Annotated in this window: 356 protein-coding genes, 3 tRNA genes, 1 other RNA gene, 3 pseudogenes and 1 riboswitch; of the genes and pseudogenes, 186 read left to right on the top strand and 177 right to left on the bottom strand. The window is 64.4% G+C overall.

The features are described from left to right. Positions 1 to 2 precede the first annotated feature (2 nt). Both waaA and CI15_RS10090 read left to right on the top strand, forming a co-directional pair. Positions 3 to 1316: a lipid IV(A) 3-deoxy-D-manno-octulosonic acid transferase gene (waaA, locus tag CI15_RS10095; protein WP_062127149.1), complete on the top strand. Its 1314-nt coding sequence runs from the start codon at positions 3 to 5 to the stop codon at positions 1314 to 1316. Next, positions 1313 to 1525 (top strand): hypothetical protein, encoded by a 213-nt coding sequence (locus CI15_RS10090; RefSeq protein WP_062127146.1) that lies wholly within the window; start codon positions 1313 to 1315, stop codon positions 1523 to 1525. Before waaA ends, CI15_RS10090 begins: the two co-directional genes overlap by 4 nt. A 12-nt stretch (positions 1526 to 1537) precedes the next feature. Here CI15_RS10090 and ureG read toward each other — a convergent pair whose 3' ends face one another. The 15 genes from ureG to urtA all read right to left on the bottom strand — a co-directional run bounded on the left by ureG (position 1538) and on the right by urtA (position 14784). Continuing rightward, a complete protein-coding gene (ureG, locus tag CI15_RS10085) occupies positions 1538 to 2194 on the bottom strand; it encodes an urease accessory protein UreG (protein ID WP_062127143.1) in 657 nt (218 codons plus the stop codon). A 19-nt stretch (positions 2195 to 2213) separates the two neighbouring features. Then, complete coding sequence (locus CI15_RS10080) at positions 2214 to 2894, bottom strand: urease accessory protein UreF (protein WP_062127222.1); 681 nt, start codon at positions 2892 to 2894, stop codon at positions 2214 to 2216. Next, the gene (gene ureE / locus CI15_RS10075; protein WP_062127140.1) at positions 2881 to 3522 is read right to left on the bottom strand and encodes an urease accessory protein UreE; all 642 of its coding nucleotides are present in this window, start codon (positions 3520 to 3522) and stop codon (positions 2881 to 2883) included. Before ureE ends, CI15_RS10080 begins: the two co-directional genes overlap by 14 nt. A 2-nt stretch (positions 3523 to 3524) precedes the next feature. Next, positions 3525 to 5231, bottom strand: coding sequence for an urease subunit alpha (gene ureC, locus CI15_RS10070; RefSeq protein ID WP_062127137.1), 1707 nt, complete (start codon positions 5229 to 5231; stop codon positions 3525 to 3527). A gap of 79 nt (positions 5232 to 5310) precedes the next feature. Beyond that, positions 5311 to 5616: an urease subunit beta gene (locus tag CI15_RS10065; RefSeq protein ID WP_062127134.1), complete on the bottom strand. Its 306-nt coding sequence runs from the start codon at positions 5614 to 5616 to the stop codon at positions 5311 to 5313. A 25-nt stretch (positions 5617 to 5641) separates the two neighbouring features. Continuing rightward, entirely contained in the window at positions 5642 to 5944 is a 303-nt protein-coding gene (gene ureA, locus CI15_RS10060; protein ID WP_008923043.1) for an urease subunit gamma, read from the bottom strand. 133 nt (positions 5945 to 6077) lie between these two features. After that, the gene (locus tag CI15_RS10055; protein WP_062127131.1) at positions 6078 to 6890 is read right to left on the bottom strand and encodes a transporter substrate-binding domain-containing protein; all 813 of its coding nucleotides are present in this window, start codon (positions 6888 to 6890) and stop codon (positions 6078 to 6080) included. A 219-nt stretch (positions 6891 to 7109) separates the two neighbouring features. After that, a complete protein-coding gene (locus CI15_RS10050; RefSeq protein ID WP_062127128.1) occupies positions 7110 to 7979 on the bottom strand; it encodes an urease accessory protein UreD in 870 nt (289 codons plus the stop codon). 75 nt (positions 7980 to 8054) lie between these two features. Beyond that, complete coding sequence (locus CI15_RS10045) at positions 8055 to 8252, bottom strand: hypothetical protein (protein ID WP_062127125.1); 198 nt, start codon at positions 8250 to 8252, stop codon at positions 8055 to 8057. Positions 8253 to 8320: 68 nt separating this feature from the next. Further along, positions 8321 to 8680, bottom strand: coding sequence for a hypothetical protein (locus CI15_RS10040; protein ID WP_062127123.1), 360 nt, complete (start codon positions 8678 to 8680; stop codon positions 8321 to 8323). Between the two features lie 75 nt (positions 8681 to 8755). Further along, positions 8756 to 9448 (bottom strand): urea ABC transporter ATP-binding subunit UrtE, encoded by a 693-nt coding sequence (urtE, locus tag CI15_RS10035; RefSeq protein WP_062127120.1) that lies wholly within the window; start codon positions 9446 to 9448, stop codon positions 8756 to 8758. Between the two features lie 40 nt (positions 9449 to 9488). After that, on the bottom strand, positions 9489 to 10352 hold the full coding sequence (gene urtD, locus CI15_RS10030) for an urea ABC transporter ATP-binding protein UrtD (protein ID WP_062127117.1): 864 nt from the start codon (positions 10350 to 10352) through the stop codon (positions 9489 to 9491). Further along, on the bottom strand, positions 10352 to 11551 hold the full coding sequence (gene urtC, locus CI15_RS10025; RefSeq protein ID WP_062127114.1) for an urea ABC transporter permease subunit UrtC: 1200 nt from the start codon (positions 11549 to 11551) through the stop codon (positions 10352 to 10354). Before urtC ends, urtD begins: the two co-directional genes overlap by 1 nt. Position 11552: 1 nt before the next feature. After that, a complete protein-coding gene (urtB, locus tag CI15_RS10020; RefSeq protein ID WP_062127219.1) occupies positions 11553 to 13187 on the bottom strand; it encodes an urea ABC transporter permease subunit UrtB in 1635 nt (544 codons plus the stop codon). 298 nt (positions 13188 to 13485) lie between these two features. Next, on the bottom strand, positions 13486 to 14784 hold the full coding sequence (gene urtA / locus CI15_RS10010) for an urea ABC transporter substrate-binding protein (protein WP_062127108.1): 1299 nt from the start codon (positions 14782 to 14784) through the stop codon (positions 13486 to 13488). Positions 14785 to 15184: 400 nt separating this feature from the next. Between urtA and aptA the strand changes: the two genes are divergently transcribed. Beyond that, entirely contained in the window at positions 15185 to 16513 is a 1329-nt protein-coding gene (gene aptA, locus CI15_RS10005) for an omega-aminotransferase AptA (RefSeq protein ID WP_062127105.1), read from the top strand. 353 nt (positions 16514 to 16866) lie between these two features. Here the strand turns inward: aptA and CI15_RS09995 are convergent, their stop codons facing one another. The 10 genes and pseudogenes from CI15_RS09995 to CI15_RS09945 all read right to left on the bottom strand — a co-directional run bounded on the left by CI15_RS09995 (position 16867) and on the right by CI15_RS09945 (position 23563). Continuing rightward, the gene (locus CI15_RS09995) at positions 16867 to 17352 is read right to left on the bottom strand and encodes a hypothetical protein (RefSeq protein ID WP_063910532.1); all 486 of its coding nucleotides are present in this window, start codon (positions 17350 to 17352) and stop codon (positions 16867 to 16869) included. Between the two features lie 27 nt (positions 17353 to 17379). Beyond that, positions 17380 to 18000: a hypothetical protein gene (locus tag CI15_RS37655; protein WP_241495822.1), complete on the bottom strand. Its 621-nt coding sequence runs from the start codon at positions 17998 to 18000 to the stop codon at positions 17380 to 17382. Between the two features lie 552 nt (positions 18001 to 18552). Continuing rightward, the gene (locus tag CI15_RS09980; RefSeq protein ID WP_062127094.1) at positions 18553 to 18837 is read right to left on the bottom strand and encodes a contact-dependent growth inhibition system immunity protein; all 285 of its coding nucleotides are present in this window, start codon (positions 18835 to 18837) and stop codon (positions 18553 to 18555) included. 12 nt (positions 18838 to 18849) lie between these two features. Beyond that, positions 18850 to 19681: pseudogene (locus CI15_RS09975) on the bottom strand (RNase A-like domain-containing protein). 341 nt (positions 19682 to 20022) lie between these two features. Continuing rightward, positions 20023 to 20307, bottom strand: coding sequence for a hypothetical protein (locus tag CI15_RS37140; protein WP_062127091.1), 285 nt, complete (start codon positions 20305 to 20307; stop codon positions 20023 to 20025). 334 nt (positions 20308 to 20641) lie between these two features. Next, the gene (locus CI15_RS09965) at positions 20642 to 20950 is read right to left on the bottom strand and encodes a hypothetical protein (RefSeq protein ID WP_062127088.1); all 309 of its coding nucleotides are present in this window, start codon (positions 20948 to 20950) and stop codon (positions 20642 to 20644) included. Positions 20951 to 21036: 86 nt separating this feature from the next. Then, positions 21037 to 21483, bottom strand: a complete 447-nt coding sequence (locus CI15_RS09960; RefSeq protein ID WP_062127083.1) for a DUF4279 domain-containing protein — start codon at positions 21481 to 21483, stop codon at positions 21037 to 21039. Beyond that, entirely contained in the window at positions 21473 to 22264 is a 792-nt protein-coding gene (locus CI15_RS09955) for a hypothetical protein (RefSeq protein WP_062127080.1), read from the bottom strand. Before CI15_RS09955 ends, CI15_RS09960 begins: the two co-directional genes overlap by 11 nt. 232 nt (positions 22265 to 22496) lie before the next feature. Then, complete coding sequence (locus CI15_RS09950; protein ID WP_013338436.1) at positions 22497 to 22820, bottom strand: rhodanese-like domain-containing protein; 324 nt, start codon at positions 22818 to 22820, stop codon at positions 22497 to 22499. 89 nt (positions 22821 to 22909) lie between these two features. Next, complete coding sequence (locus CI15_RS09945; RefSeq protein ID WP_062127076.1) at positions 22910 to 23563, bottom strand: protein-L-isoaspartate O-methyltransferase family protein; 654 nt, start codon at positions 23561 to 23563, stop codon at positions 22910 to 22912. A gap of 300 nt (positions 23564 to 23863) precedes the next feature. Here CI15_RS09945 and CI15_RS09940 point away from each other — a divergent pair, with 300 nt between their 5' ends. The 6 genes from CI15_RS09940 (at position 23864) to CI15_RS09915 (ending at position 30844) form a co-directional block, all read left to right on the top strand. Continuing rightward, the gene (locus CI15_RS09940; RefSeq protein WP_062127074.1) at positions 23864 to 24952 is read left to right on the top strand and encodes a LacI family DNA-binding transcriptional regulator; all 1089 of its coding nucleotides are present in this window, start codon (positions 23864 to 23866) and stop codon (positions 24950 to 24952) included. A gap of 3 nt (positions 24953 to 24955) precedes the next feature. Continuing rightward, positions 24956 to 26443, top strand: coding sequence for a sugar ABC transporter ATP-binding protein (locus CI15_RS09935; protein WP_062127071.1), 1488 nt, complete (start codon positions 24956 to 24958; stop codon positions 26441 to 26443). Then, positions 26424 to 27437 (top strand): ABC transporter permease, encoded by a 1014-nt coding sequence (locus CI15_RS09930; protein ID WP_062127068.1) that lies wholly within the window; start codon positions 26424 to 26426, stop codon positions 27435 to 27437. The genes CI15_RS09935 and CI15_RS09930 overlap by 20 nt, the downstream gene beginning before the upstream one ends. A gap of 133 nt (positions 27438 to 27570) precedes the next feature. Continuing rightward, positions 27571 to 28533: a substrate-binding domain-containing protein gene (locus CI15_RS09925; RefSeq protein WP_062127065.1), complete on the top strand. Its 963-nt coding sequence runs from the start codon at positions 27571 to 27573 to the stop codon at positions 28531 to 28533. 64 nt (positions 28534 to 28597) lie between these two features. Continuing rightward, a complete protein-coding gene (locus tag CI15_RS09920; protein ID WP_062127062.1) occupies positions 28598 to 29647 on the top strand; it encodes a sugar phosphate isomerase/epimerase family protein in 1050 nt (349 codons plus the stop codon). 45 nt (positions 29648 to 29692) lie between these two features. Continuing rightward, positions 29693 to 30844 (top strand): Gfo/Idh/MocA family protein, encoded by a 1152-nt coding sequence (locus tag CI15_RS09915; RefSeq protein ID WP_062127217.1) that lies wholly within the window; start codon positions 29693 to 29695, stop codon positions 30842 to 30844. A 12-nt stretch (positions 30845 to 30856) separates the two neighbouring features. Here the strand turns inward: CI15_RS09915 and CI15_RS09910 are convergent, their stop codons facing one another. Continuing rightward, entirely contained in the window at positions 30857 to 31117 is a 261-nt protein-coding gene (locus tag CI15_RS09910; protein ID WP_062127059.1) for a hypothetical protein, read from the bottom strand. 396 nt (positions 31118 to 31513) lie between these two features. On the opposite strand from CI15_RS09910, the gene CI15_RS09905 reads away from it, so the two are divergent. The 6 genes from CI15_RS09905 (at position 31514) to CI15_RS09880 (ending at position 37010) form a co-directional block, all read left to right on the top strand. Beyond that, a complete protein-coding gene (locus tag CI15_RS09905) occupies positions 31514 to 32581 on the top strand; it encodes a TauD/TfdA family dioxygenase (protein ID WP_062127057.1) in 1068 nt (355 codons plus the stop codon). Between the two features lie 102 nt (positions 32582 to 32683). Continuing rightward, a complete protein-coding gene (locus tag CI15_RS09900; RefSeq protein WP_241495821.1) occupies positions 32684 to 33559 on the top strand; it encodes an ABC transporter substrate-binding protein in 876 nt (291 codons plus the stop codon). A gap of 28 nt (positions 33560 to 33587) precedes the next feature. Beyond that, the gene (locus CI15_RS09895; RefSeq protein ID WP_062127051.1) at positions 33588 to 34727 is read left to right on the top strand and encodes an amino acid ABC transporter permease; all 1140 of its coding nucleotides are present in this window, start codon (positions 33588 to 33590) and stop codon (positions 34725 to 34727) included. A gap of 13 nt (positions 34728 to 34740) precedes the next feature. Beyond that, positions 34741 to 35484, top strand: coding sequence for an amino acid ABC transporter ATP-binding protein (locus tag CI15_RS09890; protein ID WP_062127049.1), 744 nt, complete (start codon positions 34741 to 34743; stop codon positions 35482 to 35484). A 22-nt stretch (positions 35485 to 35506) separates the two neighbouring features. Continuing rightward, entirely contained in the window at positions 35507 to 36190 is a 684-nt protein-coding gene (locus tag CI15_RS09885) for a class I SAM-dependent methyltransferase (protein WP_174543216.1), read from the top strand. A gap of 55 nt (positions 36191 to 36245) precedes the next feature. Then, entirely contained in the window at positions 36246 to 37010 is a 765-nt protein-coding gene (locus CI15_RS09880; RefSeq protein ID WP_062127046.1) for a bestrophin-like domain, read from the top strand. Between the two features lie 6 nt (positions 37011 to 37016). Here the strand turns inward: CI15_RS09880 and CI15_RS09875 are convergent, their stop codons facing one another. The 5 genes and pseudogenes from CI15_RS09875 to CI15_RS09855 form a co-directional block, all read right to left on the bottom strand. Beyond that, positions 37017 to 37787, bottom strand: a complete 771-nt coding sequence (locus CI15_RS09875) for a ParA family protein (RefSeq protein ID WP_062127043.1) — start codon at positions 37785 to 37787, stop codon at positions 37017 to 37019. Positions 37788 to 37876: 89 nt separating this feature from the next. Continuing rightward, positions 37877 to 38873 (bottom strand): annotated as a pseudogene (locus tag CI15_RS09870) (zinc-dependent alcohol dehydrogenase family protein). 75 nt (positions 38874 to 38948) lie between these two features. Beyond that, complete coding sequence (locus tag CI15_RS37645) at positions 38949 to 39188, bottom strand: DUF302 domain-containing protein (protein ID WP_241495826.1); 240 nt, start codon at positions 39186 to 39188, stop codon at positions 38949 to 38951. 375 nt (positions 39189 to 39563) lie between these two features. After that, complete coding sequence (locus CI15_RS09860) at positions 39564 to 40739, bottom strand: ABC transporter substrate-binding protein (protein ID WP_062127038.1); 1176 nt, start codon at positions 40737 to 40739, stop codon at positions 39564 to 39566. Between the two features lie 38 nt (positions 40740 to 40777). Then, on the bottom strand, positions 40778 to 41719 hold the full coding sequence (locus CI15_RS09855) for a CysB family HTH-type transcriptional regulator (RefSeq protein WP_062127034.1): 942 nt from the start codon (positions 41717 to 41719) through the stop codon (positions 40778 to 40780). A 227-nt stretch (positions 41720 to 41946) separates the two neighbouring features. Here CI15_RS09855 and CI15_RS09850 point away from each other — a divergent pair, with 227 nt between their 5' ends. The 6 genes from CI15_RS09850 to cobA all read left to right on the top strand — a co-directional run bounded on the left by CI15_RS09850 (position 41947) and on the right by cobA (position 48176). Further along, positions 41947 to 43626, top strand: a complete 1680-nt coding sequence (locus CI15_RS09850; protein ID WP_062127031.1) for a nitrite/sulfite reductase — start codon at positions 41947 to 41949, stop codon at positions 43624 to 43626. A gap of 21 nt (positions 43627 to 43647) precedes the next feature. After that, complete coding sequence (locus CI15_RS09845; RefSeq protein WP_062127028.1) at positions 43648 to 44190, top strand: DUF934 domain-containing protein; 543 nt, start codon at positions 43648 to 43650, stop codon at positions 44188 to 44190. Beyond that, positions 44187 to 44933, top strand: coding sequence for a phosphoadenylyl-sulfate reductase (locus tag CI15_RS09840; protein ID WP_062127026.1), 747 nt, complete (start codon positions 44187 to 44189; stop codon positions 44931 to 44933). The genes CI15_RS09845 and CI15_RS09840 overlap by 4 nt, the downstream gene beginning before the upstream one ends. Positions 44934 to 45033: 100 nt before the next feature. Next, the gene (cysD, locus tag CI15_RS09835) at positions 45034 to 45996 is read left to right on the top strand and encodes a sulfate adenylyltransferase subunit CysD (RefSeq protein ID WP_062127023.1); all 963 of its coding nucleotides are present in this window, start codon (positions 45034 to 45036) and stop codon (positions 45994 to 45996) included. Positions 45997 to 46021: 25 nt separating this feature from the next. Continuing rightward, positions 46022 to 47338 (top strand): sulfate adenylyltransferase subunit 1, encoded by a 1317-nt coding sequence (locus tag CI15_RS09830; protein ID WP_062127019.1) that lies wholly within the window; start codon positions 46022 to 46024, stop codon positions 47336 to 47338. An 82-nt stretch (positions 47339 to 47420) separates the two neighbouring features. Further along, the gene (gene cobA / locus CI15_RS09825; protein ID WP_062127016.1) at positions 47421 to 48176 is read left to right on the top strand and encodes a uroporphyrinogen-III C-methyltransferase; all 756 of its coding nucleotides are present in this window, start codon (positions 47421 to 47423) and stop codon (positions 48174 to 48176) included. Between the two features lie 25 nt (positions 48177 to 48201). Here cobA and CI15_RS09820 read toward each other — a convergent pair whose 3' ends face one another. From CI15_RS09820 to lptF, 3 genes are read right to left on the bottom strand one after another with little or no spacing between them, the layout of a single operon-like run. Then, entirely contained in the window at positions 48202 to 48582 is a 381-nt protein-coding gene (locus CI15_RS09820) for a sirohydrochlorin chelatase (RefSeq protein ID WP_062127012.1), read from the bottom strand. 34 nt (positions 48583 to 48616) lie between these two features. Further along, a complete protein-coding gene (gene lptG, locus CI15_RS09815; RefSeq protein ID WP_062127009.1) occupies positions 48617 to 49765 on the bottom strand; it encodes an LPS export ABC transporter permease LptG in 1149 nt (382 codons plus the stop codon). Between the two features lie 3 nt (positions 49766 to 49768). Then, positions 49769 to 50866: an LPS export ABC transporter permease LptF gene (lptF, locus tag CI15_RS09810; protein WP_062127005.1), complete on the bottom strand. Its 1098-nt coding sequence runs from the start codon at positions 50864 to 50866 to the stop codon at positions 49769 to 49771. 137 nt (positions 50867 to 51003) lie between these two features. Between lptF and CI15_RS09805 the strand changes: the two genes are divergently transcribed. The 3 genes from CI15_RS09805 to CI15_RS09795 all read left to right on the top strand — a co-directional run bounded on the left by CI15_RS09805 (position 51004) and on the right by CI15_RS09795 (position 53890). After that, the gene (locus CI15_RS09805) at positions 51004 to 52515 is read left to right on the top strand and encodes a leucyl aminopeptidase (RefSeq protein ID WP_062127001.1); all 1512 of its coding nucleotides are present in this window, start codon (positions 51004 to 51006) and stop codon (positions 52513 to 52515) included. A gap of 52 nt (positions 52516 to 52567) precedes the next feature. Further along, positions 52568 to 52984, top strand: a complete 417-nt coding sequence (locus tag CI15_RS09800) for a DNA polymerase III subunit chi (protein WP_062126998.1) — start codon at positions 52568 to 52570, stop codon at positions 52982 to 52984. Between the two features lie 102 nt (positions 52985 to 53086). Next, a complete protein-coding gene (locus CI15_RS09795) occupies positions 53087 to 53890 on the top strand; it encodes a DUF2486 family protein (RefSeq protein WP_062126995.1) in 804 nt (267 codons plus the stop codon). A 36-nt stretch (positions 53891 to 53926) separates the two neighbouring features. Here the strand turns inward: CI15_RS09795 and CI15_RS09790 are convergent, their stop codons facing one another. Together CI15_RS09790 and ilvD are read right to left on the bottom strand one after the other, a co-directional pair. Then, complete coding sequence (locus CI15_RS09790; protein ID WP_062126992.1) at positions 53927 to 54265, bottom strand: c-type cytochrome; 339 nt, start codon at positions 54263 to 54265, stop codon at positions 53927 to 53929. Positions 54266 to 54398: 133 nt separating this feature from the next. After that, the gene (ilvD, locus tag CI15_RS09785) at positions 54399 to 56072 is read right to left on the bottom strand and encodes a dihydroxy-acid dehydratase (RefSeq protein ID WP_062126989.1); all 1674 of its coding nucleotides are present in this window, start codon (positions 56070 to 56072) and stop codon (positions 54399 to 54401) included. Positions 56073 to 56229: 157 nt separating this feature from the next. Here ilvD and CI15_RS09780 point away from each other — a divergent pair, with 157 nt between their 5' ends. Next, on the top strand, positions 56230 to 57198 hold the full coding sequence (locus tag CI15_RS09780; protein WP_062126986.1) for a LysR family transcriptional regulator: 969 nt from the start codon (positions 56230 to 56232) through the stop codon (positions 57196 to 57198). A gap of 59 nt (positions 57199 to 57257) precedes the next feature. Next, complete coding sequence (gene lgt / locus CI15_RS09775) at positions 57258 to 58163, top strand: prolipoprotein diacylglyceryl transferase (protein ID WP_062126983.1); 906 nt, start codon at positions 57258 to 57260, stop codon at positions 58161 to 58163. 98 nt (positions 58164 to 58261) lie between these two features. On the opposite strand, the gene CI15_RS09770 is transcribed toward lgt, so the two are convergent. From CI15_RS09770 to CI15_RS09750, 5 genes are all read right to left on the bottom strand, one after another. Further along, positions 58262 to 58987 (bottom strand): SIMPL domain-containing protein, encoded by a 726-nt coding sequence (locus CI15_RS09770; RefSeq protein WP_062126979.1) that lies wholly within the window; start codon positions 58985 to 58987, stop codon positions 58262 to 58264. A gap of 194 nt (positions 58988 to 59181) precedes the next feature. Further along, positions 59182 to 59640, bottom strand: a complete 459-nt coding sequence (locus CI15_RS09765; RefSeq protein WP_062127210.1) for an EVE domain-containing protein — start codon at positions 59638 to 59640, stop codon at positions 59182 to 59184. Between the two features lie 140 nt (positions 59641 to 59780). Continuing rightward, a non-coding RNA gene (ssrS, locus tag CI15_RS09760) (6S RNA) lies at positions 59781 to 59962 on the bottom strand. A 22-nt stretch (positions 59963 to 59984) separates the two neighbouring features. Next, the gene (locus CI15_RS09755) at positions 59985 to 60299 is read right to left on the bottom strand and encodes a cell division protein ZapA (protein WP_018419691.1); all 315 of its coding nucleotides are present in this window, start codon (positions 60297 to 60299) and stop codon (positions 59985 to 59987) included. After that, positions 60296 to 60655, bottom strand: coding sequence for a hypothetical protein (locus tag CI15_RS09750; RefSeq protein WP_062126978.1), 360 nt, complete (start codon positions 60653 to 60655; stop codon positions 60296 to 60298). Before CI15_RS09750 ends, CI15_RS09755 begins: the two co-directional genes overlap by 4 nt. A 220-nt stretch (positions 60656 to 60875) precedes the next feature. Further along, positions 60876 to 61139: riboswitch (cobalamin riboswitch) on the top strand. A gap of 251 nt (positions 61140 to 61390) precedes the next feature. Between CI15_RS09750 and CI15_RS09745 the strand changes: the two genes are divergently transcribed. The 5 genes from CI15_RS09745 (at position 61391) to cobC (ending at position 65818) form a co-directional block, all read left to right on the top strand. Then, positions 61391 to 62455, top strand: a complete 1065-nt coding sequence (locus tag CI15_RS09745) for a FecCD family ABC transporter permease (RefSeq protein WP_062126975.1) — start codon at positions 61391 to 61393, stop codon at positions 62453 to 62455. Beyond that, positions 62452 to 63285, top strand: coding sequence for an ABC transporter ATP-binding protein (locus CI15_RS09740; RefSeq protein WP_062126972.1), 834 nt, complete (start codon positions 62452 to 62454; stop codon positions 63283 to 63285). The genes CI15_RS09745 and CI15_RS09740 overlap by 4 nt, the downstream gene beginning before the upstream one ends. Before the next feature lie 43 nt (positions 63286 to 63328). Next, entirely contained in the window at positions 63329 to 64390 is a 1062-nt protein-coding gene (gene cobT, locus CI15_RS09735) for a nicotinate-nucleotide--dimethylbenzimidazole phosphoribosyltransferase (protein ID WP_062126969.1), read from the top strand. A 76-nt stretch (positions 64391 to 64466) separates the two neighbouring features. Further along, a complete protein-coding gene (locus CI15_RS09730; RefSeq protein ID WP_062126966.1) occupies positions 64467 to 65243 on the top strand; it encodes an adenosylcobinamide-GDP ribazoletransferase in 777 nt (258 codons plus the stop codon). Beyond that, positions 65228 to 65818 (top strand): alpha-ribazole phosphatase, encoded by a 591-nt coding sequence (gene cobC, locus CI15_RS09725; protein ID WP_062126963.1) that lies wholly within the window; start codon positions 65228 to 65230, stop codon positions 65816 to 65818. The genes CI15_RS09730 and cobC overlap by 16 nt, the downstream gene beginning before the upstream one ends. Positions 65819 to 65876: 58 nt before the next feature. On the opposite strand, the gene CI15_RS09720 is transcribed toward cobC, so the two are convergent. The 4 genes from CI15_RS09720 to cobU are packed head-to-tail and all read right to left on the bottom strand — an operon-like array spanning position 65877 to position 69458. Further along, positions 65877 to 66827 carry a cobalamin-binding protein gene (locus tag CI15_RS09720; protein ID WP_241495820.1) on the bottom strand — a complete coding sequence of 317 codons (951 nt, stop codon included), beginning with the start codon at positions 66825 to 66827 and terminating at the stop codon, positions 65877 to 65879. A gap of 54 nt (positions 66828 to 66881) precedes the next feature. Beyond that, positions 66882 to 67958 carry a threonine-phosphate decarboxylase CobD gene (gene cobD / locus CI15_RS09715; RefSeq protein ID WP_062126960.1) on the bottom strand — a complete coding sequence of 359 codons (1077 nt, stop codon included), beginning with the start codon at positions 67956 to 67958 and terminating at the stop codon, positions 66882 to 66884. Between the two features lie 4 nt (positions 67959 to 67962). Then, positions 67963 to 68904, bottom strand: a complete 942-nt coding sequence (gene cbiB / locus CI15_RS09710; RefSeq protein ID WP_062126957.1) for an adenosylcobinamide-phosphate synthase CbiB — start codon at positions 68902 to 68904, stop codon at positions 67963 to 67965. After that, positions 68904 to 69458, bottom strand: a complete 555-nt coding sequence (gene cobU, locus CI15_RS09705; protein ID WP_062126954.1) for a bifunctional adenosylcobinamide kinase/adenosylcobinamide-phosphate guanylyltransferase — start codon at positions 69456 to 69458, stop codon at positions 68904 to 68906. Before cobU ends, cbiB begins: the two co-directional genes overlap by 1 nt. Before the next feature lie 183 nt (positions 69459 to 69641). On the opposite strand from cobU, the gene CI15_RS09700 reads away from it, so the two are divergent. Further along, entirely contained in the window at positions 69642 to 71123 is a 1482-nt protein-coding gene (locus tag CI15_RS09700) for a cobyric acid synthase (RefSeq protein ID WP_241495825.1), read from the top strand. Positions 71124 to 71147: 24 nt separating this feature from the next. On the opposite strand, the gene CI15_RS09695 is transcribed toward CI15_RS09700, so the two are convergent. Then, a complete protein-coding gene (locus CI15_RS09695) occupies positions 71148 to 71567 on the bottom strand; it encodes a PaaI family thioesterase (RefSeq protein ID WP_062126948.1) in 420 nt (139 codons plus the stop codon). 241 nt (positions 71568 to 71808) lie between these two features. Between CI15_RS09695 and CI15_RS09690 the strand changes: the two genes are divergently transcribed. Then, positions 71809 to 72447, top strand: a complete 639-nt coding sequence (locus CI15_RS09690) for a ParA family protein (protein ID WP_062126945.1) — start codon at positions 71809 to 71811, stop codon at positions 72445 to 72447. 49 nt (positions 72448 to 72496) lie between these two features. Here CI15_RS09690 and panD read toward each other — a convergent pair whose 3' ends face one another. The 4 genes from panD to CI15_RS09670 all read right to left on the bottom strand — a co-directional run bounded on the left by panD (position 72497) and on the right by CI15_RS09670 (position 75117). After that, positions 72497 to 72883 (bottom strand): aspartate 1-decarboxylase, encoded by a 387-nt coding sequence (panD, locus tag CI15_RS09685; RefSeq protein WP_062126943.1) that lies wholly within the window; start codon positions 72881 to 72883, stop codon positions 72497 to 72499. Positions 72884 to 72925: 42 nt separating this feature from the next. Beyond that, entirely contained in the window at positions 72926 to 73759 is an 834-nt protein-coding gene (gene panC, locus CI15_RS09680; protein ID WP_062126940.1) for a pantoate--beta-alanine ligase, read from the bottom strand. A gap of 240 nt (positions 73760 to 73999) precedes the next feature. Next, positions 74000 to 74857, bottom strand: a complete 858-nt coding sequence (locus tag CI15_RS09675) for a segregation and condensation protein A (protein WP_062127204.1) — start codon at positions 74855 to 74857, stop codon at positions 74000 to 74002. A gap of 74 nt (positions 74858 to 74931) precedes the next feature. Next, positions 74932 to 75117 carry a DUF3460 family protein gene (locus tag CI15_RS09670; RefSeq protein ID WP_062126938.1) on the bottom strand — a complete coding sequence of 62 codons (186 nt, stop codon included), beginning with the start codon at positions 75115 to 75117 and terminating at the stop codon, positions 74932 to 74934. Positions 75118 to 75385: 268 nt separating this feature from the next. On the opposite strand from CI15_RS09670, the gene CI15_RS09665 reads away from it, so the two are divergent. Further along, positions 75386 to 77239: an autotransporter assembly complex protein TamA gene (locus CI15_RS09665; protein WP_062126935.1), complete on the top strand. Its 1854-nt coding sequence runs from the start codon at positions 75386 to 75388 to the stop codon at positions 77237 to 77239. 51 nt (positions 77240 to 77290) lie between these two features. Continuing rightward, the gene (locus CI15_RS09660; RefSeq protein WP_062126932.1) at positions 77291 to 81607 is read left to right on the top strand and encodes a translocation/assembly module TamB domain-containing protein; all 4317 of its coding nucleotides are present in this window, start codon (positions 77291 to 77293) and stop codon (positions 81605 to 81607) included. Positions 81608 to 81708: 101 nt separating this feature from the next. On the opposite strand, the gene metG is transcribed toward CI15_RS09660, so the two are convergent. Together metG and CI15_RS09650 are read right to left on the bottom strand one after the other, a co-directional pair. After that, positions 81709 to 83859 (bottom strand): methionine--tRNA ligase, encoded by a 2151-nt coding sequence (gene metG / locus CI15_RS09655; RefSeq protein WP_062126929.1) that lies wholly within the window; start codon positions 83857 to 83859, stop codon positions 81709 to 81711. A gap of 405 nt (positions 83860 to 84264) precedes the next feature. Next, the gene (locus tag CI15_RS09650) at positions 84265 to 84918 is read right to left on the bottom strand and encodes a YiaD family glycine zipper/OmpA-like lipoprotein (protein WP_062127201.1); all 654 of its coding nucleotides are present in this window, start codon (positions 84916 to 84918) and stop codon (positions 84265 to 84267) included. A 339-nt stretch (positions 84919 to 85257) separates the two neighbouring features. On the opposite strand from CI15_RS09650, the gene apbC reads away from it, so the two are divergent. The 5 genes from apbC (at position 85258) to CI15_RS09625 (ending at position 90881) form a co-directional block, all read left to right on the top strand. Beyond that, complete coding sequence (apbC, locus tag CI15_RS09645; RefSeq protein ID WP_062126927.1) at positions 85258 to 86346, top strand: iron-sulfur cluster carrier protein ApbC; 1089 nt, start codon at positions 85258 to 85260, stop codon at positions 86344 to 86346. A gap of 129 nt (positions 86347 to 86475) precedes the next feature. Beyond that, on the top strand, positions 86476 to 87012 hold the full coding sequence (locus tag CI15_RS09640) for a superoxide dismutase family protein (protein WP_062126925.1): 537 nt from the start codon (positions 86476 to 86478) through the stop codon (positions 87010 to 87012). A gap of 175 nt (positions 87013 to 87187) precedes the next feature. Beyond that, on the top strand, positions 87188 to 87757 hold the full coding sequence (dcd, locus tag CI15_RS09635; RefSeq protein WP_062126924.1) for a dCTP deaminase: 570 nt from the start codon (positions 87188 to 87190) through the stop codon (positions 87755 to 87757). A gap of 89 nt (positions 87758 to 87846) precedes the next feature. Then, on the top strand, positions 87847 to 90132 hold the full coding sequence (locus CI15_RS09630) for an arginine/lysine/ornithine decarboxylase (protein ID WP_062126922.1): 2286 nt from the start codon (positions 87847 to 87849) through the stop codon (positions 90130 to 90132). 2 nt (positions 90133 to 90134) lie between these two features. Continuing rightward, positions 90135 to 90881: a lysozyme inhibitor LprI family protein gene (locus tag CI15_RS09625; protein WP_062127198.1), complete on the top strand. Its 747-nt coding sequence runs from the start codon at positions 90135 to 90137 to the stop codon at positions 90879 to 90881. 31 nt (positions 90882 to 90912) lie between these two features. Here CI15_RS09625 and CI15_RS09620 read toward each other — a convergent pair whose 3' ends face one another. From CI15_RS09620 to zwf, 4 genes are all read right to left on the bottom strand, one after another. Then, entirely contained in the window at positions 90913 to 91839 is a 927-nt protein-coding gene (locus tag CI15_RS09620; RefSeq protein ID WP_062126920.1) for a bestrophin family protein, read from the bottom strand. 154 nt (positions 91840 to 91993) lie between these two features. Continuing rightward, positions 91994 to 93910, bottom strand: coding sequence for a bifunctional transcriptional regulator/glucokinase (locus tag CI15_RS09615; protein ID WP_062126918.1), 1917 nt, complete (start codon positions 93908 to 93910; stop codon positions 91994 to 91996). Continuing rightward, on the bottom strand, positions 93888 to 94604 hold the full coding sequence (gene pgl, locus CI15_RS09610) for a 6-phosphogluconolactonase (protein ID WP_062126916.1): 717 nt from the start codon (positions 94602 to 94604) through the stop codon (positions 93888 to 93890). Before pgl ends, CI15_RS09615 begins: the two co-directional genes overlap by 23 nt. A 159-nt stretch (positions 94605 to 94763) precedes the next feature. Further along, positions 94764 to 96230 carry a glucose-6-phosphate dehydrogenase gene (gene zwf / locus CI15_RS09605; RefSeq protein WP_062126913.1) on the bottom strand — a complete coding sequence of 489 codons (1467 nt, stop codon included), beginning with the start codon at positions 96228 to 96230 and terminating at the stop codon, positions 94764 to 94766. Between the two features lie 592 nt (positions 96231 to 96822). On the opposite strand from zwf, the gene CI15_RS09600 reads away from it, so the two are divergent. The 4 genes from CI15_RS09600 to CI15_RS09585 all read left to right on the top strand — a co-directional run bounded on the left by CI15_RS09600 (position 96823) and on the right by CI15_RS09585 (position 101293). Then, on the top strand, positions 96823 to 98070 hold the full coding sequence (locus CI15_RS09600; protein ID WP_062126910.1) for an ABC transporter substrate-binding protein: 1248 nt from the start codon (positions 96823 to 96825) through the stop codon (positions 98068 to 98070). 218 nt (positions 98071 to 98288) lie between these two features. Next, positions 98289 to 99227 carry a carbohydrate ABC transporter permease gene (locus tag CI15_RS09595; protein WP_062126907.1) on the top strand — a complete coding sequence of 313 codons (939 nt, stop codon included), beginning with the start codon at positions 98289 to 98291 and terminating at the stop codon, positions 99225 to 99227. Next, the gene (locus tag CI15_RS09590) at positions 99217 to 100074 is read left to right on the top strand and encodes a carbohydrate ABC transporter permease (RefSeq protein WP_062126904.1); all 858 of its coding nucleotides are present in this window, start codon (positions 99217 to 99219) and stop codon (positions 100072 to 100074) included. The genes CI15_RS09595 and CI15_RS09590 overlap by 11 nt, the downstream gene beginning before the upstream one ends. Before the next feature lie 103 nt (positions 100075 to 100177). Beyond that, positions 100178 to 101293, top strand: coding sequence for an ABC transporter ATP-binding protein (locus CI15_RS09585; protein ID WP_062126901.1), 1116 nt, complete (start codon positions 100178 to 100180; stop codon positions 101291 to 101293). Between the two features lie 69 nt (positions 101294 to 101362). Here the strand turns inward: CI15_RS09585 and CI15_RS09580 are convergent, their stop codons facing one another. The 4 genes from CI15_RS09580 to trxB form a co-directional block, all read right to left on the bottom strand. Beyond that, on the bottom strand, positions 101363 to 102283 hold the full coding sequence (locus CI15_RS09580) for a LysR family transcriptional regulator (RefSeq protein WP_062126898.1): 921 nt from the start codon (positions 102281 to 102283) through the stop codon (positions 101363 to 101365). 120 nt (positions 102284 to 102403) lie between these two features. Beyond that, complete coding sequence (locus tag CI15_RS09575; RefSeq protein WP_062127195.1) at positions 102404 to 103063, bottom strand: glutathione S-transferase family protein; 660 nt, start codon at positions 103061 to 103063, stop codon at positions 102404 to 102406. Positions 103064 to 103177: 114 nt separating this feature from the next. Continuing rightward, the gene (locus CI15_RS09570) at positions 103178 to 103945 is read right to left on the bottom strand and encodes a Smr/MutS family protein (RefSeq protein ID WP_062127192.1); all 768 of its coding nucleotides are present in this window, start codon (positions 103943 to 103945) and stop codon (positions 103178 to 103180) included. Positions 103946 to 104180: 235 nt separating this feature from the next. Beyond that, complete coding sequence (gene trxB, locus CI15_RS09565) at positions 104181 to 105182, bottom strand: thioredoxin-disulfide reductase (RefSeq protein WP_062126894.1); 1002 nt, start codon at positions 105180 to 105182, stop codon at positions 104181 to 104183. A 391-nt stretch (positions 105183 to 105573) separates the two neighbouring features. Between trxB and CI15_RS09560 the strand changes: the two genes are divergently transcribed. The 3 genes from CI15_RS09560 (at position 105574) to CI15_RS09550 (ending at position 109718) form a co-directional block, all read left to right on the top strand. Then, positions 105574 to 107880, top strand: a complete 2307-nt coding sequence (locus CI15_RS09560; RefSeq protein WP_062126891.1) for a DNA translocase FtsK — start codon at positions 105574 to 105576, stop codon at positions 107878 to 107880. 135 nt (positions 107881 to 108015) lie between these two features. Then, positions 108016 to 108747 (top strand): outer membrane lipoprotein chaperone LolA, encoded by a 732-nt coding sequence (gene lolA, locus CI15_RS09555; protein WP_062126888.1) that lies wholly within the window; start codon positions 108016 to 108018, stop codon positions 108745 to 108747. A 782-nt stretch (positions 108748 to 109529) separates the two neighbouring features. Next, entirely contained in the window at positions 109530 to 109718 is a 189-nt protein-coding gene (locus tag CI15_RS09550) for a hypothetical protein (RefSeq protein WP_241495819.1), read from the top strand. Between the two features lie 110 nt (positions 109719 to 109828). Here CI15_RS09550 and cytX read toward each other — a convergent pair whose 3' ends face one another. Then, on the bottom strand, positions 109829 to 111145 hold the full coding sequence (gene cytX, locus CI15_RS09545; RefSeq protein ID WP_062126884.1) for a putative hydroxymethylpyrimidine transporter CytX: 1317 nt from the start codon (positions 111143 to 111145) through the stop codon (positions 109829 to 109831). A gap of 212 nt (positions 111146 to 111357) precedes the next feature. On the opposite strand from cytX, the gene CI15_RS09540 reads away from it, so the two are divergent. From CI15_RS09540 to CI15_RS09525, 4 genes are all read left to right on the top strand, one after another. Further along, the gene (locus tag CI15_RS09540; protein ID WP_062126881.1) at positions 111358 to 112671 is read left to right on the top strand and encodes a replication-associated recombination protein A; all 1314 of its coding nucleotides are present in this window, start codon (positions 111358 to 111360) and stop codon (positions 112669 to 112671) included. Between the two features lie 64 nt (positions 112672 to 112735). Continuing rightward, on the top strand, positions 112736 to 114031 hold the full coding sequence (serS, locus tag CI15_RS09535; protein WP_062126879.1) for a serine--tRNA ligase: 1296 nt from the start codon (positions 112736 to 112738) through the stop codon (positions 114029 to 114031). Positions 114032 to 114179: 148 nt separating this feature from the next. Continuing rightward, positions 114180 to 114270: transfer RNA gene (locus tag CI15_RS09530), tRNA-Ser, on the top strand. 740 nt (positions 114271 to 115010) lie between these two features. Then, the gene (locus CI15_RS09525; RefSeq protein WP_062126877.1) at positions 115011 to 116405 is read left to right on the top strand and encodes a hypothetical protein; all 1395 of its coding nucleotides are present in this window, start codon (positions 115011 to 115013) and stop codon (positions 116403 to 116405) included. A gap of 119 nt (positions 116406 to 116524) precedes the next feature. On the opposite strand, the gene CI15_RS09520 is transcribed toward CI15_RS09525, so the two are convergent. Then, positions 116525 to 118066, bottom strand: a complete 1542-nt coding sequence (locus CI15_RS09520) for a methyl-accepting chemotaxis protein (RefSeq protein WP_062126875.1) — start codon at positions 118064 to 118066, stop codon at positions 116525 to 116527. Between the two features lie 331 nt (positions 118067 to 118397). On the opposite strand from CI15_RS09520, the gene CI15_RS09515 reads away from it, so the two are divergent. The 11 genes from CI15_RS09515 (at position 118398) to CI15_RS09465 (ending at position 128321) form a co-directional block, all read left to right on the top strand. Continuing rightward, positions 118398 to 118841: a (2Fe-2S)-binding protein gene (locus CI15_RS09515; RefSeq protein WP_062126872.1), complete on the top strand. Its 444-nt coding sequence runs from the start codon at positions 118398 to 118400 to the stop codon at positions 118839 to 118841. Further along, a complete protein-coding gene (locus CI15_RS09510) occupies positions 118822 to 121086 on the top strand; it encodes a xanthine dehydrogenase family protein molybdopterin-binding subunit (protein ID WP_082814194.1) in 2265 nt (754 codons plus the stop codon). The genes CI15_RS09515 and CI15_RS09510 overlap by 20 nt, the downstream gene beginning before the upstream one ends. Positions 121087 to 121147: 61 nt before the next feature. Continuing rightward, entirely contained in the window at positions 121148 to 121495 is a 348-nt protein-coding gene (locus tag CI15_RS09505; RefSeq protein ID WP_062126870.1) for a c-type cytochrome, read from the top strand. Between the two features lie 98 nt (positions 121496 to 121593). Beyond that, positions 121594 to 122667, top strand: coding sequence for a porin (locus CI15_RS09500; RefSeq protein ID WP_062126867.1), 1074 nt, complete (start codon positions 121594 to 121596; stop codon positions 122665 to 122667). A gap of 54 nt (positions 122668 to 122721) precedes the next feature. Then, positions 122722 to 123693 (top strand): AraC family transcriptional regulator, encoded by a 972-nt coding sequence (locus CI15_RS09495; RefSeq protein ID WP_241495824.1) that lies wholly within the window; start codon positions 122722 to 122724, stop codon positions 123691 to 123693. A 336-nt stretch (positions 123694 to 124029) separates the two neighbouring features. Then, complete coding sequence (gene map, locus CI15_RS09490) at positions 124030 to 124815, top strand: type I methionyl aminopeptidase (RefSeq protein ID WP_062127187.1); 786 nt, start codon at positions 124030 to 124032, stop codon at positions 124813 to 124815. Between the two features lie 95 nt (positions 124816 to 124910). Next, the gene (locus CI15_RS09485) at positions 124911 to 125444 is read left to right on the top strand and encodes a GNAT family N-acetyltransferase (protein ID WP_062126861.1); all 534 of its coding nucleotides are present in this window, start codon (positions 124911 to 124913) and stop codon (positions 125442 to 125444) included. A 210-nt stretch (positions 125445 to 125654) separates the two neighbouring features. Continuing rightward, complete coding sequence (gene minC, locus CI15_RS09480; RefSeq protein ID WP_062126858.1) at positions 125655 to 126527, top strand: septum site-determining protein MinC; 873 nt, start codon at positions 125655 to 125657, stop codon at positions 126525 to 126527. 106 nt (positions 126528 to 126633) lie between these two features. Further along, entirely contained in the window at positions 126634 to 127449 is an 816-nt protein-coding gene (minD, locus tag CI15_RS09475) for a septum site-determining protein MinD (RefSeq protein WP_013088749.1), read from the top strand. Between the two features lie 14 nt (positions 127450 to 127463). Then, entirely contained in the window at positions 127464 to 127718 is a 255-nt protein-coding gene (gene minE, locus CI15_RS09470; RefSeq protein WP_008922443.1) for a cell division topological specificity factor MinE, read from the top strand. A gap of 291 nt (positions 127719 to 128009) precedes the next feature. Next, a complete protein-coding gene (locus tag CI15_RS09465; protein WP_062126855.1) occupies positions 128010 to 128321 on the top strand; it encodes a YXWGXW repeat-containing protein in 312 nt (103 codons plus the stop codon). Between the two features lie 161 nt (positions 128322 to 128482). Here the strand turns inward: CI15_RS09465 and CI15_RS09460 are convergent, their stop codons facing one another. Continuing rightward, positions 128483 to 129886 carry a chloride channel protein gene (locus tag CI15_RS09460; RefSeq protein ID WP_174543215.1) on the bottom strand — a complete coding sequence of 468 codons (1404 nt, stop codon included), beginning with the start codon at positions 129884 to 129886 and terminating at the stop codon, positions 128483 to 128485. A gap of 251 nt (positions 129887 to 130137) precedes the next feature. On the opposite strand from CI15_RS09460, the gene waaC reads away from it, so the two are divergent. Together waaC and CI15_RS38020 are read left to right on the top strand one after the other, a co-directional pair. Beyond that, the gene (waaC, locus tag CI15_RS09455; protein WP_062126850.1) at positions 130138 to 131139 is read left to right on the top strand and encodes a lipopolysaccharide heptosyltransferase I; all 1002 of its coding nucleotides are present in this window, start codon (positions 130138 to 130140) and stop codon (positions 131137 to 131139) included. Positions 131140 to 131661: 522 nt separating this feature from the next. After that, positions 131662 to 131790 carry a hypothetical protein gene (locus CI15_RS38020; protein WP_277621028.1) on the top strand — a complete coding sequence of 43 codons (129 nt, stop codon included), beginning with the start codon at positions 131662 to 131664 and terminating at the stop codon, positions 131788 to 131790. Between the two features lie 21 nt (positions 131791 to 131811). Here the strand turns inward: CI15_RS38020 and CI15_RS09445 are convergent, their stop codons facing one another. From CI15_RS09445 to ppc, 6 genes are all read right to left on the bottom strand, one after another. Beyond that, positions 131812 to 131991 (bottom strand): hypothetical protein, encoded by a 180-nt coding sequence (locus CI15_RS09445; RefSeq protein WP_062126844.1) that lies wholly within the window; start codon positions 131989 to 131991, stop codon positions 131812 to 131814. A gap of 155 nt (positions 131992 to 132146) precedes the next feature. Beyond that, positions 132147 to 133454, bottom strand: coding sequence for an MFS transporter (locus tag CI15_RS09440; RefSeq protein ID WP_062126842.1), 1308 nt, complete (start codon positions 133452 to 133454; stop codon positions 132147 to 132149). 363 nt (positions 133455 to 133817) lie between these two features. After that, entirely contained in the window at positions 133818 to 134327 is a 510-nt protein-coding gene (locus tag CI15_RS09435; RefSeq protein ID WP_062126839.1) for an energy transducer TonB family protein, read from the bottom strand. A gap of 365 nt (positions 134328 to 134692) precedes the next feature. Beyond that, positions 134693 to 136099 (bottom strand): argininosuccinate lyase, encoded by a 1407-nt coding sequence (gene argH, locus CI15_RS09430; protein ID WP_062126836.1) that lies wholly within the window; start codon positions 136097 to 136099, stop codon positions 134693 to 134695. A gap of 141 nt (positions 136100 to 136240) precedes the next feature. Next, positions 136241 to 137053 (bottom strand): helix-turn-helix transcriptional regulator, encoded by an 813-nt coding sequence (locus CI15_RS09425; RefSeq protein WP_062126834.1) that lies wholly within the window; start codon positions 137051 to 137053, stop codon positions 136241 to 136243. 209 nt (positions 137054 to 137262) lie between these two features. After that, complete coding sequence (gene ppc, locus CI15_RS09420) at positions 137263 to 140493, bottom strand: phosphoenolpyruvate carboxylase (RefSeq protein ID WP_062126831.1); 3231 nt, start codon at positions 140491 to 140493, stop codon at positions 137263 to 137265. A gap of 396 nt (positions 140494 to 140889) precedes the next feature. On the opposite strand from ppc, the gene hemC reads away from it, so the two are divergent. From hemC to CI15_RS09400, 4 genes are all read left to right on the top strand, one after another. Beyond that, positions 140890 to 141888 (top strand): hydroxymethylbilane synthase, encoded by a 999-nt coding sequence (gene hemC / locus CI15_RS09415; RefSeq protein ID WP_062126821.1) that lies wholly within the window; start codon positions 140890 to 140892, stop codon positions 141886 to 141888. Further along, a complete protein-coding gene (gene hemDX / locus CI15_RS09410) occupies positions 141888 to 143879 on the top strand; it encodes a fused uroporphyrinogen-III synthase HemD/membrane protein HemX (protein ID WP_062126818.1) in 1992 nt (663 codons plus the stop codon). Before hemC ends, hemDX begins: the two co-directional genes overlap by 1 nt. 2 nt (positions 143880 to 143881) lie before the next feature. Then, positions 143882 to 145072, top strand: coding sequence for a heme biosynthesis protein HemY (locus tag CI15_RS09405; protein ID WP_062126815.1), 1191 nt, complete (start codon positions 143882 to 143884; stop codon positions 145070 to 145072). A gap of 207 nt (positions 145073 to 145279) precedes the next feature. Then, positions 145280 to 147043 (top strand): winged helix-turn-helix domain-containing protein, encoded by a 1764-nt coding sequence (locus tag CI15_RS09400; RefSeq protein WP_062126812.1) that lies wholly within the window; start codon positions 145280 to 145282, stop codon positions 147041 to 147043. Between the two features lie 47 nt (positions 147044 to 147090). Here the strand turns inward: CI15_RS09400 and CI15_RS09395 are convergent, their stop codons facing one another. Further along, positions 147091 to 147363 (bottom strand): hypothetical protein, encoded by a 273-nt coding sequence (locus CI15_RS09395; RefSeq protein ID WP_062126809.1) that lies wholly within the window; start codon positions 147361 to 147363, stop codon positions 147091 to 147093. Between the two features lie 263 nt (positions 147364 to 147626). Between CI15_RS09395 and CI15_RS09390 the strand changes: the two genes are divergently transcribed. Further along, positions 147627 to 149366, top strand: coding sequence for a SulP family inorganic anion transporter (locus CI15_RS09390; protein ID WP_062126806.1), 1740 nt, complete (start codon positions 147627 to 147629; stop codon positions 149364 to 149366). 34 nt (positions 149367 to 149400) lie between these two features. Continuing rightward, positions 149401 to 151125 carry a diguanylate cyclase gene (locus CI15_RS09385; RefSeq protein ID WP_062126803.1) on the top strand — a complete coding sequence of 575 codons (1725 nt, stop codon included), beginning with the start codon at positions 149401 to 149403 and terminating at the stop codon, positions 151123 to 151125. An 85-nt stretch (positions 151126 to 151210) separates the two neighbouring features. On the opposite strand, the gene exaC is transcribed toward CI15_RS09385, so the two are convergent. Continuing rightward, entirely contained in the window at positions 151211 to 152737 is a 1527-nt protein-coding gene (gene exaC / locus CI15_RS09380; protein WP_062126801.1) for an acetaldehyde dehydrogenase ExaC, read from the bottom strand. A 323-nt stretch (positions 152738 to 153060) separates the two neighbouring features. Here exaC and CI15_RS09375 point away from each other — a divergent pair, with 323 nt between their 5' ends. Together CI15_RS09375 and CI15_RS09370 are read left to right on the top strand one after the other, a co-directional pair. Beyond that, entirely contained in the window at positions 153061 to 155076 is a 2016-nt protein-coding gene (locus CI15_RS09375; RefSeq protein WP_062126798.1) for a sigma-54-dependent Fis family transcriptional regulator, read from the top strand. A gap of 25 nt (positions 155077 to 155101) precedes the next feature. Further along, the gene (locus tag CI15_RS09370; RefSeq protein WP_062127184.1) at positions 155102 to 155500 is read left to right on the top strand and encodes a VOC family protein; all 399 of its coding nucleotides are present in this window, start codon (positions 155102 to 155104) and stop codon (positions 155498 to 155500) included. A gap of 28 nt (positions 155501 to 155528) precedes the next feature. On the opposite strand, the gene CI15_RS09365 is transcribed toward CI15_RS09370, so the two are convergent. From CI15_RS09365 to CI15_RS09345, 5 genes are all read right to left on the bottom strand, one after another. Next, the gene (locus tag CI15_RS09365) at positions 155529 to 156320 is read right to left on the bottom strand and encodes a DUF2182 domain-containing protein (RefSeq protein WP_062126796.1); all 792 of its coding nucleotides are present in this window, start codon (positions 156318 to 156320) and stop codon (positions 155529 to 155531) included. 2 nt (positions 156321 to 156322) lie between these two features. Further along, a complete protein-coding gene (locus CI15_RS09360) occupies positions 156323 to 156925 on the bottom strand; it encodes a DUF1326 domain-containing protein (RefSeq protein ID WP_062126794.1) in 603 nt (200 codons plus the stop codon). A 226-nt stretch (positions 156926 to 157151) separates the two neighbouring features. Then, positions 157152 to 158471, bottom strand: coding sequence for an MFS transporter (locus CI15_RS09355; RefSeq protein ID WP_062126793.1), 1320 nt, complete (start codon positions 158469 to 158471; stop codon positions 157152 to 157154). A 141-nt stretch (positions 158472 to 158612) separates the two neighbouring features. After that, complete coding sequence (locus CI15_RS09350; protein ID WP_062126791.1) at positions 158613 to 159371, bottom strand: SDR family oxidoreductase; 759 nt, start codon at positions 159369 to 159371, stop codon at positions 158613 to 158615. A gap of 58 nt (positions 159372 to 159429) precedes the next feature. After that, positions 159430 to 160869 (bottom strand): aldehyde dehydrogenase family protein, encoded by a 1440-nt coding sequence (locus CI15_RS09345; RefSeq protein WP_062126789.1) that lies wholly within the window; start codon positions 160867 to 160869, stop codon positions 159430 to 159432. A gap of 304 nt (positions 160870 to 161173) precedes the next feature. Here CI15_RS09345 and ppa point away from each other — a divergent pair, with 304 nt between their 5' ends. Beyond that, on the top strand, positions 161174 to 161701 hold the full coding sequence (gene ppa, locus CI15_RS09340; RefSeq protein ID WP_062127181.1) for an inorganic diphosphatase: 528 nt from the start codon (positions 161174 to 161176) through the stop codon (positions 161699 to 161701). Between the two features lie 287 nt (positions 161702 to 161988). Continuing rightward, entirely contained in the window at positions 161989 to 164085 is a 2097-nt protein-coding gene (locus tag CI15_RS09335) for an FUSC family protein (protein ID WP_062126777.1), read from the top strand. 6 nt (positions 164086 to 164091) lie between these two features. On the opposite strand, the gene CI15_RS09330 is transcribed toward CI15_RS09335, so the two are convergent. Beyond that, positions 164092 to 164406 (bottom strand): GIY-YIG nuclease family protein, encoded by a 315-nt coding sequence (locus CI15_RS09330; RefSeq protein ID WP_062126774.1) that lies wholly within the window; start codon positions 164404 to 164406, stop codon positions 164092 to 164094. A 10-nt stretch (positions 164407 to 164416) separates the two neighbouring features. Then, positions 164417 to 165586: a GNAT family N-acetyltransferase gene (locus CI15_RS09325; RefSeq protein ID WP_062126771.1), complete on the bottom strand. Its 1170-nt coding sequence runs from the start codon at positions 165584 to 165586 to the stop codon at positions 164417 to 164419. A gap of 151 nt (positions 165587 to 165737) precedes the next feature. On the opposite strand from CI15_RS09325, the gene CI15_RS09320 reads away from it, so the two are divergent. Both CI15_RS09320 and glnK read left to right on the top strand, forming a co-directional pair. Then, entirely contained in the window at positions 165738 to 167438 is a 1701-nt protein-coding gene (locus tag CI15_RS09320) for an NAD+ synthase (RefSeq protein ID WP_062126768.1), read from the top strand. A gap of 100 nt (positions 167439 to 167538) precedes the next feature. Further along, a complete protein-coding gene (gene glnK / locus CI15_RS09315; RefSeq protein WP_062126765.1) occupies positions 167539 to 167877 on the top strand; it encodes a P-II family nitrogen regulator in 339 nt (112 codons plus the stop codon). A 187-nt stretch (positions 167878 to 168064) separates the two neighbouring features. Here glnK and CI15_RS09310 read toward each other — a convergent pair whose 3' ends face one another. The 5 genes from CI15_RS09310 to CI15_RS09290 all read right to left on the bottom strand — a co-directional run bounded on the left by CI15_RS09310 (position 168065) and on the right by CI15_RS09290 (position 173077). After that, positions 168065 to 169228, bottom strand: coding sequence for a porin (locus tag CI15_RS09310; protein WP_062126762.1), 1164 nt, complete (start codon positions 169226 to 169228; stop codon positions 168065 to 168067). Between the two features lie 612 nt (positions 169229 to 169840). Then, positions 169841 to 170620, bottom strand: coding sequence for an ABC transporter ATP-binding protein (locus tag CI15_RS09305; protein ID WP_062126759.1), 780 nt, complete (start codon positions 170618 to 170620; stop codon positions 169841 to 169843). A gap of 39 nt (positions 170621 to 170659) precedes the next feature. Then, positions 170660 to 171373, bottom strand: coding sequence for an ABC transporter permease (locus CI15_RS09300; protein ID WP_062126756.1), 714 nt, complete (start codon positions 171371 to 171373; stop codon positions 170660 to 170662). Beyond that, positions 171370 to 172059: an ABC transporter permease gene (locus tag CI15_RS09295; RefSeq protein WP_062126754.1), complete on the bottom strand. Its 690-nt coding sequence runs from the start codon at positions 172057 to 172059 to the stop codon at positions 171370 to 171372. Before CI15_RS09295 ends, CI15_RS09300 begins: the two co-directional genes overlap by 4 nt. Before the next feature lie 241 nt (positions 172060 to 172300). Beyond that, positions 172301 to 173077 (bottom strand): ABC transporter substrate-binding protein, encoded by a 777-nt coding sequence (locus CI15_RS09290; RefSeq protein ID WP_062126751.1) that lies wholly within the window; start codon positions 173075 to 173077, stop codon positions 172301 to 172303. Between the two features lie 630 nt (positions 173078 to 173707). On the opposite strand from CI15_RS09290, the gene CI15_RS09285 reads away from it, so the two are divergent. Beyond that, entirely contained in the window at positions 173708 to 174418 is a 711-nt protein-coding gene (locus CI15_RS09285) for a pirin family protein (RefSeq protein ID WP_062126749.1), read from the top strand. A 149-nt stretch (positions 174419 to 174567) separates the two neighbouring features. On the opposite strand, the gene CI15_RS09280 is transcribed toward CI15_RS09285, so the two are convergent. Further along, positions 174568 to 175101 (bottom strand): Spy/CpxP family protein refolding chaperone, encoded by a 534-nt coding sequence (locus CI15_RS09280; protein WP_062126747.1) that lies wholly within the window; start codon positions 175099 to 175101, stop codon positions 174568 to 174570. Between the two features lie 218 nt (positions 175102 to 175319). On the opposite strand from CI15_RS09280, the gene CI15_RS09275 reads away from it, so the two are divergent. Both CI15_RS09275 and CI15_RS09270 read left to right on the top strand, forming a co-directional pair. Continuing rightward, the gene (locus CI15_RS09275) at positions 175320 to 176045 is read left to right on the top strand and encodes a response regulator (RefSeq protein ID WP_012432166.1); all 726 of its coding nucleotides are present in this window, start codon (positions 175320 to 175322) and stop codon (positions 176043 to 176045) included. Continuing rightward, positions 176029 to 177345 carry an ATP-binding protein gene (locus CI15_RS09270; RefSeq protein WP_062126745.1) on the top strand — a complete coding sequence of 439 codons (1317 nt, stop codon included), beginning with the start codon at positions 176029 to 176031 and terminating at the stop codon, positions 177343 to 177345. The genes CI15_RS09275 and CI15_RS09270 overlap by 17 nt, the downstream gene beginning before the upstream one ends. A 61-nt stretch (positions 177346 to 177406) precedes the next feature. Here CI15_RS09270 and CI15_RS09265 read toward each other — a convergent pair whose 3' ends face one another. Both CI15_RS09265 and CI15_RS09260 read right to left on the bottom strand, forming a co-directional pair. Beyond that, a complete protein-coding gene (locus CI15_RS09265; protein WP_062126742.1) occupies positions 177407 to 177673 on the bottom strand; it encodes a hypothetical protein in 267 nt (88 codons plus the stop codon). Positions 177674 to 177852: 179 nt separating this feature from the next. Continuing rightward, positions 177853 to 179544, bottom strand: coding sequence for a sensor domain-containing diguanylate cyclase (locus CI15_RS09260; RefSeq protein WP_062126737.1), 1692 nt, complete (start codon positions 179542 to 179544; stop codon positions 177853 to 177855). A 776-nt stretch (positions 179545 to 180320) separates the two neighbouring features. On the opposite strand from CI15_RS09260, the gene CI15_RS09255 reads away from it, so the two are divergent. Together CI15_RS09255 and CI15_RS09250 are read left to right on the top strand one after the other, a co-directional pair. Then, positions 180321 to 182072 carry an ABC transporter permease gene (locus CI15_RS09255; protein ID WP_062126734.1) on the top strand — a complete coding sequence of 584 codons (1752 nt, stop codon included), beginning with the start codon at positions 180321 to 180323 and terminating at the stop codon, positions 182070 to 182072. Between the two features lie 19 nt (positions 182073 to 182091). After that, positions 182092 to 183438 carry an ABC transporter ATP-binding protein gene (locus tag CI15_RS09250; RefSeq protein WP_062126731.1) on the top strand — a complete coding sequence of 449 codons (1347 nt, stop codon included), beginning with the start codon at positions 182092 to 182094 and terminating at the stop codon, positions 183436 to 183438. 67 nt (positions 183439 to 183505) lie between these two features. On the opposite strand, the gene CI15_RS09245 is transcribed toward CI15_RS09250, so the two are convergent. The 3 genes from CI15_RS09245 to CI15_RS09235 form a co-directional block, all read right to left on the bottom strand. After that, the gene (locus tag CI15_RS09245) at positions 183506 to 184042 is read right to left on the bottom strand and encodes a hypothetical protein (protein WP_062126728.1); all 537 of its coding nucleotides are present in this window, start codon (positions 184040 to 184042) and stop codon (positions 183506 to 183508) included. After that, positions 184039 to 184617, bottom strand: coding sequence for a hypothetical protein (locus CI15_RS09240; RefSeq protein WP_062126725.1), 579 nt, complete (start codon positions 184615 to 184617; stop codon positions 184039 to 184041). The genes CI15_RS09245 and CI15_RS09240 overlap by 4 nt, the downstream gene beginning before the upstream one ends. Positions 184618 to 184964: 347 nt before the next feature. Further along, positions 184965 to 186023, bottom strand: coding sequence for a sigma-54 interaction domain-containing protein (locus CI15_RS09235; protein WP_062126723.1), 1059 nt, complete (start codon positions 186021 to 186023; stop codon positions 184965 to 184967). A gap of 327 nt (positions 186024 to 186350) precedes the next feature. Here CI15_RS09235 and CI15_RS09230 point away from each other — a divergent pair, with 327 nt between their 5' ends. The 6 genes and pseudogenes from CI15_RS09230 to otsA all read left to right on the top strand — a co-directional run bounded on the left by CI15_RS09230 (position 186351) and on the right by otsA (position 191115). After that, positions 186351 to 186668 carry an ElaB/YgaM/YqjD family protein gene (locus CI15_RS09230; RefSeq protein ID WP_062126719.1) on the top strand — a complete coding sequence of 106 codons (318 nt, stop codon included), beginning with the start codon at positions 186351 to 186353 and terminating at the stop codon, positions 186666 to 186668. Positions 186669 to 186727: 59 nt separating this feature from the next. Then, entirely contained in the window at positions 186728 to 186979 is a 252-nt protein-coding gene (locus CI15_RS09225; RefSeq protein WP_062126718.1) for a hypothetical protein, read from the top strand. A gap of 302 nt (positions 186980 to 187281) precedes the next feature. Beyond that, a complete protein-coding gene (locus CI15_RS09220; RefSeq protein ID WP_062126715.1) occupies positions 187282 to 188682 on the top strand; it encodes a sigma-54-dependent transcriptional regulator in 1401 nt (466 codons plus the stop codon). A gap of 130 nt (positions 188683 to 188812) precedes the next feature. Continuing rightward, positions 188813 to 189037: pseudogene (locus tag CI15_RS35255) on the top strand (hypothetical protein); the annotation flags it as partial. Positions 189038 to 189272: 235 nt separating this feature from the next. Continuing rightward, the gene (locus CI15_RS09215) at positions 189273 to 189485 is read left to right on the top strand and encodes a hypothetical protein (RefSeq protein ID WP_062126712.1); all 213 of its coding nucleotides are present in this window, start codon (positions 189273 to 189275) and stop codon (positions 189483 to 189485) included. A 202-nt stretch (positions 189486 to 189687) separates the two neighbouring features. Further along, the gene (gene otsA, locus CI15_RS09210) at positions 189688 to 191115 is read left to right on the top strand and encodes an alpha,alpha-trehalose-phosphate synthase (UDP-forming) (protein ID WP_062126709.1); all 1428 of its coding nucleotides are present in this window, start codon (positions 189688 to 189690) and stop codon (positions 191113 to 191115) included. A gap of 173 nt (positions 191116 to 191288) precedes the next feature. On the opposite strand, the gene CI15_RS09205 is transcribed toward otsA, so the two are convergent. The 5 genes from CI15_RS09205 to CI15_RS09185 all read right to left on the bottom strand — a co-directional run bounded on the left by CI15_RS09205 (position 191289) and on the right by CI15_RS09185 (position 195988). Then, positions 191289 to 192707, bottom strand: coding sequence for an MFS transporter (locus CI15_RS09205; protein WP_075643682.1), 1419 nt, complete (start codon positions 192705 to 192707; stop codon positions 191289 to 191291). 125 nt (positions 192708 to 192832) lie between these two features. Beyond that, entirely contained in the window at positions 192833 to 193336 is a 504-nt protein-coding gene (locus tag CI15_RS09200) for a YbhB/YbcL family Raf kinase inhibitor-like protein (RefSeq protein ID WP_062126703.1), read from the bottom strand. A gap of 242 nt (positions 193337 to 193578) precedes the next feature. After that, positions 193579 to 194025: a very short patch repair endonuclease gene (locus CI15_RS09195; protein ID WP_062126700.1), complete on the bottom strand. Its 447-nt coding sequence runs from the start codon at positions 194023 to 194025 to the stop codon at positions 193579 to 193581. A 30-nt stretch (positions 194026 to 194055) separates the two neighbouring features. Beyond that, positions 194056 to 195348: a DNA (cytosine-5-)-methyltransferase gene (gene dcm / locus CI15_RS09190; RefSeq protein ID WP_062126697.1), complete on the bottom strand. Its 1293-nt coding sequence runs from the start codon at positions 195346 to 195348 to the stop codon at positions 194056 to 194058. Positions 195349 to 195661: 313 nt separating this feature from the next. Next, positions 195662 to 195988, bottom strand: coding sequence for a hypothetical protein (locus CI15_RS09185; RefSeq protein WP_062126694.1), 327 nt, complete (start codon positions 195986 to 195988; stop codon positions 195662 to 195664). Positions 195989 to 196174: 186 nt separating this feature from the next. On the opposite strand from CI15_RS09185, the gene CI15_RS09180 reads away from it, so the two are divergent. The 4 genes from CI15_RS09180 (at position 196175) to CI15_RS09165 (ending at position 198743) form a co-directional block, all read left to right on the top strand. Further along, positions 196175 to 196366 (top strand): CsbD family protein, encoded by a 192-nt coding sequence (locus CI15_RS09180; protein WP_062126691.1) that lies wholly within the window; start codon positions 196175 to 196177, stop codon positions 196364 to 196366. Between the two features lie 230 nt (positions 196367 to 196596). Continuing rightward, positions 196597 to 196818 carry a hypothetical protein gene (locus tag CI15_RS09175; protein ID WP_062126688.1) on the top strand — a complete coding sequence of 74 codons (222 nt, stop codon included), beginning with the start codon at positions 196597 to 196599 and terminating at the stop codon, positions 196816 to 196818. A 141-nt stretch (positions 196819 to 196959) separates the two neighbouring features. After that, positions 196960 to 197667 (top strand): glutathione binding-like protein, encoded by a 708-nt coding sequence (locus CI15_RS09170; RefSeq protein ID WP_062126685.1) that lies wholly within the window; start codon positions 196960 to 196962, stop codon positions 197665 to 197667. A 236-nt stretch (positions 197668 to 197903) separates the two neighbouring features. Then, on the top strand, positions 197904 to 198743 hold the full coding sequence (locus CI15_RS09165; RefSeq protein ID WP_062126682.1) for a hypothetical protein: 840 nt from the start codon (positions 197904 to 197906) through the stop codon (positions 198741 to 198743). A gap of 126 nt (positions 198744 to 198869) precedes the next feature. On the opposite strand, the gene CI15_RS09160 is transcribed toward CI15_RS09165, so the two are convergent. From CI15_RS09160 to CI15_RS09145, 4 genes are all read right to left on the bottom strand, one after another. After that, complete coding sequence (locus CI15_RS09160; RefSeq protein ID WP_062126679.1) at positions 198870 to 199121, bottom strand: hypothetical protein; 252 nt, start codon at positions 199119 to 199121, stop codon at positions 198870 to 198872. Positions 199122 to 199170: 49 nt separating this feature from the next. After that, positions 199171 to 199515, bottom strand: a complete 345-nt coding sequence (locus CI15_RS09155) for a YggL 50S ribosome-binding family protein (protein WP_062126677.1) — start codon at positions 199513 to 199515, stop codon at positions 199171 to 199173. Between the two features lie 154 nt (positions 199516 to 199669). Further along, a tRNA-Arg gene (locus tag CI15_RS09150) sits at positions 199670 to 199744 on the bottom strand. 234 nt (positions 199745 to 199978) lie between these two features. Beyond that, positions 199979 to 200170 (bottom strand): rubredoxin, encoded by a 192-nt coding sequence (locus CI15_RS09145; RefSeq protein WP_062126674.1) that lies wholly within the window; start codon positions 200168 to 200170, stop codon positions 199979 to 199981. A 307-nt stretch (positions 200171 to 200477) separates the two neighbouring features. On the opposite strand from CI15_RS09145, the gene CI15_RS09140 reads away from it, so the two are divergent. The 5 genes from CI15_RS09140 (at position 200478) to CI15_RS09120 (ending at position 208546) form a co-directional block, all read left to right on the top strand. Then, complete coding sequence (locus tag CI15_RS09140) at positions 200478 to 200879, top strand: DUF4399 domain-containing protein (RefSeq protein WP_062126671.1); 402 nt, start codon at positions 200478 to 200480, stop codon at positions 200877 to 200879. Positions 200880 to 201025: 146 nt separating this feature from the next. Next, positions 201026 to 202960 (top strand): ATP-binding cassette domain-containing protein, encoded by a 1935-nt coding sequence (locus CI15_RS09135; protein ID WP_062126668.1) that lies wholly within the window; start codon positions 201026 to 201028, stop codon positions 202958 to 202960. 488 nt (positions 202961 to 203448) lie between these two features. After that, the gene (locus CI15_RS09130) at positions 203449 to 205434 is read left to right on the top strand and encodes a DNA topoisomerase IV subunit B (RefSeq protein WP_062126665.1); all 1986 of its coding nucleotides are present in this window, start codon (positions 203449 to 203451) and stop codon (positions 205432 to 205434) included. Positions 205435 to 205477: 43 nt separating this feature from the next. Beyond that, positions 205478 to 207799: a DNA topoisomerase IV subunit A gene (gene parC, locus CI15_RS09125; RefSeq protein ID WP_062126662.1), complete on the top strand. Its 2322-nt coding sequence runs from the start codon at positions 205478 to 205480 to the stop codon at positions 207797 to 207799. Positions 207800 to 208087: 288 nt separating this feature from the next. Then, the gene (locus tag CI15_RS09120) at positions 208088 to 208546 is read left to right on the top strand and encodes a CopD family protein (RefSeq protein WP_062126658.1); all 459 of its coding nucleotides are present in this window, start codon (positions 208088 to 208090) and stop codon (positions 208544 to 208546) included. A 48-nt stretch (positions 208547 to 208594) separates the two neighbouring features. On the opposite strand, the gene CI15_RS09115 is transcribed toward CI15_RS09120, so the two are convergent. From CI15_RS09115 to CI15_RS09090, 6 genes are all read right to left on the bottom strand, one after another. Continuing rightward, positions 208595 to 209803 (bottom strand): chromate transporter, encoded by a 1209-nt coding sequence (locus tag CI15_RS09115; RefSeq protein WP_062127179.1) that lies wholly within the window; start codon positions 209801 to 209803, stop codon positions 208595 to 208597. A gap of 38 nt (positions 209804 to 209841) precedes the next feature. After that, positions 209842 to 212205 carry a bifunctional diguanylate cyclase/phosphodiesterase gene (locus tag CI15_RS09110; RefSeq protein WP_062126656.1) on the bottom strand — a complete coding sequence of 788 codons (2364 nt, stop codon included), beginning with the start codon at positions 212203 to 212205 and terminating at the stop codon, positions 209842 to 209844. Positions 212206 to 212611: 406 nt separating this feature from the next. Then, entirely contained in the window at positions 212612 to 213511 is a 900-nt protein-coding gene (locus CI15_RS09105) for a PhzF family phenazine biosynthesis protein (protein WP_062126653.1), read from the bottom strand. Between the two features lie 196 nt (positions 213512 to 213707). After that, positions 213708 to 214172, bottom strand: coding sequence for a RidA family protein (locus CI15_RS09100; RefSeq protein WP_062126650.1), 465 nt, complete (start codon positions 214170 to 214172; stop codon positions 213708 to 213710). 103 nt (positions 214173 to 214275) lie between these two features. Further along, positions 214276 to 215472 carry an aminotransferase-like domain-containing protein gene (locus tag CI15_RS09095; RefSeq protein WP_062126647.1) on the bottom strand — a complete coding sequence of 399 codons (1197 nt, stop codon included), beginning with the start codon at positions 215470 to 215472 and terminating at the stop codon, positions 214276 to 214278. 96 nt (positions 215473 to 215568) lie between these two features. Continuing rightward, positions 215569 to 216258: a VOC family protein gene (locus CI15_RS09090; RefSeq protein ID WP_062127176.1), complete on the bottom strand. Its 690-nt coding sequence runs from the start codon at positions 216256 to 216258 to the stop codon at positions 215569 to 215571. A gap of 232 nt (positions 216259 to 216490) precedes the next feature. Between CI15_RS09090 and CI15_RS09085 the strand changes: the two genes are divergently transcribed. From CI15_RS09085 to CI15_RS09060, 6 genes are all read left to right on the top strand, one after another. Then, a complete protein-coding gene (locus tag CI15_RS09085; protein ID WP_062126645.1) occupies positions 216491 to 217948 on the top strand; it encodes an aminotransferase-like domain-containing protein in 1458 nt (485 codons plus the stop codon). Between the two features lie 103 nt (positions 217949 to 218051). Further along, entirely contained in the window at positions 218052 to 219950 is a 1899-nt protein-coding gene (gene htpG / locus CI15_RS09080) for a molecular chaperone HtpG (protein ID WP_062126641.1), read from the top strand. A 188-nt stretch (positions 219951 to 220138) separates the two neighbouring features. Next, the gene (locus CI15_RS09075) at positions 220139 to 220855 is read left to right on the top strand and encodes a chorismate--pyruvate lyase family protein (RefSeq protein ID WP_062126639.1); all 717 of its coding nucleotides are present in this window, start codon (positions 220139 to 220141) and stop codon (positions 220853 to 220855) included. Further along, a complete protein-coding gene (locus tag CI15_RS09070) occupies positions 220855 to 221349 on the top strand; it encodes a DNA-deoxyinosine glycosylase (RefSeq protein WP_062126635.1) in 495 nt (164 codons plus the stop codon). Before CI15_RS09075 ends, CI15_RS09070 begins: the two co-directional genes overlap by 1 nt. 117 nt (positions 221350 to 221466) lie before the next feature. Further along, a complete protein-coding gene (locus tag CI15_RS09065) occupies positions 221467 to 222327 on the top strand; it encodes a hypothetical protein (protein ID WP_153041089.1) in 861 nt (286 codons plus the stop codon). 122 nt (positions 222328 to 222449) lie between these two features. Beyond that, complete coding sequence (locus CI15_RS09060; RefSeq protein ID WP_062126629.1) at positions 222450 to 223070, top strand: hypothetical protein; 621 nt, start codon at positions 222450 to 222452, stop codon at positions 223068 to 223070. A gap of 64 nt (positions 223071 to 223134) precedes the next feature. Here the strand turns inward: CI15_RS09060 and CI15_RS09055 are convergent, their stop codons facing one another. Continuing rightward, positions 223135 to 223953: an SIR2 family NAD-dependent protein deacylase gene (locus CI15_RS09055; RefSeq protein ID WP_062126625.1), complete on the bottom strand. Its 819-nt coding sequence runs from the start codon at positions 223951 to 223953 to the stop codon at positions 223135 to 223137. Positions 223954 to 224256: 303 nt separating this feature from the next. On the opposite strand from CI15_RS09055, the gene CI15_RS09050 reads away from it, so the two are divergent. The 5 genes from CI15_RS09050 to CI15_RS09030 all read left to right on the top strand — a co-directional run bounded on the left by CI15_RS09050 (position 224257) and on the right by CI15_RS09030 (position 230891). Further along, entirely contained in the window at positions 224257 to 226497 is a 2241-nt protein-coding gene (locus CI15_RS09050; RefSeq protein WP_062126623.1) for an NADP-dependent isocitrate dehydrogenase, read from the top strand. A 179-nt stretch (positions 226498 to 226676) separates the two neighbouring features. After that, positions 226677 to 227612: a class I SAM-dependent methyltransferase gene (locus CI15_RS09045; RefSeq protein ID WP_062126621.1), complete on the top strand. Its 936-nt coding sequence runs from the start codon at positions 226677 to 226679 to the stop codon at positions 227610 to 227612. Between the two features lie 213 nt (positions 227613 to 227825). Continuing rightward, positions 227826 to 228065, top strand: coding sequence for a DUF3311 domain-containing protein (locus tag CI15_RS09040; protein WP_062126617.1), 240 nt, complete (start codon positions 227826 to 227828; stop codon positions 228063 to 228065). After that, positions 228065 to 229615 carry a monocarboxylate uptake permease MctP gene (mctP, locus tag CI15_RS09035; protein ID WP_062126614.1) on the top strand — a complete coding sequence of 517 codons (1551 nt, stop codon included), beginning with the start codon at positions 228065 to 228067 and terminating at the stop codon, positions 229613 to 229615. The genes CI15_RS09040 and mctP overlap by 1 nt, the downstream gene beginning before the upstream one ends. A gap of 151 nt (positions 229616 to 229766) precedes the next feature. After that, the gene (locus tag CI15_RS09030) at positions 229767 to 230891 is read left to right on the top strand and encodes an FUSC family protein (RefSeq protein WP_174543214.1); all 1125 of its coding nucleotides are present in this window, start codon (positions 229767 to 229769) and stop codon (positions 230889 to 230891) included. Between the two features lie 13 nt (positions 230892 to 230904). Here the strand turns inward: CI15_RS09030 and CI15_RS09025 are convergent, their stop codons facing one another. The 5 genes from CI15_RS09025 to CI15_RS09005 form a co-directional block, all read right to left on the bottom strand. Beyond that, a complete protein-coding gene (locus CI15_RS09025) occupies positions 230905 to 231324 on the bottom strand; it encodes a VOC family protein (protein ID WP_062126608.1) in 420 nt (139 codons plus the stop codon). A gap of 141 nt (positions 231325 to 231465) precedes the next feature. Beyond that, positions 231466 to 232419: a transaldolase gene (gene tal / locus CI15_RS09020; RefSeq protein WP_062126605.1), complete on the bottom strand. Its 954-nt coding sequence runs from the start codon at positions 232417 to 232419 to the stop codon at positions 231466 to 231468. 225 nt (positions 232420 to 232644) lie between these two features. Further along, positions 232645 to 233865 carry a benzoate/H(+) symporter BenE family transporter gene (locus CI15_RS09015; RefSeq protein WP_062126602.1) on the bottom strand — a complete coding sequence of 407 codons (1221 nt, stop codon included), beginning with the start codon at positions 233863 to 233865 and terminating at the stop codon, positions 232645 to 232647. A gap of 71 nt (positions 233866 to 233936) precedes the next feature. After that, the gene (locus CI15_RS09010; protein ID WP_062126599.1) at positions 233937 to 235112 is read right to left on the bottom strand and encodes a vWA domain-containing protein; all 1176 of its coding nucleotides are present in this window, start codon (positions 235110 to 235112) and stop codon (positions 233937 to 233939) included. Positions 235113 to 235140: 28 nt separating this feature from the next. Further along, entirely contained in the window at positions 235141 to 235983 is an 843-nt protein-coding gene (locus tag CI15_RS09005; RefSeq protein WP_062126596.1) for an AAA family ATPase, read from the bottom strand. 327 nt (positions 235984 to 236310) lie between these two features. On the opposite strand from CI15_RS09005, the gene CI15_RS09000 reads away from it, so the two are divergent. Together CI15_RS09000 and CI15_RS08995 are read left to right on the top strand one after the other, a co-directional pair. Then, positions 236311 to 236679: a c-type cytochrome gene (locus tag CI15_RS09000; protein ID WP_062126593.1), complete on the top strand. Its 369-nt coding sequence runs from the start codon at positions 236311 to 236313 to the stop codon at positions 236677 to 236679. A gap of 46 nt (positions 236680 to 236725) precedes the next feature. Further along, the gene (locus CI15_RS08995; protein WP_062126590.1) at positions 236726 to 237106 is read left to right on the top strand and encodes a c-type cytochrome; all 381 of its coding nucleotides are present in this window, start codon (positions 236726 to 236728) and stop codon (positions 237104 to 237106) included. Between the two features lie 90 nt (positions 237107 to 237196). Here CI15_RS08995 and CI15_RS08990 read toward each other — a convergent pair whose 3' ends face one another. The 3 genes from CI15_RS08990 to rsxB all read right to left on the bottom strand — a co-directional run bounded on the left by CI15_RS08990 (position 237197) and on the right by rsxB (position 239423). Next, positions 237197 to 237631 carry a DUF1841 family protein gene (locus CI15_RS08990; protein WP_062126587.1) on the bottom strand — a complete coding sequence of 145 codons (435 nt, stop codon included), beginning with the start codon at positions 237629 to 237631 and terminating at the stop codon, positions 237197 to 237199. Positions 237632 to 237784: 153 nt separating this feature from the next. Then, positions 237785 to 238429, bottom strand: a complete 645-nt coding sequence (gene nth / locus CI15_RS08985) for an endonuclease III (protein ID WP_062126584.1) — start codon at positions 238427 to 238429, stop codon at positions 237785 to 237787. Between the two features lie 43 nt (positions 238430 to 238472). Further along, positions 238473 to 239423, bottom strand: coding sequence for an electron transport complex subunit RsxB (rsxB, locus tag CI15_RS08980; protein WP_420915851.1), 951 nt, complete (start codon positions 239421 to 239423; stop codon positions 238473 to 238475). A 164-nt stretch (positions 239424 to 239587) separates the two neighbouring features. Here rsxB and CI15_RS08975 point away from each other — a divergent pair, with 164 nt between their 5' ends. Next, a complete protein-coding gene (locus tag CI15_RS08975) occupies positions 239588 to 240220 on the top strand; it encodes a TetR/AcrR family transcriptional regulator (RefSeq protein WP_062126578.1) in 633 nt (210 codons plus the stop codon). Positions 240221 to 240344: 124 nt separating this feature from the next. On the opposite strand, the gene CI15_RS08970 is transcribed toward CI15_RS08975, so the two are convergent. Then, positions 240345 to 241622, bottom strand: coding sequence for a polyhydroxyalkanoate depolymerase (locus tag CI15_RS08970; RefSeq protein WP_062126575.1), 1278 nt, complete (start codon positions 241620 to 241622; stop codon positions 240345 to 240347). A 179-nt stretch (positions 241623 to 241801) separates the two neighbouring features. Next, positions 241802 to 243691 carry a glycoside hydrolase family 15 protein gene (locus CI15_RS08965; RefSeq protein ID WP_062126573.1) on the bottom strand — a complete coding sequence of 630 codons (1890 nt, stop codon included), beginning with the start codon at positions 243689 to 243691 and terminating at the stop codon, positions 241802 to 241804. Between the two features lie 243 nt (positions 243692 to 243934). Between CI15_RS08965 and CI15_RS08960 the strand changes: the two genes are divergently transcribed. Beyond that, complete coding sequence (locus CI15_RS08960) at positions 243935 to 244180, top strand: hypothetical protein (RefSeq protein WP_062127171.1); 246 nt, start codon at positions 243935 to 243937, stop codon at positions 244178 to 244180. Between the two features lie 316 nt (positions 244181 to 244496). On the opposite strand, the gene CI15_RS35250 is transcribed toward CI15_RS08960, so the two are convergent. Next, entirely contained in the window at positions 244497 to 244649 is a 153-nt protein-coding gene (locus tag CI15_RS35250; protein ID WP_075643681.1) for a DUF3096 domain-containing protein, read from the bottom strand. 272 nt (positions 244650 to 244921) lie between these two features. Between CI15_RS35250 and CI15_RS08955 the strand changes: the two genes are divergently transcribed. Beyond that, on the top strand, positions 244922 to 246277 hold the full coding sequence (locus CI15_RS08955; protein ID WP_479494849.1) for a lactonase family protein: 1356 nt from the start codon (positions 244922 to 244924) through the stop codon (positions 246275 to 246277). A gap of 129 nt (positions 246278 to 246406) precedes the next feature. Here the strand turns inward: CI15_RS08955 and CI15_RS38015 are convergent, their stop codons facing one another. After that, positions 246407 to 250480: a DNA translocase FtsK gene (locus CI15_RS38015; protein ID WP_062126570.1), complete on the bottom strand. Its 4074-nt coding sequence runs from the start codon at positions 250478 to 250480 to the stop codon at positions 246407 to 246409. A 113-nt stretch (positions 250481 to 250593) separates the two neighbouring features. Beyond that, positions 250594 to 251130, bottom strand: coding sequence for an META domain-containing protein (locus CI15_RS08945; protein WP_062126567.1), 537 nt, complete (start codon positions 251128 to 251130; stop codon positions 250594 to 250596). Between the two features lie 181 nt (positions 251131 to 251311). Between CI15_RS08945 and purT the strand changes: the two genes are divergently transcribed. The 6 genes from purT to CI15_RS08915 all read left to right on the top strand — a co-directional run bounded on the left by purT (position 251312) and on the right by CI15_RS08915 (position 258523). Further along, complete coding sequence (gene purT / locus CI15_RS08940; RefSeq protein ID WP_062126564.1) at positions 251312 to 252526, top strand: formate-dependent phosphoribosylglycinamide formyltransferase; 1215 nt, start codon at positions 251312 to 251314, stop codon at positions 252524 to 252526. A gap of 110 nt (positions 252527 to 252636) precedes the next feature. Next, complete coding sequence (locus tag CI15_RS08935) at positions 252637 to 252849, top strand: DUF6726 family protein (RefSeq protein WP_062126561.1); 213 nt, start codon at positions 252637 to 252639, stop codon at positions 252847 to 252849. A 96-nt stretch (positions 252850 to 252945) separates the two neighbouring features. Continuing rightward, positions 252946 to 253329, top strand: a complete 384-nt coding sequence (locus CI15_RS08930) for an MliC family protein (protein WP_062126551.1) — start codon at positions 252946 to 252948, stop codon at positions 253327 to 253329. A gap of 228 nt (positions 253330 to 253557) precedes the next feature. Then, complete coding sequence (locus CI15_RS08925) at positions 253558 to 255210, top strand: acetolactate synthase large subunit (protein ID WP_062126548.1); 1653 nt, start codon at positions 253558 to 253560, stop codon at positions 255208 to 255210. 32 nt (positions 255211 to 255242) lie between these two features. Further along, positions 255243 to 256679 (top strand): aldehyde dehydrogenase family protein, encoded by a 1437-nt coding sequence (locus CI15_RS08920; protein ID WP_062126545.1) that lies wholly within the window; start codon positions 255243 to 255245, stop codon positions 256677 to 256679. A gap of 377 nt (positions 256680 to 257056) precedes the next feature. Next, positions 257057 to 258523, top strand: coding sequence for a DEAD/DEAH box helicase (locus CI15_RS08915; RefSeq protein WP_062126542.1), 1467 nt, complete (start codon positions 257057 to 257059; stop codon positions 258521 to 258523). 49 nt (positions 258524 to 258572) lie between these two features. On the opposite strand, the gene gluQRS is transcribed toward CI15_RS08915, so the two are convergent. Together gluQRS and CI15_RS08905 are read right to left on the bottom strand one after the other, a co-directional pair. After that, positions 258573 to 259460, bottom strand: coding sequence for a tRNA glutamyl-Q(34) synthetase GluQRS (gene gluQRS, locus CI15_RS08910; RefSeq protein WP_062126539.1), 888 nt, complete (start codon positions 259458 to 259460; stop codon positions 258573 to 258575). Between the two features lie 61 nt (positions 259461 to 259521). Continuing rightward, positions 259522 to 260385, bottom strand: coding sequence for a sulfurtransferase (locus tag CI15_RS08905; RefSeq protein ID WP_062126537.1), 864 nt, complete (start codon positions 260383 to 260385; stop codon positions 259522 to 259524). Positions 260386 to 260722: 337 nt separating this feature from the next. Here CI15_RS08905 and dnaE point away from each other — a divergent pair, with 337 nt between their 5' ends. Next, complete coding sequence (dnaE, locus tag CI15_RS08900) at positions 260723 to 264298, top strand: DNA polymerase III subunit alpha (RefSeq protein WP_062126534.1); 3576 nt, start codon at positions 260723 to 260725, stop codon at positions 264296 to 264298. A 68-nt stretch (positions 264299 to 264366) separates the two neighbouring features. Here dnaE and CI15_RS08895 read toward each other — a convergent pair whose 3' ends face one another. Next, the gene (locus CI15_RS08895; protein ID WP_062126532.1) at positions 264367 to 265128 is read right to left on the bottom strand and encodes a glycosyltransferase family 2 protein; all 762 of its coding nucleotides are present in this window, start codon (positions 265126 to 265128) and stop codon (positions 264367 to 264369) included. Between the two features lie 241 nt (positions 265129 to 265369). Between CI15_RS08895 and msbA the strand changes: the two genes are divergently transcribed. Further along, the gene (gene msbA / locus CI15_RS08890; RefSeq protein ID WP_062126529.1) at positions 265370 to 267163 is read left to right on the top strand and encodes a lipid A export permease/ATP-binding protein MsbA; all 1794 of its coding nucleotides are present in this window, start codon (positions 265370 to 265372) and stop codon (positions 267161 to 267163) included. A gap of 108 nt (positions 267164 to 267271) precedes the next feature. On the opposite strand, the gene CI15_RS08885 is transcribed toward msbA, so the two are convergent. Then, positions 267272 to 268315, bottom strand: a complete 1044-nt coding sequence (locus CI15_RS08885; RefSeq protein ID WP_062126526.1) for a glycosyltransferase family 2 protein — start codon at positions 268313 to 268315, stop codon at positions 267272 to 267274. Positions 268316 to 268518: 203 nt separating this feature from the next. On the opposite strand from CI15_RS08885, the gene CI15_RS08880 reads away from it, so the two are divergent. Continuing rightward, positions 268519 to 269613 carry a glycosyltransferase gene (locus tag CI15_RS08880; protein WP_062126523.1) on the top strand — a complete coding sequence of 365 codons (1095 nt, stop codon included), beginning with the start codon at positions 268519 to 268521 and terminating at the stop codon, positions 269611 to 269613. A 58-nt stretch (positions 269614 to 269671) separates the two neighbouring features. Here CI15_RS08880 and CI15_RS08875 read toward each other — a convergent pair whose 3' ends face one another. After that, on the bottom strand, positions 269672 to 270967 hold the full coding sequence (locus tag CI15_RS08875; RefSeq protein ID WP_062126520.1) for an O-antigen ligase family protein: 1296 nt from the start codon (positions 270965 to 270967) through the stop codon (positions 269672 to 269674). A 287-nt stretch (positions 270968 to 271254) separates the two neighbouring features. On the opposite strand from CI15_RS08875, the gene CI15_RS08870 reads away from it, so the two are divergent. Next, on the top strand, positions 271255 to 272100 hold the full coding sequence (locus CI15_RS08870) for a glycosyltransferase family 2 protein (protein ID WP_062126516.1): 846 nt from the start codon (positions 271255 to 271257) through the stop codon (positions 272098 to 272100). 46 nt (positions 272101 to 272146) lie between these two features. On the opposite strand, the gene CI15_RS08865 is transcribed toward CI15_RS08870, so the two are convergent. Together CI15_RS08865 and CI15_RS08860 are read right to left on the bottom strand one after the other, a co-directional pair. Then, positions 272147 to 272476, bottom strand: coding sequence for a hypothetical protein (locus tag CI15_RS08865; RefSeq protein WP_062126513.1), 330 nt, complete (start codon positions 272474 to 272476; stop codon positions 272147 to 272149). A gap of 99 nt (positions 272477 to 272575) precedes the next feature. Then, entirely contained in the window at positions 272576 to 273133 is a 558-nt protein-coding gene (locus CI15_RS08860) for an ester cyclase (RefSeq protein ID WP_062126510.1), read from the bottom strand. A gap of 193 nt (positions 273134 to 273326) precedes the next feature. On the opposite strand from CI15_RS08860, the gene CI15_RS08855 reads away from it, so the two are divergent. Together CI15_RS08855 and CI15_RS08850 are read left to right on the top strand one after the other, a co-directional pair. After that, positions 273327 to 274259 carry a recombination-associated protein RdgC gene (locus CI15_RS08855; protein ID WP_062126507.1) on the top strand — a complete coding sequence of 311 codons (933 nt, stop codon included), beginning with the start codon at positions 273327 to 273329 and terminating at the stop codon, positions 274257 to 274259. 615 nt (positions 274260 to 274874) lie between these two features. Then, the gene (locus tag CI15_RS08850) at positions 274875 to 275672 is read left to right on the top strand and encodes an EAL domain-containing protein (protein WP_062126504.1); all 798 of its coding nucleotides are present in this window, start codon (positions 274875 to 274877) and stop codon (positions 275670 to 275672) included. A gap of 135 nt (positions 275673 to 275807) precedes the next feature. On the opposite strand, the gene CI15_RS08845 is transcribed toward CI15_RS08850, so the two are convergent. From CI15_RS08845 to CI15_RS08830, 4 genes are all read right to left on the bottom strand, one after another. Beyond that, complete coding sequence (locus tag CI15_RS08845; protein WP_062126501.1) at positions 275808 to 277076, bottom strand: MFS transporter; 1269 nt, start codon at positions 277074 to 277076, stop codon at positions 275808 to 275810. Between the two features lie 98 nt (positions 277077 to 277174). Further along, positions 277175 to 277648, bottom strand: coding sequence for a VOC family protein (locus tag CI15_RS08840; protein WP_062126498.1), 474 nt, complete (start codon positions 277646 to 277648; stop codon positions 277175 to 277177). A gap of 79 nt (positions 277649 to 277727) precedes the next feature. Beyond that, positions 277728 to 278195: a VOC family protein gene (locus CI15_RS08835; protein ID WP_062126495.1), complete on the bottom strand. Its 468-nt coding sequence runs from the start codon at positions 278193 to 278195 to the stop codon at positions 277728 to 277730. 150 nt (positions 278196 to 278345) lie between these two features. Then, positions 278346 to 279905 carry an SH3 domain-containing C40 family peptidase gene (locus tag CI15_RS08830; RefSeq protein WP_174543213.1) on the bottom strand — a complete coding sequence of 520 codons (1560 nt, stop codon included), beginning with the start codon at positions 279903 to 279905 and terminating at the stop codon, positions 278346 to 278348. Positions 279906 to 280064: 159 nt separating this feature from the next. Here CI15_RS08830 and CI15_RS08825 point away from each other — a divergent pair, with 159 nt between their 5' ends. After that, complete coding sequence (locus tag CI15_RS08825; RefSeq protein WP_062127163.1) at positions 280065 to 280490, top strand: TOBE domain-containing protein; 426 nt, start codon at positions 280065 to 280067, stop codon at positions 280488 to 280490. Positions 280491 to 280565: 75 nt separating this feature from the next. Here CI15_RS08825 and CI15_RS08820 read toward each other — a convergent pair whose 3' ends face one another. Continuing rightward, positions 280566 to 281003 (bottom strand): hypothetical protein, encoded by a 438-nt coding sequence (locus tag CI15_RS08820; RefSeq protein ID WP_062126494.1) that lies wholly within the window; start codon positions 281001 to 281003, stop codon positions 280566 to 280568. Further along, positions 281000 to 281509: a lysozyme gene (locus CI15_RS35245; RefSeq protein WP_075643680.1), complete on the bottom strand. Its 510-nt coding sequence runs from the start codon at positions 281507 to 281509 to the stop codon at positions 281000 to 281002. Before CI15_RS35245 ends, CI15_RS08820 begins: the two co-directional genes overlap by 4 nt. A 273-nt stretch (positions 281510 to 281782) precedes the next feature. Here CI15_RS35245 and CI15_RS08815 point away from each other — a divergent pair, with 273 nt between their 5' ends. Both CI15_RS08815 and CI15_RS08810 read left to right on the top strand, forming a co-directional pair. After that, positions 281783 to 282283, top strand: a complete 501-nt coding sequence (locus CI15_RS08815; RefSeq protein WP_062126491.1) for a GAF domain-containing protein — start codon at positions 281783 to 281785, stop codon at positions 282281 to 282283. A 116-nt stretch (positions 282284 to 282399) separates the two neighbouring features. Further along, positions 282400 to 283182: a mechanosensitive ion channel family protein gene (locus tag CI15_RS08810; RefSeq protein ID WP_062126488.1), complete on the top strand. Its 783-nt coding sequence runs from the start codon at positions 282400 to 282402 to the stop codon at positions 283180 to 283182. 3 nt (positions 283183 to 283185) lie between these two features. Here CI15_RS08810 and CI15_RS08805 read toward each other — a convergent pair whose 3' ends face one another. From CI15_RS08805 to CI15_RS08775, 7 genes are all read right to left on the bottom strand, one after another. Continuing rightward, positions 283186 to 283578 (bottom strand): VOC family protein, encoded by a 393-nt coding sequence (locus CI15_RS08805; protein WP_062126485.1) that lies wholly within the window; start codon positions 283576 to 283578, stop codon positions 283186 to 283188. Between the two features lie 311 nt (positions 283579 to 283889). Further along, positions 283890 to 284435 carry a MerR family transcriptional regulator gene (locus tag CI15_RS36950; protein ID WP_062126482.1) on the bottom strand — a complete coding sequence of 182 codons (546 nt, stop codon included), beginning with the start codon at positions 284433 to 284435 and terminating at the stop codon, positions 283890 to 283892. Continuing rightward, complete coding sequence (locus CI15_RS36945; protein WP_062126479.1) at positions 284432 to 284848, bottom strand: hypothetical protein; 417 nt, start codon at positions 284846 to 284848, stop codon at positions 284432 to 284434. The genes CI15_RS36950 and CI15_RS36945 overlap by 4 nt, the downstream gene beginning before the upstream one ends. 206 nt (positions 284849 to 285054) lie before the next feature. Next, positions 285055 to 285597 carry a flagellar biosynthesis sigma factor gene (locus tag CI15_RS08790; RefSeq protein WP_241495818.1) on the bottom strand — a complete coding sequence of 181 codons (543 nt, stop codon included), beginning with the start codon at positions 285595 to 285597 and terminating at the stop codon, positions 285055 to 285057. An 89-nt stretch (positions 285598 to 285686) separates the two neighbouring features. Beyond that, entirely contained in the window at positions 285687 to 286088 is a 402-nt protein-coding gene (locus CI15_RS08785; RefSeq protein WP_241495817.1) for a DUF2515 family protein, read from the bottom strand. 382 nt (positions 286089 to 286470) lie between these two features. Then, a complete protein-coding gene (locus CI15_RS08780; protein ID WP_062126473.1) occupies positions 286471 to 287094 on the bottom strand; it encodes a hypothetical protein in 624 nt (207 codons plus the stop codon). Between the two features lie 2 nt (positions 287095 to 287096). Then, positions 287097 to 288098, bottom strand: a complete 1002-nt coding sequence (locus tag CI15_RS08775) for a DUF2515 family protein (RefSeq protein ID WP_062126470.1) — start codon at positions 288096 to 288098, stop codon at positions 287097 to 287099. A 269-nt stretch (positions 288099 to 288367) separates the two neighbouring features. Here CI15_RS08775 and CI15_RS36455 point away from each other — a divergent pair, with 269 nt between their 5' ends. The 4 genes from CI15_RS36455 (at position 288368) to CI15_RS08755 (ending at position 291709) form a co-directional block, all read left to right on the top strand. Then, complete coding sequence (locus CI15_RS36455; protein ID WP_153041088.1) at positions 288368 to 288919, top strand: hypothetical protein; 552 nt, start codon at positions 288368 to 288370, stop codon at positions 288917 to 288919. Positions 288920 to 289316: 397 nt separating this feature from the next. Beyond that, positions 289317 to 290147, top strand: a complete 831-nt coding sequence (locus CI15_RS08765; RefSeq protein ID WP_062126464.1) for a hypothetical protein — start codon at positions 289317 to 289319, stop codon at positions 290145 to 290147. A gap of 77 nt (positions 290148 to 290224) precedes the next feature. Then, positions 290225 to 290587 carry a hypothetical protein gene (locus CI15_RS38185; RefSeq protein ID WP_062126462.1) on the top strand — a complete coding sequence of 121 codons (363 nt, stop codon included), beginning with the start codon at positions 290225 to 290227 and terminating at the stop codon, positions 290585 to 290587. Positions 290588 to 291013: 426 nt separating this feature from the next. After that, entirely contained in the window at positions 291014 to 291709 is a 696-nt protein-coding gene (locus tag CI15_RS08755) for a DUF2971 domain-containing protein (protein WP_062126459.1), read from the top strand. Positions 291710 to 292472: 763 nt separating this feature from the next. On the opposite strand, the gene CI15_RS08745 is transcribed toward CI15_RS08755, so the two are convergent. The 13 genes from CI15_RS08745 to upp all read right to left on the bottom strand — a co-directional run bounded on the left by CI15_RS08745 (position 292473) and on the right by upp (position 303033). Beyond that, positions 292473 to 292889 (bottom strand): hypothetical protein, encoded by a 417-nt coding sequence (locus CI15_RS08745; RefSeq protein ID WP_062126453.1) that lies wholly within the window; start codon positions 292887 to 292889, stop codon positions 292473 to 292475. Positions 292890 to 292909: 20 nt separating this feature from the next. Next, positions 292910 to 293725, bottom strand: a complete 816-nt coding sequence (locus tag CI15_RS08740; RefSeq protein ID WP_062126450.1) for a hypothetical protein — start codon at positions 293723 to 293725, stop codon at positions 292910 to 292912. 32 nt (positions 293726 to 293757) lie between these two features. Then, positions 293758 to 294135 (bottom strand): site-specific integrase, encoded by a 378-nt coding sequence (locus CI15_RS08735; RefSeq protein WP_062126447.1) that lies wholly within the window; start codon positions 294133 to 294135, stop codon positions 293758 to 293760. Positions 294136 to 294138: 3 nt separating this feature from the next. Next, complete coding sequence (locus CI15_RS08730) at positions 294139 to 294384, bottom strand: hypothetical protein (RefSeq protein ID WP_062126445.1); 246 nt, start codon at positions 294382 to 294384, stop codon at positions 294139 to 294141. A 5-nt stretch (positions 294385 to 294389) separates the two neighbouring features. Further along, a complete protein-coding gene (gene rng, locus CI15_RS08725; protein ID WP_062126442.1) occupies positions 294390 to 295859 on the bottom strand; it encodes a ribonuclease G in 1470 nt (489 codons plus the stop codon). Between the two features lie 9 nt (positions 295860 to 295868). Beyond that, entirely contained in the window at positions 295869 to 296498 is a 630-nt protein-coding gene (locus tag CI15_RS08720) for a Maf family protein (RefSeq protein ID WP_062126439.1), read from the bottom strand. Positions 296499 to 296735: 237 nt separating this feature from the next. Next, positions 296736 to 297206 (bottom strand): 23S rRNA (pseudouridine(1915)-N(3))-methyltransferase RlmH, encoded by a 471-nt coding sequence (gene rlmH, locus CI15_RS08715; protein WP_062126435.1) that lies wholly within the window; start codon positions 297204 to 297206, stop codon positions 296736 to 296738. A gap of 39 nt (positions 297207 to 297245) precedes the next feature. Continuing rightward, entirely contained in the window at positions 297246 to 297695 is a 450-nt protein-coding gene (gene rsfS, locus CI15_RS08710; RefSeq protein WP_062126432.1) for a ribosome silencing factor, read from the bottom strand. 4 nt (positions 297696 to 297699) lie between these two features. After that, positions 297700 to 298422, bottom strand: a complete 723-nt coding sequence (locus CI15_RS08705; RefSeq protein ID WP_062126428.1) for a nicotinate-nucleotide adenylyltransferase — start codon at positions 298420 to 298422, stop codon at positions 297700 to 297702. A 43-nt stretch (positions 298423 to 298465) separates the two neighbouring features. Next, a complete protein-coding gene (hemF, locus tag CI15_RS08700) occupies positions 298466 to 299389 on the bottom strand; it encodes an oxygen-dependent coproporphyrinogen oxidase (protein WP_062126425.1) in 924 nt (307 codons plus the stop codon). A gap of 311 nt (positions 299390 to 299700) precedes the next feature. Then, a complete protein-coding gene (gene purD / locus CI15_RS08695) occupies positions 299701 to 300984 on the bottom strand; it encodes a phosphoribosylamine--glycine ligase (protein ID WP_062126422.1) in 1284 nt (427 codons plus the stop codon). 101 nt (positions 300985 to 301085) lie between these two features. Further along, complete coding sequence (locus CI15_RS08690; protein ID WP_062126419.1) at positions 301086 to 301814, bottom strand: YebC/PmpR family DNA-binding transcriptional regulator; 729 nt, start codon at positions 301812 to 301814, stop codon at positions 301086 to 301088. Between the two features lie 568 nt (positions 301815 to 302382). Continuing rightward, positions 302383 to 303033 carry a uracil phosphoribosyltransferase gene (gene upp, locus CI15_RS08685; protein WP_062126416.1) on the bottom strand — a complete coding sequence of 217 codons (651 nt, stop codon included), beginning with the start codon at positions 303031 to 303033 and terminating at the stop codon, positions 302383 to 302385. A gap of 216 nt (positions 303034 to 303249) precedes the next feature. Here upp and CI15_RS08680 point away from each other — a divergent pair, with 216 nt between their 5' ends. From CI15_RS08680 to CI15_RS08610, 15 genes are all read left to right on the top strand, one after another. Beyond that, positions 303250 to 304029, top strand: coding sequence for an SDR family oxidoreductase (locus CI15_RS08680; RefSeq protein WP_062126412.1), 780 nt, complete (start codon positions 303250 to 303252; stop codon positions 304027 to 304029). 66 nt (positions 304030 to 304095) lie between these two features. Continuing rightward, positions 304096 to 304485 (top strand): methylglyoxal synthase, encoded by a 390-nt coding sequence (locus tag CI15_RS08675; protein ID WP_062126409.1) that lies wholly within the window; start codon positions 304096 to 304098, stop codon positions 304483 to 304485. 68 nt (positions 304486 to 304553) lie between these two features. After that, positions 304554 to 305528 carry a quinone oxidoreductase family protein gene (locus CI15_RS08670; RefSeq protein ID WP_062126406.1) on the top strand — a complete coding sequence of 325 codons (975 nt, stop codon included), beginning with the start codon at positions 304554 to 304556 and terminating at the stop codon, positions 305526 to 305528. A 186-nt stretch (positions 305529 to 305714) separates the two neighbouring features. Continuing rightward, on the top strand, positions 305715 to 305828 hold the full coding sequence (locus tag CI15_RS08665) for a hypothetical protein (protein ID WP_062126394.1): 114 nt from the start codon (positions 305715 to 305717) through the stop codon (positions 305826 to 305828). Further along, positions 305825 to 305917 (top strand): K(+)-transporting ATPase subunit F, encoded by a 93-nt coding sequence (kdpF, locus tag CI15_RS08660; protein ID WP_062126391.1) that lies wholly within the window; start codon positions 305825 to 305827, stop codon positions 305915 to 305917. The genes CI15_RS08665 and kdpF overlap by 4 nt, the downstream gene beginning before the upstream one ends. Beyond that, positions 305914 to 307719, top strand: a complete 1806-nt coding sequence (gene kdpA, locus CI15_RS08655) for a potassium-transporting ATPase subunit KdpA (protein ID WP_062126388.1) — start codon at positions 305914 to 305916, stop codon at positions 307717 to 307719. The genes kdpF and kdpA overlap by 4 nt, the downstream gene beginning before the upstream one ends. Positions 307720 to 307794: 75 nt before the next feature. Continuing rightward, on the top strand, positions 307795 to 309906 hold the full coding sequence (gene kdpB, locus CI15_RS08650) for a potassium-transporting ATPase subunit KdpB (RefSeq protein ID WP_062126385.1): 2112 nt from the start codon (positions 307795 to 307797) through the stop codon (positions 309904 to 309906). A 41-nt stretch (positions 309907 to 309947) separates the two neighbouring features. Then, entirely contained in the window at positions 309948 to 310526 is a 579-nt protein-coding gene (gene kdpC / locus CI15_RS08645; RefSeq protein ID WP_062126381.1) for a potassium-transporting ATPase subunit KdpC, read from the top strand. 125 nt (positions 310527 to 310651) lie between these two features. Beyond that, the gene (locus tag CI15_RS08640) at positions 310652 to 313531 is read left to right on the top strand and encodes a DUF4118 domain-containing protein (protein WP_062126378.1); all 2880 of its coding nucleotides are present in this window, start codon (positions 310652 to 310654) and stop codon (positions 313529 to 313531) included. Then, positions 313524 to 314222 (top strand): two-component system response regulator KdpE, encoded by a 699-nt coding sequence (gene kdpE, locus CI15_RS08635; RefSeq protein ID WP_062126375.1) that lies wholly within the window; start codon positions 313524 to 313526, stop codon positions 314220 to 314222. The genes CI15_RS08640 and kdpE overlap by 8 nt, the downstream gene beginning before the upstream one ends. A gap of 102 nt (positions 314223 to 314324) precedes the next feature. After that, positions 314325 to 314645 carry a quaternary ammonium compound efflux SMR transporter SugE gene (gene sugE, locus CI15_RS08630; protein ID WP_062126372.1) on the top strand — a complete coding sequence of 107 codons (321 nt, stop codon included), beginning with the start codon at positions 314325 to 314327 and terminating at the stop codon, positions 314643 to 314645. A 231-nt stretch (positions 314646 to 314876) separates the two neighbouring features. Further along, complete coding sequence (locus CI15_RS08625; RefSeq protein ID WP_062126369.1) at positions 314877 to 315488, top strand: DUF4126 domain-containing protein; 612 nt, start codon at positions 314877 to 314879, stop codon at positions 315486 to 315488. Between the two features lie 101 nt (positions 315489 to 315589). Beyond that, the gene (locus CI15_RS08620; protein WP_153041087.1) at positions 315590 to 318079 is read left to right on the top strand and encodes an ABC transporter permease; all 2490 of its coding nucleotides are present in this window, start codon (positions 315590 to 315592) and stop codon (positions 318077 to 318079) included. Between the two features lie 38 nt (positions 318080 to 318117). Then, positions 318118 to 318531 carry a group II truncated hemoglobin gene (locus CI15_RS08615; RefSeq protein WP_062126363.1) on the top strand — a complete coding sequence of 138 codons (414 nt, stop codon included), beginning with the start codon at positions 318118 to 318120 and terminating at the stop codon, positions 318529 to 318531. After that, positions 318524 to 319168: a DUF924 family protein gene (locus CI15_RS08610; protein WP_062126360.1), complete on the top strand. Its 645-nt coding sequence runs from the start codon at positions 318524 to 318526 to the stop codon at positions 319166 to 319168. Before CI15_RS08615 ends, CI15_RS08610 begins: the two co-directional genes overlap by 8 nt. 55 nt (positions 319169 to 319223) lie before the next feature. Here CI15_RS08610 and CI15_RS08605 read toward each other — a convergent pair whose 3' ends face one another. The 11 genes from CI15_RS08605 to CI15_RS08555 form a co-directional block, all read right to left on the bottom strand. After that, complete coding sequence (locus tag CI15_RS08605; protein WP_062126357.1) at positions 319224 to 321260, bottom strand: ArnT family glycosyltransferase; 2037 nt, start codon at positions 321258 to 321260, stop codon at positions 319224 to 319226. Between the two features lie 284 nt (positions 321261 to 321544). After that, positions 321545 to 322291 carry an SDR family oxidoreductase gene (locus CI15_RS08600; protein WP_062126355.1) on the bottom strand — a complete coding sequence of 249 codons (747 nt, stop codon included), beginning with the start codon at positions 322289 to 322291 and terminating at the stop codon, positions 321545 to 321547. Positions 322292 to 322350: 59 nt separating this feature from the next. Then, complete coding sequence (locus tag CI15_RS08595; protein WP_062126353.1) at positions 322351 to 322938, bottom strand: LOG family protein; 588 nt, start codon at positions 322936 to 322938, stop codon at positions 322351 to 322353. Between the two features lie 2 nt (positions 322939 to 322940). Then, positions 322941 to 323666 (bottom strand): TetR/AcrR family transcriptional regulator, encoded by a 726-nt coding sequence (locus CI15_RS08590; protein ID WP_062126350.1) that lies wholly within the window; start codon positions 323664 to 323666, stop codon positions 322941 to 322943. A gap of 292 nt (positions 323667 to 323958) precedes the next feature. After that, positions 323959 to 324618 (bottom strand): diacylglycerol kinase, encoded by a 660-nt coding sequence (locus CI15_RS08585; protein ID WP_075643678.1) that lies wholly within the window; start codon positions 324616 to 324618, stop codon positions 323959 to 323961. Positions 324619 to 324640: 22 nt separating this feature from the next. Then, a complete protein-coding gene (locus CI15_RS08580; RefSeq protein WP_062127157.1) occupies positions 324641 to 325672 on the bottom strand; it encodes a glycosyltransferase family 4 protein in 1032 nt (343 codons plus the stop codon). Between the two features lie 49 nt (positions 325673 to 325721). Continuing rightward, positions 325722 to 326663 (bottom strand): UDP-2,3-diacylglucosamine diphosphatase, encoded by a 942-nt coding sequence (locus CI15_RS08575; RefSeq protein ID WP_062126347.1) that lies wholly within the window; start codon positions 326661 to 326663, stop codon positions 325722 to 325724. Between the two features lie 672 nt (positions 326664 to 327335). Next, positions 327336 to 327860 carry an RDD family protein gene (locus CI15_RS08570; protein WP_062126344.1) on the bottom strand — a complete coding sequence of 175 codons (525 nt, stop codon included), beginning with the start codon at positions 327858 to 327860 and terminating at the stop codon, positions 327336 to 327338. A gap of 21 nt (positions 327861 to 327881) precedes the next feature. Then, entirely contained in the window at positions 327882 to 328646 is a 765-nt protein-coding gene (locus CI15_RS08565; RefSeq protein ID WP_062126341.1) for a DUF3106 domain-containing protein, read from the bottom strand. A gap of 16 nt (positions 328647 to 328662) precedes the next feature. Beyond that, positions 328663 to 329094 carry a DUF3619 family protein gene (locus CI15_RS08560; RefSeq protein ID WP_062126338.1) on the bottom strand — a complete coding sequence of 144 codons (432 nt, stop codon included), beginning with the start codon at positions 329092 to 329094 and terminating at the stop codon, positions 328663 to 328665. Further along, positions 329091 to 329654: an RNA polymerase sigma factor gene (locus CI15_RS08555; protein ID WP_062126335.1), complete on the bottom strand. Its 564-nt coding sequence runs from the start codon at positions 329652 to 329654 to the stop codon at positions 329091 to 329093. The genes CI15_RS08560 and CI15_RS08555 overlap by 4 nt, the downstream gene beginning before the upstream one ends. 356 nt (positions 329655 to 330010) lie before the next feature. On the opposite strand from CI15_RS08555, the gene CI15_RS08550 reads away from it, so the two are divergent. From CI15_RS08550 to CI15_RS08525, 6 genes are all read left to right on the top strand, one after another. Next, entirely contained in the window at positions 330011 to 331774 is a 1764-nt protein-coding gene (locus tag CI15_RS08550; protein WP_062126332.1) for an acetolactate synthase 3 catalytic subunit, read from the top strand. Positions 331775 to 331898: 124 nt separating this feature from the next. After that, the gene (gene ilvN / locus CI15_RS08545) at positions 331899 to 332390 is read left to right on the top strand and encodes an acetolactate synthase small subunit (RefSeq protein WP_008920618.1); all 492 of its coding nucleotides are present in this window, start codon (positions 331899 to 331901) and stop codon (positions 332388 to 332390) included. Between the two features lie 106 nt (positions 332391 to 332496). Further along, complete coding sequence (ilvC, locus tag CI15_RS08540) at positions 332497 to 333513, top strand: ketol-acid reductoisomerase (RefSeq protein WP_008920617.1); 1017 nt, start codon at positions 332497 to 332499, stop codon at positions 333511 to 333513. Positions 333514 to 333645: 132 nt separating this feature from the next. Then, positions 333646 to 334284 (top strand): phosphatidylserine decarboxylase, encoded by a 639-nt coding sequence (locus CI15_RS08535; protein WP_062126329.1) that lies wholly within the window; start codon positions 333646 to 333648, stop codon positions 334282 to 334284. 24 nt (positions 334285 to 334308) lie between these two features. Beyond that, entirely contained in the window at positions 334309 to 335178 is an 870-nt protein-coding gene (pssA, locus tag CI15_RS08530; RefSeq protein ID WP_062126326.1) for a CDP-diacylglycerol--serine O-phosphatidyltransferase, read from the top strand. A gap of 367 nt (positions 335179 to 335545) precedes the next feature. Continuing rightward, a complete protein-coding gene (locus tag CI15_RS08525; protein ID WP_062126323.1) occupies positions 335546 to 337093 on the top strand; it encodes a 2-isopropylmalate synthase in 1548 nt (515 codons plus the stop codon). A 108-nt stretch (positions 337094 to 337201) separates the two neighbouring features. On the opposite strand, the gene CI15_RS08520 is transcribed toward CI15_RS08525, so the two are convergent. From CI15_RS08520 to CI15_RS08510, 3 genes are all read right to left on the bottom strand, one after another. Further along, complete coding sequence (locus tag CI15_RS08520) at positions 337202 to 338761, bottom strand: SulP family inorganic anion transporter (RefSeq protein WP_062126320.1); 1560 nt, start codon at positions 338759 to 338761, stop codon at positions 337202 to 337204. Positions 338762 to 338868: 107 nt separating this feature from the next. Next, the gene (locus CI15_RS08515; RefSeq protein WP_062126317.1) at positions 338869 to 339504 is read right to left on the bottom strand and encodes a carbonic anhydrase; all 636 of its coding nucleotides are present in this window, start codon (positions 339502 to 339504) and stop codon (positions 338869 to 338871) included. Between the two features lie 230 nt (positions 339505 to 339734). Further along, complete coding sequence (locus CI15_RS08510) at positions 339735 to 340286, bottom strand: hypothetical protein (RefSeq protein WP_062126315.1); 552 nt, start codon at positions 340284 to 340286, stop codon at positions 339735 to 339737. A 188-nt stretch (positions 340287 to 340474) separates the two neighbouring features. Here CI15_RS08510 and CI15_RS08505 point away from each other — a divergent pair, with 188 nt between their 5' ends. The 30 genes from CI15_RS08505 to CI15_RS08365 all read left to right on the top strand — a co-directional run bounded on the left by CI15_RS08505 (position 340475) and on the right by CI15_RS08365 (position 368819). Continuing rightward, a complete protein-coding gene (locus tag CI15_RS08505; protein ID WP_075643684.1) occupies positions 340475 to 341794 on the top strand; it encodes a branched-chain amino acid ABC transporter substrate-binding protein in 1320 nt (439 codons plus the stop codon). Between the two features lie 204 nt (positions 341795 to 341998). Beyond that, positions 341999 to 342271: a 30S ribosomal protein S15 gene (rpsO, locus tag CI15_RS08500; RefSeq protein ID WP_008920609.1), complete on the top strand. Its 273-nt coding sequence runs from the start codon at positions 341999 to 342001 to the stop codon at positions 342269 to 342271. Between the two features lie 344 nt (positions 342272 to 342615). Further along, a complete protein-coding gene (gene pnp, locus CI15_RS08495) occupies positions 342616 to 344751 on the top strand; it encodes a polyribonucleotide nucleotidyltransferase (protein WP_174543212.1) in 2136 nt (711 codons plus the stop codon). Positions 344752 to 344901: 150 nt separating this feature from the next. Next, positions 344902 to 345918 carry an NAD(P)H-quinone oxidoreductase gene (locus CI15_RS08490; protein WP_062127155.1) on the top strand — a complete coding sequence of 339 codons (1017 nt, stop codon included), beginning with the start codon at positions 344902 to 344904 and terminating at the stop codon, positions 345916 to 345918. Positions 345919 to 346086: 168 nt separating this feature from the next. Beyond that, on the top strand, positions 346087 to 346863 hold the full coding sequence (gene tpiA, locus CI15_RS08485; RefSeq protein WP_062126306.1) for a triose-phosphate isomerase: 777 nt from the start codon (positions 346087 to 346089) through the stop codon (positions 346861 to 346863). Between the two features lie 82 nt (positions 346864 to 346945). Beyond that, on the top strand, positions 346946 to 347332 hold the full coding sequence (gene secG, locus CI15_RS08480; RefSeq protein WP_062126303.1) for a preprotein translocase subunit SecG: 387 nt from the start codon (positions 346946 to 346948) through the stop codon (positions 347330 to 347332). Between the two features lie 112 nt (positions 347333 to 347444). Beyond that, a tRNA-Leu gene (locus tag CI15_RS08475) sits at positions 347445 to 347529 on the top strand. 158 nt (positions 347530 to 347687) lie between these two features. Beyond that, entirely contained in the window at positions 347688 to 348047 is a 360-nt protein-coding gene (locus tag CI15_RS08470; protein ID WP_062126300.1) for an NADH-quinone oxidoreductase subunit A, read from the top strand. Between the two features lie 62 nt (positions 348048 to 348109). Continuing rightward, the gene (locus CI15_RS08465; RefSeq protein WP_006052903.1) at positions 348110 to 348589 is read left to right on the top strand and encodes a NuoB/complex I 20 kDa subunit family protein; all 480 of its coding nucleotides are present in this window, start codon (positions 348110 to 348112) and stop codon (positions 348587 to 348589) included. 21 nt (positions 348590 to 348610) lie between these two features. Next, positions 348611 to 349213 carry an NADH-quinone oxidoreductase subunit C gene (locus CI15_RS08460; protein ID WP_062126297.1) on the top strand — a complete coding sequence of 201 codons (603 nt, stop codon included), beginning with the start codon at positions 348611 to 348613 and terminating at the stop codon, positions 349211 to 349213. Positions 349214 to 349222: 9 nt separating this feature from the next. Beyond that, the gene (locus CI15_RS08455; RefSeq protein ID WP_062126294.1) at positions 349223 to 350476 is read left to right on the top strand and encodes an NADH-quinone oxidoreductase subunit D; all 1254 of its coding nucleotides are present in this window, start codon (positions 349223 to 349225) and stop codon (positions 350474 to 350476) included. A 133-nt stretch (positions 350477 to 350609) separates the two neighbouring features. Continuing rightward, entirely contained in the window at positions 350610 to 351095 is a 486-nt protein-coding gene (gene nuoE / locus CI15_RS08450) for an NADH-quinone oxidoreductase subunit NuoE (protein ID WP_062126291.1), read from the top strand. Further along, on the top strand, positions 351092 to 352420 hold the full coding sequence (gene nuoF, locus CI15_RS08445; protein WP_062126288.1) for an NADH-quinone oxidoreductase subunit NuoF: 1329 nt from the start codon (positions 351092 to 351094) through the stop codon (positions 352418 to 352420). The genes nuoE and nuoF overlap by 4 nt, the downstream gene beginning before the upstream one ends. 128 nt (positions 352421 to 352548) lie before the next feature. Further along, entirely contained in the window at positions 352549 to 354882 is a 2334-nt protein-coding gene (gene nuoG / locus CI15_RS08440; protein WP_062126285.1) for an NADH-quinone oxidoreductase subunit NuoG, read from the top strand. Then, the gene (nuoH, locus tag CI15_RS08435) at positions 354883 to 355947 is read left to right on the top strand and encodes an NADH-quinone oxidoreductase subunit NuoH (RefSeq protein ID WP_062126280.1); all 1065 of its coding nucleotides are present in this window, start codon (positions 354883 to 354885) and stop codon (positions 355945 to 355947) included. 15 nt (positions 355948 to 355962) lie between these two features. Further along, positions 355963 to 356451, top strand: a complete 489-nt coding sequence (gene nuoI, locus CI15_RS08430) for an NADH-quinone oxidoreductase subunit NuoI (protein WP_018431494.1) — start codon at positions 355963 to 355965, stop codon at positions 356449 to 356451. A gap of 192 nt (positions 356452 to 356643) precedes the next feature. Further along, positions 356644 to 357336, top strand: a complete 693-nt coding sequence (locus CI15_RS08425) for an NADH-quinone oxidoreductase subunit J (RefSeq protein WP_062126276.1) — start codon at positions 356644 to 356646, stop codon at positions 357334 to 357336. A gap of 20 nt (positions 357337 to 357356) precedes the next feature. Next, complete coding sequence (gene nuoK / locus CI15_RS08420) at positions 357357 to 357662, top strand: NADH-quinone oxidoreductase subunit NuoK (protein ID WP_062126273.1); 306 nt, start codon at positions 357357 to 357359, stop codon at positions 357660 to 357662. Positions 357663 to 357679: 17 nt separating this feature from the next. Further along, a complete protein-coding gene (gene nuoL / locus CI15_RS08415) occupies positions 357680 to 359746 on the top strand; it encodes an NADH-quinone oxidoreductase subunit L (protein ID WP_062126270.1) in 2067 nt (688 codons plus the stop codon). Positions 359747 to 359760: 14 nt separating this feature from the next. Next, complete coding sequence (locus tag CI15_RS08410; protein ID WP_062126267.1) at positions 359761 to 361251, top strand: NADH-quinone oxidoreductase subunit M; 1491 nt, start codon at positions 359761 to 359763, stop codon at positions 361249 to 361251. A gap of 24 nt (positions 361252 to 361275) precedes the next feature. Then, positions 361276 to 362748 carry an NADH-quinone oxidoreductase subunit NuoN gene (gene nuoN, locus CI15_RS08405; protein ID WP_062126264.1) on the top strand — a complete coding sequence of 491 codons (1473 nt, stop codon included), beginning with the start codon at positions 361276 to 361278 and terminating at the stop codon, positions 362746 to 362748. Continuing rightward, positions 362748 to 363044, top strand: coding sequence for a DUF2818 family protein (locus tag CI15_RS08400; RefSeq protein ID WP_062126261.1), 297 nt, complete (start codon positions 362748 to 362750; stop codon positions 363042 to 363044). Before nuoN ends, CI15_RS08400 begins: the two co-directional genes overlap by 1 nt. A 43-nt stretch (positions 363045 to 363087) precedes the next feature. After that, positions 363088 to 363678, top strand: coding sequence for an NUDIX domain-containing protein (locus CI15_RS08395; protein WP_062126259.1), 591 nt, complete (start codon positions 363088 to 363090; stop codon positions 363676 to 363678). Between the two features lie 307 nt (positions 363679 to 363985). Further along, complete coding sequence (locus CI15_RS37620) at positions 363986 to 364246, top strand: hypothetical protein (protein ID WP_075643677.1); 261 nt, start codon at positions 363986 to 363988, stop codon at positions 364244 to 364246. A 45-nt stretch (positions 364247 to 364291) separates the two neighbouring features. After that, positions 364292 to 364816 carry a helix-turn-helix transcriptional regulator gene (locus CI15_RS08390; protein ID WP_062126256.1) on the top strand — a complete coding sequence of 175 codons (525 nt, stop codon included), beginning with the start codon at positions 364292 to 364294 and terminating at the stop codon, positions 364814 to 364816. A 217-nt stretch (positions 364817 to 365033) separates the two neighbouring features. Further along, positions 365034 to 365459 (top strand): DUF1178 family protein, encoded by a 426-nt coding sequence (locus CI15_RS08385; RefSeq protein WP_062126254.1) that lies wholly within the window; start codon positions 365034 to 365036, stop codon positions 365457 to 365459. Between the two features lie 48 nt (positions 365460 to 365507). Next, the gene (locus tag CI15_RS08380) at positions 365508 to 366704 is read left to right on the top strand and encodes an acyl-CoA dehydrogenase family protein (protein ID WP_062126251.1); all 1197 of its coding nucleotides are present in this window, start codon (positions 365508 to 365510) and stop codon (positions 366702 to 366704) included. Positions 366705 to 366714: 10 nt separating this feature from the next. Further along, a complete protein-coding gene (locus CI15_RS08375) occupies positions 366715 to 367842 on the top strand; it encodes an acyl-CoA dehydrogenase family protein (RefSeq protein WP_062126250.1) in 1128 nt (375 codons plus the stop codon). A 33-nt stretch (positions 367843 to 367875) separates the two neighbouring features. Next, positions 367876 to 368334, top strand: coding sequence for a MaoC family dehydratase (locus CI15_RS08370; RefSeq protein ID WP_062126247.1), 459 nt, complete (start codon positions 367876 to 367878; stop codon positions 368332 to 368334). Then, entirely contained in the window at positions 368331 to 368819 is a 489-nt protein-coding gene (locus CI15_RS08365; protein WP_062126244.1) for a MaoC family dehydratase, read from the top strand. The genes CI15_RS08370 and CI15_RS08365 overlap by 4 nt, the downstream gene beginning before the upstream one ends. Before the next feature lie 99 nt (positions 368820 to 368918). On the opposite strand, the gene CI15_RS08360 is transcribed toward CI15_RS08365, so the two are convergent. From CI15_RS08360 to CI15_RS08335, 6 genes are all read right to left on the bottom strand, one after another. Beyond that, on the bottom strand, positions 368919 to 369620 hold the full coding sequence (locus tag CI15_RS08360) for a glutathione binding-like protein (protein WP_062126241.1): 702 nt from the start codon (positions 369618 to 369620) through the stop codon (positions 368919 to 368921). A gap of 132 nt (positions 369621 to 369752) precedes the next feature. Next, positions 369753 to 371012 (bottom strand): acyl-CoA dehydrogenase family protein, encoded by a 1260-nt coding sequence (locus CI15_RS08355; protein WP_062126238.1) that lies wholly within the window; start codon positions 371010 to 371012, stop codon positions 369753 to 369755. Between the two features lie 48 nt (positions 371013 to 371060). Then, positions 371061 to 372167 (bottom strand): phosphotransferase, encoded by a 1107-nt coding sequence (locus CI15_RS08350; protein ID WP_062126235.1) that lies wholly within the window; start codon positions 372165 to 372167, stop codon positions 371061 to 371063. Positions 372168 to 372187: 20 nt separating this feature from the next. Then, a complete protein-coding gene (locus CI15_RS08345; RefSeq protein WP_062126232.1) occupies positions 372188 to 372904 on the bottom strand; it encodes a histidine phosphatase family protein in 717 nt (238 codons plus the stop codon). A 21-nt stretch (positions 372905 to 372925) separates the two neighbouring features. Beyond that, the gene (locus CI15_RS08340; RefSeq protein ID WP_062126229.1) at positions 372926 to 373714 is read right to left on the bottom strand and encodes an oxepin-CoA hydrolase, alternative type; all 789 of its coding nucleotides are present in this window, start codon (positions 373712 to 373714) and stop codon (positions 372926 to 372928) included. Continuing rightward, positions 373711 to 375267, bottom strand: a complete 1557-nt coding sequence (locus CI15_RS08335; RefSeq protein ID WP_062126226.1) for a 3-hydroxyacyl-CoA dehydrogenase — start codon at positions 375265 to 375267, stop codon at positions 373711 to 373713. Before CI15_RS08335 ends, CI15_RS08340 begins: the two co-directional genes overlap by 4 nt. A 127-nt stretch (positions 375268 to 375394) precedes the next feature. On the opposite strand from CI15_RS08335, the gene CI15_RS08330 reads away from it, so the two are divergent. Then, positions 375395 to 376042, top strand: a complete 648-nt coding sequence (locus CI15_RS08330) for a glutathione S-transferase family protein (protein ID WP_062126224.1) — start codon at positions 375395 to 375397, stop codon at positions 376040 to 376042. A gap of 109 nt (positions 376043 to 376151) precedes the next feature. Here CI15_RS08330 and CI15_RS08325 read toward each other — a convergent pair whose 3' ends face one another. Further along, the gene (locus tag CI15_RS08325) at positions 376152 to 377324 is read right to left on the bottom strand and encodes a pyridoxal phosphate-dependent aminotransferase (RefSeq protein WP_062126221.1); all 1173 of its coding nucleotides are present in this window, start codon (positions 377322 to 377324) and stop codon (positions 376152 to 376154) included. 129 nt (positions 377325 to 377453) lie between these two features. Further along, the gene (locus tag CI15_RS08320) at positions 377454 to 377960 is read right to left on the bottom strand and encodes a putative toxin-antitoxin system toxin component, PIN family (protein ID WP_062126218.1); all 507 of its coding nucleotides are present in this window, start codon (positions 377958 to 377960) and stop codon (positions 377454 to 377456) included. Positions 377961 to 378017: 57 nt separating this feature from the next. Between CI15_RS08320 and yaaA the strand changes: the two genes are divergently transcribed. Together yaaA and CI15_RS08310 are read left to right on the top strand one after the other, a co-directional pair. Beyond that, entirely contained in the window at positions 378018 to 378800 is a 783-nt protein-coding gene (gene yaaA / locus CI15_RS08315) for a peroxide stress protein YaaA (RefSeq protein WP_062126216.1), read from the top strand. Between the two features lie 51 nt (positions 378801 to 378851). After that, the gene (locus CI15_RS08310; RefSeq protein ID WP_062126213.1) at positions 378852 to 380018 is read left to right on the top strand and encodes a M14 family metallopeptidase; all 1167 of its coding nucleotides are present in this window, start codon (positions 378852 to 378854) and stop codon (positions 380016 to 380018) included. A 108-nt stretch (positions 380019 to 380126) separates the two neighbouring features. Here CI15_RS08310 and CI15_RS08305 read toward each other — a convergent pair whose 3' ends face one another. From CI15_RS08305 to CI15_RS08290, 4 genes are all read right to left on the bottom strand, one after another. Continuing rightward, positions 380127 to 380744 (bottom strand): BspC domain-containing protein, encoded by a 618-nt coding sequence (locus CI15_RS08305; protein ID WP_062126211.1) that lies wholly within the window; start codon positions 380742 to 380744, stop codon positions 380127 to 380129. 176 nt (positions 380745 to 380920) lie between these two features. Continuing rightward, a complete protein-coding gene (locus tag CI15_RS08300; RefSeq protein ID WP_062126208.1) occupies positions 380921 to 381595 on the bottom strand; it encodes an energy-coupling factor ABC transporter permease in 675 nt (224 codons plus the stop codon). 114 nt (positions 381596 to 381709) lie between these two features. Beyond that, positions 381710 to 382591 carry a response regulator transcription factor gene (locus tag CI15_RS08295; RefSeq protein WP_062126206.1) on the bottom strand — a complete coding sequence of 294 codons (882 nt, stop codon included), beginning with the start codon at positions 382589 to 382591 and terminating at the stop codon, positions 381710 to 381712. Positions 382592 to 382804: 213 nt separating this feature from the next. Then, positions 382805 to 384019, bottom strand: a complete 1215-nt coding sequence (locus CI15_RS08290) for a DUF2863 family protein (protein WP_062126204.1) — start codon at positions 384017 to 384019, stop codon at positions 382805 to 382807. A gap of 272 nt (positions 384020 to 384291) precedes the next feature. Here CI15_RS08290 and CI15_RS08285 point away from each other — a divergent pair, with 272 nt between their 5' ends. Next, positions 384292 to 385407, top strand: coding sequence for an AI-2E family transporter (locus CI15_RS08285; RefSeq protein ID WP_082814190.1), 1116 nt, complete (start codon positions 384292 to 384294; stop codon positions 385405 to 385407). The last annotated feature ends 444 nt before the right edge of the window (positions 385408 to 385851 follow it).

Below are 385851 nucleotides of genomic sequence, written 5' to 3'. Positions count from 1 at the left end.
CGATGCTAAGAGCGATCTATCGCGCGCTCTGGTGGCTGATCGCGCCGCTGGCCGTGCTGCGTCTGCTGATCCGTTCGCGCAAGGAGCGCGGTTATCGCGAGCATATCGGCGAGCGCTTCGGTTATTCGCGCGGGCGCTTACCCGAAGACGGCGCGCCGTTGATCTGGGTGCACGCGGTATCGGTCGGCGAGACGCGCGCCGCGCAGCCGCTGATCGATGCGCTGATGAAGGCGCGCCCCGACGTGCGCATTCTGCTCACGCACATGACGCCGAGCGGCCGCGCGACCGGTATCGAGATTTTCGGCGACCGCGTGCTGCGCAGTTATCTCCCGTATGACATGCCGCAGGCCGTGCGGCGCTTTCTGCGTGCGTGGCGGCCGTCGCTTGGTCTCGTGATGGAAACCGAAGTGTGGCCGACCCTGATCGACGAATGCCGGCGCGCCGATGTGCCGCTCGTGCTGACCAACGCGCGGATGTCGGCGCGTTCGTATAAGCGCGCGGCGAAATTCGGCGGTGCGACCAAGGACGTGTTCGGCGGCTTCTCGCGCGTGCTCGCGCAGAGTCCGTCCGATGCCGAGCGCTTGACCTCGCTCGGCGCGCGCAACGTCGCGGTGCTCGGCAATCTGAAGTTCGACATGAGCACGCCGCCCGAACTCTCGGCGCGCGGCCACGCATGGCGCGCGGCGATCGGCACGCGGCCCGTATGGGTCGCCGCGAGCACACGCGAGGGCGAAGAGGCGCTCGTGCTCGAAGCGTTCGCGGCGCTTGGCGTCGACGATGCGCTGCTGATTCTGGTGCCGCGTCATCCGCAACGCTTCAATGAAGTCGCCGCGCTCGTCGAGAAAGCGGGGCTGCGGCTCGAACGGCGATCGAACTGGGCGCCCGATGCGAAAGTCGCCTCGGCGGCGCGAGCCGCGGAAGGTGGTGTGCCGTCGTTGCCGCATGACGTGAACGTGCTGCTCGGCGATTCGATGGGCGAGTTGGGTGCTTACTATGCCGCGTCGGATCTGGCGTTTATCGGCGGCAGTCTGTTGCCGCTCGGCGGACAGAACCTCATCGAAGCGTGTGCGGTCGGCGTGCCGGTGCTGATCGGACCGCACGTGTTCAACTTCACGCAAGCCACCGCCGATGCGGTCGCGGCCGGTGCCGCCGTGCAGGTGCAGGACCCGGCGGATCTGGCGCGCGCGTTGCGCGAGCTTTTCGGCGACAAGGCGCGACGGCTTGCGATGGGTGGTGCGGCTGCGGCGTTTGCGGCACGCCATCGCGGGGCGACGGCGAGGACGGTGGATGTGTTGGCGGCGTTGTTGCCGGAGTGACAATCGAGCGGGACCTCGTTTCGCGCACCGGCAACAAGCGTACCTCGCGCTTCATGATGAACGGTGTACTGATGGCGAACGGCATCGACGCGCTCAGCGTGCCCGCGCAGCGCGCGGCCGAATTCAATGAAAAGATGGTGCGCTTCTACCTGTCGAAGGAGGGAGGCGAGATGATGGCATTTCTACTCGAATGCCATCCGGGCGAGTGAAGCGTTACTTGCTCACACCTTCAACAACCCCTTCTTTTCAATAAACTTCACCACCTCGTCGAGCCCCTCCAGCGCCTTCAGATTACACATCACAAACGGCCGCTCCCCACGCATTTTCTTCGCATCCGATGCCATCACCTCGAGGTTCGCACCGACCAGCGGCGCAAGATCCGTTTTGTTGATCACGAGCAGATCCGACTTCGTGATACCAGGCCCACCCTTGCGCGGAATCTTCTCGCCGCCCGCCACGTCGATCACATAGATCGTCAGATCCGACAGTTCCGGGCTGAAGGTCGCCGCGAGGTTGTCGCCGCCCGATTCGATGAACACGATGTCCGCGTCCGGAAAACGCGTCAGCATGCGGTCGACCGCTTCGAGGTTGATCGATGCGTCCTCGCGGATCGCCGTGTGCGGGCAGCCGCCCGTCTCGACGCCCATGATCCGCTCGGCCGGCAGCGCGCCCGCCACCGTCAGCAGACGCTGGTCCTCCTTCGTGTAGATGTCGTTCGTGATCGCGACGAGGTCGTACTGGTCGCGCATCGCCTTGCACAGCATTTCGAGCAGCGTGGTCTTGCCCGAGCCGACCGGGCCGCCGACACCCACGCGCAACGGCGGCAGCTTTTTCGTGCGGGTCTGGGCAGGCGAAGTGGAATGATGAGGTGCGTTCATGATGGATCGTGTGATCGTGCTACGAGCGGAAGAGCCGCGAATACTGCGACTCGTGGCGCGCCGACAGAATGCCGAGCTGCGGCGCGAACGTATTGAGATTCTCACGCGAGGTTGCGAGCGCGCGCCCGACGGCTGCATCGATCGGCTCGCGCAGCGCGACGATGATGCGCTGCCCCGCGAGCTGGCCGAGCGGCACCGCCTTCAATGCGGCCGCCGCCTGGTTCTCGACCCAACTGAACGCGTAGGCGGCAAGCGCGGCATCGACGGGAGCATCGTGCGCGTGGGCGGCGAACGCGAATGCGGTCGGCTGCGCGAGCGGGGTGAGCGACGCGAGGGTCGAGCGTCTGGTCGCGTCGCCCCATTCGAGTGACACGCACAACTGCCGCAGCGACCAACCCATCTGCTCCGTTTCGCGGCGCAGTTCGGCGGACTCGCGACTGGCGAGAAATTCGGCGTTGGCGTCGGCGAGTTCCACGGCGTCATGCGTGCGCCAGCGTTCGATCTGCTGCGCGAGGAACGGCAACTCGCCGCGTGCGAGTACGTCGGTCAGACCGTGTTCGATCCACCGGCGCGCGGAGTCGGCGTCGGTGATCAGCTGCGCTTCGATCGCCGCTTCGAGACCCTGCGAATAGCTGAACGCGCCGATCGGCAGCGCCGGCGACGCGAGATGCAGCAGCGCGGTGAGTTCAGCGATGCGCATGACGATGCGGGTGGTGCCCATGCCCGCACGATTCGTCGTGCACGTGGTCATGGTCGTGATCGTGATCGTGATCGTGATCGTGCGAATGCGCATGATGTTCATGCCCATGCCCATGATGCTCGCCAAACACCTGCTGCGCGAGCGCATAGTCCTCGGCGAAGGTCTCGTCGTGGCCATGCTTATGGCCGCCGCCATACGCGCCGGCTTCGGGCTGAAACGGCAGCGACACCTGCTCGACCGTCGCGCCGATGCGCTTGAGCATGTCGGCGAGCACCGGATCGTATTCGAGCTTCAGATAATCGGCGCCCACTTCGACCGGCGTATGACGATTGCCGAGGTGATACGCGGCCCGCGTCAACGTCAGCGCATCCGACGCACGCACATAAAGTACGGCTTCATCGGCAGCCACGACGCGCACGAGAGCACCATCATCGGCGACGAGCACGTCGCCATCGCGCAGCACGGTGCCGCGCGGCAACAGCAACGCGACTTCCTCGCCGTTGTCGAGCGTCGCGGCGAGACGGCTCTTGCGACGCTCGTCGAATGCAAGCGTCAACGTGGGTGCGCGCTTCACGAGCACGGGCGCAATCTTCAGATGGGGCGCCAGAAGTTTGTCGAGTGTACGCATGATCAGAACAGGAAATAGCGTTGCGCCATCGGCAGCACGGTGGCCGGATCGCAGGTCAGCAACTGGCCGTCGGCGATCACCTGGTAGGTCTCCGGATCGACGCTGATGTTCGGGCGCCACGCGTTGTGAATCATGTCGGCCTTCGTCACGTTGCGGCAGTTCTTCACCGCGACGATGCGTTTCTCCAAACCATAGCGTTCGGCGACGTTCGCATCGGCGGCCAGTTGCGACACGAAGGTCAACGACGTGCGCCCCAGTGCGCCACCGCGCGTCGCGAACATCTCGCGATAGTGCACCGGTTGCGGCGTCGGAATCGACGCATTCGGGTCGCCCATCTGCGCCATCGCGATCATGCCGCCCTTGAGGATCAGCGACGGCTTGATGCCGAAAAACGCCGGCTCCCAGAACACGAGGTCGGCCCATTTGCCCGGTTCGATCGAACCGACTTCATGCGCGATGCCGTGCGTGATCGCCGGATTGATCGTGTACTTCGCGACATAGCGCTTCGCGCGGAAATTGTCGTGGCGGGCGTTGTCCTCGGGCAGCGCGCCGCGTTGCACTTTCATCTTGTGCGCGGTCTGCCACGTGCGGATGATCACTTCGCCGACGCGGCCCATCGCCTGCGAATCGGAAGACAGCATCGACAGCGCGCCGAGGTCGTGCAGGATGTCCTCGGCGGCGATCGTCTCGCGGCGAATCCGCGATTCGGCAAACGCGATGTCTTCGGCGATCGACGGGTCGAGGTGATGGCACACCATCAGCATGTCGAGGTGCTCTTCGAGCGTATTGACCGTATAGGGCCGCGTCGGATTCGTCGACGACGGCAGCACGTTCGCCTCGCCGCACACCTTGATGATGTCGGGCGCATGGCCGCCGCCCGCGCCTTCGGTGTGATACGTGTGGATCGTGCGGCCCTTGAACGCGGCCACCGTCGTTTCGACGAAGCCCGCTTCGTTCAGCGTATCCGTATGGATCGCGACCTGCGTGTCGGTATCGTCGGCGACGGAAAGACAGTTGTCGATCGCCGCGGGCGTCGTGCCCCAGTCTTCGTGCAGCTTCAAACCGATCGCGCCCGCGGCGATCTGCTCGGTCAGCGGTGCCGGCTGGCTCACGTTGCCCTTGCCGAGAAAGCCGAGGTTCATCGGATAACCGTCGGCCGCCTGCAGCATGCGTTCGAGATGCCACGGACCCGGCGTGCAGGTCGTCGCGTTCGTGCCGGTCGCGGGGCCGGTGCCGCCGCCGAGCATCGTCGTCACGCCGCTCGCGAGCGCTTCCTCGATCTGCTGCGGGCTGATGAAGTGGATGTGCGTATCGATGCCGCCCGCGGTCACGATCAGCCCTTCGCCCGCGATCACTTCGGTCGAAGCGCCGATCGCGATCGTCACGTTCGGCTGGATGTCGGGATTGCCCGCCTTGCCGATCGCGGCGATGCGTCCGTCCTTGATGCCGATGTCGGCCTTCACGATGCCCCAGTGATCGAGGATCACCGCGTTCGTCACGACCGTATCGACGACCTCGGCGTGCACACGTTGCGACTGGCCCATGCCGTCGCGAATCACCTTGCCGCCGCCGAACTTGACCTCTTCGCCGTAGGTCGTGAAGTCGCGCTCGATCTCGATCAGCAGTTCGGTGTCGGCGAGGCGCACGCGGTCGCCGGTGGTGGGGCCGAACATCTCCGCGTATGCGCGGCGGCCAATGCGTAGTGTCATGGTGTGGGTCCGGAATGGGCTACGGGCAACGCAGTAAAACGGAGCAGGGCGCGCGGAACGCCAGGGCGCGGGCGGGGCATTACAGCTTGCCCATCACCTTGCCGTTGAAGCCGTAGACGATGCGATCGCCTGCAAGCGCAACGAGTTCGACCGTGCGCTCCTGGCCGGGCTCGAAGCGCACCGCGGTGCCGGCCGCAATATTCAGGCGAAAGCCGCGCGCCGCTTCGCGATCGAACGACAGCGCCTCGTTCACTTCGTAGAAATGGTAGTGCGAGCCGATCTGCACGGGACGGTCGCCGGTATTCGACACGACCACCGTGACCGTCGCGCGGCCCGCGTTCAATTCGTGCTCGCCGTCGTCGATGAGGAGTTCGCCGGGAATCATGGAGCCTGCCTTGACGGTGAGGAGTTCAGGGAATCGGATGATGGACGGTGACGAGCTTCGTTCCATCGGGGAACGTCGCTTCGACCTGGATGTCGGGGATCATCTCGGGCACGCCCTCCATCACGTCGGCGCGCGTGAGCAGCGTGGTGCCGTAGTGCATGACCTCGGCGACGCTCTTGCCGTCGCGCGCGGCTTCCATCAGCGCGGCGGTGATGAAGGCGACCGCCTCCGGATAGTTCAGCTTGAGGCCGCGCGCGCGGCGCCGTTCGGCGAGCAGCGCGGCGGTGAAGATCAGCAGCTTGTCCTTCTCGCGAGGTGTCAGCTTCATCGGGTGTCGGTTCTTGGCGTGGATGTGTCGTGGCGGCGTCGTGCTTGCAGCGAGTCGCGCCATCAGCCGGTCACGGTATCAAGTCCGGCTAACGGCGCGCTTACAAAGGCACTTGCAGCCGCATTTTGCAGCATTACAGATCGGCGGGCAGCGGCGCACCGAACCACTTCTTCGACATCGCACCGAGCGTGCCGTCCTGTTTGGCCTGCGCGATCGCGGCATCGACCTTCTGTTGCAGGCGCGGCTCGTTCTTGTTCATGCCGACGAAACACGGCGAGTTCTTGATCACGAACTTCGGCTCCGGGCGGCGCGGCGGATTCTTCGCGAGGATTGCGGCCGCGACGATGTTGCCGGCCGCGATCAGCTGCACCTGGCCGGACAGGAACGCGGCGATCGTCGCGTTGTTGTCCTCGAAGCGCTTGATCGTCGCGTTCGGCGCCATCTGCGTGAGGCCGATTTCCTCGAGCGCGCCGCGCGTCGCGCCGACGGTTTTGCCGGTCAGATCGGCGGGACCGCTTACCTTGATGTCGGCGGGACCGAACACGCCCTGGTAGTACGGCGCGTACGCGCTCGAGAAATCGATCACTTTCTCGCGCTCGGGCGTTTTGCCGAGCGACGAGATCACGAGATCGACCTTGCCGGTTTGCAGATACGGAATGCGGTTCGCGCTGTTGACCGGCACGAGTTCGAGCTTCACGTTCATCGCTTTGGCCAGCAGCGCGGCCGTGTCGATGTCATAGCCCTGCGGCTTCATGTCGGGGCCGACCGAGCCGAACGGCGGGTAGTCCTCGGGCACGGCGACTTTCAGGACACCGGCCTTCGCGATGTTGTCGAGCGTGTCGGCGCGCGCGGCGCCCGCATGAAACGCGAGGTCGGTGATGATGGGCAGGGCGAGCAATGCGGTCAGCACGGCGCGGCGCGCGGCGCGGGGAAGAGTGCGGGTCATGGGGCGTGAGCGGTGGTGGTGGTCGTGTCTTGGGTGTCAGTTGGCGCCGGCTTCTTCGTGGCCGGCCGCGAAGTGGCGAATCCAATGCAAGCTGTGTGCCATCGCGCTGGGCTGGGGCGGGCGGCGCGTTGGGCTTCGCACGCGCACATCGTTGGGGCGTGCGCGTGCGCCGCCATGGTGCGCGAAGCGTGTCATGAAAGTGAAAGGGGAGCTGCGTGCTCAGGTCGACCAGATTCGCAACGGCACCGCCGCGACACCGTGCACGACCGGCCGCAAATGCAGCCAGCAGCGCGTGAGCGCGTGCTGCAGCGTTTCCATCGAGCGCGATACCGCACGCACGACCAGCACGCCGTTCGTCACGCAAGAGGCGGCCGCGCGCAACGTATCGTCGAACGGCAGCTGCGCGCTCAGCGCTTCGGCGAGCGCGTCGTCGCACGCGGCGCCGACGGCCCACAGCGTGCCGTAGGCCGGAAAGCCCGCGAGCCCTTGCGGCGCGTCGCGCAGCGGATCGTCGGCGGTGAGGCTCGCGCGTTCGAACCACAGCAGCTCGCCATTCGCGCCGACGATGCGCGCCACCGTGCGCAAGCTACCCGCCGACCAGCGTTCGCCGGCCGCCTGCCGTCCGAGCTGCGTCGCGTCCCAACCGATCGCGCTCGCGCCATCGGCGAGCGTCAGCGAAAAATCGAGTTGCGCGTTGGCGTGATCGAACACGATGTTGTTCTGCGGCAGCCAGTCGAGCTTCGCCTGTTCGCCGACGCGCAGCGCGATGCGCTGCTGTGCCGCACGGCCGTTCGACTTGTACCACTTGGTTGCGCCCGGTGTCGTCAGTACCGCGTGCGTGCGGGCGCCGAGCGCAATGTCGACGTCGAGCTGATCGCCGCCCGCGACGCCACCGGGCGGATGCACGATCACCGCGTGACAGATCGCCGGGCCTTCCGGATAGAGCGGCCGTTGCACGCGCAGCGGACCATCGTGAAGTCGGTGCGCGAGCGTCGTGCGAGCGTCGTCGTCGACGAAGCCGAGTTCGAGACGCGCGCGCCACGGCGTGTGCGCGGCGGCGAGCGTGGCGTGGTTTTCGTGAAGCGACATGCGGATGGAGGGGGAGTCGGCGTGGACGAGCGAGGATAGCACGCGTGTCGACGCGCGCAGCCCGCGCGGTAACGGCTACGAGGCGGCCCCTTCAGGCGAGGCCTCGGTCGCCGACAGCACCTTGATGCCTTCCCACTGCGGATGCAGCAGCCGCAGCAGCGAGAGGATCGCGCGCGGGGAGTTTTCCTCGACGGTCAACGTGTCGCTGCCTGTCTGGATTGCTTTCTTGCCGTGTTGGCAGTACTGATATTCGACGTGAACCGTCACCGACATGCTTTTCTCCCTTCTCGATTGATGTAGTGCCGACGACCCCGGTCGGGTCGTGGGCATATCTAGCGAATCTAGCGTATGAGCGTCGGCTCGGCGTGATCGTCCACACCGCGTTCCACGCGATTGACGAAGCCGCAGTCGAGCAATAGCTGACAGAAAGCTTCCGGCGAGCACGACGGACCGGTGATCTCGCCCATTCTCGCGAGCACGTCGGGGAATGAAGCGAGCACGTGCCAGCTGTCGTAGTACGCGTGCAGCTGTGGCGCGAGTTCGTTGCCGAGCTTCTCCCAGCGCACCGACAGCATGCCGACCGTACCGCCGCCGTCCACCTGGAACAAACCGAAGGTGACCGCCGACACGACGTCCATCACCCTGCAATAAGAGGCCGAGTTTCTGTAGAACTCGCGTCTGACCGGCTTTTTGTCGTCCATGATCTCCACCTGATCGCACCGTTGCGGCACTCCCTAGCCTGTCTAACGGTTGCGCGGCGGATAACTTGAGCGACCTTACACAGCTATCAACCCCCTTACCCCGTCCGCATCCATGTTCGCCCCGTCGCCGCCCGCGATGATCTCGCCGCGGCTCATCACCCAGTAACGGTCGGCGATCGCTTTCGCGAAGTCGTAGTACTGCTCGACGAGCAGCACCGTCATGCCCATTTCCTCGACGAGCTGCCGCAGCGTGCGGCCGATGTCCTGAATGATGGACGGCTGAATGCCCTCGGTCGGTTCGTCGAGGATCAGCAGTTGCGGCTCGCTCATCAGCGCGCGGCCGATCGCGAGCTGTTGCTGCTGACCGCCGGACAGATCGCCGCCGCGCCGGTTGCGCATGTCCTTCAGCACCGGGAACAGTTCGTAGATGCGCTCGGGGATCTTCTTCGGCGCCTTTCTGCTCGCGGCGCCGACCAGCAGATTTTCCTCGACGGTCAGGCGCGGAAAAATATCGCGGCCCTGTGGCACGTAGGCGAGCCCCTGGGCGACGCGCGCATAGGTCGGCAGTTTCATCAGCGGTGCGCCGCGCCACGCGATCGCCCCGCTTTTCGCCGGCACGACGCCCATGAGGCAGCGCAACAGCGTGGTCTTGCCGACGCCGTTGCGCCCGAGCAGCACGGTCAGCTTGCCGTCGGGCACGGTCAGCTTCACGTCGCGCAGAATATGGCTGCCACCGTAGTACTGGTTCAAGCGGTCTACTTCGAGCATTGTTCAGTCATCCTGTCGAGTTGACGAAGCGCTGGCGCGCTCAGCGGCCAAGATAAGACTCGATCACGGTCTCATCGCGCTTCACTTCGTCGAGCGTGCCGTGCGCGAGCACGCGTCCTTCGGCCATCACCGTTACCTTGCCCGCGTCGCCCGCGAGCGCCGCGACGAACTCCATGTCGTGCTCGACGACCATCATCGAGCAGGTGCCGCGCAGGTGATTGAGCAACTCGGCGAGCTGCATGGTTTCGTCGTCGGTCATGCCGGCCGCGGGTTCGTCGAGCAGCAGCAGGGCCGGTTGCTGCATTAGCAGCATGCCGATTTCGAGGCGCTGCTTCTGGCCGTGCGACAGCTCGCCGGCGAGCCGTCGCGCTTCGCTCTCGAGCCCGATCAGCGCCAGCGTTTCCTCGATGCGCGCCTGCGCGTCGCGATCGAGCCGCGCGCGCAGCGACGCCCACCAGCCCTTGTCGGTCTTCATCGCGAGTTCGAGGTTTTCCCACACGGGATGCTGCTCGAACACCGTCGGCTTCTGGAACTTGCGGCCGATGCCGGCGCGCGCGATCGCGGGCTCGTTCATGCGCGTGAGGTCGATCGACTGGCCGAGAAACACCTTGCCGTGATCGGGCGGGGTCTTGCCGGTGATCACGTCCATCATCGTGGTCTTGCCCGCGCCGTTCGGACCGATGATGCAGCGCAATTCGCCGGCATCGATGGCGAGCGTCAGCGCGTTCAAGGCGCGAAAACCGTCGAAGCTGACCGTCACGTCTTCGAGGTACAGGATCGTGCCGTGCGAGACGTCGATCTCGCCGGGCACGACCGCGTGCCCCATGCTCGCGACCCCGCTCAACGACCGTTCAGGGGGGGACTCGGGCAGATCCAGATCGGGAACCATCGGGTTTTCATTCATCAGCGGTTCCTTTTACGCGTCAGCAGATCGGCCAGCCCCATGATGCCGTTGGGCAGCAAGAGCGGCACCAGCACGAAGATCAGGCCGAGAAAGAACAGCCAGTATTCCGGGAAGTTCGCCGTGAAAAAGCTCTTTGCCCCATTCACCGCGAACGCGCCGATGATCGGTCCGATCAGCGTGCCGCGTCCGCCGACCGCCACCCAGATCGCCATTTCGATCGAGTTGCCCGGCGACATCTCGCCCGGGTTGATGATGCCGACCTGCGGCACATAGAGCGCGCCCGCGATCCCGCACAGCACCGCCGACACGGTCCACACGAACAGCTTGTACGCGAGCGGGCTGTAGCCGAGGAACATCAGCCGCGTTTCGCCGTCGCGCACCGCGGTCACGACGCGGCCGAGCTTCGAGGTGACGATCGCACGCGCGCCGATGAACGCGGCGATCAGCACCGCGAACGTGATCAGCAGCAACGCGGCGCGCGTGCCCTGATGCGTGATCGGAAAACCGGCGATGCGCTTGAAGTCGGTAAAGCCGTTATTGCCGCCGAAACCCGTTTCGTTGCGATAGAAGAGCAGCATGGCGGCGAAGGTCATGGCTTGCGTGATGATCGACAGATAGACGCCCTTCACGCGCGAGCGGAACGTGAAGAAGCCGAACACCCACGCGACCACGGCCGGCACCAGCACGACGAGCAGCAGCGCGTAGCCGAGATGTTGCGTACCCTGCCAGTACCACGGCAGCTGATGCCAGTCGAGAAACACCATGAAGTCGGGCAGATCGCTACCGTACTTGCCGTCGTGGCCGATCGCGCGCATCAGGTACATGCCGATCGCGTAGCCGCCCAGCGCGAAAAACAGCGCGTGGCCGAGGCTCAGGATGCCGCAGTAGCCCCAGACGAGATCGAGTGCGAGCGCCGCGATCGCGTAGCACATGAACTTGCCGGTCAGCGTCATCGCGTAGGCGGACAGATGCAAGGCGCTCGTCTCCGGAATCACGAGCGCGGCGAACGGCACGCCGAGGCCGAACACGATGATCAGTGCGATCAGCGCAAGCCACGCGGGACGCGACAGCAGCGCGGGACGCGGCGGCAGGCCGAGCGCGAAGCCGGTGTCGGACTCGCGCGTGCCGCCCGCGCCAGCCGCACCAGCGCGCGCCGACGCAGCAGAAGTGGGGTTTGCCGATGAAGTGGCCGATGTCATCTCACGCCTCCGCGCTACGGCCCTTCAAGGCGAACATGCCCTGCGGACGCTTCTGGATGAACAGCACGATCAGCACGAGCACCGCGATCTTCGCGAGCACCGCGCCCCAGAACGGTTCGATCGCCTTGCTGACGAGCCCGAGACCGAAGCCGCCGAGCACGGTGCCCGCAAGCTGGCCGACGCCGCCGAGCACGACCGCCATGAACGAATCGATGATGTAGCTCTGGCCGAGGTCCGGCCCGACATTGCCGATCTGCGACAGCGCGCAGCCGCCCAGCCCCGCGATGCCCGCGCCGAACGCGAACGCATACGAATCGACGCGCGCGGTTTTCACGCCGACGCACGCGGCCATGCGGCGGTTCTGCGTGACCGCGCGCACGAACAGACCGAGCCGCGTGCGCGTGAGCACGGCCCATGCGATCGCGACGACGATCAGCGAGAACGCGAGAATCGCCAGCCGGTTGTACGGCAGGATCAGGTTCGGCAGCACGGTGACGCCGCCGCTCATCCACGACGGATTGACGACCTGCACGTTCTGCGCGCCGAACAGCATGCGGGTCGCCTGAATCAGGATCAGGCTCACGCCGAAGGTGGTCAGCAGCGTTTCGAGCGGGCGGCCGTACAGGTGCTTCAGCACGAGCCGTTCGAGCACGATGCCGACCAGCGCCGCCGCGACGAACGCGGCCGGAATCGCCAGCAGCGGATACCAGTCGAACGCGTTGGGCGCGAAGCGCTGCACGAGGTTCTGCACGACGTAGGTCGCGTACGCGCCGATCATCAGGAATTCGCCGTGCGCCATGTTGATGACGCCGATCAGCCCGTACGTGATCGCGAGACCGAGCGCGGCGAGCAGCAGCACGCTGCCGAGCGACAGCCCCGCGAACAGCGTGCCGGCGATCTGGCTGCGGCGCTGGATCGCATCGAGCTCATCGATGCCGCTTTGCGCGGCCGTGCGCACGCGTTCGTCGCTCTCGGCAAACGTGCCGTCGGCTTTCTTTGCGACTAGCGGGCGCAGCAGTTCATTCATGTCGAGGTCGTGGCGCGCGGCGACCAGTTGCACCGCTTCGAGGCGCCTCGCCGGATCCGGGTCGTGCAAGGCGCTCATCGCCCATAGCGTGTCGAGACGTTTCTTCAGCGCAGGATCGGTCTCCTTCGCGCGCGCCGCGTCGACGAGCGGTTTGAGCGACGGATCGGGGTTTTGCAGCAGCGCGTCGACGGCGGCTGCGCGCGTCGCCGGATCGGGCGAGGCGAGTTGCAGCCCCGACAGCGCGCCCGCCACTTTCGAGCGCAGCAGGTTGTTCAGCGTGACCGGCTGCGCGTCGCTCGCGGCGACCGGCTGGCCGGTGACGGCATCGCGTGTGGCGTCGCCGTCCTGCAGCAGGACCGCGCCGGCGTCGGTGGCGAGCGCGCTGTCGTCGGCGAGCGCCTTCAGCACCGCGAGCGACGCGGTGTCGTGCGTGGCGATCAGCTTGTCGATCGCGGCGGACTTCGCCTCGAAGTCGTCGCCGGCGAGCGGCGCGACGTCGGCCTGGGTCAGCGCGAACGTGGCGGACGGCGCGACGCCGAGAAGTATCGCGAGCGGCAACAGGAGTACCGCGCCGCGTCGCCGTAGGGAAGTCGGAAATGAAAACGCCATGATGGCCTTTTGCACTGGGTTGAATCGATGGGCCGGTTAGGCGGGCGAGGGCGTCGCGTGAGACGTCGCTGTAACGTCAGCGCGACGTCGCAGCGCATCGGCTTGCGAGCTCACATCGCGCAACAGGGCGTTCGCGCCGCGGCTGCGCGAAGCGCAAGGCGCCTGCGTCGCACGCGGCTCGCGTGTGTCGAACCGCAGGCCGCCCGTCGGGGCCAGTTCGGCCGGTGCCGCGAGACGCGCGCGGCGAACCGCGCGCCACCTCTGCGCGGCGAGCCGCAACGAGGCTCGGGCCGACACGTCATGCGACGCGCGAGCGCCGCAGAAACGCCGGAATCGAGCTGACCACATCCGGCTTGCCCGCATTGCCGGCGATGAACGGGCTCCACGGCTGCGCGCGAATCGGTCCCTTGGTGCGCCATACGACGTTGAACTGGCCGTCCGCGCGCACCTCGCCGATCATCACGGGCTTGTGCAGATGGTGGTTGCCGTCCATCTCCAGCGTGAAGCCCGACGGCGCGGCGAAGGTCTGCCCGATCATCGCGACGCGCACCTTGTCGACTTCGGTGCTCTTCGCTTTTTCGACTGCCTGCTTCCACATATGGATACCGACGAAGGTCGCTTCCATCGGATCGTTGGTCACGCGCTTCGAACCGCCCGGCAGATTGTTGTCCTTGACCCACGTGGCCCATTCTTTCTTGAACTTCTCGTTGGTCGGGTTGCGCACCGACATGAAGTAGTTCCACGCCGCGAGATTGCCGACGAGCGGCTTCGTATCGATCCCGCGCAGTTCCTCCTCGCCGACCGAGAACGCGACGACCGGCACGTCCGATGCCTTCAGCCCCTGGTTGCCCAGCTCCTTGTAGAACGGCACGTTCGAATCGCCGTTCACGGTCGAGATCACCGCGGTCTTGCCGCCCTGCGAGAAGGTCTTGATGTTCGCGACGATGGTCTGATAGTCGCTGTGGCCGAACGGCGTGTAGACCTCCTGAATATCGACTTCCTGTACGCCCTTCGATTTGAGGAACGCGCGCAGGATCTTGTTGGTCGTGCGCGGATACACATAGTCGGTGCCGAGCAGGAAGAAGCGCTTCGCACCGCCGCCCTCGGCGCTCATCAGGTATTCGGTCGCGGGAATCGCCTGCTGGTTCGGCGCGGCGCCCGTATAGAACACGTTGCGCGACATCTCCTCGCCTTCGTACTGCACCGGATAGAACAGCAGGCCGTTCAGCTCCTCGAACACCGGCAGCACCGACTTGCGCGACACCGAGGTCCAGCAGCCGAATACGACCGCGCACTTGTCCTGCGTCAGAAGCTGGCGCGCCTTCTCGGCAAACAGCGGCCAGTTCGAGGCGGGGTCGACGACCACCGGCTGGATCTGGCGGCCCATGACGCCGCCGTTCTTGTTGATGTCGGAGATCGTCATCAACGCGGTGTCCTTCAGCGACGTCTCGGAGATCGCCATCGTGCCGGACAGCGAATGCAGGATCCCCACCTTGATCGGACCGCTATCGGACTGCGCGTGCGCGAACGGCACGCGGCCCGCGAGCGCGAGCGCGCCAGACATGGAGCCGAACTTCAACAGACTGCGTCGTTTCATGTGCTTTCCCCTTGCCAATTGATGGTCACTGTTTATGAGCGTCGATTTCAGCCAGCCAGGCCGAGCTCGCACGACTTGCCGCACCTCTACTGCAAGGCATATGCCAAGTGATGCCTGGAGCGCGCTGCGCGGGCGGTGCCTGATGCGGCGCGGCTATCGGCGCGGGGGCGGCGAGCCGGCGCGTCGACGGCGCGGCGCGAAACTGGTGCAGCCGCGCGCGACGCGCCTCGTTCGGGTGCGCGTCGCGCCGCGACGAAGCGTGCTTCGCCGCCAGCGAAGCGCCGCTTGCACACGCGGTGCAGCGGCGGTGCATGGGCGGTAGCGGCGCGCCGCGTCTTTGTGCATGACGCGCGCTCTGCCTAGACTGAAAGACCACCGATGCCGAACAGGGAGACCCGACATGACCGAACCCGCCGCCACCCCACCCGACATGTCCGCGTTCTGGATGCCGTTTACCGCGAACCGTCAGTTCAAGAGCGCGCCGCGGCTGCTCGCGAGCGCGAAGGGGATGTACTACACGACGCACGATGGCCGCCGCGTGCTCGACGGCACGGCGGGCTTGTGGTGTGTGAACGCCGGCCATTGCCGCGACGAGATCGTCGCGGCGGTACAGGCGCAGGCCGCGGAAATGGATTTCGCGCCGACCTTCCAGATGGGGCATCCGAAAGCCTTCGAGGCCGCGACGAAAATCGCGCGTCATACGCCGGGCGATCTGAAGCACATCTTCCTGACGAACTCGGGTTCCGAAGCGGTCGATACCGCGCTGAAGATCGCGCTTGCCTATCACCGCGCGAAAGGCGAGGGGCAGCGCACGCGGATGATCGGACGCGAGCGCGGTTATCACGGCGTCGGCTTCGGCGGGATTTCGGTTGGCGGTATGACGCTCAATCGCAAGGCGTTTTCAGGTGCTCTGCTGCCGGCGGTCGATCATTTGCCGCACACGCTGAATCTGAAGGAAGCGGCGTATTCGAAGGGGCAGCCTGCGTGGGGCGCGCATCTGGCCGACGAACTCGAACGGCTCGTCACGCTGCACGATGCGTCGACGCTCGCCGCGGTGATCGTCGAGCCGGTGGCAGGCTCGGCCGGCGTGCTGATTCCACCGCAGGGCTATTTGCAGCGGCTGCGCGACATCTGCGACAAGCACGGCATCCTGCTGATCTTCGACGAAGTGATCACCGGCTGGGGGCGCCTCGGCGCGCCGTTCGCCGCGCAGTACTTCGGCGTGACGCCCGATCTGCTGACGATGGCCAAGGGCACCAACAACGCCGCGGTGCCGATGGGCGCCGTCGCGGCGAGCGCGAAGATTCACGATACGATCGTCGGTGGCGCGCCGGGCGGTATCGAGCTATTTCACGGCTATACGTATTCGGGGCATCCGCTTGCGGCAGCCGCCACGTGCGCCGCCATCGATCTCTACGAGCGCGAACAGCTGTTCGAACGCGCCGCGCGGACGGCGCCGCTGTTCGAACGCGCGATTCACAAGCTGCGCGGCGAGCCGCATGTGATCGACGTGCGCAATCTGGGGCTCGTGGGCGGCGTGGAGCTGTCATCGCGCGACGGCGCGCCGGGCACGCGCGCTTATGATGTGTTCGTGCGCTGCTACGAGAAGGGCGTGTTGGTGCGCTACACCGGCGATATTCTCGCGTTCTCGCCGCCGCTGATCATCGAAGAAGCGCAGATCGAGGAGATCTTTGAGACGGTGGCGCAGGTGTTGAGGGAGACGGCGTAGGGGGGCGCTCGCGAAGGCCGCGCGAGCTTAGCCGAGGGCAATGATCGAGTCGATCAACTCCGCGCCGCCTTCGATATCTTCGTGCCCAACAAAACGAGACACATCCATATGCCCATCGCCGAACGCGTCGATTTCGATGCGCCGGCCAAGGAAGGTGACGGAAACAAGTATGCTGCTCCTTCGTTGGCGGCTTAGGGAGTAGTGAATCTTGGCATCGTCAAGTTTGTCGAGCAGGCGGTACAGTGAATTGGGGCATGGCTATCGGGTGCTTTGTGGCAGAGTCAGGCCTCGTGAATAAACAGCCGGGAAAGACGAGCACAAAAAGCCGACTCGCGAGGGTCGGCTTTTGTGCTTCAATCGAACGATTCAGGAGCGACAGTCCCGCCCACAATCACCAAATGTTTTGCGTCGCGTTTCGACTCGAAGAACCGCCAGTTCTCGGTATCCGATGTTACGTCCGGCGCTACGATCAAACGGAACGCTTGCGACAAAGAAACGACGAGGCCGCAGTCGGGGTGGGCCGATATGTTCTCAACGATGATCGATGCTTTCCGGGCCAACAATTGCTGCAGACGCAGTACAAATGCGTTGGCCTTCTCGTCGGAACCCCCGATCGATTCCTCAGTTGCGATGACTTTGCCCGCCTCACACAGGGTCCAGGCGCACTGAATATGCAGAGCCCATGCGCTGACCTGCTTGGATACACCATAAAAATTCTTCGCTTCGTGCTTCGGGCCAAAACCCAAGGTAAGCATATTCGCTGCACGACTGATGCCGCTCCATTCCAAGCCTTGAAGTACCGACAAGCGACGCTCAATTTCTCGTTGATTGTTAGTCATTAAGAATATTCCTCGAACTGTCTGGTGTCACCGCAGATTGAACATGTCTTTGGCTCGTTCCATGATCTCGTGAAATCCCATTGGAGGCTCGCTGCCAAGTTCATAGTGAAGCTGCTGGGCCTGATCGGGAGTCAGGCGCAATATTCTGGCAACGTCATTGGTCTGTTTGTTCTGCGCGAAATTGTTGCGCGGCCTTCCTTCGCTACCAGCCAATTCCATCGCGTCGCCGTTCGGCATATCGGGCTGATAGTGGAACGGCTGCGCATCGCCGAGCAGTGTTGTGGCGAGCCCATCGTCGGTTAGGTTGCCACCATATATGGCTGGGCGTGCGGCGGTCAACTGGATGTGCCGGAGTGCCGGATCATGCTGGCTGGGCAGCACGGGTTCGCCGTTCGCAAGGCCGACCGCCCTCGCCGCGAGATTCCTCAACGGCGTGCTGTGGGGCGGTGGAAACAGGTCAGCACGAGGGCCTTTAATGGCAAGCCGGGCGCCTCTGCGCACATCGTCGAGAAGCGCTTTGATGATCCACCAGCCATCGATGTCGGGGTTCCAGTTTCGCACACCGTGAAACGCGAGCAACTTACGATCAATGAGACGCCTGACCAGCGTCAGGTCTTCCTGCCACTTCCTCTGATTCAGTGCGGCCATACCCAGAAATTCCCGGGTCTCTGCCTTGGCCTTGTGAAGGTCTGCGGCCTTTCCGAGGCACGCCTTGTAGCGCCACTCGTCGCAGATTACATAACAGGCACCCAGTGGTCTCTGGCAGAACAGCTCTACGGAGTGCATCTCGAATACGGACAACGACATAGGTGTGCCGACGATCTATTTGAGGTCGCTGCCCGGATTGGCAGCGATCTGATAATCACCGTGCGACAGGTTGTCCGTATATGGGCGACGGCCCAAAATTTCCGCACGCTTTCGTGAGCGCGCAACAGAGCTTTACGAGAAGGCGCGCTATACCGGCGATATTCTCGCGTTCTCGCCGCCGCTGATCATCGAAGAAGCGCAGATCGAGGAGATCTTTGAGACGGTGGCGCAGGTGTTGAGGGAGACAGCGTAGGGCGCATGGCTATCGGGTGCTTTGGGGCGCAGTCAGGCCTCACGAACTAACAGTCGGGAAAGACGGGCACAAAGCCAGAAGTGGGCGGGTGGGGTATGCGCCGGGCGGCATGAAGCCATCCACGCGCGGCGGCAGCCGGACTACTCTCTCAAGAGGTGCTTGAGTTCATCAAGGAAGGAAGCAGTTGTGTGGCCCCAAAGAGTTGGATCGCAATCACACCCAAAGAGGCTCTCAAACGCTATGTCAAGGCAGTCCGAATTGACCAGCTCGAATCGGGTGATCTCGTCCAACATGGCAGCCCGTTCGTCCGGCGTCATGTTGTAGGAGTGGACGAGTTCAGGAATTGAGTTTCCATAGATCGAATAGTCCTCATGGAAACGTCCCATCAGCAACTGTTCGAGATTATCGTATGTGCCGTAGTTCATGGCTGTGAAATGTTAGGCAAGAAGCATCGCTGTCAACACATAGTAAGGCATGCCATTGTATGTCTGATAGCGGAGGATCAACCTGACCGCGGCTCGCGGGTCGATACTCGCCTGATTTTCTGATTACCACCTTTCCAACGCTCCTTCCAACATCGGATATCAATACCAGGTCGTTACGTGGCGCTGCCGCCCACGCCTTGATTTTCGTTGCGTTGACTTGCATCGTTTCCGAGATTGCCCATTCTGCAAGCCTGATATCTGTGAATGACGACGCCGCCCCGATATGTGGATCGAGTTTCAGGCGGTCTCTGAGCCACGCTTCGCTTTTCCCCACGTGCTTCTCGATCGTGTGTCCTCCAATCCGGCTGCCATCTCTCGCTTCGTGCATTCGGAGGCTGATCCGACCGATTGTGATACTGGCCGCGCGTGCAGCCTTGATCGAACCCGCGAAGCCGAACGGTACAACCATATCGAGCGACAGGCCGATATGGTTCGCCATGTCAGGATCGGCTTTCATCGCCTCGGCCAGCTTCGTCGTGCCCTGCTGGATCAGCGTGGCGGTATCCTGGCCGGTCCAGACCTGACGCAGGCCAGCCGCTGCCGAGTCAGAACCATGTGCACCGAACACAATACATCCGGCCTTGCTTGCCATCGTCGGTTCTGGCATCACACATAGCGCCCCGGCGCCGACCATTTCCAGCAGGCCGCCCACAAGCTGCAAGCCGCCCCATAGCCGGTTAGAAAGCATTTCCGTGGGGCTGATCGACTGGCGGGTGAGCACTGCAGCGAGTTGCGGGGCACTGAGCACCACGCGCACGCCGTCCGAATCCTGTTGATACGACATCCCGAATTCCTCTGTAGCTGTTAGGGAACAGTCAACCTGGCAGGCGACTACAGGGGCAAGGAATGGGCGATGGATGATTTTTGGCTTCCGGTGCGTCAATAAACGTCGATCTTGCGCCATTTCCGCCAGCGTTCCGGTCAGTGCGCGAGCCCAAAAGAAAAACGGCGCAAGGACCATCAGCCCTTGCGCCGTTTCAACGCGCTACCGCGCGCTAAATCTCAATAAAACTGTCTGGTGTCACCACAGATTGAACATGTCTTTGGCTCGTTCCATGATCTCGTGAAATCCCATTGGAGGCTCGCTGCCAGGTTCATAGTGAAGCTGCTGGGCCTGATCGGAAGTCAGGAGCAATATTCTGGCAACGTCGTTGGTCCGTTCTTCTGCGCGAAATTGTTGCGCGGCCTTCCTTCGCTACCAGCCAATTCCATCGCGTCGCCGTTCGGCATAACCTTGCCGACGATGGGCTCGCCACAACACTGCTCGGCGATGCGCAGCCGTTCCACTATCAGCTCGATGGCCTTCTGAAGGTCTGCGGCCTTTCCGAGGCACGCCTTGTAGTGCCATTCGCCGCAGATTACATAACTGGCACCCAGCGGTCTCTGGCAGAACAGCTCTACGGAGTGCATCTCGAATACACAACGACACAGGTGTGCCGACGATCTATTTGAGGTCGCTGCCCGGATCGGCAGCGATCAGATAGTCACCGTGCGACAGGTTGTCCGTATATGGGCGCTGGCCCAAAATTCCCGCTCGCTTTCGTGACCGCGCAACAGAGCTTTACGAGAAGGCGCGCTATAGCGGCGATCTTCTCGCGTTCTCGACGCCGCTGATTGTTGAGGCGACGCAGATCGAGGAGATCTTCGGGACGGGAGTGATGAGAGAGATAGCGCTGCGGGAGGGGAGCGGCGCAGGCACAAAAAAGCCGACTCGCGAAGATCGGCTTTCCGTTTGCCCTGTATCCTAAACCGATGGTTCGGGTTCTACTTCAAGGGAATCAAACTCTATAAGCAATTCAGCGCCTAGTGAGGCCTCAACAACTGCAATGTTTTTCAACGGCTTCCCTTTCCCCCAGGAGTAAGTCTTGTCCAGCAAAGCGAGTGCCTTGCGGTCCGCGTCCGAATTGAAATCCGTCAGTACCTTGATTGCGTCAATGATGTTCTGTATCAGAAAGTCGTTGACCCAGCATCGGGTGGCCCCGCCAAACGACAGCCGTACACGGTCTTTCTTGTTGTCGAACATCAGGTGAAGTTCGACTACCTCTTTGTCCATGTCTGCGGCTCTGCCGAGCAGGTACCAGTCGTGAAACGATTCGTCCTGTTCGATGACTTTCCTCTTGGGTCATCCTGGACGGTGGGCTACCGATATTCGTCAATCTCGATTGTTCCACCCATCGCTTCCATCATCGCGCGAATGTCGTCCGGCACGTCGGGCACCCGATTTCCGGAGGGGTTGAACCAGAAACAGGAAAACCGAATCTTGGCGCCGTTCCGTCGCACAAGATCCGGCAGACCTTCGCGGGGCAGACCAAGGCGAGCTATGAGATACCGGAAGTGCGGCTCCAGCAAATCGCTTTGCACGCTCAATTCACTGCTTACCCCCCAGAGACCTGTTGTCCCGACGGCCTTACTGGATTTTCCGGACGGGAGAGTAAACGACTTTCCTTTGACGATTGTCGTGTCAGGGGATACCTGAAAGTACTTGGTCCAGAATTCCGGTGAGACGGCATCTCCGGTTATTAAGAAAGACGCATATGCTCCGGCGTCCGCGCTCGCATCTGATGTTGAAGTTTGGTCAGGGTGCATAGTCGTGAATACTGTCTTCAAATATTCGGCCCTTGAATTCCACGTCGCCATTGTCGTGAAAGATGCTGTTATCCGCCGGTCCAAGTCCATTTCTGTCCTTGAACTTATGCAACATCGTCCCGAACGTCTTGTAATCGTAGCCAAGCATTTTGGCTGCGAAGCGTGGATTGTTCGTGCTGGCTGCCAGCTCTTCAGCCTTACCACTTACAGCGTCCGGAATGTACGCAAACGGCTGCGCGTCACGAGGCAGTGTTGAGGTGCGCCCATCGTCGGCCAGGTCGCTACCATCCATGGCCGCGCGTGCGGCGATCAGCCCAGTTTGCCGGGTGGCCGGCTCATTCCGACCGGACAGCATGGGTTCGCCGTTCGGGAACCCGACGGCCCTCGCCGCGAGATTTCCCAACGGCGTGCTGTGGGGCGGTGGAAACAGGTCAGCACGAGGGCCTTTAATGGCAAGCCGGGCGCCTCTGCGCACATCGTCGAGAAGCGCTTTGATGATCCACCAGCCATCGGTGTCGGGGTTCCAGTTTCGCACACCATGAAACGCCAGCACTCTACGATCAATGAGACGCCTGACCAGCGTCAGGTCTTCCTGCCACTTCCTCTGATTCAGTGCGGCCATACCCAGAAATTCCCGGGTCTCTGCCCTGGCCTTGTGAAGGTCCGCGGCCTTTCCGAGGCACGCCTTGTAGTGCCATTCGTCGCAGATTACATAACAGGCACCCAGCGGCCTGTGACAGAACAGCTCCACGGAGTGCATCTCGAATACGGACCGGGACATAGGTATTTCGACGATCTATCTGAAGTCGCTGCCGGAGTTAACAGCAATCAGATAATTACCGTGCGACGCGTCGTCCGTACATGGGCGACGGCCCAAAATCGTGGCGACGTTTGCGAGCCTCGATCTTGCGGAGTCTTCCCAACCACTCCGGCTTTTGCGGCAGCCCAAAAGAAAAACGGCGCAAGGACCATCAGCCCTTGCGCCGCTTCAACGCGCTACCGCGCGCTAAATCTCAATAAGTCGGAACCGACGGATCTACCTGACGCGACCACGCGTCGATGCCGCCCTGCAGATTGAACACGTTGGTGTGTCCGCGCGATTCGAGGAACATCGCGACCTGCGCGCTGCGCGCGCCGTGATGGCAGATGCAGACGATCTGCGCATCGTCGTCGAGCTCTTCGCTACGCGCTGGAATCTCGCGCATCGGAATCGACACGATGCCGGGCATCGAAGCCGTTTGCAGTTCCCAGGGCTCGCGCACGTCGAGCAGCACGGGGGCGGGGCGCGAGGTATCGGCGAGCCATTCGGCGAGTGCCGGAGCGGTCAGGTTTTGCATCAGAAGCACATCCAGTTCAGGGGACGGCGGCGGCTGCGCCGTCCGTCCGGATCAACAATACAGTTCGAGGCGCAGCGAAAAAACGCCGCTCAGAACTTGAAGCGCGCCGGCTGCACCGCGTTGGCGAGCGGCTCGATGTACGTTTCGAACACATCGGCGATACGGAATTGCTTCTCGTCGATGCGCGTGATGATTTGCGCCTTCATCACCGGCGCGCTGCCGACGAACGCCGCGAGACGGCCGCCGACCTTCAGCTGTTCGAGGATTTCCTGCGGCAGCACCGGCAGACCACCCGACACGCAGATCACGTCGTACGGCGCCGCGCCGCTCCAGCCGCGCGCGGCGTCGCCGGTCGCGACTTCGGCGTTCAGCACGCCGTTGGCGATCAGGTTGTTCTTCGCGAGCTCGGCCAGTTCCGGTTCGATGTCGACCGTCAGCACGTGTTGCGCGCGGTGCGCGAGCAGCGCCGCCATGTAACCCGAGCCCGCGCCGATTTCGAGCACGCTTTCGTGCTTCTTCACCGCCAGCTCCTGCAGCACGCGCGCCTCGACGCGCGGCGCCAGCATATGCTGGCCGGCCGGCAGCGGCACTTCGAAGTCGACGAATGCGAGGTCGCGGTAAGCGGCGGGGACGAAATTCTCACGTTTGACGATCGACAGCAGATTCAGCACGTCCTGGTCGAGCACTTCCCAGGGGCGGATCTGCTGTTCGATCATGTTGAAACGCGCTTGCTCGATGTTCATGGTGGATTCGGCGGTTTTGGTTTGGCGAGCGGGCAGCGGCTGCCGCTGACGGTTGTCCTGACCCGGCGCCAGCGCGGAACTGACGGATTGCCGGCGGCCGCGGCTTCGGGGCAAGGCGTTCGCATTGCAAGCCGCATCAGGGGAACTGCGGGATTGTACCAAATGGCGGACTTGCCTCGGACGCTCGCGGGCACGCGCGAGGCCCGGCGGCCCCCGTGTTAATCCCTAGTGATCGGTCCTTGCGATTCGCATCGCCATCGCCAAAAAATGTAATCGATTACATTTTCGCAGCGAGGTCGCGTGTCCCGAACGCCTTCCCGATCGTCGTCGCCCGTGGTATCCGGCGCGGGCAGTCAATCTCGACCTCAATCGCCGAGGCGGTCGGCGCGCGCGGGCGATGGGCCGTCGATTGGCGGCGTGGCCGAGCAGGCGGGCGTGTCGGTCGCGACGGTGTCGCGCGTGCTGAACGGCCACGAGAACGTGCGGCCGGCCACGCGCGAGAAGGTGCTCGCCGCGATCGACGCAAGCGGCTACCGGGTCAACGAACTCGCGCGCAATCTGCGCACCGCCGAGAGCCGTTTGCTGCTGACGATGGTGCCGGACTTCGGCAATCCGTTTTACGCGGAGATCGTGCGCGGCATCGACAGCGTCGCGCGTCAGCACGGCTATTTCATGCTGCTGTGCGACACCGGCGCGGACCCTGGGCGCGAGCGCAGCTACTTCGACATGCTGCGCCGCCGTCGAGCGGACGGTGCGATCTGCCTCGATCCGGCGACGATCCAGCAGGCGCTCGGCGAAGCGTCGCAGGCGCTGCCGTGGGTCGCTTGCTGCGAGTTCGATCCGGAGATGGGCGTGCCCTACGTCGGCATCGACAACTACCGCGCGGCGGGCGATGCCGTGCGGCATCTGCTCGCGCGCGGCCACCGGCGCATCGGCCTGATCAATTCCGACGTCGACTATCTGTATGCGCGCCAGCGCCAGCAGGGCTACCTCGATGCGCTGAGCGACGCCGGCATCGCGCCCGATCCGCGCTGGCGCATGAATCTGAACAGCCTCGACTACGAAGCGGGCGCCTCGGCCGCGGCCGGGTTGATGCAGCAGCCGGATGCGCCGAGCGCGATTTTCGCGGTGTCGGACACGCTCGCGATCGGCGTGATCCACGGCTTGCGCAGCGTCGGCAAGCGCGTGCCCGACGACGTCGCCGTGGCCGGCTTCGACGACATCTCGCTCGCCGCGCAGATCGATCCGCCGCTCACGACGATCGCGCAGCCGATGCGCGAGCTCGGCGAAACCGCCGCGCGTCTGCTGCTGCAGCGCCTCGCGAATCCGCAGGCCAACGTGCCGGGCGTGCTGCTGCCGCATCGTCTCGTAATTCGCGGGAGTGCGTGAGCCATGAGCCTCGCGATCCGCTTCGACGACATCCGCAAGGACTTCGGGCCCGTGCGCGTGCTGCACGGCGTGAGCTTCGACCTCGCGCCGGGCCGCATCTACGGTCTGCTCGGCGAGAACGGCGCGGGCAAGTCGACGCTGATGAAAATCCTCGCCGGTTACGAGACGGCAACCTCGGGCAGCATTCTGGTCGACGGTCACGCGCAGCGCTTCGCCGGTTCGCGCGACGCCGAGGCGCAGGGGATCGTGCTGATCCACCAGGAGTTCAACCTCGCCGAGCATCTGACGATCGCGCAGAACATGTACCTCGGCCACGAGAAGCGCCGCGGCTGGTTGGTCGACGATGCCTTGATGCGCAGCGAGGCCGCACGCTATCTCGCGCAGGTCGGGCTCGAGCGCGCGCCTGACACCAAGGTGCGCGAGCTGATCGTCGCGGAGAAGCAGATGGTCGAGATCGCGAAGGCGCTGTCGCGGCGCGCGCGTCTGCTGATCATGGACGAACCGACCGCGACCCTCACGCCCGCCGAAACCGAACGGCTCTTCGCGCTGATGCTGAAGCTCAAGGCCGATGGCGTGACGATCGTCTACATCTCGCACAAGCTCGATGAAGTCGAGCGCATCACCGACGAAGTGATCGTGATGCGCGATGGCCGCTTCGTCGCGCGCGGCGCGACAGCGGGGCTCGCGCGTCAGCAGATGGCGAATCTGATGGTCGGCCGCGACGTGTCCGACATGTTCCCCGACAAGCTCACGGTACCCGCCGACACACCGATCGCGTTGCGCGTGAGCGGCCTCACGGTGCCCGACTGGGTCGAGGATCTGAGCTTCGAGGTGCGCGCGGGCGAGGTGCTCGGTTTCGCGGGCCTCGTCGGCGCGGGCCGCACCGAGGCGTTCGAGGCGATCATCGGCCTGCGCAAACGCACCGGCGGCAGCATCGAAATCGCGGGCGGCCCGGTCGATCTGAAGAGCCCGCGCGACGCGATGCGCCACGGTCTCACGTATCTGAGCGAGGACCGCAAGGGCAAAGGCCTGCACGTCAACCTGAGCCTGCAGGACAACGTCACGCTGATGACGCTGGAACGCTACGCGCACCCGCTGCTCGATCTGAAAGCGGGGCGCGCGGCTTTGCAGAAGGCCGTCGGTGAATTCGGCATCCGCACGGGCGACCTGTCGGGCCGCGCGCGCATGCTATCGGGCGGCAACCAGCAGAAGCTCGCGCTCGCGAAGTTCCTGCAGCCCGAGCCGAACGTGATCGTGCTCGACGAGCCGACGCGCGGCGTCGACGTCGGCGCGAAGCGCGACATCTACTTCCTGATTCATCGGCTCGCCGCGCAGGGCCGCGCGGTGATCGTCATTTCATCCGAACTGGTCGAGCTGATCGGCTTGTGCCATCGCGTCGCCGTGATGCGCGCGGGACGCCTGCAAGCCACGCTGACGCTCGAGCATCTGACCGAAGAGGAGTTGATCGCTCATGCGACCGGCACCCACTGAAGCCGTGCAATCACGCCGCGCATTGCGCGTCGCGCAGCGGCTCTACACGCTCGGGCCGCTCGCCGGGCTGATTCTGCTTTGTATCGTCGGCACGCTGCTCAATCACGACTTCGCGACGCTCGACAACCTGATGAACGTGCTCACGCGCACCTCGTTCATCGGCATCATCGCGGTCGGCATGACCTTCGTGATCATCTCGGGCGGCATCGATCTGTCGGTCGGCTCGATGGCCGCGTTGATCGCGGGCATCATGATCTGGCTGATGAACGGGCTCGCGGCGGGCGCGGCGGGTCATGCGTTGCCGCCGCTCCTGATCGTGACGATCGGGATCGTCGCGGCGCTCGTGCTCGGTGCGCTGTTCGGCTGCGCGCACGGGTTGCTGATCACCAAGGGACGTATCGAGCCATTCATCGTCACGCTCGGCACGCTCGGCATCTTTCGTGCGGTGCTGACGTGGCTCGCCGATGGCGGCGCGCTCACGCTCAACGATTCCTTATCCAATCTGTATGGCCCCGTCTATTACGCGAGCCTGTTCGGCGTGCCGGTGCCGATCTGGGTGTTCCTCGTGGTCGCGGCGGGTGGCGCGCTGATCCTCAATCGCACCGCGTTCGGCCGGCACGTGCAGGCGATCGGCTCGAACGAGCAGGTTGCGCGCTATGCGGCGATTCGCGTCGATACCGTGAAGATCGTCACCTATGTGCTGCTCGGGATTTGCGTGGGCGTGGCCACGGTGCTCTACGTGCCGCGTCTCGGATCGGCCACGCCCACCACGGGTCTGTTGTGGGAGCTCGAAGCGATCGCGTCGGTGGTGGTCGGCGGCACGGCGCTCAAAGGCGGCGAGGGACGCGTGATCGGCACCGTGATCGGCGCGATCCTGCTCTCGGTGATCGCGAACATCCTGAACCTGACCAGCATCATCAGCGTGTATCTGAACGCGGCGGTGCAGGGCGTCGTGATTATTTTCGTCGCGTTCGTGCAGCGTGGGCGGCGCTAGCCGGGCACGCCAAAAAGGTCGTGACGCGGTGCAGGGAACGTAGTAAGGCAGGGCAGCAAGGCAGGCGCGGTAAACCAACGGCAGGTCCGAAAAATCGGGGCGAGCGAACGCCTCATGATTGGAGACACACACCATGAAGCAAGTCATTCGAGCGATCGGCGCCGGCGTGCTGGCGTTGGGGATGCTGGGCACGACCGGAGCGGCGCGCGCCGACGACAAGGTCACGCTGGGCGTCGCGATTCCGACGGCCGATCACGGCTTCACCGGCGGCATCGTCTGGTGGGCGAACAAGGCGAAGGAGGATCTCGAGAAGGCGCATCCCGATCTGAAGGTGATCGTCAAAACCGCGGCCAATGCGCCCGAACAGGCGAACCAGTTGCAGGATCTGGTGACGGTCAACAAGATCAACGCGCTCGTGATCTTCCCGTACGAATCGGCGACGCTGACGCAGCCCGTCGAGCAGGTCAAGCGCAAGGGCGTGTACGTGACGGTCGTCGATCGCGGCCTGACGAACACGAGCGCGCAGGATGCCTACGTGGCCGGCGACAACACCGCATTCGGCAAGATTCCTGCCGAGTATCTGGCCAAGGCACTCGACGGCAAGGGCAACATCGTCGCGCTGCGCGGCATTCCGACCACGCTCGACAACGAGCGCTGGACCGCCTTCACCGGCGTGATGAAAAACTATCCGGACATCAAGATTCTCGACGCGAAGTACGCGAACTGGAATCGCGACGACGCGTTCAAGGTGATGCAGGACTACCTGACGCGCTTCAAGCACATCGACGCCGTGTGGGCCGCCGACGACGACATGGCGGTCGGCGTGCTGAAAGCGATCGATCAGGCCAAGCGCAGCGACATCAAGATCGTGTTCGGCGGCGCGGGCTCGAAGGGCATGGTGAAGAACGTGATGGACGGCGCGCCGATGATCAAGGCCGACGTGTCGTACTCGCCGAAATTCATCTACGACGCGATCAAGCTGACCGCCGAAGCACGGCTCAAGGGCGACAAGTTGCCGCCCACGACGATCATTCCGTCGGTGCTGATCACGAAGGAAAATGCCCAGCAGTTCTATTTCCCGGACTCGCCGTTCTGAGCGGCGCCGTCAGCATCGTCTGGCGCGCGGGCGCGGCCCGCGCGCAAAGTTCGAGGAACGTACGATGAAAACCATCAAAGGGCCGGCGATTTTTCTCGCGCAGTTCATGGGCGACGACGTGCCGTTCGACAACCTCCCGCATCTCGCGGAGTGGGCCGCGGGTCTCGGCTTCAAGGGCATCCAGGTGCCCTGTGACCCGCGCCTGATCGATCTCGAGAAAGCGGCCACGAGCGACGCGTATTGCGACGAACTGCGCGAGATCGCCGACAACGCGGGCGTCGCGATCACCGAGCTATCGACGCATCTGCAAGGGCAACTGGTCGCCGTGCATCCGGCTTACGACACGCTCTTCGACGGCTTCGCCGCGCCGCACGTGCGCGGCGATCCGGCGGCGCGCACCGAGTGGGCGATCGCGCAGATGAAGCTCGCCGCGCAGGCGTCGCGTCGTTTGGGACTGAGCGCGCACGTGTCGTTTTCGGGGGCGCTCGCGTGGCCGTATCTGTATCCGTGGCCGCAGCGGCCGGCCGGTCTCGTCGAGGCCGCGTTCGACGAACTCGCGCGCCGCTGGACACCGATTCTCGATGCGTTCGACGCGGCGGGCGTCGACGTCTGCTACGAACTGCACCCGGGCGAAGACCTGCACGACGGCGTGACGTTCGAGCGCTTTCTCGCGGCGGTCAAACAGCATCCGCGCGCGAACATCCTGTATGACCCGAGCCATTTCGTGCTGCAGCAACTCGACTACCTCGCGTTCATCGATATCTATCACGCGCGCATCAAGGCATTTCATGTGAAGGACGCCGAGTTCCGGCCGACCGGCAAGCAAGGCGTGTACGGCGGGTATAGCGGCTGGGTCGAACGCGCGGGGCGGTTTCGCTCGCTCGGTGATGGGCAGATCGACTTCGGCGCGATCTTCTCGAAGATGGCGCAGTTCGATTTTCCGGGCTGGGCCGTGCTCGAATGGGAATGCGCGTTGAAGCATCCGCACGACGGCGCGCGCGAGGGCGCGGAGTTCATTCGCCGTCACATCATTCGCGTGGCCGAGCATGCCTTCGATGACTTCGCGGGCAGCGGTGTCGATACCGCGCAGTTGAAGAGCGTGCTGGGCATCTGACCGTCGCGTAGCGGCAGTCGCGCCAACAACATGGGAGCGCAAGCGATGCAACGAAGAAGGCTCAGGCTGGGCATGGTCGGCGGCGGGCAGGGGGCGTTCATCGGCGCGGTGCACCGGATCGCGGCGCGGCTCGACGATCGCTTCGAACTGGTGGCGGGCGCGTTGTCGTCCGATCCCGAGCGCGCGCGGGCGAGCGCTCTCGAGGCGGGCATCGCGCGCAGTTACGCGGACTGGCGCGAGATGGCGCGTGCCGAGGCCGCGCGCGACGATGGCATCGACGCGGTCGCGATCGTCACGCCGAATCATCTGCATGCGCCAGTCGCGACGGCGTTTCTCGAAGCGGGCATTCACGTGATCTGCGACAAGCCGCTCGCGGTCTCGCTCGCCGAAGGCGAAGCGCTCGCGAAGCTCGCGCATTCGAAAAAGCGGCTGTTTGCGTTGACCCATACGTATTCGGGCTATCCGCTCGTGCGCCATGCACGGGAGCTGGTCGAACGTGGCGAGCTTGGCGAGCTACGTGTCGTGCAGGTCGAATATGCGCAGGACTGGCTCGCCGAGCCGGTCGAAACCGGCGGCGCGAACAAGCAGGCGGGCTGGCGCACCGATCCGGCGTTGGCGGGGCCGGCCGGGTGCCTCGGCGATATCGGCACGCATGCGTATCACCTGGCCGCTTTCGTGACGGGGATGATGCCGCGGGCGTTGTCGGCGGAGTTGCACACGTTCGTGCCGGGGCGTCGTATCGACGATCACGTGCAGGCGATGCTGCGCTATGCGAACGGCGCGCGCGGCATGTTGTGGGCGAGCCAGGTGGCGAGCGGCGCGGAGAACGCGCTGCGCTTGCGCGTGTATGGCACGAAGGCGGGGCTCGCGTTCGATCAGGAGGAGCCGAACGTCTTGTGGTTCACGCCGTTGGGCGGCGCTGCCGAACGCCTGACGCGCGCTCGCGTGGCGAGCCCGGTCGCCGCGCATGCGACGCGCGTGCCGGCTGGCCATCCGGAAGGCTATCTGGAAGCGTTCGCGCAGTTGTACGAGGATGCGGCCTTGCAGATCGATGCGCTGAACGAAGGCCGGGCGGCGCCAGCGGAGAGCCTGTTGTTGACGACGGTGGACGATGGTGTCGACGGTTTGCGCTTCATCGAGGCCGTGCTGAAAAGCAGTGCGGCGGATGGGCGGTGGGTGGACATCGAAGGGACGTGACAGGCTGAAACTTCAGCCGCCTTTGCTCTTTTTGATCTGGGCTTCGAATGCGATATCGAGCTTGCTGGCCTTGCGCGGCTTCTGCGGGCCGTAGGCATCGACGAACTTGACGAAGTCGTCGAGCGTGAGCGGATCGGAGACTTTCTTGTCGACGCCGCTCGATTTGTCGACCAGGTAGAACAGGCCGCCGGACAGACTGATCGCGGCAAAGCGCGGGTTGCCGCTGCGCGTTTTCAGGCGCTCGACGGCGTGAATGGCTCGGGTGGTGCGCATGGTGGGACTGCGGGTTGCGAAAGGGAGGGAGACCGCTACTTTAACAATTTTGGTGGGGTGTGGTCAGGGTGGTCCGTCCCCGTCCCGCGCCATCTGCTCGCCCCGCCTGCCTTGTTGGTCAAACCTGTCTTCCGGTCGACACCCTTCACCGCCGCTTCCACTTTTGGCGGATTCCCTTGCTATGAGAACGTGACTACAATGCCATCACGTTATGCATAAGCAGTTGCCCTGATTGTCGTCCTTTTTTCCGTCGAATAACTTGTACAGACAAGTCGGAAAGGGGCGGATAGCGGGCGCCGCCGCGGCGATCACCTCAGCCTTGTCATTCCGATACGGGATCAGGCTTCCCTCCGCCGAATTGCAGCACTGCCAACTCCCAATTACTTTGGAGAACCCATGTCTTCCGCCGATTATCTGCAGGGCGCGTGTGTGTGGAACGGTGTCGAGATGTATGCCAACCCTCGCTGGGTCAAGGAGTTTCCCGCCGCGGTGCTACAGGAGATCGACGCCGCCGTCGACCGGTCGAGCGACCTCGACTGGACGGAAATCACCCGCGACAACTTTCCGCTGCCGGGCGCCGCGGCGTTTTTCGACGACGTGCGCGAGGAACTGGAGAACGGCTCGGGCATGGTGAAAATCCGTGGCCTCGATGTGAGCCGCTATGACCAGCAGCAACTGCGCCGCATCTGGTACGCGTTGGGCCGTCATCTCGGCACGCCGATGTTTCAGAACCGCCGCGGCGAACTGATGCGGGAGATCAAGGACGAAGGCGCGGGCGTCGGCGCGAAGCTCTACGGCGCGACGGTCGACTCATCGGGCAAGGAATTTCTGTCCTCGGGCGCGCGCACGCTGTCGCCCGGCGAGCTGCGTTTTCATACGGACCGCTGCGACGTGGTCGGTCTGCTGTGCGTGCGTCAAGCGTCGGAAGGCGGCGTGAGCAAGCTCGCCAGCAGCGCGACCGTGTACAACGAAATGCTGCGGCGCCGTCCCGATCTGCACGCGCTGCTGTGCCGGCCGATTCCGCGCAGCCGGTTCGGCGAAGAGGCCGGCGGCCAGTACGTGAGCTACGATCTGCCGGTTTTCGGCGTGCGCGACGGCAAGCTCACCAGTCACTTTTCGCTGACGTACATCGAGAACGCGCAACTGCTGCCGAGCGTGCGCCGTCTGAGCGATGCCGAGCACGAAGCGCTGCGGCTGCTTCTCCAATTGGCGCAGGAGCAGTGTTTCGAGATGCGATTCGCGCCTGGCGATATCCAGTTGCTGAACAACCACGTGATCTATCACGGGCGTACGGCCTTCACGGACGATGCGACCACGGGCCAGGACCGGATGCTGATGAGGCTCTGGCTATCGGTGCCGAACTCGCGTGCGCTGCCCGAGGATCACGCGATCCTGTGGGGCGACGTGTCCGGCGGCATGCCTCACGGCGGCATTGCGCAGCCGGCGACGCCGTGCATGAGCTAAGGGCGACGGGTCTCCAACTCCCGCCACCGCGGTACCGGGCGACGCATCAAAGCGTGTAGTCGCTCGCTGAACTAGCAAGACCCCACTCATGAGGAGAAAAACGTGACTCAAAACAGCATGCTCGCCGCAAGAAAACGCACAACGTGGCTTCAACGGGCGGCGGTTTCCGTCGCGTTGAGTACCGTCGCCGTCACGGCAATGGCCGCGCCGGACTTCGGCAAATGTGAGGTCAGCGGACAAAAGGGCTCGGTCAAACTGACGACAGTCGTGCCCGGTGCCCTGTCGGTACGGCCGGTTCTCGGTGTACCCGGCTGGTGGAACGGCGATTCGCCCGACACCATCAAGGACGGCTTCGAGTACTGCATGGCCGCGAACATGGCGTATCGCGCGGGGCTCGACCGGGTGATTCTGGTGAACCGGTCCTTTCAGCAGATCCTGACCGGACAGTCGCAGGGCTTCGATATCGCGCTGAGCGAAGTGACGATCACCGAGCCGCGCAAGCAGGTCGTGAATTTCACCGAGCCGTACTTCAATTCTGATCAAGGCATTCTGGTCAAGGCCGGCACCAAGGTCGACAAGAAGAATCTCGGCAGCCTGCGCTATGCGGTCGAACGAGGCACTACGGCTTACGATTACATCGTCGAAAAGGTGAAACCCGCCGAGCAGCCGAAGGTATTCAACGATCCGCCGTCGATGTACACCGCGCTGGCCGCGGGACAGGTCGATGCCGTAATCTACGACACGCCGAACGTGCTGTTGCGCGCGAAGAATTCGAATGGCGCGCTGGAAGTGGTCGGCCGCTTCGACACCGGCGAAAAATGGGGCGGCCTCGTCAACAAGGATTCGCCCAATCTCGCAGCGTTCGACCAGCTGATCGCCGGAATGAAGAAGGACGGCACGCTGGACAAGCTGAGCGCCCGGTATCTGACGCCGGAACTCGGCTCGGATCCCACCAAGCTGCCGATCCTGAACCCTTGATCGCGTCCAAACCAGGCGAGTCCACACCATGAGCAATGCAACGCGACAGACGGGTGACGTGATACCGGGCCCTGCGGGCAACGGCCGTCGGTTGAAGATGGGCGGCATGCCGCGCGTGCCGACCTCATTGCTGCTTGCAACGATCGTGGCGGTGGTCGTCGTCGTGTCGGGGAGCTGGTACACGATTGCGGTCATGCGGGCTTCCCTGGTGGCCGCTCAGTTCGGCGGCGCATGGATCAACCCGATTGCCGCGCTTCTCGCGCTGCTCTCGGTCGCGATCGTGCTGCCGCTCGCACGAGCCTTCCGCTGGAGCAGCCGTATCCGTGATGCGGCTGCGCGGCGGGATCTCGCGCAAGCGCGAGGTGCCCGCTCGGGTGCGAGGGACCAGTGTTTTATCGCGTTGGGCTATGCCTTGGCGCAGCTGGTCGTGATCCTCGTGTTGCAGTTCTTTCTGGTGAACCACCAGGCGGTGGCCAAGACGTTCTTCCTGGTCCCGCTGATGGTCAAGACGTTCCCCCTGGTGCTCGCGGCCTTCTGGATGAACGTGAAGATCTCGATCGTCGCGGAGATCCTCGTCCTGATCTGGGGCTTGATCGTTGCGCTCGCGATGTTCGCGCCGGGCATCGCCGGCAAGCCGGTTCGGCTGATCGCCACCGCCTACGTCGATATCTTCCGCGCCGTGCCCGCGGTGCTGGTGATCTATCTGGTCGGCTTCGGCATTCCCCTGACCGGCATTCCGGTGCTGAAGGATCTGTCGCTGACGATCTTCGTCGTGGTCGCGTTGACGCTGACGGTGGGCGCCTACGTCGCGGAGATCTACCGCGCCGGGATCCTGAGCATCCACTGGAGCCAGACCGCCGCGGCCCGTTCGCTCGGCTTGTCGCATTTTCAGACGCTGCGTTTCGTCATCGTTCCGCAGGGGATCCGGCAGATCATTCCGCCGCTGCTCAATTCCTTCATCTCGTTGCAGAAAGATACGGCGCTGGTGTCGGTGGTCGGGGTGATCGATTCGTTCAATCAGTCGATGTTGATCGCGTCGAATTACTACAATCTCTCCGCCGTCACCACGGTGGCCCTGCTGTTCATCGTCGTGTCGATTCCGCAAACGAGATTCGTGGAGCGGATGATGCGGCGCGACCGTGCGCGTATGCGTGCCGGCGAAGCCTGAAGGAGGCGATTCCATGTCGTTCATCGACATTCGCGACATTTCGAAATCGTACGGCGACGTGCCGGTCATCAAGCGTCTCGCGATGACGGTCGACGAACACGACGTCGTGTGCCTGATCGGTCCGTCGGGTTCGGGCAAGTCGACGCTGCTGCGCTGTATCAACGGCCTGGAGCTGATCGACGACGGCGAGATTCGGGTCCACGGCGATCGCATCACGGGGCCCGGCGTCGATGTGGACGCGTTGCGCCGCGACATCGGCATCGTGTTTCAGGGCTACAACCTGTTCCCGCATATGAGCGTTCTCGATAACGTGACGCTCGCGCCGGTGCGCGTATTGAAGCAGCGCAAGGACGAGGCCGAGGAACGCGCGATGACTTTGCTCAAGCGCGTCGGACTCGCGCACAAGGCGAAGGAGTTTCCGGACCGGTTATCGGGCGGCCAGCAGCAGCGCGTGGCGATCGTCCGCGCGCTGGCGATGGACCCGATGGTGCTGTTGCTCGACGAAATCACTTCCGCGCTGGATCCCGAGCTCGTCTCCGAAGTGCTGAACATCGTGCGCGATCTCGCGAGCGAGGGCATGACGATGCTGCTCGCTACGCACGAAATGGGTTTCGCGCGCGAAGTTTCAACCAAGGTGTGTTTTCTGTGCGACGGCGCGGTGTACGAAGAAGGGCCGCCGGAACAGATTTTCGGCGATCCTGTGCGCGACAGGACCCGCGCATTCCTGCGCAGCATTCGCGAGGCGAAACGGATCTAACGAACCGCGGCGGCAACGACCGATGACCATCGAACCGCTCAGCGACACCCAGATCATCGACGCCTGGCAGCGCAACGCGTCGCCGTGGAAGCACGCGGTGCGCGCTGGTGAAATCGAAAGCCGGCGCCTTGTCACCGATCAGGCCGTGCTCGATGCGGTACTGGCCTGCAACCCGGCCAGCGTCCTCGATCTGGGCTGCGGAGAAGGCTGGCTCGCGCTCGCGCTGCAGCAGCGCGGCATCGATGTGACCGCGGTGGACGTGATTGCCGAACTGGTGCGTGCCGCGACCGATGCCGGTGTGATCGACGCGAGAACGCTGTCGTATGAAGAGATCGCGGCAGGCCGGCTCGACGTGCGCGCCGACGTCGTCGTCTGCAATTTTTCGCTGCTGGGCAAGGAGTCGGTCGACGCACTGCTGCGCGCGACGCCGACGCTGCTCACGCCAGGCGGAAGTCTCGTCGTGCAGACGCTGCATCCGCTGGTCGCCTGTGGTGACTTGCCGTACGTCGACGGTTGGCGGGCGGGTTCGTGGGCGGGGTTCGGCGACGCATTCAGCGATGCGCCGCCGTGGTACTTCCGGACCTTGCAGACGTGGATCGACCTGCTGCGAGCGAGCGGGCTGTTACTACGCGAAATGCGTGAACCTCTGCATCCGCGCACCGGCAAACCGGCTTCGGTGATTTTTCGCGCGCAGGCGGCGGGCTGACCGGGCGAAGCAGGCTACCGCGTCTTGCCGAGGTGTCCGAAAACGGAGGCATTGCATGCAAGCGTTCGTCGACTATCCATCCGTCCTGTTCGTGGTACTGCTCGTCGCGTTCGCCGGGGCGATCGCTTTTGGCGCAATTGTGCTTCGGCGCGTTTTCGCGCTTCAGAGTGAGGAGCGCGACGACTTCAACCTCGTGCAGACTTCGACCTTGACGTTGCTGGCGTTGCTGATCGGCTTCAATCTGTCGATGGCGGTCAATCGCTACGACCAGCGCAAGAATCTGGAGGAAAACGAAGCGAACGCTATCGGCACCGAGTACGTCAGGGCCGATGTGGTCGCGGCGCCCATCAGCACGCAGATGAAGACTGAACTGGTTCATTACACGCAATTGAGGGTCGCCCATTACCTGACGCGCGATGCGCAGGCACTTGATCGCATCGGGCAGGACACCGGCAAGTCTCAAGCCGAACTATGGCGCCTGGCGGTGCAGGTAGCGAAGGACCAGCCGACGCCGATCGGCGCCGCCGTGATGACCGGCATGAACGACGTACTCAACTCGCAAGACTATTCCGAGGCGGCGCTCGTGAACCGGATTCCGCTAGGCGCATGGGCGCTGATGATCGTGATCGGACTATTGGCGTGCGTCGTACACGGATATGGCGCGAAAAGCAACGTTCGACGAGCCGTATTCATGATCGTCCTGCCCGTGTCGGTCGCGCTATCGCTCGCGCTGATCGCGGACATCGACAGTCCGCGAGGCGGTGTCATTCATATCCAGCCGCAAAATCTCGCGCGGCTGCTGAGGTCGCTGGACAAGTGACGTCTCTCAGGCCTGCCCGCTCAGCTCCCGATGCAACGCCCGATACTCCTGAGCCAGCTTGTGTCCCGGATCGAGATGAATGACGGGGGTCGCCAGCTGATGCGACTCACGGATCTTCACCGATGACGACAACCGCGAGCCGAGCACCGGCAAGCCTTCGCTGATCAGTTCGTCGACGAGCTTCTGCGGCAGGCTCGCGCGAGGCTGGAACTGGTTGATGACGATGCCTTCCACCTCCAGCGCGTGATTGTGATCCTGCTGGATCTCCTTCACGTTTTCGAGCAGCGTGTAAAGCGCGCGACGCGAAAAGTCGTCGCAGTCGAACGGGATCAGGCAACGCTCGACGGCAATCAGCGCCGAGCGGGTGTAGAAGTTCAATGCGGGCGGCGTGTCGATGTAGACGGCGTCATACATGTCGAGTTCGTTCAGCGCGTCGCGCAGCTTGTAGATCTTGTAGCGCGATTCGAGCTTGCCGTGCAGCGTGTCGAGGTCGGCATGCGCGGGCATCACGTCGAGATTCTCGAAGCGCGTCGGATGAATGAACGTGGTGGCTTCCACGGGTTTGAAGCTGAAGCCGAGCGCGGTTTCGAAGAAGCCGGCGACGGTGGGGTTGACCTCGTTGGCCTGTGCGCCGAGCAGGTACTGGGTCGAGTTCGCCTGGGCGTCGAGGTCGATCACCAGCGTGCGCAGCCCTTCGCTCGCGCTGATCGCCGCCAGGTTGCAGACGATGGTCGATTTGCCTACGCCACCTTTCTGATTGAATACAACGCGCCGCATGGTCTCCCCTTGAACGGAAGCGGTTACAAAAGCGCCCAGCATACCTGAGTCGGGTGACGACAAAGATTTCGACGGTGTTCCAGCGCGGGTCAGTGTTGCCCGGTGTCCACGTCGACCACGACCTTCACCTGTGCCGTCCCGCTGGCGACGAGCTTGTAAGCCTCGTCCGCGCTGTGTAGATCGAACCGCGTCCGATCGACCACGGGCGCGAGCGCGCCGCTCTCCACGAGCCGCGTCGCTTCGCGCATCATCTCGCCAAGATGCGCGCGATTCCGACCCGTCAGCAACGGATACAGCGTGAAGATGCCTGAATAGCTGGCTTCACGAAACGAAAGCGGTGCAAGCGCATGCGTTCCCCAGCCAAGCGCGCTGACCACATGCCCAAAGTGCCGGACCGCCGCAAACGACGCATCGAGCGAAGCACCGCCTACCGTATCGACGACCAGATCGAAGCCTTCTCCGGCGGTCAACTCCATTACATACTGTTCGACCGTCCGCGCGCGGTAGTCGATCGGCGTCGCGCCGAGCCGGCGCACCAGTTCGGCATGATGTGCGCTCGCGGTTGCATACACGTCGGCGCCGAGCGCGCGCCAGTTGCACGGCGGTGTGACCGACGCCGCCCGCGCCTCCCTGGACCAGCACCTTGGTCCCGCCTCGCAGCTGCGCGCGATCGACGATACCCGCATACGACGTGACGAACGCGAGCGGCAACGCGGCCGCCTCGCGCATCGACAGATTGGACGGGACATGGGCGAGCAGAGCGGCATCGACCGCCGCGTACTGCGCGAGCGAGCCCTGAATGCCGCCGACCCCGCCGGTCATGCCATAGACCTTGTCGCCGATCGCGAAGCCGCTGACGCCATCGCCGAGTTCCACCACGGTGCCCGCGAGGTCGATACCGAGCACGAGCGGCAGCGGATGCTGCGCGTGCCCGGCCTGGCCTGCGCGGATCTTGATGTCGAGCGGATTGAGGCCACTCGCGGCGATGCGCACGAGGACCTGCCCGGCAGCGGGTTCCGGGCGGGGCAGTGTCGTGAATTCGAGTGGGCCGTTGGATTGGCTGAGCACCAGAGCGTGCATGGACATGGCGGTCTCCTCGTGCTGCTGACGTCAATTGAATCAGTCGAAGCGGGCTGTCGGTGCTCTGCTTCGTTCGACGCGCTACCGTGCGGCCGCATCCACGAGCGCGGCCACGCCGCTCACCGGTTTCATCAGATCGTCCGGCAGACCGTGCCGCTCGCGAAGATAGTCGGTCGAGTTGAACGAAAGCCATGCGCGGCCGTTCGCGTCCTCCCAGACCAGCACCTTGAGAGGCAGATCGAGCGCGGCGGTCGGCGCGAGTTGCATCAGCGGCGTGCCGGCTTTGGGATTGCCGAAGATCAGGAGTCGGCTGAACGGCATCGCCAGTCCGGCGCGCTCGGCGTCGCCGCTGAAATCGATGCGCGCGAAAAGCGTCAGCCCTCGCTCGAGAATCAAGGTTTGAAGACGCTCGGCGGTCGCGTCGCCAGAATGGCCGCTGGCAACGGTGACGATGCCTGTGCCGGCGTTCTCTGCAATCGAAGCGGTGGTCATCATCCCTCCACGGTCAGGCGGACCACTGCAGTGTAGGCGCTCGCCGGCGCGGCGTGGTCGAGCGCGCCGCGCTGCCGTGAGAGAAGTTCTACCGAAAGGCGGACGGAAGCGGATATGAGCGGAGGGTGCGCCTGCTCGACGAGCGGCGGCTTCGATCCGCGAAGCCGCCGTCAGGAGCGCCTCAGCGACGCTCCGATGCCCGCCTTACTGGCTCAGATAGACGAACTTGCCATCCTTGATGATGCCCATCACGCTCGCTCGCTGATCGAGGCCGACGTGATCCTTCGGGCTCGTATTGACGACCCCGTTCGGCACCACCAGCTCATGCGCGTGCTCGAGTTCGTCGCGCAACGCGACGCGAAACGCCGGCGTGCCCGGCTGCGCCGTCTTCAGCGCACGTGCAACGGCGTCCTGCAGGCGCGGATAGACGCCGGCCGCATCGCCCGCGAACTGCGTGACGCTGCCGGGGCCGTACTTGGCCTCGTACGCATCGACGAACGCGAGCGCGGCCTTCTTCGACGGATGATCGGCCGGCAGCGTGCGCGCGACGACGACCGGCTGGGTCGGGAACAGCGTGCCTTCCACGTCTTTGCCGCCGAGCTTGATGAACTCCGGCGTCGCGATGCCATGCGTCTGATAGATCGCTCCCTTGTAGCCGCGCTCGATCAGCGTGCGCTGCGGCAGGACCGTCGGCGTGCCCGCGCCGGCGATCAGGATCGCGTCGGGTTTCGCGGCCATCAGCTTGAGGATCTGGCCGGTCACGCTCGCGTCGGTGCGGTTGTAGCGCTCGGTCGCGACGAGCTGAATATGGCGCAGCGCCGCGAACTTGCTGAACTCGTTGAGCCAGCTTTCGCCGTAGCCGTCCGCGAAACCGATGAAGCCGACCGTCTTCACGTTGTGGTTCGACATGTAGCGCGTCATCACGTCGGCCATCGCGCTATCGGTCTGCGCCATCTTGTAGGCCCAGATCTTCTTGCCTTCCTGCGGTTCGACGACGCTCGCCGAGCCGATCAGCGTGATCATCGGCGTCTGGCTTTCGGCGACCGGATCGAGCGCGGCCATGGCGGCCGGCGTGATGTTCGGGCCGACGATCACGTCGACGTGGTCCTCGTTGATCAGCTTGCGGATGTTGCGCACGGCGTTGCCGGGATCGGACGCGTCGTCGAGGAAGATGTAGTCGGCTTTCTGGCCGGCGATCGTCTGCGGCCACATCAGCATCGCGTTCTTGCTCGTGATGCCGATCACGGCGGCGGGCCCGGTGTTCGACAGATCGATGCCGACCTTGAGGTCGGCGTGCGCGGCGCCGGCGACGAGCAGCGCGCCGGCGGCGGCCGCGAGGCGGCCTAGCGTGTGGCCGACCTTATTGTTATGCGACTTCATCAAGGGGTCTCCGTAGCGGGAAGCAATTCAGAAGCGGTTCAAAGTTCGTAGGTTTCGTGTTCACCTTTCAGTGCCTGCTCGATCAGTTTGCGGTTCAGGCTCGGCGATAGCAGCTCAACCAGCGTGTACACGTAGCTGCGCAGGTACGCGCCCTGTTTCAGCGCGACGCGCGTCACGTTGCTGCCGAACAGATGGCCGACCGGCATCGCGCGTAAATGGCGGTCGCGCTCGGCGTTGAACGCGATGTCGGCCATGATGCCGACGCCGAGGCCCAGCTCGACGTAGGTCTTGATCACGTCGGCGTCGATCGCCTCGAGCACGATGTCCGGATGCAGGCCGCGCAGGCGGAACGCCTCGTTGATCTTGGTGCGGCCGGCGAACGCGTTGTCGTAGGTGATCAGCGGGTATTGGGTCAGGTCGTCGATCGACAGCAGCTTGCGCTCGAGCAGCGGATGGTCCGGCTGCATGACCGCGACGTGGTGCCACTGGAAGCAGGGCAGCGACACCAGATCCTTATAGTTGGAGATCGCCTCGGTCGCGATCGCGAGATCGGCCTGGTCATGCAGCACCATTTCGGCGACCTGGGTCGGACTACCTTGCAGAATCGAAAGGTGGACCTTGGGGAAGCGCCGCTTGAACTCGGCGATCGCCGCGGGCAGCGAGTAGCGCGCCTGGGTGTGGGTGGCGGCGATCGTCAGGTTGCCCTGGTCCTGCGCCGCGTAGTCCTTACCGACCCGCTTCAGGCTTTCCACTTCCTGCAGGATTTTTTCGATCGATTGCAATATGATGCGGCCCGGCTCGGTCAGCGAGCGCACGCGCTTGCCGTGGCGGGTGAAGATCTCGACGCCGAGCTCGTCCTCGAGCTCGATGATCGCCTTCGAGACGCCTGGCTGGCTTGTAAACAGCGCTTTGGCGGCTTCGGTGAGGTTGAAGTTCTGCCGCACAGCCTCGCGGACGAAGCGGAATTGGTGCAGGTTCATATATAACCTCGCCGCATATAAAAAGAATTTTTTAGTCGTTTGAAATATAAGGCGAGTTTATTACGATCTGTCCATCTTTTTCAATATGGATATCTGTATTTGTTATAAGCAAATGAGCGATGGGTCTAAACGCTTGCTTGCGACAGCTGACAAACACGGATATTCGAGCCGCGGCGGAAACCGGACCGCCGTGAGTCACGCAAGTTTCGAAAAATTGGGGTCCCCGAATGTACCAATACGATCAGTACGACCAGACCATCGTCGATGAACGGGTCGCGCAGTACGCCGATCAGGTTCGCCGCCGCTTGTCGGGCGAATTGAGCGAAGAGGAATTCCGTCCGCTGCGTCTGCAGAACGGCCTGTACTATCAGCGCCACGCGTACATGCACCGCATCGCGATTCCTTACGGCAACCTGCGCAGCGACCAGATGCGCGTGCTCGCGCAGATCGCGCGCGAACACGACCGCGGCTACGGCCATTTCTCGACGCGCTCGAATATCCAGTACAACTGGATCAAGCTCGAAGAGACGCCGGAAATCCTGCGCAAGCTTGCCGCCGTGCAGATGCACGGCATTCAGACCTCGGGCAACTGCATTCGCAACATCACCGCGGACCAATTCGCCGGCGTCGCACCCGACGAAGTCGTCGATCCGCGTCCGTGGGCCGAAATTCTGCGCCAATGGTCGACCTTCCACCCGGAATTCGCGTGGCTGCCGCGCAAGTTCAAGATCGCCGTGTCGGGCTCGAAGGAAGATCGCGCAGCCGTGCAGATCCACGACATGGGCGTGTATCTGAAGAAGAACGCGCAGGGCGAACTCGTGGCCGACATTCTGGCCGGTGGCGGTCTGGGCCGCACGCCGATCGTCGGCGCGATCATCCGCCGCGATCTGCCGTGGCAGCATCTGCTGACCTACTGCGAAGCCGTGCTGCGCGTGTACAACCGCTACGGCCGCCGCGACAACATGTACAAGGCGCGGATCAAGATTCTGGTGAAGGCGCTCTCGCCGGAGAAGTTCTCCGCGCAGGTCGAGGAAGAGTGGCAGCACCTGAAGGACGGTCCGTCCACGCTGACCCAGGCGGAAGTGGATCGCGTCGTGCAGTACTTCGCGCCGCCCGCTTACGAAAAGCTGCCGGACACCGATGCATCGTTCGAAAACCATCTGCTGGAAAACCGTGCGTTCGCGCGCTGGGTCGAGCGTAACGTGCGTCCGCACAAGGTCGCGGGCTACGCGTCGGTCACGCTGTCGCTGAAGCCGACCACGATCGCCCCGGGCGACGCAACGGACGCGCAGATGGAAGCGGTCGCCGACTGGGCCGACGAATACTCGTTCGGCAAGATCCGCGTGTCGCACGAACAGAACCTGATCCTCGCGGACGTCAAGAAGCGCGACCTGTTCGCGGTGTGGGAAAAGGCCAAGTCGCAAGGTTTCGCGACGCCGAACATCGGCTTGTTGACCGACATCATCGCGTGCCCGGGCGGTGACTTCTGCTCGCTCGCGAATGCGAAGTCGATCCCGATCGCGCTCGCGATCCAGGAACGCTTCAACGATCTCGACTACGTGTACGACCTCGGCGACATGTCGCTGAACATTTCGGGCTGCATCAACGCGTGCGGTCACCATCACGTCGGCAACATCGGCATTCTGGGCGTCGACAAGGACGGTTCCGAGTGGTACCAGGTCACGCTCGGCGGCGAGCAGGGCACGGGCGCGACCGGTGCTCACCTCGGCCGCGTGATCGGCCCGTCGTTCTCGGCCGAGGAAATGCCGGACGTGATGACGAAGGTGATCGATACGTTCGTGGAAAATCGCCACGAAGGCGAGCGTTTCATCGACACGTACAACCGCATCGGCATCACGCCGTTCAAGGAGCGCGTATACGCCGCGCGTCAACCGGCTCACGCGTAACCGCGAAAGGATACTGAACAGATGGCTTCTATCATCAAGAATCGCGCGATCGTCGACGACGACTGGACCCTCGTGCGCCCGGCCGAAGACGGCACGCTGCCTCTCGTGAGCGAACTGCCGGCCGGCAAGGTGCTGGTGCCGTTCGCCCTGTGGCAGGTCGAACGCGATGCGCTGGTTGCCTCGCGCGGCGCCGCGGAAATCGGCGTGTGGCTCGCGCCGGACAACGAACCGGCGGACATCGTCGGCGATTTCGACAAGCTTGCACTGATCGCCGTGGACTTCCCGGTGTTCCGCGATGGCCGCGGCTACAGCATCGGCCGCCTGTTGCGCGAGCGCTATGGCTACAAGGGCGAACTCCGCGCGATCGGCGACGTGCTGCGCGATCAGATCACCTTCATGTTCCGCTGCGGCTTCGACTCGTACGCGCTGCGCGCCGACAAGGACTTCAACGACGCACTGAAAGCGTTCGACGACTTCAGCGTGCAGTACCAGGGCGCCGTCGACACGTCGCCGCTGTTCCGCCGCCGCGCGGCCCAGGCTGGCGCCGACAAGGTCCCGGCATGAGCGCCGCTCAAGCGTTGAGCCCGGAGCTTGCAGCGAAGGTCGAGCGACTCGACGCGCTGCTCGATTCGATCGCTGCGCGTCACGCGAACGTGAAGCTCGCGAGCAGCCTCGCGGCCGAAGACATGCTGCTCACGCACGCGATCCTGTCGCGCGGCGTGAAGATCGGCATCTTTTCGCTGAATACGGGCCGTCTGCACGCGGAAACGCTCGGCATGCTCGATCGCGTGAAAGAGCGCTACGGCTATGACATCGAGCAGTTTCATCCGCAGGCGGCCGCGGTCGGGCAGTACGTGGGCGAGCACGGCCTGAACGCGTTCTACGAAAGCGTCGAGCTGCGCAAGCGCTGCTGCGAGATCCGCAAGGTCGAGCCGCTCAATCGCGCGCTCGCGGACGTCAGCGCCTGGGTGACCGGACAGCGTCGCGAGCAGTCGGTCACGCGTACCGAGCTGCACGAGGAAGAGCACGACGGCGCGCGCAATATCGCCAAGTTCAACCCGCTCGCGGACTGGACCGAAGCCGAAGTCTGGGATTACCTTAAGCGCTTCGACGTGCCGGTCAATCCGCTGCATGCGCGCGGTTATCCGAGCATCGGCTGCGAGCCTTGTACGCGTGCGATCCGCCCCGGCGAGGACAGCCGGGCGGGGCGCTGGTGGTGGGAGTCGCGCGACACGAAGGAATGCGGCTTGCACATCACGGCGATCACCCCGATTGCGGTCGAGCGCAACGAAAATGCGTCGGCCTGAGCGCCGCGCACCGAGCTTGCGGCGCACCGGCGCCGAAAACGATCCGAATACTTCCGCCCGCGCGCTACCGCGCGCCGGGCGAATCAACGAAGGACCCGCTATGAGCACCACGCTCGATTCCGCTGTCAACGCTCCGCTTGCCAATACGGTCAACCGGATGGATCACCTCGATTGGCTCGAAGCCGAGTCGATTCACATCCTGCGCGAACTGGTCGCCGAATGCAGCAAGCCGGCGCTCCTGTTTTCGGGCGGCAAGGACTCCGTCGTGGTGCTCGCGCTCGCTCTGAAGGCGTTCGGCCTCGGCGCGAACCGCAAGACGCAGCTGCCGTTCCCGCTCGTGCATATCGACACCGGCCATAACTACGACGAAGTGATCGACTTCCGCGATCGTCGCGCGCAAGAGATCGGCGCTGAGCTCGTGGTCGGTCACGTCGAAGACTCGATCAAGCGCGGCACCGTGCGTCTGCGTCGCGAAACGGATTCGCGCAACGCTGCTCAAGCGGTCACGCTGCTGGAGACGATCGAGCAATACGGCTACACCGCGATGATCGGCGGCGCGCGCCGCGACGAAGAAAAGGCTCGCGCGAAAGAGCGCATCTTCTCGTTCCGCGACGAATTCGGCCAGTGGGACCCGAAGGCGCAGCGCCCGGAACTGTGGAGCATCTACAACGCGCGTCTGCACAACGGCGAACACATGCGCGTGTTCCCGATCTCGAACTGGACCGAACTCGACGTGTGGCAGTACATCGCGCGTGAACGGCTCGAACTGCCGTCGATCTACTACGCGCACCAGCGCGAGATCGTGCGCCGCAACGGCCTGCTCGTGCCGGTCACGCCGCTCACGCCGATGCGCGAAGGCGAGACGAGCGAACAGGCGCTCGTGCGTTTCCGCACGGTCGGCGACATCAGCTGCACGTGCCCGGTCGAAAGCGACGCGGACGACATCGAGAAGATCATCGCCGAAACGGCCGTCACCGAAATCACGGAACGCGGCGCGACGCGAATGGACGATCAGGTCTCTGAAGCGGCGATGGAACAGCGCAAGAAGCAGGGTTATTTCTAAGCACACGACCAAGGGCAAAGCAATCATGAGCGGTATTCATCAACCAGAAGACCTCGGCGTGCTGCGTTTCATTACTGCGGGCAGCGTCGACGACGGCAAGAGCACGCTGATCGGCCGCCTGCTGTACGACAGCAAGGCAGTGCTGTCCGACCAGCTCTCGGCGCTGTCGCGCGCAAAGAACAAGCGCACCGTCGGCGACGAAATCGATCTGTCGCTGCTGACCGACGGCCTCGAAGCCGAGCGCGAGCAGGGCATCACGATCGACGTCGCCTATCGCTACTTCGCCACGGCCAAGCGCAAATTCATCATTGCCGATACGCCGGGCCACGAGCAGTACACGCGCAACATGGTGACGGGCGCCTCGACCGCGCATGCGGCGATCATCCTCGTCGACGCGACGCGCGTGACGTTCGAGAACGGCGTCGCGCAACTGCTGCCGCAAACCAAGCGTCATAGCGCGATCGTCAAGCTGCTCGGTTTGCAGCATGCGATCGTCGCGATCAACAAGATGGACCTCGTCGACTACAGCGAAACGCGTTTCAACGAGATTCGCGACGCGTACGTCGAGCTCGCGCGTCACCTCGGTCTGGAAGATGTGCGCTTCGTGCCGGTATCGGCGCTGAAGGGCGACAACATCGTCACCGCGAGCGAGCGCATGCCGTGGTACGCGGGTCAGCCGCTGCTCGACGTGCTCGAAGCGCTGCCGGTCGAAACCGCGAGCAACCAGGCGCTGCGCTTCCCGGTGCAGTGGGTCGCGCGCCAGGACGGCAGCCAGGCCGACGATTTCCGCGGCTACATGGGCCGCGTCGAATCGGGCGAAGTGAAGCTCGGCGACACGATCGTCGTGCTGCCGGCCAATCGCGAGGCGACCGTCGCCGAGATCATCGCGCCGGTGGTTGGCGGCACCGCGCAGGTTGACCGCGCGTTCGCCGGTCAGACCGTGACGATCCGTCTCGCGGAAGACGTCGACGTGTCGCGCGGCGACACCTTCGTACTGCGCGAAACGGCGCCGGAGCCGGCGAAGAAGCTCGAGGCGGACCTGTGCTGGTTCGACGACGCGCCGCTGTCGACGCAGCGCAAGTACCTGCTGAAGCAGACCACCAGCACGGTATTCGCGAAGATCGGCGCGATCAAGGAAGTGCTCGACGTGCATACGCTGTCGCAGGCGACCGATCGCAAGGAACTGGCGATGAACGACATCGGTCGTGTCGCGCTGACGTTGCAGAAGCCGCTCGTGTGCGACGCGTACGACTCGCATCAAGGCACCGGCGCGTTCGTGCTGATCGACGAAGCGACGAACCACACCGTCGCGGCCGGCATGATCCGCGCGTTTTCCGCGTAAGCACGGCATAAGCGAAAGAAGGGCGGCGCAGGCGGCGCAAAAACGCGCCGCCGCGTGCGCTCCAACGAACAGGTTGATGTCAATGGGCAAGGTTTATCTGATCGGTGCGGGACCCGGTGCCGCGGACCTGATTACGGTACGCGGCGCGCGGCTGCTCGGCGCCGCCGACGTCGTGCTGCACGACGCGCTGGTCGAGCCCGCCATGCTCGACTACGCGCCCGCGCGCGCGAAGCGCATTGCGGTCGGCAAACGCTGCGGCCAGCTATCGACGGCCCAGCAGTTCATCAACAAGCAGATCGTCGATGCGGCTTTGGAGCATGACGTGGTGGTGCGTCTGAAGGGCGGCGATCCGATGCTGTTCGGCCGTGCCGATGAAGAGATGCGCGCGCTCGAAGCCGCGGGCATCGAGTATGAAGTCGTGCCGGGCATCACCGCCGCGCTGGCGAGTGCGGCCACGCTGAAACGCTCGCTGACGCTGCGCGGCGTGTCGCGCAGCGTCGCTCTGGCGACGTTCAGCCGCGCGCCCGGCTCCGACGAAATCCGCGAGCAGGTCAACGCCGATTCGCTGGTGTTCTACATGGGGCGTGATAGCGGCGTCGAGATCGCGCAGCAACTGATCGATGCCGGCAAGCCAGCCGCGACACCCGTGGCGATCGTCGAGGCGTGCAGCACGCCGCGCGAACGCATGCTGACGCTGACGCTGGAAGATCTTGCGGCCGGCGAAGCACAGCGCTGGGTCGATGCATCGCAGCCGAGTCTGTTGATGATCGGCGAGGCATTCGCGGCGCGGCAGCTCGAGGCGAACCGCCAGTCGAATGGGATGCTGGTCGCGGCCTGAGGTCGGGCAGACTCAACGAAAAAAATCAGACCTGCCGCAAGCAATACTGCGCAAGCGCATCCAGCACCGAATCATCCTCACCCACTGCCACCGCGCAGCGGATCTCGACCCCGGGATGCGCGGCGCGGCATCGATCGACGATCGCCGGCAAATCCTGGCGGACATGGCCGCCTTGCCCGAAGAACACCGGCACCACGGTGATCGCATCGCAGCCTTGCGTGACGAGTTGCGCGACGGCCGTCGGCAGATCGGGCTCCATCAGTTCGAGAAACGCGAGCGCGACCGCCTGGGCTTCGCCCGGCGCCGTTCGTGCAGCGCGCAGTTTGCCGGCGAGCCGTTCGAACGGTTCGCGCCAGCGCGCATCGCGCGCGCCGTGGCCAAACAGAATCAGTCCGTGCATAGCCATCGCGTCAGCCCCTGACGATGCTCTTATCGCTGCGTTAGTGCCGGTCGACCCATTTCAGGCCAACGAGCCCCAGCACCAGGTACACGAGCCCCGGCGTCGCCGCCGTCAACGGTGCGGGCCAGGTATTGAGCGTGCCGATATGCGAGAACAGCGTGTTGAACAGCTGGAAGCTCATGCCGAGCATGATGCCGCCGAACACCTTCACGCCGACCACGCCCGCGCGCGTATGCAGATACGCGAACGGCAAAGACAGCACCAGCATCACGAACACCGCGAACGGATACAGCACCTTGCGCCACAGCGCGATTTCATAGCGCTGCGTGTCCTGATGGTTCTCGGTCAGATGCTGGATGTAGCGGAACAGATTGAACATCGACATCCGGTCCGGCGACACCAGCAGCACCGACAGAATCTGCGGCGTCAGCTCCGAGCGCAGCGAGTACTCGGGCAGCGTGACCTGGTTCGCGCGGTACACCGGATTGAGCGCATCGGCCGGCGTGCCCGGAGGGGGGGGCACGTCGATCAGTTGCGTATCGGTCACGCCGGTCAGCAGCCAGTGGCCGGGCGGCTGATAGCGGCCGCTCTGCGCGATGCGCACGTTCGACAGGCGGAACTTCGAATCGAACTCGTAGATGCGCACGTTGCTGATCGTCGCATCGGGTTTCAACTCGCCGACGTTGACGAAGCGCGTGACCTGCTCGCCGTCGGCGCGCTCGGTCAGCGTGTCCTTGACCCACACGCCCGACTGGAAGTTGGTCGACACCGAGGAGCCGAGCGCCTCGAGCCGCACGCGCTCAGACAGCTGATCCGTGTACGGGCCGACCACTTCGCCGATCAGATACGTGACGAACACGAGCGGGATGCCGATCTTCAGCAGCGAGCGCAGCGCCTGGTTGGTCGCGAGACCCGAGACGCGAAAGATCGTGTACTCGGAGTTCGCCGCCATCTGCGCGAACACGTAGATCGCGCTGATCAGCGCCGCGACCGGAATGATTTCATAGAAACGCGACGGCGTTTGCAGTGCGACGCGCAGCACCGCGTACTGGAATTTGTAGTTGCCGTGGCCGACCGAGTTCAGTTCGTTGATCAGGTCGAAGAAGAAAAACAGACCTGAAAACGCAAACAGGATGAAGATGAACGTGAGATAGATCTGACGCGCGAAATACCTTTCATAAATGCGCATCGGTCAGACTCCCTGCGAACGGCTGAACATGGCGCGCGTGAAGAGCGGCCGGTTGCGCACGCGCATCCAGAAGATGAACGCGACGATCCCGAGCACGATCACGTGCAGGATCACGAGCCCGAGGCCGAACGACATCTTGCCCTGCTCGATCCACGCCTGCACGACGTTCAGCAGATTCGAATAGGTGAGGTAGATCAGCACGGCCATCACGAGGTTGATTGTGCGGCTGCGGCGCGGATTCTGGTGCGCGAGCGGAATCGCGAGCAGCATCAGATTGATCGCGATCAACGGCAGGCCCGCGCGCCACGCGAATTCGGCGAGGTTGTCGCGAGTCGGGTTGCGCAGCAGCGTGAGCGTCGGCAAGCCGGTGGTGGTCGGCGTATTGATGACCGGCTGACTCTGGATCTTCACGCCGTAGCGCTCGAACTCCATGATGCGGAAATCGGGGTGGCCGGGCTCACCGTCATAGCGGCGGCCGTTTTCCAGCACGACGAAGCGGTCGCCGTTCTTGTGCGTCTCGACGTGGCCGTTCTTCGATACGACGACGTTGACCTTGCCGCCCTCGGTGCTGGTCACGAACACGTTCTCCACGTGCCCCTGGTCGGGCGACATCTTCTCGATGAAGAACACGCGGTGGGTGGTCGGCGATTCGCGGAACTGGCCCGGCGCGAGCAGCGACACCTCGTCGCGTTGCTGGAAGCGCGCGCGGATCAGCTTGCTCTGCTGGTTCGACCACGGCCAGCCGACGAACACGAAGAACATGATCAGGATGATGATCGGCGTGGCGAAAATACCGATCGGCTTGATGAATTGGGTGAGGCTCACGCCCGAGGACAGCCACACGACCATCTCGGAGTCTTTGTACCAGCGCGTGAGCACGAACAGGATCGACACGAACAGCGTCGCGACGAGCATGATGGCCAGATAGCCGATCACGGTGAGGCCGATCAGGACCAGCACGTCGCGCGGGTCGATCTCGCCCGAGGCCGCGAAGCCGACGATACGGATCATCATCGTCGTCAGCACGAGCGTGAGAAGAACCAGGAACACGGCACCAGCCGTGTACGCGAGTTCGCGCTGAAGGGAACGTTCGAAGATCATTATTGATGACGAGAGGGGGCGCTCACGGTGACGCGGGGGTTCGGTCCCGTCACGCCTCCGGTGCAGCCGCCGCGAGAAAAATAGCGGATAATTGCGGCTTTCATCCTAAGCCCAGATTTTATCCGAGGACAAGCGCGATGGACTTTAGCATAAAAGCCTGTGATTGGACCAAAGGCTCGACGAACGGTTTCCTGACCGGGAAATCCGATTGCATCGTGATCGGCGTGTTCGAGTCGCAAACGCTGTCGGGCGCCGCGCTGGAGATCGACGCGGCCACCAAGGGCCTGCTCACGCGCGTCATCAAGGCGGGCGACATGGACGGCAAAGCCGGCACCACGCTGTTCCTGCATGAAGTTCAGGGCATCGGCGCGTCGCGCGTGCTGCTGGTCGGCCTCGGCAAACAGGATGCTTTCAGTCAGAAAGCCTACGGCGAGGCGGTCCGCGCCGCATGGCGCGCGCTGCTCGGCACGAAGGTCGTGCAGGTCACCTTCACGCTCGCGCAACTGCCGGTGCTCGAGCGCTCGTCCGACTGGTGCGTGCGTGCCGCGATCCTCGCGCTGCGAGAGCTCACCTACCGCTTCACGCAGATGAAGAGCAAGGCGGACAACACGCCGCGCGCGTTGAAGCGCATCGTGTTCAGCGTCAACACCGGCGACGAGAAAGCCGCCAAGCTCGCCGCGAAGCAGGGCGCCGCGCTCGCCAACGGCATGGACCTGACGCGCGACCTCGGCAATCTGCCGAGCAACGTCTGCACGCCGACCTACCTCGCGAACACCGCGAAAAAGCTCGCCAAAGACTGGAAGCTGAAGGTCGAGGTGCTCGGCGAGAAGCAGTGCGAAGCGCTGAAGATGGGCTCGTACCTGTCGGTCACCGCGGGCGCGGTCGAGCCGGCGCAGTTCATCGTGCTGCAGTACCAGGGCGGCGCCGCGAAGGCCGCGCCGGTGGTGCTGGTCGGCAAGGGCGTCACGTTCGACACCGGCGGCATCTCGCTGAAGCCGGGCGAGGGTATGGACGAGATGAAGTACGACATGTGCGGCGCGGGCTCGGTGCTCGGCACGCTGCGCGCGGTCGCCGAGATGGGCCTGAAGATCAACGTGGTCGGCATCATCCCGGCTGTCGAGAACATGCCGTCGGGCACGGCCACCAAGCCGGGCGACATCGTCACCAGCATGAAGGGCATCACGATCGAGGTGCTGAACACCGACGCCGAGGGCCGCCTGATTCTGTGCGACGCGCTCACCTATGCGGAGCGCTTCAAGCCGGCCGCGGTGATCGACATCGCGACGCTGACGGGCGCCTGCATCATCGCGCTCGGCCATCACAACAGCGGCCTGTTCTCGAAAAACGACGCGCTCGCGGGCGAGCTGCTCGACGCCTCGCGTGAAGCGGCCGACCCGGCATGGCGCCTGCCGCTCGACGACGAGTACCAGGATCAGCTGAAGTCGAATTTCGCCGACGTCGCGAATATCGGCGGGCGTCCGGCCGGCAGCGTGACGGCCGCGTGCTTCCTGTCGCGCTTCACCGATGCGTACCCGTGGGCGCATCTCGACATCGCCGGCACCGCGTGGAAGAGCGGCGCCGCGAAGGGTGCGACGGGTCGTCCGGTGCCGCTGCTCGCGCAGTTCCTGATCGACCGCGCCGGGCAATGACGCAGTGCGGTAAGCGCGCACACGGCGCGGGGCAAGCGGGGCGGAACCGCCGATGACGAGAATCGACTTCCATTCGAACGTCGGCGATTCGCTGTTGTACGCGTGCCGTCTCACGCGCAAGGCGTACCTGGCGGGCCAGCCGCTCATCGTGGTGGCCGAGCCCGCGCGCCTCGCCGCCTTCGACGAAATGCTGTGGACCTTCTCGCCGCTCGAGTTCGTGCCGCACTGCATGGCGGGCACGCCGGTTGCGACCGAAACGCCCGTCGTGCTGACCACGAATCTCGACGACGTGCCCCATCATCAGGTGCTGCTCAATCTCGGCGCGACGGTGCCGGCGCAGTTCGCGCGCTTCGAAAGATTGCTCGAAGTGGTCGGTAACGCACACGAGGAACTCGCCGCGGGCCGCGAGCGCTATCGTTTCTATCTCGATCGCGGCTATGCTTTGAACCACTACAAGCAGGCCGGCTAGGTCCATAGCGCTGCGGCTCGGGGCCGACGCCGCTCGACGGCCATCGGGCAGTGCAACATGCAGACCGCCTGCCTTGCTTCGACCCACACACGGAGAGCGCACGTGACCGATCCCCACGACAGTTCGATTCCGGTCCTGAACGAGGTCCTCGTGCCCGGCCGCGCACGCAAGGCGAGCGAGGCGTCGGGCGATGCCGCCGCGCCCGCCCCCCAGCCTGCCACTCCCCCCGCCGCGCAGCCCGCGGCGGCGTGCGAGCCCGCTTTGCGCCCGGAGCCCGCATTCGTGCCGGAGCCCGCGCATCAGACCGAACCGACGCTGAGCCCCGAGCCGGTACTCGCGCCGCAGCCGGTGCCCACGCCAGAGCAACTGAGTTCGCCGCAGCCCGTGTTGGTGCCGGAGCCGTTGCCAACGCATGAAGGGACCCACGAGGCTGAGCATGAGCCTCTCTCGCAGAGTGAGGTTCGCCGGCCGCACGTGGCCGATCACACGCACGCGAGAAAACACGCGCGTCCGCATCGCGGCATCCATGGCCGACATGGGCATGACGACGTGCACGAAGTCCCCGAAGTCTCGCCCGGTGTGTTCGACCGTACCGAGCCCCTGATCCCGCTCGAGGCCGGTGCGACCGTGCCGCCCGATCTCGACGAAGGTGCGCACGAAGCCGCCCCCACGCAGCCCACACTCGATGCCGACGCGATCGCCGAACGTCTGCATGGACGCTTCCGCGGTTTTCTGACGGGGGAGGGGCGCGGCATCATCGAGGCGCGCTGCCGCGACGCAGTGCAGCAACATACGAATCTGCTCGTCAGTCAGATCACGCGCGAAGTTGCGCAGACGCTCGAAGCCGAAATGACCGATTGGGTGCGCGAAGCGGTGGAAGAGGAGATTGCGCGGCGCTCAGCTTGATGCCGCAAGTGAAGGTCGTGGTCGCGCCACGCGCGGTTATTTGAGCGTCATCACCCAGGCCGCCAGCGAGGCCGCCTGATCGGGTGTGAGCTGCGTGTTCGCGGGCATCGGCACGGTGCCCCACGCGCCGGTACCGCCTTCGAGGATCTTGCGCTTCAGATACGTCACGGCGTCGTCGCGTCCCGCATAACGGGCAGCGACGTCGTGCAGCGCGGGTCCCATGATCGGGCGAGAGACCGCGTGGCAGCTCATGCAGTTCTTCTGCTGGGCGAGCGCGAGGCCGGTTGCTTCGGCATGGGCGGCGGGACTGGCGGCACTCAATGCGGCGGCGAGCGCAACAGAGGCTGCTACGGCTGCGTACGACATCGATTTCATTATGGTCTCCGCCGGTGCAGATGCCCGGCTCGTGGTGCACGCATTATAAGAGCAAAGGGGCGCACGGTTTCTCGTGCGCCCCTTGGCGTTTTTGCGTGGCGTCGCGGCGGGTTCGTCGCGGTGAGCCGGCCCGCTATCCCGTCACCGCCCCGCGATTCGCCGGTTGCGCGAGCGCGAAATACTTCGCCATCACGCCGCGTGTGTAGCGCGGCTTCGGCGCTTGCCATGCGGCGCGGCGGCGCTGCAGCTCGGCGTCGTCGATGTTCAGTTGCAGCAGCAGCTGGTGCGCGTCGATCGTGATCGAATCGCCTTCCTGCACGAGCGCGATCGTGCCGCCGACGAACGCTTCCGGCGCGACGTGCCCGACCACCATGCCCCACGTGCCGCCGGAGAAGCGGCCGTCGGTGATGAGCCCGACCGATTCGCCAAGCCCCTTGCCGATGATCGCCGAGGTCGGCGCGAGCATCTCCGGCATGCCGGGGCCGCCCTTCGGGCCCAGATAGCGCAGCACGACGACGTCGCCGGCGACGATCCTGTCGGCGAGGATCGCTTCCAGCGCGCTCTGCTCGTCGTCGAACACGCGCGCCGGGCCCGTGATGACCGGGTTCTTCAGTCCCGTGATCTTGGCGACCGCGCCGTCTTCGGCGAGATTGCCCTTCAGGATCGCGAGATGGCCTTCGGCGTAGAGCGCCTTGTCGATGGGGAAGATCACCTGCTGATCGCTGCGCGGTTTACTTGGCACGTCCTTCAGCTCCTCGGCGATCGTCCGGCCGGTGATCGTCATGCAATCGCCGTGCAGCATCCCCGCGTCGAGCAGAATCTTCAGCACCTGCGGGATGCCGCCCGCCTTATGCAGATCGGTCGCGACGTACTGGCCCGACGGCTTCAGGTTGCAGATCACCGGCACTTTCTTGCGCATGCGCTCGAAGTCCTCGATCGTCCATTCGACCTCGGCCGCGTGCGCGATCGCCAGATAGTGCAGGACCGCGTTGGTCGAGCCGCCGGTGGCCATGATCAGGGCGACCGCGTTTTCGATCGAGCGCTTCGTGATGATGTCGCGCGGCTTCAGATCCTTCTTGACCGCCTCGACGAGCACGCGCGCCGATTCGGCGGCCGAGTCGACCTTCTCCTCGTCTGGGTTCGCCATCGTCGACGAATACAGCAGCGACATGCCGAGCGCCTCGAACGACGAGCTCATCGTGTTGGCCGTGTACATGCCGCCGCACGAACCGGTCGACGGACACGCATTCTTCTCGATGCCCTCGAAGTCCTCCTGCGACATGCGCCCCGCCGTGAATTCGCCAACGGCTTCGAACGACGACACGATCGTCAGATCGGTACCTTTCCAGTTGCCGGGGCGGATCGTGCCGCCGTACACGTAGATGCCCGGCACGTTCATGCGCGCGAGGCCGATCATGCCGCCCGGCATGTTCTTGTCGCAGCCGCCGATCACGACCACGCCGTCCATCCATTGCCCCTGCACGCAAGTCTCGATGCAGTCGGCGATCACTTCGCGCGAGACGAGCGAGTACTTCATGCCTTCGGTGCCCATCGACATGCCGTCCGAGATCGTCGGCGTGCCGAAGGTCTGCGGGTTCGCGTCGGCCAGCTTGATCGCGGTGACGGCCGCGTCGGCGAGGCGCTGCAGGCCGGCGTTGCAAGGCGTGATGGTCGAGTGGCCGTTGGCGACGCCGATCATCGGTTTGTCGAAATCCTCCTTCTGGTAGCCGAGCGCGTAGTACATCGAGCGATTCGGTGAACGCGCGACGCCTTGCGTGATGTTCTTCGAACGACGGTTGTAGGCCATGGGGAGCTCCAGGTCGGTCTGTTCTGGTGGATGCGCGCTGCGGCTTGTGCGCGCCTGCGTTCAGTGTAGTGCGGCCACGCCTGGCGAACAGGCGGTTTTGTCTGGCGTGCGTCGCGTGTATTATTCGACGCTGTTTAGGTCGCAAAATATATTAATCATGCTGCCGACGATTCCCGACCTGCGCCAGTTGCGCTACTTCGTCACCGTCGCCGAGGAAAAGCACTTCGGCCGCGCGGCCGTGCGTCTGTCGATGACGCAGCCGCCGCTGTCGCAGGCGATCCGCTCGCTCGAGGAGACGCTCGGCGTCGAGCTGTTCGCGCGCACCAAGCGCTCGGTCGAGCTGACGGCGGTCGGCGCCGACCTGCTGCCCGAGGTGCAGCGCCTGCTCGCGGCCGCGGAAGGGTTGCGGCCGCTCGCGCAGAGCCTGGCGCGGGGCGAGGCGGGCGTGCTGTCGCTGGCGTTCGTGTCAACCGCCGATTACGGTCTGCTGCCGCTGCTGCTGCGCGATTTCGGCGCGCGGCATCCGCGTGTGCGGCTCGAGCTGACCGAGGCGACCAGCGACGTGCAGGTCGAGGAACTGGTGGCCGGCCGTATCGATGCGGGTCTCGTGATCGCGCCGCTGCCGTCGCGGCATGCCGCGCAGCTGTCGTGGTTGCCGATCGCGCGCGAGCCGCTGGTGATCGCGATGTCGACGGAGATGGCGCAGCGGCTGCCGGGCGCTGCGAACACCAATGACAGCCCCGCCGCCGAATGGCTCGACACGCCCGTCAGCCTGCGCGATGTCGCCGACGCGCCGCTCGTGATCTTCCCAAGACGTCTCGCGCCAGGCTTTTATGACATCATTATGGATTGCTACGGCGTCGCGGGCCTCGCGCCGCGGATCGGCCAGGAGGCGATCCAGATGCAGACCATCGTGAGTCTCGTGTCGGCCGGCATGGGCGTCGCACTGGTGCCGCAATCATTGCGTAATCTGCGGCGCACCGGCGTCGTCTACCGGCCGCTGTCCGAATCCGTGCCGGCGATCGAAACCGGCCTCGTCTGGCGCACGGACGAGGTGAGTCCGGTGCTGGCGGGCTTTATCGACATCGTGCGCGCGCATGCGGCGAGCGTGGCGTCGCGTGCGTAGAGCCCCTTTTGTTTCCCTGTAAAAACTGCTTTCGAACCTGAACTGCCCATAATTACACGATGCTCATTCACCCCAATTTCGACCCGGTCGCCATTCATCTGGGCCCGCTCGCGGTGCGCTGGTATGGCCTGATGTACCTCGTCGCGTTCGTCGCGGCGATCGTCGTCGCGCGGCTGCGTCTGCGTCTGCCGTACGTCGCCGCGCAAGGCTGGACCGCGAAGGATATCGACGACATGCTGTTTTTCGGCGTGCTGGGCACGATCCTCGGCGGCCGGCTCGGCTATGTGCTGTTCTACAAGGCGAGCTTCTATTTCGCGCATCCGCTCGACATCTTCAAGGTGTGGGAAGGCGGCATGTCGTTTCACGGCGGCTTTCTCGGCGTGACGCTCGCGATGGTCCTGTTCGCCTTTCAGCGCAAGCGCTCGTGGCTGCAGGTCACCGACTTCGTCGCGCCGATGGTGCCCACGGGTCTCGCGGCGGGGCGCCTCGGCAACTTCATCAACGGCGAGCTGTGGGGCCGCGTGACCGATCCGTCCGCGCCGTGGGCGATGCTGTTCCCGGGCGCCGCGCCCGATGACGCCGCATGGCTCGCCGCGCATCCGCAACTGGCCGCGCAATGGCATCTGAACGAAGTGTTCGCGCAATATCACATGCTGCCGCGGCATCCGTCGGAGCTGTACGAGATCGCGCTCGAAGGCGTGGCGCTGTTCTTCGTGCTGATCTTCTTTTCGCGCAAGCCGAAGCCGCTCGGCGCGATTTCCGCGATGTTCCTGATCGGCTACGGCCTCGCGCGCTTTACGGTTGAATTCGCGCGCGAGCCCGACGATTTTCTCGGCCTGCTGGCGATGGGGCTGTCGATGGGCCAGTGGCTGTCATTGCCGATGATTCTCGCGGGCATCGGCCTGATGGTGTGGGCGTATCGCCGGGGGCGTCGCGAGCCGGCGCAGGCGGTTGGCGCGAACTGAGCCACGCACGACTGGCTAGCGCAGAATGCGCTGCATGAAAAAAACGCCACGGCATCCAGGGATGCCGTGGCGTTTCTCTTTGCGCTTGCGCTCGCGCATCACTTCATCTGCACCGACCCCGACACGTTGACCGTCACCGTCGACGTGCCGCCTTCGAGCGGCATCGGCGCGCTCTTCGCGTCGGCACCCATCGCGTGCATGCTCATCATCATCATCGGACGCGGCATCACGCCGCTGTGACTGACGTTGACCTCGCGGATCGAATAGCCGCTAAAGCCGAATGCCTGCGCGGACGACGCGGCCTGCTCGCGAAACGATTTGATCGCCTCCGTGGAGAGCCGTTGCTCCGCGGCGCGCTGCGCTTCCGGCGACAGCGAAAAACGCACGTTGCCGACCTGCATGATCGATGCCATCTGTCCCGCTAGCTTCGATGCCGCGGCGAAGTCGCGCGATTCGAGCACGACTTCCGTGCGGCCGCGCCAGGTCGAGATGCGCCCGTCGCGATCCGTCGACGGGAAGATCGAGAACGCGCCCGAGCGCGCTGTCACGCCGCTGACGCCGCGTGCTTTCTGCAACGCCGCATCGGCGCGTTCGTTCAGTGTCGACGTCAGCGCCGACGGCTCGCTCGCTTGCTGCTCGAAAAACATCGTGATCTCGACTTCGTCCTGCGGGACTTCCGCGCTCGCCTGCGCATTCAGCGACAGCACGCCCGAAGGCTGCTGCATCATGGTCTGCGCGCGGGCGAGAACCGGGTTCAGTGCAAGTGCGACAGGTGCGCCAAAAGCGAGCGCGAGTGCGAGGGCCCGTGCGGTTTTTTTCGTCATGGCTGAACTCCTTGGTTGAACAGGTTGTGCACGTTCGATGCGGGCGTCGTGCGGCGGCGCGATGACAGTGCGCGTCTCGTCGACCGCTTAGGCGTAATTTACCAGGTCTTGGTTCCCCAATTAGTGCTTCGCCGCCGCATTGAACATGATGACCTGGGCGCGCTAACGGAATGTGTCGCACCACGAGTTCGCCGTTAAACGAGCCGTTTAGTGATGAAGCGCCATTCGGCGTCGGTCACCGGCGTGATCGATAGACGGTTGCCTTTGGCGAGCACGCGCATGTCCTGCAATTCGGCATGCTCGCGCAGCGCGGCGAGCGGAATCAGGGCGATTTTCTTTTTGAACACCACGTCGACGAGCATCCAGCGCGGCGTTTCCGGCGACGATTTCGCGTCGTAGTAAGGACTCTTTTTATCGAACTGGGTGGGGTCGGGATAGGCGGTCGAGGAGACCTCCGCGATGCCCGCGATGCCGGGCTCCGGACAGCTCGAATGATAGAAGAGCACGCCGTCGCCGATTTGCATCACATCGCGCATGAAGTTACGCGCCTGATAGTTGCGCACACCGGTCCATGGCAATGTGTGATGGGGTGCGCGGGCGAGATCGTCGATGCTTGCTTCGTCTGGTTCGGACTTCATCAGCCAGTAGCGCATGAATCGGAGTGAGCGTGCGAGGTTGAACGAGGCGCGGCCAAAGCGGGCACGCGCAGAAAAGCCCTTGAAAAAGGCGCTCAAATGAAAACCGACCGCCAAAGAAAAACGGCGTCGAACTGAAGTCCGACGCCGTTCCAGATAAGGTCCCCGCCTTAGCCGCTAGGCCGGCATCCTGAACCGAGGGTTCAGAATTGGTCGCAGTTAGCAACACTTCGGGTACATCAGACAGAGTGACGCGCACACCCGTGCTACAAATTTCCGCAACCGTGCACATGGCATTGGTTCAAGGAATATATGACCTTGGCGAACCAGGCAGGGAAGCTAAACCGATAAAACTACAACGCTTACTGCAAGCTGTACTGCTCAATCACAGTACCTAGTTGTTCGTTCATTTGCTGCATTGTACGCCGTATTTCTTCAGCAGGAAATGCTTCTCCGTGACGCACGCTACTTTGCAGCTTAAGCAGTTCCGATGCCAGCGACAGCGCAGCCATCACCGCGATGCGATCCGTGCCGCGCACGTTGCTGCCGCTGCGGATTTTCTTCATCTCGGCGTCGACGCGCGCGACCGCTTCGAGCAGCGCGCCTTCCGTTTCCGGCGAACAGGCGAGACGATAGGGGACTTCGAGAATCGATACCTCGATCTGCTTGGTGGTCATGCGCTTTCTCCGTGTCGGCTCACGTCGCGTTCCGCTTGCTCGTGTTCGGGCTGGGCGGACTCGAGCAGATCGAGCTGGTTATCCGGTTCGCTGCTCGCGCGTGCGCGCGGCAATTTTTCGAGAATCGCATTCAGGCGCACCTGAGCGTCGTCGATCTTGGCGGACAGCGCGTCGCGTTCCGCCTGCAGTGCATCGCGCTCTTCGCGCAATTGCGCGAGCTCCGTGTGCGTGGCTTCTACTTCTGCACGCGTTTGCGCGAGTTGCTCTTCGAGCGCGAGCCGCGCTTCGTGGTGGCGCTGGCTGATCGCAATCAGCTTGCCGATGTTCTGGGAGAGTGATTCGAGTTCGGTGAGCATGTGCTGCGTCCTCTAAAGACATCGCATTTTAGCGCGGAATATTACAGGTTCCGACAATTGTCTCGTTTCGAGACGTAACAGCATCGCTTCGTGCAGATTCGTTTCATCTCGTGTCGTCGACCCCAAGGTAAAAAGCCGGCGATCCATCGGACAATAACCTGCGTTCAACGGAACAGCTTGCGCACCGATCGACCTTTCTTGACGCCCCGCGAGGCCGCTCCTAAACTTCCCGCACTCTGGTGCCCGCGCGCGCTTGCCTGCGCGCGCAGTTAAACGGGAAGCAGGGCGCGCGCGGTGCCAAACCCGGATGCGCGAACCTGCGCTGCCCCCGCAACGGTAAGCGACCGCATGAGCTGTGCCCATGCAGGTCGGTCCTGATCGCAGGTTCGAAGTTCAACGTGCGAGTGTGCCACTGCGCGTCACGCGTGGGAAGGCGGGATCGACATGTCGTAGCCCGGATACCGGCCAGAAAAGAGGGACGTCCCCCGCGAAAACGTTAAAACAGGACGCCTCGTGACGCGTCGGCCTGCGGGGAAGCAGGCCGCGCACGCTACCTACAGGAAGGTCGTCCCATGCCGTCCGCCATCGCCCGCGCGCAAACCGACGACCCGTTGAAACCAGGACTATGAAACGGCCTACACGTATAACCCGCCGCGACGCGGTGCTGACGACGCGCTCGGCTCGCGGCAGCCGTGACGCGCGCGCCGGGTCGGCCACGCCTGTGAGCGCACGTAAATGAGTCGCGCGTCCGGTTCGCTGTCCACGGCCCTAAAGACCCCGCGCCCGATGAACGCGAAGCGCGCGGCGACGATCTGGCTTGCACTGACGCTCGTCGCCGTCGTAGTGCTCGGTGCCTCGCTCGTGCTCGGCAGCGTGTCGCTCGCGCCGTCGCGCGTGCTCGCGGCACTGATGCCTTCGCACGCATTCGGCGGCGCGGGCAGCGACGATCTCGCCGGCGAAATCGTGCGCACGCTGCGTTTGCCGCGCGCCCTCGCGGGCTTCGCGTGCGGCGCGTTGCTCGCGCTCGCCGGCGCGCTGCTGCAGGTACTGTTGCGCAATCCGCTGGCCGAGCCGTATGTGCTCGGCGTGTCGGGCGGCGCGGCAACGTTTGCGCTGGCGGCGATGATCGCCGGTGGCGCGTGGTGGATCGTCGATGCGAGCGCGTTCGCGGGTGCGTTCGTATCGATCCTGCTGGTGCTCGGCCTCGCGCGTCGCGAGTTGTGGCGCGGCGAGCCGCAGGACACGTCGCCGCGTTTGCTATTGACCGGTGCGGTGATCGCGGCGGGGTGGGGCGCGCTGATCACGCTGCTGCTCAACCTTGCGCCCGACAGCCGTCTACGCGGCATGCTGTTCTGGCTCACCGGCGACCTCAACGGCGGCACGCTGCCGTGGACCGCGCTGATCGCGCTCGTGCTCGTGTTGCTCGCGATCGTGCCGGCCGCGCCGCGCCTGAACGTGCTCTTGCGTGGCGATGCGGCCGCGCAGGCGTTAGGCGTCGCGGTGATGCCGCTGCGATTGCGCTTGTATCTCGCTGCGTCGCTCGCGGCGGCCGCGGCGGTGACGACCGCGGGCACGATCGGCTTCGTCGGTCTCGTCGTGCCGCACATGCTGCGGCTCGCGTTCGGCAACGATCAGCGCATGCTGCTGCCGGCGGCCGCGCTCGGCGGCGGTGTCGCGGTAATGGGCGCGGATCTGATCGCCCGTACCGTGATCGCGCCCGCGCAATTGCCGGTCGGCGTGATCACGTCGCTGGTCGGGGTGCCGGTATTTCTATGGATGCTGCTCAAGCGCCGCCGATGATGCGAGACGAACCGAGCGCCACCTCTTCCGTGCTGAGCGCGCAACGCCTGACGTTGCGCGCCGGCGCGCGCACCTTGCTCGACACGTTCACGCATACGTTCTACGCGGGCGAGATCTGGTGCATCGCCGGGCCGAACGGCGCGGGCAAAACGACCTTGCTGTCGACGCTGGCGGGCTTGTTGCAGCCGGCCACGGGGCACGTCGAACTCGATGGCGTGCGCGTGGCCGACTGGCAAGCGCTGCCGCTCGCACGACGCCGCGCGCTAATGCCGCAAAGCGCGGCCGATGCGTTCGACGCAAGCGTGCTCGACATCGTGCTGCTGAATCGCTTCCCGCATCTGGGCGGCTGGGGTTGGGAGCGCGATGAAGATCGCGCGGCCGCGCACGCGGCGCTCGAACGGCTCGGTCTCGCCGGGTACGCCGCGCGTGACGTGCTGTCGCTATCGGGCGGCGAGCGTCAGCGCGTCGCGCTGGCAGCGGTGCTGTGCCAGGATGCGCCGCTGTTGCTGCTCGACGAGCCGTTGTCGCATCTCGACCTGCATCATCAGATCGACTGTCTCGAAGCGCTCACGGCATGGTCGCGCGAGCCACGTCGCAGCGTGCTGTTCTCATGCCACGACCTGAACCTCGCGCGTCGTTTCGCGACGCATGCATTGCTGCTCGACGGCGCGGGCGGCGCGTATGCGGGCCCGGTGCGCGACGTGCTGACGCCCGCACTGACGAGCCGCGCGTTCGGCCATCCGCTGATTCTGATTCGCGACGGCGAGCACGAGGCGCTGATTCCCGCGCCGCGTGTGCGTCATGAATCGCCTTTCAGTCATGACATATAGTCAGGCTGCTTATTTTCACTCCTTCCTGGTTTCGCTCACATCTATGACTCGCTCCCCACTCCCGGCCGGTTTGCCCGAGGTCGCGCCGCTCGATCAAACGCTCCGTGCCGAGCTGCAACGCATCATCGATACGCGCACCAAACCGCCCGGCAGTCTCGGCCGGCTCGAAACACTCGCGCGACAGATGGGCATGATCCAGCGCACCACGCGTCCCACCGTGCGGCGTCCGGCGATGATCGTCTTCGCGGGCGACCACGGTATCGCCGCCGAAGGCGTGAGCCCGTATCCGCAAGCGGTGACCGCGCAGATGGTCGCGAACTTCGTCGCGGGCGGCGCGGCGATCAACGCGCTCAGCCGCGTCGCGGGTCTCGAACTCGAAGTGGTCAACGCGGGCGTCGCGACGCCGCTGCCGTCCTCCGCTGGACTCGTCGACATTCCGGTCGGGCACGGCACGCGCAACTTCGCGCACGAAGCGGCGATGACGCACGCCGAAGCGCTCGCCGCGATGCAGGCGGGCGCCGCGCGCGTGCGTCATCACGCGGCGCTCGGCACCAACGTGATCGGCTTCGGCGAGATGGGCATCGCGAACACGTCGGCGGCCGCGTGTCTGATGAGCCGCCTGTGCGGCGTGCCGATCGACGAATGCGTCGGCCGTGGCACCGGTCTCGACAACGCCGGGCTCGCGAAAAAGCGCAACGTGCTCGCCTCGGCGCTCGCATGTCATGCCGACGCACGCGCGCCGCTCGACGTGCTCGCCACCTTCGGCGGCTTCGAGATCGCGATGATGGCGGGCGCGTATCTGGCGGCCGCCGAAGCGCGCATGACGATCCTCGTCGACGGCTTCATCGCGACGTCCGCGCTACTGGTCGCCGATGGCTTCTCGCCCGACGTGCGCGAGTACTGCGTGTTCGCGCATGCATCGAACGAGGCGGGGCATCGGCGCATGCTCGATCATTTCGGCGCGCAGCCGCTGCTGTCGCTCGACATGCGGCTCGGCGAGGGCACGGGCGCCGCGCTCGCAGTGCCCCTGCTGCGCGCGGCGGTGGCCTTCGTCAACGAGATGGCGAGCTTCGACTCGGCGGGCGTCGCGGATCGCGAAGCGTGATGCGCGTCACGACGACCCGCTTCGCGACATTGCGAACCTCGGCCCGCATCGCTGTGCACCCGCACCCGCCACGCTCATGAACCCGCTTACCGAACTGCGCTATTTCTTCACCGCGCTCGGATACTTCACGCGCGTGCCGGTGCCGCGCTGGGTCGGCTTCGAACCGCATTATCTGAATGCGGCGGCGCGTTATTTTCCACTCGTCGGCGTGTTGGTGGGCGGCTTCAGCGCGCTCGTCTATCTGGCCGCGCTGCGCGTGTTGCCGGCGGGCGTCGCGGTGCTGCTGTCGATGGCCGCGTCGCTTCTCGTGACGGGCGCGTTTCACGAGGACGGTCTCGCGGATTGCATCGATGCGTTCGGTGGCGCCTATACGCGCGACGATGCACTGCGCATCATGCAAGACTCGCGCATCGGTGCTTTCGGCGCCATCGCGCTCGTGGTCGCCCTGGCGATCAAGTGGCAGACGCTCGTCGCGTTGCCGCCGCTGCGTGCCGCCAGCCTGATGATTGCGGCGCACGGCGCGAGCCGCGCTTGCGCGATCAGTTACCTGGCTACGCTCGAGTACGTGCGCGCGGCAGGCAAGGCCAAGCCGGTCGCGCTGCGTCTGAGCGGGCCGGCGCTGTTGTGCGCCGCGCTGTTCGGGCTGCCGTGGCTGCTGTGGCCGAACGGCCCCGGCGCACCCGACTGGCGTTTCGCCGCGCTCACGTGTGTCGTGCTGTTCGCGCTGCGCTTCGCGATGGGTCGTTATTTCGTCAGACGCATTGGCGGCTATACCGGCGATTGCCTTGGCTTCGCGCAACAGATCTTCGAATTGAGCATCTATCTGGTGGGGCTTGCATGGATATCGTCCTGATTCGCCATCCCGCTGTCGCGCTCGATGCGGGTATCTGTTACGGCCATAGTGACGTCGCGTTGGCGGAAAACGCCGAGGTGACGTCGAATGCATTGGCGGTAAAGCTGGCGAGCTTGCAGGTGCCGGCGCCGCGCGTGCTGATCACGAGTCCGCTCACGCGCTGCGCTGCGCTGGCGGCCGAGATCGCCAACGACTTCGGCTGCGTGGTCAGCCACGACGATCGTCTGAAGGAGATGGATTTCGGCGACTGGGAGACGCAGCGCTGGGACACGATCGATCGCGCGTTGCTCGACGAATGGGCCGCCAATTTCGAGCATGCGCGCGCCCATGGCGGCGAGAGCGTCGCGCAATTCGTCGCGCGCGTGCGAGCGTGGTTCGATGCGTTCGCGCAGACGCGCGAGCTGTCGCCCGCGTATGTGGTCACGCATGCGGGCGTGATGCGCGCGATCGCATCCTGGGTGCTGGAGGTGCCGCTCGCGCGTTGCCTGCAGTGGTCGCTCGATATGACCGGGATCGTCTGGTTGCAGCGTAACGACGAGACCTTGCAGTGGTCACTTGTGCGGTGGAATGCGTGAGCGTCGGGGGCGTACCGAGAACAAAGTTTTTTTGTGCGTGAGACCAAGGTCCCGCGCGTTACGGCGCGGGCTGCTTTCTGCGCGAACGCGCGAGTTCGAGGTCCTCGCACAATTGCCGCGCACCTTGCGCGATGCGCGGCGCGGGTCGGTCGATCAGATCGCCATCGATCGCAAAGAGATTGTTGTTCGCGACGGCTGCGAGACCGGGCCAGGCGCGCCACGAGTCGAGTTGCGGCAGCGTCGTATCGGGCCGCGTCGCGCCGGGCGCTGCGGTGACGATCGCTTCCGGATTCGCCGCGAGCACCGCTTCGCTCGACACCGTCGGCACGAGCGGCTGCAGGTCCGCGAATACGTTGTGGCCGCCGCACAGCGCGATCACGTCGCTGATCATATGCTCGCCGTTGAGCGTCATCAGCGGCCGGTCCCATACCTGATAAAACACGCTGACGCTCGGGCGCGTCGAATAGCGCGCGCGCAGACGGGCGATGTCGTCGCGATAAGCGGCCGCCGCGGCGTCCGCGCTCGCCGATGTGCCGAGCAGCCGGCCGAGTTTCGTCAACGAGACGGCGACGTCGTCGAGACGGCGTGGCTCGCTGAAGTAGAGCGGCACGTGGAGTTCGCGCAAGCGCTCGAGCTGACGCTGCGCATTGCCATGCCGCCACACGACGATCAGGTCCGGCTTCAGCGCGACGATGCGTTCGAGGTCGAGCGCCTTGTTATCGCCGACACGTGAGAGTTGCTTCGCTTCGGGCGGATAGTCGCTGTACGACACCGCGCCGACCATCTTTGGGCCGCCACCCGCGGCGTACAGCAATTCAGTCACGTGCGGCGCGAGGCTGATTACGCGTTGCGCGGGCGCGGCGAGCGTGACGGTCGCGCCGCTGTCGTCGACGACGGTGATCGCGGCGAGCGCGCTGAACGCATGCAGGGCGAGCGATGCGGCGCCGAGCCAACGGATCAAGCTGCGCGCGGGCGCGGCGAAGCGGATCGGGCGAGTCGAGCGGATCATCGGGTGAGGGTGGGGCACGAAGCGTTGAGCGGGTTGGGGTTGAAGAACAGTGCGCTAATCCGCGCGCCCCGCATCGATCGCACGAACGGCCTGTTGCAGTTGTTGCTCGAAGCGGGTCCATTCGGCCTCGTCGCCCGGCAGTCCGAAGCGCACGCTGGCCGATGGCACGTAGCGCGACGGCGGAAAGAGTCGCGTCCATACGCCGCGCCGCGCGAGCGCTTCATGCAGCGCGGCGGCGCGTGCGTCGTCGGTCCATGCGAAAAGCGGCGTGCCGTGTGTCGCAAAAGCGTGCGCATGCAGGAGCCCGGCAAGCCGCGCGCTCTCGCCGATGAGCCGCTCACGCATCCGCGTCTGCCACGCGGCATCGGCGAAGGCGGCGCTCACCGCGTGACGGGCGGGGCCGCTGACCGTCCATGCACCCAGCGTATTGCGCAGCGCGGCGAGCAAGGCGGGCGCCGCCAGCACGAACCCGGCGCGTACACCGGCGAGCCCGAAGAACTTGCCGGGCGAGCGCAACACGACGAGCCCGTCCAGTCGTGTATGCGCCGCCAGCGACGCGCCGTGCCCAGTCGGCAGCGTATCGGCGAAGGCTTCGTCGACGAGCAGCGTACCGCCGCGCTCGCGCAGCTGCGCGTGCCAGTGCAGCAGCTTCGCCGCGTCGACCTGCGTGGCCGTCGGATTGTTGGGATTGACGATCGCGACATGCGTGAGCGCGGCGGGCAGCGTGTCGCATCGCACGTCGAGCGGCGCGACCTCGTGTCCCGCGCGCTCGAATGCGGGCGCGTACTCGCCGTAGGTCAGCGGTGCGATGCCGAGCGTCGCCCGCGGCAGCAACGTGGGCAAAGCGCGAATCGCCGCCTGGCTGCCGGCGACCGGCAGCACGTGCGCGGCATCGGGTGCGCCGTAGTACCGCGCGGCGCGTTCGGCGAAGCCGTCGCCGTCGTCGGGCAGGCGGCGCCACGCGTCGGCGGGCAGCGGCGGCACCGGATAGCCGTGCGGATTGATACCGGTCGACAGATCGAGCCACTGCGGGTACGGAATGCCGTAGCGCGCCGCCGCTTCGTGCAGGTTGCCGCCGTGCGCGATCGGGCCGCTCGCGGGGTGCTCGCGCGGCTGTGTCCGGTCGGTCATCCGCTCAGCCATGAAACGGCACGCTCAACAACGCCAGCACGATCAGCACGGCCAGCCAGAGAATCACCGTCCGTTCGACGAGCATCAACGCGGCACCGACATGACGCGCCTCGGCGGGATGGCCGAAGCCCAGCGGCGGCCGATGTTCGAGCGTGCCGTGATAGACGGCCGGGCCGCCGATCAGCACGTTCAGGCTGCCGGCGCCGGACGCCATCACCGGGCCCGCGTTCGGGCTGTCCCAGCGCGGCGCCTGCTCGCGCCAGCAGCGCCAGGCGGTGAAGGTGTCGCCGAGCAGCGCGTAGCTGGTGGCCGTCAGGCGCGCGGGAATCCAGTTCAGCACGTCGTCGAGGCGCGCGGCGGCCCAGCCAAAGCGCAGATAGCGTGGCGTGCGATAACCCCACATCGCGTCGAGCGTATTGGCGAGGCGAAAGGCGAGGGCGCCCGGGCCGCCCGCGAGCGCGAACCAGAACAGCGCGCCGAAGATCGCGTCGTTACCGTTTTCGAGCGCCGATTCGATCGCGGCGCGCGCGAGCGCGGCTTCGTCGGATTCCGTGGTGTCGCGCGAGACGATCCGCGCGGTCAACTCACGCGCCGTGGCGACATCGTGTTGACCGAGCGCTCGCGCAATCGGCGCGATGTGATCGCGCAGGCTGCGTGCGCCGAGCGCGAACCACAGCAGCACGACATGCAGCGCGCAGGCCGCGTAGAACGGCAGCACGGCGACGAGCCCCCAGGCGATCAACACCGGCGGCAACACCGCGAGCGCCCATGCCAACAGGCCCTTGAGGCGCAGACGCCGGCCGTGATTGAAGCGCGCCTCGAGGCGCGCGGCCCAGTTGCCGAAGCCGACGAGCGGATGCGCGAAGCCCGGCTCGCCGAACCAGCGATCGACGACGACGCCCGCGGTCGCGAGCGTCGCGATCAGCGGCATCGTGAGCGGCGACATCACGCGCGGCTCGCGCTTTTCAGCGCGAGCGGCAGTCCCGCGACCATCAGCGTGGCTTCGCTGCTCAACGCGGCGACGCGCTGATTGAGGCGGCCGAGTTCGTCGACGTAAAGACGCGTGGCTTCGCCGAGCGGCACGACGCCGAGGCCGATCTCGTTGCTGACGACGATGATCTTGCCGCGCGCGCCGGCGAGCGCCGCTTCGAGCGCGGTGGCCGCTTCGTAATAGTGCGACAGCGGCGGCGCGGCGCCGTCGGCGGGACACAGCAGGTTCGCGAGCCACAGCGTCAGGCAGTCGATCAGCAGACACTGGCCCGGCGCGTCGTGTTGCGCGAGTGCGCCCGCGAGATCGTCGTCCGCTTCGACGAGACCCCAATGCGCGGGCCGCCGCTCACGATGATGCGCGATGCGCGCGTTGAATTCGGCGTCGTCGGTGAGGCGGGCGGTGGCGATGTAGGTGACGGGCAGGGCGCTGTCGCTGGCGAGCCGCTCGGCATGCGCGCTCTTGCCCGAGCGGGCGCCGCCGAGAACGAAGGTGAGGTCGCGGGGAGTCATCGCATGATTGTACCGGCGCGGTGGGATAATGCCGCTCGATTGCACGGCCCGCCACGCCCGACGTTCGACGCCCGGCGCCCGACCCGTTCGGCCCTGCAACCTCTTTACCCACCTTCCGAGCGCCTTGCCGTGAGCCGAACGCCAACTTCCCCCGACGCCCTGCCCGTGCCGCGCGGCACGCTGATGATCCAGGGCACCACGTCCGACGCGGGCAAGAGCACGCTGGTCGCGGGCCTGTGCCGTCTCGCGCGGCGCGCGGGGGCGCGGGTCGCGCCGTTCAAGCCGCAGAACATGGCGTTGAATAGCGCGGTGACCGTCGACGGCGGCGAGATCGGCCGCGCGCAGGCGTTGCAGGCAGTGGCCGCGGGCATCGACGCGCACACCGACCTGAACCCGGTGCTGCTGAAGCCGACCAGCGATCGCGGCGCCCAGGTGATCATCCACGGCAAGGCGCGCATGAATCTCGATGCGCGCGCGTATCACGACTACAAGCCGGTCGCGTTCGAGGCGGTACTGGAGTCGTACGCGCGGCTGCGCGCGTCGTACGACACGATTTTCGTCGAAGGCGCGGGCAGTCCGGCCGAGATCAATCTGCGCGAGCGCGACATCGCCAATATGGGATTTGCGGAAGCGGTCGATTGCCCGGTCGTGCTGGTCGCCGATATCGACCGCGGCGGGGTGTTCGCGCACCTGACCGGCACGCTCGCGTGTTTGTCCGAAAGTGAGCAGGCGCGCGTGCGCGGCTTCATCATCAACCGCTTTCGCGGCGACATCGGGCTGCTCAAGCCCGGGCTCGACTGGCTCGAAGCGAAGACCGGCAAGCCGGTGCTCGGCGTCGTGCCGTATTTGCATGGCCTCACGCTCGACGCCGAGGACATGCTGCCACCCGAGCTGCGCGCGGCCGGGAGCGGCGAATCGCGCCGTCTGCTGCGGGTGGTCGTGCCGGTACTGCCGCACATCAGCAACCACACCGATTTCGACGCGTTGCGCGCGCATCCGCAGGTCGATTTTCACTATGTGCGCGCGGGCACTGCGCCTCCGCCCGCCGATCTGATCATCCTGCCCGGCTCGAAAAACGTGCCTGACGACCTCGCGTTTTTGCGCGCACAGGGCTGGGGCGACGTGCTCGCGCGGCATCTGCGCTACGGCGGCCGCGTGATCGGCATCTGCGGCGGCATGCAGATGCTCGGTCGCGAGATTGCCGATCCGCATGGCGTCGAGGGTGCGCCGGGCACTTTCGCGGGTTTCGGCTGGCTGGATTACACGACGGTGCTCACGCGCGACAAAACGCTGAAGAACGTGACGGGGCGCCTGGCGCTGCCCGGCGCGCCGCAGGTCGCCGGCTACGAGATTCACATGGGCGAGACGCGTGGCCCGGCATTGGACGCGCCGGCGCTGCGGCTCGATAGCGCTTCGCGAGGCGAGGGCAGCTCGGACTGTGGGCGTCCCGACGGCGCGCTATCCGCCGATGGCCAGATTCTCGCGACCTACGTGCATGGTTTGTTCGACACACCGGCTGCCTGCGCGGCGCTGCTCGCGTGGGCGGGTTTGAGCGACGCCGAGGCGCTCGACTATCCGGCCTTGCGCGAGGCGTCGCTGGAGCGGCTTGCCGATACGCTGGCCGGGCACGTCGATATCGCCCGGCTATTTGCGGCGGTGGGCTAAGGCTTTGCGTTGCGGGAGGCGGGGTTAGTACAACACCATCTGCGTGCAACGAAACAGTGCGATCGTCTTGCCATCGGGACCGGTGACCGTGGCGTCCCAGACCTGCGTGCTGCGCCCGAGGTGCACGGCCTTCGCGACCGCGCGAATCGTGCCTTCCGTCGCGGTGCCGAGGAAGTTGCTCTTCAGCTCGATCGTCGTGAAGTTGCGCGAGTTTTCCGGCAGATGCGCGATGCACGCGTAGCCGCAGGCGGTGTCGGCGAGGCCGATCACGGTGGCCGCGTGCAGGAAGCCGTTCGGCGCGAGCAGTTCCTCGCGCACGGTCAGCTCGGCGACCAGCGTGCCCTCATCCACGCTCAGCACGCGCAGGCCCAACAGGTCCGGCAGCTTGCCCTTCTGGCGCTCCTGCAGGCGTTCGACGGTGTATTCGGGGCGCAGTTTGCTCATGAGATTCGGATCCTTGTGGGAAAAAATGGCGGATTGAAGCGGCCGATTCGCGATGCGGGGGCTTCGGCCGTGCTGATTTGCCGATATTATCAACGGCTGAACCGGTGGGCGTACCTGAAAACCGAACTTCGAACGACAGCGATTGGAGCCCGCCGGCGCCGGTCATAGCGGATCGGCGCGAGTGAGAGCAATTGCACGGCAAACCGGCTGGCGGTGTCCAGCCTTCTTTCCGGGAGATTTCATGTCGGTGATCGTGGTGGCGAATCCGAAGGGCGGCGTGGGCAAGAGCACGCTATCGACCAATCTGGCCGGCTATTTCGCCGCGGCGGGCGAATGGGTCGCGCTGGCCGACCTCGACAAGCAGCACTCCGCGCACGCGTGGCTCGATTTGCGGCCTGCCACGCTGCCGGCCATCGAAACCTGGGAAGTCAATCCCGATACGCCCGCCAAGCCGCCGAAGGGCCTCGAGCACGCGGTCGTCGACACGCCGGCCGGCCTGCACGGCAACCGTCTGAACATCGCGCTCGATCTCGCCGACAAGGTGATCGTGCCGCTGCAGCCGTCGTTGTTCGATATTCTCGCGACCCAGGAATTTCTCGAGCGGCTCGCGAAGGAAAAGGCGGTCAGGAAGGGCGCGATCGAGATCGGCGTGGTCGGCATGCGCGTCGATGCACGCACGCGCTCAGCCGAGCAGCTGCATCGTTTCGTCGAGGGATTGAAGCTGCCGGTGCTCGGCTTTCTGCGCGACACGCAGAATTACGTGCAACTCGCGGCGCACGGGCTGACGCTGTGGGACGTCGCGAAAAGCCGCGTGGAGAAGGATCTGGAGCAGTGGCAGCCGATCGTCGAGTGGACGAACGGCGCGGGGAAGAAGGACTGAGGGGGCGGCAGCCCGCCCGCCATCAGTCTGGCGTCAAGCTGAGCCGCGCTCAGCTCCAGGCCTGGGTGGGCACGTGATCGCGGCTGCCCTTGATCTTGTTGTTTTCATCGACGAACACGAGCTCCGGCTTCCAGCCCGCCTTCAGTTCCGCCTCGTCGACCACCGCGAATGCCGCGATGATGACCAGATCGCCGAGTTGCGCGCGACGCGCAGCCGAACCGTTCAGCGAAATCATCCCGCTGCCGCGTTCGCCCTTGATCGCGTAGGTCGAGAAGCGCTCGCCGTTGTTGATGTTCCAGATGTCGATGCGTTCGTTTTCGACGATGTTCGCCGCTTCGAGCAGGTCTTCGTCGATCGCGCACGAGCCCTCGTAGTGGAGCTCGCAGTGCGTGACCGCGACGCGGTGAATCTTCGACTTCAGCATATTGCGTTGCATGACCAATCCTGTGTGGCTACGGTGGCGCCGCTCGTCGCGGCGTCAGATTTCAAGGTTGTCAATGAGCCGGGTCGCGCCGAGCTTCGCGGCGGCCAGCACGACGAGCGGCGCGTTGGCGTCCTGCTCGCCCGGCGCGATCAGGTTCGAGCGCTTGCGGATCGCGATGTAATCGGGCTGCCAGCCGCGCGCGGCCAGCGTCGCCTTCGTCGCCTGTTCGAGCTTCGCGAAGTCGCGCTCGCCCGCGAGCACCGCGTCGCGCACCCGATTCAGCTCGGCGGCCAGCATCGGCGCCTCGGCGCGCTCGGCGGCCGACAGATAGCGGTTGCGCGAGCTGAGCGCGAGGCCGTCGGTGTCGCGCACCGTTTCGGCGGCGACGATGTCGGTCGGCAGCGCGAACTGGTTGCACATCTGGCGCACGATCATCAGCTGCTGGTAATCCTTCTTGCCGAACACGGCAACGCGCGGCTGCACGCACGACATCAGCTTCATCACGACCGTGCACACGCCGTGGAAGAAGCCGGGGCGGAATTCACCCTCGAGGATGTCGCCGAGATCGTGCGGCGGATGCACGCGATACTCCTGCGGCTCCGGATACATATCCCGTTCGGTCGGCGCGAACAGCACGTAGACGTTTTCCTTTTGCAGCTTCTCGATATCGGCTTCGAGCGTGCGCGGGTATTTGTCGAAATCCTCGTTCGGGCCGAACTGCAGCCGGTTGACGAAAATGCTCGCCACGACCGGGTCGCCGTGCTGGCGCGCGAGGCGCATCAGCGACAGATGGCCTTCGTGCAGGTTGCCCATCGTCGGCACAAAGGCCGTGCGATTCTGGCCGCGCAACTGGTCGCGCAATTCATGGATCGAGCTGATGACTTTCATGATCGGACAGGGATTGGCTCGCGCGGCGCGCGATCCGGTTGGCGCAAGACCTGGCGGAATCGCGCGGGCCGCCGCCTCACCGGCAATGACGGGTTTGGAGCGCGGATTGTAGTGGATTTGCGCAGCGGGCGCACCCAAGCGCGGCCGCGGTCGGCGAAGGCGCGCAGCGCCGTTCCCGCGGACGCCCGCCAGGCTTCGCTGTCACAGTTGGTAGCGATTTTCCCGTGGTGCGGCCGTCACTCAGGCAGGCAGATACGCGAGCCGCACGTAAATCGGCGCGAACGGCTCCGCCTGGGTGATTTCGACGAGCGATTCGCGGCACAGCTCGAGCATGGCGATGAAGTTCACGACGACGACCGGCACGCCACGGCTCGTGTCGAACAGATCGGAAAACTCGATGAAACGCGCGTTCTGCAACTGCCGCAGGATCAGGCTCATGTGCTCGCGCACCGACAGTTCCTCGCGCGAAATCTTGTGATGCTGGACCAGCTTGGCGCGCTTGATCACGTCGGCCCAGGCGGCGCGCAGGTCTTCGCTGTTCACGTCCGGGAAACGCGGCGTGATGCTTTGCTCGATATAGACCTCGGCGCGCAGGAAATCGCGCCCGAGCTGCGGCAACTGGTCGATGCGCTGCGCGGCGAGCTTCATCTGCTCGTATTCGAGCAGGCGGCGCACCAGTTCGGCGCGCGGGTCTTCGGCTTCCTCGCCGGTGTCGGCCTTCTTGACCGGCAGCAGCATGCGCGACTTGATCTCGATCAGCATCGCGGCCATCAGCAGGTACTCGGACGCGAGTTCGAGATTGGTCTTGCGCAGTTGCTCGACGTAGCCGAGATATTGCGTGGTGACATCCGCCATCGGGATGTCGAGCACGTTGAAGTTCTGCTTACGGATCAGATACAGCAGCAGGTCGAGCGGCCCCTCGAAGGTCTCGAGAAACACCTCGAGCGCGTCCGGCGGGATGTACAGGTCGTTGGGCAGCTTGAACAGCGGCTCGCCGTACAGACGCGCGAAAGCGACGCCGTCGACCGTGTCGGGCGTCGAATCGGTGGCGGGCGTGGCGAGCGCGGTGTCGGACGGCGCCGGCGCCGGTCCGTGCATCGGGCCGTGAAGCGGGCCGTGCAGCGGACCGTGTACCTCGTCAGCGTGACTCATCGTCGGCGTGACTGGGGCGCTCAGAAGTTCTGGTAGTACGAGTAGGGCGTCTGTTCCACGCGCGAAGCTTTCTGCTCGGCGCGTTCTTCAAGATCGATCGGCTGTTTGTCCCACAGCAGCGCGCGGCCTTTGCGTTGCTCGGCCTCCAGACTGGGCTTCTGTTGCTTGAGCTGGTTCAGGAACTGGGTGATGTCCGATTGATACATGGCTCGACGTCCGTGGTGGGTAAGGTGGCGGCTCTCGGTTGGCCGCTGCGGGGCGCCGCCGGGTGGGCGCCATCGTCCGCGATTTTACCGCATGCGCCCTGCGCGGTCGAAAAAACGCCGCGGGGCGCCCATTTTTGAGATGAAGAGTGGGGCGCCGGCGAAGCCACGAGAGAGGCCGGTGAGGGTCGCGTTGTGGTCAAATAGCATGCCTCGATCGCGCGGTGCGGCCGGGGCACGCGAATTCACTCATTGAGGCCGGAGGTCCTGTTTGGCGGGAGGCACGATCGACAAGCCGCTTGCGTGGCGCAGCGAAACCGGCCAGGCGCGCGCTCGCGCGCGTGAGCGCGCGGCGCTCGCGCGGTGCTGGCTGCGCGTGTCGCTCGCTTTCGGCCTCGGGCTCATGATGCTGCTGCTGGCCGCGGGCGAGGCCCACGCGGCGCGCAAGGCGCCAAGCTACAAGGTCGAGGTGATCGCCGAGCCGCGCTCGGTGCGCCGCTTGCTGGAACAGCACCTCGATATCTCGCGTTTCGCGACGCGGCCCGACGTCACCGACGACCAGTTCTCGTTCCTCATCACCGCGACGCCACAGCAGGTGCGCGACCTCGTCGCGACGCAAGGCTATTTCTCGCCGCTCGTCAGCACCGACGTGCGCACCGTCAACGACCTGCGTCAGGTCACCGTGCGCGTCGAGCCGGGCCCGCAGACCAAAGTCACGGCGGTCGATCTGTCGTTTCGCGGCGCCGTGCTGACCGAGGACCCGTCGCGCGAAAACGCGACCCGCTTCGCATTCTCGCTGCACGAGGGCCAGCCGTTCTCGCAGGGCGATTGGGACGACGCGAAGAACGCGTCGCTGCGCGAGCTGCAATCGCGCCGCTACCTCGCCGCGAAGATTTACCACTCCGAGGCGCTGATCGATCCGCGCACGCACACGGCGAAGCTGTCGGTCGTCTACGACAGCGGGCCGACCTTCACGATGGGCGAACTCGATGTGCAGGGCACGAAGCGCTATCCGGAGCGCATCGTCCACAACGTCAATCCGATCTCGCCGGGCGACATCTACGACACGCGCACCGTCGCCGAGCTGCAGCGGCAACTGCAGAACACGCCGTACTTCGCGAGCGTCGCGATCGACCTCGACAACGACCCGACCAAGCCGCTCAACACACCCGTGCACGTGAAGGTGTCGGAGTTTCCGTATCACAGCTTTCGCGGCGGCGTCGGCTATTCGACCGACAACGGCCCGCTCGTGCAGGGCGGCTATACCTATCTGAACACGTTCGGCGCGGCGTGGCCATTTACGATCGAGGGCCGCGCCGACCAGACGCAGCAATACGGCCAAGTCCAGCTGTCAATGCCGCCGGGGCTGCACGGGTGGACCAATAGCGTGCTCGCGTCGTACACGACCACCGACGTCTCCGACACGCGCATCTACAGCATCCGCGGCGGCGTGCAGCGCTCGCGCACCTCGCAGTTCCTCGACTACAGCTACTCGCTGCTGTTCTATGACGACCAGCTCGACCAGAACGCCGCGCCGCCGACCCGCGCGCACGCGCTGGTGCCGGGATGGTCGTGGACGCGGCGCGATACCGACGACCCGCTGTTCCCGCGCCGCGGCAACCTGATCCACGTCGAGGCCGGCTTCGCGGTCAAAGGGGTGCTCGCCGACCAGTCGTTCATCCGTGGCTACGCGCGCGGCCAGCAGTATTTTCCGATCGGCGTCGACGACATCGTGGTGATTCGCGCCGAGCTCGGCGGCGTTTTCACGAGCGGCAGCTCGAGCGGCATTCCGGCGTCGCTGCTGTTCCGCGCGGGCGGCTCGAACTCGGTGCGCGGCTACGGCTTCCAGAGCATCGGCAACGACGTCGCCGGATCGATCCTGCCCACCAAATACCTGGTGACGAGCGCGATCGAATACCAGCACTGGTTCTCGCACAACTGGGGCATGGCCACGTTCTTCGACATCGGCACCGCGACCGATACCTGGGGCGAGAAAATCTTCTACCCGGGCGTCGGTGTCGGCGCGCGCTGGCGCAGCCCGGTCGGCCCGGTCAATCTCGATCTCGCTTACGGGATCCGCAATAACAGCGTGCGGCCGTATATCACGCTCGGCATCGCGTTCTGACGTTTTGACGACAACCCCCTTTCGCCACCTTATTTGCCACCGCATTCACGCATGACCACCGACGTCACCGACCCGCCTCCCGCGCAGCCACCCGGCGCCACGCCGCCAGGGCCGCCGGACGGGCAACAGCCGCCCGAGCCGACGCCGCCGAAGCGGCGCTGGGGCTGGCTGCTGCTCAAAACGGTAGCGGGCACGGTGACCCTGCTGGTGCTGCTCGTCGCGCTCGCGCTCGGTCTGCTGTACGGCGCGCTGACGACCGAGCGCGGCACCGCGTACGCGTGGCACGCGGCCGTGAAGCTGCTCGGCGGCCGGCTCGCCGGCACGCTCGATGGCGGCACGCTCGCCAGTGGCGTGCAGCTGCGCGAGGTGCGCTGGCGCAGCCTCGACGGCAGCGGCACCGAGATCCAGATCGACCGCGTCGCGGGCAGTTGGGCGCTCGCGCGCGAGCCGTGGCGTTTCACGGTCGACTACCTGCACGTCGGCACGATCGAGGCGCGGATCGGCCCGTCGTCGTCGAGCAGCAGCGAGCCGCTGAAGCTGCCGCAGGATCTGCAACTGCCGATGCAGCTGGAAATCCGCGACGTGCAGGTCGAGCGGCTGCTGCTGCACCAGGGCGGGTCGACGACGGAGCTGTCGCGCTTCGCGTTTCATGGACGCAGCGACGGGCGGCATCACGAGGCCGCGATCGACCGGCTCGATACGCCGTTCGGCGGGCTGACGGCGTCGGCGAAACTCGATGGCGTGCGGCCGTTTCCGCTTACCGGCGAGGTCGGTTATGCGGGCAAGGTCAACGAGGAAGCGGTGCAGGTGGCCGGTCACCTGAGCGGCACGCTCGAACAACTCGTCGCCGAACTCGATGCGAGCGGCATGAAGCTCAACGGCCACGCGCGGGTCGAGGCCACACCATTCGCGGCGGTGCCGCTGCAACGCGCGACGCTGACTTTCGATCATGTGAATCCGCAAGCCTTCGCGCCCGGCGCGCCGCTCGCCGATCTGGCCGTGCGCGCGGAGTTGCAGCCGGTGGCGCCGGACGCGGCGGCTGCCGCCGGCGCCGCCAGCGCGGCCGCCGCTTCCGGCGCCAGCCATGCGCATCACGGCTTCGGCGGCCACCACGCGCCGGCCAAACCCGCCGCGGGCTTCGCCGTCGCCGGCCACATTTCGATCGTCAACGCGAAACCCGGCGCGATCGACCAGAAGCTGCTGCCGCTGATCGACGCGAACGCCGACGTGCGCCTCGACGCCCACACGCAGAGCGTCTCGAACCTGAACGTGCGGCTCGTGCGCAACGCGACGCTCACCGGCGGGGGCACGCTGAGCGGCCGGCACGGCCAGCTCGATCTGAAGGTCGCGCGGCTCGACCTGAACGCACTGCAGGCGAGCGTGCGGCCGACGCAACTGTCCGGCCCGATCGGCATCCGCCTGAACGACGACATCCAGACGCTCACGCTCGATCTCGCTGATCCCGCCGCCGCGCTGCGCGCCCAAGGCAAGATCACGTTCGACCCGGCGCGCATCAGCTTCAACGACGTGCGCGTCACGTCGGGCCGGGGCCGCATCGATCTGTCGGGCGCGCTGAAGCACGACGCGAACTCGACCTACAACCTGAAGGCGCAGCTGACCGATTTCGATCCGCTGTCGCTGACTTCGCAGATGCCCGCGCGGGCGCCGGCCACGAGTTCTGGTGCAGCCGCCGCGAGTGGCGCGCAGCGCGAGCGGCACGCGCAGGCCGCGGCGCTCGCGGGCAGCACGGCCGGCGCGAAGAGCGCGGCCCCCGGCGATCAGGCTGCGGCGATCGCGAAGAACACCGCGAAGGCCGCGGTGCAGACCGAAGTGCTCGAGCGCAGAACGCCGCCGCCCGCGCATCGCGCGAGGCCAGCGGCGGCCCCCGCGCGCAGGATCGAGGCGCGCGTGAACGCGACGCTCACGGCGGCCGGGGTGCTCGCGCCGGTCTTCACGACGCGCGCCGAATTCAAGCTCGGCCCGAGCGTCTACGACGACCTGCCGCTAACGGGCGACGGCACGATCCAGCTGGCCGGCTCGCGCATCCTGCCGAGCCGCGCGAGTCTTTCGGTGGCGGGCAACCAGGTCAATCTGCAAGGCAGCTTCGGCGCGCCCTCCGACCGGCTGCGTTTCAATATCGACGCGCCGCAGCTCGATCGGCTCGGCTTCGGCCTCGAGGGCGCGATCGCCGCCGACGGCGACGTCACCGGCTCGTTCGCGCATCCGAACGTCACGCTGAACTACAAGGCCGACAGCGTCGTGTTCGCGAGCAACCGGGTCGGCCACGCGGAAGGCCGTGCCGAGTTGCGCGACGGCGCGAACGGCGCGCTCGCGTTCACGACCGAGGCGCGCAATCTCAGTGCGGGCGGCGTCGAACTGAACACGTTGAGCGCGCGCCTGTCCGGCACGCGCGCGAACCACACGCTCGAGGCCGCCGCGACCGGCAAGCTGCAGGACCGTCCGCTCGATCTGACGCTCGCCGCCAACGGCAAGCTGACCGACACGCGTGACGGCACGCGCTGGGACGGCACCGTCACGCGTCTGCAGAATCGCGGCACGCCGTCGCTCAATCTCGAATCGCCACTCACGGTCAGCGCCGGGCCGGGGCATCTGACGCTCGGCGCGACGCGTCTGACGATCGAAGGCGCGGTGCTAAGCCTGAAGTCGTTTGCGTTCGATCGCGGCCGCATCCAGTCGGCCGGCAGCCTCACGGATGTGTCGCTCGCGCACTTGCAGGAGTTGCGTCGGCAGATCACCGGCGAGCCGCCCGCCGTGCGCACCGACCTCGTGTTCGACGGCGACTGGGACTTCTCGCTCGGTGCGAGCGCGAGCGGCCATATCGAGCTGCGGCGGCGCAGCGGCGACGTGACGGTCGAGATCGGCCGCGGGCTCGCGTCGATGGGCATTGGCGAGATCCGCGCGCGCGCCGAATTCACCGTCGGCAACCGGCTGAACGCGATCGTGCATATGCAGGCGAGCCGCGTCGGCGTGATCGATGTCGACGCGCACACGCCGCTCGTGATGCGCGACGGCATGTTGACCGTCGATCCGCAAAGCGCGCTGTCGGGCAACGTGAACGCGAACGTGCCGTCGCTGCGCACGACGGGCGGCCTGCTCGGCCCGAGCTATCTGCTCGACGGGCGTCTGGCGCTGAAGCTCGCGCTCGGCGGCACGGTCGCGAAACCGAACGTGACCGGAGCGCTGACCGGCGACGGCCTGTCCGCGACGGTCGTGAGCCAGGGCGTGCAACTGAAGGACGGCGTCGTGCGCATCGCGCTGTCGCAGAACCTGGTGGACTTCCAGCAGGTCGAGTTCCACGGCGCGAGCGGGACGCTGCGTGCGACCGGCCGCGTGCGCCTCGACAGCGCGGAGCCCGATCTGACCGCGAACATCGTCGCGGACAAGCTCGATGTGTTCGCCTCGCCCGACCGCCATCTGTCGCTGTCGGGCAGCGCGAACATCTCGAACGGCGGCGCGGAGCGCGGCCCTATGATCAACGGCAAGTTCGTGGTCGACAGCGCGCTGTTCGATATGCCCGAGCAGGCTGCGCCGAGTCTCGGCGACGACGTCGTGATCATCCGCCCGGACGGCACGCGCTCGGGCGGCCGGCCGCGCCCGACCGAAGGCGAGGAGCGGCCGGCCAGCCCGTTCGCGCCGCGTGCCAACATCGAAATCGACCTCGGCAACAACTTCCGCTTCCGCGGGCAGGGCGCGGATCTCGGCCTCGCGGGCACGATCACCGCGACCAGCGCACCGAACACGCCGCTGCGCGCGGTCGGCAACGTGCGCGTCACGCCGGGGTCGAGCTATACCGCGTTCGGCCGCAAGCTCGCGATCGAGAATGGCTTCTTCACCTTCAACGGTCCGGTCACGAATCCGGGCATCAACATTCTCGCGATGCGCCGCAACCAGCAGGTCGAGGCCGGCGTGCAGGTGACGGGCACGCTGCAGGCGCCGGTCGCGCGGCTCATCTCGGAGCCGAGCGTGCCGGACAACGAGAAACTGTCATGGCTGCTGTTCGGGCACGGCACCGACCAGGGCAACAACCTCGGTCAGCAGAGCACGATGACGACGGCGCTCGCCTTGCTCGGCAGCGCGACGGGCAAGCGGATCGCCCAGACGGTCGGGCTCGACGAGTTTTCGATCGGCCGCAGCGACGTCGGCCTGACCGATCCGCAAGTCGTGATGGTGTCGAAGGCGATCAACGAGTGGCTCGTGATCGGCTACGAGCAGGGCTTGCAGTCGGCGAGCAACGCGATCAAGGCGACGATCAACCTGACGCGGTACTGGTCGCTGGTCGTGTATGGCGGCACGTTCTACGGCGCCGACGTGCTGTACACGCGGCGCTTCGATCGGATCAAGTGGTGATTGCCGGTGGCGCAAAAGACAAACGGCACGCTTCGCGGCGTGCCGTTTTTTTTGTCCTTGCAGTATTTGCAGCAAGGTGAGGCGCCCTCGGGCGCCGCGCGTTACTTCACGCGCATGCCGGGCTTCGCGCCGCTATGCGGCTCGAGCACGTAGAGGCCCGGTTCGGCCTTCTCGTCCGCCGCCGATGCGGCCAGCACCATCCCCTCGGACAGGCCGAACTTCATCTTGCGCGGCGCGAGGTTCGCGACCATCACCGTGAGCTTGCCGATCAGCTGCTCCGGCTGATATGCGGACTTGATGCCCGAGAACACGTTGCGGGTCTTCTCCTCGCCGATGTCGAGCGTCAGTTGCAGCAGCTTGTCCGAGCCTTCCACGGCCTTGCAGTCGACGATCTTCGCGATGCGCAGATCGACCTTGGCGAAGTCGTCGATCGAGATGATGCCGGAGGTGTCGTCGTGGTCCGCTGCGGCCGCCGCTTTTGCGTGGGCCTTGGCGGTTGCCTTCGCGGCACCTTTGGCGTCCGCCGCGGCCGCTTCGGGCGTGGCCTGCAGCGAGTCGCGATTGGCCGCGAGCAGCGCCTCGATCTGCTTCGGATCGACGCGCGTCATCAGATGTTTGTACGCGTTGATCGGACGCGCCGAGCTGAGCGGCACGGCGGCGTCGGCCCACACCAGCGGCTCGATGCCCAGGAAGCCTTCGACCGCCTCGGCGAGCTTCGGCAGCACCGGCTTCAGTGCAAGCGACAGCAGGCGGAACGCCTCGATGCTGACGCTGCAGGTCTCGTGCAGCGCGACCGCGTTGGCGGGGTCTTTCGCCTGATCCCACGGCTTTGCGGTGTCGACGTAGGCGTTCACCGAGTCGGCGAGCTCCATGGTTTGACGCAGCGCGCGGCTGTACTCGCGCGCCTCGTAATGCGCGGCGATCTGCGGCAGCGCCGCGCGCAGCGTGCCGAGCAGCGGATGATGCATCGCGCTGTCCTGCACGCGACCGTCGAAGCGCTTGATCAGGAAGCCGGCCGCGCGGCTCGCGATATTCACGTACTTGCCGACCAGATCGCTGTTCACGCGCGCCTGGAAGTCATCGAGGTTCAGGTCGAGGTCTTCCATCGTGCTGTTCAGCTTGGCGGCGAAGTAGTAGCGCAGCCATTCCGGGTTCAGACCAGTGTCGATCACGCTTTGCGCGGTGATGAAGGTGCCGCGCGACTTCGACATCTTCGCGCCGTCGACGGTCAGAAAACCGTGCGCGAACACGTTGGTCGGCGTGCGATGGCCCGAGAACTCGAGCATGGCGGGCCAGAACAGCGTGTGGAAATACAGAATGTCCTTGCCGATGAAGTGGTACTGCTCGGCGGTCGAACCCTTGCGCACCCACGCGTCGAAGTCGATGCCGCGCTTTTCAGCGAGGTTCTTGAAGCTCGCGTAGTAGCCGACCGGCGCGTCGAGCCACACGTAGAAATACTTGCCGGGCGCGCCCGGAATCTCGAAGCCGAAGTACGGCGCGTCGCGCGAGATGTCCCAGTCGGCGAGCTTGGCTTCGCCGGCGTCGCCGAGCCACTCGCGCATCTTGTTGGTCGCTTCCGGCTGGGCGAGGCCGCCGACCCAGGCGCGCAGGAAGTTCTCGCAGCGCGGATCGGACAGGCGGAAGAAGTAATGCGTCGAAGTCTTGCGGATCGGCGTCGCGCCCGAGACGACCGAGTACGGATTGACGAGCTCGGTGGGCTGGTAGGTCGAGCCGCAGACTTCGCAGCTGTCGCCGTATTGATCCTTCGCGCCGCATTTCGGGCACTCGCCCTTGATGAAGCGGTCCGGCAGGAACATTTCCTTGACCGGGTCATACGCCTGTTCGATCTCGCGCGCGTCGATCAGCCCCGCTTCCTTCAGCGCCAGGTAGACGTTTTCGCTGAGCACGCGGTTCTCGTCGGAATCGGTCGAGTAGTAGTTATCGAACGAAATGCCGAAGCTGTCGAAGTCGCGCTTGTGTTCCAGCCACACGCGATCGATCAGCTGTTTCGGCGTCAGACCTTCCTTTTCCGCGCGCAGCATGACCGGCGTGCCGTGCGTGTCGTCGGCGCCGACGTAATAGACCTCGTGACCGTGCATTCGCAGCGACCGGACCCAGATGTCCGTCTGGATATATTCGACCAGATGGCCGATATGAATCTGCCCGTTCGCATACGGAAGGGCCGACGTGACGAGAATCTGACGGCGGCCGGACGGCGCGCCTGCGGGGAGATCGGTGGCGGGGGCTGACATAAGGATCGGGGGTGCCTGCGATGGGACGAAACGGTGATTTTAGCAGGGCGCACGCCTCAAGCGGTCCGGGCGCGGCGGGCTGGACGGGCGACGGGGAGGGGGCGAGAGGGAACGCGGGGGCCGACGGCCGCCAGCGAGGCTGCGCGAAGCGCGATGCAAAACCGCGCGGGCAAAAAAAAACCGGGGTCGATAAAACCCCGGAGCAACAACGACAAGAGGAGAATGGTGACGTGACGGCTTCGCCAGCCACGTACCGTAAAGACAGACCGCGAATTTTCCGTAGAGTTCGAAATTTTTTTCGATCCATCGGCAAACCGGTCCGGCGGCCCGTCCCGGCTGCCAACCGGGCTTCTTCGGCCGAGATGCCCGGCCAGCCCGGCGGCGCCTTCTCCTTGGGACTTGCCCTTATTGCGTCGCGTGCTGGGCGGTGGCGCGCAGATAGATCTCGACGCGGCGGTTCGCCGCACGGCCGGCTTCGGTGTTGTTGTCGGCGATCGGCTGGTTCGGGCCCATGCCGGTGGCCGACAGGCGCTGAGGCGCGATGCCGCGTTGCGCCAGATAGCCGGTCACGCTCTCCGCGCGGTTGACCGACAGCGTCTGGTTGTATTGCGGCGAGCCGGTGCTGTCCGTATGGCCGACGACCGACGCGACCACCTCCGGATTCTGCTGCAGCGTCTGCGCGAGCTGGTCGAGCACCGGCGCGAACGACGGCTTGATCGCATAACTGCTGGTGTCGAACGTGACCGAACTCGGGATGTTCAGCTTGAGCGAGCCGTCCGGCTGCTCGGTGATCTGGGTGCCGGTGCCCTTGGTCGCGCCCGACATGCGGTTGCGAATGTTGTCCCAGTTGTAGCCGGTGATGCCGCCGACCGCGGCGCCGGTGGCCGCGCCGATTGCCGCGCCCTTGCCGCCGCCGAAGATCGCGCCGATTGCCGCGCCGGCGCCGGCACCCACGCCGGTGCCGACTGCTGTGTTTGTACCCTGTTGGGTCGCGCAACCTGCTACCAGTGAGCCGGCAACGGCCAATACGGCGACGCGAGTCATGATTTTTGCATTCATCTTCATTTCCTCTTGAGTGCGAATAAAACAGCGGGTAGCGATCAGCCTATGCAGCGAACGTTACGGCAAGGTAGCGACCACCCGGAAAACCTGGGTGAACACGCCGGCATCTTGTTCCGCGCGGTCCGACAGCGAAGAAGGGTCTTCGGGCACCGTCTGCCGTCAGACACTACAATAATGCCTGAAACACACAGTGGTGCGACCCTATGGCGTCCCGCGTGCCCGAAGGGTGCCCGGCACGTCTGGTTTTCGCAATCCTGCATAACAATTTCTTGCAATTTCCGCCGCGTGGCCGATCCGCCATCTCGCCGCGCCGCACCTCTTCCCCACGGAGTATCAATGAGTATCGATCGGGCTTTGGTCGACGCCGCCATCGCGGCCGTCACTGACCTCAACACGGGCGCGCCGTACGCGGCCGCGAAGGGCATTCGCAACGTGGTTGTGGAGGGCGACGCGGTCAGCCTTCAGGTGATGCTCGGCTACCCGGCGAAAAGCCAGTTCGACGCGATCCGCCAGCAGTTCGCCGAGGCGCTGCGCGCGGTGCCCGGCGTCGTGAACGTGCGCGTCGAGGTGGCGCAGCAGATCGCCGCGCACACGGTGCAACGCGGCGTGAAGCTGCTGCCCGGCGTGAAGAACATCGTCGCGGTTGCCTCGGGCAAGGGCGGCGTCGGCAAGAGCACGACCGCGGTGAATCTCGCGCTCGCGCTGGCGAGCGAGGGTGCGTCGGTCGGCATTCTCGACGCCGACATCTATGGCCCGTCGCTGCCGACCATGCTCGGCATCGAGGGCCGCCCCGAATCGCCCGACGACAAATCGATGAACCCGATGACCGGCCACGGCGTGCAGGCCAACTCGATCGGTTTTCTGATCGAGGCGGACAACCCGATGGTGTGGCGCGGCCCGATGGCGACCTCGGCACTCGAACAGCTGCTGCGCCAGACCAACTGGCACGAGCTCGACTACCTGATCGTCGACATGCCGCCCGGCACCGGCGACATCCAGCTGACACTCGCGCAGCGCGTGCCGGTCACGGGCGCGGTGATCGTCACGACGCCGCAGGACATCGCCCTGCTCGACGCGAAGAAGGGCCTCAAGATGTTCGAGAAGGTCGGCATCCCGATCCTCGGCATCGTCGAGAACATGGGCCTGCACATCTGCTCGAACTGCGGCCACGAGGAGCACATCTTCGGCGCCGGCGGCGGCGAGCGCATGGGCAAGGAATATGGCGTCGACGTGCTCGGCAGCCTGCCGCTTGACATCACGATCCGCGAACAGGTCGACTCGGGCATGCCGACGGTCGTCGCGGACCCGAACGGGCGGATCGCGGAGATCTATCGCTCGATCGCGCGCAAGGTCGCGGTGCATATCGCCGAGCGGGCGCGCGACATGAGTTCGAAGTTTCCGAGCATCGTCGTGCAGAACACCTGAGCGGCCGCCCGGGCAAGGGACTAGGGCCGATCTCGACCCTATTTTCGCGTGCTATCGCGGTATCATGTCGACTTCACAAGTTCGGCTCGGCGGCCGCAGGGGCGGCCGCCTGGCCGACAAGAGGATCGCATGGGAAAACGAATCGACGGGCCCGCGGTGCATGCGTTCATCGTCCTGACCGCCAGCTGTGTGCTGTTGAGCGGCTGTGGCATATTCCTGAGACCACAGGAAAAGCGCGCTGACGCGCAATTGCTGCCTACCGTGGGCAATCAGGCGCACGGCCTCGTGACCTTTATCGAGCGCTCGGACGGCGTTCAGGTCACCTACAATCTCACGGGCTTGCCGCCCAATAGCGACCACGCGCTGCAAGTGCACGAGCGCGGCGACTGCAATGCCGCCGACGGCTCCAGCGCCGGTCCGGTGTTTTCGCCGGCGGCCGAGCGGCTCAAGGTCGGCGCGCGCGTCGAGGGCGATCTCGGCAATATCCACGCGGACGCGAACGGCGGGGCCAGCGGGTTCATCGTCGCGCCGGACGTGTCGCTCGACGGCATCCGCTCGGTGCTGCAGCGCGCGGTGCTGCTGCACCGCGACGCGACCGATCCCTACGCGTATCCGCAGCATGGCGCGGGCTCCGCGATCGCGTGCGGCGTGATTCGCCAGCAGTGAGCGGCGGGCGCGCCTTGCGCCATCGGCGGCAGCATTTCCGTGATCGCGTAAAATAAGCGGCCTTCGCCGGCTGGGCGCCGGTACGCCGGCCGCCCAGCCGGCCGCCGGTTCGCCGGCCGACCGTTTTCATCTACCTTTCGTCACACCTGATATTCACGTCGAGCAGCGTTCACCTATGACCATCAAATCTGACAAGTGGATTCGGCGCATGGCCGAGTCGCACAAGATGATCGAGCCGTTTGCGCCCGATCAGGTTCGCGTCACCGAGGACGGCCGAAAGATTGTCAGCTACGGCACCTCGAGCTACGGCTACGACATCCGCTGCGCCGACGAATTCAAGATCTTCACCAACATCAACTCGACGATCGTCGATCCGAAGAACTTCGACGAGAAGTCGTTTGTCGATTTCAAGGGCGACGTCTGCATCATCCCGCCGAATTCGTTCGCGCTCGCGCGCACCGTCGAATACTTCCGGATTCCGCGCAGCGTGCTGACCGTGTGCCTCGGCAAGTCGACGTACGCGCGCTGCGGGATCATCGTCAACGTGACGCCGTTCGAGCCGGAATGGGAAGGGCACGTCACGCTCGAATTCTCGAATACGACACCTTTGCCTGCGAAAATCTACGCGAACGAAGGCGTCGCCCAGGTGCTGTTTTTCGAAAGCGACGAGATTTGTGAGACGTCGTACGCGGATCGCGGCGGCAAGTATCAAGGTCAGCACGGCGTCACGTTGCCGAAAACGTGACGCCGGCAGCGTCTTGACCCACCAGTAATTCGGGTGACCGCTGCGCTTTCTACATAACGCAGCGGTCGTTTTATTTTGGAGAATCGCCCATGAAGTTCCGTTTCCCCGTCGTCATCATCGACGAAGATTTCCGCTCCGAGAACATCTCGGGTTCCGGCATTCGGGCTTTGGCCGAAGCCATCGAGAAAGAAGGCGCGGAAGTGCTCGGGTTGACGAGCTACGGCGATCTGACCTCGTTCGCGCAGCAGTCGAGCCGCGCGTCGTGCTTCATCCTGTCGATCGACGACGACGAACTGCTGCCGTACGTCGAAAACGTGGTTGTCGAAGGCGAGACGCCCGAGCTCGCCGCCGCGATCGTCGCACTGCGCGCGTTCGTGACCGAAGTGCGCCGCCGCAACGCCGATATTCCGATCTTCCTGTACGGCGAAACGCGCACCTCGCGTCACCTGCCGAACGACATCCTGCGCGAGCTGCACGGCTTCATCCACATGTTCGAGGACACGCCGGAGTTCGTCGCGCGCCATATCATCCGCGAGGCGAAGGTGTATCTCGACTCGCTCGCGCCGCCGTTCTTCAAGGAACTGGTGCAGTACGCGGAAGAAGGTTCGTACTCGTGGCACTGCCCGGGACACTCGGGTGGCGTCGCGTTCCTGAAGAGCCCGCTCGGCCAGATGTTCCACCAGTTCTTCGGCGAGAACATGCTGCGCGCCGACGTCTGCAACGCGGTCGACGAACTCGGCCAGCTGCTCGACCACACGGGCCCGGTCGCGGCCTCGGAGCGCAACGCCGCGCGCATCTTCAGCGCCGACCACGTGTTCTTCGTGACCAACGGCACCTCGACCTCGAACAAGATCGTCTGGCACGGCACGGTCGCGCCCGGCGACATCGTGCTGGTCGACCGCAACTGCCACAAGTCGATCCTGCACGCGATCACGATGACCGGCGCGATTCCGGTGTTCCTCACGCCGACGCGCAACAACTTCGGCATCATCGGCCCGATTCCGCGCAGCGAGTTCGAACCGGAGAACATCCGCAAGAAGATCGAGGCCAATCCGTTCGCGCGCGAAGCGCTCGCGAACAACCCGAACCTGAAGCCGCGCATCCTGACGATCACGCAAAGCACGTACGACGGCGTGATCTACAACGTCGAGATGATCAAGGAGATGCTCGGCGAATGGCTCGACACGCTGCACTTCGACGAAGCCTGGCTGCCGCACGCGGAATTCCACGAGTTCTATCAGGACATGCATGCGATCGGCGCGGGCCGTCCGCGCATCGGCGCGATGGTGTACGCGACGCACTCCACGCACAAGCTGCTCGCCGGCATCTCGCAGGCCTCGCAGATCGTCGTGCAGGATTCGAAGAACAGCCGCTTCGACAAGCATCGCTTCAACGAGGCGTATCTGATGCATACGTCGACGAGCCCGCAGTACGCGATCATCGCGTCGTGCGACGTGGCCGCGGCGATGATGGAAGCGCCGGGCGGCACCGCGCTCGTCGAGGAGTCGATCGCTGAAGCGCTCGACTTCCGCCGCGCGATGACCAAGGTCGACACCGAATACGGCGACGACTGGTTCTTCAAGGTGTGGGGCCCGGACCAGTTCGCCGAGGAAGGCATCGGCTCGCGCGACGACTGGATGTTGCGCCCCAACGACGCGTGGCACGGCTTCGGCCCGCTCGCCGAAGGCTTCAACATGCTCGACCCGATCAAGGCGACGATCGTCACGCCGGGTCTGGACATGGACGGCGGCTTCGGCGAAACCGGCATTCCGGCCGCGATCGTCACGAAGTACCTGGCCGAGCACGGCATCATCGTCGAGAAGACGGGCCTGTACTCGTTCTTCATCATGTTCACGATCGGCATCACGAAGGGCCGCTGGAACTCGATGGTGACCGAGCTGCAGCAGTTCAAGGACGATTACGACAACAACCAGCCACTGTGGCGCGTGCTGCCCGAGTTCGTTCAGCATCATCCGATGTACGAGCGTGTGGGCTTGCGCGATCTGTGCCAGCAGATCCACAGCGTGTATCGCGCGAACGACATCGCCCGTCTGACGACCGAAATGTACCTGTCGAGCATGGAGCCGGCGATGAAGCCGTCCGACGCGTTCGCGAAGCTCGCGCACCGCGAGATCGACCGGGTACCGATCGACGAACTCGAAGGCCGCGTCACGTCGATCCTGTTGACGCCGTATCCGCCGGGCATTCCGCTGCTGATCCCGGGCGAGCGTTTCAACAGGACCATCGTCAACTATCTGCGTTTCGCGCGCGAGTTCAACGAGCGCTTCCCGGGTTTCCATACGGATATCCACGGGCTCGTCGGCGAAATGGTCAACGGACGCATCGAATATTTCGTCGATTGCGTGCGCATCTGACGATGCGGCGGGTGAAGTTCCTGGCTGGGCTGCCGGCGATCGAGCGCTGGTGGCGCCGGGCCGGCGCGCTGGCCTTCGCGCTGGCGCTCGGCACGGTGGTGTTCGCTGGCGCGATGAGTCCGGCGGCGCATGCCGAGGTGGCCGCCGCCGATCCGATCGACGCGGCAATGCGCACCTGTCTCGCCCGCGCCGACATGTCGACGACGATGGGGCAGGTCCAGTGCATGGACAATGCGCGCATCGGCTGGATGGCCGCGGTCGATAGCGCGTACCAGCAGTTGCTCGCGAAGCTGCCGCCCGCGCGGCGCGGGCTGTGGCAAAAGAGCCAGTCCAGCTGGCTAGCCTCGCGCGATGCCGAGAAGCAGTTGCTCGCCGCGGTCTTCGCGACGACTCAGGGTTCGATGTACGTGCTGTCCGAAGCGGACATGCAGTTGCAGCCGGTGCGTGACCGCGCGCTCGCACTGCGTAGCGCGCTCGCCAATGTGAGCGGCCCGGCACCGCGCCGGCCGCGCGCGTGCAACGCCGATGCGCGCTGCGAACACGCGACGTTCGATCTGAACCGCTACTACCGTGTGCTCGAATCGAAGATGCCGGCGCAGTCGCGGCCGGCACTGGTGCAAGCGCAACGCGCGTGGAGCGCGTATCTGACGGCGTCGACGCCGCTCATCGACGAGCATGGTCGCATCGACATCATCGGCGCGCGTGTGGCGACCATCAAGAGACTCTCCGAAACGGTCGGCAACCACTGACGGCCGCTCACGAGCGCGGGGCACCGCGCTTTCAATCCAGCTGATAACTATCGCCGAGCGGCTGCGGCGGCGGGAGCGCCGGCTCGCCGCGCAGATCGCGCAGTGCGTCCTCGATCATCACGGACATCGTGTTGAGCGCGAGGTCGTTGTCGTCAGTGCCGAACGGTTCTTCGAGCTGCGAGGCGATCGCTTCGTGCGCCATGAACGTGTACGCGACGAACACCGCGAACACCGGCGTGAAAATGCCGATGCTGTCGACGAGCCCGAACGGCAGCGACGCGCAAAAAAAGTACACGGTGCGGTGGATCATCACCGAATACGCGAACGGCAGCGGCGTCGACGCGATGCGCTCGCAGCCGCCGATCACGTCCGACAGTCCGTTCAGATTGCGGTCGAACGCGAGCACCGTGATCGGATCGAGCGCATCCGCGCGTGCCGCGCGCTGCACCCATTCGCCGAGGCACAGCATCAGCGTGGCGGGCTTGTAGCGCGATGCCATCACATGGTCGAACAGCGCGCCGGGCAAGCGCGCGGCGAGGTCGTCGCGCGGATCGGTCTTGCGCAACTGATGGCGCAGCGCATGTGGCAGCGCGCCCAGTATCGCCGCGAACTCGGCGACGTCTTCTTTGGCCAGATCGCGCGACGGCAGCGTCAGCACCTGGCGCATCAACGAGCGTGACTCGTTGAGCAGTTGCCCCCATAGCTTGCGCGCTTCCCACCAGCGGTCGTAGCTCGCGTTGTTGCGAAAGCCGAGAAACACCGCGAGCGCGATGCCGACCAGCGAGAACGGCGCGGTCGTGTTGAGGTTCAGGTTGACGGGCAGCAGATGATCGTGCGCGGCGAGCGCAATGATCGAGATGAAGAAGATCAGGAGGAGCCGCGGCAGCAATTGCGGCAGCACCGAACCGCGCCACGCGAGCAGCATGCGGAACCAGTGGAGATGCGGGCGGATGATCATGGGCAAGCGCTGTGTGTGAGGCGATGGAGCGACTATTATCGATCGCTTTGCGCGTCCCCCAAAACAGAAAAACCCGCGGTGTGCGCATCGAAGACGATGCACACGCCGCGGGTTCGTTCACCGCAAGCGGATCAGGATGGCCGCGAAGCCGGCCTCAGTCGCGCGCCGACGAAGCGGCTCCGTGGCTCAGCCAGTCGAGTACGGCGGTCGCGTCGTCGTCGGCGCCTTCGCGCGCTTTCTCGACGGTCTCGGCGACGTCGTCGCTTGGCACCGCGCGGCGAATTGCTACACCGACCGCGAGGATGTCGATCATCACGAGGTGCAGGATGCGCGAGATCATCGACAGCTGCGACTCGCGAATCTCGATGTGATCGGTTTCGAGCGCAACGGTCGCCCGTTTCGCGAGCGGCGTGTTGCTCGACGTGATCGCGATCACCTGCGCGCCGGCCTGCATCGCAACGTCGAGCACGCGCAGCAACTCCGGCGCGCGCCCCGACTTCGATACCGCGACGATTACGTCGCCCTTGCCGAGCAGCGCGGCGGAGGCCGCCTGCATGTACAGATCGCCGTACGCGATCGTCGGGATGCCGAAGCGGAAGAACTTGTAGTGCGCGTCCTGCGCGACGATGTTCGAGTTACCGAGCCCGTAGAACTCGATGCGACGCGCGCCGTTCAGCAGGTCGATGGCGCGCTCCACATGTTCGAAGTTCAGATGCTCGCGCAACTGCAGGATCGCCGACACGGTGTTGTCGAGCACCTTCGCGCCGAAGTCGGTGGCGGTGTCGCCGAGATGCACCTGACTGTGGCTGACCGGAATCGTGCCGGTCAAACCGGTCGCGAGCTTCAGCTTGAAATCCGATAGTCCCTGGCAGCCGAGCGAGCGGCAGAAGCGGATCACGGTCGGCTGACTGACGTCGGCCTTGCGCGCGATGTCGACGATCGGATCGTTGATGATCGAACGCGGATGGTTCAACGCGAGATCGGCGACGCGGCGTTCGGCCGGCGTCAACGCATCGCGCATCTGGCGAATCCGCTCGAACACCGCCGACGAGCTGCCGCCCGCGCGGTTCGACAACTGCTCCGCGAGAATCGCCGACACGCCCAGAAACGCCGGATATTCGGCGGTGATCACGTAGGTCGGCACGTTCTGCAGATACGCCTCGAAGCGGCCCTTCGCCTCGAAGCGCTTGCGGAACGACGAGCGCTCGAAGAATTCGCCAAGGCGCGGCACGACACCGCCGCCGATATAGATGCCGCCGAGCGCGCCGAGCGTCACCGCGATATTGCCGGCGAAGGTGCCGAGAATGCCGCAGAACACGTCGACCGATTCGGCCGCGAGCGGCTCGCCGTCGAGCGCGCGCTTGACGACCTCGGCCGTGTCGACGTTGGCCGCCACGCGTTTCTTGTCGCGGCCCGCGAGCGCGCGATAGATCACCTCGATGCCCGGACCCGCGGCCACCCGTTCGAACGACACGTGCGACCACTTCTTGCGCGCGTAGTGCAGCACGATCTCCTCGCGCTCGTCGGCGGGCGCGAACGTGGCGTGGCCGCCTTCGCTGCCGAGCGCGATCCAGCGGTCGTCGGCGGGGATCAGGCCCGACACGCCCATGCCGGTGCCGGGGCCGAGCAGGCCGATCACGCTGTTCGGCCGGCGCTGGCCGCCACCCACCTGCACGCGCTGCGCGTCGGTGAGGCCGGGCAGCGCCATCGCGAGCGCCGTGAAGTCGTTGACGACGAGCAGCGTGTCGAAGCCGAGCGCGCGGCGCGTCGCTTCGATCGAGAAGGTCCAGTCGTGATTGGTCATGCTCACCTGGTCGCCGTCGACCGGGTTCGCAATGGCGATCGCCGCGTGATTGACGCGGCCGATCTTGGTGTCCTTCAGATACTTCTTGATGACGTCGGCGACGCCCGGATAGTCGGCGCAAGGATAGACCTGCACCGAGCCGATTTCGCCGGGGCCCGTCTCGAGCGCGAAACGCGCATTGGTGCCGCCGATGTCGGCCAGCAGCCTCGGTCCGTCGGCGTGCTGGCCCGCGCCCGGTACAGCTTTAGTTTGCACACCAGTAGACATCGAGTCTCACTCCCTTGTCGTTTGCCAGCTGCGAGATGGCATTTTTTTGTAGCGCGGCGGACGCGGCATTGAGCACGTCCATCTTGCGCGGTCCTGCGATCAGCAGAAACAGATGCTTCACGTCCTTCAGCGCGGACAGCGACCAGCTCACGCGCGCATGCGGCGCCGCGCCCGGATGCACGGCGACGAAGCGCTCGGTCGTGGTGATCGCGTGATCCCATTCGGGCGCGTCGGCGAAGATCGACGCGGTGTGGCCGTCCTCGCCCATGCCCAGCACCGCGACGTCGGGCGCCGCGGCAAATCGCGCATCCGCGTTCAGCGCGGCGACGTGCGCGTGCAGATCCTGCGAGGTGTCGACGAGCGGCCAGAAGGTCGCGTCGCGCGCGGCGTTCTGCAGCAACGTGGCGTGCGCGAGCTGCGCGTTGCTCGCGCTATCGGTCTCCGGCACCCAGCGGTCGTCGACCAGTGTGATCGCGATGCGGGGCCAGTCGAACGTCTGCGTCGACAACGTTTGCAGGAACGGACGCGGACTGCTGCCGCCGGACACGGCTAGCATGGCCGGGCGCGCGGGCGCGGTTGACGTGCCGGTGAGGGCCGCCTGTGCGGCAAGCGACGCATGTAACGCGTCGCCCACCGCTTTCGCCAGCGCGTCGGATTGGGCGCGCTGGTCGTCGAAAGCGTGAAGCTCGATCACTTCTCCTCCGTGCTGCTTTCTTGTAAGGTCTGCGGAATCAGCCTGACTGCTCTCGCGCTAACGCGATACCGGCGCGACTCCGTTCAGTTCGTCGGTGGTGTTGCCGACGTCGCGCTGGGGTATTTATCGCGCGCGGCGGCGGCCGTCAATTCATCAAAATCAATTCTCTTCCTCGAGCCAGCAAGTGTCGTGCTGCGCAAGCATCGCGCTCGCCGCGGCCGGCCCCCACGTGCCCGCCGCGTACGGCTTGGGCGGCTTGGTCGACACCTTCCATTCGTCCAGGATCGGCTCGACCCAGCGCCATGCGGCCTCCTGTTCGTCGCGCCGCACGAACAGCGCGAGGCGCCCGTTGATCACGTCGAGCAGCAGCCGCTGATACGCCTCCATCTGGCCTTCGCGGAAGAACTGGTCGAACGCGAGGTTCAGGTGCACGCTCGCGAGGTTCATGCCTTCGCCGGGCTGCTTCGCGAGGCAGTACAGACGAATCGTCTCGTTCGGCTGCAGACGGATCACGAGACGGTTCGCGCCCGCGCGCAGCGCCGATGCGCCGAGCGCCGAATGCGGCACCGGACGGAAATTCACGACGATCTCGGCGACGCGATCGGCGAGCCGCTTGCCCGTGCGCAGGAAAAACGGCACGCCGGCCCAGCGCCAGCTCTCGATCTCGACCTTCAGTGCGACGAAGGTTTCGGTCGAGCTATCCGGCCTCACGCCGTGCTCGGTTGCATAGGCCGGCACCGCGTTGCCGCGGATCACGCCCGAATGATACTGGCCGCGCACCGCGACTTTGCCGATATCACGCGGATCGATCGGTTTGAGCGCACGCAGCACGCGCAGCTTTTCGTCGCGCACCGAGTCGGAATCCATCGAGTGGGGCGGCTCCATCGCGACGATCGACAGCAGCTGCAGCAGGTGGTTTTGCACCATGTCGCGCAGCGCGCCGGTATTGTCGTAGAAGTCGCCGCGCGCTTCGACGCCGAGCTCCTCGGCGATCGTGATCTGGATGCTCTCGACCCACTCGCGGCGCCACAGCGGCTCGAACAGCGCATTGCCGAAGCGCAGCGCAAGCAGGTTCTGCACCGGCTCCTTGCCGAGGTAATGGTCGATCCGATAGATCTGCTCTTCCGCGAAGATTTCGCCGACCGCATCATTAATTGCGTTCGACGACTTCAGGTCGTAGCCGAGCGGCTTCTCGAGCACGATGCGCGAGTTCGTGTTCAGCCCGACCGCGGCGAGCCCATGGCAGATCGGCACGAACAGCGACGGCCCCGTAGCCAGATAGAACACGCGGATGCCGGGCATCTCCTGGATCGCGTCGCGCAGCCGCGCGAAGTCGTCCGCCTTGCTGAGATCGATCTTCACGAACTCGATGCGCGCGAGGAAGCTCGTCCACGCGGCTTCGTCGACGACTCCGTTGTTCGATACATGCGGCTTGACGTGCCCCTCCACCCACTGCAGGTATTCGCCGCGATCCGCCACATGCAGTGCCACCGCGACGATCTTGCCGCTGTCGGCGAGCTTGCCGCCCGCGCGGTGCGCCTCGAACAGCGCGGGCAGGATCTTGCGCATCGACAGATCGCCGGTTCCGCCGAAGAGAACGAAGGTGAAGCTTGAGTCGGTTTGCATGAGTCTCCGTCGATGTCCTGAAGGGCCGCCGCGCTGTTCGGACACTGCACGCGCAGCGACCCGGAAGAGCGACCGTAGTCCGATAAAATATTTTTTGACACTGAATTGTAGTTTAACTACAATCCAAATCAAGAGGTAGCGTTAATTCGATGAAAAAAGCGTGCGCTGTAGAGGCGGAATGCATGCTTTGCGAATCGGCGGGCGTCCCCAGCATGCTAATGGACAACGCCTTCCGGTACGTGCCAGCAGGGTGCCGGCGGACCTTACGGAAAGCCGGGGGAGTCGACGGGTTTGCGGGGTCGTCGCCCGTGGCCAACGTCAGGCTGGCGTCGGATTGGCGTAATGAAGCACCTCGAGTCTGCCGCGCGATGCGGGCAGGCAAAAATCAAAAGAGGAGACAGTCAGTTGCATCCCGAACCACTCACCTCTTGAGCGTCCAGCGGCCGGACATCGGTCCGCCGGCACATGCCTTCGCGCATGCGCCCGACCGTGCTCGATCGCCCAGTGTTTTGCCTGTTTGAACCAACCACAGCACCCTGGCGACATCAGGGGCCATTCGTTTTTTTGTTCAGGTGTCTGGAGGAGATAAGCAATGAAATTTCGCGCGATCATGGGCGCTCTGTGCGCTGCGGGTCTGATGTGTGGCGTGTCGGCGGTGCAGGCCGCCGAGTCGGTCGAAGTGCTGCACTGGTGGACTTCGGGCGGCGAATCCAAGGCCGTCGGCGTCCTCAAGGACGACATGACGAAGCAGGGCTACACGTGGAAGGACTTCGCGGTTGCAGGCGGTGCAGGCGCGGCTGCCATGACGGCACTGAAGACGCAGGTGATCTCGGGCAACGCACCGAGCGCCGCGCAGATCAAGGGTCCGCTGATCCAGGACTGGGCTTCGCAGGGCGTGCTGGTGCCGATCGACTCGGTCGCGGGCGACTGGAAGAAGAACCTGCCGCCGGAAATCGACAAGATCATGCACGCGGACGGCCACTACGTCGCCGCTCCGTTCTCGGTGCACCGCGTGAACTGGCTGTACATCAACAAGGCAGCGCTGGACAAGGCAGGCGGCAAGGTGCCGACCTCGTGGCCTGAGTTCTTCGCGGTGGCCGACAAGATGAAGGCCGCGGGCATCCAGCCGATCGCGATGGGCGGCCAGCCGTGGCAGGACCTGACGCTGTGGGAAGACGTCGTGCTGTCGCAAGGCGCCGACTTCTACAAGAAGGCACTCGTCGACCTCGACGAAAAGACGCTGACTTCGGACAAGATGGTTGGCGTGTTCGACACGGTTCGCAAGATCCAGGGCTACTTCGACGCGGGCCGCACGGGCCGTGACTGGAACCTCGCCACCGCGATGGTCATCAACGGCAAGGCCGGCATGCAGTTCATGGGCGACTGGGCGAAGGGTGAATTCACCAACGCCGGCAAGAAGTCGGGCTCGGACTACATCTGCGCTGCTGTACCGGGCACGGAAAAGGCTTACACGTTCAACGTCGACTCGTTCGTGTTCTTCCAGCAGAAGGGCCAGAAGGCCGCGACGCCGGGCCAGCTCGCGCTCGCGAAGACGATCATGTCGCCGGAGTTCCAGGAGCAGTTCAGCCTGTACAAGGGCTCGATCCCGGTGCGCCTCGGCGTGCCGATGGACAAGTTCGACGACTGCGCGAAGAAGTCGTACGCGGATGAGCAGATCGCGATCAAGGCCGGCGGTTATGTGCCGTCGCTCGCTCACGGCATGGCTCAGCCGGATGCCGCAGCAGGCGCGATCTCCGACGTCGTCACGAAGTTCATGAACTCGCAGGAAGATTCGAAGACCGCGGTTCAGGCTCTCGCGAAGGCAGCGAAGACCAAGTAAGCGTAGGAAAGAAGCGTTGCGCCCGGCGGCTGGCATCTGCGGCACCGGGCGCCTCCTTCGGGCCGGGTTGAGTCGAACCTCGAACTGCTTTTGATCGCAGCGGGGTCCGGCGCCACGCGGCTCACCCCTGGTTTCATGGAGTCACACCCAGGCCGTCGCGGTCCCGCGCCATGCGCGCACGGCAAGCCCGGCGGTACAGTTTCAGCAGGAGTCGAGTAGTGACTGCTTCCATCAGCGGAAACGGGAAAACGGCCACCGTCACCCGCCGCACGTCGCCCATGGCGGCCCTTGCCGATCGCTATATTCCGAAGCTGGTGCTCGCACCCAGCGTCGTGATCAGCCTGATCTTCGTGTATGGCTTTATTGGAATCACCGGCTATCTGTCGCTTTCTACGTCGCGGCTGATGCCTCGCTGGGAGTTCGCGGGTCTCGACCGCTATCGCGAACTGTTCGAGAACGACGTGTTCTGGACTTCGGCCGCCAACCTCGGCTGGTTCGGCATTCCGTTCATCGGTATCTGCATCGGTCTTGGCCTCCTGCTTGCCATCCTGCTCGATCAGCAGATCCGCAATGAAGGCGCGTTGCGTGCCGTGTTCCTGTATCCGATGGCGCTGTCGTTCATCGTGACCGGCACCGCATGGCAATGGATCCTGACGCCGAGCATCGGCATCGAGAAAGTGTTTCACGACTGGGGCTGGACGAGCTTCTCGTTCAACTGGCTCGGCGACCCGGACAGGGCGATCTTCTGTATCGTGATCGCGGCGGTCTGGCAGTCCACCGGCTTCGTGATGGCGCTGTTCCTCGCCGGTCTGCGCGGCGTCGACAGCGAAATCTTCAAGGCCGCGCAGATGGACGGCGCGAACCTGCCGACCATCTACCGCAAGATCGTGATTCCGAGCATGCGGCCGGTGTTCTTCTCCGTGCTGCTGATCCTTTGCCACATCACCATCAAGACGTTCGACCTGGTCGTCGCGCTGACCGCTGGCGGTCCGGGCACCTCGTCGTCGCTGCCGGCCATTTTCATGTACACGTTTTCGTTCAATCGCGGGCAGCTCGGCGTCGGCGCGGCATCGTCGATCATGATGCTCGCTACCGTGGTGGCCGTGCTCGTGCCGCTGATGTATCTGGAATCGAGGAGCACCCGCAATGCAGCCTAAGATGACGATTAGCCGTGCCGTCATTTACGCGGCCCTGATTCTGTTCGCCCTGTACTTCCTGTTCCCGCTGTACGTGATGCTGTCGACGTCGTTCAAGGACATCGACCAGCTGCGCACCGGCAACCTGCTGACGCCGCCGACGAGCTGGAGCTTCGCGCCATGGATCAAGGCGTGGAGCGGCGCGTGTACCGGCGTGCGCTGCGACGGCATGCAGCCGTTCTTCATGAACTCGGTGCGCATGGTGATTCCCGCCGTGCTGATCTCGTCGATCATCGGCGCGTTCAACGGCTATGTGCTCACGCACTGGCGTTTCCGCGGCGCCGATCCGATCTTCACGATGCTGCTGGTCGGCTGCTTCATCCCGTTCCAGGCGATCCTGCTGCCGATGGCGCGCCTCGAAGGCATCCTCGGCCTGTCGAACACGACGAGCGGTCTGGTGCTCGTGCACGTGATCTACGGTATCGCCTTCACGACGATGTTCTTCCGCAACTTCTACGTGAGCATCCCGGCTGAACTCGTGAAGGCCGCGCGGATCGACGGCGCGGGCTTCTTCATGATCTTCACGAAGATCCTGCTGCCGGTGTCGCTGCCGATTTTCATGGTGTGCCTGATCTGGCAATTCACGCAGATCTGGAACGACTTCCTGTTCGGTATCGTGTTCTCCGGCGTCGATTCGATGCCGATCACCGTCGCGCTGAACAACCTCGTGAACACCTCGACCGGCGTGAAGGAATACAACGTGGACATGGCCGGCGCGATCATCGCGGCGCTGCCCACGCTGCTCGTCTACATCATCGCCGGACGTTACTTCGTGCGCGGCCTGACCGCGGGCGCGGTGAAGGGCTAACCCGGGCTAACCCAACCGAGAGCGACGGCGTTGCACTGAACCCGTGCCGCCGTCACCCGACAAGACGTTTTCAAGCAGTACCAGAGACTAGAGGATTCACAGCATGGCAAGCCTTTCCATCCGTGACGTGTACAAGACCTACCCGAACGGGGTGCCGGTTCTGAAGGGTGTCAACATCGACATCGAAGACGGCCAGTTCCTGATTCTGGTCGGCGGCTCGGGCTGCGGTAAGTCGACGCTGCTCAACATGATTGCCGGTCTCGAAACCGTGACCAAGGGCGAGATCCAGATCGACGGCAAGACGGTGAACAACCTGTCGCCGAAAGATCGCGACATCGCGATGGTGTTCCAGTCGTACGCGCTGTATCCGTCGATGACGGTGCGCGAGAACATCTCGTTCGGCCTGAACATCCGCAAGGTGCCGAAGCAGGAGCAGACGCAGATCGTCGATCGTGTGTCGAACACGCTGCAGATCACCCATCTGCTCGACCGCAAGCCGGGCCAGCTGTCGGGCGGCCAGCGTCAGCGCGTCGCGATGGGCCGCGCGCTCGCGCGCGATCCGGTGATGTTCCTGTTCGACGAGCCGCTGTCGAACCTCGACGCGAAGCTGCGTATCGAGATGCGTTCGGAAATCAAGCTGCTGCATCAGCGCCTCGGCACGACGATCGTCTACGTGACGCACGACCAGATCGAAGCGATGACGCTCGGCGACCGCATCGCGGTGATGAAGGACGGCATCGTGCAGCAGTTCGGCGCGCCGCAGGACATCTACGACTCGCCGTCGAACCTGTTCGTGGCGGGCTTCATCGGCGCGCCGCCGATGAACTTCATCGAAGGCAAGCTGGTCGAGCAGGGCTCGGGTGTCGGCATCGAACTCGATACCGGCGTCGCGCGCAAGGTGCTGGTGCTGCCGTTCGATTCGGGCAAGGTGCGCTCGCACGTTGGCAACAACGTGATTCTCGGCTTGCGTCCGGAGCGCATCACCGACGCGCGCGGCGCGCACGGCGACGACTCGAAGCTGCAGCCGGTCGAAGTGAAGGTCGACGTGATCGAGCCGACCGGTCCGGACACGCTGGTGTTCGCGCAGGTCAACGGCAAGCGTATCGTGAGCCGCGTGCACCCGGCGTCGAATCCGCAGCCGGAGAAAAATACGACGCTGTTGTTCGATACGTCGAAGGCGGTGCTGTTCGATCCGGCGAATGAAGAGCGGATCGCCTGAGCGTTAAAGCCGTCGCTTCAGAAAGACCCCGTGCGTTGAAGGCGCATGGGGTTTTTGTTTTTTGCAGCGTTACGCCGTGTCGGGCAAACGCAAATCCGGATTGTTTCGCGCGAGTTCGCTGACCCAGTCGATGAACGCGCGCAAGCGCGAACTCAGATTGCGGCGATGCGCATAGAGGATCGACAGCGGCGTGCCGGGGCTCGTGTAGTTGCCGAGAATCTCCGTGAGCGCGCCTTGCTCGATCAGCTTCGCAACCATGAAACGCGACGGCTGGATGATGCCGTGTCCGAGCACCGCCGCACCGATATACACGGAACCGTCGTTGACCGCGAGCGTGCTTGTCATCGGCACGCGCTCGATTTCGCCGCCCACTTCGTATTCGAACGGGAAGGTCCTGCCGGTGCGTGCGGACACGTAGTTGACCGCGCGATGATTGGCGAGGTCCTCGAGCGTGGCAGGCGTGCCGTATTTCGCGAGGTACGCCGGCGACGCGCACGTGACGATGCGCGCGAGACCGATGCGCCTCGCGACGAGACTGGATTCCTCCGGCGTACCCATGCGGATCACGCAATCGACGGCGTCCTGAATCAGATCGATGTTGCGATCCGCGAGGCCGAGTCGCACGTCGATTTGCGGGTACTGTTCATAGAAATCTTCGAGCGCGGGCAGCAGCAGCGCGCGCGCGAGCGTGCCGGACGTGTCGACGCGTATCGTGCCGGCCGGGCTCTCGCGCTGATTCGACAGCGACGATTCGGCGTCGGCGACGTCGGCGAGAATGCGCACGCAGCGCTCGTAGAACGCTGCGCCGTCTTCGGTCACGCTGACCTGGCGCGTCGAGCGGTTCAGGAGCCGCACGCCGACGTGTTCCTCGAGCGCCTGGATCGTGCGGCTGACCTTCGCGCGCGGCAGATCGAGCGACTCCGAAACCTTGGTGAAGCTGTTCGCTTCCACCACGCGTGTGAAGATCTCCATCGCTTCGAAACGGTCCATGGTTTGCCTTATGGGTGGTGAGCCGGCAGAAGGCCGGGGCGGGCTTGCGATTCGACAGGAAGTCTACAGCCAGCAAAACCGGTTGTCTGCCGGTGAGTGCCCGCCACCGCCGCTCGAGGCTCAATCCCGATCCGGCGCACCGAGCGGAAACCACGGCCGATACGGCCGTGCCTCGTCGACCGCGCGTGCGAACGACGGCCGCGCGAGCAGCCGCTGCCGGTACGCGCGCACGTGCGTGAACGCGGGGTCGATTGGGTGGGTCCAGTCGGCATAGAACAGGAACGGGGCGGCGCCGCAGTCGGCGAGGCTGAAGCTCTCGCCGGCGGCCCATTCGCGCTCGGCCATGTGCCGGTCGAGCCATGCGTACGAGGTGTCGAGCATCGTGCGCGCATCGGCGACGCCGCGCGTGTCACGCTCGGCTTCGGCGCGCAGGCTGTCGAAGACGATCTTTTGCTGCGGCGTCGAAATGTAGTTGTCGAAGAAGCGGTCCATCGCGCGCACCTCGAGCGCGGCGCGCGGATCGTCCGGCAACAGCGCGACCGGTCCCGGATAGTGCAGGCCCAGATATTCGATGATGATGCTCGCCTCGGGCACCGTGCGCCCGCCGTCGACGAGCACGGGGAATCGCTTGATCGGCCACAGCGCGGCGAATTCGGCCATCACCTGCGGGTCGTCGTACGCGAGCAGGCGCATCTCGAACGGCGTGCCGTTTTCGTACAGCGCGGTCAGCGCCTTCTGGCAGTACGACGAGAACGGGTGGGCATAGAGCTTCAGGGGCATCGCGATCACCTTTGACGGTTGCACAGCACGGACACGCCGTGGCAACGACGGCCACCGCGCGACGGCCAGGCTGGCCGTTTACCCGACGACGAACGACAGCCGCGAAAATCGACCTCAGACCTTCACGTTGACCCCGTGCGCGGGCGCCGACCCCGGCTGCAACAGCACGACCACGGCGCCGGCGCCGCCATCATGCGGGCGCGCCTGACAGAACGCGATGATCTCGGATTTCTGCACGAGCCAGGCGCGCACCTTGCCCTTCAGCACCGGCTCCTTGCCGATCGATCCCAGACCCTTGCCGTGAATCACCCGTAGGCAGCGCAGCCCGCGCTTGACCGAGTCGCGGATGAATTCCGCGAGCGCCTCGCGTGCTTCCTCGCGCCGCATGCCGTGCAGGTCGATCTGCGCCTGCACGATCCAGTCGCCGCGCCGCAGCTTGCGCACGACGTCGCGGCTCACGCCGGGGCGGCAATACGACAACGTTTCGTCGGTTTCGAGCAGCACCTCGGGATCGAACTCGTCGGAGATCGCTTCGTGCAGCACCGCTTCCTCGTCGAGCAGCGTCTGCACCGGCAGCGGCGGCGGGGGATTGCGCTGATGCGTCGCGCGCGGCGGTTTTGCAAGTGGCGCGACCTCGCCGATCTCGCGGCGGAACAGATCGGCGTCGGCGGCCGCTTCGCGCTGTGCCGCTCTTGCCACCGCCTGTTCGCGCTCGCGCCGCTCAGCATCGCCCTTCAATGCTTCACGCAATGCGCCGAGTCCGGCCAGCCCGGACGCGCGATCGAGCTTCGGCGCGACGGCGGGCACGGCCGGCGCGGGCGCGGCACGCGTGGCGGCTTGCGGGCGTTTCGGTTCGTTCGGATGGGGTTGATTCTTCGGCATATCGGCAATACGGACGGAAAGGTCGATCGGTCGGGCGGGGTGGGGTGGCGGATGCGCCGCGGGGGCAACGCGCACCCACACGATCAAGGCGGCAAAAACGACGAAGGCCGCCGGCATTTCAGCCGCGGCCTTCGTGAACCCATGACGGCCGCGCTGCGCGCCACCGTCATTTTACTGTTGCGCCCGCTGTCGCGGCTTTGCGTCGCCATAAGACGACGCGCAGCGGATCAGCGGATCACCGGTCCGCTTCCGCGCTCATCGCGTGCTCGCCGGCCATCTCGTTGATGGTCTCGAGATAACGCTGCGCGTCGAGCGCTGCCATACAGCCCGTGCCGGCGCTCGTGATCGCCTGGCGATAGATGTGATCCTGCACGTCGCCGGCGGCGAACACGCCCGGCACGCTCGTCGCGGTCGCGAAACCGTTCAGGCCGCCCTTCGTGATGATGTAGCCGTTCTTCATCTCGAGCTGGCCTTCGAAGATGTCCGTGTTCGGCTTGTGGCCGATCGCGACGAACACGCCTTGCAGCGCGAGGTCGGTGGTCTCGCCGGTCTGCGTGTGCTTGATGCGCAGGCCGGTCACGCCGGAGGTGTCGCCGGTCACTTCGTCAAGCACGTGGTTCCACTTGATCTCGACGACGCCTTCCTTCTCCTTCGCGAGCAGACGGTCGATCAGGATCGGCTCGGCGCGGAACTTGTCGCGGCGATGGATCACGGTCACTTTCTTCGCGATGCCGGCCAGGTACAGCGCTTCTTCAACGGCGGTATTGCCGCCACCGATCACGGCGACGTGCTGCTGACGATAGAAAAAGCCGTCGCAGGTCGCGCAGGCCGACACGCCCTTGCCCATGAACGCCTCTTCCGACGGCAGTCCGAGATACTGCGCCGACGCGCCGGTCGAGATGATCAGCGAGTCGCAGGTGTATTCGCCCGAATCGCCGATCAGGCGAATCGGCTTCTCGTCGAGCTTCGCCGTGTGGATGTGGTCGAAGATGATTTCGGTGTTGAAGCGCTCGGCGTGCTCCAGAAAGCGCGCCATCAGTTCCGGGCCTTGCACGCCGTTCGCGTCGGCGGGCCAGTTTTCGACGTCGGTCGTGGTCATCAGCTGGCCGCCTTGCGCGAGACCAGTGACGAGCACCGGCGCGAGGTTGGCGCGCGCTGCGTAAACCGCCGCCGTGTAGCCGGCGGGACCGGAACCGAGAATCAGAACCTTGGCGTGTTTCGTTGCAGTTGCGGGCATGATCGAATCCTTGTGCGGCGCGCGGCTCGTCGCTGCGCAGCCGTGCGTTTTGAGCTGAAACTATAGATGGGTATCAGTCCGGCATTATAAAGGGCGGGGCGCGCGGCTGCGCCATGAAGCTTTCCGATCGCCGCGATAGCGTCGCGGCGAGGGCGCGCAGCCCAAGCGTGTGGCGCAATTCGACGAAATTCGCTCGCCTCGCGAACGGATCTGTGGCCAAACAGCCAAGTTACCGTCATTTACAGCCTCGCGCGGGGCGCAGCGTTTACAATAGCCCGGATCGAAGTTTCCGGTAGCCGGGATCGAGCCCGAAGCCACGCGCGGCGAGGCCCGGGCCGTGTTCCCGGCGGCAGTTTCAGCCTGAATCGGCTACCCCAGGCAAACAGGATCAATGGCAAAAGCTCCTTACTCCGCGAGCGCGCAGGCATTGCCGCACCGCATGTCGCGCCTCTTCACCGAAATCCGCTGGATTCTGCAGGTGGCGCTCGGCGTATTCCTGCTGATGTCGCTCGTCAGCTACAGCAGGCACGACCCGAGCTGGACCCACGCCGCCCAGGTCGACCATATCTCGAACTGGGCGGGCCGCGTCGGCGCATGGACCTCGGACATCCTGCTGCTGCTGTTCGGTCTGTCCGCCTACTGGTGGATCGTGCTGCTCGGTCGCCACATCTCCGCGAACTACAAGCGCATCACCCGCAACGAAGAGCCGGACGACGAAGCGCCGCGCGGCGTGAGCTGGCTCGCGGACGCGTTCGCGTTCATGCTCGTGCTGCTGTCGTGTAACGGCCTCGAGGCGCTGCGCATGTGGTCGTTGAAAGTGCAGTTGCCGCGCGCGCCCGGCGGCGTGATCGGCGAGGCGGTCGCCCGTGGCGTGTCGCATGCGCTTGGCTTCACCGGCGGCACGCTCGCGCTGCTGCTCGGGCTGGCAATCGGCTTGTCGCTGTACTTCCGCTTTTCGTGGCTGTCGGTCTCGGAAAAGGTCGGCGAGTCGATCATTTCCGCGGTGACGTTCGCGAAGCTGCGTCGTGAAGCAGGGCGTGATCGCAAGCTCGGCGAAGCGGCCGCTGTGAAGCGCGAAGGCAAGGTCGAGAAGGGCCGCGTGCGCATCGAGGAGCACGAGCCCGTGATGATCGTGCCGCCGCTCGTCACGCCGGCGAAGTCGGAGCGCGTCGAAAAGGAACGGCAGGTGCCGCTCTTTACCGATCTGCCGGGCGACTCGACGCTGCCGGCCATCTCGCTGCTCGACCCCGCGCCCGCCGCGCAGGAAACCATCTCCGCGGACACGCTCGAATTCACGTCGCGTCTGATCGAGAAGAAGTTGAAGGACTTCGGTGTCGAAGTGAGCGTGGTCGCCGCGTATCCGGGCCCCGTCGTCACGCGTTACGAAATCGAGCCGGCCACCGGCGTGAAAGGCAGCCAGATCGTCAATCTCGCGAAGGATCTCGCGCGCTCGCTGTCGCTCGTGTCGATCCGCGTGGTCGAAACGATTCCGGGCAAGAACTGCATGGCGTTGGAGCTGCCGAATCAGCGCCGCCAGACCGTGAGCCTGTCCGAAATTCTCGGCTCGACCGTCTATGCGGACGCCGCCTCGCCACTCACGATGGGTCTTGGCAAGGACATCGGCGGCAAGCCGGTGTGCGCGGACCTCGCGAAGATGCCGCACCTGCTCGTCGCGGGCACGACCGGTTCGGGCAAGTCGGTCGGTATCAACGCGATGATCCTGTCGCTGCTGTACAAGGCGAGCGCCGACCAGGTGCGCATGATCCTGATCGATCCGAAGATGCTCGAAATGAGCGTCTACGAAGGCATTCCGCATCTGCTGTGTCCGGTCGTCACCGACATGCGTCAGGCGGGCCACGCGCTGAACTGGGCGGTCGCCGAAATGGAGCGCCGCTACAAGCTGATGAGCAAGGTCGGTGTGCGCAACCTCGCCGGCTACAACAACAAGATCGACGAAGCGGCCAAGCGCGAAGAGAAGCTGCCGAATCCGTTCAGCCTGACACCGGACGATCCGGAACCGCTCACGCGTTTGCCGAACATCGTGATCGTCATCGACGAACTGGCCGACCTGATGATGGTCGTCGGCAAGAAGGTCGAAGAGCTGATCGCGCGGATCGCGCAGAAGGCGCGCGCGGCTGGCATCCACCTGATTCTTGCGACGCAGCGTCCGTCGGTCGACGTGATCACCGGTCTGATCAAGGCCAACGTGCCGACCCGCATGGCGTTCCAGGTGTCCTCGAAGATCGACTCGCGCACGATTCTCGACCAGCAGGGCGCCGAGTCGCTGCTGGGCATGGGCGACATGCTGTATCTGCCGCCGGGCAGCGGCTTGCCGGTGCGCGTGCACGGCGCGTTCGTGTCGGACGAAGAGGTGCATCGTGTCGTCGACAAGCTCAAGGAGCAGGGCGAGCCGAACTATATCGAGGGCATTCTCGAAGGCGGCGTGAGCGGCGAAGGCGATGAAGGTTCGGCGGGCGCCGCGTCCACCGAAGGCGAGTCGGACCCGTTATACGATCAGGCGGTCGACGTCGTGCTGAAGAATCGTCGCGCATCGATCTCGCTCGTGCAGCGGCACCTGCGCATCGGCTACAACCGGGCCGCGCGTCTGCTCGAACAGATGGAGAATTCGGGCGTGGTGTCGGCGATGTCGTCGAACGGCAATCGCGAGATTCTGGCGCCGGCGCGAGAAACGGAATAGCCGTCGCCATTGGCGGCCCTCGCGTGCACCGTCGTGTGCACCATTGCGGCTCGACGCCGGGTTAGCACTCTGGGTTCAGCGAGTGCACCGACCCGGCGCAGCCCATCACCGAATTCAATCAAGGGAGAAAAACCTATGCAAGCAATCGCGCAGCAGGACGCCCGAGAGCGTCATGTGGGCCGCGTCGGCGAGTTCGCGCGCAAGATCGCGCGCACCGCTGTCAGCGTCGCGATCGGTGCGTCGCTGCTCGTCGCGTCGCACGCATTCGCGAGCGGCACCGAGCAATTGAAGGCGTTCGTCGCGCAGGTTCATTCGGCGCGCGGCACCTTCGTGCAGCAGGAAGTGCGCGCGCCGAGCAAGGCGCAGGGCGCGAGCGATGCGCTCTCCACACCGAACCCCAGCAAGTCCACCACGTCGAGCGGCACGTTCATGTTCGCGCGGCCCGGCAAGTTCATCTGGCAATACGAGAAGCCCTACGCGCAATTGCTGCAGGCGGACGGCGACAAGCTCTACGTGTACGACAAGGATCTGAACCAGGTCACGGTGCGTACGCTCGGCAATGCGCTCGGCGCGAGCCCGGCGGCGATCCTGTTCGGCAGCAACGATCTGGACAAGAACTTCACGCTGCGTGACGCGGGTGTGAAGGCCGGCATCGACTGGCTCGAACTGACGCCGAAGGCGAAGGACACGCAGTTCGAACGCGTGGGCATCGGCTTCAAGGACGGCAATCTCGAAGCGATGGAATTGCACGACGTGTTCGGCAACGTCACGCTGCTGACGTTCTCGAACATCCAGAAAAATCCACCATTGCCGCCCGATGCGTTCAAGTTCACGGTGCCGAAAGGCGCCGATGTGATCAACGGATAAGCCTTGGGGGTGGGTGCCGCTGCGCGGCGCCATCGCCAAAGCCCGCAAAAGCCGCGCTTTTGAAGCGCGGTTTTTTTATTTCACGCGGTGTGCGGTGTGCGAACGGCTGAGGAATGCGCGTAGCGGCGAATGCGAACGCGAAATCGTCGTACCGGCAACTGCAATGATTTAGTGCGAGACTGGCAAAAATTCAGGATCGCTCGCGGGCTTCAGTCAGCGCGTCTGACTATCTCCAGGATTTTGGTGCGCACTCTCTAACAATTTCTTGCTGCGGCGCAGCAAAATAACGCCTAAACTGTTCGAAGCGGGTTGTTGCTTCGAATGTCTGGAAAGGTGAGGCATGTCATGAGATTGTCTTCGTCACACGATTTGCGCTTGTCGCCGTCCCTCCACGTGTTCGAGCAGGAGGGCGGTTGGCATTGGGGGATTACGGTTCCACGGTCGGCTGGCAGTGGATTCAAAGTCATTGCATATAGCGAAAAGACCTTTTTCGATGAGGCGGAAGCCCATCGGGAAGGCCATCGCGCGCTCGAACGGTTTGCCGATGTGCCGGCGGCCTCGCTTGAACGGCAATAACAAAGTTGAATTTCTTGACGAAAATAACGCCCCGTTATTGGGGTTTCTGAGCGAAGAATGCAATGATTACCGATCGGTAATCATTCAATATGCAACGGTTTGCATATTTCTTTGACTTCCGGAAAATCGTAGCGATAATGTCTCGTTTTTGAGATATCGCCTTCACTTTGACTTTCGCGGAATATGAAACCACGCACGCGCTGAGCGTGGAACTGGACGGCGTGAACTATGCCGGAACTTATCGCGTGATGACGGGGACCGTCGTCGTGCATTTCGCGAACGAGAGCAATTTCGCGTCGTATGCGCCGAATCGGCCGGAGACCGTCGCCCGTTGGTTGCTTACGGATCTGTGCCGCAAGGTCGAATCGCGTCGGCGCAAAGCGGCCAAGAAATAGGCCGAGAGGCGAATGGCGTCATTCACATAAAAAAAGACCTGCATTGGCAACGCAGGTCTTTTTTCATTTCTGGCAGTGGCGCTTAACGCGACTTGTCCAGGCTGACGCGCTCACGCATACGCGGTTTTGCGCGCCGACACGAACAGGTAGTAGCACACGGCGCCGATCGCGAGCGACGGCAGCGTCGCGCCGAGATTCGGCAGCCATTGATTGATCACCTGGTACGAGGCGATGCCGATCGCCCACGCGACGAACGCGCTCAGGTGCCAGCCACCCGAGAAGCCGTAGCGGCCGCGTACATCGGCGAGCACGGCGGCTTCGATGCGGCGCTTGCGCACGATGAAGTGATCCATCAGCACGACGCCGAACAGCGGTGCGAACACCGAGCCGATCAGCAGCAGGAAGTTCTGATACTTCGCCATCGGCACGACCAGCGCGATCAGCGTGCACAGCGCGCCGAACGCCGCCGACAGCAGCGGCACGCTCGCACGCGTCCAGAACGTGCCGGTCGACACCGCGGCCGAGTGGATATCGGCGAATGCGTTGTCGATCTCGTCGATCAGGATCAGCAGCAGCGCAAAGCCGCCGCCTGCCTGCGCGAGCGCACCGGTCAGCAGTGCATCGCCGCCGCCGGCCGCGAGGCCATAGACCGCGCCGAGGGCATAGAACCAGATGTTCGCGATACCGTAACCGTACAGCGTGCCGCGAAACGTTTCGCCCGCGCGGCGGCCGAAGCGCGTGTAGTCCGCGATCAACGGCAGCCACGACAGCGGCATCGCGACCACGAGGTCGACCGCGCCGCCGAACGACATGTCGCCGGTGCCGGGACGCTGCATCAGGTCCGCGAGGTGGTGGCGCGCGAGCAGGTTCCAGGTGAGCCACACGGCACCCGCGAGCAGCAGCCAGATCCCCCATTTGCGCAGAAAGCGCCGCACGAACGACAGCGGGCCGCTGATCGCGAGCAGCGTCGCGAGCAGGCCGAAGATCACGGTCCAGACGAGCGGCATCGACAGGGCGAATGCCTGTTTCGCGAGTGCATCGGCGGAATCGCGCATCACGATCACTTCGAACGAGCCCCAGCCGACCAGTTGCACCATGTTCAGCACGGCCGGCACGGACGCGCCGCGCACGCCGAGTGTGGGGCGCAGCGACGACATCGCCGCGAGCCCGGTGTCGGTGCCGATCACGCCCGCGAGCGCGAGCAGCACGACGCCGATCACGCTGCCGAGCACGATCGCGACGAGCGCGTGCGGCAGCGAGAGCCCCGGCACGAGCAGTGCGCCCGCCTGTGCGACGAGCAGCCCGATGCCGAGGGAGAACCACAGCGCGAACGCGTCGCCGGTACGGAACGCGCGGCGCGCGTCGGGCACCGGCGTGAGCGGTGCGTAGGTGGAGCCGGCTTCGCCGGCGACAGGGTCTTGAGCCATCTGATGTTTGTTCCTGTTGGTGGTGCTGTGAATCTTTACGTTGCCGGCGGGCCGGATCGGCCATCGCTCGCCCGCCGTCACTGTCATAATGCAGGACGTTGCCCGCGTTCGTGCCTGTGGTTCCGGCCGGGCGCGGGCTTTGCGCTTGTTCCGCGAGGCGCCGCCCCGAAGCGGCGCGTACCCCGGAAAGCCGAGATTATCCCCAAAACGTCATGTTTGAAGAAACCCGTGCCAATGTTCCGCTCGCCGAACGCCTGCGGCCACGCCATATCGACGAAGTGATCGGCCAGGCGCATCTGCTCGGTCCGAACAAGCCGCTCAGGGTCGCGTTCGAATCGGGCGAAGCCCATTCGATGATCCTGTGGGGCCCGCCCGGCGTCGGCAAGACCACGCTCGCGCGGTTGATGGCCGATGCGTTCGACGCGCAGTTCATCGCGCTGTCGGCGGTGCTCTCGGGCGTGAAGGATATTCGCGAGGCCGTCGAGACCGCGCAGATCCATCGCGCGAACGGTCACCAGACGCTGGTGTTCGTCGACGAGGTGCATCGCTTCAACAAAAGCCAGCAGGACGCGTTCTTGCCGCACGTCGAGTCGGGCCTGTTCGTGTTCGTTGGTGCGACGACCGAGAATCCGTCGTTCGAGGTCAATAGCGCATTGCTGTCGCGCGCCGCGGTCTACGTGCTGAAGAGCCTGACCGACGACGAACAGCGCGAGCTGCTCGAACGCGCGCAGAAGGAGCTCGGCGGCCTCACGTTCACCGACGAAGCGCGCGCCGCGCTGATCGGTTCGGCCGACGGCGACGGCCGCAAGCTGCTGAACAACCTCGAGATCGTCGGGCGCGCGGCCGCGCGGCAGAAAACCACCGAGATCGACGGCACCTTGCTCGGCAGTGCGCTCGCGGAAAATCTGCGCCGCTTCGACAAGGGCGGCGACGCATTCTACGACCAGATCAGCGCGTTGCATAAATCGGTGCGCGGCAGCAACCCGGACGGCGCGCTGTACTGGTTCTGCCGCATGCTCGACGGCGGCGCGGACCCGCGCTATCTCGCGCGGCGCATCGTGCGCATGGCGTGGGAAGACATCGGCCTCGCGGACCCGCGCGCCGCGCGCATCACGCTCGACGCCGCGGAAACCTACGAGCGTCTCGGCTCCCCCGAAGGCGAGCTCGCACTCGCGCAGGCGATCATCTATCTGGCGGTCGCACCGAAATCGAATGCCGGGTACAACGCGTACAACGAGGCGCGGCGCTTCGTCGGCAAGGACCAGTCGCGTGCCGTGCCGGTGCATCTGCGCAACGCGCCGACGAAGCTGATGAAGGAACTCGGCTACGGCCACGACTACCGCTACGCGCACGACGAGCCCGACGCGTATGCGGCCGGCGAGACCTATCTGCCGGACGGCATGCGCGAGCCGCATTGGTACGAGCCGACGCCGCGCGGCCTCGAAGGCAAGATCGGCGAAAAGCTCGCGCGCCTTTCCGAGCTCGATGCGCGATGGCGCGCCGAGAACAAGCCGAAGAAGGCCTGAGGCGTTGCGCCTTTGCCGGTGCGCTAAAATCCCGCTTTCATACAACGAACATCCGTCCCATCCCATGCTCGACATCCAGTTGCTGCGCAAAGACCTCGACGGCGTCGCGAAACGCCTCGCCGACCGCGGCTATACCCTCGACGTCGCGACCTTCACCGCGCTCGAAGCGGAACGCCGCGATACCCAGACCCGTACCGAAGAAATGCAGGCGCGCCGCAACAGCCTGTCGAAGCAGATCGGCGCGATGAAAGGGCGCGGCGAAGACACGTCGGCGGTGATGGCCGAAGTCGGCGGCATCGGCGACGAAATGAAGGCGTCGGCGGTCAAGCTCGAGGACATCCAGAAGCGTCTGTCGGATCTGCTGCTCGGTGTGCCGAACCTCGCGCACGAAAGCGTGCCGCTCGGCAACGATGAGGCCGCCAACGTCGAAGTGCGCCGCTGGGGCACGCCGCGTCAGTTCGACTTCGAGGTGAAGGACCACGTCGACGTCGGCACGCCGCTCGGCCTCGACTTCGAGACCGGCGCGAAGCTGTCGGGCGCGCGCTTCACGATGCTGCGCGGGCAGATTGCGCGGCTGCATCGCGCGCTCGCGCAGTTCATGATCGACACGCACACGCAGCAGCACGGCTATACCGAGATCTATACGCCGTACATCGTGAATCCGGACATCCTGTACGGCACCGGCCAGTTGCCGAAGTTCGCGGACGACATGTTCCGCGTCGAGAAGGGCGGCGGCGAAAACACGGTCACGCAGTACCTGATCTCGACCTCGGAAATTCCGCTGACGAACACGGTGCGCGAGAGCATCGTCGAAGCGGACGCACTGCCGATCAAGCTGACCGCGCACTCGCCGTGCTTCCGCTCGGAAGCGGGCTCGTACGGCCGCGATACGCGCGGCATGATCCGTCAGCACCAGTTCGACAAGGTCGAGATCGTGCAGGTCGTCGCGCCGGACGTATCGTACGAAGCGCTCGAACAGATGGTCGGCCATGCCGAGGCCATTCTGCAGAAGCTCGAACTGCCGTATCGCGTGATCACGCTGTGCACTGGCGACATGGGCTTCTCGGCCGCGAAGACCTACGACCTCGAAGTGTGGCTGCCTGCGCAGAACACGTATCGCGAGATCTCGAGCTGCTCGAATACCGAGTCGTTCCAGGCGCGACGCATGCAGGCGCGCTTCCGCAATGCGCAGGGCAAGCCGGAGCTCGTGCATACGCTGAACGGCTCAGGGCTCGCGGTGGGCCGCACGCTCGTCGCGGTGCTCGAGAATTTCCAGAACGCCGATGGCTCGGTGACGGTGCCCGCTGCACTGCGGCCTTACCTTGGCGGTGTCGAGCGGCTGGAAGTACCGGCGGCGTGAGCGTCGCTCGCAGTGTCCAGGTCCCTCGAAAAATTTTTAGAAGTTTTTTCGCCGAGGGGCTTGGAAAACTGATTCGAGCTGTTCTATAATCTTTTTCTCCCAAGCAACGGCCCGCTTGGATCCGACAAAGTAGTGAGTTGGAATACCCGGAAAGGTGGCAGAGTGGTCGAATGTACCTGACTCGAAATCAGGCGTACGGTATCCCCGTACCGTGGGTTCGAATCCCACCCTTTCCGCCAAATTCTGAAAACCCCTTGATCTCACCGAGATCAAGGGGTTTTTGCTTTGGGCTATCAATTTCTTTGCCAAAGCAATTCGAATTTCTTCAAGCGTCATTTCAATTGGCGACATGCCTTGATTCAAATTTCGGCGTATGAGCTATTCGCCGTGCGTCGTATTTTCTATGCTCTTTTCCATACAAATACCTTAATCGATCCATTCGGCACTGGCCCCCAATTCATATCTCTGTCAAATTCAAGGCATGGCCGCCGCAGGCTATATAGGGTCGAAAACGTAAAGTTCGCGGGCGACCCGCCTTCTGATCAACTTCTGAAAGTGCGAATCTTCGCCGACCCAGCGGATCTCGGCAAGATCTGCCTTTTTTTACAAATAAATACGATTTTTTGCTGGGCTCGGTCATTACTTCAGGATACGATTTACGCCGTCAGCAGCATTTACGGGAATAATTTTCCTGTAAATGGCAGCTACGGCAATAGTCGGTAAAAAAGGTTCGCGGAGCAGATGACCGCGAGTCGACGCGCACCCGCCCCGTGTCAATCTGGACCACCGCGAGAAACGCCTTCGCGAGCATCGGTTCAATCGGACATCACAACGTGCGTTCAAGGCACTTCGGGATAGTTGCTTCTTGAGGACTGCAAATGTATTGCAGGCAGTCTCTTGCGCATTATCCGTCCGAATCTCAGCAAATCCATTTTGGTCTTTTTATCGGGAATTTTCCCGACATTTGGAATTATTCCGCATGCTAAAACGACGTCAATTTCTCGGCGGCCTGACTGCCCTTAGCGCAAGTTATCTTTTGACCGCATGCGGTGGTGGCGGCTCCTCGGACGCAAGCGGCAAGGCTAATGCCGCGACCGGTGCTTCGGGTGCCGCGGCCGCTTCGGGTGCTTCCGGTACCGCGGCTTCTTCGAACTCCACAGGCAATACAGCGGCGGTCGCAAAGGACGCGAGCAATGTCTCGCCCGATGGCACCTCACTGCCTGCTGCGCCGTACATCGTCGACAAGACCGGCACGGTGTGGACGCTGTCCAACGGCGTCGTCTACCGCAATGGCGCGACGGTCGGCATCACCTACAACGTCTCGATGGTGTTGTGGCATGGCGGCAAGATCTGGCATTGCGGCACGGGCGGCGAGTGGTACGTGATTGCCGACGTCCCCAACTTCTGGCTGCATTGCAACGATCCGCGCACCACGATCCCGCAGGTTCCCGGCATGTTCTATGGCATGAACGGCCACTTCGACTACACCTACTCGCCCCAACAGATCGTCTCGATCCTGAAGGGCTTGGGCTGCACGAGCTATCGCGTCGGCGTCACCAACAACGCGACGCAGCTGAACGCGGCGATCGGGCTTGCGCAGGCTTTCCAGTCGGCGGGCATGACCCTGGTCGTGCTGATCAACCAGGGGGTCTACGACAACAACGGCAACCTGTTTGCTGGCGAGAATGCCGCTTACAGCCAGGGCTACGCGGTCGCTCAAAGCGTTGCGAACGCACTGAAGCCGTATGGCGTGACCATCTACGAATGCGGCAACGAACTGACACGCCAGAACGCCACCGTGCTCGACTTCAACGTCGCGGGCACGAAGGCAGCGGACTTCAACAACGCGAACTGGCCGGTGATGCGCGGCGTGATGCGCGGCATGATCGACGGTGTGAAATCGGTTCAGTCGAACGCGAAGTGCGGCATCAATTTCTGCGTGAACGACGTCGGCGCGGCGGACGCGCTGTGGGACGGCCAGCAGCCGGATGGCAGCGGCGGTTACCCGACCGTGCGCTGGGACATCACCACGTGGCACAACTACGAGGTGTATGGCGACGTGTTCTCCCTCGGTTGCGACGGCGCACAGCCCGGCTTCGATCTGCCGATCTATTGCCAGGCCCGCTATGGCGTGCCGTTCATCATCACCGAGTGGAACACCGGACCGGAGCAGTCGGAGTCCTATCGCGCGAGCTACATCACGTCGAAGCTCGGCGAGTTCTATCAGAACCGCAAGACGCACAACATGCAGGCCGTCATGTTCTACGTGCTCGACAGCGGCGACGAGACGTTCGGCATCATGGTGAACGGTTCGCCGATCAATCCGTCGTACAACGCGTTCCAAAGCTTCACGTCTGGCAATCCGGACAATTGACGTCGGATCCTGATGCGACCAGGTCCGCCCGTTAGCAGTCCGCGGGCCTGACACCGACCCCCGCCCCTTGCCGCTGCGTATCGCGGCGAGGGGCGGAGGGGCGGCCAGGGACGCGCGCCTTATCCCACCCGAAACCCTTCCATCACCTCCCTCAACGCTCGCGCCTGATCCGCGAGCGACGCGGCCGCCGCCGCGCTTTCCTCGACGAGCGCCGCATTCTGCTGCGTGACCTCGTCCATCTGCGTGATCGCGATACCCACTTGCTGAATGCCGTCGCTCTGCTCGCGCGACGCCTGCGCAATTTCACCGACGATGCTCGTCACGCGCGCGATCGACGCTTCGATCTGCTGCATCGTGCCGCCCGCGTCTTCGACGAGTCCCGCGCCGCGCTCGACGCGTGAGGTCGAATCGGCGATCAACGCGCCGATCTCACGCGCTGCCGCCGCCGAGCGTTGCGCGAGGCTGCGCACCTCGCCGGCGACGACCGCGAAGCCACGGCCTTCGTCGCCGGCGCGCGCGGCTTCGACCGCGGCGTTCAGCGCGAGGATGTTGGTCTGAAACGCGATGCTCTCGATCGCGCCGATGATGCCCGTCATCTGCGAGGAGCCCGTGTGGATCGCGCGCATCGTTTCGATCATGCTGCCGACCGCGTCGCGCCCGTGCGCGGCGAGGTTCGACGCCCCGCGCGCGAGTTCGCTCGCCTGTTCGGCGTTGCTCGCGTTCAGCTGCACGGTCGCGGTGAGCTGCTCCATCGCGGAAGCCGTCTCGCCGAGCGACGCGGCCTGCTTCTCCGTGCGTTGCGACAGGTCCTGATTGCCCGCGGCGATCTGCTGCGTCGCCGACGCGATCGCCGTCGAGCCCGAGCGCACCGCCGCGACCGTGCCGAGCAAACGCTCCTGCATCGCCGCGAGCGCGCGCAGCAACGTGCCCATTTCGTCGTTGGCGTGCACCGCCGCGCGCGTGCTGAGGTCGCCCGCCGCGATCGCGTCGAACTGATGCATCGCACTCGCGAGCGGCTTCATGATCGCGCGTCGCAGCGAGCGCCAGCTCAGGAACGCGACGGCGAGCGCGAGCAGGACGCTCGCCGCGCAGGTCGCGAGCATCGCGTGAAACAGCGTGTTGGAGTGCTCGCCGGCCTCGGCCGCCTGCGCGTCGAGATAGCTTTCGAGCTTGCCCTGGCTCACGTTCATCGCGGTGTAGAGCGCGATCAGATGCTGTGCGCGGGTTTCGTCCATCCAGCCCGTGTCGCCGCCGCCAATCGCGGCGATCAATTGGTCGATGCCGTCGTGGCGTACCGCGCTGCGCTTCGCGTCGAGGTCGTCGGTCAGCGCGGCGAGTTCAGCGGCCTTCGGTAGCGCGCGGAACTCGGCCCAGCGACGATCGGATTCCGCGAGCAGGCCGTTCGCGCGATCGAGCTGCATCGCGAGCTGCGGCGAGTGCGGATTGGCTATCGCCCAATCGAGCCCGAAGCGCGCCCGCGACATCGCGGTGCCCGACTTGCCGAGCGCGACGACCGACGCATAGTGCACCGCATACGCGTCGCTCTGCGCACGGTTGCTTTCGGCCATGCCGATGATGCCGATCGCGCCGGTCGCAATCAGCAGCAGGGCGAGGAACGCGATCGTGGCGGCGATGCGCGCGTTGAGCGTGAGATTTTTCATTGGAAGGTCGGGAGCGTCCAGGTTGCCGGAATCGTCAGTTTTGTTTCTTTAGCGAAACAAACATCCATTTGTGGAATGAATTAGCGTTAATAACGGCATCCGCGCGCCAACTATTTAGGCCCACATAGCGCTCCGACTCAATGCTCATCGATGTTCCAGGGAAAACGCGAGGTTTTGCCGTTTCCCGAGCCTTTCGATCGATTGCGAGACGATCGGCTACCTATTCGGGTGGCTGTGTCATTGCCGCGCATTTTGTCCACCTCAAGAATTCCATCCATCGCGTTCGTCGTGACGGACACCTCGGACGGCGATTTTTGGGGGGAGACCGAGCATGCAATTCACACTGAACGGAAAGCCGTTCGATTTCGATGGCGATCCCGACACGCCGCTGTTGTGGGTGATCCGCGACGCGGCGGCGCTGACGGGCACCAAGTACGGCTGCGGCATTGGCGCATGCGGTGCGTGCACCGTGCACCTGGAAGGCGAGGCGACGCGTTCGTGCGTGCTGCCGGTGTCGGCGGTGGCGGGACGCAGCATCACCACGATCGAAGGCTTGTCGCCCGACATCAGCCATCCGGTACAGCAGGCGTGGATCAAAAAGGACGTGCCGCAATGCGGCTATTGCCAGTCCGGCATGGTGATGGCCGTCGCCGCGCTGCTCGAGCAGCATCCCCATCCAACCGATGCGCAGATCGACCAGGCCGTGACGAACCTGTGCCGCTGCGCGACCTATCACCGTATCCGCGAGGCCGTTCATGTCGCAGCGAATTCCTGAGCGGGCAGCGGCGCGGATCGCCGCGCATCCGGCTGAACCGGCAGAGGCGCGGCGTCGCGAGAGCCGGCGCGCCTTTCTGAAGCGCAGCGCCGCGACCGGCTTCGCGATCGCGGGAAGCCTCGTGCTGCCGCTCGCGTGGAGCACGCATAGCGAAGCCGCCGAAGGCGCGGACCACGCGCAAGGCACCGCGGGCTTTCACGAAATCAATGACTGGGTGCGGGTCGATCCCGACGGCCGCACGATCATCGGCCTGTCGCAATGCGAGGTGGGGCAGGGCGTCTACACCGGGCTGCCGCAGGTGCTCGCCGACGAGATGGATGCCGACTGGCGGCGCGTGAGCGTCGAGTTCGTCACCGGCCGCGACGCCTACCGCATCTCCGCTGCGAACGAGATGCCGCAGCAGTTCGTCGGCGCGTCGATGTCCGTGACGATGTTCTACACGCGCTTGCGGATCGCGGGCGCCCAGGCGCGCTCGGCCTTTCTGAAGGCAGGCGCCGAGCGTCTCGGCGTGCGCCCGACGCAATGCACGACGAAGAGCGGTCGCGTGATTCATCTGCAGACGGGCCGCTCGGTCGGCTATGGCGAACTGCTCGACGACGTCGCAAGACTGCCGCTCGATCCGCAACCGCGACTGAAGCCCGAGTCCGCGCATACGCTGATCGGTCAGCCGCTCGGCAAGCTCGACGCGCCCGCGAAAGTGAGCGGCCGCGCGCAATTCGGCGTCGATGTGAACGTGCCTGGCATGCTCAACGGTGCGATCAGAATGGCGCCGACGCTCAATGGCAAACCGGTCGCCGTACGCAATCGCGATGCGGTGCGCGCGTTGCCGGGCGTGGTCGATGTCGTGCAGGCGAAGGACGCGATCATCGTGGTGGCCGCCACCTATTGGCAGGCAAAGAAAGCGTGCGATGCGCTCGACGTGCAATGGGACGACGCCGGCACCCCGCCGTTCGACAGCGCGACGATCCTTGCGCAACGCAAGGCCGCGCTGATGTCGGAGCGCGCGGTCGTCGCGACGCATGTCGGCGACGCGGCCGCGCAGTTCGCGAACGCGCAGCGTGTGATCGAAGCCGACTATCACACGCCCTACATCGTTCACGCGACGATGGAACCGGTCAACGCGACCGTGCACGTGCGCGAGCACGACATCGAAGTGTGGGGGCCGATCCAGGGGCAGGACAAGGTGCGCTGGACGCTCGGCGCGATTTTCAAAGTGCCGTCCGACAAGGTGATCGTCAACACGACGTTTCTCGGCGGCAGCTTCGGACGCAAGTACGTGCCGGACTTCGTGATTCACGCGGCGGTTGCGTCGAAGGCGGTGGGGCGGCCGGTCAAGGTGATCCGCTCGCGCGAGGACGACATCCGTCACGGCTTCTACCGGCCCGGCGTGTCGGCGCGCCTGCGCGCGGTGCTCGGTGCGGACGGCTATCCCGAGGCGCTGCATATCCGCGTGACGGGGCAGTCGCTGTACTGGTCGATCAAGCGCGACTACTTCGAGAAGGCCGGAGGTTGGGACGAAACGATGCTCGACGGTCTGTACGACCTCGGCTATCGCGTGCCGAACCTGCTCGTCGATTCGGTGAACGTGAACCAGCCGATTCCGGTGAGCTTCATGCGCAGTGTCGGCAGCACCTCGAGCGTGTTCTTTCTCGAGAACTTCATCAACGAGTTGGCGAACGCGGCGCATATCGATCCGCTCGCGTATCGCCGCACACTGCTGCGCGATGATCCGCTCGCATTGCGCGTGCTCGATCGCGCGGCCGCGAAAGCGGGCTGGTCGAACAAGCCCGCCGCCGGCGTCCATCGCGGTCTCGCGTATTGCCTCTACACCGGCCGCGGCGGCGCGTTTACGACGTACGTCGCGCTGATCGTCGAGTTGCGCATCGTCAACGGCAACGCGAAGCTCGAACGCGTCGTCTGCGCGGTAGATTGCGGCCGCGCGATCAATCCGATGCTGATCCGGCAGATGGTCGAAGGCGGCATCGGCTTCGCGCTGACCAACACGTTCCGAAGCGAGATCACCTTCAAGGACGGCGCGGTCGAGCAGCAGAACTTCGCGGACTATCCGCTGCTTTATCTCGCGCAGATGCCGAAGGTCGAGGTCGTGATCGTCGATAGCGATCGCGCGCCGCAGGGCTGCGGCGAGGTCGTGCTGCCGCCTGTCGCGCCCGCGGTCGCCGAGGCGCTGTATCAGGCGAGGGGCACGCGCCTGCGCTCGATGCCGCTCGACCAGCCGCTTGCCTGAGCCTGAGCCTGAGCCCGCAACACGCAGTCACCGATCCATCACTCACAACAAGAAGAGCCCCATGATTCGCCCACTGATCGTTCCTCTCATTTCTCTGCTGGCCGCGAGCGCGGTGTCGGCGGCGCATGCCGCCGAGCCCATCATCGATGCCGCGCGCGCCCAGGACCTCGCCAGACAGCACGCCTGCTTCGGCTGCCATGCGGTCGATAAAAAACTCGTCGGTCCCGCCTATCGGGATGTCGCCGCACGCTACGCGGGCAAGTCCGGCGCGCTCGCGACGCTCGTCGCGCACGTGCAGAACGGCACGTCAGGCACGTGGGGCGCGGTGCCGATGCCGCCGAACCAGATCAGCGCCGCCGATGCGCAAACGGTCGTGCAGTGGATTCTCGCGGGCAGCAAACCCAACTGAACCCGCAACACATACCGCAGTAAAAACCGGATCCGCCACGAAGCCCGGCAGGATTTCACATTAATAAGTACTACTTTGAACAAGGGTTGGAGACTGACATGAAGAAGTTCTGCGCGGCAGCCGTGCTGGCAGGCACGGCGGGGCTGGCCTTCGGCCAGAGCAGCGTGACGCTGTACGGTATCGTCGATACCGGCGTCGAGTACTACAACAACGCGGCGAAGGGCGGCACCTTCGTCGGCATGCCGACGCTCACGGGCGAGGTGCCATCGCGCTTCGGTCTGCGCGGCGTCGAGGACCTCGGCGGCGGCTACAAGACGTTCTTCGTGCTCGAAAGCGGCTTCGCGCCGTCGACCGGCGGGCTGAACTACGGCGGCCGTCTGTTCGGCCGGCAGGCCAACGTCGGCGTGAGCAGCGACTACGGTACGCTCACGCTCGGTCGCCAGATGAACATGTCGATGTACGTGCTGCTGAACGCGGACGTGATCGGCCCGTCGATTCATTCGATGGCGAACTTCGACAGCTATCTGCCGAACGCGCGCAGCGACAACGCGATCGGCTATCTCGGCAAGTTTCACGGCGTGACGCTCGGTGGCACGTACAGTTTCGGTCGCGACGCGGCGGGGCCGGCGGGTCCGTCGGCGACGAACTGCGGCGGGCAGATCGCGGGCGACGCGGTTGCGTGCCGCCAGTACACGGCGATGCTCGCGTACGACGGCGGCTGGGGCGGCGCCGCCGCTTCGTACGACGTGATGTACGGCGGCCCGGGCGCCAGCGCACCGCTCACCAGCAGCGACGACACCGACAAGCGCGTGATCGTCGACGGCTACCTGACCTATCAGGGCGGCAAGGTCGGCGCCGGCTGGATTCGCCGCAACACGTCGGCGGCGCAGCATCAGCAGACCGATCTGTTCTTCCTCGGCGCCAACTACTTCGTGACGCCCGCTTTGTCGTTCGACGCGCAGGGCCTGCGCTACATCGTGCGCTCGCAGTCGAGCTCGACGATGGTGGTCGGGCGCGCGAACTATCTGCTGTCGAAGCGCACCACGGTATATTCGTCGGTGGCGTATATGTTCAACAGCCCGCTCGCGGCGAATTCGGTGGCGGCGGCCGGCACGGTGACGCCGGGCGCGAACCAGCTCGGCGTGATGGTCGGCATCCAGCAGCGCTTCTAGGCAATACTTCGCAACACATCTGGCAACACATCACGGAGAAGCAAAGAAATGGCGGTGGACCTGTTGAGCGACACTCTCGCGGATCTGCGCGCCGACGCGGTCGTCACCGGCCATTTCTCGCTGACCGCGCCGTGGGCGTTCCTGAAAGGAGCCGTCGACGGCGCGGCGTTTCGCACCGTGTTCGGCAGCCCGTTCTACGTGATCGTCGAAGGCATGGCGCCGGTGCGCGTCGAGACCGGCGATTTCGTGCTGTTGCCCCATGGGCACCAGCATGTGCTCGCGTCGTCGCCGGAAGTCACGCCCGTGCCGTTCGACAACCTGATGGCCGACCAGGGCATCCGTCCGAGCTTCGACACGCCGCTGCATTTCACCGCGGGCGGCGGCGGCTCGGTCAGCGATCTGTACACGGGGATCATGGTCTATCGCGAGGCGATGCGCAGTCCGCTTTTCAGCGTGCTGCCGCCGCTGATTCACGTGCGCGCGAACGACCCGGCCGTCGGCCCGTGGCTCGCCAGCACGCTGATGGCGTTCATTCGCGAATCGATGTCCGCGCAGCCGGGCTGGGCGGTCGCGGCCGCGCGCCTCGCCGACGTGCTGTTCGTGCAGCTCTTGCGCGCGCATCTGGCCTCGGCGATCGATCACACCGGGTGGCTGCGCGGGCTGATGGACCCGCAGATCGGCAAGGCGATCGCGCTGCTGCATCGGCAGCCCGAGCGGAGCTGGACCGTCGAGTCGCTGTCGGCGGCCGCGGGCATGTCGCGCTCGCGCTTTAGCGCGCGCTTCGTCGAACTGGTCGGCGACACGCCGATCGGGCATCTGACCTCCTACCGCATGTACCTCGCGAGTGGCGCGCTGCGCGACCCGCGGCGCCGTCTGATCGAGATCGCCGAGAGCGTCGGCTACGCATCGGAGAAGGCCTTCATTCGCGCGTTCCGGCGCTGGTCGGGGATGGCGCCGAAGCAGTACGCGCGCAGCATGCGCGATCCCTACGATATGGCGAAGAGCGGGGCGCAGCCGGCGAGCTGACCCGATCCCGAAATTTAGTTCGGGAAACTGAGCGATTGAAATCTCCGGGCTCGACGAGCCTTCGAGTTCCCTTGCCGTCAGTCCATGTGAACGCGCCGGTCCGCCAGCCGGCCGCGCAACGACCCGTCACCGTGAATCGGGCGCGCGCCGCGGCGAGCCTCGATCGCGTCACAGCCGCTTGCCGCGCACCGCTTCAGCCGGTTTCCGCGGGGTCGATCCGCGATCCTCTGTACAATTGCCCGAAATCGCCCGATCGAACGGCGGTTGCGGGCCGCCGGGCTTTCGGGCGCGGCGGATCATCTCGCGCTTGACCCGCGACTCACATCGACTGAATTCATGGCCATTACCTACAAGACTCCCGACGATATCGCGAAGCTGCGCATTGCCGGCCGCCTCGCCGCCGATGTGCTGGCAATGATCGGCGAGCACGTCAAGGCTGGCGTCTCCACCGACGACCTCGACGCGCTGTGCAACGACTACATCGTCCACACGCAGAAAGCGATTCCGGCCAACGTCGGCTATCTGGGTTTTCCGAAGACCGTCTGCACGTCGGTCAATCAGGTCGTATGTCACGGCATCCCGAATCGCAACGAGATCCTGAAGGACGGCGACATCATCAATATCGACGTCGCGATCATCAAGGACGGCTATTTCGGCGACACGAGCCGCATGTACTGCGTCGGCCAGCCGAGCACGGTCGCGCGCGCGCTGATCGACACGACCTACGAGGCGATGGTGGCCGGCATCCGCGAGGTGAAGCCGGGCGCGACGCTCGGCGACGTCGGCCACGCGATCCAGAAGATCGCGCAGCGCGAGGGCTTTTCGATCGTGCGCGACTACTGCGGGCACGGCATCGGCAAGGTCTATCACGAGGACCCGCAGGTGCTGCACTACGGTCAGCCGGGGCAGGGCGTGCGTCTGAAGCCTGGCATGGTCTTCACGATCGAGCCGATGATCAACGCGGGCCGCGCCGGCACCTCGGTGCAGCGCGACGGCTGGACCGTGATCACGAAGGACCGCTCGCTGTCGGCGCAATGGGAGCACATGGTCGCCGTGACCGACGACGGTTATGAACTGCTGACGCCGTGGCCGGACGGTACCGGCCACTACGAGGCGCCGTGAGTGAGCGAGCCCACCCAATCCTGTCAATAATAAATTGACTCGACGGCCGGTTCGGTTAAAGCTACGCGTTAGGGTTTTCAGGGGTTTTCGTCTGCATGAGTCCGTCATTGACCGTTCGCCGCATCACTGCTGATCAGGGCGCCGTTTTTCGCGAACTCCGTACCGCATCGCTGCGGGAGGCGCCGTATGCCTTCGGCGCGACGCTCGAGGACGCGTTGTCGGCCGACGCCGCCAGTTTCGACGCGACCGCGGCGGATCACGCGGTTTCGCCGTCCGTCGGTACGTTCATCCTGTACACCGAGGGCCATCCGGCCGGACTGATCGAGGCGCATTTCGACGACACCGCGGCGCGCCGCGCGTTCGTCTGCGAATTGTGGGTGGCGCCGGCCGTGCGTCATCTGCGTGGCGGCGAGCTGCTGGTCGACACCGCGAGCAGCTGGCTCGCGAATGCGGGCGCAACGGAAATCTACGCGTGGGTCGCCGACGCGAACCGCAACGCGATGCGCTTTTACGAGGCGCTCGGTTTTGGGCCGACCGGCGAGCACCGCCGCGGCGAACGCGCGCCCGAGCAGGTCGAAAGTCTGCTGGTGCGGCACGTGCCGAGCACTTCGCAGGTGTTTCAGCAGTGATCCCGCAAGCGGCGCGTCGCGCGTGCCGCTCGTCTTCGCCGTCGCTTCAGCACGGTCTTTTTCCCGTCCGCTTTTCTTTCGCACCGTCGCGCGTCGATCGCATGAACGACGCGCGTCATGTCCGCACGCGCGGGCACCGATTCTCCCGGGAAAAATAGTGGCCGCGCGCGTGTACGCCTGTAAAATACGCAAAATTTTTTGCCGAACGCTATGTCGCCCAAGAAATCGCCCTTTTTCGAACTGCGCAGCGGCTCTGTCGACACGCTGATGTTCGTGGTCAAAACGACCGACCTCGATTCGATGCGTGCCGAACTGACGCGGCGCTTCGAGGCGACCCCCGAATTCTTCGCTAACGACGTCGTCGCGATCGACGTGCGGCGTCTCGCCGGCGACGAACGCGTGCCGCTCGCCGAGATCGCGCAACTGCTCGACAGCGTGCGCATGCGTCCGGTCGGCGTGGTCGCGAACGCGGAGCAGATGTGGGCGACGGAGTCGGCATTGCCGTTGCTCGAAGCGCGCGACCGCCGTGGCGCGCCAGCGAAGCAGGCCGATGAGGACAGCGCGGCGACGGGCAACGCGCCAACAAGCGCGGCAACTAGCGCGGCAGCAAGCACGTCAACCGGTGCGACGGCGAGCGCGGCAGCAAGCGCAGGCGCGAGCGCGGCAACGGCGGCCGCATCCGCGGCAGAAAGCACCGCAGCGGTCGAACCCACGTCCGCCGTCGAACCGGTGCGTCTCGCCACCTCGCCGCAAACAATGGTGGTCGACAAGCCGCTGCGCTCCGGCCAGCGCATTTACGCAAAAGGCGATCTGGTCGTGCTCGGTCTCGTCAGCTATGGCGCCGAGGTGATCGCGGAAGGCAACATCCATATTTACGCGCCGCTGCGCGGCCGGGCATTGGCCGGCGTGCAGGGCAATCACGACGCGCGCATCTTCTGCACGTGTCTCGAACCGGAACTGATCTCGATCGCGGGCATCTACCGAACGACCGAGAACCCGCTGCCGGCCGAGGTGCTCGGCAAGCCGGTGCAGATCTGGCTCGAAGAAGAAAAACTGATGATCGAACCGCTGCGGCTCACGTAAAGCACCGCGAAGCACGCGCTGCCCCGAGCGACGGCGGCACGCAGCGTTTCACGGCGACGCGGGCCGCGCATCAATTGACGCATTTGACGAACACAAGGTAAGGGTAATGGCAAAAATCATTGTGGTGACTTCGGGCAAGGGTGGCGTGGGCAAGACGACCACGAGCGCGAGCTTCGCGTCGGCCCTCGCGTTGCGCGGCAGCAAGACCGCCGTGATCGACTTCGACGTCGGCCTGCGCAACCTCGACCTCATCATGGGCTGCGAACGCCGCGTCGTGTACGACCTGATCAATGTGATCCAGGGCGAAGCGAATCTGAACCAGGCGCTGATCAAGGACAAGAAGTGCGAGAACCTGTTTATCCTGCCGGCCTCGCAGACGCGAGATAAAGACGCGCTGACGATGGAAGGCGTCGAGAAGGTCATCAACGATCTGATCGCGATGGACTTCGAATACATCGTCTGCGATTCGCCGGCCGGTATCGAGTCGGGCGCGCTGCTTGCGATGCACTTCGCCGACGAAGCGCTGATCGTGACGAACCCGGAAGTGTCGTCGGTGCGCGACTCCGACCGTATTCTCGGCATCCTGTCGTCGAAGACCAAGCGCGCGATCGAAGGCAAGGAGCCGATCAAGGAGCACCTGCTGATCACCCGCTACAACCCGAAGCGCGTCAGCGAAGGCGAAATGCTGTCGCTGACCGACATCCAGGAAATTCTGCGCATCGACCTGATCGGCGTGATTCCGGAATCGGAAGCGGTGCTGCACGCGTCGAATCAGGGTCTGCCGGCCGTGCATCTGGATGGCACCGATGTGGCCGAAGCCTATAAGGACGTCGTGTCGCGTTTCCTCGGCGAGCAGAAATCGCTTCGCTTTGTCGATTACCAGAAGCCCGGGCTGCTGCAGCGCCTCTTCGGCACCAAGTAAGGGGAGCGCACGTAATGTCGATTCTTTCGTTTTTGCTGGGCGAGAAGAAGAAGTCCGCGTCGGTAGCGAAGGAACGCCTGCAGTTGATCATCGCGCACGAGCGCGCCGGCGGCCATGCGCCCGCCGATTATCTGCCTGCGTTGCAACGCGAACTGGTGGCCGTGATCTCGAAGTACGTGAAGATCTCCGATGACGACATACGCGTGAGTCTCGAGCGTCAGGACGATCTCGAGGTGCTCGAAGTCAAGATCGAAATCCCGCAGGCCTGAGCTTTGGATGGACCGCCACCAGGGCGGTCCGGTCGGTGCGTTCCTTCTGCATCACGTGCGGGACGTCGCGGCGCGTCGCGTTGGATCGACGTGATGCCGTGCGGCGTTCGGCTCGTCCTCCTCCTCCTCTGGCTTCGCCCTGAAGCCGCCTCTGCCGCGCTCGCCGTTTCCCCGTCGAAATAAACCGTTGCACTTCAGCGTGTGCCGTTACACGCGCGTCGTCAGCCTCGCGTCGCCCTCGCGCATTAAACCGGTAACGCCGCATCCGGTGTTCAACCAAAGAGGGAAATCATGAATAAGACCGTTCGCCTGCTGCTTGCCAACACCGTCCTGATCGCGGCCGGCGCCGCCGCGATGGCCTCGGCTTCGGCTGCGGAAGTCATCGTCGTCGCGCCGTCCGCGCCGCCCGTGGAGCGCTTTGAAGCGGCGCCCGCGCCGCGTGCCGGCTATGTCTGGGATCACGGTCACTGGCGTTGGGATCATGGCCGCTACGTGTGGGTCGCCGGCCACTGGCAGGCCGAGCGCGTCGGCTATCACTGGATGCCCGGCCACTGGGTCGAACATGGTCCGAACTATCGCTGGGTGCCGGGGCACTGGGCTTGACGGCAGCGCGCGCGTCCCTGAGACGCGCCTATGAACGTGATCGTGGAGAAATCTCGAATGAAAAAGAATCTGCTCGTGCTCGCCGCGTTGGCGATGATGCTGGCCGGCTGCGTCGTCGTGCCCGCGCGGCCGCTGTATGTGCACGCGCCGCGCGTGGTCGTCTACTGACGCGGTGGGCCGGACGGATCCGTCGTGGTGTCCTCGGCGGCGGTGCCGCTGGATGGCTCCTCGTCGCTGCCGTCCGCCTCGGACCACGGCGCCTCGACCTCGGGCACTTCCGGTACCGGCGCGGGTGCTGGCTGCGGCAGCGGCGCCATGTAGCGCTCGGCGAGCGACTCGTAGAGCGGCGGCGCGAACAGGCGCGACACGCGGCTCGCAATCAGCGCGGTGGCCATCAGCGAAATCACGAGCGCGTGGCCGTCGATCATCTCCATCACGATCACGAACGAGGTGATCGGCGACTGCGTGACCGCGGCCAGATAGCCGACCATCGCGAGCGCGATCAGCATCGGCAATTGCATCGAATCGAACACCATGTGCAGCAGATTGCCGAAGCCCGCGCCGATCGACAGCGACGGCGCGAAGATGCCACCCGGAATGCCGGGCAGGTACGAGCCGACCATCGCGATCATCTTCAGGAACGGGTAGAAGACCGACTGCGGGTGTCCATCGAGCAGGCCGCGCGCTTCCGCATAGCCGCTGCCGAACGTTGCGCCGCCGGAGATCACGCCGACCACCGCGATCGTGAAGCCGCACAACGCGGCGAACGCGACCGGCCGCTCGCCGTGCAGCCGGCGCAGCGGCGCCGGAATCCAGCGCGCGGTGTTGAGCAGCAGCCAGGCGAATATGCCGCCGGCGATCCCCGTGACGATCGCGGTGAGCACCACGGCGAGCGCGAGCAGGTCGGGGAAATGCACGCCGATCTGGATCGTGCCGAAATAGGTGTAGTTACCGTTCAAGCCAAGCGCGACCACGCCCGCCAGGATGATCGCGGTGATCAATACGCCGCTTGCACGCGCCTCGAAGCTGCGCGTCAATTCCTCGATCGCGAACACGACGCCCGCGAGCGGCGTATTGAACGCCGCCGATAGACCCGCGGCCGCGCCCGCCAGCGCGAGCTGCCGTTCAATGTGCGCATTCGAGCGCGGATACAGCCGGCGCAGATTGAACATCAGCGCGGCGCCGACCTGTACGGTCGGTCCTTCGCGGCCGATCGTAAAGCCGCCGAGAATGCCGAGAAACGACACGGCGATCTTACCGAGCAGAATCCGCCACGACAGCAGCCGCGTGCCGTACTCGCGGGGCTTCGCATGCAGCGTCGCGATCACCTGCGGGATGCCGCTGCCCTCGGCGCCGCGAAAGAACCGCCGGGTGAGCCATACCGCGAGCGCGGCGACCGCGGGCGTGATGACGAGCGGCGCCCACGCATATCGATGCTGCACGCCGCGAAACGCGTCGTACCCCCAGTCGATCAGACGCGCATAGAGCACCGCGACCAGACCGACGGCGATCGCGCCGAGCCAGAAAATTCCGTACTGTCGCCACAGGCGTTTTGCGCGGCGCATGACGGCGGACGATCGAAACGGGATGGGCGAGGACATGAGGCGGATTGAGCGCAAAACGTTCAGTATAAGACGCGAGGCGCAGGGAAAAACGAGTGAAAGTATTTTGAAATGATGAGGTGGATCAGGTGGGCGCGACGATGCGCTGTAACGCGCCGTATTGCGAACCGAGCCGCGCGCGGCGCCCATTCGACTTGGATCGGTAAAACTGTCAGCTAAAATGAGTTCACCTTCGAACCAAGAACAGACCCTCAATGAAGCGAATCCTTATCGTCAAGGTCACTTCACTAGGCGATATCGTGCAGGCGTTGCCAGTGGTCGCCGATATCAAGCGCGCATTTCCCGGCGTTCAGGTGGATTGGGCGGCGGACGAAGCATTTGCGGAACTCCTGCACTGGAGCATGGGGGTCGATCGCGTGCTGTGCGCGCCGCTGCGCCGCTTCAAGAAGGCGCGCCGCTGGCGTGACCTGAAGGCGATCTGGGCATCGATCGCCGAGCTGCGCGCGTATCGCTACGACTATATCGTCGACATTCACGGCGTCTACAAGAGCGCGATCATCGCCTTTCTCGCGCGCTCGTCGCGGCGTATCGGCTATCAATCGCAGGACCTCGGCGAGCGCGGCGCCGCGTTCGCCTACACCGGACGTTTCGGCCCACGTCCGCAAGGCAATGCCTGGCACGGCATGCGCATCAGCGCCGGCGAGGCGCTCGGCTATCAAGTGGACGGCCCGCCCGTCTACAACCTGCGGTTGCCCGCGCCCGTCACGCAGCCGTTCGCGGCGCGGAGCGCGCCTGTCGCGGCGTTCTTTCATGCCACCTCCAAAGACGACAAGAAATGGCCGCTCACGCACTGGGTGGCGGTCGGGCGCGAGCTGAGCGAGCGTGGTTTCCACGTGGTGCTGCCGTGGGGGTCGGCTGGTGAGCAGGCCGCGGCCGAGCGGATCGCCGCGCAGGTGCCGGGCGCGAGCGTGCTGCCGCCAATGAGCGTGACCGAAGTCGCGCAGATGATCGACAACTGCACGCTCGTGGTCGGTACCGATACGGGCTTCGTGCACCTCGCGCATGCGCTACAGAAGCGCACGGTGATGATCTTCGTCGCGACGTCGCCCTCGCATTGCGGCGTCGAAGCGCCGAATCGTTCGACCTCGATCGGCGACGGGCGGTCCGTGCCGTCCGTCAGCGCGGCGCTCGAAGCGATCGAGTACGTGCAGGCGAGCAAGCCTGTACCCGCGATGCAGGACCAGTCCGCCGCCTGACTTCCTTCGCGCGATCGCGCAATCGTTTGCGTCAAAGAAAAGAGGCGCGACGCGCAGTCCGCCCTTGCGGGCGGCGCCTGCATCGTCGCGCCTCATAGAACGCCCGTGTCGGGGAACAGCGGGCGAAGCGGAATCAATTACACGTCTGTTAAAACTGTCGCTTTTCGTTGGACGCTGGGGCGTCCGATGCGCGCACGGCACCGTGCGCAGGCCGGTGGGACGCGGCGCGTCGATGCTCGCGCGGGGTGCTTGAATCCGCGCGATTGCGTCGGCGCCGAGGCGGCCAGCAAGGCTTCTATCGCGACAGTACGTTCAACGGAGTATAGGCGCTGTTTTCCATCATGTTGATGCGATTCGGCGGGAGCGGCGCGCGTCAGGCAAACCGCTCGATCGAGAGCCTCGATCGTGTAACGGCTCAGTGATCTTCTCTTACAAATGGCAACGTTCGACGCGGGGCGCATCGTGTTCAATCGGGTCATTCGGGATTTGCGCTCGAATCAACCTGACTCGATGGAGAACAACATGAAACGCTTGATCCTGACTCTCGTGGCCGGCACGCTGCTCGCATCGGCACTCGGCGGCTGCGTCATCGCGCCGGCGCCGGGCTACTACTACGGCGGCGGCTACTATCATCACGGCTACTACCGCTAAGCTGGGACCGGACCGTTGGCCTCAAGCGAGCAGCATTTCGAACGCGACCACTGCGGCAATCGCGGCGGCGTTCGCGGCCAGCGCCTCGACTACGATGCCTTTCCACGTCGCCGGACGGAAGCGCAGTGCGAGCAGCAGCGAGCCGAGCAAGGCCAGCGCGATGATCATGACGATATCGGCATTGTGAAGATGGACGTTCATACGATTCTCCCTGCTTTTTATAGGGTTATGCAGGGAGTATAGGCAAGTCAAAAAGACCCGCAAGACGGGGGATTTACCCAATGCGCATCGGCGGAAGCGTTTTTCCGCCGATGCGTCTTGCATCACTTCGGCATCACTTCGGCATCACTTCAGCATCACTTCATCAGTGTTTCATCGCGCGTTTCGCGCATGCACAGCACACCGAACAGGCTCACGGCCGCCGCGACCGACACATAGGCGCCGACCCACGGCAGCCCGCCGTGGGCGGCGAGCACTTGCGCGATGTACGGCGCGACCGACGCACCGAGAATCCCGCCCAGGTTGTACGCGACACCGGCACCCGTATAGCGCACGTTGGTCGGAAACAGCTCCGGCAGCAGCGCGCCCATCGGCGCGAAGGTCACGCCCATCAGGAACAGCTGGATCACGAGGAACAGCAGCACGAGCATCGGCTCGCCGCTACCGAGCAGCGGTGCCATCGTGAAGCCCGACAGGATCGCCGCGATGATGCCGACGATCAGCACCGGCTTGCGCCCGAAGCGGTCGCTCGCACGGGCCGACAGCGGGGTGGCGAGCGCCATGAACACGACTGCGACGCACAGCAGGCCAAGGAACGTCTGCCGCGGAATATGCAGTGACCCGACGCCGTACGACAGCGAGAACGTCGTCGCGTTGTAGAACAGCGTGTAGCAGACCACCATCGCGAGTGCGCCGAGCACGGTCGGCACCCAGTGCTGCGAGAACAGCGTCGCGATCGGCACGCGCACGCGTTCCTTGCGTTCGATCGCCGCCTGGAACGCCGGCGTCTCGGCAATCTTCAGCCGCACGTAGAGGCCGAGCGCGACCAGCACCGAGCTGACGACGAACGGCACGCGCCATCCCCAGCTGCGGAACTGCTCGTCGGACAGCGACAGGGAGAGCGCGAAGAACAGGCCGTTGGATGCGAGAAAGCCGATCGACGGCCCGAGCTGCGGAAACATGCCGAACCAGCCGCGTTTGCCGGCCGGCGCGTTTTCGGTGGCGAGCAGCGCGGCGCCGCCCCATTCGCCGCCGAGGCCGATACCTTGGCCGAAGCGCAGCACGCACAGCAGGATCGGCGCGAGGCTGCCGATCGCGTCGTAGCCCGGCACGAAACCGATCAGCGTGGTCGACAGACCCATCACGAGCAGCGAGGCGACCAGCGTCGATTTACGGCCGATGCGATCGCCGAAGTGGCCGAACAGGAACGAGCCGATCGGTCGCGCGACGAACGCGATGCCGAACGTGACGAACGCCGACAGCGCCTGCGCGGTGGCCGAGCCATGCGGGAAGAATACCGGTCCGATCACGAGCGCCGCGGCGGTCGCGTAGACATAGAAATCGTAGAACTCGATCGCGGTGCCGATGAAGCTCGCGAAGATGATCCGCGCGCTACTGTTTTGCCCGCTTGCGGGCTGAGCCGCGGAAATCGGCGAAGTGGACATGCAGGGTCTCCAATTGTCGTGAGGCCGCGGGGCGCCGCGCCGTGCTTCGCAGACAAGCGGCGGCGCGCGAGCGCGGCTTCCTCGTTGAGGTATAGGTTTTGGGCGCCGCGCGGGTGGCGCCGCGGCACTGCGGTTGGCTCATGCGCCGCGCCGCGGGTGTGCGGACGGCGTGAGCCATGCCGGAAGGCTCCGGCGCGGGGAATCGGAAAATTATAGCGAGCGCGCTCATTGCCCAGCAATGGCGGCATCAGCTCGTGTGGCAACGAAGGGAGCGTCGAGCACGATGGCCCGGCGCAGTGAAGCGAGGCCAACGCGTGTGGTGAGACCCGCGATGGTGCGTGTGATTGCGCGCACCATCCGCGCTCAGTCGTACGTTTCCGCTTGCGGCGAGGCGAGCTCGCGAAGCTGGAATTTGCCGTTGTCGTTGAACAGCCAGTCTTCGAACAGCTCGAGCTGGCCGCGGCCGTTCAGCAGCTTGCCGGGCGGTTCCGGCAGCGGCGCTGAGCGGCGCAGCGTCGCGAGCGCGGTGCTCTCGGCTTCGTCGTCGCCGTTCGTGCGATACACCGACGACTGGACGATGTGTCCATAGCGATCGACCGTGAACGACACCACCACGAGCGAGCGCAGCATCGGCTGCGGCTTGCCCTGCAGCACATACGACGGATTGCGTTCGACGATCCGTCGTGCCACCGCGTCGCGATATTGATCGAGCGACGCGCTGTTGATCGCGGCCACCGGTGTCTTGACGGTTTCGTGCGGCGTCAGTGTCGTGATCGTGCAACCAGCCACGGCGGAGACACCGAGCGTGATGAGCAACAGCCGCAGCACGCGCGACGAACTCGCGCGCGGAGGATAAAGAGTGCGAGAGAACATCGTCGACGGACCACGAAGAGAGCGTGACTGAATGGTAGTCAAAAACCGCCAGGATTCAATTCGCGTTAGCCCTCTGGGTGTCGCTGCGAGTATCAAGGACGCGCGTTGCTTGCCGATGTAATGGCCGGAAATATGCGCGAATTGGTCGGCGGGCGAAACCCGCCTACACTCTGATGGCCTCTTCATGAGGCATCGGTGGAAGTCTTTTGAGCCCGCTTATGGCGGGCTTTCTTTTGCCTTCAATTCGCGTTCACGAGCGGCAATAAAAAAGGCGAACCCGCCAAACGGGTCCGCCTCTTCGATAGCGATATCGGTTCAACCAGCAACGCTGCAGGCCTGGGCTCGCAGCGCTGCCCAGGCGTCGATCACTGCAACGCCGCGCGCGCCGCCTTCACCGCGGCCAGCACCTGCTCGGGCGCGGTGCCGCCCGGATGATTGCGGCTGGCCACCGAACCTTCCAGCGTCAGATACGAGAACACGTCGTCGCCAATCAGATGCGCGACGTTCGGCAACTCGTTGCGCATTTCGTCGAGCGTGAGGTCCGCGAGATCGCAGCCGCGGTCGGCGCACACGCGCACCGCGAGCGCGACCGCTTCGTGCGCGTCGCGGAACGGCAGGCCGCGCTTGACGAGATAGTCGGCGAGATCCGTTGCGGTCGAGAAGCCTTGCAGCGCGGCGTCGCGCATCGCCTGCGGCTTGACCGTGATGCCGGCGACCATTTCAGCGAAGATGCGCAGCGTGTCGGCGACCGTATCGACGGTGTCGAACAGCGGCTCCTTGTCTTCCTGGTTGTCCTTGTTGTAGGCGAGCGGCTGGCCTTTCATCAGCGTGAGCAGCGCCATCAGATGACCGTTCACGCGGCCGGTCTTGCCGCGCGCAAGCTCGGGCACGTCCGGGTTCTTCTTCTGCGGCATGATCGACGAGCCGGTGCAGAAACGGTCGGCCAGATCGATGAAGCCGACGCGCGGGCTCATCCACAGCACGAGCTCTTCGGAGAAGCGCGACACGTGCGTCATCACGAGCGCGGCAGCGGCCGTGAATTCGATCGCGAAGTCACGGTCGGAGACTGCATCGAGCGAGTTCGCGCAGATGCCGTCGAAGCCGAGCGTCTTCGCCACCGCGTGACGGTCGATCGGATAGCTGGTGCCGGCCAGCGCCGCCGCGCCGAGCGGCAGACGGTTCACGCGCTTGCGGCAGTCGATCATGCGCTCGGCATCGCGCGAGAACATTTCGACGTACGCGAGCAGATGGTGGCCGAACGTAACCGGCTGCGCGACCTGCAGGTGCGTGAAGCCCGGCATGATGGTCGCGGCGTTCTTCTCCGCGATGTCGACGAGCGCCACGCGCAGCTCGGTGAGCAGCCCGCCGATGCGGTCGATCTCGCCGCGCAGCCACAGGCGGATGTCGGTCGCGACCTGGTCGTTGCGCGAGCGGCCGGTGTGCAGGCGCTTGCCCGCGTCGCCGATCAGCGCGGTCAGGCGGGCTTCGATGTTCAGGTGCACGTCTTCGAGATCGAGCTGCCATTCGAACTCGCCGCGCTCGATTTCACCCTTGATCTGCGCCATGCCGCGCTGGATCGCGGCGAGGTCGTCGGCGGAAATGATCTTCTGCGCGGCGAGCATCGACGCGTGCGCGAGCGACCCTTCGATGTCGACGAACGCCAGACGCTTGTCGAAGAAAACCGACGACGTGTAGCGTTTGACGAGCTCCGACATCGGCTCCGAGAAGCGAGCCGACCAGGCTTCGCCTTTTTTGTGCAGTTGGGACGTCATGGTGTTGGGCGGTTAAAAGCGAGCGGTGAAGAGGCTGGCAACGCGCGTGCACATGCCGTGCAAGCGCGCCGCCGCGGCGAAGAAAGACTGCGATTTTAACACTGGGCGACCGCGTTCAAGGCGCGAACGCCCATCGCGCGCCTATTCGCGCACCAGCACCACCAGCTTCAGATCCTCGCGATGCGCGGGCTTGAACGTGATCTGGTCATAGACGATGCGCCCATCGCGCGGATGGTTGAACTCGCGCCTGCCGCCCTCGCGCCCGCCGACGTCCTGCGAGGCCCAGTAGCGCGCGAACTCGTCGCTCGCGGCGGACAGCGCATCGATCAGCCCGCGCGTCGGCGCATCGTTCAGATGGCGGATCGAGTCGGCGCGAAACTCGGCGGCCAGCCGCCGCGCGCGCGTTTCCCAATCGACGATCAACGTGCGCGCGGCCGGCTCGGTGAATGTGTAGCGCAGCAGGTTGCGGTCGTGCGCGCCGTCGAGCCAGCCGACGAACAGATCGGCCGCGCGCGCGTTCCACGCGAGCGCATTCCACTGCCGGTCGAGCACGTAGGCCGGCGTGTCGATCAGCTGCACGGTTTGCAGCAGCGTGGCGGGCGCATCGGCGGCGGCGGGGTCGGGCTCGGCGGGGTCGCGCTGCGCGGCCAGTTCGAACAGATACGCGCGCTCCGCGCGCGAGAGCTGCAACGCGACCGCGATGCGCGCGAGCGCATCGGCGGAAGCGGACACGGGCCGGCCTTGCTCGATCCACGTGTACCAGGTCGGGCTCACACCGCATAGCTGCGCGACTTCCTCGCGCCGCAGACCGGGCGTGCGGCGGCGCGGCCCCGGCGGCAGACCGACCGCCTGCGGCGACAGCCGCTCGCGATGGGCGCGGATGAAGTCGCCGAGCGCGCGGGCTGGTGTGGCCTCGAGCGGCGGCGGGTGATCGGCGGAGGACGGCGTCGTCATGCTAGCGGCTGCGCGTGGTGGGGGGTAATGGAGATACCAGAATAATTGCTCGACTTGTACTGGTACATGCGGGCTCTATTGTAGCGGCTGACATCGCGATAGGTGTTGTGTTGCCAGCCTTCACTCAGGCGTATCGCGACTCGCAATGAAAAAAGCCGGGCGTGGCCTCGATCGGCCACGCCCGGCTTCGGTTCGTTCGCGCTGCAAACTCAACCGGTATTGCGCAACCCCGCCGCGATGCCGTTGATGCTCAAATGAATGCCGCGCCGCACGCGCTGATTCGTGTCGCCCGCACGATAGCGTTTGAGCAGTTCGACCTGCAGGTGATTGAGCGGATCGAGATACGGGAAGCGGTTCTTGATCGAACGCGCGAGCAGCGGATTCTCGGCGAGCCGCTCGCTCTTGCCCGTGATCTCCGACAGCACCTTCGAGGTCCGCTCCCATTCCGCGACGATGCGCTCGAACACGTGCTTGCGCAGCTTCTTGTCGGTCACGAGCGCGGCATAACGCGAGGCAACCGCGAGGTCGGTCTTCGCGATGACCATGTCCATGTTCGACATCAGGTTCGCAAAGAACGGCCAGCTCTTGTGCATCTTCTTCAGCAGCGCGAGGCGACGCGCGCGTTCGGCGTCGGAAGGCGCGCTGTCCAGATGCTCGGTGACCGCGCTGCCGAAGCCGTACCAGCCCGTCAGCAGCAGCCGGCATTGACCCCACGAGAAGCCCCACGGAATCGCGCGCAGATCCTCGATCTTGCGTTGCTTCGGATCCTGCAGCTTGCGCGATGCGGGCCGGCTGCCGATGTTCAGCTCGGCGATCTCCGCGATCGGCGTCGACTCGAAGAAATACTCCTTGAAGCCCGGCGTTTCATAGACGAGCGCGCGATACGTGGCCATCGCCGTATCGGAGAGCTGCTGCATGGTTTGCTCGTACACGGGCAACTCGGCCAACGTGTGGTCGTGCGGCAGCAGCGACGCTTCGAGCGTCGCGGCCACGACGGTCTCCAGATTGCGTCGGCCGATTTCCGGATTCGCGAACTTGCTCGCGATCACTTCGCCCTGTTCGGTCAGGCGGATCTGACCGTCGACGGTGCCGGGCGGCTGCGACAGGATCGCCTGATAGGTCGGGCCGCCGCCGCGGCCGACGGTGCCGCCGCGTCCATGGAACAGGCGCAGCGTCACGCCGCGCTCGTTGAACAGCGAGACGAGCGCGAGCTCGGCGCGATACAGCTCCCAGTTCGAGGTCAGGAAACCGCCGTCCTTGTTGCTGTCCGAGTAGCCGAGCATGACTTCCTGCTCGTTGCCCTGATGTTCGATCAGCGTGCTGATACCCGGCAGCGCGATCAGATCGCGCATGATGTGCGGCGCGTTGCGCAGATCGGGAATCGTCTCGAACAGCGGGATCACCATCAGACCCGCGCGCGCGGGATCGTGCTCGTCGCCGAGACGTCCGCGCAACAGGCCGGTTTCCTTCTGCAGCAGCATCACCTCGACCAGATCGCTGACGGTCTCCGTGTGCGAAATGATGTAGTTGCGCACCGCGCGCGCGCCGAATTTCTCGCGCGTGATGCGCGCTTCTTCGAGCACTGCGAGTTCGCTTTTCACGAGGTCGGAGTAATCGGCGTGGGGCACGCGCAGCGCACGCGGCTGCGCGAGCTCGGCGAGCAGCACGTTCAGCTTGTCCGCTTCGGACAGCGCCGCGTAATCGGGCTCGACGCCGGCGCGCTTGAGCAGCTCGGCGATCACCGCTTCATGGATGTCCGAGCTCTGCCGCAGATCGATGCTCGCGAGATGGAAGCCGAACACTTCGGCCGCGCGCGCGAGCGGCGCGAGACGCGGCGTGGCGAGCGGGGCGCCGTGATGCTCGGCGAGCGAATCGATCAGCACGTGCAGGTCGCGCACGAAATCGGCTGAGTCGTCGTAGGGAATCGCGCGGATCGGCGGCACGCCGCGGCCGGCGCTGCGCAGCGGCACGCTGCCTTCGCCGAGGCGCACGCGCGCGCTCGCCGCGAGCCGCGTGTACATGCCGATCAGCGCGCGACGGTAGGGCTCGTCGGTGCGATGCGGCGAGTGGTCGGGCGAGGTGGCCGCGAGCTCCTTCAGCGCATCGCTCGCGCCGACCAGCAGGTTCGACATCGACAGCTCGGCGCCGAGCTTGTGCACCTGCTCCAGGTAGTGCTCGAAGATCACCTCGGCCTGACGCGTGATCGCGTTTTCGAGCGTTTCGGCCGTGACGTTCGGATTGCCGTCGCGATCGCCGCCGATCCAGCTGCCCATCTGGAAGAACGGCGGCAGCCGCGCTTCGAGCCCATGTTCCTTCAGCGCTTCCTCGATGTCGGCGTACAGCGCCGGCAGTTCTTCAAGGAACGTGCTGCGGTAGTACGACAGCGCGTTCTCGATCTCGTCGGCGACCGTCAGACGCGAGTCGCGCAGCATCCGCGTTTGCCACAGCGACGTGACGCGCGCGCGCAGCATCGCTTCGTTGTGCGCGCGCTCGCGGTTCGTCAGCGGCAGGTCGCGCTCGGCGAGCAGGCGCGCGATGTCGTGTTGCGCGTCGAGAATGCTCTTGCGCTGCACTTCGGTCGGGTGCGCGGTCAGCACCGGCATGATCAGCGCGTCGTCGAAAAACTGTTGCAGCACCGGGGTCGCGGCGGTACCGGCCGCGGCCAGCCGTTCGAGCGCGTGGGCGATCGTGCCCGGCTGCGAGGCCGAGCCCGCCAGCGCGTGAATCCGGTGACGACGATTGCGGTGACGATCTTCGGCGATGTTCGCGAGATGCGAAAAGTAGCTGAACGCGCGCACGACGCTGACGGTCTGTTCGGGCGTCAGCGTGCGCAGCTTCTTGTCGAGCGTCTGCGCGGCGGCGCTGTCGTCCTCGCGCCGAAAACGCACGGCGGTCTGCCGGATCGTCTCGACGACGTCGAACACCGCGTCGCCTTCCTGCTCGCGCAACACGTCGCCGAGCAGGCGTCCGAGATAGCGGATGTCCTGAAACAGCGGATGGTCCTTGTCCGCGCGCGTGCGGGCAACGTTCGGCACGCTGGGCTCAGCGGCGGGCTCCGCCTGCGACACGGCTTGCAGCTTCGACGGTTTTGCGGCGCGTGGCGCCTTGGCGTCGCTCCCGGCCTTGGCCGGCTTGCGCGCGGTGGCCGATGTCGCGGCCTGTTCGGCCTTGCTGGCCTTGCTCGCTTTGCCGGTTTTGGTCGGTTTTTGCGCCTTGTCCTGCTTGACTGGCACTGAGGTTTGCGCGGCCTTCGAGGCCTTGGCGGCTTGCGCGGCGAGGGTGCGGCGCTGCGTGCGCGGCTCGCCATGTTGAGCGACGCTCGACGATCGACCGTGTGCGGCAGCGTCGGACAGGGTGTCAGGCGTTGCGGCGTCGGCCGGGCGAGCGGTGGGCGAAGAAGTGTTGCGGCGGGCGGAGCGCGCCGATCCGGAAGACGTCACGATGGGTTTCCTCAGGGAAGCCAGGGTCTGTTGATTGATGAACTGCGACTGCGGAACTGCAACCAGCAACTACAACGTGAACTGCGTGCGAGAGAGCGCGAGGCCGACGAGGGAGAAGGAAGCCGCGGGCGAGCCGGCCCGCACTGGAGCGAACCCGCGGCAAGCATCGCCGCGGCAGGTTCGCCGCATTGCATCATCCCGCATGCCGCCGCCCGGTGCGCGAACGACCGTGCGTGGCAAGGCGGAATGGAGGCCTTCGCGCGCCGCGCGAGGCCCGTCTCCTCCGTCGAGACCGCTTCGGCACGAGGCCCCGCTGTGCCTTGGAACCCAAGGGCGCGAACGAGGGCGCGTGCTAACATTGATTGTTATTCCATCCCGAGATCAAGCAGCAAGCTAATGAACACCGAGACGTCTTCCACGCCACCCCACACGCTTGTGATTGCGTCGCGAGAGAGCCGCCTTGCCATGTGGCAGGCCGAGCATGTGCGATGTGCGCTGCACAAATTATATCCATCTTGTGACGTAAAAATCCTCGGAATGACAACACGTGGCGATCAGATTCTCGATCGCACCTTGTCGAAGGTTGGTGGTAAGGGGCTGTTCGTCAAGGAACTCGAGGCCGCGCTCGCCGACGGCCGCGCCGACCTCGCGGTGCATTCGCTGAAAGACGTGCCGATGGAGCTGCCCGCCGGTTTCGCGCTGTCCGCCATCATGGAGCGCGAGGACCCGCGCGACGCGCTCGTGTCCAATCAGTACGACTCGCTCGCCGCGCTGCCGGCCGGTGCCGTGGTCGGCACCTCGAGCCTGCGTCGTGAAGCGATGCTGCGCATGCGCTATCCGCATCTCGAGGTGCGGCCGTTGCGCGGCAATCTCGATACCCGACTCGCCAAGCTCGATCGCGGCGACTACGCGGCGATCATTCTGGCCGCGGCCGGTCTGAAGCGGCTGGGTCTCGCCGATCGCATCCGCGCGCTGCTCGATCCCGAAGACAGTCTGCCGGCGGCCGGCCAGGGCGCGCTCGGCATCGAGATTCGCGCCGATCGCGCGGAGCTCGCCGCATGGCTCGCGCCGCTGCATCATCAGCACACGGCGGCGGCCGTCGAAGCGGAGCGCATGGTGTCGCGCGCGCTCGGCGGCAGCTGCGAGGTGCCGCTCGCCGCTTACGCAACATGGGGCGATGGCGCGCTGCATCTGCGCGGCATCGTCGCGACGCCGGACGGTCGGCGCGTGCTGAGCGCGCAGGCCTCGGCGCCCGCGCCCACGGTCGAACGCGCGCTCGCGCTCGGCGAGGAAGTGGCGCACGCGCTCGCGCAACAGGGCGCGCTCGAGATCGTCCGCGCGCTCAGTACCGCAAGCGGTCCCGCGGCCACGCCCGACGCGGCGGCCAGCGAGTGATGACCGCCGTCACGCCCGAGCAGGCGCCTTTCACGGTCGTGATCACGCGGCCGGCCGGCCAGTCGAGCGAACTCGTCGAACAGCTCGATGCAGCCGGTCTCAAATCGCTCGACTTCCCGCTGATCGACATCGCACCCGTCGTCGACGACGCACCGTTGTGCGACGCGCTGGCGTCGCTCGAACGCTACGCGCTCGTCGTGTTCGTGTCGCCGAATGCCGTCGATCACGCGTTCGCGCGCCACGACGACATCTGGCCGCATGCGCTGCCGGTCGGCGTCGTCGGTCCGGGCAGCGTGCATGCGCTCGCGCGCCACGGCGTCAGCGCGCCCGAGCATCGCGTGATCAGCCCCGCAGCCGGTGCCGACGACGAATCCACGAGCTTCGACTCGGAAGGCCTGTACGCCGCGCTCGAGGCGCAACTCGGCGCCGCGAGCCTCGAAGGCAAGCGCGTGCTGATCGTGCGCGGCGATGGCGGGCGCGAATGGCTCGCCGAGCGCTTGCGCGAAGCCGGTGCCGAGGTCGACACGGTGGCCGCGTACCGGCGCATCGTGCCGGAGCCGTCGATCGGCGCATGGGCGCGCGTGCACGAACTGCTCGCGGGCGCGCCTCACGCATGGCTGCTGACCAGCTCCGAAGGCGTGCGCAATCTGCACGAACTCGCGCACGAGCATCTGACCGCCAGCGAAATCGCGCAGCTCAAACACGCGCTGCTCGTCACGCCGCATCCTCGCATCGCGCAGACCGCGCGGGCATTGGGTTTTGATAGGATTACGGTGTCCGGTGCCGGCGACGAGCGCATAGTCCGCGCGCTCGTCGCAGCGGCCGCCGTGCCTCCTGTCGTCCAACCGGTATCGTCCAACCCGGCTCAATCACGCATGACTGAAACGAACGCATCCACGAACGCCTCACCCCAGCCGCCGGCAAGCGCTCCCTTGCCGCCGAACCAACCCTTCACGCCGTACGAAGCGCAAAAGCGCAGCAGCACGAGCGGACCGCTGCTGTGGATCGTCGTCGTGGTCATCGCGTGCGCGGTGGGCGTGGGCGGCTTCGCGATGAACCGCAAGCTGGTGCGTACCGAGCAGGAGCTCGCGCAGCGTCAGCAGGCCAACGACACGCAGAGCAACGAGTTGCGCATCAAGATCGACCAGGCGCTCGCCACCGTGCATCAATCGGATTCGCAGGTCGCGCAGCTCGAAGGCAAGCTCGCCGATGCGCAGGCCGCGCAACAGGCGCTGCAACAGCAGTACGCGGATCTCGCGCACAATCGCGACGACTGGACGCTCGCCGAAGTCGGGCAGATGCTGTCCGCCGCGAGCCAGCAGTTGCAGCTGACCGGCAATACGCAGCTCGCGCTGTTCGCGCTGCAAAGCGCCGACACACGCCTCGCCGCGTCCGATAGCCCGCAAGTGGTCGCGGTGCGCAAGGCGATCGCGCTGGACATCGACAAGCTGAAGGCCGCGCCGTCCACCGATCTCACCGGTCTCGCGATCAAGCTCGACAACGCGATCGATCACGTCGACGCTCTGCCGCTGTCGGGCGAAGCGCCGATCCCCCATGCCACGCCGCATGCGGCCACGTGGGCCGATACCGCGAAGGTGGCCGCGGCCACCGGCAAGCCGCGCTGGGAAGTGTGGATCGACGAGGTCACGCACGGCATCGGCGAACAGCTGACGAGCCTCGTGCAGGTGCGTCGCATCGATAACGCCGACGCGATGCTGGTCACGCCGGATCAAGGCTACTTCGTGCGCGAGAACCTGAAGCTGCGTCTGCTGTCGGCGCGCCTCGCGCTGCTCTCGCGCAACCAGACCACGCTGAAGTCCGACCTGCAGGCGGCGCAGTCCGCGTTGACGCGCTACTTCGATGCGTCGTCGAAAGACACGCAGACGGTCATCGATCTGGTCAAACAGGTGGACGCCGGCTCGGCCGCGGTCGAACTGCCGAATCTCGATACGAGCCTGCAGGCCGTCAATCAATACCGGAACCGGAGTTAATCATGGCGATCCGGGGACTCCTATGGCTAGCCGCGCTGTTCGCCATCGCGGTCGTGCTCGCGGTGGGCGGGCGCTTCGACGCGGGGCAGGTGCTGCTGATCTATCCGCCGTACCGCGTCGACATGTCGCTGAATCTGTTCGTCGTCGGGCTGGTGGTGCTGTTCATCCTGCTCTACGCGCTGTTGCGCATCATCCGCAATATCTGGCGCATGCCGCAGCGCGTCGCCGCGTATCGGGCGCGTTCGCGTGTCGCGAAGGCGCACGCGTCGTTGCGCGATGCGATCGCCAACCTGTACGCCGGGCGTTTCTCGCGCGCGGAAAAAGCCGCCAAAGATGCGCTCTCGAACGGCGACAACAAGGGCGCGGCCGGTCTGATCGCGGCGACGGCGGCGCATCGCATGCATGAATACGCGCGGCGCGACGAATGGCTCGCGCAGATCGACGAAGCCGACTGGCAGGATGCGCGCCTGATGGCCACCGCCGACATGCGCGCCGACGGCCGCGACGCCGACGGTGCGCTCAATGCGCTGACCGAGATGCAATCGCAGGGCGCGCGGCGCATCCACGCGCAGCAGATCATGCTGCGCGCGCAGCAGCAGCTGAAGAACTGGGGCGAAGTGCTGAAGCTCGTGAAGACGCTGGAGAAGCGCGAAGCGATCCATCCGGCCGTCGCGGTGCGGCTGCGTCAGCTGGCGGCGGAGAATCTGCTGCGCGATCGTCGCCACAATGCGGACGCGCTGCTCGAACTGTGGAACTCGCTGTCGGCGACCGAGCGTCATTCGCCGCGCCTCGCCGACACCGCCGCCGAACTGCTGGTCGCGCTGAACCGTCCGCAGGAAGCGCGCAAGATCGTCGAGGAAGCACTCGCGCAGAACTGGGATGCGCGCCTGTTGCGCCGTTATCCCGACACGGCCGGCGGCGATGCGCTGCCGCTGATCCAGAAGGCCGAGGCCTGGCAGAAGGATCGGCCGGAAGACGCCGACCTGATGTTTGCGCTGGGCCGCCTGTGTCTGCATCAGCAGTTGTGGGGCAAGGCGCAGTCGTTCCTCGAACGCGCGCTGAAGCTCGCCGACAACGAGACGCTGAAGATCCGCTCGCATCGGGCGCTCGCTCGGCTGCACGAGCAGCTCGGCGATACCGACAAGGCGAGCCAGCACTATCGCGAGAGTGCGCTGGCGATGAATGTGACGTGAGTTCGACGTGGCCGGCCGCGCGCTGAACCACGCACACCTCTGAAACCGCTACTGAATGGCCGCGGCCTCGTGCTGCGGCCATTTGTTTTTCCGCGCCCGACGCACTCGCCTCTGTCCTTCACAATCCACGATCCTCTCCTACCATGAAGGGCGGAACCGTCTTCGTCCGACGGATCGGCGCAGCGCATCCGCGTGCACGGAAAAGCCATGAAGACCCAAGGACTGATCAGATTTGCCGACTTCGAGCTCGACGTCGAGCGCTACGAACTGCGTCGCGGCGGCGACGAGGTTCGTCTCGAACGTCTGCCGATGGAGCTGCTGATCCTGCTCGCGTCGCGCAACGGTGAGCTGATCTCGCGCGCGGAAATCGTCCGCGCGCTGTGGGGAGCGAATAGCTTCCATGACACGGAAAACGGCATCAACACCGCGATCCGTAAGATACGTCTTGCGCTCGACGACGATCCCATCGCACCGCGCCACCTGAAGACGCTCAAGGGCAAGGGCTATCGGCTCGACGGCATCCGCGAGACCGAGCAGGCGGCGGCGCCGGCGCAGCCGCCGCACGCGGTGCGCGTGATCGTGCTGCCTTTCGACAACATGACTGGCGACCCGGGTCAGGACGCCTTCTGCGATGCGCTCGCCGCCGAAACGTCCGCGACGCTCGGCATGCTCGGCGCCGAGCGGCTCGCGGTGATCGCGCGCACGACCGCGGTGCACTACCGTCGGGCGGGCAAGAGCATCGCCGAGATCGCGCGCGAGCTGACGCTCGACTACGTGCTCGAAGGTTCGCTGACGAGCGACGGCACGCGCCTGCGCATCCTCGCGCAGCTGGTCCGCTGCGCCGACCAGACGCAGATCTGGAGCCACGCGTACGAGCCGGTATCGGCGGGCGCGTTGAACATCCAGCAGGAAGTCGGCGCGACGCTCGCGGCCGAAGTCACGCCGAGGCTCACGCAGCACCAGTTGACCGCGCTCGCGCGCCGGCTGCCCGTCGCGCCCGCGGCGCACGATGCGTATCTGCGCGGCCGCTACTACTGGTATCGACGCGTGCACTTCGATCCGTGCTTCGCGGCGACGCATGCGCTGAGCGGCGAGGACTTCTTTCGCAGCCGCGCTTATTTCGACAGCGCGGTCGAGCATGATCCGACCTATGCGCTCGGCTATGTCGGCCTGTCGAATTTTCATGGCTCGACCGTCGTGCACGGCTTCTATCCGCCGGAGGAGGGCTGGCCGCTCGCGCGCGCCGCGGCCGAGCGCGCACTGGACCTCGACCCCGAGTTGCCGGAAGCGCATCACGCGATGGGCGCCGTTCACTACTTCTACGATTGGGACTGGCGCCGCGCCGAAGCGGCGTTTCTGCACGCGCTGCGTTTGAATCCGAGCTATCCGGAGGCGCATCGACTGTATGCGCGCATGCTGATGTCGATTGGCCGCGACGCCGAAGGCCACGCGCTGATGAAGCGCGCGGAGAAGCTCGATCCGCTTGCGTTTCAAGGGTCGCGCGCGTTCGGCCTGGTGCTGTCCGGCGATCACGAGCAGGCCGTGCGCGAATACTTTAATCGCGCGGCGGCCGAGCGTTCGCCGCTGATCTACCAGATCCTCGCGACCGCGTTCGAGGTGAAGGGGCTCGTCAAGGAATCGGTCGAAGCGACGGTCGAAGCGCTCGTCTGCTGCAACGAACTGGCACGCGCTCAAGCGATCCGCGAACGCTGGGAAACCGGGGCGCACGACGCGGTGCTGCAATGGTTGCGCGCGGACCTGCTGGCGCGGCATCGCGACGGCTACACCTCGCCGCTGTTGCTCGCCGAGGTGTACGCGAGGCTCGGGCGCGCGGAGGACATGTTCCACTGGCTCGACCTCGCGCTCGCCGATCGCTCGTCGCGGCTCTGCGAGCTGCGCACGAATCCGTGGTTCCTGCGCTGGCGGACGACCGGCCGGTTTCGCAGCCTCGAAAAACGGCTGGGCTTCTGAATCCGGCCGGCATGGCTCGCGCGAGCGTCGTGCAGCGGGCCGTCACGTCATTGGCTACCCTTGTACAGCTCCTTTAGACGCCGCTGCATCTCCGGGTCCTGTTGCGACTGGATGAACTCGCGCTGGACCTGATCGCGGGTCTTGCCGGTGGGTGCGCCCATCGCGGTTTGCGTCGCCACGGAGCCGCCGACGGCGGCGAGCGTGTTCTGGTCGACCGGTTGGGACGTTTCGGTGGGGGCCGGTACCTGAGCGTGCGAGGCGGCACCGAAGGCAAGCGCGGCGGTCGCTGCCGCGGTGGCGATGAGAGAGGACGTTTTCATTTCAAGACTCCTGACAGTGGCTCGGGAGGGCGGCCGCGGCGGTGCCGCGAGGCCGGCTGGTCGGCGGGAGGTCGATCGATTGACGTGCGCCTTGGGACACATAGTCCGTCGCGGGGGGCGGCGTGCCCATGGAGCCTGGCTGTAGGAATCGTTAATTTTCGAGTGCCGCGCTACCCATCGGCACGGCTGACTGGACTATTCTTCGGATGACGGTACCGCCCACAATTCGTGTTGCGGCGTCATCGACCGAGAACATTCCAGATATGGAAGCGGACAGGCCAGTTCCCCAGAAAGAACCGACTGCTGCGCTCAACGCACGCCGCTGGCTGCGCTGGCTGCCGGGCGTCACGGTGCTCAAGTCCTACCAGTTGAGCTGGCTGCCGAGCGATCTGACGGCGGGGCTGGTATTGACCACGATGCTGGTGCCCGTCGGGATCGCTTACGCGGAGGCATCCGGCGTCCCCGGCGTGTACGGGCTCTACGCCACGATCGTTCCGCTGCTGGCGTATGCGCTGTTCGGCCCGAGCCGGATTCTCGTGCTGGGCCCGGACTCCGCGCTCGCCGCGCCGATTCTGGCGGTCGTCGTGCAAATCGCGGCGGGCGACCCGTCGCGCGCGATCGCGACGGCCAGCATGATGGCGATCGTGTCAGGCGTGTTCTGTATCGTCATGGGCCTGTTGCGGCTGGGATTCATCACCGAACTGCTGTCGAAACCGATCCGTTACGGCTACATGAACGGCATTGCGCTTGCGGTGCTGATCAGTCAGTTGCCCAAACTGTTCGCGATCTCGCTCGACGAGCGCGGGCCATTGCGCGACGTCGTGGGCCTCTTGCAGGCCATCGCCGCTGGCCGAGCCAACTGGTACAGCTTTGCGGTGGGCGCCGGAAGCCTCGCGCTGATCCTGTTTCTCAAACGCTTCGAGAAGCTGCCGGGCATCCTGATCGCGGTGATCGTCGCGACGCTGTGCGTGACCGCATTTCACCTCGATAGCCTCGGCGTGAAAGTGCTCGGCAAGATTCCTCAGGGCCTGCCGACCTTTGCGCTACCCTGGGCCAGCGACGCCGATCTGGTCAAGATCCTGCTCGGCGGCTGTGCGGTCGCGCTGATCTCGTTCGCCGATACCAGCGTGCTGTCGCGAACGTTCGCGGCACGTTTCCGTAGTCGCGTCGATCCGAATCAGGAGATGGTCGGGCTCGGCGCGGCCAACCTGGCGGCCGGTCTGTTCCATGGCTTTCCGATCAGCAGCAGTTCGTCGCGCACGCCGGTCGCCGAGGCGGCGGGCGCGAAGACGCAACTGACGGGCGTCGTCGGCGCGGTTGCGGTCGCGGCGCTGCTGATGGCCGCGCCCAATCTGATGCGTTACCTGCCCAACAGCGCGCTCGCCGCGGTCGTGATCGCGGCCGCGATCGGTCTGTTCGAGATCACGGACCTGAAGCGGATCTTCCGGATCCAGCAATGGGAGTTCTGGCTGTCGATGGCCTGCTTTGCCGGCGTCGCGGTGTTCGGTGCGATTCCCGGCATCTGCTTCGCGGTGGTGCTCGCCGTCATCGAATTTCTATGGGACGGCTGGCGACCGCATTACGCGGTGCTCGGTCGCGTCGAGGGTTTGCGCGGCTATCACGATATCGAGCGCTACCCGCATGCCGAGCGAATCGCCGGGCTCGTGCTGTTTCGCTGGGATGCGCCGCTGTTCTTTGCGAACGCCGAGCAGTTTCAGGAGCGTCTGCTCGAAGCCGTCGCGGCATCGCCCACACCGGTACGGCGCGTGGTGGTGGCGGCCGAACCGGTGACGAGCGTGGACGTGACCTCCGCCGACATGCTGCGAGAGTTGACGCGCACGCTCGGCGAGCGCGGCATTGCGCTGCATTTCGCGGAGATGAAGGATCCGGTTCGCGACAAGCTCAGGCGCTTCGAGTTGACCGATCTGATCGGGGATGCGTGCTTTCATCCGACCGTGAGCAGTGCGGTCGATAGCTTCGTCGAGGCGGTTGGAGAGGGGTAAGGGTAGCCTGGAGTTGGATCACCGGAGAACCGGTATGCGCTCGTCGTCCGCTGGACAAACGCTTGCGAAAACGGTTTGGGACCGCGCCAGTTCACGTCCACGGCAGACCGTGATCGTGTGTTTTGTTACGGTATTCGTGGTCACGTTGATTCTTGCAGTACACCAATATTTTCTGGTGCGCGCCCGCGAACTCGATAGCCGCTCGCATCGGCTCGACATTCAGGTCACGGCGCTGGACACGGCGATCAGCAACAACAAGCAACAGTTGCAGTTCCTTCGCAGCAGTGCCGAGCGACTTCTTGCGGACCGCACAGTACAACTCGATCCGAATCCGGGTGCCTCCCTTCAGGCAGTACTTCAGGCGCAGGACGAGCGAGTCTGGACGCTTCAGGTTCGGGATGTCAACGCTCCGATCCGGGGTATCGGCACACGGCAGCTTGCGGCGACGCCTGGATTGCACCGCGACGAACCGACATTTCTCGAGGACCTGCGGGTGGCTCAATTGATGAGCCGACTGCTTGCAGTGCAATTCGAGTTGGAGACGGGCGTTGAACGCGCGGTCTATGTCTCGCGGACCGGCATCGTGGTGGCTTATCCAGCCGTTGACGACGACGAGACAGTCCGTCTGTTGAAAAACTTCGGCAGCTCGCGCCTGTTACAGCTCGTCAACCGGAACTCGCCCGACTATGACGTCACGTTCGATCCCATTCGCGGCAGAAAAGACCCGACAGGACCTCGTCTCCTGTTCGGGACACCCGTGACGAGCACGAACCTGGTTCGCGGCATCATCTTCTTCGTCATCCCGCAGCGCGTCGTCCAGGACTACCTGCGGACCAACACCGCCGCGGATGAAACCCACGCTCTCATCGACCCGAGTGGGACGCCAATTGCGACGACCGGGAGTACCTTCCCGGTCAATGACGAGAATTGGCTCAAGACGCTGCCGTCACAGTGGAATGGGCTTTCTGCTGCCACGCTGTTTCAGACACGCAGCGGAATGTTGAGTGCAGGCCAGGGCTTCCTGCTCTTCAGAAAGCTGGATACGGCAGATCTCGTCCTGACCTCCTACGTATCCGCTCAGACCGTATTCCTTTCCGTCGTTCGCCTGACCAGCGCGCTGTTCGCCGGGATATGGCTGCTGATGGCATTCCTTCTCTGGTCCACCCTTTTTGTCGTCGACCGTCTCCTCTCCATGCAGTTGGCACTCAATACGCGGTTGCGGGAACTATCGCTTGTCGATCCCCTGACCGGTCTCGCGAACCGCCGCAGGCTGAAAGAGGAATTCGACGTGCTGACGCGCCGGCGCAACGTCGAGCGCCACGTCGCGCTGCTGATGATCGATATCGACCATTTCAAACGGGTCAACGACGTCTGGGGGCACGCGGCCGGGGACGAGGCTTTGAAGCACCTGGCCCATGTCACGAAGATAGCGGTTCGCCCGGGGGATCTGACGGCACGTCTTGGTGGCGAGGAGTTCTGTGTGTTGCTGCCCGATACAACCGGGGATGACGCGGCCCGGATCGCGGAGCGCGTGCGCAAGGCCATCGCCGGGCATGCCTGCGTCCTTCAGGAGGCGACGGTACCCCGCACCGCGCCGGGCAGGGAGATCTCGTTCACGATCTCGATCGGGGTGGCGGAGATGGTCGCGGATAATCGCCCCGACCTCGATGCGCTGATTGCGCTCGCAGACTTGCGACTTTACGCCGCGAAGGCGGCCGGGCGAAACAGGGTGGTGGCAGGCGAGTTCACGCAAAGCTGAGAAGCCGGACGGTAGTGGGGCGGCCACCACGCCGCCCGGCCACGTTCGTCGGCACGCGTCATCCATGGACGACGCGTGCCTGCGCTCAGAAGAAGCCCAGCGCCTCCGCCTGATAACTCACCAGCAGACACTTCGTCTGCTGATAGTTCGACAACGCCAGCTTGTGCGTTTCGCGTCCGATCCCCGACTGCTTGTAGCCGCCGAATGCCGCATGTGCCGGATACAGGTGGTAGCAGTTGGTCCACACGCGTCCCGCCTCGATCTCGCGTCCCATCCTGTAAGCGCGGGTGCCGTCGCGTGTCCACACGCCGGCGCCGAGGCCGTAGTAGGTGTCGTTCGCAAGCTCGATCGCTTGCTGTTCGTCCTTGAACGTCATCACCGAAGCGACCGGTCCGAAGATCTCTTCCTGGAACACGCGCATGTCGTTCTTGCCGAACAGCATGGTCGGCTTCACATAGAAGCCCTCGCCGAGACCGGCGCCGGGCGTGGCGCGCTCGCCGCCGACGAGGCACTGCGCGCCTTCATCGCGGCCGATGTCGATATACGACAGGATCTTGTCGAGTTGCTGCTGCGACGCCTGCGCGCCGATCATCGTTTCGAGGTTCAGCGGGTGGCCGGCCTTGATACGCTCGACGCGGGCGATCGCTTTCTCGATGAAGCGTTCGTAAATCGACTCCTGCACCAGCACGCGCGACGGGCACGTACACACTTCGCCCTGATTCAGCGCGAACATCGCGAGGCCTTCGAGCGCCTTGTCGAGGAACGCGTCGTCGCGATCGAGCACGTCGGCGAAGAAGATATTCGGGCTCTTGCCGCCGAGTTCGACCGTCGACGGAATCAGGTTCTCCGCCGCCGCGTGCAGGATGCGCTTGCCGACCGGCGTCGAGCCGGTGAAGGCGATCTTCGCGATGCGTTTGTTGGTGGCGAGCGCTTCGCCCGCTTCCTTGCCGAAGCCGCTGACGATATTGACGACCCCAGCCGGGAACAGATCGCCGATCAGCTCCATCAGGACGAGTATCGAAGCCGGCGTCTGTTCGGCGGGCTTCATCACGACGCAGCAGCCGGCCGCGAGCGCAGGCGCGAGCTTCCATGCGGCCATCAGCAGCGGGAAATTCCACGGGATGATCTGACCGACCACGCCGAGCGGCTCGTGAAAGTGATAGGCGACCGTGTTGTCGTCGATCTCCGAGATGCTGCCTTCCTGGGCGCGGATGCAGCCCGCGAAATAGCGGAAATGATCGACGGCGAGCGGCAGGTCCGCGGCCATCGTTTCGCGCAGCGGCTTGCCGTTGTCGATCGTCTCGGCGACCGCGAGCAGCTTGAGGTTCCTTTCCATGCGCTCGGCCACCGCGAGCAGCAGGTTCGCGCGTTCCGCGACCGATGTCTTCGACCATTTGCGACGCGCCGCGTGCGCGGCATCGACGGCGAGGTCGATGTCGGCGGCGTTCGAACGCGGAATGCGACAGAACGGCTGCCCGTTGATCGGCGACACGTTGTCGAAATAGTCACCGCCGACCGGCGGCACCCACTTGCCGCCGATGTAGTTTTCGTAACGCTGGCGATACGGATACTCGATGTCGATGCCGAGGGCTTTCAGGTCAAATGGATTCATCACTTGTCTCCGTTTTGTGATGGTGATCGGGTGACTGCGCGGGACGACATCAGGCACGAACCGTACCAATGCATTGAAGTGCGAAATTTCACGCAGCGCGGTGGGCTGCGGGGTGGGCTTGTCAGGCAGAAGTGTTCCGTTTCGGAACAGTTGCGCGCTCAGCGGGTGTTCAGAAACGCCGCAGACCGGGCAGACACTGATACAGATCAAGAACGCGGCCCCGCGCGGGATCGCCGTGGGCGCCGGGCGGGGAGGCAAAGGGAGTATCCTGTCGGCACGCATCCAGGCGTCCGGCACGACCCGGACGCGTTCAGGAGGAGACAATGCGCGACGACGTTCATCCGGTCAGCCATGCCGCGGCCAAACGCTCCAATGGCTTGCCGGCACCGGCAATCCAGAAATCCCACGAGCGCTCCGAGACCTTCGGTCTGCGCGCCTCGCTGCGACCGGATTACGACATCCTCTCCGAGACGGGCCTCGCACTGAAGCGCGAACAGAACCAGACGCTGTGCGCGCATGCCATGCCGGTCATGGAGACGCTGCGCGAGCAGATCGTCAATACGCAAAGCATGATCGTGCTGACCAATGCCGAAGGCTTGATCCTGCATTCGATCGGCGACGACGACTTCCTGCATCGCGCCGAAAAAGTGGCGCTGCGGCCCGGCGCGAACTGGGCCGAGGATCGCCAGGGCACCAACGCGATCGGCACTTCGCTGGCCGAGGGCTGCGCGATGGTCGTGCATGGCGACCAGCACTATCTGGCGGCGAACCGTTTCCTGACCTGTTCGAGCGTGCCGATTCTCGATCCATACGGCGATCTGATCGGCGTGCTCGACGTGACCGGCGATCATCGCAGCTATCACCAGCACACGATGGCACTGGCGAAGATGTCGGTGCAGATGATCGAAAACCATCTGTTCTCGACCGCGTTTCGCGACGTGCTGCAAGTCTCCTTTCACGGACGGCCCGAGTTCCTTGGCACGCTGATGGAAGGGATCATCGCGTTCACCGATGACGGCCGCTTTCTGTCGGCGAATCGCAGCGCGCAGTTTCAGTTTGGCTTGTCGCTTGCCGCGCTGCGCACGCATACGCTGTCGTCGCTGTTTCAGATCTCATACACGCAACTGATCGACCGGTTGACGCATGGCGTGGCGCCGCATCTGATGCTGAACTTGCACAACGGCGCGGTGGTTTGCGCGCGTGCGCAGTTCAGGCGGACGTCGCTGGCGCAGCGGCACGGGGTGCTCGACGCAGAGCGCGTCGCCGCATCGCAACCGGTGCGCGCCAATGCCCGTCAGCCGGCTGCGGGACTGTCGCGGCTCAGCGATCTCGACACCGGCGATGCGTGCGTGTCCGCGCTGATCGCGAAGGTACGCAAGGTGCTCGGCAAGGACATTCCGATTCTGATCAGCGGTGAGACCGGTACCGGCAAGGAGTTGCTCGCGCAGGCGATTCATAACGATTCGCCGCGTGGCGATGGGCCCTTCGTTGCGGTCAATTGCGCGTCGATTCCCGAGTCGCTGATCGAATCCGAGTTGTTCGGTTATGAAGACGGCGCCTTCACCGGCGCGCGGCGCAAAGGGGCGATCGGCAAGCTGATGCAGGCCAATGGCGGCACGCTGTTTCTCGATGAGATCGGCGACATGCCGTATTCGCTGCAGGTGCGCTTGCTGCGCGTGTTGCAGGAGCGGATGGTGACGCCGCTTGGGGCGGCGAGAGCGGTTCCTGTCGATGTGTCGATCATCTGCGCGACCCACCGCAACTTGCGCGAAATGATCGCGCAGAACCAGTTCCGCGAGGATCTCTACTATCGGATCAACGGGCTTGCGGTTCGCTTGCCGGCGTTGCGTGAGCGTAGCGATCTCGCGGTCGTGGTCGAGAAGATGTTGCAGTGGGAATCGGTTGAAAGCGGGGGGCGGCGCCCGCTCAGCGTTGCGCCGGACGTGATGGCCGCGTTCGGCCGACATGCGTGGAGAGGCAACTGCCGGCAACTCGCCAACCTGCTGCGCACGGCGGCGGCGATGGTGGAGGAGGATGGCGAGATCCGCTGGGAGCATTTGCCGGATGACTTTCTGGATGATGTTCGTGGCGCGGCTGGTGGCGCTTCGGTCTCGTCAGCGATGCCGGGTGTTCCGGCTGCGGACGCGCTTGCGACTGGCGGAGCTTCGGCGCATGATGGCGCGCGGTTGCAGGATGTCGCTACGTCGGTGGTCGCCATGACGCTGGCGCGATATGGCGGCAACGTGTCAGCGGCGGCGCGTGCGCTCGGGGTGTCGCGCAACACCATCTATCGCAGGATGCCGACGACGGAGCGGGCCACGACAACGGACGATGACTGACGTCGGTGAAGAGGAACGGACCCAGATGATTTCGCATGTCTACGTTGCAGTGAATGACTTTGATCGAGCCTTCAAATTCTATTCGGCCGTCATCGGCGAACTCGGACATCAGCTGAAGTTTTGTGAGCCAGATAAACCGTGGGCCGGTTGGATGGCCGAGGGTATGCCGCGTCCGCTCTTCCTTCTCGGCAGGCCCTATGACGGCGACTCAGCGGAGCACGGAAACGGGCACATGGTGGCCTTGCTTGCACCCGATCGTCGTTCAGTCGACAAGGCCTACGCGAGCGCGCTGGCCAATGCAGGTTCTTGCGAAGGCCCTCCCGGCCTGCGACCCCACTACCACCCGGACTACTACGGGGCGTACTTTCGGGACCCGGAAGGAAACAAGATTTGCGTTGTCTGTCATGCACCCGTGAGGCAGTAGCAATCCCGGCATGACGAGCGTGAATCTGTCAGGCGGTGACGACGTGCTGCAGGACGATCCACCCGGACCACGCGATCAACCCAACGCCGAGCGGCGTGCCGATGGACCGGCCCCAGCGGAAATTCTTTTCGGCCGCCATGATCGCGCCAAGCGCTAGCATCCAGCCGATGCTCCCGGTGCCGACCGCGAACATCAGCAGCATCAGCGCCCAGCAGCAGCCGATGCAGAACGCGCCGTGACCGATGCCGAGCAGAAAGCTCTCGCGGCGCGCGCTCCTGCCGCGCCAATGCTCGCTGATGAACATCAGCGGCGAGCGGCATTTGTCGAGACATCGATGCTTGAGGCTGCTGAACTGATAGGCACCCGCGAGCGCGATGATCGCGGCGCCGATCAGCCAGCCATCCCCGAACAAGCTCGGCGATTGGTCCACAACGCGATGGAGCACCGCGTCGAAGCCGTGCGCGGCGAGGCCGAACAGTGCCCACGCCGTCGCGTAACCGCCGATCAACAGCGCCATCAGCGTGCCCTGGTTTTCGCGCCCGCTCGTCATTCGCCTGAAGGTGTCGAACAGCGGGAAGGCGGTCGGCAGCATCATCGCCGCGATCATCAGGAGCCACGCGAGGCTGTGCAGCAACGCCGCGAGCGAGAGACCCGCGCCGGGCACCGCGCGGCATAGCGCGCCGACGAGTGGCAGTTCGGCCCAACTCGCGTGACGCAGATAGCGCGCATAGGGCCCCGCGTCCCACATCCATAACGCGATCCACGCGCTGGTCGTCAATGCGACGAACAGCGGCGCGAAAAGCTGCGAGCGCCGGAGCATCTTCACGACGCGAAGCTGAACGATCCCTGAATCGCGTTATGTCCGCTCAATGCGAGATCGAGATTGAGCTTTTCGTGGCGCAGGCGAAATGAGTTGGCTTTGCCGACGAACGCAGGGGATCCCGGTATCGTCGAAAAGATGCTTTCGACCAGTTTGGTCGGCTCGCCGGTCGGGCCGCGATAGGGCTCCAGCTCGGCCTCGATCGCATCGCCGACTTTCATCCTGCCCTTGCCGTCGACGACCGTGTATTCGATCGGTGCGCGTTCCACCGACACGACTTCGCCGATCAACTTCACGAGATCCGCGAGCGGTCCGCCGCGCTCGCCGCTGTGCACGCTCACCAGGGCGTCGAATTGCGCATCGCTCGCACGCTCGTCGACGAACATCGCGACGCGCCAGCCGCCCTGGAGTACGTTGCCCGGAATGAAGGCCGCGAACGCGATCGTCAAGCCCGAGACATCGATGCCGTCGATCGTGCCTTTGTCGTAGTGGTAGGCAAGCGCGCTGCGGCAAATGCCGTTATCAGGATCTTCTCCAATCCAGCACGGACATAGCACTTTGCACTCGCATACTTCGAGGATGCTGCCCATCAGTTGATAGCTCATTTGCGCCTCCACTGCCGTTTTTATCCGGCCGGGAAGAACAACGCCGGACATCCTTTGTTGTAGGCGTTAAGCGGGCAGGAAGCAAAGCGTGCGGGGCGGCGAATGATTGAAGCGGCTTATTCAGTAGTGCTTTGGCGCCGGGGCGGGCGCGCATTGTCTGGAATTCACTTTGCTCCAACGCAAAGCCCTGACGGTAACGCACCGCCAGGGCCTCACGTCGGCCCTCTCACTTATTGACCATCTTCGCCGGCACGCTGATGGCGAGCAGGCCGCCGAGCACCAGGAAGGCCGCAAGCATGTACATGCCTGAGTCGTTCGCCGCGGTAGCCTGCTTCAACCACCCCACGGCATAAGGACTCAGGAAACCGGCAAGGTTGCCGATCGAATTGATCATCGCAATCCCGGCGGCGGCGCCGGTGCCGGCAAGAATCGCAGTGGGCAAGCTCCAGAACAACGGCAAGGTCGTGAGAATGCCCATCGTTGCCAGCGTCAATCCGGTCATGGCAAGCAAGGTGTTATGCGTCCAGACGACGGAAAGCACCAACCCCACCGCGCCCAAAAATGCAGGCAACGCGATATGCCAGCGCCGCTCCCGGGTCCGATCCGCACTGCGCGCCACCAGCACCATGGCGACCACGGCCGCCGCAAACGGAATCGCCGACAGCAACCCGATCAGGAACGCATCGGTCACCCCGGTCGACTTGATAATCGTCGGCAACCAGAAGCTCACTCCATAAAGGCCCATCACGAACGAGAAGTAGGTGAGACTCAACATCAACACCCGGCCGCTGGTGAGCACCTCGCGAATCGGCATGTCGTGCTTGGTCGCTTCTTCGGCCGACACCTGACTCTCGAGCAATTGCTGCTCCTCACGGGTCAGCCACTTCGCCTTCGAAATCCGGTCATCGAGCATGACGAACACGACGATCCCGACCAGCACCGACGGAATCCCTTCGAGCAGAAACAGCCACTGCCACCCATGCCATCCATTCATGCCGTTGAAGTTCTTCAGGATGTACCCCGAGACCGGACCGCCGATCACCCCCGACAACGCAATCGCCGTCATGAACCACGTCGTCATCCGCCCACGCCGATGCGCCGGATACCAGTAGGTGAGATACAAGATGATCCCGGGAAAGAACCCGGCCTCGGCAAGCCCGAGCAGAAAGCGCATCACGTAGAACATGGTCGGCGTGGTGACGAACATCGTCAGCATCGAGATCACGCCCCACGAAATCATGATCCGCGCGATCCACACGCGCGCGCCGACCTTGTGCAGGATCACGTTGCTCGGCACTTCGAAGATGAAATAGCCGATAAAGAAAATCCCCGCGCCAAAGCCGTACACCGCATCGCTCAAGCCGAGATCGGTGCTCATGCCGAGCTTCGCGAAACCGACGTTCACGCGGTCCAGGTACGCGACGATGTAGCAGAGCATCAAGAGCGGCGCCAGCCGCCATGTGACCTTGCGATAGGTCGCCTCTTCGAACGTGGAAGGCGGCGCGCCCGCGCCGGGATGGTGGAGCGGATCTGCAGGACTTGCCATGACTGTGTCTCCTCGTTTTTTATGGAATCGAACTACCACCGCTGATCGATTCTAGCCGCGGCGGGTCTTTTGCACGACGAATCGATATTGGGGGAAAACACTGACTGCGCACGCAACGCGTGCGCAGCTTTGCATGTGCCGCTAGACGCAGCGCCCCCCGTCCACTTCGAGGCACACGCCGGTGATGAACTCGGCCTCATCGGAAGCCAGATAAAGCGCCGCATTGGCAATATCCTGCGGCGTCGAAAACCGTCCGAGCGGAATGCCCGCCAGAAACTTCTGCCGGTTCTGCGGCGTATCCTCGACGCCCATGAACTCGGATAGCAGCGCGGTCTCGCCGATCACCGGATTCACGCAGTTCACGCGAATCCGCTCCGGCCCGAGCTCGACCGCGAGCGACTTGCTCGCGACGATCACCGCGCCCTTGCTGCCGTTGTACCAGACGAGTCCCGGCCGCGGCCGCACGCCCGCCGTCGAGGCGATATTGATGAAATTGCCGCCGCCTTGCTCGCGGAAATACGGCACGAACTCCTGCACGCTCCAGTAGATGCTCTTCACGTTCACCGCATAGACGCGGTCGAACTCGGCCTCGGTCACTTCGAGCACCGGCTTGTTGCGATGCGTGGTGCCCGCGTTGTTGACGACGATCTGCACGCTGCCGAAGTCTTCGAGCGCGGCCTCGCGCAAGGTGCGCCAGTCGTCGCGTTGTGCGACGTTGCCGGGCACCGCGATCGCCTTGCCGCCCGCGATCGCGATCTCGCTGGCGACGCGTTCGGCGGCCGGCCCGTTGAGGTCGTTGACCACGACGTTCGCGCCTTCGCGCGCAAAGGTCTTCGCGATGCCTTCGCCGAAACCCGAACCGCCGCCCGTGACGATGGCCGTTTTACCTGTCAACCGCATGATGTCTCCGTTATTTGTGATGGATAGTGCGATGCGTCGTTGCGTGTCACCCGAGGGTCTAGCCGTGTCGGATCGCGATCGTCTTCAGCACCGTGAAGCCATACAGCGCCTCGAAGCCTTTCTCGCGACCATGCCCCGAATGCTTGACGCCGCCGAACGGCAACTCGACGCCGCCGCCCGCGCCATAGTTGTTGATGAACACCTGGCCCGAACGCAGGCGTCGAGCGAGCCGCATCTGACGCGCGCCATCGCGGGTCCAGATGCCCGCGACGAGTCCGAACTGCGTGCCGTTCGCGAGCGCGAGCGCTTCGTCTTCGTCGCGGAACGACATCGCGGCGAGCACTGGGCCGAACACTTCGTCGCGTGCGAGGCGGTGGCTCGCGGGCACGTCGCGCAGCAAGGTCGGAGCCTGATAGAAGCCGCTTTCGGGCGCCTCGGGAATCACTTCGCCGTGTGCGGCCATCGCGATGCCATCGTGCTGCGCGTCGGACAGGAAGTCCCACACGCGTTGCTGCTGTTTCGCGCTGATCAGCGGCCCGCAATCGAGGTCGGCATGCGAGGGCCCGACGCGCAGCGCCTGGAACCCATTGCTGAGCCGGTCGAGCAGCGGCTCGTAAATCGCCTTGTCGATCAGGACGCGGCTACCCGCCGAGCAGGTTTGCCCGGCGTTCTGCACGATCGCGGAAATCAGCACCGGCAGCGCGGCCTCGAGATCGGCGTCGGCGAACACGAGTTGCGGCGACTTGCCGCCGAGTTCGAGCGTGACCGGCACATGGTTTTCGGCGGCCATCTGCGTGACGAGCTTGCCGGTGTCCGGCGACCCCGTGAACGACACGTGATCGATGCCCGGATGACGGGCAAGCGCGGCGCCTGCTTCGTGCCCGTAACCGGTCACGATGTTCAGCGCGCCTGGCGGCAGGCCGGCTTCGGCGGCAAGTTCGGCGACCCGCAGCACGGACAGACACGCGTCCTCGGCCGGTTTGACGACGCACGCATTGCCGGCCGCGAGCGCCGCGCCGACGCTGCGCCCGAAAATCTGCATCGGATAATTCCACGGCACGATGTGGCCGGTGACGCCGTGCGGCTCGCGGATCGTCAGCACCGTGTAGCCGGACTGGTAAGGCAGCGTTTCGCCGTGCAGCTTGTCGGCCGCGCCAGCGTAGAACTCGAAATAGCGGGTGAGGGCGGCGGCGTCGGCGCGGGCCTGTTTGAGCGGCTTGCCGGTGTCGCGCGCTTCGAGCTGCGCGAGCTCTTCCTGGCGCGCGGCCACCAGCAGCGACAGCCGGTACAGCACGCGGCCGCGTTCGGCGGCGCTCAGTGCGCCCCATGTGCCTTCGAACGCGCGGCGCGCCACCTGTACGGCGGTGTCGATATCGGCCTCGGTACCGCGCGCGATGCGCGTGAACGGCTGGCCGTCCGAGGGATCGAGTATGGCGATCGATTCGCCGCCGGAACCGGCGCACCACTCGCCGCCGATGAAATGCCGTGCTTCTTCCATGCATGCTCCTTGAAGATGACGCGCGGCCGATGTGCGGCGGCGCGGGTTCGAAGGGGAGACACCAAACGGTAGAGACGCGAAGCGTGAGTCGCCAGACGATTATCGCGCCGATCCAGGCGCGGATGCCACCTGCCGATTGGCTATAATGGCGCATTCCGCACGGTCCGGTGCGTGGCCCCTTCGTTGGGGGCAGAGGGTTGCAGGGTTCGACGTTCGCCGCTCGCACACCGTGCGCATCGCTTCGCATCCGCCGCCCACGCACCGTTCGCCGCATTCCGACTTCCATCCCCTTCAGAGAGCGCTCATGAGCTTCAATCACGTTCCCGCAGGCAAAGACCTTCCGCACGATTTCAACGTCATCATCGAAATCCCGGCGCAAGCCGATCCGGTGAAGTACGAAGCCGACAAGGATCTGGGTCTGCTCGTCGTCGACCGTTTCATCGGCACCGGCATGCGCTATCCGGCCAACTACGGCTTCATTCCGCAGACGCTGTCGGGCGACGGCGACCCGGTCGACGTGCTGGTGATCACGCCGTTCCCGCTGCTGGCCGGCTCGGTGGTGCGCGCACGTGCGCTCGGCATGCTGCAGATGACCGACGAATCGGGCGTCGACGCGAAGCTGATCGCCGTCCCGCACGACAAGGTCTGCCCGATGACGGCGGACCTGAAGTCGGTCGACGACGTGCCGGCTTATCTGAAAGACCAGATCAAGCACTTCTTCGAGCAGTACAAGGCGCTCGAGAAAGGCAAGTGGGTGAAGGTCGACGGTTGGGCGGGGCTCGACGCCGCGCACAAGGAAATCAGCGAAGGCGTGGCGAACTTCAAGAAGTAAGCGCGCCGCGGTTCATCCGCTCGCTGCATGCAGTACCAAAACCGCGCGAGTCCGCAAGGACCGCGCGGTTTTTTATGCGGTTCGCGCGGCGCTCGACTACCGTGCGAAGAGCGTCACAACTCCTTCTGTCTTGCGCGCATAACCTGAACGCATTGCTCCGATGAACGGAACGCATTTTAATATTTAGGTGTAAACCCTTATCATTCGCCGCACGAGCTTTGCGCGCGCACTCACTCACTTCGGCACCCGAGCGCGTTTCCATCCACTCAACACAAGCCCCTGTCCGGATGATGAACCGTAGCAAGTCCCACTCGACATCGCCGCGCTGGTCGACCCGGCTGCGCTCGGTCGTCACTGCGGTCTACCGCAAGCGTCCGGTGTGGATGGTGTCGTTCGCGGCGAGCGAGGCGAGTCTGTCGGAGGGTTTGAGGGCGGCGTGCGCGTCGACGGCGATGCTCGCGCTCGGCAACCTGCTGCACGATCCGGTGTTCGCGTGGGCCGCGATCGGCGCGTTCTGGACCTGCCTCGCCGATGCCGCCGGCTCGAACCGCGCGCGCTTCATGTCGATGATGGGTTTCGCGCTGCTCTCGACGCTGTGCGGCGGCATCACCGCGTTCGCGTCCGCCGCGGGCGCCGGGTTCGCCGTGCTGGCGATGCTCGCGTTCACCACGCTCGGCGCGTTCGGGCGCATCTGGGGCGCGGCCACCTCGCAAGTGACGATCCTCGCGGCGACCGCCTGCGTCGTGATGGTCGACCGGCCGATGCACGACGCGCGCGCGGGCGTCGCGTTTCTCGGCGTGTATCTGGCGGGCTGCCTGTTTGCGATCGTGCTGAGTCTGACGGTGTGGCGCATTCATCCGTTCGGCGCGAGCCGCGCATCGCTGCGCGCGGTCTATCTGCGTCTCGCCGACATGGCATTCGATAACGCGCGTCTGGTCGGCGCACGTGCTGCGCCGCGCGAATGGGCCACGCATGCCGCGCGCTTTCGCGCCGATGCGCGCGCGTCGCTCGAACGTTCGCGCGATGCGCTCGCGAGCGTGCCCGCATCGAAAGCGGGCGGGGCGGCTGTCTACGATACGCTGCTCGGCTTGTTGACCGATGGCGAGGCGTTGTTCGCGTATCTGATCGCGGTATCGGGCGCGGGCGAGAAAGTGCCCGACGATCCGCGCCGAACGCGCCGCGCGGCGCGTCTGCTCAACGCGATCGGCGAGGTGCTCAGCGACATCGGCAGCGCGACCGGCGACGCGCGTTGGGAACGTCTCGGGGAGCCGCAGGCGCGTTTGCGGCGTCTTGCGCATCGGCTAGAAGGCGCATTGCTCGAACCGGTCAAGTTGCAATCCGGTTTCGAGCTCGTCGATTTCGCGCCGCGTGAGGTGCACGTCGAGACGTGGAGCGCGTGCGTCGCGCGTTATACGGCGCGCGCGTGGTCGACGCTGAAGGCGAACCTGTCGTGGCAGTCGGTCGGCTTGCGCCATGCGGCGCGTGTCGGCGTGACGACGACGGCGGGCTTCATCGTGATTCGCGTGCTCGGTCTGCCGTTCGGCTATTGGGCCACGATGGCGACGCTGCTGATCCTGCAGCCGTCGATTGCCGCGACGTGGCCGCGCAGCATCGAGCGCGCGGCGGGTAGCATCGTCGGCGGGGTGCTCGCGGCGGCGATCGGCTATGCGATTCACTCGCCGCTCGGCATCTCGCTCGCGGTGTTCCCGCTCGTGATGGCGACGATGGCGCTGCGCCCCGTCAGCTACAGCCTGTTCGTGCTGTTCCTGACGCCGGCCTTCGTGCTGGTCGCCGACTTCGCGACGCCGGGCGCCAACGAGTTGGCGTTCGCGCTGACGCGGCTCGGCAACAACGTGCTCGGCTGTATGCTCGCACTACTCGCGACGTTCCTGTTATGGCCGACGCGCGAGAAGCTCGATCTGCGGGTCTTTCTCGGCAACGCGGTGCGCGCGAATCTCGCGTATCTGCGCGCGGCGCTCGAAGCGCCGCGGCACAGCGGCAAGGAGATCGAGCAATTGCGCCGCGCGGCGGGTCTCGCCAGCAACAACGCGGAAGAAGCGATCGGCCGCGCGCGCCTCGAAAAACTCGAGGACTCGATAGCCGATACCGTGACGCTGACCGTGCTCAGTCTGCTGCGCCGGATGGCCGGCACCGCGACGCAGTTGCGCCTCACCGCGACGCGTCGCGACATGCATGGCGAACTCGACGACTGGGTCGTGGCGATGAGCGCGGCGATCGAGGCCGCGTTGAACCGGACCCGTCGGCCGGTGCGACTCGAATTGCCCGCGCGCGAGCAGTTGACCTCGCTGGAGGCGGATGTGGTGGGTGAACTCGCGCGCGTGCATCGGCTGTTGACGGAGAGGATGCGCGAGGCGAGGGGATAGCGCGCCTTAGCCGGCGTCTTCGCCGTCTTCGTCCACAGTGTCGATCGCCACGACCGGCAACACCGACTGCAGCGTCAACCCCCCCGCCGCCAGTGCCCGCTTATCCGCCGGCGCGAGCCGCTTGACCCAATACTCGGCGCTCGACGCGCTCGAGCGGTCCGCCAGCTCGAACGATGCGAGGATCCGCACCGGCTTGCGCGAGCGCGTATAACGCGCGCCCGTGCCGCTCACGTGTTTGTCGAAACGGGCAGCGACGTCGGTTGCGATGCCGGTATAGACGCTGCCGTCCGAGCATTCGAGCAGATAGAGAAACCACGCCATGACCGCGTTTCTAGCCTTTGAACGGATTGTGATCGCGCAGCTCGTCCACGTACGCGTGGATGCTGTTCTTTTCGTTATCGAGGAAATGGCCGACCGCATCGGCGAAGGCGGGATGCGCGAGCCAATGCGTCGAGCGCGTCACCGTCGGCAGAAAGCCGCGCGCCATCTTGTGTTCGCCCTGCGCGCCGCCTTCGAACGCGCCCAGCTTTTCTTCGATGCAGAATTCGAGCGGCTGATAGTACGCGGTTTCGAAGTGCAGACACGGCACGTGTTCGAGCGCGCCCCAGTAGCGGCCGTATAACGTGCCGCCGGTTTTCTCGTCGCGCTGATAGACGACGAGCGAGCTGGCGATCGGCTTGCCCTCGTATTCGGCGATCACGAGCAGCAGATTCTCAGGCATCGAGGCGCCGATCATGCGGAAGAAATCGAGGTTCAAATACGGACTCGAAAAATGCTCGCGATAGGTCTGCCGATAGCACTTGCTGAAGAAGCGCCAGTCGGCATCCTTGATGTCTTCGCCGCGAATCCTTCGCATCGTGATGCCGGCGTCGCGCACCTTGCGACGCTCGGCGCGGATGTTCTTGCGTTTTTTCTGTTCGAGCGTCGAGAGGAAATCTTCGAAGTCGCGATAGCCGTCGTTGAGCCAGTGAAACTGCACGCCCTCGCGTTGCATCATGCCGATATCGGTGAGCGCGTCCGCTTCGCTTTGAGTCGGAAACAGCACATGCAGCGACGACACCTCGGCCTGCTCGGCGAACGCCATCAGCGTGGCCGCGAGATGGCGCAACGCGTGAGTGTTCGCCGACAGCAGCCGGTTGCCCTGCACCGGCGTGAACGGCACCGCGCACAGCAGTTTCGGATAGTAGGCGAGCCCGTTGCGCTTGTACGCATCGGCCCAGGCCCAGTCGAACACGTACTCGCCGTACGAGTGACCCTTCAGATAGACGGGCGCCGCCGCCGCGAGCTTGCCCGTGCGCGCGTCGGTCAGCGTGACGAATTGCGGCGCCCAACCGGTGTCGGGAACCGCGCATTGCGTCGCGTGGAGCGCGCTCAGAAACTCGTGCCGCAGAAACGGCGTGGCCTGCGGCTGCGCGGCGAGAAGGGCGTTCCACTCGGCGGCGTCCACCTCGGAGGGCGACGCCAGAATGCCCGTGCGATAATCGATACGTAGCTGGTTCAATCTGCTTGACTGTTTGCAATGACCGGCGCGGCGCTGTGAAGATGAAGCGGCTGCGTCGTTCGTTGAGTTCGTTTATCCGGTTTGTCCACTTCCGTCGAGCCATCGAGCCGCGGTACCCGCGAGCCGTGAAGGCTTGCCTGTCGATCCTGCCATGAAGACCCGAATCGCTCTTGCTCAAATCAATGTCACTGTCGGCGACTTCGCCGGCAACGTCGCAAAGATCGTCGCCGCCGCGCGCGCCGCGCACAGCGACGGTGCGAAGCTGCTGGTCGCGCCTGAACTCGCGCTGTCGGGTTATCCGCCCGAAGACCTGCTGCTGCGCCCCGCGTTCTATACCGCGAGCGCGGCCGCGCTGGCCGATCTCGCCGCACAACTGAAGCCGTTCGCGGGTCTGCATGTGATCGTCGGTCATCCGCTGCGCGACGCGACGGACAACCTGGCGAACGGCCATGGTAATGCAAACGCGCCGATCGAGCGCGGCGTGCCGCCGGTCGATACGTTCAACGCGGCGTCGCTGATCGTCGACGGCGAAGTGAAGGGCACCTATCGCAAGCAGGATTTGCCGAACACCGAGGTGTTCGACGAGAAGCGCTACTTCGCAGCCGACCCGCAGCCGTTCGTGTTCGAACTCGACGGGCTCAAGTACGGCGTCGTGATCTGCGAGGACGCATGGCATGCGTCGGCCGCGCAGATGGCGAAGGCCGCGGGCGCCCAGGTGCTGCTGATTCCCAACGGCTCGCCGTTTCACGTGAACAAGGAAGCGGTGCGCTTCGACATCCTGCGCGCGCGGATTCGCGAGACCGGTATTCCGATGGTCTACGTGAACATGGTCGGCGGCCAGGACGAGCTCGTGTTCGACGGCGGTTCGTTCGTGCTCGACGCGCAGGGCGAGCTGGTCGCGAAGCTCGCGCAGTTCGAGGAAGCCACGGCCATCGTCGAGTTCGACAACGGCACGCCGCTGCCGGCAGCGATCGCGCCGGAACAGTCGACCGAAGCGCAGGTGTACGCGGCGCTCGTGACGGGTGTGCGCGACTACATCGGCAAGAACGGTTTTCCCGGTGCCTTGATCGGTCTGTCGGGCGGGGTCGATTCGGCGCTCGTGCTGGCCGTTGCATGCGATGCGCTCGGCGCCGACAAGGTGCGCGCCGTGATGATGCCGTCGCGCTACACGGCCGACATCTCCACCACCGACGCCGCCGAAATGGCACGCCGCGTCGGCGTGCGCTACGACGAGATCGCGATCGCGCCGATGTTCGACGCGTTCCGTGGTTCGCTCGCCGAAGAGTTCGCGGGCCGCGCCGAAGATGCGACCGAGGAGAACATCCAGGCGCGCATCCGCGGCACCTTGCTGATGGCGCTGTCGAACAAGTTCGGCTCGATCGTGCTGACCACGGGCAACAAGAGCGAAATGGCGGTCGGTTACTGCACGCTGTACGGCGACATGGCCGGCGGTTTCGCGGTGATCAAGGACATCGCGAAGACGCTCGTGTACCGGTTGTGCCGCTATCGCAACGCGGCCACCACGTTTGCGACGCGCGACGTGATCCCCGAGCGCATTCTGACCCGCGCGCCTTCGGCGGAGCTGCGCGAGAACCAGACCGACCAGGACAGCCTGCCCGAGTACGAAGTGCTCGACGCGATCATGCGCATGTACATGGAAGAGGACCGTTCGCTCGCGGAGATCATTGCCGCGGGCTACGCGGTCGACGACGTGAAGCGCGTCACGCGCCTGATCAAGATCAACGAATACAAGCGCCGTCAGGCACCGATCGGCATTCGCGTCACGCATCGCGCGTTCGGCCGCGACTGGCGTTATCCGATCACGTCGCGCTACACCGAGCCGGTGGAGTAAAACACGACACGCGCGCCGATGCCGCAATGCAACCGGCGCGGCGTAGAATAAAAATCATCCTTCTCCTTTCCACTCTGCTTATCACGAGACGAGGTTCGCCATGAAGCGCATCACCGCAGTCATCAAACCGTTCAAACTCGACGAAGTGCGCGAGGCGCTCGCGGAAGTCGGCCTCACCGGCCTGACCGTGACCGAGGTCAAGGGCTTTGGCCGCCAGAAGGGGCATACCGAGCTCTATCGTGGTGCAGAGTATGTGGTCGACTTTCTGCCGAAGGTGAAGATCGAAGTCGTGGTCGCGGACAGTCAGTGCGATCAGGTAATCGATGCGATCATCGGCGCGGCGCGCACCGGCAAGATCGGCGATGGCAAGATCTTCGTCGCGGAGGTCGAGCGCGTGATCCGTATCCGCACCGGCGAAGAGAACGAAGCCGCGGTATAAGCCGGCGCAAAGACGCACCGGCCCTGTGCGCGCAGTGACCTGAAAAACGCGCGCCCAATAAAAAACGGTGCAATACCCTTGCGGGCATTGCACCGATACGCGCCTCTCGCAGCAGCGTGAAAAAGATTCTCTTGGAGAAATCTGCGTTACGCCCCGAAGGAGATCGCCTCGGGGCCACACCCATCGATTAGAACGAGTGCTGGATACCTGCGTACACGCCGGTTTGACCCTTGCCTTGCAGCGGGTTGTCCGTCGCCGGGGCGTAGCCCGCATTGTTCGCATTCAGACCATAGTTAGCCGTCTTGCTGTTCGACACCCCAGCAACCTGGATGTCCAGCAGCGTGCGCTTGGACAGGTTGTACGAGCCACCGACCGTGTAGATCGTCGCGTTGCCCGCGCCATTGTTGCCGTTCACGTGGTACACCGCAGCAATCAGCGCCGCTGCCGGCGTTGCTTGCCACGTCACACCGCCCCATTCGTGATCGAGGGTAGTCGGCTGGCCAGGCAAGACGCCGGTAGCACCCGCCGAACGGACCGCCTGGTAAGCGCCCTGAATCTTGAACTGGCCGAGGAAGACGTTGAACATCGCCGAGTATTCGCGCGATGCCGCGAATACGCCGTTGCTGGTGTTAGCCGTATTGATGCCGCCGTTGGCAATCGGGCCGCCCCACAGGCCGCCGTTCGTCGGGTTGCGGATTTCGTCGTACATGCCGCGGATCTGGAACAGCGAGGTCGTGTAGGTGACCTGCGCGCCAGCTTCGCGACCTTGCGGCGTCGTGCCGTTACCGTTCCAGCTCGTCGCATTCGACAGCGCGTATTGGCCGTAGAAGTCAAAGCCTGCGATCTTCGGCGACTGGTACGCGAAGTTGTTGCTCGACTGCGGCCAGTTGCGGCCACGCACCAGCGACGCCGACGACCAGTTCGACTGACCGAACGGGTCGAAGTCCCACACGCCGTTCGAGATGAAGAGCATGCGACCCAACGTGAACGTACCGTACTGCGCGTTCGACATACCGATCGTTGCCCAGCGATTGAAGAGACCGCCGCCGCCAGGACCCGCGCCCGTCATCGTGTTGAACGAGCCTTCCAACTGGAACAGGACCTTGTTGCCGCCACCGATGTCCTCGACACCCTTCATGCCCCACAGGCTGGTACCCCAGTCACCGCTTTCCGCTTTCCAGCGGCTCGAGTTTTGGGTAGCGGCGCCGTTGGCGTTCAGAGGCGACGCACTCGGAACACCGGACATGTACTCGATGCCCGCATCGAGGCGGCCATACAGCGTGACGCTGCTCTGAGCGTGTGCAACAACGCCGGCCGACATCAGCGCAGCGGCGAGCAAAGCTTTCTTCATCTTCTCCTCCATACCCTGTCAAAAAAAGAAACCCAGTACTGCGAGTGGTGTTCGGACGCGATCAACGCCGAACAGGAAGCGGTACCAGGGGAGAGTGGCGGGTGGATAGGGTCTCCTGCCGTGACATGTAGCCTTCAGGCTATCTCTGCGTCATGCCGATCCCTCGCCGACCGGTTCTCCTCTGCTTTGAAGTGAAACTACTTTTAATCAACTTTGTTTTGCTACTTTGGTTACTAATTTATCAAAAATAACTTTAGGTGGGAGAAGAAATTGGTACCGTCCACAGGGGGTGTCGCCAAATTGCAATACGAATGTGGGTCCGGACCCGGAGCGAACCCTCGGGAATACGCGCAAAGCCTTGTCCAGCAAGGGAATCAGGGCTTGGGAGCGGTCGCATTAAGGATTGTCACTATTGACGTGACAAAAGTGGCAGGGTAGGGCGGAAATGTGGCCTGGATGGCCTTTTTGGCGGGGTTTTCGGCGTATTTTCGTGGTTCGAATGGCCGGCCGGACGCGCGCGGTAAAAACGAAAAAGGCGCCCGTAAGCGCCTTGTAAAACTACATCGACTACATTTTCGATGCGATTTGCATCTAAAGTCGCGGGTAATTTTATTATTTGAGACTGCCCGAAAGGAATTGCTTCAAACGTTCGCTTTTCGTGTTCCTGAACACTTCGTCGGGATGGCCTTCTTCTTCGACGCGGCCCTGGTGCAGGAACATCACGTGGTTCGAGACGTTGCGCGCGAAACCCATTTCGTGGGTCACGACGATCATCGTGCGACCTTCCTCGGCGAGCTTCTGCATCACCTTCAGCACTTCGCCGACGAGTTCCGGGTCGAGCGCCGAGGTCGGTTCGTCGAATAGCATCACGTCCGGATGCATCGCGAGCGCCCGCGCAATTGCGACACGTTGCTGCTGGCCGCCCGACAGATGCGACGGATACTGCTTCTCGAGACGCGGCGCGAGGCCGACCTTCTCCAGATATTCGCGCGCGCGATCCTCGGCTTCCTTGCGTTTCAGGCCGAGCACATGGACCGGCGCCTCGATGATGTTCTCGAGCACGTTCATGTGCGACCACAGATTGAAGTGCTGGAACACCATCGACAGCTTCGTGCGCACGCGCTGCAACTGTTTCGGGTCCGACACGCGCAACGCGCCGTCTTTGGCGATCTGCGTACGCACTTCCTCCCCGTCGACGAAAATGCGCCCCGCGTTCGGCTGTTCGAGGAAGTTGATACAGCGCAGCATCGTGCTCTTGCCCGAGCCGGACGAACCGATCACGCTGATCACGTCGCCGGCATTGGCTTTCAGCGACACGCCCTTCAGGACTTCGTTGTCGCCGTACTTTTTGTGAAGCTCGTCGACGAAGAGCTTCTGCTTCTTGGAATTCATCAGGATCCTTAACGAGCTTGCTTGTCCAGAGACGCGCAGTTACTTGCCTTGCGGCCGCAGGTAAGCGAGCCAGCGACGCTCGGCGCGGCGGAACAGCCACACGAGCGCGAAAGAAATGCAGAGATACAGCAGTGCGGCGATGCCGAACGCGTTGAACGACTGATACGTCGCGGAGTTCACGTCGCGCGCGATCTTCAGGATGTCCGGCACCGTGGCCGTGAACGCGACGGTGGTCGCGTGCAGCATCAGGATCACTTCGTTGCTGTAGTAGGGCAGTGCGCGGCGCAGCGCCGACGGCAGAATCACGCGCCGGTACAGCGTGAACGACGACATGCCGTACGCGCGCGCCGCTTCGATCTCACCGTACGGGGTCGCCTTGATCGCCCCCGCGAAGATCTCGGTGGTGTACGCGCAGGTATTCAGCGTGAACGCGAGCAGCGTGCAATGCATGCCGTCGCGGAAGAACGCATTGGTCAGCTCGTTGTTGCGGATGATCTCGAGGCTATAGAGACCCGTGTAGCACAGCAGCAGCTGCACATAGAGCGGCGTGCCGCGGAAGATATATGTATACAGCCACACGAGGCCCGCGAGCCATTTCTTCTTCGACACGCGCGCGACCGAGAGCGGCACCGACAGACAGAAGCCGAGCCCGATCGACACGACCAGCAGCCACAACGTGATCGCGACGCCGGTGAAGCGGTAGCCGTCGCTGAACAGGTAGTTGCGCCAATATTGCTGAATGATCTCGATCATAGGTCCGCCTTTCGCACGCCGGTCGAGTAACGCTTTTCGAGGTACATCAGCACGAAGTTCGACACTGTGGTGATGACGAGATAGATCGCCCCTGCTAGCAGGGTGAAGAAGAAGAACCGCAGCGTGCCCTTGCCGGCGTCCTGCGAGGCCTTGACGACGTCGGCGAGACCGATGATCGACACCAGCGCGGTCGCCTTGACCATCACCTGCCAGTTATTGCCGATGCCCGGCAGCGCGAAGCGCATCATCTGCGGGAACATCACGCGCGAGAACACCTGCCAGCTCGTCATGCCGTAGGCCGCGCCCGCTTCGAGCTGGCCGCGCGGCACCGCGATAAACGCGCCGCGGAAGGTCTCGGTGAAGTACGCGCCGTAGATGAAGCCGAGCACCGCGACGCCGGCCACGAACGGGTCGATGTCGATCTGCTCCCAGCCCAACGCGTCGGTCAGGTTGTTCAGCCAGATCTGGATGCTATAGAACAGCAGCAGCATCAGCACGAGATCGGGCACCCCGCGCACGAGCGTCGTGTACACGGTGCCGATGCCGTTCGACAGGCGGTTCTTCGACAATTTCGCCGCCGCGCCGAGCAGGCCGAGCAGGAAAGCCAGCGCGAGCGAGAACACCGCCAGCTTGACGGTTTGCCAGGTGCCGCTGAGGAGCAGCGGGCCGTAGCCTTGAAGGAACATAGGAGGTCCTTGACGACGCGCTGTTCGCGCACCGCGAAAGACGCGGCCCGCGTTGCGCCGCGTCGGCGGCGCACAGCGTGCCGCTGTGCAAATCATGCTGCAAAAACGTTGGCGTTCCTGCAGCGCGCTTTTGGGACTTTCGTCTCGGATTGTTTTGAATCTACTGCCGGATGCTGCCCGCTACCACTGTTACTGCCGCCGGCTTGCACCGGCCTGCTACTCAGTATCCTGCCCGTTTCGCTCAACGGCCAGGATAAATGTCGAAGTCGAAGTACTGTTTCTCGAGCTTTTTGAACGTGCCGTCCTGATGAACCTCGGCGAGCGCCTGGTTGAACTTCGCCTTCAGGTCGGCATCGCCCTTGCGCAGGCCGATCGCGGTGCCTTCGCCGATCGTTTTCGGATCTTTCACGTCCGGGCCGGCCCAGGCGAAGCCCTTGCCGCGCGGCGTCTTCAGGAAGCCGGCGTCGGCTTGCATTTCGTCCTGCAGCGCGGCGTCGAGACGGCCCGACGCGAGATCCGCATACACCGCGTCCTGATTCTGGTACGACACGACGACCACGCCCTTCGGTTCCCACCACGCCTTCGCGTACTGCTCCTGGGTCGAACCCTGCTCGACGCCGACGCGCTTGCCTTTTAGCGATTCAGGGGTGGGCAGAAGCGGCGAACCGGTCTTCGCAATCATGCGGGCGGGCGCGTCGAACAGCTTGTCGGAGAAGTCGATCTGCTCGCGGCGCTTGTCGGTGACGCTCAGCGAAGAAATGATCGCGTCGAATTTGCGCGCCTTCAGCGCTGGAATGATGCCGTCCAGATCCTGCGCGACCCATATGCACTTCACGTTCATCTTCGCGCACAGCGCGCGGGTCAGGTCGGCATCGAAACCGACGATGTCGCCGCTAGGCGCCTTCGATTCGAACGGCGGATAACTGGCGTCGACCCCGATGCGCACCGTTTTCCATTCTTTCGCCATCGCGCCGGTGGCCATGACTGCCAGAGCCACGCACAGTGCGAACTTCTTCATGTTTCTCCTGAATCAAACTGATCGTCGTGATGATTCCACTCGACGAACGCCGGCTGGGAGCCGACGGTCGCTATTCTAGGTGGTCAAAATTGCCGTGCCGCTGGGATGTTGCCGCGCCCTGATGGTCCTTGCGCCGGCGGTTCGACCGACGCGGCGCGCTGATCGGGCGCGTTCGGTGCTTGCCGGGCACGCCTCGCACGGGTGTCGCGGGGGCTGAAGTCCGTCGGGCGCCGGTTGCGGCCGCTGCGGCGAGGCTCGCCGGCCGGTCCTGCACGTCCTGTGGGACGTCCATCCGTCTTGAAAAGCGCGGTATTTTACCCGAAGAGCGGCAAGGTGCCAGTGCGGGACGGCAGCGAGCGGCGAGACGCCGCGCCGGGCGTTGTGCGTGCGCGACGCCGGCGCGGTTTTGCGGGCGCCGGGCTGCCGGGCGCCGGGCTTCCGGGCGTCGGACTTTCGGGCGGCGGACCTCCGGGCGCCGCGCCGCGCGGACATCACACCCGCCGGTCGCACCGGGCGCGATTGCATACACCGATGGAACGCTCCGGTGCGGTCGCGCACGATTGTTAAGTGGGCGTGCAGCCCCTACATTCCCGGCATCGCTCTGATTGTTGACTTACCGGGAGATTTTCCATGTTCGAGATTCGCCGTTCCGAAGAACGTGGCCACGCCAACCACGGCTGGCTCGACTCGTATCACAGCTTCTCGTTTGCCGATTACCGCGACCCGCAGCACGTGCACTTCGGGCCGTTGCGCGTGATCAACGAAGACCGCATCGCCGGTGGCCAGGGCTTCGGCACGCATGGGCATCGCGACATGGAGATCGTGACGTATGTGCTCGAAGGCGCGCTCGCCCACCGCGACAGCATGGGCAACGGCTCGACGATCCGTCCCGGCGACGTGCAGCGCATGAGCGCGGGCACCGGCGTGCAGCATAGCGAGTTCAACGCGTCGCGCGATGAGCCCGCGCATCTGCTGCAGATCTGGATCATTCCGCGTCGCGCGGGCGACCAGCCCGGCTACGAGGAAAAGCGTCTCGACGCCGACAGCAAGCGCGGTTGCCTGCGCGTGATCGCCTCGCCCGACGGCCGCGACGGTTCGGTGACGATTCATGCGGACGCGTCGATCTACGCCGGGCTGTTCGACGGCGCCGAACAGGCGACGTTCGCGCTGCCGGCGGGACGCCTCGCCTATGTGCACGTCGCGCGCGGCACGCTGAGCGTGAACGGCACGGTGCTCGAAGCGGGCGATGCCGCGAAGCTCAGCGACGTCGACACCGTGACGCTGGAGAAGGGCGACAACGCGGAAGTGCTGCTGTTCGATCTGGGTCAGTTGAACGGTTGATCCGCGCGGGCCGCGTAGCAAGCGGCCAGCGCCCAAACACCGCGCCCAAACACCGCGCCCAACAAAAACGCCACGGAAAACCTCTTCCGTGGCGTTTTTCCATTCGCGAGACGCCCTCCCTGGTACGCCTCGCGGCCGCATCGCGCCGCTTACTGGTTGGCGGCCGGCGCCGATGCCGCGCCCTGATGATGCTCCCAGCGCTCGCGCATCTTCTCGTGACGCTGCTCCATCCGCGCGACGCGCTGCTTCAGCGCCGTGCTGACGGTGGTCTTCTGCTGGTCGTTCAGGCCGTTATAGAACTTGAGCCAGGCGTCGGTGGTTTGCTGACGCAGTTGCGCGTCCTTCTGCTCGATCTGCTGATGCGTCGCGGCCATCGCGTTCAGATCGAGGATGGGCTGCTGCTGGGCGGCCTTGAACTGATCGTGAGCCTGCTTGTGGTTGGCGCGCATCGCTTCGTGGTTCTGCTTCATCGTATCGAGCGCGTTTTGCCAGAGCTTTTCCTGATCCGCGTTCAGCTTCAGCTGGTCGTGGAGTTGGGTCAGTTCCTTCATGAAGTGGCCGTGCCAGCCGCCGGGGCCGCTGTGCTCGTGCCCGGCCGGTTGAGCGGCATAAGCGGCGCCCGCGCCGATGGCGAGAGCGGTGGCAGCAACGGCGAGAACGCGCGACATCTTTTTGGTGGACATATGAGGCTCCTTGTAATGGAATAGCCGACGATGCAACCGGTCGTTGGACTGCCTGCACTCGGTAAGCCGAAGCGTAGAGAACCGCGCGCGCCGCTGTGTTACGCACCCGGATGCGGCTATTACCAGCAATTACGTGCGCCTTTCACCGTAACACCCGGTAACCCTTGAGGCGGTTCGGAAAACGAAAACCCTTTCTGCTGAGCGTTAAACTTCATTCCATGGCTACTCAAATCCTGGTTGTCGACGACGACGTCGAATTGCGCGATCTGTTGCGCGACTATCTCGCCCGTCAGGGCATCGAAGTTTCGGTGCTGCACGACGCGGGCTCGCTCGAACGGCGCCTCGAACGCGAGCGTCCCGACCTCATCGTGCTGGACCTGATGATGCCCGGCGTGGACGGCCTCACCGCCCTGCGCAAGCTGCGCGCGTCGGGCGACGATATCCCCGTCATCATGCTGACCGCGCGCGCCGACGACGTCGACCGGATCGTCGGTCTCGAACTCGGCGCGGACGATTACCTCGGCAAGCCGTTCAATCCGCGCGAACTGCTGGCGCGCGTGCAGGCGGTGTTGCGCCGGCGCCGTACGCTGCCGTCGGCGGCCGCCCCCGAGCAGCGCGAGCCGTTCAACTTCGGCCGCTTCACGCTGGATTTCCAGTCGCGCACGCTGCATCTGGAAGACAAGCCGCTGACGCTGTCGGGCAGCGAGTTCGCGCTGCTGAAGATTTTCGTCAATCACCCCATGCGCACGCTCACGCGCGAGCGCCTGCTGGAACTGCTGCACGGTCCCGAGTACGACGGCACCGATCGCGGCATCGACGTGCAGGTGTGGCGACTGCGCCGCATTCTCGAAACCGATCCGTCCACGCCGCGCTTCATCCAGACGGTGCGCGGCCGCGGTTACGTGTTCGTGCCGGACGGCGAGCAGCATGCGCCGGCCCATTGATTCGCTGTTCGGGCGGCTCGCGCTGCTCGTCGTCGCAGTGCTGATGCTGTCGCATTTCGCGTGGTATGCGCTGATGCGGCTCGAACGCTCGCAACTGCAAACGCGCTATGCGGTCGAGGAAGCGACCTTCCTCGTCGACGCGGTGCGTCAGCACGTCGCCCGCACCCCGGATCAACCCTTGCCGTCGCGCGTGAAGCTCGTCGACCCGTCGAGCAACGACGTCCCGGCGGCGAACTCGAACATGCCGGCGCCGCTCGAGCGTTTCGTCGAGGATGTGCGCGACCGCATGCCGGCCGGCACCCAGGTGCGCGTCGGTCCGCCGGGTGGCCCGCCCACGCTGTGGGTGCGCGCCGCGACCGACCAGAACTGGATCGTCGTACCGGTGCAGCCGTTGCGCATGCCGCGCTCGCTCGACCGCACGGTGCTATGGCTCGCCATCATCTTCTCGTTCGCGGTGATGGCGGCACTGTTCGCCGCGTGGGCGTTGCAGCAGCCGCTGCGCTCGCTCGCCCAGGCGGTCACGCGCTTCGGTCGCGGGCTGCCGGTGCCGCCGGTGCCCGAACGCGGCCCGCGCGAGTTGCGCCAACTCACGCACGGCTTCAATCAGATGGTGCAGGAAGTCGCGCGCACCGAGCACGATCGCGCGGTGATGCTGGCCGGTGTCGCGCATGACTTGAAGACGCCGCTCGCGCGACTGCGGCTGCGCGCAGAAATGATGGACGACGCGAAGACGCGCGACGGCGTCGTGCGCGATGTCGATTCGATGACGCATATCGTCGAGCAGTTTCTCGTGTTCGCGCACGACGGTGGGGACCGTAGCGAACCGGTGGAAGTGGATGCGCAGTGCGAGCGTGTCGTGCGCAGCTATCGGGCGGTGGCCGCCGGCGCGACGACTGTGCAGACCGAGCTGAACGCGGGGCCGTCCTTCCTGTTGCCCGCCGCCACGCTCGACCGGATCCTCTCGAACCTGCTCGATAACGCGCATGCGTATGGTGCGCCGCCGGTGATCGTCGCGACCGCGCGCACGTCGCAGGGCTTTACGCTATCAATTAGCGACAACGGCAAGGGCATCGCCGCGCAGGATCTGATCAACGCGAGCCGGCCGTTCGTGCGGCTCGATCCGGCACGCGGCGGCAACGGCCATAGCGGGCTCGGTCTCGCGATCGTCGAACGGCTCGTGCGGCGCGCGGGCGGGGAATGGGAAATCGGCAATCATGGCGGCCGCGGCTTGCGGGTGCTGATGAGCTTTCCGTTCGAAGTGCTGCCGCGGGCCGCGGCGGCCTCGGAAAACGCCTGGTAAAAGCCGGGGTGTTCGAATCGCGATGCGGGCGAGGAGCGTCGGCATCGCGAGCGGGGACAGGTCAGTCCGAAAACAGTGTATTCAAAGCGTTCGCCGTTTCGCTATCGACGGTATTCCACGTCACCGTCTCCGCTTCGAAAATATAGTGCGTCGTATATTTGCCGAGTCGCGCCAGTATTTCCTCCTGAATCAGTTCCGGCGCGACCTCCAGTTTCAGATACCACGCGGTCGACGACAGACGCGTCTGAAACGCGCCGTATTCGGCGAGCAGATGGTCGAATGCATCAGCGTCCTGATCGCGACAGACGATCACCAGGTTTCCCTTCATGCGAATCTCCCGTTAGAGCGGTAGTGACAATCCAATATCAGGATCGATGATACCTGCTTCGTTGCGGGAAGCTCGCCGTCGTTTCCGCGCGGGCCGGATGTCGGCGTGGGTGGGTAGAGCAGAGGGGGCTATCGTCGCGCTTCGCGTGCTTCGGCGAGCGCCAGCGCGTCACCAGCGCGTCACCAGGCGTTCACCGCCGTGCGCGTGGGCGGCGCGGTGTCGTCGGGCGGTAGCGCTTCGGTGCGGTCGCGGCCGCCCGTCTTCGCTGCATACAGCGCGGTATCGGCGCGGCTCATGACGCGCTCGGGCAGATCGTCGGGCGACAGCACCGTGATGCCGATGCTCACGCTGAGCCCCGCCGCAGCCGGCAGCTTCGGCGAGGGTGTCGCTTTCAGGCGCAGCCGCAGACGCTCGACCACCTCGCGCCCGGCCGCGAGATCGGTGGCCGGCAGCAGCAGGCCGAACTCCTCGCCGCCGAGCCGGCCGATCGCGTCGGAGCCGCGCAGCTCGGCGCGGCACGTATCGACGAAATGTTCGAGCGCATGGTCGCCGGTGGCATGGCCGAAGCGGTCGTTGATCTGCTTGAAGTGATCGAGATCGGCGATCGCCATGCACAGCGGCTCGCGGCCCGCATGCGCGCGATCGATCTCGCGGCGTAACAGATCGAGGAAATAGCGCCGAGACAGCGCGCCGGTCAGCGCGTCGTGCCGCGCCTCCGCCGACAGCAGCGTATTGGCCGACTGCAACTGCTCGGCGAGATCGCGGGTCGCGCGATGGTGGCGCCGCTCGCGCACGTAAGACACGGTGATCACCCAGGCGAGCGCGACGGTGCCGGCCAGCGTCAGGAACACCAGCAGATGATCGCGCTTGTGGTTGCGCAGCAGTTCCGGCCACGCAGCGAGCGGGTCGACCAGATGCGCGGAGAGCCCCGAGTTCAGGCCGCCACGGTTCTGATAGAGCGCCGGGGCCGGCTGTTCGATCATGCCGAACAGCTGCGCGGCGACCGACGCCGGCACCCACGGCGCCTGCTCGCGCACCTCGGTGTCTTCGCGGATCAGCAGGTCGGGGAAGGTCTCGCGTCGATAGATGATGCGCCGCTCGGCGGTGCTCATCTGCGTGACGCGCGAACTCGGCAGCGCATGGCCTTCGAGCGCGCTGTTGTGCGCCATGATGATGACGCCGTTGTCGTCGGAGACGAAGGTGCCCGCGTGGGCGACCCAGTGGCGCAACCGCGCGATGCCGACCTTCGCGACGACCGCGCCGACCAGCAGCCCGTCCGAGTACACCGGCGCGGCGATGAAAATGCCCGGCTCGCCGCTCGAGCGTCCCACGCCGTAGGCTTCGGCGAACGCGCCCGTCAGCGCATTGGTCAGATAGCCGCGTGCCCGCATGTCCACGCCGACGAACGACTGCTGTCCGCCATCCGGGGTCGACACCGTGCTGCTCGAGGCGACGCAGATGCCGTTCGCGTTGACGATCCAGACCTGATCGAGCCCGGAGAAGCCCTGCGCTTCGTGCAGGAACTTGCTGACCGCGACCATCTGCGGATCCTTCAGCAAGGCGGCGCGCAGGGCGGGTTCCGCCGCCTCGCTGTTCGCGGCATAATTCTGCGACTGGACCAGGGCGCGCTGGATTATGTCCATTTCGGCCATGGTTGCGGGGATGGCGCGGGACATCGCGAGGTCGCTGGCGATCACTTCCGCCATGTTGTCGACGATCGACGAGGACATTTGCCGCTGCGTGTGCAACGCCGCGTCCAGCTCTTGCTGTACCATCCGGTCCGCGACCATGCCAGCCACGAACCAGCAAACCAGAACGATCAGCACGAAGCTGACCGGCCCGGCTACCTGGCGCAAGGTTGTCCTGTTCATCGACCCTCTGATCCGTCTGGCTGTGACATGCAACTTGTTCATTTGTGGCAGCGCGCTTGCGCTGTGCCGGCGCCTGCGCCGGCCGCGTTTTCGTCCCCTCACCGGCGGCGTGCGTTGCGCTGTCGCCTGGGCCGGGGATGAACCGCTGATAAACAGGTACGTCGTTTCCCGATTTTAACCGCCGCGGGGCGCGGCGCCACCGTTATTGCTGGGATGCCGCCTGCATATGTCGCGCCGATCAGATTCTTAACGGCAGCCGCGCGGCTTTCTTGATAGCTGTCCGGGCAGATGGGGCGATTGAGCCGGGACGGCCGAGGTAGCGCGCTGATGTGGCTTGCGCGCCACGCCGCGTGACGGCGGTGTGACGTGTCACGCGGAAGTACGCACGAGGAGGGTACAGTGCGTCGCGGCGACCTGAACGGGGCTTGCTGAAGCCTTACGCCCAGGCCTCGCGGCGCTGTATTGCAATTTGCGACGAAAGGTTGTGCCTGAAACATAGGATGGTGTAGTGTCGTGCCGTCCAAAACGAGGAAAGCCCGCCAGCCCTCGGGCGGCGCCCGTGGCGACGGAAATCCGGCGAGATGGTTGAGGTCCTGGGCGATTCGTCCATGAACATCTCTAGCGCCGGCCAAGTGTCGCCAACGCTAACGATTTACCACGCAAGCGCGTTTTGCCATGCCTGATTTCCGCTTTCCGGACCGATCCATAGACCGCCGCGTGGCACACGCGGCCTCCTTCGAGCGTTCGAATGCCCGTTTCAAGAAGGAGGGCATCTGATGGATATCAGCTTCAACCTGAAGCGCACCGCCAATGCATCGGCATGGCGCGTGTTGCCCAATCGCTGGGACTTCGTCGCGTTCCCGCTGATCATCTGTCTGCTCGCGATGGCGTCGATCGGCTTTCACGAGACGCTCGCGCCAATGTCGACGTTGAAGACCCAGGCGATCTCGCTCGATCCGTCGAACCTGCCCGAGTACGCGATGCGCACCACGCTACGCATGCTCGCGGCGATGGTCGCGTCGCTGATCTTCACGCTCGTGTACGGCACGCTGGCCGCCAAAAGCCGCCGCGCCGGCATGGTGCTGGTGCCGATTCTCGACATCCTGCAGTCGGTGCCGGTGCTCGGCTACATATCGTTTACGGTCACGTTCTTCCTCGCGCTGTTCCCGGGCCGCGTGCTCGGCGCCGAACTCGCCGCGATCTTCGCGATCTTCACGAGCCAGGCGTGGAACATGACGTTCAGCTTCTATCAGTCGCTGCGCACGGTGCCACGCGATCTCGACGAAGTGTCGCGCGGCTTTCATCTGACTTCATGGCAGCGCTTCTGGAAGCTCGAAGTGCCGTTCTCGATGCCGGGCCTGATCTGGAACATGATGATGTCGATGTCGGGCGGCTGGTTCTTCGTCGTGGCGTCGGAAGCGATTACGGTCGGTAACCGGACGATTACGCTGCCGGGCATCGGCGCGTATCTGGCGCAGGCGATCAGCGACAAGAACCTGCACGCGATCGGCTGGGTGATCCTCGCGATGACGGTCGTGATTCTCGCCTACGACCAGTTTCTGTTCCGCCCGCTCGTCGCGTGGGCCGACAAGTTCCGCATGGAGACCACGAGCTCGGGCGATGCGCCGGAATCGTGGTTGCTCGATCTGATCCGCCGCACGCGTCTGATTCACCGGCTGCTCGTGCCGCTCGGCTGGATGTTCGCGCGTGCGGCGCGCGTGCGCTTCCAGCTGCCGGCGTTCAGCGCGCCGCGCTTTCAGATCCCGATGCGAGAGAAGAACTCGAAGCTCGGCGACATGATCTGGGCGGCCATCGTGCTGCTCGTCACGGTGTATGTGGTGTACCGCGTCTTTCTCTATGTGCGCACCGGCGTGTCGATGGACGAGGTCGGCCATGTATTCGTGCTCGGTCTGATCACGCTGCTGCGGGTGGTGCTGCTGATCGCGATCGCGTCGCTGATCTGGGTGCCGGTCGGCGTGCTGATCGGCCTGCGCCCGGCGCTCGCCGAAAAGGTCCAGCCGCTCGCCCAGTTCCTCGCCGCGTTCCCGGCGAACCTGCTGTTCCCGGTGTTCGTGATCGTGATCGTGCGCTTTCATCTGAACCCGGACATCTGGCTGTCGCCGCTGATCGTGCTCGGCACGCAGTGGTATATCCTGTTCAACGTGATTGCCGGTGCAAGCTCGTATCCGAACGACTACCGCGAGGCCGCCAAGAATTTCCACATTCGCGGCTGGCAGTGGTGGCGTCAGGCGATGCTGCCGGGCATTTTCCCGTACTACGTGACTGGCGCGATCACCGCGTCGGGCGGCGCATGGAACGCGAGCATCGTCGCCGAGTTCGTGCAGTGGGGCGACACCAAGGTCGCCGCGCACGGTCTCGGCGCCTATATCGCGCAGACCACCGCGGCGGGCGACTATCCGAAGATCATCGTGGGCATCGCCGTGATGTCCCTGTTCGTGACCCTGTTCAACCGTCTGCTGTGGCGTCCGATGTACGCCTACGCCGAAGGCAAGCTCCGTCTAGATTGAGAAATGAAGGCTTAACGCGATGCAAAATCCTAAAGCTGCTATGACCGCCGCGCCGATTCAGACGCCGCCGAAGCCGCCGCGCCTCGGCGAGGAAATCCTGCGCGTGAAGGACGTGTGCCGCGGCTTCAACAAGACGCAGGGCGAACTCCTCGTCCTCGACGACGCGAATCTGTCGCTGCGCGAAGGGGAGATCGTCGGATTGCTCGGCCGCTCGGGCTCGGGCAAGTCGACGCTGCTGCGTATCATCGCCGGTCTGATCGAGCCGACCGGCGGCGAAGTCACGTACATGGGCAAGCCGCTCGACGGCCCGGCGAGAGGCGTCGCGATGGTGTTTCAGACCTTCGCGTTGTTTCCGTGGCTGACCGTGTTGCAGAACGTGGAAGCGGGTCTCGAGGCGCAAGGGGTCGGCGCGTCCGAGCGGCGCACGCGCGCGCTCGCCGCGATCGACCTGATCGGTCTCGACGGCTTCGAAAATGCCTATCCGCGCGAGCTGTCGGGCGGTATGCGTCAGCGCGTCGGCTTCGCGCGCGCGCTCGTCGTCGATCCGACGCTGCTGCTGATGGACGAGCCGTTCTCCGCGCTCGACGTGCTGACCGCCGAAACGCTGCGTACCGACCTGCTCGATCTGTGGACGCAGGGCCGCATGCCGATCAAGGCGGTGCTGATCGTCACGCACAACATCGAGGAAGCGGTGTTCATGTGTGACCGCATTCTGGTGCTGTCGTCGAACCCCGGCCGCGTGATCGCCGAGATCAAGGTGCCGTTCAAGCATCCGCGCAATCGTCTGGACCCGGCGTTCCGCCGCCTCGTCGACGAGATCTACGCGAAGATGACGGCCCGTCAAACCGATGAAAAGACCAAGAAGGGGCTCGAGCTCGGCAGCTGGCTGCCGCACGTTTCGACCAACCTGATGGCCGGTCTGATCGAGACGCTCGCGGCCGCGCCGTATCACGGCCGCGCGGACATGCCGGAAATCGCGCGCTCGCTGCATCTGGAGGTCGACGATCTGTTCCCGATCGCCGAAGTGCTGCAGCACCTTGGTTTCGCCGACGTGCGCGAGGGCGACATTTTCCTGACGCCGCCGGCGCGCGTGTTCGCCGAGTTCGGCACGCAGGAGCGGAAGATGATGTTCGCCGAGCATCTGCTGCGGCACGTTCCGCTCGCGGCGCGGATCAAGAAGGTGTTGAACGAGCGGCCGGGACATCGTGCGCCGCGCGTGCGCTTCGAGCAGGAGCTGGAAGACTTCCTGTCGGACAGCGCCGCGGAAGAGACGCTCGATGCGGTCATCAACTGGGGCCGTTACGGCGAGATCTTTTCGTATAACGACCAGACCGAAATCTTTAGTCTGGAAGACGTGGAGTCTTGAGCAGGCGTTTGCGCGGAAGCGATTGCGGTTCAGACCAGAGAGCGGCGAGGCAAACCTCGCCGCTTTTTTATTGCAGATTCCCCCAGCGTGCGACCGCCGGCTCGGCCGTCGCCCACTTCCAGCCCTGGTCCTGCTGGCAGGCGCTCGCGGTGAACCACCTTGCGGGGGCGTTCGGGCCGTCGCCGTCCTGCACCGAGAACACGAAATCCTTGCACGTCGCGAGCGCCGAGCTGAACGCTCGGGTCACGCGCACCTCGCCGTGGCCGTTCTCGATCGGCAACGTATGCTTGACCGACCACGGTTTCGCTTCGCCGACCGGCATCGTGCCGACCAGCGCTGCCATCAGATCCTGCTGGTCCTTGTGCATGCTGCGCATGTAGCGCGCGACTGCTTCATCGGTCGCGGCCTGCACCGCGACGCCGACGCCGAGTGCAACAGCCGGATTGCTGGTCACGATGCCCGACGCGACACCCGCCGCCGCGCCGCTCGCCGCGCCGATCGACGAGCAGCCGCTCGCGAGCAGGCTCCCGCCGACGCATAGCGCGACGGCCGCGACGAGTCGCATCCGGCCACGCATTGGAACGCTAAGCGGGCGTGCCTTCATTGCAGCGCACCCCAGCGCTCGGTGGCGGGTTCGGCCGACGCCCATCGCCAGTCCTTGCCATCGCGGCAAACCGAGGCGATGAAAAACGCGCTGCTTGCGGGCTTGTCGCGCGTTGCCGTCTGATCGACGGAAAAGACGATTTCCTTGCAGTCGAGCGGGCCGGTGCTGATCAGGCGGCTCACGGTCACGCGGCCGTGCTCGTCGTCTTCGATCGGGAAAGAATGGGTGATGCTCCAGGGGGCGACCGCGCCGACCGCGAGCGGGCCGGCCGCCTGCGCGATGCTGTTCTGGGTATTGGTGTGGACCACGCGCTCCGAGTACTGCACGCCGGCGCGCGCGGCGGCGACCGCGCCAAGACCGATACCGGTCGCAACCGCCGCGTTGCTGGTGACCTTGTTGGCGAGCGCGGCGCCCGCGACGCCGGCACCCGCGACCGCGCCTTCCGAGTACAGCGAACTACAGCCGCTCAACGCCGACGAAACCGCCAGCGCGAGCGCGATCAGCACTGTTGCGTGGGGGCGTTTGCCTGCGACAACGGCTTTTGCGTTGTCTGCCCACACCATGTTCTTTTGCATTTCTCCAGTCCCTGCCCGTACAGGTGCCTTCGATCACGCGCGAGGCGTGCACACGAAGGACACGTCGTTCAATACGTGCCGCATTGTGCAGGATGCGTTTTGTAATTGGCAGCGAAAAAATGCAAGAAATTGCAAAACATCGTGCGCCGCGAGGTTTTCTGTTGCAGGGCGGGGACTTGCCTGGCTCTGCCAGGTAATTACGAGATAAGAAAATTTGCCGTTGGCGCTATTGCAGGAGGTGGGAAATTCAGTGCCGCCAGGCGCGCGGCGAAAAATTTACGGCAAGCGGCGCAACGCCGGCCGTGGCGAGCGGCGAATGGCCCGCGCCGCACGGTCGTTATTGGCGGCTATTGCTCGGTCTCGTCTTCCGCGCTTTCGTCGCCGTATGCGCTCAGCCGGTTGTACAGCGTTTTGAGGCTCACGCCGAGCGCTTTCGCGGCACGTCGCTTGTCGCCGCCACAGTATTTGAGCGTGCCGAGGATGATCTGCTTCTGCGCGTCGGCGAGCGGCGTGCCGATCCATACGCTCATCGCATCGCCTTGCGTGACCGCCTTCTTGACTCGAGAAGCAAGATGCGGATGCGGCAGTTCAACGGTCTTCTCCGCGAGAATGAACGCGCGATACACGGCGTTTTTCAGCTCGCGCACGTTGCCCGGCCACGACCATGAGCGCAACGTTTCGATCGAGCGTTTGCTGAAGCTCTTGTTCGTGCCTTCCTGCTGATTCAATTGCGTGAGGAAGTGCTGCGCGAGCAGTTCGCGATCGCTTTCGCGCTCGCGCAGCGGCGGCGCGCGTAGCGGAAACACGGCGAGGCGGTACATCAGATCCTCGCGCAAGCCGTTTTCCTTGACGGCCACCGCGGGATCGCGATTGGTCGCGGCGATCACGCGCACGTTGCCGCTGATCAGCTCATTGCCACCGACCCGATAGAACGTGCCGGTTTCGAGCGCGCGCAGCAGTTTGACCTGGCGCACCGGCGCCATTTCGGTGATTTCGTCGAGAAACAGCGTGCCGCCGTTCGCGTGTTCGAAGTAGCCGATGCGGCCCTGGACCGCGCCGGTGAAGCTGCCTTTTTCGTGGCCGAACAGTTCGGCCTCGATCAGTTCGTCGGGAATCGCGCCGCAGTTCACGGCGACGAACGCGCCGTCCTTGCGGCCGCTGCGCTCGTGGATGGTGCGGGCGATCAGCTCCTTGCCCGTGCCCGATTCACCGATGATCAGTGCGGTCGCGTCGGTATCGGCGACGCGTTCGATCTGCTCGTACAGATCGAGCATCACCGGCGACGAGCCGTACAGCAGCCCATACGATTTCAGGCCCGCGACGCCGTCCGCGACGCGCTGCTTCGCTTGTGGCGAAGCATTGCCTTCGGCGGACACGGTGGGCGAGTCCAGATCGGTTGACGGCATAGAGGGGGAAGTCCTGTGCAAATGAAGTTCGTTTTGCGGCGCGCAGGCCTTGAATGCGATAGACCGGACAGCCACTATCTCATAAAAGACGATTTAACCACTTCGGCGCGGATTCCGGCAATCGAACTGGTAGCCATTGAAGTAACCGTGCTCACAATCGGTCGAAAGTGCTCGAAGTCGGCCTTTTTCAGCGCACTAAAGCGGTAAATATACCGGGCACATGCTTTGCGTCATTGACCGTTTTATCGAGTCGTGCGAGCTTTTGACCGCTACGCCGCGCGCATGCCGTGACTTCGCACGAACGCCGAATCAGACGAGGAGTGAACGATGAGTGACACCACGCAACAACTTGCACTCGGCGGGCAGAAGATCGTCGAGGACCTCCGCGTGCTGCTGAAGGACTCGGAGGAAATGCTGCGGCTCGCCGCCAACGTGCCGGGCGAGAGCGTCGATGCGTTGCGCGACCGGCTCGGTACGCATGTGGAGACGCTGCAATCGACGCTGGGCGACGCGCAGCGGACCATGCAGCGCCGCTATCGCGAGGCGACGGTCGGCACCGAGCACTATGTCCGCCATAACCCGTGGCGTTCGCTCGCGCTCGCGGCGGGTACCGGTTTTCTGCTCGGCGTGCTGGTCGCGCGTTAGACGAAGCGCAGCCCTCGCACAGCCCGTCCTCATCCGCATGACGAATCAAGGAGTTCATGATGGCACGACCCACGATAGGTATTTTCGGTGCATTGATGGCACTCGGCGGCTTTCTGGCGGTGCGCTACGTTCAGCGCCAGCGCGCGGGCTCGATGTCCCCGGCGCGCGATCTGAGCCGCTGGGAAAACGAGGGTGGTGCGGTGGCGTCGCCGGCACCTTTGTCGACGGAATTGGCGCCCGCCTCGCAGAGCACCAACGGCTCGGGCCATGTGAACGGCGAGAGCCGCGCATGGCCATTTCCGCGTGGCTGAGGCGCCGCGCACGCATACAAAGGCGGCCGGCAGCGACCGAGGCGCCGCCGCAGTCCGATTGGCGGGCGACGCCTGGAAGGAATTGTTAAACGAATGCTATAAGGCCGTATAATAGGTAAATAGACAACAATGCTGCGAAGGGATGCCCGTTTATTCGCATCATTGTTGCAATTTCTCACTAAATGGTCGGCCGGCGCCTTGGCGCACGGCGATTCCGCGTCATGCAGCCGACCTGATCCGCGGCATGCCACTGGCATGTTTCGCATATTTTCCGACCCACGCTAGCAGGCTTTCGAAACGCGATGCCACATGTACTGATTGTCGATGACGACGCAGGTACCCGCGAGGCACTTTCCGCGATCATCGGGGAAGACGGGCTGACCACCGCCACCGCGGGCGACCTGCGCGAAGCGCGTATTCAACTGGTCCGGCAGATGCCGGACGTCGTTTTCACTGATCTGAAGCTGCCCGATGGCAGCGGGGTCGACCTGTTCGAAGATCTCGATCCGCGCTCCGGCGTCGAAGTGATCGTGATCACCGGCCACGCGACGGTCGAATCGGCGGTCAACGCGCTGAAGATGGGCGCGACCGACTACCTCGTGAAACCCATCAACATGCAGCGCGTGAAGGCGATCCTCTCGCGCCTGCCGCGCCCGGGCGACCTGAAGGCCGAGATCGGCACGTTGCGCGGCGAATTGCGTCGGATGGGCCGCTTCGGTCTGATGCTCGGCAATTCGCCGGCGATGCAGGAGGTCTACGACCAGATCAGCCGCGTCGCGCCGACGGCGGCCTCGGTGATGCTCGTCGGCGAATCGGGCACCGGCAAGGAAGTCGCCGCGCAGACGCTGCACGAGCTGAGCCTGCGCCGCAAGCATGCGTTCCTCGCGGTCAACTGCGGCGCGATTTCGCCGAACCTGATCGAATCGGAGATGTTCGGTCACGAGCGCGGTTCGTTCACCGGCGCGGATCGGCAGCACAAGGGCTATTTCGAGCGCGCGAACGGCGGCACGCTGTTCCTCGACGAAATCACCGAGATGCCGATCGAGCTTCAGGTGAAGCTGCTGCGCGTGCTCGAGACCGGCATGTTCATGCGCGTCGGCACGACCAAGGAAATCGAAACCGACGTGCGTCTGATCGCGGCGACCAATCGCGATCCGGAGCAGGCGGTGCTCGAAGGCAAGCTGCGGCTCGATCTTTACCATCGCCTGAACGTGTTTCCGATCAGCCTGCCGCCGCTGCGCGATCGCGGCAAAGATGTCGAGCTGCTCGCGCAGGCGTTCCTCGATGAGCTGAACGAGCGCCACGCCACGAAGAAGCATTTCCCCGCCGCGGTGAAGGAGATGCTGATGTCGTATCCGTGGCCCGGCAACGTGCGCGAACTGAAGAACTACGTGCAGCGCGCGCACATCATGTCGAGCACGGATTCGGACAGCACGGCGACGGTGCCGTTGCAGATCACGCTGTCGAAGCCCGCGGCCGGCACCGCGATCACGATCCCGTTCGGCACCTCGCTCGCGGAGGCCGACCGTCAGCTGATTCTGGCGACGCTCGAGCAATGCGGCGGCGTGAAGACGCGCGCCGCGGAGATTCTCGGCATCAGCCTGAAAACGCTATACAACCGGCTCGTCGAGTACGGCAACGATGCGCGTGAAGACGGCGACTCCGCCGACGAGTCGCGCGCGCTCGGCGGCGCGGACGTCTGAGCCGCGCTGCTGCGCAGGTCGCGCATCATCGGCATCCGCCGCCCGCCTGGGCTCCCGGGCGGGCACCCTGACGGCACAGGCCTTGCTGCGCTACGATGGAACGCACAACGAGGTCACCGACATGCCGCAGATGCCGCATTCCGCTGCTGTTCCCGCGTCGCCCCTGCCGCTGCGCGCTCACCGGCCCGAGCCGGTCGAGCCGCCCACCGCGCCTCCTGTCGCGCCACCGGACCCCGCCGAACCCGACACGATTCCTGGCCCCACACCCGATCCGATCGAACCCATCGAACCGATGTCGCCACCGATCGGCGATCCGCCGCCCCAGCCGACCCAAACGCCACAAGCACGCCACAAGCGGGCGAGCATGCGGCGCGGCCGCAGCAATGCTGAGGCGGCCCTGGCCGCCGGCACACTGTCCCGCACCCGATGCACCCGCCGCCGCACTGCACGAGACCGGCTGCCCCAATCTGGTGCGGCACATTGATGTACTTGTTACAAAACCGGGGCACGTTTTACCGGCAATTTACGCTTTCGCCCCCTAGACTGTAAGGATGCCGCGACAGGCGGCAGGCTTCCCCGGAGGCACGATCATGAGACATCCCGCATTGCGACGCTCCGCGCGGCACAACAAGCGCGGGCCCCGCCCGGCTGACGTGCAGGCCGAGCCGGCGGAGTCGCCGGACCCGGCCGCGCAGAATCGGATCGCTCCGCATACGCCACCGGACGGCGAGCACAACCAGGGCGGGGTGCGTCAGGAAGGCCTCGAATACCAGCGCGATCTGGGCTCGGAGCAGGATGCCTGAAGTGGCGCCACGCCGGTAAGAAAGACTTCCGTTTCCGTCGTATAAAACAGAAAAACTTTCTTCGCGATTCGTGATGGTCGCGAGCTTCAGCTCGTCCGTCACATTTGCATACAATTTTATTTCTCAGATCTCAAATATCGGCACGCCACTTGCATGCACCGTTTTGGCACATTTCCGCATACAACGAAACAATGGAGCACTAATGAGCAGATTGATCGTGGTATCGAATCGTGTCGCACCGATTCAGGAAGCGCGCCCGGCCGCAGGCGGGCTCGCGATCGGCGTGCTGGACGCACTGAAGGAGACTGGGGGCGTCTGGTTCGGCTGGAGCGGTGAAACGGTCAGCGAGCCATCGGCGCCCGTGATCGAGAAGCAGGGCAACGTCACCTACGCGACGGTGGGCCTCACCAAGCGCGACTACGACGAGTACTACCGAGGTTTTTCCAACGCCACCTTGTGGCCGACCTTCCACTATCGCAACGACCTGTCGCGCTACGATCGTGAGGAGTACGCGGGCTACCAGCGCGTCAACGCGACGCTCGCGAAGCAGCTCAAGGAATTGCTCAAGCCCAGCGACATCATCTGGGTGCACGATTACCATCTGCTGCCGTTCGCGCGTTGCCTGCGCGAGCTCGGCGTGCAGAATCCGATCGGCTTTTTCCTGCACATCCCGTTTCCGGTGCCCGAAGTGTTGCGCACGATTCCGCCGCACGAGGAGCTCGTCAAGGCGATGTGCAGCTACGACGTGATCGGCTTTCAGACCGAGGCGGATCGCCAGTCGTTCGTCGACTATGTCGAGCGCGGCCACCACGGCACGTCGAGCGAAGACGGCATGGTGCACGCGTACAACCGCTTCCTGAAGGTCGCCGCCTACCCGATCGGCATCTATCCGGATGCGATCGCCAGGACCGCCGAGCAGTTCACCGACCGCAAGGCGGTGCGCAGCCTGCGCGACGGCATGCGTGGGCGCAAGCTGATCATGAGCGTCGACCGGCTCGATTACACGAAGGGGCTGGTCGAGCGCTTCCAGGCGTTCGAGCGGCTGTTGCAGAACGCGCCTGGCTGGCATGGCCGCGTGTCGCTCGTCCAGGTCGCGCCGCCGACGCGTGCCGACGTGCAGACCTATCAGCGCATCCGCCATACGCTCGAAGGCGAAGCGGGCCGCATCAACGGCCGGTTCGCGCAGCTCGACTGGACGCCGATCCAGTATCTGAATCGCAAGTACGAGCGCAACCTGTTGATGGCGCTCTTTCGGCAGTCGCAGGTCGGCTATGTGACGCCGCTGCGCGACGGCATGAATCTGGTCGCCAAGGAGTATGTCGCGTCGCAGGATCCGGCCGATCCGGGCGTGCTCGTGCTCTCGCAATTCGCGGGCGCGGCCGAGCAGCTGCCGGGCGCGCTGGTCGTCAATCCGTTCGATCTGTCGCAGATGGCCGAAGCGCTCGAGCGCGCGCTATCGATGCCGCTCGCCGAGCGTCAGGCCCGGCATGCGGACATGATGAAGCCGATGCGCGAGAACAATCTCTCGGTATGGCGCGATACGTTCCTCGACGATTTGCGCCACGTCGCGACCGCCTCTTCGGTGACGGCCAAAGCGGTAAAGCTCGCTGACGTGACGGCCTCGTCCTGAGCGGACCAGTGCGGCCCCCGCGAGGGCGGGGTGCGCGCGTGGCGGTCACGTCGTCAGCGCAGTGGTAGGGAAGATCGAACAACGCAGTCAGAAAGGGCGTGCATCGCGTAGTGCGATGCACGCCCTTTTGCGTGTGTGTGGTTTGCGCGGGTAATGCTCAACGATCCCGAGCCTCAAGCCGGCTGCGTCACCTTCTGCATGACCCGCATCGTGCTGACGACCGACGCGACCGCCGAGAACCCCGCGGCCACATACAGCGCGATGATCGTGCCATTCTGCGGCGCGACGCCGAAGATCAACGCGACGAGCGCCGCGCCGAGCGTCTGCCCAGTCAGGCGCGCGGTGCCGAGCATGCCGCTCGCGCCGCCGCTGCGCTCGCGCGGTGCGGACGACAGCATGGTGCGATTGTTCGGCGACTGGAAGATGCCGAAACCCGCGCCGCACAGCGCCATGCGCCACGCGATCTGCAGGGCGTCCGGATGCGGCCCGAGTGTCGCGAGCAACAGCAGGCCGACCGTCATCGCGGCGAGCCCGACACCGCCGAGCCAGCCCGCCGACACCTTGTCCGACAGCACGCCGGAAATGGGCGCCGCGATGATGATGATGGCGGGCCACGGCGTCATCAGAAGACCCGTTTCGACCTGCGACATGCCGAGCGTTTCCTGCAGCAGGAACGGCAGCGACACGAACGCGAGCATCTGCGCGCAGAACGAGCAGACGGAGGTGCCGATCGACAGCGCGAACACGGGGATGCGCAGCAGATCGATCGGCAGCAGCGGCGCGGGCTGCGTCAGTTGCCGACGCACGAAGAAGTAGCCGATCACGAGGGCGCCGAGCGCCTCGAGCGTCACGTAGCCGAAGCGCTCGCCGTGGCCCAGGCCGTCGACCGCGAAAATCAGCAGGCCGAACACGAATGCGTTCATGACCGCGCTCAGATAATCGTACGGCGATTCGTGGCCGGGGTTCAGCGGCAGCGCCTTGAAGCCCCCGACGATCGCCGCGATCCCGATCGGCACGTTGATCGCGAACAGCCACGGCCACGTTGCGATCGCGAGCACGCCGGAGGCCACTGTCGGTCCGACCGCCGACGACACCGCCACCACTATCGCGTTGATCGCGACGCCGCGGCCGAGCTGCGCTGGCGGATAGATCATGCGCACGAGCGCCGTATTCACGCTCATGATGCCGGCCGCGCCGAAGCCCTGGAATACGCGCGCGAGCGCGAGCGTCGGCAGCGAAGTGGACAGCGCGCAGCCGAACGATGCGACCGTGAACAGGATCAGCCCGGCCAGATAAATGCGCCGGTAGCCGATGCGGTCGCCAAGCGACGCGAGCGGCAGCAGCGTGATCGTGATCGCGAGCTGATAGGCGTTGACGACCCAGATCGACGCCGCGGCGCTCGCGTTCAGGTTGCGTGCGATGGTCGGCAGCGCGACGTTGGCGATCGCGCTGTCGAGCACGGCGAGCGTCAGCGAGAGCGCGATGACGAGCATCGCCCAGTAGCGTTGCGGGATCGGCAGGCCCAGGTCTTTGTCTTCGAAGCGGGAAGCGGCGGGTGTGGGGCCGTTGGTGCGCGGGGAGGGTGCGTGCATCGATTGTTTGAGTTGTCGGAGATGTTGGCGCGCGCCTGTGCGCGGCTCACACGCTGGCCGCAGTGGACGCGCGGCGGGCGCGGCGACGGCGTGACCAGGATGCCGGCGCCGCGCGGGCGCGCGCGTTATTTGAGTTCGTAAAGCCCCGTGTGGGTCGTCGAGTCGAGTTCGTTCAGGTGCGTCATGAAGCGCGCGACCGCGTTGGTGGTTTCCGCGCTGACCGGCAGATGCGGCACCTTCAGCGCATGCAGCCGGAAGATGTAGCGATGCGTGCGATCGCCGCGCGGCGGCGCGGCGCCGCCGAAGCCGACCGTCCCATAGTCGTTGCGCACCTGCATCGCGCCTTGCGGCAGCAGCGAGCCGTCGGCCTTGCCGGCGTTGCGCGGCAGCGAGCGCGCGTCGGCCGGAATGTTCACGACGACCCAGTGCCAGAAACCGCTACCCGTTGGCGCGTCGGGATCGTGAACGGTCAGCGCGAAACTTTGCGTGTCCGCGGGCGGCGCTTCCCATTGCAGCGACGGCGAGATGTTTTCGCCGTCGACGCCGAAGGCCTTGTCGTCGTACTCGTGGGCTTTCGGCATGAAGCCGTTGGTGGGAAAGTCGTCGGACCAGAGACGGAAGTCAGCCATGATGTGCCTCCCTTGTTGATTGGTTCTGGGATCGTCGGAGTGCGCGATAGTGCGGCGGGCGAGGCGCCTCGCGCGGCGCGCCGAAGTGCTGGGGGACGTGCCGTGAAAGCGCCGTGACAGCACCCGGAAAACGCCATCGAAGCGTGCCTCGAAGGCACCTCGAAAGCGCCCCGGGTGAGCGTTTCGAGTGTATCACCAGCGGCCGCGAGACTCGTGCGAGCCGGGCAGCCCGCGCGGGGTTTTCAGCCGCGCTCCTCGAACTGCGGCGCGTCGCTTCTGATCCACGCGACGAGCCGCTCGATCACCCCCGCGATATCGCGATTCGCGCCTCGCAAGGCGCATTCCCACACGACCGCGACGCGCCAGCCGCTCGCGAGCAGCGCGGCGCGCACCTTGTCGTCGTTGCTGCGATTGCGGCCGATCTTGTCGCGCCAGAACTCGGGCCGCGTTTGCGGCCATTTGAACAGATGACAGTCGTGGCCATGCCAGAAGCAGCCATGCACGAGTATCACCGCGCGATAACGCGGCAGCACGATGTCGGGGCGGCCGGGCAGATCGCGCGCGTCGAGCCGGAAGCGCAGGCCCTGGCGATGCAGCAGGCTGCGGATCAGGATCTCCGGCTTGGTGTTGCGGCCGCGAATGCCGGACATCATCCGGCTGCGCGTCGCGCTATCGACGATATCGACCATCGTCAGCGGGCCAACGGATCGCGCGGCCGCTCACGCGTAGAGCGGCAGTGAGTGTTTCGAAGCATCGCGGGTCGGATGGGCGAGCAGGGATTGCACATGCGGCAGCATGATACGCGCCACTTCGCGCATCACCGGCATCACGACGCTGTTGCCGAACTGCCGGTAGGCCTGGGTATCGCTGACCGGAATCCGGAAGGTGTCGGGAAAGCCCATCAGGCGCGCGCATTCGCGCGGCGTCAATCGGCGCGGCCGCAGCGACTCGCCCTGATAAACGAGAATCTCAGAGCCGTCCTTGTGATAGCGCGCCGACAGCGTGCGCGTCACGCTCTCCGGATACGCCATGCCGAAACCGAAGCCATTGCCGGCCGCGCGATGCTTGGCCGCGTAGTTCTGCAGATAGGCCCACAGCTTCGGGGTGAGCGTGTACTTCGGCTGCACGCGGCGCGCGGCGTGATCGAAGAAACGGTCATGGTCCCAGGGCAACACCGGTTCGGTGCCGTCCGTGCGATGCAGGATCGCGCCGAGCCGCGGACCCTCGTCGGGCAGGCGCAGGTCGTCCCACGTGAAGGTAGTCTTGCCGCGAAAGCCGACGATGATGATGCGCTCGCGATGCTGCGGCGTGAAATGCTGACCGTCGAGCACCCGGTAGTGCACCTCGTAGCCGAGCTCGTCGCGCAGCGTCTGGAGGATCACGTCGAAGGTGCGGCCCTTGTCGTGTGACAGCAGGTTCTTCACGTTTTCGAGCAGGAAGGCGGCGGGGCGCTTCGCGGCGATGATGCGCGCGACGTCGAAAAACAGCGTGCCCTGGGTCGTGCATTCGAAACCATGCGGCCGGCCGAGCGCGTTCTTCTTGCTGACGCCGGCGATCGAAAACGGTTGGCACGGAAATCCGCCGAGCAGCACGTCGTGGCTCGGCACGTCCTCGGCGGGAAACGCGACGATGTCGCCGATCAGCGTATGGGTGCTGCCGCTCGCGGCGTCGTCGCCATAGTTATCACGATATGTGCGCGTCGAGAACTCGTTCCACTCGCTGGTGAACACGCATTCGCCGCCATGTGCCTCGAAGCCCATGCGAATGCCGCCGATACCCGCGAACAGATCGATGAAACGGAACCGCGCCGCGTCGCCCGCCTGCTGCGCCGTGCGCGCGCCTTGTCGCAGCAGATCGCGCAGCGCGGGTTCCAGCATCGCGGGACAAGGCGTTTCACCTTTTTCCCAGCGGCGCACCGTCTTGATGTCCTTGCCGACATGCGCGGCGATTTCGCGTTGGGTGAAACGGGCGCGCGCCTGCTTGAGCAGGTCGAACGGGGCGACGAGGGTCACGTGGCGTCCTTGCTGGGAATTTTTGCGGACATTATGACCTAAGGTCGTCCCATTTCCCTATTTTTACCGCCGATACATCGGGAATTTTTCGCGATACGTTGCGCCGCTGCGTTTGTCTATGGCGAAACATGCGTGTCACGACTGCGCGTGTACGCTTGTCACGTGACGCTCGTTCCCTGCGTTGCGATGTGTGTTTGCGGCCGCGACCTCGTGCGCGGCCGTTTTTTTTCAGGGGCGCGCGCGACGAGCCCCGTGCCGGACTCGCGGCGCGTGTGGAATTTCAGCGGGTGAAAACGCGGTGAAGCGGGCTGGATCAGGCCGAGCGCACCTTCTTCGGCGCGTCGGTCGGCTCGAACGGCCCGGTGGCGGCGGGCGCAAAGCGTTCCCATGCGGGCGGCGGCGTCGAGGCGGTTTGATCGAGCTGCAGCAGCAGGCTGTCGACCTTGCGTAATTGCGCGGGAGCGAGCTGGCCGCTTTCGATCAGTGCGGTCAGCCGTTTGCGCCAATAGGCGGGCGGCAGAATCGGACCGCCGAAATCGCCGCGCAGCGAAACGGGCATGACGCGCGCGATATGCGCGATGTCATGATCGATCAACGCGGCCCGCGATGATCCCGAGAACGTGCTCTCCGTACGGTCCATAGCTCCTCCCTTAGCGCATTTACGGCGGGGGGCGGCGAGACTTTAGGCTGCTTTCGACAAATATTTTTCCCTGACCCGCCTCGCGGCGGGCACGCCGAGACCCTCGGGCATAGCCGTTGCTGCCTCCCAGATACCGGTGAAATATCGCGCCGGCATCGCTGTCGATTACGCATATGGGAGCCGAACATGAACAAGGATCAAGTGAAGGGCGTTGGGGAGCAGGTCAAGGGCAAGGTCAACGAGGCCGTCGGCAAGGCCACGAACAACCCTGCGAAGGAAGTGAAGGGCGACTTGCAGCAGGAGGCCGGTAAGGTGCAGAAGGCCTATGGTGATGCGAAGGAGGACGCCAAGGACAATGCAAAGCGCGGTCATCACTAACCCGCTTCGGTGCAGGTAGCCGTAACGGCGAAGGCGTCGCGAAGGTCGCGGCGCCTTTGCATTTTTGCGAGGCATACGCTGGGAAAACACGTCCGCTTCCACAGTCTGGGTCGCGAATGACCTGAGCTCGGTCGGGCGGCCTGGGAGTAACCCGGGATCGCGATCGTGGGCATTCCGCACGCGGTGCGAGGCCTTTAGACTGGGCGCAATCCCATCAGGAGGCCGCGCCAATGACACCCGAAAAAATACTTTCGATGTTCGAACGGCAGTACCTGGAAGGCAAGGCGCCGCCCGATCTCGAAGTGACCTGCGCGAACTTCGCGACGTGGCTTGCGGCGGCCTGGGAACTGCTCGACGGCACCGAGAAGACGCTGCTGCTGACGGTCGGCGCGGCGCTGTGGCGCGAAGGCTTCAACGTGCGCGCGGGCGCGGCGACCAAGGACCTGTGGTGAGCCGTCTATTGCGAAAGGCGTTGCGAAAAGCGGCGGCGCGGCAGCGTTTGTAAGGTCTTCGCGGGTCCGCGCACGCGTTGTGCCGAGTCAGTTTATATTGGGCGATCTTACAATTTCTGTCACATAGGGCGACCCGAACCGATGACCGATTTATCCGCTTTCGCGATCACGAAGAAATGGCCGGCCGAGCATCCCGACCGGATTCAGTTGTATTCGCTGCCGACGCCCAACGGCGTAAAAATCTCGATCATGCTCGAGGAAACCGGCTTGCCGTACGAGCCGCATCTGGTGCGCTTCGATACCAACGATCAGATGACGCCGGCGTTCCTGTCGCTGAACCCGAACAACAAGATTCCGGCGATCCTCGATCCGCACGGTCCCGACGGCAAGCCGCTGCCGCTGTTCGAATCGGGCGCGATCCTGATCTACCTCGCCGACAAAAGCGGCCAGCTGATCCCGCAGGACGCCGCTGGGCGCTACGAGACGATCCAGTGGGTGATGTTCCAGATGGGCGGCATCGGTCCGATGTTCGGCCAGGTCGGCTTCTTCCACAAATTCGCTGGCAAGGAGTACGAGGACAAGCGTCCGCGCGATCGCTACATCGCCGAATCGAAGCGGTTGCTCGGCGTGCTCGAGCAGCGGCTCGAAGGACGCAAGTGGGTGATGGGCGATCTGTATTCGATCGCCGATATCGCGATTTTTCCGTGGGTGCGCAATCTGGTCGGCTTTTACGAGGCGGGAGAGCTGGTCGGCATTCAGGACTTCCCGAACGTGCGCCGGGTGCTGGCTGCCTTCGTCGAGCGGCCGGCGGTCGCGCGCGGCCTGAATATTCCGCAGCGGCCGGCTTGATGGCCTGATCGTTTTGGCGCCGACGTCTTCCTGTGGTCTCCGGCTTCGTGATGGCGCTGGTGACTCACGGCTTGCCGCCGGGAACCCAATCGGCGCGCTAGCGGGCGCGAAGCGGTAAGCGTGCCCAGCGGGTTTCGCATTTTCCCGTGCTTGAAACGCATGCCGCTCACCGCGTATAAGCTTTGAGGTGTGTCGCGCAGCAGCGCTGTCATGCGACCGGACGAAAGGGTGACGCAATGAGCGCCGTTACATTGTTCGCATGGTCGGTTCCGGCGTATTTCCAAGGGTCCGTGGTCGACCATACCTGGGTGACGACTTACGACAACCGGGTGAAGGTGTACCCGGCGCTGGCTGACGTTTTGAGCGCCGGAGAGCACTATTGGTACAGCTGGGGCAGCTTCCATGCCAAAGGCGGGACACCGGTCAGCGCGGATGGCTTTCTGGCTTCCGGCGCGGCAGATCTGCTTTATGCTGGTTGTCTGTGTAGGCCCGATGTGGACTCGACCATCGATCCGGCCGCTCGTGGAACGATCTTTAGCTATGGTCGCGACGGTGTCTGCCATCAACTGTCGAACCAGATTCTTTGGGCGACCGGCCGTGGGGGAGCGACACCTGCCACGGTCAACAAGGCGCGCGGTTACTGGTTGAGCATCGCGATCTTCGGAACATACGGCAAGCAGCACGCCGCATGGGCGAGCAAAAAGATTCAGTGCTCAACCCAAGGCGGGAGTCACGCTATGAATTCAGGACAGGCGGGAGCCGATGTCGATGATTTTCAGGGGCATCTTCAGGCGACCCTGAAAGGTCCGGACGCGGGCGCGAAGATCAAGTCGTTGATGGATCATCGACGCGCGTTTATGGTCCAGGTCGAGCGTTTGCAATACGCGCCGCAGGACAGTGATGTCCCGACGGCCTCGGAGCTGAACAAGGCCTATTCGTCCTTTCTCCACGAAGCCGCCGACATTCTGGGACCCGAGGACTTCGAGCGGGTTTTCGGCCAACGGCCCACGGATGAGATGAACATCGTCGATCCGTCGATCTACGAGCAAAGTGTCCGACGGCCGCTGCAAAAATGAGGAGCCGTCGGATTTGCGCGCGCCTCAGAGGCGTTTTGCAATGACGGTCCTCGAACTCGCGAGGTCGAGATTCTTTTTTGGGCCCCGCAGCGCAACACATGCGAGGCCTTTGTGGGCTGACCTGGCTCAGCCGTTGGCGACCATCGAGTCGACGAGAGCGCGACCTTCGCGATAGGCTGCATCCAGCGCCTCTGCTTCGGTCGCAAAGACATCTCCAAGTTGATAAAACTGCCTGCGCTCCCCGGCATGCCGCAGGTCAGCTCCTGGGCGGCATACATAACCGTTGTAGTGGTATGGGGTGTTTGGCGTCGGCGGCCCGTACGCGAGGATCGGTAGCACCCAGATCTCAAATCCCTTGTAGTCGATCTTGTCCCACATAAACACCTCCGATGTCAGGGTGGTTCTCCGCTGCATCTAAACGGGTTGGCTAGATAACCGTGACCGGCGGATACCAGGCATCGGAAAGTTCTCTGACTTCGATGCCATTGAGCTCTGATCGATTCTCCAGCCATGCGCGCACGAGTTGCCGATGGTCCTCTGTCGCCGAGCCTCGCGCCGCTTCGGAGATCAGATAGGCATCTACGCAGGTGTCCGTCGACACTGCCGCCAGCATTCCGTTCGCCTCGATGAACGCCAGAAACTCGTCGAGCAAGTCCTCGCGATCACGGGCATCCAGTTGATCTTGATACTTCGCCGCGACGAAAAAGCCGAACTCCTGAAATTCGTCGAGATGAAGCTTTTTGCGCTGACGGCGGTTGTGCCTCTTGCTCATCAAGGTCTCCTTTGGCGGGCTTGCAGCATCGTCTCGTGCTTCCGGGATGATCGCATGGATGCAAGACGAGGCGCCTCCATGGCAGCAAAAAGCCCCGCAGCGCGACGCATACGGGGCTTTGACGGGCAAACTTGGGAGCCGCTGGGACTCTGCTTGGTCCCCCTGACAGGAATCGAACCTGTATCTAGCGCTTAGGAGGCACTTGTTCTATCCATTGAACTACAGGGAGAGGACCGAGCCGGACCGATCCACGAGGACTCGTAGAGCCCAGATCGACCAGCGAGCGCAGAGTATATCAAACCGGCGCAAGCAAAAGGAGAGCGGGGCTTGGGGCCGCGCACGCCTACGACAAACCCCACAAAAGCAAACGGCCCCGCAGACGTCGCCTGCCGGGCCGTGCTAACCACCTGACCGTCTGGCGAAGCGCACGCAATCGCGCCGATCGCCCGAGGTCATCTCGACTTTAGAACTCCACCACCGCGAACTCAGCCTTGCCCACGTCGCACAGCGGGCAGCGCCAGTCTTCCGGGATGTCGGCGAAGCGCGTGCCCGGCGCGATACCGTCTTCGGGCAGACCGTCTTCCTCGTTGTAGATCCAGCCGCAAATCAGGCAGACCCAGCTCTTGTATTCCGTTACTTCGATTACTTCACTCACGACACACTCTCTCGTTCAATGCAATGGCCGGCTAGCTCTGCCCCTTTTTGGGGCGGCGCGGCGACCCGCAATATTACAGGAATTTGTCACATCGACCCGGACGACCGATGCGGCGCCGCCGCAACCCGTCCGCGGCGAACCCGGGCTCGCGCGACCTGCCGCGTCACACACGGCGTGTATGCTTCGATCCGCAGCTAATTGATCAGACAGACGCGCCGCCCATCTCGCACGGATTGCGACGATCGGCCTCAGGCGAGGGCGCCGGCGCGTATCGAGTGGCCGGATTTCATTCCAAAAGGAGAAAGCGATGTTGAGAAACAGATGGCTGGTCGGCATGGCGGCGGCTGGGCTGCTTGCCGCGTCGGGTGTGGCGCAGGCGGCAGGCGTGTACTTCGTGCAGCCGACCGACGGCGCGAGCGTCAGCAATCCGGTGCACGTGATATTCGGCCTCGATGGCATGAAGATCGCGCCGGCCGGCACGATGACGGAGGGCACCGGACATCATCATCTGCTGATCGACGGCAAGCCGCTGCAGAAGGGCGAGGTCATCGCCGCGACCGACAAGTCGCTGCACTTCGGCAAGGGCCAGACCGAGACCGACCTGACCTTGCCGCCGGGCGATCACACGCTGACCCTGCAATTCGGCGACGGCGCGCATCGCTTGTACGGGCCGGAGATGAGCAAGACGATCACGGTGCACGTCAAGTAAGTAGTGATTCGAAGGGCCGGGCCGGCGCGTGCATCGCCCGCCCGCGCCGATTGCGTTGCACGCGTCTGCCGCCCGGCGTACCTGCTACCGGCCCCGCGCCCGGTACAATGAGCAGTTCCGACTCATCGCTGCCTTCTCCCATTCCCATGTCGCTTTACACCATTACCGGAGCCCAGCTGGCGTTCGGTCACGTCGCGCTGCTCGACCACGCGGATTTCTCGCTCGAAGCGGGCGAGCGCGTCGGGCTGATCGGGCGCAACGGCGCGGGCAAGTCGTCGCTGCTGAAGATCGTCGCCGAGCTGGCCAAACCCGACGACGGCCTCGTCACGCGTCAGCAGCATCTGAGCACGGTCTACGTGCCGCAGGAGCCCGAGTTCAACGCCGACGACACCGTGTTCGACGCGGTCGCCGCCGGTCTCACCGAGGCGCGCGCGCTGCTCGAAGAATACGATGCGGTCGCGCATCAACTCGCCGATACACCCGAGGGCACCGAACACGACGCGCTGCTCGCGCGCATGAACACGCTGCAATCGTCGCTGGATGCCGCGGACGCATGGAACTGGAGCACTCGTGTCGCGACCACGCTGCAGCAGATCGGCCTGAACGGCGAAGCGCGCGTCGGCTCGCTGTCGGGCGGCATGCAGAAGCGCGCCGCGCTCGCGCGCGCGCTCGTCGTGCAGCCCGACGTGCTGCTGCTCGACGAGCCGACCAACCATCTCGACTTCGACGGCATCCGCTGGCTCGAAGACCTGCTGGTGTCGCTGCGCGCGGGGCTGCTGTTCATCACGCACGATCGCGCGTTCCTCGACCGCGTCGCGACGCGCATCGTCGAGCTCGATCGCGGGCGGCTGCTGTCGTATCCGGGCAATTTCTCCGCGTATCAGACGCGCAAGGCGCAGCAGCTCGAAGTCGAGCGCATCGAGAACGAGAAGTTCGACAAGCTGCTCGCGCAGGAAGAAGTGTGGATCCGCAAAGGTGTCGAGGCGCGCCGCACGCGCAGCGTCGGGCGCATCGCCCGGCTCGTGCAGATGCGCAACGATCGCGCCGAGCGCCGTAACGTGCAGGGCAACGTGAAGCTCGACGTCGGTCAGGGCGAGAAGTCCGGCAAGATCGTCGCGGAACTGACGGACGTGACGAAGCGCTATGGCGAGCGCGCGGTGGTGGACCGCTTCACGGACACGGTGATGCGCGGCGACAAGATCGGCTTCGTCGGTCCGAACGGCGCGGGCAAGACCACGCTGCTGAAGCTGATCCTCGGCGAACTCGCGCCCGACGAAGGCAACGTGCGCATCGGCACGAATCTGCAGGTCGCGTATTTCGATCAGATGCGCGCGGCGCTCGATCTGGAAAAGAGTCTCGCGGACACGATCAGTCCCGGCAGCGAATGGGTCGAAGTCAATGGCCAGAAGAGGCACGTGATGAGCTATCTCGGCGACTTCCTGTTCGCACCGGAGCGCGCGCGTTCGCCGGTCAAGTCGCTGTCCGGCGGCGAGCGCAACCGGCTTTTGCTGGCGCGTCTGTTCGCGCGGCCGGCCAACGTGCTGGTGCTCGACGAACCGACCAACGACCTCGACATCCCGACGCTCGAACTGCTCGAAGAGCTGCTGATCGACTACGACGGCACGGTCCTGCTGGTCAGCCACGACCGCGCGTTTCTCGACAACGTGGTGACCTCGGTGATCGCCTCGGAAGGCGGCGGCAAGTGGCGCGAATACGTCGGCGGCTTCACGGACTGGCAGACGCAACGCGATCGCTCGGAGCAACTCGCGCTCGAGGCGCAAAAAGGGGCGAGCAAGGAAGCGCCGAAAGAAACGGCGCCGAAGGACAGCGCAGGGGGCCGCAATGCGCAGCGCACCGTGAAGCTGTCGTTCAAGGAGCAGCGCGAACTGGAGGCGCTGCCGAAAATGATTGCGGACCTCGAAGCCGAACAGAAGTCGATCGGTGCGCAACTCGAAGACGGCTCGGTGTTCGCCAGGGATGCGCGCGAAGGCGCGCGGCTGACCGAGCGCTATGCCGAGATCGACGAAGAGTTGATGCTCGCGCTCGAGCGCTGGGACGAGCTGGAGAACCGCGTCAAGTAACGCCACGTGGTGGGAGCGCCGAGCGGTGCGCTCTCCCCACATGATTCGACGCGGCGCGCGCGGGCGGCGCAAAAAACAACAGAAAACGCCGCCGCGCACTGCACCGTTCAATGCAACGAGCGCACGCTCGTCCATTTCCGCCGATACCTGTCGCGCAGCCATCCCGCGAGCCTTCCGTGCCACTGCGGCGCATGTCCCCCAGCGCCCGGCGCGCCTTGTCCAGTCGGCCAATTCAGCGCGACGTCAATTGCCGCCCGGATTGAAATCAGTACAATACCCCGCGAACAGGCTTCCCCGGCGGGCTCCACGGCCGCGTCCGGCTTTCCAGTGCGCCAGCGGAAGCCGCGCAACAAAACAGCTTGCCCGCATTGCGGGCACCCGGCCTAATCCCGTTGTTTCGTTTCGCTTTTTTTGAATACTCAACGCATTGTCCACGGTCCTGTCCACAGGACCTGTGAACAACGATGAACCGACGCACCGAGTCAATCATGTCTACGAAAAAGCCAAACGCCGCGTATAGCGAAGCGTCGATCAAGGTGTTGAAGGGTCTGGAGCCGGTCAAGCAGCGACCTGGCATGTACACCCGCACCGAGAATCCGCTGCACATCATTCAGGAAGTCATCGACAACGCGTCGGACGAAGCCCTCGGCGGCTACGGCCGGCAAATCACGGTCACGCTGCACGCGGACCATTCGGTCTCGGTCGAGGACGACGGCCGCGGCATTCCGTTCGGTCTGCATCCCGACGAGGGCGTGCCGGTCGTCGAAATCGTTTTCACGCGTCTGCATGCGGGCGGCAAATTCGACAAGGCCGCCGGCGGCGCTTACACGTTCTCGGGCGGCTTGCATGGCGTCGGCGTGTCGGTGACGAACGCGCTGTCCACCCGACTCGACGTGACCGTGTGGCGCGACGGCAAGATCGCCGAATTGAGCTTCGCGCACGGTGACGTCGCCAAGCCGCTCGAAGTGCGGGCCGCCGCGAAGGGCGAGAAGAAATCGGGCACGCGCGTAACGGCATGGGCCGATCCGAAATACTTCGATTCGCCGAACCTGCCGCTCGGTGAACTGCAGCGTCTGCTGCGCTCGAAAGCGGTGCTGTTGCCGGGTGTCGAAGTTTCGCTCGTCAACGAAAAAACCGGCGAGCGGCAAAGCTGGAAATACGAAGACGGCCTGCGCGGCTATCTGCTCGAAGGCATGAACGGCAGCGATCTGCTGATCCCGCTGTTCGAAGGCGAGCGCTACGCGGAAAACTCGCGCTCGAGCGAAGAGACGTTCGCCGAGGGCGAGGGCGCGGCATGGGTCGTCGCGTGGAGCGAGGAAGGGCCGCTCACGCGCGAGTCGTACGTCAACCTGATTCCGACGCCCGCGGGCGGCACGCACGAGTCGGGTCTGCGCGACGGTCTCTACCAGGCGGTGAAGAGCTTCGTCGAGTTGCACAACCTGCAGCCGAAGGGCGTGAAGCTGCTCGCCGAAGACGTGTTCGCGCGGGTCTCGTTCGTGCTGTCGGCGAAGGTGCTGGACCCGCAATTCCAAGGGCAGATCAAGGAGCGCCTGAATAGCCGCGATGCCGTGAAGCTGGTGTCGTCATTCGCGCGGCCGGCGCTCGAACTGTGGCTGAACCAGCACGTCGAGCATGGCAAGAAGCTCGCGGATCTCGTGATCAAGCAGGCGCAGGCGCGCACGCGCGCCGGGCAGAAGGTCGAGAAACGCAAGAGCTCGGGTGTCGCGGTGCTGCCCGGCAAGCTGACCGATTGCGAGTCGACGGAAATCGCGCGCAACGAGCTGTTCCTCGTCGAGGGCGACTCGGCGGGCGGCTCCGCGAAGATGGGGCGCGACAAGGAGTACCAGGCGATCCTGCCACTGCGCGGCAAGGTGCTGAATACATGGGAAACCGAGCGCGACCGCCTGTTCGCGAACAACGAGGTGCACGACATTTCGGTGGCGATCGGCGTCGATCCGCACAATCCGGACGACAAGGTCGACCTGTCGAATCTGCGCTACGGCAAGATCTGCATTCTGTCGGATGCGGACGTCGACGGCTCGCACATCCAGGTGTTGCTGCTCACGCTGTTCTTCAAGCATTTCCCGCAGCTGATCGAGCGTGGCCATGTGTGCGTCGCGCGGCCGCCGCTGTTTCGCGTCGATGCGCCCGCGCGCGGCAAGAAGCCAGCGCAGAAGCTCTACGCGCTCGACGAAGGCGAACTCGAGGCGATTCTCGACAAGCTGCGCAAGGATGGTGTACGCGAGAACCAGTGGTCGATCAGCCGCTTCAAAGGCCTCGGTGAAATGAGCGCCGAGCAGTTGTGGGACACGACGATGAATCCCGACACGCGCCGCCTGCAACCGGTGGCGCTCGGCGAGCTCGACTACGACGCGACCGTCGCACGCATGACGATGCTGATGGGCAAGGGCGAAGCGGCGTCGCGCCGCAGCTGGCTCGAAGAGAAGGGCAACGAAGTCGAAGCGGACATCTGAGCGCCACGCGACACTGCAAGCCAAACACGGACACGAAATCTAGATGGACGACGATAACACTCTCGACCTTTTCAACGAGCCGCCGTCGGATAGCGACGTGCTGACGCTCGGCAACTACGCGGAGCGCGCGTACCTCGAGTATGCGGTCAGCGTGGTCAAGGGCCGCGCGCTGCCGGACGTTTGCGACGGCCAGAAGCCGGTGCAGCGCCGCATCCTGTTCGCGATGAACGAGATGGGCCTCGCCGACAATGCAAAGCCGGTCAAGTCGGCGCGCGTGGTCGGCGACGTGCTCGGCAAGTATCACCCGCATGGCGACCAGTCCGCGTACGACGCGCTCGTGCGTCTCGCGCAAGACTTCTCGATGCGCTATCCGCTGATCGACGGCCAGGGCAACTTCGGCTCGCGCGACGGCGACGGCGCGGCGGCGATGCGTTACACCGAAGCGCGCCTGACGCCGATCGCGAAGCTGCTGCTCGGCGAAATCGACCAGGGCACGGTCGACTTCATGCCGAACTACGACGGCTCGTTCGAAGAGCCGAAGACGCTGCCCGCACGCTTGCCGTTCGTGCTGTTGAACGGCGCATCGGGCATCGCGGTGGGTCTCGCGACGGAAATTCCTTCGCACAATCTGCGCGAAGTGGCGGGGGCGGCGGTTGCGCTGATCCGCAATCCGAAGCTCTCGCACGCGGAACTGATGCAGCACGTGCCGGGGCCGGACTTCCCGGGCGGCGGCCAGATCATTTCGAGCGAGGCGGAGATCGCCGCCGCGTACGAAACCGGTCGCGGCAGCCTGAAGGTGCGCGCGCGTTGGAAGATCGAAGATCTCGCGCGTGGCCAGTGGCAGCTCGTCATCACCGAATTGCCGCCGAGCACGGCCGCGCAAAAGGTGCTCGAGGAAATCGAAGAACAGACCAACCCGAAGATCAAGCTCGGCAAGAAGGCGCTGACGCCCGAGCAGTTGCAGACGAAGCAGACGCTGCTCGCGCTCGTCGACGCGGTGCGCGACGAATCGGGCAAGGACGCGCCGGTGCGTCTCGTGTTCGAGCCGAAGTCGAGCCGCATCGATCAGACCGAGTTCGTCAACACGCTGCTCGCGCATACGAGCCTCGAATCGAATGCGCCGCTGAACATGGTGATGGTCGGCGGCGATGGCCGGCCGCGTCAGAAGGGCTTGAGCGAAATCCTGCAGGAGTGGGTCGCGTTCCGATTCGAGACGGTCACGCGTCGTACGCGGTATCGGCTGTCGAAGGTCGACGACCGGATCCATATTCTCGAAGGCCGGATGATCGTCTTCCTGAATATCGACGAGGTGATCCGCATCATCCGCGAATCGGACGAGCCGAAGGTCGCGCTGATGGCCGCGTTCGGTCTGACGGACCGGCAGGCCGAGGACATCCTCGAAATCCGGCTGCGTCAGTTGGCTCGCCTCGAGAAGATCAAGATCGAGAAGGAACTGGCCGAGCTGCGCGACGAGAAGGCCAAGCTCGAAGAGCTGCTCGGCAGCGAATCGGCGATGAAGCGACTGCTGATCAAGGAAATCGAAGCCGACGCGAAGCAGTACGGCGACGAGCGCCGCACGCTGATCCAGCAGGAAAAGCGCGCGACGTTCGAAGCGCGCGTGGTCGACGAGCCGGTCACGGTCGTGGTATCGCAGAAGGGCTGGGTGCGCGCGCTGAAGGGCCACGGGCTCGACACCGCGGGCTTCACCTTCAAGGCCGGCGACGGCCTCTACGCGGCGTTCCAGTGCCGCACGCCCGACACGCTGATCGCGTGGGGCAGCAACGGCCGTGTCTATTCGGTCTCGGTAGCGCAATTGCCAGGCGGGCGCGGCGATGGCGTGCCGGTCACGTCGCTGATCGAACTCGAATCGGGTAGCCATCTGATGCACTACTACGCGGCGTCGGCGGAACAGGCGCTCCTGCTCGCATCGAGCAACGGCTTTGGCTTCATCGCGAAGGTCGGCGACATGGTGAGCCGCGTGAAGGCCGGCAAGTCGTTCATGACGATCGATGCCGGTGCCGCGCCGCTCGCGCCGATGCCGATGCTGCCGGATGCGCTGCAGGTCGCGTGTCTGTCGTCGGGCGGGCGTCTGCTCGTGTTCGGCCTCGACGAGATGAAGACGCTGTCGGGCGGCGGCCGTGGCGTCATCCTGATGGCACTCGACGACAACGAAGCGCTCGTGCAGGCGCTCGCGATCAACAAGGCCGGCGTGATGCTGATCGGCACGCGCCGCGGCGGTCGCCTCGACGAGGAGAAGCTTGCCGGCGCCGAGCTTGCGACGCATGTCGGCAAGCGCGCACGCAAGGGACGCGCGCCCGAGAGCAAGCTGAAGCTCGACGGCATGCGTCCGGTGCTGCCGGCTTAGTGGAGTCGATTTAACGAAGTTTGACGCCGTAGAGCCACGGGCGCCTGCTAGCATGCGGGGCGCTCGCGGTTTGTCTCAAAAGTCCGTCGCGCGAAGGGTGTGGAAAGCAAACGGGGAGCGGCGGCGTCGCGGCCAGATGATGGTGCCGCGATCACAACAACGAAATACGACGCAATAGACGTCGATACCCGGAACTGCCTGCATCACGGATGGTCGAACGCGCTCAGTTACTGCTGAGCGGGATCTGGTGTCCTAAACGGTGTGGCGTCGTCGGGAGAGGAAAATTACATGAACAAGGCTATCGAAGTCGCGCTTTTTCTGCATCTGCTTGGGGTGGCGGTGTGGGTCGGCGGTATGGTGTTTGCGCATTTCTGTCTGCGCCCGGCGCTCGGCGATCTCTCGCCGCAACTGCGCCTGCCGCTGTGGGAGTCGGTGTTCGGACGCTTCTTCAACTGGGTCGGAGTCTCGGTGCTCGTGATCCTGATCAGCGGCGGTTTCCTGCTGACGCAATTCGGCGGCGCTCATGCGCTCTGGCCGCTGCACACAATGGCCGGCCTCGGCATCGTGATGATGCTGATCTTCGGGCATATCCGCTTCGCGGTGTATCCGCGCATTCGCCGCGCGGTGCAGGCGCAGAAGTGGCCCGACGGCGCGCGGGCGGTCGGCACGGTTCGCCGTCTTGTGCTGATCAATATCGTGCTGGGTGTCGTGACGATCGGCGTCGCGGTGCTGTCGCGCGGTTTCTGATCGCGAGCTCGCCAACGGCGCGGCAGGCGTGGCGCGGTCCGTAGCACGTCACGTCGTGGCACCGTACGCGAGCCACAAGCCGCACGCCACCGCCACCGTTCCATACACGGCATACACGGGCACCTTCAGCTTCGCGAAGCAGATCGCCGAGAACGCCGCGGTCAGCAGATAGATCGGCTCGAGCGGTACATGCACGGCAATGCGCAGTACCGCGACCGCGAGAAACGCGGTCGTGACCGCGCGCAGAATCCTCATGGCGTGCTCGAAGCGCGGGTTCGCCTTCAACTGATGCAGATGCCGCTGCGCAAGCACGACGAGGCAACCCGACGGCACGAACAGCGCGAGCGTCGCGATCAGCGCACCGAACCAGCCATCGATCAGATAACCGAAGAACGGCACCACGTTCAGCAAAGGTCCCGGAGACAACGGCGACAGCGAAAACGCGAGCGTGAATTCGTTATCGGAGACCCCGACCGCTGGCGTGACGAACAGCGTCTTCAGCACCGGCAACGCGGAGAATCCACCGCCGAACAACGTCATGCCGGCGCCCGCGAGGCGCGGCCACAGCAGCGCGAGTTCATAGCGATGCGGCAGCGGCAGCGCGAACACCACGAGCAGCACGCCGAGCGCGGCCAGCAGCCGGTAGTCGCCACGCTCGAGCGAGACGGCGAGACGCGAGTCGCGGTGCGGGCTCGCGAACCAGCCGGTGCCGAAGGCCGCGCCGAGTAACACCACATAGGCCGCGGCGCTGTGCGCATAGAACAGCGCGATGCTGCCGAGCAGCGCCGCCGTCCATTCGAGCTTGCCGCGCACGAGCGCGCGCGTCTGCTTGTACCAGGTGACCGCGATCAGCGTCGCGAGCACGACGCTGAAGTGATGCAGCAGCGTTTGCGACGCGACCGTCTGCACGATCGGCGTGCGGTAGAAGATCGCGAACAGCGTCATCAACGTGAAGAAGGGCAGCACGCTCGCCACCCCGGCCACCCATGCGCCGGCGCGTCCGCGCAGCGCGTGCCCGAGCTGCACGGCGACGTTGCAGCCGACGGGTCCCGGCACCATCCACGCGAGCGCGATCAGATCCGAGAACGCCACGCGCGACAGCCGTCTCTCGCGTTCGACGTAGTGGTGTTCGAGCTGCGCCATCAGCGCGAGGCCACCCCACGACAGCGCCGACAGGCCGAACACGACCCGGAACAGCGTCCATAGCGGCTCCCGTTGCCCATGGCGGGCAGCCTCCTCGCTCGTGATGGTTTGCATCGGTGCTGCGGGCGGTCCGCCGTACGGGCTCCCGTCCATCAATTGTTGGTGCTCGATTCGCTGTTCGCGCTGACGGTTTCGTGCAGGGCGCGACGGCCGCCGACGTTGTTCACGCCGCATACCCCGAAGCGCTCGAGCAGCGCCGGGATCGCCTCCGCCGGCACCGGACGCGAGAACAGGAAGCCCTGCGCCTCGATATGGCCGAGCGCGGCCAGCCACGCGATCTGCTCTTCGGTCTCCGTGCCTTCGACCACCACCGTGAGCCCGAGCGAGCGCGCGAGATTGACGATCGCGGTGACCATCACGCAGACGCTGCGGTCGCCCGGAATCGCCTGGACGAACGAGCGGTCAACCTTCAGCGTATCGACGGCGAAGCGGTTCAGATAGGACAGTGAAGAGTAGCCGGTGCCGAAATCGTCGAGCGCGATGCGTACGCCGAGACGCTTCAACGCAAAGATTTTTTCGGAGACGACTTCCGGAAATTCCATCATCGTCGTCTCGGTGATTTCGAGCTCGAGGCGGCGCGCGGAGATGCCGGTCTCCTCGATCGCGCGCGAGATCGTTTCGAACAGGTCGCCGCGCCAGAACTGCACCGCCGAAATATTCACCGCGAGCGACAGCGTTTCGTAGCCCTGCTGCTGCCATTGCGCGAGCTGGCAGCACGCGGTTTCGATCACGAAGTCGCCGATCGGCACGATCAGGCCGGTCGACTCGGCCACGGGAATGAATTCGTTGGCCGGGATCAGTCCGTACTGCGGATGGTTCCAGCGCACGAGCGCTTCGAAACCGGTGATGCAGCGACGCGTCAGATCGATCTTCGGCTGATACGCGAGGAACAGTTGCCCCTCGGCGAGCGCGACGCGCAGCTGCTGCTCCCACTTCATCAGATGGTCCGCGCGATGCGACAGTTGCGGCGAGTAGAACTGGTAACAGTTCTTGCCGGCGTCCTTCGCGCTGTACATCGCGAGGTCGGCTTTCTTCAGCAGGTCGATCTCGCTTTCGTTCGCGACCGAGTACAGCGCGATGCCGATGCTCGCATGCAGCACGAACGAGCTGCCGCGCACCTCGAACGGCTTCGAGAACGCTTCGCCGGCGGCTTCGGCAAGCTTGACCGCGCGCTTCTCGACGTCGTCGCCCTTGATCACGACGACGAACTCGTCGCCGCCGATGCGCGAGAGCGCGCCGCCGTCGCCGACCGCGGCGGACAGGCGCGAGGCCGTCATCTGCAGCACGATGTCACCGGCGTTGTGGCCGAGCGTGTCGTTGACGGTCTTGAAGTTGTCGAGGTCGATAAAGAGAATCGCGAGTCGGCCGAGATTGAATGGCTGCCCGACGTCGTGGCGCAGCGCCTGCAGCGTCGCATAGCGATTGCGCAGGCCGGTCAGCAGATCGTATTCGACCAGATGCGTCATCTCGCGCTCGCGGCCGAGCAGCTTGCCGATCAGGCCGGTCGCGACCGCGAAGAAGCTCAGCATCGCGAGCGAGATGAAGCCCGCCATCAACAGATAGACGTTGCGCGTGTGGTTGTAGTCCGCGAATTCCTCGCCCTGCGAAAGACCGACGAGCACGCCGAGCGGATAGCCGTCGATGTGCCGGTACGACACGATGCGCGTGACGTTGTCGATCGAATCGACGTAGGTGCCCGACACGTGCTCCGACGTCGGATACGTGCCGCTCGCGGTGAAGGTGCCGCTCGCCTTGTTCGCGTTGCCGGTGCGCCGGGCGAGCACAGTGCCGCTGTCCGAGATCACCGCGATCACGCCTTCGCGGCCGATCGCCGCGTTGTTGTAGAAGTCCGAAGTGAAATAGCTCGGGTCTTCGGAGACCACGACCACGCCCGCGAACGAGCCGTCCGGATGATTCAGGCGCCGCGTCATCTGCAGCGTCCAGTGACCCGATATGCGACCGAGGACCGGCTTGCTGATGAACAGCTGGTCGTCGTTCTCGTGCTCGTGAACCTTGAAGTGCTCGCGGTCCGACAGGTCGATGTGAGCGGGATTGGCTTCCGCGGTATTGGCGATCAGTCTGCCGTGCTCGTCGATCAGCGACACCTGCACGAGCGTTTCGCTTTGCACGACGCCTTTCTCGACGGTGCTTGCGAGATCGAAATGATCGGGCGTCTTCTCGAACTCGTATTTGACGAAGCGGGTGATCTGATCGACCTGGTGAATCGCCTTGATGGTGTGCTGCTCGAGCGCCGCGGAAAGAATCGCGGAAGACGCCATCGCTTCACGGTACGTCGCTTCCTTTTCTACCGACAGCCGCGCGAAGATCACGGTCCACAGCAGGATCAGCACCAGTACGCCGAGCGCGGGAATGACGAGCAACGCGCGCCGGCGCGTGACCAGTGGATCGCGGTGTGGCCGGGTGTCGCGCGGATCGGAGAAGCGGTCCTGAGTCATCGCTCGGACCTTGGCCGGGTGCGGGCCGCTTGCAAACGCACGGGCATCGACTGCGCGAAATAGATGGATAGCTGCATGGTGACCAAGGTGCCAAAGCTGCTGCGCAGGAGGAGAGGGCGTGGCGCCGCGCCTGACCGTCCACAGGTCATCGGATTGGGTTCGCTATATACGTCTCGATATTACTGAATGGCACTGGATTAAGGAAGCGTCCGGGCATGGGGTATACGCTGGAATGCCGGGCGCCTCGGTCCGTCTCTGCAAGAGCCCGGCAGGGCGGGGCTTTGACGATTCGACCGGCATAAATTCGGAGAACCAGGCAGGCCGATGGATTGGCGCTGCGGCTTTTTGTGGTGCGAAGCGGCGTGATGCGGCGTCTCGCCGTGGCTTGCACGAGGTCGCCGTCCACTTATCCGAGCCGGCACGTGCCGTCGACGATCGTTACCGTTGGCCCGCCGATCCAGATCTTGCCGCGCGCATCGTCGTAGTGGACCGAGACGTCGCCTGCGCGGCCGAGCACGGTGCCCTGACGCGCGGTGTAGCGCGCGCCGGGACGACGTTGCTGGAGGTTCAGCAGACCCGCGAGCGCGGCGTTGGCGCTGCCCGTCACCGGGTCTTCCCCAATGCCGAAGCCGCCGCCCGTCATCAGGCAGCGGACCTCGAATGTCGCGGGGCCATCGGCGTCGTGCGGACCATACACGGCGATGCCGTGCGTGTCGACGGAATGCGCGAGTTCGGCGAGCGCGGCCGCATCGGGTTCGAGCGCGAGGCAGGTGCGTGCCGAATCGACACGCACGACCAGCCACGGCGCGCCGTTGTCGACCGCGCAGGGCGGCGCGCTGAAGTCGATCGACTGACTACGTAAAGCCGTAGACAGCGCTTCGTAACGATGCTCGGCGAGCGGTGTGAAGCGCGCAGGCGGTGCGGCGAATGCCCATGCGCCGTGCGTGCTGTCGGCGCCGTCGAGCGCTTCGAGTTCGACGAGCCCCACACCGCATTGCTGGATCAGCCTGCCGGCCTGCTTCGGCTGGTAGCCGCTTTCGCGCAGCGCATGCGCGGTGCCGAGCGTCGGATGACCCGCGAACGGCAACTCGCCGCCCGGCGTGAAGATGCGCACGCGATAGTCGGCGGCCGCGTCAGTCGGCTTCAGCAGGAAGGTGGTCTCGGACAGATTGGTCCAGCGCGCGATGGCCTGCATCTGCGCGGTATCGAGCGCGTCGGCGTCGAACACGACGGCCAGCGGATTGCCCTTGAACGGCGTCGACGTAAACACGTCGACCTGTTTGAAACGAACGGTATGAGCGGACATCGACAGTCCCCGGTGCGATGGACGTTGAACGAATTCGCGGATTCTATCCGCCTCTGCGCCGGTGATCCACCGTCGCAGTCAAACAAAAACGCGCCGCCGGTGCGTCACACCAGACGGCGCGTTTGATTCGCCATGCCGCGTCAATCATGAACGAATGTCACGCGATACGGCCTGCATTGTCACATTGCATCGACGCTTATTCGACCTCGGCGATCAGCTCGATCTCGACGCACGCGCCGAGCGGAATCTGCGCGACGCCGAACGCCGAGCGCGCGTGCTTGCCGCGCTCGCCGAACACGTCCGCGATCAGCTCGGATGCGCCGTTGGTGACCAGATGCTGCTCGGTGAATTCGAGCGTCGAGTTGACGAGGCTCATCAGCTTGACGATACGCGTGACGCGGTTCAGGTCGCCGACGTGCGCATGCAAGGTGGCGAGCAGATCGATCGCGATCGAGCGCGCCGCGGCCTTGCCTTCGTCGGTGGTGAGCGTCGCGCCGAGCTTGCCGACCCACACCTTGCCGTCCTTCTTCGCGATGTGGCCCGACAGGTACACCGTGTTGCCGCTTTGCGCGCTCATCACATAGGCCGCTGCCGGCGCGCCTGCCACCGGCAGTTCGATGCCGAGTTCCTTGAGCTTGTCGTACACATTCGATTGAGCCATGTCGTGTCCTCGATTCGGTGAGAGTGGATAAATGCAGGCGGGGCGAAGTCCGCACGCAAACCGCATGCAAACTTCGCCCCGATGTCAGTGCGGCTGACGCCGTTCAGATTTTCGCGCGCACCAGTGCCGCGAGTCGCGCCACGCCTTCGTCGATTTTAGCCGGTGGCACCGTGACGAACGACAGACGCAGCGTGTTGTGCTGCGCTTCGTTCGCGAAGAACGGGCCGCCCGGCACGAACGCGACGTTTTGCGCGACCGCTTCCTCGAGCAGCTTCATGCTGTCGATCTGCGCCGGCAGATTGACCCAGATGAACATGCCGCCTTCCGGACGGTTCCAGCTGACGCCTTCGGGCATATAGCGTTCGAGCGCGCTGAGCATCGCCTCGCACTGGTTGCGATACAGCTCGCGGATCGTCGGCACGTGCGTGTCGAGGAAGCCGTCCTTGATCACTTCGTGGACGATGCGCTGCGTGAAGCTCGGCGTGTGCAGGTCGGTGGCCTGCTTGGCCTGCACGAGTTTGAAGATCAGTTCCTCGGGCGCGATGATGAAGCCGACGCGCAGACCCGGCGCCAGCACCTTCGAGAACGAGCCGAGATAGACGATGTGATCGGGCGCCATCGACAGCATCGTCGGCAGCGGTTCGCCTGCGTAGTCGAGTGCGCCGTAGGGGTCATCTTCGATCACCGGGAACGGCGCGGTCTTCGCGAACTCGGCGAGCGCGCGGCGGCGTTCGACCGGCAGACGGCGCCCCGTCGGATTCTGGAAATTCGGCTGCGCGTACAGCAGACGCGCGCCTTGGGTCAGTTCCGGCTTCAGGCCTTCGGGGATCAGGCCGTGCTCGTCGGTCGGCACCTGCACGTAGTGCGGCTCGTACATCGAGAACGATTGCAGCGCGCCGAGGTAGGTCGGCGTTTCGACCAGCACCGGGCTGTCCACGCAGACGAGCACCTTGCCGAGCAGGTCGAGCGCCTGTTGCGAGCCGGTCGTGATCAGCACCTGCGACGCGCGGATCTGCGCACCGTTGGTCGAGTAGCGTTGCGCGACCCATTCGCGCAGCGGCAGATAGCCTTCGGTCGCGCTGTACTGCAGCGCCGCGGCGGGCGAGTCACGCAGGATGCGGTCGGCCGCTTCGCGCATGCGCTCGGCCGGGAAGGTGGCCGGCGAGGGCAGGCCGCCGGCGAAGGAAATGACTTCGGGCCGTTCCGTGACCTTCAGGATCTCGCGGATCGCGGAGCTCGTGAGCTTGCGTGCGCGTTCGGACAATTGCCACGTCGGGGCTTTCAGGTCGCTTTGGTCCATGATCTCCTCTGCTGGTATTTCTGGAACCGGTCAAAACTTCAATTATCGCGCGACTCGGCAGCCGGGGTTGCCACGGCTTACCATTTCGTGCGCTGCTTATCTGAGGGTCCGAGGACCCTCGGGTGTTTCAAATTCGGCGACGAGCGCCGCCGCGCCGTCGCTCGGTTGCACGTCGAGCAGATGCGCGGCGCCGAGCCAGCGCAGTTGCTCGTCGATCAATTCGGCCCGTGGATGCACGGCTTTCAGGGCTTTCAGCGCCAGGTTCGTCGGCGCGAGCATCTGCGACGGATGACGCGTCGAGTCCCACTGGATCAGCGACGGCAGCACGCCATCGCCGGCGCCTTGCCAGGCGGGGAACGCGCCGTCGTCGGGCACGGTCAGGCCCCATGTGAAATCGCCGCGCGTCATCGGCACGACTGGCGCGATGCGCTGCGGATACTGCGCCTGCCACGTCGCGAGATGCTTCGGCCGCTCGACGCGCGCGACCCAATGCGACAGATACGGCCCGTTTTCCAGTCGCGCCAGCGTCGCCGGGGCGTCGAGTGCGAACAGGCGAGGGCGCGGCCCGGCGCCGTCGGCCGCTGCCTCGGCCCGAGGATCGATCGCGATCACTTCCAGATAGACGCCGCCCCACAGGCCCAGCAGGCGATTGTGGGTGCGCATCAGCGGATGCGCGCCGCCGCCGGCCGGTGCGACGCCGAGCGTATCGGCGACGTACTGGACGCCTTCGTCCAACGTGCGCGCGGAGACTACCAGGTGATCGAGACTGAGCGATTGGGCTGTCAGGGCTGTCATGGCGGATCGACGGAAAACGCGGTTGTGCACAAAGGCCGGGCCCGCGCCACGTGTCAAGGCTGCGGTGCCGGGGTCGTTAGCATAACCGTTTGCCGGATCGGCGGGCCATGCGGGTGGTTTTGCGTCGTCTCACCCTCCTTCGCTGGATTCCAATGTAACGGCCGGCACCTGCACAGTAACGGTACAATCGACGCGATACCGTTCGGTACAGTTGGAGCCCGCCATGTCCGTCCCGCTTGCCCAGATTCCCGCCCCGCATGACACCGCGTCGCTGACGCTGGTCGAACAGCTCGTCCAGTGGGCGCGGCGGCGCATCGAGGAGCGCGTGTTTCGCCCCGGCATGCGGATGCCGTCGATCCGCAAGCTCGCGCTCGACAAAGGCGTGTCGCGCTTCACCGTGGTCGAAGCCTATGAGCGGCTCGTCGCGCAGGGCTTTCTGGAGTCGCGGCGCGGCTCCGGCTTCTACGTGCGCGAGCGCCAGGGCGGCGCGGCGACGGTTACCGAACTGCGCCCGCGCGCCGAGATGCTGCCTGCGCCGGCCAATATCGACGTCGTCTGGCTGTTGCGCAACATGCTGCACACCGGCGCGCGGCCCGAGCGCAGCCCGGGGCTCGGCTATCTGCCGGCGCGCTGGCTCGACGGCGACCTGATCACCAACGCGCTGCGCACGCTCGGCCGGCAAAGCGGCATGCAAATGCTCGGCATCGGCACCGCGCAAGGGTTTCTACCGCTGCGCCAGCAATTGCAGACGCGGCTCGAGGAGCTGGAGATCGGGGCATCGCCCGAGCAGATCGTGATGGTGTCCGGCATCACCCAGGCGATCGACCTGATTTCGCGCATTTATGTGAAGCCGGGCGATGCGGTGATCGTCGGCGATCCGGCGTGGTTCCAGATGTTTGGCTGTTTCGCGTCGCAGGGCGCGCGGCTCGTCGGCATGCCGTACACGCCGGAAGGCCCCGATCTCGACGCGCTCGAAGCGCTGGTGCAGGAATGGCGCCCCAAAATGCTGGTGATCAACTCGGTGCTGCAGAACCCGACCGGCACGTCGCTGACCGCCGCGCAGGCGTTCCGCATCCTGCGGCTTGCCGAGGCGTACGACTTCATCGTCGTCGAGGACGATATCTACGGCGACCTGTGCCCACCCGGCTATCCGGGCACGCGGCTCGCGAGCCTAGATCAGTTAAAGCGCGTGATCTACCTGGGCAGCTTCTCGAAGACGCTCGCGCCGAATCTGCGGGTCGGGTTCATCGCGTGCGCGCCCGAGGTCGCGATGGTGGTCAGCAATCAGAAGATGCTGGTCGGCATGACGAGCCCCGAGTTGAACGAACGCGTGATCTACAAGATTCTGACCGAGGGCCATTACCGGCGGCATGTCGAGCGCATCCGCGCGCGGCTCGACGGTGTGCGCGAGAAGGCCGTGCGGATCATCGAAAAGACCGGCATGAAGTTGTTCCTGACGCCGACGGCCGGCATGTTCCTGTGGGCCGACACCGGCGTCGACGCGGGCGCGCTGGCCGCGGCCGGGCACGAAGCCGGCTTTCTGCTGACGCCGGGCGGGCTGTTTTCGCCGCAGCAGTCGCCGAGCACATGGATGCGCTTCAATATCGCCAATTGCGGCGATCCCGAGTTGCCGGCGTTTCTGAGCCGCTATCTCGACGGCGTCGCGCGCCGCGCCTCTTGAAACCCCGCCGGAACGTCCCCATTTGCGCGGACGATCGGCGCGCTAGATCCGAACCACGTGTCGCCGCTGTCCACCCCATTCGCAACAGAGAGGAAGTCCGACCATGGCACAAGAAACCATGAGCTTTCAGGCAGAAGTGAAGCAACTTCTGCAACTGATGATCCATTCGCTGTACAGCAACAAGGAAATCTTTCTGCGCGAGCTGATCTCGAACGCGTCCGACGCGGCCGACAAGCTGCGCTTCGAGGCGATCGAAAACGCCGCGCTGTACGAGAACGATCCGAACCTGCGGATTCGCGTGTCGTACGACAAGGCCGCGCGCACCGTCACGATCGACGACAACGGCATCGGCATGAGCCGCGACGAAACGATCTCGCACCTCGGCACGATCGCGCGTTCGGGCACGAAGGAGTTCTTCGGCAAGCTGTCGGGCGACCAGCAGAAGGATGCGGCGCTGATCGGCCAGTTCGGCGTGGGCTTCTACTCGGGCTTCATCGTCGCGGACAAGATCACCGTCGAGACGCGCCGCGCCGGTTTGCCGGCCTCGGAAGGCGTGCGCTGGGTCAGCGCCGGCGAGGGCGATTTCGCGGTCGAGATGATCGAGCGCGCCGCGCGCGGCACGACCATCACGCTGCATCTGCGTGCCGACGAGGACGAGCTGCTGTCGTCGCATCGCCTGAAGTCGATCATCCAGAAGTACTCGGACCACGTCGCGCTGCCGATCCTGATGAAGAAGGAAGAGTGGGACGCGGAAAAGAGCGAGATGGTCACGAAGGACGAGGACGAGACCGTCAACCAGGCGAGCGCGCTGTGGACCCGGCCGAAGAACGACATCACCGACGAGCAGTACAAGCAGTTCTACCAGCACATCTCGCACGATCATCAGGACCCGCTGACGTGGACGCATAACCGCGTCGAAGGCCGCAGCGAATACACGCAGCTGCTGTACGTGCCGACGCACGCGCCGTTCGATCTGTGGAATCGCGAGCAGCGTGGCGGGCTGAAGCTGTACGTGAAGCGCGTCTTCATCATGGACGACGCCGAGCAGTTGCTGCCCACGTATCTGCGTTTCGTGAAGGGCGTGGTCGATTCGGCCGATCTGCCGCTGAACGTGTCGCGCGAAATCCTGCAGGAAAGCCGCGACGTGAAAGCGATCCGCGAAGGCGTGACCAAGCGCGCGCTGTCGATGCTCGAAGAACTCGCGAACTCGGAGAACGACGCCGAAAAGGAACAGTACGCGGGCTTCTGGAAGGAATTCGGCCAGGTGCTGAAGGAAGGCATCGGCGAGGATTTCGCCAATCGCGAGCGTATCGCGAAGCTCGTGCGCTTTTCGACGACGCATACGGGTACGGCCGAGCAGACGGTATCGCTGGCCGACTACGTCGCTCGCATGAAGCCCGAGCAGACGAAGATCTACTACGTGACCGCCGATACGTGGCAGGCCGCGTCGCACAGCCCGCATCTCGAAGTGTTCCGCAAGAAGGGCGTCGAAGTGCTGCTGCTGACCGATCGCGTCGATGAATGGATGCTGTCGTTCCTCAACGAATTCGACGGCAAGCCGCTGCAAAGCGTCGCGCGTGGCGACCTCGATCTCGGCGCGCTGAACGACGAGGAAAAGCAGGCGCAGGAGAAGACTGGCGAAGAATTCAAGCCGCTCGTCGAGAAGATGAAGGAAGCGCTGAAGGATAAGGCGAAGGACGTGCGTCTGACGTTCCGCCTGACCGACTCGCCGTCGTGCCTCGTCGCCGACGACGGCGAAATGAGCGGCTACCTGCAGCGCATGCTGAAGGCGGCCGGTCAGCAGGCACCGGAGTTCCATCCGATTCTCGAAGTGAATCCGGAACACGCGCTCGTGAAGGGCCTGCATGCCGATAGCGCGAATTTCGACGACTGGTGCCACCTGCTGTTCGATCAGGCCCTGCTCGCCGAAGGCGGCGCGCTGGAAGATCCGGCGAGCTTCGTGAAGCGCACCAATGCGTTGCTGCTGTCGCGCGCGGGTTGAACTTGAGTTGGGAGCGTTGATCGTGTGATTGGATCGACGCTTCGTGGTTGAGAGATGCGCTGCTTCGGCAGCGCATTTTTTTTGCGCTCTGGTTTGTGTCGGGTTCCTGCTTCGCACAGCGCGCGCGACTACGCGCGACCCTCGCCGCGAAAAAGTGCGGTCGGACCGCGCCGCTATAATCCGACACCATGCCTATCCGTTTCGATCCCGCCGACGCCCACTGGCGCGTCGCGCCTTTGCCCGCGTTCAGCGCTGCCCAGAAGGACTGGCTGACCCGCGGCGGTTCATTGACCGCGCATCTGCGCGCGCTCGGCGCGGTCGCGGTGCGCGTGACGCGCGAAGCCGTCGCGCTGCCTTGGCCCGACGAAGCCGGCGCGCTCGGCCTCGCGCCGCGCGCGCCGGTGTGGGTGCGCGAAGTGGTGCTGTCGGTCGATGATGTGCCGTTCGTCGCCGCGCATAGCGTGACGCCGCGCGCCGCGAGCGTCGGCATCTGGCAGGCGACGCGGCGCTTGCGCACGCGGCCGCTCGCCGAGTTGCTGTATAGCGATAGCAGTGTCGCGCGGTCGTCGCTGGTGAGCCGCAGGGTGGGGGCGCGGCATCCGTTGTATGCGTTGGCGACGCGGGAAATTGATGTGGGAGTTTCGCACGCGCCGCATGCGCTGGTCGCGCGACGCTCGGTGTTCGAGCGCCATGGCGCGCCGTTGATGGTGACCGAGTGCATGTTGCCGGCACTGTGGGCGCATTTGCGTGCACTGGAGGAGGCCGCTCGCGCGCACTCCGCCGTGTCGGGCACCGGCGCCGCGCATACGGCGCACGGGCGAATGCGCGAACACGGTCGTCCGCTCGACCACACCGCCTCGCGCGCGCACGGCGTGCCGCGTAACGCCGACGAGCGGAGCCGCTGATGTCGTTCAAGCGCTGCTTCCCGCCGGTCGTGGATGCGAATACGCGGACCCTGATTCTTGGAAGCCTGCCTGGGGAAGTTTCGTTGGCTCAAGGACAGTACTACGCGAATCGAAACAACAAATTCTGGTTGCTGGTGGGCGATGTGATCGAACAGGATCTGGTCGGTTCCGACTACGAAACTCGTCTCGATACTTTGCTTAAGAACTGTATCGGACTGTGGGACGTCGTAGCAGAAGCACGGCGAACCGGTAGCCTTGATAGCCGGATTCGAGATCATTCGAGTAATGATCTCATCGCGCTAATCGATTCGCTACCCAATCTGGTTACGATCGCGTTCAATGGTGGGACGGCAGCGAAAATCGGGCTGAATGCGCTTGGCGAGTACGCAGACAAATATCGACTTCTCCGCTTGCCATCAAGCAGTCCTGCCCACGCTTCTGTTTCCTATGCGGCAAAACTGGCCATTTGGCAGCAGCTACGACAGTCGATTTGATCGGGTAGTCAAGGTTTTAACCACGCGAGGCCATCCGGAATGCCCAGGTACGGCTCCGTAGGAACCCTTCGGCCGGGCACCCCCTATTAATCTGGGCTCAAACTGGAACGACTTGACATGTCGGCATATGCATCGCATTCAGCAAATCGGCGCCTTACGGTACTCAGAGTGATCGCATATAGCGGAATCCTGCTGGCCACCACCTGGTTGATCCAGTTCGGTGACACGGGAATTGCCTACTACAGGAACTGGCAATCCATCGTGCAGGTCATGCCATGGCGGAGTTGGGCCATACAAGGCGTTTCGTTGGTCGGGGAACTCATTACGCTCGCGAGTTGCATTGGACTTGCATGCGGGTTGAAATGGGGGCGCACCTTGACCGTCTGGATGACCGTCGTATGGTCGGTCCTACTGGTTATGCTGTCGTACTGGCTTCCCGTGCTCGTGGCGCTGCCAGTGAGTGCTCTCAGGATTGCGTTGCTGTACAGCAGACCGAACAGTGAGTTTCTCTCCCGGCCGCATGCGGTCCGCCGATTTAATTGGCGCGAGTTCGCGTGTTTCATCTGTTTTGCCGGGTCGTGTGCGCTCCACTTCTGGTCGCTGTTGGCCATCGCATCTCGCAGTTTATGGGTCTGGAAACTCATCTCCCACGGACGGCCCCTTGATTTGCTCATCGCCGCGGCGATCCTGTTCGTCATCGGCGTCGCGCTGGCTCCAGCAAGGTCGCGCGTGTGGCACGCAGGCATCGCGCTGATGACCGTTTGTGTGGCACTGGGCGCTCAACTTGTTGCCCAGATTCCAGTCAGTACCCAGTTGTACAAATACTTGCCGGATCCAAAAATCTACGGTTCGATCCCCTGGAATGTCCTGATCGGCTACGGTGTGCTAGTCGGCGCTATTGCCTTGCTGCTGCTCCAGCTTAGTCGTCCACGAGGCGGACCACGTCGTCCCCCATTGCAGATGCCCGATTATTCATGAACTGGTTCGAATCTCCTCGATCGTGATCGGCGATAAATGACCCGGACCGGTTTTGCAAGGCTTAAGGTTTTATGTCCGGTGCCGATATAACCTCAGATAGGTCATTAATTTGAGGAGGATTTGTGCTTCGTTTAGCCTTTGCATTATTGCTCGCCGGCCTGCTCGCCGGTTGCAATACGACCCTGCATGTCGAGAAACCGGACCAAAAATCGGGCTTGTATTCGACACACACGGAACTGAAGCCCGCTGATGTTCGCGTAGCGGAGAAGTTTGACCCGGCTTACACGCAGATGGTCTATCTGAAGGTCAATGCGGAAAATCCGAACCCGCGATTTGTAGATTTTTTTGTGGCGGCCCTGAAAGATACGGGTGTCTTCAAGAAGGTCGTGACAAAGGACGACTTGCAGGCAATCGTCATTGAACGGAACCTCGGCAGCAAGGTTCCGAGTGTCTCGGATCTCGTCGGACTCAATAACCTGAGTAAGGAGATTGGCCCTTTCCTTATCATCGAACCCAATGCGGTGTTCAAGGGCGGCTACAACTTCGAGGGAACGCTGAAGGCGACTGACGCCAGCACCGGAAAAACAGTTCTGCTGATCGATATGACCGCTTTCAACATGGCAGGTCTGGATGATCCGTTGTTTCACCCGATGCTGAATGGATTCATCAACTGGACGCGCAATCAGCCGGTCGCGCCGGTAGACCCAAAGACTGCACAGCAGTCGAATTCTGCGAAGCTATAGCGGTTTTGGTGAACGTCGGTGTCTGTTATAGAGCCGACGTTCGAGTGTCGGCACCCCAGACCAATCAGCCAACGCTTTCCTTCAGCGACCGCAGCACATCGAGCGCGCGACCCGGTAGACCGACGCCTTTGCCTGGATCGATCGCATAGTCGCGCGGATTGATCCGTACGACGCGCGGGCCGAATCGTTCGCTCATGTTACGAACGGTCGGTATCGCGCCACCCGCGCCGAGCTCGATGACGACGATGTGCCCGACGCCAGACAGCCACGTCTCGTAGCGCATCTGTTGACGTCTCGCGCGAGTTTCGACCCAATGCCAGTCATCGAACATCAGGATTGCCGGTCGCGCGACGCCGCCGCAGTCCGGGCACCTCGGCAAGGGCGACAGCAAGGCGCAGCGATTCACGTCCACCTCTGGCTGGAAGTCGTCAGCCGTCCATATCCGATGCGTGCAGGACTGGCCGCATTGCAGGAAGTGAATCGATCCGTGGCACTCGAACAGCCGGTCGTCTGCAAAGCCGGCCTTCTGGAACTGGCCATCCACATTGCTGGTGAACACGAAGCCGCCGTACCTTTTCGCCGCTGCCCAGCGATGCAGGATCTCGAAACCCTCGTGCGGCACGGTGCGCCGGTACAGGTCGAGCCGATGACCGTAGAAGCCCCACGCGCGTATCGGGTCACGCAAGAAGGCTTCGGCGTTGGCGATGTCGTAGAAGTTGATGCCATCGGCCTTCAGCGCCGGATAAGCGGTCCAGAAGCCGGTCTCGCCGCGAAAGTCGGGTAGCCCGGAATCGACGCCCATGCCGGCGCCCGCATTGATCAGAATGCCGTCGGCTTCGCGTATCCAGTCCGCCGCGATCGCCATGTGCTCTGCCGTGTCCATCCGTGCTCCCGTTGCCCGTCGGTGCTCAGTCGCAAATGGTACAGGGGCGGGGTCCGATCGGCATTCCGCGATTTCTCCCCGCAGCACAAAAATGAGGCAGAATCCAATCGTGCGACCCGATGTGCGACGCAGTTCGCCGTGTTCGCTTAAGTGTTCCGCTTAGCCGTTTCGGGGCGTCGCAGCGTAGTTGGCGCCGCACAGCATTTCGTGTCCTAGCGTTGTCGTTTTCCCCTGATCGACGTTTGCGCATCCTGCCCGTATCACTCGCGAGATGCCTTTCAACTGCCCGCCCAGAGCCCAGCAATGACGACCCAGCAACCGACCATCATCTACACCCTCACCGACGAGGCCCCGCTGCTCGCAACCGCCGCGTTCCTGCCGATCATCCGGACCTTCACCGCGCCGGCGGGCCTCAAGGTCGAGACCAGCGACATTTCGGTCGCGGGCCGCATCCTCGGCGAGTTCCCCGAGTTTCTGACCGAAGCGCAGCGGGTGCCCGACAACCTCGCGGAACTGGGTCGCCTGACCCTGTTGCCCGACACCAACATCATCAAGCTGCCCAACATCAGTGCATCGGTGCATCAACTGATGAGCGCAATCAAGGAACTGCAGGCGAAGGGCTACAAGGTGCCCGACTATCCGGAAGATCCGAAGACCGACGAAGACAAGGCGATCCGCCAGCGCTACTCGAAGTGTCTCGGCAGCGCGGTGAACCCGGTGCTGCGCGAAGGCAACTCGGACCGCCGCGCGCCGGCCGCGGTCAAGAACTACGCGCGCAAGCATCCGCACAGCATGGTCGAATGGAGCATGGCGTCGCGCACGCACGTCGCGCACATGCGGCACGGCGATTTCTATCACGGCGAAAAATCGATGACGCTCGATCACGCGCGCGACGTGAAAATGGAACTCGTCACGCAGAGCGGCAAGACGCTGGTGCTGAAACCGAAGGTCGCGCTGAAGGACGGCGAGATCATCGACAGCATGTTCATGAGCAAAAAGGCGCTGCTCGCGTTCTATGAAGAGCAGATGGAAGACGCGCGCAAGACCGGCGTGATGCTGTCGCTGCACGTGAAGGCGACGATGATGAAGGTGTCGCACCCGATCGTGTTCGGCCACGCGGTCAAGGTGTTCTACAAGGACGCGTTCGCGAAGCACGGCAAGCTGTTCGAGGAACTCGGCGTGAACGTCAACAACGGCCTCGTCAATCTGTACGAGAAGCTGGAGACGCTGCCGGAATCGAAGCGCGAGGAAGTGATCCGCGACATGCACGCGTGCCACGAACATCGTCCGGAATTGGCGATGGTCGATTCGGCGAAGGGCATCTCGAACCTGCACGCGCCGAACGACGTGATCGTCGACGCCTCGATGCCCGCGATGATTCGCCTCGGCGGCAAGATGTGGGGCGCCGACGGTCGTCCGAAAGACACCAAGGCGGTGATTCCGGAGAGCACGTTCGCGCGCATCTATCAGGAGATGATCAACTTCTGCAAGACCAACGGCGCGTTCGATCCGGTCACGATGGGCACCGTGCCGAACGTCGGCCTGATGGCGCAGAAGGCGGAGGAATACGGCTCGCACGACAAGACCTTCGAAGTGCCGGAGGACGGCGAGGCGCGCATCGTCGATCTCGCGACCGGCGAGGTGCTGCTCACGCAGAACGTGGAGCAGGGCGACATCTGGCGCATGTGTCAGGTGAAGGACGCGGCGATCCGCGACTGGGTCAAGCTCGCGGTCACGCGCGTGCGCAATTCGGGCACACCCGCGGTGTTCTGGCTCGACCCGTATCGCCCGCACGAAGCGGAGCTGATCAAAAAGGTCGAGACCTACCTGAAGGATTACGACACCACCGGCCTCGACATCCAGATCATGTCGCAGGTGCGCGCGATGCGTTACACGCTCGAGCGGGTCGTGCGCGGGCTCGATACGATCTCGGTCACCGGCAACATCCTGCGCGATTATCTGACCGACCTGTTCCCGATCATGGAGCTTGGCACCAGCGCGAAGATGCTGTCGATCGTGCCGTTGATGGCGGGCGGCGGCATGTACGAGACCGGCGCCGGCGGTTCGGCGCCGAAGCACGTGAAGCAGCTCGTCGAAGAGAACCATCTGCGCTGGGACTCGCTGGGCGAATTCCTCGCGCTCGCGGTGTCGCTCGAAGAACTGGGCATCAAGACCGGCAACAAGAAGGCGAAGATCCTTGCGAAGACGCTCGACATCGCAACCGGCAAGCTGCTCGACAACAACCGCAGCCCGAGCCCGAAGACCGGCGAGCTCGACAATCGCGGCAGTCAGTTCTATCTGGCGATGTTCTGGGCGCAGGAGCTGGCCGCGCAAACGGACGACGCCGAACTGGCCGCGCAGTTCGCGCCGCTCGCGACGAAGCTGACCGCCAACGAGCAGGTGATCCTCGCGGAGCTGACCGCGGTGCAGGGCACGCCAGCGGACATTGGCGGCTATTACAAGCCGGACTTCGACAAGCTCGATGAGGTGATGCGGCCGAGCCGCACGCTGAACGAGGCGCTCAAGGCGGTGCACGTCGAGTGACCTGAGGTGAAGACGAGCCGCCGGCGGGCGGCTCGTCGCAGTCTTCCGCGAGCATTCCGAACTAAATCCCGTTTCGTCGCGCGAGTGTCATGACCGGCCCGGAAGCGGATGGCGAGCCGCAGCGAATGCTATGCTCTCGTTCGACCAAAAATATTGCGCCTGTGGCGCGACCTCCACACATGACGAAACTGATCAGGCGCGCTTCGGCCGAGGCGCGCGCTTTCCGCAATCGGGACGCCGAAGCCATCGGCGGTAAACAGAAAATGGCCCACAAAAAGGCGCCCAAAGCCACCCGCAACGCGAGCGGTATGGTCGAGCACGACGCTCACGACGCGCCGCAAATCGAGGCCCCGCGCAAGCCGCGTTTCGCACCGGTGACGTTCTCCGAAGAGGGCGGCGTGCGCTTCCTGCATTTCGGCACGGAATGGGTGCAAGGCGCGATGCGTCTGCGCAAGCCCGATCACATCGAACTCGAATACGCGCAGCAGATGATGGCCTGGCTGCTGTTCCTCGAAACGCCGAAGCGCATCGTACAACTCGGGCTCGGCGCGGCGTCGCTGACCAAGTTCGCGCACCGCTTCCTGAAGGACGCCAAGGTCGAGGCCGTCGAATTGAATCCGGCGGTCGTCGTGGCCGCGCACACGATGTTCGGGTTGCCGCCCGACGACGCGCGCCTGACCGTGCACGAAACCGACGCGTGGGAGTTCGTCAATGAGAGCGCGAACCACGGCACGATCGGCGCGCTGCAGATCGACGTCTACGACGCGACCGCGCGCGGCCCGGTGCTCGACAGCGTCGGCTTTTATCGCGCGGCGCGCGCCTGTCTGACCGACGCGGGCATCGTCACGGTGAACCTGTTCGGCGATCATCCGAGCTTCGTGCGCAACATGAAGCGCCTGAACGAGGCCTTCGACGGCCGCGTCGTCGCGCTGCCCGAAGTGCACGACGGCAACCGCATCGCGATCGCGTTCTCGGGCCCCGCGCTCGACGTGCCGTTCACGGCACTCGAAGCGCGCGCCAGGCTGATCGAAGCCGAACTCGGCTTGCCGGCGCGCAAGTGGATCAAGGGTCTGCGCGAGTCGACGGGGCAGTCGGGCGCCTCGTTTGCGATCTGAACGACGCCATCCGGGGTGCATCGGCGGCGCTGCCGACGCCTTGTCCCGCGCCGGTGCGCCTCGGGTCGTCCCTGCTTGACCGGGCCTTCGCCACTCCTATACTCTTTCGAAGCTTTCGGGGCGCCCGTGGCCAATCGCGGGACGACGACCCGCTGAGTTCCACCTCCCACTGACCACGGGCAGATAAATTCTAAATAGGAAACAGGAGACGTCATGGCTCACGACGCCGACGTAAAGAAGGCCAGCAAGCACTGGCTCTGGCTATTGCTGCTGCCCTGGATCGCGATGATCTGGGTGCCGTCCTACAACCGGATCGAGCCGCAACTGTTCGATTTCCCGTTCTTCTACTGGTATCAGCTGCTGTGGGTGCTGATCAGCGCGGTCATCACCGCGTTCGTCTACACGAAGACCAAATCCCGCTATACGGGTCGCACGAACGGGGGCGCACAATAATGAACCCCATTGCAACCTTCGTCTTCGTTCTGTTTTTCATCGGCGTCACGATTCTCGGCTTCGTTGCGGCCCACTGGCGGCGCGGCGATCTCGCGCATCTTGAAGAGTGGGGTCTCGGCGGCCGGCGCTTCGGCACGATCGTCACGTGGTTTCTGCTCGGCGGCGACCTGTACACCGCCTACACGTTCATCGCGGTGCCGGCGCTCGTGTTCGGCGCGGGCGCAACGGGCTTCTTCGCGCTGCCGTACACGATCCTGATCTACCCGTTCGCGTTCGTCGTGTTTCCGAAGCTGTGGAGCATCGCCAAGCGGCACGGCTACGTGACCTCGGCGGACTTCGTGTCGGCGCGGTACGGCAGCCGTATGCTCGCGCTCGCCGTCGCGGTGACCGGCATCGTCGCGACGATGCCGTACATCGCGCTGCAGCTGGTCGGTATCGAAGTGGTGATCGGCGCGCTTGGTTTCGACACGACCGGCTTCGTCGGCGATCTGCCGCTCATCATCGCGTTCGCGATCCTCGCGGCCTACACGTACACGTCGGGCCTGCGCGCGCCGGCGATGATCGCAGTCGTCAAGGACATCCTGATCTACGTGACGATCTTCGCCGCGATCATCGTGATTCCGCCGCAACTGGGCGGCTTCGGCCATATCTTCGGCGCGGTGCCGCCGGCCAAGCTGCTGCTGAAGTCGCCGGACGTGTCGAGCCTGAACGGCTATAGCGCGTACGCGACGCTTGCGGTGGGTTCGGCGCTCGCGCTGTTCCTCTACCCGCACTCGATCACCGCGGTGCTGTCGTCGAAATCGGGCAACACGATCCGCCGCAACATGGCGCTGCTGCCGGCCTATTCGCTGGTGCTCGGCCTGCTCGCGCTGCTCGGCTTCATGGCGCTCGCCGCCGGCGTGAAGGACATGCCGGAGTTCGCACCGTACTTCAAGGCCTTCGGCCCGAACTTTGCGGTGCCGGCGCTGTTCCTGCACTTCTTCCCGTCGTGGTTCGTCGGCGTCGCGTTCGCGGCGATCGGTATCGGCGCGCTGGTGCCGGCGGCGATCATGTCGATCGCGGCGGCGAACCTGTACACGCGTAACGTGCACAAGGAGTTCATCAACCGCAACATGACGCATGAGCAGGAGACCAACGTCGCGAAGCTGGTGTCGCTCATCGTCAAGGTCGGCGCGGTCGCGTTCATTCTCGGTCTGCCGCTCACGTACGCGATCCAGCTGCAGCTGCTCGGCGGGATCTGGATCATCCAGACGCTGCCCGCCATCGTGCTGGGTCTCTACACGCGCGTGCTCGACTACCGGGGTCTGTTGATCGGCTGGGCGGCCGGTATCGCGACCGGCACGTGGATGGCGGTTTCGCTGAAGCTGGCGAGCTCGATCTTCACGATCCACCTGTTCGGCATGGCGATTCCGGGCTATGCGGCGGTATGGTCGCTGATCGTGAACCTCGTGGTGTCGGTCGTCGTGAGCCTGATCGTGCGCGCGGTGGGCATGCAGCGCGCCGAGGACCGCACGCGTCCGGAAGACTACCTGGACGTCGTCGAGGGCTGATCCGGCTGCCGATCATGCTCTGAAGCACACTCTGAAGTACGCTCTGAAGCACGCAACGCCCGCCAACGAAAGTTCGCGGGCGTTTGTGTTTGCGGGGCACTCCAGGGCAGGATAGCGGAACCGTCCTTTCACGCGTTCGCCGCGCGCCGCCATGGCTGCTGCCGATACTCCCACCGTGATCTCCCGCCGCACGGCGCTCAGCCGGATGGTGCGCGCGGTGACCTCGCCGTATTACCGCTACCGCCACGCGAAGATGCTGCACAGCCTGCGCGTCGGCCTCGCGATGCTGGCGTCGATTCTCGCGACGACCGGCATCGATATTCCACACGGCATCTGGTCGTCGGTCACCTTGCTGGTCGTGATCGGCGGTTTGCAGCATCACGGCAATATCCGCAAGAAAGCGGCCGAGCGCGCGGCCGGCACGCTGCTCGGCGCGTCGATCGGGCTCCTGCTGATCGTGCAGCAGAACATCGTTGGCTCGCTGCCGCTCACTTATGTGCTGATGGCGATCGTCGCCTCGATCTGCGCGTGGTTCGCGATTGGCTCGGCAGGCTATATCGGCCTGTTGACCGCGATCACGATGTGCATCGTCGCGGGCCACGGCGACAATCTGATCGACGTCGGCCTATGGCGCACGCTGAACGTGCTGATCGGGATCGTGATCGCGCTGGCGTTTTCGTTCGCGTTTCCGCTGCACGCGACGTATTCGTGGCGCTACGGGCTCGCCGCCAATCTGCGCGAATGCGCGAGCATCTACGCGCGGCTCCTCGAAGGTGAGACGATCGCCGAGGAAGAGCAGGTCAAGCGCTTCCTGCAGATCAACAAGCGGCTCGTGCAACTGCGCGCGCTGATGCCGTCGGTCGCGAAGGAGATCGAAGTGCCGCAGGCGAAGCTCGAGGAGATCCAGCGGCTGCATCGTTCGGTGCTCAGCGCACTCGAACTGCTGGCAACGGGGCCGCTGATGAACGCCGACGCCGCCGCGCGCAGCGCTTATGCGAACCGATGCGGCGCCGAGGTGCGCGCCGTGCGCGCGATCTTACTGTCCACCGCGCGCGGCTTGCGCTTTGGTCACCCGGCGCGCTTCGGCATTCCGGCGGCCGCGCCGCTCGCGAAGGGCAGTAGCGCCACGGCCGCCGCGTTGCCGCCCGACTGGCAAGGGCCGTACTGGCTGGGTCAGCGGCTCGCGGAGCAGGTGGACCGGTTGCGCGCGCTGTTGCTGGAAACGGAGCCGAACTGGAATATCGAGCGGCATGAGCGGGCGGCGCGGATCGTTTAGGCGGGGGAGATCCTCAAACCTGCGGCGGCAGCGTGACCATCCACATCATGCCGAAACGGTCCACCACCATCCCGAAGCCTTTGCTCCAGAACGTTTGCTGGAATGGCATCACAACCTGGCCGCCGTCGGCGAGCGCGTTGAAGTATTTTTCCGCCGACGCGCCGTCTTCGACGGTCAGCGACAGGCTGAAGCCGTTGAACGGGCCGGCCGCCGGGTCGCAGTTGCCGTCGGAAGCCATCCAGGTGCTCGATCCCAACTGCACGTTCGCGTGCATGATCTTGTCGGCGAGCTCGGGGCGCGGCGGGTTGTGCGCGTCCGGCGGCGCATCCTTGAACAGCATCTTGAAGGTCACCTGGGCACCGAGCTTGTCGGTGTAATAGTCGAGCGCTTCCTGACAACGGCCGTTGAAGAACACGTAGGGCTGAACGTACATGATCGTCTCCATGGTTAGCAGCAGTAAACGATGAGCGGCGCTGAACCGTGAGGTTCAGCGCCGCCCGTCGTGGTTGGCTTGCGCGCGGATCAGCGCGGATCAGCGTGTGCGAGCGTCACTCAGCAAGCGCCGCCCGGCGGCTCAACGCAGCGTTTCGATCAGCTTTTCCAGCTTCACCGCGTCCGCGGCGAACGTGCGGATGCCTTCGGCGAGCTTCTCGGTCGCCATCGCGTCGTCGTTGACGAGGAAGCGGAACGATTTCTCGTCGACCGGCACACGCTCGATGTCCGCGTCGCCCGATGTCTCCGATGACAGCTTGCGCTCGACCTTGTCGGTGCTGTCCTGCAGCTTCTGCAGCAGGTCGGGGCTGATCGTCAGCAGATCGCAGCCGGCCAGTTCAAGAATCTGCGAGGTCGTGCGGAAGCTCGCCCCCATCACCTCGGTCTTGTAGCCGAACTTCTTGTAGTACGAGTAGATGCGGCGCACCGACTTGACGCCCGGATCGTTGGCGCCGCCGTCTTTCGCTTCGTCCCACGCGCTGCCGGCGCTCTTCTTGTACCAGTCGTAGATACGGCCGACGAACGGCGAGATCAGCTGCGCGCCCGCTTCGGCACAGGCCGCCGCCTGCGCGAGCGAGAACAGCAGCGTCATGTTGCAGTGGATGCCTTCCTTCTGCAGCACCTCGGCCGCGCGCACGCCTTCCCACGTCGAGGCGAGTTTGATCAGCACGCGATCGCGTTCGATGCCGTGCTCCTTGTACAGCGCGATCAGCTCGCGGCCTTTGGCGATCGAACCTTCGATGTCGAACGACAGGCGCGCGTCGACTTCGGTCGAGACCCGTCCCGGGATGATCTTGAGGATCTCGGTGCCGAACGCGATCAGCAACTGGTCGATGACCGCGCCGACCGGCTTCGACGCGTGCGCCTTCACGGTCTTTTCGAGCAGCGGCCGGTAATCGTCTTTCTGCACGGCCTTCAGAATCAGCGACGGATTGGTGGTCGCATCCCGCGGCTTGTACTGGGCGAGCTGCTGGAAGTCGCCAGTGTCGGCCACCACGGTGGTGTATTGCTTGAGTTGGTCGAGTGCGGTTGTCATGTTCGGGCCTTGAGGGCGCGTGTGCGCCATGGTTCAGGAGAATGAGGACGCCGCCGCGCCGGCTGGGCACAGGGTACGGAAACCAGCCGACGCGGGCGGCCGCGGGTCAAGCCGCAGCGCGTCCCGCGATGGCGCCGGGAAACGCTGCCGGATACTTCTATTCTATGGCGGATCGCCGGGGACGGTATGTACACCGGGTATCGACAGCAGGGCGGTGCACCCGGTTCACGCGCGCCGTGGATTCAAGACGGCTTGCGTCACCACGCCGGCGACGAGCCCCCAGAACGCCGAGCCGATCGACAGCAGCGTGAGCCCCGAGGCGGTCACCATGAACGTGACGAGCGCCGCCTCGCGCTGCTTCACGTCCTGCATCGCATTGGCGAGACCGCTCATGATCGAGCCGAACAGCGCGAGCGCCGCGACCGACACGACCAATTCCTTCGGAAACGCTGCGAACAGCGCGGCGATCGTCGCGCCGAAGACCCCTGCAAGCAGATAGAAAATGCCGCCCCAGACGGCTGCCGTGTAACGCCTGGCGGGGTTTTCGTGCGCTTCGGGGCCGGTGCAGATGGCGGCCGTGATCGCCGCAAGATTGATGCCGTGCGAGCCGAACGGCGCGAGCAGCAGCGAGGCGACGCCGGTCGTCGCGATCAGCGGCGCGGAGGGCGTCGTGTAGCCGTCCGCGCGCAGCACCGCGATGCCCGGCACGTTCTGCGAGGCCATCGCGACCACGAACAGCGGAATGCCGATGCTCACGCAAGCCGCCACCGAAAACGACGGCATCGTCAGCACCGGATGCGCGAGCGCGACATGAAAGTGGCTGAAGTCGAGCAGCCCGAGGCCACCGGCGGCGGCCGTGCCGGCCACGAGGGTCGTCGGAATCGCGTAGCGCGGCACGAACCGTTTGACGATCAGGTAGGTGAAGAACATCGTCAGCACGAGCGCGGTCTGGAACTGCGCGGCGCGGAAAATCTCGATGCCGATCTCGAACAGGATGCCCGCGAGCAGCGCCGAGGCGAGGCCCGACGGAATCCGCTTCATCAGCGCGTCGAACCAGCCGGTCACGCCGACCAGCGTCAGCAGCGCCGCGCAGAAGATGAACGCGCCGATCGCCTGCGCATACTCGACATGGGGCAGCGACGCCACCAGCAGCGCCGCGCCCGGCGTCGACCACGCGATCACGATCGGCGCGCGAAAGCGCAGCGACAGGCCGATCGTGCAGACGCCCATGCCGATCGACAGCGCCCAGATCCACGACGAAATCTGCGCATCGCTCAGATGCGCGGCCTGGCCCGCCTGGAACATCAGCACGAGCGAGCTCGTGTAGCCGGTCATCGCCGCGACGAAGCCCGCGACGATCGTCGATAGGGACGTATCGGCAAGCGGATTCAAACGCCGTGGTGCCGTGGCGGCGGGGGACAACTGGGGAGACGGGGACGAACTCATGCGAAAGTTTTCTTGTTGTGGAAGTTAAAGCGTCAAGCGTTGGACGACGGCAATGAGGCGGGTGGCGGGCGTCACTTGCTCAGCATCCGCATGGCGGTCTCGAGGCCGGCGAGCGTCAGCGGATACATGCGGTGGCCCAGCACTTCGCGAATCGCGCTGACCGACTGCCGGTACGGCCATAGCGCTTCCGGTTCCGGGTTCAGCCACGCGAAGTGCGGGAAATGATCGGCGAGCCGGCGCAACCACACCGCGCCGGCCTCGGCGTTGTTGTATTCGACCGAGCCGCCCGGCTGCAACACTTCGTACGGGCTCATGGTCGCGTCGCCGACGAAGATCAGCTTGTAGTCGGGCGTGAACTTGTGCAGCACGTCCCAAGTCGGGGTGCGCTCGGCGTGGCGGCGGCGGTTGTTCTTCCACAGGAAGTCGTAGACGCAGTTGTGGAAATAGTAGAACTCGAGGTGTTTGAACTCGGCCTTCGCGGCGGAGAACAGCTCCTCGGTGCGCTTCACGTGATCGTCCATCGAGCCGCCGACGTCGAGCAGCATCAGCACCTTCACGTTGTTGTGCCGCTCGGGCACCATCTTCAGATCGAGCCAGCCGGCGTTCGCGGCGGTGCTGCGGATCGTGTCGGGCAGATCGAGTTCCTCGGCCGCGCCTTCGCGGGCGAAGCGGCGCAACCGTCGCAGCGCCACCTTGATGTTGCGGGTGCCGATTTCGACCTGGTCGTCGTAGTCGCGATACGCGCGCGCTTCCCACACCTTGACGGCGGTGCGATTGCCGGCCGCGTCGCCGCCGATGCGCACGCCCTCGGGGTTATAGCCGCCATTGCCGAACGGCGACGTGCCGCCCGTGCCGATCCATTTGCTGCCGCCCTCGTGGCGCTCCTTCTGCTCGTCGAACAGTTCCTTCAGGCGCTCCATCAGCTTGTCGATGCCACCCATCGCCTCGATCTGCGCTTTTTCCTCGGGCGACAGATCGCGTTGCAGCTTCTTCTTGAGCCAGTCGAGCGGAATCTCGAACGCCAGCTCCGAGGTGGCCGCGACGCCGTTGAAGTACGCGCCGAACGCCTGATCGAACTTGTCGAAATACTGTTCGTCCTTCACGAGCGTGATGCGCGCGAGGTAGTAGAACTCGTCGAGCGACGGCGCGATCACGTTGGCCTTCAGCGCTTCGAGCAGCGTCAGGTATTCCTTCACCGAGACCGGCAGCCGGGCGGCGCGCAGCGAGTAGAAAAAGTCGATCAGCATGCTGGATGTCCTGCGGCGCGGCGCCCGCTCAACGGTTGTTGCGGTTCATGAACAGCAGCCGCTCGAACAGGCTCACGTCCTGTTCGTTCTTCAGCAGCGCGCCGTGCAGCGGCGGCACGATCTGCTTCTGATCGGCCGAGCGCAGGGCTTCGGCAGGGATATCTTCGGCGAGCAGCAGCTTGAGCCAGTCGAGCAGCTCGGAGGTGGACGGCTTCTTCTTCAGCCCCGCGACGTTGCGCAACTCGAAGAAGCTTTGCAGCGCCGCGGCGAGCAGATCCTTCTTGATGCCGGGGTAGTGCACGTCGACGATCCGCTGCATCGTCGTCGCGTCAGGAAACTTGATGTAGTGGAAGAAGCAGCGGCGCAGGAACGCGTCGGGCAATTCCTTCTCGTTGTTCGACGTGATGATCACGAGCGGACGATGCTTCGCGCGCACCAGCTCGCGCGTCTCGTACACGTAGAACTCCATGCGGTCGAGCTCGCGCAGCAGATCGTTCGGGAATTCGATGTCGGCCTTGTCGATCTCGTCGATCAGCAGCACGCTCTGTTCGTCCGATTCGAACGCCTGCCACAGCACGCCCTTGACGATGTAATTGCGGATGTCCTTCACGCGCTCGTCGCCGAGCTGCGAATCGCGCAGACGCGAGACCGCGTCGTATTCGTACAGCCCTTGCTGCGCCTTGGTGGTGGACTTGATGTGCCATTGCAGCAGCGGCATGCCGAGCGCGGCGGCGACTTCCTCGGCGAGCATGGTCTTGCCCGTTCCGGGTTCGCCCTTGATCAGCAGCGGACGCCTGAGCGTCATCGCGGCGTTGACCGCGAGCTTGAGGTCGTCGGTGGCGACGTACTGCGATGAGCCTTCGAAACGCATGGCGAGATGCTCTTGTGCGGGAAAAAACCCAGTATAAGTCAGAAGGCCTGTTGGCCTGAAACCGGCTCACGTATGGTGTCAGGCGCGCTGTGACGCGTTGGGGGTGCCGCTGCGGTGCTGCGCCGGTGCCGCTGCAAAGCCGCCGCGGAGATGGCGCGCGGCCCGTTCCGGCGGGCGTTGCGCGGCGCCCGCGTCTGGTGGACGTTCGGCGCGGCGTCGCGGTACAATGAGCCCGATTTTTTTGGCCTGCGTGGCTACCCTACTAGAAGAACGGCGCGGACCGCTGCCTTACTGGGCACCCGTTTCCCCTCAAGCCAGGTTACATCTATGAAAAAAATCGTCGGCAAACACGTCGTGATCGCAGCGCTGTCAGTGCTCGCGGGCTATGCGGCCAGCGCGCAGGCAGCGGATGTCGTAGGCAACGCCAAGGCGGGCCAGGACAAGGTCGCGATGTGTATCGGCTGCCACGGCATCCCTGAATACCGCACGGCTTATCCAGAGGTTTTCCGCGTGCCGAAGCTCGGCGGGCAGAATCAGACGTACCTCGAAAACGCGCTGCACGCCTACAAGAAGGGCGACCGCCATTTCGACACGATGCATGCGATCGCAGCGTCGCTGTCGGATCAGGACATCGCCGACGTCGCCGCGTATTACGCCGCGCAAAATGCCGCTTCGAAAAACAATCCCGACAAGTGATCGGCGTCGGTCACCAGTTCATCCAATTCGCGGGATAGGAGAATTCATGATCAAGCCCCAACAGGCACTCCACACGGTATTCAAGGCGGTCGGCGCGGCGGCGGTAATCGGTCTGGCCATGGCGAACGTCGCGCACGCGGCCGACGCCGGCAACGGCAAGGTGCTCGCCGACAGCCACAACTGCGCTGCCTGCCACGGCCCCAACCTGAACAAGCCGGTGAGCCCGGAATATCCGAAGCTGGCCGGTCAGCACTCCGACTATGTGTTCTGGGCGCTGCGTCAGTACCAGATGGGCACTGGCAATCCGCACTTCGGTCGCAACAACGCGATCATGCAGGCGCAGGTGCAGAGCCTGTCGCTCAGCGACATGAAGGACATCGCCGCTTACATCGAATCGCTGGAAGGCGATCTGGTGCAGAAGAAGTAAGCGGTGGGCGCGGGTTTCGCGCCGACGCATGGAAGCAAAACACCCCGCCTCGGCGGGGTGTTTTGCTTTTGGGGCGCCCTTGTGCCTGGATCAGTCGCGCGTCGCGCGCCGTTCGATGCGCTGAAGATACGCGTCCGTATCCGGTGGCGTGCCGGTGCGTTGCGCTTCCCAGATCGTTTCGCCGAGGCAGTCCATGATCGCGTGCTGCGCCTCGTGCGTCGAGCCGAGGCGCGCGGCGAGCCGGTCGTGCGCGGCGCGAATGCCGGGCGGTTGGTCGATCGAGAGCTGCTCGGAGATCGCCAGGTGCATCGACAGATGCAGGAAGGGATTGGTCTGGCCGCGCTCCGGCGAATAGTCCTGCGCCTGGGCGGCCGGGCCGTCGGCGAGTTCGGCGTGATATTCGGGATGCTCGACGATCCAGTCGGCGGCAATCGCCTCGAGCGGCGTCAGGATCTCGCCTTGGCGCTGTTTGCGCCAGGTGTCGGTGAAAAACAGGCGAACTTCGTCGCGGCTGGGATTGAACATCGTGGAACCGGTGCGTGGAAGTAATGCGTGCGGGGAGCGCGACGCTGCATGTACGCAGTGCGCAGTGCGCAGTGCTCGGAAACCACTATTTTACGCGGCGGCCGCGAGGGCTGCAGGCGTGGGCCCCGGCCTCGGCTTCGAGGCGGCCCGTGCTCAAAGGTCGGGCGGCGGCGTCTTCGGCCGGAACTCGCACAGCGGCTCGATCACGCAATGCCAGCATTCGGGGCGGCGCGCCTTGCAGACATAGCGCCCGTGCAGAATCAGCCAGTGGTGCGCATCCTGTCTGAATTCGGCGGGGGTGAATTTTTCGAGTGCCGCTTCGACCGCGCGCACGTCCTTGCCGGGTGCGAGCCCGGTACGATTGGCGACGCGGAAAATGTGCGTGTCGACCGCGATGGTCGGGTGGCCGAACGCCGTGTTCAGGATCACGTTGGCCGTTTTGCGGCCCACGCCCGGCAACCCTTCGAGCGCCTCGCGATCCTCGGGCACCTCGCCGCCGTACTGGTCGAGCAGGATGCGGCAGGTCGCGATCACGTTCTTCGCCTTCGTGCGATACAGACCAATCGTCTTGATATAGCTCGCGACACCTTCCTCACCAAGGTCGAACACCTTCTGCGGCGTGTTCGCCACCGGGAACATCTTGCGCATCGCCTTGTTGACGGACACGTCGGTCGCCTGCGCCGACAGCAGCACCGCGATCAGCAGTTCGAACGGCGTCGTGTACTCGAGCTCGGTGGTCGGATGCGGATTCAGGCTCTGAAGCGTTTCGTAGATCGCGCGGCGTTTGTTCGCGTTCATGCGGAGCGGGTCCGAGTGGGAGGAGCGGGTTGCGCCGGCGTAGTCAGCGCGAAGGCGGCGGGTTCGACTCGTTGGACGGCTGCTCGGGGTCGCGCGTGTCGTCGCTGGCCAGACCGAGACGGCGGCGGCGTGCTTCGGCGGCTTCGATCTGTGCCTGCACGTCGGCGCTGACGTTCTCGGTGTTCAGCGGTCCCTGGCCTTTTGCGGCCATTTCGTCCTTTTTCTTGCGCGCGCGTTCGAGCGCGGCCTGGATGATCGCGCGTTTCTTCTCTGCCGCGTCGTCCGCTGCTGGGGTGGGGGCGGTGTCGGAGGGCGCCGTGTCGCCAACGGCGGGTAGCGCGGCCGGCGCAGCTTCCGCAACGCTCGCGCTTGCGGCTCGCCGTGCTGCAGCGCGCGTTTCGGCGGCGTCCCGTTCGCGCGTGAGACGTGTCTCGCGGCGGTTATGGCGGACCCGCGCCGCGTCGGCCAGACTCTGGCTCCAGGCATCCCAGCCGGTGGCCTCGCCGGTCACGGGCAGCATCGCAATGCAGTCGACCGGGCAGGGCGGCACGCACAGGTCGCAGCCGGTGCACAGCTCGGCGATCACCGTGTGCATCTGTTTCGGTGCGCCAACTATTGCGTCGACGGGGCATGCCTGCATGCACAGCGTGCAGCCGATGCACACCTGTTCGTCGATAACCGCCAGCGGACGCGCACGTTCGACGCCGTTGGCGGAATTGAGCGGTATCACCGGTTTGCCGAGCAGCGTGGCTAGCCTGGCGATGCCTTCGGCGCCGCCAGGTGGGCACTGGTTATAGTTCGCCTCGCCGCTAGCGACGGCTTCGGCATACGGACGGCATGCGGGATAACCGCACTTCGTGCATTGGGTTTGGGGCAGCAGATCTTCGATGCGATCCGCGAGTGTTTTGACGTCTGTCACGGTTACGGCGTGGGGGCTTGCCGTGCGTGTCGCACGACCTGAACTAAATGCCTCATTATCGCCGATTTCCCGGATTGCCATTCGCAATCCATGTGCCATAATCGAAGCGCTTCATTCGAAAGACCGCAGAAAAGGGTGTGTTTCCCAACCACGACGCGCCCGCTCAACGTCGCCAGTACGAGGCTCCAGGAGAGGCCGGCGGCGCGATCCGGATAACGCGGCTCACGAAGACTGCCACCATGAATCAACCGAAAATCAAAAGAGATCCTGAAGGCACGAGGCGCCGGATTTTGCTTGCGGCGGCCGAGGAGTTTGCAAATGGAGGGTTGTTCGGCGCGCGCGTCGATCAGATCGCCCGCCGCGCTGAAACCAATGAACGCATGCTCTATTACTACTTCGGTAGCAAGGAGCAGCTATTTACCGCGGTGCTCGAACACGCATTCAGCGCACTCAATGAAGCGGAACGCACGCTCGAACTCAATGGCATCGCGCCAGTCGAGGCCGTTACGCGTCTCGCGCATTTCGTGTGGGACTATTACCGCGACCATCCCGAACTGCTGCGGCTCGTCAACAACGAGAATCTGCATGAAGCACGCTATATGCAGAAATCGACGCGCATCCGCGAAATGATCTCGCCGATCGTCGCCACGCTCGGCGGCATTCTCGAACGAGGGCAACGCGCCGGGCTGTTTCGCACGAACGTCGATCCGCTGCGCTTTTACGTGACGCTTTCGGGCATGGGTTATTACATCGTCTCGAACCGTTTCACGCTCGAGGCGACCCTTGGCCGCGATTTCAGCAGCGCCACCGAACGCAGCGAAGTGATTCAGATGAATACCGAACTGTTGCTCGCCTATCTGTTGAGAAAATAACAGCTGGTGCCGCACTGATCATTGCCGCGGCGAAAGATCAGTATGACGAACCAGGCGCGACAAAAAAGCCAACGGCCTTGAGAAGAGGCCGTTGGCTTTTTAAATGCTATTGCAAGATTAATGCTCAGGCTTCGACTTTTTCTTTCGTCGTACGCGCTGCCTTGTTGTGCTCGAGAATGAAGTCGCGCAACTGCGGATAAATGATCGTGCGCCAGCGGCGGCCCGAGAAAATGCCGTAGTGGCCGCATTTTTCCGCGGTGAAGTGACGCCTGTTCTTCGTCGGAATGCCGCTGCACAGGTCATGTGCAGCGTAGGTCTGGCCGTCGCCGGAAATGTCGTCGAGTTCGCCTTCGATCGTAAACAGCGCGGTCGTCGTGATGTCCTGCGGCCGTACCGGTTCGCCGTCGACGACCCAGGTGCCCTCGGCAAGACGGAATTCCTGGAACACGACGCGGATCGTGTCGAGGTAATAGTCGGCGTCCATGTCGAGCACCGCGTTGTACTCGTCGTAGAAGCGGCGGTGCGCTTCCGCGTCGTCTTCGTCGCCGCGCAGCAGGCTCTGGTAGTAATCCCAATGCGACGCCGCGTGGCGCTCCGGATTCATCGCGACGAAACCGGTGTGCTGCAGGAAGCCCGGATAGACCTTGCGGCCCGCGCCCGGATAGTTGGGCGGCACGGTGAAGATCACGTTGTTCTCGAACCACTCGTACGAGTGCTGCGTGGCGAGTGAGTTGACCGAGGTCGGGCTCTTGCGTGCGTCGATCGGGCCACCCATCATCGTCATCGTGCGCGGCGTGTCCTCACCGCGGCTCGCCATCAGCGAAATGGCAGCGAGCACCGGCACGGTGGGCTGGCACACCGAGATCACGTGCAGGTTCTTCGCGCCGATATGGCGAATGAATTCCTGGATATACGCGATGTAGTCGTTCAGACCGAACCAGCCGGCTTCGAGCGGCACCATGCGTGCGTCGATCCAGTCGGTGATGTAGACCTTGTGGTCTTGCAGCAACGTGCGCACGGTGTCGCGCAGCAGTGTGGCGTGGTGTCCGGACAACGGTGCGCAGACCAGTACGACCGGCTCGTCTTTCAATTGGTTGACAGCGTCGCTGTCGTCCGCGAAACGCTTGAAGCGCATCAGGCGGCAGAACGGCTTCTCGATGAAGGTCTGCTCGACGATCGGAATGTTATGACCGTCTTTGACAATCTGGTGAATGTCGAACTCGGGCTTTTCGTAATCCTTGCCGAGCCGGTAAAGCAGTTCGTAGCCGGCGGAGAGGCGCGTAGCGCCCGGCACGTAGGCAAACGGACTGGCCGGATTCGCAAATGACTTCGATGCGGCCTGAGCCCAGGCGGTGAGGGGGCTCAACAACGCCCGCTGGAATTCGTGAAGTTGATAGAGCATGGTTGCTCCGTTTTAGGCGGTTCGCATTGGGCTTCGCAAACACGCGTGAGGCGTTGCGGCGGGCCATTCTGGTTGTGGGCACATTATTGTTGGCCAACACTCGGATCGATAATATAGAACAAAGCAAATTTGTGCAACGCAACAATTTTCGCATTCAGTGTACGCAAACTGTCACCGCGTCATGCTAGTGGCGATGCTGCTGCGCCGCTATCAGGGCTTGCCTGAAGCTCAAGCTCCATCGCGTGGATGCCGTTATGCGGCGGATGGCCGGTTGCTTGTGCCATTTCCTGCTCGTGCTTCATCAGGTTCAGTCCGGTGTGGACGAGCGCCACATGCGAAAACGCTTGCGGAAAATTACCGACGAGACGTTTTTGGACCGGATCATACTCCTCGGACAACAGGCCGACGTCGTTGCACAACGCGAGCAGCCGCTCGTACATCTCGATCGCTTCCTGCACGCGCCCCTGCAGCGCGAGGTTATCCACCATCCAGAACGAACACGCAAGAAAGGTGCCTTCCCCGGGCGGCAAGCCGTCGTCGTATTCGGTGGTGCGGTAGCGCATCACGAAGCCGCCGTGCATCAGGTCACGCTCGATCGCCTCGACGGTTCCCTTGATGCGCGGATCCCGCGGCTTCAGGAAGCCGACCAGCGGCATCAACAGCACGCTCGCGTCGAGCTGGTCGCTGCCGTAGTACTGCGCAAACGCGTTGAGCTGCGGATTCCACGCCTTCTCGCAGACCTCGGCATGGATTGTGTCGCGGGTCGCGCGCCATTCGTCGAGCGGACCCTCGAGCTGGAACATTTCGGCCGAACGGATCGCGCGGTCGAACGCGACCCACGCCATCACCTTCGAGAACGTGAAATGCTCGCGGCCGCCGCGCGTCTCCCAGATGCCTTCGTCGGGTTCGCGCCAGATCGTGCTCAGGTGTTCGAGCATCGCGCACTGCACGCTCCACGCGGTGACGTCCGCCTGCAGGCCGCCGACGCGCGCGAGATGCAGCGCGTTCATCACCTCGCCGTAGACGTCGAGCTGACGCTGCCCGACCGCGTTGTTGCCGATGCGCACCGGTTTCGCGCCCTGGTAGCCGGGCAGCCAGTCGATTTCGAATTCGGGCAGCCGCCGCTCGCCGGCGATGCCGTACATGATCTGCAACTGGTTCGGCGCGCCCGCCATCACGCGGCCGAGCCAGCTGCGCCACGCGCGCGCTTCGTCGTAGTAGCCGCCGCGCATCATCGCAAGCAGCGTGATGGTGGCGTCGCGCAGCCAGCAGTAGCGGTAGTCCCAGTTGCGCGTGCCGCCGAGCTGCTCGGGCAGCGACGTGGTGGGCGCCGCGACGATGCCGCCGGTCGGCTCGTAGGCGAGCGCGCGCAGCGTAATCAGCGAGCGGCGGATCGGCTCCGCCCAGCGTCCCTCGACGGTGCCGCGCGCCGACCATTCGAGCCAGTGGTTCTCGGTGCGCGCGAGCGCCGTGTGAGGATCGCGCGCGGGCGGAATGCGCTGGTGCGACGGCGCGTACGCGAGCGAGAACGGCACGCGCTCGCCTGCCGTCACCGTGAACTCGGCGACGGTCTTCATGTCTTCGCCGCGCAGCTCGACCGGCGTGCGCAGCACCGCATTGTCGGGACCGACGATCGCCTTGATGCCACTGTCGTGCTTGAGCTTGTCGACCCACGGGATCGAGAAGCCGTAATCGAAGCGCAGCACCAGCTCCATCTTCATGCGCACCGTGCCGCGCTTGCCGACGACGATGCGGATCATTTCCGACCAGCCGTTGCCGGGTGGCATGAAATCGATCAGCGTGACGGCGCCCTCGGGCGTTTCGAAGTCGGTTTCGAGAATCAGCGTTTCGCCGCGATAACGGCGCGTGATGCTCGGCGCGGGGTCCTCGCCTTGCGTGGCGGGCGCGATCAGCCAGCGGCCGTTGTCGGGGCTGCCGAGCAGCGCGGCGAAGCAGGCGCCCGAGTCGAAGCGCGGCCAGCAGAGCCAGTCGACGGAACCTTCGCGGGAGACGAGCGCGGCCGTGTGGCCGTCGCCGATGAGTGCATAGTCTTCGATAGGTGCAGGCATGGAAAACGTGTCGAAAAGCGAGTCGTTATTACGGACGGCGACAGCTGCCGCGCTTCCAAGGGTGTTGTTACCGGACCACGATGCGCATTGTTTGGTTCACCGCACAGTACGGCAAAACGTGGCTTGGTAAATTGTCAAATCCATGCATACAATCAAACTTCATGCCGATTTCCGGTGACATGCCGGAATGCGAATCGGCCTTGCTCATGGCGCATGCAGACGCCGTTTCCGAGGACGAAAGCCATGCTGAACCCTTCGAAATCCGATTGCATCAAGATTCTCTCGGCCGCCAGCCAGCTTGCTGGCGATTCCATGCTGTCACTCGATCATGACCGGCTCGGCCTGAGCCGTAATGGCTTGCTCGCGGCCGCCTCCTTCCTCGTCGAACGGGCCTGCTTCCGGCGTTATCAGCAAGATGCCGATCATTATGCGGTCGGCGCGCTGTCGTTGCAGGGACGCCTGCGGCTCGACCAACTGGCGAACGGTTGAACGCTAGCGTTGAGCGTGCGTAGCGCACGTTCGTCGCGTCTGCGCGTCGCGGCGTCGCCGCATTTTTCATACCGCTCGTTCGCCTATCGTATGCGTGTCTTCGCACTGCGCCGCACCGTGTAGTTCAGTCACGCGGCGTGGCGGAGTCGCGCGTCGATGGCGCGCGCAGTGCACGTTTTCCGCCTATGTCACGGCGTGACATTTCCGGCGCTCTGACACGTGCGAATAGCGCTGGCAGCGCCGTCAGCTTTCTCTTCTGCGAAAACCTTCCGACGCCGGGCGCAAATCTCACGTCCGGCGCCGCATCGCCAGTCGCTCACAGATGCGACGAGCCCACGCCGAAGATCCCGATGATGCCGATGATGATCAGATAAAGCGCGACGATATAGTTCAGCAGCCGCGGCATGATCAGGATCAGAATGCCGGCGATCAGCGAAACGACCGGGCCCAGGCTGAGAGTGACGTTCATGGAGACTCCGTGGTTGAGATGCGTGATTCGCAATTGAAAGAAAAGCGATTGAAAAAACGTCCCGTCACGCGGGACCGAAGCCGCTGGCGCAGACCGCGCGCGAGCGGCGGATTCACTGCATGATCCGACCTAACGCTCTTATACTGACTTCGACAATAACAACGCGGAACGACGTTCGATTCGCGGCGCGGCAGACCAGACACCGTTATAACCGCTTGTACCCCGGCTCGTACGCGAGCCTGTACACAGACAACCGATGTCGAGGAGGTCTCATGCTTCGCAGTCGCCGTGCCGTCGGACGTGTTGCCGTACGTCCAGTTCCGACTTCCGTTTTTACTTCTGTTCTTGCCAGTGTTTGCCTTGCGGGTACCCGTGCGCGTGGCGCGGATTGCACCGCGCGGCGCGCGAGACGGCCAGCGCCGTTGCGGGCCGTCCGTTCGATGATAAAAGGTTTCGTGCTCATGGTTTCGATTGTTGCTTCGCACGCGTATGCGCAAGATTCTGGCCCGGTCCCCGCGGACGGTGTCTATACGATGCTGGTCGGGACTTACACCGGCGGCAAGAGCGAGGGCATCTACGTCTTTCGCTTCGATACGAAGACCGGCGCGTCGACCCAGGTGTCGGTCACGCAGACCGTCAATCCGTCGTACCTCGTGGTGAGCCGCGACCGCCGTTTCGTCTATTCGGTCAACGAACTGCCCGGCGACGACGGCCCGGCGACGCAGCGCGGCGGCATCAGCGCGTTCGGCTTCGATGCCGCGCGCGGGCAGCTGACGTTTCTGAACAAGGTGTCGTCGGACGGCAATGATCCTTGCTATCTGAGCATCTCACCGGACGGCAAGTATCTGCTGACCGCGAACTATTCCGTCGCCCCCGATCCGGGCGGCAGCTTCGCGGTGTTTCCGCTGCGGGGCGACGGCCAGGTCGGTACGTCGGTGCAGACCGTGCATCACGAGGGCGGCGGTCCGGTGAAGGGGCGGCAGGACAATTCGCACGTGCACTCCACCGTCTTCTCGCCGGACGGCCACTATCTGTTCGCGCAGGACCTCGGTGCCGACAAGCTCTACTCGTACCGCTACGCGCCGCAGAGCAGTGCCGGCGCCGGCCCGTTCGTCGCGACCGATTGGGGCTACACGCAGCAGAAAGCCGGCACGGGGCCGCGCCATCTGATCTTCGGCGCGAACGGCAAGCACGCGTATCTGACGAGCGAACTGGCGGCGACCGTCAGCACGTTCGACTACAACGACGGCAGGCTGAAACTCGTGCAGACGCTGCCGCTCTCCGAGCCGGGCTTCAAGGGGAAGGTGGGCGCGGCGGCGATCCATCTATCGCCGGACGGACGCTTCGTGTATGCGTCCAATCGCGGCGACGCGAACGAGATCGTGATCTTCGCGGTCGATCCGGCCAATGGGCATCTGAAGCAGATCGGGCGCCAGTCGAGCCTCGGCAAATCGCCGCGCGAGTTCGCCATCGATCCGACCGGCAACTGGCTGATCGTCGGCAATCAGTTGAGCGACACGGTCTATGTGTTCAAACGCGATCCACAGACGGGGCTGCTCGATCCGAATCCGAAGCAGCATTTCGAACTCGGCTCGCCGGTCGATTTCAAGCTGGTGTCGCCGTCTTGATGCACGGTCCGCGCGTGTAAATGAAAACGGACAGCTCACGTGGTGAGGCTGTCCGTTTTTTCATCCGCGGCGCTCGTTCCGTGATCGTGTCATCGAAGACACGCCGCGCCTCGCCAGTTCACCGGCCGCTCATTCCGCTGGCCCCGGCGCGAGCACTTCGCGGCTGCCGTTGATGCTCATCGCCGACACGAGCCCGGCCGTCTCCATCTGCTCGACGAGCCGCGCCGCGCGGTTATAGCCGATGCGCAACTGCCGCTGCACCGACGAGATCGACGCGCGCCGCGTGCGCACGACGAACGCGACCGCTTCGTCGTACAGCGGATCGGCCTCCGCATCCGGCGCCTCGCCGAACAGGTCCTGGGCCGCGCCGCCGTCGGTGGCCGGGCCGTCGAGAATGCCTTCCTCGTACTGCGGCTCGCCGAACTGCTTCAGATACTCGACGATCGCATGCACTTCCTCGTCGGCGACGAACGCGCCGTGAACGCGCTGCGGGTAGCCGGTGCCAGGCGGCAGGAACAGCATGTCGCCCTGGCCGAGCAGCGACTCGGCGCCCATCTGGTCGAGAATCGTGCGCGAGTCGATCTTCGACGACACCTGGAACGCGACGCGCGTCGGGATGTTCGCCTTGATGAGCCCGGTGATCACGTCGACGGACGGCCGCTGGGTCGCGAGGATCAGGTGGATGCCGGCCGCGCGCGCCTTCTGTGCGAGTCGCGCGATCAGCTCCTCGATCTTCTTGCCGGCGACCATCATCAGATCGGCGAGCTCGTCGATCACGACGACGATCAGCGGCAGCGGCGCGAGCGGCTCGGGCGCATCGGGCGTCAGCGAGAACGGGTTGCCGAGTTTCTTGCCCTTCGCCTCGGTATCGCGGATCTTCTGGTTGAAGCCGGCGAGATTGCGCACGCCGACCGCCGACATCAGCCGGTAGCGCTTCTCCATTTCGCCGACGCACCAGTTCAGCGCGTTGGCCGCGAGCTTCATGTCGGTGACGACCGGCGCGAGCAGATGCGGAATGCCTTCGTAGACCGAAAGCTCGAGCATCTTCGGGTCGATCATGATCAGGCGCACTTCCTCGGGCGTCGCCTTGAACAGCAGCGAGCAGATCATCGCGTTGATCGCGACCGACTTGCCCGAACCGGTCGTGCCGGCCACCAGCATGTGCGGCGCCTTCGCGAGATCGGCGACGACCGGATGGCCGGTGATGTCCTTGCCCATCGCGAGCGTCAGTTGCGAGTGCGAGTTCTGGTAGACGCTCGCCTCGAGGATTTCCGAGAGGCGGATCGTCTGGCGCTTCGCGTTCGGCAGTTCGAGACCCATGCAGGTCTTGCCCGGAATCGTTTCGACCACGCGGATCGACGTGAGACCGAGACCGCGCGACAGGTCCTTCATCAGACCGACGATCTGGCTGCCGCGCACGCCGAGCGCCGGCTCGATTTCGAAGCGCGTGATGACCGGACCCGCCGACGCGCCGACCACCGTCACCGGCACCTTGAATTCCTGCAGGCGCTGCTCGATCAACAGGCCGGTTTCGCGAAGCCTTTCGTCCGAGATCGGTTCGACGTCGGCGTCCGCGGGGGCGAGCAGATCGAGCGTCGGCAACTCGACCATCGATGCGGCCGGCGCATGGAACTCGAAGCCGTTGACCGGCGCGTGGCCGCGCGGCGACGACTGGGCTGCGGAGTCGTTGGCGGGTTGATCGGCGGGTTGGGTCTGGGCTAGCGGGGTCGGCGCGGACGCGGGCGTTGGCATCGCCCCGATCGGTGCTTCGGCGGCCGCTGTGTTCTCGACCGGCACGGCGTCTGCGTCGACCGAAGGGGATTCGCTGCTGGTCGCCGGCGCGACGAAGCCCGGGAAACGCACTACGTTCGAGACGACGGCTGGTGCGGATGCCGGTGTATCGAGGTTCGCCGCACTCGTCGAAGTCGACGAATGCGAGTCGTTCGGGGGTTCGTTCTCAGGCTCGGTCCCGGCCGGTAGGGCAGGGGTGTGCGACGTGGAGTGCGGCGCTGGCGCGGCAGCGCGTTGAGTTGCGGCCTGGCCGAGCTTGCTCTCCCAAGGCACGAGTGTGTCGTCGATGACGATTTCGGCGACCGGCGCCAGCGCCTGCAAGGGCGTTGCGTCGACGGCGGGGGCCGATTCGACGGATCGCGTCGACGCTTCGCTCTGTGATGCCGGGTCGCTGGTATGTGCCGCTGTGGCTGCCGTCGATTGCGCAGGGGCGGGCGACGGCGCGATGGGTTCGCTGAGCGGTGGCCCAAGGGGGGCGCCGGTCTGTGCCGGGCTGTCGACGTCGGTCGCCATCTGTGTCGAATCGTCTTCGACCGGCGGCACGTCTTCCTGCGGTGCGTCGTCCTGCAGGCTGGCCGCGAAACGCTGGAACGACGTCGGGCTCGGCGTCGCGACCGGCATCTCCTGTTGCGGCACGTGTGCGACAGGTGCCGCAGTGGCGCACTCAGCCGTAGCGGAAGCCGCCGATTCGACGGCCACTGCCGTCACCTCGGCCACTGATTCCATCTCAGTCGGTTGCGCGGCAGAAACAAGCGGCGCATGAATGACCGGCGGTTCGGTCGGCCATTGCGCAACCGGTTCGTTGTCGCTTTCGATTGGCGTATCGGACTCAGTCAAAGCTTGCTCACGCGGCAACTCGACCAGTGCGGCTTCATCCTGCGACGATGCCGCCGAGACCGTCTGCGCCGAACTCCCGGCGTCCTGGGCCCGTGGCTCCGCAGCCGTCTCGCCGTTCTGGACAGGCAGCGCGTCGCGTTGCGCGGGTTGCGGCTCCAACGCCGTCGACGCCTGCCCGGCATCGCCGAATTTCGCACTTTCGGCGCCACGACTGCGCGCGAGGCTCACGCCGGCCATATCGGTCCAGCGCGCGGCATTTTCCGCGATGCTGCGCAGCGTTTCCTCGACGCTCGCGGACGGCGCGACGGTCGACGCGTTCGCCATCGGCCGCGTGAAATTCGGCGCGGGCCGGCGCGTGGTCGACGGCGAGCTCACCCCGTTGGCGCGCGTGGCGGCCGGGAAGGCTTGACGCGGCGTCGCGCCACGATTGAGCGGCGCGCTGCCATCGCCCGGACGTGGCAGCGGCGACGCACGTCCGCCGCGGCCCGAGACATTCGTCGCTGCCGAGGTCATACCGATCCCGGTGCCCGCTGCGGCACTGCGGCCAGCCATTGCCTGTGCCGCTTTCGCCGACACCCCCGCCGCGGTGGCGGCCGTCGCCGCCAATGCGGCACTGGAGCCGAACGGTGCGGCCGATCGCTGTTCGCCGACGGAGCGCCGACCGACCTGCGCCGCGCCATCGCGAGCCGACGAACCCAACGTACCGGATGTACCCAGCGGTGCCGCCGCCGTCGCCGCACGCGGCTCAGTCGCGCGCAACCAGCCGGCCGGCGCGACCGGCTCGGACGGCACGAACGACGCGGCCGACCTGTCCGCGGCCGTGTCCGCCTGCAGCGCCTGGGTTGAGCGCGATGCGGCCGGACGCTGCGACGCGGTCGGTGCCGCGCGCAACTCAGGCTCGATCTGCTGGCGCGGCGCACGCGCCGCGCCAGCACCCGCATCGGCGCGCCAGCTTGCGCCTGCGCTGCGGGCCGACGCCTCCTTGCTACCCGCGATGCCGGCCGAGGCGGCGCCCGCGGCAGCGCTGGCACCCGCGGCGGAGCCCGCGCCGCGTCCACTCGCCGGCGGACGCCACACCGTCGGCCGCGCGTAGCGTCCCTTGCTGTTGCGCGGCGCCATCGTGTTGGTGGCGGTCGTTGCATGCGATGGCGGGTGTTCGTCGACGCTGCGGTGGCGGCGCGCATCCTCGTCGCGTTTCGCGAGTCCGCGCGACAGGCCGAGACCGAACGCGCCGTCGGCCCACGCGGCCACCTCGCTCCAGCGGAAGTCGATCAGCCAGGGCAGGCTGATCACGAGCAGCGCGAGCGCCGCGAGCGGCGTGCCGATATGGCCGAGCAGATGACCGAGCCCAGCGGCGAGCGCGTGACCGAAACCATTGACGCCCGCGCTGCCGATCAGCGAACCCTCGAGCGTGCAACTTGCGACGAGCACGCAGACGAAGCCTAGCCACAGCCGGATCGTGCCGGGGCCGCGCAGACCCGCGCCGCCCGGCAGCATCGACTTCACGAGGCGCCACAAAAGAGGAATGAACCAGACGGCCGACCCGCCGAAACAGCCGAAAACTACCGTGTGCATACCAGACATCTAGGAATGACGGAGCGCGCGCGAGCGCAATCCGTCGAGTTTAAACCGGCGCGGCGCGCGGCTTCGAAGGCCGGCGCCAGTTTCTAACGCGGCGCGAACGGGCGTCATTTGTCGGTGCGATCGAACATGAGCGTCTCGCCGTTGTCGAGGATCAGCTGCATCTGCTGAGGCGGGCGCATCTGCACGCCGGTGCGGTCGATACGTTCCAGCGCGGCGAGGAACGGCTTTTCGATGTCGCCACCCGGCGACACGCACGCCATGCGCGTGCCGGCGAGGGTCCCGAAGCTCAGCTTGCCGTCCTTCAGCATGTACGAACCCATGAAACGGTTGCAGCCGGAAAAGCCGCTCGCATGACGCCGGCCGCCTTCGGTCGACAAGCTCAGCGTGAGCGGCCCTTGATCTTTCGACGGCACCGCGCGCGCCGTGCCGTCGGCGTTCTTCCACGAGCTCAGCACCCAGCTGGTGTCGTCGAGCAGTTGCGCGGCGGCGGGATTGAACGGATCGGGCGGCGGCGCCGCGGAATCGGGATGCTTCGGGATCGCGCAGGCACCGAGCAGCGCGGCGATGCTCAACGCGGCGACGGCCGTGCGCAGGCACGGAGTGATGCGCGCAAAACGTCGCGGGCGGGAGCAGATCTGCATGGCGTCGTTCCTCTTCAAACTGGCGAAGGCGTAAGGGTAACGTACTAAGCTTGTCGTGCGCGAGCGAAGGCGTGGGGATCGCTCGCCGACGCCTTGCGGGCGCCGCGCGGCAAGGGGCCCGCATGTTAACATCGCGTTCTATCCAATCCCACCCTCATCCCGACTTTTATCTGGAGACCCCATGCAGATCGGCCAACGGATCGGCACGCCCCTTTCTGAATCCGCGACGCGCGTCATGCTGCTCGGCGCCGGCGAGCTCGGCAAGGAAGTGATCATCGCGCTGCAACGGTTGGGCGTCGAAGTGATCGCCGTCGACCGTTACCCGAATGCGCCGGGCCATCAGGTCGCGCATCGCGCGCACGTGATCGACATGACCGACCGCGCCGCGCTGCGCGCGCTGGTCGAGCAGGAACGCCCGCATCTGATCGTCCCCGAAATCGAGGCGATCGCCACCGACGAGCTCGCCGCGATCGAAACCGAGGCGCTTGCCGAGGTGATCCCGACCGCGCGCGCCACCCAGCTGACGATGAACCGCGAAGGCATCCGCCGCCTCGGCGCCGAGGAACTCGGCCTCGCGACCTCGCCGTACGCGTTCGCCGATTCGCTCGACGAACTGCGCGCGGGCATCGCGAAGGTCGGCTATCCGTGCGTCGTGAAGCCGGTGATGTCGTCATCGGGCAAGGGGCAATCGGTATTGCGCAGCGACGCCGACGTCGAGCCCGCATGGCAGTACGCGATGGCGGGCGGCCGTGTGAATTTCGGGCGCGTGATCGTCGAGGGTTTCATCGACTTCGAATACGAAATCACGCAACTGACCGTGCGCGCGATCGACCCGGCAAGCGGCGAGGTCAGCACCTACTTCTGCGATCCGATCGGCCACGTGCAGGTCGCGGGCGACTATGTCGAATCGTGGCAGCCGCAGCCGATGAGCCCGCTCGCGCTCGAGCGCTCGCGCGAGATCGCGCACAAGGTGACGGCGGCGCTCGGCGGCCGTGGCCTCTTCGGCGTGGAACTTTTCGTGCGCGGCGACGACGTATGGTTTTCGGAAGTCAGCCCGCGTCCGCACGACACGGGGCTCGTTACGCTGTGTTCGCAGCGCTTCTCGGAGTTCGAGTTGCATGCGCGCGCGATCCTCGGGCTGCCGGTCGATACCTCGCTGCGTGCGCCGGGTGCATCGGCGGTGATCTACGGCGGTCGCGACGAGGTCGGCATCGCGTTCGAAGGCGTCGCGGCGGCATTGGCGGTGCCCAATGCGGATCTGCGCCTGTTCGGCAAGCCGGAGAGCTTCGTCAAGCGTCGCATGGGCGTCGCGCTCGCGACCGGCGAGAACATCGACGAAGCGCGCTCGCGCGCGAAGCAGGCCGCGGCCGCGGTGCGGCCGGTGTCGGCGAAGTAAGCGGCGAAATAAGCGGCGAAGCGCGGCGCAAAATCTGCGGGACGCAGACCGCAGCGCCCGCCGCATTCGGTTTATCTGATCGAAGCAAAGCAATCGGAGTAGGGGATCGTATGGCGCTCGAGACTCGCGGCAATTTTTGGCGCGGCGTGCCTGGCCGTGTCGGCGCGCTCGGCGTGGTGTTCGCGCTGTGTGCCGGCATCAGCGGCTGCGGGCTCGCGGCCGCGCCGTGCCGGGTCGCGTCGGCGGGACTGAAGATCGTGCCGGTCGTCGGGCACGTCGCCGCCGCGCCGACCGATGCGTGTGCCAATGTGATCGATCCTTGAGCTGTCGTTGAGTTGTCGTCGAGCTGTCAGTGAGCTGAGCGTGACTCGTCTGTAACCGGCCTTGCGTGCCTGCCCCCGCAACAATCGAGGTGTTCGATGAAGACATGGCGTGTTGCAATCCTCACGGCGGCAGTATCGGCGGTCGCCTGGGCGGCGGCATCGTCCGGCAGCGCATCGGCCGCGCCGCTGCAGTTCAAGCACATCGAGGGCAAGAACCACCAGACGCGCAAATACACGTGCGCGACCGGCAAGGTTCTGCAGGTCACTTACTGGAACGCCCAGAACGGACAGAGCTTCGCCGTGCTGCCGGTGAAAGGCACGTCGATGCTGTTCGTCAACACGATATCGGCGTCCGGCGTGAAGTACCAGGCCGGCAGCTATACGTGGTGGACCAAGGGTCCGCGCGCCAATCTGTATGACCTGACGAGCGGCGAGAACGCGCCGCCCTTGTTGTCCGACTGCGTGACCGTGATCCGCTGACTCCCCATCCCCCGCGCGGCCCTGTCCGCTCGCGCACATCGATTCCGTTCGAGTAGTAAGCTGTCCCGCATGGCGTTCGCCATGCCGTCTGTCATGCCACGCGCGCAGTGTCGTCGCAATGCCGTGTTTCGCGCGCGGCCGTCGTTGTCGTCTTCGATCGTCCGGTTCCGGACCCTAGTGGTGCAACAGCGGGTGCAGCAAACCCCGCGTCATCAAGCGAGACCCTCAATGAAAGCATCGGACCTGTTCGTCAAATCGCTGGAAGCCGATGGTGTCGAGTACGTGTTCGGCATCCCCGGTGAAGAAAATCTCGATCTGCTCGAGTCGCTGCGCCGCTCGAAAATCCGTCTGATCCTCACACGCCACGAACAGGCGGCCGGCTTCATGGCCGCCACCTACGGACGGCTCACCGGCCGCACCGGAGTCTGTCTGGCGACGCTCGGCCCCGGCGCGACCAACTTCGTGACCGCGGCCGCCTACGCGCAGTTGGGCGGCATGCCGATGCTGATGGTCACGGGCCAGAAGCCGATCAAATCGAGCAAGCAGGGGCACTTTCAGATCGTCGACGTGGTGCGGATGATGGAGCCGCTCACCAAGTACACGCGGCAGATCGTGTCGATCGGCAATATTCCGGCGGCGGTGCGCGAGGCGGTGCGCCGCGCCGAGGAGGAGCGGCCCGGCGCCACGCACCTCGAACTGCCGGAAGACGTCGCGCACGAGGAGGGCGACGGCAAGCCGATTCCGAAGAGTTTCAGCCGCCGTCCGGTCGCCGAGGAGAAGGCGGTCGCGCGGGCGGTCGAGGCGATCACCGCAGCGAAGCATCCGCTGCTGATGATCGGCGCGGGCGGCAATCGCAAGACCACGACGAAGATGCTGCGCGAGTTCGTCGACCAGATCGGCATTCCGTTCTTCACGACGCAGATGGGCAAGGGGGTGATCGACGAATCGCATCCGATGTGGCTCGGCAACGCGACGCTCTCCGACGGCGACTTCGTACACCGCGCGATCGAGCTCGCGGACTGCATCATCAATGTCGGTCACGACGTGATCGAAAAGCCGCCCTTCTTCATGCGCAGCGGCGAGGCGGGCGAGAAGACCGTGATCCACGTGAACTTCCTCGGCGCCGAAGTCGATCCGGTGTATTTCCCGCAGATCGAAGTGGTCGGCGATATCGCCAACGCGGTGTGGCAACTGAAGGAGAGCCTGAAGACGCGTCAGGAGCATTGGGACTTCACGCGCTTCAAGGAGATCAAGGAGCACTTCGAGGCGCATCTGGTGAAGGGCCAGCACGACGACCGCTTTCCGATGTACCCGGTGCGGATCGTCAACGACGTCTACGAGACCACGCCGGTCGACGGCATCGTGTGTCTGGATAACGGCATGTACAAGATCTGGTTCGCGCGCTACTACCGCGCCCACGAGCCGAACTCGCTGCTGCTCGACAACGCGCTGGCGTCGATGGGCGCGGGGCTGCCGTCGGCGATCGCGAGCAAGATCGTGCATCCGGAGCGCAGGGTGATCGCCGTGTGCGGCGACGGCGGCTTCATGATGAACTCGCAGGAGCTCGAAACGGCGGTGCGCCTGAAGCTCGATCTGGTGGTCCTGATTCTGCGCGACGACGCGTTCGGCATGATCCGCTGGAAGCAGGAGAACATGAATTTCCCGGACTACGGCATGACGCTTGCGAATCCCGACTTCGTCGCGTACGCGCAAAGCTATGGCGCGCAGGGGCATCGGGTCGAGGCGGCCGAACAGTTCGCGCCGCTGCTGCGCGAGTGCTTCGCGACACCGGGCGTGCACGTGATCGACGTGCCGATCGACTATTCGGACAACGAGCGCGTGCTCAATCGCGAGATCAAGCGGTTGTCCGCGCAGCTTTGAGCCTCTGTGCAGCGAATCCAGGAGAGAGCGACATGTTGCAGAAAACCTATCCGTACTACCTCGCCAACGAGCCGGTGGCGGCCAACACCGATCTCGAAGTCACCGACAAATTCAGCGGCGAAGTCGCCACGCGCGTCGCGATGGCCGACGCGGCCGCGATCGACAAGGCTATCGGCCACGCGGTCGACGCGATGCCGGCGATGCGCGCCTACCCGCCGTTCAAGCGCCAGGCGGTGCTGGAGCACTGCGTGAAGCGCTTTCGCGAGCGCTACGACGAACTCGCGCTCGCGCTGTGCATCGAGGCGGGCAAGCCGATCAACGATTCGAAGGGCGAAGTCACGCGGCTGATCGATACGTTCAAGGTCGCCGCGGAGGAGAGCGTGCGGATCGACGGCGAGATCATCAATCTGGAGATTTCGCCGCGCGCGAACGGTTACCACGGCTATGTGAAGCGCGTGCCGATCGGGCCGTGCTCGTTCATCTCGCCGTTCAATTTCCCGCTGAACCTGACCGCGCACAAGGTCGCCCCGGCGATCGCGGCGGGCGTGCCGTTCGTGCTTAAGCCGGCGAGCCGCACGCCGGTCGGGGCGCTGATCATGGGCGAGATCCTCGCGGAAACCGATCTGCCGAAGGGCGCGTTCTCGATCCTGCCCGCGCATCGCGACGGCGCCGACCTGTTCACGACCGACGAGCGCTTCAAGCTGCTGTCGTTTACCGGCTCGCCCGCGGTCGGCTGGGAGTTGAAGAGGAAAGCCGGCAAGAAGAAGGTGATTCTGGAGCTGGGCGGCAACGCGGCCGCGATCGTCGACGGCGATCAGGGCGGCAAGCTCGACTACGTGGTCGAGCGGCTCGCGTTCGGCGCGTTCTATCAGTCGGGGCAAAGTTGCATCGGCGTGCAGCGGATTCTCGCGCATGCGAGCGTCTACGACGCGCTGCGCGAGAAGCTGATCGCGAAGACGAAGTCGCTCGTGATGGGCGATCCGAAGAACGAAAAGACCTTCGTCGGACCGATGATCTCGGAATCGGAAGCGAAACGGCTCGCCGGCTGGATGGACGGCGCCGTGCAGGCGGGCGCGAAAATCGTCGCGGGCGGCAAGGTCGACGGCGCGATGTTCGAGGCGACCCTGCTCGAAGGCGTGAAGCGCGACACCGATCTGTATCGTAAGGAAGCGTTCGGGCCGGTCGCGATACTCGAGCGTTTCGACGATTTCGAGGCGGCGCTCGCGCAGGTCAACGACAGCGACTTCGGCCTGCAGGCCGGCATATTTACCGATTCGCTCGCGCACGCGCATCGCGCGTGGGATGCGCTCGAAGTGGGCGGCGTCGTGATCAACGACGTGCCATCGTTCCGCGTCGACAACATGCCGTATGGCGGGGTCAAGGATTCGGGGCTCGGGCGCGAGGGTGTGCGCTATGCGATCGAAGACATGACCGAGATGCGGCTGATGGTGATGCGCGAGACGTGGTAACGGGGTCGAGCTGAGGTGAGCGGCGGCGGCCGGCGCCTTGCGGTGGGGACCGCGCGAACGTTCCGACGAATGGCGGGCACCGCCCCGCCAGGGCGCCCGGCTGTCACGCCACTGTCGTCTGTGCGCACTACGCTGCGAGCGGAGCGACGGCCGCGGGCCGCGAGCCAGCCGCCAGCCGGCCGCCATGAGGGTTTTTGCTGAAGTGCTACAATGCTGGGCTTTCGGCGGGTGTTTCCGCCAACCGGAGCCGGCCGCATTATCCGAACTCAAACGGGTCTCGCGCGGAACGACGTGGCTCCGCCTTCATCCTGATGCCCTCCGCGGTTCCGACCGCTGCCGCGCGCAGCGCGCCACGCGCATTTTTAGCGAAAGCCACCATGTCCGACACAGCCGTCACGCCCAGCACCGAGACTTTTGATCAATTCGGCCTCGCACCCGACATCCTGAAGGCCATCAAGGAATCGGGCTACACGTCGCCCACGCCGATCCAGGCGAAGGCGATCCCGGTCGTGCTGGCGGGCCGTGACGTGATGGGCGCCGCGCAGACCGGCACTGGCAAGACCGCGAGCTTCTCGCTGCCGATCATCCAGCGTCTGCTGCCGCAGGCCAGTACGAGCGCATCGCCGGCGCGCCATCCGGTGCGCGCGCTGATCCTCACGCCGACCCGCGAACTCGCCGACCAGGTCGCCGCGAACGTGCAGGCGTACGCGAAGCACACGGCGCTGCGCAGCGCGGTCGTGTTCGGTGGCGTCGACATGAATCCGCAGTCCGATCAGCTGCGCCGCGGCGTCGAAATCCTGATCGCGACGCCGGGGCGTCTGCTCGATCACGTGCAGCAGAAAACCGCCAACCTGGGCCAGGTGCAGATGCTGGTGCTCGACGAAGCCGACCGCATGCTCGACATGGGCTTCCTGCCGGACCTGCAGCGCATCCTGAACCTGCTGCCGAAAGAGCGCCAGACGCTGCTGTTCTCCGCGACGTTCTCCGGCGAAATCAAGAAGCTCGCCGCGACGTATCTGCGCGATCCGCAGACCATCGAAGTCGCGCGCAGCAACTCGACCGCGACCAATGTCACGCAGGTCGTCTATGAAGTCGCCGAGGGCGACAAGACCGGCGCGGTCGTGCAGTTGATCCGCGAGCGCGGCCTGAAGCAGGTGATCGTGTTCTGCAACAGCAAGATCGGCGCGAGCCGGCTTGCGCGCAGCCTCGAGCGCGACGGCGTGGTCGCGACCGCGATCCACGGCGACCGCTCGCAGAGCGAGCGCATGCAAGCGCTCGACGCCTTCAAGCGCGGCGAAGTCGAGGCACTGGTCGCGACGGACGTCGCCGCGCGTGGTCTCGATATCGTCGAGCTGCCGGCGGTGATCAACTTCGATCTGCCGTTCAACGCCGAAGACTACGTGCACCGGATCGGCCGTACGGGTCGCGCGGGCGCATCGGGCGACGCGCTGTCGCTGTGCAGCCCGAACGAGCGCAAGCAGCTGGCCGACATCGAGAAGCTGATCAAGCGGCCGCTCGAACTGCAGCGCATGACCGTCGATACGCCGGTGCGCCATCATCACGAGGACCGCCCGCCGCGCCGCGAGCGCAGCGAATCGCGCGACGAGCACAGCCGCCGCCGCACGGGCGGGGCGTCGGGTTCGTATGGCCGTCCGCATCACCATCGCGCACAGCCGGTCGACGATTTCTTCCTGAAGCCGTACGAGCCGTCGCCGGCATCGATGCGCAAGGTCGAGGAGATGGCTACAGCGAACGGCGCGCCGCAGAAGGCGGCGCCGAAGCGGCAACTGGCCGCGTTGCTCGGTGGCTTCGGAATGCCGAGAAAGACCCCTTCGTCGTCGTAAGGCGGGTTGCAGGCTTGATGCCCGGGCGCAACGCCGGGCATGCGCATCGTCAGGATGCGCGAATCTTCATCCGTTTCGCCCAGGCCGCGGTCGCGGCGCTGTAGAAGTTCTCCAGCGTCGCAGGTGGCTCGCTTCCGAGATCCAGCCCAAGATGCCGTGCCGCCGTGCCTAGCGCGTCCAGTGGCTGGTCGCTATCGAGCGCGGTCGCGCCGTTCTGCTTGCTCAGCTTCTCGCCGTGCTCGTTCGTGACGACCGGCACATGCAGATACTCGGGCGTCGCGACGCCCAGACAACGCTGCAGATAAATCTGCCGCGCCGTCGAATCCATCAGATCCACGCCACGCACGATGTGCGTGATGCCCGCGTCCGCATCGTCCACCACCACCGCGAGCTGATAGGCCCACTGATCGTCCGCGCGACGCAGCACGAAGTCGCCGACCTCGGTCGCGAGGTTTTGCGTCTGCGGGCCCTGCCAGCGGTCGTCGAACCTGATGACGGCGGCCTCGCCGTCGGGCACGCGCAGGCGCCAGGCGCGCGCCGGCTTGCCATGCAAACCCATGCGGCACGTGCCGGGGTAGGCGAGCGTCGTGTTGCGCGCGTGCGCGTGCAACAGCGAATCGGCGATTTCCTTGCGCGTGCAGCCGCACGGATAGACGAGCCCCGTCGTTTTCAACTGCTCCAGCGCCTGCTGATAGCGCGCCGTTCGCTGGCTTTGCCAGACCGGCGTTTCGTCGGCGCGCATGCCGAAGCGATCGAGGGTCGCGAGGATGTCCTCGGCGGCACCGGGCACCGTGCGCGGTCCGTCGATATCCTCGACGCGCACGAGCCACGCCCCGCGATGCGCGCGCGCGTCGAGCCAGCTCGCGAGCGCGCTGACCAGCGAGCCGAAATGCAGCGGCCCGGTCGGCGACGGCGCGAAGCGTCCGCGATAGGTCATGGGTTGAGGATGAGAGGGGATACGGCGGCGCGGCTGGCCACCCAGGCCACCGCGGTTTCCATTACGCGGCGCACGCGGCCTTGCTGTCCGGATGGCACGCCGGACAGGTTTTGCCCGCGACATACATCGGCGATTGCTGTTGCTCGGGCGTGACCACCGCACGGCAGCCGAAGCATTGCCGGGTCGCGGTCGGTTCGAGTTGCGGATTCAGCGCCGTGCGATAGTCGAACACGAAGCAGTCGCCGTGATAGTGCGCGCCGCCCACTTCCTCGAAGTATTTGAGGATGCCGCCTTCGAGCTGGTACACGTTCTCGATGCCGACCTCCTTCATGTGGATCGCGGCCTTCTCGCAGCGGATGCCGCCCGTGCAGAACGAGACGACCGTCTTGCCTTCGAGGTCGGCACGGTTGTTCTCGATCACCTCGGGGAACTCGCTGAATTTCGTGATGCGATAGTCGAGTGCGTTCTCGAATGTGCCGACATCGACTTCGAACGCGTTGCGCGTGTCGAGCATCACGACGGGGCGGCCTTCGTCATCATGACCGCGGTCGAGCCAGCTCTTCAGCGTGGGTGCGTCGACGAACGGCGCGCGGCCGAGCTCGGGGCGGATTGCCGGCTTTTTCATCGTGATGATTTCGCGCTTGAGCTTGACCAGCATGCGCGTGAAGGGCTGCGAATCCGACAGGCTTTCCTTGAACTGCAGGTTCGCGAACTTGCCTTCGAACAGCGGATCGTGGCGGATGTAGTCGATGAACGCGTCGGTGTTCTCGCGGGTGCCGGCGGTAAACAGGTTGATACCTTCGGGCGCGAGCAGGATGGTGCCGCGCAGGCCGAGCGCATTGCAGCGCTCGGTGACGAGCGGGCGCCACGCGGCGGTGTCTTCGATGGTCGCGAATTGATACGCGGAGAGATTGACGATACTCATGTGTGTCCAGCGGTAAAGATGGCCGGCGTGGCGAGGGACGGCGGGTGGCGTAGTCGCGGTTGCGTCCGCCACTGTTGCGTCCCCCGCTGTTACGTCCCCGCTGTTACGTCCCCCATAAGACCCGTGATTTGGCGCGGGGTTTGCCGCGCACTTTGCCAGGGAGATGGCCACGTCGAAACAGGCGAAACCGCTATTATCCCTCAACCCGGCATTTTGCCCGCCCTGGCCGAATGGCCAACGGGTTGCGCTAGCGCAAACAGCGCGCTCGCCGAGCGCGTCCTGGCCGGATGGCCAACGCGCCGTTTTGACCTGAAATCCGCGCGAGGGTGGGGTTACAATGTCGCCCATGTCAGATCCCCGCTTCGTCCATCTCCGCGTTCACTCCGAATTCTCGATTGCCGACGGCATTGTGCGTCTCGACGACATCGTCGCGGCGGCGGCCAAAGACGGTCAGGGCGCGCTCGCGCTCACCGACCTCGGCAACGCATTCGGCCTCGTGCGTTTCTACAAGGAAGCGCGTGGCAAAGGCGTCAAACCCATTGCCGGCTGCGACGTCTGGATCACCAATCCGGACGACCGCGATAAGCCTTCGCGTCTGCTGCTGCTGGTCAAAGACCGGCGCGGCTACCTGAACCTCTGCGAATTGCTCAGCAAGGCGTCGCTGACGAACCAGTATCGCGGTCGCGCGGAAGTCGAAGCCGGCTGGCTCGAATCCGGTCTCGGCGAAGGGTTGCTCGCGTTGTCGGGCGCGCAGCAGGGCGACATCGGCCTCGCGCTGGCGGCCGGCAACGAAGAGGCGGCCAAGCGCAACGCGCGGCATTGGGCGAAGGTGTTCCCGGGCGGCTTCTATATCGAGCTGCAGCGCTGCGGTCAACCGGGCGGCGAGCAGTACGTGCAGCAGGCGGTCGCGCTCGCGGCATCGCTGAAACTGCCGGTCGTCGCGACGCACCCGATGCAGTTCATGACGCCGGACGACTTCACCGCGCACGAAGCGCGCGTGTGTATTTCCGAAGGCGATATTCTCGCGAATCCGCGTCGCCAGAAGCGCTTTACGTCCGAGCAGTATTTCCGCTCGCAACAGGAAATGGCCGAACTGTTCGCGGACATTCCGTCGGCGCTCGCGAACACGGTGCAGATCGCCAGGCGCTGCAATCTGACGCTCGAACTCGGCAAGCCGAAGCTGCCGCTCTTTCCGACACCCGATGGCATGTCGCTCGACGACTACCTCGTGCAGCTGTCGAAAGAAGGTCTCGAAAAGCGGCTCGAACAACTGTATCCGGACGAGGCCGAGCGCGACGCGCAACGCGCCACTTACTACCAGCGCCTCGAATTCGAGTGCGGCACGATCATCAAGATGGGCTTTCCGGGCTACTTCCTGATCGTGGCGGACTTCATCAACTGGGCGAAAAACAATGGCGTGCCGGTCGGTCCGGGCCGGGGTTCGGGCGCGGGCTCGCTGGTCGCCTATGCGCTTGGCGTGACCGATCTCGATCCGCTGCGCTACAACCTGCTGTTCGAGCGTTTTCTGAATCCGGAGCGGGTGTCGATGCCCGACTTCGACATCGACTTCTGCCAGCACGGCCGCGATCGCGTGATCCAGTACGTGAAGGAAAAGTACGGCGCGAATGCGGTGTCGCAGATCGCGACGTTCGGCACGATGGCGGCGAAGGCGGCGGTGCGCGACATCGGCCGTGTGCTCGATCTCGGCTACATGTTCACGGACGGCATCGCGAAGCTGATCCCGTTCAAGCCGGGCAAGCACGTAACGATCGCCGACGCGATGAAGGAAGAGCCGCTGTTGCAGGAGCGCTTCGACAACGAAGACGAAGTGCATCAGCTGCTCGAACTCGCGCAGCGCGTGGAGGGCTTGACGCGTAACGTCGGCATGCACGCGGGCGGCGTGCTGATCGCGCCAGGCAAGCTGACCGATTTCTGCCCGCTGTACACACAGGGCGACGAAAGCGGGGTCGTCAGCCAGTACGACAAGGACGACGTCGAAGCGGTCGGCCTCGTGAAGTTCGACTTTCTGGGCCTCACCACGCTGACCATTCTGGATTGGGCGGAGCGCTACATCCGCCGCCTCGATCCGTCGAAGCAGGACTGGTCGCTCGGCCAGGTCCCGCTCGACGACCCGGCGTCGTTCTCGATTCTGAAGAAAGCGAACACGGTCGCCGTGTTCCAGCTGGAAAGCCGCGGCATGCAGGGCATGCTGAAGGACGCGCAGCCTGACCGCTTCGAGGACATCATCGCGCTCGTCGCCTTGTACCGTCCGGGTCCGATGGACCTGATCCCGAGCTTCTGTGCACGTAAGCACGGCCGCGAGGTGGTCGAGTATCCCGACCCGCGCGTCGAGCCTGTTCTGAAAGAGACCTACGGCATCATGGTCTACCAGGAGCAGGTGATGCAGATGGCGCAGATCATCGGCGGCTACTCGCTCGGTGGCGCCGACCTGCTGCGTCGCGCGATGGGCAAGAAGAAGCCCGAGGAGATGGCCAAGCACCGCGAAATTTTCGCGGAAGGCGCGGCCAAGAACGGCCTCACGCGCGAGAAGGCGGACGAAACCTTCGACCTGATGGAGAAGTTCGCGGGCTACGGCTTCAACAAGTCGCACGCGGCCGCGTATGCGCTGCTCGCGTACTACACCGCGTGGCTGAAGGCGCATCATCCGGCCGAATTCATGGCGGCCAACATGTCGCTCGCGATGGACGACACGGACAAGGTCAAGATCCTGTTCGAAGACTGCCTCGCGAACAAGATGGCCGTGCTGCCGCCGGACGTGAACCTGTCCGCGTACCGCTTCGAGCCGGTCGCCGAAGCCGACGGCAAGCGCTCGCGCACGATCCGCTACGGCCTCGGCGCGATCAAGGGCAGCGGCCAGAACGCGATCGAGGAAATCCTGCGCGCACGCGAAGAGGGTCGCTTCATCGACATCTTCGATTTCTGCAATCGCGTCGATCGGCGCATCGTCAATCGCCGCACGATCGAGGCGCTGATTCGCGCCGGCGCGTTCGACACGCTGCATCCGAACCGCGCGCAGCTGATCGCCTCCGTCTCGCTCGCGATGGAAGCGGCCGAGCAGGCGGCCGCCAATGCGCTGCAGGCGGGTCTGTTCGACATGGGCGACGCGCCGTCGCAAGGCCACGAACTCGTCGACGAACCCGAGTGGCCGGAAAAGCGCAAGCTGCAGGAAGAAAAGGCGGCACTGGGCTTCTATCTGTCGGGCCACCTGTTCGACGCGTACAAGGACGAAGTGCGCCGCTTCGTGCGCCAGAAGATCGGCGAGCTGAAGGAAGGGCGCGACAAGCTGGTCGCGGGCGTGATCGTGTCGCTGCGCACGCAGATGACCCAGCGCGGCAAGATGCTGATCGCGCTGCTCGACGACGGCACGGGCCAATGCGAAGTGACGGTCTTCAACGAGGTCTTCGAAGAGCACAAGCAACTGTTCAAGGAAGACGAACTGCTGGTCGTGCAGGGCCAGGCGCGTAACGACGCGTTCACCGGCGGCATCCGCTTCACCGTCGAAACGGTGATGGATCTCGGCCGCGCGCGCTGCCGCTACGCTGACTCGGTCAAGGTGCAGATGAACGGCAACGCGGACGCGCAGGCGTTGCGCCGGGTGCTCGAAGCGCACACCGCGGGCAAGGACCAGCCGCCTGCGGCAGCCGCGCCGGCGGCCGCCTCGCGGGGTAACGGCGGCAGCGGTGGCGGGCGGGGCGGCTTCGGCGGCGATGGTGGACGTCAGCGGCAGGCGGTGCAGATTCCGAACGGGCTCGCGGTGCAGGTCGTCTATCGCAGCGAGCATGCGCAAGGCGAAATGCGTCTCGGCGATGCGTGGCGCGTGAAGCCGACCGATGAGCTGCTCGCCGCGCTGCGCGGCGAGTTTGCCGGCAGCTCGATCGAGATCGTGTATTGAGCGAGGTCGATGGCGAGGATGTGGTTGGCCGGTGCCGAGTGGTGCGGCCCGGTCCGGCCAGGCTTGGCTTACCGCCCGCCCGTTTTTTCCAGACGTGCCAGCTTCAGAAACCGGTAGTAGACCGTCTCCGCATTGAACAGCGCGATCATCAGCCCGGCGCGGCCGTCCAGAAATCCGCGTCGCAGCAGATAGGTCCGCACGAACGCCCACAGGCCACGCCCTACCGCCAGCCGAATGCTGCCTTTTTGGCCGGCCTCGTAACGCTGCCGCGCGCCGGCCGTCGAATACGCGTCGAGCTTGCGCAGCACACCCTCGTAGTCCTCGTACGAGTAGTGCATCAGCTTGCCGGTCAGGCGTTGCGCGGGCGTGTCGAACACGAGGCGCTCGTGCACGAGGTCGTCGGAAAAGCGCGCGGTGCCGCGTTTGAACAGGCGCGGAATCCAGTCCGGATACCAGCCGCTGTGATGAACCCATTGGCCGCAGAAGCTCGACAGGCGGTCCACCGCATAGACGTCGGCGGCGGGCGCGGCGAGCGTCGCGCGAATCGATGCGGCAAGCTCCGGCGTGACGATTTCGTCGGCGTCGAGCGACAGGATCCAGCTCGTTGTCAGCGCATCGACGGCGCGGTTCTTTTGCGGGCCGAAGCCCGGCCAGTCGGTCTGTTCGATGACGCGAGCGCCGTGTGCGCGGGCGATGTCGGCGGTGCCGTCGGTGCTGCCGCCGTCGATCACGACGATCTGATCGGCGAAGGCCACGGCCTGCAGGCATTCCGCGAGCCGCGCCGCCGCGTTCCGGGTGATGAGGGCAACGCCAAGAGTGGTTTCTTGCATACCTGAGTTGCGTAGAGGACGAAGTGACGGAGCGGGACATGGCCCGGCGATCGAGCAGCGAGTATACACACCCGATCCGGCCCCGCACCACGGCGCCGATCCGCCAGGTGTTGCGCGCCTTCCGCCGGGCGCGATGCATCGGCCGTCATGCTCAACCGATTACAATGCTCTTTTTCGATATTCCACGCGGCGGCCCGACCATGCGCCGCGTGCTCGCTGTTCCGCATTTCCAGAGGATTCCTTGAGCGCGAAGCCAACGTTAAGCAAACCCATGGGTTCAGGCGATGCGTCGTCGCCGGCCGTCGTCCTGCGGCGCCTGTGGCCTTTCATCAAGCCGCTGCTGTGGGTCGTGGTCGGCGCGATCGTCGCGATGGCGGTGAGCGCCGGTACCGACGCCGCCATTCCCGCCCTGCTCAAGCCGCTGCTCGACAAGGGCTTCGGCGCGCATGCGGTCGACAGGACTAAGTGGCTCGTGCCGGCCGCGGTGATCGGCCTGGCGCTGATTCGCGGCGTGTCGCAGTACGCGTCCGGCTATCTGCTCGCGTACGTGTCGAACAAGATCCTGCTCGAGCTGCGCCTGAAGATGTTCGACCGCATGATCCACACGAGCGTCGCGTTCTTTCAGCGCGAAACCGCGAGCACGGTCATCAACGCGATCGTCTTCGAGGTCAACCAGATCCTGAACGTGCTGCTGAGCGTGATGGTCACGCTCGTGCGCGACTCGCTGACGGTGATCTTCCTGCTCGGCTATCTGTTCTATCTGAACTGGCGCCTGACGCTGATCGTCGCGGTGCTGCTGCCGGGCATCGGCTGGCTGGTCGGCAAGATCAATCGCCGGCTGCGGCGCCTGAACCGTGAGCATCAGTTGCTGACGAACGAGCTTTCGTACATCGTCGAGGAGACCGTGGGCGGCTACAAGGTCGTCAAGGTGCATAACGGCGAGCAGTACGAGATGGACCGCTTCACCGAGATGAGCCGGCGCCTGCGCGGCTACGCGATGCGCATGACGGTGTCCGGCGGCCTCGCGCAGCCGTTGACGCAGTTCCTCGCGTCGATCGCGCTCGCGGTCGTGATCACGATCGCGGTGGTGCAGTCGTCGTCGGATCAGACGACGGTCGGCGGCTTCGTCGCGTTCGTCACGTCGATGCTGCTGATCATCTCGCCGCTCAAGCATCTGATGGACGTGAACCAGCCGCTGCAGCGCGGCATGACAGCGGCCGAGCTGATCTTCGGCCTGATCGACGAACCGGCCGAGCCGAAGGGCGGCGGCAAGCCGCTCGCGCGTGCGCGCGGCGAGGTCGAATTCCGCGACGTGTCGTTCCACTACGGCACGAACTCGACGCACAACCGTCACACGCTCGACCAGGTGTCGTTCAAGGTCGCGCCGGGCGAGATGGTCGCGCTCGCGGGCCCGTCGGGCAGCGGCAAGACCACGCTCGTGAACCTGCTGCCGCGCTTCTTCGATCCGACCGGTGGCGCGATTCTGGTCGACGGCGTCGCGTTGCCCGAATACGACCTGCACGCGTTGCGCAGCCAGATCGCGATGGTGAGCCAGGACGTCGTGCTGTTCAACGACACGATCGCGCACAACGTCGCGTACGGTCAGGAGGTCAATGCGGAGAAGGTCAAGGCGGCGCTGCGCGCGGCGAACCTGTGGGACACCGTGCAGGCGATGCCGCAGGGCATCGAAACGCTCGTCGGCGACAACGGCATGATGCTCTCGGGCGGCCAGCGCCAGCGTCTCGCGATCGCCCGTGCGATCTACAAGGACGCGCCGATCCTGATTCTCGACGAAGCGACTTCCGCGCTCGATTCCGAGTCCGAACGCCATGTGCAGGCGGCGCTCGAAACGCTGATGAAGGGCCGCACCACACTCGTGATCGCGCACCGGCTGTCGACGATCGAGCGCGCCGACCGCATCCTCGTGATGGAGGCGGGGCGGATCGTCGAGTGCGGCAGCCATCGCGAGCTGCTCCAGCACGACGGTTTGTACGCGCATCTGCATCGAATCCAGTTCCAGCAGAGCGCGGCCTGAACCGTCGCATGGCGGATGTGGGGCACTGGTGCGCTTTGCCGGAGCCCCTGCGACGGGTCGGCCTATACGGCCCGCGTCGCCAGTCACCGCCAGACCCGAGCGTCGTCTTCAGACCTTTCTACCGCGCACGACCCGCTTGATCCAGATGCCCGGCGCATAGACCGCCGGACAACTCGCATACAGGAACATCCGAATCCGCAAGCCGAGCTTCACGCCGGCGCTGCGCGTCATCAGCCCGATGCGTTCGCCGAGGCTGCCCGCTTCGAACATCGCATGAATGAACTGCTCGCGCGCGAGCTTCGGCGCCATCGCCGCGCGCATGCGTTCGCCGATCCCGGCGATCTGCGCGTCGCGTTGCAGCTGGGCGAGCTCCGCGAGGCCGTAGCGATTGCTTTGCCGCATCCGCGCGATCAGCTCGTCGACCGACTGGTAGCGGCGCTTGCGCGATAGGCCGCCGCGCCGGTAGCGCACCAGCGGCTCGCGCAGACTGATCGCGCCGCCCGAGAGGATCGCGCGCAGCACCATGATCTGATCCTCGGCCGCGGCGCCTGGCAGCATTGGCCCGAAGCGCTCGATCAGGCGTCGCGACCACGTATGCGCGGCGCCGATCAGCCAGGGACGCTCGACGAGCCAGTCGTCGAAGCTGCGATAGCGGTCGAGCTCGGTCGGGCTCACGCGCTCGTGCAGATGACCGGCTTCGTCCATGTCGGCCAGATCGGTTGCGATCAGATCAGGGCGGCGCCCATGCGCGAGCCAGCAGTCGACCACGCGCGCGCAGCGCTCGGGCGCCGACATGTCGTCGCCGGCGGCGACGAACAGCAGCTCGCCGCGCGCGAGTTGCGCGAGTTGCGAGAGGTGCGCGCTGATGCCCTGGTTCACGGCGTTGCGCCGGGCGATCACGCGATGCGGCCCTGCGTAGCCGGCGAGCGCCGCTTCGATCGCGGCGAAGGTGGCGTCGCTGGACGCGTCGTCGGAAACGATGATCTCGAGCGGCTCGTAGGTTTGCGCGAGCGCGCTGCGCACGGCGTCGCCGATCTGCTGCGCCTGATTGTAGGCGATCACCAGCATCGAGACGAGCGGGCGGGCGGTGTCGGCGGTGGCGTCGGTGGCGTCGGTTGCTTCGGTTGCGGCGGGCGTCGGGCTGTCGGTCATGGAGTCGGGACGAAGGCGATTGGCCTAGATTCTAGCCGTTGGCGGCCGGGCCGCGCGACGCGCGCGCTGAACCTGGGCACCTCGCGGGCATCGCGCGGGAACCGCGACCTGAGCGCAGCGAAACCCATCCTTTACAATTGCCGCTGCCCCGAAACTTAGTGCCCACGTCCTCATCCGCGCGTGCGCCTCACCGAGACCGATCCTTGTCAGAGCCGACCCGCGACCCGAACCGCCGTCCCCTCACCGACCTCGCGCTGACCGCCCAGGCGCTGAAGAACAGCGGCGGCGCCGAGCGCTACACGCGCGATGTGATCGCCGGCCTGCATCGGCTGGGTCTGCGCCCGACGCTGTTCGCGCGCGAGATAGACCCCGCGCTGCCTGAAGCCGCATGGATCGAGGCGCAGCCGCTCAACGTGCGCTGGGCGCCGCGCAAGCTGCGCAACCTCGCGTTCGACTGGCGTCTGAAGCAGCGTCTGAAGCGCCATCGCCCGGCGTGCGTGTTCTCGATCAATCACTCGACGTATGCCGACGTCGCCTTGTGCGGCGGCACGCATCCGGGTTCGCTCGAAGCCGCGGGTCGCGCGCCGCGCCGCAGCGACGAATGGCAGATCGAGCTCGAGCGGCGCGTCTACACGCGGGCGCGTTCGATCGTCGCGCATTCGCAATTGATGAGCCGCGAGTTGCAGCGCTTCTATCAGGTGCCGGCCGCGCGCATCGACGTGCTGTATCCGCCGGTCGACACCGCGCGCTTCAAGCCGCTCGACGCCAGCGCGCGCGCCGCCGTGCGCCGCCAGCTGGGCGTGCCCGACGATCGCGTGATGTTCGTGTTCTCGTCGACGAGTCACGAGCGCAAGGGCTATGCGCTGCTCGAAGCGTTTTTCTCGCGCACGACGCTGCCGGTCTGCCTCGTCGTCGTAGGGCGCCCGGTGCCGAAGACCAGCGACACGATCCGTTACGCGGGCTATAGCAAGGAAATTGAGAAGCTGTTCGCGGCCGCCGATTTCACGGTGGTCGCGTCGGCGTACGAGCCGTTTGGGCTCGTCGGCGTCGAGTCGGTGATGTGCGGCACGCCGCTTGTGATCGCCGAGAACGTCGGCTCGGCGGAGACCGTGATCGGCGCGGCGAAGATCGAGTTCTCGCGGCAGGCCGCGGGCAGTTTCGAGCGCGCGATCGGGCAGGCGGTGGAACGCGCCAGGAGCGGCGCTGCGCGGATCGCGGCGCCGCGCGAGAGCCTCGTGTACGACCCGAGCGTCGACGCGCACGTCGCGGCGCTTTACGAGGTGTTCACGCGGGGATGAGGGCGATGAGGGGCGATGAGGGCGGCGCTGCGCGCGCCGGCCGCCATGTCCGCTCGAATCAATCGCGCGACAGCGTTTCGCGCACCAGCGCCGCCGGCGTGGTGGGGGCTTCGCTTCGCAACTCGCGTTTGCGCGCATCGATCACCGCCAGAAGCGTCGCCACCAGCAAGGCGAGCAGCACCGTGACCATGATCGGGACCAGCACGTCGATCGTGAGCCCGAAGATTACCGTGCTCGTCGCGACCGCGAGACCCGCGTACGACGCGGCGCGAATCGCCGGATCGCTCGCGTGCCGGTGGCGCCAGAAATACACCGCCATCCCGTAGTAGAGCAATAGCAGACAGATCACGCCGACCGCACCCATCTCGGCGAGCGTCGAGAAAAAGTCGCTATGCGCGCGTTCGTTGACGATCTCGGCTTTGACTTCGCCACGTTTGGCCATCACGCCGAGCTCGTCGACCAGGTGGCCCTTGCCGATGCCCCACGCCGGGTGCCGTTTGAACATCATCCGCGATGCGTTCCACAGTTCGAAGCGCAGGCCGGTGGCCGTGTTGTCGTCGCCCCTGTGCATCATCGATACATCGCTCGGCACCTCGGCTAAGCGCTTCTGCACCCGTTCAGTGGACAGCAGCCCGCCTGCCGCGATCACGATCGCGAGCGTCGCGATCACGAGGCGCTTCTTGTGCGTGAACCAGTGGTACTGCATGCCGAGCAGCACGACGAACATGGGCACTGCGAGCCAGCCGCCACGCGTGCCCGACAGAAACGACGCATAGCCGCCCGACACCAGCGCGAGGACGCGCGGCGCCAGCACGCGCCAGTCGCGCGGATTGTCCCAGCCGAGCGTGAACACCGACAGGAACGCGAGCAGCAGGGCGGTATCGCCGAACGGAATCGCGTTCGTGTACGAGTTGTTCAGGCGGTGCGCGTCGGTCCAGCCGCCGGGCGGCTGAGCGATGAACGCCCACACCCCGACCGCGAGCGCGCCGGCCGCGCAGCCCCAGCCGATCATGCGCAGATTGCGCGACGGCAATTGCCGCAGAAGCAGGAACACCAGCAGCGCAAACATGAAACGCGACACCGAGTCGAACTCGCGTGGCAGCCAGTAGCCCAGCACCAGTTGCTGCGCGCCGATGCCGACGACGAACGCGAGCATGCCGATCGTGTACCAACGGTAGGTGCGCAAGGCGGAGAAATAGCCCGGCATGCGCCGGTTGGCGATGGCCGCGCCGAGCGCGAGCGCGACGAGTGCGAAAAAGCAGTAGCCGGTGCCGCCGCGCCAGATCAGATTGACCGCGGGCGCGAAAAACAGCAGAGCCGTCGTGAGCCAGAGCAGGCTGGGAGCAAAAATCATAGGCCTACGTTATCGATGAAACACTACCGTTCCGGTGGTGAAGTTGCAGGGGCGCGGGACCATTTGAGGTTTTCAAGACGGTAGAGCGATCCGGATTATAACCATGCGCTCCCTTGCGAAATGCTTGCTGCCGTACGCGGAAAGGTAGCGCAGGCCCCCGCGGCGGGCGCTGGGGCGGGGCGCGCGGTGGTTGTCGTGCGAGCGGGCGGGGGCGGTACAATCGCGCGACACTCATAGGCGGGGCGCGGCGCTTGCCGCGCCCGCACGCAGCTCAACGGACCGACTCGATGTTCTCAATCATCATCCCGACCTGGAACAACCTGCCTTATCTGCGCCTCGTGATCAGAAGCCTGCGGCGTCATTCGACGCATCCGCACCAGATCATCGTGCACGTGAACGACGGCTCGGACGGCACGCTGGCGTGGGTGCGCGACGAGGGGATCGAGCATACGGCGTCGCCCGGCAATATCGGCATTTGCCACGCGGTCAATATCGCCGCGGCCCGCGCGACGCAGGACTATATCGTCTACATGAACGATGACATGTACTGCTGCCCCGGCTGGGACGACGCGCTCGTCAGGCGTCTCGCGCAGATGCCCGCCGACAACCTGTTCATGCTGTCGGGCACGATGATCGAGCCGGTCGATTCGGGCAATCCGTGCGTGGTCGTGCGCGATTTCGGCCGCGACGCGCAGGTGTTTCGCGCCGACGAGTTGATCGCCGCCACGCCGGGGCTCGTGCGCGCCGACTGGCGCGGCGCGACGTGGCCGCCGACGCTCGTGCATCGCGACTGGTGGTTCAAGGTGGGTGGCTACAGTAGCGAACTGAGCCCCGGCATGAGCAGCGACAATGATTTCTCGATGAAGATGTGGGACGCGGGCTGTCGCACGTTCGTCGGCGTCGGCGACAGTCTCGTCTATCACTTCCAGCAGAAGAGCACCGGCAAGATCGTCAAGAACGACGGGCGTCGCCAGTTCCTCAACAAATGGGGGATGACGCAGGCAACCTTCGACCGCTATTACCTGCGCCGCGGCACCGCCCTCGACGGCGCGCTCGCGGTCAGCGAACCGGAGCGTACCGGCCGGCTGCGCCGTGCGCTACTGAAGTCGCGCATCAAACGCGCGTTGGGCTGACGGGCTTCTGCCTCGTTGCTGGGCGTGAGCCTACGCGCGGCGCGCCTCAGACGCCGCCCGTCACGAGCGGCAGCACGGTCAGATCCGGATGCGTGCCGTCGATGATGCTGCGCCCCACATGCACCGCTTCGTATAGCGCGTCGTCGCGGCTCTTGAAGCTCTCCTCGCCGTCCGCGTGAAACGGCACCGCATGGCCGGGAAGATGAGGATTGGCGCCCGGATGGCAGACGTAGCCGAGATACGTGTAGCGGCTGTTTTGCGCGGCCGCCGCGTCGCCGGCATGGGCTGCGTCGGGCGGGTCCTTCGCGACGGGTGACACGTGAATCTCGAAGCCCTCGTATTGCACCGTCTGCCAGTCTGCGGTTTCGTCGGCCATGACCGCCTCCGTCTGGGTCTGTTCTATCAAAAAGTCTAGGTGATTTGCCGCCAAAACGCGCGGCCGGGCGGCGAAGGCCAAGCCATTAAGGCCTGGCGATCAAGGCTTGATCGCGCCGAGTTGCTTCAGCAGCGTCAGGTTGTCCTCGAGATGCCAGTTTTCGACGATGCGGCCGTCCGCTACGCGATACAGGTCGAACGCCTGGAAGTCGACGGTCTGGCCGTCGCCCTTCAGGTTCCCGAACTGGCCCGTGAAGTGGCCATGAAAGTGCAGATGCACCGACGCGCGGTCGCCGGCGACGACGAGATCGTCGACCTCCGCGTGCAGGTCGGGCACCGCCGCGCGAAAACCCTTCGACGCCTGCAACGGACCGTTCGGGCCTTGCGGGCGGCCGTCCGGCAGCGTGCGATCGATGAACGCGGGCGACAGCGCGAGCCGCGCGTACGCTTCGTCGCCGGTGTTCCAGAACGCTGCGTAGCGGCGCGCGGCGAGCACGACCGCGGCGCTTTGCGGCGAGGCGGTGTCGACGGCGACGTGATACGGGGTGGGCAGGGTTGCGTCGTTGGCGGAATCCGCGGCCTGTGCGCCGAGCGCGCCGGCAAGGCTGGCGGCGACGAGAGCCTGACGGACGACGCGGGAAATCGATTGGCGGTTCATGGTGCGCTCCTCGGAAGTGGGTGGATGAAGCGCATTCTGCGGACAACGTCCGCATTTGATAATCGGTCTGTGGATAGAAGGATTTTCATTCGATTTTTGAAAATCATCCCTCTGCAGAATCGCGGCCGCCAGAACGCCCTGGTGGGTCCTCGTCGGATAAAATGCTGCGCTTTGCCCAAAACCGACTTCGCTCATGTGGTTCAAAAACCTTCAGCTGCACCGTCTGCCCGCTCCGTGGTCCGTCACCCCTGAACAGATGCAGAAGTGGCTCGCGCCGTACGCGTTCGCGCCCGGCCAGAGCATCGAGATGCAGGCCCAAGGCTGGGCGCCGCCGCGCGATGGCGACTCCCTCGTCTACGCGATGAACGGCCAGATGCTGCTGACGTTCCGCGCCGAGAAGAAGCTGCTGCCCGCGTCGGTCGTCACGCAGATCACGCGCGAGCGCGCGGCCGAAATCGAGGAGCAGCAGGGTTTCAAGCCGGGCCGCAAGCAGATGCGCGACCTGAAAGAGCAGGTCACCGACGAGTTGCGGCCGCGCGCATTCAGCATCCGTCGCGACACGCGCGTGTGGATCGATTGCACGAATGGCTGGCTCGTGATCGACGCGGCGTCGCAGGCGGTCGCCGACGATGTGCGCGGGCTGCTCGTGAAATCGATCGACCAGTTGCCGCTGATGACGGTGCGCGTCGCGCAGTCGCCGGTCGCGGCGATGACCGGCTGGCTGCTCGACGGCGACGCCCCGGCGGGCTTCACGCTCGATCAGGACACCGAGCTGCGTTCACCCACCGAGGGCAACGCCACGGTGCGCTATGTCGGACATACGCTGGACGCCGACGACATGCGCCGGCACATCGAGGCGGGCAAGCAATGCATGCGGCTCGCGATGACATGGAACGATCGCGTGTCGTTCGTGCTGACGCCGTCGCTGACGATCAAGCGCATCACGCCGCTCGACGTGCTCAAGGAAGCGAGCGACCCGACCGCGCAGAACGACGACGAGCGCTTCGATTCCGACGTCGCGCTGATGACGGCCGAACTCGATCGCATGCTGCGCGACCTGATCGATGCACTGGGCGGCGAGCAGGGGGCAGAAGGGTTCGCGCTGCCGCAGGCCGTGGCGGCTTGAGCGTCAGATTCGCGCGCTGTCGAGCGCTTCGACACAGCTTCACGTAGCTTCACGTAGCGCGAGGTCGCGGGCCGCGGGCGCGGTCCGCCGCGCCCGCGCGCCCCTCGGCCAGGCTCAGGATCTATCGGTCGACAGCAAGCATGCTGGCCATGATTGCCTCGTTGTTCCCTATTCGACACGCGAACTATTGCGGATGCATTTGACAATCGTGATTTCACAGTTCAATTTAACAAATTGAATCTAACGATTTTTGACAGTTTAATTAACTATTTGCAGTGAAAATCAGGATCTGATTTTCATATCGAATGGTTGCCAATACGCATATCCGAAACGCAAGCGGCTCGTTCTCCCGATTTTCATTTGGATAGGCAGCGCTGAAATTCGCAGTCTGATGCACGGTTTTCGGGCATTTCAGAGCGGCTTGGCGCGTTATCATCGATGAAAAAAATGCTGCGTGCACCTTTTCTTTTTCGTGATCGTCCCGTCGGAATTTCGGCTAATTACGCCACAAAATGACGCAGTCTTTTAAATTGGAATTAGAGTGTGCGGTGATTATTAGCTAACGGGCGTGTGAAGCCCGATGAAACCATTCACCGGTCATCGAGGAGGCAGTCCGTGGATGAACATCAAGACAGCGAAGCGCACAAGCGTGCGGTGCTCGGCGCGCGGATCATCGCCGGTCTGCGCGCGGGCGAGTTCGCCGTCGCGTTCCAGCCTGTCGTGCATGCGCAAACTCGCGCGCTGTTTGGCGTCGAATGTCTGTTGCGCTGGCGGCATCCGCAGTATGGGTTGCTGCTGCCCGGCGCCTTCGCATCGGCCTTGCACGACCCTGCGGTCGCGCACGAGGCGACGCGCTTCGTGCTCGACGTCGCGTGCCAGCGGCTGCGCGAAACGTCGCAAGCCGGCGGCGCGCTGCCACGCGTCGCGGTCAACGTTCAACCGTCCCAACTGCTGGATGACTCGCTGGTGCAGATGATCGACGAGATCACGCGCCGTCATTGTGTGCCTGCTTCGTGTCTCGAACTCGAACTGGTCGAGAACGAGGAGACGCTCCCTCTCGTCGCAACCCGCGAGTTCACCGCGCCGCTGCGCTCGCTTGGCGTGCAACTGGCGCTCGACGACTTCGGCACCGGTTATGCGTCGCTCGCGTCACTCGCCGGCGCGCAGGTGGATGCCGTGAAGCTCGCGCGCGAATTCCTCCGTCATGGACCGCTGCGCGACGATTCGCGCAGCGCCTACGTGATCCGCGGCGTGATCGACATGCTCGGGCGGCTTGGCATGCGCACCGTCGTCGAAGGCGTGGAGAGCGCCGCGCAGATGGCATGGCTCGCGGCGCTGCCAACGGTCTACGCGCAGGGCTATTACGTCGGCAAGCCGGTGTACGAGTTTCCGGTCCCGCATGAAGTCAGGTAAAACTCCGTGCGCTGCCGAACCTTCGATGCAGAAGAAAAAACGACAGCCGTATCAAAGGCTTGCGAACTTTTCCGGGAAGTTATGCACAGATTTGCCAACAAAAACTGTGGGTAACTTTGTGTGTGTGTTCGGTCTTCAGTCTTCGAGCGCCCACGCGCGCTTGCGGCGCAGCAGCGCCGAGCCGATCGATACCACCGCGCCGATGCCACCCATCGTCAGCGACAACGCGACGATCAGCGGGCCGGTTTGCGTGCGTGCGGAGAACACGCCGACGAGTAGACCGGCGAGCGGCTGGGTCAGGTTGTTCAGCAGAATCGCGACGCCGATCGTCTTGCCATAGTCCTCGGGCGGAATGATCTGCAAACGCGCGCTGCGGATGTAGACGTTGAACATCTTGTCGAAGCCGACGATCAGCAGAAAGCCGAGCGCATAGCCCCACGGCGATGCGCTCGCGCCCGCGATCACACCACCCGCGCAGATCGTCACGAACGCGACGAGACCGAGCACGCGCGCGGGCCAGCCAGCACGCGCGACCGTCAGCAACACCAGTACCGTGGCGATCGCGCCGGCCGTTTGCAGACCCGCGTAGTAGCGGTTCGATTGCGCATGCAGCCCCGTCACCATCGCCGCCGACGTCGCGAGCGTCACGCCGATCACGAGGTTCTCGGCGGCGGCGAGCATGATGACCTTCTTCAGGCCCGGCAGCGTCCACACGTGATTGAGTGCGATGCGCAGCGGCATGGTCCAGTGGGCGGCGGCCGCGAGCGACTGAGCGGACGAATGAGCGGACGCATGAGCGGACGCATGAGCGGACGCATGAGCGGACGACGGAGCCGGCGCGCGAAAGCCGCTCAGACGTTGCCAGACGAACAGCGAGGCATCGGCGAAAAGAAACAGCACGCCGGTCACGGCGACCACCGATTCCCAGCGCCACATGCCGAGCATCAGCGCGGCGAGCATCGGTCCGAGCACGAAGCCGAGCTGATCGGCCAGTTGCGAATAGGCGAGCACCTTCTGGATCTGCTGCGTGCTGAAGATCTGCGGCAACATCACCTCGCGCGCGACGAGCCCCTGGCTCGTCAGCACGCCGCACGCGGCCGACAGCGCGATCAGCCAGCCGATGCCGCCGAACAGCGCATACGCGGCGATGCCGCCGAAACAGGCGAGCGCGCGCACCGCCTGGCTCAGCCGCATCAGACGCAGCGGCGGGAAGCGGTCGCATAGCGCGCCGAAGAACGGGAACACGAGGTAGCGCGGCAGCGTTTCGATGAAGAACGCGAGGCCCGACCACGAGACCTGGCGCGTCGTCTGAAACACGACGAGCGGCACCAGAAAGAGCAGGATCTGATCGGCGAGACGCGCGATGAACAGCGAGCAGAAGAAGGCCTGATGGTTGACGCGCACCGTGGTTGTCTCGCCGTGTTGGGGTCGAGACCGATCCTATCAAAAGATCGCGCGTGCGCGGCACACGCACGCGCCGTGCTGCCTCGCCGTGGTGCCTTCTACTCGCCGCGGTACGCCTGTTCGAGCGGCGCGATATCGAGCTTGACCATCTTCATCATCTGCGCCATCACGCGGCTGGCCTTCTCGCGATCCGGGTCGCGCAGCATCTCCAGCAACACGTTGGGCGCGATCTGCCACGACACGCCGAAGCGATCCCGCAGCCATCCGCATGCCACTGGCTCGCCGCCGTCGAGCAGCTTCGACCAGTAGTGATCGACTTCCTGCTGCGACTCGCAGTGCACCAACAGCGAGATGGCCGGCGTGAAGGTGTATTGCGGGCCACCGTTGAGGGCCATGAACTCCTGGCCCTCGAGTTCGAACGTGATGGCCACGACCTTGCCTGCCGGTCCGGGGCCGGCGTCCGTGTAGTGCAGCGTGGTGGCGATGCGCGAAGCCGGAAACACGGACATGTAAAAATCCGCGGCTTCTTCGGCATTGCCGTCGAACCACAGGCACGGCGCGATTTTCTGCATGACGTTGCTCCTCCTGGGGTGCTGTCGGTGGGCGCCGGTCGTGCGTTCGACCGGTGCCCACCGGCCGCTCACTTCCCGACTAACACTTCATCGCGGCCATCGCCTGCTGGATTTCCTCGGCGCTCAGGTCGCGCTTGTGCGTCGCGAGTGACCAGCGGTGGCCGAACGGGTCCTTGACCTGGCCGTAGCGGTCGCCCCAGAACATGTCGGTGACGGGCAAGGTGACGGTCGCGCCCGCGTCGACCGCTTGCTTGAAGCTCGCGTCGACGTCCTCCACGTAGTAATGAATCGTGACCGGCGTACCGTTCAGGGTGTTGGGACCGAAGCTTTGATGCTCGGGCCATTCGTCGGTCAGCATCAGCACCGAATCGCCGATTTTCAGGCTCGCGTGCATCACTTTGCCGTCCGGCCCCGGCAGACGCATCTGTTCGACGGCATTGAAGGCTTTGGTGTAGAACGCGATCGCTTCGGCGGCGTTCTTGCAGATCAGGTACGGCGTGAGCGAGTGCATCCCGTCCGGGATCGGTTTGACAGCGGCACTGGACATGACGGTGACTCCTTGAAGTAACGGTTCCTCAGTGGAAAGACCGGCTGCGTGAGCTGGGTCTTCAACGTTACGACGAGTTTGTGACCGTCGGATCGACACTCCGAAAAAAATATTTATCGGCGCGGGCAAGCGCGAGGGCGCCCGCGCCATCTACCCCGCCGGATTCTCCTCGTCCGCCGGCGGCGCGGATGCCGGCGCCGCGCTGCCGGCCGGCGCGCCGAGGATGCTGATCTGGAACGTGTGCGTTGCGGCGAGCGACTGCAGCGTCGCGTCCTCGGGAATGCGTTCGTCGAGCGGCAGGATCACCGAGCCGCCGATCACCGCGCGCCGGCTGTTGTCGGCCGGGCGCAAGCCCCAGACGTCCTGATAGACGACGGGGACCGTGAGGCCGTCCCGCGTCGTGTTGCCGAGGTACAGCATCACGTGGCCGCCGATATAGATCAGCGTGCGCAGCGGCACGCCATGCCGCGCCAGATAGTCGAGCCGCTCGGCGGGCGTCGAGTCCGACAGGTCGACCATGCGGCCGGCGCTCATCTGCGTCGACGAATGGCGCGGCAACCACACGCCGAACGCGGCGAAGATGCTTTGCAGTTCCGACGAACAGTCGTTGTAGAGCCCGCTATTGCCCCAGCCGTACGGCCGGCCGATCAGCGCCTTCAATAGCATCGCGAGATGGCGCGGCGTCGCGGCGAGCGGCATCGGCGCGATCTGCGTGGCGTCGAGCGACGCAGTGCGGATCAGCGCGTGCCCGTCGACGTCGCGCGCGGGAACGAGGAGCTGGCGCGTGGCGGGGTTGTCGGCGTTCGGCGTCGATGCTGCCGGCTGCGCTACCAACGGCAGCATCGTGCCGGCCGGCGCGTCGAAGCGGAACATGCCGCGGCTGTCGTTCACCGCCGCCGACGCGACGATCACCGCGCCCAGCGACTTGCCGGCCGCCGCGCGCCATTGATCGATGAAACGCGCGTCGGCGAACGAGACGCCGTCGCTGCGCACCCAGCCCTGGACGTCGGGTGTCTGCACGTAATGCCACGCACCGTCGACGCTGCTGCCGAGCACATAAAGCGGCGTGCCCGGCCGCACCGCCGAGATCTGCAGGTTGTCGAACGGATAGCCTTCGCCGGCCAGATGATGGTCGTAGAACGACGGGTCGGTGGTCGGCAGCTCGCGCACCATCAGATTGCCGCTCGCGATGGCGCGCCGCCCGGGCTGATAGACCGGCGTTTGCGTGAACTGCGCGACGTTGATGTTGCGCGCGATCGCGTCGATCCATGCCTTGTCGTGCGGTCGGAAGTTTTCGCCGTAACCGATCACGCTGCCGTGCTTGCCGGTGTTGTCGAACTTGTCGATGCGACGCTGTTGCAGTGCCGCAATATCTTCGCCCTGCTCGCGGAACACGCGTGTCGTGACCCACGCGGGATTCCACGGCGACGGCGCGTTCGCGTCCGTGCCGAAGTAGCGCGCGGACAGCGCGTCGAAATGCGCGCGCTGTTCGGCGGCACTGAGAAACGGCCGATCGTAGTCGGGGCTCGCCGGATCGAGCCAGTGATCGACGTTCTGGTCGTAGTGGTCGAGCGGGAACAGCGTGACGTTGTCGACGAACGCGTGCGTGTCGTGCGGTGGCGTCGGTGTGCTGCACGCGACGAGCGTCGTGACGGCCGCGCACAGCACGACGGCGCGGCAGACACGGCGGGAGAAAACGGCGACGGGCATGAAGATTCGGCGTATGAGGTCCAAGGGCACGATGATACGGTGTCGGCGCTGCGCGCGGCGCATTGGATGTTCGGCGGCGGCGCGCGTGGCTTCCGCTACACTCGGGCTATTCGTCCACCTCGCGCGTCGTCACGCGCCTCAATCGACAGGGAGCACGCCATGAAAACCAGCGCACGCAATCAGTTCAGCGGTGAAGTCACCAACGTCACGCACGGCGCCGTCAACGACGAAGTCACGCTGCGCACCGCGGACGGTCTCGAGGTCGTCGCGATCATCACGCACGGCAGCGCAAAGTCGCTGGGGCTTGCAACCGGCAAGCAGGCGTTTGCGCTCGTGAAGGCGTCCTCGGTCATCGTGATGGTCGATGTCGCGAAACAGCAGGTGTCGGCGCGCAACTGCATCGAGGGGACCGTCGCGGCAGTGACGAAGGGGGCGGTCAATTCGGAAGTGACGATCAGCGCGGGCGCCGCGCAGATCGCGGCGATCATCACGAACGACAGCGTCGAGCGTCTTGGCCTCGCGAGCGGCAAGAAGGCGACAGCGATTTTCAAGGCGTCGAGCGTGATTATCGGGGTCGATCAGTAAGAGGGGCCCGTCCATGGGGCCGTGTTGCCTAAGGGGTACCTGGATTCTGACCGGATGCAGGTACGCGACGAGCCTTCACTTGTCGCGTATGGCGCGAACAATGATGCCATCCCATTCAAAAACAATTCTGTGAGCATCCATCCGGAAAACCGCGAAACAATTGTCGCTATCGACGAAAGCTGCTGTGGCGGGCAATCCGGTCTCATTCACGCGAATGCCGAATTGTTTTGTCAACTCTGAAATTGTGTCAATTTCTTTAACAATAAAACCCGTGTTCGGCTCGCATGTTTCATTGTCGAAACTCATAGATTGCGGTGTAATTTTCATGGTCATGCCAAGAATCCGTTTCGCTTCGGGAATGCCGCCGGAAATATCGGCATAGTCGACTACCTCGGTCACGACCCAATCGCCGACGAAATCATTGATCGTCGCATGTGATGTTTGTGCCGCGCACACGCTTACCCAAGTGGCAAGTGCGAGAGTCGCATATAAAAAAAGCTTGCCGGTGGTCATTGTGTCGATTGCCCGAAGGGCGCGGATTCTCGTTGGCGGCGGTTCATTAATCCCCGGCTTATTTTCGCAGGGCCGATCTTTCGTCCGGTGCGGTCACGCGGCGTGATCATCACGTTGAGCATCATTTTTTGTGCAACGGTTGTCATGTCTCCCCTATTTGCGGGGTTTAGCACGTCGCGTGTGTTTTGCCTGGAGGAGTTATAAGCAAAAGACACGGCGGCATCGAATTGTGCCTGAGTCAATTCGTGCTTCGTAACAACGGCTTTAACTACTGCCTCAGCGTCCCGAACCCGAGTTTGCAGGATAGCGTTTGCCTGTTCGGGAACAACCGTTCGCGCGAGTTCTTCCTCCGTACACGGCCCGAAGTGGGCTAATGTGCCGATACCCCAGGTGCAATTGCCGTTTTGGGGTGCATCGTTGTAGTAGCGCATAACCACACCTTCATTGAAGCGAAGGGCGGTATAGCCGGCCTCACTCATTGTTTTATTTGCATTTGCGTTTGGCATCGAAATATCTCGAAAAATCAAATCGAATGGATTGGTGAATATAGCTGATCCAAATAGGAAAAACGTATCTTGATTTATTTTTATGCAATATTAATATAATGATATTGACCTGAAAGCTAAAAAGGGCGACCGAACGAACGTCGAGAGGTGCGGCGGCGAGGTCAACGCACGGCGCGTACCCAGTGATCGACACGCTGGCGCGCGCGGGAAATCCGCTTGCTTTACACTGCACGCCTTATCGCTTTCTATCCCGCACCGATTACGGACGCCGTCATGTTCGAAGTTTCCGCCACCTCGCATCTGCCCAAAGCCGCGCAATACGAAGAACTGGTCGCCCAGGCGCGCGCGCTGCTCGCCGGCGAAACCGACTGGATCGCCAACGCGGCGAATTTCTCGTCGTTCGTCTTTCATTCGTTGAGCGATCTGAACTGGGCCGGCTTTTACTTTCACGACGGCCGCGAACTGGTGGTCGGCCCGTTCCAGGGCAAGCCCGCGTGCGTGCGCATTGCGCTCGGCAAGGGCGTCTGCGGCACGGCCGCGCAAACCCGTCAGACCCAGGTCGTGCGCGACGTGCACGCGTTTCCCGGCCATATCGCGTGCGATTCGGCCTCGCAATCGGAAATCGTCGTGCCGCTCGTCGCGCCCGATGGCACGCTGATCGGCGTGTGGGACGTCGATAGCCCGGTCGTCGCGCGCTTCGACGAAGAAGACGCGAAGGGTATGGAAGCGCTGTGCGCGGTGTTCATCGAGGCGGCGCTGCCACGCGGCGTGTAACGCCGTCGAGCTTCGTCGGCGCAATAGCAAACCGCGTGCCGCTCGGTATGGCGGTTGTACAGGAACGTATCGTGCTGATCAGCCGTCTGGACTAACCAGACGAAATCAGGCCGACGATGAACGACTTCCTCTACCGTTTATTTCATCTTCAGCCGTCGCTGCTCGTCACGTTGACGCACGACGTCGTTCATATCGCCATCGCCGTGCTGATCGTGGTGATCGGCTGGTGGTTGTCGAACCGCGTCGGCGCGATGTTTGCAAAGACCCTCGCGCCGATGCTCGCTGCGATGGGCACGTGGGCCGTGCGCGTGCTCGTCTTCATCGCGGCGCTCGGTGAAGTGGGGATCGCGACCGCGAGCGTACTGGCCGTGCTCGGCGCGGCCGGCCTCGCGATCGGCCTCGCGCTGCAAGGCACGTTGCAGAACATCGCGGCCGGCATGATGCTGCTGTTGCTGCGGCCGTTTCGCGTCGGCGACGTGATCGAGGGTAGTGGCGCCGCGGCCGGGATCGTGCGCGAGGTGGGGCTCTTCACCACGCGGATCGAACGTGGTGACGGCAACATCGTGTTCGTGCCGAACAGCCAGATCTGGAGCAATCCGGTGATCAACTACAGCTGCGGCGGTACGCAGCGCATCGAGGTCGAGGTGGAACTCGCGCAGCGCAAGGACGTGGATGCGGCGATCGGGCAATTGCAGAAGCTCGTCGCCGACGAGCCCCGCGTGCTGAGCGGCTCGACGCTCGCGCCGGTGGTGTCGGTCGCGGAGTATCCGGAGCAGGGCGGCGCGACGTTGCGGATCGCGGCCTGGGTCAGGTCACCGGATGCCTCGTTGGCTGGCGGCGATCTGCATCAGCGGGCGCAGGTGGTGTTGGAGCAGGCGGGATGCGAGGTCGCCGCTTAGCGCTCAGGGTGCGTGACATACGGCTTCGACGCGATTGCCGGCGGGGTCGACCAGAAACGCCGCGTAGTAGCTTCGGTGATAGTGAGGCCTCAAGCCAGGCGCGCCATCGGATTTTCCACCCGCCGAGAGTCCTGCCTTGAAGAATGCATCGACATGATCGCGGGACGGTGCCTTGAAGCACCAGTGCCGCCTGTTCTCTTTGACTTCGCCAGGATCGAGGTAGACGGCCAGATAGGTCGATGACGTATCGTCGGGCGTGCAACGCTCGCCATAACCCAAGGCGGTGGGTCGGTCGTAGACTTTGCTCGCGCCGAGAGCCGTCATGATCGCATCGTAGAAACGGCGCGCCGCCTCGATGTCAGGAACGCCGATCGATACGTGGTCAAGAAGCTGCATGACGCGTCTCCCTATTCTTGAAATCAGACATACGGCTACTTGCTTATATAGGTCGTGCCGCAATCCAGTTTTCTCGACGCGATGATGCTTGTCAATCGCCGCCATCCGCCACGCTCAACAGCGCGGCCTCGATCGCTTCGACCGCGTATAGAAAGCCCAGGCTCCGGTCCCACTTCAATGGCGTCAAGCGCTCCGCCGCGACGTCCACGAGCACGCCCGAGCGGAAGGTGTCGAATTCAATATAGATAGCACGTGGCCTGTCGAGAGGAAGCTGCGGTGCGGGGCATCGATCGCACAGTTCATGTCGTAAATCAGGAGGGGCTCTTGCATGGCAATCTCGCGCGTCGGCGGATTGCGTTTGCCTCCTCCGGTGTCAGCCCGAGCGAACCCAGGAACGCCAGATGCGACTCGGGGTTCTCCGCCTCGAACTCGGCATGCCACCGATCCATATCGGCGTCATCGAAGCCCGCGCCACGCAGCATCGCAACCCATGCGTCCTTTCCACGCCTGCGTCCTCGACGGCGAAACGACGGTTGGGCCAGCAACGTGGCAATCGCTTTCTGGCGGTGTCTAAGACGCGCGACTTCCTCCGTCAGCGCCATCAAATGGGTTTCAAGGATCTGGGCGGCCGCGTCCTCCTCATTGGCGAGCACGTCGCGGATCGCGGCCAACGGCAGCCCGGCGGCACGGTAAGCGCGGATCGCGCGCAGCCGCTCGCGTTGCGTCTCGTCGTAGAGCCGATAGCCGGCGGAACTGCGTCCGCACGGTACTAGCAGACCGAGCGATTCGTAGTGAAGGAGCGAGGAGCGCGCGAGCCCTACCTCGCGAGCCAGTCGTCCGAGAGTCAGTCGTGTCATGACGGCAAGGCAAGTCGATCGGGTGAGAGAAAGCGATAGCGCGCATCGGAGCGGGCCAGCAAATCGGGCGAATAGTGCGCGTCGATCAGCGTGCGCCACGCGCCTGAAAAGGCCGGTGCGCGCGCGAGAAAGTCCTCGAACGATACCGATGGATCCGAAGCCCCGGCACCCGCCATGAGCCGGATCAGCGCTTCGGTCATTGTACGGTGGTATCGGTGGGGTACGCCGAGGTGTGCGGCATATCGGGCGATGCCGGCACAGGCACGCTCGATGGCCTCGTCGAGCGGGAAGCGCTGCAGGTGAATCCACGCCACGCGCAGATGGTTGCGATGATTGAACGCGGAGGGGGGCAGCCGACAGGTGAGGAAGGCTTCGAGGAATTCGTCGTCGGTGAAAGCGGGGGTAGTGTCCATCTCGATCGAAAGGATGTTTGTTGAACATGCTTTCGATCGTGAAGGTGACTATGGTAGTCGGGTCAAGCGCGTTTGTGGTTCATTTGAACGGAATGCGACCCGCCGCGGAGGAAGCCGGCCCGGACCACTTTGGATGACCGAAGGGGACTCGCCTCCCAATCCCTTTTTCCATTTTCTCTTTGCCGCTGCACTGTCCGGACTGCGCCTCAGTCGTCAGGGTAATCGTCGAAGACGGGAAGACTAAGATCCAGAGTAATCAGGTAGCGCTCGTCGTCAGGTCGATCGTCCGTCCGAAAGCACCGTATGTTGAGCGAAACCTGATATTTGTCGTCGGCCTGCCATCGTGTTGTTGGTGCGGTGCACGCCCGAATTGCCTCGCGCGTCGCCTTAGTGTCTTCGATGGGGCGGTTGATCGAAGAGTGAAACGGCTTCCACCCACCTCGTCTGAATTGGTTCTGTATGTCCGTGAGGATTGCCATCGACTCGTCAAGCGGTAGTGTCTCAACCTGCGGCGACAAAGTGACGAGTGTCACGTTGCCTTTCTGATTGGCATAGAGACTTAGAAATTTCGCTGTCGGAGTGGCGAAACCGTATCGCGGATCACTGAGGCGAAAGATTGCCGGACGCCTCACGTGTAAGTTGACGGAATTAACCTCGGTCAGCAATGGAAGCGTTGAGTGGGATTGCCTGCGTACCTGCTCGTAAGGTTCGCCGAGCGTAAGAACGACTTCGTCAACAGGCTTTGCCATCACGAATGTGAGTAGTCCCCATACGGCAGCGCAGCCAACTACAGCGCAAACGAGATATGCGGGCCACCTGATTTTTCGACTCAGCATGTCTACCTTGGATGCGCGATGAGGTAAAGGGAGTTTTCAACGTCGTATTTCTGAAGCGGATGGCGTAGCAACTGGTCGAAGCGCTGTGCGGCTCGCATAACGAATGCCATACGCTGATCCGGATCGGCAAGATTCGCGAGCGGCTCATTACTGAAACGTTCGTTCTTAGCATTGGCTCCCATCGCCGTACACTTATTCGCAAAGGCGAGCTGGATTTCCAGCGCCGATCCGGTCGGAATATGCAATGCCCATGCGAACTGGTTGGCGCGCATTAGCAGCGCGAAAGATGGATCGTTGTACATCGCCGGTTGCAGAATGTTGATTTGCTCGTGACGGGCAAGCAACGCCACGCCTTCTGCAATGTTTCCCGCATCGGGCGTGCGTCGTGCATTACGTGCAACCAAACCGGGTCTAGTACATGCGCCTTGGGTAGGTGTGCGCCATCAGACTGCATCGTTGCAACTTCCTTGTCTGTCAGGCGAGTACAGTGCCAGCCTTGGATCGAATATCCCTTTAGCACTGAGCCTACTTCCGTTATCGCTCTATCGAAGGCCGGCACCGGATATTGGTGAGTGCCGCTTTCCCAGTCGAAAAGGACATCGTGGTTACGCTCCAAGGTAGTGATAAGGGGAGCGGGCCAAGCTTCAACAGCTTCGATTGGAATCTGGTTCCTACGCGCGGTTGATTGATTTGCGGGCGAACTGCAGATCATCTACTCACGGCCAGCGGGAAGCCCCGCCGCGATATGAACGCAGATGACCCATGCCTGGCATCTCTTAGTGCGGGCTATTCGTCCGGCCGGTCCTTTATAAAAGGGGGGCTTAATCGTAAAGTAATCAAGTAGCGCTCGTCGTTCGGGCGGTTCTCGTGGATGAAGCGGCGAACGTCGAGAATGACCTGATATTTGTCGTCGGCTAACCAATAGCTTATCGGATCAGCACGCGACCGAATTGCCTCCCGCATAGCGGGTGTGTCTGTGATTGCTGGATTATCTGCGGCACGGATCAACCGCCATCCCCCACGCCGGAGTTGATTTTGCAAGTCAGTGAGGACCGCCATCGTGTCGTCCAGCGGCAACGTTTCAACCTGTGGCGACATCGTTACACCGTTGACCCTGCCGTGTTCGTCATAGCTGACCATCATGAACTTCGCTTTGGGGGCTGAGAACCCGAACCGACTATCGACAAAGCGCAGCCTTGCGGGGCGGATGATTACGCCCCCCCAATTTGCGCCGGGCTCGACAGCAGGCAGGGTTGACCGGGATTGCTTGCGCACCTGCTCGTACGGTTCACCGAGCGTCAGCACGACTTCGTCGACGGGCCTTGTCATCGCGTAGATACCCCATGCGATTGCGCAGCCGATCAATGCGCATGACAGATACCCGAGCCATCTGATATTTCGACGCTGCATGACTACCTCGGGTGCGCGATTAGAAAGATGGAGTTTTCGACGTCGTATTTCTGAAGTGGATGATGTAGCAGTTGGTCGAAACGCTCGGCTGCGCGCAGTACAAACGCCATCCGTTGGCGTGGGTCAGCGAGGTTGGCGAGCGGTTCCCTGCTAAACAACTCGATTCGCGCGTTCGCTCCTGTAACGGTGCACTGATTGACTAGCGCCAACTGGATTTCCCGCGCCGATCCGGTCGGGATATTCAGCGCCCACGCGAACTGGTTGGTGCGCATCAGCATGGCAAATGCGGGGTCATCGTACATGGCCGGTTGCAGGATGTTGATCTGCTCGTGCCTGGCAAGAATTTCGACACCCTTTGAGATATTGCCGCTGTCGATCGCCTCAAATCCTTGATGGATTTCCAGAGTGGGAACCCCAAACGCCACAGAATCCGCAATTGGCCAGACGACGCTTCCCCTCAATGACGTTCGTTCAGGCAGACAGCGCTCAAACCTCTGCAAGCCGAACCGCTTGTAGAACATGTGCAGCGGCCAGATATCGAGAAACAACGCCGTGTTGCCCTTCGCCAGCATCTGATAGACCTTGGCAGCGCCTTCAGCGGTCGCAGCACCCGCCGCAGACGGTGCCCCGTAGGCCATCATCCATGCAGCAGGGCCGACACTCGTTACCTTGCTCAAATTGGCAGCAGCGTCCGAAGCCGATTTGCCGTTCATCTCGGCGGCGTTGAGTAGCCCGCAGCCAACCTGCTTTGACGCGAAAGCCGCGAGCCCGGCCCACTGGAAGCGGTGATCGTCCAACCACAATTGCGCGTAGGCCGCGTTGATACGCCGGTTGCGTGCGATCGGATCGTCAACGGTTACGATGGCCTCGGCCTTCTTCTGATAGAAGCGCCAGCAGTCGATACAGTCCTGCTTATCGTCTTCGGCGCGCTTTTTTGCAGCAGCCTCCTCCTCTTTCCAGTTCGGGTAACAAACCGGACACCTTGTGTTATCGCACTTTTGCATGAAATCTGCTCGTCGTTGTTGGCTTCGTTTTCATCCCCTCGCGCAACGTTCGTTTGCGACGCACGCCCGCATATAACGTTGGCTGCATCGAACATTGATCGGCCATTCAATGCGCGGCGTAAACCTAGCAGATCATCGGGAGGCTATGTTTTTGGGATACTCGAGCCAATGAAGAAGCCGACCATCGTGGGTCGGCTTTTTCATGCTGGTCATCCCCGGCTGTGCTTCCGTGCACGGTATTTCCGGCGAATGGTTTGGACACCTGTACGATGCCGACCTCGGGCGTGATTGGCGTCTATGCCATCTACAATCCGACTGCCGGAACCCAGGCGATCCTCGGACAAGCGAATTCGACAATAACCACGGTCTTTTCGAATTTCTACAGTGGCTCGCATATGCCGTCCGGCTACACGGCATCAGGCCTTATTGCATGCCTAATTATTGCATCGAGCATGATTGCACCGGTCAGCGTGGTCGATCGTACACACGTCGTGGCGGGGCAGTCGCTATTTGGGGCGACCACGACCACCGTGACGCCAACGGTTCAAGCTTTTACGAATCTCCCCGGCAACGCAAAGCAAGTGCGTGGCACAATCGCGACGCAGCTTTCAACCACGGGAGCCACTGGTAACTTTACGGTATATCCGGCGGCCAATTCGGTTAGGGGCAAGATTCTTTCCTTCGTGGCTGCTGTATCGAATGACCAGCATGATAGCCCGTGGGTGTCTCCGATTCTCACGCTGGGCTCGCTGTGGTACATCATGAGCGTCTCGACCGGTACGATAAATTCAAACGTCAGCTTCTCGGAATGCGACATCTGAGAGAGGGCCGCCTTCATTCTGGTGGGGCTTTTTCGTTTTGCTATGGGCCAAATAGAAAAACCCCACGCACCTATACCGGTACGAGGGGTCTATGGTTGCCAGCAACAGAATAGGACTGTCGCCAATAACCGGGTGGGACTGAATCAGAAACGGCGAGCCCGATCGGGCGCGGGATTGCTCGACATAGTACGCCGCTTCGGCGGCGTACTATCCTCAAAGGGCGCACAGATGACGAAACCGACGACGATCCCGCAAACGAGGGTGCCGAAGCGCCGGCGTCGTGATTGATGATCGAACAACCTTCATTCAGTCAGCCCCTTCGATCATCACCAAACTGGACTAGGGTTGGTTTTTCGCACTTAAACTGGATTCGCCACTGAAGGTCCGGAGAAACTCAATGAAGGAAGGAAACGTTTCCATAATAGCCGCTGTAGCACTCCTGCTCAGCGCGTGTGGCGGAGGCGGCGGTGGCGGTGGCGGTGGCGACGGCAGTGCTGGCGCGACAACGCCGGCGTCCGGACCGGCACCAGCATCGACCCCCACCGTCTCTGCCACGAGCGCGCAGGGGCGCTACATCGGAACGACCTCGGACAACCGAACGCTCACTACGACAATCCTGGCGAACAACCTTTACTACGCCCTTTACTCCCGCCAGGGTGACCCGTCAGTCGTCAATGGTGCATTGATCGGCAGACTTGTGACATCCGGCGGGACAATTAGCTCCGGCGATGGGACGGACTACAATCTCACGTCGGCATTGGCGAGCGCTATCAACATCACTGGCACCTATTCTCCAAAGATGTCGATCAGCGGGACCATAACGGGCGCCACGGCCACAACGACGTTCGTCGCGCCCTACGATGCCACCTTTGACGTGACGCCAAGCCTGGCTACGGTCCAAGGTCAATACAACGGAACATTGATCGTTCTGACAGGCACGGACACGGTATCGATGACCGTGGACGCGACGGGCAATCTCACCGGAACGGGCGCAAGCGGATGCACATTCACCGGAACGATCAAGCCGGACTCGACGGGGTATGTCTACGATGTCGCGGTGAATTTCAATACCACCGGGGGATGCGCATATCCAGGCCAGGGGGTCAGCGGGATTGCCTCGCTCGACTCCGCCACTTCGGCGCTGCAAGTCATCCTTCAAGGACAGGGTGCTTTTGTCCATCAGGTACAGGGCAAAACTGGGGTTCTGATTCTTGCCACAAAGGTCTAGGCAGAGGTGCGGTTTCTGCGTGCCACGCAGCGCATCAGTTGACAAAACCGAGCGCGGTTGACAGACGCGGCGCTGATTTGTCAACCGACGCACTGTTCGCTCAGTTTGACGGCGCGCAGGAGTTCGGCTTCTCGCTGGCCGGACTCGAGCAGCGAGTAACTCAAGCGGCTAGCATCCTCGGCTTCGATGCCAGACTCATCGGCGACGACATTGACCTGTATCGTGACGGTAGGTTGCACTTTCTCTGCGAAGGCGACAGCTTCGACGAGAACACGTTCTGCGCGCTCGATATGCTGAGGTGGCGGCTCGGGTCGGATACTTCCGTCCCAGCCGAGTTCTGGCCAGCGATCCGGTTGCTCGCGCTCAACCGTGCGGCGGACAGAGACATATCCGGGTATCGCCCGAGCGTCACTTCCTGTCGCCGGCAGCCGACACAGTAAATGTGAGCCCGCCGCCGTCCGACTTTGCGACAGGTGAACCGGCGCGAATCCACTTGCGGATCTGAATGTCGGTGAGGAAGTTGGTCTGAATCTTCGCCATGTCGATCGCACTTCAGAGTAATGCCGCTGCTAGCTACCCATCAGCGGCGCGCTTCCATTGTGCGGCGATCAATGTGGATAAACGTCAATTACCCTACATTAAAACAATGTCGTATTGTTCCTGTGCAATCCGTGAAATCCTTATGCAGTAAGGGTTTTGGCCAGAAATGTGCCTGATTGTTCGTGCTAGCTACCCATCTAGCTACCCATCAGTGGTGCGCTGCAAATGATCGAGGATCACTGGGAACGGTTTTGCCGAAAGTTGAAAGTTATCGGAGAATTCGGGCGTGCGTCGCGTATTACCTGCAACCAAACCGGGTCTAAGACATGCGCCTTTACTACTTGACCGAGCAACGATGGGCCGAAAAGATTTTGCAGGAGCAGCGGTTTAAGCTTTCGACAATAAGCGAATCGAACGATCCATTCGAACTACTAGGCGCATCAGTAGGCGAAGCGAAAGCGCGACGGGCTTTTAAGATCCTTCATGACCATTGGACGCGGACTATCGGAATGCTGTGCACGAGCAAGGTTTGGGACAGTCCGGTCATGTGGGCTCACTACGGGGACAAGCACAAAGGTGTTTGTCTTGGCTTTGATGTCATAGGGGCTGAAGTGCACCAAGTCAACTATCAGTCGAAACGGCTTAGTGGACTACTTGAACACGTCGGTGCCGGTCAACCACTGATCGAACAGCAGATGCGCGCCATTCTGACAACGAAATTTCGAGACTGGTCCTACGAGAGGGAGTGGCGTATGTTTTGCGATCTGCAAACACGCGATTCAGAGGACGGTAAGTATTATCTTAATTTCGAACCGCACATTACGCTGCGCGAAGTCATTCTCGGCTCTAGATGCAGCGCCAGCCCGCGCGATGTTGCTGCAAAGGTGGTCGCGTCGAGAGTTAGTGTAGAAGTCTTCAAAGCAAGGCCAGCATTCCAAAGCTTTCGCATCGTCCGTCAGAAGGATGAGCCCTCAGTTTTCGTGGCACCCAAGGCAGCAGGTTTCATCTCGTTGTCTCCCTGAAACAATTGAGCCCGTGCGGATCGCTCTGGCGGGACTTGTCTGCGACTGCGGCGGTGTCCGCCAATTATCTAGGTGCGACAGGGGTTTCCAGTGTGCTTGATGGTGCTACCCACCAACCGACCCACCAAAGATAAAAATGGCACTCAACGCGTACATGCGGCTATCGCCACAGTACCTGCCGAGCTCGCGCGATTTCTCTCCTGGTGTTGTCGTCCTTGGCCAAGGCAGCCTTATACTTTTCGGCAAGCGCAGAGACTTGAGTTTGTAGCGAATGGACCTCAACCAGCTTGGTCTCTAGCGTCTCATGCGGAAGGCCGGCGTACCCCGCCTTAGTGTCTGGCATCAGTGCCTCCAGTTCGCCAACCTTTGCGCGGTCGGCGTTAACTTGATCGGACCAAACGTCCCGTGCGCTAGGTACTATGATGTCTCGCCCCGTGGCTCTGTTTCGCCGCGTGGTTCCCCCTGTGACGTCCAACACCCGAACTCTCGACCTGTCCGCCTCATCGATTAGCTCTCGCAGGCCACGGAAAAGGTGACATAGGTCAGCACTCGCTTTCCTCAATTCCAATCGTAGATCCAACGCCTTGATCTGGGTGGTTCTCCGGATACTGACGACACCCATGATCGCGCCGGCGATGCCAGTCAATGCACCGGTAGCACCCGTAACTACGCCGGAATAGTTTATCCAGTCAAGATCGGCCATTGATATCTCTTCCAAGAGGGGAAGCCCGCCCAGCATATACGTTGACAGGGTACTGAAACCTTAGGGGTTCTCGTCCGCCTTCTTCGCCTCTAGCGCACGTTCGCACAAGATCACAATCTCAGCGCCGACAGAGGGTTCCAAAACAAACAGTGCGAGTCGGCCGCGCTTGACCGAGGTCCATATCTCTCTAACTTCTTCATCAGAGAACGAGGCCTTGTAGTCGTGCTTGCTATGCGCCCACGAAATGTATTCGTTGATCTCAGCGATCGAAAAGGTGTACGACGGCGAAATGAGAAGACGCGAGACTACATTTTGCAAGCCGTAGTCATTGATCCGCAGAGCTTGGACCCCAGAGAACAGCAGTTGTGCAGAATCACCGTTTTCGAGTTCGAAATTGAGCAATGCGGATGCATTGGCGCGCGAATAGGCCGCGCCAGAGAGTTCGGCGTCGTGGTAGCCGCGAGATGATATTTGCATAGTCTGTCAGTTTGAATAAATCATAGAGGGGAGAAAGCGACCCCGGGGCCTCTAACCGGAAATTTGGCTCCGGGTATTGAGTCCCAGTTGTGAGCGTGTGGGATACCCTGCCCATGGTCGTGGTCAAAGTCAAAATCAACAACGGGATAGCCATTGCTGCCGAAGAGACGCATTTGCCCACTGCCGGGATTGGTATACCAGCCCGGCCCACCTGTATTGGGTGTGGCCGCCAAATCGAAAGTGGAGGCATCGAGAGGATTGTCGCCAAACTCGAACGGTTGTGCATCGCCGAGCGGCGTAGCAGTTTCCATCAGATCGCCCGCGGCGGCGGTCAGTGACGAAGCGGCCGCGTTCGCATAGCGGTCCGCAACCGCATTAACGCGGGCCACCATGTCGTTATAGCGGTCGATGTAGGCCGTCGCAGCATCGTATGACATCGCGTAACTGGTCATCAACGATTCGCGAAAGCTGGGGAGCTGTTGGAGCTTTGACGTTGGCGCGGTCACCGCGCCACCTGTCCGCGATTGCTCGGCAATGAGTACCACGCTCTCACCACGAATCATCGACTGCAGGGTTTCTATCACTTCAAGGGCGGTGCCGGTCTTCACAAGCCGGTCGTGCCAGTAGAAGTGCTGCCCAAGGAACGAGCGGACGCGCTGCACTAGCGTGGCATCTTTCGCCCATACATCGGCGTATGCGCGTTGCGCGAACTTCTTGCCCTCTTCAACTGCCTGTTTTTGCTCGGTAGTGAGAAAGATGCGCCCGCTCCCGTAGGCGTCCTTGCTGTACATCATCCACCGTTGAAACGAATCTGTTTTCAGTTCAGTGCCGCCCATTGCGAGGTCCTGTCGCTTCTGACGGCGTAAAGCTAGCAGATCGCAGGGAGGCTATGTTTTTGGGATATCCATTGCAGGCCCGGTTTGCTAGCAGGGATATGCCAACGAGCCTCATCGAGAAAGACATCGGCCCGTTGAGCGGTGAACAGTTCAGAAGCGCGAACACTGGTTGCAAGCAGGATGCAGACGGACAAGCGGTTTTCTTCGCTCATCGCGGCATGGGTCAGGACTTGGATTTCTTCGTCGGTCGGCATCAGCCGCTTGCGAACCTCCGGCCGCTTGCCGATGATCGCCTCGAACTGGATGCGGGCGCACGGGCTGGCCACGATGACCTTTTTGCCCGTTGCATGTTTGAACACGCCGCGCAGCGCGCACCACAGGGTGAACAGTTCGACCCATCCGGCCTTCACGCGCTAGATCTGCGCCACGACATCAGCCGGGGCGACCGATTGAACCGACATGGCGCCCATGCCGTTCTCGATGCGCTTCAGGTTCCGTTCATAGCTGCGCTGTGTGCTGCCGGCCATCTCACACAGCGCGAGGGCGCGGTAGTCCCGGAGACGCTCGCGCATCGTCCAGTCTCGCCGCGTTGTGACCTTGCGCACTTTGTCGGCGGGGTTGGCTTTGGGCGATTCTTGATGAATGTGGATAAACGTCAATTAGCCTACATTAAAACAATGTCGTACTGCTCCTGACTCAAATTCGACTCCACCTGCAACGACACTGGCTTGCCGATGAAGTCGATCAGCATCGCCAGATGCTGCGACTCCTCCTCGAGAAACAGATCGATCACCTGCTGCGAAGCGACCACGCGAAACTCGCGCGGATTGAACTGCCGCGACTCGCGCAGAATCTCGCGCAACACGTCATAGCAAACCGTCCGCGAGGTCTTCACCTGCCCCTTGCCCTGGCAAACCGGGCAAGGCTCGCACAGCACATGCGCGAGCGATTCGCGCGTCCGCTTGCGCGTCATCTCGACGAGCCCGAGCTGCGAGAATCCATTGACGGTCACACGCGTGCGATCGCGTGACAGCGCCTTCTTCAACTCGCCCAGCACCTGGTCGCGATGCTCGGTGTTTTCCATATCGATGAAATCGATGATGATCACGCCGCCCAGATTACGCAGCCGCAGTTGCCGCGCGATCGTATGCGCGGCTTCGAGGTTGGTCTTGAAGATCGTGTCGTCGAAGTTGCGTGCGCCGACGTACCCGCCGGTGTTCACGTCGATCGTCGTCATCGCCTCGGTCTGATCGATGACGAGGTAGCCGCCCGACTTCAGGTCCACGCGACGCGACAGCGCACGCTGGATCTCGGCCTCGATGTTGTACAGGTCGAACAGCGGCCGCTCGCCGGTGTAGTGGTGCAGCTTCGACGATACCGCCGGCGTGAACTCGGCCGCGAAATCGGCGAGCATCTGATACGTCTCGCGTGAATCGACCTGGATGCGCGACGTTTCATCGTTGACGAAATCGCGCAGCACGCGCTGCGCGAGATTCAGATCCTGGTAGAGCAGGCTGGTGGGCGGCATGCGCTGCCCCTGCGACAGAATCGTCGCCCACGTCTTGCGCAGATACGCGACGTCGCCGGCGAGCTCTTCGCTCGTCGCATCCTCGGCGATCGTGCGCACGATGTAGCCGCCTTTTTCATCGGCGGGCAGCACGGCGGTCAGACGCGCGCGCACGGCCTCGCGCTCGGCTTCGCTTTCGATCTTCTGCGAGATGCCGATGTGCGGCTCTTGCGGCAGATACACGAGCGTGCGCCCGGCGATGCTCACTTGCGTGGACAGCCGCGCGCCCTTCGTGCCGATCGGGTCCTTGACGACCTGCACCATCAGCGTCTGGCCTTCGAAGACGATCTTTTCGATCGGCTGATGCGGTGTTTGATGCTGCGCTTCGCCGGCAATGCGCGGATGCCAGATGTCGGCGACATGAAGAAACGCGGCGCGTTCGAGGCCGATGTCGATGAACGCCGATTGCATGCCCGGCAGCACACGCACGACCTTGCCGAGATAGACATTGCCGACGCGCCCACGCGACAGCGTTCGTTCGACATGAAGTTCCTGGACGGCGCCCTGTTGGACGAGCGCGACGCGCGTTTCCTGCGGCGTGACATTGATCAGGATTTCTTCATTCATGGTGTTGTTCTAGAAGTCGATGCGCGCTGCACGCAGGAGGGCAGCGGTTTCAAAAAGCGGCAAACCCATGATACCCGAATAGGACCCATCTATATGCTCGATAAACTCCGCCGCGCGTCCCTGCACGCCATAAGCGCCCGCCTTGCCGAGCGGCTCGCCACTCGCCGCATAGCGGCGCAGCGCGTCTGCGTGCACTGCAGCAAAACGCACCTTCGAGACCGACAGCGCGGCGGGCAGCAGCGTGCCGTCGGCGTCGATCACGGCGAGCGCGGTCAGCACTTCGTGCGTGCGGCCCGCGAGGCGTGTGAGCATGGCGACGGCATCGTCGGCATCGATGGGCTTGCCGAGAATCGCATCGTCGATCGTGACGGTGGTGTCGGCGACGAGGATCGGTCGTGCCGCGTGGCCGCCGTCGACCAGTCGCGCGCGCGCCGCATGCGCCTTCGCGACGCACACACGCTGCACGTAGTCGCGCGCAGGTTCGCCAGGCCGTTCGGCTTCGAGCGCTTCGGCGTCTTCATCGGGGCGCGGCAGCAGCAATTCGAAACGCACGCCGAGCTGTTGCAGCAGCTCCTGGCGGCGCGGACTTTGGGAGGCCAGGTAGACGAACGGATGCAGCGAAGCGGAGGGCGTGGGCATGAACGGGTCTCGATGGAGCGGGAAACGGATCGCGTGAGGGCCGTGAACGCGGGCGGCTGCGCGTTAGTGTGCAGGGCGGCGTCGATGCGGTGAAGCGATCGATGCGCGCACGCATCGACCCGAGCCCACACATGGCGCAAGGTGGCAGCGACACGTTCAGGCGCAGCGAGCAGAGCACCCGCGACGCAGCTTCAGCAACGAAGGGTTGCCAGCTGTCGTCGCGCCTCGCTCAAGCACTCACGCGCGATGATAGGGATGATTTTGCGTGATGGTCCACGCGCGGTAAAGCTGTTCGGCCAGCAGCACGCGCACCATCGCGTGCGGCAGCGTGAGGCTCGACACGCGCAGCATCATGTCGGCGCGCGCCTTCAGCTCGGGATCGAGCCCGTCCGCGCCGCCGATCAGAAAGGCCACTTCGCGGCCGTCCTGCTGCCAGCCGGGCAACGCGCTCGCGAGCTGCATCGTGGTCCAGTCCTTGCCGCGCTCGTCGAGCGCGACGATGCGTGCGTTCTTCGGCAACGCGGCTTCGATCTTCTGCCGTTCGGCGGCCATCACGCTTTCGGCCGAACGTCCCGACGAGCGCTGCTCCGGCTTGATCTCGCGCAGCTCGATGCGCAACTCCGGCGGCATGCGCTTCGCGTACTCGTCGAAGCCGGTCGCGATCCAGTCCGGCATCTTGTGGCCGACGGCCAGGATGTGCAGTTTCATCGCGGAACAAGGAGCGGTGAGGTGGCTGGCACGTCCGGCTTACTTGCGACGCGCCGAGGTTTTGCGCGCGGGCGTGGCGGCCGGCGCTTCCTCTTCTTCCTCGTCGTCGGATTCGCTCGCGTGCGCGCCGCCGAACGGATTCGGCGTCGACAGCTTGATGCGCACCGGCTTGTCGCCCCAGATCTCTTCGAGGTTGTAGTACTGGCGCAGCGCCGGCTGCAGGATGTGGACGATCGCGTCGCCGCAATCGACCAGCACCCATTCGCCGATGTCCTCGCCCTCGGTGCTGATGATCTCGCCGCCGGCTTCCTTCACGCCTTCGCGCACGCTCGACGCGAGCGCTTTGGTTTGCCGGTTCGAGGTACCGCTCGCGACGATCACGCGATCGAACAGCGAGGTCAGATGGGTGGTGTTGAACACCTTGATGTCTTGCGCCTTGACGTCTTCGAGAGCGTCGACGATCACGCGCTGCAGTTTGCGAATATCCATGGAGTTACCGGTGGTACAGATGATGTTGAAGAATATAGTCCCACACCGCGGTGGGGACATGACTCGCGGCCTGATCCTGTAATGCGCTGCCCGCACCCGCGTGGGCGAGCCGCTGGTTGACCTGCTCGCGCAGATGCGCGCGAATGTCGGTGGCCGACACGTTGAATGCGAGAGTCGTGTCGATCAGTAGATGGCCGCAGGGCGTGCCCTGCAGTACCTCGGCGCGCGCCCGGCGCGCGGCGATTTCATGGGCGACCGCGGGGGCGATCGATGCGAGATCGAAGCCGGGCCGCGTGGCCGCGCCGATATGCGCGAGCTCGAACAGACGCTGCCACTCGCGCCACGTGTCGAGGTGCACCAGTTGATCGGCGCCGATCAACAGCGTGATCGATGCGTTCTCGCCTTCGCGTTCTCGCCAGCGCCGCAGCGTGTCGACCGTGTAGGTGGGGCCTTCGTGCTCGATTTCGTCCGTTGCGACGCGCACCGTGACGCCCGGCAGGGCGAGCGAGGCGGCGGCCGCGCGCGTCATGGCGAGTCGATGCTCGGCGGGCGAGACGTCGGTTTTCTGCCACGGCTGGCCGGCCGGCAGCAGTACCAGCTCCGTCAGCCGCAATACGTCGGCGAACCGTCGCGCGAGCGCGAGGTGGCCGTCGTGGATCGGATCGAAAGTGCCGCCTAGCAGACCGATCCGGCGAGGCAGGGCGACAGGGTGAGCGTTCGGCTTCAGGTGAGGATCCTTTGTCGTGACCGTAAGCGGGACCGGCGCCGCGTCATACCCACTCGCGCGGCACGAGGAAATCGCTGTACAAACGCGCTTCCGGCGTGCCCGGCTCGGGTTGCCAGTCGTAGCGCCAGTTCACCGCGGGCGGCATCGACATCAGGATCGATTCGGTGCGTCCGCCGCTCTGCAGTCCAAACAGTGTGCCACGGTCGAAGACCAGATTGAATTCGACGTAGCGGCCGCGCCGGTAGGCCTGGAACGCGCGCTCGGCTTCACCGTACGGCGTGTTGCGGCGCCGCTCGATGATCGGCAGGTACGCCTTAAGAAAGCCCTCGCCGACGCTTTTTAGCATCGCGAACGACTCGTCGAAGCCCGGCTCCGAGAAATCGTCGAAGAATATTCCGCCGATGCCGCGAGGCTCGTTGCGGTGCTTCAGGAAGAAATACTCGTCGCACCAGCGCTTGAAGCGCGGGTACAGGTCCGCGCCGAACGGCGCGAGCGCGTCGCGGCACACCTGATGGAAATGCCGCGCGTCTTCCTCGTAGCCGTAGTACGGCGTCAGGTCCATGCCGCCGCCGAACCAGAACACCGGCTCTTCGCCTTCCTTCGTCGCGACCAGCAGGCGCACGTTCATGTGCACGGTCGGGCAGTGCGGATTGTGCGGATGCAGCACGAGGGAGACGCCCATCGCCTCGAAGCCGCGCCCGGCGAGTTGCGGCCGCGCGGCGCTTGCCGAGCCCGGCAGCGCGTCGCCCGCGACGTCCGAGAAGCCGATGCCCGCGCGCTCGAAGAACTGCCCACCTTCGAGAATTCGTGTGACGCCGCCGCCGCGCAGCTTCTCGCTGGGCGCGCGTTGCCACGCGTCGGTCGCGAACGCGGTGCCGTCGAAGGCGCCGAGCGTGTCCGCGATCTGCGATTGCAGGCCTTGCAGCCAGCTGCGCACGGCTTGTGCGTCGTAGCTCGAATTGCTCATGAATGCAGGTGCTGAGGGCGGCACGCTCGTCGTGCCGCGGGTTCTTCGAAAGAGGGCAATGGCCGCGTTCGCACCGGGCTGGGTGTCTGCGCGCTCGGACCGCTCATGTGGATCGTGCGGGAGCCGGAGGCGGATGTAGAGCGGCGGCTTGCCGCTTCAGTCGATCCGTGGGCTCCGTGCCCGTGTGTCGCGACCAGCGCGAAAGATACAGTGTAGCGCGCGTCGTGTAGCGCGCCCGCGCCGTGGCGCTCCGAGGCGCCGATAGTGCGCTGGAGGCCGCGCACTGTCGTGCGCGCCGCCGCCAGCGCCGCTTACTTGCCGTCGTGCTTGCGATTCAGCGCGCGATAGCCGATGTCGCGGCGATACTGCATCCCGTCGAACGAGATCTGGTTGATCGTTTCATAGGCGGCCGCCTGCGCGGTGCGCACCGAATCCGCCAGACCGACGACGCACAGCACACGCCCGCCCGAGGTGGTCAGCTTGCCGTCCGTCAGCGTGGTGCCGGCGTGGAACGTGACCGAATCCGCGGTTTCGGCGGGAATGCCGTTGATGCGGTCGCCCTTTCTCGGCGTGTCCGGATAGTTGTGCGCGGCGAGCACGACCCCGAGCGCGGTGCGGCGGTCCCATTCGAGCTCGACGGTATCCAGCGTGCCGGCGATCGCGTGTTCGACCACCTTCGAATAGTCGCCCTTCAGACGCGCCATGATCGGCTGCGTTTCGGGGTCGCCCATGCGGCAGTTGAATTCGAGCGTCTTCGGGTTGCCTTGCGCGTCGATCATCAGTCCCGCGTACAGGAAGCCGGTGTAGCGGATGCCTTCCTTCTCCATGCCGCGCACGGTCGGCAGGATGATTTCGCGCATCACGCGCGCGTGCAGTTGCGGCGTGACGATCGGCGCGGGCGAGTAGGCGCCCATGCCGCCCGTGTTCGGGCCCTGGTCGCCGTCCTGCAGACGCTTGTGATCCTGGCTCGACGCAAGCGCGAGCACGTGCTTGCCGTCGACCATCACGATGAAGCTCGCTTCCTCGCCGGCGAGGAATTCCTCGATCACGACGCGTGCGCCGGCGTCGCCGAGCTTGTTGTCCGACAGCATCATGTCGACCGCGGCGTGCGCTTCTTCCAGCGTCTGCGCGACCACCACGCCCTTGCCGGCGGCGAGGCCGTCGGCCTTGATCACGATCGGCGCGCCCTTGGCGTCCAGACACGCGTGCGCGGCGGCGGCGTCGGCGAAGGTTTCGTATTCGGCGGTCGGAATGCCGTGGCGCTTCATGAACGCCTTGGCGAAGTCCTTCGAGCTTTCGAGCTGGGCGGCCTCTTTGGTCGGCCCGAAGATCTTCAGACCGCGCGAGCGGAACAGGTTGACGATGCCTGCCGCGAGCGGCGCTTCCGGCCCGACCAGCGTGAACGCGATCTGCTCTTTTTCGACGAAATCCGCGAGCGCGGCCGGCTCGGTGATGTCGATGTTGAGCAGACGCTCATCCTGAGCGGTGCCGCCGTTGCCCGGCGCGACGTAGACGAGCTGGACCCGCGGCGATTGCGCGAGCTTCCATGCGAGCGCATGTTCGCGACCGCCGGAACCGACGACGAGTAACTTCATGTGAATCCCCGAGACTTGAAAACCATAAACGGCCGAGCGGTGTGCTCAGCCGTGCAATAAACCATCGACAGCAAGGGCAAACGGCCCCGCGTCCAACGCCATCACTCGTCGGCGATCGACGCGTTCGTATAGACATCCTGCACGTCGTCCAGATTTTCCAGCGCGTCGAGCAGCTTCTGCATTTTCACGGCGTCGTCGCCGGTGAATTCGACTTCGTTCTGCGGCTTCATCGTGACTTCGGCCAGTTCGGCCTTGAAGCCCGCCGCTTCGAGCGCCGTCTTCACCATCGAAAAATCGTTCGGCGGACACAGCACCTCGATGCTGCCGTCTTCGTTGGTCTGGACGTCGTCGGCGCCCGCTTCGAGCGCGGCTTCCATCAGCGCGTCTTCGGCGGTGCCGGGCGCGAACAGGAACTGGCCGACGTGATCGAACATGAACGACACCGAGCCGTCCGTGCCCATGTTGCCGCCGTTCTTCGAGAACGCGTGACGCACTTCCGCGACCGTGCGTGTGCGGTTGTCGGTCATCGTGTCGACGATCACGGCCGCGCCGCCGATGCCGTAGCCTTCGTAGCGGATTTCTTCGTAGTTCGCGCCGTCCGCGCCGCCGACACCGCGCTGGATCGCGCGGTTGATGTTGTCTTTCGGCATGTTGGCGTCGTACGCCTTGTCGACGGCGAGCCGCAGACGCGGGTTCGAGTCGATTTCGCCGCCGCCCAGACGGGCCGCGACCTGGATTTCCTTGATGAGCCGCGTCCAGACCTTGCCGCGCTTGGCATCGGCCGCTGCTTTCTTATGCTTGATGTTGGCCCATTTCGAATGACCCGCCATACTTTTCTCCGTCGCGCGCGCCAGCGGGGCGCACGCATAGTGCAATTGTCGTTGCGATGTCGGGCGCCTCGCGTGTTGCGCCTCGATGTCAAACCGTCAGGTGAAAGGCTGCCGGCCGCTCGTGTTGGCCCGCCGGGGCGGCCACGCCTGCCGCCGATCTGAACCGGGCTGTTCCCGCACGCCGTTCCACGCTTGCCCGCCGGGTGGCGCAAGCCGGTTCATGCATGGCCGGCCGGGCGGGGCCGCAGCGCGGTGGGGGCGGGCAGCTTGCGCGGCCAGGCGCCGCATGACCTGATGCGAAGGCATGGTGCGCCAGTCGGAATGGCAGACGGTGGTGCGAGTGATCGTGCGGGTCGGGCCGCTCGTCGAGCGGATTCGAATTTTATCACGCCGCGCGGGTGCGGCAGAGGGGGCCGCGGGGCGAAAACGGGCGCCAACGCAAGGAAATCGACGCGAAAATGAAACCGCGGGGGCGCGGATGTGTCGCCGGGTCAGCGGGATTCGGTCGAAAGCAAGGCCGGTCGCGAGGCAGCGGCGTCGCCTGGCTGCCTCCCGCGGGCCCTGCGCGTCAGTTCTTCGTGCCGAACAGGCGGTCGCCCGCGTCGCCGAGACCCGGCACGATGTACGCGTGCTCGTTCAGATGCGAATCGAGCGACGCGACGAACAGCTTCACGTCCGGGTGCGCGTCCTGGAACACCTGCACGCCCTCCGGTGCGGCGACGAGGGCGAGGAACATGATGTTCTCCGCGGCGACGTTGCGGCGCTTGAGCACGTCGACCGCGTGCACGGCCGAGTAGCCGGTCGCGACCATCGGATCGCACAGGATGAACACGCGGTCTTCGAGGTCCGGCAGCCGCACCAGGTATTCCACCGGCCGATGGTCCTCCGCGCGATACACGCCGATGTGGCCGACACGCGCCGACGGCACCAGCTCGAGCAGCCCGTCCGACATGCCGACGCCCGCGCGCAACACCGGCACGATCGCGAGCTTCTTGCCGGCGATCACCGGCGCGTCGATCTCGACGAGCGGCGTGGTGATGCGGCGGGTGGTCATCGGCAGGTTGCGGGTGATTTCGTAGCCCATCAGCAGCGTGATTTCGCGCAGCAGCTCGCGGAACGTGCGCGTCGACGTGTCCCGGTCGCGCATATGCGACAGCTTGTGCTGGATCAGCGGGTGATCGAGGATGAAAAGATTGGGGAAACGGCTGTCCTGGGTCATGGCGGGCTCGCGCGCGGCGGCAAGGTGGATCGGTTCGGCACGCCTGTCGTTTAGCTTCATCCGCACCCCGAGGGCAGGCCGAAGAGACGAAAAGCGCGCCACCGCGCAAGTTTACCGAAAGAGTGCCGCCCGGCGATACCTGAGATTGCAACGGCGCGGCACAGTCCGGCACCGATTCTTCTAGAATCGGGGAAACTTCGCCACGAGGACACAGACATGGACATGGGAATCGCAGGACGTACCGCGCTCGTTTGCGCGGCGAGCAAGGGGCTGGGGCGGGGTTGCGCCGAAGCGCTCGCCGCCGAGGGCGTCAACCTGACGATCGTCGCGCGCACCGCCGAGACGCTCGAAGCGACCGCCGAGGCAATCCGCCAGCAGAGCGGCGTCGAGGTGAAGACGGTGGCGTGCGACATCACCACGCCCGAAGGGCGCGCCGCCGCGCTCGCCGCGTGCCCGCAGCCCGATATTCTGGTCAACAACGCGGGCGGCCCGCCGCCGGGCGACTTCCGCAACTTCACGCACGAGGACTGGATCCGCGCGCTGGAAGCCAACATGCTGACGCCGATCGAGCTGATCCGTCAGACCATCGACACGATGAGCGCGCGCGGCTTCGGGCGCATCGTCAATATCACGAGCTCGGCGGTGAAGGCGCCGATCGACGTGCTCGGTCTGTCGAACGGTGCGCGCTCGGGGCTGACCGGCTTCGTCGCGGGACTCGCGCGCAAGGTCGCGCCGACCGGCGTGACGATCAACAGCCTGCTGCCGGGGCTGTTCGATACCGACCGCATCGCCGTCACGTTCGAGGCGCAAGCGAAGAACGCCAACATTTCCGTCGACGAAGCGCGCAAGCAGCGCATGAAAACGATCCCGGCCGGCCGCTTCGGCAATCGCGACGAATTCGGCCGCGCCTGCGCGTTCCTGTGCAGCGTGCACGCGGGCTATATCACCGGTCAGAACTGGCTGATCGACGGCGGCGCTTACCCCGGCACGTTCTGAGCCGCGCGCGAACTGAACCCATCACCACAACAACGACTGTCACCACGGTTTGAGGACTCTTACGTCATGACCACCCGCATTGCGCTGATCGCGCACGATCACAAGAAGGACGACATCGTCAAACTGGCCGGCGAATACGTCGACACGCTCGCGCGCTGCGAGATCGTCGCGACCGGCACGACCGGCGGACGCATCAGCGACGCGCACGGCCTCACGGTCGAGCGCATGCTGTCGGGGCCGCACGGCGGCGACCTGCAGATCGGCGCGCAGCTCGCCGAAGGGCGCGTCGACATGGTGATCTTCCTGCGCGACCCGATGACGCCACAGCCGCACGAGCCGGACATCAATGCGCTGGTGCGCGCCTGCGACGTCCACAACATTCCGTGCGCGACGAACATCTCGACCGCGCGCATGGTGCTCGACGTGCTGACCCTGCGTCTCACCGGCAAGGCGTAAGCGCGCCTCGCGGCGCGGAGATCCGCACCGGCATTCAGACAACCATCCAGAGAGATAAAGGAGACATGATGGTCAAGGCAATCCGATTCGATAAAACCGGCGGCCCCGAAGTCATGAAATGGGTCGACGTCGAGGTGGGCGAGCCCGGCGCGGGCGAGATCCGAATCCGCCAGACGGCGGTCGGCCTCAACTATATCGACGTGTATTTCCGCACCGGTCTGTATCCGCTGCCGCTGCCGGGCGGGCTCGGCATGGAAGCGGCCGGCGAGGTCAGCGCGGTCGGCTCGGGCGTGACCGGTCTGAAGATCGGCGATCGCGTCGCGTATGTCGCGCGGCCGCCGGGCGCCTATGCGCAGGAGCGCGTGCTGCCGGCCGCGCAGGTCGTCAAGCTGCCCGATGGGGTCAGTGACGAAGAGGCCGCGTCGGTGATGCTGCAAGGCTTGACCGCGCAGTATCTTCTGCGCCGCACGTATCAGGTGAAGGCCGGCGACACGATTCTGATTCAGGCCGCCGCGGGCGGCGTCGGTCTGCTCGTGTGCCAGTGGGCGAAGGCGCTCGGCGCGACGGTGATCGGCACGGTCGGCTCCGATGAGAAAGCCGAGATCGCGAAGGCGCACGGCTGCGATCACCCGATCGTCTATACGCGCGAGAACTTCACGAAGCGCGTACGCGAGATCACCCATGGCGCGGGCGTGCCGGTCGTCTACGATTCGATCGGCAAGGACACCTTCGAAAAGTCGCTCGACTGCCTCGCGCCGCTCGGCCTGTTCGTGAGCTTCGGCAACGCGTCGGGTCCGCTGCCGCCGATCGATTCGTCGGAATTCGCCGGGCGCGGCTCGCTGTTCTTTACGCGCCCGACGCTCTTCACCTATATCGCGAAGCGCAGCGACTACGAGGCGATGTCGGCCGAGCTGTTCGACGTGCTGACTTCCGGCAAGGTCAAGACCAGCATCAATCAGCGCCATGCGCTGTCTGACGTCGGGCAGGCGCATGCAGACCTCGAAGGACGGCGCACAACCGGCTCGACGATCCTGCTGCCGTAAAACCCTGAAAGCCATAGCGCGGCCTCCGGCTGAGATCCGCGTCACCTAAAAGGCCGTTTCATCGCGAGATGAAACGGCCTTTCCCGTTTACGCGATTTTTACGCGCACCCGCCCATCTTTGACCAGCCGTTTAGGCGGATCGGCATACCGTTGCGTCTATCCAAAATCCGTAAATGGGGAAGAAAAATGGATCTGCTGTATGTCGGGGGGCTCGTGGTATTCGCCGCGCTGACCTTTGGGCTGATTGGCGGCTGCGAGAAGCTGATGCAGTTCCGTCGTGGGCAGGGAGAGCGCTCATGAGCTGGATTCTGTGGCTTTCCGGCGCGTCCACCGCGCTGCTCTTCATTTATCTCGTGTATGCGCTGCTGCGCGCGGAGGACATTGAATGAACGCGAACGATGTCCTGCAGGCGAGTCTGTTTATCGTCGTGCTATTGGCCGCCGCCGTGCCGGTGGCGAGCTATCTCGGCGCCGTGATGGACGGCAGCTCGCGCGTCGTGCGCTTCGGCGCGCCGCTCGAACGGCTGCTGTACCGCATCGCGGGTGTCGATCCTGCTCAGGAAATGGGCTGGAAACGCTACGCGATCGCGACGATTGCGTTCAACGTGCTCGGCGTGGCTTTCCTGTATGTGTTGCTGCGTGTGCAGGGCTGGCTGCCGGGTAATCCGCAGCAGTTCGGCGCGATGTCGGTCGACAGCGCGTTCAACACCGCGGTCAGCTTCGTGACCAACACGAACTGGCAGGACTACACCCCCGAGCAGACCGTCGGCTATCTGACGCAGATGCTCGGTCTGACCGTGCAGAACTTCCTGTCGGCGGCGACCGGCATCGTCGTCGTGATCGCGCTGATTCGCGGCTTCGCGCGTCATACCGCGCAGACGATCGGCAACTTCTGGGTCGATATCACGCGCGTGACGATGTACGTGCTGATTCCGATGGCGGCGATTATCGCGGCGCTGCTGATGAGCCAGGGCGTGATCCAGAACTTCAAGGCCTATCAGGACGTGCCGACGCTGCAGACCACTACCTACGCCGCGCCGAAGCTCGACGCGCAAGGCAATCCGGTCAAGGACGCGAAGGGCAACCCGGTGACGGTCGACACCCAGGTGAAGACGCAGACGCTCGCGATGGGTCCGGTTGCGTCGCAGGAAGCGATCAAGATGCTCGGCACCAACGGCGGCGGCTTCTTCAACGGCAATTCCGCGCATCCGTATGAGAACCCGACGCCGTTCTCGAACTTCCTGCAGATCTTCTCGATCCTGATCATTCCGGCCGCGCTTGCACTCGTGTTCGGCCGCGTGATCGGCGACCGCCGCCAGGGTGTGGCCGTGCTCGCGGCGATGACGATCGCGTTCGGCGTCTGCGTGTTCGGCGAGATCAGCGCCGAGCAGAGCGGCAACCCGGCGTTCACCGCGCTGAACGTCGACCAGTCGGCGAGCGCGCTGCAGGCGGGCGGCAATGCGGAGGGCAAGGAAACGCGCTTCGGCATCGCGCAGTCGGGCATCTTCACGGTCGCGACGACGGCGGCGTCGTGCGGCGCGGTCGCCAACACGCACGATTCGCTGACGCCGATCGGCGGCCTGTACCCGATGCTGCTGATGCAACTCGGCGAAGTGATCTTCGGCGGTGTCGGCTCCGGCATGTACGGGATGCTCGTGTTCGCGATGCTCGCGGTGTTCGTCGCGGGACTGATGATCGGACGTACTCCCGAGTATGTCGGCAAGAAGATCGAGGCGTACGAGATGAAGATGGTGTCGATCGTCGTGCTGCTCACGCCGCTGCTCGTGCTGGTCGGTACGTCGATCGCGGTGCTGACCGATGCGGGCAAGGCCGGCATCTCGAACCCCGGCGCGCATGGTTTCTCCGAAATCCTCTACGCGTTCAGCTCGGTCGCGAACAACAACGGCAGCGCGTTCGCGGGTCTGTCGGTGAATACGCCGTTCTATAACTGGCTCACCGCGATCGCGATGTGGTTCGGCCGCTTCGGCACCATCGTGCCGGTGCTGGCGATCGCCGGCTCGCTCGCCGCGAAGAAACGCATCGGCGTGACCGGCGGCACGCTGCCGACCCATGGACCGCTGTTCGTCGTGCTGCTGCTCGGCACGGTGCTGCTGGTTGGCGCGCTGACCTACGTCCCGGCGCTCGCGCTCGGTCCAGGCGTCGAGCATCTGATGATGATCGGCGTGCAGTGACGCGCGGCCGCGAACGAACGAACAGGCGCTTGCACGGAGCAAGCCTGCAAGCGCACCAGGATATTCGAGGATTCAATGACTGAACATAACGCTACGCGGTCCATGTTCGACCCGGCGCTGCTGCGCCCGGCGATCGTGGACTCCTTTAAAAAGCTCACGCCGCGCACGCAGTTCCGCAACCCGGTGATGTTCTGCGTGTACGTCGGCAGCATTCTGACCACCATTCTGTGGATCGCCGCGCTCGGCGGTCAGGCCGAGGCGCCCGCGGGCTTCATTCTCGCGGTCTCGCTGTGGCTATGGTTCACGGTGCTGTTCGCGAACTTCGCGGAAGCGCTCGCCGAAGGCCGCTCGAAAGCGCAGGCCGCATCGCTGCGCAGCGCGAAGAAAGACGTGATGGCCAAGAAGCTCAACGAGCCGCATCCGAAGTCGCCGATCCGCATCATGACCGCGTCGGATCTGCGTCGCGGCGACGTCGTGCTGGTCGAGACCGGCGACGTGATTCCGGCCGACGGCGAAGTGATCGACGGCGTCGCGTCGGTCGACGAATCGGCGATCACCGGTGAATCGGCGCCGGTGATCCGCGAGTCGGGCGGCGACTTTTCGTCGGTGACGGGCGGCACGCGCGTGCTGTCGGACTGGATCGTCGTGCGCGTCACGGCCAATCCTGGCGAGGCGTTCCTCGACCGCATGATCGCGATGGTCGAAGGCGCGAAGCGTCAGAAGACGCCGAACGAAATCGCGCTGACCATCCTGCTCGTCGCGCTGACGATCGTGATGCTGCTCGCCACCGCGACGCTGTTGCCGTTCTCGATGTTCTCCGTCGAGGCCGCCAAGGCGGGCCACGTGGTGACGATTACCGCGCTCGTCGCGCTGCTCGTGTGCCTGATCCCGACGACGATCGGCGGGCTGCTGTCGGCGATCGGCGTGGCCGGCATGAGCCGCATGATGCAGGCGAACGTGATCGCGACCTCGGGCCGCGCCGTCGAAGCGGCCGGTGACGTCGACGTGCTGCTGCTCGACAAGACCGGCACGATCACGCTCGGCAACCGCCAGGCGTCGCAGTTTCTGCCGGCGCCGGGTCTGACGGAAGAAGCGCTCGCCGATGCCGCGCAGTTGTCGTCGCTTGCCGACGAAACGCCGGAAGGCCGTAGCATCGTCGTACTCGCGAAGCAGCGCTTCAATATCCGTCAACGCGACATGGCCTCGCTGCACGCGGTGTTTCTCGCGTTCACCGCGCAGACCCGCATGAGCGGCGTCGATCTGTCGCCGGCAGGGACGCCGCCGGGGACGCACGGCCGCGAAATCCGCAAGGGCGCGGCCGACGCGGTCAAGCACTACGTCGAAGCGAACGGCGGCCGTTTCCCGACCGAAGTCAGCAATGCGGTTGCCGAAGTCGCGCGCCGCGGCAGCACGCCGCTGGTGGTTGCCGAGAAGGGCGAGCAGGGCGCGCGCGTACTCGGCGTGATCGAGCTGAAGGACGTCGTGAAGGGCGGTATCAAGGAGCGCTTCGCCGAGTTGCGCAAGATGGGCATCAAGACCGTGATGGTGACGGGCGACAACCGCCTGACCGCCGCCGCGATCGCGGCCGAAGCGGGCGTCGACGACTTCCTCGCCGAGGCCACGCCGGAAACGAAGCTCGCGACGATTCGCGCGCACCAGGCCGAAGGGCGTCTGGTCGCGATGACCGGCGACGGCACCAACGACGCGCCCGCGCTCGCGCAGGCCGACGTCGCGGTCGCGATGAACACCGGTACGCAGGCAGCGAAAGAGGCCGGCAACATGGTCGACCTCGATTCGAACCCGACCAAGCTGATCGAGATCGTCGAGATCGGCAAACAGATGCTGATGACGCGCGGCTCACTCACCACGTTCTCGATCGCCAACGACGTCGCCAAATACTTCGCGATCATTCCGGCCGCGTTCGCGACGACGTATCCGGCGCTCAATGCGCTGAACGTGATGCATCTGGCGACGCCGGCCTCCGCGATCATGTCGGCGGTGATCTTCAACGCGCTGATCATCGTGCTGCTGATTCCGCTCGCGCTGAAGGGCGTGCGCTATCGCGCGCTCGGCGCGGCGATCCTGCTGCGCCGCAATCTGCTGATCTACGGTCTCGGCGGGATCATCGTGCCGTTCATCGGCATCAAGCTGATCGATATGGTGCTGGCCGCGTTCGGCTGGGTTTGAGCACGCAATGACCCGTTGATGAAAAGGGAAAGAGACCCATCATGAAAAATCTGTTTCGTCCGCTGATCGTGATCTTCGCGGTGCTGACCGCGATCACCGGACTCGCTTATCCCGCGGTGATGACCGCATTCGGCCAGGCGGCGTTTCACGAGCAGGCCAATGGCAGCCTGATCGAGCAGAACGGCAAGGTGGTCGGCTCGACGCTGATCGGCCAGCAGTTCGACGCGCCGCAATACTTCTGGGGCCGGCTGTCGGCGACGACGCCGATGCCGTACAACCCGCAAAGCTCGGGCGGCTCGAACCTCGGGCCGAACAATCCGGCGCTGCTCGACGAGATCAAGGGCCGGCTCGCCGCGCTGAAGGCAGCGGGCACCGACATGTCGAAGCCGGTGCCGGTCGATCTGGTCACCTCGTCGGGCAGCGGGCTCGACCCCGAGATCAGTCCGGCGGCGGCCGCCTACCAGGTCGAACGGGTCGCGCAGGCGCGTCACCTCGCGGCGAACGACGTGCAGGCGCTGGTCGAGCGCTATACGACCGGGCGCCAGTTCGGCGTGCTCGGCGAGCCGCGCGTGAATGTGCTGAAGCTCAATCTCGCGCTCGACGAAATGAAGCGCGGCTGACACGCCGACACATTCATCGATAAAACAGCGGCGTCCGCGTGGCGCCGCGCCGCCATTTGCGGGTCGGCGCGGGCCGTGCCACCATGCAGACACCGCCGCTCGCACGACGATCAAATCCACTGAGCATGAACCGCCCCGATCCTGACGAACTGCTCGACAAGCTGCAACGCGACGAAGAAAAACGCCAGCGCGGCAGGCTGAAGATTTTCTTCGGCGCGTCGGCCGGCGTCGGCAAGACCTACGCAATGTTGCAGGCCGCGCGCCGCCGCAAGGAAGAGGGCGTCGACGTGCTGGTCGGCATCGCCGAAACGCACGGGCGCAGCGAAACCGCCGCGCTGCTCGAGGGGCTCGAGGTGCTGCCGCTCGCGCATATCGAGTATCGCGGCCGCAAGCTCGGCGAGTTCGATCTCGACGCCGCGCTCGCGCGCAAGCCGCAACTGATTCTCGTCGACGAACTCGCGCATTCGAACGTGCAGGGCGCGCGCCATCTGAAGCGCTGGCAGGACGTCTACGAACTGCTCGACGCGGGCATCGACGTGTATACGACCGTCAACGTGCAGCACCTGGAGAGCCTGAACGACGTGGTCGGCCAGATCACCGGCATCCGCGTGTGGGAGACGGTGCCCGATCGCGTGTTCGATCATGCCGACGAAGTGACGCTCGTCGATCTGCCGGCCGAGGAACTGCTCGACCGCATGCGCGACGGCAAGGTGTACATGGCGCAGCAGGCCGAGCGCGCGGTGCGCAACTTCTTTCGCAAGGGCAACCTGATCGCGCTGCGCGAGCTGGCGCTGCGCCGCACCGCCGATCGCGTCGACGCGCAGATGCGCGAGTACCGCGCCGATCGTTCGATCCAGCGTATCTGGCAGGCGCGCGAGCGGCTGCTGGTGTGCGTCGGCCCCGGTCCCGAAGCGCCGGCGCTGGTGCGCTCGGCGGCGCGCCTCGCCGCGAGCCTGAAGGCCGACTGGCTCGCCGTCTATGTCGAAACGCCCGCGTTGCAGCGGCTACCCGACGCGCGCCGCGAACGCACCCTGAACGCGCTGAAGCTTGCCGCCGAGCTCGGCGCCGAAACCGCGACGCTCGCCGCCACCGACGCGCTCGACACGCTGATCGGTTACGCCCAGGCGCGCAACGTCTCGAAGCTGGTCGCGGGCGCATCGTCGCGCACGGGTCTCAGCCGCTGGCTGCGTCGGCCGCTTGGCGAGCGCATCGCCGAGAAAAGCGGCGATCTCGATCTCACGCTGATTCGCGTGTCGTCGGAGCGCGATGGCGGCGAGCAGCGGCGTCTGTTGAACACGACCGCGAACGCGTGGCGCGAGGCATTGAGCGCGGCCCGCGAGCGTCGTTCGCCGCCGCGCGCGTATGGGCTCGCGCTCTTGATCGGCACGGCCATCACGTTGCTGTCGAGCCAGTTGATCGACCGGATCGATCTGACCAACCTCGTGATGCTGTATCTGCTCGGCGTCATCTTCACCGCGGTGAGGCTCGGACGCGGGCCCGGTGTCGTGCTGTCGTTCGCGAGCGTCGCCGCGTTCGATTTCTTCTTCGTGCCGCCGCGCATGTCGCTGTCGGTCTCCGATACGCAGTACCTGCTGACGTTCTTCGGCATGCTGCTGACCTCGCTGGTGATCAGCCATCTGACGTCGAGCTTGCGCCGCGAGGCGAGCGTCGCGCGACGCCGCGAGCAGCGCATCGGCGCAATGTACGAAATGGCGCGCGAGCTCGCCGCGGCGCTCGCGACCGAGCAGATCGTCGGCATCGGCAGCCGGCACGTGAGCGAAGTGTTCGGCGCGCGCGTCGCGATCCTGCTGCCCGACAGCGTCGATCAGGTCAAACAGAAGATCGAGGACCCCGACGCGGCGATCACGCTCGAAGGCGACGCACTCGATCTCGACGTCGGCCAGTGGGTCTACGATCAGCAGAAGCCGGCCGGCCACGGCACCGACACGTTGCCGGCGGCCGCGGCGCTCTATCTGCCGCTGAAGGCGCCGATGCGCACGCGCGGCGTGCTCGCGGTGGTGGTGCGCGACGAGCGCGAGCTGACCGTGCCCGAGCAGCGGCGCATGCTCGATGCGTTCGCCGCGCAGATCGCGCTCGCGCTCGAGCGCGTCCACTACGTCGATATCGCGCGCGATGCGCTGGTCAACATGGAGTCGGAACGGCTGCGCAATTCGCTTTTGTCGGCGATTTCGCACGATCTGCGCACGCCGCTGACGACCATCGTCGGGTTTTCGTCGATGCTCGCGCAGGGGCGGCCAGGGCGAGCGGCCGAAGGCGAGGCGAACGCTTCGCAGAGCCAGGCGCCATCGGCCGCGCTTCGCAGCGACGAACTCGTCGACGCGATTCACGAAGAGGCGCTGCGCATGACCGGCATCGTCACGAATCTGCTCGACATGGCGCGCTTGCAGGCCGGCAGCCTGCAACTGAACCAGCAATGGACGCTGCTCGAGGAGACCGTCGGCGCCGCGCTGCGCGCCTGCAAGCGGGTGCTCGCGGACCATCCGGTGCGGGTCGCGCTGCCGGCCGATCTGCCGCTGCTGCACCTCGACGCGGTGCTGATGGAGCGGCTCTTTTCGAACCTGTTCGAAAACGCGGCCAAATACACCGCGGCGGGCACGCCGCTCGCCATCGGCGCGCAGCAGATCGACGCGGACGGCGCGTCGTTCGTGCGCATCACGATCGATGACAACGGCCCCGGCCTGCCCGCCGGCATGGAAGCGCGCGTGTTCGAGAAGTTCACGCGCGGCGAGAAGGAGTCGGCCAAGCCGGGCATCGGCCTTGGGCTTGCGATCTGTCGCGCGATCGTCGAGGCGCACGGCGGTACAATCGGCGCGCTCAACCGGCTTGCCGCGGATGGCCACGTCGAAGGCGCGCGCTTCTGGTTCACGCTGCCGGTCAAGACGCCGCCCGACGCACCCGACACCCTCGAAGACGAAGGCGCCGTCACGGATAGCGGCGCCGACACCGCCGACCTCAACCCGCTCACCCGACCGAACCATGAGTGACCTGAGCATCAACGTCGTTCTGATCGAAGACGAAAAGCAGATTCGCCGCTTCGTGCGCACGGCGCTCGAAGCCGAGGGCATCGCCGTCTACGACGCCGAGACCGGCAAGCAGGGCCTCGTCGAAGCGGCGACGCGCAAGCCCGACCTCGTGATCGTCGATCTCGGCCTGCCCGACACCGACGGCCTCGAGGTGATCCGCGAGCTGCGCGGCTGGAGCGAGCTGCCGATCATCGTACTGTCCGCGCGCACTCAGGAAAGCGAAAAGGTCGCCGCGCTCGACGCCGGCGCCGACGACTATCTGACCAAGCCGTTCGGCGTGTCCGAGCTGCTCGCGCGGATCCGCGCGCATCTGCGCCGGCGCAATCATGGCGGCGCGAACGAATCGCCGCAGGTGCGCTTCGGCGCGGTCACCGTCGACCTCGCGCTGCGCCAGGTCACGCGCGACGGCGCCACGGTTCATCTGACGCCGATCGAATACCGGCTGCTCGCGACGCTCGTGCGCCACGCCGGCCGCGTGCTCACGCACCGGCAACTGCTGCGTGACGTGTGGGGGCCGTCGCATGTCGAGAGCCACCACTATCTGCGCATCTACATGGCGCATTTGCGCGGCAAGCTCGAGCGCGATCCGGCGCAGCCGGAGCATATCGTCACGGAGACCGGGGTCGGGTATCGGCTGGTGGGCGCGGCGTGAGCGGGACCACGATGTCGCTCGTTTATAATCACCAGAGGTAAGGACGACCTTACGCTTCTATCGATCATCGGGGACGGCCCCATTTCTCATGGAGCTGTTTCGATGTCCTGGTTTCTTCTATTGATTGCCGGTTTGCTCGAAGTCGCATGGGCGGCCGGTCTCAAAACTTCCGAAAGTTTCACCCGTTTCTGGCCGTCCGTCTTCACGGTCGTGACCGCGCTCGGCAGCTTCGTGCTGCTCGCGCTCGCGATGCGCCAGCTGCCGCTCGGCACCGCCTACGCGGTCTGGACCGGGATCGGCGCGGTCGGCGCGTTCATCTTCGGCGTCGTGATGATGGGCGAGGCGTTGACGCTCGCGCGCGTCGCCAGCGCGTCGCTGATCGTGATCGGGCTCGTCGGGCTGAAGCTGTCGTCGGGGCACTGACCCGGCAGTTGCCTCCAGCCGGGACGTCGCGGCCATGGCAGGCGCGCCACAGTGAGGCTTCGCCGCTCGACGTTCTGCGAATTATGGTGGCTATAATGAGACAGAAACGACCCTGAGATTGCCCCCGGCCTGGCTGGCGCGGCCTGGCTGGCGAGTCTGACGGCTTCGGCGCGGGACATCCGCTGGTTCCCGCCGCGCCGTCCGGCACGCTCAAAGCGCGTGGAGGCGGCCATGCTTGAATCACTTTCGCTTGCTGCAGGCCTCTCATGGGGCAGCGGTCTGCGCCTCTATCTGACGGTCCTGCTGGCCGGCGTGTTCGAACGTCTAGGCCTGATTCATTTGCCGAACACGTTGTCCGCGCTGTCTTCGCCATGGGTGATCGGCGCGGCGGCCGTGCTGACGCTCGCCGAATTCCTTGCCGACAAGGTTCCCGCGTTCGATTCGTTGTGGGACGCGATCCACACTTTCATCCGCATTCCGGCCGGCGCCGTGCTGGCGGCCGGTGCGCTCGGCCACGCCGATCCGGCGCTGCTGACGGTCGCCGCGCTCGCGGGCGGCACGCTCGCCGGCACCGCGCATCTCGCGAAGGCGGGCACGCGCGCGCTGATCAATCTGTCACCGGAGCCGGTGTCGAACGTCGTCACGTCGACCGCCGAGGACGGCCTCGTGTTCGGCGGCGTGCTGCTCGCGCTGTTCGTGCCGCTCGCGTTTCTGGTCTTGATGGTAGGCTTCCTGCTGCTCGCGGCGTGGGCATTGCCGCGATTGTGGCGTGGCGTGCAGGGCGGGTTTCGCGGCATGGCCACGCACATGGTGTCGCGATTTGCGAGGAGCAGGCACGATTGAGCGAAGCACTACCAGGATCCAAGGCGGGTACCAAGGCGCGTGCCGACACACGGCCTGCGCGTCGGTTCGGGGGCATCGACCTGTTACGCCAGGCCGTGCGGATGACGGCACGCGATTGGCGCGCGGGCGAGTTGACGATGCTGCTGCTCGCGCTCGTGCTGGCGGTCGCGGCGTTGTCGAGCGTCGGGTTTCTGGCCGATCGCCTGCATCAGGGGCTCGAGCGCGATGCACGGCGCATGATCGCCGCCGACTTCATCGTGCGCGCCGATCATCCGGTCGATCCGCAATTCGCCGCCGAGGCGCACAGACTCGGCCTGCGCACCGCCACCACGGCGATCTTCCCCAGCATGATCAATTCGACCGGCGCGCAGCCGGCGTCGCGCCTCGCCGCCGTCAAGGCGGTGTCGTCCGACTACCCGCTACGCGGCGCGTTGCGGATCGCGCCGGCAGCAGGCGCGGCCGATCATCCGACGACCTCGATTCCGCCGCCGGGGACCGTGTGGGTCGATGAGGAACTGCTCGACGCGCTGAAGCTGAAGATCGGCGATGCGGTGAAGGTCGGGAATCGCGATTTCACGGTCGGCGCGCTGATCACGCGCGAGCTCGACCGCGGCTTCTCGTTCGTCAACTTTTCCCCGCGCCTGATGCTGAACGCCGCTGACGTACCGTCGACCGGCCTGATCACGTACGGCAGCCGGGTCACCTACCGGCTGCTGGTGGCCGGTTCCGACGATGCGGTCGCGCGCTTCGCGCAGTTCGCGCATGAGCACGTCGACGGCGGCAAGATGCGCGGGGTCGCGCTCGAGTCGCTGCACGACGGCCAGCCGCAGGTGCGCCAGACGCTCGATCGCGCGGGCCATTTCCTGACGCTCGTCTCGCTGCTGACGGCGCTGCTCGCGGCGGTCGCGATCGCGATGGCCGCGCATCGCTACATGCGCCGGCATCTCGACGGCTGCGCGGCGATGCGCTGTCTCGGCGTGAGCCAGGCCACGCTGCGTGCGCTGTTCACGCTCGAATTCGTCGGACTCGGCGTGGTGGGCGGCGTGCTCGGGGTGGCACTCGGTTATCTCGGGCATCTCGCGCTGCTGACATGGCTCGGCGGCCTGATCGACGTGGTGCTGCCGCAGCCGACGCCGTGGCCCGCGCTCGAAGGTATTGCGGCCGGCCTCGTGTTGCTGCTCGGCTTCGCGCTGCCGCCGCTGTTGCCGCTGACCCGCGTGCCGCCGGTGCGCGTGCTGCGGCGTGAATGGGGCGAGGCGGGGCGCACCGCGTGGGCCGCCTACGCGTTCGGCATCGCGCTGTTCGCGGGGCTGCTGATTCTCGCCGCGGGGGAATTGAAGCTCGGCGGCATCGTTGCGGGCGGTTTCGCGGGCGGGCTGCTGGTGTTCGCCGGCGTCGCGCGGCTCGCGTTGTGGGGCGCGGCGCGCGTCGTGCGCAGCGAGCGCGTCAATGCGAGCATCGGCTGGCGTTACGCGCTGGCGTCGCTGGAGCGGAGGAGCAGTACCAGCGCGCTGCAGATCACCGCGCTCGGCATCGGCCTGATGTGCCTGCTGCTGATCGCGATGACACGCAACGACCTGGTGCAGGGCTGGCGCAAATCGACACCGCCCGATGCGCCCAACCAGTTCATCATCGACATCCAGCCCGATCAGCGCGACGCGGTCACGCAGTATCTGGACGCGCACGGCATCGCCGGCGCGGCGCTGTCGCCGATGGTGCGCGGGCGGCTCGTCGCGATCAACGGCAAGACGGTCGACCCGGACTCGTTCAAGGGCGAGGACGCGCGTCGTCTGGTGGACCGCGAGTTCAACCTGTCGTACACGACGCAGCTACCCGACGACAACCGGATCGCCGCGGGCAGCTGGTTCGGCGACACGACCAAGCCGCAGATCTCGATCGAGCAGGGACTCGCGAAGCTGATCAAGGTGAAGCCCGGCGACGTGCTGCGCTTCGACGTGACGGGCCTCACGGTCGATGCACCGGTCACGAGCGTGCGCAAGCTCGACTGGGGTTCGTTCAAGGTCAACTTCTTCGTGCTGATGCCGCCCGCCGCGTTGCAGGATTTCCCGGCGACGTTCATTACGAGCTTCCACTTGCCGCAGGACAAACAGTCGACGATCGACGGCCTGATCGCTGCGTATCCGAATCTCACCGCGATCGATACCGGCCCGATCCTCGCGCAGGTTCAGCGTGTCCTGCAGCAGGTGATCGGCGCGGTGCAGTTCCTGTTCGCGTTCACGCTCGCGGCCGGCGTGCTGGTGCTGTACGCGGCGCTCGCCGGCTCGCGCGACGAGCGTATGCGAGAATCCGCGCTGCTGCGCGCGTTGGGCGCATCGCATCGTCAGGTGCGGGCGGTGCAGGTGGCCGAATTCGTCGCGGTGGGCGCGCTCGCGGGCTTGATGGCGGCACTCGGCGCGCAGATCGTCGGCTCGCTGCTGGCCACGCACGTGTTCGAGTTCTATCTGGACTTCGATCCGTGGGTGCTGCCGGCGGGCATTGTCGCTGGGGTCGCGTGCGCGGGTGTCGGCGGGTGGCTGAGTCTGCGGCACGTGCTGGCGCGGCCGGCGCTGCAATCGCTGCGCGACGCGTGAGTTTTCTTTGTGATGGTTTTTTTGCTGTTGAGCAGGGTATGAGCGATTTGAACGACGAAGTGTCCCCGGACCAACCGACGGCCTTCGAACTGGTGGGCGGCGAGGCGCGCGTGCGCGAACTGGTCGACCGGTTTTACGACCTGATGGATCTCGAGGCGGATTTCGCCGGGATTCGCACGCTGCATCCGGCCTCGCTCGATGGTTCGCGCGACAAGCTGTTCTGGTTCCTGTGCGGCTGGCTCGGCGGCCCCGATCATTACATCAGCCGCTTCGGCCATCCGCGTCTGCGTGCGCGGCATCTGCCGTTCGCGATCGCGTCGGGCGAGCGTGACCAGTGGTTGCGATGCATGGCGTGGGCGATGGAGGATGTCGGCTTGCCGGAGCCGCTGCGCGAGCGTCTACTCGGCTCGTTCTTCGAAACCGCGGACTGGATGCGCAACCGCAATGGCTGACACGCCGCGGCAGGCCGCACCGACACCGTACTCGGTCGATGCCGACTACGCGGCGCTCGCGCCGCGGGCGCGGGAAGTGCTCGACTGCTGGTTCGGCGCGCCGGACTCGCCGGAGTACGGCCAGGAGCGCAAGCTCTGGTTCAAGCGCAGCGACGCGGTCGATGCGATGCTGCGCGAGCGTTTTGGCGACCTGATCGAGGCGGCGAACGCGGGTGCGCTCGACGCATGGCAGGCCTCGCCATTGGGCGCGCTGGCGCTCGTCATCGTGCTCGATCAATTCTCGCGCAACTGTCATCGCCATACCGCGCGCGCCTTCGCGGCAGACAGCAAGGCGCTCGATACCGCGCAACGGATGATCGCGAGTGGTGCCGATCGTTTGTTGCCGGGCACGCAGCATCGCGCGTTCGCGTATCTGCCGTTCGAGCACGATGAAACGCTCGCGAGCCAGCAGGAGTCGCTGCGTCTGTTCAAACAGCTCGCGGCGGAGCCGGACGGCGACGGCTACTACCAGCACGCGCTGCGCCACGCGAAAGTGATCGAGCGGTTTGGACGCTTTCCCCATCGCAACGCGTGGCTCGGGCGCGAATCGAGCGACGAGGAGATCGCGTTTCTACGCGAGCCCGGTTCGTCGTTCTGAATCAACGCGCGGTCCGTGCGCGAGGCACACGGCCGGCGCGACGGATTGCGCGGCGCTAGTCGTCACCGTGCGCGTTGGCCGCTACCGGGGTGCGCACGAACACGCGCAACAGTTCATCCGAATCGCCCGGCCGCGCGCCGGACCAGAACAGCTGCCATTCGCCGGCCGGCGGCCGCGCGTTGTCGCGCCGGCTTTCCTCGATCAGCCACGTGCAGGCGGTCGTGCGCGGATCTTCGCTCGGCTGATGCTCGATGTGGGTGTAGTAGTAGAGCATCGGTGCTTCGGATTCGCCGAGACCGGCGCTCGCCATGCAGTCGCCGTCGTTCCATTCGATATCCATCTTCGCGCCGAGGTCCGCAAACACCGAGCGATAGCTTTTCGCGTAGTCGAGCCACGGCAGCAGCAGCGTGCTGACGAGTCCCCACACGAGCATCGCGCCCGCGCACCAGCTGAGCGCGCCGCGCCATTTGCCCGCGTACTTGAACGACGGCAGCAGCCACAGCCAGCCGATCGTCAGCAGCAGGGCGCCGACGACCAGCACGGGCTCGATCGGCAGTACCCAGTCGAGCGGCAGCCAGCGGCCGAGCAGATGCAGCGACGCATGCGTGCTCGCCGGGCTCGTCATGACCGACCAGATGATCCAGACGAGCGCGGCCGCGCTGCCGAACAGCACGCGGCTCGTCATGTCCCAGCCGGTATGCAGGCGCGCCGGCAAGCGCTCGACGCCCTGCATCGCGAGGAGCGCGAGCGGCGCGATGAACGGCAGGATGTACAGCTCGCGGACGGTCGCCGAGCTTTGCAGCACCGCGAAACCGATGCCCGCGAACAGCAGCGGCAACGCGACACGCGGATCGCGCCAGCGCCGCCATGCGCCACCGACGAGCGCGGCCAGTGCGAGCGGCACGACCGGAAAGCCGACGCTCAGCACGGTGCGCAGCACGAACAGACGACTCTCGTTTTCGGAGCCGAGCTCGGCAACCGAAAAGCCGAAGAATCGGCCGACGTTGTTATCCCACAGCCACACCTTGAAGAGCGCCTCGGAGCGCAGATAGAAGCAGATCGGCCAGATCAGCGCGAGCGGCGCGCAGACGAGCGCGGCGAGGCCGAGCGCGCCCACGAAGCCGCGGCTGCGGCAGGCGGGATAGAGCAGCAGCGCCGCGCAGGTGGTCGCGCCGAACACGAGCGGCACGAACAGTCCCTTCGCGAGCAGCGAGACGCCGACGCCCGCGCCGAACATCGTCGCGCCGCTGAGGATTGCGTGACGGCGCTCGCGGCCATCGAGCGGGGCGCTCTGAGATGCGGCTTGCGCGTGCATGGAGAAATACGAGGCGGCGCGCGGGTCGTCGCGCAGATGCACGAGCACGAGTTCGAACAGTCCGCAGAAGCCGAGTGCGGCGCCCGCCATCAGGGCGACGTCGGTCATCATGTCGTGCACGTGCTTGACGACGACGAGTGTGCCGGCGAACAGCGCGAGCGAGCCGATCACGCGCAGGTCGAACCAGTTCGACGCAGCGACCGCGCGACGGGCGACGCGCGCGGTGTAGTAGACCGTCAGGCCCGCGAATAGCGCGCTCGCGAGCCGCGCTGCATCGTGCAGCGGCAGATAGCGGCCAAACATCCAGGCGAGGCCGGCGGCGACCCAGTCGTAGAGCGGCGGCTTTTCGACGAACGGCTGGCCGGCGTTGGTCGGCACGACGAGATCGCCGGTATCGAGCATGTGCTGGACGATGCCGAACGTGTAGGTTTCGTCCTGCTTCCACGGCTCGTGGCCGAGAATGCCGGGGATCAGCCACGCGCACAGGATCGCCAGCGCGACGAGCCACAGCAGCGGACGGGTTGCCGCGAGCGCGCGCCAGCGCTGCAGGCCGCGCGTGGCACGGTCGGCGGAACCGGTGGAGCCCGGTGCGTGCGCGGTGTCGGCGCTGTGCATCGACGGGGCTTCGGGTGTCGGCTGGTGTTGCGCGCCGGCAAATGGGTGCGCGGTGCTGGCGGACAGCGCGGCCTCATGTGCGCCGCCCGCGGGTGCGGCCGAGCCCGAGGCCGTCGCGCTGGCAGGGTGCGCGCGCCAGCGCTTGGACTGCTTGTCTTGCATGGAAGTCTCTGGTCAGCGTACGCGGCGGCGTTGGCCTCGTACTTATGTTTTGCATTGCAAACGCATTCGATGTTGTCGATTGTAGCGTCGCATTATTACCGAAGATTACAGGCGAGGCGGCGCGTGCGAATTCGATGCGCGGCTGTGTCGGTTTCCCGACATAGCGACGGCAATTCGTAGAGGGAGAGGAGGGGGAGGAGGGGGAATAGCGGTGATAAAGGCGCGGCCGTAGCGGACCGCGCTTTGGGTTCGAGGCTTGCGTCGCGTTCGCCCGCGGCGTTCGCTCAGCGGCCGCCCGTGACGTCGAACAGCGCGCCGGTCACGTACGAGGCCGCGTCGTCAAGCAGCCACACGATCGCCTCGGCGACTTCGTCCGCGCGGCCGGGGCGGCCGAGCGGCGTGGTCGCGCCCAGTTGCGCGGCGCGCTCGGGCTTGCCGCCGCTCGCATGGATCTCGGTGTCGATGAGGCCCGGACGCACGGCGTTCACGCGCACGCCCTGCGGGCCGAGTTCTTTCGCGAGGCCGAGCGTCATCGTGTCGATGGCGCCTTTCGAGCCCGCATAGTCGACGTATTCGTTCGGCGAGCCGAGCCGTGCCGCCGCCGACGAAACATTGACGATCGCGCCGCCCGCGCCGCCGCGCTGGGTCGACATGCGCCGCGCCGCTTCGCGTGCGCACAGATAGGCGCCGAGGACGTTGACGTCGAACAGGCGCTTCAGACGCGCGAAGTCCATGTCGGCAAGCTGGCTCGACGGCGCGACGATGCCGGCGTTGTTGACGAGCGCGTCGAGACGACCAAAGGTTTGCTGCAGCGTATCGAACATGCCGATCACGTCGGCTTCGTTCGCGACATCGCCGGCGATCGGTATCGCGCGGCCGCCCGCGTGTTCGACCTCGGCAACCGTCTGCTGCGCGGCGGCGAGATCGCGCACGTAGTTCACGCCGACGCACCAGCCGCGCGCGCCAAGCAGTCGCGCGGTGGCGCGGCCGATGCCGCGGCTGCCGCCGGTGATCAGAACAGCTTTCGTCATCGCATCCTCAAGGTTCGGGAAACGCGCGTGGCGCGCGTCGCGCGGGTTCGCGCCGGGGTTCAGAGCGCGTCGCTTTGCACCGGGGTCCACTTGTCACGCTTGGGCGGCGCATAGCGACGCAGCTTGCCGATCAGAGCGAGCGGATCGGCGTCGATTTGCAGCATGTCGAGATAGGTCTTGCTCATGAAGCCTTCGTCGACCGTGTGCTGGAGCAGGCGGATCAGCGGCTCGTAGAAGTCGCCGGTGTTCAGGAGTGCGACCGGCTTGCCGTGGTAGCCCAGCTGCGCCCACGTGAAGACCTCGAATAGCTCCTCGAGCGTGCCTGCGCCGCCCGGCATCGCGACGAACGCGTCGGACAGCTCGGCCATCATCTTCTTGCGCTCATGCATGTCGGGCACCACGTGCAGCTCGGTCAAGCCGTTATGGCCCACTTCCTTGCTGACGAGCAACTCGGGAATCACGCCGATCGCGCGGCCGCCTTCGGCCATCACGGTATCGGCGATCACACCCATCAGCCCCACCTTGCCGCCGCCGTAGACGAGCGCGAGATCCGCTTCGACGAGCGCACGGCCGAAGGCGCGCGCCGCCTGCGCATACAACGGTTTGGCTCCCATCGACGAGCCGCAATACACACACACCGACTTCATGCTCAACTGTCCTTCGATTCGTTGCGAGGGGCGGCGCCTTCACGGGGCGGCAGGTAGTCGTAGAACTCGCGCTTGGGCAGCTTGCCCGATACGAGGTCGTCGAACAGCTGCCGCGAGCGGCCGCGCAGGTAGGGCGCCATCAGCGACACGATCTGCACGCTGACCTGATGCAGCTCCGCGCGGATCGCTTCCTGCTCGTTGTATTTGCGCGGATTCATCACGAACTGATACGACAGCCAGTACGTGCCGATCACGCCGACGTTGGTCGCGATCACCTGCATCTCTTGCGGCGTCACGACCATTTCGCCGTCGGCGACGAGCTGCTCGCAGAACTGGCTCGCGAAGCGCACCTTGTGGCTGATGATCTGCTTGAAGTGCGTTTCGAGCGTACGGTTGCGCGCGAGCAGGTCGTTCAGGTCGCGGTACAGGAAACGGTAGCGCCACGTGAAATCGACCATGTACTGCAGGTACGACCACATTTCGTCGATGGTCGCGCGATGGTCGTCGGGGAAACGCAGACGCTTCTCGATCTCCTGCTCGAACTGGCTGAAGATGCTGTTGATGATGTCGTCTTTGTTGCGGAAGTGGTAGTACAGGTTGCCTGGACTGATTTCCATTTCCTCGGCGATGGTCGTCGTCGTGACGTTCGGCTCGCCGATTTCGTTGAACAGCTTCAACGACAGTTCGAGAATCCGTTCGCGCGTGCGGCGGGGAGGTTTGGCTTCCATGTCGTCCGGCCCTGGTTATGCCGGGCTGCGCGCGTGGCGGCGTGCCGCTGCTGCGTGTTCCACCCGGATGCGGTTGGTATATTGAGCGCTCCCAAACCCGCCGCCGCGCGGCGGGCCCCCCGAAAGGACAGGATGAGCCACGCGTTGTAGCGAGTGCGTTGGCGCTTTCCTGTGAGACCATCGGACGATTATAAACCGAGCGTTCTAATACCCAACCGCCTACGCGGATTTCCATTCTCTGGGACATGACAAAGCGAGCGCTGCTGCGGGGCGCTTCAGTTCGCATCGAAACTCAAAGCCACGCGCGAATCCAGCCGACCACCAGCGGCCCGACGATCACGCCCCACGTCATCAGACACATGCCGAGCGCGACCATCACGGCCGCGCTGCCTAGATCTTTCGCGCGGCGCGAGAGCTCGTGACGCTCGAGCGAGATGCGGTCGATCGCCGCTTCGACACTCGAATTGAGCAGCTCGACGATCAGCACGAGCAGCACCGAGCCGAGCAGCAGCACGCGCGAAACCGGATCGACAGGCACGACGAGGCCGCACGGAATCAGGATCGCGGCGAGCGTGAGTTCCTGACGAAACGCGCTTTCCTCGCGAATCGCCACGCGAAAGCCGGCCAGCGAGTTTTTCATCGCGTGCCATGCGCGAGTCAGGCCGCGATTGCCTTTGTAGGGGTTGAAGGGCAGCGGGGCGAGTGGGTCGTCCGGGCTGAGCGGTTCGTTGGGGGCGTCGTGGGTGGCGTTGTGCTGCGTGCCCCCCGCGAGATTCGTGCCGCCGTTGCTCGCGTGGGTGCCGTTCACTCGTTGCACGGTCTGCGCAGGCTCGGGCACAGGGGGCTCGCGAACATCGTCGAACGGCTCGATGCTGGTGGTGTCGCGAGTGGACTCGACGGCGCGCAGTGCGCCGTTCGACGCGCCTTCGACGCTGGATCGACTGCTTCGCATGGATAGCTCCGGGCGTGCCGCATTACGCGGCGGCGCCTTCCTCGCGATACACCGTGCCGCGCAGCGGCTTCAGATGCGTGGCGAACTGCGCGGACGCCGCCGCCCACGAGAAGCGCTCGGCCCACGCGCGCGCATGCGCGCGATCGATCTTCAATGCTTCGAGGCAGGCTTCGCGCAAATCCTCGTGCATCGCACCGGCGCCGCCGTCACCGAGCACGTCGATCGGGCCGGTGACCGGATACGCGGCCACCGGCGTGCCGCATGCGAGCGCTTCGAGCAGCACGAGCCCGAACGTGTCGGTGCGGCTCGGAAACACGAAGACGTCGGCGGCCGCATAGACCTTCGCGAGTTCGGCCTGCGACAGCACACCCAGATAGTTCACCTGCGGATAGCGCGACTTCAGCTCGGCGAGCGCCGGGCCTTCGCCCGCGACCCATTTCGAGCCGGGCAGATCGAGCTGCAGGAACGCCTCGACGTTTTTCTCGACGGCCACGCGGCCGACGTACAGGAAGATCGGCCGCGCGGTGTTGAGCACCTTCGAGTCCATCGGACGGAAGATCTCGAGATCGACGCCGCGGGTCCACAGCACGACGTTGGTGAAGCCGAACTTTTCGAGGTCCTGCTTGACGACCGGTGTCGGCGCCATCACCGCGAGCGACGGCTTATGGAACCAGTGCAGAAACTTGTAGGTGGCCGCGAGCGGGATGCGAAAACGCGCCTGCACGTACTCGGGAAAGCGCGTGTGATAAGCGGTCGTGAACGGCAGCTTGTGCTCCAGCGCATACGCGCGCGCGGCCATGCCGAGCGGTCCTTCGGTCGCGATGTGCAACGCATCGGGCGCGAAACGGTCGATACGCTCGCGCAGCTTGCGGCGCGGCAGCAGCGACAGACGAATCTCCGGATACGTCGGGCACGGGATGGTGCGGAATTCGAGCGGTGTCAGCAGATCGACCTGATGACCGAGCGCGGTGAGCTCGCGCCGGGTGTTCTTCAGCGTGCGCACGACGCCGTTGACCTGCGGCTCCCATGCGTCGGTGACGATCATGATCTTCATCGCGTTGTTCATCGCTGCGGGCCCTGGTGGTTGTGAAGAGTGGAAGTGCTCAGGCAGTGGCGCGGGCTTTTTGCGTGCCCGCCTGGGGCGCGCGAAGCGCGGTCCAGAAGATCACCTTGAGTTCGCCTTCATAGGTCTCGACGAGCGCCGACAGACTCTCGACCCAATCGCCATCGTTGCAATAGAGCACGCCGTCGATCTCGCGCATCTCGGCCTTGTGGATGTGGCCGCAGACGACGCCGTCGCAGCCGCGGCGACGCGCTTCGTCGGTCATCACGCGTTCGAACGACGAGATGAAGTTGACCGCGTTCTTGACCTGATGCTTCAGATATTGCGAAAGCGACCAGTACGGGAAGCCGAGCTTGCTGCGGATCCGGTTGAACCAGCGGTTCAGCACGAGGATCATCGTGTAGAGCGTGTCGCCGAGATAGGCGAGCCATTTCGCGTGCTGAATCACGCCGTCGAACAGATCGCCGTGGACGATCCACAGCCGCTTGCCGGCGAGCGTCGTGTGGAACGCTTCGCCGCGCACGTGGATGTCGCCGAACGCGAGGTCGCAGAACTGACGTGCGGCTTCGTCGTGATTGCCGGGCACATAGATGACCTGGGTGCCTTTGCGCGCCTTGCGCAGCACTTTCTGCACGACGTCGTTGTGTGCCTGCGGCCAGTACCAGCCTTTCTTCAACTGCCAGCCGTCGATGATGTCGCCGACGAGGTACAGGTACTCCGATTCGTTATGGCGCAGGAAGTCGAGCAGATAGCCCGCCTGGCAGCCACTCGAGCCGAGGTGAATGTCCGAGAGCCAGATCGTGCGATAGCGGTGCGGATCGGCGTGGTTGTCGTCGGGATGATCGGCGTCGGCGTCGAGTGACGGCGTCGTCGGTAGCGGCAGGCCGTGATGAGTAGAACCCGGGGCAGGCCTGAACGCGACGGGGTCGACGCTCGGGCCAGTTTGACGAAACAGGGAAGTCGCGGACGTATTGGGGTCCATGGCTCACGCGTCGAGTGGCGGTGCCCGTATTGGGCCAGGCGCGCGTGACTGCGGCGTGACAGTCATGAGAAGTTCTTATTACGGAGGGGCCTTGGCGGGGGCCTGTTTTGTCGTTGGTCTGGCTGGGTTGGCCTTTCCTTGCTTTGTTATCGGTCGATTAGCGTTGCCCCTGTGCGGGGCGGCACCTACTTTCTTTGCTGCTGCAAAGAAAGTAGGCAAAGAAGACAGCTCAAACCGCAAGCTCTTAAGCGGGTCCCCTGGCTTGGAGGGGGTAGTGGTGCATCTGGAATCTGTGCCTTCGCACATTCCGCCTTAGTGACAAAGCTGTCATCCGCACCCACTCCGCACTGCGTGCGTCGCGGACGGGTCTGCCAGGCGAACCGACGGTTTGGGAACGGGGATTCGGCGCGCGTAGCGTCGCCGGAAGAATGACGGCCTTGTCACTGCCGTCGAATGTGCGGGAGCACGGATTCCAGATGCACCACTGCCATGTGCGGACCGAGGTGCCCACTTATGAGTTAGCGGTTTTAGCTGTCTTCTTTGCCTACTTTCTTTGCAGCAGCAAAGAAAGTAGGTGCCGCCCCGCACAGGGGCAACGCCAATAGACCGATAACAAAACAAGGAAAGGCCACCACCGCATGATGACCGACCTGAGCCATCGACCCGGCGCGCTCAGCGCCCCACCGCCACCACCTGCGTCCCCGCAAGTCGATCATGCAAAAACCGCCGCTGCGGATCAAAACGCCCACTCGCAGCCCACAACACGAACCAGACACCCGCAATAAAAAGCGTCTGCGGCACGCGCAAGCCAAGCAGAGGATGCAACGCCAGCGGCGGCAAGAACCACAACCACGCAAGCACATACCGCACGATCGCCCGTCCAACAGAAACCGGCGCGCCATCAGCGCCGACAACCCGCAACCGCCAGGTTTTCATCGGCAGCGTCTGGCCGCCATGCGTCCAGAACCAGACGAAATACACACCGACTACGAGGCCGATCCACGTGGCAAGCAGGTTGTGATGCGTGAGCCCGTTACGCTGCTGCGTGAGCGTGCTGAACAGGTAGCCGGCGATAAACACGACGCCGAACAGAATGACCGCTTCGTAGAGCAGTGCCGCGAGCCGTCGCCGGACGGTAGGCGCAGTGCCGCCGGGTGCGGCGGCGGGCAGGGTTGGAGTGGCGAGAGGCTGGGACACGAAATGGGCTGGGGATCGGAATCAGGAGCCGTGGAAGATCGCCGGTGCTTCGGCCGGTGACACCGGCAGCGGCGTCGCCGGCACGAAGCTGCCCGCCGCCGGAATCGCTGGCAGTGAGGCCGCGGCCGGTGCGGAGGCGGCGGGCGCGGCACTCGCGGCAGCGGCATCGCTGGCGCCGGCGGTGTGCTCGCGCGCGTTGACGAGCCGGTCGATGCCCTTGATCTCGTTGCGAGCCGAAGGCGGCGCGCTAACGACGCTAGGACGACGCTTGTGTTCGCTCGCTGCAAGCCGCTGCTTGGTCTCCTCGGGCAGCTGCTGGTACGCCTTCCACGCGTTCTGGCGCGCTTCGCGCGGCAACTCCTTCGAAACCTGATAGTTCTCACGCGCAACGCGGCGTTGATCAGGCGTCATGCGGACCCATTCAGCCATGCGCTCATGCAGACGTTTTTGCGCATCGGGCGACATCTTCGCGTATCTGGATGCGATCTTGATCCATTTGCGCTTGCGTTCATCGCTAAACGAATCCCACTGGGATTCGAATGGCGCGAGCGCGACATGGTCGGCGGCGCTCAGGCGCGACCAGGCGAGGGGACTGTTGCTGCCCGGCAGATCGGGCAATTCGACGGACAGTGCGGGTGCAGGCGCCCGTGCGGTCACGTTGGCGCCGGGCAACGGATTACCCGTGGCCGACGGAGTCGGGTGAAAGCGCGGATAGGTCGCGACAAACGACACCAGGGCCGCGATCGTGCATCCGAAAACAACGGCCAGCCCGCGCTTGTAACTCACCCGAGGAATCTCCCGCTCAGTGGCCGCGTGAAAGATACGCGTTGAAGCCGTGGTCGAGATAGGCATTGAGCGGCAGGTCGTCGCTTAGCATGGCGGCATCGATATCGGCGAGCTCGGCGGTGCGCTGGTGGTCTTCCCAGTACGCGATGCCGATCAGGCTCACGACCAGCGCCACGAGCGGCCACGCAAGCGCGAAGCGGCGCAGCCGTGAGCGGCGGCGCGGCTCGAGGCCCGCCTGCGGCAAGCCCGTCATCCCAGCCGGCATGCCCGCGAACGCAGGCACGAACACCGGCGCGCTGACGGCGTCGGGCTTCTTGCGCGACAGCGCGGCACGACGCGCCGCGGCGAGCCGGTCGACGGTGGCGGGAGGAAGGCTGGCGGTGGTTTCGTCGAGCGCGCGGCGCAGTTGACGCGCAAACTCGAGTTCTGTGTTTTCGAGGGAGCTCATAGCGTAATTCCTTTCGCCTTGAGCGCTTGCGCCAGCGTGTGCGTGGCCCGGGAGCAGTGTGTTTTCACGCTGCCTTCGGAGCAGCCCATTGCGGCGGCAGTCTCGGCGACATCCATATCCTCCCAATAACGCATGAGAAACGCCTCCCGTTGACGTGCCGGTAATTTCTGGATTTCGTCGTCGATCAACTGCAAGACCTGCTCGCGTTCGAGCTTCCGTTCGTTGCTCTCGGAGCCAACCGATCCCGACTCGGCCTCGAAGGTCTCCAGGGGGTCGAATTCGTCGTCGTCGGCGTTGCCCAGCGACGAGAACAGACTAACCCACGTGTTGCGTACTTTGGCACGACGGAAATAGTCGTGCGTCGCATTCTGCAGAATACGCTGAAACAGCAGCGGTAGCTCGGCTGCTGGACGGTCGCCGTATTTCTCGGCGAGCTTGATCATCGCGTCCTGCACGATGTCGAGGGACGCGTCGTCGTCCCGCACGGCGTAGACCGTCTGCTTGAACGCGCGCCTTTCGACGCCCGCCAGAAAATCGGCGAGTTCCTTGTCTGATGCCATCCGTTTGGGGTCGGCGCAGCAAGCGTGCGCGTAATCGGTCGAAAAATGTCGTAAAACTCGCGGATGCTAACAAACTTTTGCTCCGCGAGGGGCGAAACATGCTCAAGCTTGCATTTGCATGACAGGCGACATTACGCCCGATCGCGCGCCCCGGCGTGCGATCCAATGGCAATATTTGCTTGACCGCGGGCGCGGCAGCCGCTATTGTCGCTGGTTCGCAACATAAGTGAGTTGTCTCAATTGAGGTGTGGCCCAAGAAGCCCGCCTGTCAACTGGACGCGCCGCTTGAACCCGAGTCACGAGCCCGGCAGAGAGCACCCGATCAATTTTTTGCCGAAAATTCGAAAGGTGAATCAATGAATATGCCCAGCGCGGAATTCTCCACGTCGGATACGACCCCCCATCACGAAGCAGACTCTATCGGCGCCACCGTGCTCATGAAGGCACTGGCCGACGAAGACGTCGAGTTCATCTGGGGCTATCCCGGCGGCTCGGTACTCTACATTTACGACGAGCTGTACAAGCAGGACAAATTCCAGCATGTGCTGGTGCGCCACGAACAGGCCGCCGTGCATGCTGCGGACGCCTACGCGCGCTCCACCGGCAAGGTCGGCGTGTGTCTCGTGACCTCCGGCCCCGGCGTCACCAATGCGGTGACTGGCATCGCCACCGCGTACATGGATTCGATCCCGATGGTGGTGATCAGCGGCCAGGTGCCGACTGCCGCGATCGGTCAGGATGCATTCCAGGAATGCGACACGGTCGGCATCACGCGTCCTTGCGTGAAGCACAACTTCCTCGTGAAGGACGTGCGCGATCTCGCCGCCACCGTCAAGAAAGCTTTCTACATCGCTCGTACCGGCCGTCCCGGCCCGGTGCTGATCGACATTCCGAAGGACGTGTCGAAGGCGCCCTGCCAGTACGAACCGATCAGGAGCGTGTCGCTGCGCTCGTACAACCCCGTCACGAAAGGCCACTCCGGTCAGATCCGCAAGGCGGTGTCGCTGCTGCTGTCGGCGAAGCGCCCGTATATCTACACCGGCGGCGGCATCGTGCTCGCGGATGCGTCGCGTGAGCTGAACCAGTTTGTCGATCTGCTCGGCTACCCGGTCACCAATACGCTGATGGGTCTGGGCGGTTATCGCTCGAGCGACAAGAAATTCCTCGGCATGCTCGGCATGCACGGCACGTACGAAGCCAACATGGCGATGCAGCACTGCGACGTGCTGATCGCGATCGGCGCGCGCTTCGACGACCGCGTGATCGGCGATCCGAACCACTTCGCGTCGCGCCCGCGCAAGATCATCCATATCGACATCGATCCTTCTTCCATTTCCAAGCGCGTCAAGGTCGACATTCCGATCGTCGGCGACGTGAAGGAAGTGCTGAAGGAATTGATCGAGCAGTTGCAGACGGCCGAGCATGGCCCGGACACCGCGGCGCTCGCCGATTGGTGGAAAGACATCGAAGGCTGGCGCTCGAAGGATTGCCTCAAGTTCGACCGCAAGAGCGACATCATCAAGCCGCAGTACGTGGTCGAAAAGGCATGGGAGCTGACCGACGGCAACGCGTTCGTGTGCTCCGACGTCGGCCAGCACCAGATGTGGGCCGCGCAGTTCTACAAGTTCAACAAGCCGCGTCGCTGGATCAACTCCGGCGGCCTCGGCACGATGGGCTTCGGCCTGCCGGCCGCGATGGGCGTGAAGATGGCCCACCCGGACGACGACGTGCTCTGCATCACCGGCGAAGGCTCCATCCAGATGTGTATCCAGGAGCTGTCGACCTGCAAGCAGTATGACCTGCCGATCAAGATTATTTCGCTGAATAACCGCTATCTGGGCATGGTGCGCCAGTGGCAGCAGATCGAATACAGCAAGCGCTATTCGCATTCGTACATGGACGCGCTGCCGGACTTCGTGAAGCTCGCCGAAGCGTACGGTCACGTGGGCATGCGCATCGAGCGCACGGCCGACGTCGAACCGGCGCTGAAGGAAGCGCTGCGCCTCAAGGATCGCACGGTGTTTCTCGACTTCCAGACCGACCCGACCGAAAACGTCTGGCCGATGGTCCAGGCCGGTAAGGGCATCACCGAGATGCTCATGGGTTCGGAAGATCTTTAACGACGGGGCGTCTGGATAAATCCAGCGCCGGCTTCGTGATGCGCGCCTTCACAAAAGGCGAGGGCAGACGAAGCGGCGCCGCTCCGCTCGCTGACATCGACATTACATCTGGAAGAAGCGAAACATGAGACACATCATTTCCGTCCTGCTGGAAAACGAACCAGGCGCGCTGTCACGCGTGGTGGGTCTGTTCTCCGCACGCGGCTACAACATTGAAACCTTGACGGTGGCCCCGACCGAAGACCGTTCGCTGTCGCGCATGACCATCGTCTCCGTTGGCTCGGACGACGTGATCGAACAGATCACGAAGCATCTGAACCGCCTGATCGAGGTGGTGAAAGTGGTTGACCTTACCGAGGGCGCCCACATCGAACGCGAGCTGATGCTGATCAAGGTGAGAGCGGTCGGCAAGGAACGTGAGGAGATGAAGCGGATGTCGGACATTTTCCGCGGCCGCATCATCGACGTCACCGAAAAGACCTACACGATCGAACTGACGGGGGCGAGCGACAAGCTCGACGCCTTCATCGAGGGGCTCGATTCCACGGCGATTCTCGAGACGGTCCGTACGGGCAGCTCGGGCATCGGTCGCGGCGAGCGCATTCTGAAGGTCTGACGTCGCGTTTCGCATCGCCGGGCAACGCGGCATCGCCCGGCTGACAACACCAACATTCGCAGCATCTGAATTACTCTGAATCATCGAATCTAGCCAAGGAACCGACATGAAAGTTTTCTACGACAAGGACGCCGATCTCTCCCTCATCAAGGGCAAGCAGGTCACCATCATCGGCTATGGCTCGCAAGGCCATGCGCACGCGCTGAACCTGAAGGAAAGCGGCGTGAACATCACGGTCGGTCTGCGCAAGGGCGGCGCATCGTGGAGCAAGGCTGAGAACGCCGGCCTGCAAGTGAAGGAAGTCGCGGAAGCGGTGAAGGGCGCGGACGTCGTCATGATGCTGCTGCCGGACGAGCAGATCGCCGACGTGTACGCGAAGGAAGTCCACGCGAACATCAAGCAGGGCGCAGCGCTCGCGTTCGCGCACGGCTTCAACGTTCACTACGGCCAGGTGATTCCGCGCGCCGACCTCGACGTCATCATGATCGCGCCGAAGGCGCCGGGCCACACGGTTCGCGGCACCTACTCGCAAGGTGGCGGCGTGCCGCACCTGATCGCGGTTGCGCAGGACAAGTCGGGCGCGGCGCGTGACATCGCGCTGTCGTACGCGGCGGCCAACGGCGGCGGCCGTGCCGGCATCATCGAAACGAACTTCCGCGAAGAAACCGAAACCGACCTGTTCGGCGAGCAGGCTGTCCTGTGCGGCGGTACCGTCGACCTGATCAAGGCTGGCTTCGAAACGCTGGTCGAAGCGGGTTACGCGCCGGAAATGGCGTACTTCGAGTGCCTGCACGAACTGAAGCTGATCGTCGACCTGATCTACGAAGGCGGCATCGCGAACATGAACTACTCGATCTCGAACAACGCCGAGTACGGCGAGTACGTGACGGGTCCGCGCATCGTGACCGCTGAAACGAAGAAGGCGATGAAGGCCGTGCTGACCGACATCCAGACCGGCGAGTACGCGAAGAGCTTCATCATCGAAAACAAGGCGGGCGCACCGACGCTGCAATCGCGCCGCCGTCTGACGGCCGAGCACCAGATCGAACAGGTCGGCTCGAAGCTGCGCGCGATGATGCCGTGGATCGCGAAGAACAAGCTCGTCGACCAGTCGAAGAACTAAGCGTCTCGAGCTCACCAGGTCCGGTACGGCGCTTCGGCGCGGCGGCCGGATCAGTCAAAAAGCCGTCCAAGGGTGCTGAACCCTGGGCGGCTTTTGCTATCCTACGGTTTTACAAAAACACAGAAGCCATCCATGAATTACCCTCATCCGATCATCGCGCGAGAAGGCTGGCCGTTCATCGCCATCGCGGCCGTCGTTGCACTACTGGTTCACGCCTTCGCGGGGTTCGGCATTGCGTGGATCTTCTGGCTGATCCTGATCTTCGTCGTGCAGTTCTTCCGCGACCCGGCGCGGCCGATTCCGACCCAGGCCAACGCGGTGCTGTGTCCCGCCGACGGCCGCATCGTCGCAGTCGAAACCGCGCACGACCCCTATGCGAATCGCGAAGCGCTGAAAATCAGCGTCTTCATGAACGTGTTCAACGTGCACTCGCAGCGCTCGCCGGTCGATGGCGCGATCTCGAAGGTCGAGTACTTCCCTGGCGCGTACCTGAACGCGGCGGTCGATAAAGCCTCGCTCGAAAACGAACGCAATGCGGTCGTGATCGAAATGGCCGGCGGTCAGACGGTTACGTCGGTGCAGATCGCCGGCCTGATCGCGCGGCGCATTCTTTGCTACGTCCGTGCAGGCGAGCCGCTGACCCGCGGCCAGCGTTACGGATTCATCCGCTTCGGTTCGCGCGTCGACGTGTATCTGCCGGTGGGCAGCCGTCCGCGTGTGTCGATCGGCGAGAAGGTGTCGGCGTCGTCCACGATCCTCGCCGAGCTGTAAAGCGGCATACAGGAGGTTGTCCGAATGGCCGCATTCAAACCGCGTCGACCCCGCACCAGCGGACCGCTGCCGCGTCCGTTTCGCCGCAACAAGCCGGTGGTCGGGGAGTCGCCGGCCGCCGACAGCCGGCGCGCCCAGCGTCAGCAGTTCCTCAGAAAGCGCGGCATCTATCTGCTGCCGAATGCGTTCACCACGGCCGCGCTGTTCTGCGGCTTCTTCGCCGTCGTGCAGGCGATGAACGTGCGCTTCGAGATCGCGGCGATCGCGATCTTTGTCGCGATGGTGCTCGATGGCATGGACGGCCGCGTCGCGCGCATGACGCATACGCAAAGCGCGTTCGGCGAGCAGTTCGATAGTTTGTCGGACATGGTGTCGTTCGGTGTGGCTCCCGCGCTCGTGATGTACGAGTGGATCCTGAAGGATCTCGGCCGGTGGGGCTGGCTGGCGGCGTTCGTCTACTGCTCCGGCGCGGCGCTGCGGCTCGCGCGCTTCAACACGAACATCGGTGTGGTCGACAAGCGTTTCTTCCAGGGCATGCCGAGCCCGGCCGCGGCGGCACTGATCGCCGGTTTCGTGTGGCTCGCGACCGACAACCGCGTGCCGCTGAAGCTCGTCTGGCTGCCGTGGGTCGCCTTCGTGCTGACCATCTATGCGGGCGTGACGATGGTGTCGAACGCGCCGTTCTATAGCGGCAAGGCGCTCGACGTGCGACATCGCGTGCCGTTCGGCGTGATCCTGCTGGTGGTGGTCGCGTTCGTGCTCGTGTCGTCCGATCCGCCGCTGATGCTGTTCGGTCTGTTCGTGTTGTACGGTCTGTCGGGCTACGTGTTCTGGGCTTACCAGGCGGTGCGCGGCAAAGCCAATCCGGCCCGTTCCATGTCGCACGACCGGTAACGTTCAAGGCCGCCGTTCAGCGTCTCGATCAGTGAAAAACGGCAGTCCACGGGCTGCCGTTTTTCATTGGTTCGTCCCATCGCGAGGGGGCTTTGGAGCGGGCCGCAACCCGCTCCAGCGCGCATTGCGCGGTGACTGGAATGCCGCTATAGTCGTCGGATAAGTGCGCTGGCGTCGCCGATCGTGGCGGGTCCGCGAGACCGTTCGCTGCGCCGCGCCATCATGCTTCGTTCACGTCTTATGCGATTTTGCGTTCCGACCGCTTTGGCTGCGATCATCGCGATCGCGCTACCTCGCCAGCGGCGGCGCCCATCGTCCTATTCCAACACCAATCCCCACATTTGAAAGACTCCCGAGGAGGCCTGACATGTCCGACAAACTGATCATTTTCGACACCACGCTGCGTGACGGCGAGCAATCGCCCGGCGCGTCGATGACGAAGGAAGAGAAGATCCGCATCGCCAAGCAGCTCGAGCGGATGAAAGTCGACGTGATCGAAGCTGGCTTCGCGGCCAGCTCGAACGGCGACTTCGACGCGATTCACACGATCGCGGGTCTCGTGAAGGACAGCACGGTTTGCTCGCTCGCGCGCGCGAACGACAAAGACATTCAGCGTGCCGCCGACGCGCTGAAACCGGCCGATCACTTCCGCATCCACACGTTCATCGCCACCTCGCCGCTGCACATGGAGAAGAAGCTGCGCATGACGCCCGACCAGGTGTTCGAGCAGGCGAAGCTCGCGGTGCGTTTCGCGCGCAAGTTCACCGACGACGTCGAATTCTCGCCGGAAGACGGCAGCCGCTCGGACATGGACTTCCTGTGCCGCGTGCTCGAAGCGGTGATCGCCGAAGGCGCGACGACGATCAACATCGCCGATACGGTCGGCTACGGCGTGCCGGAACTCTACGGCCAGCTCGTCAAGACGCTGCGCGAGCGCATTCCGAACTCGCACAAGGCAGTGTTCTCCGTGCATTGTCACAATGACCTCGGCATGGCGGTCGCGAATTCGCTCGCCGGCGTGCAGCTGGGCGGCGCGCGTCAGGTCGAATGCACGATCAACGGTCTCGGCGAGCGCGCGGGCAATACGTCGCTCGAAGAAATCGTGATGGCGGTGAAGACCCGCAAGGACTACTTCGGACTCGACGTCGGCCTCGATACGACGCAGATCGTGCCGACCTCGAAGCTCGTGTCGCAGATCACGGGCTTCGTCGTGCAGCCCAACAAGGCCGTGGTCGGCGCGAACGCGTTCGCGCACGCGTCGGGCATTCATCAGGACGGCGTGCTGAAGGCGCGCGATACCTACGAAATCATGCGTGCGGAAGACGTGGGCTGGTCCGCGAACAAGATCGTGCTCGGCAAGCTGTCGGGCCGCAACGCCTTCAAGCAACGTCTGCAGGAGCTCGGCATCGCTCTCGATAGCGAAGCGGAACTGAACACGGCGTTCGCGCGCTTCAAGGAACTCGCCGATCGCAAGTCGGAGATTTTCGACGAAGACATCATCGCGATCGTCAACGAGGAATCGGCCGAAGCGCACGAGAAGGAGCACTACAAGTTCCTGTCGATGTCGCAACATTCGGAAACCGGCGAGCAGCCGCACGCGAAGGTCGTGTTCTCGGTCGAGGGTAAGGAGATCACCGGCGAAGCGCGCGGCAACGGCCCGGTCGACGCCACCCTCAACGCGATCGAAACGGAAGTGGGCAGCGGCTCCGAGCTGCTGCTGTACTCGGTGAACGCGATCACGACCGGCACGCAGGCGCAGGGTGAAGTGACGGTGCGGCTGCAGAAGAGCGGACGCATCGTCAACGGCGTCGGTACTGATCCGGATATCGTCGCGGCATCCGCGAAGGCGTATTTTTCAGCGCTCAACAAGCTCTATTCGAATGCGGATAAGGTGAATCCGCAGCGCTCGGAGTAACTAGCGCGCCATTTGGAATAGGGTTTGAAGGTGAAGCCCCGCGGTGCTCAGCACCCGGGGCTTTTTTTCGCCGTCTTCGCGCGGGCGCGCCGACGCGATAGGCCGCAACTACTCCGCCGCGGTGCGTCGTAGCGACCAACCCCGCGATGCGCGCGCCTGCTCACGGACCTGATTTCTGACCTCGACGGTGATCTCGCGGCGAGGCGCATCGGCGACGAAAGCATCGAGCAGCTCGCGCACGTCGTGATCGACGAAATCGGCGCGCGTGGTGTCGACGATGACGGTGGCGCCATCCGGAATCTGCTGCAGATAGTGCTTGAGCGGCACCTTGCCGAGAAACGACACGTCCTTGCGGAACGACAGCAGATAGTGATCGCCATGCTGCGCGAGCACGATCGGGCCGCGCAGGTTCGCGTACAGCGCGAACAGCATGCTGCACAGTATGCCGAGCACGATGCCGATCAGCAGATCGGTGACGAGCACGCCGACGAGTGTGACGATAAACGGTGCGAACGGCGCGAATCCCTGCCGCGCGAGCCCCGTGAACAACGATGGCTTCGCCAGTTTGAACCCGGTGAAGATCAGGATCGCGGCAAGACAGGCAAGCGGAATCAGGTTGATCACGCTCGTGAGCGCGAACACGCTGACGAGCAGCAATGCGCCATGAACGATTGCCGAAGTGCGGGTTTTTCCGCCGGCATGCACGTTCGCGGAGCTGCGCACGATCACCGAAGTGATCGGCAGGCCACCGATCGCGCCCGCGATCAGATTGCCCACGCCCTGCGCCTTGAGCTCACGATCGGGCGGCGCGCGGCGCCGTTCCGGATCGATCTGCTCGACCGCTTCGAGGCTCAGAAGTGTTTCGAGACTCGCGACGATTGCGATCGTGATTGCAACGCGCCAGATGTCGGGATTGATGAGCTGGGTGAACTGCGGTCCGAAATCGGCCGAGGCGAGCACTGCTTGCAGTGCCGCGAACGATTCGAGCGACGGCAACGCGACCCGTCCTTCGGCGGCCGGTGCCAGCGATGGCGCGACGAGCTTCAGCGTGAGCGTCGCACCAATGCCGAGCAGCACCACCGCAAGCGGCGCAGGCATGATGCGCACGACGGCGAAGCGGCGCAGCGCGCGCGTTTCCCAGCCTGCGAGGATCGCGAGCGACAGCAACGTGATCAGAACGGCGGTCGGCGAGATCGCGCCGAGCGGTGTGGCAAGCGCCGCCGACTTGACGGCGGCACCGGTGGCGGACTGGCCCACCGCAATGGGAAACTGCTTGAGAATCAGCAGCACGCCGATAGCCGCGAGCATCCCTTTGATCACTGGCGATGGCACATAGGCGGCGAACCGTCCTGCCTTGAGCATGCCGAAGCCGAACTGGATGACGCCTGACAGCAGGACGGCCAGCAGGAAAGCGGAAAAGCCGCCAAGCCGTGCGATGCCGTCGACGACGATCACGACGAGCCCCGCGGCCGGGCCGCTTACGCTCAGACGGGAGCCGCTCAGCACGGCGACCACGAGCCCGCCGATGATGCCGGACAGCAGCCCCGCGAACGGGTCGACGCCCGATGCGTGGGCAATGCCGAGGCAAAGCGGCAGGGCCACGAGAAAGACGGCCGTTCCGGCGAGCACGTCGTGCTTGAGCGTGGAGAATGAGCTTTGAGTATTCATGGCGTCGAAAAGCGAGAGGTAGGGCGATGGGCGACGAACGGAGGTGGCGTGGGGCGATTCCGCTGCGGGCTCCGTCGGCGGTTCGAAAGGGACGGGGACGCGCTTCGCTAGGCCGCGCTATGAACGGCGGTCGCGCAGGTCATCGCGTCGTCGGCGGTATAGCCGGACGAGAGAACCTTGATGCGCCCGTCGTCGAGCGCAAAGATCCAGCCGTGCACGAGCGGCACCGGGTCAGCCTCGCGCACGATCGCGCTCGCGCGCAGTTGCCGCACCTGTTCGAGCACGTTCAGCTCGGCGAGCCGGTTGACGCGGCCGGGCTCGCTCGCCGCGCCGTCCAGTTCCTCGCGATGCGTTTTCACGAGTACGCAGAGCGGTGCGATGCGGCGGTTCACATGCGGCAGCGCGGGGTCTGGTGGCAGCAGCGCGGCACGTACGCCGCCGCAACCGTAGTGCCCGCAGACGATCACATGACCGACCTTGAGCACCCGCACCGCGTATTCGAGGACACTCGCGACATTGTCGTCGTCGGGATGAAACAGGTTGGCAATGTTGCGATGGACGAACAGATCGCCGGGCTCGCAATGCGTGATCGTTTCGGCGGGAACGCGGCTGTCCGAGCAGCCGATCCACAGAACCTGCGGATTCTGTCCGCGCATCAGGTCGCGAAAAAATGCCGGGTTGCGCGTCGCCGTTTCGTGCGCCCACGCGACGTTGGCGACCAGCAGATGTTTTGGGCGGTTCATCGTGGCAGTTCCCTAAGAGTGGCGATTGACGTGGCACCGGACCGTGACAGCGGCCGCGCGGTTGGTCGCGGTCCGGGACGCGAAGGGTGTTTACAATAACCTTTCTTTTGGAAAATGTTTGACGTAAGCAGGATAAAATTCGTTTTTATGCTCAAGAAATAAAAAAGCCGCCTATTAAAGGCGGCTTTTTGAGATATTGATACTGCGCCCTGCAAGAGCGCTCAGTGCCATCAAAACAGGCTGCGGCGGTCGGGGTCGTGCAGCGGGTCGGGGGTCTTTTGCGTGAGACGCAGGATGCCCTGGTCGTCGAAATAGAAGCTGTACAGCATGTACCAGACGTTGTCTTCGAGATAGCGATACGTCCAGACCTCGCGCCTCATCAACGGGAAGTACGAGGTTTCGACCGGACGGCCGAAGTTCACCAGCACGTCGCTGCGCGTCCATTTGCCGATCTCGGCACGGTAGAACTCGTTGGGTTGCAGCACCTGGCGCATGTTGACGATCTTGCCGGCCGCGTCGATGTCGGCAGCCGTGGTGGTTTCGCCCATCGGCTGCGTTGGCCACATCAGGCGTTTGCCGCCGTCGGGCAGATCGTAGATTTCGCGCGGCGGACCGAGGCGCGTGATGATCGTCGAGACGTCCGCCCCCTGCTGATATTGCTGCCACGGCTGCGCGCAGCCGGCGAGCGCGAGCGCGCTGAGGCAGACGAGCGCGGCGCGGCGTAAGCGGGCGCCGGCTGGCGTCGCAAGAGAGGCCGCCGTGCGGTGGGGGCGGTTGAGCATTTCTTCCTCCGATGGCGTTCGAGTAGAGGTTTTTATCATCGAGACGCCTCATTTTGACACGCGCCACGACAAAAGCATGCGCGCCGCGGGAACGCGCGCGGCGCTGCAAAGATAACGTCTGTGCAAGCTTGCCTATTCCGTGCGCGACGTCCTATGATCCGCGCTTCGTACGATTCAGGCAGGACGCGATAATGGCGATGTGGCAACGGGCGGCGACACTGGCGCTGACGGCAATTTCGATAGCGCTGGCCGCGGCGGGCGCAGCGCACGCGGCGACGGCGGCGACGACGGCAAACCCGTCGCCGGCCGGCAAGCCCTCAGGCACGCCTATCCAGCTCGCGCTGATCGAAGGCATGTCCGGCCCGTTCGCCAACGCGGGCGCGGCGGTCGAACGCAATCTGCGCTTCGGTGTCGAGCAGGTGAACGCGCACGGCGGCGTGAAGCTCGCGGACGGTGCGCATCCGTTCGAACTCGTCGTGCTCGACAGCAAGGGCAGCACGGAGGAAGCGCTGACGCAATTGCGCGCGGCCGCGGACCGACATATTGGCTACGTCCTGCAGGGCAATAGCTCGGCGGTGGCCGCAGCGCTGATCGGTGCGATCGACAAGCAGAATAGCCGCGAGCCGGACAACCGCGAACTGTTCCTCAACTACTCCGCCGACGACCCCGCGCTCACCAACGCGGATTGCAGCTTCTGGCACTTTCGCTTCGACGCGCACGCGGGCATGCGCATGGCCGCGCTCGCCGACGTGATCGAGCGCGACAAGGCGGTGAAGAAGGTTTATCTGCTGAACCAGGATTACAGCTTTGGCCACGACGTGAGCAGTCTCGCGCGCTCGACGCTCGCGACGAAGCGCCCCGACATCGCGGTGGTCGGCGACGAATTTCACCCGATCGGCCGCGTGAAGGACTTCGCGCCGTATATCGCGAAGATCCGCGCGAGCGGCGCGGACGCGGTGATCACTGGCAACTGGGGCAACGACCTGACGCTGCTCGTGAAGGCGGCGCGCGAGCAGGGCCTCGATACGAAGTTCTACACGTTTTATGGCAACAGCCTCGGCGCGCCGGCCGCGCTTGGCGACGCGGGCGTGGGTCACGTGATCGCAGTGGCCGAATGGCATCCGAACGTCGGCGGCGCGGCCTCCGACGCTTGGTATGCGGCGTTCCGCGCGCGCTTTCCGGCCGCCCAGGACGATTACCCGGTCCTGCGCATGCCGCTGATGATCGAAACGCTCGCCGCCGCGATGAATCGCGCCGGCAGCGCCGATCCGACGGCAGTCGCGAAAGCGCTCGAGGGCATCCGTTTCGACAATGGTTTTCACGCCGCGTGGATGCGCGCCGATGATCATCAGCTGATCCAGCCCCTTTACGTGATGCAAATGGAAAAGGCGGGTACGCCGGGCGTGCAGTTCGATAACGAAGGCTCCGGCTATGGTTTTCGCACCGTGTTGACGCTGCCGGCCGAACGCACGGCATTACCGACCGTTTGTCGGATGCGGCGGCCCTGAGCGAGCGCGAGCGACGCGCAATTCGCCTTGCCTGCCCGGGGTTCGCGGCCGGGACGGGCTGTGCTACAATACGCGTCCCGTTATTGGGCTGGGTGCCGATTCAGGTCACGCAGCCACAAACGGGACTCAGTAGATTGTGAAACGGGTATCCCACGGCACGGCCTTTCTTCCGTGACCGCCTGTCCAGTTATCAAGGAAATTGACATGTCCGCAGTTGAAGCAAGCAAGAAGTCCGAAGTCGTCGCGCAATTCGCACGCGCAGCCAACGACACCGGCTCCCCCGAAGTTCAGGTCGCGCTGCTCACGACCCGTATCAACGAACTGACCTCCCACTTCAAGGAGCACACGAAGGATCACCACAGCCGCCGCGGTCTGCTGCGCATGGTGAGCCGCCGTCGCAAGCTGCTCGACTACCTGAAGGGTAAGGACGCGGACCGTTACCGCAGCCTGATCGAGAAGCTGGGTCTGCGTAAGTAATCGGCCAGTCGTTCAGCAAGATGCCTGTGTCAGTTTCGCTGATACAGGCATTTTGTTTTTGCGCGGCGCGCTTCCTGTAACGCGCGCCATGTGTGACCCACGGCGTATGCCGGTTCGCGCGGGGTCCACGAGCAAGGCAATAGCAGTAGAAGAACAGTAGTAAAACAGGCAGCAACAGAAACAAGGCCGGGCTTCAGGGCGGAGTTTTGTGTCATTCCAGCGGTTTGCGCGCACCGCAGCGCGTGGCTCTCTGGAATGGCATAGCACGACTCTTCCCATGTGGCGCCGGCCCCGGCGTTGCCGCGCCGCTTCCGGTCCGCGCGGCATTACGATGAGGAAAAGCAATGACTATGTTCAACAAGATCGTCAAAGAGTTTAAGTGGGGGCAGCACAACGTTCGCCTCGAAACCGGTGAAATCGCTCGCCAGGCGGGCGGCGCGGTCATCGTCGACGTCGAAGACACCGTGGTGCTCGCCACCGTGGTCGGCGCGAAGACCGCCAAGCCGGGCCAGGACTTCTTCCCTCTCACCGTCGATTACATCGAAAAGACCTACGCTGCCGGCAAGATCCCGGGTGGCTTCTTCCGCCGTGAAGGCCGTCCGTCGGAAGGCGAGACGCTGATCTCGCGCCTGATCGACCGTCCGCTGCGTCCGCTCTTCCCGGAAGGCTTCTACAACGAAGTGCAGGTCGTGATTCACGTGCTGTCGCTGAATCCGGAGGTCCCCGCCGACATCCCCGCGCTGATCGGCGCATCGGCGGCGCTCGCGGTGTCGGGTCTGCCGTTCAACGGCCCGGTCGGCGCGGCACGCGTGGCGTACATCAACAACGAATACGTGCTGAACCCGACGCGTCCGCAGATGAAGGAATCGGCGCTCGACCTCGTCGTCGCGGGTACGGAGCGTGCGGTGCTGATGGTCGAATCGGAAGCGCAGCAACTGAGCGAAGAAGTGATGCTCGGCGCCGTCGTGTTCGGTCATGAGCAGATGCAGATCGCGATCGATGCGATCCACGAACTGGTCCGCGAAGGTGGCAAGGCCGAGTGGGACTGGCAACCGGCAGCGAAGAACGAAGCGCTGATCTCGCGCGTGACCGAGCTCGCACAAGCCGATCTGCTCGCCGCTTACCAGATCCGCGACAAGCAGGCTCGCTCGACCAAGCTGAAGGAAGTCTACGCAGCCACCTCGGCGAAGCTCGAGGAAGAAGCGGCCGCAGCGGGCACCGCCGCAGCCGACAAGGCATCGGTCGGCAACGTGCTGTTCGACATCGAAGCGAAGATCGTCCGTACGCAGATCCTGAACGGCGAGCCGCGCATCGACGGTCGCGACACGCGCACCGTGCGCCCGATCGAAATTCGCACCGGCGTGCTGCCGCGTACCCACGGCTCGGCGCTGTTCACGCGCGGCGAGACGCAGGCGCTGGTAGTCGCAACGCTCGGCACCAAGGGCGACGAGCAGAACATCGACGCGCTCGAAGGCGAGTACCGCGAACGCTTCATGCTCCACTACAACATGCCTCCGTTCGCAACCGGCGAAACGGGCCGCGTCGGTTCGCCGAAGCGCCGTGAAATCGGTCACGGTCGTCTCGCGAAGCGCGCGCTCGTCGCCTGCCTGCCGAGCGCCGACGAATTCGGCTATTCGATCCGCGTCGTGTCGGAAATCACCGAGTCGAACGGTTCGTCGTCGATGGCTTCGGTGTGCGGCGGCTGCCTCGCGCTGATGGACGCTGGCGTGCCGATGAAGGCGCACGTCGCCGGTATCGCGATGGGCCTGATCCTCGAAGGCAACCGCTTCGCGGTGCTGACCGACATCCTCGGCGACGAAGATCACCTCGGCGACATGGACTTCAAGGTGGCGGGTACGGAACAAGGCGTGACCGCGCTGCAGATGGACATCAAGATCCAGGGCATCACGAAGGAAATCATGCAGGTCGCGCTCGCGCAGGCGAAGGAAGGCCGCATGCACATCCTCGGCAAGATGACTTCGGCCGTGGCTGGCGCGAACACGCAGCTGTCGGAGTTCGCACCGCGCATGATCACGATCAAGATCAACCCGGAAAAGATCCGCGACGTGATCGGCAAGGGCGGTTCGGTGATCCGCGCGCTGACCGAAGAAACCGGCACGACGATCGACATTTCCGACGACGGCGTCGTCACGATCGCCAGCACGAACAGCGAAGGCATGGCCGAAGCGAAGCGTCGTATCGAAGCGATCACGATGGAAGTCGAAGTGGGTCAGGTCTACGAAGGCACCGTGCTCAAGCTGCTCGACTTCGGCGCGATCGTGAACATCCTGCCGGGCAAGGACGGTCTGCTGCATATCTCCGAGATCGCCAACGAGCGCATCAAGGACATCAACGACTACCTGAAGGATGGCCAGCAGGTGAAGGTCAAGGTCATCCAGACGGACGAGAAGGGACGTGTGCGTCTGTCGGCGAAGGCATTGCTGAACGACGCGCCGCAAGGCGAACCGACGCCGCAGTAATGCGGTAGCGGACAAACGGCCGGCCGTGTCATGCGCGCCGGCCGTTTTTCATGCAGGATGGATTGCGTTGCACATTTCGACGGCAGCGCGGTGCCAGGGCCGACGGCATTAACGGGTAGGCAACGCAATCCAATCTTGGAGTTGACGCAGATGAAAGCGATCGAAATCACTGAATTCGGTGCGCCGGAAGTCCTCAAGCTGGCGGAGCGTCCGACGCCGCAGCTCAAGGCGGGCGAGGTGCTGATCAAGGTGGCGGCATCCGGCATTAATCGTCCGGATGTGTTTCAGCGCAAGGGCGGCTATGCGCCGCCGCCGGGGGCGTCAGATCTGCCGGGGCTGGAGGTGGCGGGCGAGATCGTCGGCGGCACGATCGACGAGAAGAGCAACCCGTTTGGTCTGAAGATCGGCGATCGCGTGTGCGCGCTGCTCGCGGGCGGCGGCTACGCGGAATATGCGGCCGCGCCGCTGTTGCAATGCCTGCCCGTGCCTGCGGGGTTGTCGGATGTCGAGGCAGCTTCACTGCCCGAGACTTTCTTCACCGTGTGGAGCAACGTGTTCAATCGCGCGCAGCTCGGCCAGGGCGAAGGCGGCGCGAACGAAACGCTGCTCGTGCAGGGCGGCTCGAGCGGCATCGGTGTGACGGCGATCCAGATCGCACACGCGTTAGGCTTCCGTGTGTTCGCCACCGCCGGCTCGGACGACAAGTGCCGCGCGTGCGAAGCGCTCGGCGCCGAACGGGCGATCAACTACAAGACTGAAGATTTCGTCGAGGTCATCAAGTCGCTGACCAACGATCGTGGCGTCGACGTGATCCTCGACATGGTGGCGGGCAGCTACGTGCCGCGCGAGCTGTCGGCGCTCGCCGATGGCGGCCGCATCGTGCTGATCGCGTTGCTCGGCGGCGCGAAGGCGGAACTGAACCTGAACGAAGTGTTGCGCCGCCGCCTGACGGTCACCGGTTCGACGCTGCGGCCGCGGCCGATCGAGTTCAAGGCGCAGATTGCCGCGCAACTGAAGGAGCGCGTGTGGCCGCATCTCGAAGCGGGGCGCATCAAGCCGGTCGTGCATCGCGTGTTTCCAGCCGCCCAGGCTGCCGACGCGCATACGCTGATGGAGAGCAGTACGCACGTCGGCAAGATTGTGCTGACTTGGGGTCAGGACGCTTGACGTCATCGGTTTGACCCGATCCCCCCCACGCAGTAAAATTGCGCGTTTTGCGCGCGCCGGAGCAATCCGACGGGCGGGCCGCGAGCGCAGGGAGCGAGCGACAGCGAGGCGCAAGCGAAGTCCACCGGCAACGCAGGCAGGACTGGCAAGACAGGACAACACGAGACGATGTCGAAACAACAACGAGGCAAACTGGTAGTCGGTAACTGGAAGATGCATGGGCGGCTCGCCGCGAACACCGCGTTGTTGCAGGCGGTGGCGCAGGGCTCCGGTGAATTGCCAGCCGACGTGCGCGTCGGTGTGTGCGTACCGAGCCTCTATCTCGCACAGGCGCAGTCGCTGCTCGAGGGAAGTTCGGTCGTGTGGGGTGTGCAGGATGTGTCCGCGTTCACGCACGGTGCCTATACCGGCGAAGTCGCCGCGCCGATGGTGACGGACTTCGGTGCCACGTTTGCGATCGTCGGTCACTCGGAGCGTCGCGCGTATCACCGCGAAAGTGCCGAGTTGGTCGCGGTCAAAACGCAGCGTGCGCTCGAAGCGGGTTTGACGCCAATCGTCTGTGTCGGCGAGACGCTCGAAGAACGCGAAGCGGGTTCGACCGAGCGGGTTGTCGGTGGGCAACTCGACGAAGTGCTTGCGAGGCTGTCGGCTCACGATGCGGCTCGGCTCGTCGTTGCGTATGAGCCGGTGTGGGCAATTGGCACCGGCAAGAGTGCATCGGCGCAACAGGCGCAGGCCGTACACGCGTTTCTGCGTGCGCGTCTTGCGGCGAAGGGCGCGGCAGACGTGGCATTGCTCTACGGCGGCAGCGTCAAGCCGGACAACGCGGAAGAACTGTTCCGTCAGTCCGATATCGACGGCGGCCTGATCGGCGGCGCGTCGTTGAAAGATCATGATTTCCTGGCGATCTGCAGGGCGGCGGCCGCGACTAGCTTGGCCGGTTAAGCAGGGCGCCTCGGCGAGGATGACTCCATTTCGCGCAACACACACGGTGCGGCGCGGTTAAATAAAGACTCAGGTGAGTGTGATGCTGTATTTGAAAACATTGATTATCGTCGTTCAGTTGCTGTCGGCGCTCGGGGTCATCGGGCTCGTGTTGCTGCAGCACGGTAAAGGTGCCGACATGGGCGCAGCTTTTGGCAGCGGCGCGTCGGGCAGTCTGTTCGGCGCGACGGGTTCGGCGAACTTTCTGTCGCGTACTACCGCGGTACTCGCGGCGCTGTTCTTTGTCACGACGCTGGCGCTTACTTATCTTGGCGCGTATCGCGTGAAGCCGTCGGCAGGCGTGCTGGGCGCGGCTGTCACGGCGCCGGTAGCGGTTTCTGCGCCGGCTGCGGGCTCGGCTCCGGTGGCAGCGTCACCTGCAGCGCCGGCTTCGCCTGCGTCGGTTCCGGCGACGGGCGTGCCGAAATAAATTTTCGGCAGACGCGCTCTTGTGCGTTGAACAATCTGCTTAAACAAGTTACAATTCAAGTCTTGAAGCGATTCGCGGGTTTTACAAGTTGTTTTCCCGGATTGCATATAGTGCCGACGTGGTGAAATTGGTAGACACGCTATCTTGAGGGGGTAGTGGCGAAAGCTGTGCGAGTTCGAGTCTCGCCGTCGGCACCAAATGTTATCTAAATGCCAGCCGTTTGCTTCGCTTCGGCTGGCATTTTCACTTCTGGCGTACGGCTGTATGGCTTGCGCCATGTGTGTTGAGGAAGTGATTTCGCGTCAGGGGTGCTATGCTCCTGACGGCACTCAGAACCAACCGATTGAGGATTGTCTTGAACCTCGCAGCCTATTTCCCCGTTTTGCTGTTCCTCATTGTGGGCACCGGTTTAGGCGTAGCACTGGTCAGTATTGGCAAGCTTCTCGGTCCCAACAAGCCCGACACTGAGAAAAACGCACCGTACGAGTGCGGCTTCGAAGCATTCGAAGATGCGCGCATGAAGTTCGATGTGCGCTACTACCTCGTGGCCATTCTCTTCATCATCTTCGACCTCGAAACCGCGTTCCTGTTCCCGTGGGGTGTGGCGTTGCGTGATATCGGCTGGACGGGCTTCATTGCAATGATGATTTTCCTGCTCGAGTTCCTGCTTGGCTTTGCCTACATCTGGAAGAAGGGCGGCCTCGACTGGGAATGATGGATTAATCGCCGGTTTGCGTGGGTGGCCAGGCTTGCCGCCCCGTCTGGAGTGGAAAGCAAATGAGTATCGAAGGGGTCTTGAAGGAAGGGTTTGTCACCACTACGGCAGACAAACTGATCAACTGGACGCGCACTGGCTCGCTGTGGCCGATGACGTTCGGGCTTGCGTGCTGCGCGGTCGAGATGATGCATGCGGGTGCTGCCCGTTATGACCTCGACCGTTTTGGCGTGGTGTTTCGTCCGAGTCCGCGTCAGTCGGACGTGATGATCGTCGCCGGCACGCTGTGCAACAAGATGGCACCCGCTCTGCGCAAGGTCTACGATCAGATGGCCGAGCCGCGTTGGGTGATCTCTATGGGTTCGTGCGCGAACGGCGGCGGCTATTACCATTACTCGTACTCCGTGGTGCGCGGTTGCGACCGAATTGTCCCGGTCGACGTCTACGTGCCGGGTTGTCCGCCCACAGCGGAAGCGCTGGTGTACGGCGTGATCCAGCTACAAGCCAAGATTCGTCGCACCAACACCATCGCCCGTCAATAAGGCCAACGCCTTCCCCACAATATGGCAAGCAAACTCGAGACCCTGAAAGCGAACCTCGAGGCGGCCTTTGGCGGCCTCCTGTTGAGCACCACCGAAGCAATCGGTGAGTTGACGATCGTCGTGAAGGCGAGCGATTACCTGAACGTGGCAACGCGTCTGCGTGACGACCGCTCGCTCGGTTTCGAGCAGTGTGTCGACCTGTGCGGCGTCGATTATCAAACCTATGCCGACGGCGCTTACGACGGTCCGCGTTTTGCGGCCGTCTTGCATCTGCTGTCGGTGCAGAACAACTGGCGCCTGCGTCTGCGCGTGTTCGCGCCGGACGACGACATGCCTATCCTGCCGTCCGTCGTCGACATCTGGAATTCGGTTAACTGGTACGAGCGCGAAGCATTCGACCTGTACGGCATCGTCTTCGAAGGTCACCCGGACCTGCGCCGCATCCTGACCGACTACGGTTTCATCGGTCACCCGTTCCGCAAGGATTTCCCGGTCTCCGGCTACGTCGAAATGCGTTACGACCCGGAAGAGAAGCGCGTCGTCTATCAGCCGGTGACGATCGAGCCGCGGGAAATCACGCCGCGCGTGATCCGCGAGGATCACTATGGCGGCCTGAAACACTAAGAGAACGTCATGGCAGAGATCAAGAACTACACGCTCAATTTCGGCCCGCAGCACCCTGCAGCGCACGGTGTGCTGCGTCTCGTGCTCGAACTCGACGGCGAAGTGATCCAGCGCGCCGATCCGCACATCGGTCTGCTGCATCGCGCGACTGAGAAGCTCGCCGAAAGCAAGACGTTTATCCAGTCGGTGCCGTACATGGACCGTCTCGACTACGTGTCGATGATGGTCAACGAGCACGGCTATGTGCTTGCGATTGAAAAACTGCTCGGCATCGACGTGCCGCTGCGCGCGCAATACATCCGCGTGTTGTTCGACGAAGTCACGCGCGTGTTGAACCACCTGATGTGGATCGGCGCGCACGCGCTCGACGTCGGCGCAATGGCTGTGTTCCTGTACGCGTTTCGCGAGCGCGAAGACCTGATGGACGTGTATGAAGCGGTGTCCGGCGCCCGGATGCACGCGGCTTACTATCGTCCGGGCGGTGTCTATCGCGATCTGCCTGACGCAATGCCGCAATACAAGGCGTCGAAGATTCGCAATGCGAAGGCGTTGTCGAAGATGAACGAGAACCGTCAGGGTTCGCTGCTCGACTTCATCGACGACTTCTTCACGCGCTTCCCGAAGTGCGTCGACGAGTACGAGACGCTGCTCACCGACAACCGGATCTGGAAACAGCGTCTGGTCGGCATCGGCGTGGTCAGCCCGGAGCGCGCGCTGCAGCTCGGCATGACCGGCGCGATGCTGCGTGGCTCGGGTATCGAGTGGGATCTGCGCAAGAAGCAGCCGTACGAAGTCTACGACAAGCTCGACTTCGATATTCCGGTTGGCGTGAATGGCGATTGCTACGACCGCTATCTGGTACGCGTCGAGGAAATGCGCCAATCCACACGCATTGCGAAACAGTGCATTGAATGGTTGCGCAAAAATCCGGGCCCGGTGATGACGGACAATCACAAGGTTGCGCCGCCGTCGCGCGTCGGCATGAAGTCGAACATGGAAGATCTGATCCATCACTTCAAGCTGTTCACCGAAGGCTTCCATGTACCGGAAGGCGAGGCGTACGCCGCAGTCGAACATCCGAAGGGCGAGTTCGGCATCTACCTGATCTCGGACGGCGCCAACAAGCCGTATCGCCTGAAGATTCGCGCGCCGGGCTATGCGCACCTGTCCTCGCTCGACGAAATGGCGCGCGGCCACATGATCGCCGACGCCGTGACGATCATCGGCACGCAGGACATCGTGTTCGGCGAAGTGGATCGCTAAGGTGTATTCATCGACGCGTGCCTGCGGTCTTCGCGCCGCCACGCGCGTCAAGCAAAGGAACGCCGGGTCTGTCGCAGTATGACGTTGGCGACAGGTTTTCGTTCGGTAGGAATTGAAAGAGTCGTGTCTGAAAATGATCTCAGCTGAAGGCCTGAAAGAAATCGATCGTGCGATCGCGAAGTACCCCGCCGATCAGAAACAGTCCGCCGTGATGTCGGCGTTGGCCACTGCTCAGGAAGAGCATGGCTGGCTGTCGCCCGAACTCATGCAGTTCGTCGCGGACTATCTCGGCATGCCGGCAATCGCCGTGCAGGAGGTAGCGACCTTCTACACGATGTACGAGACCTCGCCGGTCGGCAAGTACAAGATCACGCTCTGCACGAACCTGCCGTGCCAGCTCGGTCCGGACGGCGGTTCCGAGAGCGCGGCTGAATATCTGAAGCAGAAGCTCGGCATCGACTTCGGCGAAACCACGCCCGACGGCAAATTCTCCCTGAAAGAAGGTGAGTGCATGGGTTCGTGCGGCGACGCGCCGGTGATGCTGGTGAACAACCATCGCATGTGCAGCTTCATGAGCCGCGAGAAGATCGACCAGCTGCTCGAGGAACTTTCGAAATGACGGCACTACACGATCGTCACATCAAACCGCTGATTCTCGCCGGCCTGAACGGCGACAACTGGCATCTCGAAGACTACGTGGCGCGCGGCGGTTACGCGCAGCTGCGCCGCATCCTGGAAGAAAAGATCGCGCCCGAACAGGTGATCGCCGACGTCAAGGCGTCGGGTCTGCGCGGCCGCGGCGGCGCGGGCTTCCCGACCGGTCTGAAGTGGAGCTTCATGCCCCGTCAGTTCCCGGGCCAGAAGTACCTCGTGTGTAACTCGGACGAAGGCGAGCCGGGTACGTTCAAGGACCGCGACATCCTGCGCTTCAATCCGCATTCGCTGATCGAAGGTATGGCGATCGGCGCGTACGCGATGGGCATCACGGTCGGCTACAACTACATTCACGGCGAGATCTGGGAAGTCTATAAGCGCTTCGAAGAAGCGCTGGAAGAAGCTCGCCGAGCCGGGTTCCTCGGCGACAACATCATGGGCTCGGGCTTCTCGTTCCAGCTGCATGCGCACCACGGTTACGGCGCGTATATCTGCGGCGAGGAAACCGCGCTGCTCGAATCGCTCGAAGGCAAGAAGGGTCAGCCGCGCTTCAAACCGCCATTCCCGGCGAGCTTTGGCGTGTACGGCAAGCCGACCACGATCAACAACACCGAAACCTTCGCGGCGGTGCCGTTCCTGCTGGCCATCGGCCCGCAGAATTACCTCGAAATCGGCAAGCCGAACAATGGCGGCACGAAGATTTTCTCGGTGTCGGGCGACGTCGAGCGTCCGGGCAATTACGAAATTCCGCTGGGCACCCCGTTCGCGACGCTGATGGAACTGGCCGGCGGCATGCGCGGCGGCAGGAAGATCAAGGCCGTGATTCCTGGTGGTTCGTCGGCACCGGTGATTCCGGGCGACATGATGATGCACACCGACATGGATTACGACTCGATCGCGAAGGCCGGCTCGATGCTCGGCTCGGGCGCGGTGATCGTGATGGACGAGACGCGCTGCATGGTGCGCTCGCTGCTGCGTCTGTCGTATTTCTATTACGAAGAGTCGTGCGGTCAATGCACGCCTTGCCGTGAAGGCACGGGCTGGCTGTATCGCGTGGTGCATCGTATCGAGCATGGTCTCGGCCGCCAGGAAGATCTGGATCTGCTGAACTCTGTCGCGGAGAACATCATGGGCCGCACGATTTGCGCGCTCGGCGACGCGGCCGCCATGCCGGTGCGGGGCATGCTCAAGCACTTCTGGGACGAATTCGAATATCACGTCGCCCACAAGCATTGCCTCGTCGGCGGTCACGCCGGCACGGCGGCGGCGCCCGAAACAGTGGCAGCCTGAGTCGGGCCGACAGGTTTGGCTGACGAATAACTACCAGACGAACACCTCAACCGCAGGATTCATCGCCAGAAGCGGGCGATGAACAGGCGAACGATTGAGCGGTAACAGGTTAAGGAAGATTGACCATCATGGTTGAACTGGAAATAGACGGCAAGAAAGTCGAGGTGCCTGAAGGCAGCATGGTGATCCAGGCTGCGCATAAGGTCGACACCTACATTCCTCACTTCTGCTATCACAAGAAGCTGTCGATTGCGGCCAATTGCCGGATGTGTCTGGTCGATGTCGAAAAGATGCCGAAGGCAGTGCCCGCGTGCGCGACACCCGTGTCGGCCGGCATGATCGTGCGCACCAAGTCGGACAAGGCGGTGAAGGGCCAGCAAGCCGTGATGGAATTCCTGCTGATCAACCATCCGCTCGATTGCCCGATCTGCGATCAGGGCGGCGAATGCCAACTGCAGGATCTGGCGGTGGGTTACGGCAAGTCGTCGTCGCGCTATAGCGAAGAAAAGCGCGTGGTGTTCCACAAGAACGTAGGCCCGCTGATCTCGATGGAAGAAATGTCGCGCTGCATTCACTGCACGCGTTGCGTTCGCTTCGGCCAGGAAGTCGCCGGCGTGATGGAACTCGGCATGCTGGGCCGCGGCGAGCATTCGGAAATCACGTCGTTCGTCGGCAAGACGGTCGACTCCGAGCTCTCGGGCAATATGATCGACCTGTGCCCGGTCGGCGCGCTGACGAGCAAGCCGTTCCGCTACAGCGCCCGTACGTGGGAGCTGTCGCGCCGCAAGTCGGTGAGCCCGCACGATTCCGTCGGTGCGAACCTCATCGTGCAGGTGAAGAACAATCGCGTGATGCGGGTTCTGCCGTTCGAAAACGAAGCGATCAACGAGTGCTGGATTTCGGACAAGGACCGCTTCTCGTACGAAGGCCTCAACAGCCCCGAGCGTCTGACCCGACCCATGCTCAAGCAGGGCGGCCAGTGGGTCGAAACGGACTGGCAGACCGCGCTCGAATACGTGGTCAAGGGTCTGAAGGGCATCCAGGGCGACCACGGCGCGAGCGCGCTCGCGGCGCTGTCGAGCGCCCATAGCACGGTCGAGGAACTGTTCCTGTTGAAGCAGATCGCGCAAGCGGTCGGCACGCCGAACGTCGACTTCCGTCTGCGTCAGTCGGATTTCTCGGCGCCCGTTACCGGCGCGCCGTGGCTCGGCAGCACGATCGCCGATCTGTCGAACGTCGATGCGGCGCTCGTGATCGGTTCGGATCTGCGCCGCGATCATCCGCTGTTCGCCGCGCGTCTGCGCCAGGTCGCACGTGGCGGCTCGGCGCTCACACTGATCCAGGCCACCAACGACGACTCGATGATCCCGCAGGCGCAACGCGTCGTCGCAGCGCCGTCGGCGTGGCTCGACGCGCTCGCCGGTATCGCCGGCGCGGTGGGCGAAGCGAAGGGCGTCGCGCTGCCGGAAGCATTCGCGGGCACGCAGCCGAGCGACGCGCACAAGCGGGTCGCGAAATCGCTCAGCACGGGCGCGCACCGCGTCGTGCTGCTCGGCAACGAGGCGGTCCGTCATCCGGACTTCGCGGCGATCCACGCCGCGGCGCAATGGATTGCCGAGGCGACCGGCGCTACGCTCGGTTTCCTCACCGAAGCGGCCAACACGGTTGGCGCGCATCTCGTGAACGCACTGCCGGGCGAGGGTGGTCTGAACGCGCGAGAAGTGTTCGAGCAGCCGCGCAAGGGCTATCTGCTGCTGAACCTCGAGCCGGAATTCGACACCGCCAATCCGGCGCAGGCGCTTGCCGCGCTGAAGCAGGCCGAGATGGTCGTCGTGATGTCGCCGTTCCAGACCGGCGCCGACTACGCCGACGTGCTGCTGCCGATCGCGCCGTTCACCGAAACGGGTGGCGCGTACGTCAACGCGGAAGGCACGGTGCAGGCGTTCAACGGCGTCGTGCGTCCGCTTGGCGACACGCGCCCGGCCTGGAAGGTGTTGCGCGTGCTAGGCAGCCTGCTCGGCGCGCCGGGCTTCGAATATGACACGGTCGAGGACGTACGGGCGGCTGCGCTCGGCGACGGCGATTTGAGTTCGCGTCTGTCGAACCGCACCGGCGTTGCGGTCACGCGCGGCACGGCCGTGAAGGCGGCGGAAGGCAAGTTCGAGCGTCTCGCTAACGTGCCGATCTACGATGCCGATGCGCTTGTGCGTCGCGCCGAGTCGCTGCATCTGACCGCGGCGGCCCGTACGGCGAACTCGGTTGGCCTGCCGGCCGGGTTGTTCGACAAACTGGGTTTGAAAGAGGGCGACGCGGTACGCGTTCGTCAGGGCGAGCAAGCGGTGCAGTTGCCGGCCGTGCGCGACGCGAATCTTGCGGAGACGGTCGTCCGCGTATCGGCGGCTACGCCTGCCGGTGCAGCGCTGGGCAGCCTGTTCGGTGAACTGGTGGTGGAGAAGGCGTAAATGAGCTTGTTCGATACGATCAACTCGGGCGGCGCCCAACTTCTCGGTGTGGCATGGCCCACGGTGTGGGCGCTCGTGCGCATCCTGGTGGTGGCCGTCGTGATCCTGCTGTGCGTCGCCTACCTGATTCTGTGGGAGCGTAAGCTGATCGGCTGGATGCACGTGCGTCTCGGTCCGAACCGCGTCGGCCCCGCCGGCCTCTTGCAGCCGATCGCCGACGTGCTGAAGTTGCTGCTCAAGGAAGTGATCCAGCCGGCTCAGGCGAGCCGCTGGATTTACCTGATCGCGCCGATCATGGTGGTGGTGCCAGCGTTCGCGGTCTGGGCGGTGATTCCGTTCCAGGCGGGCGCGGTACTCGGCGATATCAACGCGGGCCTGCTGTACGCGATGGCGATCTCGTCGATCGGCGTCTATGGCGTGATTCTGGCCGGCTGGGCGTCGAACTCGAAATACGCATTCCTCGGCGCAATGCGTGCCGCCGCGCAGATGGTTTCGTACGAAATCTCTATGGGCTTCGCGCTCGTGGTCGTGCTGATGACGGCCGGCACGCTGAATCTGTCGGGCATCGTCGGCTCGCAGGAGCAGGGCTTCTTCGCCTCGCACGGCCTGAATTTCCTGTCATGGAACTGGCTGCCGCTTCTGCCGATGTTCGTCGTGTACTTCATCTCGGGCATCGCCGAAACGAACCGTCACCCGTTCGACGTGGTGGAAGGCGAATCGGAAATCGTCGCGGGCCACATGATCGATTACTCGGGGATGGCGTTCGCGCTGTTCTTCCTCGCCGAGTACATCAACATGATCGTGATCTCGGCATTGGCTGCAACATTGTTCCTCGGCGGCTGGAGCGCACCGTTCGGCTTCCTGTCGTTCATCCCGGGCGTCGTCTGGCTCGTCGCCAAGGTTTTCTTGCTGTTGTCGGTGTTCATCTGGGCGCGTGCCACGTTCCCGCGCTACCGCTATGACCAGATCATGCGTCTGGGCTGGAAGGTCTTCATTCCGGTCTGCGTGGTGTGGCTCGTGGTAGTCGGCTTCTGGATCATGTCGCCGTTGAACATCTGGAAATAAAGGGCGGACGAACCTATGACCGCAATCCAAAACTTCTTCAAGACTTTCTTCCTCACGGAACTGCTGAAAGGCCTCGCGCTGACCGGACGCTACACGTTCCAGCGCAAGGTCACCGTGCAGTTCCCGGAAGAGAAGACCCCGATCTCGCCGCGTTTCCGCGGTCTGCATGCGCTGCGCCGCTATGAAAACGGTGAAGAGCGCTGCATCGCGTGCAAGCTGTGCGAAGCAGTGTGCCCAGCGCTCGCGATCACGATCGAATCCGAAACGCGCGCGGACAACACGCGCCGCACGACGCGCTACGACATCGACCTGACCAAGTGCATCTTCTGCGGCTTCTGCGAAGAGAGCTGCCCGGTCGACTCGATCGTCGAGACGCACATTCTCGAGTATCACGGCGAGAAGCGCGGCGATCTGTACTTCACGAAGGAAATGTTGCTGGCCGTTGGCGATCGTTACGAAGCAGAGATCGCCGCCAACAAGGCAGCCGACGCACCGTATCGTTGAAGCGCTTTCCCGCTGATGCAGTAATTGCGGCAGTAAACGCAGTAACACGGCCTGCTGTCGGGCCGACCGCCGCGGCCTGGACGCCGCGGCACGGCGCACCTGTGTGGCGGTTCTGGCGGTTTTGTCCGCTTTTACCCATCACGCGTGCCAAAGAACAATGCCTGACGATGGCCTAACGATGAACCGGTAATCATGGAATTCACGACCGTACTGTTCTACATCTTCGCGCTGCTCCTGGTAGTTTCAGGGCTGAAGGTGATCACCTCGCGCAACCCAGTGGCGTGCGCACTGTTTCTGGTGCTGGCGTTCTTCAACGCAGCCGCGATCTGGATGCTGCTGGAGGCCGAGTTCCTCGCGATCCTGCTGGTGCTGGTCTACGTCGGCGCGGTGATGGTGCTGTTCCTGTTCGTCGTGATGATGCTGGACATCAATCTCGACGTGCTGCGCAAGGACTTCAAACGTTTCGTGCCGATGGCCTCGGCGGTCGGCGCGATCATCGTGGTCGAAACCGCGCTGATCCTGTGGCACGGCTACGGCGCGACCGCCACGGCGCTGCACGACACGGCCTCCGCCGCCGCTGGTATGGGCGACTGGTCGAATACGCGCCTGATCGGCAAGATCATCTATACCGACTACATCTTCGCATTCGAAGTCGCCGGCCTGATTCTGCTGGTGGCCATCATCGCGGCGATTGCGCTGACCACGAGCCACAAGAAGGACAGCAAGCGTCAGAACGTCAGCGCCCAGGTCAAGGTGCGTGCCCAGGACCGCGTGCGCGTCGTGAAGATGCCGTCAGAGAAAACCGCCGCGACCATCGCGGCGGAACAGGCGGCTGCCGCGGCAGCCGCAGCAGCAGCCGACTCGGCAGCGGCCAAGAACAGCTGAGCGGACAGGAGATAGAAATCATGTTGACCCTTGCTCATTACCTTGTCCTCGGCGCGATCCTGTTTGCGATCAGCATCGTCGGCATTTTCCTGAACCGCCGCAACGTCCTCATCATCCTGATGGCGATCGAACTGATGCTGCTCGCGGTGAACACCAATTTCGTCGCGTTCTCGCACTACCTGGGCGACGTGCACGGCCAGATTTTCGTCTTCTTCGTGCTGACGGTTGCGGCAGCCGAAGCGGCGATCGGTCTCGCAATTCTGGTGACCCTGTTCCGTAGTCTCGACACGATCAATGTCGAGGATCTCGATCAGCTCAAAGGTTAATTTCAGGAAAAGCGGTTATGTCCACGATACTTAATGAAAACCTGCTGTTGGCAATTCCGCTGGCGCCGCTCGCCGGGTCCCTGATCGCGGGGCTGTTCGGCAAGGCGATAGGGCGAGCGGGTGCGCATTCGGTCACGATCCTCGGCGTCGCGATTTCGTTCGTCCTGTCGGTCATGGTGTTCTTTCAGGTGATGGACGGCGCGAGCTTCAACGCGACCGTTTATCAATGGATGTCGATCGGCAAGACGCAGCTCGAAGTCGGTTTCCTGGTCGACTCGCTGACCGCGATGATGATCTGCGTAGTGAACTTCGTGTCGTTGATGGTGCACATCTACACGATCGGCTACATGGCCGACGACGATGGCTACCAGCGCTTCTTCTCGTATATCTCGCTGTTCACGTTCTCGATGTTGATGCTCGTGATGAGCAACAACTTCCTGCAGCTGTTCTTCGGCTGGGAAGCGGTGGGTCTCGTGTCGTACCTGCTGATCGGCTTCTACTTCAAGCGTGAGAGCGCGATCTACGCGAACATGAAGGCGTTCATCGTGAACCGCGTCGGCGACTTCGGTTTCCTGCTCGGTATCGGCCTGCTGTTCGCGTTCGCCGGTTCGATGAACTACGGCGAAGTCTTCGCGAAGCGCACGGAACTCGCGGCGCTGAGCTTTCCGGGTACCGACTGGGGCCTGCTGACGGTCGCCTGCATTTGCCTGTTCATTGGCGCGATGGGTAAGTCGGCACAGTTCCCGCTGCATGTGTGGCTGCCGGACTCGATGGAAGGCCCGACGCCGATCTCCGCGCTGATTCACGCGGCGACCATGGTGACGGCTGGTATCTTCATGGTCACGCGCATGTCGCCGCTGTTCGAGCTGTCGGATACGGCGCTGTCGTTCGTCATGGTCATTGGTGCGATTACCGCACTGTTCATGGGCTTCCTCGGGATCGTCCAGAACGACATCAAGCGAGTGGTCGCCTATTCCACGCTGTCGCAGCTCGGTTACATGACGGTTGCGCTCGGTGCTTCGGCTTATTCGGTTGCCGTGTTCCACCTGATGACGCACGCGTTCTTCAAGGCGCTGCTGTTCCTCGGCGCGGGCTCGGTGATCATCGGCATGCACCACGATCAGGACATGCGCAACATGGGCGGCCTGCGCAAGTACATGCCGATCACGTGGATCACGTCGCTGGTCGGTTCGCTGGCGCTGATCGGCACGCCGTTCTTCTCGGGCTTCTACTCGAAAGACTCGATCATCGATGCGGTGAAGCTGTCGCATCTGCCGGGTTCGGGTTTCGCGTACTTCGCGGTCGTCGCAAGCGTGTTCGTGACTGCGCTGTACTCGTTCCGTATGTACTTCATGGTGTTCCACGGTGAGGAGCGCTTCCGCGGTCCGAAGCACCCGGAATCGCCGATGGGCGCCGAAGCCGCTTCGCATGGACACGGCGCGCACGGCCACGACGACCACGGCCATGGTCACGACGACCACGCTCACGAGCCGCATGAAACGCCTTGGGTCGTGTGGGTGCCGCTGGTGCTGCTGGCGATTCCGTCGATCGTGATCGGCGCGATCGGGGTCGGTCCGATGCTGTTCGGCGATTTCTTCCAGCACGGCGTCGCGTTCGACAAGGTGATCTACATCAGCGAGAACCATCCGGCGCTGCATGAGATGGCCGAAGAATTCCAGGGCTGGGCGTCGATGGGTCTGCACTCGGTGTCGGGTCTGCCGGTGTGGCTCGCGCTCGCTGGTGTCGTGGTCGCCTGGTTCCTGTATCTGGTTCGTCCGGATCTGCCCGCTGTTATCAAGCGCGCATTCGGCCCGATCTACACGTTGCTCGATAACAAGTACTACATGGACAAGATCAACGAAGTCGTGTTTGCGCGGGGTGCGGTGGCCATCGGCCGGGGTCTGTGGAAGGAAGGCGACGTGGTCGTGATCGACGGCATCGTCAACGGCAGCGCACGCTTTATCGGCTGGTTCGCTAGCGTGATTCGCTTCCTCCAATCCGGCTACATCTACCACTACGCGTTCGCCATGATCATCGGCATGTTGGGGCTCCTGACCCTGTTTGTAACGCTCGGCGGCAAATAAGGCGAGGAACACTCATGCACGCTTATCCGATTCTCAGCATCGCGATCTGGTTGCCGATCCTGTTCGGTCTGCTGGTCCTCGCGATCGGCAACGACGAGAACCCCGCGCCCGCGCGCTGGGTCTCGCTGATCGGCTCGGTCCTCAGCTTTCTCGTCACGCTGCCGCTGATCACGAGCTTCGATTCGAGCACCGCCGACCTGCAGTTCGTCGAGCAGGCGAACTGGATCGAGCGCTTTCACATCACGTACCACCTCGGCGTGGACGGTATTTCGATGTGGTTCGTCGTGTTGACCGCGTTGATCACGGTGATCGTCGTGATCGCCGGGTGGGAAGTGATCACGAAGAACGTCGGCCAGTATTTCGCGGCGTTCCTGATCCTGTCGGGCATCATGGTCGGCGTGTTCAGCTCGGCCGACGGCATGCTGTTCTACGTGTTCTTCGAAGCGACGCTGATCCCGATGTACATCATTATCGGTGTGTGGGGCGGGGCGAACCGGGTGTATGCGGCGTTCAAGTTCTTCCTGTACACGCTGATGGGCTCGCTGCTGATGCTGGTTGCGCTGATCTATCTGTACAACGAAACCGGCACGTTCGACCTCGCCACGTGGCAGCACGCGCAGATCGCGATGACGCCGCAGGTGTTGCTGTTTATCGCGTTCTTCCTGGCCTTTGCGGTCAAGGTGCCGATGTGGCCGGTGCACACGTGGTTGCCGGACGCGCACGTGGAAGCGCCGACTGGCGGCTCGGTCGTGCTGGCCGCGATCATGCTGAAGCTCGGTGCGTACGGTTTCCTGCGCTTCTCGCTGCCGATCACGCCGGACGCGAGCCACTTCCTCGCGCCGGTCGTGATCACGCTGTCGCTGATCGCGGTGATCTACATCGGGCTGGTCGCGATGGTGCAGGCCGACATGAAGAAGCTGGTCGCGTATTCGTCGATTGCGCACATGGGTTTCGTCACGCTCGGTTTCTTCATCTTCAATCAGCTCGGCGCGGAAGGTGCGATCGTGCAGATGATCTCGCACGGCTTCGTGTCGGGCGCCATGTTCCTGTGCATCGGCGTGCTGTACGACCGCATGCACTCGCGTCAGATCGCCGATTACGGTGGCGTCGTCAACGTGATGCCGAAGTTCGCGGCTTTCGTGATGTTGTTCGCGATGGCGAATTGCGGCTTGCCGGGCACTTCCGGTTTCGTCGGCGAATTCATGGTGATTCTGGCCTCCGTCCAGTACAACTTCTGGATCGCGAGCGGCGCGGCCGTCACGCTGATTCTCGGCGCGGCCTACACGCTGTGGATGTACAAGCGCGTGTACTTCGGCGCGGTCGCGAACGATCACGTGAAGAGCCTGCTCGACATCGGCCGTCGCGAATTTTTCATGCTGGCAGTGCTCGCCGCACTGACGCTGTTCATGGGCCTGTACCCGAAGCCCTTTACCGATGTGATGCACGTATCCGTGGAAAACCTCCTCTCCCACGTTGCTCAATCGAAGCTGCCGTTGTCTCAGTAACGACGAGCGGAGGAATTTAAGACCATGCAAAACGCCCCTATGACTGCTCTGTTGCCCGACGCACTGTTGATGCTCGCCGTTGTGATCGCGTGGCTCAACGACACGTTCGTCGGCCAGGACGGTCGCCGTACCACGTATTTCATCGCGTTCTTCTCGTCGCTCGTCGCGGGGATCTGGTTCGCGATGAATGCGTTCGACCCGCAAGTGCATTACTTCTTCAATCACATGTACGTGGTCGATCCGTTCGCCAATGTGATGAAGGCGGTGGTGTCGCTCGGTTATGCCGTGACGATCGTTTATTCGCGTCGCTATCTGGAAGACCGTGGCCTGTTCCGCGGTGACTTCTTCCTGCTCGGCATGTTCTCGCTGCTCGGCCAGCTCGTGATGATCTCGGGCAACAACTTCCTGACGCTGTACCTCGGTCTGGAACTGATGTCGCTGTCGCTGTACGCGGTGATCGCGCTGCGCCGAGAAGTGGCGTCGTCGAACGAAGCGGCGATGAAGTACTACGTGCTCGGCGCGCTGGCTTCCGGTTTCCTGCTGTACGGTATCTCCATGCTGTACGGCGCGACCGGCTCGCTCGACCTGAACGAAGTGTTCAAGGCGATCGGCACGAGCCACTACGATCCGACCGTGCTGCTGTTCGGCGTGATCTTCATCGTGGCGGGCGTGGCATTCAAGATGGGTGCGGTGCCGTTCCATATGTGGGTGCCTGACGTCTATCAGGGCGCGCCGACCGCGATGACGCTCGTGGTTGGCGGCGGTCCGAAGGTTGCAGCGTTCGCGTGGGGCCTTCGTTTCCTCGTGATGGGCCTGCTGCCGCTCGCGGTCGAATGGCAACAGATGCTGGTGATTCTGGCAGCGCTGTCGCTGATCGTCGGCAACATCACCGGTATCGTGCAGCGCAACGTCAAGCGGATGCTCGCGTACTCGGCGATCTCCAACATGGGCTTCGTGCTGCTCGGCCTGCTCGCCGGCGTGGTCGACCAGAAGACCACGGGCGCCGCGAGCGCGTACGGCTCGGCGATGTTCTACAGCATCGTCTACCTGATCACGACGCTCGGCAGTTTCGGCGTCATCATGCTGCTCGCGCGCCGCGACTTCGAGGCGGATACGCTCGAGGACTTCAAGGGCCTCAATCAGCGCAGCCCGGTATTCGCGTTCGTGATGATGATCATGATGTTCTCGCTCGCGGGCGTTCCGCCGGCAGTCGGCTTCTATGCGAAGCTTGCCGTGCTGCAGGCGACGATGAACGCCGGCCTGACCTGGCTCACCGTGCTCGCCGTGATCACGTCGCTGTTCGGCGCGTTCTACTACCTGCGCATCGTCAAGCTGATGTACTTCGACGAGCCGCAAGACAAGTCGCCGATCCTGGCCGACACGAGCACGCGCGCGTTGCTCGCGTTCAATGGCGTGGCCGTGCTGGTGCTCGGTATCGTGCCGGATCCGCTGTTGCGCGCCTGTCTGCAGGCTGTTCAGCACACGTTGCTGCTCTGATGTCCGCTGCGGGTTGGTTTATCGTGCTATTGGCGCTGGTCGGCGCCAACCTGCCGTTCCTGAATCAGCGCCTCTTCGCCGCTGTGCCGTTGAAGGCGGCGAAGAAGAGCGGCTGGCTTCGGATCGCCGAGTTGATCGCGCTGTATTTCGTGGTTGGCGCGTTGGGCTTTCTGCTCGAGGCGCGCGCCGGAAATCGCTTCGAGCAGGGCTGGCAGTTCTATGCGATCACGTTCGCGCTGTTCGTCGTGTTCGCGTTCCCCGGCTTTACCTTCCAATATCTCGTCAAACGCCGCTGACGGCGTCTCGCCGTCGCGCGCCTGGCTGTTCTGAGGTCCGCACATGGCTGAACTTCCCAATCACGACGCCGCGCTAACCGAGACTTGTATCGACAGCAAGACGGTCCATCAAGGGCCGTTCATGACGGTCAAATACGATACGGTCCGACTTCCCGACGGCAAACACGCGACGCGCGAATACGTTCAGCATCCGGGCGCCGTCATGGTGATTCCTCTGTTCGATGACGGCCGCGTGCTGCTGGAGAGCCAGTATCGCTATCCGATGGGCAAGGTGATGGTCGAGTATCCGGCCGGCAAGCTCGACCCGAACGAGGGAGCGCTGGCCTGCGCGGTGCGCGAACTGCGCGAGGAAACAGGCTATACCGCACGCGAGTACGTGTACCTGACACGGATTCACCCGATCATTTCTTATTCGACCGAATTCATTGATATCTATCTCGCGCGCGGATTGACCGCGGGCGAGCGCAAGCTTGACGAAGGCGAGTTCCTCGAACTCTTCACGGCAACCGTGGAGCAGGTGTCCGAGTGGGTTCGCACGGGAAAGATCACCGATGTGAAGACGATCATCGGGACATTCTGGCTTGAGAAAGTGCTGTCGGGCACGTGGCCGATGGAGACCTCCGTAGCGGTCTAAGTTCGCTTCTGTCAGATAGCTGATCCGCGTTGTCGTTTAGCGAAGCCCCTGCTGGTTGATGACTGGCAGGGGCTTTGTCATTGGTTTCGCGGTTCCGCTCTGGGCTAAGAGAATAAGCCATTTCCTAGGTCGTCCGGCTAGCTCGTCGCGGCCTCGGCGGCGGGCTAGTATGAACCTTCCGATTCCCGTGTCGGCCGGCTATCTTGTTTGGGATAACGAACGATCGGCATCGGAGTAATCTGATTTCAGGCTGATTTTTGGTTGTCGATTGACAACTGCAATCGCGCCGACTAGATTGGAGGTGTCGATGGTTCGAAGAAGGCACACGAAGAAAGAGATCGAGGCCGCATTGGCGTACGCAGAGGAGCAAGGCTGGCGCGTTCAGGACGGCGGAAAAGGTCATGCGTGGGGAAAAATCTATTGCCCGTACAAAGATGGCGAATGTCGTTGCGGAGAGTTTTGTATATCGAGCGTCTGGAGTACACCGAGGAGCCTCGGCAATCACGCCAGACACCTGCGGCGCATCGTCGACAACTGCACGGTTCGGCACCGGGCTCGTCGGCATTGAACAGGAAGCGCAGAAACCTGGGCTAAACAAAGACAGGAGTAACGGATGGAATATGTGTTCACGTTGAAATACCGCCTCGTCGCGGAAGATTGCGATGCGGATGCAATCGTCGAGCGTTTGGGCGAAGCGGGATGCGACGACGCCACGGTTGGCGTTGGACAACCGGGCCGGCTCGGCCTGCTTTTTACCCGCGAGGGCGCGACCGCGTTCGAGGCCGTCGCCAGCGCACTCAAGGACGTGAAACGCGCGGTGCCGTCCGCGCGGCTCGTCGAAGCGGGCCCCGACTTCGTGGGGCTGACCGACGTGGCCGAGGTGGCCGGCGTGTCGCGGCAAAACATGCGCAAGCTGATGGTGAACCACGCCATGGATTTCCCGGCCCCGGTCCACGAAGGCAGTGCGTCGGTGTGGCATCTGGCCGACGTGCTCGAATGGCTGATAGCGCGCGGTGGGTACGAGATCAAGACTGGTGTGGCAGATGTCGCGAAACTGGCGAAGCAGATCAATCTAACGAAGGAGGTCCGTCAGATCGAACCGCGCGTGAGCCGCCAACTCGGAAACCTCGTGGCGTAGCGGCGCACGGAAAACGCTCAGGGGAACGGAGCCAGCACGGCGTGGGTTACGCGTCGGGCCGCCTTCGGCAGCGTGTGCCGTAAAGCGTTAAAATCGCGCACCCGCGTCAGATTCGCTTGCAGCATCTGGCGCCTACACGTCGGCCCCCAATCTTTTGCGAACGATCGTTCACAAATTTCCATTTTGCGCTAAACTGGCACGCAAGCCCTGATTCCACATGAAGGTCCTCGATTTACAGTGTCCGCATGGCCATCGGTTCGAAGGCTGGTTCGCTTCGGCTGATGACTTCGAGTCGCAGCAGTCCCGCAAGCTCGTCGAATGTCCGATCTGCGGTGCGAACGAGGTGAGCCGTTTGCCGTCGGCACCGCGTCTGAATCTGTCAGGCGCGACCGACTCAAAGGCGTCGGCCGGCGTGGAGCAAATGCAGGCGCATATGATGCGAGCGCTGCGCGAGGTACTGGAGAAGACTGAGAACGTGGGCGACCGCTTCGCCGAGGAAGCGCGGCGCATTCACTACAACGAAGCGCCCGCGCGCAGCATTCGCGGTGTGACGACACCGGAAGATGCGCGTGCCTTGGTCGAGGAAGGCATCGAAGTGATGCCGCTGCCGGTCCCGGCTGCGCTGAAGGAACCGCTGCAATAGTGCGGTGGCTCCAGGCGGCCGGATGGTGGCGGCCAGGAGACACGACGCATGAATCTGGACTATTCCCCCGCTGAAGACGCGTTCCGCGTCGACATCCGCGCCTGGCTCGAAGCAAATCTGCCTCGTGAGTTGAGCGACAAGGTTCTCAATCACAAACGTCTTTCCCGCGAAGACTTCGCAAGCTGGCATAGGCTGCTCGGCACCCGAGGCTGGTCGGTGGTCGCGTGGCCGCGCGAATACGGTGGCCCCGGCTGGGACGCGACGCAACGGCATATCTGGGAAGAGGAATGCGCGCGTATCGGCGCACCTACCGTGCTGCCTTTCGGCGTGTCGATGGTCGCGCCCGTTCTGATGAAGTACGGCAGCGAGGCACAGAAGCGCCACTATCTGCCGCGTATTCTCGATGGCACGGACTGGTGGTGTCAGGGCTATTCGGAGCCGGGGTCGGGCTCCGACCTCGCGTCGCTGCGCACTCGCGCCGAACGCGTCGGTGATCACTACGTAGTCAACGGTCAGAAAACCTGGACCACGCTCGGCCAGCACGCCGACATGATGTTCTGCCTCGTGCGTACCGACAGCGGCGCCAAAAAGCAGGAGGGCATCTCGTTCCTGCTGATCGACATGAAAACGCCGGGCATCACGGTGCGGCCGATCATCACGCTCGACGAGGATCATGAAGTCAACGAAGTGTTCTTCGAGGACGTCAAGGTACCGCTCGAGAATCTGGTGGGCGAAGAAAATCGCGGCTGGACGTATGCGAAATACCTGCTCGGGCACGAGCGTACGGGCATTGCGCGAGTTGGCGGCTCCAAGCGCGAACTCGCATTCCTGAAGCGCCTTGCGCTGAACCAGAAAAAGAACGGCAAGCCGCTTCTGCACGATCCGGTGTTTGCCGCGAAGGTCGCGAGTCTCGAGATCGAGCTGATGGCGCTCGAAGTCACTGTGCAGCGCGTGGTGGCCAGCGAGGCAGGCGGTCGCGGCCCGGGCCCGGAAGCGTCGATGCTGAAGATCAAGGGTACCGAGGTGCAGCAAGGGTTGACCGAGCTGATGTTCGACGCGATCGGCCCGCTTGCCGCGCCGTTCGACGTACCGTTCCTCGAAGGCGAACGCGAGCACAGTCTGGCCGGCGACGACGCTGCCGCGCCCCTCGCCGCGTACTACTTCAACTTCCGCAAGACGTCGATTTACGGCGGCTCGAACGAAATTCAAAAGAACATCATCGCGCAGATGATTCTCGGACTTTGAGGAGCGGCGCATGGACTTCACTTTCAACGACGAACAGCAGCAGTTTGCCGACGCGCTGCGCCGCTATCTCGACAAGAGCTATGGCTTCGAGGCGCGCCAGGAGATCGTGCGCTCCGAGGCGGGCATCTCCGCTGCGCACTGGGCAGCGTTCACCGAGCTGGGGTTGACGGCATTGCCGGTGCCGGAAGCGCAGGGCGGCTTCAACGGCGGTCCGATCGACATGCTCGTGGTCATGCAGGAACTCGGCCGCGCGCTCGTCGTCGAGCCGTATTGGGCGACTGCGGTTGGCATCGAAGCGCTGCGCATTGCCGGCAGTGGCGAAGGCGAGGATGCAGCACTACTCGAACGGGCGGCCCAGGGCGAAGCCAAACTGGCCGTGGCGTTTCACGAGCCGCTAGCGCGCTACGATCTGTTCGACGTCGCGACGACCGCGAGCGGGCAGGGCGCGCAACACACGCTGAACGGCACGAAGTCGGTCGTGCTGCACGGTGCGCAGGCGGACCATTGGATCGTGCCGGCGCGCCTCGATGGCGAGATCGCGCTTTTTGTCGTCGCGCGTCACGCGGCCGGCGTCAATATTACGGATTACCGCACGATCGACGGCCAGCGCGCCGCGACGCTCGAATTCAACGGCACGCTCGCGCGTCGTCTCGCCGGCCAGCATGCGGGTGCGGCGGCACTTGAGCATATCGCCGACTACGGCACGCTGCTGTTGTGCGCGGAAGCGGTCGGCGCGCTCGACGCGCTCAATCACGCCACTGTCGAGTACACGAAAACGCGTCAGCAGTTCGGCCAGCCGATCGCGCGCTTCCAGGCGTTGCAGCACCGCATGGTCGAGATGCTGATCCACGCGGAGCAGGCGCGTTCGATCACGTATCTGGCTGCGATGCGCTACGCCAGCGAAGACGCGAACGAGCGCCGTCGCGCCATCTCCGCGGCAAAGGTTCGGGTCGGCCAGGCCGCGCGCTTCGTCGGTCAACAGGCGGTGCAGTTGCACGGCGGCATGGGCGTGACGAACGAAGTGGCCGCCGCGCATCTGTTCAAGCGTCTCGCGATCATCGAGACCACGCTCGGCGATGTCGATCATCATCTCGCCCGGTTCGCCACGTTGCCCGGATTTGCCGTCGTCGAAGACTGATCGGGCCGTTCAACCGGACAAAGGAGTTGCACGATGAAAATCAGTTTCGAAGACATGGAAGTGGGCACGTGCCGTGAAGTCGGTAAGCACACGTTCACGCGCGAGGAGATTGTCGAGTTTGCCCAGAAGTTCGATCCGCAGCCGTTTCATCTCGACGAAACCGCCGCGGCCGAATCGCCGTTCCGCGGTCTCGTCGCCAGTGGCTGGCACACGTGCTCGGTGATGATGGGCATGCTCGTGCGCAACCTGCTGGCGGATTCGACCTCGATGGGCTCACCCGGTATTGACGAGATTCGCTGGCTGAAGCCGGTGCGTGTCGGCGACACGATCACGATGATGAACGTCATCGTCGACAAGCGCGTGTCGCAGAGCAAACCCGATCGCGGCATCGTGTCGACGCGCTGGGAAGGCATCAATCAGCACGGCGAAACGGTGATCACGGTGAGCTCGAACGGTATCTTCGGCCTGCGCAAACCGGGAGCAGCGGCATGACGGCAAGCGCGGCGGCTAGCACGTCGACGATCGTCGCGTTCGACAACGCGGAAGCTTTGCGTGCGCTCATCGGCGCGGAGCCACTCGTCAGCGAATGGCTCGTCGTCGATCAGGACAGGGTCAACCGTTTCGCCGAGGCGACCGGCGATCATCAATGGATTCACATCGATCCCGAGCGGGCCAAGCGCGAATCGCCGTTCGGTGGGCCGGTCGCGCATGGGTTTCTGACGCTGTCGTTGATTCCGGCTTTGCTCGGCAAAACGGTGAGGATCGAGCAACGCATGGGCGTCAACTACGGCTTGAATCGCGTGCGTTTCGTGTCACCGGTGCTGGTCGGTTCGTCGTTGCGCGGGAAGTTCGCAGTGGAGTCGGTGACCGATGTCGAGAACAGCGGCGTGCAGCTCGCGTGGAATGTGACGCTGGAGCGTCAGGGCAGCGAGCGACCGGTGTGCGTCGCCGAGTTCATCACGCGCCATTATTTCTAGCGTGTTTGCGGCGCAGATGAAATGAAAAAGCGCGAGTCGGCTTGCACGCCGCTCGCGCTTTCTGTTTGTGTCGCGCCGTGTCGGCGCGACGGCCTGAAACTAGTGTTTTGCGTACTGCGTCGCGCCAAACAGGATCTCTTTCGCCTTGTCGTCCATGAGCGGCACGCGCGCGGACGCGAGTACTTCGACGCCGCGCACCACCGCTGGCCGCGCAGCGATCTCTTCGTGCCAGCGTTTTACGTTCGGCAACGTATCGAGGTCGATGCCCTGATTTTTCCACGAACGCGTCCACGGAAACGCGGCGATGTCCGCGATCGTATAGTCGTTGCCCGCGAGATAACGCGTCTTGCCGAGCTGCGTGTCCATCACGCCGTACAGACGTCGCGCTTCGTTGGTGTAGCGATTGACCGCGTATTCGATCTGCTCGGGCGCATACACGCGGAAGTGATGCGTTTGTCCGAGCATCGGACCGAGCCCGCCCATCTGGAACATCAGCCATTGCAGCACTGTGTAGCGCGCGGCTGGGTCGGTCGGTAGAAACTTGCCGGTTTTCTCGGCGAGATAAATCAGGATCGCCCCCGATTCGAACAGCGCGAACGGCCGGCCATCGACGCCTTTCGGGCCGTCGGAATCGACGATCGCGGGAATCTTGTTGTTGGGACTGATGGCGAGAAATTCGGGTGTGAACTGGTCGCCCGCACCGATATTCACACCATACACGGTGTAGGGCAGCCCGGTCTCCTCGAGCATGATATGAACCTTGTGGCCGTTCGGGGTCGCCCAGCTATAAACGTCGATCATCCTGGCTCCTTGTTCGTCAAAGCGGCGCCGCAAAGAGGGCGCCGCCGTCGTCGAAAATTAGAGCATAGATCGCGCGATGCTGCTTGCCGCGGACTCAGGCTTCCCGCCCACGGAGAGCCGCTGCTGTTGCACTCAACCGCGTGTGACCGGCATTTCCACGCGAGCCGCCGCGCCCGCATCCATATGACGCGCGAGTTCGAGCTTGGCAATCGCGTTGCGGTGCACTTCGTCGGGGCCGTCGGCGAAGCGCAGCGTGCGCGCCGACGCATACGCGTAGGCGAGCGGGAAGTCGTCGCTGACGCCGCCGCCGCCATGGGCCTGAATCGCCCAGTCGATCACCTGACACGCCATGTTGGGCGCGACCACCTTGATCATCGCGATCTCGCCGCGCGCGCCCTTGTTGCCGACGGTGTCCATCATGTACGCGGTCTTCAGCGTGAGCAGACGCGCCTGCTCGATCATGCAGCGTGCCTCCGCGAGACGCTCCTGCGTCACACCCTGCGCTGCGACCGGCTTGCCGAACGCGACACGTTGCAGCGAACGCTTCGCCATCAGTTCGAGCGCGCGTTCGGCGAGGCCGATCAGGCGCATGCAGTGATGGATGCGTCCCGGTCCGAGGCGCCCTTGCGCGATCTCGAAGCCGCGGCCTTCACCGAGCAGCAGGTTGGTGGCGGGAACGCGCACGTTGTTGAGCGTGATCTCCATGTGGCCGTGCGGCGCGTCGTCGTAACCGAACACGGTGAGCGGACGGTGCACGGTGATGCCGGTGGCGTCGGCGGGCACGAGGATCATCGACTGTTGCTGATGGCGCGGCGCGTCGGGATCGGTCTTGCCCATGACGATATAAACCTTGCAGCGCGGATCGCCCGCGCCAGAGGACCACCACTTGTGACCGTTGATCACATAGTGGTCGCCTTCACGCACGATGCTGGTCTGGATGTTCGTCGCATCCGACGATGCGACCTCCGGTTCCGTCATCAGAAACGCCGAACGGATCTGCCCTTGCAGCAGCGGTTCGAGCCACTCGCGCTTGTTGTCTTCGCTGCCGTAGCGCTCGATCGTCTCCATGTTGCCGGTGTCCGGCGCGTTGCAGTTGAACACTTCCGGCGCCCAGGGCACCCGGCCCATGATCTCGCACAGCGGCGCGTACTCGAGGTTCGTCAGGCCGGCGCCGCGCGCCGATTGCGGCAGGAACAGATTCCACAGGCCGGCCTCGCGCGCCTTCTGCTTGAGTTGCTCGATCAGTTCGGTCGGCACCCATGCGTTGCCGTTCTGGCGATTGCGCGCGATCTCCGCATAGAACGCCTGCTCGTTTGGATAAATGTGCTCGTCGAAAAAGGCGAGCAGTTTTTCGCGTAACGCCTGGACTTTCGGGGTGTAATCGAAATTCATCTGAGACCTCGCGGATAACGGACTGCGAATGAGGGGCGCCGTTCTCGTCTAGAGAACCTTCTGCGCGTAATGCCAGGCCAGTTCGGCCATTGGCTTCGCGCGCCGGCCGGCGTCGAGTGCCTGCGCGCTCGACGCGGTACCGTCGACGACGCGCTTCATGATCCCTTGCAGGATCGCGGCGATGCGGAACATGTTGTACGCCAGGTAGAAATTCCAGTCGCCAAGAATCTCGAACCCGGTGCGTTCGCAATAGCGCTCGACGTACCGCGCTTCATCGGGAATGCCGAGCGCGGCCCAATCGAGTCCCGCGATGCCGCGGAACTGCGCCGGGTCGACATGCCACGCCATGCAGTGGTACGCGAAATCGGCGAGCGGATCGCCGAGCGTCGACAGTTCCCAGTCGAGCACCGCGAGCACGCGCGGCTCGTTGCGATCGAAGATCAGGTTGTCGAGCCGATAGTCGCCATGCACGACCGAGGTACGGCCGCTCGTCTCCGCGGGCATATGCTGCGGCAGCCAGTCGATCAGCCGATGCATCGCGTCGATCGGCTCGGTCTCGGATGCCAGATACTGTTTGCTCCAGCGTCCGATCTGGCGTGCGAAGTAATTGCCGGGCTTGCCGTAATCGGTGAGGCCGGCGGCCGCGACGTCGACACGGTGCAACGCCGCGATGACGCGATTCATTTCGTCATAGATCGCCGCGCGCTCGCTGGGCGTCATGCCGGGCAGCGATTGATCCCACAGCACGCGGCCTTCCACGAACTCCATCACATAGAACGCGCGGCCGATCACGCTTTCGTCTTCGCACAGCGCGAGCATCTGCGCGACCGGCACGTCGGTGTCGGTGAGCGCGTGCATCACGCGGTATTCGCGTTCGATCGCATGCGCGGATGGCAGCAGCTTCGCGGCGGGTCCGGGCTTCGCGCGCATCACGTAGGAGCGCGACGGCGTGATCAGCTTGAACGTGGGATTGGATTGTCCGCCCGCGAACTGCTCGAGCGTGAGCGGCCCCTCGAAGCCGTCGACGTGCCCCGCCAGCCATGCGGCGAGCGCGTCGTTGTCGAAGCGTTGCCGCTCGTTGACCGGGCGGGTGCCCTCGAAAGCCGAGTAGTCCTGGCCGCTTGCGGGTTCGCCGGTCTGCGTGGCTGGCGCCATGGGTCTCCTCCAGTTCGGTGTTAGCTACGCTGGTATTGAACGAATTGTGCGTAGAGCATTTCCATCGTGGTGTTGCGGACGTCGCGATGCAACGGCGACGGTGGGGAATAGTTGAGCATGCGCAGGACCCAGTCGCGCGGCGCGGTGCCGACGTCGAGCGCGTTGATGCAGCCGGTGGCCTGCGACAGATGACCGAAGAACGTGCGGCCGCCGGCCGTCAGCGCGTGCGAGAGGATCGCCCGATTGACGCCGCCGTGCAGCACCAGCAGCACGGTGTCCCACGAGGCGTCCTCGCGCAGCGCCGTGACGGCCGGCAGCACGCGATCGAACAGCTCGCCGATCGTTTCGCCATCGAGAAAGCGCATGCTCTCCGGCACGATGCCGTCGAATACGCCGAGAAACGCCGCCTCGATATCGCTCGGCGGAATGCTGCCGAGCCGTCCGCCGCGAATCTCCTGCCACGCGGGCTCGATCTCCGCTTCGATCTGCTGGCCGGTTTCGGCGAGCACGCGTTGCGCGGTTTCGATCGTACGCGGCAAGCCGCTGACGATCACGCGGTCAAAGCGCACCTGCTGCGCGGCGAACACGCGGCCCGCCGCGCTCGCCTGCTCGCGACCGTTCGCGTTCAACGGCACGGTTTCGGGATCGATCGCGCGGCCGGAGTCGTCGAAATAGGTGACGTCGCCGTGGCGCATCAGGTAGATGCGGCGACGTTTCGGCAGTTGGTAGTCGGGCATGTCGGGCGGCTCTCCCGTCGCTTATTTGTAGACCGGCGCGCGTTTTTCGAGGAACGCGGTGATGCCTTCGAGACCGTCACGATGATGCAGCGACGCGACGAAGTTATCGCGCTCGGCGACCAGATGGTCAACGAGCGGCTGCGTGCCGGCCGCGGCGATCAGCCCCTTGATGCGCGCGACCGAATTGGGCGAAATCGCGCCGAGCTCGTCGGCCCAGCCGAGCGCGTTATCGAGCGCGGTGCCGGCCTTCGTGAGCCGGTTGACGACGCCGAGTTCGTGCAGACGCGCGGCGCCGATCGGCTTGGCTTCGATCAGCACCTCGGTGGCCAACTGACGCGGCAGCGACTGCGCAAGGAACCACGAGCCGCCGCCGTCGGGCGTCAAGCCGACGCGTGCGTACGACATCGCGAACTTGGCATTGTCGGCGGCGACGATCAGATCGCAGGCCAGCGCGAGCGAAAATCCCGCGCCGGCCGCCGCGCCTTCCACGGCGGCAATGACCGGTTTCGACGATAGCCGCAGCGCCGAAATCCATTGAGCAAGCATGTCGATGCTATCGGCCTGCACGGACGGATCTTTCGCGCGGTTTTCGAGCAGGCGGTTCAGGTTGCCACCCGCGCAGAAGAAGTTGTCGGCGCCGGTGATCACGACGGCCCGAATCGACGGATCGCGCTCGACGGTATCGAACGCTTCGATGCCGGCTGCGTACATGTCCGGATGCAGCGCGTTGCGCGCACCGGGGTTCGAAAGCGTGAGGACTAGCGTGGATTCGCTGCTGGCGGGGCGTGAAGCGAGCAGGGCGGCGCTCATGACTGGGTCTCCGGTTGGATATCGGCGGCGTCGCGGTGCGTGAGCGACAGGCCGAGTTGCGCGCGTCTTGCGAGCCATGGCGAAGGACGGTAACGCGGCTCGCCGAGCACGCTGTGCATGTTGCGCAGGATGGTGAGAATGGTAGTGGCGCCGAGCGCATCGCCGAGCGCAAGCGGTCCGCGCGGATAGCCGAGGCCGAGCGTGACGGCGAGGTCGATGTCCTGCGGTGTCGCGATCTGCTTTTGCGCGATGTCGCAGCCGATGTTGACGATCGTCGCGACTACCCGTTGCGCGACGAAGCCGGTCGAATCACGGATCACGGTGACGGGCACGCCATCGGCGGCGAAGAGGGCATGCGCGCTATCGCGGGCGGCGCGTGTCGTGGCCGGAGTCGTCATCAGCGTGCGGCGTTGCGCGCCGACCAGCGGAAACAGCGCGTCGACGGCGACGACGCGGCTTGCGTCGAGCGCTTCGTCGACCGTGGCCGTGGTCGCGTCATGGCCGAACGGCGTGACGACGATCAGCGAACCGGCGGCGGGCGTCGCACCTTCGTCGAGCGGCACGCCCGCTTTGCCGACTAGTTGCACGACGGCTTCGTAGGCCTCGCGGTAGCGCTTGCTGACCCACACGCTTTGCGGCAGCGTGGTCGGCGCGGGGTTTTCGGCAGGGACTTGCTGCTTGCCGTCCACGTAACGATAGAAACCTTCGCCGCTCTTGCGGCCGAGCAGTCCGCCCGATAGCCGCGTGCCGGTGATCGGCGACGGCGTATAGCGCGGTTCTTCGTAGAACTGGTGATAGATCGATTCCATCACCGGATGCGACACGTCGAGCGCGGTCAGGTCCAGCAGCTCGAACGGCCCGAGGCGAAAGCCCGCCTGCTCGCGCATGATGCGGTCGATGTCGGCAAAGCTCGCGACACCTTCGCCCGCCACGCGCAAGCCCTCGGTATTCATGCCGCGGCCCGCGTGATTGACGATGAAGCCGGGCATGTCCTTCGCGCGCACGGGCGTGTGACCCAGGCGGCGCGCGAGATCCATCAGCGCGTCGCCGGCCTCGGGGTCGCTGCGCAAGCCGTCGATTACTTCGACGACTTTCATCAACGGCACCGGATTGAAGAAGTGATAGCCGACCACGCGCGAGGGATCGGTGCAGCCCGCGGCGATCGCGGTGATCGACAGCGACGACGTATTCGACGCGAGGATGCAGCGGCCGCTGACCACGGTTTCGAGCTCGCGAAACAGCGCCTGCTTAACATCGAGCTTTTCGACGATCGCCTCGACGACCAGATCGCAACCGACCAGTTCGCTGACTGCCTGCACGCCGCTCACGTTCGCGAGCGCGGCAAGCGAGCGCGACTGCTCGAGCTTGCCTTTGGCCGTCAATTTGGCGAAAGTCTCCGCGAGATAGTCGCGCGCGGCGCCGACCGCGGCCGCGTTGGTGTCGTAGAGCCGCACCTGCAGGCCCGCGAGCGCCGCGATCTGCGCGATGCCGCGGCCCATTGCGCCGGTGCCGACAATGCCGATGGTCTCGATACGGAAATTGCGAGAGTTCATTGTGATGCCTGACTCCATGGTTATTTCAGAATAGCACGATCGTGCAATTTATTGGATGATCTGATCAAAAGCCGCGGCTTCGACTTCGACGCGCGGTCTCACACACGATGACACAAGGACACACCCGATGATCAAGCTGTGCGGTTTCGCGCTTTCCAACTACTTCAACAAGGTCAAGTTCGTGCTGCTCGAGCATGGCATCGAGTTCGAGGAGGAACTCGTGAAGCCGAGTCAGGATCCGGCGATGCTCGAGCATTCGCCGCTCGGCAAAGTGCCTTATCTGCAGACCGAGCAGGGCGATCTGTGCGAGTCGCAGTGCATTATCGAATATCTGGCTGCGCGTTTTCCCGACAGGCAGATCTTCTCCGCCGATCCGTGGCAAGCGGCCAAGGAGCGCGAAATGATCTTCTTCATCGACGTGCATCTGGAGCTGACGGTGCGCAATCTGTACAAGGAAGCGTTTTTCGGCGGCACCGTCAGTGACGCGACGAAAGGGCGGGTCGAAAAGCTGCTCACGCATCACATCGCCGGCTTCAGGCGGATCGCGAAGTTCGCGCCGTATCTGTGCGGCGAGCAGTTCAGCGTGGCAGATACCGCCGGCTACGTGAGTCTGCCGCTCGTCGGGATGACGACGCAGACCATTTACGGCCGCGATTTTCTGCTCGAAGCGGGGATCGACTGGAAGCGCTACGTGAAGACGATCAACGCGCGACCGGCCGCGCAGCGCGTGACCGAGGATCGCAAGGCTTGGGTCGCCGCGTCGCGTGCGTCCTGAGGGAAGGACCGCAGTGTTGTGAAGCGGGCAAGGGTGCGAGGCGCACACCCATGCCGCTAAGCGCGATGGCAAGGAACGTGGATTCGTTCGTGACATCGCGCGGAGAATCCTAGAGCCGCACGAGCCGTTCGAGCGCGGTGGCGAGCGTGCTTTCCTGCTTGGCGAAGCAAAAACGCACCACGCCCGACTCGTGCGCCTCGTGATAGAACGCCGACACCGGGATGGCCGCCACGCCGATTTCGCCGGTCAGCCATTGGGCGAATTCGGCTTCGGGCAGATCGCTGATCGCCGAATAGTCGACACACTGAAAATAGGTGCCCGTGCACGGCAGCAGCCTGAAGCGCGATTTCGCGAGGCCGGCGCGGAAGAAGTCGCGCTTGTGCTGATAAAACGCCGGCAGGTCGATGTATGGCGCGGGGTCCTTCATGTAATCGGCGAGACCGATCTGCATCGGCGTGTTGACGGTGAACACGTTGAACTGGTGCACCTTGCGGAACTCGGCGGTGAGCGCGGCGGGTGCGGCCACGTAGCCGACCTTCCAGCCGGTCACGTGATAGGTCTTGCCGAAGCTCGACACCACGAAGCTGCGCTGCGCGAGCTCCGGATAGCGCGCGACGCTTTCATGCGGCGCGTTGTCGTAGACCATGTGCTCATACACTTCGTCGGACAGGATCAGCACGTTGGTGCCGCGCACGATCTCCTCGAGCTTGCGCATGTCCTCGTGGCGCCACACCGTGCCGGTCGGATTGTGCGGCGTGTTGATCATGATGAGCCGTGTTTTCGGCGTGATCGCGGCGGCGAGCTTGTCGAACGGGATCGCGTAGTCGGGTGCGTCGAGCGTGACGAAGACGGGCGTGCCGCCCGCGAGTTCGATCGACGGCAGATAGCTGTCGTAGGTCGGCTCGATCACGATCACTTCGTCGCCCGCATGGACCGTGCACAGGATCGCAGTCAGCAACGCCTGGGTGGCGCCCGCGGTGACGGTGATTTCGCTATTCGCGTCGTAGCGGCGGCCGTACAGGTTCGCGATCTTGTCCGAGATCGCCTGGCGCAGCGGCAGCACGCCAGCCATCGGCGGATACTGATTGTGGCCGTCGCGCATGGCGTTGGCGACCGCGTCGACGATGCGCGGATCGCAGGCGAAGTCGGGAAAGCCCTGGCCCAGGTTCACCGCGCCTTTTTCCGCGGCGAGCGCGCTCATCACGGTGAAGATCGTCGTGCCGACGGTCGGCAGGCGAGACGGAAACGTGGGGCTCGTGGGCGTGTCGTGCGGTGCGTTCATGGCGTCGTGGGTAGCAGGGCGATAAGGTTGGCCGGTGATTGAAACTGTCGTTCCGAAGGGCGAAGCCTGATTGTAGGGAATTGCGGCACGCTGTGCGGCGTGGCGCTCACGTCGACCGTTCGGCCGGATTCACGCGATGACGGTGTCGGTCCCGACATTCTGAGCGAGGCCGATCTCCGCGACGAATGGTGCTGGTTGCGCGATCCGGAAGCCGAAATCACGCGCGATACGTTTCGCGAGCTTCAGCACCGCGCGGTCTTTCGACACGAGCCAGTCGGCCTGCGCCGAATGTGCGAGCTCGAGAAACTTCTGATCGTCGCGATCCTTGCATTGGGGCAGCGGCCGTGTGTTGCCATCGGACCCGACCGCCTCACGCGGCTCAACCAGTTGCGTGAGCCGCGCGACGACCGCGAGCGCTGCGGCTTTGTCGACGTTCCGGTGCGCGAACTGCGGATAGTCGAGCACATAGGTGAGCTCGGCGAGGCAGCGCGCGTCGATCAGCGCGGCGAGCGCGCCGCTTTCGAGCGCGGCGGCGATCGGCCGCGTGTGCGGGTCGTCGAATACGAGAATATCGATCCACACGTTGGAATCGAGTACGACGCGCAAGGCGCCGCTTGAGGCGAGGGAACCGGGCATTCGTTACAATCGGGCTTTCGTCTTTGACCGCCAGGCACGGCGTGCCTGCAAGCCTCTATGATAATCGTTCTGTCGCCGGCGAAATCGCTCGACTACGACACCCCGCCGCACGTCAAAAAGCACACGATCCCCGATTTCGTTGACGATGCCGCCGAACTGATCAACGGCCTGCGCCGTTTGTCGCCGCAACAGATCGCTTCGCTGATGAGCATTTCCGATCAGCTCGCGCACCTCAATTTTCAGCGTTACGCGGACTGGTCGCCGCAATTCGGCACGCACAATGCCAAGCAGGCGGTGCTCGCTTTCAACGGCGACGTCTACGAAGGTTTCGATGCGAAGACGTTGTCGTCGGCCGATCTCGACTATGCGCAGAATCATGTGCGAGTGCTCTCGGGTCTATATGGCCTGTTGCGTCCGCTCGATCTGCTGCAGCCGTACCGGCTCGAAATGGGCACGCGCTTCGCCAATCCGCGCGGCAAGGATCTTTACGCGTTCTGGGGCGAGCGCATTACGCAGGCGTTGAACGCGCAACTGAACAGGAACGCGGCGGCCTCGCGTGTGCTGGTCAATTGCGCATCGGGCGAATACTTCAGGTCGGTCAGGCCGAAGCTGCTGGACGCGCCGGTCGTCACACCGGTGTTCGAAGACTGGAAGGGCGGCCGCTACAAGATCATCAGCTTCCATGCAAAACGCGCGCGCGGCTTGATGGCGCGCTTCGCGGTGGAAAACCGTATCGAGCGTCCCGAGCAGTTGCGGGATTTCGATACCGAAGGCTATACGTTCAACGCCGAAGCCTCGAACGACTCCACTTACGTATTTCGCCGCCGCATTGCGGACTAGGCGTGCCGCTGCGGCGAACAGGCAGCGTGAATTCTGGCAGGGAACACTCTCATGACGTTATCGATTACGAGCAATTTCGACGCAGGGGCGATCGATGTGCTGTCCTGCGAGGACGCCGGCAATATTCGCCTGCGCGTGCGGCCCGACAGCCACGCCGAGTTCGCGCAGTGGTTCTATTTCCGCCTCTCGGGTGCGGCGGGCGAGCGCTGCGTGATGACCTTCGAGAACGCCGCCGCGTGCGCGTTCGCCGAGGGCTGGCGCGACTATCGGGCGGTGGCCAGCTATGACCGGGTGAACTGGTTTCGCGTGCCGACCTCGTACGACGGCAAGGTCCTGACGATCGACCACACGCCGGATTTCGACAGCATCTACTACGCGTATTTCGAGCCGTACAGCGAGGAACGCCATGCCGAGTTTCTCGGCGCCGTGCAGCAGATGCCGCACGCGTCGCTGACCGAGCTCGGCAAGACGGTCGAAGGGCGGCCAATTTCGCTGCTCACGCTCGGCATGCCGGCCACGGACGAGGCCGCCAACGCCGTGCCGAAAAAGAAGATCTGGTTGATCGCGCGCCAGCATCCGGGCGAGACGATGGCCGAATGGTTTATCGAAGGTTTCGTGAAGCGCCTCGTGGGCTGGGGCGATTGGGCGGGCGATCCGGTCGCGCGCAAGCTCTACGATCACGCGGTGTTCCACATCGTGCCGAACATGAATCCGGACGGCAGCGTGCACGGCAATCTGCGCACCAACGCGGCCGGCGCCAACCTGAATCGCGAATGGATGGAACCGGACGCCGCGCGTAGCCCCGAAGTGCTGGCGGTGCGCGACGCGATTCACGCGACGGGCTGCGACCTGTTTTTCGATATTCATGGCGATGAGGCGCTGCCGTATGTGTTCGTCGCGGGCTCCGAAATGCTGCCGGGCTTCACCGAGCGGCAGGGTCGCGAGCAGAAGGCGTTCATCGAGGCGTTCAAGCACGCGAGTCCGGATTTCCAGGACGAGCATGGCTATGCGGCAAGCAAGTATCGCGAGGATGCCTTGAAGCTCGCGTCGAAGTACATCGGCAACGAATTCGGCTGTCTGTCATTGACGTTGGAAATGCCGTTCAAGGACAACGCGAATCTGCCCGACGAGCGGGTGGGTTGGAGCGGCGAGCGCAGCGCGTCGCTAGGCGCCGCGATGTTGCAGGCGATTTTGCGTCACGTGGAGACGTTCGCTTAAAGAAGCGCACGGGTGGGCATAAAAAAACAGGCACGCACGGAAAAAGTGCGTGCCTGTTTTCTATTGGGGCGACCAGTCGGCGGGGCGGCGCGAGATCAGCGCCAAAGGTCATTGACTCTTTTTCTTGGAATTCTTGTTGGCCGATTTGCTTGAGGTCGCGCGCGACGATTTGCCCGAGCTTGTGTTCGACGACTTCTTCGACGATTTGCCACCGACCGCGTGCTTGCCTTTGCCGCCCTTGTGCTTTCCCGATCCCTCGCTATGCGCGCGGTTCGGCGGTACCGGATCGTTCCAGCTGAAGGCGAGCATCTGCGAGCCCACGTAGCCGCAGCGAAATTTCAGATCGGCCGGCTCGCCTGAATTGTTCTGGCGCACGCCCACGCCCTCGACGGTGACGATGCTGTCCACCTTGACGCGCTGCTTGCCTTCGTCGAACGAGTCGTTCCACGGCGTGACAGACGAGTGGGCGCCGTCGAACGAACTGGACGGAAACTCGACGTGGTCGAACGCGGTCGATGTGCTCGCGACAAAGTCGCCATGTGCGGCGCAGTCCGCGACGAGCGGATCGGCGTGCATTTCGGTGATGAATTTTTTGACGAGGTCGTTGTGCTGCTCGAGCTGATCAGCGAATGCGGGAGCCGCGCAGACGAGCGAGAGACTCGCCGCGCAGGCTGCCAACCGGCCGATCACCCGCAGCAATCGGCGCGATACGTTGGTGCGATCCATCTAGTTCTTTTGACGCTAATGGGAGATGAGGCAATTAAGATGCCCCGCGCAAGGGTTGAGTTCAATCTTGCTGCAAATATTCTGTCTTGTCCTGGTGGGAGTGTTCGGTAAGCCACCAATGACGAGGCGCTGATTATCACCGATGCGCCGCGCGCGTCGTCAAAGCGCGCGCTTGCTCAGGTGCGCGGTCCGCCCAGGCGATAGCGTCGGACATCGTACGTGGTGACCCACGCGGGACGGTACACCGCGATCAACGCGGTCGCCATGCCAGTGAACCATGCTTCGCCGCTGACGAGCAGCAGCACGCTGATCGCGTAGCCGGCCGGTATCACGGTCATCGAGCCGCCGGAGACTGCGATATGAGTGCCGAGCGCTGCCCCGGCGGTCAGCGACACTGCAATGGCGGGTGAAACGAAGCCCTGGCCGAAGATGAACATGAAAAGGTTGCGCGGCAGCCACGCTGTGCAGATGCGCTGCAGCAAGGTCGAGACAGCGACGGGCAACGCGCCGTAAATGAGGAAGGTCAGCGCGATGCCCTGCCACGGGGCATCGAAGACGACGGCGGCCAGACCTGTGACCACCGCCATCGCGATCAGCGCGAGCCCCCAGTCGAACAGTGTGACGACGAGCGTGGCGCCGAGCAGGTGCATTACGGTGCCGTCGTCGAGCCAGGCGTTGCTCGCCCACAGCACCGACACCGCCACGATGATCGCCAGCCATACATGCTGGAGGGTGCCGTCCTGAAGTCTTTTGAAAGGATTTTTCCAGAGCGCGAGCGCGACCACCATCGCGGTGGCAATCCAGCCACCGACAGCGACCCAGAACGGAAGCGGTGTGTAGAGGAAACCCATGTGTCTCATATTACTCGTTGGACGAGAAAAGGTGTGAGCGGATTCCATGCCAGCCGGCCGTCAACGCTGGGCCGATGCGGATGTTCGGAGGCATCCGCATCGGCGCGCGCCACGTCATGCGGGGCCCGGCCTGACCGGCTTGCGCGCGAGCCCGTCGTGCGGGGCATCGCCATACGATGTGGCGGGCTCCGCGGCCATTGGCAGCGCGGTGCTGGTGTCGCTGCCGGGCAACGGATATTGGAAGCGCGGGCGTTGGCGACGCCGTAGCGGCACCGGGCCGGGCTGCCCGCGTATGACGGGCCGCGCGCTGTTCTCGCCGTTGTTGCGCAGGACCTGCAGATGATTCGTCAGCCAGCCGTTGTAAAGCGCGACCGCGGCGGCGCGATTGGGTGCGCCGAGTTGCTGGAATATGCTCGTGAGGTGGATCTTGACCGTGCCCTCGCTAATGCCGAGCGTGCGCGCGATCATTTTGTTGGTGCTGCCCATGTGCACGCAGCGCATGATCTGCTCCTGGCGCGGTGACAGTCCGCTCGAGAGTTTGTTGCGGCGGGGTGGCGGACTTTCTTCATCGAACGGACGGATCGTGGTGTCGGTCGGCAGCGGCGGATCGATCGCCAGCGCGCCGGGCGGCACGTAGTGACCGCCGAGCAGCACCATTTCCAGCGCGCGCACGATCAGGCAGGGATCGGTGTCGCGTGGAACGACGCCGAGCACACCCTCGTCCATCAGCGCGCGCACGAGCGCTGGCAACGTCCCGTCGGTGAGCACGCTGATACGCAGGTCGGGATAGTGGCTGAGCAACGTGCGAACCTGCGCCACCGACATCCAGTCTTCCCAGTCGATCACGACGAGGTCAGGCCGGTAACGCTTGAATGGACGTTCGAGCAGACGCCATTCATCGGCTTCGGTGAAGCGTGCCAGCCGGTCGATCTGCCGGAGCAGGGCTTTGAGTCCATCACGTCGTTCCGCGTTTGAATTGAGAATCGAGAAGCGCATGCAGGTCTCCAGATGTGTCGGGCGAAATTGCGCGACGCATCTGTGGGGCTCGTGAAGCTGACTCGATCACGGCGATGCGTCACCGTGCCTATGATGACAAAATCCCTCCGTTTTGACGGCTGTCCAAAAGGCATAAGAAAAGGGGGAATTCAACAAAAAAGCCCCGCACAGGCGGGGCTTTTTCGCGGTCAGGCGAAGACGTCGACGTCGCGATCAATGGAAATGCGGTTGCGCGGGCTCGGCGTCCTCGGGCATTTCCGCATGGACGATTTCGCCGAGCGGGTCCGCGTACAGCGGCACGCCACAGTCGTCGCAATATTCCGGCTCGAAGCGGCCCGCGTGGCGGCGCACGTCTGTGATGCCGGTTTCCTTGAGCAGCGCGACGATTTCCTCGAGCGGATCGTCCGAGCCGGTGATTTCCTCCGGCTCCTCGTCGATGCCCGGCTCGCCGTTTTCGCGACCGTAGAGTGGCCACACGACTCCGTAGATCACGTCGTTGCTGCCCTTGCGCGTGAAGCCGACGCGGTACTCATCGATACGCCGTTCGCCGAAGCCGGCGACCACCGCGCGCAGGTCCTGCGGCGCCGCGCCAATTGTGTCGAAAAGATAACGAACGGCGGTACGCACGGTGTGCGGACGCACGCTTTCGTCGGCGTCGCGGCAGGCCGAGTAGTAGGCATCCGGCAGCAGGCATTCGAACTCGCAGCCCGGGAGCACGACCGACAGATTCGCACCACCTTGCGTGGCCCATTGCTCGAGACATTGGCCGCGCTCGATGCGAGTGCCGTGCTCTTCTTCCTGCCAGCGGAACGTCGCTTCGCCGACCGGTGCGGCGACCACGGCGAGTAGAAAGCGCGGGTCCGCAAGAATCGGCGAGGTATCCGGCAGTTCGCCGAAATTGAGCTTCGCGTTGCCGCCGCCGAGCGCGGCTTGCGCGAGCTGCTGGGCGATGCGCCACGTTTCGACGTGGTGACGCGGCAACTGGTCGATGCTGTACAGGAATGGAGCCATCGCAACGCGCGTGTTCGCGGCGAGCACGTGCGCTTGCAGGTGCGCGCGCAGCGCGTCGGCGGCGTCGGACTTGAGCGGGCCGGACGGAATCACATAGCGGGTCCAGGCGAGCACGGGCGCGGCGATCAGCAGCGCTTCATAAGGCACACCCTCGTGTTCGAGCACGAACGATTCGCTATGGGTTTCCGCCATGTCGGCCAATGCGCCGTAGGCATCGGGATGGTTCTGCTGCAGATGGTCGAGCGCGGCGTCCAGCGTAGTCTGGTTGGCGTTGCGCACGATTTTGGCCAGCAGCGCGTCGAGCTTCGCTTCCCAGAAGCGATCTTCGGTACGGCTGCCCGACGCGAAAAGCGCGAGCGAGAGACCGACGAGCTTGTCGGCGTCGGGAGGGAGACGTTTGGCGATTCGCGAGCGCATAAATCCGAAAAATTGGGGGCACGGAACCTTATATTCTAGTCTTTTCCGGGCAGCTATATCGATTGGTCGGCAATCGCGGGGCGATTTGGGCGGTTTTCATCTCAAAAATGCGTTTGCCAGCGGCGCAGCCGCACGCGGCGCACGTCGGCCTGGCCTGATGGTATAAGACACCCCCGGACGCACGACTCGCTTCTATACTGACGGCGTTCAGCAGGCGCCTAACGGGCGTGTGTCATTTCATTGCCACGGTCTGGCGCAATAGGAGATCCATCGTGAAATCGGACCAACTGATCGAACGACTTGCCGCGGTATTCGCATTGATTGTGCTGGTGGGTGGTTCGTTGCTGGTGCTGGCGCCTTTTACGACCGCGCTGCTGTGGGGCGCCATCCTCAGCTACAGTTCCTGGGGGCTCTATCGGCGGCTGACTGGCGTGGTTGGCGGCCGGCGCAGGCTGGCAGCGACCTTGATCGTGTTGATCATCCTGGTCGTGGTGCTCGGGCCGTTCGTCTATGCTGGATTCGCGCTTGGCGCGCACGTTCACCAGATCGTGGCGCTCGTGCAGAGACTATTCGAGTCGGGGTTGCCTGATCTGCCATCGTGGGTGCAGCGGATTCCGCTCGTCGGTTCGAGCATTGAAGCATTTTGGGAGCGTTTGACTAGCAGCAATTCCGAGTTGATCGCGCAATTACGCACGCTTGCCGCGCCGGCCGGGAAATGGATTTTGGCTGCGGCGCTTGCGGTGACGCATGGGCTGGGGCTGCTGGCGCTGAGCATCGTGCTCGCGTTCTTCTTTTACACCGGTGGCGAAGGGGCAGCCGCGTGGCTGAATGCCGGCATGCGTCGAGTCGCCGGTGAGCGCGCTGACTATCTGCTGGCGCTGGCGGGCAGCACGGTGAAGGGCGTGGTCTACGGGATTCTTGGTACAGCCCTCGTCCAGGCGGTTCTCGCCGGATTCGGGTGCTGGATGGCAGGGGTGCCGGCTCCGGCGCTGCTGGGGCTCGTGACGTTTTTTCTGTCGGTGATCCCGGGCGGTCCGGTCATAGTCTGGTTGCCCGCGGCGATCTGGCTGTATCAGGGAGGCTCAACCGGGTGGGCGATCTTTCTCGTCATATGGGGCGTGCTGGTGGTCGGTATGGCCGACAACGTCATCAAGCCGATCCTGATTGGCAAGAACAGCGCTATGCCGTTGATTCTGGTGATGCTTGGCATCCTCGGCGGCGCGTTGGCGTTCGGCTTCCTTGGCGTGTTCATCGGCCCTACATTGTTGGCGGTCGCTTACACCGTGCTTCATGACTGGACGATTGGCGCATCCGCCGCGCAGGCTCTGCCACCGGAAGTGAAAACGCCGGCGATAGAGGATCCGGGCCGTATGGGAAAAACACCCTAAGGAAAACCCCAGGAATTCGCTTGCAAGTTTGGGGCGCTGCGACTAGAATCTCGCTCTTTCGTGCACCGGATGCCGGGGCACGGGGGAGCGGGAAGCCAGTAATGGCGGGGGCTTCAGCGGCGTGGGCAGGTTAAGCGAGTGATAAAAACCTGTTGACGATCCGATAGAAGTTCTTCATAATCTCGTTTCTCTGCTGCAGACGCAGCGACGCAAACGAAGCAGTGCCGGGAAGTCAGGTGCTGCGCAGTGCGCGGATCGATCTTTAAAAACTAACAGCCGATAAGTGTGGGCGCTTGATGCGGAATGCAGCGGCGGATTCTCCGGGGTCTGTCGTCAAGCAAAAGTATCAGAAGCCTCACACAGTAATGAAAGGAAGGTTTTTCCATCGAGAGATGGTTGAACACTTCGTCAGTACGTTGAGTGAGCGACCGGTTCGAAAGAACA

Origin of the sequence: Paraburkholderia monticola (genome assembly GCF_001580545.1) — a bacterium.
Lineage (GTDB): Bacteria > Pseudomonadota > Gammaproteobacteria > Burkholderiales > Burkholderiaceae > Paraburkholderia > Paraburkholderia monticola.
Note: the sequence above shows the minus strand (reverse complement) of the source record. Positions and strands in the feature narration are given on the sequence as shown.

Bases quoted from the DNA above. Each gene is read 5' to 3' on its own strand.
- waaA (WP_062127149.1), top strand. From the start codon at position 3: ATGCTAAGAGCGATCTATCGCGCGCTCTGGTGGCTGATCGCGCCGCTG.
- ureG (WP_062127143.1), bottom strand. From the start codon at position 2,194: ATGAACGCACCTCATCATTCCACTTCGCCTGCCCAGACCCGCACGAAA.
- CI15_RS10080 (WP_062127222.1), bottom strand. From the start codon at position 2,894: ATGCGCATCGCTGAACTCACCGCGCTGCTGCATCTCGCGTCGCCGGCG.
- ureE (WP_062127140.1), bottom strand. From the start codon at position 3,522: ATGCGTACACTCGACAAACTTCTGGCGCCCCATCTGAAGATTGCGCCC.
- ureC (WP_062127137.1), bottom strand. From the start codon at position 5,231: ATGACACTACGCATTGGCCGCCGCGCATACGCGGAGATGTTCGGCCCC.
- CI15_RS10065 (WP_062127134.1), bottom strand. From the start codon at position 5,616: ATGATTCCCGGCGAACTCCTCATCGACGACGGCGAGCACGAATTGAAC.
- ureA (WP_008923043.1), bottom strand. From the start codon at position 5,944: ATGAAGCTGACACCTCGCGAGAAGGACAAGCTGCTGATCTTCACCGCC.
- CI15_RS10055 (WP_062127131.1), bottom strand. From the start codon at position 6,890: ATGACCCGCACTCTTCCCCGCGCCGCGCGCCGCGCCGTGCTGACCGCA.
- CI15_RS10050 (WP_062127128.1), bottom strand. From the start codon at position 7,979: ATGTCGCTTCACGAAAACCACGCCACGCTCGCCGCCGCGCACACGCCG.
- CI15_RS10045 (WP_062127125.1), bottom strand. From the start codon at position 8,252: ATGTCGGTGACGGTTCACGTCGAATATCAGTACTGCCAACACGGCAAG.
- CI15_RS10040 (WP_062127123.1), bottom strand. From the start codon at position 8,680: ATGGACGACAAAAAGCCGGTCAGACGCGAGTTCTACAGAAACTCGGCC.
- urtE (WP_062127120.1), bottom strand. From the start codon at position 9,448: ATGCTCGAAGTAGACCGCTTGAACCAGTACTACGGTGGCAGCCATATT.
- urtD (WP_062127117.1), bottom strand. From the start codon at position 10,352: ATGAATGAAAACCCGATGGTTCCCGATCTGGATCTGCCCGAGTCCCCC.
- urtC (WP_062127114.1), bottom strand. From the start codon at position 11,551: ATGACATCGGCCACTTCATCGGCAAACCCCACTTCTGCTGCGTCGGCG.
- urtB (WP_062127219.1), bottom strand. From the start codon at position 13,187: ATGGCGTTTTCATTTCCGACTTCCCTACGGCGACGCGGCGCGGTACTC.
- urtA (WP_062127108.1), bottom strand. From the start codon at position 14,784: ATGAAACGACGCAGTCTGTTGAAGTTCGGCTCCATGTCTGGCGCGCTC.
- aptA (WP_062127105.1), top strand. From the start codon at position 15,185: ATGACCGAACCCGCCGCCACCCCACCCGACATGTCCGCGTTCTGGATG.
- CI15_RS09995 (WP_063910532.1), bottom strand. From the start codon at position 17,352: ATGACTAACAATCAACGAGAAATTGAGCGTCGCTTGTCGGTACTTCAA.
- CI15_RS37655 (WP_241495822.1), bottom strand. From the start codon at position 18,000: ATGGCCGCACTGAATCAGAGGAAGTGGCAGGAAGACCTGACGCTGGTC.
- CI15_RS09980 (WP_062127094.1), bottom strand. From the start codon at position 18,837: ATGAACTACGGCACATACGATAATCTCGAACAGTTGCTGATGGGACGT.
- CI15_RS37140 (WP_062127091.1), bottom strand. From the start codon at position 20,307: ATGCACTCCGTAGAGCTGTTCTGCCAGAGACCGCTGGGTGCCAGTTAT.
- CI15_RS09965 (WP_062127088.1), bottom strand. From the start codon at position 20,950: ATGGACAAAGAGGTAGTCGAACTTCACCTGATGTTCGACAACAAGAAA.
- CI15_RS09960 (WP_062127083.1), bottom strand. From the start codon at position 21,483: ATGCACCCTGACCAAACTTCAACATCAGATGCGAGCGCGGACGCCGGA.
- CI15_RS09955 (WP_062127080.1), bottom strand. From the start codon at position 22,264: ATGTCCCGGTCCGTATTCGAGATGCACTCCGTGGAGCTGTTCTGTCAC.
- CI15_RS09950 (WP_013338436.1), bottom strand. From the start codon at position 22,820: ATGCAAAACCTGACCGCTCCGGCACTCGCCGAATGGCTCGCCGATACC.
- CI15_RS09945 (WP_062127076.1), bottom strand. From the start codon at position 23,563: ATGAACATCGAGCAAGCGCGTTTCAACATGATCGAACAGCAGATCCGC.
- CI15_RS09935 (WP_062127071.1), top strand. From the start codon at position 24,956: ATGAGCCTCGCGATCCGCTTCGACGACATCCGCAAGGACTTCGGGCCC.
- CI15_RS09930 (WP_062127068.1), top strand. From the start codon at position 26,424: ATGCGACCGGCACCCACTGAAGCCGTGCAATCACGCCGCGCATTGCGC.
- CI15_RS09925 (WP_062127065.1), top strand. From the start codon at position 27,571: ATGAAGCAAGTCATTCGAGCGATCGGCGCCGGCGTGCTGGCGTTGGGG.
- CI15_RS09920 (WP_062127062.1), top strand. From the start codon at position 28,598: ATGAAAACCATCAAAGGGCCGGCGATTTTTCTCGCGCAGTTCATGGGC.
- CI15_RS09915 (WP_062127217.1), top strand. From the start codon at position 29,693: ATGCAACGAAGAAGGCTCAGGCTGGGCATGGTCGGCGGCGGGCAGGGG.
- CI15_RS09910 (WP_062127059.1), bottom strand. From the start codon at position 31,117: ATGCGCACCACCCGAGCCATTCACGCCGTCGAGCGCCTGAAAACGCGC.
- CI15_RS09905 (WP_062127057.1), top strand. From the start codon at position 31,514: ATGTCTTCCGCCGATTATCTGCAGGGCGCGTGTGTGTGGAACGGTGTC.
- CI15_RS09895 (WP_062127051.1), top strand. From the start codon at position 33,588: ATGAGCAATGCAACGCGACAGACGGGTGACGTGATACCGGGCCCTGCG.
- CI15_RS09890 (WP_062127049.1), top strand. From the start codon at position 34,741: ATGTCGTTCATCGACATTCGCGACATTTCGAAATCGTACGGCGACGTG.
- CI15_RS09885 (WP_174543216.1), top strand. From the start codon at position 35,507: ATGACCATCGAACCGCTCAGCGACACCCAGATCATCGACGCCTGGCAG.
- CI15_RS09880 (WP_062127046.1), top strand. From the start codon at position 36,246: ATGCAAGCGTTCGTCGACTATCCATCCGTCCTGTTCGTGGTACTGCTC.
- CI15_RS09875 (WP_062127043.1), bottom strand. From the start codon at position 37,787: ATGCGGCGCGTTGTATTCAATCAGAAAGGTGGCGTAGGCAAATCGACC.
- CI15_RS37645 (WP_241495826.1), bottom strand. From the start codon at position 39,188: ATGCCGTTCAGCCGACTCCTGATCTTCGGCAATCCCAAAGCCGGCACG.
- CI15_RS09860 (WP_062127038.1), bottom strand. From the start codon at position 40,739: ATGAAGTCGCATAACAATAAGGTCGGCCACACGCTAGGCCGCCTCGCG.
- CI15_RS09855 (WP_062127034.1), bottom strand. From the start codon at position 41,719: ATGAACCTGCACCAATTCCGCTTCGTCCGCGAGGCTGTGCGGCAGAAC.
- CI15_RS09850 (WP_062127031.1), top strand. From the start codon at position 41,947: ATGTACCAATACGATCAGTACGACCAGACCATCGTCGATGAACGGGTC.
- CI15_RS09845 (WP_062127028.1), top strand. From the start codon at position 43,648: ATGGCTTCTATCATCAAGAATCGCGCGATCGTCGACGACGACTGGACC.
- CI15_RS09840 (WP_062127026.1), top strand. From the start codon at position 44,187: ATGAGCGCCGCTCAAGCGTTGAGCCCGGAGCTTGCAGCGAAGGTCGAG.
- cysD (WP_062127023.1), top strand. From the start codon at position 45,034: ATGAGCACCACGCTCGATTCCGCTGTCAACGCTCCGCTTGCCAATACG.
- CI15_RS09830 (WP_062127019.1), top strand. From the start codon at position 46,022: ATGAGCGGTATTCATCAACCAGAAGACCTCGGCGTGCTGCGTTTCATT.
- cobA (WP_062127016.1), top strand. From the start codon at position 47,421: ATGGGCAAGGTTTATCTGATCGGTGCGGGACCCGGTGCCGCGGACCTG.
- CI15_RS09820 (WP_062127012.1), bottom strand. From the start codon at position 48,582: ATGGCTATGCACGGACTGATTCTGTTTGGCCACGGCGCGCGCGATGCG.
- lptG (WP_062127009.1), bottom strand. From the start codon at position 49,765: ATGCGCATTTATGAAAGGTATTTCGCGCGTCAGATCTATCTCACGTTC.
- lptF (WP_062127005.1), bottom strand. From the start codon at position 50,866: ATGATCTTCGAACGTTCCCTTCAGCGCGAACTCGCGTACACGGCTGGT.
- CI15_RS09805 (WP_062127001.1), top strand. From the start codon at position 51,004: ATGGACTTTAGCATAAAAGCCTGTGATTGGACCAAAGGCTCGACGAAC.
- CI15_RS09800 (WP_062126998.1), top strand. From the start codon at position 52,568: ATGACGAGAATCGACTTCCATTCGAACGTCGGCGATTCGCTGTTGTAC.
- CI15_RS09790 (WP_062126992.1), bottom strand. From the start codon at position 54,265: ATGAAATCGATGTCGTACGCAGCCGTAGCAGCCTCTGTTGCGCTCGCC.
- ilvD (WP_062126989.1), bottom strand. From the start codon at position 56,072: ATGGCCTACAACCGTCGTTCGAAGAACATCACGCAAGGCGTCGCGCGT.
- CI15_RS09780 (WP_062126986.1), top strand. From the start codon at position 56,230: ATGCTGCCGACGATTCCCGACCTGCGCCAGTTGCGCTACTTCGTCACC.
- lgt (WP_062126983.1), top strand. From the start codon at position 57,258: ATGCTCATTCACCCCAATTTCGACCCGGTCGCCATTCATCTGGGCCCG.
- CI15_RS09770 (WP_062126979.1), bottom strand. From the start codon at position 58,987: ATGACGAAAAAAACCGCACGGGCCCTCGCACTCGCGCTCGCTTTTGGC.
- CI15_RS09765 (WP_062127210.1), bottom strand. From the start codon at position 59,640: ATGCGCTACTGGCTGATGAAGTCCGAACCAGACGAAGCAAGCATCGAC.
- CI15_RS09755 (WP_018419691.1), bottom strand. From the start codon at position 60,299: ATGACCACCAAGCAGATCGAGGTATCGATTCTCGAAGTCCCCTATCGT.
- CI15_RS09750 (WP_062126978.1), bottom strand. From the start codon at position 60,655: ATGCTCACCGAACTCGAATCACTCTCCCAGAACATCGGCAAGCTGATT.
- CI15_RS09745 (WP_062126975.1), top strand. From the start codon at position 61,391: ATGAGTCGCGCGTCCGGTTCGCTGTCCACGGCCCTAAAGACCCCGCGC.
- CI15_RS09740 (WP_062126972.1), top strand. From the start codon at position 62,452: ATGATGCGAGACGAACCGAGCGCCACCTCTTCCGTGCTGAGCGCGCAA.
- cobT (WP_062126969.1), top strand. From the start codon at position 63,329: ATGACTCGCTCCCCACTCCCGGCCGGTTTGCCCGAGGTCGCGCCGCTC.
- CI15_RS09730 (WP_062126966.1), top strand. From the start codon at position 64,467: ATGAACCCGCTTACCGAACTGCGCTATTTCTTCACCGCGCTCGGATAC.
- cobC (WP_062126963.1), top strand. From the start codon at position 65,228: ATGGATATCGTCCTGATTCGCCATCCCGCTGTCGCGCTCGATGCGGGT.
- CI15_RS09720 (WP_241495820.1), bottom strand. From the start codon at position 66,827: ATGATCCGCTCGACTCGCCCGATCCGCTTCGCCGCGCCCGCGCGCAGC.
- cobD (WP_062126960.1), bottom strand. From the start codon at position 67,958: ATGACCGACCGGACACAGCCGCGCGAGCACCCCGCGAGCGGCCCGATC.
- cbiB (WP_062126957.1), bottom strand. From the start codon at position 68,904: ATGTCGCCGCTCACGATGCCGCTGATCGCGACGCTCGCGACCGCGGGC.
- cobU (WP_062126954.1), bottom strand. From the start codon at position 69,458: ATGACTCCCCGCGACCTCACCTTCGTTCTCGGCGGCGCCCGCTCGGGC.
- CI15_RS09700 (WP_241495825.1), top strand. From the start codon at position 69,642: ATGATCCAGGGCACCACGTCCGACGCGGGCAAGAGCACGCTGGTCGCG.
- CI15_RS09695 (WP_062126948.1), bottom strand. From the start codon at position 71,567: ATGAGCAAACTGCGCCCCGAATACACCGTCGAACGCCTGCAGGAGCGC.
- CI15_RS09690 (WP_062126945.1), top strand. From the start codon at position 71,809: ATGTCGGTGATCGTGGTGGCGAATCCGAAGGGCGGCGTGGGCAAGAGC.
- panD (WP_062126943.1), bottom strand. From the start codon at position 72,883: ATGCAACGCAATATGCTGAAGTCGAAGATTCACCGCGTCGCGGTCACG.
- panC (WP_062126940.1), bottom strand. From the start codon at position 73,759: ATGAAAGTCATCAGCTCGATCCATGAATTGCGCGACCAGTTGCGCGGC.
- CI15_RS09675 (WP_062127204.1), bottom strand. From the start codon at position 74,857: ATGCACGGACCGGCGCCGGCGCCGTCCGACACCGCGCTCGCCACGCCC.
- CI15_RS09670 (WP_062126938.1), bottom strand. From the start codon at position 75,117: ATGTATCAATCGGACATCACCCAGTTCCTGAACCAGCTCAAGCAACAG.
- CI15_RS09660 (WP_062126932.1), top strand. From the start codon at position 77,291: ATGACCACCGACGTCACCGACCCGCCTCCCGCGCAGCCACCCGGCGCC.
- metG (WP_062126929.1), bottom strand. From the start codon at position 83,859: ATGTCAGCCCCCGCCACCGATCTCCCCGCAGGCGCGCCGTCCGGCCGC.
- CI15_RS09650 (WP_062127201.1), bottom strand. From the start codon at position 84,918: ATGAATGCAAAAATCATGACTCGCGTCGCCGTATTGGCCGTTGCCGGC.
- apbC (WP_062126927.1), top strand. From the start codon at position 85,258: ATGAGTATCGATCGGGCTTTGGTCGACGCCGCCATCGCGGCCGTCACT.
- CI15_RS09640 (WP_062126925.1), top strand. From the start codon at position 86,476: ATGGGAAAACGAATCGACGGGCCCGCGGTGCATGCGTTCATCGTCCTG.
- dcd (WP_062126924.1), top strand. From the start codon at position 87,188: ATGACCATCAAATCTGACAAGTGGATTCGGCGCATGGCCGAGTCGCAC.
- CI15_RS09630 (WP_062126922.1), top strand. From the start codon at position 87,847: ATGAAGTTCCGTTTCCCCGTCGTCATCATCGACGAAGATTTCCGCTCC.
- CI15_RS09625 (WP_062127198.1), top strand. From the start codon at position 90,135: ATGCGGCGGGTGAAGTTCCTGGCTGGGCTGCCGGCGATCGAGCGCTGG.
- CI15_RS09620 (WP_062126920.1), bottom strand. From the start codon at position 91,839: ATGATCATCCGCCCGCATCTCCACTGGTTCCGCATGCTGCTCGCGTGG.
- CI15_RS09615 (WP_062126918.1), bottom strand. From the start codon at position 93,910: ATGTCTACTGGTGTGCAAACTAAAGCTGTACCGGGCGCGGGCCAGCAC.
- zwf (WP_062126913.1), bottom strand. From the start codon at position 96,230: ATGCAAACCGACTCAAGCTTCACCTTCGTTCTCTTCGGCGGAACCGGC.
- CI15_RS09600 (WP_062126910.1), top strand. From the start codon at position 96,823: ATGAAATTTCGCGCGATCATGGGCGCTCTGTGCGCTGCGGGTCTGATG.
- CI15_RS09590 (WP_062126904.1), top strand. From the start codon at position 99,217: ATGCAGCCTAAGATGACGATTAGCCGTGCCGTCATTTACGCGGCCCTG.
- CI15_RS09585 (WP_062126901.1), top strand. From the start codon at position 100,178: ATGGCAAGCCTTTCCATCCGTGACGTGTACAAGACCTACCCGAACGGG.
- CI15_RS09580 (WP_062126898.1), bottom strand. From the start codon at position 102,283: ATGGACCGTTTCGAAGCGATGGAGATCTTCACACGCGTGGTGGAAGCG.
- CI15_RS09575 (WP_062127195.1), bottom strand. From the start codon at position 103,063: ATGCCCCTGAAGCTCTATGCCCACCCGTTCTCGTCGTACTGCCAGAAG.
- CI15_RS09570 (WP_062127192.1), bottom strand. From the start codon at position 103,945: ATGCCGAAGAATCAACCCCATCCGAACGAACCGAAACGCCCGCAAGCC.
- trxB (WP_062126894.1), bottom strand. From the start codon at position 105,182: ATGCCCGCAACTGCAACGAAACACGCCAAGGTTCTGATTCTCGGTTCC.
- CI15_RS09560 (WP_062126891.1), top strand. From the start codon at position 105,574: ATGGCAAAAGCTCCTTACTCCGCGAGCGCGCAGGCATTGCCGCACCGC.
- lolA (WP_062126888.1), top strand. From the start codon at position 108,016: ATGCAAGCAATCGCGCAGCAGGACGCCCGAGAGCGTCATGTGGGCCGC.
- cytX (WP_062126884.1), bottom strand. From the start codon at position 111,145: ATGGCTCAAGACCCTGTCGCCGGCGAAGCCGGCTCCACCTACGCACCG.
- CI15_RS09540 (WP_062126881.1), top strand. From the start codon at position 111,358: ATGTTTGAAGAAACCCGTGCCAATGTTCCGCTCGCCGAACGCCTGCGG.
- serS (WP_062126879.1), top strand. From the start codon at position 112,736: ATGCTCGACATCCAGTTGCTGCGCAAAGACCTCGACGGCGTCGCGAAA.
- CI15_RS09525 (WP_062126877.1), top strand. From the start codon at position 115,011: ATGCTAAAACGACGTCAATTTCTCGGCGGCCTGACTGCCCTTAGCGCA.
- CI15_RS09520 (WP_062126875.1), bottom strand. From the start codon at position 118,066: ATGAAAAATCTCACGCTCAACGCGCGCATCGCCGCCACGATCGCGTTC.
- CI15_RS09515 (WP_062126872.1), top strand. From the start codon at position 118,398: ATGCAATTCACACTGAACGGAAAGCCGTTCGATTTCGATGGCGATCCC.
- CI15_RS09510 (WP_082814194.1), top strand. From the start codon at position 118,822: ATGTCGCAGCGAATTCCTGAGCGGGCAGCGGCGCGGATCGCCGCGCAT.
- CI15_RS09505 (WP_062126870.1), top strand. From the start codon at position 121,148: ATGATTCGCCCACTGATCGTTCCTCTCATTTCTCTGCTGGCCGCGAGC.
- CI15_RS09500 (WP_062126867.1), top strand. From the start codon at position 121,594: ATGAAGAAGTTCTGCGCGGCAGCCGTGCTGGCAGGCACGGCGGGGCTG.
- map (WP_062127187.1), top strand. From the start codon at position 124,030: ATGGCCATTACCTACAAGACTCCCGACGATATCGCGAAGCTGCGCATT.
- CI15_RS09485 (WP_062126861.1), top strand. From the start codon at position 124,911: ATGAGTCCGTCATTGACCGTTCGCCGCATCACTGCTGATCAGGGCGCC.
- minC (WP_062126858.1), top strand. From the start codon at position 125,655: ATGTCGCCCAAGAAATCGCCCTTTTTCGAACTGCGCAGCGGCTCTGTC.
- minD (WP_013088749.1), top strand. From the start codon at position 126,634: ATGGCAAAAATCATTGTGGTGACTTCGGGCAAGGGTGGCGTGGGCAAG.
- minE (WP_008922443.1), top strand. From the start codon at position 127,464: ATGTCGATTCTTTCGTTTTTGCTGGGCGAGAAGAAGAAGTCCGCGTCG.
- CI15_RS09465 (WP_062126855.1), top strand. From the start codon at position 128,010: ATGAATAAGACCGTTCGCCTGCTGCTTGCCAACACCGTCCTGATCGCG.
- CI15_RS09460 (WP_174543215.1), bottom strand. From the start codon at position 129,886: ATGCGCCGCGCAAAACGCCTGTGGCGACAGTACGGAATTTTCTGGCTC.
- waaC (WP_062126850.1), top strand. From the start codon at position 130,138: ATGAAGCGAATCCTTATCGTCAAGGTCACTTCACTAGGCGATATCGTG.
- CI15_RS38020 (WP_277621028.1), top strand. From the start codon at position 131,662: ATGAAACGCTTGATCCTGACTCTCGTGGCCGGCACGCTGCTCGCATCG.
- CI15_RS09445 (WP_062126844.1), bottom strand. From the start codon at position 131,991: ATGAACGTCCATCTTCACAATGCCGATATCGTCATGATCATCGCGCTG.
- CI15_RS09440 (WP_062126842.1), bottom strand. From the start codon at position 133,454: ATGTCCACTTCGCCGATTTCCGCGGCTCAGCCCGCAAGCGGGCAAAAC.
- CI15_RS09435 (WP_062126839.1), bottom strand. From the start codon at position 134,327: ATGTTCTCTCGCACTCTTTATCCTCCGCGCGCGAGTTCGTCGCGCGTG.
- argH (WP_062126836.1), bottom strand. From the start codon at position 136,099: ATGACGTCCCAACTGCACAAAAAAGGCGAAGCCTGGTCGGCTCGCTTC.
- CI15_RS09425 (WP_062126834.1), bottom strand. From the start codon at position 137,053: ATGACGACGCCGTCCTCCGCCGATCACCCGCCGCCGCTCGAGGCCACA.
- hemC (WP_062126821.1), top strand. From the start codon at position 140,890: ATGAACACCGAGACGTCTTCCACGCCACCCCACACGCTTGTGATTGCG.
- hemDX (WP_062126818.1), top strand. From the start codon at position 141,888: ATGACCGCCGTCACGCCCGAGCAGGCGCCTTTCACGGTCGTGATCACG.
- CI15_RS09405 (WP_062126815.1), top strand. From the start codon at position 143,882: ATGGCGATCCGGGGACTCCTATGGCTAGCCGCGCTGTTCGCCATCGCG.
- CI15_RS09400 (WP_062126812.1), top strand. From the start codon at position 145,280: ATGAAGACCCAAGGACTGATCAGATTTGCCGACTTCGAGCTCGACGTC.
- CI15_RS09395 (WP_062126809.1), bottom strand. From the start codon at position 147,363: ATGAAAACGTCCTCTCTCATCGCCACCGCGGCAGCGACCGCCGCGCTT.
- CI15_RS09390 (WP_062126806.1), top strand. From the start codon at position 147,627: ATGGAAGCGGACAGGCCAGTTCCCCAGAAAGAACCGACTGCTGCGCTC.
- CI15_RS09385 (WP_062126803.1), top strand. From the start codon at position 149,401: ATGCGCTCGTCGTCCGCTGGACAAACGCTTGCGAAAACGGTTTGGGAC.
- exaC (WP_062126801.1), bottom strand. From the start codon at position 152,737: ATGAATCCATTTGACCTGAAAGCCCTCGGCATCGACATCGAGTATCCG.
- CI15_RS09375 (WP_062126798.1), top strand. From the start codon at position 153,061: ATGCGCGACGACGTTCATCCGGTCAGCCATGCCGCGGCCAAACGCTCC.
- CI15_RS09370 (WP_062127184.1), top strand. From the start codon at position 155,102: ATGATTTCGCATGTCTACGTTGCAGTGAATGACTTTGATCGAGCCTTC.
- CI15_RS09365 (WP_062126796.1), bottom strand. From the start codon at position 156,320: ATGCTCCGGCGCTCGCAGCTTTTCGCGCCGCTGTTCGTCGCATTGACG.
- CI15_RS09360 (WP_062126794.1), bottom strand. From the start codon at position 156,925: ATGAGCTATCAACTGATGGGCAGCATCCTCGAAGTATGCGAGTGCAAA.
- CI15_RS09355 (WP_062126793.1), bottom strand. From the start codon at position 158,471: ATGGCAAGTCCTGCAGATCCGCTCCACCATCCCGGCGCGGGCGCGCCG.
- CI15_RS09350 (WP_062126791.1), bottom strand. From the start codon at position 159,371: ATGCGGTTGACAGGTAAAACGGCCATCGTCACGGGCGGCGGTTCGGGT.
- CI15_RS09345 (WP_062126789.1), bottom strand. From the start codon at position 160,869: ATGGAAGAAGCACGGCATTTCATCGGCGGCGAGTGGTGCGCCGGTTCC.
- ppa (WP_062127181.1), top strand. From the start codon at position 161,174: ATGAGCTTCAATCACGTTCCCGCAGGCAAAGACCTTCCGCACGATTTC.
- CI15_RS09335 (WP_062126777.1), top strand. From the start codon at position 161,989: ATGATGAACCGTAGCAAGTCCCACTCGACATCGCCGCGCTGGTCGACC.
- CI15_RS09330 (WP_062126774.1), bottom strand. From the start codon at position 164,406: ATGGCGTGGTTTCTCTATCTGCTCGAATGCTCGGACGGCAGCGTCTAT.
- CI15_RS09320 (WP_062126768.1), top strand. From the start codon at position 165,738: ATGAAGACCCGAATCGCTCTTGCTCAAATCAATGTCACTGTCGGCGAC.
- glnK (WP_062126765.1), top strand. From the start codon at position 167,539: ATGAAGCGCATCACCGCAGTCATCAAACCGTTCAAACTCGACGAAGTG.
- CI15_RS09310 (WP_062126762.1), bottom strand. From the start codon at position 169,228: ATGAAGAAAGCTTTGCTCGCCGCTGCGCTGATGTCGGCCGGCGTTGTT.
- CI15_RS09305 (WP_062126759.1), bottom strand. From the start codon at position 170,620: ATGAATTCCAAGAAGCAGAAGCTCTTCGTCGACGAGCTTCACAAAAAG.
- CI15_RS09300 (WP_062126756.1), bottom strand. From the start codon at position 171,373: ATGATCGAGATCATTCAGCAATATTGGCGCAACTACCTGTTCAGCGAC.
- CI15_RS09295 (WP_062126754.1), bottom strand. From the start codon at position 172,059: ATGTTCCTTCAAGGCTACGGCCCGCTGCTCCTCAGCGGCACCTGGCAA.
- CI15_RS09290 (WP_062126751.1), bottom strand. From the start codon at position 173,077: ATGAAGAAGTTCGCACTGTGCGTGGCTCTGGCAGTCATGGCCACCGGC.
- CI15_RS09285 (WP_062126749.1), top strand. From the start codon at position 173,708: ATGTTCGAGATTCGCCGTTCCGAAGAACGTGGCCACGCCAACCACGGC.
- CI15_RS09280 (WP_062126747.1), bottom strand. From the start codon at position 175,101: ATGTCCACCAAAAAGATGTCGCGCGTTCTCGCCGTTGCTGCCACCGCT.
- CI15_RS09275 (WP_012432166.1), top strand. From the start codon at position 175,320: ATGGCTACTCAAATCCTGGTTGTCGACGACGACGTCGAATTGCGCGAT.
- CI15_RS09270 (WP_062126745.1), top strand. From the start codon at position 176,029: ATGCGCCGGCCCATTGATTCGCTGTTCGGGCGGCTCGCGCTGCTCGTC.
- CI15_RS09265 (WP_062126742.1), bottom strand. From the start codon at position 177,673: ATGAAGGGAAACCTGGTGATCGTCTGTCGCGATCAGGACGCTGATGCA.
- CI15_RS09260 (WP_062126737.1), bottom strand. From the start codon at position 179,544: ATGAACAGGACAACCTTGCGCCAGGTAGCCGGGCCGGTCAGCTTCGTG.
- CI15_RS09255 (WP_062126734.1), top strand. From the start codon at position 180,321: ATGGATATCAGCTTCAACCTGAAGCGCACCGCCAATGCATCGGCATGG.
- CI15_RS09250 (WP_062126731.1), top strand. From the start codon at position 182,092: ATGCAAAATCCTAAAGCTGCTATGACCGCCGCGCCGATTCAGACGCCG.
- CI15_RS09245 (WP_062126728.1), bottom strand. From the start codon at position 184,042: ATGAAGGCACGCCCGCTTAGCGTTCCAATGCGTGGCCGGATGCGACTC.
- CI15_RS09240 (WP_062126725.1), bottom strand. From the start codon at position 184,617: ATGCAAAAGAACATGGTGTGGGCAGACAACGCAAAAGCCGTTGTCGCA.
- CI15_RS09235 (WP_062126723.1), bottom strand. From the start codon at position 186,023: ATGCCGTCAACCGATCTGGACTCGCCCACCGTGTCCGCCGAAGGCAAT.
- CI15_RS09230 (WP_062126719.1), top strand. From the start codon at position 186,351: ATGAGTGACACCACGCAACAACTTGCACTCGGCGGGCAGAAGATCGTC.
- CI15_RS09225 (WP_062126718.1), top strand. From the start codon at position 186,728: ATGGCACGACCCACGATAGGTATTTTCGGTGCATTGATGGCACTCGGC.
- CI15_RS09220 (WP_062126715.1), top strand. From the start codon at position 187,282: ATGCCACATGTACTGATTGTCGATGACGACGCAGGTACCCGCGAGGCA.
- CI15_RS09215 (WP_062126712.1), top strand. From the start codon at position 189,273: ATGAGACATCCCGCATTGCGACGCTCCGCGCGGCACAACAAGCGCGGG.
- otsA (WP_062126709.1), top strand. From the start codon at position 189,688: ATGAGCAGATTGATCGTGGTATCGAATCGTGTCGCACCGATTCAGGAA.
- CI15_RS09205 (WP_075643682.1), bottom strand. From the start codon at position 192,707: ATGCACGCACCCTCCCCGCGCACCAACGGCCCCACACCCGCCGCTTCC.
- CI15_RS09200 (WP_062126703.1), bottom strand. From the start codon at position 193,336: ATGGCTGACTTCCGTCTCTGGTCCGACGACTTTCCCACCAACGGCTTC.
- CI15_RS09195 (WP_062126700.1), bottom strand. From the start codon at position 194,025: ATGGTCGATATCGTCGATAGCGCGACGCGCAGCCGGATGATGTCCGGC.
- CI15_RS09185 (WP_062126694.1), bottom strand. From the start codon at position 195,988: ATGGACCGTACGGAGAGCACGTTCTCGGGATCATCGCGGGCCGCGTTG.
- CI15_RS09180 (WP_062126691.1), top strand. From the start codon at position 196,175: ATGAACAAGGATCAAGTGAAGGGCGTTGGGGAGCAGGTCAAGGGCAAG.
- CI15_RS09175 (WP_062126688.1), top strand. From the start codon at position 196,597: ATGACACCCGAAAAAATACTTTCGATGTTCGAACGGCAGTACCTGGAA.
- CI15_RS09170 (WP_062126685.1), top strand. From the start codon at position 196,960: ATGACCGATTTATCCGCTTTCGCGATCACGAAGAAATGGCCGGCCGAG.
- CI15_RS09165 (WP_062126682.1), top strand. From the start codon at position 197,904: ATGAGCGCCGTTACATTGTTCGCATGGTCGGTTCCGGCGTATTTCCAA.
- CI15_RS09160 (WP_062126679.1), bottom strand. From the start codon at position 199,121: ATGTGGGACAAGATCGACTACAAGGGATTTGAGATCTGGGTGCTACCG.
- CI15_RS09155 (WP_062126677.1), bottom strand. From the start codon at position 199,515: ATGAGCAAGAGGCACAACCGCCGTCAGCGCAAAAAGCTTCATCTCGAC.
- CI15_RS09140 (WP_062126671.1), top strand. From the start codon at position 200,478: ATGTTGAGAAACAGATGGCTGGTCGGCATGGCGGCGGCTGGGCTGCTT.
- CI15_RS09135 (WP_062126668.1), top strand. From the start codon at position 201,026: ATGTCGCTTTACACCATTACCGGAGCCCAGCTGGCGTTCGGTCACGTC.
- CI15_RS09130 (WP_062126665.1), top strand. From the start codon at position 203,449: ATGTCTACGAAAAAGCCAAACGCCGCGTATAGCGAAGCGTCGATCAAG.
- parC (WP_062126662.1), top strand. From the start codon at position 205,478: ATGGACGACGATAACACTCTCGACCTTTTCAACGAGCCGCCGTCGGAT.
- CI15_RS09120 (WP_062126658.1), top strand. From the start codon at position 208,088: ATGAACAAGGCTATCGAAGTCGCGCTTTTTCTGCATCTGCTTGGGGTG.
- CI15_RS09115 (WP_062127179.1), bottom strand. From the start codon at position 209,803: ATGCAAACCATCACGAGCGAGGAGGCTGCCCGCCATGGGCAACGGGAG.
- CI15_RS09110 (WP_062126656.1), bottom strand. From the start codon at position 212,205: ATGACTCAGGACCGCTTCTCCGATCCGCGCGACACCCGGCCACACCGC.
- CI15_RS09105 (WP_062126653.1), bottom strand. From the start codon at position 213,511: ATGTCCGCTCATACCGTTCGTTTCAAACAGGTCGACGTGTTTACGTCG.
- CI15_RS09100 (WP_062126650.1), bottom strand. From the start codon at position 214,172: ATGGCTCAATCGAATGTGTACGACAAGCTCAAGGAACTCGGCATCGAA.
- CI15_RS09095 (WP_062126647.1), bottom strand. From the start codon at position 215,472: ATGGACCAAAGCGACCTGAAAGCCCCGACGTGGCAATTGTCCGAACGC.
- CI15_RS09085 (WP_062126645.1), top strand. From the start codon at position 216,491: ATGTCCGTCCCGCTTGCCCAGATTCCCGCCCCGCATGACACCGCGTCG.
- htpG (WP_062126641.1), top strand. From the start codon at position 218,052: ATGGCACAAGAAACCATGAGCTTTCAGGCAGAAGTGAAGCAACTTCTG.
- CI15_RS09075 (WP_062126639.1), top strand. From the start codon at position 220,139: ATGCCTATCCGTTTCGATCCCGCCGACGCCCACTGGCGCGTCGCGCCT.
- CI15_RS09070 (WP_062126635.1), top strand. From the start codon at position 220,855: ATGTCGTTCAAGCGCTGCTTCCCGCCGGTCGTGGATGCGAATACGCGG.
- CI15_RS09065 (WP_153041089.1), top strand. From the start codon at position 221,467: ATGTCGGCATATGCATCGCATTCAGCAAATCGGCGCCTTACGGTACTC.
- CI15_RS09055 (WP_062126625.1), bottom strand. From the start codon at position 223,953: ATGGACACGGCAGAGCACATGGCGATCGCGGCGGACTGGATACGCGAA.
- CI15_RS09050 (WP_062126623.1), top strand. From the start codon at position 224,257: ATGACGACCCAGCAACCGACCATCATCTACACCCTCACCGACGAGGCC.
- CI15_RS09045 (WP_062126621.1), top strand. From the start codon at position 226,677: ATGACGAAACTGATCAGGCGCGCTTCGGCCGAGGCGCGCGCTTTCCGC.
- CI15_RS09040 (WP_062126617.1), top strand. From the start codon at position 227,826: ATGGCTCACGACGCCGACGTAAAGAAGGCCAGCAAGCACTGGCTCTGG.
- mctP (WP_062126614.1), top strand. From the start codon at position 228,065: ATGAACCCCATTGCAACCTTCGTCTTCGTTCTGTTTTTCATCGGCGTC.
- CI15_RS09030 (WP_174543214.1), top strand. From the start codon at position 229,767: ATGGCTGCTGCCGATACTCCCACCGTGATCTCCCGCCGCACGGCGCTC.
- CI15_RS09025 (WP_062126608.1), bottom strand. From the start codon at position 231,324: ATGTACGTTCAGCCCTACGTGTTCTTCAACGGCCGTTGTCAGGAAGCG.
- tal (WP_062126605.1), bottom strand. From the start codon at position 232,419: ATGACAACCGCACTCGACCAACTCAAGCAATACACCACCGTGGTGGCC.
- CI15_RS09015 (WP_062126602.1), bottom strand. From the start codon at position 233,865: ATGAGTTCGTCCCCGTCTCCCCAGTTGTCCCCCGCCGCCACGGCACCA.
- CI15_RS09010 (WP_062126599.1), bottom strand. From the start codon at position 235,112: ATGCTGATCGACTTTTTCTACTCGCTGCGCGCCGCCCGGCTGCCGGTC.
- CI15_RS09005 (WP_062126596.1), bottom strand. From the start codon at position 235,983: ATGCGTTTCGAAGGCTCATCGCAGTACGTCGCCACCGACGACCTCAAG.
- CI15_RS09000 (WP_062126593.1), top strand. From the start codon at position 236,311: ATGAAAAAAATCGTCGGCAAACACGTCGTGATCGCAGCGCTGTCAGTG.
- CI15_RS08995 (WP_062126590.1), top strand. From the start codon at position 236,726: ATGATCAAGCCCCAACAGGCACTCCACACGGTATTCAAGGCGGTCGGC.
- CI15_RS08990 (WP_062126587.1), bottom strand. From the start codon at position 237,631: ATGTTCAATCCCAGCCGCGACGAAGTTCGCCTGTTTTTCACCGACACC.
- nth (WP_062126584.1), bottom strand. From the start codon at position 238,429: ATGAACGCGAACAAACGCCGCGCGATCTACGAAACGCTTCAGAGCCTG.
- CI15_RS08975 (WP_062126578.1), top strand. From the start codon at position 239,588: ATGAATCAACCGAAAATCAAAAGAGATCCTGAAGGCACGAGGCGCCGG.
- CI15_RS08970 (WP_062126575.1), bottom strand. From the start codon at position 241,622: ATGCTCTATCAACTTCACGAATTCCAGCGGGCGTTGTTGAGCCCCCTC.
- CI15_RS08965 (WP_062126573.1), bottom strand. From the start codon at position 243,691: ATGCCTGCACCTATCGAAGACTATGCACTCATCGGCGACGGCCACACG.
- CI15_RS08960 (WP_062127171.1), top strand. From the start codon at position 243,935: ATGCTGAACCCTTCGAAATCCGATTGCATCAAGATTCTCTCGGCCGCC.
- CI15_RS35250 (WP_075643681.1), bottom strand. From the start codon at position 244,649: ATGAACGTCACTCTCAGCCTGGGCCCGGTCGTTTCGCTGATCGCCGGC.
- CI15_RS08955 (WP_479494849.1), top strand. From the start codon at position 244,922: ATGCTTCGCAGTCGCCGTGCCGTCGGACGTGTTGCCGTACGTCCAGTT.
- CI15_RS38015 (WP_062126570.1), bottom strand. From the start codon at position 250,480: ATGCACACGGTAGTTTTCGGCTGTTTCGGCGGGTCGGCCGTCTGGTTC.
- CI15_RS08945 (WP_062126567.1), bottom strand. From the start codon at position 251,130: ATGCAGATCTGCTCCCGCCCGCGACGTTTTGCGCGCATCACTCCGTGC.
- purT (WP_062126564.1), top strand. From the start codon at position 251,312: ATGCAGATCGGCCAACGGATCGGCACGCCCCTTTCTGAATCCGCGACG.
- CI15_RS08935 (WP_062126561.1), top strand. From the start codon at position 252,637: ATGGCGCTCGAGACTCGCGGCAATTTTTGGCGCGGCGTGCCTGGCCGT.
- CI15_RS08930 (WP_062126551.1), top strand. From the start codon at position 252,946: ATGAAGACATGGCGTGTTGCAATCCTCACGGCGGCAGTATCGGCGGTC.
- CI15_RS08925 (WP_062126548.1), top strand. From the start codon at position 253,558: ATGAAAGCATCGGACCTGTTCGTCAAATCGCTGGAAGCCGATGGTGTC.
- CI15_RS08920 (WP_062126545.1), top strand. From the start codon at position 255,243: ATGTTGCAGAAAACCTATCCGTACTACCTCGCCAACGAGCCGGTGGCG.
- CI15_RS08915 (WP_062126542.1), top strand. From the start codon at position 257,057: ATGTCCGACACAGCCGTCACGCCCAGCACCGAGACTTTTGATCAATTC.
- gluQRS (WP_062126539.1), bottom strand. From the start codon at position 259,460: ATGACCTATCGCGGACGCTTCGCGCCGTCGCCGACCGGGCCGCTGCAT.
- CI15_RS08905 (WP_062126537.1), bottom strand. From the start codon at position 260,385: ATGAGTATCGTCAATCTCTCCGCGTATCAATTCGCGACCATCGAAGAC.
- dnaE (WP_062126534.1), top strand. From the start codon at position 260,723: ATGTCGCCCATGTCAGATCCCCGCTTCGTCCATCTCCGCGTTCACTCC.
- CI15_RS08895 (WP_062126532.1), bottom strand. From the start codon at position 265,128: ATGCAAGAAACCACTCTTGGCGTTGCCCTCATCACCCGGAACGCGGCG.
- CI15_RS08885 (WP_062126526.1), bottom strand. From the start codon at position 268,315: ATGACCGACAGCCCGACGCCCGCCGCAACCGAAGCAACCGACGCCACC.
- CI15_RS08875 (WP_062126520.1), bottom strand. From the start codon at position 270,967: ATGATTTTTGCTCCCAGCCTGCTCTGGCTCACGACGGCTCTGCTGTTT.
- CI15_RS08870 (WP_062126516.1), top strand. From the start codon at position 271,255: ATGTTCTCAATCATCATCCCGACCTGGAACAACCTGCCTTATCTGCGC.
- CI15_RS08865 (WP_062126513.1), bottom strand. From the start codon at position 272,476: ATGGCCGACGAAACCGCAGACTGGCAGACGGTGCAATACGAGGGCTTC.
- CI15_RS08860 (WP_062126510.1), bottom strand. From the start codon at position 273,133: ATGAACCGCCAATCGATTTCCCGCGTCGTCCGTCAGGCTCTCGTCGCC.
- CI15_RS08855 (WP_062126507.1), top strand. From the start codon at position 273,327: ATGTGGTTCAAAAACCTTCAGCTGCACCGTCTGCCCGCTCCGTGGTCC.
- CI15_RS08840 (WP_062126498.1), bottom strand. From the start codon at position 277,648: ATGCAGAAAATCGCGCCGTGCCTGTGGTTCGACGGCAATGCCGAAGAA.
- CI15_RS08835 (WP_062126495.1), bottom strand. From the start codon at position 278,195: ATGTCCAGTGCCGCTGTCAAACCGATCCCGGACGGGATGCACTCGCTC.
- CI15_RS08830 (WP_174543213.1), bottom strand. From the start codon at position 279,905: ATGCCCGTCGCCGTTTTCTCCCGCCGTGTCTGCCGCGCCGTCGTGCTG.
- CI15_RS08825 (WP_062127163.1), top strand. From the start codon at position 280,065: ATGAAAACCAGCGCACGCAATCAGTTCAGCGGTGAAGTCACCAACGTC.
- CI15_RS08820 (WP_062126494.1), bottom strand. From the start codon at position 281,003: ATGACCACCGGCAAGCTTTTTTTATATGCGACTCTCGCACTTGCCACT.
- CI15_RS35245 (WP_075643680.1), bottom strand. From the start codon at position 281,509: ATGCCAAACGCAAATGCAAATAAAACAATGAGTGAGGCCGGCTATACC.
- CI15_RS08815 (WP_062126491.1), top strand. From the start codon at position 281,783: ATGTTCGAAGTTTCCGCCACCTCGCATCTGCCCAAAGCCGCGCAATAC.
- CI15_RS08810 (WP_062126488.1), top strand. From the start codon at position 282,400: ATGAACGACTTCCTCTACCGTTTATTTCATCTTCAGCCGTCGCTGCTC.
- CI15_RS08805 (WP_062126485.1), bottom strand. From the start codon at position 283,578: ATGCAGCTTCTTGACCACGTATCGATCGGCGTTCCTGACATCGAGGCG.
- CI15_RS36950 (WP_062126482.1), bottom strand. From the start codon at position 284,435: ATGACACGACTGACTCTCGGACGACTGGCTCGCGAGGTAGGGCTCGCG.
- CI15_RS36945 (WP_062126479.1), bottom strand. From the start codon at position 284,848: ATGGACACTACCCCCGCTTTCACCGACGACGAATTCCTCGAAGCCTTC.
- CI15_RS08790 (WP_241495818.1), bottom strand. From the start codon at position 285,597: ATGGCAAAGCCTGTTGACGAAGTCGTTCTTACGCTCGGCGAACCTTAC.
- CI15_RS08780 (WP_062126473.1), bottom strand. From the start codon at position 287,094: ATGCAGCGTCGAAATATCAGATGGCTCGGGTATCTGTCATGCGCATTG.
- CI15_RS08775 (WP_062126470.1), bottom strand. From the start codon at position 288,098: ATGCAAAAGTGCGATAACACAAGGTGTCCGGTTTGTTACCCGAACTGG.
- CI15_RS36455 (WP_153041088.1), top strand. From the start codon at position 288,368: ATGCCGACCTCGGGCGTGATTGGCGTCTATGCCATCTACAATCCGACT.
- CI15_RS08765 (WP_062126464.1), top strand. From the start codon at position 289,317: ATGAAGGAAGGAAACGTTTCCATAATAGCCGCTGTAGCACTCCTGCTC.
- CI15_RS08755 (WP_062126459.1), top strand. From the start codon at position 291,014: ATGCGCCTTTACTACTTGACCGAGCAACGATGGGCCGAAAAGATTTTG.
- CI15_RS08745 (WP_062126453.1), bottom strand. From the start codon at position 292,889: ATGCAAATATCATCTCGCGGCTACCACGACGCCGAACTCTCTGGCGCG.
- CI15_RS08740 (WP_062126450.1), bottom strand. From the start codon at position 293,725: ATGGGCGGCACTGAACTGAAAACAGATTCGTTTCAACGGTGGATGATG.
- rng (WP_062126442.1), bottom strand. From the start codon at position 295,859: ATGAATGAAGAAATCCTGATCAATGTCACGCCGCAGGAAACGCGCGTC.
- CI15_RS08720 (WP_062126439.1), bottom strand. From the start codon at position 296,498: ATGCCCACGCCCTCCGCTTCGCTGCATCCGTTCGTCTACCTGGCCTCC.
- rlmH (WP_062126435.1), bottom strand. From the start codon at position 297,206: ATGAAACTGCACATCCTGGCCGTCGGCCACAAGATGCCGGACTGGATC.
- rsfS (WP_062126432.1), bottom strand. From the start codon at position 297,695: ATGGATATTCGCAAACTGCAGCGCGTGATCGTCGACGCTCTCGAAGAC.
- hemF (WP_062126425.1), bottom strand. From the start codon at position 299,389: ATGAGCAATTCGAGCTACGACGCACAAGCCGTGCGCAGCTGGCTGCAA.
- purD (WP_062126422.1), bottom strand. From the start codon at position 300,984: ATGAAGTTACTCGTCGTCGGTTCCGGCGGTCGCGAACATGCGCTCGCA.
- CI15_RS08690 (WP_062126419.1), bottom strand. From the start codon at position 301,814: ATGGCGGGTCATTCGAAATGGGCCAACATCAAGCATAAGAAAGCAGCG.
- upp (WP_062126416.1), bottom strand. From the start codon at position 303,033: ATGACCCAGGACAGCCGTTTCCCCAATCTTTTCATCCTCGATCACCCG.
- CI15_RS08680 (WP_062126412.1), top strand. From the start codon at position 303,250: ATGGACATGGGAATCGCAGGACGTACCGCGCTCGTTTGCGCGGCGAGC.
- CI15_RS08675 (WP_062126409.1), top strand. From the start codon at position 304,096: ATGACCACCCGCATTGCGCTGATCGCGCACGATCACAAGAAGGACGAC.
- CI15_RS08670 (WP_062126406.1), top strand. From the start codon at position 304,554: ATGGTCAAGGCAATCCGATTCGATAAAACCGGCGGCCCCGAAGTCATG.
- CI15_RS08665 (WP_062126394.1), top strand. From the start codon at position 305,715: ATGGATCTGCTGTATGTCGGGGGGCTCGTGGTATTCGCCGCGCTGACC.
- kdpF (WP_062126391.1), top strand. From the start codon at position 305,825: ATGAGCTGGATTCTGTGGCTTTCCGGCGCGTCCACCGCGCTGCTCTTC.
- kdpA (WP_062126388.1), top strand. From the start codon at position 305,914: ATGAACGCGAACGATGTCCTGCAGGCGAGTCTGTTTATCGTCGTGCTA.
- kdpB (WP_062126385.1), top strand. From the start codon at position 307,795: ATGACTGAACATAACGCTACGCGGTCCATGTTCGACCCGGCGCTGCTG.
- kdpC (WP_062126381.1), top strand. From the start codon at position 309,948: ATGAAAAATCTGTTTCGTCCGCTGATCGTGATCTTCGCGGTGCTGACC.
- CI15_RS08640 (WP_062126378.1), top strand. From the start codon at position 310,652: ATGAACCGCCCCGATCCTGACGAACTGCTCGACAAGCTGCAACGCGAC.
- kdpE (WP_062126375.1), top strand. From the start codon at position 313,524: ATGAGTGACCTGAGCATCAACGTCGTTCTGATCGAAGACGAAAAGCAG.
- sugE (WP_062126372.1), top strand. From the start codon at position 314,325: ATGTCCTGGTTTCTTCTATTGATTGCCGGTTTGCTCGAAGTCGCATGG.
- CI15_RS08625 (WP_062126369.1), top strand. From the start codon at position 314,877: ATGCTTGAATCACTTTCGCTTGCTGCAGGCCTCTCATGGGGCAGCGGT.
- CI15_RS08620 (WP_153041087.1), top strand. From the start codon at position 315,590: ATGACGGCACGCGATTGGCGCGCGGGCGAGTTGACGATGCTGCTGCTC.
- CI15_RS08615 (WP_062126363.1), top strand. From the start codon at position 318,118: ATGAGCGATTTGAACGACGAAGTGTCCCCGGACCAACCGACGGCCTTC.
- CI15_RS08610 (WP_062126360.1), top strand. From the start codon at position 318,524: ATGGCTGACACGCCGCGGCAGGCCGCACCGACACCGTACTCGGTCGAT.
- CI15_RS08605 (WP_062126357.1), bottom strand. From the start codon at position 321,260: ATGCAAGACAAGCAGTCCAAGCGCTGGCGCGCGCACCCTGCCAGCGCG.
- CI15_RS08600 (WP_062126355.1), bottom strand. From the start codon at position 322,291: ATGACGAAAGCTGTTCTGATCACCGGCGGCAGCCGCGGCATCGGCCGC.
- CI15_RS08595 (WP_062126353.1), bottom strand. From the start codon at position 322,938: ATGAAGTCGGTGTGTGTGTATTGCGGCTCGTCGATGGGAGCCAAACCG.
- CI15_RS08590 (WP_062126350.1), bottom strand. From the start codon at position 323,666: ATGGAAGCCAAACCTCCCCGCCGCACGCGCGAACGGATTCTCGAACTG.
- CI15_RS08585 (WP_075643678.1), bottom strand. From the start codon at position 324,618: ATGCGAAGCAGTCGATCCAGCGTCGAAGGCGCGTCGAACGGCGCACTG.
- CI15_RS08580 (WP_062127157.1), bottom strand. From the start codon at position 325,672: ATGAAGATCATGATCGTCACCGACGCATGGGAGCCGCAGGTCAACGGC.
- CI15_RS08575 (WP_062126347.1), bottom strand. From the start codon at position 326,663: ATGGACCCCAATACGTCCGCGACTTCCCTGTTTCGTCAAACTGGCCCG.
- CI15_RS08560 (WP_062126338.1), bottom strand. From the start codon at position 329,094: ATGAGCTCCCTCGAAAACACAGAACTCGAGTTTGCGCGTCAACTGCGC.
- CI15_RS08555 (WP_062126335.1), bottom strand. From the start codon at position 329,654: ATGGCATCAGACAAGGAACTCGCCGATTTTCTGGCGGGCGTCGAAAGG.
- CI15_RS08550 (WP_062126332.1), top strand. From the start codon at position 330,011: ATGAATATGCCCAGCGCGGAATTCTCCACGTCGGATACGACCCCCCAT.
- ilvN (WP_008920618.1), top strand. From the start codon at position 331,899: ATGAGACACATCATTTCCGTCCTGCTGGAAAACGAACCAGGCGCGCTG.
- ilvC (WP_008920617.1), top strand. From the start codon at position 332,497: ATGAAAGTTTTCTACGACAAGGACGCCGATCTCTCCCTCATCAAGGGC.
- CI15_RS08535 (WP_062126329.1), top strand. From the start codon at position 333,646: ATGAATTACCCTCATCCGATCATCGCGCGAGAAGGCTGGCCGTTCATC.
- pssA (WP_062126326.1), top strand. From the start codon at position 334,309: ATGGCCGCATTCAAACCGCGTCGACCCCGCACCAGCGGACCGCTGCCG.
- CI15_RS08525 (WP_062126323.1), top strand. From the start codon at position 335,546: ATGTCCGACAAACTGATCATTTTCGACACCACGCTGCGTGACGGCGAG.
- CI15_RS08520 (WP_062126320.1), bottom strand. From the start codon at position 338,761: ATGAATACTCAAAGCTCATTCTCCACGCTCAAGCACGACGTGCTCGCC.
- CI15_RS08515 (WP_062126317.1), bottom strand. From the start codon at position 339,504: ATGAACCGCCCAAAACATCTGCTGGTCGCCAACGTCGCGTGGGCGCAC.
- CI15_RS08510 (WP_062126315.1), bottom strand. From the start codon at position 340,286: ATGCTCAACCGCCCCCACCGCACGGCGGCCTCTCTTGCGACGCCAGCC.
- rpsO (WP_008920609.1), top strand. From the start codon at position 341,999: ATGTCCGCAGTTGAAGCAAGCAAGAAGTCCGAAGTCGTCGCGCAATTC.
- pnp (WP_174543212.1), top strand. From the start codon at position 342,616: ATGACTATGTTCAACAAGATCGTCAAAGAGTTTAAGTGGGGGCAGCAC.
- CI15_RS08490 (WP_062127155.1), top strand. From the start codon at position 344,902: ATGAAAGCGATCGAAATCACTGAATTCGGTGCGCCGGAAGTCCTCAAG.
- tpiA (WP_062126306.1), top strand. From the start codon at position 346,087: ATGTCGAAACAACAACGAGGCAAACTGGTAGTCGGTAACTGGAAGATG.
- secG (WP_062126303.1), top strand. From the start codon at position 346,946: ATGCTGTATTTGAAAACATTGATTATCGTCGTTCAGTTGCTGTCGGCG.
- CI15_RS08465 (WP_006052903.1), top strand. From the start codon at position 348,110: ATGAGTATCGAAGGGGTCTTGAAGGAAGGGTTTGTCACCACTACGGCA.
- CI15_RS08460 (WP_062126297.1), top strand. From the start codon at position 348,611: ATGGCAAGCAAACTCGAGACCCTGAAAGCGAACCTCGAGGCGGCCTTT.
- CI15_RS08455 (WP_062126294.1), top strand. From the start codon at position 349,223: ATGGCAGAGATCAAGAACTACACGCTCAATTTCGGCCCGCAGCACCCT.
- nuoE (WP_062126291.1), top strand. From the start codon at position 350,610: ATGATCTCAGCTGAAGGCCTGAAAGAAATCGATCGTGCGATCGCGAAG.
- nuoF (WP_062126288.1), top strand. From the start codon at position 351,092: ATGACGGCACTACACGATCGTCACATCAAACCGCTGATTCTCGCCGGC.
- nuoG (WP_062126285.1), top strand. From the start codon at position 352,549: ATGGTTGAACTGGAAATAGACGGCAAGAAAGTCGAGGTGCCTGAAGGC.
- nuoH (WP_062126280.1), top strand. From the start codon at position 354,883: ATGAGCTTGTTCGATACGATCAACTCGGGCGGCGCCCAACTTCTCGGT.
- nuoI (WP_018431494.1), top strand. From the start codon at position 355,963: ATGACCGCAATCCAAAACTTCTTCAAGACTTTCTTCCTCACGGAACTG.
- CI15_RS08425 (WP_062126276.1), top strand. From the start codon at position 356,644: ATGGAATTCACGACCGTACTGTTCTACATCTTCGCGCTGCTCCTGGTA.
- nuoK (WP_062126273.1), top strand. From the start codon at position 357,357: ATGTTGACCCTTGCTCATTACCTTGTCCTCGGCGCGATCCTGTTTGCG.
- nuoL (WP_062126270.1), top strand. From the start codon at position 357,680: ATGTCCACGATACTTAATGAAAACCTGCTGTTGGCAATTCCGCTGGCG.
- CI15_RS08410 (WP_062126267.1), top strand. From the start codon at position 359,761: ATGCACGCTTATCCGATTCTCAGCATCGCGATCTGGTTGCCGATCCTG.
- nuoN (WP_062126264.1), top strand. From the start codon at position 361,276: ATGCAAAACGCCCCTATGACTGCTCTGTTGCCCGACGCACTGTTGATG.
- CI15_RS08400 (WP_062126261.1), top strand. From the start codon at position 362,748: ATGTCCGCTGCGGGTTGGTTTATCGTGCTATTGGCGCTGGTCGGCGCC.
- CI15_RS08395 (WP_062126259.1), top strand. From the start codon at position 363,088: ATGGCTGAACTTCCCAATCACGACGCCGCGCTAACCGAGACTTGTATC.
- CI15_RS37620 (WP_075643677.1), top strand. From the start codon at position 363,986: ATGGTTCGAAGAAGGCACACGAAGAAAGAGATCGAGGCCGCATTGGCG.
- CI15_RS08390 (WP_062126256.1), top strand. From the start codon at position 364,292: ATGGAATATGTGTTCACGTTGAAATACCGCCTCGTCGCGGAAGATTGC.
- CI15_RS08385 (WP_062126254.1), top strand. From the start codon at position 365,034: ATGAAGGTCCTCGATTTACAGTGTCCGCATGGCCATCGGTTCGAAGGC.
- CI15_RS08380 (WP_062126251.1), top strand. From the start codon at position 365,508: ATGAATCTGGACTATTCCCCCGCTGAAGACGCGTTCCGCGTCGACATC.
- CI15_RS08375 (WP_062126250.1), top strand. From the start codon at position 366,715: ATGGACTTCACTTTCAACGACGAACAGCAGCAGTTTGCCGACGCGCTG.
- CI15_RS08370 (WP_062126247.1), top strand. From the start codon at position 367,876: ATGAAAATCAGTTTCGAAGACATGGAAGTGGGCACGTGCCGTGAAGTC.
- CI15_RS08365 (WP_062126244.1), top strand. From the start codon at position 368,331: ATGACGGCAAGCGCGGCGGCTAGCACGTCGACGATCGTCGCGTTCGAC.
- CI15_RS08360 (WP_062126241.1), bottom strand. From the start codon at position 369,620: ATGATCGACGTTTATAGCTGGGCGACCCCGAACGGCCACAAGGTTCAT.
- CI15_RS08355 (WP_062126238.1), bottom strand. From the start codon at position 371,012: ATGAATTTCGATTACACCCCGAAAGTCCAGGCGTTACGCGAAAAACTG.
- CI15_RS08350 (WP_062126235.1), bottom strand. From the start codon at position 372,167: ATGGCGCCAGCCACGCAGACCGGCGAACCCGCAAGCGGCCAGGACTAC.
- CI15_RS08345 (WP_062126232.1), bottom strand. From the start codon at position 372,904: ATGCCCGACTACCAACTGCCGAAACGTCGCCGCATCTACCTGATGCGC.
- CI15_RS08340 (WP_062126229.1), bottom strand. From the start codon at position 373,714: ATGAGCGCCGCCCTGCTCGCTTCACGCCCCGCCAGCAGCGAATCCACG.
- CI15_RS08335 (WP_062126226.1), bottom strand. From the start codon at position 375,267: ATGAACTCTCGCAATTTCCGTATCGAGACCATCGGCATTGTCGGCACC.
- CI15_RS08330 (WP_062126224.1), top strand. From the start codon at position 375,395: ATGATCAAGCTGTGCGGTTTCGCGCTTTCCAACTACTTCAACAAGGTC.
- CI15_RS08325 (WP_062126221.1), bottom strand. From the start codon at position 377,324: ATGAACGCACCGCACGACACGCCCACGAGCCCCACGTTTCCGTCTCGC.
- CI15_RS08320 (WP_062126218.1), bottom strand. From the start codon at position 377,960: ATGCCCGGTTCCCTCGCCTCAAGCGGCGCCTTGCGCGTCGTACTCGAT.
- yaaA (WP_062126216.1), top strand. From the start codon at position 378,018: ATGATAATCGTTCTGTCGCCGGCGAAATCGCTCGACTACGACACCCCG.
- CI15_RS08310 (WP_062126213.1), top strand. From the start codon at position 378,852: ATGACGTTATCGATTACGAGCAATTTCGACGCAGGGGCGATCGATGTG.
- CI15_RS08305 (WP_062126211.1), bottom strand. From the start codon at position 380,744: ATGGATCGCACCAACGTATCGCGCCGATTGCTGCGGGTGATCGGCCGG.
- CI15_RS08300 (WP_062126208.1), bottom strand. From the start codon at position 381,595: ATGGGTTTCCTCTACACACCGCTTCCGTTCTGGGTCGCTGTCGGTGGC.
- CI15_RS08295 (WP_062126206.1), bottom strand. From the start codon at position 382,591: ATGCGCTTCTCGATTCTCAATTCAAACGCGGAACGACGTGATGGACTC.
- CI15_RS08290 (WP_062126204.1), bottom strand. From the start codon at position 384,019: ATGCGCTCGCGAATCGCCAAACGTCTCCCTCCCGACGCCGACAAGCTC.